We start from the raw sequence: 324502 nt of genomic DNA on the forward strand, positions 1-324502 counted from the left end.
CACTATCTTCCGAAAAAGACCGTTCGACTTGCATGTGTTAAGCATACCGCCAGCGTTCATCCTGAGCCAGGATCAAACTCTCCGTTTTGTTGAGTCTTTAGGCTCTCAAAGATTCTATTCTAGAATCCTCTTTTATTTTTCTTATCTGTCTTGAGTCCCTGACTCAAAACTTCATTTCTTTGACGAGGATTGGTTTGCTTTTGGCTTCCAAACTATTGATTTTTCTCGGTTCGGGTGTCTTGCTTTTGCTTGACACTTTATCTAGATTAACTAACCATCTTTGCTTTGTCAAGGGGTTGATGAAACTTTTTTCTTCCCTTTTTTGTTGACTTACTACCTGGTTGCTTCTAGTTGGTTTTTTCTATGGTTCGGTCGCGTCGTTGCTTTTAACGCTTTTTTAATATAGCAGACCTTTTTTATATCCTTGCGCCATTTTGCCTGCTCTTTTGGCTTGCTTTTAGCGCTAGCGCACTACCTTTTCTAGTACAACGAGGTGTGAACATCCACATTTAAAAGCTTTTTCATTTAATGCTAAAGTTCATCATCCTAGACTTATTGGAGGGAATAAGGATGAGTTTATAAAGTGGTAAGCGACTTGAATAATATATGCACAAACAGGAATATCTTTAAAAACATCAAGCAAACCGTACACAAATCTGATGAATGAAATTGCGATCGCACGCATATTCTGAAAAAACCGAAACTAGTGGTTCATCGCATTAATTTATGATGGTTATATGAGTTCGTAGTTAAAGATTTTAGTCCTAAACTGCGAGAGCACTCTTTGTGCTTACCACAAACCTATCAAAACTTTTGCGACAGACTGCTAGTCATTTTTAGACGATCCTCAAGTCGGATCGTCTTCATAAGGGTTATAGAGAGACACAAGCTCAAGCCATCAAAATCGTTTCTTCCTTTTATTTAAAGGGAGCCAATGCGCTAATTTTGGTCTTTTCGTGTCAATGTCACTAAGATTAAGGCTAATTACCAAGGTTGGGACAGTCTACTACTTCTCTAAAGATACAAGGTTGGGTTCAGAAATATGAAGCCAACCTGGGTAGTTTTGAGAATTATATTCTTAGGCAAATTAGTATTACTTACGAACTTGGGCGCTAAACCCGGCTGCTTTAAACTGCTTTAGCTTTAAAGGGGTGGGTTGATTGGCTGGCACAGAAATTCTTAATTCAAAATTGCTAATGCCTGGTGGGACTTCTGCTATTGAACCTAGACGCGTGCGATTTTGCATTACTGAGTCATTATTAGCATCATAGATGCGTCCAAATATATCTGCATCATAGACTATTTTGTTGGTCGAATTTTCCGCTTTACCAGTGACAAGAAAACAGTTAGCTGCCATCGTAGTGCCACTAGTGACTGCTCCTTTAGCCAGTTCTTTTGGACACTCATTATAAGAAATATCGAATAGTTTAATTTGTGTCAATGCTACAGCAGAGGGGATAAACACCCACGATAATACTCCGAGTACGTAGGACAAGAAAATAACTCTAAGTGCGCGCAACAGCATAAAAGGCACCTTAAATAAATCAAACAATAGGCAACTTAAAACTCAGCTTATACTATTTTGAGTATCTCAATAGGATTTTGAGAACTATTGATAGCCTCTTTATAGATAAATAATTTCACTTATGTTAAAGTTACTTTTATAACTAAAAGTTTAGGGATAAAGACTTATAGTAACCTTAATTTTATATTGCAATCTTTGATATATCTGATTTCCCAGAGATATTGTATAAAGGCTCAATTTTCAGTCTCTACAAATTTTGTAATAATTAGAGAAATAGCCCTTAAATTGCTATTAACTTATGACACCAGATGAGATTGAAGCAGCCTTACAAACAGCGTTTAATCGTTGTGAAACAGCCAGCTGCCCTCTCACTGAGATACAAAAGCAGATATTACTGCAAGTAGTTGGGCAAATTAAGGTCAACTTAAACCCTGGCTCATTTGATAATGTTAATCCTTTAGATGAACTTACCTCAGAAGAGCAACAAGCATTTTTACGTTTTGTCAATGCACAAGAAGAGCAAAATCTCTCCTGGAAAGCCCAGTTACTGAACGATTGGTTACACAACAATGATTCTGGAGAAGTGCAGTTTATCCGTGATCGCTACGGTTTGCAGTGGCTGAATCGGTTAGAAGCACATCATTTTCATAAGTTTTCTTCTCAAGACAAATTGAGGCTAAAGGTAGGCGATCGCATTGAAGTTTGCAATGCACTGTGGGAATGGGTACAAGATGAAGGTCCTTGTCGTCGCGAATGGTTTTCCTGCATAATCATTAAGATTGATGAAGTTAGACATAGTGATTACTCCTCTACTAATTGCATTGTTCGCTTTAATAATGGAGCTGAGTATGAGATTCAAGGTATGTACGAATGGAATCGCTATAATTGGCGATTGATACAGCTGTAGAGGAGAATATACCCATTTGCATTACATATCCACTGGATGCTGTCCATAGTATGGCAGTGCTTCTGACCAATGGGGACGATTTCCTTTGTGCCAATCTAAATATGCTAATTGCAAAATACTAGTCACTGTGGTTGCTAATTCAGATTTTGCTTCAATTAGCTGATAATTGGTATTCCAGCTAGCTAACTTTTCCTGCCAAACTTCTGGTGAAAACACAGTGTCTGGTAATAAGACGTCAAGTCTAGAGGCATCAGGTAACGGTCGATAAATAGCGGCAAAAACTTGACCACGTTGCGCTGGCATTTGCACCGCGATAACATAATCTTCTGCATATTCTGCATTCTGCCATGCTAGTGCTGCCAAGGTGGAGATAGCAAATACAGGAATACCCAATTGTTGCCCCAGTGTTCTGGCAGTAACAACGCCAATACGAGTTCCAGTAAAACCACCAGGCCCTTTAGCTACGCCAATGAATGCTAAATCTGCCCAAATTTGGGGTTTTATAAATTCCGTTAAATATAGATGTAGCTGGTTGGATAACTCACGTTCCAAATTCCAAACACCATAACGCGTATCTCCAGCAAAGTTACTAATCGCCAAACCTAATTCAGGAGTAGTAGTATGGAGCGCTAAACCGTATTTTGTGGAGTCTAAATGTTCTAATTCAGTAGACAAAGCTTATACAAATATTAATCAGGTTGCCATTGCTCATTTTAAATTGGCAATAGGGCTTCAGGCATATAATTTTGAATGGCTGCGCACATACAAAAGTTTATACGACTACCACACTGCTCGACAGTAGTCGCATTAAAATCACTTACCATTACTTCTCAAGTTGGCACTAATTCACCAGGACGCAATTTCGACCATTTACCCATTTCTTTCTTAAAGCTGAGACAACCCACAACATCCCACTCCATTTCAATCACATCGTCTTTGGGACGGATGTTGACATTAATGGATGGTTCATTTGGCTCGAAATCTGGATTTTCAGTCAAATGGGGCTGTTGGTGCTGCGTTTCTACCGCATGGTAGGTGATGCAGCGATCTACATAGTGGCAATTTACACAAACACACATAATAGAACCAACTCCTGAGCCTTTATTGTTAATGTAGCTTAAGCGAAACTGTTATTGATTAGCCCTTGGGTTTATTTTTATTACGATGCATCCTTCAGTTACTTCTACCTTAGCCCCCGAAACTTGGCCCTTTAGCCTAGAATTATTGCCAAAACCTGCTTACATGGTAGGTGGTGCTGTAAGAGATGCTATTCTGAACAGAACTCGTGAATATTTAGATTTAGATTTTGTTTTATCATCTAATGCTGTAGAAGTGGCTCGTCAAATAGCGAGGCATTACAAAGCTGGTTTTGTTTTACTAGATTCAGAAAGACAAATCGCCCGTGTAGTATTTCCTGGTGCAACTGCTGATTTTGCTTTACAGGAAGGAAATTCTTTAGAAGCTGACTTACATAGACGAGACTTTACAGTAAATGCGATCGCCTACAATCCGCACACCCAAGAAATAATTGATCCCTTGAAGGGTTGTGCAGATATAGAAAATCATCTTTTGAGGATGGTGTCACCCGCTAATTTGGAAGATGATCCCCTGCGGCTACTACGGGCATATCGCCAAGCCTCCCAACTTAATTTTAGGATTGAAGAAAGCACTCAAGCAGCAATTCGCGCTTTAACACCATATCTAGTTAAAGTTGCCCCAGAACGAGTACGGGTAGAATTGGGGTATATGCTGGCAAGTTCTTATGGTACTCCTTGGCTAATTGATGCAGGTAAAGATGGTTTACTTGCCCATTTTTTTAAAGACGCCACGCTAGAAAGTTTTCGTCAACTTACAGCAGTTGATAATGCAAGCGATCGCCTCACACAAATTTGGCCACAATTAGGGGAAGAATTGCAAAAATTTGTTCGCGATACCGTTAAAACAACTTGGTTGGGTATTGCCAAGTTAGCTTGTTTAGTTAACCAAAATCCAGAATTAGCAGAAATTGAGTTACAGGAACTTAGTTACAGTCGTGCGGAAATTAAAGCTGTCATTACAGCTTTGAAACTTTTTGTGCAGCTCAATGCATCTTCAATGTCTTTACGAGAACAGTATTTCTTGTTTCAAGAAGCTGGATTTGTATTTCCAACCACAGCAGTTTTAGCAGTAGCACATGGTATTTCTATAGAAGCGGTCGCACCTTTAATTAATCGCTACCTTAATCCTGATGATTTGGTTGCTCATCCTGTACCTTTAGTAAGTGGAAAAGAATTGATGTCAGCATTACAAATTCCGGCTTCACCACTTGTAGGAAAATTGCTAACAGAAATAGCGATCGCACAAATTGAAGGTAAGGTTTCCACAGCAGCAGAGGCAATAGAATTTGCTGCACAGATAGTCAATAGTTAATCTGAAATACAGGTAGAAAAATGGGAAAACTTAACACAGAGGCATAATCTGTTGAGACTTTTCCTGAAATGTTGTACTGTTCCAATCCTAGTTGTTTTAATCCCTTTAATTCTGACAGTCATAAGTTTTGCATTAGCTGTGGAATGCAAACACTCACACCTTTATTCAGAAACCGCTTTCGTGTAATTCGATTTTTGGGTGAGGGTGGATTTAGCAGAACTTATGAAGCTAGGGATACAGATAAAATGGATGAACCTTGCGTGATTAAGTAATTTATGCCGCAAGTTCAGGGAACAGCAGCTGATTTGGAAAAGTCTTGGGGGAAGTAAAAATACAGATTATAAAATTTGGTCTCGTTTTGGAACTCAGGTAGGATGGATGCGTAATAAGATGTTTAACCTAGTTTGGTTCGATGACCTTAATTTCTCTAAAAATGCTCCTATTGGTCATCTTCCATGTATTGATATGATAAAAATTGTTGGCATGAACTGGGCTTGTTTTCTCTTTTCTCGAATTGAGGCTTGTGGATTGTCAACTGTCCCACCCACAAGGGGATGGGGTTTTACGCACGAGTTATAAAATTTGGTATTTGCAAAAGGAATTAACTTATGACTGAAATTGTGTTTTTAGTTGAAGACAAACCAGATGGTGGTTACACTGCTAGGGCATGAGGTGAATCAATTTTTACTCAAGCTGACTATTTAGAAAGCTTACGAGAAATGGTTCGTGATGCGGTTCATTGTCATTTTTCTAATGAACAAATCTATCCCAAAATCATAATCAAAAATAATTAGTTATGAAATGGCGTGTGATTCTTGAAGAAGATCCAGAAACAGGCGAGTGGGCTGTATGGTGTCCAGAATTACCTCCTGGTTGTACTTCAGTGGGAGAAACAGAAGAAGAAGCCTTAGAAAATATTAAAGAAGCTATTCAATTGTACTTACAGCAGGAAGAGATTGAGTTAGCTCCTGGTGCGATTGCACGGGAGATTAACGTTTGATGAGCGAGCGTATTCGTCGGGTGACAGCTAGAGAAGTTGAATCTATCTTTGAGACAATATGGATTTCAACTTATTTCTCAAAAAGGTAGTCACCGTAAATCGAGAAATGAAAATATTGGTTTGCAAGTGATTGTTCCAGAACACAGAGGGCGTACTTTACCTATAGGTACATTACGCAGTATCTTTTAAGGAGCACAAATTCCTGAGTCGGAATGGAGAAGTTGATATAGTTCATTAAAAAGCTGGGCTTTTCACAAGTTATCAAAATGAAGACAAAGATATTATTACCTGGTCTTTAAAACAGATAGTAGACGTAAATTCTGTTTTATGCGATCGCTTTGACAATGGTAACTAAATATACGCTAACCAGATCGGCAATTATGAAGCCTACTGCTTGTTTGAGCAACTCTTATCAGGAGAGAAACTCTAGGTATTTTGAGATAGTTACTCATGCTAGTTTGTCAAACTCAATGTAGAGGTGCTCAAGTCCCCTTAAGAGTATGTTTGGAAAACGTTTATAATCTCCTTGCGCCAGGCGAATGTTCTTGAGGCGTAGCAACAAACGCTCAAAAGCAATCTGCATTTCCTTACGAGCCAACATAGCGCCTAAGCAAAAATGGATGCCATGCCCAAAGGCTAGATGATTACCTGAATTCTGGCGGCACACGTCGAAACGCTCGCCCTCCTCAAATTTTGCCGGATCGCGGTTGGCAGCATCAAAGCGGATCATCACTAACGATCCGGCTGGGAGTTCAACGTCTGCTAGTTTTGTATCTTGCTTGACAACTCGCCACATCCCCGCTGTAGGAGTTTCCATACGCAGAACTTCTTCGACAAAATTCTCAAGCTTGGAAAGATCTGTTTGCACCAAAGCCATTTGCTCAGGATTTTGGGCAAGCAGCAGCATACCACCCGCGATCGCATTCGTGATAGTCTCATTGCCTGCTACCAGTAGTTGCTGAATTATACTGAGCAGTTCGGCGATATCGAGCGATCGCGTCCCTGCCACCTCTGACTTTACTAGGTCGGTAATCAAATCATCCTTGGGTTCTAACCGACGTGACTCAATTACATCGTGGAAATAATGCTGGAAGGCAACGACATCCTTGGCACACTCTATCTCCTGCTCTTTAGAGATCATGCGACCGAGGCGAGCAATGAAAGCATCAGACCATCGCTTGAACTTGGGCAGATCTGCTCGCGGCACACCTAACTGATCGGCAATCACTTTCACGGGTAGGGGTACGGCAAACTCGCTGACGAATTCGCACTTGTTATTATCGATGAAACTATCAATTAGTTCATCAGCGATTTGCTGAATCGAGTTGTGCATTTTGTTGACACGGGAAGGGGTAAATGCCTTATTCACCAATGCTCGGAATCGCTCGTGTTCTGGCGGATCTGCTGTCAGCAGAGTGTTCATCTGGGGCCAGCCTTGGGCATAAATTTGCTGCAATTGTTCATCCTGTTCCTGTTTGCCAGCCAGTAGAGTAGAGAAATTGCTGGAGAACACTGTCGTATCTTTAAGAATTTCGACCACTAAATTATAGCGGGTAACTAGGAAGAGTTTGGCGTTAGTTATGGGACTAGGTAGCTCCATAACTGGTGCTTGCTCTCGCGCCAGCTTGTAAAATTCATAAGGGTACTCAAGGAGTTCGGGGTCAAAAAAGTTGTAGTCTAAAAGCTGTTTCACATCCTTCTCCATAAAAACCCTAAAAACATAATCACTTGACAGTACGATAGTGCAAAAACAACTCACTTCCGACCTGACGAGTCTCAATTAGTTGGAGATGAGGGGCTGTACAGGGAACAAAACCCTCTCCCTCTACTGGAGTCGGCGCACCTTGCCCTCCATAAATGACAGGCCAAATGGTTAACCACCAGTCATCGATTCGCCCTGCTTGTACCAAAGAAGCTGTCAAAGAGCCTCCTCCCAAAGCAACAACCTTGCGGATATCACGTTCTGCCATGATGGTGTAGCCGCGATCCCAGTCTAAGTCTGTATCGCCCAGTTCAATTAAATTAGCCACTTTATGCAGAGCCGTTGTCTGGGAACTGCGCTCCAAACCTGTTCGAGTCGTAAATATCCATCGCTCAACATCCTGCTGGAAAAAAGGCAGAGCCGGAGATAGTTCTAGTGAGCGTGAGACAACACAGGTAATGGGCTGGGGAGGCTGTCCCCGAATTTGACGCGCTACCAACAATTCAGGATTGTTAATTGTAAAGGTTTTTTCCTCTGACCGAATCGTTCCAGCTCCTACTAGGATAAGATCTGCAAGCGAGACTTGATACTCTAGGTGTACTTTATCAGCTTGATCTGAATCACGGGGCGCTCTAGGATCTACAGCACTGATTTTCCCATCCGCTGTCATTGCAAGAACCACAGTTGTTTGAATGGCTGTCATGGTTACTTTCTGACGCTTTAATCGAGTCTCAATTTATTGTATTTACTGCATAATGAACAACTTTCTTTGGAAGTAATATCACTGAAGTAATTAAATACAGCAACCTTTGGTTTGCGATTGCTCCAACTAAAAACCGGGCTTTTTTCAAACCCGGTTTCTATTAGCTTAAATTTTCAACTAAATTTTAGCTGAGAAAATGTAACTGACTTACTACAAAACTAATTGCACGATGCGTCAGGGGAAGACTATCAACTACCATACCCAGACATAACAGCATCATGTAAGAGATTGAATAGAGAAATAATCCTCTAGCTAAATTGCGTTCTTCTGGATTTTGCAACAGTTGCCAAGCTTTGTAAATAAATAATCCCCCCAAATATAGGGCGATCGCTGCATAGACAATTCCAGTTTGGTGCAAGGGATAAACCAGTAGCAGTGTTGCTGCTACGGTTACCAAGGTGTAATACCAAATTTGCTGCACAGTTGCTTGATTGCCCGCTACTACTGGTAGCATAGGTATTCCTACTTTTGCGTAATCGTCCCTAATCATCAATGCTAATGCCCAGAAGTGAGGTGGTGTCCACAAGAACACAATTGCAAATAACAACCATGCTGTCCAGCTTAAAGTACCTGTAACTGCTGCCCAGCCAACTAGTGTTGGTATTGCTCCGGCGGCACCTCCAATCACAATATTTTGGGTACTGTGGCGCTTCAGCAAATGTGTATAAACTAAAACGTAAAAAACAACACCAGACATTGAGAGCAGAGCTGCTAGCAAGTTGGCAAATATAGTAAGTAGGGTAAAGGAGATGACAGCTAGAGCGATCGCAAAAAGGAGAGCATCGCGTGAGAGTATCCTACCTGAAGGGATGGGACGGTGGCGCGTGCGCTCCATCTCATAATCAATATCTCTGTCGTAGATACAGTTAATAACTTGAGCGCTAGCAGCAGCTAGAGTGCCACCAGCTAGAGTTACTAGTAGAAGCATTGGATCTACTTGTCCTTTAGCTGCAATCCACATACTTCCAGCTGTAGTAATCAACAGTAATGGAATAATCCTGGGTTTAGTTAACTGGTAGTAGCTTTGAAGAACTTGCAGAAATGTTTCATGCTGCTTCGAGACATTAGTCTCAATCATTTTGGCAATATTTCCTTTTGTGTTAACAACTTATAGGCTGCTGCTTTGGTTTTGTTAGTTCTTTTGAGTCTCAATCTGAAACTAGACTCACACAATTTAGGGTTTTGCTTCAAGCACAGGTTTAGCGATCGCAGTGGCTGTATCGGTAATCGTGTAAGTGTTGAGTTCCCGATTCATAGCCCAGTCACGCAGCGAGAGAACTGTAAAAACTACTAAAGTACCTAACAAAGCCGCTCCTAAAGCTTGATGGGAGACTGTCAGTGGCTCAACTTGGAGATGTAACCGAAAACTAGCAAATCCGATCAAAATTTGGAGTATCAGCAATCCTCCAGCCATGTTTGCCAGTTTTCGCAAAGCTGGATGTAATGCTGGTGTACGCCAAGCCAGAACGACAACAGCTAATGTTGCTGCTGTTGGCGGGATCAAGCCAAAAATATGGGTGTACATAACATCACAAAGTTGGTAACCCGCAAAGCATTGATGTAATGCCCAGCGAGATCCGACTAAGGCACCGAGTAGACTTTGCACGTATACCAAGAGGGTAGCTGTCAAACCCACCCAAGGTAATTTACCAACAGTTCCAGTACCTTGGTATGGGGTAAGTGCGGTACCGATCACCATTAAAGTCGAAAAAAACAATAATGCCGTTCCCAAGTGAGCAGTGACGATATCAAATCGTAATAGTTGAGTTACTGTAAGTCCGCCCAATATGCCTTGGAAGACAATTAAAAACAGGGCAAATGTGGATGCCCAAGGTAGCCAATGGGGTAAGGAGCGACGGCACAACCAACAAATACCAACAAGTGCGATCGCGCTCACACCAATTAGTGCCGCATCCAATCTATGAAACCACTCCAAGAAAACTTGGAAATTCATTTGTTTGGTTGGCACTAGTTCACCGTAGCACAAAGGCCAGTCTGGGCAAGCCAGTCCTGCATTCATCACGCGGGTGGCACTGCCAATAGCCATTAAAATCAGAGTGGCCACACACATTTTCCATACCAAACGACGAATTCGATCCTTTGGTTTTTGCTGTTCAACTGCCGTTAAATTTTGTTGTTCTAGGACTATCTCGCTCATGAAAGATACCTTTTGCCTACTTTTCGTGAGCTAATAAACTTCAAGGGTAATCAATGTAGATCCTTCTCCACCCTAGCTTATATAAATCTGGACTAGAGATCGGCTCTCATTTATACTTTGAACCACCCTTGCTAGTTTCAGCTTGAAGCTTTGGGGATTTTTTCAATTGTCAGTAATCGATTGCTGCCAAGTCTTCTTGCTTCCGGAGAAAATTCCCTGATTGACATCCATCTTGTGGCATATCCAATCAATACGTTCTCTTGAGGATAGAAACATCAGCTTAAAAATTAATAATGATTTCACCTTCTGCTACTCAATGTCTGGCAGCCTAGACTACCGTAGTAAGTGAGCAGTTCTGTCCAACGTAGTAAAGTCATTAACTCTATCAACCGTGAAAATTCCAAGTTCCATCTGGACATTACTCATTGGCATCCTACTGACACTCGTCAGTCTTTGGTACGGTCAAAATCATGACCTTCTACCAAAAGCAGCCTCTGATGAAGCTTCCTTGGTAGACGGCCTATTCAATACAATGATGACCGTATCTGTAGGTATTTTTCTTGTAGTTGAAGGTGTTTTAATATACACTATAATCAAGTATCGCCGACGTGCAGGTGACGACAAAGATGGTCTGCCAGTTCATGGCAACGTACCACTCGAAATTCTCTGGACGGCGATCCCGGCTATTATTGTTATCGGTATTTCTGTTTACAGCTTCGATGTTTACAATGAAATGGGTGGTTTCAATCCCCATGCTGTCCACGAAGCCCCGATGACACCGCAAGCGATGAAAATGCCAGGGGCGGCAATCGCGGCAACTTTAACTGATACACCAGCGAGTACAAAACCCAACCTCAATCAGGAAAAATCCGATGAGGCAATGCAAGATCCAGCTACAGCAGCAGTCCGCAATGCTGATCAAATTCCTCAAAAACAGAATGCTCCTGGAGTAGGAAGTGTTGCTCCGACAATTGGCCCTACTCCTGACAAAGAAGGCAAACCACCCGCGCTTACAGTTAACGTTACAGGTTTGCAGTACGCCTGGATTTTCACTTATCCAGAAACCAGTGTCACTTCTGGTGAACTGCACGTTCCTGTCGGACGTGAGGTGCAAATTAATATGACAGCTAATGATGTGATTCACGCTTTCTGGGTACCAGAGTTTCGCCTGAAGCAAGATGCGATCCCCGGACGGCAAAGCGAAATTCGCTTCACTCCCAGCAAAGAGGGTACGTATGCGCTCATCTGTGCAGAACTTTGTGGCCCCTACCACGGTGCAATGAGATCGCAAGTTGTTGTGGAAAAGCCAGAAACATTTGCAGCGTGGATGAAAGAGCAGCAAGTTGCAAGCAACGAAACGCTCAATCAAGCAATAGCTGTAAATCCTGCGGAATTATCCCCAGCTGATTTTCTTGCACCCCATACTCACAACATGGGAATTCAGCCAGAAATACTACATCAAATTCACAATTAGTCATTAGTCATTGGTCATTAGTCATTAGGACACGAGACAAATGACAAAGGACAAATGACAAAGGACAAATGACAATAGATTTTATGACACAAGCACAGGTACAAGAAAAAGCCAATATTCCTGCCGAAATTGAGGAACCAGGAATAAGGAAGTGGTGGGAATACTTTACCTTTAACACCGATCATAAAGTTATCGGTATTCAATACCTAGTATCCACGTTCATTTTCTACTGTATTGGTGGCGTGATGGCTGATTTGGTTCGCACAGAACTGCGAACCCCAGAAGTCGATTTTGTTACCCCCGAAGTCTACAACAGCTTATTTACGTTGCACGCCACAATTATGATTTTCTTGTGGATAGTGCCAGCAGGTGCGGGTTTCACTAACTACGTGCTTCCCCTGATGATTGGGGCAAAGGATATGGCGTTCCCTCGCTTGAATGCCTTAGCTTTTTGGATTATTCCCCCAGCAGGTTTAATGTTAATCGCTAGCTTAGTTGTAGGCGATGCACCAGACGCAGGTTGGACTTCTTACCCTCCCCTGAGCTTGGTCACCGGTCAGGTGGGTGAGGGAATTTGGATTATGAGTGTCCTGCTTTTGGGTACATCATCTATTCTGGGGGCAATTAATTTCATCGTCACCCTTCTAAAAATGCGTGCTCCTGGCATAGGGTTCCATCAATTGCCTTTGTTTTGCTGGGCAGCTTTTGCAACCTCAGCGTTGGTTCTTTTATCTACACCTGTACTTGCGGCAGGATTAATCTTGCTTGCCTTTGATTTACTCGCAGGCACAACATTTTTTAATCCCACTGGTGGTGGCGATCCCGTAGTTTACCAGCATATGTTCTGGTTCTATTCCCACCCGGCAGTTTACATCATGATTTTGCCCTTCTTTGGGGTAATTTCTGAGGTGATCCCCGTTCATTCTCGCAAACCAATTTTTGGTTATAAAGCGATCGCCTACTCTTCTTTGGCAATTAGCTTTTTGGGCTTGATTGTCTGGGCGCACCATATGTTCACCAGTGGTATCCCTGGTTGGTTGCGGATGTTCTTTATGATCACCACAATGATCATTGCCGTACCCACGGGGATTAAAATTTTCAGTTGGTTGGGAACTCTCTGGGGTGGCAAACTTCACCTGGAGCGCCCTGCTTTGCTGTTTGCGATCGGCTTTGTCGGCACTTTCGTGATTGGCGGGATCAGTGGTGTGATGCTGGCAGCCGTGCCGTTTGACATCCACGTTCACGACACCTATTTTGTTGTGGCGCATCTGCATTACGTTCTGTTTGGTGGTAGTGTATTGGGCATTTATGCAGCCTTTTACCACTGGTTCCCGAAAATGACAGGGCGAATGCTGAATGAATTTTGGGGACAGGTTCATTTCGCCTTCACCATCATCGGTTTAAATATGACTTTCTTGCCGATGCACAAGCTAGGCATGATGGGTATGAACCGTCGCATCGCCCAGTACGATCCCCAGTTCACATTCCTCAACGAAATCTGCACTTATGGTTCTTATATATTGGCAGTTTCGACATTCCCCTTCATTATTAATGTGATTTGGAGTTGGATGTACGGGCCAAAAGCGGGTAATAATCCCTGGAATGCACTAACTCTGGAGTGGATGACTGCTTCACCGCCAGCGTTTGAAAACTTCGATAAACCACCAGTACTAGCAACAGGCCCTTATGACTACGGCTTAGAAAATGCAAGGGAAGGCGTTCCCCTGTCCGATGCCGAACCAATTTTGTCTGCTGGTACTAACTCCGTCTTACGTGCCAATCCAGACGAACCTTATCCGGCGATCGCTGCTGAAACTGACGAACGTTAGTGAAGGCAGAAGGCAGAAGGGTAAAATTTATCCTTCTTCCGTCACACAGAAAATTCAGATTTCACACCTTTACCTTAGAAGATTCATGCAAAGTCAAACAGTTGACCCAGCAAAAGCAGAACTAAATTACCACCACACAATGGAAGCTGCTCATCACGAGGAGCATCCAGATTTTCGTCTCTTTGGACTAATTATGTTTCTAGTTGCTGAAGGGATGATTTTTATGGGTTTGTTCGGTGCCTATTTGGCTTTCCGTTCTACGTTGCCTGCTTGGCCTCCAGAAGGAACTCCTGAACTAGAATTACTGCTTCCCGGAGTCAATACCATCAATCTGATTGCTAGTAGTTTTGTGATCCACAATGCCGATGCCGCAATCAAAAAGAATAATTTGCGGGGTATGCAAATATGGTTTGGGATCACTGCTGTGATGGGGATCGTTTTCTTGGTGGGCCAGTTGTATGAATACTACCACCTGGAATTCGGTCTGAATACAAACTTGTTTGCCAGTGCATTTTTCGTTTTGACAGGTTTCCACGGACTGCACGTCACTATTGGTGTTTTAGCAATTCTGGCTGTGTTGTGGCGATCGCTTAAACCAGGTCATTACAGTAGCGAAAAGCACTTTGGAATAGAAGCTGCTGAAATTTACTGGCACTTTGTAGACGTGATTTGGATTATCCTCTTCGGATTGTTATATATTCTTTAGAGTATTGTTTATTACTTAATACTCTCATTAAAAAACCCCCATCAGGGGGCTTTTTTATTAACTATTAACTAACTTCTATCTTCTGTACCCACCAGATTGAGATTTTGGGGTTGCAACTGTGAAGAATTTTCTAATTTGGCTACTGGCGAATCTTGGTGTTGAGTAGTCAAATCACGGGGAAGAAGACGTCCTTGTAAACCATAGCTAAGTAAACCCATAGACTCGTAAAACATAAGTACTGCTTTTTTCCTCCTTGGCAAATAATTTGGGAGAGGGCTTGAATGCGGAATAACTTCAAATCCTAAATTACGAAAAGTCAGCACAGAACGTAACATATGTGGAGGATCGGTTACAAGCAAAATCTGCTCTACTCCTCGTGGTTTCAATACGGAAGCGGCGAAAATTGCGTTTTCTTTTGTAGTTCTAGAGCAGTGTTCTTCAGCTAACGCATCATCAGGAACACCCTGTGCTTTTAATTCCTCTACTATTTCTTGCCCATCTCCGGCACCACTGGCAAAAATCAAAGGTGCTCGTTGAGATTTCCAAAGTTCTGCTGCTACTTCTACACGAGAAGGCCGGAATTTAGGTCCACGTCCCAAAATAACAATTGCGTCTGCTTCTGTTGTACCTGGATCTTTAGGAACAAATGCCCACAATCCTTTTTTAATTACTGCTGTTGTGAGCGGGAAAGTAACAATTAAGTAGAGCGCACACAAAAGGATTCCTAACCTAGTAAATAGGCGTCGCCACCGCAACTCTCTCAAAAATGGAATAATCCAAGGTAAGAAGACTAAAGCTACACATACTAAAACAATTAGAGACGGTATCATCAGCCACTGTTGAAGCGTTGACTTTAAAGCCAACCACTGGCTAGCAGGACGCTCGCACAAACTTGGATCAAGCATTTAAGTTTATTTAAGAAAATTGTATTTTTTGTAATATCGAACATACATATTATGGCAGCTTTATCAATTGATTGACTGGGATACTTGATTTAACTGCTATACACTGATTATAAGAATTACTTATGAAGTATATATACCTTTCTTTGTCAACTTCTATTGACTGTTTGTAACAAAAATATTATATTTATTTACATAAGTTAATAATTATCAAAATAAAAAATAAACTAAATATCTTAAGTTCTGATCTGTATCTCCCAAAGTGCTAAACACACTACGTGAACGACATTTGGATTCCTCTAACTCACCTCGGTTTAACAGCCGGGGTTTTTTGTGATCTCAGTAATTTAGTAACCGATGATTAGCTGACTGTTATTTTGCTTTTCAAGATTCACATCTTGTAGTGTCTGCTTGATTGCAACTTTTCTAGAATAGCCACTGTCTAACTTTCTTCAAACTCTTCTTTTTATATTGTGGACAATGTTCTGAAGTTCTACACATTGCCGTGACTAATGCGAATTGAAGAACCTGCTTATACCAATTCCCGAAAAGAATGAAGCAGACGCGTAGGTTGGGGAGCCATTTGTGTGGGCGGGTTTCCCGACTTGAACAAAGTGGCGTTTGTAGCTTGCTTCCCCGTAGGGGTAGGGAGTGAAATCTAACAATTACAAGACTTTAAGGTGTTGGGTTACCCTGCACCGAAGCCGCGCAAAGCGCGTCTACATCGCTCAACCCAACCTACATCCGTATCATAGTTTTGTGAAATGGTATTACTGTTGGCTGAAGCCTTAAGGGCTTCTTGTAGAGTATCTAAAGGGTGCAAGTTTCTAGAGAACAAGTAATATTATGAAAGTTTTCTATTGACATTCACTATTTTTACTTGACCAGTAAGGATATACTTCAAAAATCGTCTAACAAATTTAGTCAAATTGCAATGAAAAAGATTATAAATAAAATCCCTTTGCTTTATTTAATTATTGCTACTTTTTGGTTAAGATTAATTAATATAGGCTACTCAAATTATCAAGGAGATGAAATTAAAGCATTATATAGACCACAAGTTGGTCAAAGTATGCTTGATTTTTTACTAACTCAAAGAAAAGGGCCTATTCAATTTTTAGTTACTTATCTTATGAGTTTTATTAATCCTGATTATGATAATGAATTTTTACTCAGGTTACCTTTTACTGTAGCAAGTATATTCGCAATTTATTTCTTTTATAAATTTGTCCAAATTGAATTTGGGCAAAAAATAGCTCTCTATTCAACTTTATTTATATCTTTAAATGGTCTCTTCGTTGCTTTTGCAAGAATAGTTCAATATCAATCATTTGTAATTTTATTTTCAGTTTTAGCCTTGTACCTTTTCAGTTTATCTACTAAGTATAATGATTGGAAAATTTATGGATTATATTTGGGGATGCTGTTATGGGGATTATCTATTCTTGCCCATTATGATGGCATTTTCATTGCTCCGTTTGTCTTTTACCTAGTTTATAGATGGTACGTTAACAGTAGAAATAATAAACAGACAATTAAGCATTTAATTTATGCTACAACTATTTTCTTAGCATCGTTATCTATATTTTATATTCCCTTCTTTCTTTCAATTTCAGAATCTACAAAAGAATATTGGGCAGAGAGGATAAGCAAACAGTCTGTTAGTTCGACAAAAACGTTCATGACTTATAATCCATTATTCCTGATATATATATATGCTATTTTGGGTTTAATAGGGATCTTCAGAATTAAAGAAAATTTTTCAGTCGTTATATGGTTTTTATTTCCTCTAATATCATTAGAAACTTTGGTTGGTAATCCTGGTACGCATATTTATACATACGTGATACCTTTTTGTATTATCATGGCTTTTGGATTAGAAGAATTTCACTCTTTTCTAAAAAAGCGATTTTTCAATCCGTCAAAATATATTAGTATTTTTATTTTAAGTACAATATATATATCTTCTTTCTTGTTTTCTCATTTATTGTTCATAGAGAATAAACAAGAATATCCATGGGAAAATAAAAACTTTTTATTTCTTAATTTCAAAAAGCAAAGTAGGCAGAGCTTATTTGGTTTCCCTTATTACAGGCATTGGGAAAAGGTAGAGTCGTATCTTGCAAGTACTAAAAGAAATGGATACTTTATTACTAATGAAAAGAAAAGTATTACGAGATATTATATTCCTGGTAACTTCAAAAATTTAGAATTATATCCTTACGATTCCAATTCCACTGGAGAAATATACGTAATATATATCAAAAATCCTCAAAGTGGAAACAAAAAAATTTTAGACAAAGAGCAAAGCTACTGGGAGGAACGATACCAACCAGTAAAAACTTTTTCTAATCATGGCAGAATTGTAACTACGATTTATAGATTTTCAGGTAGTGAATGGGAAAAAGTAACTAAGGGTCAATAGTTAATGGCTAATAGCAAAAAGCCCTGTACCCTAGAAGGGTGAGGCTATACAAACCAAGCCCGCCTGTGCGGGCTGAAAGATTTTAGCCCAGGTGGGCTTTGTCTTTGTAGCGATACCCTTCTAGGGTATTGCGTCAAAATTAGGATGCTCCCAGTCGCACTCTCATAATAGATTGATTGTAAAATCCAATTTTATTGTGATAACGACCACAGATAAACACGGATGCACACGGATGATTTATCTGTGTTTATCTGTGGTCGATTTTTATAATATGATTTTTGCTTGCTATTTTAATTCACATCAGACGTAATTTATAAACAAATAACTACTAAACATCACCTTATCACTTTACTAATAACTGCTCGTCCGAATTCTTTTCCCTGGCTAGGGGAAAACCACCCCACTTCAATTTGGTAGCGTTGCTGTGATGTGGCTGGAGAAATTTTCAGCTTGTGGACATCTCGCAGGATTGTGCCTGGGCTGATTTGTTCTGGAAGTATATATCCATTCAACAAAGGTGCATTAGAAAGTTTAGTCAGGCTATCATTATTCTCGCGCAAACCAATTTTGAGTTGAATATCTGACGGTAGTGGTGCAAGAAATTGCCAATAGAATGTGATAATCAAATCTTCATTTGCAGACAACTTCGTTTGATTTAAGTCATAACCTAGTAGCCGCACTTGCTCACCAAAGGACAAAGACGAAGAAAACTGAATGCGTTTTATATCTTCAGCTAAGGGTAATGAACCAGGATAAACCCAAACATAGTCAACATCATGAAACCGCACACTATATAAAGGTTGCTGCATCGCAAAATAAGCCAGCATTTTTGGTTCTGGGAGTTGGCGCTGCAATTGATTTTTGTAGAATACTACTCGATTAGCCTGAGTCCAAGGCTGAATTCCAAATGGGATACGCTTGTCTATTGGTAAGGTTTGACCGTGAAAATAAGTGGAAAAATATCGACTATACCAACTAGCTACTTTGATTTCTTTTACATTTGGTGATTGGTTCAACCATTGTGCAGCTTTTTCTAAACCTTCCCCTTGACCAATCATAAATATATTTTGGGCTACTTTCACACCACCAAGTAACGGATTGTAATAAGTCAGGTAATGGGGATAGTAGGGTAAAAGAAAGATTAATTGCAACAGCAATAGAACTACTGCTGTTAAAGGGGCGCGATCGCTAGAAAAATTGGGAAGATGTGTAATGCGATCGCCTACCCAATTTTCAACCCAAGCAATTATTTTTAGCCATCCAACAGATGCAAGTAACCCCAGTATAGGCAGGCAAAGATTGATGTAACGGTCGATTTTACTGTCACTTACCGATAGTATCAGCAGCACGCACAGAGAAATCAGAACGAGCGCTGTCAATTCAGGCACTTTTTGTTGCTCTTGTCGTAACTTGGATATGAGCAATACTGCACTTGTTGCTAACAACCCTACTTGCAGCACAGGTGATAGACGATATGCCAGCACGAGCGGATAGAAAAGAATTCCGGGCGAATGGGTAAGTTGCCCCAAGAAAAAAAGAAATCCACGATCAGACTCGTCTAGAATACCCTTGTATATCTGAGTGAAAACATATCCGGGTGAAACCCACATTGCTGGGAAAATGAGGGTAAACACTACTAAAATAGTAGCTCCCCAAAGTGCAAAGCCCTGAAATTGACGCTTCCAGCCCCTTTTGGGAAAACTACTCTGCCAAATTCCTAACTCAATCAACACTATTAATAGAGCAACAGCAGGTAGTAAAAATAATGCAGTAATTTTCGCTGCCGTTGCCAATCCCAGAAACACTCCCGAAACTAATAGAGATTTGCGTTTTCCATCTTTTCGCAAATACGACAGAAACAGTAGTATAGCTAGAACAGCAAAATCAGCTTGTAGGGCATCTGTGGTGATAAAGCGTTGATATGCCAAAAAGAATGGTTCTAATAGCAGCAGGCTAATCGTACATAGAGCTACAGCTTTACCAAATAAACGCTTGCTCAGTACGTATAAATACACCATACAAGCAGAAGTGATTATTGCTTGTACTAGGCGAGGAATTATATACAAAGGAATGGGAAACTCTTGGATATGCAAGCAAGCACCCAAATCTGAAGGCAAATCTACACCTAAAAAGCCTGGGAAAAGCTTGTGCAGCGAACAATTCAACCACATACTGCTGCCACTGAGCCACATATTGGGAACCCCAGGGTGGTGCTTGAGAAAAGTACGTGTTAAATCTCCTTCCAACAAGCGTTTGATAAACTGACTGCCACGATATATCCACAACCCCTCATCCGTATTCAGGGATGCAGTAATTGCCAAGGTACGTAATGCGAATGAGATGAGGAAGATGGCAAGCAATAAAGGGGAACGTTTCATTAGGGCAAAAAAATCGCCTGTAACTCTGGGATAGTTTATCAGACGAGGATATCTAGTTTAAGTTTTTGCTTCAAGTTATACTTTGGTGATTTGCCCGTAGCAGCTCCAAAGCTTGATGCTGATGAAGTTGAGGGAATTAACGATAAAGCAACTCAGAAAATTAGCGATCGCCTGTTATTTGTGCAAGCGTTTAACTGCTGCACAATAAGCCACAACCAAGAGCGATCGCTCTTTGATTACGGTAATAACTACATCACCTAAATAAATATATTGCTTCAGTTTAATATATTCTTAATTTTTGGCTATCTTTTTTCTTGATTTTATCTTTGTATTATTTTAACAATTAACCTTTCTTTACTAAAGAATTATTTACTTTAGAGATAGTTCATAGAGTTCCACTAAATTTTCATTAATTAATTCAGTAGATACTAGTTTTAACAATTCAGTAAAACTTGGGTTATCACCTATTCAAATACAGCATATATTTATCCTAATAGTTTCGGAGTTATAAACTACAAAATTAATTAAAACTAGCACCAAAAGTTTCACTTTAAATAAACCTTGAATTTATGCATCTACTACCCATAGAGTTAAAGTATTTCTGAACCATCAACAGAAATAATATAAAATTTGCGTAAAGCTCTTAGAAAGAGGGACTGCCCTGTATTTAGAAAGAATAGTGATGTTGTTGCCTCAATTGTGAACAAAGAATTAGAAAAACTTTTTGAATAATCTACACCTAAGTCTGAAACAATTCATCGCTCTTTTTCAGGACAATGGTATTAAAGTATGTGTCAAAATTTTTAGTGACATATGTCAACCTGAAAATCAAGAGGGTAGCCAACATGACAAATTTTGAATTGAATAATAGCAACATTTTTCAAGCCGAAGGCATTCATTTAATAATCTGGGCACCAAATCTTATAGTATTGCCTATCCCAGACAATAGCTCCACTTCCAATTTCAACACTTTTGTGGAATTTAATGTCTACCTGATTAACAACACACCAAACTCTTTTCGCCTTAATCCTAATGAAACTTTAATTCCAGAGCTTTTGGGATCAGATAGTCAAGCACTGCAAGGGCAAGTCGTTTCAGATGAACCTGCTCATACAGAGCAAAGGAACATACCTCCCCAATTAGGTTTTAAATTTAAATTGAACCAGTTGCTATCAAAATTAGCTCGTTGGTTTTTTCAAAGAAAGACTAGAGAATTCGACCCTCGTTTGATTGATTCGGGGCAGGTTAGACTTGCTACTGTGACTTTAAGGTTACTCTGGCAAAATAACTTGCTGCAACTTCAAGTTATTAATAGTTCTAGCTCTTTACAAATCTTTTTTAGTCTTCTTGATAAATCCTGGATTTTTAATACTCTCCAAACAGGAGCCTATCAGCTTCGGTTCATATGGGGTATTCCTTTTGGGGATAGTGAATCTGATTCAGACTCAGAAACAACCCAAGGAATAAGTGCAGAACAATTAGCAACTAAAATCCTGAATCTTCGGTTGATTGAACCCGTAGGAGCTAACAAAAGTGCAACAGAAGTGGATGGTATCTGCTTTGAAACCCTGATGCCAGAGCGGCTGTTAACCCTCCCAGAAAAAAAGCGGGGTGTCGAGACTCGCGTGCAGTTAGGGATTTGCATTACTAACAACACGCCCATCCCAGTTCGCCTGAGCTTTTTTGCTACTTTAATTCCCCAACTTGTGGGAGCCAATGGACAACCATGTTTGCGAGGGTATTTTCGGTGTGTCACTAAAAGACCATTAGCATCTGATTTTCCAGTGATTATGTCAGGAGAAAATATGAGCTTATTTCTATACGCTAGTCTTTCTTGGTACAAGCGCGATCAATTTACCCTTACCATTGATGCCGGAGATGGGGGTTATTGGAGTTTTGAAGCTCTTAAAGCGGGTGTCTATCAAATTCAGCTCACATATATCAACAAAGATGCAACTGAAGAAATATATGACCGAGAAAGTATGAATACGAACTTAGTAGAAGATATTTGGATGGGGATAGTGCCTACACCGAAAGTAGAGTTTCGTTTAGTCCAAACTTGAACTGAAACAACATCAAGATTGCTATTTACAGATACAGAAACACAATCTTACAGCAAGTTAATACTTATAAAAGGTACAACCATTTTATCACGCCTAAATTCTATTGTTTTCTTGGCAACAACTCTGCTTATAACGCTACAAAGTCAGTCAAGTTTTGCTGTCACAGTAAATAATCCATCTGGAAGACCTGCAATCAAGATTTACGAAGATCCAATAACGCAAACAGCAGGCTTAGTGTACTTACAAGCATGGCCTTTTTATGATCCTCGGTCTATTTTAGACTTTGGAAAAGTTGTGGAGATAAAACCAGGAGGCACAGATAAATTGTTAAGTCTACTAAGGTATGAATGGCGTGAACCTGAGTGGAATTTTGTACAAGTAGGTGGTTTAGAAGGTAGTTTTGATATTACAGCGTACAATCCCTGCACACCTGTACTTGGGGAATTTTGTGGAGGGCGTCCGGATAGAGCTGGAGGAGTTGGTGCTTATTTCAGGATGAATTACAATCCAGTGGGAGATGACCCAAGAGGAGATAATGTCCACTGGATTCAACGAATTATAAAAAACACAAGGGGATTTGAAATAGACAAAATAGATATTCTTTATAGGTCTGATCCATACTACGATACCGTGGGAAATGCAAGATCAGACTACTTTCAAGATATTCCATACACGGCTCCTCCTCCTAATGCAAAAGCTTATTTCTATGGCGAAGTCTATTTAGTCGAAGAAGTTAAAAATTCTATAACTCAGCACAAGACAGTTAACATTTATGATGGGGTCAGATGGGGTTGGGAATATAAACCGTCTAATACCTTCAAAAAGTTTACAGATATCTTATCTTCTGGTTATGAAAAAGATACATTTCAGCTAAAAGAACTTTCTCCAGGTGCAAAATACTATGCTTACATCAATAACGATATACCTGGTAATCAATGTAATCCGAATACATTACTAGAAAGATATGATGATGAAAATGGAGCTTGGTACTATGACAATGATAATAGTCATTCAGGAGATGGTTTTGCTTCTGCATTAACAGGTATTGTTCCAAATAATGGAACCATAAATTTAAATGTTAGTGCAGCTAATCCTGGTCGTTGTGGAGAGGATAGAGGCAATTATGAACTTAATATCATGGTATTTGATGATGAAGATTTATCATTTTCCGCAGGTGATAGCGGAGGCGGTGGTGTTAGCAGAGAACGACCAGGAGGAACTCAACACAATCCAATCCTCCCCAATGCAAGAGATGGAAACTGGCAAGTATTCCGCAACGTTCCTGGCTGCCGTTGGTACGACCCACACACTACCTATGGTTTTGAATTCCAAGCACTAGATGACACACTATTTACTGAAATTCTTGACTTCCCGATTGGAGACGACAATCGATTTACCGTCTCAGTGGGAGATACTATTCTTGGTGAATTCAGCCCCGGAGAGAGCTTAGACTTTGTTTCCTTATTTGGTCATGGTATTTCCAACTTTAAAATAACTGACATCGATTCATTATTTGGTTCAACATAAGAAACTGCTTTCCCGATTCAACTAGCATTTAATGACCGTATAGGTAGTTTCAAAATGCGTCCAATTTCTAAGGAAAGCTCTCCTCAATCTGTACCTGAATCCTCCTCTGTATTTGGACTCTTGACGCTCGGCGCATGGGGCTTTATAAAAGCGCTGAAAATTAGATCCAACAAACAGCAGTGAATCACCTCTACACTCTCTTGTTTTCCCTCAGCATCATTCTCATCAACCCATTCGGTACAATGCGCGGGGAAATCTGGACTCAGCCAAAAGTATTCGCAATCCTCCTCATCTGTATACTCAACTTCCTTTATCTGTGGGAAGAAAAAGACACCCTCAAAATTCCCCATAGTTGGAAAATCAGCAAACTGCTGTGGGAAATATTTCTGGCAATCGGGTTAATCGCAACTGTTACTAGTCCCTTCCCCTTACGTTCCTTACTCGGTCAAGAGCAGATGGGTGATGGCTTGCTTTACTGGTTACTAATCGCCATCTTCACTCTCAGCAATAGCCTACTACTAAGATTGCATCCAAAACTAGCCCGTTCTCAATTCATTGGTTTAGTGATTGGCGGTGTCATCCTTGCCTTGAGTATCTTTCCTCAAGTTATTAACTGGCGCATCGACTACACTGCCACCAGCGGGCAACTACTACTAGATAATATTCTGGCTAGTACCATTTTCCAAAATCAGCAACCAATCGGCTTGTATTCTCATCGCGGTCATGCTTCATTTGTCCTAGCAGCAGTGGCAGTTATAACGCTTGTTGGTTGGCAATGGCGGTGGATAAGTACTCGTTATGCTGCTATGGCTAGTATGCTGATTATCCCTGCATTGCTGCTGACTCAAACTAGGGCGGGAATACTAGCTTTTGTTGTCGCAGGAGTTTATTGGATTTATCAGTTCCCTCTGGGGAAACAAGCACGCTCCTTTATGCTCTGCACCGTGTTGGTGGCTTTGTTGTTTGTCGGTGCAGTTTCCTTGACTCGCAACATTGAAACACTCAATCGATTCAACTTTGATAGTAATACTAAGATTCTCAAACAACTAACATCAGACAGAGTGTATTTGTGGGAGATATCACAACGCGGTATCAGTAAACGCCCTTTACTCGGTTGGGGTATGAATGGTTTTGGTAGTGCTTATCCCCACGTCAAAAATTCTAAATCGGTTAAATGGGTGAAGATTACTCGCTTAGGCAATTTTACTTTTGACTACCAGGGCTTTGATGGACAGCGTGGCAGGCAAACGCTACCTACGGTGAAAGCACACAATTTGATTTTAGATACAATTTTATCAGTGGGTGTACTAGGATTAGTGTCTTACTTGTCGCTGTTAGGATTGGGTCTGTGGCTGGTTATTAAGTCGCCTTGCCGGGGGATTGAGGCGGTGGTAGTTGCCTACATTGTGTTTACATTTACATGGTTTGAGTGCGCTCAGTATACGCATCTGGCTTGGTGGTCGTTGAGTTTGTTTAGTATATCTGGTGAATGTGAAAATATTAATATTACATCTTAAAAGTGCTGCCATCATTTGCTTACTGTGTTTTTTGCCAGGTTGTTCGCAGTCAAAAGCCTCCTCACAATGGACACCACAAATGGAAGCTGACTTTCAGCAGCGTTCAAAGGATGTAATTGCAAAACTTGCAGGCAGCAAATACGGAACTACTGCTTTTGAGAGTGAAAAGAAATCTTATCCCAAGGCAATGATAAACTTTCTTGCCGGGAATAGAGAAAAGGCTATGTCTTTTCTACAATCTGAAGATGCTGATGCCCAAAATCACGCCCACACTTTGGGAATTGATTTTTACTCTGGTTTCACCCTCAAAGGGCAAGTCCGCAAATATTTCTACTTTGGCAAGTATCTTAACCCGACCTATCGCCAGCGAATGAAAAAGGCGATGCAAATTTGGACAGAAGTAGATCCGCTCACACGCCACTTTCCATATCAACGCCACTTCTGGCAGAAGTCAACTGATAACTGCGATACTTGGGTAGATTGCCGCAACACTGACAACCTAAAAGCAATGCGAGAAGTTGCTGTATATCTGTTTGCCGAAGAAACTGGTAATGAAAAGACACGCAAGATATACAAAGAACGTATCAGCCGCAATGTTCGTACTTTATATCAAATTGGTCAAGGCGAATGGGATTCTGAAAACTACTTGGGACATACCATTACCAGCTATATAAATCTCTACGATTTTGCAAAAGATCTAGAAGTAAAATCACTAGCCCAGTCTGCATTAGATTGGTTTTTCGCTTCTGGCGCACTAAAATATTGGCGTGGTGGATTTGGTGGCCCTTCTAAGCGCGATTATAGTCAGGGTAATTGCACCTGGTGTTCTTTGGCTACCCATTCTCTTGGGTTGTACTTTGGTGATTCACCCCTGGCAGATCCAAAGCCTGAACCAGACGAAGTACACTTAATTACTAGCAGTTATCGTCCGCCAGCAGCAGTTATGGCATTGGCGTGGAAGCAATTTCAAAAGCCAGTAGAACTGTTAAATTCTAAACCAACCTATGAAAACTGGAAACTTGGAGGTAATAACGCACCGCAATTCCATGAAACCCTCTATTTTGGCAACACTTTTCAGCTGGGGACATTAGCTCAAGGTTCCGGTGGTGACTGGAACGGCTTTAAGTTGATGGCATTTAATACTGAGCGCGGTGTTGATTATTTTATTGCCGCAACAGGAACAGATCCTACCAAAATATCTACTTCATCCGTTGGTGGTGACAACGTTGCTCAGTACCGCAATTTAGTCATCTGGCTCAACAACAAGCCACAAGTACCGTTTCAATTCTTCTTACCCAAGTCAGCAAAGCTGGAAACCCACAATGGTGTGACTTTCATTCGGTACGAAAAAACCTGGTTGGCACTGACACCGATTAATTTAAAAGTTGAGGGAATTAACGATAAAGCAACTCACAAAATCAGCGATCGCTATCCCAATGACCAGATTTTAACTGCAACTGGCACTCTTAAGACTATAAGCGGTTTTGCTTTAGAAGTCGGTGAGCAGGAAAGCTACGGTAGTTGGGAGCAATTTAAACTGTCTGTGGTAGAGAAGTCGCGGTTAAATCTGAGCCAAATTAACAGTGGCATAGTTGAGTATCAAGATGTTGCGGGGAACATAAAACTCAAATATCAAGGTTCAGGCTTACCAAAAGTTTGGAGAAACGGACGATATCATGACTGGAAGAATCGCTTTGCCGTTTACCAAAATCGTGACGGGGGTAAAACACCTATTTCTCTGGGATGGAAGGAAGGTAAGCTCTCTGTTGAAGCTGGTGGATACAACTTCCAAACTCAACCCTAACTTTTTCTTTTGGGTACGCTGTTTTTGAAGCGATCGCTCTTTGAGTACGGTAATAAGTAAGTAGACTGCCTAGAAGGAAAGTACTGAAATGAGCAACCTTGAAATTGTAAAGCGTCTTTACACAGCATTTAGCGATCGCGATCAAAACACAATTCTTCAAATATTCGATCCCAATATAGAGTGGATACAAAACGAAGGGTTTCCGGGTGGTGGCAGATATTGCGGAGTAGACGCAATTTTGAATGATGTCTTTGCCAAGTTTCGCTCGGAGTGGGAGACATGGCAAGCGGTGGTGGAAGAATGGTTAGACGCTGGCGACACAATTATCGCTTTAGGCGAATATCGTGGCACTTATAAATCAACAGGCAAATCAACAAAAGCTGCATTTGCTCACGTCTACAGGCTTAAAGATAATCGCATCGTCAAATTTCAGCAATACACGGATACACTGAAAGTCGCTGAAGCAATGCAGTAGTAACACTTCATCAGGAGACAGAATGGGGCGATCGCTTCGAGTTAAGCTATGTTCTCAATGCAATCAACCTGCATTAGTTCTTTATCGCATTAAGCATGAGAAAGACGGAGATTGGGTTTTTGTATGCCCTAAATGTTGGCAGCAAGTCAGCGAAAATAACCCGTTTTATGTTTATGGTGGAACGTGGAAAGCCCAGAAAAAGAGTTAGGTTCAGCATCAATAACCCTAGATGTTGTATATCAAAATCTATATTTCGTCTTCTTCGTCCAAATAAATAATTAACTATTAGTTCATTGTATTAATTATGATGTTCATATAAGTTCGTAATAAGGACTTTAGCCCTAAAATTCAAGAGCGCTAAATCGCTTACTACGAACACTCCAAAACTTATTTGATAGACTACTACTTTACCTTTCATAAATTTCTAACGGCAAAGCATCTGGATCTTGAAAAAAAGTAAATCTCTTGCCAGTAATTTCATCTATTCTAATATCTTCTATTTCAATACCATGAGCTTGTAAATCACATACAGTTTTCTCGATATCATCAACTTCAAATGCCAAATGTCTTAAACCACAAGCTTCGGGCTTACTTACTCTTTGTGGGGGATTAGGAAAAGAAAATAATTCGATTTGGCAATTATCGCCAACTTGTAAATCTAATTTATAAGAATTTCTAGCTGCTCGAAAAGTCTCATTAATAATCGCAAATCCTAAAACTTCTGTATAAAACTTTTTTGATTTTTCGTAATTTGAACAAATAATTGCTACATGATGAATTCCAGTAGTTTTCATTTCTAGATGTTAATGGTTAGTAGTTAGTAGTTAGTAGTTAGTAGTTAGTAGTTGGTTGTTCTCCTCTGCACCCCTGCTCCTGTTGCTTTCTTGTCCCCTTGTCCCCTCTGCCCCTGTGCTCCTGAAGCTCCCCCTCTCAAATGAATGGGCAGGCGATTTGCCCACCCCGGATATTATTCATCCTGTAAAACCGTCTTGGAAACAATTCTGGTTTTTTTGCGATCGCTTTCCGATAATTCTTCTCCAGCTTGTAGGCGAGTGGCAGAAGTTTGCAAAACTGTTGCTGCGCCTACATCCCCCATCTGTAGGGCAGTTTTGGCAGCAGTTTGCAACATTGTTGCTGCTCCAGCGCGATCGCCTTGTTGCAATTTCACCTCTGCTAGTTGGGTTTGCCGATACTTGGCTAATGCCAGAATATGCTGCTGTACTTCTGGATTAGAGTCGCTTTGATAAGTTGAAAGCACATTTACGTTCACCGTTATATTTTCTGACACTAAGCCCGTCTTGTTTTGCGCCGGATCATCGTAACGTACTTGTAAATTGGTAATAGCTTGTTTGCCTGGCGGAAACTGCCCCAAATAAAGATTTAACAAAACAACCCGTTCCGTATCCTTCATCAAATCGCCCAGGCGCACTGCATAACGTCCATCAGCTTCCTCTTGCACTGGTAACTCAATCGTATCTGGAGAAACTTGGGCAATTGGTTTTAGTTCTGCTAACCGCACCTTCGGCATCAAAGAGAAAAGTAAATAAGCATTAGTCAATCCCACTGCTTGCATCCGGTTGAAAAGGCGGCTAAACTCATCTACTGCTTGTTCTGGTTGCTGGATATAAGAAAGTGTACCGCCACCGGCATCAGCTATTTTTTCCAAAATATCTTGGTTCCAATTGTCGCCAAATCCCAAAGTATTTAAAGTTAAACTGTAGCCAGTAGCCAACTGGGCAAATTTCAAACAACGTTTGTTGTCACCGTGTTCATTTTCACCATCAGTTAGTAGAAAAGCTTGGGAAATAGCTTCTTTTTTCCCCTTTGCCAATTCCTCAATACCCAAACGCAACCCTTCATCAATAGCAGTACCACCATCGGCAGCAAGACGATTGATTTGCTGTTTAATGCGCTCTCTATCTTCGATCGCTTGATTAGGTACTAAGACTTTGGCACGATGATCAAAAACTACTATACTCAAGCGATCGCCTGGCTTAAGTCTGTCAACAATGCGATTTGCGGCTTTTTTAACAGTTTCTAGTGGTCGCCCGCTCATAGAACCACTATGATCCAAAATTAGGCATAAATTCAGTGGCACATCACGATCCATTTGTTCTGCGATCGCAGAAACAGAAATTGCCAACTGACGTTGACTGTTCATTTGACTGGCATCCAAATTGCCATCATTTAGTTTAGGCAGCAAACTAACCTTCATAATTTAAGGTTCCGAACCAGGATATACCATATTTATAAATAACTTCAGGATGCAATATCTGCTCTACGGAAAAGCAATAAAGCAAAGATACATTAATAATATTGACAATAATTTAATAACAAGTGTTACTTAGAAGCAGAAAAATCCTGCTTATGAGCGAGAAATCCGCACCTCCAGATGAGCGTGCATCGCGCTAGGATGTATTACAGTTAACGGCTTTAATTCAGGCAACAGTTGCTATGGACATTTCCCCCATCAAGGCTGTGCAAGCCCCTTATTACGGCGATAACTTCTACCGCACGCCACCGCCAGATTTACCTTCTTTATTATTGAAGGAGCGAATTGTCTATCTTGGTATGCCCCTGGTGCCTGCTGTCACGGAACTTATCGTTGCTGAACTGCTGTATTTGCAGTCTGACGATCCAGATAAACCGATTAAAATTTACATCAACTCCACAGGCACCTCCGGTTATAGTGGTGAACCGATTGGCTTTGAGACAGAAGCCTTTGCCATCTATGACACGATCAAATACATCAAGCCTCCTATTCACACCATCTGTATCGGGATGGCAGTAGGTATGGCGGCAATGCTCCTCAGTGCAGGAACAAAGGGATGCCGTGCTAGTTTGCCCAACGCTAGTATTGTTTTGCACCAACCCAAGAGCTATGCTCAAGGTCAAGCAACTGATATTCAAATTCGCGCCAAGGAAGTACTAGCTAACAAAGCAACAATGTTAGACATTCTTTCTCGCAACACCGGGCAGCCCAAAGAAAGAATTGAGAAGGATATGGATCGCCTCTTTTATATGACTCCTAAGCAAGCTGTGGAATATGGCTTGATTGATAGAGTCTTTGAAAAAGAAGAACTCGCTCACCCTCCTGTACCTGCGAGTATTCTTTAAGAGCAGCTATGTTGAGGGCTGAAGGCAGAAGGCTGAAGGCAGAAATATAAAAATTTTATTTCAAGCTTCATCTTTCACACTTCATCTTACCCTGCGGGAAGCCACCCTAACGGGCGTCTACATTCTTCATACTTTACCCACCTCCCAATAATTTATATACGGAGTAGTAAAAATGCCTATAGGCGTTCCTAAAGTTCCCTACCGGATGCCGGGGGAACAATTTACACAATGGATTGATATCTACAATCGTCTTTACCGGGAACGAATTATTTTCTTGGGACGAGACATTGACGATGAAATAGCCAATCAAATTATTGCTGTAATGCTGTATTTGGATTCCGAAGATCCAGGTAAGGATATTTATTTATACATTAATTCCCCTGGTGGGATGGTTACTTCTGGCTTGGCAATTTATGACACCATGCAGCACATCAAATCTGATGTGGTAACAATTTGTGTGGGTTTAGCAGCTTCGATGGGTTCTTTCTTGCTAGCAGCTGGCACTAAAGGTAAACGATTGGCATTGCCTCACTCACGGATTATGATCCACCAGCCTTCTGGAGGTACTCGCGGGCAAGCAACTGATATCGAAATTGAAGCGAGAGAAATTCTGCGGATTCGCCGTCAGCTTAATCAGATTTACGCTAACAATACTGGTCAGTCTTTGGAAAAGATAGAAAAAGACATGGATCGTGACTTTTTTATGTCTGCCCAAGAGGCAAAAGACTACGGCTTGATTGATAGAGTAATTGAAGAACGCCCGTAGTTAGAGACTAGGGACTAGGGGCTAGGGAGTGGGAATGTGGGATAATAACCACTAACTACTGTACGGGAGGCAGCGCGCCCTTGTGGGTTAAGCGCGTCGAGTGCGACTGCCGGGCGGGTTTTAATAACAATCCCTCTAGGATGACAAAATATCTAAATAAACCCGCCCCTACTAATGACGAATGACTAATCACTAATCATTAACCTTTAAACTTGGCAATTTGGTCTTTATTATTGGTACTTAAAGCATTATGCTTTAAGCTAATAGTTCATATTCGTGCTTGTAGTAGCTGAAGATGGATCTTGGAGATTGCTACCGTTTATTGGGTTTAAGATCGGGAGCTTCCTTTGCCGAAATCAAGGCGTCTTATCGCCGACTGGTACAGCAATATCATCCTGATATCAACCCAGATGATAAAAAAGCAAAAGAAAAGTTTATTGCCTTAACTGAGGCATACAAATTGCTGTTGGAAGTTGTACCTCCTATCTCAATACCGCAACCCTCAACTCCATCATCAGGGGCAACTCCTCAGGAAATTACAAAAACTTACTCAGAACAAACTTATCACCAGACGCCACAACCCCAACCAAAACCACAACCGCCACAAGCATCAGAAATAGAACAGCGTTTGAAGTGGAAAACTTATGAGCAGTTGCAGCAGTTTTTGAAAGCAAGGAGGTTTCCGCAGGCGATCGCACTAGCAGAAGCGTTAGCAGAACGGATGCCAGAAGATGCGGAAGTACGTCAGTGGCAAGCAATTGCTTATAAAATCTGGGGAAGGGCGCTGATCGCACAAAAACAGCTACCTAAGGCCAAAATCTATCTGCAAAAAGCTTTAAAAACCGATCCCCACAACAAGGCATTATGGGATGAAATACAGCTTGACTTCCAAAAGTTAGAACAGTTTTTGTGATAACAAAGTTCTTTGCAATACGCTTTACACAAATCCCCAACTTTTTAGTAAAGCGGGGATCTTTACAAATAAATTTTTACGTTTAATTTAGTTATTTTACTTAACATAAACTTTTGTGTAATTTAATTTACGGGTTTGCAGCACGCATTTTATTCTGAACGAGATTTGATTCAGCGAATAGCAATGAGTGACTCCAAATCTTCAGAATTGCCTTTGTGGGTACAAGATAGAGAAATTGTCCTTGCTAACGATGAGGGAGTTGACTGGCGAGAAGGGCAACGTCCAGATTATACTTACACTAATCAATTTCTTCACAAAGAGAGTCAATATCAGCATCCAGAAGGCTCTTTAGAGGCGATCGCTCAAAACTTAGTCCGAACTTTTGAGATGGAAGCGTCTCACAAATCTAATCCTCAACAGTGGCTTTCCATTGTTAGTGATCGGTTTAAAATGAGTAGTAATGGAGGAGCGCAATACACAGCCCAGGAAGTAGCAAAAGAAGGAACTTATAACTTGTTTTTAGGTGAAAGCGAACAGTACAGTTCCAAATCAGAAACTTTTGAATCTTCTTTTGAAATGTTTCACAAAGCCTTTCCCGATGGTTTTTTATGGGAACTAACGGAAGTACTTTCAGGGCCACCAAATGTTACCTTTAAATGGCGGCATTGGGGAACATTTAGCGGTTCTTTTAAAGATTATGCACCCACAGGAGAAACAATAGAAGTAGTAGGCGTAAGTATTGCTCGCGTCACAGAAGATTTGAAAATTGAGTCTTTAGAACATTACTTCGATAACAGCACATTTCTGCAAAAATTAACTGCCGGTGGTTGTCCCTTTCACTCTTAAAATTAGGGCGATCGCTAATTAATATAGACTTGACTTTAAAATCGGCAGGGATAGGTTTATACTCTATTCTTTTTCAGATAGCTACAGACAATAACGTGGTGATTGATGTGTAACAATATTTGGGAGAATTAGTATGACTCTGATATTTCCTTTGCTAAACTTCCCTGCCAATATAAGTTTTATCTAGAAACATCCTACCAAAAACCCGACTTTACGAGAAAGAAAGTGGCAATATCCTGATCCTTGACATCATATTCGCTTCAAAACTTGTCGTTTCGGTTGACAGGGATATGTGCCAGATGCACCCGACGTAGAGAAATTTTAATCATCAGCAAACGGCCAGAATTGATATTACCTTTTTATCATTAATAACAGTACTACTGGAATTATTGTTGTAAATATATTAACTAATAACACTTAGACTGTTACTTATATCATTACCTGATAATCCTTTATAGGGTGACGCTTGCTCTATGAGGGATTAAACTGTGGATAATACTAATTCAGTATTGCTTGGTAATAAGGTTTACATAATCATTTAATTGCATCATTAAACTCCTAAAACCCGATCAATCCCATATAAAAATTCAGTTATGTCAGTTCAACAACGTAGTAGCGGTGAAGGTGCAGATTTAATTATTGGTGTTCAAAGTCATAACAACCGCGACTTGCCGCAAAATACTACTCCTGTGGGTGCTCTTGCCAGAAGTCAAGGAACAATTTCTTCCTTTCTTGCTCCTCTAACTCAGGATACTTTTAAACTAGTTGTTAAAGAAGTAGAACAAAAATTACAGATTGTCAATCAAACCCTGTCAATGTTGGATTCCCATGGGTTTGAAAAAATTCTGCAAGAAATGTTACATTCTATAACTTTAAAAACCGGGGAATTACTGGGAGCAGACCGGACGACTATATTTTTACTAGATGAAGAAAAACAACAACTGTGGTCAATTGTAGCAGAAGCAGAAGGCGATCGCTCTTTAGAAATTCGTGTTCCGGCTAACAAGGGCATTGCTGGTGAAGTAGCGACTGAAAAAAAGGTTATTAATATTCCCTTTGATTTTTACAACGATCCTCGCTCTTTTTTCGCCCAAGCACAAGAGAAAAGAACAGGCTACCGTACCTATACAATGTTGGCTTTACCACTATTGAATGAACGTGGGCAATTAGTGGCAGTAGTGCAATTACTAAATAAATTAAAATCTCATATCAATCCATGTGCGGCTTTATCAGAAAGAATTGAGAGTGGTGGCTTTAACAGTAACGATGAACAGCTTTTTCAGGAATTCGCTCCTTCGATTCGGCTGATTTTAGAGTCATCACGCTCCTTTTACGTTGCTACTCAAAAACAAAGAGCGGCGGCGGCACTGATGAAAGCGGTTAAGTCTTTGAGCCAAAGCAGTCTTGACTTAGAAGATACCCTCAAACGGGTGATGGATGAAGCTAAGGAATTGATGAATGCCGATCGCAGTACTCTCTGGCTGATTGATAGCGATCACCACGAATTATGGACAAAAATTTCCCAAGCCGACGGCTCAACAAAGGAGTTACGTGTTCCAATTGGTAAAGGTTTTGCTGGTATAGTTGCGGCATCTGGGCAGACGTTGAATATCCCCTTTGACTTATACGAGCATCCTGATTCTGATACTGCCAAAAAAATAGACCAGCAGACAAGCTATCGTACTTGTAGTTTACTGTGTATGCCAGTTTTTAATGCCGATCGCGAATTAATTGGTGTGACGCAACTAGTAAATAAAAAGAAGTCTGGTGATTTTCCTTTTTATAATCCCACCGATTGGCCTCAAGCTCCTGAATGCTTCCAAGCTAGTTTTGATCGTAACGATGAAGAGTTTATGGAAGCCTTTAATATTCAAGCAGGAGTGGCATTACAAAATGCTAAATTGTTTGCCACAGTCAAGCAACAAGAGCAAATGCAGCGAGATATTCTCCGCAGTCTTTCCAATGGTGTAATTTCTACTGATAAACTCGGATATATTCTTGCTGCCAATGAAAGTGCCAAACGCTTGTTAGGTTTAGATACACAAAATCGCCTAGAAGGAAAATTAATTACTGAGATTATCCGTATTAAAGAAGGTGACTTTCAAAAGTGGTGTCAGGATGCTTTGAGTGCAGCCGAGTCAAAATACCGCCAGCAGTACTATCCCGATCGCACGCTACTGGCAGGTGGAGATGAGCAGCACAGTGTAAATTTATCGATTAACACAATAGCTGATGCCAGCGATCGCAATCAAATCTGTGGCGCACTCGTAGTTATGGATGACATCAGCGACGAAAAGCGCCTCAAAAGTACGATGTATCGCTACATGACTCAGGAATTAGCAGAAGAATTGCTGAAATTAGATGATGCTAAATTGGGAGGCGATCGCAAAGAAGTTTCAATTTTATTCTCTGATATTCGTGGCTATACAACTTTGACAGAAAACCTAGATGCAGAAGAAGTCGTAAGTATGCTCAACGAGTATTTCGAGTCGATGGTAGAAGCTGTATTCAAATATAAAGGTACTCTCGATAAATACATTGGAGATGCCATCATGGCTGTGTATGGTTCCCCTTTACCTTTACAAGAACACGCTTGGATGGCAGTGCAAACATCTCTAGAGATGCGTCACCGTTTACAAGAATTTAATGCTCGTCGTCATGCAATTAATAAACAGTGTGTCAATATTGGTATTGGGATTAATTCTGATGTAGTCATCAGTGGCAATATTGGCTCTAGCAAACGGATGGAATTTACTGCTATTGGTGATGGAGTTAACCTCAGTTCGCGGTTAGAAAGTGTCAGTAAGCAATACGGTTGTGACATTATTATTAGTGACAAAACATACTATCCTTGCAAAGATTTTATTCACGCTAGAGAACTAGATTATATTCGTGTCAAAGGTAGAAATGAACCAGTAGCTGTATATCAACTCATCGGTTTGCAATCTGACTTTATAAGTAGCGAAAAGTTAAAATTTCTTGAGTACTATCACCAAGGGCGCAGTTACTATCTCAAGCGCCAATTTACCTTTGCGCAAGCCGAGTTTAACAAAGTTTTGGAGATTGACAAAAATGATAAAGCCACACTCATGCATATGCAGCGTTGTCAACACTGGTTGCAAAAACCTCCATCAGATGCAGACTGGGATGATGGTGTATGGACTTATCAAGAAAAATAGATAATGCAGGAGCCGTCAGTTTATTTTGAACGTTAAAGGTAAACCTATGTTGTCTCATCCACCAGAATTTATCTTATTTGTGCAGCATGGGTGGGCAGATGATAATCGAGCAATGACGGATTTGGGGCGGCGTCTCGTCACGGATACAACTCCAGTAATTGCTCCTAACTTGGGGTACATCCAAACCTGGATTAGAATTACTCCTCTCATTAAACTTGTAGAAAAGATTGCCATCGAGCAAATTGCTAAGTATCCGGATGTTCCCATCAGGATCATTGGTCATTCGATGGGTGGTTTAATTTGGTTAGAATTACTGAATCGTCACCCCCAGTGGTGGGCTAAAGTACATTCGCTAGTTATGGTTGCATCTCCGGTTGGCGGAGCAGATTTAGGGCGGATCGTCGATCCCTTGAATCTTGGTATCGGAGTTGCTCGTGATTTAGGAATAAATCGCAAAGCGATCGCCCAAAAAATTGCTGCTGTGATTCCCACATTAGCGATCGCTGGAGATATTGACGATGGCAGTGACGGTACTATTCCAGTAGGATCTACCAAGTTTGCAAATGCGAAGTTTATTTGTTTAGGCGGTTTATCTCATGCTGTCTTACGAAATCATGCACTGGTTGCATCAACAATTCGCGACTTTTGGTTAGACTTTACAATCGGTGAATCAATTATATTTGATGACATTGTGCAACGTTTACACGCAGTGCCAGGAATGACTGATGGGCATTGGCGTGACTTTTATCAAGCTAAGGTGGTGATGAAGCTGAACAATGGTGGTACAATTCGGACTTGGCGAAACCTGATTGGCGTCGATCATGTCTTTGTGGCATCTCCACAAGGAAAATGTTTATATGCTGGCTTTGTGGGTTGGATGCACGCTCAAGATTTACGCCTAGCCTTAGAAGATATTAGGCAGGCATATGGGGTTTCTAGTAACTAAAGTAATTTATGAAACGGTCAAAAAATCAACTATTTGATGAGATTTTAAAAGTGCGATCGCCTCCAAGCTGTAAAGTTCAAAATTTGTGAATATTGCTAGTTGATATAACTGTATTACGAGTTTTTACTGTTATTAACCAATTTTTCTGACAATTGTAATAATCAACTTAGGAAAGCTTTGTTGAGGTGAGGTGATGAAACCTTTTACTTCAGTAGTTCTAGCAACATTTTTAGCTGCGGTTGCAACTTTACCTTTTGAGCAAAGCGCTAAAGCTGATATTATTATTCGTTTTGGTGGTGGCAACCGATACCACAGAGTTTATAGACCCAATTATAAACAACATCGTTACAGAGTCTATTATCCAAGATATTATCGGGTGTATAGCCCAAGACATTACCCAAGATATCGTATTAGGCATCGTTCCAGAAATTATCCAGGTTATCGAGTAAATTACCCAAGCTATTACCGTATTCGGAATTATCAGCGCTCATCATGGTGGTGATTTGTTCTAATTTCTGAAAACTTGCGATCACCCCCAGCATAGCTAACCGAGATCGGGTTCAACGCCCATCGCTCGCAATTGTGCTGCTAACCGTTCTGTAGGAGTCATTATCCAGTTGCCTGCTGCATCATACCAGCGCAACCAAGACATCTCAATATCTTGATATTTTCCCTGCCAAACACCTAATCCTAATTCTAGTTCTGGCATCCAAAAGCGCGGCTCTTGTAGGGCTACCTCTGCATAACGACTGCCATCCAATTTAAACATTCTGAATTGAGAAGCGTAGCGATCAAATACAGCGTAATAGGGTATGCGCAGAATCCGCTCGTATACCTCCCATTTTGTCGGCGGTTGTTCAATATCCCTTAAAGTCTGCCCTAAGTCTTCTTTTTCAGTACCGGGAGAAAGCAACTCAACCACAATGAAAGGATTCACACCCTCTTGCCAGACGACATAACTTAAGCGCAAATCTCGCTGTTCATACAGACGAGGAACTCCCAAAACTGCAAACCAATCTGGGCGCTTGTACCATAGTGTATGGCGCGGATCGTAGTAAAGATTTAAGTCGCTAGCAACCAAAATCTGATCGCTAGGGTAATTGGCAGGGCGAAATGTTTCGTCTAGAAGACTAGGTTGCAACAAATGAAACTGATCGGGCAAACCAGGCTCCTTAGGATCTTCACTAGGAAGATCGTACATCGTGGGGAGTACTTCTTTGGGCGGACGAGGTGGATCGGTTTGATACATGGTGAAGATTAAGCTCTCTGTATAATATTATGAGACTTCTACTTGGCTGCTAGACATCATCGCACCGCATTGATCAGATTTTCCGGCAAAGGTCGATATTCGGCAAACTCCATTGAGAAAGTTGCCATTCCTTGAGAAAGCGATCGCAGTTCTGTGGAATAACCAAACATCTCTGCTAAAGGTACTTCAGCTTGAATCACCACATCATTATTCCTGGTTTGGGAACCTAGCAGCAAAGCACGACGCGATAATAGCTTTCCTTGTATACGTCCTAAAAATTGGCTTGGTGTTTCTACTTCCAACAACATCATCGGTTCTAAAAGTGTTGGTTGGGCTTTGGCAAATGCTTCTTCAAAGCCAAACCTGGCTGCAACTCGAAACGCCAGTTCCGAAGAATCGATGGGATGAAAAGAACCACCTTCAAGAATCACCTTCACTCCAATAATCGGATAACCTTTAAGCCATCCAGTTTTCAATGCATCACGGCAGCCTTGTTCGCAAGCGGGAATAAACTGGTTAGGAATAGCACCCCCAACTACCCGATTTTCAAATATAAACGGTTCTTCACAGGGTTCTATCCTACCGATCACATGAGCGTATTGTCCCGCGCCACCAGTTTGTTTTTTGAAGGTATAGTCGAAAGTTGCAGATCTGGCGATCGTTTCGCGATAGGCAACGGCTGGCGGACTAACATAAACTTCGGCGTGGTATTCTCTTTTCATCCGTTCTAAGTAAATTTCCAGATGCAACTCGCCCATACCTGACATTAGGGTTTTGTGCGACTCTGGATCGGTGCTGATATGCAAAGTCGGATCTTCTCTAACAAAACGATGCAATGCTCTGGAAATACGCTCAATATCTTCTTGGCTTTTTGGGGTAATGGCAATAGTCATTACGGGTTCCGGTACAAATATCCCTTCCAAGGAAAGGTTAGTTCCCACAGAACAAAGGGTATCGCCAGAAGCACAGTCAACTCCAATTAAGCCGACAATCTCCCCAGTCATTGCCGATTCTAATTCTTGACGCTTATCAACTTCAATTCTCACCAGTCGATTCACGCGTACCTGTTTTTTTGTGCGGCTATTGTAAAGGCGATCGCCACTCTTGAGAGTTCCTGAGTAAAGGCGAGTGTAAGTTAACTGCCCAAATTCGCTATCAATTAATTTGAAAGCAAACGCTACCACTGGAGCGCTAGGATCGGGATAAACTTTGACTTGTTGTTGAGTTGAGACATCTGTAGCACTCACAACTTGTCTTTCGATGGGAGAGGGTAAATATAAAGCGATCGCATCCAGTAAATTTTGTACGCCCTTATTTTTAAACGCCGAACCCATCAACACTGGTGTGAACTCTAAGCTCAAAGTTCCTTGGCGAATAGTATCCCAAATCATTTGTTTTGGTACTTCTTCACCTACAAGTAACTTTGTCATCATCTCTTCTGAATGGATAGAGATGCGATCGAGTAGTTTTTCTCGTGCTAGTTGTGCTTGTTTCTGTAAATTTTCTGGAATCGGCTTTTTAACTAGTTTTTCTCCATTTTCTCCGTCAAAGTAGTTGGCAGTCATATCGATTAAATCGATAACTCCCTCAAAGTTATCTTCCGAACCGATGGGATACTCAAGCACTACCGTGTTAAGTAATAACTTTTCTTGAAGAGCTTCGATAACTCGGAAGGGATTAGCACCAATTCGATCGACTTTATTAATAAAAGCAATACGTGGCACGCGATAGCGTTTCATCTGCCGATCCACTGTATAGGTTTGAGACTGAACCCCTGCAACCCCATCTAGTACCATGATTGCCCCATCCAATACCGAGAGCGATCGCTCAACTTCGATCGTAAAGTCTACATGCCCTGGAGTATCAATTAGGTTAATCTGCGTATTGTTCCAAAAACAGGTGGTAGCAGCTGAGGTAATAGTGATACCCTTTTCGCGCTCTAATTCCATATAATCCATCGTGGCACCATCACCATCACCACCCACTTCTTTCATTTTGTGGATTTTACCTGTATAGAACAAAATCCGTTCTGAAAGGGTGGTTTTTCCGGCATCAATATGAGCAGAAATTCCAATATTACGAATGTTGCTGCGGGAAATCATAATACTTGCTCCTATTAATTCAAAGAGCAATCAAAGTTTAAATTCTCAAGGTTGAAACAAAATTTATGTTTCAGTAGCTATGACAATGACTTGTTCTTGTTTTATCAGCATTGTCATCTTGATTGATGCTATTGTTCACTAATTTTAGCTTTATTTTCCAAGCAAGTATAAATTTATCTAAATTATTCGTAATTTAAACGTAAAAATTTTCTCCCTCACTAGAAAACTATGTAACAAACAACACAATATGAGCATAAAAATCTCTTTTCTCTAGTTTCTAGTCCCTATTTTCATGACACTAATAGATTGAGAAAATACTAAAATATGTTACCTTAACTGCAACAAGCAATTTTTACAGGAAAATAGATGTAGAGGGGAATAAAAGCAAAGCAGGAATTTAGCCTCCTGTTCCTCATATCCAAAAACGCCTCAATAGACTCTAAGCGAGTGGTGATTGGAGGTGTAGAGTATGTATGATCTTCCAGTGTCTGATGGTAGTATTTATCTAGTTGTCAAAATCTGCATATTGATTTTGGTAATATGCGTGTGGATGGCACTGAGTGCTGCACCTGTTTACTAAAATTAAATGCACATTAACTGGCATGTGACCAGTCGTTGAGAACCTCATGCTCTTGCTGTTTGGGACGTTGACGCACTGGTCGTAAAGGAGTGCCAATATCCATGTTACGATAAGCTTGTTTCTTCTTGGTGGTTTTGCGTTCTTGTTTATTTAGGTCAATTTGTGTAGCAGTCATTGTACTTACCTCAATTTTAGAATTTAAATAATTTATAGGTACTACGTATAATTACTGTCTGTAAAGACTACGCCGTTATTACCGGGTCTATATTAACTATGGATAGTGAAAATGGCAAGATACCAGAGACTTATTACCGTAGTATTACGCATAAAAGTAGAGATGAACTCGGTAAGCCATCTTAGCCCTTTATTTATTCCATCATGTGAAAAACACTGATTTCCGGATCAACAATGAAAAAATTTTTAATTTGTACGGATTTTTACGTTGTTAATTTCACGTAATGTAGCACAATTTTCACTAGCTTATTTAATGTTTTGTTTATAATTCACGACTCTATCTTGAAAATAGCGTTGGGGGAACAGGTGAAGAGGTATTTCCATGTATCCTGGTGAATGCAATTCACAAAGGCAACTTATCAAACATAATATTTAGTTGTCATAATCTCTTCTAGAAAAATTAGATAAAAGAGCGATCGCATAATCATCTTTGCAGGTGATAGGGAGTGAAGATTGAGCAACTATTTCGGAACTAGCTTGAGTGTGGCAGTAGTCTTTGTTGCAATACTCTTGTTCGCCCACAGCATTGGATGATATTCAATTTTGCTCCAAGGAGCAATCATATCAGTGTAGTGCTTGTGAAAAGCGTGTCCAGACTGCCCAGGAGCGTGAATGGCTAATGAGTTATCCAAATTTGCTATATCAACTATCATCCGCATTGAAGGAATCTCAGTCACCTGAAAAGAAGATTTATTTGCCCTCCATCGGTTAGCATTGACGGTTTCCCCATTGCCCGCAGTGGTAAAAGAACCACGATTAAATAAAGCTTCAATCGGTGCCACCCCAGATTTGCCTAAAGTAGCATTTACAAAAGTAATAGTATGTAGTTTGCCCCAGTTCCAATTTTTAAAGTCTTTGCCTTGAATTTGTTCTAGCTCTGCTACTGCTTCTGTGAAAGCTTGCCGCAGAACATAGTCGCGGTTTTCAGTTGTAGGAGTTTTGCTATTATCCCACCATATACTATTAGGCTGTTTAACTAAATTTTCCACCACAGCATACCAGCGATCGCCTCCATCAGGAAAGTACTTTTGAGGCAGTTGATCATGGAATGTATCGGCTAGCAAATGCTTCCAGAAACTCTCAAATAAAGCCGCAGCCGGTGATGCCATTCCTAACTGCAAATCCCAATCTTGCAACAGTTTTTGAGCTGCTTGCAGTTGGGAAGCATTGAAAGAGAGAGATTGCAGTAGTGGTACTAGCGTCTGAGCATTTAAATTGCGATCATCACCTTGCATCTGCTGTACATCGTTAACAGATAAAGGCTGAGTTTGCTGTTCTATCATCTCCACAATGCGTTTTGCCCGGTAGCCATAAACCCAGTCTTTAGTAATTACGTAGGGATATTCACTCGCTACTGAATTATTGGCGGTAGCAATGTAACCTTGAGACGGATTGAAACTTTGGGGTAAATCCTCAAAATTAACATAACCTTGCCACTCGTATTCATCTGTCCAACCAGGAACTGGATAGCGTCCATCTCCTTTTGCACGTTCAGGGTATTTACCTGGTAACTGGTAGCCAATATTGCCATCTATGTCAGCAAAAACTAGATTTTGAGCAGGAACATCAAAATTGCTAGCAGCAGTGCGGAACTCCTGCCAGTTTTGAGCACTATTGAGTTGGGCAATTGCATAGGCAAGTTTGGATGGTTCTAGAGCTGTCCAGCGCAGAGCAACTGCATAGTTCTGTGGTAAATTAAAGTGCTGAGTTGAATTAAATTGATTCAAATTAGGTGAGACATCCGAAAGAATCGGCCCGTGTCTGGTATAACGAACCGTTTGAACAATCGGCTCGCTACCTGCAACTTGAATTGTTTGTTTCACAAGTTGCATATCTACCCATTTACCATTCACCTCATACTGATTGGGGTTGTTTGGGTTGACTTTTTCGATGTACAAATCCATGACATCAGATTGGACATTCGTGACACCCCAAGCAATGCGATCATTATGACCGATAATTACCCCTAGCATTCCTGCGAAGGAGAAGCCAGTCACGTCATAAGGACACTCTTTACTTTTGGGTGTACAGTGCAAACCAACCTCATACCAAATAGAGGGCATTTGCGCAGCTAGGTGAGGATCGTTTGCCAATATAGGTTTGCCTGTAGCCGTGCGCTTCCCAGATATAACCCAACTATTCGAGCCAATTCCTACTCCTGTTGAGCCGATTAGTTTTTCTAGAGCTAACATTGGTTCGGTAATTGGTTCTACAGCTTTTGCAACAACATCTACAGAATAGTGGCTAGTGGTTTCCAACTGTTGTCTGGCTTGTTTGGGTTCTCTTTCATATTTCAACCTAGGTAAAATAGTCGGCAAACTTTCAGGGTAAGGCGGAAAAAGTTCTTCTAACTGAGCAGAAGTGAGGGTTTTAAGCAAGATAGCGCGTTCTATTTCGCGATCCAAATTTCTACCCAAATCGTAAGCCATTACTTTACCCCAAGTTAGGGAGTATAGCGGTTGCCAAGGTTCCGGTTTATACCCAGGATTGAGAAGCTTGAGGACTGCGTATTCTAAACTTAGGGCGCTGCCTTGACGCTGTTTGATATAGGCATTGACACCATCAGCATAAGCTTGCAGATTCGCTTTCATCTGTGCATCCATTTGCTGTATTTCTTGTTGCACCACCTTTGCCCAACCCATTGTCCGCAGATATCTGTCAGTATCCACTTGGGAAGAACCAAACATTTCTGCCAACCGTCCAGAACCAATGTGTCGCCAAAAGTCCATTTGCCAAAAGCGGTCTTGAGCGTGTATGTAACCCTGTGCTAAGAACAGATCGTGGGAATTAGTAGCAAAAATGTGAGGGATTCCCCATTGATCGCGCCGAACAGTAACCTCTGCTTTAATTCCAGGTAGTTGTATTGTGCCACTTTCTTTCGGAAAAGATTGACGGACAATATAGGTGGCAAATACCACTAGCAAAAGCCACAAAACTAACAGTAAAATCACGATGATTTTTAGTCTCTTAGGCAACCAAATTGTCCAAAAGCTTTTCATGTCAGGCTACTGTGACACAGTTAGTAAAATTACAGTTATTATAAGGCAGAGGGAAGGAGAATCCTCGCGAATGAATTCGGGGGATTTAATAAAGTTGCTATGCGTTTATTTGTCTCCATAAATAAATTTAGGAGGCAACGCGCTGTCTCGCCACCGTAGTGGCTCCCCTACACCCTTACACCCTCTTGCGCATTAATGAATCCCGGTTTGTACACGCCAAAATCCTGCATAGATACCATCAAGCGCTAGTAATTCCTCATGCGTACCTTGCTCAACAATTTGACCATTATCCATCACACATATGCAATGACTGTTGCGAATCGTGGAAAGACGATGAGCGATCGCAATAGTAGTTCTATTCACAGTAATCTTGTCTAAAGAGCGCTGAATCGCTGCTTCTGTCTCGTTATCCACCGCAGATGTCGCCTCGTCTAAAATCAAAATCGGTGGATCTTTGACAACTGCTCTGGCTATAGCAATACGTTGGCGTTGTCCCCCAGATAACTTTTGTCCTCGTTCCCCGACTATTGTTTCATAACCTTGAGGAAGCCGCATAATAAAATCATGGGCTTCAGCTATTTTTGCAGCATTGATAATCGCTTCATCTGTAGCATCAAAAGTACCGTAGGCAATATTTTCTGCTACTGTACCATGAAATAAAAATACATCTTGACTCACTAAACCAATGCTACGACGCAAATTAGATAAATTCAATTTTTGAATATCAATTCCATCAATAGTAATTACACCGTTAGAAGTATCATAAAAACGCAGTAATAATTTAACTAATGTGCTTTTACCCGAACCAGTTGAACCAACAATAGCAATAGTTTTTCCGGCAGGAATATGCAAAGATAAATTCTTAATTATTGTTTCACGATTTTGATAGGCAAAAGTAACATTTTTAAATTCAACTTCACCCCGTACTTTTTCAACAACTAAAGGTATATCTCCTGTCGTAATTTGGATGGGAGTATCTAACAAATCCATAACGCGCTTTGTAGAAGCCATTGCCCGTTGATATCTATCAAAAGTTTCTCCTAAAAATACCAATGGCCACAATAACCTTTGTACTAAAACCAATAAAACACTATAATTACCTATAGATATTCTTCCTGCATATGCTGCCATCCCTCCCAAAAATAATAAAGCCGTGAATCCGACTAAAACTAACATTCTAATTACGGGTATAAATGCAGCAGAAAGTTTAATTGCTTTGGCGTTACTTTTTTTATAAGCCTCACTTTCATTTGCTAATCTTGCACTCTCATAATTTTCAGCAGTATAACTTTTAATTGTACTAATTCCACTGATATTATTTGCTAAACGAGAGTTCAGAAAACTGACTTTTTCTCTGACATCAGCATAACGAGGTTCGAGACGTCTTTGATATACCAGAGAACCCCAGAGAATAAATGGCATTGGCAACATTGCTGCTATGGTGATGCTAGGAGGTAAAATAAAGAGTGCACCACCAATTAAAATTATGAATGAAGTAGTAACTTGAATAATTTCATTTGCTCCTCCATTTAAAAAATCTTCCAGTTGGTTGATATCATCACTCAAAATAGACATCAAGCCACCTGTACTACTGTCTTCAAAATAAGCTGACTCTAAATGTTGTAAATGATTGTAGGCATCTAGGCGTAAATTATGTTGGATATTTTGGGCTAAATTCCGCCAAAGCCTGTCATAGGCATACTGAGAAAGCGATTCAAATATCCAAACAATCACGGTGATTAGTGAAAGTAAAACAAATTGCCATAATACATCTCTAATTCCTAATTTACCTATGAAGGAATTTTGTTGCTGTACTAATATATCTACAGCAACACCGATTAACCAAGGTGGGGCTAAATCTAAGATTGTATTAATAATAGAATAGGTCGAGGCCTGATAAATTTGTGAGCGATAATTTTGTCCGTAGTTAAGTAAACGTTGAAGGGGAGAATGTTTCTTGGTTGTTTGAAGTGGTTTTGATATCATTATAACAACTAAAAATTCAAGACTTATGTTTTATTTAGCTTAAATAGCAGTTAACAAAATACATAAATACTACTATGTTCTTGATATCTAAGTCTATCCAAAAACGGTAAAATTTTATCCCAATTAGGCAATTATTAGTAAATTTGCTGAAATATATACAAAAAAGTGATAAAAAGTTACGAATAAGCATTCCTGATAACTCTTCATGTGGCGAGACTGAATTCTTTATAAGCTATTTCAACAATCTCCCAGTTTACTATTTGAGCTATTGACAAATCCACCAGAAAATGCAAATGCTGGTTTTGTGACTAAATGGTTTGAAGAACTTTTAGGATGAACGCGATCGCAAATATCCAACTTACCCCTAACTGTTCTCGAAGATTTGAGTGTAGCACTGTTAAACTTTACCAGTCTAGCTGATTTGCAATCTTGGTTGGAAGCGCTTAGTAGTTAATCGAACCATCGCAGTCGAGATTTACGAGATGATTGAGCTTAAAAGCAGATGGGCTAGAAGCGCGAAGCAATAATTGAAAGCACTACGAATTTTACGTGCGGATGAAAAGTTAAATCAACTAGAGACGATATTGGCATTTTTTGCCACCTTTGTGTTGGAAAGTTCACTAGTTCAAGAGATTATGAGGTGGGATATGGCTATGTTACACCAATTCTTCAAAGTAGAGCTATAGATAGTATAAAACTTATAGCGAGTTCAAGCAACAAAGATGGCAGGAGTGTACAAACTAGAGATCACCGAAAGTGAAGAGGAACTCAAACACCTGCTCAAACAGCAGAAAACGGCATCTGGCAAAGAACGGGTTCAACTGCTGTATCTGCTCAAAACTGAACAAGCACAAACGGTACAGCAAGCAGCTCAGTTACTCGGTGGGCATCGAGTGACTGTACAAGATTGGTTGCGACGGTACCGCAAAGGAGGGTTGAAGGGGATGTTGGAATTGGTATTACGGCTATGCAAAAATTTGAGAGTATAAAAGAATTAGAATTAGCCGTAACGCACCACCAGATTGCGGTGCGTTACTGACAAGGTTTAAAAAATAGTGATCGCTTACGGCAATGGAGCAACTGTGCAATCAATGCAATCCACAAAATGGATCGCGTTCTGTCTCAACATTATTTGATTGTGCTTGCAAAGAGTCTCGAAAAACACAACCCTCTTGCTTGAGGCATTCAGGATTTAGTGATGTCCAATAAGGCACTTCAAAGGCATGAACTCTTAATAGACCTTGCTCGTTAACAGAGGCATAATATTTGCAGGGATATTCGGTTTTGACTTCTGGTTGTGGTAATTCGCCAATTAATTCCCATTTATTCGATTCTGGATTACGAAATTGGAAGTAAAAACTATGTTTGCCACTGGCAGGAAATGGAGGTAACTCTGCAATTAAACCCATGCTTTGTTGTATGCCACCATCAGAATCGCGAAAAACTTGTAAATCTTTGCTGTAGTCTGTTTCCGCCGCAAATACTACAGTGTGAGCATCTGTTTTAAGAACACTAGCAGATTCAGCAACATTGACTGCAATATCGCATATTACCCTAACATCACTGGAAATCAATGCTGGTACGCCTATAGCTTTAGCTGCATCAAGGTAAGGAATGTTTCTAGAAATGAGGTAATGGGGATTACCCCGACAAAGTAATAAGTCAATATCTAATTTTTGATTAATTTCAAACTGAATTTGAATGGAGTTCTTAAAATCTTCCTCGTTTATGCCTAGCTTTTTCATCAAGGCATCACCATTGTAGCTACCCCAAAGCTGGAGTTTCATATTCTCAAAGTCTTGACGCCTGATATTATTAGTTAATTGCATTCCCAACCAGCGACTACGAAACTTTGCCATCGCATCTCCGGCTTGGAGTTGATATAGTTCTTGCCCGGCATGAAAAATTGGATCGGGGCTACCGCCAATTACTTCCCGTACAAAGGAGCAGGGAAGAAAATAAAATAGGTTTTTGACATCTATATATAATTGGTTGGCTCCTTTGCGAAGCAGTTCTTTTGCTTGTTGGGGAGCGAAACTTAATTGTCGAAGTTTTTCAGCAAAACAAGCTCCTGCTGAAGTTGCTAACTTAGTATATTCGGGTTCAAAGGTAACACGTTCTTCGTTCCAAACAAAATAATCAGACTTGCTAAATACTCGATAAAGTTCACGTTCAACTAATTCTAAATTGCAAGTTTTGCCAGAGAGAATTAACCAATCTACTGTTTCTGATTGGTTTTTTAAGGCATTTTCGATTAATCCTTGGGCAATACCAATGGCTTCACGTACAACGGGTGCTACTGCTTTTTCAAATTGTTCGACTGTGAGTGTGACGCTGAGGCTATCAATTACACTACTGGGCAAGTATATGTCATGTTGTGCTAGGAGTTCTGAAATTTTTTGCCCATCTAGGATAAATACCGATGCATCTGGTGTATTGTGTTTTTGTCCGAGTGTAATTTTGGCAGCTTCAGCATATTCCCACAAACTGTAAAAATTTTGGGCGCGAGAAGGTGCGTTCTTCCAACGAGTGGGCAAAACTTTTTCCGCATCATTTAAAGCTTCTTTGTAAGCTTCCCCTTCGCGGATCTCGTTATCTACGCAGGCTAACAGCGAACCTTTTTGAAATTTACTGTTCTCAAGAAAGCGATCGCTTAATTCTTCTGGCTGTACTTTTAATACATCTTTGGGCAAAATATCTTCAGCAATTGCACTTAACAAACAATCGGCGATCGCTGCCTTCAACAGCAGAAATAACCGCAGCGTAATCAGCTCGCCACCCAATTGCAAATGACCGGAAGAACCCAACAGTTTTGGCGTAAGTTTATAATAGCGTCCGCCATCACCTCTTTCTTCACCAGGCTCGAAGGGATTGATTTCTTCTAAGGCGAGGCGAATCAATGCCAAGTCAGTAGTTCCGCCGCCAATATCTAACACCAAGACATTTTGCCACCATCTGTCTCCATCTTGACGGCAGCGAGTTTTAAAAGACTCAATCCCCAAGTTCAAGTCACCGCCAAATTCTCGCCACAAAAAGAATATTGCTACCGAGACAGCTTCATCGTAAGCCATCTGCACATCTTCAATATCTAATTGTTTTACCAATTGCTCGATTTCTCGACGCACAAATGGTGAAGCTATTGTTGGATAAGTCACAACCGCCCGATAAAATTTACCTTGGGAACATTTGAGCGATCGCTGGCGGTATTCTTCTGTTAAATTCATCAATTGAGCATAAGCTGCTTGCAGGAGCTTATTCACAGGAATATTATCTTCTTTGCCGTTAAGAGTTATTGGGAAAGAACGTTCTTGCCCAAAATAGCGCTTCGGTGAATGCAAGAACCTACCGCCAATTTCTTCCCCTAGCCTAATAGTATCGAGTCGGTGCTGTTTTGCTTGTTCGCCCAAGCTAACTTTAACTTTGGCTGGATCATCTGTTGGTAAAGTTGGTTCGAGACTAATAACTTCTAACTCACTCGGAATTTCACTCAAACGGCGAGTTTTATCCAATTCTACTGGTATCAAACTTTGCCACTCTAAAGCGGGAACGCGAAAAACTTCGTGATAAATTTGGTTTAAGCGCCTGCTAGCGGCACGACGAAACCAAGGCAGACGCTTGCTGAGGGCAATTTCTATCTGCCGAATTGCTTCCAAAAAGTTCTCGCCATGTAAATTACGTAAATTTACAGTATTGTCTTGCAAATTTTTACTAACTTCTGCCAAAAATCTTTGCCACTCTTGCACCCAAGCCTCGCGACTTACGCCAAGCACATCATCTACAGGGCGCTGAGTTATCCATGCCGAGAGGCGATCGCGTAACTTTAATTCTTGTTCGCTGGGCAAACTGTGGGGCGTAACAATCACTTTGGGATCGTAAAGTGTGACAGTAGAGTTAGAAGTACCAAAATCAATAGCAAACCAGCCAGGATAGGTAATTTCTGACTTTTGATTTTCTGGTGCTAATTCCGTTTCTGGTGGTGGTGGAGATGCTGTACTCTTAAGTGGGTTTAAGACTGAATCTGTAAATTCTGTAAAAGTCATTAACGGTTCTTTCAGGGAATAATCTTTAATTGGATAAGTCCAGATATTACATTCCGCGAGAGTACGTTTGCTGCTAGACAAATTTGGTTGATCCATTTCGTCAGAGTCAAAGTACTCCACAGTTACCTGTAAAGTGCAGTTGACACCTGGTGGTAAAGGTTGATTCCAGCGACAATCACTTTGCCGCAATCTTTGGGGTGTAGCAAGTTTTAAGAGTCTATTAGTGCCAAAGTCTACACTTTTATACGCCGCTTGCATCTGTGCTGCTAAGTCTTTTGGCAAACCGCTTACAGAGATATTAATTCGAGAGATATAGGGTAAGTTGAGACTGGGAATTGGTTTGATTTCAATTGCTGGCAGAAGCAATAGCGATGGATCGTTTTGATGAGTACGCAGTTGATAGCGATTAAAAAGTTCAATTTTGACGGGCATTTTAAATTAGCCTCAAATTCTAATTACAGTCCTAAATTTATTTAACAAACCACAAAGTGCACATTAGACGCGGAGCGGCTACTTACCCTACGGGAAGCCGGGCAAAGCCCGTCTACAGAAGCCACTACTCTACCTTGAAGCCGGACTACGTCCGTCTACGTGTCTACCCGTAAGGGTAGGACACGAAGAAGAAATACAAAATAACTGCTTTTCTTAATTATTCTTTGCGTACTTTGTGTTCTTTGTGGTTTATTTTTTTAATTACAAAGACACAAAGATTAAACTTCACCTGGCTCGGAAAGTGTCGCAACTTGAGAAAGCGTCTCCAACCAAGCAGGGGTAGATCCTGAGTTGCGTTCTTCAGCAGCAGCAATATATCGCAGTAAAGGTTCGTGTTTGGATTTCAACAATTCTTGGAGACTGTCTACAATCTCCTTCAATGCTCTCGAAAATGACTGTTTCACCTGTTTCGTTAACTGGCTCACGTATTGAACAAGGTGCAAACCAGCACTGGCTGTAATTTCGTCACGCAATCGCAAAACAGCAATTTGATGATTAAATGGTCTAGGGGGAACTGGAGATTTTTTATCAGGACTCCAATCAAAAATTTGACCGTTTGGATGTCTGTCATCTTTGCGTGCTAGGGGAAATAAGGCATCGGCGTTGATGGAGAGAGTACCGCCAGCTAGCCCACTGTGTTCGATAATCAATTTTTGCCATTTATTCGCTGGCTCAATTGCCCGCAAAAGGTTGCGAAAGAGGCGGAGTTGGTTTTTACCAAAGTTTTCCTGAATATACTGTTCCATCTCTGGTAGTATCATTGCATTGACTTTGTTGCGATCGCTCGCTACTTCTTGTGACAATTTGCTAAACAAATCTGTGACTGCCTCTTTTGTGCGATCGTGGGCAAAAACTTGCATTTCCTGAACAGTTTGCACAAATGCCGGATAAAAATCGTCGCTTTTGGTAGGGATGGAATCTTCTATCTCTTCGTCGTCAAAAAAACTTTCGCTTTTGCTGAGGGCGATCGTGCCATTTTTAGTTCGATCAAACAGCAATGTCCATTCACTCCAATCAAAGAAGATTTTATTAGTGAGTTCGTCTTTAACTACATCACTCACAGCTATACCGTTACGGTTGTGTAAAATGGGCTGTTTTTCTAAATCCGTTTGAAATTGTCTATAGATAGTTACTATATTTTCAATTGCTTCTCTTAAGTTGAGAAAAGCAGGGTTTTCTTGGACAGGAATATATGATGGAATTTCTTCTAAGAGAGTTTTAAGGTGATTCTGTTGTTTGCGTAAAGCTTCAGCAGCCCTTTTGGTATCTTCCACAAGTTGTTTCATGCCATGCTGTGCCACATGATCCCTCAGTAGCGATCGCAATCGGCTCATTCCTCCATCTTCAACATAGTCGCTGAGTTGTTTGTGCAGGGTGCTAGAAGTAGGTAGCATTTTACTTAATTGCTCCCATTTCTCTCGCAGTTCTACTTCCTGAAATTTATTGGGCAGATCCAGTTCGGGTAAAAATTCTGGAGAGGAAACTTGCACTAGTGAAGAGAGTTCGGCAAGTTTAGTTAAACCATAAAGTTGCGATAGCAAAACAATATTTTTTTTCTCTGTGGTTAAGTTACTGGCACTGGCAATGGTAAGTTGAAGGATGCCTAATCGTTCTAAGACTGCTTCTTCTGAAAGTAACGGCTCATCTACAAGTTCATCAATCGCTCGTTCATCACTCAAAGTCAGAGGCAGTTGATTGAAACGCCCTACGCCAACGATTATTCTATCTCTTAAATCTTGTCCTTTATCTCGTTCCAGCATCGTGCGAATTTTGGAAGCGATCGCCCCACCAGGATATCTGCCATTCAACAGCAACAAGATAGTTTGTACATCTGCTAGTTCTCGCAACGATAAAAAAGCATCTCGCACGCCAGAATCCGCAGAACCCAATCCCGGAAAGTCTAAAAGTATAAACTCATTTGTTCCTTGCAACCCAGATAAATCCCAGACTTGCTTTGCTACCTCAACCGTGACATCAATACGCCGAATCAAAGAAAAACTCTTCTGCAAATCTATTGCTGTAGGCTGGGCAAAACTTTCCCAAGGCATGGGAGGAGGCGGTAGTTGTGCAAAGTTGAGTTCCAAAATATTCATGGGTGGTTCAGCTAGTCTCAGCCCTTTTTTGGCTGTAATATGATCTATCTGATAACTCTTACCGCAAATTTCTTTACCGTAGGCGCTATACGTACGCAAAAATCCAACTAGTTCTCGCAGTAATGAGCGTAATTCTAAACTTTGCGTTTGATTCCAGACTTGCTCGCACCATCTCAGGATACCGTTAATATCCACAGCCGTTGTCGGGTGTAAATTTTGCAGGGGCATAATTTCTGTCGAAGGTATATCTGCTGCTTTTGCCCGTACTTCCGCTTCCTTGAGCATAAAACGCAGACACTCTTTCACCCCTTCATGAGATAAATACTCTACTGTAAACTTGCTAATTTGGGTTGTTTGTAAGTTTGGTTGTTGATGCAGGTGAATAGCCGTGACGTTACCTGTAGTTGGTGTTTCGCTCACTGGCAAAGCATCGGCATAGCCAATTAAACTACCAAGTAGCAAAGTTTTGCCACTACTGAATTCTCCCATGATCCCAATTTTCACCGGTGAGGAGGCAAGTTCTACTACTCTTTGAGCAGACTGTTGCAGATAACGGATGTTTTCATTAATACTTGTGGGAATCCAGCTTTCTTGAGGAGGCGGGTTTTGTGATACTAGTTCTAGGCTTTGTAGGATAGATTCCCCATACTCTTGATAGCGACGCAATTGTTCTACTGCTATATCACTTTTCATATTAACTCCTGATTAAAAAATCTCAGATAAATCATTGATTTTCCGCACTTTTAAGTAGAAGGCAGGAGGTGAGCCACTGCGGTGGTGAGCCAGCGCGCCCTTGCGGCTACCCGGAGGGAAGCCGCTAGCTAACGCAACGCCTGACGGCGAACACGTCTAGTGCCGACTTGTAGCGACTGGCGTGAAGTGGCGTAGACGCCGAAGGCGGCTTCAAGGTAGAGTACCCGAAGGGTAAAAAGCTTATCATATCTAGTATCTGGCGATGAGCATTTTACGTTTAATTATGTTCACCTACTTAACATCTAAGAGTAAGCAATAATACTCGTATATTTAGATTTACGGTAGTCGCTACATTCATACTTTATTTTTGACTATTAAAAATTTAAGTTTAACAACTTCTGCAAATTCTCCCTTCTTAAATGTAATAGTAGATATTACTGAGAAAATAAAGCTCAACAGAAAATCTGTAGCCTCAGTTTAGTGCAATTCCAAGTATTTAAGCCAGAACCGTGGTGTTTTTAAATGCAGAGAGCATAGAAGAGTACAACGAAAAGATACGCAGAGTTTTTTTAAAGCTGTACTCAGCCCGTCTGTACGAGCTATCCAACAATAGAATTGCGATCGCCCAAAGTCAAGTAGAGAATTTAGCAATAGTAATAAACTTAACTAGCCTATACAGGCTTGATTTGTATAGCTGCACCCTTCTATGGTGTCGGAATATTGAGCGTATTTTTAGAAGCAATCGAATACACTCATCATTGGTGCGTTGCACTTTGTGATCACGCACCCTACTGACTAAACACAAAAGCTTATACTCTATATCTGCTCCATCTCCGAAATGATTCCTCTAAAATCGAGGCTTGCTCAACTTGTTTTTCTATTCTTAACTCCCACTCTCTTTGCTGACGCTGCAACAATGGCAACTTGACTGTAAATGTTGCTCCTTGCCCAACTCCAAGACTATGTGCTTGGATGGAACCGCCATGTAATTCTGTAAAATAGCGAGCTAGAGCTAATCCTAGCCCCAATCCGCCGAATTCACGATTTGTAGCACTATTTTCTTGTCGAAAGTACTCAAATACATGGGGTAGAAATTTAGGAGCAATGCCTTTGCCTGTATCTTTAACCTGTATTTGCACCATTGCATCTACTGTATTAAATATAACTTCTACTTTGCCTCCACTAGGTGTAAACTTAACTGCGTTGGAGAGTAGATTCCAAAAAACTTGCTGCAAACAACTGATATCTGCTGATACTAAGCCTGTATTCAACTCAAACTGAGTTTTAATGGTAATGTTCTTAGCTTGTGCTGCGACTCGGATGCTTTCTATTGCGGTATTAATTATAGTTACTATATCAACTGGAGCAACTTTTAAAACCATGTTGCCACGTAAGGTGTGGGAGAGATTTAACAAGTCTTCCACGAGTTGTGCTTGTAACAAGGCGTTGCGTTCTATGGTATCTAGAGCACAGGCAGTAGTTTTCTCATCAAACTTACGTGATTTGAGAAGTTGTACCCAACCGATGATTGGGTTTAGGGGTGAGCGCAACTCATGAGAAACAACACTAAGAAATTCTTCTTTAACACGAATTGCGGCTTCGGCTTCGGCACGGATTGTTTGTTCTCGTTTTAGTATTTGCTCACACCTTTGCTGCGTATGCTTGCACTCGCTAATATCCAGAAAAACGCAAATTCCTCCTTTGGATTGACCATTTTGATTGAAAAGAGGTGCTGCATAGCAAAGTAAGGTAATTAATGTCCCATCCTCATGGACTAAATCAAGTTCTACGTCTTTAACTTTCACGCCTTGGGTAACGGCGTATTGTAAAGGCTGTTTGTCAGTTAGTATTTCTTGACTTTGATGATATAGCTTGGATGGAGAAGCTTGTAGACATTGACTTGAGATTTTACAACCATCAGCGTCAAACGGTAATCTAAATAACTTTGCAGCAGTAGAGTTTAAATGAATGTAATGACAATTTGGATCTTCTGTGATCGCGATCCCAACGGGAATAAAATCAAATAATGTTTTTAATTCGTTAACTTGCTGCTCAAGTACTTCTGCTATGTCATTAAAAGCACGAGCAATTAAACCTAATTCGTTGTCTTGATCGGTTAATTCGCTACGGGTACTAAGGTTACCGTTCTTTAGTTGTTGTGTTGAATGTACAAGAGACTTTACTTGTCGCAAAAATAATATATCTCCTCCTACCCAAGCACCAATTAACCCTAAGACAGCAACAACTCCCAGCGCTGTTAGGTTCCATGCTAAATGCCCATTTACTTGAGAATAAACAGCTGCAGGAGGAAAACCGATGCCAACGTAATAATTTGTATTCGACAATACATCATTTACTGCTATTAGTGTGAAGATACGTGGAACACCATCAAGGCTAATTATCTGAGCAGCGCCTTTTTCCTGGGTTTGCACCATCTTGTTGAACGTTTCTTTGGGCAAAGTTTTTCCTACCCATTTTTGAGGTTCTGGATAGCGAACTAATAGCGTACCTTGGCGATCAACTACACTCAGCACCGAATTTTCAGGTAACTGAACTTGCATCGCTAGCTGGTTTAACCAAGCTAAATTCAATGCAGCGATCGCAATAAGTTGAACCTGGCCTGTATGATCGAGGATAGGATAAGCGTAGTTAATAATCCCTTTTTTACTGACTCGATCAATTTGGTAGTCACCGACTGCAAATTTTCGAGTTTTTAAGGCACGTTGAAAACTGCTCTCTTGCGCTAAATTAATTTGTTTGCGAGCAGGTTCAGCACTGCATACAGTCTTTCCATCAGTATTTAATACGCTAAGACTATCGTAGGCAGAATATTGCTTGAGCAAGTTTGCTAGTAGGCGATCGCACTCGGCTGTATTATCCTCGCGCAGTTCAGGAAGTTGGGACAATATGATCAGCAGTTGTTTTGTTCCCTCACTGGCTTGGGTTTGATTGCTAGCTACTAAGTTTACAAGCTGTAGTGCCTGTTTTTGCACCTCTGCTATTGCCGAGCGCCGTTGTTCTAAAGCCGTGTAAACAATCATTCCCAATGCCGGGAATATGGATAAAAAAACCAGTAGAAACAAACGTGCGCGAAGACTAGAGATGAGATTTAACTTGCTAGTCTTTTGCCACTTCAACTTGATTTGTTTGTTTAGCATTCTAGCTTTTTGAGAATACTATTTCTGTATTCGCATCTGCATTCACAGAGTTCCATCCCACAGTAGTACTTGATCAGAACCTAGCGAAATCTACTTTTAGATAGGTTTCTTACAATCAGTGTGTAACTTACGCAACTGGCACACTAGCTATGTAGGTGCAGTAAGGCTAGCAATAGAAGCTTTTTATGGTTCAACTGGATAAAAGCCTACCTATTTGTAGTGATATTACAGTCATCATGCGATCGCATTTCTTCTGCTGCAAGCAGTATTGAAGAAGGCAGAAGTTATTTGGCAGAGGGCAGAAGGAAATTAAAGGGGGCATCTGGGCATCCCGCTTGATACCGCAATTGAGCAACAACTAAGTAATGAGCTAAGGTATGCCTAGAGAAATCCCATCTTTGGATGGTTTTTCTAAATTAGCAAGGTCTTGCAGCAAACTAGTTGCCACTTTTCCCAATTCTCCTTTGCTGCAATCTAGAGCTTCGGCTAGTGCGTCATACCACATACCAGCTTCGGCATACAGGCTAGCTCTTTGCAAGCGATTTTGACTGCGAGCTAGTAGATTTTTCAAATTTGGTGGCATTGCTACAATATCAAGTTCTGCCCTAGCAACTAGATTGTGTGATGGACGGTTGCGATTACACAAGACTTCTACTTGCCATAAATATCTTTGATCGGCAGTTAAACCTGGTAAAGTTTGTGGTAGAGATAACTTCATGATGCCAGGAGAACTCTGCACTTCCAACTTGTAAGCCAAATTGAGCTGGTCATTGTTATCTATTTTATAAAGCGTAAATTCGAGTGGTATTTTTTCTTGACTGGGTAGCAACCAAGCAAAGGTTGGGTGAGATGAAGTAGTCTGCCCAACGTGAGTGACAGGAGCAAGTAGTCTTAAAGACGTAGCTTGGGAAGCCTTGCACCTTCCTCTTGTTCCTGATGAGTCTGTGTATCCACTTGGCGATTTTTGATCACGCGGTGGTTGATAGGCAGCTAACGTCACCTGAGTCAACGAAAGCGTTATTGTCAAAGCACTAACCAATAAAACCCTGGGATTAAAAGATTTGTGCAAGAGCCACTTTCTGCGAATCATCATCTTTCCCTCTGGCATTGCACTAGAAAGTTATCAATAAAAGGTTTATAAATTTACCCTCTTTGATTACTCTAGTCAGATAACAAACCGGTTCTACTACTACAAGCTTGTTGAATCTACTGTTGGATATTCACACTCAAGAATTATTCTTTAAATTGCTTGGTTGTGATTATGATTGACAAGATTCTTGCATATGAGCAGTACATATAGCACTTTGATAGAAGTAACTATAGAGGGTTAAAGAACTATTTACCATATATTGTATTACTAGAAACGTCTCAATACATTTCTGATTTTAGCCTTTTATTTTACAGAAAAATACATTAATTTTTATGGAATTTTGCTATCTAGAATTTGTATCTAATTTTTATTTGCCAGTATAATCACTTTTGCCTTATTGAAGTTTTATGATAAAAATTTTACATATACAGAAATAAGTTTTTGTGAAGTTGCAATTGTGCTTTTCAAATCTCATTCTCTTTAATGTTTAGCAAATAAGGACTAATTTTTTTCACTCCGTAGTCACAACTAAATATCTGAATTCAATTTCACATTCAATCCGCAGTATAAATTTTTAGATTTTTTTTTAGATTTTTGATTGCACTATAATATTTACTTAACTACATTTTGTTAACTTTACCAGTAAATAGAATGCAAAGTTTTTTATAGCCAAAAAATTAATTTAATATTAAATTAATATTAAGTAATTATTAAGTGATACAACTAAATTTTACTAAAAAACTCTCCAAAGGAAGAACTTAGTCACTGGCCAAGATAATTCACACAGAGTTCCTCTAGGAGAAAGGGGCAATCGCGTAAATTTTCCTTTCAATTGTCTAGCCAAATTTCTAAATTGTTGTGTTCCCCGACCTTCTCGATAAGAAACTATTCCTAAGCCATCATCAATAATTTTCAGAGTGTACCAGCCTTCGTTTTTAGTGTAACTAACCTCTAGACGAGTTACACCTATAGCGTGCTTGCCCACATTGCACAAGGCTTCCTCTAAAAACCTACACAGTCCACGCTTTTGTTCGATACTCAAGCAGCGTTCATCTATAGGATCGAATGTTACTATTTTTACTTTCAAACTACTAAAGCATGGAAATTCTCGCTCTAGCGTGTGATTATAAACTTGATAAAGAACTGCATGAATAGGATCTTCCAAACTTATAGATAAACCATTTCCTAAATAAAGACTTCTATCTTGAGATAGAGGTTCTCGTTGTAAAAATTCATATATTCCTCGCAGTTCATAGTTTAATTTTTCCAAATCTTTTTCTAGTGTTATGGGTACTTCATCGCTTGCATCTTTTTCTCGTACACGCTTTAATGCTTTAGCAAGAGTTTGCAAAGGGCCGTTGTGAATAGTTTCAAATGTACGCTCAATTAAGGCTTGACGGGCTTCAATTCTAGAACGTAATGCTTGGTCATATTGATATAAAGCAGTCATTGCAATACCATTCAAACTTAAAACCAGTATTGCTGGTATTAATGGAACCCACCAACCCCAGTAAAAAAGAAGTAAGTAACTAATAATAATTAAACTACTGCCAGCAACACCGACAGCGAAGAGATTTATGTATGGAGACTTGGTAAGTTTGGCTAAAGCAATTCCCAAGGTACCCCAGCCTAATATCCATATATAATCCCAGCAGTCTGACCAAGAATTCAACATTGCTCTAGAATCAAGCACTGCACTGATAATTTGGGAAATAGCATGGGCTTGAACTTCTACTCCAAAAATTCGTCCGCTAGCAGGTTTGGTTGATATAACCGCAGAAGTCGTAATGAAGTCTTTAACACTGGAGGCAGTAATTCCAATAATGACGACGCGATCGCGTATCCACTCCGGTTTAAAGTTCTCCGTTTTAATATCGTTTAAAGATAAAATCCTAAATCGCTGTGCGCCACTACGAAAATTAAGCAACACCTGCACTCCACCGGCATCGGATCTAATATATCCGCCAGAATTTGGAAAAAACCTCGGTAGCTCAGTCTTACCAAACCTCATTGCATCAGGATCGCGAATACCGTTTTCTAAGCTCAAACCTTCATAAGCTAAATAAGCTTTTGCCAAACAAAGAGATAGAGAAAATTTATAACCTTGCGGTGTTGGTGTTGCGAGCAAGCTTCGCCGCAACTTGCCATCAGCATCTGTAATTTGATCAGTAAAACAAACTCGCTCACCAGATAGTGTGGGCGGAGGGGCTATTTGCTCAGGTAATACTTTTTCAATCGCAATCAAATTTGTGATTTGATTAAATGCAGTAACAAGTTCAGTATGCCCAGGTTCTACAGGTAAATCCCTGACAATATCTAAACCAATGACTCTAGGAGACAAAGAATGTAATTTATAAAGTAATGCTGCAATTTCTCGATCTGGTATGGGGTATTTCCTGAGATTACGAATATCTTGTTCGTTAATTCCAACAATTACAATACGTTCATCAATAAGTTCAACAGGACGCAGACGGAGAAAATTATCGAAGGCTAGCCACTCTAAGGATTGCATGGAACCAGTCAAACGGGCAATTATTACCAGACCAATTACTGCCATTCCTGGTAATATACCTACCCGCCAGATAGCGAATTCTTCTTTGACTCTGCTCCACAATCTCTGCATAATTGTTTTCTTTTGTCATCTGTCAAAAGTTAGTTTTTAAATTATTTATCTATCACTAACTACTGTAAGGCGGTGTTAACCGCAATCTGTCTTTAACGACAACATATCTACAATCAACTCGCCCCTACTAAATACTGTACGGGAGGCAGCGCGCCCTTACGGAGCCAGTGCGTTGCCCAAAGAAGCGCTGTGCGGGTTTAGAAGATAAATTGTCTGTTTGAATAGCAAGATAATCAACAAAACCCGCCTCTAGTACGGGCGGGTTTAAAAGATAAATTGTCGATGTCAGTGAAAGATTATAAATAAAATCTGCCCCTACCAATGACTAATCTATTAATCCTTCTTCCCTTGCTCGCATTTCCGTTTGAATTCGCATATTCTTTCCCTCTTCAGGATAAACGTCTAAAGCATCTTGCAATTTGCTCCAGTAATGACGCACCATACGTTCGCCAACACACATCCGCTCGGCAATTGCCTTATCTGTTAATCCTTCCTCAAATGCAAGAGTTAGCACTCTTAGCCATTCCGGTTTCACCTCAAATCCAGAATGAATTCCTTTAATGTCTTTGGTGTGAGTTAATCCCTGTAGCGCCCAATCTACTCTAGTTAACATCTCCTGGCTAGCAAGACTTTTATCTGCAACAGTAAAACCCCCTTTATGAGCATCAATATCGGGTCGAATTCTGACCAATGTTCTGACATGAGCGCTTTGGACTACAATATTGAGGCTAGAATAATGTTGCATTAAAGTTCTCAGTAATTTTACACCTGTCTCCGGTCGTGCCATTTTGCCAGGGCTTTCTGGAAGAGAAAGATCCATAACTACAAGATCTGGTTGTATGCTTGATACTTGAGAGAGCGCTTGTTGAGCAGTTAAAGCTGTGATAAACTCAGCATCTGGATATTTATTTCGCAAAACATCAATAGTTCCACCTACAACTGATTCGTGATCGTCAATGACGAGAATTTTTAGTAAAGCTGTTTTTGATAAAACTTGTCTCATAGTTAATACCCCCCACTATGAGTAAATTATTATGTGTTATGTGTTGTGTTTATTAATTTACACCAATAAAATCACTTATGTTAAAAGTAGTAAATTTAAATTTATATATATATAAAATTAAATAAATGTGATAGTAAACAATCGACAAAGCTAAATTCTTGTCAATTACCAAGAAAATTGGCAATTTAAGCTCAGATTTTTACTTCGACAAACACATTTACCTGATGTTAAAAATTTAAAACTTTCACAAAGATAATCTAACTCTGGCAAGTTTCTATAAAATACAAGAGTAGATACATCAGGATAATTGATTTGTACCGATAAATTTCCTAAATTAGCTTTTTGTTCTAATCTAATATAAATAGAAGTTTGTGTTGAAGCTTCTGAAAGAGTAATTTTTAGTAACTCTTCTAAAGCTCTTAAAATTACTAAACTACGTTCTGTTGGTTCTTGTCGCCAAGCACTGGGTAAATCAATATGAAAATATATATGTGAATAAGATACAAGCCAAGGCTCCAATAGGGATTGAATAGCGAATGGTAGACTGTCTTGAAGGTATACCGGAAATAAGCGATCGCTCAATTGAGCCAATGATTGATGAAAATTATCAATTTTTCTTAAAAATTCTTGAGTTTTGTTTGTCGATAATTCCCTAGACTCTACTGGTAGAAGTTCTAAACTCCGCCGAATTATAAAAGATTCTTGTAATAAATCGTCTCGAATTTTTTCTGCTTCTAGGAAGAGTTTTAGAGATTGCTGACAAGACCACCACTGTATCGCTTGTTGAACCTTATAATAGGATTTAACAAACAAAATCAGTGTAATAATGTAGACTATTAAAATTATAATTTGTATGGTTAGTTGGTTGTTCACAGGCCATTGTATTTTGATTTATTTTCCTACTGTAAGAGGTCAATATTAAGTAGAATATGGCATAAATACGCCAAATAAATCGTTGAAAGCAGACAAGATAATTGCCAGAATAAGATATTTGGATTACAGAAAACTGCATAATCAATAACCAAAGTATTTTATTGCTGAAAAAACAGTGAATACTACAGAAAAGCTGACATTATCAAAGAGAATGTCAGAATTAAGTAGAAGGCAGAAGTTGAAAAGATTGTTCTATCTACTTAAAATTTTTAAAATCAAAGGGATATCTTGACTATAAATCTGTCATTAACCTTGCCTTTCTGAGTATAAATTGCAAAACTGTTTCTTCTTTGGAGATAATATCAGCCGTAGCATTCATGCCAACTTGCAGATTGCAAGTTTTATTATAATCTCCAAAACTTAGTTTTTCAGGTTGAATACTTGCTTCAAAGTAGCTAGCACCACCACTACTAGCTGCTGATGTCATTGTAGCCGTATTTTGAGTACTTGGTGCGATCGCATCTGGTGAGATATTGCTAACACTACCTTTGAGAGTACCGTAATCAGGATAGGGGCAAGCATCGATGCGCAGTTGTACTTTTTGCCCGATTTCGACTTTTTTGATTTCAGATACGGGAACCATTGCTTTAATAACTAAAGGCGCGTAATCAGGTACTATTTCTGCAATTGGTTCTGAGGCACGTACAACTTGCCCGATATTTCGTAGATTGAGCTTGAGGATGACACCATCACTAGTAGCACGAATTACACTAGTTTGCCTGTGAAAAATATTTCTTTGTATTTCTTTTTGATATTGTCTAATTTGATTGCGCATTTCAATTTTTCGCTGAATTAAGGCATTTTTCTCCCTCACAAAAGCAGCAATACTTGATTCACCTTTAGCGTCTTCTTGGGCAATTCTTTCTTTAGCGATCGCGAGAGTTGCTGTACTGGGGTTGAGAGCAGCTCTTGCCGTTTCGACGTTAGCACGAGCAATATCAATAGCCTTTTGTTCAGCTTCAGCTTGTAATTCTGCTTGCCTGACGGCTAATTTTCTCTGTTCATATTCACGCTTGCCAATTGCACCAAGCTGTGCAAGCTCCTGATAGCGATCGCGATCTTGGATGGCAAAATCTAAGTCTGCTCTGGCTTTTTGTAAGCCCGCCTCAGCTTTTTGCAAGTTGGCTTGTGCTACTGCCAAATCGTTTTGAGTTTTTACTTGCTGATCTTGATAATCTCTTTGATTACGTACCAAATCAGCTTCTGCCGAAATAATCGTTCGTTCTGTCAGCTTCCTGTCAGCATTAATCTGATTATCTAGTGCGATGATTTGGGCTTCAATTTGATCTAGTTGTAACTTGCTATCTTGAATACTGCTTTGTAATTGGCTATTTTTAATATCTATTTCCGTGTCATCGAGGCGAGCGATAATATCTCCCTTTTTGACTATCTGGTTTTCTCTAATATAAATTCCTTTAACAGTGCCTTCTCTTTCCGGCTGTACTATGCGAATATCACCAGCCGGACGAACAGTCGCAGGAGTTTTCACTGTCACATTATATTTAATATATGAAGCTAGAGCGATCGCCCCGCAACAATTGATAATAAGAAATAGTCCCGCTAGAGATGTCCAACGACTGACGGGAGGCAGAAATTCGTCAGTGCTAACCGATGGGAGTATCTTTTGATTGTGAGTGAAGAGCATATTACTAATTAGTTGTTAGTTGTTAGTTATCAATTAATGGCTATCATTAGTAGCTAGTTAATAATATTTACTCTTACTATTTACTAACCACTACTTCTTTTAAGGAGTTAAAAAATCTAAATGCTCCCCTGGTAAGGAGCTTAATTCCTCCAAAGAACCTTGAATTTTTAACTTACCCTGCTCTAAAAACACGATCCAATCAGCACGATTAATTACTCTAGGACGATGACTAATCAAAATCGTCGTTTTCCCACGGCGATACTCTATTAATCTATCTAAAACTTGTGCCTCACTCACTGGATCAAGCCCAGCAGTCGATTCATCTAAAATAAGTATTGGTGGATCGTTAACAATAGCTCTTGCTATTGCCAATCGTTGACGTTGTCCGCCAGAAATATTAGCTCCAAACTCCCCTAAAATAGTCTGATATTTGTCAGGCAGCTTACTTATAAATTCATCAGCTTCGGCAATTTGACAAGCTTTGACAATTTCCTCAAATGCAACATGGGGTGTTCCTAAGCGAAAATTCTCAACAATCGAACGACTCCAAAAGTGAGCTTCTTGGGGAACAAGAACTATCTGTTGCCGCAAACAATCAAGAGCAAGGTCATCTAAATTATAAAGTCCAATCCGGATATTACCCGATTGCAGTTGATATAAACCAGCAATCAATTTGGCAAGACTACTTTTACCACAGCCAGATTTACCAATTATGGCGATAACTTTACCACCTGGAATTGTTAATGAAAAGTCTTGAAGTAAGTCCAGTCTACCAGCGTAGTGAAAGTTAACATTAGTACAAATAATGTCTGCATCTCCAGGAATTCTGGCAAACTGTTTTTTACCATCCTGATCATCTTCTGGGGTAGAGTCAATTACTTCTGTTAAACGCTGAACAGCAGTTTTGGCATGAGTATATTCATCAACAAAACTGATGACGCTACTAATCAAAGCCAGAAAATTGGCATTCATCGCATTAAATGCCAACAATTGCCCGATACTTAAATTTTCTTGTGGTTGAATAACCAAATTGCCACCAAACCACAATAAAATTACACCACCAATTGCTGCTACGAATCCTGAGAATGTACCATTGACAATCGCAATTTGCATGGTACTTAAAGTCAGAGAAGCAAGGCGACCAAATCGGCTTTGAAATTCATCCCAAAATTGGGGTGCTGCTGTGGTAGTTTTAAGTGTAATAGCTCCTTTAAATGTTTCGACTAAAACACCTTGAGCTTCCGCTTCTTGGACTAAAAGTTCGCGGGTTTTTACGCGTAAAGTTGGCAAGAATAAAATTGTAGATATAGTCATTGCCAAAGCTATAACTACAGCTACAGCAGTTAGTTTCCAGCTATAAAATAGCATGAAGCCAAAAGAGACTACCGCAATAAAAAATTGACTGGGTAGACCGATAATAACTTGAGAAACTAACTGATTAATTTGATTAATATCTCGCAAGCGGCTAACAATTTCGCCACTGCGCCGGGCTTCATAATAAGAAAGAGGCAACCGCAGTATTTGTCGCCCAAATTCTAACACCAAACCTAATTGTAGACGTTGGGCAAAGTGAGCGATTAAGTTAGACTGTACAAATGAAAGACTTTTAGAAATAAAATGCATTACCACTACAGCAATTGCTACAGTAGTAAGCAACCTTGTATCTCCCCGAACTAATACATCATCAGTGAGAATTTGCAGCAAAAAAGGGGATGCTAAAGACAGTACCCCCAAAAGCAAATTTAATGGTAAAGCTTGCGCTAAAATGCCGCGAAAATTCCAAACTCTTTTAAAGAAACGCCAGAAACCACCGATTTCATCATCTTTTTGCGCAGAAAAACGAATTGGATCTGGCTGCAATAGCAGCATCAACCAATCTGTCCAATTATCTGCTATTTCTTTTTTAGAAAGATAACGAATGCCTACTGCTGGATCGGCAACTATACATTTATTGCCCTTCTTACCATACAAGACAACCCAATGATTACCTTGCCAGTGAATAATTGCTGGTAGAGGTGCTTCTTTAATTCGGTTCAAAATTTCTGGTGAAGTTTTAACTGGGCGGGCATTAAACCCAAGTGTTTCTGCACCCCGCTTCAGCCCTAGTAAAGTCGTTCCAAACTGTCCGGTGCCTACCGCTTCACGAATGTGATTTAAGGTGAAGTTACGCCCGTAATATTTAGCAACGGAAGCAATACAAGCAGCCCCGCAGTCTTCTTCACTATGCTGTTTAACAACTTTATATTTCATTGGTAACCCGCCCAAAAGATTGAAAACCAAAAACCAAAAGAGTTATCAATCTATTTACCTGTTTCTAAAATTTTTGGATGTCTTTTACATGAACATATAAGCAAGCAAGCGGTAAATCAAATTTAATGGGCTTAAACCATATCTACGTACCCTGCTTATAGTCCCTTCTCCCAAAAGAGAATTTAAATCAAATCCAAACGTGACTTGCGAAAGATTATATGCAGCACTTTTCTTGGAAGAAAAGCTAACGGAACCATCAGATAAAGAGCTTTCATCATTGGCAAATGAGTTTATATCTGTTTTTTGAATGAAAAAACTATATCCTCCAGTAGCAATTTCCTGTTCTTGCTCTGATAAATCTGTAAATAAATCAGAGTTTTTGAACTCATTATAGTTAGCCACTCCATCACCTCTTTACTGATTAACCTTCGTGAATTTTTTTGCACATAAGCAGTAAGCTATCAGCCGAAAAGGGTTAGATATTCGATGACTTTGCATGATATCTACGAAATTTACCCTATAATTAGCTGATAGCTAGACTGAATTATACAAAAAAACCATACAAAAAAGAAGCAAAATTAAAGAAGGATTCCAGAATTATACTCAAATAATTTTGATGAATTATACACCAAAATACTCAGTCTATTTATGATGTAATAAAGCTTCATAGTTCTGGAATCTAAATTAGGCAATTAAATAATTTATCAATTTAATTGCCTAATCTAAACTAATTACCTACTTCCAGAGGTTTATCAAGTTACTACTTGATATTTGCGAAGTCACTAGCGTAAGAACTTGTATAGTCACTGACGGTAAAGATAGTATTAGCAGAGTAAGCTCCGCCTGGTCCAGCCGATACTACACCAGTTACTTCCTTAATATCAACATCTTTAAGGAAAGAAGCAAACTTCGAGAAATAGATACCGTCGTAGCCGTAGTAAGATCCTCCAGCAACCATTTGCTGTTGTTCTTCAGTTACGTCAGCAAACAATTCAGTTGCGAAATCTTGGTTAGACATAGTTTTAAACTCCTTCGTTTGTGTAAAGATTGGTGTTGATTGTTTGTTACTTTAGTTGATTACCTTGCGGGCGCTCAACCTCTTTGCTTGTTTACTACGATATACGGTTGCTAATAGGTAAGTCATTTACACTTTGTGTAAACTTAGTTGCCAAATTTAGAACTGCAAATTGTAGGATTATACTAATAACATTTCCGAAAAATACATAGCAGATTATATTAATATCCTTCTTAAGGAAGATTGACTAAAAATAAAAAACTCTAATTAATAAAAATTACAGTAGGATGTGTTACGGCTATACAAGGATGTGAGAGTTAAAAAGAGTATAAACTAGCCGTACGCACCACACAATCTGACGGTGCTTTAAAGCCGCGCGCAACACACCCTACTGGCGGGTATGGCGAGCCGTAAAAAAGAGAATCTACAAACTCAGATCCCCGACTTCTCTAAGAAGTCGGGGATCTTGCAATCAGGCATTTATGTGTTAGAAGGATAAAAAGGGATACACAATCTGATTGAATGGTTCCGGATGATATCTGAAAAATAAAAACAAATGAAGATTAGACATCTTCAGTAATTGGACTTAGAACAAAGTCGAATTTGACAGTATAAAAAAGTTTACTCTGATTACTTACTAATATTTCGTTGGGCGCATAATGTTTTTGCAGCGTAATTATGGTGGAGGGGACTACCGCAAAAACCGTATCCGAAGAAATGTAGGGATCATCATTCAAATATGTCTGCGTAGTCAGCGGATTAAAGCCAGTTGCACTAAGCTTGAAATGGATATGTGCAGGTCTGTGAGTGTGCCGTCCTAACAGCCGTAGTACCTCGCCACATGGCCCGTTCGTAGGGATATCATATCCAATTGGAACTACAGTCTCAAAAGTATAATAACCTTCTGTATTAGTCCTGAAGCGTCCTCGGAAGTTACCTTTTGGTTGATTGGGATCTTGGATATCGTACAAACCTTTTGAATTAGTCTGCCAAACATCAATGAGTACATTGGCAATTGGGATGCCTTTGATATCAAAGACGCCCCCCGACATAAAAAGTATATCGCCATCCTGATCAATTCCCAGGCGATCGCCCATCTGACGCTCTGGTGCATCCGGTACGTACATTGGCCCTTCCAAAGTGCTTTCTGTTACCGTGTCATGGTTCGTGCGGTGCAGCAAATCCACCAATTCCGAAATTCCCAGCAAGTCTGTAAGCATAGCAATCTCTCCATCCGGCATATCACCAGAAGAACGAGCTACACGAGTAAAGAAATCACGCCCCATCTGCAACTCTTGCTCAGTCAGATTCACCTCTTGCACAAAGGTATGCAGATGTGTAACTAGGCTTTTGTAAATTTCGTAGAGTCTTGGATGCGTCTTTGCTCCATCGCCATGATTAATCACTGCCTGAGTGATGTTGTCCAGAGTAATAGTATTCATGACTTAACTCCTGATTGAATGAAAACTTATCTTGAGATAGGCGTAGATTGCCAATGGACAAACTGCCAGCCCTGATTTCGCTTTTCCCAAATATTCACAAAAACATTGTCTATAAACCTGACTTCACCTTTAATGACAACAGTCATCAAGATCCTGCCTGTGACAACAGCAGTATCGCTGTAAGTACGCACCACCAAATTCTCACGCTCAATTTGCTGATACTGAACGCCGCCTGATCGCACAAATGCAATGTAACTGGCTTTACTATCAACGAATCCTGTTGAATGTACGTAGCTCAGATCTTCCGATAGCAGATGTTCCAGCAAAGTGATATCTTTAGCAAGCATTGCCTGGTAGCGTCGTTCCTCCAGTTGCTCGACTTCTTGCACGGGTTGAGCGATCGCCAAAATTTCAGCAGATTTCATGGCTACTCTTCCTGCTTGTGTGCCTAACTTAGCGATGCTGTCAGGAGTGTTGTTCTTCATGGCTGAACTCCTTTGCTAACAAACTTTGTTGAAGAGAGGAGTGTTTTTGTATTTCTTTTTAATCTTCAATTCTCTTCAATTCATATTTTCAGGATAGAACTAGCTGATGATAAATAAAAGCACCAATTATTGTTCAATCAATGGTGCCATTTTGGATTTTGCGTTCTCATGTTAGTGAAAGGAAAAATCAAGCGATCGCTTCTAGGGATGGAAACATTGAGATAAATTCTTTCCCCTTGTTTTCACCATGCTGATATGCTGCACGCAAACCATCTTTAGTCGCGCCAGTAAAGTCTACGCCAAGTCCCTTTAAATCTAGATCTGGTTTGACTAACATGAATTGGTACATCTTTCCAGGAAGTTGGAACCAGAGCAGATTGAAATAAATCTCGATACAAATCACCTGGTTCAGTAGCCACGGCAATGACTTCGCTACATCCTAATTGAGCTAGTTCCACAGCCGGACAAGAACAAGTATAGGAAGCATCAACATATGGCTGTTTGTCTATCCAAGCAGGAATATCCCATGCATGCAACATCCGCGTGGATGCATAAGCAACTTCGTCAAAATTATTTGCAGTGAGTTGTAGAGCGTTTTCAGAGCCAGCACTGTCGAATAAGTGAGTCACAAGATGCTTATCTACCCATGTGCGATCGCCTCGTGCAGAACTAACCAATAATTGACGCCCCAACCGCCTGGCTTTATTTCCTTGTGTTTCTTCAGCACCCTCTGATGTAACAACAGCACTGGTTGCAACAATTAAACGCGGTGTACCAGGCAAAAATAGGTGCGTGCGTAACATAGGAGCATATTCTCTAAGACTTTGGAGAACTGTTTGGCTCATGTTACTAGCTGATTGTTCTGAGAACTTAATTGCTTGATACCAGTACTCAATACCAACCTCACCAAAAGACGACGGGGAAGCCCGTTCCTTTAAGGGGCGCTCAGAACCGTCGTCCGTCGTCTTGGGGCAAGGGGCATTCATGCATTGGCCAATGCCCAATTCCCAATTCCCGATGCCCGCGAAATCCGCCAGACTTCAGTCGGGGGATGAGCTTAAGCGCTTTACCAATAGCTGCACAGGCAGTTAACAAAGTAGAAGATGATGCAGCAGCATAAGCATTAGCACGGATATTGATTGACTCAAAAGCGCTTAAAATACCATGAATAAATACACCTTTAAAACTACCGGATGTACAAGCGATACCAAGTGATTTCATTGCTTATATTCTCCTAGCTCACCGCAAAATCTCAGTTTGACTCCACTCTTTGGTGCGAGAGTAATGCCTCTGCGTTGTGGCTGTTCTGGTCGATGATCAACCAACGCTAGTTGATAGCGTGACACAATAGTTGCCAAGACAAGCTTAATTTCAAACGGAGCCAAAGCATCGCCAATACAGCGACGAACACCACCACCAAATGGCATAAATTCATAGGGAGAAAATTGACGGTTGAGAAAGCGTTCAGGCAAAAACTGCTGATGCTGCGGGTATAAATCCTCACGTTGATGCAAAAGATAAATGCAGCCCATTAGTATTGTCCTAGGTTCTAAAGCATATCCGAGGAGTTCAGTTGGTTCTTGTACCACTCTAGGGAATGTAAGCATTGCTACAGGAGAAATTCGCAAGATTTCATTGCATACAGCAGTCAGATAAGGTAGTTGAACAATGCTCATCGGGCTGGCAGAATCATCCAGGGTATTTATTTCTTGGAGCAGTTTTTCGCGTACTTCTGGTAAACGGTGAATCCAATACAAACCCCAAGCCATTGCCGATGCCGTGGTTTCCTGCCCAGCTAACAGCAATGTCATCATTTCATCGCGCAACTCGCGATCGCTCATCGATTTGCCTTGTTCATCCTGTGCTGACATGAGTAAGGAAAGAATATCGATGCGGTTGGGATCAGCTTTTAACCGACGTTCTGCTATTTCTGCATAGAGTAATTTATCAATTTGCTGCCTGATACGCACAAACTTTCCCCAAGGACTCCAAGCACCTAAATCTTTTTGTAAAAAAGAGAAATAGATGAAAGCAGAAGTAAAGGAAGACTCAAACAGATCTGTAATCAATATCAGCAAGCGCTTGAGTTTTTGGTAACGTTCTCCCTCAGACAAACCAAAAACAGCTTGTAAAATCACTTCCAAAGAAATCTGCTGCATCGTAGTTCTAGCAGAGAAAGACTGATTTTTTGGTAACTGACTAAAGATTTTTTCGACTAGATTACAAATAAGCTTGCCGTAAGCTTTCATGCGATCGCCATGAAAAGGAGGCATCAACAGTTGCCGCCGTCGTTTGTGGCGTTCTCCCTCCAGCATGATCACTGAAAAGTTCCCAACTAATGGTTCCAAGGTTTTATTCGGCTCACCAAGGGCAGCGAACTTCTTTCTGTCGTTGGTTAAAATTTCTTGAAGTGCTTTAGGATGCTGTACAAATACAGCTGTATCTCCAAAACCTACGATTTCAGCCGTGAATAAATCGGGATATTTTTGAGCGGCGCTTTCCATATATCCTACGGGATCGGCAACCCAATGAAGTTTCTGGAGAAAGGAGGGAGTATTGAGAGTATTAGGTAATTGCATATGAAGGCAAGGGAACAGTAAAGAAATACAGCGATTTCAGTCGTGTTGAAAATGGTAAATATTTATGTATATGTATTTAAACAAAACTGTTGGGGCGATCGCTCTTTTCCAAACTCAGGGTTTAGCGACACTTAGGCGCTTAGATTAGGGAAGAAAGGTTTTCATAAATTTTTTGTCTGTGCATCAGCTTATAATGCTATTAGTTTGAATAAAAGTGCCAATTATTGTGCAATTAATGGTGCCATTTTCGTGTTTCGCGCTCTTACCTGGTAATCGGAGAATTTATGGCGAACCAAGTAAAGTCTGGCATCACAAATATACTTGAACTTCAGCCTCAAGACTCTACACCACTATATCGCCAATTGTATGAAAGACTGCGCTTGGCTATCCTGACAGAACAACTGACAGCCGGTGTGCAACTTCCTTCCACACGCTCTTTAGCAAGCGAGTTAGGAGTTTCTCGCAATACAGTTCTGCTTGCCTACGAGCAATTACTGGCTGAAGGTTATGTAGAAGGCAAAGTGGGAAGTGGAACTACGGTAGCTCAAGTTTTGCCCGAAACTTTGCTTTTATGTGCCAATACTAAATCTAAATCTCAATTGAAGCATAACCAATCTCGTCATCAAAGGCTCTCTCAACGGGGTACAGCCTTAGCACAAACTCCTTTAATTCCTAAGCCACTGCAAACTTCAAGAGGAAAGCAACAGCGGATATTTCGAGCGGGAATCTCTGGGATTAATGCTTTTCCCCATGAACTATGGTCGCAGCTAATTGCGCGTCGAGCCAGGAACTCGCTGCAAAACTTGCTTACTGATCGCGATCTTGCAGGATATCTCCCATTGCGCGAGGCAATAGCAGCTCATATTGTTGTAGCACGCGGAGTTCGTTGCACACCCACTCAGATAATCGTAGTTGCAGGATTCCAGGGGGGGATTGACTTGGCAGCACGAGTACTGCTCGATCCAGGTGATGCTGTTTGGATGGAAGATCCTGGCTATTTGGGCGCTCGTGGTGCTCTACTCGGAGCAGGAGCTAATGTCATACCAGTGCCAGTTGATATAGAAGGGCTTGATATCACTGCTGGCATCGCAAAGTATCCACAGGCACGTCTAGTGTACGTGACACCTTCACACCAATTTCCGCTTGGGGTAACTATGAGTCTTGCACGGCGGTTGACACTGCTGGAATGGGCAAATCAAAATGGCGCTTGGGTACTTGAAGATGATTATGATAGTGAGTATCGCTTTGTTGGAAGACCGCTAACTGCATTACAAGGAATTGACAGTAGCAACTGTGTAATTTACTTTGGCACCTTTAGCAAAGTACTTTTTCCCGCTTTGCGATTGGGCTATCTTGTTGTGCCACCTGATTTAGTAGAAGCTTTTATTACCGCCCGCCATTTTATCGGCACTCGCGTACCAATACTTGAGCAGGCTGTACTTGCCGATTTTATGAACGAAGGACACTTTAATCGCCATATCCGCCGGATGCGATCGCTTTATACCCAACGTCGAGCCACTTTGGTTGCAGCATTGGAGCGTGAACTAGATTTAGAAGTTTACGCTCCCGAAACAGGAATGCATCTTGTGCTGTGGCTGCCACCAGGAATGGATGACAAGTTAGCATCACAGCAAGCTGCGGCTGTTGGGATTGACGCCATGCCATTGTCATTGTTTAGTATGACCGAAACAAGGGCTGGGCTTCTACTCGGCTATGCTGCTGTAGACGTTCATGAAATTCACGACGGAGTACACCGATTGGCAACAGCTTTGCGGGCAATTTAAATACTCAGAGTAATTTCGACTTCGCAATATCAATTGGGTGCATAAAGTTGCTTACCAAGATCCGCCCATAGCTGTTTCCATGCCCAATAGGCATCAAAAACCATGCGGGTGTAACCCAACTCCCTACCGTAGGGAAAGCAAATGAGACGATGTTGATCTACCCATGAGCCAAGCGGATTTGGAAGCTTTCCCTGCTCGTACACAGTCACTTGATGCCCATCACGGTAGAGCGCCATAATCCCATGATGCCAGCACCCACAACCGTTACTTTTACTATCCATTCAGCGATCGCACAGCGACATTCTTCAAAATAGTCATAGGGCCATGTTGTTTAAGAAACTGCATTTGTTCTTCGTTTCTCACAAACAAAGTACCAGCAAAACCTAAAGAATTCACAGGTATAGACTCAAAATATTCTTGCGATCGCCGTACAACCAGCATCCATTTTCGTGTCACTAAAAGATTGTAAGCACCAGCTTGTCTATTACCCTCACCTACTTCTAAACCTACTGCCTTAAGCAATGAGTGATAGCACAACAGTGTTTTCTCGGCAGTTGAGAATAAAGACTGTCCTAAACAGGAATCTAAGAAGGCAAAGGCGTGTAAAAAAGGAAGTCCGGGTATAGTTGCAATTGAGTTCTGAAATTGAGCAGATGTGAGTAAAGGTTCAATCGGAATTTGAGGGCCTTTTGGTACAAGTGGCAGTGGTACAATTTGCAAATGTTTATGTCTTTGACTAGCACCAGCCATTTTCCCAGCATTGTAGAACGTCAAACCATCAAACTCTGTCATACACGCCCACATAGCTACAAAATCTTGCAGATTGAGCCAGTTTTCTTGTTCTTCAAAAGCACGGGTAATTAGCAGCAGGTGATAGTCAGCAACATTGTATTTATTCAAAATACATACATGAGTATCAGAAATATCTGCAACAAATAAATCCTCTTCATAGGGAAGAAAAGGATTAAAATCTTTACTGGAGGAGGTGCTTTGCTTTTGTTGTTTCTGCTTGGCTTCATCTTTGCGAACAAGGTTGGACAAAATCCGTACCAAAAAGCACACGCCATCTTGCTCTATAAATTCAGATTCTGTGGGTATGGGAATCAATGCACCACTAGAGAGAGCATATTTTGTTTGCTCTTTAACTTTTGTCCATAAAGTCCCAGGTTTGAGCAATATTTTTCCTTCTACCAGCTTTTCTTTAGACATTGTCAAAATGTTGATAATAAAGTTTTGATAAAGATAACGTAGCTGCTCAGTTTAAATTTACCGCCAAATGGGCTTGATTGAATTACAGCACACAAGCATACGCTACAGGCATTGCCGGAGGCTGATTCCGCACCTGTACAAAATTATTGAGATAGCCTAGTACCATCGCGGGGAAGTCAAAACTCAAAAGTCAAAAAGCTTACGAAATAGGCTTTTCGTCAATTTTTAATGGTTGCTTTATTTCCACCACGTTGTACTAGATTCAGTAATACCGTTGAAGACCTCTATATTATTTGTACAACTTATTTTAATTTATACAAAGTATAGCTACACAAAGAAACTTTCAACTCAACTTAGTGTGTTTAGTTTAATTAGTTATGTAAATAAATATCTACAAATGTATGCCTAATATAAATTAGAATAACTTTTATTTATCGTTATATAAAAGCAAAATTACTGTCCAAACTGCTTGCAGTGTAAACGTCTCTAATTATCGCGCAGTGTTTGATGTAAAGAAAAATATTAATAATAGCTTCCTAAATAATACCAGGGATAAAGTTAGCACCTTTTTTTGCCACGCACATAAATATTAGCATCACAAAAGCCACCTACATCCTAAAGGTGGATTTAGGAAATTTCTTAGGACAGCGTTTTTACCCGATCAACGTATTTTCATTGTCCAGTAAAAATTTCAGGTTCTTTGAAATGCTTTAGTTTTGCTGATCACAAACTCGTGTTAGATAGAGGACGGTAGTTATAACCTGAAGAAGGGTCTTTTTGAATATATTGTTTGATAGTATCAAGGTCAATAAAGCAGTCAGCCACATCAATTAAACTGTCGCTAGTCATTGAGCGCACACTGACAACTTCTACTCTAGCGCCTTGGTAACTAACTGCATTCACAGCATAAGCTAAATCTCCATCTCCGCTAACTAAAACCGCAGTATCGTAGTGGGGAGATAAATTCATCATATCCACAGCAATTTCTACATCTAAATTTGCTTTTTTTGAACCATCTGGAAGTTGGGCTAAATCTTTTGTCACCACACGATAACCATTTCGACGCATCCAGAGAAGAAAACCCTGCTGTTTTTCGTTAGTCCGATCAAATCCTGTATAAAAGAAAGCTCGCAGTAACCTTGCACCCGCAGTTAGACAATAAAGTAGTTTAGCGTAATCAATTTCAATTCCAAGTTGTAATGCTGAGTAAAATAAATTTGAACCATCAATAAAGATAGCAACTCGACCGCGATTTAAGTTATTGAAAATATTGGATTCAACTGAAGAGTCTAGCATCTTTGGCTCTTCAATTTTGATACCAGTATCCATCAGATGCTCTCCCCGCCATTGTGGCCTTTCTTTTAAATACTTATATTGATTTGTGTGTTTGCTAAAAGTAGTAAAATTCATTGATACCTCTGGATTTTAAATTAAGAAAGTCTTTTAGGAGACTAACCAATAAATTATTTGTGCTAGCACCTAACTTTCGTAGAGATGTGATGACAGAACTAGGTAGAACTAAACATGGCCTCTTTTTCACTATTCATTAAGTTATGGTTTGCTCAGGGCTTTTGGAGATTTGACCGTTGGTTTCTGACTTTAGTCTAGAGGTACGCTCAATCCAAAAGCGGCGTGGCAAGCGGGGAGAAACCGAGTAGATTATCAGCATCTACATCTATTTGTATTGTACCTAGCTTGCTAATCATGACTGCATCAGATTATTGGTCTTGCTCAAATTAGAAGTTGGAAAATGATAATCAATAAAAAGAAATTACTATGATTGGTAGTTAAATAAGCAACAACCTTTAAATAATATTCTTTTTACATTAGCTAATTACTGAGATAATCTTACTTTAGGCAATTCTCTATACTGCCTAATTATTAGTACTATACTTTGAATTAAATATTCATGTATTTTATAAAACTCCAGATATAGCAAGGACTTGCACCTGTAAAACCGAATAGAAAGCAATGATTGTGAAAAAGTCATTTAATTTACTAATTATAAATTGATATAAACTCAAGATTATACTGATTTGAATCAATATAATCATACTTCTAAACTTAGTTAATTCCCTAGATTTCTGACTACTATTTGCTACTATATTGTTATTTAATAGTCACTTTAATTTCAGAAAAATACAAATATGTTATAGTAATGATAAGTATTTTGAATTTAAATTACTTTTTTAAAATATAGTTTTTACACCCTAAATTAGTTAAAATTGCAAGCTACCTAGTAATGGTCAAGAGCATTCTAAACTATATGTAGTGCCATGTCCAGTTGATGATAAATTTTCTAAATAACTGGCTAACAGCAGATTCCATTTAAATTTCTTCTGATGTAAGGGTGTAAGAGATAGAAGAAAGTTCTTCGAGAAACTCTCATACTTTTCCCCTTTCACCCTTAAACTTAGCCTTAAAACACAAACTCAGTGCCTATGCTTCAACTAACTGGGATCGATGTACTGCTAGATAAAATAGGTGGGAAGTGGTGGGTGTTGAGAGCATACATTGCTTGCAAACCCAGATTAGCTCGGTTGAGGATATCAGCATCTGTTGGAATTACTGCTCCTCGGCTATCCAAGACAGAGTGATTAAAGTTAAAGCCATTAAGGTTAAAGGCGATCGAGCAAACGCCAAAGGTTGCAAACCAAATACCTATTGTTGGCAAAGCAGCTAGCAGGAAATAGAAAGCACGGTGATTTCGGCTAGCAAAAGAAGGAATTAGGAGACGTCCTAAGTAACCATAGTGTCCTGCCAAGTAGCTGTAAGTAGTTTGTTTTTGCCCAAATTTATACCCGGCGTTTATGGATTCGTTTTCGTCTGTGTTGCGGATGAGTGTTGAGGTAACTAATGAGCCGTGTAAGGCACTTAATAGAGCACCACCAAAGACTCCCGCAACCCCTAGCATATGGAAGGGATGCATAAGGATATTATGATTTGCTTGAACAGCCATCATAAAGTGGAATGTCCCCGTAATACCTAAAGGTAAACCGTCAGAAAAGCTACCTTGACCAATAGGATAAACTAGCAAAACGGCTGTTGCCGCAGCAGCTGGTGCAGAAAAAGCAACAGAAATCCAAGGGCGCACACCAAGGCGATAGCTAAGTTCCCAAAGTCGCCCTAAGTAGCACCAAATACCAATTAAAAAATGCAGCACAATCAACTGATAGGGGCCACCATTATAAAGCCACTCATCAATGGAAGCAGCTTCCCAAATTGGATAAAAGTGTAAACCGATCGCTGCTGAAGTTGGTACAACAGCAGCTGTAATTAAATTGTTGCCGTCAAGTAAAGAACCTTTTATTGGTTCTCTAATACCTTCCATATCTACGCCAGGAGCAGCAATAAAAGCGAGAATGAAACAGATAGTAGCAGCCAATAGAGTAGGAATCATCAGCACACCAAACCAGCCGATATAAATCCGATGATTGGTATTGGTAATCCACGCACAAAATCGATCCCATTGCTTGACAAGCTCAAATTCTTTTCCACGTTGAACAATGGTAGTCATTGTCTATACCTCCTTTGAGAAAAAAATATGTATTATTTTTTGAAGAATGAATGCAAAATGCAAAAAATCTAATTTCTGAAAAAACTGCAAACTCTGTGGCAATAACTCAGCCTTACAGAACTCTCTACTAAGTTGTAATCAAAAGTTAAACCATTCGCCATTTATAAGCAAAAAAGCCCAAATATTACTTTTTTTTTGACTCTATTCTTGATAGAGTTCTTCTATGTTGTTTTACTCTGATTTACAAAAATCAGCATCATTTAGCTTGCTAAACTAAGGTATTAAGAGGATTAAATCTCTCTATAATTACCTGTATAGCAGTTGGCAGATAATTTAAGACATAAATTGATGATAAAAACCTTACGGCAAGAGAGCTTTAATCCTATTATCCCAACCTATTCTCTGCTATACCTTTATTGTAGAAAATGTGTTTTCAATACTTACAAAATAGTCAAATAACTTTGCAATACTTTTGGCTATCTTATTCCACAAAAATAGTGAAGTATTGTTTGATTTTTTTGATTTCAAGAAGGATCCAGAAAGAATATCAATTTTCAGACTTGATTGGGTGATAAAATTAAATAACTGTCTAGCTCGAAGTAAAAGCGCTTAGGCTAGGTAAAATAATTACGAGAAAAACCCATCAGTAAAAGAACTTGCGGGTAGCCTTGTTCATAAATCAGGTTATTTAATTGGGTTCGCAACTGTGGTAGTCTAATTACCTGATTTAAAAATGATGCTGCTAGCCCTATCGCCTGTCCTCGCAGTAATATTCGCTCTAGAGCTTGCCCAGTATTAAGCCAATTGACAGGTAGATCGCTTTTTGTACCTAGTACTGCAACCACAGGTGATTGAGTTATTAATTGACAGCTCGTACTAGGATAAAGCTGTTGTGTGTCTACACTCTGTATTACTAATTCTGCGATCGCTTGACGGGTTGTATTGCTCTTAACAATATATAACCATGTCTTTTGTTGCTCTGCATCTGCTTTCAACCATGAAAGTAGCGATTGAGGAATCTTCCAGTCTTGAAATTCACTACAATTGATGCATCGGTTAAAAATAGCATCAAAAAGCATTTGCTCATCAGCACTTATGAGTATAGGTTCGCCTAGCTTTATATAGGCTAATATATCTGGGTTGATTGAATCGGGAAAAGTTGTAATTTCGCCTTTATAACCAAACTTACGCAAGGCAAGCCGAAGATTAAATAATGCCATCCCACAACTAATCATTAATTCTCGCTCATAAGTATCAGTGGTAGGTAAACCAGGACTTCGATTAGCATAAAGGATTATCGCTTCATTTACGACTTGGAAAAACCAAAGTTGGGTATCGCAATTAGATGGAGCTAAGAGTGTATAATTCAAAAAAAACTTGAGTTTATCAACAGTTGTACCTGTTTTGGGAAATTCAATTTCTTGAATCTTTTGAGCATCCCATATTGCAAACATAGGGATTACCTCTCATCAAACAACTTATACCATTTTGGATTTTGGAAAATGGAATTGGAAATTACCTTCTGTATCTGGGTTGAGTGAATCCATCTGCCCTTAATCATTTTTTAAATTGGTATTATTTGTGAATTGGTAGGGGCGGATTTTATGGATAATCTTTTGCTAAAATCGACAATTTATCTTTTAAACCCGCCCCTACAGTAGTTGTCTATTACTCCCCCTATCCTCTTGTCTCCTCCTCTTTTTGCCCTCTACTGTGGAGCAAGTGGCCCTTGTACTGTTAAAACGGAGCATGGAGCATGATGCAGAACATAATTACTGACACTACCCAGAAAAAACTCAGATAAGCCTCTACGACCTCGACGACCTACTATAATTAAATCAGCTTGCCACTTCCGAGCTAATTCACAAATTACTCTACCTGGTTCACCAAAATTTTGGCTAAATTCAGTTGCTACGCCTTTTGCGATCGCTTGTTCATAAAAGAGTCTTAAAAACTCAATTCCTTCTTTTTTCAGTACCTCCCACTGTCCCATATAATAGTTCATCGCTTCGGCTTGATAAGATGGATAGAGGCTATTTGTTTGGAAAGCAATAGAACTTGGGGAACGCTCATCGAAAGGATCGAGAACGTGCAACAACATTAAATTTCCACCAACTTGTTGTGTTAAAGTTAAAGCTTCATCAAACACATGCTGTCCAATAGCTGAATTGTCTATAGCAACTAAAATTTTGTGAAACATAGTATTTAGTCCTTAGTCATGAGTTAGTAGTTAGTTGCTAATAGCTAATAGCTAATAGTTAATTGTTATTGCCAGTCTTCTATTAGCCATTAACTATTAACTATTAACGATTAACTATCTTGCTCGGTAGTCGCAATTTCTAAGAGAGTCTTCAGCACAGAGTCAGGGTTGAGACTAATAGAGTCGATTCCTTGTGTGACAAGAAATCGAGCGAATTCGGGGTAGTCACTGGGTGCTTGTCCGCAAATACCTATTTTACGGTGGTATTTTTTGGCAGTAGCGATCGCTTGGGTGATAGTTCGCGTTACTGCTTCGTTACGTTCATCAAACAGATGAGCGACTAATCCTGAATCTCGATCTAGTCCTAGTGTTAATTGTGTCAGATCGTTAGATCCGATTGAGAACCCATCAAACACTTCACTAAATTGATCTGCGAGTAGAACGTTGCTGGGTAACTCGCACATGACGTAGACTTGTAAATCATTTTCGCCGCGCACTAAACCATTTTTCGCCATTTCTGCCAAGACGCGCCTACCTTCTTCAGGAGTGCGGCAGAAGGGTACCATTAAAATGACATTGGTTAAGCCCATTTCATTGCGAACTCGTTTCATTGCCTCACATTCGAGAGCAAAGCCCTCGCTGTAACGTGGATCGTAGTAGCGAGAAGCACCGCGCCAACCAATCATTGGGTTTTCTTCTTTGGGTTCAAATTGTTTACCACCCAAAAGATTGGCGTATTCGTTACTCTTAAAGTCACTGAGGCGAACAATCACAGGCTTGGGATAAAACGCGGCGGCAATGATAGCAATACCTTGGGCTAATTTATCTACGAAGAATTCTGCTTTATTTTCGTATTGAGCAGTTAATTCCGCGATTTTGTATTTGGCAAGTTCATCATCTAGGTCATCAAAATGAAGTAGTGCCAGAGGATGCGCCTTAATATGATTGGCAATGATAAATTCCATTCGCGCCAGCCCAACTCCATCATTGGGAATTGCTGCATAGCCGAATGCTTCTTCTGGGTTGCCCACATTCATCATAATTTGAGTACGAGTGCGGGGCAATTGTTCTAGGGGTATTTCTTGCACTTCGTAAGGCAATAAACCTTGGTACACTTTTCCAGTCTCACCTTCTGCACAAGAAATAGTGATTTCTTGCCCTGTCTTAATAGCAGTAGTAGCATTACCACAACCTACAATCGCAGGTATGCCTAATTCTCTAGCAATAATTGCGGCGTGGCAGGTGCGCCCTCCAGAGTTGGTTACAATCGCACTCGCTTTTTTCATGATTGGTTCCCAGTCGGGATCGGTGCGGTTTGTTACTAGCACTTCACCTGCTTGGAACTGATGAATTTGCTGCACATCTGAGATAACTCTAGCTTTACCTTCTCCAATCATCTCTCCTACACTACGTCCAGTCACTATGGGAAATTTTGCTGACGCGGGGACAAGAGGACGCAAAGACGCGGTGACATTTTTACTCTCCGCGTCTCCGTGTCTCTTCATCTCCGTGTCTTCTTCCAAAAGACGATATGTCCGCAAAACATTCTGCACTTTCTGAGACTGCACTGTTTCTGGGCGTGCTTGGACGATAAATAATTCATCAGTGATGCCATCTTTCGCCCATTCGATATCCATTGGCGTATAGACACCACGTACTTGCGAATAGTGTTCTTCTATAATGCAAGCCCATTGTGCTAGTTGTAAAATTTCTTGGTCGTTAAGAGCAAATAGCTCTCTATCACTGGCTGCGACTGGAATATTTTTCGTTAACTTTGAGCCGCCCACATCATAGACCATTTTAATTTCTTTTGTACCTAAGCGCTTGGCTAAAATTGGGCGAAACCCTTGTTTTAATGTAGGTTTGAATACTAAGTATTCATCTGGGTTCACCGCTCCTTGGACGACATTTTCACCCAAGCCGTAAGCGGCGGTAATTAAAGCAGCGTCTTTAAAACCTGACTCGGTGTCGATGGAGAACATGACACCAGAAGCTGCTAAGTCAGAACGTACCATTTTTTGCACACCTACCGAAAGGGCGATGTTGAAGTGATCGAAGCCTTTAATTTGACGGTAAGAAATAGCGCGATCAGTAAAAATGGAAGCAAAGCATTTATGGCAAGCTTCTAGCACAGCTGCCAATCCGTGAACATTAAGATAAGTTTCTTGTTGCCCGGCAAAGCTAGCATCTGGTAAATCTTCGGCGGTAGCGCTAGAACGAACGGCAACATCAGTATCTGCACCATATTGCTGGCAGAGAGCTTGATAAGCTTGGGCGATCGCTTGTTGCAATTCCCCTGGAAACGATGTTTGCAACATTAAATATCGGGCTTGTTTGCCTCGTTGGCGCAGATTATTAACATCTTCTACATCTAAATCTGCAAAAATCTCGCGCAATTTCGCTTCTATCCCTGCCACCTCAATAAAGTAGCGGTAAGCATAAGCAGTTGTAGCAAAGCCATTGGGAACTTTTACTCCTTTAGGCTTCAGTTGCTGAATCATTTCTCCTAAAGAAGCATTCTTTCCTCCGACAAAAGAAATATCTGCAATGCCAACTTCACTTAGAGGTAACACCAGAGCTTTTTGTTTAGCAACTGTGCTAGTGGATTGTTGACTAACTACTGTTTCTGGCATACTTGAGCTTCCTTACATAAAGCTACTTAATTGGGAATTGGAATGAGTGAATTTACTCTGCTCGTCCCACACTTATGTTTATAGGAAGTCAATTTGAGGAAGTTGTGAGGGTAGAGAAAATTAAGGGACAAGGAGACGCAAATACACCGAGAGCACAGGAGTAGGGAGAACAACTATTGACTAATGACTAATGACGACCATTACTAGTTAGCTTGATTTGTACTGACCTACTTAACTTTAAGTTTTTTATCTTGAAGTGATTGCAATAATAATTATGTATATATATTACGCTAATTAGCAATCTCTTAAATTTTACTCACAAGTTCCTCACAATTGGTAATTATTATGAAAGCATAACTGACTAAACATACATTCCTAGTGGAATGATGAATTGACAGTCAACAATTACAATCTTCTTATTTAGGATCAAAATTTTTAGAAAATATTATGAATTACTGTCCTTGCTGTTCTAATCCTCTGTTACTACATATACGTGGTTCTGAAACTTATTGGTTTTGCCGTCATTGTTGGCAAGAAATGCCAGTATTGAGTAGAGAAAACTCCAGTTCTCTACGAGAGATGATGATAGAAAAACTCATGAACAAGCTTCAAAACCAAGCCAAGCATCATGGTACAGTTCCCGTAACTTAATAACTAAAACCAACACGCATATAAATTTTGGCTTACAAAATTTTGCAATGAGATGATGCTAAGTAAGTCAAAGTAAATAACCTAAAAATATAGATCCTCAACTTCTTGGAAGATGCTGTTGGCAAATAGTGGATCTTACCCCTCGTTAACCCATACATATGTTAGTAGAGACACGATAAATCGCGTCTCTACACTAAAGTTTGTTTTTGCTGTATTGCCAATTCTTACGGGAAGCTCCCTTTCCCGCACGTATGCTACGCTTACAGAGCTTTTTTGGCACTTTATCTAGTAAAGACAAATAAACTTAATGATTTTTGATAGAAATTTTGAAGTTGTTGTATTTTACACCAACCTTTGATTGTATTTTGATATTTACCTTCAATCTTCAGACCAGTCTTCACGACCCAGCAAATCAATAATTTTATCCCTAAGTAAAAATTCGTTTTTTTCTAGTTCTAGCTCTACACATACCCAATCACGACCAGGAATATATTTGCAAAGAGCGTATATGGGCTGGTTACGTTGAACAAGTCCCTTTTTAACCAATTGGCGTGCTTCTTCCTTGATAACTTCTATATCGTATTTGACAACAGTATCAAACATAACTCTGTTCCCTCATAACTGGTATAGCAATATAAAATATACTTGGATTCTATTTTCAAGCTATCAAAAAAATGTGAGGAAATTGTGAAGATTCTTAGTAGCAATTTTCACTTCCGCATGAACTCTCATGTAGAATGTATGAAAAGTCACTATATATTTTGCAATTATATTGCGTTAGGCTTTCTTAGCTATTGTGTACACAGACTTGAAAGCATAATAAGACGCAAGTTTACATACGTCATATTGAGCAATCAGTAAAGAAATGAACATTAAATTTTTCTATTTTTACTAAATCAACTGTCAAAAATCAGTTTATTTACACAACAGATTGGTATTCATTTAATTTTTGCTTACAGAGCAAATTCATAGAACATGAAAAAGCGATAATTTAGTTTACTAAAACTCTTGCTAACAAGGCTACTCAGTTTGAGTGTAAGTAGATTTAAAGAGAACTTATATCAATCCAATGTAGGTACAGGCTTCTCTATGGTTCTATTCTAGTGAAGAACGTGTAGTGTTTTTGTGACGATTTGGTCTCAATAAGCTTGATACTACTATATTACTAGCATATCAAACAATTATTAGATAACAACCCTGGCTTTCGATATATATCTCGCCCTAGCTTTTGATAGATGTCCCATAGATACACAAACAGGTATTATATACTTTAGATAATTTCGTCGTAACTAAAAAATTGAGTGTTTGCAGAGCATTCATTGTCTAAATCTATTCAGGTTCCTCTGGATAGATTGTTAAAAGTCGATGGTTAAATTATTGACCTCAAGAGAGTAATAGCCAAAACTCAATCCTAGAGGTCAAGTTTAACAATCATTGGCTTGGTTGTTTCATGTATATTCAAAATATATTAATGAAAGTAATAATTATAATTTATATATTTTAGGTATTTGATTTTAAAATTAAAATTATCCCTGTAGTGAGTAACTTTTTTTCTATGAGAATTGAAATTGAATTCTTAAGATAGATTTACAAAATCCAAATCAAATTGATATCATCTCTAAGCAAAAAAGAATATCTTTTTTGCTTTGGTGAATTGAAAGAAAAGCTTGGTTAAGAAATAAACCTGCTTGTTTAGGAGTGAACGTTCATGCGTAGTTTATTTGGTTTGTCATTGACAAGTACCGCTTTGCTAGCTGTTGGAGTCAGTGCTGCTCCAATAGTGATTTCTGCTCCAAGTTTGGCTCAAGTCCCTACTCAAACTCCAGATCAGGTTCCTACCCAAACTCCGGATCAAGTCCCCGCGCCTGCGGCTGTCAACTTTCCTGATGTGCAAGCAGATTACTGGGCATTGCCATTTATTCAGGGTTTAGCTGCAAGAAATATAATTGCTGGTTTCCCTGATGGTACATTTAGACCGGAACAAGCTGTGACTAGAGCTGAATTTGCAGCCATGATTCAAAGAGCTTTTAGTCAAAGTTTAGTTCGACAGTTACCCCCAGGTGGTTTTAAAGATGTTCCTCCTGGATTTTGGGCTGCCCCTGCAATTCAGGAAGCTTATGAATCTGGGTTTATGGCTGGTTATCCCAACAACTTGTTTCTGCCGAATCAGCAGATTCCTAAAGTTCAAGCGATCGCTGCTATAGCTAACGGGCTGAATTTAACTCCCACTGACTCTGCAGAAAATATTCTTGCTAGCAACTTTACAGATGCAGGACAGATCCCGACCTATGCTATTAACCAAGTAGCAGCCGCAACTCAAGCAAATCTTGTTGTTAATTATCCTGACATCAAAACACTCAGCCCAGACAGAGCTTTAACCCGTGCAGAAGCAGCAGCACATTTGTATCAGGCTTTAGTGAGACTAGGACAAGTACCTGCAATACCTACCAACGTTGCAGCTGCTAACTATATTGTGGGTGGCCCTGGTAGTACTCAACAAGCCACAACTGATATTCTTTCCTTGGCTGAGTCTAGTAACAACTTTACAACTTTGCTTTCTTTAGTGAGGACAGCAGGTTTAGAGGAAGCCCTGAAACAACCAGGCCCCTATACACTCTTTGCTCCAACGGATCAAGCATTTGCAGCCTTACCACCAGAAACTCTGCAAAGATTGCAGCAGCCAGAAAACAAAGAAACGCTGCTGAGGATCCTAAGATATCATGTTGTTCCCAATCAGGTAACTCCCAATGAAATTACCTCTGGTGAACTACAAACCTTGGAGGAAAGAACTGTCAACGTTAAAGTAGATCCTGCTAGCAATCAAGTTGCAGTCAACGATGCAACAGTTCAAGCAAGTGTCCAAGCAAGCAATGGTGTTGTCTACGCAGTTGACAGAGTTTTGGTACCGCCCAATGTTTCCCTAGATCCCGAACAAGAAGTTGAAACCGCTCGTCGTGGCAGAAATTATGTCGCAGTTGGTGGCAACATTGGTTTTGGTGGTAACACAGCTCTTGGTAGTGGTAACTTTGCAGTAACTAGCAAATTCAGTGTATTCAACAACTTTTCTATTCGTCCCGGTGCAATTATTGGTGACGATACTGTCTTTTTAGTTCCTATTACCTACGACTTTGCCTTCCGAGGAGTAGACAATCCTGTTGGTGGAGGAAGTTTTCCTATATCTCCTTACGTGGGCGCAGGTGTGTCAATTGGGACTGGTGATAATAGTGACGTTAGTTTTCTACTCACTGGTGGTTTAGATTATCCTTTGAGTCGTCAATTTACAGTTAACGCTGCTGTAAATGCCGCTTTTGTCGATGGCGCAGATGTAGGACTTTTGTTAGGAATTGGCTACAATTTCTAACCACTATTTTCCCTCAAGCTAAAGCTTGGGGGAGTACATAAGCAAAGTCCGCCTGCGCGGACTATACAAAGCCTGCCAAAAGCAGGCTTTGTTCGTATAGCCTCAGGCTTCAGGCTGAAGGCTTTTGTTATCTACGAGTTGGCAGAAGATTTTTATTAGCTAGATATTCATAGATATCTTTAGGCTTGAGTTTACACAAATCCTTTGCTAAGTCTTGAATTTGCAAATTTTTAGGTAGTAAAGGAGCAACTACCTCCCGCAGAACTCCTAAAATATGTGGTTCTGCTATCAACAGCAATCTCTGGATGGGCTTGCTCTTATTTATATTGATAATTTCATTAGCGATCGCTCCAGCAAAGCGCCGTTCAAATTCATTCAGATGCTCTTGACGCCCATCATCATAAGCATGGGCTTGGCTACCTTGTCCTTGATTACGTCCAGTTTTGACACTTGCCCAAAGTTCCTTACCCTGTAATTCCTTAACTGGATTGAATAAACTTTTATGTTCAACTAAATTGGGGCCAGATTCATATTCCGGTAATTCCGGCTGTTCTAAAGTCAAAAATCTTGCTCTGGTTCCATTAATAACAGCAACCAATACCTGATTCATTTGTTTACCCCCTAATTTCTGGTGGGGAATTAACAGTCAAAGCAATATTCAAGGATGAAAGTTTTTATCTTTGTACTCATCCTATCTTGGGAAAACTACCTCAAGGGAGTCACTAGACTTTTGCTTGAGTTCACACGCTTAACCATATCTTAGTAATAGCAGAAAAACCTGAGAAAGATGTGAGGAAAAGAAGTTCTAGGATTGAAAAATTTATTTTTGATTTAACTAAGAGTTAGTTTTTGACTGACTTGGAGAAAGGTAGATGGCAGTAGGAGGAATCATTACTGCGAAGAGTAAAGCCAATCCCTGATACCCACCTTAAACTACTCTGCGTTGATGAATACACTCTGCATACCAATCAAAACTGGCTTTGGGGATACGGTTTTGTGTGCTGTAGTCTGTGTATATAATTCCGAAGCGTCGGGAGTAGCCCCACGCCCACTCAAAGTTATCCATCAGAGTCCAAAGAAAGTACCCTTTTAAAGAATAGCCTTCACTAATGGCTCGGCTAGCTGACTTTAGATGCTGTCGCAAGTACATAATGCGATCAGTATCAATAACTTCACCTTTTGCATTCACTTCATCTTCTGCTGCACAGCCATTTTCAGTAATAAATACAGGTAAGTTTCTTTGTCCTAAAGTTTCATTGACATGGCGAACACCCCAGTAAATACTCTCAGGTAAGATGTTGAGCCAAGGCATATGCATACGCGGATAGCCTTTGGGCAAATCGAGCAGTTCGTATCCTCTTTCATTCTCAACAGCACGAACATAAGTGCCTGTATAAATATTTAAACCAAGAGCGTCAAGGGGCTGGTGAATGATTTCCAAATCACCAGACTTAATATCAGGAGCATTTTTTCCTAACTCCTCAAGCATGACTGGGCTGTAATCACCTGTAAGAACGGGAAATATAATACCTCCATTTTGAAAACAGGTGTGGAGGGCTTTTTTTGCCGCCGTAATATGGATAACAGACTCGTTAATTGGAACTGTAACGCCGAAGTTATCTACCAAAGCCACGTGACAAGGGGTGGATGAAGCAGCACGGATGGCTTGGCAACCTAAACCATGGGCAAGTAAAGCGTGGTGAGAAGTCTGCCAAACTTCCTTTTGACTATTGACACGTTTACCTGGAGCATGAGGGGGATTGGCTTCTATTCCATACCCCATGTGGGTAAAGCAAGGAATTTCGTTGATTGTCATCCAATGAGTAATGCGATCGCCCAACCGACTAACAATCGCACTCACATAATCAGCAAAATCAAAAGCCATCTGCCGACTTTGCCAGGAGCCATACAAATCTTCCAGAGCTTGAGGGCTATCCCAATGAAACAAGGTAGCGTGGGGTGTAATGCCTGCTTCGAGTAGACAATCTACTAAGCGCTTGTAAAAATCAACACCCTCTTCATTAACCTTACCACGTCCATCAGGAATTATACGAGGCCAGGCAATACTAAAGCGGTAGTTTTTAATACCTAATTTAACCATCAACTGCACATCAGTTTGATAGCGATGGTAATGATCGCAAGCAAACTCACCAGTATCGCCATTTACAACTCTTCCGGGTGTAGCGCTAAAAGTATCCCAAACGCTAGGTTTACGCCCTCCCTCCGCGATCGCTCCTTCAATTTGATAAGAAGCAGTAGCAACGCCCCAGCAAAAATCTTCTGGAAATTGGTTTTGATTCATATTGATTTCCCCTCTCCACGGCTGTGCCTACCCTGTGGGAAAGCCTACCACCGACACGGAGGAAAACTCCGCATGGAGATGCCTCCCCTTTTTGAAAATACCAAAACTCAAGGTCAAGTGGTAGTTAGCGATACATTAGCGTTACATAGATTAAAGCAAAAGACAGGAAAAAATAGATAAATGATGTAAAGATTTTCTCCTTGTCAACGGATATTAAGGGTATTTACAGCCAATTACCCGAAATGATAAACGGCGCCCAATAATAAGGATGGGCATATTTTTTTCCTAAAGCTATTAGATCTTGTTGCGCTTTTTGTAAAGCTTCTGCTTTACTCAATCCAAGATTGTGCCAGTTTTGATAAAAGTTTGTGATCAATGTTACGGTTGCAGCATCGTTTACTGCCCATAAGGAAGCTAAACTGCTTTTTACGCCTGCTAATATTGCTATGCTGGCTAAACCAAGATTAGTACTGTTACCTCCCCTAGCGGTTTCACAAGCGGTGAGTACCAATAAATCTACTGAATTATGGTTGCTCAATGTATTGTGAATCATATTGTATAAGTCAGTAACCGAGAGTTTGTCATTATCACCAGTAACGAGAAAGGTATCTTCAGGAATGAAGCTAAATTCGCCATGAGTCGCAATATGAATAATTGGATAAATACCTTGGCGTATTTCTGCATATAGGCGATCGCGTGTAAAATTCTCATCTAACAACTGCTTGCCATCTGGAATTATATTCAGAACCTGGTTAATTTCTTTTTTGACGTTAATCAAAGCTTGATATTTTTGATTGTCAACGATCGCATCTTTAGTTAAACCTACAGCTAGCACTCGTAATTTTTTAGGCTTGGTGGGAAGTGGAGGTGTCAGACTAATACTAGAGCTAGTTGTGATCGCATACTTTTGAATTAAAAACTGCTTGCCATTATGCAAAGCTCCCATCGGCACACTGTGGAAAAGCCCATCCGGAATAAAAACTAGAGTTTTGATATGCAATGACTCTAAATCTTTTTCAAAAGCACGAATCATCAAGTCATATAACCTTTGTGCTTGACCTCGATTGTAAATTATGTCACTACGTTTCTCTAGCCCAATCCGAAATTTATTGATTTCATCTTTTAGGCTTTGACTATCGAGTTGTATCCATTTAAATTTAATTTCACCGTTAGGCAGATAAACTATAATAGCAGTACGCTCGTCTTGGATTATAGACCAAATTACTGCTGTATTTTTATTAATTTTCAAATCTAATTTTGTTTGCCCAAGTGTTCTGAAAAGAGAATCTTGATTAAAAGATTTTTGCAATTCTCTAATTTTTAAAGCGTCAATAATATTGAGTATAGAGTTAAGATTATATCTAGGATTGTTAATACTACCTATTTGACTTATTTCACTTTCTTCTAAATTTAATCGGAGTGCTATTAACTCACGATAGATTTTTTCTATAGTGTGGTTGTGATTGATGTGCAAATTGGGATGATTAATCGCTATGGGATTGTGGATACTGTTAAAAGTAGCAATAGCTTGCTCGTAAGCGGCAATTGCTTCCACTAGGCGATGTTGTGCTTTTAATATTCTTCCAGCTTGCCATTCCCATAAATATAAACTATCTTGAGCGTTCAATTTTGTATTTGCAGCTTGTTGTGCTTGTCGAGTTATATTTAACGCTTGCTGATAATTCTGGCGACATTCATAAATATGAGCAAGATAACCTAAGGCAAAAGATAAAGCACGCTGATAGTGTGAACTTTGAGAAATTGAGATAGCTTGTGTAAGTAATTCTAGGGCTTGAGGTTCTCCTTGAGATGCTGGACATTCATTCAAAAACGAAGTTTTTTTAAAAGGAAGAAATTGTATAAGATGAGCTAATTCAATTGCAGCATATACTTTCTGACGGGAATTTGGTAAACGCTCTAATAATTGTAAAGCTAGTTTCAATTTAGCAATAGCCAAGTTTGATTTTCTAATCCGAAATGCAGGAGGAATAGAGTTGAGTAGTATATGTATCTCACGGAGTCTATCTTGCTTTTTTCGAGCAAGATTCAAACTATTGTTAAAGTATTCTAATGCTTCTAAATCGTATTCCCAACCTTGTTTAGTGAAAACATCGGCTTCGTCATTATCGCCTGCTTCTAATGCTGAAGAAGCACGATTGTAATTAAGCAAAGCTAGACTAATATAAGTACTTCCTAATTGATTTACAGCAAAATTATAATGAGTTGAATTATCAATAACTTGAGCAATTTTAATACTAGATTTTAGATCAACAATTGCTTGCTTATAATCGCCTTGCAGCCGATAAGCTTCTCCTCGGTTACCTAAAGCCGCCGCTTCTAGAGAATCATCATTGCAAACACGAGCAATCTGCAAAGCACTTTCAGAAAGAATAATCGCCTTCTCTGGTTTTCCTAAACTATTGTATGCTTGAGCTTGTTTAATTAGTATTTGCCCTACATTCAACCAGTGATTGGTTCGACGATAATAAGCGATCGCTTGCTCCCAATTTGTGATCGCAGCTTGAAAATTTCCCCTGTCGTATTGTTGATTACCTTGCTCTAATAATTGACTAGCATCTACAGACACATCAGATAAGTGCGAAGACATACTTTTAAGTGTCAATTGTGCTGTAGCTAGTTCGTATCTTCCCTGCCAATGCGGTAGCGGTAAATTTACCAGACATAGGCTGGATGTAAAAAAGAATAAAAATAATAATTTCAATAAGCGACGGACACTAGATGTCCGATATCTGCCTAGCATAAAAGCTGTTTTGGTAGATTGTTAACAAAGTTGCTTCTTTTAGATACAGAAAGTTAGCTGTATTTTCCGTTAAACCATTTTTTTAATCTAACGTCTCACTTCCGAAGAGATACTGAGAATTTATAAATATTGCGTAAATCAATTATTTGTCATGACAAAACTTTTTCTAGATACTGAAATGTATAATCTTTGTCATTTGAGTTTCTGTACCAGGACAGATACTACACAAAAATATATAAATCAACTTATTGATTCATAAAACTGTAAATATGCTTTTAATATCATCTGTTTTCCAGCAAGCTAAAATTGTGAGGTAAAATCGAAGACTCATATCATTGAGCATTATTTTTAAAGCAGACAGTTACAGTTATGTAAAAAATACACAACCATCTTGATGAAAACCTTTCTTTCCTAGCCCCTATTCCAAGACAGATTTAATGTAGTTTCAAAGACGAAGATATCTAGAAGTATGTTGCCAGTCATCTATTCTGATGAATTTCTGGAACACAAAACTGGATACCTCCATCCAGAAAAGCCAGAGCGTTTGAGTGCTATTACTACCGCCTTAAAAGCAGCAGTGTTTGCTTCTAAAATTGAATGGCGATCGCCCACACCAGTTGACAAGCGTCTATTAATACCTTTGCTTTTGGAGGTACACACCCAAAACTACATTCAAAAAGTTCAGGAAATCGCTTCTAGTGGAGGTGGTTTTTTGGATACAGACACTGCTGTTTCTCCCCGCAGCTATGATGTAGCATTGTTAGCAGTGAGTGCCTGGTTGGATGGAGTGAATATTGTACTAGAAACTGGCAATCCAGCTTTTGTCATGGCCCGTCCACCAGGACATCATGCGGAAAAAGATTATGGCATGGGTTTTTGCTTATTTGCCAATGCGGCGATCGCTGCTTTACATGCCTTAACACAGCCAGGCATTAACCGAGTGGCTATTTTAGATTGGGATGTGCATCATGGTAATGGCACCCAAGCAATTGTGGAAACTAATTCCCAAATAGCTTATTGCTCCATGCATCAGTATCCCTGCTATCCAGGTACTGGCAAAGTTTCAGAAAGAGGTTTTCACAATAACGTCTTGAATTTGCCCATTCCTCCCGGCAGCGATATTGGTATATATCAACCTGTGTTTGAAAAAAAGGTAATACCTTTTTTAGTAGACTTTCAGCCAGATTTGTTGATTGTTAGTGCTGGTTATGATGCCAATGCTGCCGATCCATTAGCAATGATTAATTTGCAACCACAAGATTACGGTTTATTCACCGATTATTGTTTGGGAATTACTCGGAAAATTCTGTTTGGATTAGAAGGTGGCTACGATTTAGCAGCACTTTCGCGATCAGTTGTGGCGACAATCGAACGGTGTTTAGTTTAACCCACAACAACAATAGTCGTAGATATTGTAAAGAAATATTTAGATAGAACCACTCTAACTTTCTCCTCTGACTGAGTTCGCTGGGAGTTTTTGTGTTCAAGTTTTAAATTTCAGTATATTTCTATTAGAAGTGTAATGTTTGTTTCAAAATCCAAACAAAATTAGTACATTATAGTAATTTCGGGAGCAAAATATTTTATCAATCATTTATTTTAATGAATGTCTTATAAACAACTAAGTATGTAAGAGATAAATAGTTATTTTCCCAACGGTTCCCTAAAGAGATTAATTGTTTTCTCGCTAATTTATATAGTTCTAGACAGCTAGCAAAACGAATAGATAAATAACTTGATTGTCAAAATTTCATCATCGTATTTAAGTAGTCATATGTTATCTAAACATACTAAAATTCTCAAATAAATCTAAGTAATTTACAGGATGCTTAATTTTGACTGTAGCTTTAACTTTTATCTATCACTTTACAAAAGATTAGCAATAACTTGTCTAATCTTTCAAAAGAAAAGTCCACGCCTTCTCGCTAAAGACCTAAAGTTTTGTTAAGATGCATATGCTAGTACTTTAAAGAGCGAAAAACAGCTATTAGGGTGTGGAGAGATAAATAGTACCAGCAAAATCGAGTTCAGAAGAGCAAGCTATGACTACCTACATTTTCTTCGACGATGCCCTCCGGATGCTTGTCAATGCCTTTTTAATCTCAGCAGTTATGCTAATTGCAGCTTCCGGTATTGGTTTGGCAGTTATTGAAACAATGGAAAGAACAGGTGTTCGTCAAACCTCTCCCAAGCAGCTCCGTTAACTGCAAACGAAAAAATTAACATATTGTTGGAAATTGTTGGAAACCATTGAGTGCTTCTGTTTGCTAGGCGACAAACCTGGGAACACTAAATACTGAAAGTCTCAAAGCGTTGTATTATTTACCAGAATGTCAGGAAGACATTAGTAGTTTTACCGCTACGGAGACACTATGATCGGAGCAAACTACAATGGATTCACTCGACAAGATGTCTGGCATAAGAAGCTTACTTGAAAACGGACTAAGTCCAGAAGAAGCTTTTACTGCTATTGCCCTGGCTACAATTGCCTCAGATGGTTATCCTTCCCAAGAGGAGGCACGTGCTATCTTATCTGCACTATCTCGGATCAAGCTATTTAGAAGTTATTCTGACGAGATGATGAGCGAGATGCTTGATAAACTCCTCGTGATTTTGAGGCGTGAAGGTATTAATGCTTTGTTCAATACTGCCAAAGAGTCTTTGCCTCATGAATTGCGGGAAGCAGTCTTTGTAATCACTGCTGATTTGGTATTAGCTGATGGAATCGTGACTCAAGAAGAACAGGAATTCTTAAGCGATTTATATCAAGCTCTGGGCATCACTACTGATATTGCCACACAAGTTGTACAAGTAATGTTGATTAAAAATCGGGGATAATCTCTGTTTAACATCCAAAATTTATTGTCAACCAGAGTAGGGTAACTTGGAAATGGCTAAACAGAGGAGGTGAGAGAAAACTTTTTTCTCCTACTCTCCCCGTAATACTATTTCGCTCTCAAATGGCTAAAAATTTGCAAGCTCTTGAATAGAGAGTGAGGTAGGTGATTTTAGCTTTAATTTAAAGAACTGGTATAACTCCCACATCATTAATTTAAAACTACTGATAAGGTTGAAATTTTTTGGCACTGCTTTGAAGATACTTTTGACAATTTGGTTGACATTACCCAATTGGAGAATTACCAGGATTGACAGCATGAATAAATTCACTACCAGATGCTGGAAATCCTCTTTTATAACAGGCTTCTTCTGGTTGCCCCCATCCCATTTGTAAAACGATTTCCAAAAAATGGGATTTTTCAAATGAACATAAACTAGCCCATTCTGTTCTTTTGGCTATTCTATCAACATCAACTTTCATAATCTGTTGATATTGTTTACCATGATTAACACTTAAATATAAGTCCATCTCGACAGTGACTGTATCCCAAAATTCTAAAATAGAATTTTTGGCAGCCTTGAGTATATCCAAATCATCAGATAAAGCAATCAACTGAGAATCTACTTCTGGATAGCGTAAGGTTTTACCTTTGACTGTCACCTCACGCCAGACGATACCAGAAACTTGATATTTCCTTTGATAATCGTGAATAGCGGCTTTAAAATCTTGATAGGCAGTAAATTTTTGTAGCCCATCGGTTCTGATAAATTGGTCAATTACAGGATTGCCAGAGACTTTTATCTCTAACTTCAAGCGATCGCCTTTTAAGCATGCCTGGCGTTCAATTGCCAAAATTTTGATTAGCTCCTCTGTAGTGTAAACCTTTGACATCAGAACACACTCTCTAAGTCATTGGCCATTAGTCATTCATTGCTTGTTGATTGTTAGTCGTTACCCTCCTACCTTGTTTAGATATTCTCCATTACGTTTATTTAAAATTTAGTATCAAATTCAACTAAAAAATAAGGCAGACAAAATGTGCCTGCCCCAAACATTACTGAGTTAGCTCACTATTTAATTCATTAAAGGAACGACGTTTTAATTCTACTGATTCGGTACGAGGTAACAAATCGAACACGTCTCTGAATTTATCGTCTACTTGTTCAAATGGTACTTGCCCCTTTTTATTCAAGACTACCTGTCCTGATTGATTAAACACCACTACTTGGGGAACATTGCCTGAGTAGTAATAACCAGGCTCCGTCGGCTCATAACTTTGTTTGGATATAATTGTATCTACATTAATCGGAATAATCTCAGCTACTCCGCCATAAAAAGCTTGTAGTTTAGAAACTACGATCGCATACTCTTTGCAATCACTGCTGTCATCCACATAAAAAACTAACAGTGCGGGTTTATGCTCTTTGAGTGCGGTTGCCAGTGTCGCTTTCGGGGGAACCAATGAACCATTACCAGCATAAACTACGAAGATATTTCCATCGTATCTGTCATCTTTAATACCAGCGACTGCTGGTGTGGTGCTAAGGATGAACAGGCACGCAAGTAGCAAGCATCCAGAGAAAATGCGTCGCCAGTTAAAAACATTTTTGGGTAAAAATTGCAACTTTATGCCTTTCATCAAAAGGAACCTTTAAAATTTTATTTCTTTGTAAGTTTTTACTGAACTATTTGATGACGTCTGCCATCAATTTTTAAGATAACGCCTCTTAGGGGATTATCTCTCGAAAAGGTAAACAAACTAGGCGAGAATGAAACGGCAGACAGAAGGATAAGGGCAAGGGCATAAGGCAATGGGCATAAAAAATCCAATCCCCAATACTCAGTACCCGCTCCACTGATCCTCTTATGACTGGCTTTTTTACTAAGGATTCGCTAAACTCACAAAATTAAATTGGTAGCTATCATCTGTAAATTAGCAATCACCAAAGCACTAGGGTACTGATGTGGAAAAAAAAATTCAATTGGTAGATAAACTGCGGCTTGGCTTGGCTGTGTCGGTAGCTAAAAGCGTAACTTTGATGGTGCGATCGCTACATTTGGGTGCAGCGTCAGTTTTACCTGGTTCAATCGCGCGTCGCATAGAACCGCGTCTGTTGCAATTATTGAGTCAGCAAGTTAAAAACGGAATCATTCTCGTTGCTGGTACTAATGGTAAAACTACTACATCGCTGTTTTTGCGCGAGATATTGGAACGCCAAGGCTATTGTGTTGCTCACAATGCCACAGGTGCGAATCTAGAAAATGGCTTGATGACAGCGTTAATGGAAAGTAGCAACTTGATAGGAAAGTTGGATGTAGATTACGCCATTTTAGAAGTTGATGAAAATATCTTGCCAAGGGTATTAGCACCAATTCAACCCAAGCTTATTCTCTGTTTAAATTTGTTTCGCGATCAACTAGATAGGTATGGGGAAGTAGACACCATTAGTAAACGTTGGGGACGTGCGATCGCAACTCTACCTCCTGAAACTATCATTGTTGCGAATGCGGACGATCCGACAATTTGCCATCTTGGGCAGCAATTATCCCAGCAGCGAGTTTCTTTCTTTGGTTTAAACGAACCAGAACATTATTTAGAAGCAATTCCCCATGCTGTTGATTCTATCTACTGTCCCCAATGCGGATACGCCTTAAATTACAAAGGTGTTTATTTATCTCATATGGGTGAGTATACCTGTCCTAATTGTGGCTTTACCAGAAGCGAACCAACTCTTGATAGTGGCAGGTGGCCACAAATTCTGATTGGCTTATATAACAAATACAATACTTTAGCAGCTGCTACTGCTGCCATAGAATTGGGAATTAATGAAGCTACTATTCGTGACACTATACCAAACTTTCAACCAGCTTTTGGTCGTGCTGAAGAGTTAAAAATTAACGGTAAGCAGGTACGGATTTTATTATCAAAAAATCCTGTGGGTACGAATGAAACAATTAGAGTAGTTACCCAAAGCAATGATAAAACAACACTCTTAGTCTTGAACGATCGCATTCAAGACGGAGAAGACGTATCTTGGATTTGGGATGTAGATACAGAAAAATTAGTCGAACGGGGAGGAACTTTAGTAGTTAGTGGTGATCGCGTCTACGATATGGCACTACGTCTGCATTACAGCCAAAAGACTGCCGAAAGTAATTTCAATTTGATTGTCGAAGAAGATTTACGCCAAGCTCTAGCGATCGCCTTAGAAAATACACCAAATAATGAAACTTTACATATCTTACCTACCTACACAGCCATGCTAGATGTGCGAGAAGCACTCACAGGTAGAAAAATTCGTTAAATTGTTTTATGGATAGTAGATAGTGGATTGTGGGTAGTGGTAAAGAACAAACTATTGTACGGGCGGGTTTAAAAGATAAATTGTCGGTTATAACCCAAAGTTAATTAATAAAACCCGCCCCTACTACCTACTAACCAATACCTACTAACTACTAACCACTAACCAATTATTATTGCAATTTCACTGCTGCACACTGTAATGGTAAAACCTCTTCTAAAGTTAATTCGTGGTCAGACGTTAGATGGCTGTTACAACAAATTGTACTAAAAAATACTGGTTGACCAACTAATTTAGAAAAATGCTTTTCTAGTAACAATCTTGAGGTAATATCTCCTAGTAAATCAGAAAGGTCTTTTGTCAGTTGATCCCTATCGTCACGGTGAACCATTCTAAATTTAAAGGGTATTTCTCCAACTAATTCCTTAACAGCAGCGTCGAATTTATCTGACTTGTTCTGAACGTATGCCCAGGATACTTCCTCTAAAAATGTCCACGCTTCTGGAAATATCTCTCGAATTTTTTCTAGATGATTCTCACTTTGGTAAACCAATGTCGCTGTTTTACAATCCATGTGAAATCCCCTGGTAGTGAAATCAATCTACTTCTATCTGTAGTTTGTAGATATATAGAAAGAGTTTTAATCATAGTGACATACTTTCTCAAAATCACAAACTATAATATTAGGGTTTCTTTATTTTTGATGAATTTTAACTATGTGTAACTATCAATTACAAAATACAAAGAAATATGATGTAGAACAAGAGTAAATCTGAAAACTATAGTTATAAAAGTTGATAAATAGTGAGGAGTTATGAGTAATCAGCAAATTGAATTAATTATTGGTTGGTTGTATCCAACATTAATGAGTACCTATGGCGATCGCGGCAATGTCATCGTCTTAGAACGCCGTTGTCTATGGCGCGGGTACAATGTTAAGGTGCTGCCTCTAGATCGGAATGCGACAGCAGCTGATATACGTTCGGTAGATTTAATAGTCGGCGGTGGCGCACAAGATCGTCAACAAGAAATCGTCATGCGCGATTTGCAAGGTGAAAAAGCAGAAGCAATGCGGGAGAAAATAGAAAATGGCACTCCCGGCGTGTTTACTTGCGGCTCACCCCAATTACTAGGACATTATTACGAACCAGGCTTTGGACAACGCATTCAAGGCTTGGGAATATTGGATATTGTATCAGTGCATCCAGGAGAAAATGTCCGGCGCTGTATCGGAAATTTGGTAGTGGAAGTGACAGCTTCTCGTTTAGCGCAGGATTTAAAAGAGATGCTAGATGGTGCTACACCTTATCTTATTGGATTTGAAAATCACGGCGGACGTACTAAATTAGGAAAAGTCGAAGCATTAGGACGTGTGGTTTACGGCTTGGGCAACAATGGTGAAGATAGTACAGAAGGAATATTTTATCAGAATGCGATCGCTACCTATTCTCATGGGCCACTGTTGCCAAAAAATCCTTTTGTGGCAGATTGGTTAATTCAAACTGCATTGCGATTAAAGTATCAACAAGCGATCGCACTGTCACCTTTAGATGATACCTTAGCAATGCAAGGACGGGAAGCAATGTTTAAGCGGTTGAAAGTTAGTGTGGCAACACCTGCTGCGGTGAAGCCAGGGATTTAAATCGCTGGCTGATAGCTGAAGTCCGTTTTAACGGACTACAAATCCTATTTTAATTAGTTGTAATGAGAAGAATTACTTCTGGTAAACTGACGGGGCATCATCTTGGTGTTTCACAATTTCTAAAGATGGAATAGCTGTTTGCTGCAAGTGATGTGTTTTTTGATTTTGTACATAAGCGATCGCTTGATCTAGTTGTTTACTTCCCAAAGAAAATACACCATATCCCTCTTGCCATGCAAATTTATGATAATTAGGGAATAAAGTGTGATTTATATAATGGGAGCTACTACCTTTTATATTTTTGACAAAACCAGCAATAGATATACGAGGAGGAATAGAAACTATTAGATGAATATGATCTTCCATGCCACCTATAGCATGAACAATACTACTATTGCTGTCGGCTTTACCGATAATATAATGGTAAAGAGAATCTTCTAATTCAAGTTTTATTAAAGGTAAACGTTCTTTTGTAGCCCAAACTAGATGATAGTATAGTCGCCAAAGTGCCATTAATTTTTGATTTAATGAAGATTGATTTTTGCTTTTTGTGAATATTATCTATCAGGTATTAACAATATCTATTTTCTAGTTAAAATTCTTTCTAAAGGAATAAAACATAAATTGTCAATTATCTTAGCCCATTTTAATGGACTTCAGCTATCAGCCAGGAACTTAAAGTTCCTGGCGTATTGACAATACGATTTAAATTAAATCTTAAATTTTTTCTTTAAAATATTTCTAAGTAAACAGCTTGCTCTCTCTACAAACTCTTCTTCTGTCTCGTTTTCTTTTGGCTCACCTATCTCTTTGCTTAAAGAAGATATACATTCATCACTAGTTACATAATTAGCAACCTCATTACTAAATTTTTCTTCGTTTGCTTGTGTATTATTGAAACCAAAAACTATTCCTGCAATAGGTGCTGTAATAGCTTGTATACCAGCAGCTATGCAAGTTTGTATTGCAGCCGAACTGGTAGAACTGGTAGAATCATATAAATTTTGTGAATCTTTATAAAAGTCCTCAAAAGTGATATTCGTTTTATTAGCATTATAATTAGAATTTTCTGTCATATGTGCCACATTTTTTAACTCATTAAAAGCTAAACTTTTCCATCCCGCCAACGTTGGTAGTACTTACGAAATTCTTCTGCGAATATACTCACGATGAAATCAATAATTTTTTTCTTGACGCTATCAGGAACTTTTTCCCAGAAGCCCAGCAACCAATTAAAAATACTTATTAATAAACTAAACATTATTTACTCTTCAATTAAATTTTATTTGCTTTAAAAAATAACGGGATTACAAATTTATTACACCAACTTATAGATAAGTTAGTATCTCTATTAAAACTAATATAGAGAATCATAATTAAAGCTACTATGGGAAAATTACTGAATATTAAATCAACAATTTAGATGACTCAAGTTACATCTTGCACCTCGCCCCTAAAACGCCTGGAAATAAATTTCCAGGCTTATAGTTCAAGTCAGTTAAAACTGACTGAAAATTTTACCCAGTCTGCTTAAGCAGACTTTAGCTTTTAGCCAAGAAATTTATTTCTTGGCGGGCAAGAACGTAGATGCAAGATTCTCATGGGCGACTGCCCACAATCAGGGCATGAAAATCAACCACCGATAGACACAAATAGACACAGATACATACAGATGGGTTACGGGTGTGCTCCGTTAGCTCCCTTTTAACCCTTTTTCAAGACAGATATGAGCCTCTAACTAGCGGCATTATCGCCACAAGTTATGAATGAAAGAAACACTTCTGTTGTCTTTCCTACCTACGCTCTTGCGCGTAGCGAATAAGCGTAAGTAGCCGCTGTTGCGTTTACTGCTTCCTGACTTGTGTTTTTTAAGATTCAAACTAATTTTGAATGACAGACTTTGATAACAATATTGAACTTCACCACAACATTGCCATCAATACTACTTCTATTGCTAAAACAGAATTGTCCTGACAATGCAAAAATATGCTACTTAAATGGTTTTTGCTACACTGGCGATTTCTATTTTGGTTATTACCATTAAGCGCAATCATAACTACCCTGGGGCTGAATTTTTATGTCAAGACAGTTACTAGTAATCATCGCTATACAAATCCCACAGAAGTTCCAACCCAGCGTGTCGCTATTGTCTTAGGTGCAGGAGTTTACCCAGATGGTACGCCATCACCAATGTTAAGCGATCGCATTACAGCTGCTGTTGAACTTTACAAATTGGGGCGAGTGCAAAAACTGTTGATGACTGGTGACAATAGCAGCGATGACTATGATGAAGTGACGGTGATGCAGCGTTATGCTGTAGAACGAGGTGTACCGATTGAAGATATTACCCTTGATCATGCTGGCTTTAGCACCTACGAAAGTTGTTATCGCGCCAAAGAAATTTTTGGTATTGAACAAGCAGTTTTAGTGACTCAGAAGTTTCATTTACCTCGTGCAGTTTACACTTGCCGTCAGTTGGGTGTAGATGCGATCGCTCTCGGAACACCAGACTGGGAAAGTTACCGTCCTCAAACAATCATGTACTATAATCTGCGTGAGATGATATCTACTCTAAAAGCATTGTGGGAAGTTCACATTACTCGTCCCCTACCAACTTTTCTCGGCCCTTTTGAAGGCATAAAGTAAAATTAAAGATATAATTTTTACCCTTCTAACTTGGAAGAGGGGTGTAGGAGAAAAACTTTTTCATGCTTGGTGATAATTTTTTTTCATAGGTACTGTCTTGTGTTGCAGATAACAATGACAATCAGGCTTATCAATCACTGACTCAACCAAAGCATTCAAGGCTGTAGCTGCTAACAATCCTCCTCCCAAGGTTCCTTCAATTGCGATCCAAGCAACATTTGTTTGCATTAGCTGTCGTTTAGCTGCGGGAGCATGGCTAAAGCCAATGGGCATCCCAATCACTAATGCAGGTTGAATTTGCTGACGGGCGATCGCTTCGCAAATTGCCAGTAAAACCGAAGGTGCATAGCCCACTACCAGCACGCAACCTTTTTCGAGTTGCTGTAATTTTTCTCGCCATTTTTGCTCTTGCCAAAAAGCAAGCTCTGCCTCTTTTGCAGTGGTGATATGTGGATTACCAATCAAAGTTTCGACACGACATCCCAGATGAATTAATCGTGTTTGATCCAAAGCAGCCGCAATTGTGGAAGTGTCTGCAATGACTTGACATCCCGACTTGAAGGCTTCACGGCTGGTAGCGATCGCCTGAGGATGCAACCTCACAAAAGACGCTAAACTAACATCTCCACTAGCCAACACTAGCTTTGCTATTAAGTCTTGTTCAATTGCAGAGCGATCGCCCAGATCTGGTAGTAAATATTGTAGTGATTCATAAAAATCTTCAGGGTGAGCATGAACTTGTGCATCTAAGCCACTCCAGAGTTTTTCTAGTTGCTCTGCTCCTACCTTGGTTTCTACTTCCAGTAACTTAATTTGTGCAAGTACTTCAGCTTGCATGAGTTGGCAATTGCGATCGCGCCCCAGTAAACCCTCTAATGCGGAGGCTGTTTGTCGCAGTTGAGAAATTTGTTGCATAACTGCTCGATATTGCTGTTGTAGAGACTCGATTAATCGCGTCTGTACAGATTCCGGTTCAATAGCAAGAATATGGCGAATATGATTTAGCTGAAAGCCTTGCTGCTTAAGCGCAACAATCCTTTGCAATCGGTTTACATCCTGTAGAGTATAAAGGCGATAGTTACCAGGCGATCGCATAGGTTGAGGTAATAATCCTAATTGATGGTAATGACGTACCATCCGGGGTGTTATTCCACCTCCCACCACCTCGGTAAGTTCTTTGATCGTTAAGCAATTAACTTTCATATTCTTCACGCCACAATATTAATCAATTTTATTATTAACGTCTTATCAACAGAAATTCGTGGATTATTCGTTGAATAAATAAATTGATCTAAATGAGTTACTCAAATGAAACAAAAAATTTTCTTTCTAAAAATAGAAATTTTGCTGTGCGTTTACTACTTCCAGAAAAGTCATTTAAAAAGTTATGATAAAGTTATGAAAAACACCTTGCTATTATGTTGCACTCAAGAAAAATGTTGCTTTTGTATTTGATCAAAAGTCTCAATTGAATATAATCGATTTTACTAAAATCTTCAAATACAGAACGCAAAACAGGTAAATCTTTTGACTCTAGTTACGGATTCGATCCTATGTTCATATGTACTTTACGCATACGAGAACCGCTATAATTAGTTTTGACATCCTGTTGACTCAATTAAAGATTGGTTTTAGAACTGGCAAAGTGGAGTAAGAGCCTTTGCTAGGGCAGTTTGTAGATGCTAATCCTAACAATGTCTAGATTGGAAAGAGGGGTTAAACCAAACACATATAACCAGGTAACATCGTTTAAGCTAAAAAATAACTCTCTGGTTCAAACTTGGAAAAGTTTTCCTGGAAGCTAGAGCAGTTTGTGCGAGGTTATTTTTGAATTAGCCTTAGCTCTACCCCAAGGATTGCAAAGGAAATTTAGTCTGAGTCATAGTATCAAGCACCAATAGCCCACTACAGAGCTAGTCTAACCCTAGTTCTTAGTAGGACTTTCTCCCTGCTGACCATTCAGTTCGTTCAGGAGACAAGTATTATTATGACCTTTTGCTTTGACGTTGATTATCCTAATGCAGAAATAAAAGCTTATCCAACTTTAGATAGGTTACGAATAATGGTTATAGATGATAATGTAGACCATTGTGATGTAACTTCCTGCTGTTTGGAAATATTTGGTTTTGAGGTGGTGACACGCACCTCAGCGCAAGAAGCGCTTGACATAATGGAGGAATTTGAACCGCATCTTCTAATTATCGATATTGCGATGCCTAACATCGATGGCTATGCACTTATTCGCATCATTAGAAGCCTACCTCTACCAATATGTTCAATTCCAGCTATTGCTTTGACAGGATTGAGAAACACAGTTCAAGAACGTGAAAAAGCGATCAGAAGTGGATTTCAAGCATATTTAGTTAAGCCAATACAACCTAAAGATTTAGCAATCGAAGTGCTAAAACTTGTTGGACAACCATTAGTTTTAGCTAGAACTAATTAGATAAATGTAGATATTGGACAAATTTGTAAAGAAACAAACTAGTGTTCTTTAATTATCAAGGGTACCTACGAACAATTGTGAGGAGAACATTTTACTTAAAGGAACCCATTAATAATAATACTGCATTCGATTCCTCTCTTGTATGAACAAGCTGATCTTATGCTTTAAGTGTATGAGAGGACAAGCAGAGAATAAATTGTTAGTTTTCTTCGTGTGAACATATCATTGTATTTTCTAGGATTTCTGTTGCTTTTTGTGCAGAAAGCGGACGGTAGAACAGAAAACCCTGCACATCTTCACAGTTAATAGATTTTAGAAACTCTAATTCTTCCTCCTTCTCAACCCCTTCAGCAGTGAGTCTTAGTCCGAGATTGCGTCCTAATGTGACTATAGCCTTGACAATGTGAGCAACCTTCACATCAGTTGTCAATTCACGGATGAATGATCGATCTATTTTGAGATTGTGCAATGGTAACAACTGCAAGCGTGAAAGAGAAGAATAACCAGTACCAAAATCATCAATGGAAAGATGAACACCCATCTGCTCTAGTTCTTGTAATACTTTTTTAGTAAAGTTTAAGTCTTCAATGGCTACTGTTTCGGTGATTTCTAATTCTAAAAATCGTGGCTCTAGTTTTGTCTGTTCTAGAATCTGGGCTACAGTTTGCACTAGTTTGGGTTCACGAAACTGTTTGAGAGACAAATTCACAGCTACAGTCAAGGGAGGCAATCCTGCATTTTGCCAAGCTTTATTCTGCAAACACGCTGTTCGCAAAACCCATTCTCCAATCGGAACAATCAATCCACTTTCCTCGGCAAGAGGAATGAAAATATTAGGAGCTACCAATCCCATTTCTGGATGCTGCCAGCGTAGTAGCGCTTCCATGCCAGTAATTTTGCCTGTATGAATATTAATTTGGGGTTGGTAATAGACAACAAATTCTTCTCTTTCTAAGGCATAACGCAAGCTTTTCTCTATAGTTAGCACTTCAGGAGTTTTAGTGCTGATCGAAGTGGTGTAAAACTGATAGTTATTTCTTCCCTTATCCTTAGCATGATATAAAGCCATATCTGCATGTTGGATGAGAGTTTCAGCATCGGGGCTATGCTCATTTAATAAAGCAATGCCCAGACTAGCACTGATATAAAGTTCGTGTCCATCAATCTGAAAAGGTTTTTCTAAGGCTTGTAAAATTCTTTTAGCAACTTGGGTTACTTCTTCAAGGCTAGTAACTTGGGGTAGTAAGATAATAAATTCGTCGCCTCCCCAACGAGCAACAGTATCTCCAGCTCTGAGGGAATCATTCAATCTTTGAGCAACACTTTGCAATAATAAATCTCCAAGCGTGTGTCCGAGAGAATCATTAATAGTTTTGAATCGATCTAGATCAAGGAACATCACAGCTAAACTTTCTTTCCTCCTAGCTACATTAGGCAAGGTTTTAGATAGTTGTTCGTTAAATAGCAGGCGATTGGGTAATCCAGTCAGCAGATCGTGAAGAGCTTGGTAGCGAATCATTTCTTCTACCTGTTGCCTTTGTCGAGCGGCGCTAACATTAGCAGCGAGCGTCAACAGAGTTGATTCTTCATGCTTTGACCAAAAACGCTCTTGAGAACAGTCTACCAAGCCCAGAAATCCCCAGAACTTTTCCTCTAACCGCAAAGGCACTAATAGCAGAGATTGAATACCGTCGCGCCCAAGAAGTTTTTGTTCGGCAGCACTTAATTCGCGAGTCAACCCACCAATAGATTCTCCCTTAGAGAAAGCTTCGTACCAATGGCTAAGTCCAGAATTGTTATAAGGTTGATTTTGCCAGTTATGACGGCAAGACTCTGCTGAAAAGCCTATCCATTCATATCGCAAGTTCATTACCATTTCTTGCGTAACTGGGTGAGGTTTGTTCTCAAATAAATAGACACGATCTGCTTGGGCAGCTTCGCCCAGTACTGCCAAAGCTTTTTCAATTGCTATTTCGTAGTTCATTTCCACTAACAAATAATTAGCAGCTTCTGCAACTGCTTGTAGCAAGCGATCGCGTTGACGCAGTTCAGCTTCAGCTTGCTTTTGCTCAGTAATTTCCCGAATGACAAAAGTTCTAATTAAATCGCTTTCAGGAAGATAGTGTACAGATTGTTCAAAAACGGCTTGATCAACTTTTACTTCCCGAATAAAAGAATTCTCTTTTTGGTTTTTAACTGTAGTGACTAGCTCTGCTATAAAAGGATGATACTTTCCAGATTTTTTCAGATCGGGAAATTTAAGAGTCGCGGCTGGATTGAGATAAGTAATCGTTCCTTCTAAATCCATCTCAATGATTGGATTGGGGATAAGTTCAGGAAATGAAGCTAAACGAGCTAAAGCGACTTCACTAGCTCTTTCAAGACTATCATCTTTGACTATTAGCGTCTCAAAAGGATTGATGGAATTGCCTGGTTCTGAAAGTAAGTCAGATAAGTGTTCAACTACATAAGATTCTGAAAATTCCTGTTCTGAGAGATTGGAGATGGCATAGTACCTAGCCTTTACCTGAGTATTGCCAAACTCTATTAAATCCCCATGCTGAAGATCGTGAGAGAAGCATTTCGTACCATTTATAAATAAGCCATTGGTACTCTGCTTACCCTTAAAACTACCATCAACAATCCGAAAAGCATATTGATCTGTTTCTGGAAGAGTTACCCGCAATAAAATCGCGTGTTGTCTTGACACTGATCGCGAACGTAAAACAATTGCGTTCCTAGAGTCACGCCCAAGAGAATATGTAGCCTCTTTCAAAGGGATAGTTCGCTGCCCTTGCAAGTCTTGCACCACCAACAAGTGCCATATTTTTTCCTGTTCATTTTCTGGCATGGCTGTTCTTTACACTCTCATGTCTGTGGGTTTTAGCGTGAAAAATCTTGCTGGGGCTAAGTTGAGGGTTTGAGCCACAATTTCCTGAAAAAACGGCTCAATCGCCTTGCTTACCATTTGTGAAAGGATAGCCTGATCGCTTTCGTAACAATTAATTGTCTGCAAAGAAACATCCCACTGGCAAGCCTGCTGCTCGCCCGATAGTCTCAACCTTTTTCTCAACTCACTAATAAGACTAGGAAACCTTACCCTTTCTGCCACTGTTCTCTACTCTTGTCTGTATTAAAAGCTCACGATATATTCCATTCTCTATTAATAAAAAGAATAAGTTTAAATACCTTCTAGAACACAGGGTATAATTGCGTAATTTTTACAGGAGATTGGAGAATCTAGAAAGGAGGCAGAATAAATAGCAGTAGATGAGAATTGTTTATCTAAAACTTTTAATTTCTGCATCATACTTTTTAAATTTTTAATTGATTAAGTTTATTGAAATATCAATTACTTAATCAATCAAGAAATCAGCAGTCAGAATAACTGTATTCTTAGGACAGAACTTAGTTGTAAAGAAGCATCTAGAATATTCTGGCTATTTGTGAAAAAAGTAATACAAGTAACATTTTGAGTGTAAGGTAATTAATATGGATATAAAGCAGAGTATTAATTAGGGAAGATTAAAGATGCAAAAATATGTATGCAGTGTCTGCGGATATGAATATGATTCAGAAGTCGGCGATCCTGATAGTGGCATAGAACCAGGCACAGCTTTTGAAGAATTACCAGAAGATTGGATATGTCCGGTTTGTGGGGCAGAAAAAAATCAATTTGAACCAGAAGAATAAGTAGAAGGCAGATGGCAGAAGGTAAAATATTGTTTCCATCTTGCTTTCAGTGAAGTTGCCATTTTACATTTAATCATGTCCACTTGGTATTGTGATGACAAGATTCGTTCGACAGGTTTATATTAGGGATTTTTGAACTGTGGAACCACTACGGGTAGTAGTCATAGGTGGTGGTGCAGCTGGTTTTTTTAGCGCGATCGCTGCTGCCAAAAGTAATCCTCGTGCTTGCGTGATTTTACTCGAAGCTAGCAACCAGCCACTGGCGAAAGTACGCGTTTCTGGTGGAGGGCGCTGCAATGTCACTCATGCTTGCTTCGATCCCAAGGTATTAATACAAAATTATCCCAGAGGTGGAAAAGCTTTACTAGGTGCTTTTACGCGTTTCCAACCCCAAGACACAGTCGCATGGTTTGCCAAAGGTGGCGTACAGCTAAAAACTGAGGCTGATGGCAGGATGTTTCCGATTACAGATTCCTCAGAAACAATCGTCAATTGTCTGATGGATGCAGCCAAAGCCGCGAGAGTAGAACTGCGTACAGGCACGGTTGTGGTAGGGGTAAAAAGAAGAGGGGGGGAAATTAGTAACTTACTTACTCCTCCACTCTCTAATTTCGAGGTGATCCTGAAGTCGGGAGAGAAATTGCTATGCGATCGCCTGCTGTTAGCTACGGGCAGCAATCTTTTAGGTTATAAAATAGCCCAGCAACTGGGACACATTATTGAAAAACCCGTTCCCTCTTTATTTACCTTCAACATTCGTGATGAAAAGTTAAGAGAGTTAGCTGGCGTAAGTATTAACTGTGCCAAGTTACGCTTAATAATACCAGAATACTCCCCACTAGAACAAACTGGGCCATTATTAATTACACATTGGGGTTTGAGTGGCCCAGCTGTACTCAAGCTTTCTGCTTGGGGTGCCAGAGCATTGCATTCAAGCAACTATCAAGCCACTTTACTCATTAATTGGCTACCCCAGTTGCAACAAGAGCAAGTACGCCAACAATTATTAGCAGCTAAGAATGATTCGCCCAAGCGCCTGATATTATCCCATCGTGGTGTTGACTTACCCCACCGCCTTTGGCAATACATAATTTCTCGTGTCGGTATTTCTGCTGAAAACCGTTGGGCAGAATTATCTAATAAAAAGTTAAATCAATTAATTCACGAACTCTCTCAAGGACAATATTTAATTAATGGTAAAGGCGTATTCAAAGAAGAATTTGTTACTTGTGGTGGTATAAATCTTAAGCAAGTCAATTTTAAGACTATGGAAAGTAAGTTAGTACCAGGTCTTTATTTTGCCGGAGAAATTTTGGATATAGATGGTATCACTGGCGGCTTTAATTTCCAAAGCGCTTGGACAACTGCTTATTTAGCAGGGTTAGCAATGGTAAATCTAGAAAGTACAAAGCTGCTAACAACTAATAATCAATAGGTAATTTCCTTTTGACTATTCGTCACTGGATATTTTTTAAACATACAACTCCCGGTTTTTTGGAGAAGTTGGGCATATTCTTTTTCCAAAACTTAGAAATACTAAGTTATATGATGTCCGCCAAATCACCCAGAATAAACAGTTTGTAGTAAGGACTTCAGCCCTGGCTTGAGGACTAAATTCCTCGCGACGAGCAAACATTTTTATTCAGTTTGATTCACCAAACATGATATTAGTTTCATCCTGATACATATTTTTTAGTTTTCTTAAACTTGTTATTATTTTTCATTAATAACGATTAAGTTAAGAAAAGTTTTGCACTCAGTTAATAAAATGGTATATTTTCGTGCTGCTTTAGGATTTTTGAAAAGTTAAAATACTAATATTATACCTTGATTATATTCTTTATAGGTAGTTATTTTTGCTCTCGATCAGCATTTATGAAGTCAATTAAAATTCTTATCTTATGGATTGCTGAGAATGATAAATCAACTTATTTCCAAACAATAATAATTATAAAATATTATGAGCAACTATCTAAAATAAAAAATTTCTAATCTAATTTGACTCAAGAAAATTTAAATATCCTCTAATTTTATCTATTAATAAATTGAGTATAAATAGGAGTTTAATTTGAGACTATTATTCATAATATTTGGACTTTTTTTGATTTCTTTTGCAAAAGTGAGTACCTTTACTTGCAGCCGAACAGAACCTAATCAAGGATATTGTAAACTTGTAAAATCTGGTTTTTTGTGGTCTGAAGAAAAAGAAATGCCAGTCAATAAATTGCAAGGAGCTAGATTTCTGACCAAAAAAGATAGCGAATCCCCTAAAGTTGTTATCTACACTAGTAATGGTGAAGTTACATTTTCTTCTTTTGCAAACTATGGTGACGAAGCTGAACAGCGAGAAATAGCATCTCGGATTAGCAGTTTTGTGAAAAACCCTCAACAGTCATATTTGCAAGTAGAGCAGAAAGACAAATGGTGGATTGTAGTTGGATGTGTCAGCCTTGCGGTTGGTTTTTTCCCTTTGCTTAAGACTAAATCTTAATGTGAAAGGTGATCACTTTTATTGCATCTATCATTGTACAGAAACAACAGCACAATCTCAGCCAACACTGGTGGATATGCTGTCTTTATTTTTGAGTTCCAATTCCAGGCTTTAATTGTCTATTCTAGAAATAAGAGCATCTTTAAAAGAGCAAATTTTGATTTTTCTCATCTCACTGGCTGAAGCTGGGCTTTGTGCCTTCACATTTCAGCACTGTCAATACAGTAGATAAAACTATTTATGGCTAAAAAATTACACATTGTTACATTTTTCTCGCTTGCTGGAACATTTAGTTTTAGGAAATAAGAATGCAAACAAATTGGAGAATAGGGTCTTTTTTTGGAATCCCCTTATTTTTAGACCCCTTATGGTTTGTGATTTTAGGGTTGGCAACCCTGAATTTTGCAGTAGCTTATCAGGAATTAGGTACTGTCTTAGCTTGGAGTTCTGGGGTAGTAATGGCTTTATTACTCTTTGCTTCGGTGTTGTTACACGAGTTGGGACACAGCTTGGTAGCGCGATCGCAAGGTATTAAAGTCAACTCCATTACTCTGTTTCTATTTGGTGGTATTGCTGCGATTGAAGAAGAATCCAAAACTCCAGGCAAAGCATTTCAAGTCGCGATCACCGGGCCAGCAGTTAGCATTGTATTATTTTTACTGCTTCGTTTCATAGCTGATGCCTTACCTAATGCCAATCCTCTCCACGTCATGGTTGGAGACTTGGCACGAATTAATTTAGTTTTAGCATTATTCAACCTGATACCTGGTTTGCCCCTAGATGGGGGACAAGTCTTAAAAGCCGCACTTTGGCAAGCTACAGGCGATCGCTTTCAAGCAGTACATTTGGCAGCCAAAGCCGGACAAATTTTGGGTTATTGTGCGATCGCTTTGGGTTTGGCAGTAGACTACTTTACAGGTGAGCTAGTCACTGGTTTGTGGATTGCTTTATTAGGTTGGTTTGGTATCCGCAATGCAACTAGCTATGATCGCGTCACGAAGTTGCAAGAAACCTTGCTCAAGCTCAAGGCTAGTGAGGCTATGACTCGTGACTTTCGCATAGTCGATGCCAACCAGACTTTGCGTACCTTTGCTGATTTGTATTTACTGGAAACCGCCCCAGCCCAAGTTTATTTTGCTGAGTCGGATGGACGTTACCGAGGCATGGTTTCAATTGACGACTTGCGTCTAGTAGAAAGAAGTGAGTGGGAAACTAAGACTGTAGATAGTATTGTGCATCCCCTCCCAGAAATTCCCACAGTTGAGGAATCAACTAATATTGCTGAAGTGATTAATAAGCTAGAAAAAGAAAATTTAACCCGTGTTACTGTGCTTTCGCCTGCGGGTAGTGTTGCGGGTGTAATAGATCGTGGAGACATTGTGCGGGCAGTGGCACAAACATTGGGATTGCGGATGATGGATGCTGATATTAAGCGAATCAAACAAGAAGGAAGTTATCCGCCAGGGTTACAACTACAGGTGATAGCGAAGTCAACTACAAATTAATCAACAACTTGCACCATTCTTAACTAGCACTCTAACCCGCCAAGCCAGCCAAGAAATTTATTTCTTGGCTTATAGCTCGAGTTCACTCAATTGGACTGTGATTGCTAATATAAGTAAAATCTAGCCTTCTTGAGAAACTTGCTATGGAGTTTGAGAATTCATTCTGGACGGTATGTGCTACTGGTGCAAGTTATCAAAGTTTTAAAAGATTGTCAGTAACAGCATCTGTTAAACGCTTCAGTTATAGGACTTACGCTAAATCCCTCTAAAGTCCTCTTGACTTTGTGTCACGGACACTTGCTACAAGTCTCTTAACCCGCAAGAGCGCACTGGCTTCTCTGCGAATTATTATTCCATAACTCGTGGGTAATTCCTGAATTAGTAGATATGCTACTAGATATCTTCGTTTTACAAGATTGTCAGTAACAGCATTTAAACGCTTTAGTACTTTAAGTCAGGAATTTGTAAAATTATTCATTGGAAATATGAGTAAAAATTGCCTCTACAAGATAACTGAGATTATCTTGGATAAAGTAAATAATGTCACTCAGTAACTGGGTTTATATTGCTTACTTTATTCAATCAATTGTAGAGGATACAGAGTATGCCTTTTTGGGATGATGAGATTGAGGATGAGTTGCAAAGAATGAAAGCAGAGCTAAAGCGCTCTGGTAGTGATAATTTTCCTGAGCAGTCTGAGTTGAATTGTGAAGATTTGGAGACAGTTTTAAACAAGCTAAATAATTTGGTAGGAATGCAAAATGTTAAAGACGAGATCAATACTCTCATTAATTTCCTCAAAATCTAAAAGCTTCGTCAAGAAACAGGACTGGTTACTACTTCTTTGACACTTCATTCTGTATTTTGTGGCCCTCCTGGCACTGGGAAAACGACTGTTGCTCGTCTCATGGGAGAGATATATAAACACTTAGGCATACTTTCTAAAGGTCATGTTGTCGAAACTGATAGATCAGGATTAGTTGCGGGTTATGTTGGACAAACTGCGCTTAAAGTAGACGAACTGGTTGAGTCAGCATTAGACGGTGTACTGTTTATTGATGAGGCTTATGCACTCAAGCCAGAAGGATCTAAAAATGATTTCGGACAAGAGGCTATAGACACTCTACTAAAAAGAATGGAAGATTACAGAAACAGACTGGTAGTCATTGTTGCTGGCTATAATGAGGAAATGTCACAATTCATGGATACCAATCCTGGGTTAAAGTCTAGATTTAATAAGTATTTCTATTTTGATGATTATCACCCTCAAGAATTACTAATTATTTTTGAAAAAATTTGTGAACAGGAAAATTTCAAACTTACTGGTAAATCAAAGAAAGTATTAATAAATAAATTAACTAATTTATATAAAAGTAGAGATAAGAATTTTGGTAATGGCAGGCTTGCTAGAAATATATTTGATAAAACAAGGGAAAAGCAGGCAAACAGACTAGCAAAATTTTCAGAAATAAGCAAAGAAATGATGATGAATATAATACCTGATGACATTCCTTAAGCAATAAAAATATCAGGTATGAGTGCTGTCATATTTGAGCTTAGAGAATAAATTCAGCATTAAGCTAATGTCTATATTTTTATTTTTAGGTTAGGAATTATGGCAACTCTAACTGATAAAAGAATGGGCAAGGTTACAACCACAATTACTGTTACTAATCGAATTGACCAAATTCTTGCAGAAAGAGGATTTATTCCTGCTCATCAAGTTCGTTCAATCACTTTAGAAAATGTCCTGGTTGATACTGTTGCTAGTAGACTTTGCTTGCCTGAAAATATCATCATGGATTTAGGTCTAGTTTTTCAAGAACAAGTAGATGTAAAAATTGCTGTTGGAGTGCAAAAAGTTCGTGTATTCAGAGAGATTAGCCTAACTGTTGAAGGTCGAGAAGGAACGTTTAACTGTATTGAGCTATCAGTAGGTTGAGATCCTCTATTAGGATTAATTCCTTTAGAGGATTTAGGTTTAAGCCTGATGTATACAATCAGCGACTGAGGCTTTTACCAATAGAGGGAAAAGATACCTACCTAACTGTTTTGTAAACACGAAAGCAAGCCATTATTCTCTCACTTTCCTTGAAAAGCCGTAAATTGTCCACCCAGCCCTTCCACAATTGTCTTAGTATTTGCAATCAACATTTTGGGATAGGTATCGCCATCTGATCCGGGTTCACCTAAACTATCAGAATAAAGTTCGCGATCGGAAATTTTAACATTTGCTTCTTTTGCAACTGTCTCCAACAATTTAGGATTGACAGTAACTTCAGCAAAAATAGTTGGAACTTGAGAACTTTTAATTGAATCAACTAATTTTCTAACTCGTGCAGCAGTTGGTTTTTCTTCGGTACTTATACCTTGAAGCGCTCCTTCCACTGGAATGTTATAAGCTGTGGTGTAATATCCAAACGCATCATGAGTAGTCACCAATTTTCGAGATGACTGAGGAATGGTGGCAATCTGAGATTTAATCCAACTATGAATTTGGGTTAGTTCTGTACTCAGCTCTTTGGCATTTTTGGCATATAACTCAGTATTGGCAGGTGCTAATTTTGCCAAGTGAGTTTCAACTACTTCTACCATCCGAGCGCCATTTTCAGCGCTTTGCCAAACATGGGGATCGTCCTCTGTTTGCCCATCTTCTTCAAACTTTTGCGGGTTAGGAATAGCTTCTTCTGCAACCGCCACTTTGGGAGCAGGGTTAGATGTTGCCTGAATAAGCTTGATTAATTCTGGCTCAAAGTTATAGCCAGAGTAAAGAATTAGGTTAGCATCTTCTATTGCCTTACGATCTGCTGGAACTGGTTGATAGGTGTGACCGTCTATTCCAGGATTAAGCAAACAACGTAGATCTACCGTATTTGCCGCTATTTGTCTTGTGATGTCACATAGGATTGTGGTAGTAGCGACTACCTTCAAAGGCTTACCATTGGCAGCAGGACTGGCGGTAGAGTTAAGAGAACTAGTTTCATTAGTAGGAGGAGATTGAGCACAGGCACTAAATAAGCCCAAAGTTATAACTAAAGCTATAGTTCTCCAGGTTCGATTAGAACTGATGTACATAATTCTTATCGGCTGCAAATATCATCTTTAAGAATATAATGATTATCGTTCTTATTTAAATATTTCATGTTACAGGTTCAGGAATTAGCTGTCGATTACCGAGGAGTGCGAGGACTAGATCGGGTGAGTTTTCGTGTTGAACCCGGACAGCTAGTCGGTATTATTGGGCCAAATGGTGCGGGTAAAAGCACATTACTCAAAGCAATGCTGGGTTTAATTCCCAGCATCAGTGGAACTGTGCAATATTGCACCTGTCCTTTGCATCGGCAACTCGAAAAAGTAGCCTACGTGCCGCAGCGATCGCTAATCGATTGGGACTTTCCCATCACTGTTTGGAATGTAGTGATGATGGCGCGAACTCGTTCCTTGGGTTGGTTTCGCAGTCCGAACCGTGTCGCCGAAGAAATTGTCAAAGCAGCTCTAGAAAGAGTAGAAATGCTGCACCTGCGTCATCGGCGAATTGGAGAACTATCCGGCGGACAGCAGCAACGAGTATTCTTGGCACGAGCCTTAGCTCAACAAGCAGACTTGTTCTTGTTTGACGAGCCGTTTACAGGTATTGATAAAAAAACCGAGACAATTATTCTAGAAATTTTTACCGAGTTGCGATCGCAAGGCAAGATTCTGTTGGTTAGTACTCACGAATGGGGACAGTCGCTAGCACAGTTAGACCGATTGTTGCTGCTCAATCAACGTGTGATTTGTGATGGTTTGCCACAGCAAGTGATGACAAAAGAGAATTTACAACAAGCTTACGGTACAGCTTTACAAAATCAATTTCAGGATTTAGAAACAACGTTTTTTTGTTAATCTGGGTTCTGCATCTGAGTTCTTTTTATATGCTGGATTTGCTATTACAACCCCTGAGTTACGAGTTTATGCGGAACGCGATCGCGATCGGCATCCTTATTGGTATTCTCTGTCCGGTGGTGGGGAGTTACTTGATAGTCCAGCGCATGGCACTTCTGGGTGATGTGATTGCCCATTGTGTATTACCCGGACTTTCCATATCCTTCTTTTTAGGAATAGATATTTTAATTGGAGCTTTTTGCTCTGGGATTTTGGGTTCGTTCTTAATTGCCTGGATTCGTTCCCAATCTCATATCAAAGCAGACGCTGCTATGGCACTGACTTTTTCGAGCTTTTTTGCATTAGGAGTAACGCTAATTACAGTACTCAGAAATAAGCTCGACCTGGATAGCTTCTTATTCGGAGATATTCTGGGAGTCACGATGAATGACATTTATCGAACGCTGATTATTGCTGCTGTCATTCTATTGGCAGTCAAGCTTTTTTATAAAGAACTGCTATTTTACACATTTGATAAAACTGGTGCTAGAGCGATCGGCTTACCGATTCACAGCATTCATTTTGGCTTTATGGCAGCAGTGACATTAACCATTATTGCTAGTATGCAGGCAGTAGGAGTAATTTTGGTAATTGCACTACTAGTAGGGCCTGCCCTTACATCCTATCTCTTGGTCAAGGAATTACATCACATGATGGGATTGGGAGCAATCATTGGAGTGGTTGCAAGTATCACTGGCATATACATTAGTTACTATCGTAATATTCCATCGGGGCCTGCAATTGTGCTGGTTTCATCCGTACTATTTTTATTAGTGCTGCTTTTTAGTCCCTCTGGTGGCATTTTAACCCGACCTGAATTGGTAAATCATTCAGTTAGGTTATTATCCAAATTCAAACGGGGGAAGTAGAAGATAGAAGGCAGGAGGCAGACGGCAGTAGACACGCAGCGGCTTCCGTAGGTAGGCAGAAGGAAAAATTTTCCCCTACACCCTTTTGCAAGGCAGTCCCTATGAACTTCGTACACCACCAAGTATGAAAGAGGATTCTTTCCCCTACACCCCTAAACCCTTATACCCCTACACCCTTTTGCAAGGCAGGAGGCAGACGGCAGAAGGAAAAATTTTCCCCCACACCCTTTTTCAAGAACGGCGTCCAAATCCTTGACCTCGTGATCCTTTTGACCAAATTAGTAGTTCACCACTCTGCCCGCCAGCAGCTAGTTGATGTCCTTGGGGATGCCACGATAGGCAAGAGAATCCCTCCACGGCACCATTGAGAACTTGGGCAAGTTTTTTAGCACGTTGCCACAGACAAAGCCACCCATCTTCTCCAGCAGAGGCTAGTAAGAGACTGTGAGGTTGAAATTGCAGAGATTGCACAACACTTTCATGTTTTGGCAACACTCGCCCTTCCCATCCAATCAATTCATCCTCATGCTTTTCCCAGACTACAACACCTTCCATACTGGCAGCAGCTAACACAGGAGTGTTGACCTTACTTGGTACTTCTGACCATACCAATTTACGAATTTTTCCAGGAAAGCCACGCATTACCCAAGGTTCTGGATTGTCCCACTCTAGAACGGTGATTGTCCTATCTATATTACCGGAGGCAATATATTTACCATCACCTGACCAGGCGATCGCCACACTTGCGGAACCAATCATAAGTAGATAAGGGTCATCGTTCCAGTCTTGACTATTCCAAATTTTAACTTCTTGGTAGCCTGCCACTGTTAAGCGTTGACCATCAGGGTGCCATGTGATATCTAATACTGAGGAGTTGTCAAAATTGAGGTTTGTGGCAATATCACCAACATCTGCATCCCAGACTTGCACATTACGTCCCAAGCTAAAGGCTAATTGATTTTGAGTGGGACTCCACGCCATGCGGTCAACCCAAGCAGGAGGATTTTTCAAAGTGGTAACTAGTTCGGGCTTTTCCTCAAGTAAATCCCAGACTTTTACCTGCCCATCCTGTCCCCCAAATGCAAGAAATCGCCCATCTTTGGAAAAAGACAGGCAATCAATAGAGAGTCCACAGCTACTTTGTAGGTATGTGAGTTCTTGCGTTTCCACAATTAATAAAGCTACCTCGCCAGCAGCAGAACTAACAGCTAAGGTCGTACCATCAGGCGACCAACTAATTGCTGTCACATAATCTAAGAGCGATCCTTGCCAAAAAATTTGAAAGTCGCCTTGGTTGTTGTTTTTGAGACTAGACACGCCCGACATCCTCTCTGAATTTAGCTTCGTCTAGATTGCGCCCAATAAAGACGAGTTCATTTTTACGGGTATTACTAGGTTATTATCGTTAATGATAACTATTATCAGAGTATGATCATTATTTTTGCAATTGCAGCGATCATTGCTAAAGAAACTCAAGATTCTTTGCATAAACTTAAACAGAGCGATCGCTGTGTTGGATTACCTGCAAATTCAAGCAAATTACACAACAGAGAATATTCCTGCACAATCAGCAATGATCCAAATTGTAGATGTATGGAGTTAGCCTAAGATTTTGTATATTTTTTCTAGATTACTATGTGATTTTGCTTATAAGGCATCATTTTAGCTTGATTTTAACTTTCTTATGACTTGATTTTAGATTTACATTGAGTATAATTTATTATAAAGCTTATTCAGTATAGAGATTGTTCTCAAAACTATGGCAAAGCGATCGCTTAAAGCGTCGGCTGAGGGTATAAGAAAGGCTAAACAAGCTTTTAAGCGTAAAAGACTGACGCAGAAACGTCTGGCTGGAGAAGTAGGTTTAGACACTCGTCAACCAATTTGGAAGTTCTTCACAGGTCAACCCGTTGACCGTCAAGTCTTTCACGAAATTTGTCGAGTTTTAGGAATAAATTCTAAAGAAATAATAGAAAATACTAATAGTGAAAAAGAATCAATATCTATTGAAAATATACTAGAAAATTCTTTAGATATTGATTATTTAGTGCAAAAAGCAAGGTTCGCTCACCAAGAAAAAATTCAAGCTCAGTGTGGCACTTTACATCTTTTAGATATTTCTCGACCTATTGGTCTAGATGACCTTTATGTCGAAGTTAATATTTTTGAGGAAATCACCAATCAAAGATGGTTAGAAATTAATAATTTACAAAGTTTATGCTCAAACAATTTTAACAGTTTTAACTGTGGTCAAAGACATCAACATAGAGTAACTGGTTTAGAGGCAGTTTCAAAATACTCTAAACTTTTGATATTAGGAAAACCGGGTTCTGGAAAAACGACTTTTTTGCAATCCATAGCGCTCCGATGCGCACAGAGACATTTTCAGCACGATTCTCTACCAATTTTTATCAATTTAAAGAACTTTGCCGAAGATAGTAGCAATAGTCATCAAAGTAGTTTATTAGCTTATATAAATCAAGAATTTAGTGATTGTGGAGTTTCTCAAACAGAGATTTCCACAATACTTTCTCATGGGAAAGCGCTAATTTTACTAGATGGTTTAGATGAATTCACACATATAGACAATGATAAAATATTTCGAGAAATTCGGAATTTTATTGAGAAATATTATAAAAACAAAATCATTATAACTTGTCGTTTAGCTGCTTTTCAATATAAATTTAAAGGATTTACCGAAGTTGAAATTGCTGATTTTACCCTTTTACAAATAAGGGCATTTGTGGATAAGTGGTTTGTAACCGTGGCCAAAAATTCTTTGCGTGAGGGAAGAGCTAAAGCCGATAACTTTATACAAAAATTAGAATTACCAGAAAATCGACAAATTCTTGAATTAGCAACTGTACCAGTTTTACTTAATTTAACTTGCTTGGTATTTCAATTTTTAGGAGACTTTCCTACCTTACGTTCAGAACTTTACAAACAAGCATTAGAATTGCTATTAGTACGTTGGGATGAAGCAAGAGGTGTGAAACGAGATGAAGTTTATCGCAATTTGTCTTTATCACACAAAATCAAGCTACTTTGTTATTTAGCATCAACTACTTTTTCTCAGGGAAACTACTTCTTCTCCGAAAATAACATACAACAATTAATAGCTAGTTATCTACGTCATTTTCCCCTTGAACCAATAGATGTAGAAGCTTTACAAATTGATAGTGGTGCTGTTTTGAAAGCTATTGAAGCTCAACATGGACTATTACTAGAACAGGCACGAGGTATTTATTCTTTTTCTCATTTGACTTTTCAAGAGTATTTAACAGCCAGAGAAATTGTTGCCAATGCTAATTCTCAAACACTACTAGAATTTGTGACGCAAATCGGCGATAAACGCTGGCAAGAAGTTTTTTTGCTAACAGCAGGTATGATACAACCAGCTGATGAATTATTACTATTAATGAAGCAACAAATTAATATCCTAGCGAACTCAAATCTAAAATTACACAATTTTTTAATTTGGCTAGAGCACAAATCTTCAACTATTAGTGCATCTTATCACCCTGCCAGTATACGCGCTTTTTACTTTACCCTCAATCTTCCTATTGATCATCCTCTTGCTAATAACCAAACTTTAGCTGTTTTTTTAGATCATCGCTTGACTGGGAAATTAGCTGATGATTTAGCTTTAGACTTAGCTTTAGTTCATGCTCTTGGTGTAAGTCTGAAGATGAGCGATAATATTTTCTGCCAGCGTTTATCTGCGATCAAGCTTGCTGTTGATTTACAGGATTTATTACACGAGTATCCATCTTTAGAGAAATCGCTACAACAGTTGCAAAGCGAACTTCCGTATTCTTATGTAGGTAAAATCGCTCTGAAAGAGTGGTGGCAAGCAAATGGAGAAACATGGACTCTTAAGTTGCAAAATTTAATAGTTAGCGATCGCCAAATTTGTCAGGATTGGCAATTCAACGAAAAGGAGTGGCAATTACTACAGCAGTATTGGGATGCAAATAAGTTACTACTAGATTGTCTAAATCATGCTAGTAATGTCACCAATTCTACAATCCAATTAATAGAGAAAACTTTATTTTTAGTTGAGAGTGTTGTTTTAGCGAGTAGTATAGCAGGTGACAGATGACAGGGTTAAAAGTTTTTGTTGTCTAAGTTTTATCATTGGTTGATGTCCTAACCACTTTGGCTGTTGCCATATCAGCTAAAAATCACTATTGGTAATCAACATTGGCGCTCACCCCTTAAAATTATGATTTTGGTAATTCCTTGCCAAACAAAGTCTGGTACATCAGCTGATAAATACCAGTGTTATCTACGGTGTTTGGTAGTGCTTGTGCATTCAAGCCATGAGTTTTAGCAATAATAGAACCAGTGAAATCACCAAAACCCGCCCAGGCGATCGCAAAGGGAAAGCGCTTTCCTTGTAGATCTGGTGCTGAGATAAAAGGCAGTGTACCCGTGCCATCTTTGCCATCCCAAGGTGCGCCATTCCCTCCTTTCTCAGGCAAAGGCTTATCTAAAGGAAAATCTTTTTCTGTCACTCCCACTACTTCTAATCCACCAGCATCGCTATCTGCTGCCGTTACCAATAGAGTATTGGGATTTTTTTCAATAAATTTTATTGCCACACCTACAGCGTCATCGGCACGTTTGACTGCTTCTATGCAACCAACTGCATTATTAAAATTGCAGAAGTTATCGCTACCTTCTTCTTCCAAAACGATAAAGAAACCATTGGGATTAGATGACACAATCTTGAAAGTGGCTTGTAACATCTCGGCTGCCGTCGGAGCAGTCGGAACGTATAGGGGCAAATTCTGCTTTTTCAACTCTTCTTCTGGTGCATCGTTATAAGTATCGTCAGCAGCAAAAATTCCTAATACTTTTTTAGTATTTCCTGGTAACTTTAATAATTCATCGCGAGTATAAACAACAGTGTAACCCTTCTTCTGAGCCAGTTCTACCAAATTGAGTCCATCTTCTCGCTGAGTTTGTACAGCTGTGGCGTGTCTGCCAGCCGTTCCTTTAGGAAGATACCATACCTCGCCACCTCCCAAGATCACATCTACCCCAGACTCAACAATTTGTTTGGTAATTTCTGCAAATTGACGGCGATTTGAAGTCTTGGCAACAAACGCACCTGCTCCCGGTTCAAGGATAATACCAGAGTTGATGATAGCTGTTCCTTTCTTGGCAGCGACAGCTTCTTCCATAATTGTTTGAGGTTTCCTAGAAGCAGCGATTACAGCTTTACCTTTCTCATCTAAACCATAGGAATCAGCGTTTACTTTTACTCCTGTGGCGTGAGTTACTGCACCCCCGTTAGATGTGGCAGTAAGTTGATTTTTCATGTGTCCCAAATAAACGGCAAGATTAGACATCCGATCCCAATTCAGGCTACCATCCGGCCCAAGGTAAAGCATCCGCGCCGCACCCCAGTGAGATGCGCTTGTACCATCTGGGTGAATAAATATCACATTACCTTGACGAAATTTGGCATTGCCTTGTACTTGGATTTGTGGTGTGCAAGCTAGTAAAGCTGTTAAGGCAAAAATTACTAAAGCGGCGAATTTTTTATTAATCTTCTGTAGCATGGCTGATGATTGTGATGTTGCAAAAATATAACAATAATAGGTACTGGGGATTAGTCATTGGTCATTTGTTAGTGGGTAGAGACGCGATTAATCGCGTCTGTACAATTTTTTATTGCTCTCCTTGTCTCCGTGTCTCCACCTCCCCGCGTCTCCTTGTCCCTAATACATTCACAAAAATTTTCTATGGTTATAGTTAACGAAAGATTAAGAAAAACAACTTGGGCAGGAGCGATCGCTCAACCTGCTGAAGAATTTTCTCTGGCTCCCCTATCAGTTTTATCTGGTAAAATACCCCCAGGTTTACGAGGCACACTTTATCGTAATGGCCCAGCACGGTTAGAGCGGGGCGGTATGCGTGTAGGACACTGGTTTGATGGAGATGGAGCGGTACTAGCCGTGCATTTTACTGATGCAGGAGCAACGGCAGTGTATCGTTACGTACAAACAGCGGAGTATCAAGCAGAAACCAAGGTAGATAAGTTCCTTTATGGCGTTTATGGGATGCATCCACCAGGGGCAATTTGGAAGCGCTGGAACCTGCAAGTAAAAAATGCAGCCAATACATCCGTGTTAGCTTTACCCGATAAACTGTTAGCTTTGTGGGAAGCTAGCGAACCTTCTGCGCTCGATTTGCAAAATCTTGAGACTAGGGGATTGGATGATTTAGGTGGGTTGAATGATAAATTACCCTATTCTGCTCATTACAAACGCGATCCCCATAGTGGTGAAATTTTTAACTTTGGCATCAGCCTTGGCAGTCATGTGCAGTTGAATCTTTATAAGAGCGATCGCACTGGCAAAATCGTCCAAAAATCGGCTTATAAGCTAGATCGATACTCTGTAATCCATGATTTTGTTTTGACTGAACGGCATTTGGTGTTTTTCATGCCACCAATGCGTTTAAAAATGCTGCCAGCTTTACTCGGTTTAATTACCTTTAGTGAGGCTCTAGCTTGGCAGCCTCAGTTAGGTACTCAAATCCTAGTTTTTGATCGCGAAACTCTGTCTTTAGTGAGTCGCGGCGAAACTGAACCTTGGTTCCAGTGGCATTTTGGTAATGGTTGCGTAGATAACGATGGTTTGGTAATGCTGGATTTAGTTCGCTATGCAGACTTTGAGCAAACTAATGAATATCTTCGAGAAGTTGCAACTGGTAAGACTCACACAGTTGCCAAAGGGACATTGTGGCGAGTGCGTCTCAATCCAGAAACTGGCAAAGTAACGGCTATGGAGGAAGTTGTTAACCGCAAGTGTGAGTTTCCAATAGTTCAGCAGTCGCAAGTAGGACAACCTTGGCGTTATACTTATCTATCTGTACTCCGGCAAGATGCGGATATAGCAACAGAATTGTTGGGAGCGATCGCTCGCTACGACTACGAAACCGAAACCCTCACTGAAGCAGACTTGGGTGAAAATCGCTATCCTTCAGAACCAATTTATGCCACAGATGCCGAAAACCCCGAACAAGGTTGGATTTTAACGGTTTTGTATGACGGTAATTCTCATCGCAGTGAAGTTTGGGTTTTTGCTGCGGATAGATTAGACGAAGAACCTGTTTGCAAATTGGAATTACCCAGTGTGATTCCTCATAGTTTTCACGGAACTTGGAAATCTGCTTAGTTGGTTGTTAGCTGGGGCGGGTTAAAATCAAAGACATCCTTTTGAAAACCCGCCCACACATTTGTTTGGGTAGTGTTACGGAAACTGCGTCTATCGTGCAAGCTAAACAGTATTTGTTTATGGTGGTTAAGGCTACTCATAAATTCATCGAGTTTAGGATTGCCATGAATCGGACAGTTCGTTTTACAAGTATTATTCTCATTGCGCTGAGTGGCACTGCTTCAATCCTATTTCAGACAATGCTGTCAGCATTCACTATGCCCACATCCCTCAAGTCTCCGGCTCGCGTAGAGGTTGCTCGGAAAATTGATTGTGGGCGGCATTTTCGAGAGCTAGCGGTTGAAGGTTCGATTATAATCTATGACCAAAACAACGATCGCATTTTTCAACATCATCCACAACGCAACACAACGGCTTTTTTACCTGGATCAACCTTTAAGATTCTGAATTCCCTAATTGCGTTGGAAACGGGAGTTATTTCAGATGAAATCGCAGTTTTAACCTGGGATGGAATTCCAAGAAAGCTTCCTGAATGGAACCGCAACTTGAATATGAGAGAGGCAATCAAGCTTTCTGCCATTTGGTTTTACCAAGTTCTAGCTCGTCGAGTCGGGCATGAGCAAATGCAAAAATGGGTGACTCAAGTAGGATACGGCAACGAAAAAATTGGTAGTAAAGATGATATTGATAAATTTTGGTTAGAGGGAGAACTGAGAATCACACCTCAACAGCAAATTCAGTTTCTCCGTCGTTTTTACAAGAATGACTTACCTTTCTCTAAGCGATCGCTCTCGATTGTCAAAGACATTATGTTGATCGAGCAGACTCCAGATTACACAATCAGGGGCAAGACAGGCTGGGTTGGATTTGCGGACAACGTAACGCCAAAAATTGGATGGTTCGTGGGTTACTTGGAGAAGGGCAAGAATGTTTACTTTTTCGCCACTAACATCGACATTCGTAACAACAAAGATCCATCTGCCCGAATAGAGTTAACACGTCGTTGTTTTAAAGAGCTTGGGGTACTGTAAATAATATATTTTTTGTGTTTTTGTGAAAGGCGGCACAAAAACGTGATGGATATGACATCATTTGAGAGGAATTTTTGGTCTACGAGATCTCCCACTTCTTTACCAGGTTTAACCTAGTAACTAAAATTAATATTCGTGCTGCTGATAAAGGAATTGAACGGCATCTACCACCAAGTACGAAAAATGGCAAAAGGGCTAAACTATTTTAGCTGTGCTCCCCTAACTATAAGCCGCAACCACAGCCATCCTAACCCACTGCCAATAAAATAATAAGGGAAATCTGCCCAAGTGAAGACAGTACCGATTAACATTTTTCCCCACCAAAACGAACGTACCCAATTTAACAATGGTGGATGCCACAATTGCATAAACTCTAACAAGCAACTAATTACCAATACCCATAAAGGGATTTGCCAAACTGAAGAGCGAGTGGGAATAAATAGAAAGGCGAACAAGCACCAAAATATCTGATAAAAAATCCCTCCTACTTCTTGGTTCAACCACCAAGCAGAATAGCGATAGTGACTGTATAAAAGTCCAACAGAGAGAATAATAGCCAAAGAAAGAATGGTTCGCCTGCGAATGTTTGTAAGTAGTGGCATTCTTTAAGGTTTCTTTCCAATCAATTATTTCCCCTCATAAAAGGAGATCCACCGATTTTAAACGCTCACATCACAAGCGTCTACAAAACCAATGCCAAAACCACAAAAAACCATCTAGAGATCATCGTGTTCGGGTAGCAGAACTATATCGCTATAGAGCAGGCTAAATTTCACGCAAAAAGCTCCTTAACCACCTAATCGCCTCACTTGTTGTTTGCTCGTTTGCAATTTGGAGGCATTGCTGCACAATGTCTCTAACGTTAGGAAAATAGCTGCTTTCTGTAATTGCCTAATTTTCAAAGAGCAATCTATAAACTAATAACCGCTTATTCTTTAACAGCCAAACCTCTGGTACTTTATAAGGGAGATAATCATTAATATCGGTATAGCTAGTAACATCTATCTCCATCACTAAATCAGTGGAGGATCGTTGAGCCAGTCGATACGGTTCTTACCTACTACGGATCTCCAATTTTCAATATAAAAGCAAAAGTCAGGCTCAATGCCGCTGACTTCTGGCAAACTCATGGTGATGGGCGTAAATGAGTCGTATCTTTGCTCCAAATCATCTAGCAAAACCTTAGCAATATCTGCCAGCAAGCTCGCATCTCTTCCATGCTCTGGTAGCGGTGCTATTAGCAAAATCTCTCCAGATCGATATTTAATGCGAGGCGAGCAGCGATCGCCAAGTTGCTGACTCAGTACTTGATAGTCTTGCCAAGATCCCAACATCCTTACGACTGTGCCAGGTTGCAACTCGATTCTTTCAGGTGTAATTACAGTATGCATATTTGCCATTTTTTATACTAATACCCCATGCTCCTGAATTATGCCTGGCGATGAAACAAGTTTGATTGGGACTGCCTTCTGACTTGAAAGTCACCTCACCCCCTGCCCCTCTCCTTAGCAAGGAGAGGGGTGTCCGACAGGACGGGGTGAGGTTTTTCATGCCTGGCGATGAAACAAGTTTGATTGGGACTGCCTTATTTTCGGATGAGATATCGAAGATACTTACATCCTCTCTAATACCTGAAGTCCCAACAAAGACAGTCCCAACTTCAAAGTTCTAGCTGTCAAATTACACAATACTAAGCGTGATGTCCGCACAGGCTCCTCAGATTTGAGTACAGGACAATTTTCGTAGAACTTATTGAATTTATCGCTCAATTGGTACAAATACTCGCATAAACGATGAGGCATCAAATCCTGTTCTACATCAGCAATGACTTCATCTAGTTGCAGTAAATGCTTTGCCAAGGTTAATTCTGTATCTTCCCTTAGGAGAATTTTGGCATCTGTTCCCAACTGCTCGTAGTCAATGTTACCTTCACGGCTAATTCCTTGCGTTCTTACGTAAGCATAGAGCATATAGGGTGCGGTGTTGCCTTTTAATGAGAGCATCCTGTCATAACTAAAGACATAATCGCTAGTCCGATTTTGGCTGAGATCCGCATACTTAACCGCATCGATACCAACTACTTGGGCAACATGAGCTTTGAATTCCTCTGTTTCTTGGCGTTCTTCAGCTTCTAATCTAGTTTCCAAGTCTGCACGCGCACGAGCGATCGCTTCATCTAACAAATCCCGCAAGCGTACCGTATCTCCAGAACGTGTTTTAAACTTTTTGCCGTCTTCACCCAGCACCAAACCAAAGGGAACATGGACAAGTTCCACATCATCGCCGATCCAACCAGCCCGGCGTGCTACCTGCAATACACCAGCAAAATGGTTCGCTTGTCCAGCATCTGTAACATAAATTATTCTTTTGGCGTGGTCTTGTTCTATCCGGTAGCGTATCGCTGCCAAGTCTGTTGTAGCGTAGTTATAACCGCCATCAGATTTTTGGACAATCAGGGGTAGCGGTTCACCTTCTTTATTAGTAAACCCTTCCAAGAAAACAACCTTAGCACCTTGGTCTTCTACAAGTAACCCAGCCTTGTCTAAATCTTCTACAACTTGTGGCAGTAAAGGATTGTAGAAAGACTCGCCGCGTTCTACCAAATGAACATCCAGCAGATCGTAAATTACCTGAAATTCTCGCCGCGATTGTTCTACTAGTAATTTCCAAGCGTGGAGCGTGTCTTCTGCACCTGCTTGCAAACGCACCACTTCTTGACGCGCCGTCTCTTGGAAAGCTGCGTCTGCATCAAACCGTACTTTTGCTTGGCGATAAAAAGCTACTAAATCGCCAATATCTAAAGCATTTGCAGTGGTGAGAGCTTCTGGGTAAACTTCCCGTAGATAGGCAATTAACATACCAAACTGCGTACCCCAATCACCAACGTGATTTAGGCGCAGCACATCATGACCTTGAAATTCTAAAATTCGGGCGATACAATCACCAATAATCGTCGAACGCAAATGTCCAACGTGCATTTCTTTGGCAATATTGGGGCTAGAAAAATCTACAATCTCGCGCTTCGGTGTTTTCGCTTTGGCAACTCCCAGTCTGGGATCGGCTTGGATGGCGTTTAATTGTGCTTCCAAGTATTCGGTTTGCAGTTTAAGATTAATAAAGCCGGGGCCAGCAACTTCCGGTGGTTTGCACAGATCGGATATATCTAACTTATCAACGATTTGTTGGGCGATCGCTCGTGGCTGTTGTCCTAAACGTTTAGCTAAACTTAAAGCAACGTTGGCTTGATAATCACCAAATTTAGGATTGCTTGCAGGAACCAATATCGGATCTACACCGACATAGTCAATGCCAAAAGCTGCGACTAAAGCCTGCTGTAATTTATCTTTTAGTTGTTCTTGTGTAGAGTTCATATGTAAATGTTATCTGTTAAAGAGGCAGTATGGCCCCAGTTGGGAGATATTATTAAAGCCTGATTATTCTAACCTTAAAAGATAGTCGTCCAAGCGAGGATTACTAGGCGCATTACCAACCTCTGGCATGAATCTTCGGTTTTAGGATTTAGTGCAGCTTTTAAACGCAGAGGAACGCCAAGTAAGCGCAGAGGAGCGCAGAGTTTTTCTAAAAAACAAATATTTCCTGTAATTAGTTATCATCAACACTCGTGAAAACTCTCTGCGCCTTTGCGTGAGCTTTAATCATAACTGTTTTGCCGGACATGATATAACAGATGCTCTAACCAGTTGTTCAGTGTAGCGACAGACTGCTAACAATAGCATCTACCGATACAGCTAAACCTGGAAACGCTAATGGGTAAATAATCCCGAGTGCTAGTGTAAATTTTGATGCGTACTCTGCTTCTTCGGGATCTCGAAATACAACTAGCTGTCTTTTTTTAAGGTTAGCCACCCAATATTCAGGAATGTTAACTTCAGCGTAGATTTTACTTTTTATTTCTAAATCAATTTCTAAACCAGAATCGGAGTATTCTATGAGCCAAAAAATATTTTCAGGATAAGGGTGATGCTCTAGGTATTCGCGCCCCAACCGTTGCACAATAGCGATATCAGGTTGGGCTTCAGAGTTGTTAGGAAGTGTAATTGGCTTGCTTGCACGAATCATCGCTCGATTGCCTAACAATCTCATTAAATATTCAGTTGCTTCACTACTGAAATAGGCGTGAACTTCTCGTTCCGGCGACATTTCTACAATTTCTCCCTTCAGTAGTTCTACACGCCGATTGTTTAAAATACCAGTCGCAATCATACGGTGATACTCGTCTATTGTCCACTTCACTGGAGTGAGGCTCATAGCGATCGCTTTTTCGATCTTGTTTTTTTCACATCGTATCAGGGGACTGGGGACTGGGGACTAGGGCAATGGGCATGGGGCATAGGGCGGCAATGCCCAATTCCCGATTCGCTATGCCCAAATTAAATACCCAATACCCAATCACCAATCCCCAGAATTCTAAATTACTTTGTCATGGCAATACCAGAAACATTTAATTGAGGAGCTGACAAAAAACCAGATTCAATAAAGTGCTGGAAGTAAGTATTCAGTAGTTTATCATCCACAGGAGGGCAGGTAATATTACTTCCTACTAATCCATTAAATGTGTTGTAGCTCTCAAATTGTAGAGATTTAGATTGGAAGTAAAGTTCAGGAACCGTTTTTTGTTCTGAAACTTTTTCTGATAAGAAACTCAAGAAGGGATACAAAGCATTTTCTGGCATACTTGGAACTAAAAACATGACTTTTGAAACCCAATCTTGAAAGGGAATGTGTTGAATTGAATAGCCAAATTCATGCATCCAGTTAACAAGTTGATTCCACGAGATAGATTGAGGATTAGAGATATGAAATATTCTCTCATTTAAGGTTTTTTGTTTTGATAAATGGACGATCACCTGGCTGATAAAGTCAACAGGGACAATATCCACTGGCATATCCCAATCGGGTGCCAAGCCTAGTTGAATGCAACCTTTAATTAAGCTGCGTAAAAAACCAGGGCGGTTGCAAATGCCAGTTTGACTGTGTCCTTCGATCCAAGTAGGACGATAAATAGCTGTGGGAATTCCTCGCTCATGAGCATGGGTAACTAATTTTTCGGCAACCCATTTGCTTTGTGTGTAACCATAAAGTCCTTGTGGGCGATCGGCGACAGTTTCTGAGATGATTTGTGTGTCGGTATAAGCAGTTGGTGAAAAAACGCCAATAGTAGAAACAAAATGAACTGGTTTTATCTTTGTTTGACTTGCCAATCTCAGAACTTCTTGGGTGCCGAGAACATTTGCATTTTTCAGCGCAGAATATGGATAAAGAAAGTTTACCAATGCACCATTGTGGTAAATAATATCGATTGTTTCTGCCAAAGTTTGAAATTGTTCAGATGATAATCCCAAGAGTGGCAGTGACATATCGCCAATTACGGGAATGATTCTGGAGCTACAATTTTGATGCCAAAGCCAAAGTTTGTAAGATTCCAGTATGTTTTTGATGCGTTGGTTAGCTTCTTGAGCATCAGCAGTTCTAATTAAGCAGTAAACTTTAGCCTGGGTTTGCTCTAGCAGTTCGTGAAGTAAGAAGGCTCCCAAAAAGCCTGTTGCACCAGTTAATAAAATATTAGCTGGTTGAGGGAGTGATGCAACTGAAGCAGCTTGAGAGTGAATAGTTGGATCTAAAATGGCTTCAGCTTGCAGATTGAGAACAGAGTCAATGGTTGATGTTTCATCATTGCCGACTTGTCGATTTTCGATAATTTTCGCTAGTTCTGCAATGTTGGGAGCGATGAAAAATGTTTGCAGAGATAACTCGATCTCAAATGTTTTTTGTACCTGAAAAAGCATCTGAGCCGTCAGCAAAGAATGTCCTCCTAAGTCAAAGAAGTTGTCATGAATTCCAACTTGTTCCAATCCTAAAATTAGAGTTACGATTTCAGCTAATTGTTGTTCAACAGAGTTACGAGGGGCAACAAAATCTTCTTTTAAATTAGCTCTAATTTTGTTTGGCGCAGGTAATGCCCGGCGATCTACTTTGCCATTTGGTGTCAGTGGTAGGGAGTTCATGACGACAAAGGCAGCAGGAATCATGTACTCAGGTAGTTTCTCTGTGAGAAAAGTACGCAGTTGGGGTACAAGATTTCCTAAACTGCCTGCTTGTCTATTTTTAAGAGGATTGTTGGCATAGGCGCTCCAAGGTTTGATGGGAGAGTTTTGTTCAGAAAAGAAATCAATAGTTGTGGAAGCACTAAAATGCCGCTGAAATATTACGTCATAGCAGCCTTGTGCATCTGCACCTGACCAATTAATGTGGATGGTGTAAGGTAAGCAATTACCCAAATTCCACAGTGCTTCAGGATCGATTCCTGGTTGCTGGGTGTTCTTTTGTAATTTTGCCCTTAGTTCACCCACTATGTGAAAATCATTGGAGTTCGCCAGCAATTTAGTTGCTTCAACATCCTGCGTAACTCGTGCATTCCGAATACGGGCTAAACCCAGACACTCTGGCTCTGTGTCTTTTAGAAGTTTGTGAATTGCAGATAATGTCAGATCCGGGTTCCAATCTCGCCACGTCGGCTCTACAGTATGATTCACTTCGATGCCGATATGAAGGATGACATCGTAACGAAAGCGAGTCATTTCATTGTCATAGCTACCACGCTTGAGCTGGATTTGCACATGACTAATCTCGGATAAATGTTGCTTGAGGGCAGTAAAAAAGGCTGGATCGATAACTAGTTCTCCATCCTGATCCATACGCTCTTGGATACGCTGCCGCAATTCCTCTATAGGCAAGGTGTCGGAAGCTTGATATAGCTGCACGGAGGTATGGAAAGCTTCTAGCAACGGTAAGCTGCGTACATCTCCAATGAAGATGTGTCCCCCCGGTTTGACTGACTTGACTGCTTTTTCTAAGACACTCACCAAGTAATCAATACTGGGAAAATATTGAATGACAGAGTTAATAACGATCGCATCAAATTTTTCAGTTTCTAATTCATCAAGTGCGTCTGCGGCTTTGTTGGCAAGCTTTACCTGAGACAAATTTTGCTGCTTTAATTGCTGCTCTATGTAAGCGATCGCTGTTTTTGAGAGATCTATCCCGAAGTAATGGGAGCAATGAGGAGCAATTCTAAACAGCAATAGTCCCATTCCACAACCAATTTCTAACACACGCTGGGGTTGTAAAGACAAAATCCGCTCAACTGTTCGCTCTACCCACTGTTGCATTTGTTGGGCAGCGATCGCTAATCCTGTGTAGCTGCTATTCCAGCTAGTGATATTAAACGTCGGATCGAACTTTGAATTTTGATTTGGGGAAGACTGGCTATAGGATTCATTCCAGATTGTCTGCCACTGTTGTAGTTGTTCAATCTGGGATGTAGTTGAAGAATTCTCTGCTGATTTTTCTGGTTTAGGAACAACATAGGCAACCAAGCGCTCGTCACGGGCAATTACAACTGTTTCCCTGACAGCAGGATGTTGGCTGAGTGCAGTTTCAATGTCTCCTAACTCAATCCGGAAGCCACGAATTTTAACTTGGTGATCGATTCTGCCTAAGTATTCAATGTTACCATCTGGTAGATAACGAGCTAAATCGCCAGTTTTATACAGATAATTTTGTTGCCCATTGTCAAAGGGGTTAGGAATAAATCTTTCTTGATTCAATTCAGGACGGTTAAGATATCCTTGGGCTAAACCTACACCGCCAATATACAATTCACCAGCTACACCAATGGGAACAAGTTGAAAAGAATTATTGTGATTTTTTTCTTGCCTGCCTAAGTAAATTTGCGTATTAGCAATGGGACGGCCAATAGGTATGGAATCATTTCCAGATTCTACTTTGTAAATTGTAGACCAGACGGTCGTTTCTGTCGGCCCGTATACATTCCAGACAGAAGAACATCTTTTGAGGAGTTCGTCTGCAAGTGTTCTCGTCAAAGCTTCGCCGCCACAAAGAATTTTCAGATGTGAGCTACCTTGCCAACCTATTGCTAATAACATTCGCCAAGTCGCTGGAGTGGCTTGCATGAAAGTTGCACGCGATCGCTCAATATATTCAGCTAGTTGTAAGGCATCAGAGGCAACTTCGCGGCTAGCTATGGCAATACGAGCGCCGACAATCAGTGGTAAGTAAAGCTCGATGGCGGCAATATCAAAAGAGATGGTAGTTACAGCCAAGAGGATATCTTGCTCAGTTAGTCCTGGTTCCTCAGCCATGAAAGATAAAATATTGACTAGCGAACAATGCCTGATTTGCACACCTTTGGGCTTACCTGTGGAACCTGATGTGTAGAGTATATAAACTAAGTTTTCAGGTTTTACTCCACTATTGGGATTTTTCTGGCTGTGCTTGGCAATGACATCCCAATCTGAATCTATGCAAACTACTCGTGCATGATGTTTGGGTAGCTTGCTCATCAAACTTTGCTGCGTCAACAGTACTGGTGCTTGAGAATCTTCAAGCATGAATGCTAAACGTTCTTGAGGATAAGCTGGATCTAAGGGTACGTAAGCTGCACCAGCTTTCATAATTCCCAAAAGCCCGATCGCCATTTCGAGCGATCGCTCAATGCAAATACCAACTAAAACACCAGGTTTGACGCCCAGGGTTTGCAAATAATCTGCCAGTTGATTTGCCTGCTGATTCAGTTGTTGGTAAGTCAGGTGCTGCCCTGCAAATTCGATGGCGATCGCATTCGGTGTTCTTGCTACTTGCGCTTCAAACAACTGGTGAAGGCATTCATCAGGAAAATCTGCTTCCTGCTGATTCCATGTATGCAGTTGTTGTTGCTCGGCTTTTGTAAGCAAGCAGTATCTATCGACTTTCTCATCTGGATTGGTAACAATATCCTCTAGGAGCTTTTGGAAATGTTCGGTGATGCGGGCGATTGTACTGGCTGCAAACAAGTCGGTACTATACTCAAAGTAACCTGCCAAACCAGTTGGTGTCTCGGTTAATTCCAAAAACAAATCAAATTTGACGGTTTTGTTATCAAGGGGCAAGTGAGTTAAGGTTAAACCCGGTACTTCCCAAGTTGATGTTGGCGTATTTTGCAAGTTAAATACGACTTGAACTAGTGCGTTTTGGTTCAGAGCGCGATCGGGTTGTAATGCCCGCACCAGTTCCTCAAATGGTAAATCCTGATGGGCATAAGCTCCCAAAGTTACCTCTCGCACTCGCTGCAACAACTGCCGAAAACCAGGGTAATCTGAAAAATCTGTTCGGAGTACGATGGTGTTGGAAAAGAATCCCAGCATTCCTTCTAATTCAGGGTGATGGCGGTTGGCAAGGAGGGAGCCAATCGCGATATCATCTTGTCCGCTGTAATGAAACAATAGTGTTTGGAAGGCAGCCAGCAATGTCATGAATAAAGTCACGCCTTCTTGACGGCTCAATTCCTTCAGTTTTTTAGTTAAGGGTTCGGATAAACTCAGGAAGTGGCGCGCTCCTCGATAGGTTAATATTGGCGGGCGCGGGTAGTCTGCTGGGAATGACAACAGAGGCGAAAGTCCATTTAATTGCTGCTGCCAGTAGGCAAGCTGACTTTCTCTAATCTCACCCTCCAACCACTGCCGATGCCACACGGCAAAATCAGCATACTGAATTTTTAAATCTGGTAGAGGAGAAGTCTGTTCTGATGTAAAAGCTGTGTAAAGTGTTGCCAATTCCTGCAATAGTATACTCATCGACCAACCATCACAGACAATGTGATGTAGGTTGAGAAACAGAATATGTTCCGTTTCACTGAGCTTGAAAAGTACCGCACGTAAGAGTAAATCCTCAGATAAATTGAAGGGGCGTCGCGCCTCGTTGATAATTAATTCCCAGACTTGGCTTGCTTGTGCGGGTAGAGTTGCATCTATTACAGATAGTTTAAAGCTTGGAGATGGATGAATTACCTGAGAAGGTTCTCCATTGACAACTTTAAAGGTAGTACGCAAAGTTTCATGACGGTTGATAATTTCTTGGAAACTCCGCTCTAAAGCTGTGAAGTTAACAAAACCATTTAAGCGAAAGGCTTCTGGAACATTGTAGAAGGGATGATTAGGTACTAACTGATCCAGAAACCACAATGGCTCCTGCATGAATGCCAAGGGTAAGTTAGCGTCTTGCCCGACTGGTTGAATAATAGAAGTATGGGAATCTTGTGGTTTTTGCTGAAGTGTTTCTACGCACTTACTAAGTTCCGATATCGTTGGTGATTCAAACAGACAACGTAAAGGCAACTCAATCTGCATATCATTGCGGATACGAGAAATTACTTGAGTTGCCAGCAGTGAATGCCCTCCTAAATCCAAAAAACGATCGTAAATTCCGACTTGCGATAAGCCAAGAATGTCACTCCAGATATTTGCTAGTGCTATTTCTGTGGGAGTTTGAGGAGCAACCCAATTCTCTTGGTTAGTTCCGTAGCTTGGTACAGGCAGAGCTTTGCGATCGACTTTCCCGCTAGGAGTCAGTGGCAGTTTGTCGAGGATTGCGATCGCACTCGGCATCATATACTCTGGTAGCTGTGTTCGTAAAAATTGCCGCAGTTCAGTTACAGACATTTCTGGCGCAACCGTATCAGCAACTACGTAGGCGACTAAACGCTGTTCGCCCCTGTTATCTTCTCGTGCCATGACTACTGCCTGCCGCACTTGAGAATGTCCCTCAAGAACAGTTTCAATTTCTCCCGGCTCAATCCGATAGCCGCGAATTTTTACTTGTTGATCTATCCTTCCTAAATACTCAATATTGCCATCAGCTAAATATCTTGCCAAGTCACCTGTTTTATACAAGCGATCGCATTTATCAAAAGGACTAACAATAAATCTTTGCGCTGTTAAGTCAGGGCGGTTAAAATATCCTCTTGCCAGACTGACACCACCAATATATAACTCGCCAGCAACGCCAACAGGTACAGGTTGTAATTGTGAATCTAGTAGATATATTTGGGTGTTGGCGATCGCTCGCCCAATTGGTGGTAATGCTGACCAAGATTGGGGTGAACCTGTTAAGGTAAAGGCAGTAACTACATGAGTTTCAGATGGCCCGTAGTGATTGTGTAAACTACAGTTAGGCAACTGAGTAAATAAATGCGCGATCGCTGTTGTGATGCGTAATTGTTCGCCAGCAGTAATTACCTCACGCAAACTTGTCGGGAAAATACCTTCTATTTGCGCTACTTCGGCTAACTGTCGCAGAGCTACAAACGGCAGAAACAGCCGCTCTATTCTGGCTTGATTGAGAAATTGCAGCAAGCTTGTCGGATCGCGGCGCATTTGTTCAGAAATTAAAACCAGCCTGCCACCCGCACTGAGGGTGGCAAAGATTTCCTGGAAGGAGACATCAAAGCTAATCGGAGTATATTGGAGTGTCTTGGCGGCAGAACCTCCAGTTGAATTTTCCAACTGCCAACCAATTAAGTTTACAAGCGGCAGATGAGGCATTGCTACACCTTTGGGTTTGCCAGTCGAGCCAGAGGTATAGATGACGTATGCCAGGTTATCGGCAGTAACTTCGGTTTGGAGATTGGTAGTCGGATTTTGGGCGATCGCTTGCCAATCGCTATCTAAGCAAAAGCGATGTGTTGCGTATAATGGCAAAATCTCGCACAGATGGCTTTGAGTTAATAAGATAGAGGCTTGAGTGTTTTCCAGCATGAAACACAGACGTTCTGCTGGATAGTTTGGATCGAGAGGAAGATAAGCACCACCTGCTTTGAGAACAGCTAGTACAGCAATAATCAGTTCTACAGAGCGCTCTAAACACAAACCAACGACAACATCAGCTTGCACTCCTAATCCTTGCAAATAATAAGCAAGTTGGTTGGCACGTTGATTGAGTTCTTGATAAGAAAGAAACTGACCTTCAAATTCTATGGCAATACTATTAGGAGAACAAAGGACTTGAGCTTCAAATAGCTGATGTATTAGTGCTATCTTACTAACTTGCCAATCATCATTTTCAGCGTAGAGATCTATTTGAGACTCTGTAATATTTATAATTGCCATCTCTACTGTCTCTAAATCACTTAGTATTGCTTGATTCTGCATATTTTGAGAAAAATTTAAGGTGAGAGTAGCGACTCTCATATCAATAGAGTTGTCGCTTAACAAGAATTTCCATCCCAAAATTACTCATGTATAAGTTTTAGGTAAAAAACATTATTAAGCCACAATTCCAATTTTCAATTGAGATACACAGAATATGAGATTACACCAGAAGATTAAACTTAGTTCAAAACCCAAAACGCTCAAAAGATTAGGTGATTTTGACTGTAAATTGTCAATTCTATAGGATAAAAAAACAGTAAATATCCTTATAAAAATGCTAATTTTAATTCAATCTATTCAATCAATATTGATAAAAATAAATTGATATTTTTGCACATTAAAGAGATATTTTTTCAAAAAAACACAGTATAAATCTGAGAAGGCTCTCGATTTTACTCTTTATTTACAAAAAAGTATCTCTCAATTTTAAGATATGCAAAACTATGCCCAAATCAGAAAAACGGTACAGTATACAAAACTTACAGACAAACTACAAGCTGCATTATTATTATGCACTTTCCTTCTAAAAACGCCTGTTTGAGATCAGTATTTAGTTTGCGATTTAAAGCATAACAAAAAAATTAAGAAAATATAAAGAAAATAGTTAAAGTTTTATTTAAATACTTATAAAGTAATACTTAAGTTAGTTTATAGAAATTTAAACAAAATCCGTGTTATTGCTGTTAATATATTGTTAATTGGGATACAGCTAAGTATGTAATTAATTTTACTTTCAAGTAAACAAGTTTACATTCATCCTTAAAAACAATCATCAAATTAGAGGAATATCTTATGCTAGGTTCAGCTTCACCAATTTATGAAGTTGTTAGTGGTCAAATCCTTCTCGGTAAGCGAGAAGAATTTACAGACTTACACCAAAATATACTTCTGCCTATGGTTCATGAAGCAGGAATTGAACCTGTTCTGATGCTAGTAACTGAGGTTGGACAATATGCACACTTTATGAACATCTATCGCTATCCCTCACTGGAAGAATACGGAAAGCGTAGTGATGAATTTATGAAAAATAAGCGAGTTTCAGATTTCTTTACACATATGATTCAATGTGTAGACGGTGCGCTCAAAGTCGAATTAGCTGTAGATTTGCTGCCATTAGCCTATCTTTAATAAAAGATTACTGAGTAAACAGAGAATTTGCCTATCTTACAAAAAATTGCTGTATAAAAAGATATAGTGTTCCCAAATCATAAGGTGAAATATAAGATCCCTGACTTCTGGTAAGAAGTTGGGGATATTTCTTGAGATGAGAATATTCCCACTGATTGAAATGTCATTAGTGAGGGTTGCTAAACGCAAAAGTGCTGCCAGTTCTGGATTTTAGACGATACAAAAATCACAAAAACTATTTTACTTAACTTAATTGTTATTGCAGTCAGAGTTTTGGGAATACTTTAAATGAGAGAGCCATTAATGATTGTAATGACTTTTCTAGAAGGTTTTGCAAACCTAAGTAAATAAACGGACGTTATTAAATGTAACAATCAGAATTTCCGTAATGACCCATTCAATATCGTACAAATTCAAACTTGATTAGAGGATACTGGGATCTATGCCCAAACAAAAACCATGCAAAGCAGAATAACTAAAATTAAATTTCCTTTTTTATCAGATAGAAAGGTTCTACTAGCAACAGTAGTAATACCTGCTATTCACTTCGGTTTAGCTAATGTATCGCGAACACTATCTTTAGAAAATGGAACATCAGTCTTTTGGCCTTCAGCTGGTTTTTATTTGGCTATGGTTCTTGTACTAGGGTATCGCATTTGGCCAGCTATTCTACTAGGCGAATTTATAGTTAATTATTTTTTGTACTATCAAAATATTCTTACTAGCTTTAGTATTTCGGCTATCGATCTCATAGATCCTTTGGTGACAGCCCTGCTCATAAATCAACTGATCAGGCATCGTAATATACTAGAACGTTCTACAGATGTTTTCAAATTTCTAGTGTTATTGACGCCGGCTTCTGTGGTTAGTACCACCCTTGCAACCACTACTTTGTGTCTAAGCAACAATGCATCTTGGGCTGATTACGGGGAAGTTTGGCGAACTTGGTACACAGCAATGATTGCTGGTATGCTGATCGTCACACCTGCATTGCTTTCATTAAGTCTGCAATCTAGACAACAATTAAAACTCTGCTGGCAACAAGTTTTAGAGCTTGCACTATTGCTTTTGCTGTTAATTACCATTAGTCGAATAGCATTTTGGGGAGGGTATCCTGTCGAGTATATGACGATTCCCTTGTTGATTTGGTCAGCATTTCGCTTCAGACAGCAAGAATCAACTCTGCTTGTGATGGTTGTAACAGTAATTGCAGTTTTCGGTACTGCTCGTGGTTTTGGTTCATTTTCTAAAGAGTCTGTTACTCAGTCTTTATTACTACTACAATCTTTTATCTGTGTCGTTGCTGTTACTACCTTTGTTCTATCTGCTGTCATTAACGAAAATAAAAAAGCAGCAGCAAAACTTAGACAAGTAAATGAAGAATTAGAAGAACGAGTTGAAGAACGTACCTGCGAGCTTAAAGAAGCAAAACAAGCAGCTGACAGCGCTAACCAAGCCAAAAGTGAATTCCTGGCAAATATGAGTCATGAGCTGCGTACCCCTCTCAACGGGATTTTGGGTTATGCCCAAATTCTACAACGCTCACAAACACTAGCAGATCATGAACGTAAAGGTATCGACATTATTTATCAGTGTGGTTCTCACCTACTTACTTTAATTAATGACATCCTCGATCTCTCCAAAATCGAAGCTCGGAAAATGGAGCTTTATCCTGAAGATTTTTATTTTGCTAATTTCCTGCAAGATGTAGTGGAAATATGTCAGATTCGAGCAAAGCAAAAGCGAATTGCCTTTACCTATCAACCAAGTCAAGAACTTCCTATTGGCATTCATACCGATGAAAAACGTCTGCGGCAAGTCTTGATTAATCTGTTAGGTAACGCTATCAAGTTTACTGATAAAGGTGGAGTAACTTTTAAAGTTGAGAGAGTAGATTTTCTCGCCGATGCCACAGATGATTTATCTAGTGTTACTTCATCTGTTGTCAAACTATGCTTCCAAATTGAAGATACAGGCGTGGGGATGACTCAAGAACAAATAGAGAAAATCTTCTTACCCTTTGAACAAGTTGGTGATGCTGAAAAGCGAACGGAAGGCACGGGTTTAGGGTTAGCCATTAGCCAAAAGATTATTGCTTTGATGGGCAGCACAATACAAGTGCAAAGTCAGCTAGGGCTAGGCAGCATCTTTTGGTTTGAGGTAGAACTGCCAGTAGCGAGAGAATGGACACAAAATCTAGCTGTATCTCAGCAAAAGCAGATTATTGGCTTTCAAGGTAAAAAACGGAAAATTTTGATAGTTGATGATCGCTGGGAGAATAGATCTTTAGTAGCGAATTTATTAGAGCCTATTGGTTTTGAAGTGATCCAAGCACCTAACGGCAAGGAAGGATTAGATAAAGCTGTTGAATGTCAACCAGACTTGATTATTACTGACTTGGCAATGCCCGTGATCGATGGTTTGGCAATGAGTAAACAGCTACGCAAAATACCTGAGATCCAAAATGTAATTATTATAGTTTCCTCTGCAAGTGTGTTTGACTTTCATCGTCAAGAAGCTATGAATGCTGGTTGTAATGATTTCCTCCCCAAACCAGTACAAGTAGAAGAGTTATTTTTGCAATTACAAAATCACTTGCAATTAACATGGATTTATGAAAATAACGATGGATTAAATACCAAAAATCAAGATATTTCACCTGAAGCAACAGACATAATTCTGCCACCTACATCTGAACTTGTCGCTTTGCATGAAGCTGTTCAACGCTGTGCAGTTGCAGATATTCAAACAGAAGCAAATCGTATTAAGCAATTAAATACAAAGTACACAGCTTTTGCCAATAAAGTATTGATACTGGCTGATGACTTTGAAATTGAAGCAATTGCTTCTTTAATAGAAGCATAGGGTTTGAATTAATTACAATTTTTCTTTAATACAATTTCTTTAACTTATGAATACTGTTCAACAAAACTCAATTTTAATTGTCGATGACACTCCTAATAATATCAGAATTTTGTTTAATATTTTACATGAGGTTGGTTTTCAAGTTTCTGTAGTTAAAAGTGGCGAACTAGCACTAGAAAAGGTGCCATTTATTAAGCCAGATTTAATTTTATTAGATGTGATGATGCCAGGAATTGACGGATTTGAAACTTGTCACCATCTTAAAACCGAAGAAAGCACCAAAGATATTCCCGTCATTTTTATGACTGCTCTTGCTGAAGTAGAAAATAAGGTGAAAGGATTACAATTAGGAGCAGTAGATTATATTACTAAACCTATTCAAGTTGAAGAAGTTCTAGCCCGTGTTAATGTTCATTTGACATTGAGAAATACACAAGTTCAATTAATCAATGAAATCCATGAGCGCCGACAAGCAGAAATAGAACTTCAGCAAACATTGCAAGAATTACAACAAACTCAAACCCAACTTGTACAGAGCGAAAAAATGTCTAGTTTGGGACAATTGGTGGCAGGTGTGGCACACGAAATCAATAACCCAGTCAATTTTATCTACGGTAACCTCACTTATGCTGATCAATATATTCAAGATTTGTTAAAACTTATACAAGTTTATCAAAAATACTACTCCGATCCTGCTGCCGAAGTTCAAAACGTTGTCGCAGCTATTGAGCTGGATTTCCTGACAGCAGACTTGCCAAAACTCATAGACTCAATGAAAGTTGGAGCAGAACGTATTCGAGAGATTGTACTTTCTTTGCGGGTTTTCTCTCGCCTAGATGAAGCCGAAATGAAAGCTGTTGATATCCACGAATGTATTGATAGCACTGTGATGATTTTAGGACATCGGCTTAAGGCTCTATCAAATCGCTTGGCAATTCAAGTTATTAGAGAATATGGCGACTTACCTTTAGTAGAGTGCTACCCTGGGCAGCTCAATCAGGTGTTTATGAATATTATTAGCAATGCTATTGATGCATTGGAATTAATTAAAGACAATACTCACAGTTCTCCCACAATTCACATTCGTACACAAACAGAAGGCGATCGCGTTATCATTTGTATTGCCGACAATGGGCCAGGCATGACAAAAGAAGTTAAACAAAAAATATTTGATCCATTTTTTACGACTAAGCCTGTTGGTATAGGTACTGGCATGGGGCTGGCAATCAGTTATCAAATTGTGACAGAAAAGCATCGCGGTTCATTGCATTGTGTTTCTCAACCAGGGCAAGGAACTGAATTTGCGATCGTGATTCCTGCTAAACAAGGTTAAGCCCTCAGTAACGTGCCATAATTGTGCGGTGCGTTACGCGCTGCTTTAACGCACCCTACAGTTTAAGATTTACTTTATAAATCATCTCTTAGGCAAGCAGAGGAAGCAGAAGGAGTGAATTGTATAAGGATTTTCGTAAAATAGTATGAGGGAAGATATCTCTGTTCATACTTGGGGATGAAATGCTTCCCTAGAAATTAGCTTCTGTGTTCTGAGCTAAACTGCTAAAAACCTTTGAATCACATCTTGGCTAAGTTCGTCGGTTGAGCCAGAGGCAACAATACCACCTTTTTGCATGGCGTAATAATAATTAGCTTGGCGGACAAAATGTAAATGTTGTTCTACTAGTAAAACAGAAATACCTGTCATTTCTACAATATTACGAACAGCAGCTTCAATTTCTAAAATAATTGATGGTTGAATACCTTCAGTTGGTTCATCTAGCACGAGTAATTGCGGATTTCCCATTAAAGCACGAGCGATCGCTAGTTGCTGTTGTTGTCCTCCACTTAAATCCCCTCCCATACGAGCAAGCATTTTTTTCAATACAGGAAATAGAGAAAAAATTTCTTCTGGAATTTCTGATTTTTTAACTTGTTTTTTTCTGGCTTCTAAGCCCAATAACAAATTTTCTTTGACTGTCAAGCGAGGAATGATTTCTCGCCCTTGAGGAACATATCCAATTCCCAGTTTTGCTCTTTGATCTGGCGATTTAGAGTTGATTATTTGTCCCTCAAGGGTAATTGTGCCACTACGAGGTTTAAGTAACCCCATAATTGTTTTTAAAAGGGTAGTTTTGCCTACACCATTACGTCCAATTAAGCATATCATTTGCCCTTTAGGAACGCTTAAATCCACATTCCGAAGAATGTGACTTTCACCATAGTAAACATCAAGGTTAGATATTTGCAGCATTGATTATCAAAAGATATTAAACAGACATGAACAAAATAAACGAATTAATTTGATTTAACTAAACCGCGCCCCTTTTCTATTTTTCGCTGTTTTTCCCAGTACCTAATCCCCAGTCCCCATTCTCCTTCATTCTTTTTGTTGTCCAAGATATACTTCAATAACACGAGGATTGCTTTGAACTTCTTCGATATTGCCTTCACACAAGACAGAACCTTCATGGAGAACTGTGACTTTTCGAGCAATTTGACGTACAAATTCCATGTCATGTTCAATCACTAAAATTGAATGACTTTGAGACAGTGCTAACAACAATTCACCAATATTATAAGTTTCTTCATCTGTTAATCCGGCGACAGGTTCATCAACTAGTAATAAATCAGGAGACTGTGCTAGTAGCATACCAATTTCTAAACGCTGCTTTTCTCCATGGGAAAGAAAGGCCGATTTAACGCGTACTTTTGCAGTTAAACCAATTGTTTCTAACAATCCTTTGATGCTATTTTTTTCAGATGTGCTAGGAGTTTTAAACAAGGTAGAAAAAGAATTTTTCTTGGGGTTGCTAGCAATTTCCAAATTTTCTAAAGGAGTTAGATTTAGGTAAATTCGGGGTGTTTGAAACTTACGACCAATTCCCAAACGCGCTATTTGGTGTTCTTTCAAAGAACGTAAATTTTTACCTTTAAAAATAACTCGTCCTGTTGTAGGTTGTACTTTACCTGTAATGACATCGAGAAATGTTGTTTTACCAGCACCATTAGGGCCAATTACTACTCGTAATTCTCCTGCATCCATGCTAAAGTTTAGCTGTTTTAATGCTGGAAAACCGTCAAAGTTTACAGTTAAATTTTCAGTTTCTAATATTTTGGCGTTCATGTTGCACTTCTGGATCTATTTCTAAGCTCGGATAGGTGACAACTTGATTAGAGTCTTTAAAAAGAGGGATTTTTTGATTACGCAACCATCCCACTAAGCCATCAGGGAGTACTGTCACCACCAATAAAAACAGCGCACCTTGGAAAAATAACCAAATTTCTGCAAATTGTTCGCTGAAAAATGTACGAGCATAATTTACTAGTAAAGTTCCTAAAATTGCTCCTATTAAAGTAGCGCGCCCTCCTACAGCCACCCAAATTACCATTTCAATCGAAAAGGCAATATCCATTGCTCTTGGTGAAACTGAACCACTTTGGAGAGTGTAAAAGGCACCGGAAATTCCTGCGATCGCACCAGAAACCGCAAACACCAAAACTTTAAATTCTGTGGGATTATAGCCTGTAAATCTCACCCGACTTTCATCATCCCGAATAGCAATTAGTAATCTGCCAAATCTTCCACTTGTCAACCAACGGCAAAGGGCATAGGTAGCGATCAAAAATACTACCGTCAGGCAATAAAAGATAAATTGAGTACTGGCATTGCTGACTTTTGCACCAAATAAAGTAGTAAAATCTATCAGCCCATTGGTACCATTAAAAAGTTTTTGCTGCCCATTAAAGAAATTAAAGAATACAATAACTGCCGCTTGAGTCAAAATTGAGAAATAGACGCCCCGGATGCGATTGCGAAACACCAAATATCCCAATAATCCCGCCAGTATTCCTGGAATTAATACGACAGCAACTACTGCAAAGGGAAATGAATAAAAAGGTTGCCAAAACCAAGGCAGTTCATTTACACCATAAAGCTGCATAAAGTCAGGTAACTCACCTGGGGGAACTTGCAGTTTTAGGTACATAGCGATCGCATATCCACCCAAACCAAAAAAAATCCCGTGTCCTAAACTTAATAAACCAGTAAAACCCCAAATTAAATCTATACCTAAAGCTACAATTGCTAGTGACAAAAATCTACCCAGCAAATTGAGCCGAAATTCTGAAAGCACAACTGGCATTACTAAAACGAGAATGAGTGCGATCGCTACTACCACCCCCACCTCAATTAAAAGTAATTTTTTTCCCTTCTTTTTCATCTTGGTGTCCTTGATTGGCGGTTCATTCTAAGCATCAACAGTACGACCTTTTTGCGGGAAAATACCGCCTGGTTTCCACTGTAAAAATGCAATAATCAAAGCAAATACCATTACCTTTGCCATACTTGTGGTGGCAAAGAAATTAAAGAAATCTACCAAAGGTGGAATGGGAGTTAGTAACAAAGCCAGAGTACCAGAACCAATTAAATAGTTCACCGTACCAATTCCCAATGCTGCAACGATAGTACCTAACAAGTTGCCTACACCACCCACAACCACAACCATGAAAGTATCAATAATATAGTTTTGTCCGGTGTTAGGCCCTACAGAACCGAGTAAACTAATTGCACATCCAGCTACACCAGCCAATCCTGAACCCAGTGCAAAAGTAATTGCATCAACTTTTGCAGTTGGGATACCTAAACAAGCGCTCATACTCCGATTTTGTGTAACAGCACGAATTCTTAATCCCCAGTTAGAGCGCTGTAAAAATACATAAATACCTGCCACACAAACAATAGTTAAAGCGATAATAAATAACCGTGCATAAGGTAACTGTAAACCTCCTAAACTTAAACCATCTTGTAACCAAGTTGGAGCAGTAACATCAAGATTTTGAGCACCAAACCAAGGTTGAGTAACCGCAAGCTGAAAAGTTTGACTCAAGAAATTACCTGTTGCTATTGCCACACCAAGCGATAGCACCAAAAGTACTGCGACAATCCAATTTTGAACTCTGTCCATACTGGCACGAGACTTTAAAATCCCTAATCCGCCAAAAAATAACAAACAAAATAGGGCAATTCCAATCACAATTACCCAATTTACACTGCGAACAAATTGCTGCAATATTAAACTCACTCCCCAAGTTGCCAGCAAAGTTTCTAGAGGACGCCCGTAGAGATAGCGAATCACACCTTTTTCTAGAATTAAGCCAGCAATTGCTGTGAGTAAAAAAGCTAGAATCAAAGCTAAAAATATGTAAATCTCAAACCAAAATCCACCCAGTTGTTTGCAGAAATTTTGTACAACAAATGTTGTATAGGCTCCTAACATCATTAACTCGCCGTGAGCCATATTAATGACGCCCATTAGTCCAAATACAATCGCAAGCCCTAAAGCAGCAATTAATAAGACAGCACCAATACTAATGCCATTAAATAAAGCATCTAAAAATCCTGCAAACACTTGTTTATTCCCCCATTTTGCATTTTAAGCTTGAGATTTTAAGTAAAAGGCAGAAGGCAGTAGACACGTAGACGCGGAGCGGCTTCCAAAGGTAGTGGCGTATCCTTTTGTAGGCAGAAGGTAGAAGGTCAAATCCTGTTTCCATATTCTGTCTGGAAACTGGTATCTTACATTTAATTTTGTACACCTAATTAGAATTTGCGAAACTCTCTACTTTGCCAATTGAATTAACATAATGGTAGTTTGCACCCCAGGGGTGTATTAAGGTTGCTTCTGCTTCTACTGCACACAACTAACTTCAAAATCACAAGCTAAAATTGAAATTTATTTCACTATTTAAACTTTGTACTTTTCACCCTTTCTAGGATCTGACCAGTCACAAGCATAACCCTTGGTTGATTTTACAAATTGGTTCCAAGGTACAGGTTCAACTGGTGCAGGAGTTGCATAAACAATATTGAACAAACCATCATCTCTGACTTCACCAATCCGAACAATTTTAGATAGATGATGGTTAGAATTCATTGTCACTTTGCCTTCAGGTGCATCAAAACTTTGACCGTAAGCCGCATTACGCACTTTCGCCAAGTCAGTAGTACCAGCTTTTTCTACTGCTTGCTTCCATAAATAAACTCCTACATATGCAGCTTCCATCGGATCGTTTGTTACTCGATTTCCACCATATTCTTTCTTGAAAGCTTCAACAAACTTCTTATTAGCAGGAGTATCTACAGTCTGGAAGTAATTCCACGCTGCATATTGACCTTTAAGATACTGCACACCAATTGCTTTTACTTCTTCTTCAGCAATACTTACAGACATGGTGGGGTATTTATCTGGAGTCAATCCTGCCCCTTTTAACTGCTTGAAGAAAGCAACGTTGCTATCACCGTTCAAAGTATTGAAAATTACGCCACCATTGGGCAATCTTTGCTTAATTTTGGTGATAATAGGCGTAACTTCTGTATTACCTAGAGGTAGATAATCCTCTCCGACTGTTTTGCCGCCCACCGCTTCCAACTGAGCTTTAATAATTTCGTTGGCAGTTCTTGGAAAAACATAATCAGAACCAATTAAGAAAAATTCTTTGCCTTTATTTTTCAGCAACCAATCTACAGCAGGTTCGATTTGTTGATTGGGGGCAGCACCAGTATAGAAAATATTGTTAGAACACTCTTGACCCTCATACTGTACAGGATACCAGAGCATATGGTCTTTGCTCTCAAACACTGGCTTGACATTCTTGCGACTAGCAGAAGTCCAACAGCCAAATACTACAGCAACTTTATCTTGATCAATTAACTTAGTGGCTTTTTCTCTAAAAGTATCCCAGTTAGAAGCACCATCTTCGACAATCGCTTCAATCTGTTTACCTAATACACCACCACCAGCATTTATTTCTTTTATTGCTAATCTTTCTGCATCGACAACGCTTTTTTCGCTAATTGCCATTGTGCCGCTCAGGGAATGTAGAATCCCCACTTTGATAGTGTTACCACTACCAGTTGCAGCTGCCGGTGTAGCAGCAGGAACTTCTCCAGAGTTTGGAGTTTCTGATGTGGTTGAGGAATTATTAGCACAAGCTTTTAGTAACAAACTAGTACCAAAAGTAGCACCACCGTAGACCAAAAATTTCCGTCTGTTAAATCTTCTTGTCATACAATTGCGTCGCTTCCATGAAGTAATTTTAGCCAGAGTTATTAAGCTTACTTCATTGAGTAAACTTTTACTAAAAATGTTATGTACGTTTGATATTAGTTTGATACTTTTTCAGCATAAAGTAACTAGATATACCGTTTTTTTCAAATTTCTGTAAATTTTTTATTCATAAATATTTGTAAATAAATTGAGATAATGCACATATTTGTGTATGAAAATGTTTGCTGAGATACTATTTTTCATAGTTTAATTTTGTTTAATTTTTTGAAATTAGGGTGATGGCAAAAGTTGTAATTATGAAGTGCAAATAAGCGTATACTTATTACTACCTTTGGTAATAAAACTTCACTTTATACTCGCATTTGTGTTGACAAAATTTCAGCCAGTTACTAACTGCTTTTTAAAAGATAGTAGACACATATCCCCGACTTCTTTTGAGAAATCGGGGATCTAATTTTCTAGGGATGCGCTTTGAGAACAGAAGTGCAGAATTTTGCGGCATGAAAAGTTGGACACTTACGCTCAATCAGCACTTTTTAGAGGAACTACCTCAATGGGCGCTCAAAGCTCCCAAGATTACTTTATCCTAGACACCAAGGACAGAGCCGCACAATTGACTAATAATTTCATCTTCTTGCCCCGATACCCAATTAGCAAAGCGCTGTGCTAAAGGAGGCACAATTACCAGGGGGTTGCTGAATCCAGAAAATATATAAATACTTTGGCATCCAGGAATAGCACCAATGACGGGGAGGTGATTACTACTAAATGCAACTAAGCAATGATGCCAAGTACCTGGTAAATTGGCTAATGCTGGCAAAATTTTCTCAATGCTTTGCCTTAGCCATCTTTCACTTACTCTTGAGTCTACTTTGGCGCTGGGATCTGTAATGATGCGGCTAATTTGTCCCAAGCGCAAGCTCCCATCTAGAAACTGAATTGCACCCGCATCTAAAATCGGCGCTACTGGTTCCTGCTCTTGTTCTTCCCATACTTCATCCATTTTGCTAGATTCAGCTTCTAATTGAAAACGTTGGAGATTAGCTGGCATGACTAGAGTACGCAAATTAATTTCAACAGGTGGTGTTTCAATCATCTCTGCGTGAGTAAAATACAATGGAATTGAAATACCAGATGCTTTGAGTAAATTTCGGCTCAATCCACCAGCGCAGACAACAACGTTAGTACTGTGATAGGTGGTAGTAGTAGTTTGAACACCCGTCAATGCTTTTTGGGTAATAAAATTTTGTACCTGCGTAAATTCCATTTCACCCCCAGCAATGAGAAAAGCTTGAATGTAAAACTGTGCTGTTTTTTGAGGGTTAATATGACCGTGTTTGACTGTTAAAGCGCCACCGATCGCCTCCCTATTCAATAACGGTTCCATCTCAAAGGCTTCGTCAACGCTAAGTAATTTGGGAGGAGTGGCAAAATGAGCGTAAGACGCAGCAGCAGTTTTTGGATCGGTGTCTATGGGAATGGTTAATAATAAATCCAATTCGCGGAACTCGATATTTGCATCTAATTCTTGTGACAGAATACGATAACGTGCTATTCCCTCATCGCACAGTTGGCGAGTCACAGGAGTATTACCAGACCAAAAAGCTAAACCACCATAACTATAACGAGTAGCGTTTTGAAAATGAGCGTCTTGCTCTAACAAAAGTACTGAAAAGCCTTTTTTCACTAGTTCATAGGCAAGAGCAGCACCTGTAAAGCCAGCGCCAACAACGATCCAATCGTAAGTTTTCATTTAGGATTTTACGTATAAACGTCTCAAAATATATTTTCTCTTTGGATGACTTTTCCGAAACTCCAAATCAGCAATTAATTTCGCATTCCTAATATTATTGCTTAGTGTCCAGACTTTTAATTTTGCTACTCATTTTCTACTCAAAACGGTAGCCTTAAAGTGGTAGTTTGTTAGCTCCCACAAAACTTTATGCTGCCTAAACCCAAGAAAAGATGGACACCTGCAAACTGGGCAAGCTGGAAGCCTTTTGGAATAGGGGAACAGTATCCCAATAACTACTGGGAAGTATTTCGCGCTATTTGGCTTTCACGCGATCGCCTACCTTATGCCTGGAATATCCTCAATCAGGGAGTTTGCGACGGTTGTGCTTTAGGTACAACCGGGATGCAAGATTGGACTTTAGATGGAATTCATCTGTGCAATGTTCGGTTGCGGCTGTTGCGGATGAATACGATGCCAGCTTTTAATCCCCAACTGCTAGAAGATATTGGGCAATTACGCAACCAAAAAAGCGCTCAGTTGCGAGAGTTAGGGCGTCTTCCTTACCCAATGATTTGCCGACGAGGAGAAAAAGGTTTTCGGCGAGTAAGTTGGGATGAAGCTTTAAATGTCATAGCCTCGCGTATCCGTGCCACTACACCAAAACGTCTTAGTTTTTACATAACCAGTCGCGGCACTGTCAACGAAACTTACTACGCTACCCAAAAAGCTGTGCGGGCGATGGGTACTAACAATATTGATAATGCCGCCCGTATTTGCCATTCTCCCAGTACAGCTGGACTTAAAGCAGCTCTTGGTGTGGGCGCTACAACCTGTTCTTATCAAGACTGGATCGGCACTGATTTATTAGTCTTCATTGGCTCAAATGTCGCCAACAATCAACCCGTCACTGTCAAATATCTCCACTACGCCAAAAAAGCAGGTACAAAGATTGTAGTTATTAACACTTATCGCGAGCCAGGAATGGAGCGCTATTGGGTGCCTTCAATTCCTGAAAGTGCTTTATTTGGCACCAAGTTTGCCGAAGACTTCTTCCTTGTCAGTATGGGTGGTGACATCGCCTTTTTAAATGGCACAATCAAGCACATGATTGCCAATGGCTGGGTAGACGAATCGTTTATTGCTCGCCACACCACTGGTTTTGCAGAACTAAAAGCCAGGCTAGAAATTCAATCTTGGGAAGAGTTAGAGCAGCTTTCGGGAAGTAAGCGCGAGGAAATGTACGCCTTTGCCAAAATAGTTGGACAAGCTCAAAAAGCCGTGTTTGTCTGGAGTATGGGCATTACTCAACACGAATGTGGTGAAGATAATGTTCGCGCCATTATCAACTTAGCTCTCACCAAAGGTTTTGTCGGGCGAGAAGGATGCGGTTTGATGCCAATTCGCGGACATTCTGGGGTACAGGGTGGCGCGGAGATGGGATGTTACGCAACAGTGCTTCCCGGTGGCAAGCCCATTACCCCGGAAAATGCTGCCCAATTGAGCCAATTGTGGGGATTTGAGGTGCCTGCAAGTAAAGGTTTAATTGCTCCAGAAATGATTGATGCTGCGTACAACAGGCAGTTAGATGTATTGTTTTTAGTCGGGGGCAATTTCTTGGAAGTACTGCCAGAACCAGACTACGTGGAAACAGCCCTTGAGCGCGTACCTTTGCGAGTACATATAGATATTGTCCTTTCCAGCCAAATGTTAGTAGAACCAAGTGATACAGTCGTGCTGTTGCCCGCCACAACTCGCTACGAAATTCCCGGTGGAGTTACAGAGACTAGTACCGAACGCCGAGTAATTTTTAGTCCAGAAATTCCCGGTTCCAGAATTAGTGAGGCACGCCCGGAATGGGAAGTGTTTATGGAAATAGCAAGGCGCGTTGTAGAGACACGGCATGCCGCGTCTCTATATTTTGAGAATACAGCTGCCATCCGTCAAGAAATTGCCCAAATAGTTCCTCAATATGCAGGTATTCAACACTTGCAGTCAGCAGGCGATCAATTTCAGTATGGGGGTTCCCATCTCTGCTTTGGCTGGCAATTCCCCACACCCGATGGAAAAGCACATTTTGCCGTATTGTCTCCACCGCAAATTGAACTACCAGCAGGCTGTTTTTTAGTGGCAACACGTCGGGGTAAGCAGTTTAACAGCATGGTGCAAGAACGCAAGGATGCGATTACCGGAGCCATGCGTGAAGCAGTGTTAATGAATGCTTCTGATGCCGCCAAGCTGGGATTAAAAAATGGGGATGCAGTCATTCTCAAGAATGAGTTGGGAGAGTATCGAGGACAAGTTTACATTGCACCGATCCAGCCTGGTAACTTGCAGATTCACTGGCCTGAAGGTAACGTGTTGCTAGATAAAAGCAAGCGATCGCGTGAAGGTGTGCCAGATTACAATGCGGTGGTGCGATTGGAAAAAGTTTCAGAGGAAATAGACTTGTCCTGAAAATCGAAGAAATAATAGCTTAATCTTCTATGGCTCGCATTAACCTACTGGACACTCGTACAACTAGCTTCGGTGACTTGATCGGTAATGGAAAAATCTATAGGGTACCACCTTTCCAACGTGATTATTCCTGGACGGAAGAGAATTGGGAGGATCTCTGGCAAGATATTTTAATACTGCATAATCACATTAGTGTTAGCCATTATATGGAAGCAATTGTTCTACAAAGCTCCAGCACTACTGATAAAGAGTTTACAATCATTGACGGCCAGCAGCGATTGGCTACTCTCAGCATCATTGCCGTTGCTGTAATTGAAAAAATCCACCAATTCGTAGAGCAAAAGGTTGAACCCGAAGCAAACAAAGAGCGACAAGAAATACTAAAGCGTACTTATTTAGGGGATAGAGATCCACGTTCTCTTCGTTATTCTAGTAAACTTATTCTAAATGAAAATAACAATAATTTTTATCAAAGTAATTTAGTCAATCTTAGAAAACCATTAAACATTCGTTCTCTATCGAAATCAAATCAACTACTTTGGCAAGCTTTTGAATACTTCTCCAGACAATTAGAAGAACTACCTGAAGTTATTCAAGATGGCGAAAAGCTTGCTACATTTCTAATAGATACTGTTGCTCAAAGGTTACTTTTCATCCAAATTACTGTTGAAGACGAACTCAATGCTTATACTGTCTTCGAGACATTAAATGCTAGAGGCTTAGAGCTAACTTCCACCGATCTATTGAAGAATTATCTATTTTCGCTTTTTCAAGGGCCAGACTATTTACAGGAAGCACAACGTCAATGGAGACGCATTATCAATACAGTTCAAATGGAGAAGTTCCCCGAATTTCTTCGCTATTATCTTAACCTCAAGCATCCGAGAGTGCGACGAGAGCGCTTATTTAAAATAGTTCGAGAATCTGTTAAAGATACTATACAAGCTTTTGACTTACTTGACCAACTTGAAAATTTTAGTGGTCTATTTGTAGCGCTTGGTAATCCAAATGATGAATTCTGGCGTGATACCCCACAGAATCAACCATATATTAGAGAGTTAAATCTCTTTCGAGTCAAGCAGGTTTATCCAACTCTATTTGCTGCTTATCAGAAATTTTTTACTGAAGATTTTACTCGCTTGCTCAAACTTTTAGTCACGATTTCTTTCCGCTATATTATTATTAGCAGCTTAAATCCTAATGAACTAGAGTCATTCTACAATGAAGTTGCAACCGATATTGCAAATGAAAACATAACTAATCCAAGACAGGTTTTTAATAAGCTTAGACCAGTCTATGTCAAAGATGAAAAATTTCAACAGGACTTTTCCCTACTCTCAATCGCTACAAAAGGTCAAAAGCGTAAACTGATTAGGTACATCCTTTGTAAATTAGAAGCAGATGCTGGTGGCAAACAAATTGATGAAGATAGTTTCTCCATAGAGCATATCTTGCCTGAAGCACCAACAAATGACTGGCGGCAAATCTTTACTGATGCTCAAATAGAGGAAATGGTTTATCGCCTCGGCAATTTAACACTTCTGGAACCCTCTTTCAATCGGGACATTGGACAAAAGAACTATCAGACTAAAAAAGAAATATATCAGCAGTGTGTTTATACTCTCACAAGAAGAATTACGGCTGAAGAGTGGACGCCGGATGCGATCGCTACACGTCATAGATATCTGGCACAACGTGCCGTTCACATTTGGAAATCAGATTTCCTTTAACCATGAACAAACCTGTAGGCAGTAAAACTCAAACTAAGATTTGGGTATTGGAAAATGGCAAAATGCGATCGCGCCGAGACTATCTCACCACAGAAGAACCGTTAGAAATTCGCCTTGTATCTCCACGTCGTACCTTAGCTGTGACGATGCGAACTCCAGGAGCAGATTTTGAACTTGCTGCTGGTTTCCTCTATACAGAAGGTGTAATTAGCTCTCGGCAAGATATTCAACGTTTGAGCTACTGCGTAGATCCGGAAATAGATGGCGAGCAACTATATAACATTGTCAATGTAGAACTCCAAGCAGATTTAGAACTAGACTTACAGCCTTTGGAACGTCATTTTTACACTACGAGTGCCTGTGGGGTTTGTGGTAAGGCAAGCTTAGAGACTTTGCGTATACGGGGTTGTGCGCTTATTCCCCCAGAACCAAAGGTGACGCCAGAAATTATCTACAGCCTACCCGATAAACTGCGGGCGGCTCAAGGTGTATTTAATGCCACAGGAGGTTTGCACGCTGCGGCTCTGTTTGACTCCCAAGGAGGATTGTTGATGCTGCGGGAGGATGTTGGACGTCATAACGCCCTTGATAAACTAATAGGTACGGCGCTGTTGTCTGAGCAATTACCGTTGAGCGATCGCATTGTCATGGTGAGCGGACGTTCTAGTTTTGAAATTGTCCAAAAGTGTGCGGTTGCTGGAGTGCCAATTGTGTGCGCTGTTTCTGCTCCCAGTAGTTTAGCGGTGTCTGTAGCTGAAGAATTCGGAATTACCTTAATAGGATTTTTGCGGGGAGAAAGATTTAATGTGTACTCTGGATTAGAGAGAATCATTCAACCATAACAAAATTCAGGATACAAATTTTTTCTTAGACAAGTAAATTGAATTAGGTAGACAAAATTAAACATAAAATGCTGATTTCCAAAAACTAGATAGGAGAACTGATATATTGTACCTAACCAATTTCCGCCAGAGAATAAATTATCTGTCTGAGAGCATAAGTCCGTTAAAACGGACTCAAATATTTTTGTAGTCAGATTTATCTGACTTTAGCTATTAGCCAAGAAATTTATTTCTTGGCGCTTCGATCCTGATGGTATTTTGCTAGAGTTTGCAGCAAATTGGCGTGAGTTAGGCGATCCAAAGCGGGATCTACAACACCAACCCATCTCAACAGCCCTTTAGTAGGTAACAGGTTACAGGGAACAGAAGAGACAGGGGAGCAAAGGAGATAGTTCTTCCCCCTGCACCTTGCTTGCCCCTTCCCCTTTGCTTCTTTTCTTTCCCCTATCCCCTATATATGCTTTTCCAATGCACCGACGCAATCGTCACTCTGGCATCGATTAATATTGAAACCTTAGTGGTGTTCTATACAAAATTGCTGGGTTTTGAGCCAGTAACTCTGATTTCCAATGTCTATGCTGAATTTCAACTTCCTGGTTTAAAACTAGGAATTTTTAAACCGAAACAAACCAACTCTTCTGAATTTGAGAACTCAGTTAGAAGTAAGATGAGTTTATGTTTAGAGGTGAGTGACTTGGAAAATGCGATCGCTCACCTAAATTTATTAGGATATCCCCCACCAGGAGAAATTATCGTCGCTTCCCACGGCAAGGAAATTTATGCTTACGATCCCGATGGTAATCGTTTGATTCTACATCAATCTAAGAATTGAAATGGGTATAAATCAAAACTATAAACTAAATCTCATACAGTGGTATCCTGGCCATATTGCTAAAGCTGAAAAGAACCTCAAAGAACAGCTCAAATCAGTAGATGTGGTACTAGAAGTCAGAGATGCCCGCATTCCCCTATCTACACGTCATCCCCAAGTACCTGAGTGGGTGGGGAGTAAAGCACGGGTGTTGGTGTTAAATCGCTTAGATATGGTTTCTGTGCAAGTACGGCAGTTGTGGATTAACTGGTTTAAAAGCCAAGCTGAAGAGCCTTATTTTACTAATGCCCAACAAGGGCAAGGAGTAGCGGCTGTGTCAAAGGCGGCACAAGCTGCCGGAGTGGCGGTTAATCAACGGCGGAAAAGTCGCGGAATGTTACCACGCCCTGTTCGCGCTGTGGTAATTGGTTTTCCCAATGTCGGTAAGTCAGCTTTAATTAACCGTTTGGTAGGGCGACGAGTAGTGGAAAGTGCCGCTCGCCCTGGGGTGACTCGCCAATTGCGTTGGGTGCGCATTTCCCAGGATTTGGAATTGCTTGATGCTCCTGGTGTAATTCCTGCCAAATTAGAAGAGCAAGAAGCAGCATTGAAATTAGCTATATGTGACGATATTGGCGAAGCAGCTTATGACAAACAACTGGTAGCAGCAGCATTTGTAGATATACTGAATCATCTGTATGCTACAGCAGGCAATGTTTTACCAGATTGCCCTTTGCGATCGCGCTACGAACTTGACTCTACATCCTATACAGGTGAGTCATACTTACACGCCCTAGCAGAACTTCGCAACCAAGGTGATGTCGAACGAACTGCAAGCCAACTATTAACAGATTTTCGTAAAGGATTGTTAGGCACAATTCCCTTAGAATTACCACCACAGTGAACCACTAGATTTAGTTAGAGCCTGATTTAATCACGCAATCTCAGGCTACTTTTTTCACTAACACTGCGGCTCTGATTCTCAAAATCAAAACTGTAACTGCCATAAACAATATACCGATTAAGATATTTCTCAAGCTAACGTCCTTGCCGTTATCACTTACTAAACTAGCTTCCAGCATCACAGAGGGTAATAAAATACCAAATACAATCAACCAGCGATGAATAATTTGCCTTTTTTTGACGAAAAGAGTGAGGAGCGTTAAATAAATTCCTAAAGGTATAAAGGTTAGTAAATAAAAAAATAATCGATACTGTATCGGCATCAATTGCAGAAAATTGAGTGAATAAGAATTTTCTAAGTTATCCACATATACTTGGAGATTAGCTTGAGAGTAAGTGATAAGGATGTGATGTGGCTTATTATCTGCAAAAACACCAGGAATATTCATTTGTATATCACTTCCATTGGTTCCACTAGCTGGTGTTCTAACTCTTATATTTAAAGTTGTTCCTTCCTGCCCTAAGGTAAAATTACGATTCACAGGATTGTCAGAAATTGAGACAATGCGAGCAGGCCCAGTTTGATTTAGATTAGAAGTAGCTATAGTAGTACTGATTGTAAATTCAGAAGTTTTAGATATTCTTTTATTCAACTGGTAAACAGGAGTTGCTGTTTTCAACCAATTATTAGAACTTACAAAAACTCCCTTCCCTTCCTGAGCTTCTGAAGGTTGACCACGCCAAACCAACTTAGGCATATTTCCACTTTGGTCTTTATAATTAGAATAATTAGATGTATCATCTAACTTGTAATACGCCAGGAGAGAATCTTTGATATCGTTAAAATAATTTTTATCAGTTAATACCCGACTAACCTCAACTGTATCAATAGCTCGGTCAGCAATAATAACTTCGGATACATAACCTTTCCAAGCTCTATTTTCTGTTAGCTCATTTCCAATTATTAGTGGATAAGTTGGATTCCAATTACTTAAATAAGTTGTACTTTGCCAGAAGGATATAGTAAGGAAAGTTAGTATTATATAGCCAATTAAAAATACTGGTACTTTTTTAAAAGTTTGATGACTTGTACTGTTCTCAATTCGTATTAATCTATATGCAAATCTTCGAGAAATTAACCAATTAAAAAATAGCCAACCAGCAAAACCACCGATAGTATTATGAATAATATCATCAGGAGTAGATGTTCTAAGCGGTAAAAAAGCTTGCAGTACCTCAACAGTCGTTGATAATCCTGTACTCAAAAATATAACTGTTAAAATTTCAACTATTAATTGTATCCTTCTTTTTTGCAATAAACTAGTGCAAAAGAACCCTAAAGGCATAAACAATAAAACATTTTCTACCTTGTCTTTTAAAGGACTGTGGTTATGAAAACTATAAGTTAAATATTTGATAGAAAAATTTTCTGGAAATGTAAAATCAAATGGATACAGCGTAGCTACCAATATTACTAATATACTAAGAGCAAAAAATATAGAATTCCTTTGCAAGAGTGAATTATTATTTATTTGAGAAATCCATTTTCTTGTCATAAGAGCTACTTGCTTTTTACCTTAAAATTTCTATTATTGATGACAACTTAAGTTACGGTATTAAATGTTACTAATGGCTAACTAAGAAAAATACACGCATTTTCTAAGTATTTTTCATTGGGAGATGATTAGGGTATAGAAAATGTAAATAATTCGTAAAGCTCTTGTAAAGAAAGTAAACAAATACTTTGATAACTAAATTGTTTTAGTAGTTTGTAATACATAAGTTTTAATATATTTTCGTATATATACTTATGCTTTTCACGCTGAGTTACTAAATTTTTGCAAGAGAAATCTTTAATTAGCACGACAACAGAACTCTATATCCAAATCCAACCACAGACGGAGCTTTGTGCTCCGGCAATTCTGACAGCACTTAACTTTTACCCAAAAAATATCTGTGTCTAATTTAACTTATACGGAGATTCATTAGGCGATCGCTCTACCCATCTCAAATATGAAATATGAGAGATCCCCTCACTACCATTACTTAGATATTTTTGAAAATTTTTTACTCTGTCAGTTAAGTAAGCTGTTAAAATATGTAGTTACTAGATGGTTAATAGACTGTTAAAAATGTTATCTAACGCTAAAGTTGTTGCAAGTCTGAAATTTACGCTGGTTGTTTGGGGTAAATTGAGCGATCGCTTCAGTAAAATCAAGTCTGATATTTATAACTGAGAGTTGTCGTAATGACTTGCACAGTGCCATAAAGAATAAGGGTCAAATCTTGGCATATCCTTATGTGTCATATATGCTTGCTTCTCCAGCTTCCAGGATGGATCGATCACAACCATGACTGAACTCAAACTGCGTATACAAGAGGGAAAGACAGAAAGAACGGTAACAGTTAACCAAAATGTTTTTACTATAGGTCGGTTGCCAGAATGTGATTTATACTTACCTTTCGGAGGAGTGTCCCGTTGGCATGCTCGTTTGGTAAAAACTGTTGCCGGGGAATGGATGATTGAGGATATGGGCAGTAAAAACGGCACGCAATTAAATGATCGCCTGGTGACTACTCCGCAACAGGTTCGTAACGGAGACATGATTTGGTTGGGAGATGTGAATGTTTTGGTGTTGTTAGGAGAGCCTGCGGCAACGGTGATGCCCAAGCAAGTTGACACAGGAGAACATAGAACTATTCTTCGTAATGTTAAACAATTACAAGAGCAATGGATACAGGCTGACAGCCATAATGGTGATATCAGCAACAAAGACAAAAGTATCGCTCGCCTCAAAGATTTAGTAGATATAGCAAAGAATCTCTGTGCTGCTGCATCCATAGAAGAAATTTTCTCCCAAGTGCAAGAAGTAGTCTTTCGTTACTTAACCAGTATTGATCGCCTAGCATTGTTAATTGATGTCAGTGGTGGCGACAAACTAGAATTGCTCAATTCTGCCACTAGAAATACTACTCAGCATGAATATCTACCGAATGATGGCAGTTGGATTAGTCGTAGTATCTGTCAAAAGGTATTCGAGGAAAAAGTTGCCATTCAAATTGCTGATGCCTTGTATGATGAACGTTTTGCCGGAGAACAAAGTATTTTGGTAAAAGGCATTCGTAGTGCAATGGCAGTGCCTTTGTGGGATGAAAATAAAGTGGTTGGCGTACTCTATGCCGATGCCCATCTTTCTTCTTATCATTGGGCTAAAGAAGGCGAAGAAGAACTCAGCTTTTTCTCAGCTTTGGCAAATATTGTGGCTTCTAGTGTTCAACGTTGGCTCTTGGCAGAAAAACTTAGAAGCGAAGAAGTAATTCGCCATCGATTAGAGCGCTACCACTCTCCAGCAGTCGTACAGCAGCTGATAGCTGTGGGAGCATTACCTGATGGGCGCTTGCCTCCACGCGAAAGTGAAATTAGTATTTTATTTGCCGATATTGTTGGTTTTACTGCTATCTCCGAACGTTTCAGCGCTACTCAAATTGCCGAATTACTAAATAATTTATTTGAGGAGATGCTGCAAGAGGTATTTGCCTACGGTGGCACTCTAGATAAATATATTGGCGATTGCATTATGACATTCTTTGGCGCTCCCGAACCGCAACCGGATCACGCTGATCGCGCTGTTGCCGTCGCTATGCGTATGCTTACTCGTCTTGAATATCTCAATGCCAGCAACTTTTGGCAAGAACCCTTACAGTTGAGAATCGCAATTAATAGCGGCAAGGCTGTTGTTGGAGATGTCGGTTGTTCGCAAAGGGTAGACTATACTGCCTTAGGTGCAACAATTAATCTAGCAGCTCGCATGGAAGCGGTTTGCCCTCCCGGAGAGTGTGTTGTAAGTGAAGCCACCTACAAAATGCTTTCTCAACCTTCATACTTCCAGGAGATGGGAGATTATAGTTTTAAAGGTATAAATAGATTAGTTAAGGTTTATCAGACTAAGTTGCATTCATAGTTAATAGTCATTAGTCCTCTGTCCTTTACTAATGACCAATGACTATTGACAAATGACTAATCAATATATTTACTTACTTATTTGTATCTTTGATTGCATTTATTTTGCGAAAGATTAACAACTGAAAAATAAGCCTGTTCTGAAAGTCTAGAATTGGGTGGTAGCTTACTCCTGGAATGTGTTATCACCATTAAGCTACCGCAAGCTATCTTTATAACGGGAGGATAGGCAATGGGTATCGCCACTACTAATCCCGCTACAGGGGAGTTGCTCAAAACCTTTGAGCCGCACAAAGACCAAGAAATAGCAACTAAACTCGATTTAGCACAACAGGCTTTTGAGCATTACCGCAAAACCAGTTTTCAACAAAAATCGGGCTGGATGCAAAAAGCTGCTGAAATTTTGGAGCAACAAAAGGCAGACTTTGCCAAAATCATGACGCTGGAAATGGGCAAGACTTACAATAGCGCGATCGCTGAAGTCGAAAAGTGTGCCTGGGTTTGTCGTTACTACGCTGAACACGCTGCCCAATTTCTTGCTGATGTCTATGTAGAAACCGATGCTAGTAAAAGCTTTATTAAGTACCAGCCACTAGGTGTGATTCTCGCGATTATGCCTTGGAATTTTCCCTTCTGGCAAGTATTCCGCTTTGTTGCACCCGCATTAATGGCAGGAAATGTTGGTTTGCTCAAACACGCCTCCAATGTGCCGCAGTGTGCCTTGGCAATAGAGGAAATTATCCAAGGTGCTGGTTTTCCCCAAGGCGTATTTCAAACTTTATTAATAGGTGCTGATAAAATTGCTGATTTAATTACTGATGAGCGCATTAAAGCTGCTACTTTAACCGGCAGCGAACTAGCAGGCGCAAGTTTAGCAGCAGCAGCAGGAAAACAAATTAAGAAAACAGTTCTAGAATTGGGAGGCAGCGATCCATTTATCGTGTTAGAAAGTGCTGACTTAGAAGCAGCAGTTGCCACAGCCACTACAGCGCGAATGCTCAATAACGGGCAATCTTGTATTGCAGCGAAACGTTTTATTGTCCAAGAAGCGATCGCAGATAAATTTGAAAAACTACTGCTAGAAAAATACCAAGCGCTGAAAATTGGCGATCCTATGCAACCAGACACCGATATCGGGCCACTGGCAACACCTAGCATTCTCCATGATTTAGACCAACAAGTACAAACCTGTGTCAAATCCGGAGCAAAAATTCTCATCGGTGGAGAAGCTTTAGCAGATCATCCCGGTAACTTCTATCCACCAACAATAGTTACTGAGCTTTCTCCCGACAGCGCGATCGCCCAAGAAGAATTTTTTGGCCCAGTGGCGTTGTTATTCCGTATACCCAACCTTGATGAGGCTATTAAACTAGCAAATGCCACACCCTTTGGCTTAGGTGCAAGCGCTTGGACTACCAACTCCCAAGAACAACAGCGTTTAATAGACGAAATCGAAGCAGGTGCCGTATTTATCAACGGCATGGTTAAATCCGATCCACGCATTTCCTTTGGCGGCATTAAGCGTTCTGGGTATGGCAGGGAATTGGGTATCCACGGTATCCATGAATTCGTCAATATTAAAACGGTGTGGGTTAAGTAATGGGGTATTGGGGACTGGTGATTGGGGATTGGGAAGAAGAAAGACGCGGGGACAAAAAGACACGGGGACGCAAAGAAAGATTTTCTCCTTGCCTTCCCCTTCCCTGCTTACTTCCTAGTCCCTAGTCCCCAGCCCCTAGTCCCTAGTTGTCGCTACTGAGGAATTTATTAAATGAATACAGCAGAATTATTAGTACAATGTTTAGAAAATGAAGGGGTAGAATATGTTTTCGGACTCCCTGGCGAAGAGAACCTGCACGTTTTAGAAGCGCTTAAACACTCTTCGGTTCAATTTATTACCACCCGCCACGAACAAGGTGCGGCATTCATGGCGGATGTCTATGGACGCCTCACCGGGAAAGCAGGAGTTTGTCTTTCAACATTAGGGCCGGGAGCTACAAACTTGATGACAGGGGTAGCGGATGCTAACCTTGATCGTGCGCCATTAGTAGCAATTACTGGGCAAGTCGGAACAGATCGAATGCACATCGAATCCCATCAATATTTAGATTTGGTGGCAATGTTTGCCCCGGTAACAAAATGGAACAAACAAATTGTTAGGCCGAGTATTACACCCGAAGTTGTACGCAAAGCATTTAAGCTGGCACAAAGCGAAAAACCAGGCGCAGTTCACATTGACTTACCAGAAAATATTGCTGCCATGCTTGTAGAAGGCAAACCTTTACACAAGCACAATGTCGAAAAGACTTATGCCTCTTTTGCCAGTATTAGATCGGCTGCTGCAATAATTTCCCAAGCTGTTAACCCAATTATTTTAGTAGGAAATGGTGCGATTCGCGCTCAAGCTAGTGACGCTGTTACCCAATTTGCCACTCAGCTAAATATGCCGGTTGCCAATACTTTCATGGGCAAAGGTGTGATTCCCTATACTCATCCTTTAGCTTTATGGGCGGTAGGATTGCAGCAGCGCGACTTTATTACTTGTGGCTTTGATAATACCGATTTAGTAATTGCTATTGGCTATGATTTGATTGAATTTTCTCCAAAAAGATGGAATCCCGATGGCAAGATTCCGATTGTCCACATTGCTGCTACCCCAGCAGAAATTGATAGTAGTTATATTCCTAATGTAGAAGTAGTAGGAGATATTTCTGATTCTCTCTATGAAATTTTAAAGGTAGCAGATCGCCAAGGAAAATCAAATCCCTATGCCATCAGCCTACGGTCAAATATTCGCGGTGATTACGAACAATATTCAAATGATGGTGATTTTCCCATTAAGCCGCAAAAATTAATTTACGACTTGCGGCAAGTCATGGGCCCGGAAGATATCGTGATTTCTGATGTAGGCGCTCACAAAATGTGGATAGCCCGTCACTATCATTGTTATAGTCCCAATACTTGTATTATTTCTAATGGATTTGCAGCAATGGGTATTGCCATTCCCGGCGCGATCGCAGCCAAATTGGTTTATCCTGATCGCAAAGTTGTAGCTGCAACTGGCGATGGTGGCTTTATGATGAATTGCCAGGAATTAGAAACTGCTTTACGTGTTGGTACTGCCTTTGTCACCTTAATTTTTAATGATGGTGGGTATGGCTTAATCGAGTGGAAACAGGAAAATCAATTTGGTAAAGGTAACTCATCCTTCGTGCATTTTGGCAATCCCGATTTTGTCAAGTTTGCTGAAAGTATGGGTTTAAAGGGTTACCGCGTAGAAGCTGCTACCGATTTAGTTCCCATTCTTAAAGAAGCCCTCGCTCAAGATGTTCCAGCAGTCATCGATTGTCCTGTAGACTATCGAGAAAATATTCGTTTTACACAAAAAGCTGGTGAGTTGAATTGTGCATTGTAGGCAACAAATGATCTAAATTTAAGGGTGTAAGGAATCCACTACATCCATTCTAAAAAGACGGCGAGAAAACCCATTAATTCTACGAATGGGATTAATTCACTCGCCGTCTTATTCATTAGTCAATAGTCATTTACCCTTTGTTGCTAGTGCGTAGCCGCGTTATACCAATTCTCTAAAATTTTACTATACATCAATCTCCGCGTCTGGTTGTCTGGGCATCCCCCTTCGGGTGCTCTACCTTGAAGCCCTTCGGGTTCGTCAGTTCCTTTATGCCGGGAGACCCTTTCACCAGTCACCTGTGGAGGAGGACAGTCCGTTGCCCAGAGAAGCGCCGTGCGGGGGTTCCCCCCAACCCCACTCCGTGGGGGCCCCAAAGCCCCCTGTTGGGGCGACTTCGGAGGGTCTCCCCCGTTGTAGGAACTGTCCGTTGGAAACCCTACCAAGAGCGCTGGCTCACCACCGCAGTGGCTCACCGCGTCATTATCTGTAACCGCCTTTTGGAGAATTAGTATTAGTTAGACATTCGTATCTTGTAATTGATTAACAGAGCCAGAGTACTTAGTTCTCGTTACCATATTGAACTCGGTAACGAGGATTTCGAGGCTTTGCCTCCAGGCTCTTGGTAGAAGTGCAAGATGTAATACCATTTTGGATTTTGGATTGGGAATCGCTTTGGTATGTTTGGGTTGTATCAATGCATCTGTTTAATAATCAGTATTATTTGTTACGCTTTTTATTTTTAAATTAGTAAAACTTATAACATTTATTAGTTTTACAAAACTTAAACATCTTGATTAACTTTTGTAAACTAATGTAAAGTGATACTCACAGGCAAACAAACAAGCGCCTGATTCATAAATCAAAAAATCATCGCACTCATAGAATCATGACAGCAACCCTACAACAGCGCAAAAGCGCCAACATATGGGAGCAGTTCTGTGAATTCATCACCAGCACCGAAAACCGCCTATACATCGGCTGGTTCGGCGTACTGATGATTCCAACCCTCCTCGCAGCAACAACCTGCTTCATCATCGCCTTCATCGCAGCACCACCAGTAGACATCGATGGCATCCGCGAGCCAGTAGCAGGCTCCTTAATGTACGGAAACAACATCATCTCCGGTGCAGTAGTACCTTCCTCCAACGCCATTGGTTTGCACTTCTACCCAATTTGGGAAGCAGCATCCTTAGACGAGTGGTTGTACAATGGTGGTCCTTACCAGTTGGTAATCTTCCACTTCTTGATCGGCGTATTCTGCTACCTCGGTCGTGAGTGGGAACTGAGCTACCGCTTAGGAATGCGTCCTTGGATTGCCGTAGCTTACTCTGCACCAGTCGCAGCAGCAACCGCAGTCTTCTTGATCTACCCCTTAGGACAAGGCTCCTTCTCAGACGGAATGCCTTTGGGTATCTCTGGAACCTTCAACTTCATGTTGGTATTCCAAGCCGAGCACAACATCCTCATGCACCCCTTCCACCAACTAGGTGTAGCAGGTGTATTCGGTGGTAGCTTGTTCAGCGCAATGCACGGAAGTTTGGTAACCTCTTCTCTGGTACGTGAAACCACCGAAACCGAATCTCAAAACTACGGTTACAAGTTCGGTCAGGAAGAAGAAACCTACAACATCGTAGCTGCTCACGGTTACTTCGGTCGCTTGATTTTCCAATACGCTTCTTTCAACAACAGCCGCAGCTTGCACTTCTTCTTGGCAGCTTGGCCTGTAATTGGAATCTGGTTCACCGCTCTGGGCATCAGCACCATGGCATTCAACCTGAATGGTTTCAACTTCAACCAGTCTGTGATTGATTCCCAAGGTCACGTCATCAACACCTGGGCTGACATCATCAACCGCGCTAACTTGGGTATGGAAGTCATGCACGAGCGCAATGCTCACAACTTCCCTCTCGATTTGGCTGCTGCTGAATCTGCCCCTGTTGCTATCAGCGCTCCTGCTATCAACGGTTAATTTTCTCACCCTGTCTAGATAGATAATCGAGCGCCTCTCCATAAGGAGGGGCGCTTTTTAGTTTTAAGAGTACTAGTCTGAAATTATATTTTTTTGTCAAAATCAAACAAAAATTCTCCTCTTTAGTTCAAGATTGAAAAAACAATAGGCTGTGTTCATCCCTGGAGAAAATAGTGATGAGCTTCTTTAACAAGTTAGAAGCGGCGATCGCCCAAAACCAGAGCTTTCTGTTTGTGGGACTTGACCCCAATCCAGAGATGATGCCTAGCCACTATAACAGTCGAGAAGATGACATCATCCAAAGTTTACGTGACTGGCTACAATTTGCGATCGCACAAACAGCTGATCTTGTCTGTGCCTACAAGCCTACTCTTGGGTTTTATGAAGCGCTAGGTGCGCCAGGAATAGAACTTCTGCAACAAACACTCGCAGCAATTCCATCTCATATCCCAGTCATTTTAGATGCCAAACATAGTGACTTAAACACCAGTACTCTCTTTGCTCGAATAGTCTTTGAACAGTGGCAAGTAGATGCTGTTACCCTTAATCCTTACGTTGGACAAGATCACGTAGCCCCATTTTTGGTTTATCCGGGCAAAGCAGTTTTTGTGTTGTGTTGTACGTCTAATCCGGCAGCAGGTAAGTTGCAGAAATATCCGACATCAGATTCTCCGCTCTATTTACAAGTTGTCAAAGAAGCCAGAAATTGGGGTACTCCAGAGCAATTGGGGCTGGAAGTTGGCACAACAGAACCAGAAGTCTTAGCAAAAGTGCGATCGCTCGCTCCCGAACGGCTGATCATGTCTCGAAGCATCTGGCAAGAAAGCACAGACTTGAGTCAAATTTTGAGATCTGGACTAGATGGCAACAGCGAAGGTTTAATTATTCCTATTCCCCAAGATTGGTTAAGCCTTGAAGAACCAGCACAGCTAATTAGATCTCTGCGTGAAAAAGTGAATCAAACCAGAAGCCAAATTACTTTCTCTGGTTCCACCTGTGATTTGTGGCTATCTAATGTTTGTACGTTGAACGGACACCCTCATCTAGACTTGATTTTGCAGCTCTACGACATCGGCTGCATTCTATTTGGTAACTTTGTCCAAGCTTCGGGAGACACATTCCCTTATTACATTGATCTGCGCAAAATTATTTCTAATCCCCAAATCTTTCATAAAATTTTGAATGCTTATGCCGAGATTCTCAAAGAACTTAGCTTTGATCGAATTGCTGGTATTCCTTACGGCTCTTTACCAACTGCCACGGGGCTGGCGCTACATTTAAATTACCCAATGATTTTTCCGCGCAAAGAAGTCAAAGCCCATGGAACACGACGAGTGATTGAGGGAAACTATCAGCCAGGAGAAACAATCGTAGTCGTAGATGATATTCTAATTAGCGGTAAAAGCGCAATGGAAGGGGCAGAAAAAATCAAATCTGTTGGCTTACGCGTACAGGACATTGTGGTGTTTCTGGATCATGAAAAAGGAGTTAAAGACAGATTGCAGGATAATGGCTACCGGGCGCATTCGGTGCTGACAATTTCTGAAATTACAGAAACGCTATACCAAGCAGGGCGCATCAATAAGGAACAATTTCAGATGCTAGCTCAGGTTCATTAAGTATTTGCTATGAACAATTTGAAAAATGATTAAGGGCAGATGGAAATCTGAAACGTTTATTTAATAAGTGTTTCAAAATTCAAAATCGTATTAAACTTAATCTAAAAACGCTAATTATGATGGCAAAACTATAAAGGCTTTTGAGGTAGAGAAGGAGCCTGGATTGTGCAATTTCTTGTATCACACTTTTGCTCATAAAGCTGCTGAATATAATGTTCCTGCCAACTGAGGGGAACTTCTAACAATGATCGCGTCCCGGTAATTCCTTGTCCCATAAAAATTAGTAGGGCAATACAATTTAAAGTGATGTGAATCTTGCGCCAAAAATTGCTTCTATCCTTATATATTTCTGGCAAGATTGCTAGAGAAAAAATCATCAAAAAAGCAGCGGTTAATCCATAGTAATAGTGGGAAATGTACCACTGATCAGTTTTGCGGTAAACACCATCTTGACAACCAAGCAGTACTAAACCCATTCCTGTTAAGGTTGCAAATATAGCACGCCATTTTCGTTCCTTAGCTTTATAAAGTAGAACTATCGAAGCAATAGTAGCTGCAAATAATAGTGCGATAAAGATGACTTGGAATAGTGCTGTCATCCAAAGTTGATGATCTAAAATATGACTGAAAATATCGTTAGCCAAAGCTAATAGAACAATACCTACTACTGCTCCCGTGAGCCAGCGACCTAACTGAACGTGTTCTTGCCCTACAACTGCGGGAATTTTACTCTTACCTGTCATTTTAATCTCCAATCGGCGTTGACGAGTTTGTAAAGCGCGGTTGACAACGACACCGATGAAAGGGAAGACTACAAGCACAGCGATCGCTGGATGCAACAGCAAAATCGCATCTCTAAATTCCATAGTAGACCTCTGTTGTGAAGAGAATATTTTTGACGTGCTACTAAATACTTCAAAAAATAAAAACTGCCGAATTTATACGTAGATTAGTAAGAATAGAACAGGCATCTTACTTTGATTGGGAGATATGCCTGACCTATAAATTTTAAATGCAAGTAATGCAAGTTATATAAGTTTTGCTACCTATAATTACTTAACTTCATTAGGTGCAAACGCAGTAATTTTGCCTTTCTTAAGTGCAACTACCACGTCGTAGGTGACACAGTAGGAAATCGTAACATTGTTGGCTTTGTTGTATAGGTTGACTACCATTCCTGCACCACCGGGTTGTACGGCGATCGGCTCAAGGTCACCAAAAAAGTAACGCCGCATTTGGTCACCACTACCGAACTGTCCCTTACTTTTGATGAGTGTGTCAATTTTTTGTTGAGTAGTCAAACCTGTGACATCTTTCATGTCTTGTTTTATTTCTTGGGCTGATGCTTGCACTAGTGCAGGATTGACAGCTTTAAGCGCGCCATCCCAAATAGTGAATATACTAACTAAGGCAACACTTGTAATTACTGCCGGAATGAGTTTCATTTGTTACTCCTAATCTTTGAGTTATCCACACTGTGCAAAGTATCTCAGTTGATAGTGAGAGCTTATTGAAACTAAGCTATGAGTTTTCTGAAAATATCCTTGGAGTAAATTCAATCCAAATTCAGCATTTTCTCAGAATAGGGAATTATATTAGGTTTGAGACTGTTTTCAGCAATATCTCAGCTTCACCTCACTCTAACTTAATGAGGAAAGCTTAAGATGGTTGGCAGCGCTTTCATGACAGTAGTGTTATTTGTGACCAGACACAAAAGAAGGCATCGTCTAATCCACACAATTCCGGGACAAATTTATCTTTGGCTAGCAATCATGATTTTTGGCGCATCTAATGCAGTTACCCGGAAGCTGACAGAAATTGGTGCTCAAAACTTTATAGGTGGTCGCAATCCAATCTCTCTGTGTAATGTTTTGTTTGTGGGAAACCTGTGCGCCTTAATTGTTTTGCTCCCAATCTACTGGCGACAGTGGAACCTTAAGACTTTGCAGCAACTGTCTTTGCAGGATTGGATTGCTCTTGTGGCAGTAGCGATTTTATCTGGAGCAGTGGCTCCTGGTTTGATTTTCCAAGCATTAGCGTTAACCAAAGTCAACAATGTCGTTCTGGTGGGACGCTTGGAACCACCCCTGACTCTGATTTTATCGGTCTGGTTGTTGAAGGAACGGGTTAATCTTTGGGAAATTTTGGGGGCGATGGTTGCGTTTATCGGGGTTATCCTAACTATTATTCTTCAACCCCAAGGACAAGCGATGATGAATGTGGGTGGTTTAAGTGTGGGTATTGGGGAGATTTTGGCAGTCGCAGGATCTGTGGCTCTGGGAGTTTCCACAATTATTGGCAAAGGACGACTTTCCGAAATTCCTCTGGGAATCTACAGTATCTTTCGTACTGCCTTAGGCACCATAATATTTTTCTTTATTGCTTTAAATTTATATGGCACAGCTCATTTTATGGATGTACTCTCACCTTTTCTATGGCAGTGGATGCTTGTGTATGGGGCAGTAATTGTGGTGGTAGGTCAGTCATTTTGGATCAAGGGTTTGAGAGCATCCACTGTGTCTGTGGCTTCCTTAGTTGGCTCATTTACTCCAATTACGGGAATTCTGGCAGCTTATTTAATTTTAGGCGAAGCCCCAACTCAAGCTCAATATATTGGTGGTTGTCTGATTGTAGTTGGCATCTTCTTGAGCCAAGTTGGCATTCGACGTCAGTATCACAGAGTTCTTTTTTCCAAGGTGACTTCTACTCAAGCAGAACAAGAGGTGGAGACTGGTATGGGATTTAAGGGAATCTGAAAGCGAGTATTAATTCTCAAAATTTGCCCTACTATGGGCGATCGCACTCTGTAATATTGCTATTATTTGATCGACTTTTACATACTCACCTTCTTTGACAAAAATTTATCAACACTATTTTATTAAATATAAAGAATAAAATGGATGAGTTATCTGTATAAATTTACAGATAACTCATCTACTACATTAAAGTGTTACCAAATTTAGTATTGCGGCACTGATGGATCGATTTCTTTACTCCAGGCAAGAATTCCACCCTTGACATTTGTACCGTCAATTCCCGCTTGCTTGAGTATTCCTAAAGCTTTTGCGGAACGCATCCCTGATTTACAATGGACAACCAAACGATGTCCGTTGAGAATTTCCTTGACTTTGGTAACACCTTCACCGTTTTCAATATCCGGTAATGGTACCAAAACTGAACCGGGAATTTTAGCAATTTCATATTCATGGGGATTGCGTACATCCAACAGCACGAAATCATTAGCATTACTTTCCAACAACTGCTTTAATTCGTGTACTGTCATTTCAAGAATTTCCATCTGCTGTTTTTCCTCTTCTGCTTTTGCTTGAGGAATACCGCAAAATTGATCGTAATCTATCAATTTTTCAATCACCGGACGTACCGGATTAGGACGTAACTTCAATTCACGGAACTTCATTTCTAGAGCATTGTAAAGCAACAGGCGTCCGCTTAAAGTTGTACCTTGACCAAGAATAATTTTGACAGTTTCCGTTGCTTGAATAACACCAATGATTCCCGGTAGGATGCCCAAAACACCACCTTCAGCACAGGAGGGAACCATTCCTGGTGGTGGGGGTTCGGGATATAAATCACGATAATTTGGCCCGCCCTCGTAGTTAAATACTGTAGCTTGTCCTTCAAACCTGAAAATAGAACCGTAAACATTGGGTTTGTTTAACAACACGCAAGCATCATTAACTAAATATCGCGTAGGGAAATTATCGGTTCCATCCACGACAATATCATAAGGTCTAATGATATCGAGGGCGTTTTCCGATGAAAGGCGTGTTTCGTATAGGTCAACCTGACAGTAGGGGTTAATCTCCAAAATCCGATTCTTTGCCGATTCGATCTTGGGCTTTCCCACCCAAGAAGTACCGTGAATCACTTGGCGTTGCAGGTTAGAAGTATCGACAACATCGAAATCAACAATGCCGATGCGCCCAATACCTGCTGCTGCCAAATACAAAAGCAATGGAGCACCCAGCCCTCCTGTTCCTATACATAGTACACTGGCGGCTTTTAAGCGCTTTTGCCCTTCCACGCCAACTTCTGGCAAAATTAGGTGGCGGGAGTATCGTTCATAATCATCTTTTGTTAACTGGATTTCGTCCAGATTTGGATTCAGCATAGCAGTTCGATGAGGAAGCGGGGACTTTTTATACTATCGGAAATTGGTAGACAGTGGGAAATCCTAGTAAAAAGTTTGCATTTTTAGCTTTTTATTTTTAATTCTTCTTGTTGGAACTGGTGGTGATCATCCAGATACCAACTGTTCATTTCACTCGCTTTGCCTTTTTGTACAGAAACTATGATGTATGAGTATTCCTGCCAAGCGCACTCTCGGTCAAATTCTGAGGGAATCGCTGGATAGTCGGTATGGGAGTGATAGATACCTATTATATCGAGAGAGTGTTCCCGTGCTTGCTTTTGTGCTTGTAATATAACTTGGGGTGCGATCGCGTACCTGCGCCTCCTCCCATACACTATTTCTTCATCTGGGAAATCTGCCACTGCTTGTGTACCCCAAGCATTTTCTGTGGGCATAATTTCTACTACAGTCTTGCCACAATCATTTCGCTCACCAAATACAATACCGCAGCACTCTTGCGGGTAGGTTTTCTCAGCGTGGCTGCGGATAATTTGCCAGTCTTTTTTTCTAAGTCTAATCATGCTGCTAACAGCTAATGGCTAATAGCTAATAGCTAGTTATACCATTAACAGGTTGCTTTTCATGAGTATCCTTGATAAATGCTTTGACCGCTCTGACAAAGAAATTTATGTGCTATTTGTAACTCGTAAAGTTGATATCTTAATAACCGTACGCTATCAAATTGTAAAAAATTAGCAGTTAATTTTTGGTTGTTAAGAACCAAAAACCAACAACTAATAAATTACAACATTATTCAGCATAAAAATGCAGAAATTATGTACTTATAATTGATACTGCACCGCTATCTAAATCATAAAGAGCACTAACAATTTTGAGTTTGTTTTGGCGAATAAGTTTAGCCAATGTAGTAGAGTTTTCCTGTAGTCTTTGAGCCTGATATTTAATATTGGCTATTACCGCATCAACCTGGAAATTTTCTGTAGTAGATTTTATTTTCTCTACAGCTGGCTTAATGTTCTCAATAATCAAGCCCATTCTGCCAGAAACTGGTTGATCCTCAAGTGCGGTGGCTACTGCACCACATCTTTTATGACCTAAAACTACGATTACCTGAGAACCTAAGACATCTGTAGCGTATTCTAAACTGCCAATAGCTGACTCAGAGGCTATATTTCCAGCTACTCGCACAACAAACAAATCTCCAAGCCCACGATCAAAAACAATTTCGGCGGGAACCCTGGAATCTGCACAACCTAGTATGGCAGCAAAAGGATGTTGAGCTTGGGAAATTAATCGTATCCGTTCTAAAGTTTGATCGGGATATTTACGCTTTTGCTGAACAAATCGCTGATTTCCATCCAATAATAGCTTTAGAGCTTCATCAGGAGTAACTGGTTTAGGTTTGTTTGCTGTGGCATCAGCCAAGGTGGCTTCACGAGCGATCGCGCTTTTGGTGTCTTTTAAGATGCTGCAACCAGCCACACTAGACACAATCCCAATACTTCCTATCCCTGCCAGATTCAAGAAATGACGACGTCCGATAAATCCATTAATTCGACTCATCAATCTCACTTAGTAATTTGAATTTAGCTCTCCAAAGCTTCCATATTGGCCGGAAGATACCAACTTTAGAAAATTACAAGAGTAAGCTTTGAGACGATTTAATAGTTATTTAATTTTTATTCCTTTAGAATGAGGCTGATATGTATTAATCTAAGTAAAATCTACTAAGTAACGCTACCTAAAGAAAATACCGTATATTTTAAACTTCTTGAATATTTCATTTTTTATTTGGAATTACTTTACAGAGAGAGGATTGTAATTAACTGTTATTAACGCCAAAATCGGGATAGAGAAAAACTAGCGAAACTCTTGAATACTGAAAATATACGGGTATATCAAGAAATAAGTATCTAGGTGCGCATCTTCCAGCCCAAATATATTTACGTAATTGTCCATGATTCGACAATCTGCTTTTGGCATAGCTTTAAGTATGCTTGTCCTTGCCAGTGGATTCACAACCACCTATGCACCAGGTCACACTTCTACTAAAAAACGGTTTGCACACCAGGCGTTGTCGCTTTCGTCAAGTCAGTCCACAACAACAGTAACTTTTAATACGGCTGATTTAGAAAAATCAGTATTTGCTCGAATTAATCGATATCGGACTGCCAAGGGTTTGCCAAAGCTAACTCTTAATGCAAACGTCACCAGACAGGCAAGGATTCACAGTTTAAATATGGCCAACGGTAAAGTTCCATTTAGCCATCAGGGATTTGAACGACGAGTCGGTGCTACGCGCATTCGCTACACAAGTGCATCAGAAAATGTCGCTTTCAATCAAGGATATAGCGATCCTGTTGCCGAAGCTATTCATGGCTGGGTTCACAGTCCCGATCACTTAGTCAATATCAAAGGCAATTACAATCTCACTGGGATTGGTGTGGCTGTCAATAGCAAAGGGGAAGTTTATCTAACGCAAATTTTCCTGAGCAATAAATAGTCTCAAGTCAATCAGCAGAAACGAACTGGAGGTTAGTGGTGAGCGAGCGGATGTAGTAACTACCGTACGGGTTTAAAAAATAAATTGTCGATTTTAACCCAAAGATAATTACTCAAACTAGCCCGTACAGTAGAGACGTGAAGAACCAAAGCGTCTGTACATTATGCAGATAGTAGTAAAAACCAACTGCCAAATACTGTATAGGCAAGTTTAAATGTAGTATCTGTAAGGTTAAAATACATAAATTTTATTTAAACCCATCTCCACTAACAAATCACCTTGTTATGTTTATTTGTGTTTGCTGACTTATATAAATACTGATTTTTCTGCACAATAAAGAAGTGTTTTGTGGAAAATTTTCTGCTAAACACTCGATTTATTTTGTTGCAATTCATGGAATTACAAAATTTTCAGGTTTACGATCGCGATCTTAGCGAAGCTACCTTATCCCAGTATTTAGAAGCTAGTGCGATCGCTGTCGATACAGAGACAATGGGACTAATACCGCAGCGCGATCGCTTGTGTTTAGTACAACTGTGTAACTACGAAGGACAAGTAACTGCTATCCGTATTAGTAAAGGACAAAACGAGGCTCCAAATTTAAAAAAACTGTTAGAAGCGGCAAATGTTATAAAAATTTTTCACTTTGCACGTTTCGACCTTGCTGCTTTACGTTATCATCTTGGGATCCAAGTCAATCCCGTATTTTGTAGCAAGATTGCCAGTAAATTAGCACGTACTTACACTCAACGTCACGGTCTTAAAGACGTGGTAATGGAGTTAGAACAAGTAGAATTAGACAAAAGCGCTCAAAGCTCTGACTGGGGAAACGCAGCTAACTTAACCAAAACTCAACTAAGTTATGCTGCTAACGATGTGCGCTACTTACTAAAAGTGCGAGAAAAATTGATAGAAATGCTCAAGCGAGAAGAACGTTGGGAATTAGCTCAAGAATGCTTTCGGTGTTTACCGACTATAGTCTCCCTAGATTTATTACAATTCAAGGATTTGTTTGAACACTGAATAAAAAAGTCAATAGTCCAGAGTAAAAATCTTTTTGACTATTGACTACTGACTAACGACTAAAAATCTACACGTCTTTTTGTTGAGTTTCTACGTGTTCTTTAACTCTAGAGACAACATTATAGTCGCCAGCACCAGGAGGAGTTTGTGATTCGATAATACCTTCAGTCGGGCCACCAATAGCTTTCCATGCTGCTAAACCGCCTCTGAGTTCAGATACGTGTTCAAATCCAGCGCTTCTCAACTGTTGTGCAGCTTGAGCTGTATCTTGCTCATTAGCACCATAAACATAGATGTCACGACTTTTTGCTAAAGATGGTGTCGCCCGCTCTACCAATTGATCTAATGGCATTGGCATTGCGCCCATGATATGGCCTTCATTGTAGGTATTGCGATCGCGCACATCAATAATTGTAAAAGCCGGCTCACCCCACTCTAAGCGAGACTTCAAAACATGGGCATCAGATTGTTGCTCAATAGGTGGTTGTGAAGGAATGATATTTTCTACTAACTTGTTATCTTTGATGTTATCTTTGATGTCATTCATAAATATTCCTCGTTCACTTAATTTACAGCTTGCAAAAGCCTCTGAACTTCAACAAACTAAAAGGCGCTATTTTTCTATCGCGTCTTTACCTCAAATTCGCCAACCACTTTTGCAGAATTATATTGACTGACAAAAATGTACCCAACTCAACTCCTGAAATTTCTCTTTCTTGAGAGTGAAGCTTATTGATTTATATCTAATGGTAGAGTTGCTTAATTAAAAATATATGTATTAAGTTTTGTGTAAAACTTTTACCATCTTGCTAAAGGTTAGTTACTGAGTACTAAGTTAGGAGTGATCTTGCTCTTGCTGAGTTGGAGAGAGCAGAATTTTGGACGGCTGACCGACGCCTTGCTGAAACTGCTAGAAATTTAGGCGCTATTCAGGTAAATTTTATTAACAAATAGTTTTTTTACTTATTCTACGCACCTGTTTGCATTCTTCTTTGTAGCCTTACACTTGCCAACTCTGCTGCTAACTCGATCGCTGCTTTCATACTAGTAGCATCAGCAATTCCCTTACCCGCAATATCAAATGCTGTGCCGTGATCGGGGGAAGTACGAATAAAAGGAAGACCTATAGTAGTATTAACTGCTCGGTCAAACGCCATTAACTTTACCGGAATTAAACCTTGGTCGTGGTAAAGTGCCAGGTAAGCATCGGCAGTAGCTTTGGTTGCATCATCTCCACCATACCAAGCTCTACCTGGTTTAACCCACATTGTATCTGGGGGAATTGGCCCATCTAGCTGCCAATTCGGGCGTTTTTGACGTTCTTGTTCTAACCAAGGTATCAACCATTCTTTTTCTTCTGTTCCCAGTTGTCCCTGTTCGCCGCTATGGGGATTTAAGCCCGCGATCGCTATCTTCCCACTCTCAATGCCAAAATCTTTCTCCAAGCAATCCACCAACAAATCAAGTTTTTGCGCTATTAATTCTGTTGAGAGCACTTGAGGTACTTGACATAAAGAAATATGTGTGGTTGCAAGCAAACACCGCAGCGTCCAGTTAGTGTGGGGCGATCGCGCTGCGAATAACATTCCAAATTTATGTGTACCCGTCTTTTCGGCTAAAAGTTCTGTTTGTCCTGGATAGTCGTAACCTGCCGCTTTCCATGCAGATTTAGCGATCGGAGCAGTGACTATTGCATCAAATTCACCCAAGTTTGTGTGAGCGATCGCCCATTCCATATAAGCAAAACTTGCTGCACCACTAGCTGCATTACCCACCCCCATCACAATTTGACTTTTAAGTTGTTCCTTTAGAGGAACATCAATGATTGACAAACTTTCTGGGTTTGCCAAAGGTACTAAATTTCCATTCACAAGAACCTTTGTATAAATTTCTAATAATAAATCGCGGCTACCTACAACTGTTACATTAAAATTTTTGCTCAATTCCGGGTTAGCCAAGGCTTTCAAAATCACTTCTGGCCCAATTCCGGCTGGATCTCCCATAGTTAGCGCCAGACGAGGGCGATGAATTGATAGCGATATATCGTTCTTTTGATTGAATTGAGACATATAAACAAATTTTTAAATCAGGTCATTTGATTTTAGATTTTGGAGCCACAGCGCCCTTGGAAGTTCCCCGGAGGCGGAGCAACTCCTGCTCCGCTCCGTTGTAGCAAGTAGCGTGATTTTGGATTAGCTCCACAGATAAATTCGGGGGTTTGTACCATTAAAGAAGTATCAGTCAAAAGTTAAAGGTTACATAATACAGGTTATGGGTTACAGTTTTCCTTCCAATTACCTGTTCCCTGTCCCCGATCCCCTGTCCCCGATCCCTATATCTGTCACAATAATTCACAATGGTCTAATCTTACAGCTATTCTAAAAGGCTCTGGTAGACTTAACTTAATTAAACAATTTGCAAAGGAGTATTACAGCAATGGGCGGCGAAATGTTCAATGCAGCTCTATTATCTTTCGGTTTAATCTTTGTAGGCTGGGGCTTAGGTGTATTGTTACTGAAGATTCAAGGCGTAGAAGAGTAATTTTTTCTTATAAGCCCTTTAAGAACGAGAGATACTAAATTAGCTCTCGTTCTTCCTCACATCTAAAATTTAAAGATGTAAAATTTTGTTTGTTCATGCGATTCTGTTAAAATTTGATTCATAAAACTTTAAATTTTGTAACGAACCCTCATGACACTACTAATAGTCGGTGCTACTGGCACCCTGGGAAGACAAGTGGCTCGTCGTGCCATTGATGAGGGGTATAAAGTACGTTGTCTTGTCCGGAGTCCTAAGAAAGCCGCATTTCTCAAGGAATGGGGTGCGGAAGTTGTACCGGGAGATTTGTGCTACCCCCAGACACTACAAGCGGCATTGGAAGGTGTAACCGCAGTCATTGACGCGGCAACATCTCGCCCTACTGATTCACTAAGTATCAAGCAAGTAGACTGGGATGGCAAAGTATCTTTGATCCAAGCATCTTTAGCTGCGGGTGTAGAGCGTTTTATATTCTTTTCTATACTGAATGCCGATAAGTATCCAGAAGTACCGTTGATGGAAATCAAGCGGTGTACTGAAATATTTTTGGCAGAGTCTGGATTGAATTACACCATATTACAATTAGCCGGTTTTATGCAAGGCTTAATTGGTCAATATGGCATTCCAATTTTGGAGGGACAACCTGTTTGGGTAACGGGAGAATCTTCGCCCATTGCCTATATGGACACTCAAGACATTGCTAAATTTGCAGTTCGTACTTTAAAAGTGCCAGAAACAGAAAAACAAACTTTTCCGATAGTTGGTACTCGTGCTTGGAGTGCGGAGGAAATTATTAGCCTGTGCGAGCGCCTATCTGGGAAAGAAGCTAGAGTGACGCGGATGCCCATTAACCTGCTGCGTACTGTACGTCGGATGATGCGATTTTTTCAGTGGGGATGGAATGTAGCAGATAGACTGGCATTTACAGAAGTACTGGCAAGCGGTAAACCTCTAAATGCATCAATGGATGAAGTGTACCAAGTTTTTGGATTAGACCCTAAAGACACTACAACCCTAGAAAGCTACCTGCAAGAGTACTTCAACCGTATTATGAAGAAGCTCAGGGAATTAGACTACGAAAAAAATAAAAAGAAAAAGGAAAAAAGAACTCCGTTTAAAAAAGTCAATAGTCAGTAGTTAATGGCTAATGGTTAATGGTTAATGGAACGCTCACAATGAACAATTAACAATTAACAAAAGACTAATGACTAAATTGTCAAAAATGTGCAACGATTAACATAATAAAGAGCAGCACCGATAATATTGGAAATTTAAGCGTGCCGAAAGTAGGCATTATCTACAACGACGTTAAGCCGATAGCAGGTCGCGTTGCTATCGAATTAAAAGACAAGTTCACCACTGCCGGTTGGGATGTGTGCATCACAACTGGTGTAGGTGGGATTTTGGGGTATTCTACCCCAGAAAGCCCCGTATGCCATACGCCCATTGAAGGCTTAACACCCCCTGGTTTTGATTCCCATACAAAGTTTGCGGTGGTGCTAGGAGGAGATGGCACAGTTTTGGCTGCGGCTCGTCTGGTGGCTCCCTGTGGAATTCCCATACTCACTGTTAATACAGGCCACATGGGGTTTTTGACAGAAACTTACCTCAATCAGCTGCCCCAAGCTGTAGAACAACTACTAGCAGGCAAGTACGAAATTGAAGAGCGGGCAATGCTCGCTGTCAAAGTATTTCGGGGAGATTCCGCACTTTGGGAAGCTCTGTGTCTAAATGAAATGGTATTGCATCGAGAACCATTAACCTCCATGTGCCATTTTGAAATTGCAGTGGGACGTCATGCTCCTGTTGATATTGCAGCAGATGGTGTGATTATTTCCACCCCTACTGGTTCTACTGCTTATTCTTTGAGTGCTGGTGGGCCAGTTGTAACCCCTGGTGTACCCGCATTACAACTAATTCCAATTTGTCCCCATTCTTTAGCTTCCAGAGCTTTAGTTTTCCCCGACACAGAGCCTGTCAATATTTACCCAGTCAATACTCCTCGGTTAGTGATGGTAGTAGATGGCAATGGCGGATGTTATGTTTTGCCAGAGGATCGAGTACGCATAGAGCGATCGCAATACACTACTAAATTCATTCGTTTGCAACCGCCTGAATTTTTCAAGGTTTTACGAGAAAAATTAGGTTGGGGTTTACCGCACATTGCCAAGCCTACGTCGGTAGAATTACCGTGACTCCAAATCAAGGCAGAACAAAGGGGTAATTCCAGATCATGGAAATTGCCCTCTACCCCAAATTACTTTTGCTTCGTTACACTTTTTATAGAAATAAGCTAGACAAAAATATAAGAAATCACATCACAAGGGCGTGAAAATCTTTATCCCTTCTATGCTGTGACTTGAAAGAGGGTGTAGGGGAGCCACTGTAGTGGTGAGCCAGCGCTCTTGCCGGGTTTCCCTCCGCAGGTGATACCAATGCGTGGATTTTGGATTTAAAACATTGATTAATAGGCTAGTCCATAATTTTGAAACAAGGCTTCATACGCCAATTTGGTATGACTGGTGTAGACACGTAGCGGATGAGCGCAAGTAAGGGTTTCCCCTCGTTGTAGCGACTGGCTTGTGCCTTATTTTCAGGTTGATCTAAAATATTAACTAAATATTAAATTTGTTGTAGCTGAAGTTTATCTTACTGACGTTGATAGCTCAACATTGTAAAAAATTTTAGGAAGTCTTAGAAAGCCATATATATTCTTCACGAAGAAACTACAATAGCTCCTCTAATCAATATAAATACTTCTCTACAGAATATTTCTGTACAATTGTCAAAATACTCGGTTGTGGCACAAGCCATCTTGACCAGTATCTTTACATATACAAAAATCTAAATTGCAGCAATGATATGATACTTGCTCATAGCCCTTGTGTTTTAGTAATTGAAGGCGACGAAAACCTGGCAAATCAAATTGCTTTTGATTTGAAAGAAGCTGGTTATGAACCTCTTCTAGCTAATGATGGAATGAGCGGATTGCAACAAGGACGCGATCGCCAACCAGCTTTAGTGGTGATTGACCGGATGCTAACAGGAGAATCAGGGCTTTCATTATGTAAAAATCTGAGAAACGTCGGTATGCGATCACCTGTATTAGTCTTAATGGCACGTGATACAGTAGATGACCGTGTAGCCTGCCTAGAAGCAGGAGCCGATGATTACTTTCTCAAACCCTACCGCTCAGAAAACTTTTTAAACTTAATTCGCCTCTACTTAAAACCCGACATTGACACCACAGAGCAGCTACGATTTGGAGAACTAGTTCTGGATCTAGCAACCCGTCGTGCTATCCATAACGGACGGGCAATTGATTTAACAATGAAAGAATTTGAACTGCTTAAGTATTTAATGGAACATCCCCGTGAAGTCTTAACTCGTGAACAAATCCTAGAAAATGTGTGGGGCTACGACTTTATGGGTGAATCGAATGTAATAGAAGTATACATTCGATATCTCCGCTTAAAAATCGAAGATGACGGTCAAAAACGCCTCATTCAAACAGTTCGGGGCGTGGGTTATGTTTTAAGAGAATCTTAGAATTATGAGGAAGACGCGGCGACGCGGAAGTAGAAGGAGAAATAAGAGTGAACAATTAACCACTAACTCTTGACTAATGACTAATGACTAACTACTAACCAAATCCATGATCCGTTGGCAAAGTTTACTCTCTATATTACTAGGTGTGATTTTAATGGGATGCTCTACTCCTACACCAGCAAAACCTCCTATTAATGCACCTGGTTCTCACAACTCAGCACCATTGAAGTTTGAACCTCTACCACTGTTAACTAAATCAGGTCAACAACTACCTATTTCTGCTCGTGCGACTGTTCCCAACGGTACCATAATTGACTTGGAAGTAGCACAGACACCTGAGCAGCAAGCAATGGGCTTAATGTATCGACCAGCTTTACCTCAAAACCGAGGAATGTTATTTAAGTTTTCTTCACCACAGCCAGTCAGTTTCTGGATGAAAAATGTACCTGTTTCCTTAGATATGGTTTTTCTACGTCAAGGAAAGATCCAAAAAATTATTGCTGCTGTACCTCCTTGTACTGAAGATCCTTGCCCCACTTATGGGCCGAGAACACAAATCGATCAAGTAATTGAATTACGTTCTGGTAGAGCAGCTGAATTGGGATTAAAAGAAGGCGATCGTATAAAAATTAATTTTTTAACTCCCGAAGTTTCACGTAAATAAGAAAAATTTATTTAGTGGAATTATTTAGTATCAATGTTAACTTCAACTGTTCTTAATTTAAAAGTTACTAATTATATTAGTAATAACTCTATGACTGTAGTTTAAATTTAATACAATACCAAGTTAGATAAAGTATTGGCGTTTCTAAAGTTACATAAGTGTTTTAGTATTTGGTAACTAAAATCTATCATTTGGCATACGTGTAAAGATTGGCCGATAAGAGATTATGAAGCAATGGAATCCTTCTCGCTGCAGGTGTATTTAACCAAACAACTGAAGTAAAAAGGAATAATCCAAATTAACCAAATCATCTGCTTGATATTTAAACATAAAAGTATAAAAATAGCGCTAGAATAGGTACTTTCCATACTTATTCTGTAAAAGAATAGTAGTTATATAAACCACGTACTCATGCAGTGACAGATGAAGTACTGGCTACAAGTTACTCACACAAAGCGACTAAAAACATGACAATACACATCCACAGGAGGTGAATTATAAGTGTTACCATCTAACTACTCTCAGCTAATTCGTTTTTTACAAGAGGATTTGGCTATTTCTGCTGCCTCTATAGACGTAGCCCTTCGTCATAGCCAGCAAGATCCTGGCCCTTTGCCAATGATTCTTTGGCAGTATGGTTTAATTACTTTAGAACAATTGGAACAAATATATGATTGGCTAGAGACAGCAGCATAAGTATAAATACCTTTTCAGGAGAAGTGGAATATGTGGAAAATACTCTGTCTTCTACCAAGACTGCTAGAAGGGGATACTAAGTGTTGCAATCTTTACCTCTATTTTGTTAGAAACAAGAAATTCAAAGAAAAGAGTGGGTTGATAAATTAACCCGCTTTTTTCGTTGTGTGAATCGTGCAAACACTCTCTTTGCTAACGCTACACTTGCACTTAGAGTGAAATGAGATGAAGTTAATTACAGTGGGTGAAGTTGCGATCGCTTATTAGAGTCTTGCACTAGTAGCTTGATTAAAAATTCTGTAGGGTGGATATTTTTAAGCTTTTGTTGCTGTTTCTGATTTTGCTGATGGGCAAGAAAGATTGTATAACTACTTCTTCCTTCAGTTTGGCTTGCAATATCTGCGGCAATGATTGGTAAAAATGACAGAAAGACAGCATACTAACTACCTGAAGTACTTTGCTACCAATCTGTAAGTTTTGTTTCGTCATAAGTCCTCACCACCATGTTTGTTTTTGTTGGGCAGAAATGACAACATCTCATGCTGTAAGAGTATCCAATTTGCCCACGAGCTTTTCAGTCGTTTTAAATATGGGTTTAGAGTTTTATCAGGAATTACTCGTAATATGCTTTGTGAGCTTTTTCATCCTGATTCGACTAGACTTAGCTAATAACTTTACATCCAATACTGATGACAAGTATTGTAAACCAATTTTTTACAATGTCAAATTATTTTTTCAGCAACAAGCAATTATTTAAGTAAATAAAATTACATTAGATTTATATATCTCAATCTATAAGTAGAGATAAAAGCTTTTAATAACTACTATTATTGAACTTTTTCAGTCGTTATTGTTGGTTTTAGTAGAAATTGCATCTACTTATTTTATTTATGAATTTATGTATAAATGATTAAGATATGAGTTTTTAATATTACCAAATTTTCTGTAATTTTTTTCTTATCTTTCCTTTATTTACTCTTTTCGATTAAATCCTTCGCAATTAAATAAAAAAAATATCTCTGTAATATAACTGTTTTTTTATTTAATATTAAGTATTTATTTACACCTATAATTTTGAAGATTTATTATTTGGTTTGAATAAAAAGAGAATATTCTATTTATATAACAAGATATTAGATATTTATTCATTTTTATAGTTTTTTTAATCAATAAACTCTTTATTTTGCTTAAATAAAACATTTTATAAGTTTTATCTCATATGCCTTAAATACGTATTTAAAGTAATAATTTAACTAATTCTTATATGAAAAGGTTTGTTTCATATTTTTTACATACAAAAAAATGCTTAAGCTGATATACTCGTTAGAAGCAAATTACGTGACAGTGCGCACGTATACAGGTTTGCATCCGAATCCCTAGATTTCGCAAGTGTCTATTTTTTATGAGATACTTGTTTGTCTTTGCTGAATTGTGCATGAAGCAAAGTAGCAAACCGCTCCTGAAATGTATGGAAATTGAAAATTAGTAAAATTCCCATACCTTTCAACGTTCTACATTCAAAAAAGTTCCCATTCTGCTATTAGGATATGGAATAGCTTGTAGAACGCTTCTGTAAATATGACGGGTCAAGGTTTGATGAGTAATAGTTCTAAAAGTTCAGTTTTTCCCAAGCAAAAGTCTCTAACCAATAACACACCAAAAGGTAGAGACATCGCCGAGGTATCTACATACTTACATCATCTTCCTTTTAAATTACAGGGACTTGATCCAAGTGCCATAGTTAGAGCAAAGTCGGTAGATTCTGAATAAAGCTTATTTCTAATAAGCTCTTACAACCCTCACTCAGCCCTCTTCAAGTTTGCTTCTACTAAAAGTTGCAGCAGAATTTTTATCCCTATTGTTATCTCTGCTGAGTTTATGCGAACCAATCTTTATGAGGACGCATGGATGGCATCAAACAACACAATACTTCAGCAAAAGATTCTTGACTTAACAATCCAGAACCAGCTAAGAATGATTTTCTATCTATGACAGCAAATGCCAATCTGAACTGTGCTGTCAAAATATATGCTGAACAGATTTCAAAAGCGTAGTACTTTGAATCGACAAGCTCAGATGGCTTAAAAATTGCTGGTAATTTTATGACGAACTGTATCTATAGCAGTTCTCATTAACCATGCATTACATTTTGACTCCATCCTGCACGCAGGTATGAAAGCTTTAGTTTAAGTCTTTCATTGGGATGGGGTTGCGGCTGCATTGCAATGAAATGAGAAGCACCATAAGTTCAGAGGTTTATTTTCTGTCTGCAAGTATCTTGAAAGGCTTAATTGACAAACGCTTGCTTTTCTTTTGAAGCGTGTGAGTGAGTCGATCAAAATCTTCCTTTACATACACCAATCCAAAAGGCTGAGGTTCTCCTTCAGCTACCTATGTCAGTCACCAAGGGTATCTGACAACTGACGTTACTCCAAGGGAGAAACTATTGTGATGAATTTAGGCATAAATTCGACAAAGGTAAGCGTTGCTAAAAAATTGAGACAGCCCCTTCCCAAGTTTGCGCTGAAATTTGCATTGAGCTTGACTTTGATACTTTTATTAGGTTTTTTTCAATCCAGTAAGTTATTAGCCGCTTCCGGTTCGAGCGATTTTCGTGTGCGCTCAAGCAGCGAACAGCCTGTGTCAGCAGGTGATGGTGTCGGTGCGTTTCGTACTTTGTGCGATTTTTCTCACATGAATAACGACGATGCGATTGTTTTTCCTGGGCAATCTGGCAAATCACATTCACATACCTATTTTGGAAATACCCAAGCCAATGCCTATTCCACCTATGACAGCTTAAAAAGCAGTGGTAACTCCACATGTCGAGGAGGTTCTGCTAATCGTACTGCCTATTGGGTACCGACATTGTTTAATAAACAAGGTGAAGCAATTAAACCTGTGGAGAGCCACTTCTATTACAAGTCAGGATATTTTGGGATCTCAGCCTCTGAGATTAATGAAATTCCTGATGGACTAAAAATGGTTGTAGGAAATGCTCAAGCAACAAGTTCTCAGAATACTGATGTGATGTATTGGGGATGCTGGAATCGATATGTTGGTAAGTCTGGCTCCATTCAAAAATGTGACGTAGGTGACTTTGTAGTTATGAATATTGATTTTCCACAGTGTTGGGATGGTGCAAATCTTGATTCGTCTGATCATAAGAGTCATGTTGTTTTCCCTGTAAATGGATCTTGTCCATCAACACATTCAGTTGCGATACCCAACATTACGATGAAAGTTCTTTATCCTGTTCCAGGAGATGGCGATGTTTCCGGATGGAGACTTTCTTCTGACTCCTATGGCAGCGATAAGCCGGGTGGCTATTCAATTCACGCAGACTGGTTTGACGGTTGGGATCCGCAAATCAAGGAAGCTTGGACAAATAATTGTGTCAAAAAAGGAATTGATTGTCATTCCAACTTACTCGGAGATGGACGCGAGCTTTACTAGATGAGTCTAGAATGCTTGGTAAATAGTATTTTCAGAATTCAGGTTACCAAGTTTCATATCCCTGCAATCTGCTAAACTCTCTCAAAATTTTTCTTTACCCATACCTTGCATATCTTGCAAATACTGAGTTTCTTCGTTCAGCTATGTAAGTTATCAGGGAAGCTTTTCTATCAGCTGCATTCAGGTTCACGCTTCAATTCAATTACTTATTACAAGATACAAAGTTTGAGTTGAGATAACTTTTCCATAGGGTGTGGCTTTTCTTGAAGTTGGCATAGTTCACATCAAGACTCCTACAAACATTCTGGAGACGTCAGTCTACAAGCCCTCGTTACCAAGGTGAACCTAGCCTAGCTACGAGAACTAGTCTCATGGGTAAAATCTTTGCCTCTGTGAACAGATGCAGGGATGATATCTTCGTAGTGAAAGTGTTGTGGCAAGTTTCAAATCAAAAGGCGATCGCATAGTTATTCATAACTGCTAAGTGCGATCGCCCCATGAGTTAGTATGACGATTTCCATCTTTGGCAAGTTTCTGGTACTTAGTAATAGATCACAGTTGGTTTTTATTTCATCTATAGGACTCATATTTGATTTTTGAAGAAAACGTAGGGTGTGTGATCGCGGAGCGTAACGCACCCTACAAATACTTAATTTTTTCAGTAACCAAACCGGATTCCTATATTATTACCAGGTACCACTTTTGCTGTATTTTCTATTGGGCTGATGAAAATATATTAATCTGGTAAGGCAGCATGACCAGCATTAAGATGATTGAGTGACCAACGATGATCTATAGGTAAAGATGAACCTTGACAAACTTGCTCTAAATGCTTTTGTTGAACAGCAGCTTTCCGGAGGGTGATAATGAGTTGATTAACTTGGTGTCGTAGATCCGGATTTTTACTGACTGCTAACATTGTTTGTCTTTCCAACAGTTGCAGTATGAGTTCATAGTGTATTGGAGAAGGCAGAGGAATTTGCTCCATGAAATTGGTGTGGAATTATATATTTTAGATTTTGAAATCAGGGCTTGTTATTAATAAGTAAATTGTTACATAGACATTCAATAACTAGTTAAAGCCCAGATCTGCTTATTGGTGAAGATTTGACAAAGAGGTTAGCGATCGCTAATTTTGGATCTGGTGATTTTACTAGAGACTCACCGATCAGTACAGCAGATACACCTGCATTTTCTACCACATCTAGGTCATCTGGGGTGTGTATTCCCGATTCACTTACAACTAAAATATTCCGTTCCTGTAATTCTTTACCTCTTGCTGCTAAGAGTTGGCAAGTTGTTTGTAAGTCAACACAGAAAGTTTCGAGGTTACGATTATTAATACCTACTAAAGAGACGCCATCTAAAGCTAATACACGATCAAGTTCTTCAAGGGTATGAACTTCTATCAAAGTTGTCATGTTTAAGGCATTAGCAATTTTGATAAAGTATTGCAAATCTTGATCAGTGAGGATAGCTGCTATTAACAGTACCGCATCTGCACCTTGAACCCGTGCCAAATACATTTGATAAGGATAGATGATAAATTCCTTACACAACAACGGCAAATCTACGGCAGCACGGATATTGGTGAGATGATCAAAACTGCCATTAAAAAACTTTTCATCTGTCAGCACTGAAAGACAACTAGCACCACCTTGTTGGTATTGAAGAGCGATCGCTACTGGATCAAAATCTTGTCGTAAAACGCCTTTGCTGGGTGAGGCTTTTTTAACTTCGGCAATCAATGCTGGTTTTGTGTTTCCTTGTCGTAATGCTGCCAGAAAATCACGGGTTGGGGGTGCGCTGAGGGCTTGTTTTTGCAACTCCTGTAAAGGCTGCTTTTGCCGCATTTGCTCAACTTCTTCTTCTTTGTGCCAAACAATTTTTTCCAAGATATTTCTTGGTTCGGCATCAGGTAAGGCAACTTGATATCTCAAATAAGAAACAGCAACAGATGGATTGGGTGCGTGGCGACGAATTTGCATATTAGAAGAAATTAGGGGTTAGGGATTAGGGGCTAGGGATTAGGGACTAGGGACTAGGGATTAGGGACTAGGGATTAGGGACTAGGGATTGGGAATTAAGAAATCCTAGTACCCAATCACCAATACCCAGTACCCAATACCAAATCACCAATCCCCAATCCCTAACTAGCAACTGCCCGTTTATAGGCTTCATCCAGTACTTCTGAAAGTGTTGGGTGGGCATGAACTAGATGAGCGAGGGTATGAACGGACTGGCGATTAGCGATCGCAGCTGAGGCTTCGTGAATTAAGTCTGAGGCGTGGATGCCAATAATGTGAACTCCCAGCACTTCGCCTGTATCTTTGCGATAAATCACTTTAGCCATGCCATCGGATTCACCTTCTGCCAAAGCTTTGGAATTACCTTTGAAGTAACTTTTTGCTACCCCAACTTCAAATCCTTCAGCAGTTCCTTTTTCCTTTGCTTGTGCTTCTGTGATGCCGACATAACTAATTTCCGGATGAGTAAATGCTGCTGCGGGAATACTGCGATAGTCTACTTCTTTGTACCTGCCACAGATATTTTCCACAGCGACAATTCCTTGGGCTGAGGCAGCGTGCGCTAACATCATCTTGCCAGTAGAATCACCTATTGCCCACAAATGTGGCACTGGTTCGCCCGTACTCAAAACAGCCATAGTATCATTGACTGGAATAAAATTGCGGCGATCAAGTTCTACACCGACAGACTCTAAACCAAGGTTTTGAGTAGCAGGTATGCGTCCTGTGGCTACTAGGCAAGCATCTACTTCCAGTGTGTCCACATATTCTTTGGTTTTGAAGTCGGCTAATTCAATCACCACCGGCGAACCAGGAATCACTTTTTTGGCGTAAATTCCCACATAAGTTTCGATATCGCGGGGGGTAATTAGCACCCGTTCGGCAAGTTTAGCAATATCGCGATCAAATCCCGGCATTAATTGATCTAGGGCTTCTATCATAGTGATTTCACAACCCAAAGCCGAGTAAACATCAGAAAATTCTAAGCCAATATAACCACTACCAATAATTGCTACCCAATCTGGCAACCATTCCAACTTGACGCCTTGATCGCTGGTAAAAACTGTTTTGCCGTCTACTTCAATACCAGGAGGGACAAAAGGAATGGAACCAGGGGCAAGAATAATATCTTTAGCAGTAATAGTTTTCTCGCCGCCGTCGGTTACAACTCCAACCTTTTGGACGCCTGCAATTTTACCCCAACCCCGGATCATATCAACTCCTAAGCGTTTGAGGCTGTTGGTTAAGTCTCCTTGAATTTTGGCGACAAGATTGTTGGCATGCTCGGCGATCGCCTGACGTTCAAACTGTACGCTGCCCAGTTGAATTCCCAGCGCCTTCAGATGGTGAGCATCCTTTAACTCCCGCACACGTCCTGAAGCTGCCAGCAAAGCCTTAGATGGAATGCAGCCTCGGTTAACGCAGGTTCCTCCCATATCTGCTGCTTCAACAATAGCTGTCTTCAAACCGCAGCTAACGGCGTGCAAGGCAGCTCCGTGTCCACCCACTCCAGCGCCGATAATAACTAAATCGTAATCAAATCCTTGACTCACGTTTGTTTCCCCGCGTGCTTTGCCCTATTTATTCTTAAACTGACCAAGCAATCAGTGCAAGTCCCCTTAATTGTAGGGTGTTGCTAAATCAAATTTATTATTTGAGCTACCAGGGACGTGAAATACTACACCCACAAGGGATGTAGATTCCTGCGCTCAATTTGTTACTACAGTTGATACCTTTTGTCACTAGTTCATCAGGTAGAGATTTTACATTTTCCATTGGTACTGATAACTCTTAGCACCCTTAAATTAAAAGGAGTATTGCATTTAATTCTAATACTGACGCTAACTTTCAAACTTCTTTTCCAAGGTTGGCAAAGTTTCTGTAAATATTTCCTGTGCTAATAGATGTTTTTGTGCCAATTCATTTAAATCTCTGATTGAATAAAGATTATTTACACGTGCTACAACTTCCGGTGGAAAATCACGACTAAAATACTTAAGTAGCATAAAATCATATCGATACGGTCTATATAACATTCCTAAAAGCTCTACTAAAGGATTAAGTGTGTAATTGTGGTATCTAGCAACAGCTTCCGCAAAGTGTCCACGAAAAATTTCTTTTTGAACAAATAATTGTCTAAAATTAAAAGTTGTTTTTAAAGAGATAAATCTCTCTTTCATTTTTGCAAAATGCTCTTTTTTATCCAAATGCGTTGGTACAACTAGATTAGCTTTATCAAAGGCAATTACTGGATTACCATGTCGTTCTACATCTAAAAAATCATTGCGACTGCTGCGCTTGATGACAGCAAAGTCTATTGCCAAAAAAGGACTAAATCCAGCTAATTGGTAAAAACATTGTGAGTGACCATGCCATGTAGGTTCAGGTACTCTATACTTTAGACTAATTGCTGAAGTACTCTGCAAAGATGCTTCAACAATTTTGAAGGTTTCTTCAATATAATTGTCTTCAACAATCACCTCGATATCAATATCAGACCACTCATCTGTATATCCATGTGCAGCCGAACCTCCTTGCCAGAAAGCTAGAGCAAAATCTTTTGGCTGTAATGCCTTAATAAGAACTTGTAAAATTTTGTTTCTCATGGCGAAATCTAAAAAAACCTGCAATTATTTTCTGTAATCTATCGCCTGTTCCCAATTCTTCAAACATAAACTAGTGTATTAAACCTCTTGCACTCATTCTAGTTTCAAAAAAATCGACCACAGATGGACACAGATTTTATCGGTGTTTATCGGTGTCTATCTGTGGTTGTAATTAACTTAGATCGTGATTGCTTAAACAAGTGCTGCCTTGCTTACACGTTTCACTAGAGGTGTTGCCACCATCCGCATTCCAGCAGGCGCAGCTAATGTCAAACCACGCCGTACAGGGTGCACGGAGCGTTTGTGAACTAGGGATACTTCAAAGCTAGACAAAATTGTCGCTAATACTAGTTTCATTTCATACATAGCAAATGCCATGCCAATACAGCGACGATTTCCACCACCAAAGGGTAAAAATTCATAAGGGGAAAATTGCCGTTCTAAAAACCGTTCTGGTTTAAATTGCTGCGGTTGTGGGTAGACTTCTTCACGATGGTGAGCTAAGTAAATATTGGGGGCAATTACTGTACCTGGTGGCAGTTTGTAACCCATAATTTCAATGGGGGATTTCACCACCCTAAAGAAGGCACTTATAATAATTGGGTAAATGCGTAGAGTTTCTTGACAAACTGCTGTGAGGTAGGGCAATTTAGCGATCGCATTCGGATCTTGTTTATCATCTACTGTCTCTAGTTCCGTTAGCAATTTTTCCCGTACCTCTGGTAAATAGGCAACCCAGTAAAATGCCCAAGTTAATGCCGAAGCAGTGGTTTCATGTCCTGCTGTGAGCAAAGTCATTAATTCATCGCGTAATTCTTCGTCTGACATTGATTGCCCACTATCATCACGTGCAGACATCATTAAGCTGAGAATATCTTGGCGATTTTGCCCAGATTCTGCTTTACGTTCCCGAATTAAAGCATAAATTAATTCATCAATTTGTTGCCTTAGCTTGAGCATTCGTCCCCACAGGCTCCAAGCACCAAAATCTGTTTGCAGAAAACTGAAAAAGAAGCTAGCGGATATTAAGGGGGAACCAATTAACTCCAGCAAAGAAGTAATTAATTTTCGCAGTTCTTCTAAACGCTGTCCCTCATCTAAGCCAAAAACTACCCTTAAAATCACGCGGAGGGTGATTTCTTGCATTGAAGCACGGATATTGAAGGGTTTGCCAATCTGCCATTCATGACTTACTTGCTGGGCTATTTCACGAATTGTTTCACCATAAGCACGCATCCGCTCGCCATGAAAAGGAGGCGCTAATAATTGGCGTTGGCGCTGGTGACGCTCTCCATCCAGTAAAATCAGAGAATAATCGCCAACTAAAAATCGCAAAATTCGATTTCCTCTACCAACTTCAAAATGGTTGGCATCTGCGGTAAAAATCTGCTCTAATGCTTGAGGATGACTGAAGTAGACAAGAGCATTTTCTTTACGAGGCCCCCAAATAGTGAAAGCATCTCCATAGGCTTTGGCAAAATCTTCGACGTATTGCAACGGCTGCACAAGCAATTTTATCCGCCGCAGAAAAATTGGCATATTAGGGCCATCAGGAAAGCTAGTAATTGCTGTCATAGTCGCTTATATCTTCAGCGCTTCTGAATTATTCTATTGTTACCATTTCCTATATTCTTCGTGTCATACTATTTCACGAAAAGGCTGATATGGATGTACCCCACCGCCTACGGCACCTCCCCTTACTAAGGGGAGGTTGGGAGGGGTTGAAGATGAATCACTCAAAAAGTGAAATGGTATCACATAACGCGGTATATTCGGTGAAGTCAGCATCGGAAGTAATCTGTGCCAAGAATTATCGCTATCCTCAACGGCAAAGGTGGAGTTGGTAAAACAACTACCGCAGTCAATCTGGCTGCTATTTTTGCAGAAGAAAAAAAGGTACTTCTGGTAGATGCAGATGTTCAAGGTTCTGCTAATTGGTGGTTTGGGCGCAATCCAAAAGCAATGGGATTTGACTTATCTCAAATCACAGATCCCAAACTTTTAGCTGATTTGCGTAAGATAGAAGGATACAGTTTAGTGGTGGTCGATACGCCTCCAGCGTTACACTCTCAAGCATTGGCGGCAGTAGTAGCGATCGCAGATTATTTAGTTTTGCCCACACCACCAGCACCAATGGATTTAGCTGTATTAATCGACACTGTAACAGAAGCAGTAACTCCTGCGGGAATTCCCCATCGGGTACTGCTCACTAAAGTAGATACGCGGAGTTTGGGGGAAGCACTAGAAGCACAAAATACGCTTATGCAACTAGGAATTCCTGCTTGTAATGCCTTTATCCGTGCTTACAAAGCTCACGAAAGAGCAGTGCTAGAAGGTGTGGCAATTACTCAATGGCGAGGGAAAAATGCACGGGAGGCACAGTCAGACTATCGCCGCGTGGCTGATGAATTACAACGTGATTGGAGGAAATAGAGATCATGCCCAGGAAACGTCCATCTGTATCCGACGTGCTACAAGAAAAAGCACACAATATTCCTTCACCAGAAGGTGAAACTGTGATTGATGTTACTGCCCAAGAAGTTAAGGAAGAAAGCCCTTCCACAACAGAAGCACCTTCTACCCAACAAGAAGATAAAAAGACATCTACATCTAAGCATTCAAACTCAACTACAGCTGATGTAGAAGCCACTGTCAAACAACTGCAAGCAGATTTAGAAAAAGCACAGGAACAAGCACGCCAAAAAGAAGAAGCACTACAACAGCAAATTAGTGAACTACAATCAGCTTTATCTGAAAAAACAGCTTTAGAAAAAGCACAGAAACAAGCACGCCAGAAAGAAGAAGCATTACAACAAAAAATTAGTGAACTACAATCAGCTTTATCTGAAAAAACAGTATTAACAGAGCGTTTCTCTAAAGAGCTTTACGAAGCCAAACAAGCTGCTGTGCAACTCGCAGAAGCTAATTCTAAACTTACAGAAGAGATTAACACTTTGAAACAAGAAAAAGAAAACCAGAACAATAAGAAAAAGGAAAAAGAAAGCATTGCACCAATTACCTACAGAAAATCCTATCGCCATTTAGAAAAGTTACCGCTAACTCAACCCCAAGAATCTACTGATAATTCTTCCCAAATGTGGCTACTTGATTAATCATGATAATTTTAGATTTTTGATTTAGCTGATCTAAAATCTAAAATTTCTTGATTATCCAGATTCAAATTAAACCATCATTGCCATAGTTAACAAATAATCTGTCAATTTTCTCATGTACAACTTTTTGCCATACGCTTACTTCCAAAACAAATTTGTTCCTTTTGCAGAAGCAACACTTTCCATTGCTACCCATGCTTTGCACTATGGAACTGGTGCTTTTGGTGGATTACGCGGTATTCCCGATCCGCAAAACCCAGCACAAATTTTGTTGTTTAGATTAGATCGTCACTGTCAAAGATTAAGTCAAAGTGCTAAGTTCTTACATTACAACTTACCACCTGAAAAAATTAAAGAAACTATAATTGACTTCGTCAAGAAAAATCAGCCAAATACTTCTTTCTATATTAGACCTTTTATATTTACTTCTGATTTAGGCATTGCCCCCAGACTACATAATATTGAGAAAAGTTTTGCTATTTATGGATTAGAATTAGGCGATTATTTATCTCCAGAAGGAGTCAGTTGTCGTATCAGTTCGTGGTGTAGACAAGAGGATGTCAGTTTTCCACTCCGTGGCAAAATCAGTGGAGCTTATATTACTTCTTCTCTTGCTAAAACAGAAGCTGTTGAATCTGGTTTTGATGAAGCAATTTTAATGAATTCTCAGGGGAAAGTAAGCGAAGCCTCTGGTATGAATATTTTTATTGTCAGGAATGGAAAAATAATTACCCCTGGATTTGAACACGATATTCTCGAAGGAATTACTAGAGATAGTGTTTTAACAATTGCTCAAGACTTGGGTATTCCAATTCAAGAACGAGCTGTAGATAAATCTGAGCTTTTGATTGCAGATGAAGTATTTCTCAGTGGCACAGCAGCTAAAATTGTTCCTGTAAACAGAATTGAAAATTATTACTTACCTGAACATAGACCAATTACTGAAAAACTTAGAGCAAAGCTGACAGCAATTACAGAAAATAGAGAACCTGATTACCGCGATTGGGTATTTCCAATTTCTATATAATTATCTATTAATCTCATCTATGTAATATCTCCGACTTTTCTCAAAAGTTGGGGATATGTATTTTTAATTTATTTATTTCTGATATAAATTAAAATATTAAGTAAAAATTATTGTTTAGAAATCGACCACAGATAAATATAGATGCACACGGATAACTTATCTGTGTCCATCTGTGTTCGATATAACCTAAAAATAGGATTTTGCAACCAATCTATTCTTAAGTGTGACTCAAAGCGAGTTTGGCTAGTTCTGTATTTTTCGTTGATTTATGTTGACTCACTTACTAAATTCTAAAATATGTTGGGCGGTGATTTGTGGTTGTTCTAAATGAGGAACATGGCCGCAATTCTGAATCCAGATAAGTTTGCTATTGGGAATTGCTCTTTTAAACCGCTTGGCATCAACAGTACCCAAAATATTATCGGAATCACCCCACAAAATCAGCGTTGATTGCCGCATTTCTCCTAGCTTCTTAAATCTAAAAGCAGTATAACCACCACTTTTTGTAAATGCAATTACAGCTTGATTCCAGTTAGAGCATTCTAGGTGTAATCCTGCACACAATAGAGCATCTAAAGAAGCAAGACTTTTATTTTTAAATGTAGAGTGAATGATACTTTGGCGTACCTTAGGACTACGTAAAAACTGAGATGCTAAATAATCCAAGGGCGGAAACATCAATCTACTCAACACTGAACCGCTTGCCAACCCCGCGCTATCAATTAACACCAGCTTTTTTACTATTTCTGGATAAGTGAGGGTAAAATCAATTGCTGCTGCTCCCCCCATCGAAGCTCCTACCAAGATCACTGGTTGCTGAATCAGAGTTTTCCAGAAATAATAAAGATGAGTTTTAATATCAGTAGTTCCAAACTTTATACCTGTCGGTCTATCTGTAAATCCAAAACCCAATAAATCTACTGCCCAAGTTTCATTCTGTTCTGCTAAAAGTGGCAAGAGGCGACGGTATTCTAAAACAGAACTGTCAAAGCCGTGAATTAGTAAAAAAGGTGTACTGCCAGTACCTTTATGTACATAAGTAGTGAGTATAGGTTGAGAACTTAAAGGGGTGGTAATAGCTATCTGTTCTACGCTTTGAGCCAGAGCAATAGAGGTAGATTCTGTTAGTTGCTGAACTGCGGTTGGGATAAAACTAGGAAACATAGATTTTAGCAATTTTCGCAGGTGTCTCCCCTTGCACTTTTAAGCAAAACAGGAGATAAAAGCGAGGTCAAATGTTGAATTCTAAATGCTGTTGTCTCTTGAATTACTTTATCACCAAGTCTCGGTGTCGTGCTTGGATGAACAAGTTACAGCACAAGTACCTGGTAAAAGAAAATTTTTCTATGTATCAAAATCGGCTGTGAAGCCGCGTACAATAAATAACACCTCTTCCTGAACTTAGGAGCTAATGCCATGCCATTGGCAGTTGGAGTAATAGAAACTTTAGGTTTTCCCCCTGTACTAGCAGCGGCAGATGCAATGGTAAAATCTGCCGAAGTTACTCTTGTGTATTATGGTTTAGCAGAAAGCGCTCGTTTTCTGGTTGCTGTGCGGGGGCAGGTTGCAGAAGTAAGAAGAGCTGTTGAGGCAGGTATAGAAGCCTGTGAGCAAGCTCAAGGAGAGGGTGGGCAGCTCGTCACTCACTACATTGTTCCTAATCCACCGGAGAATGTAGAAAGTGTTCTACCCATCCATTTCACTAAAAAATCTGAACCGTTCCGCATCTTCTGACACCAGTCTTATTTGCCTTTGTCTTAATTACTTTGTTGAAAAGTAAATGATGATGGACATATATAAAATGTGTAGGAACCTTCGTACAATTAACTTGGTAGCGCCACATACTTTTACTGACATATAGGAGATAACCAATGCCACTACAGGCAGTTGGATCAATTGAAACTAAGGGTTTTCCTGCCGTGTTAGCGGCAGCAGATGCGATGGTGAAAGCCGGTCGAGTCACCCTCGTAGGTTATATAAGAGCTGGTAGTGCTCGTTTTACAGTGAATGTGCGGGGTGATGTTCAAGAGGTAAAAACAGCTGTAGCGGCTGGTATAGAAGCTGTGGAACAGGTTTATGGTGGTGTTCTAGAAACCTGGGTAATTATTCCTCGTCCCCATGAGAATGTTGAAGCTGTTCTGCCTATAGGTTATTCAGAGGAAGTTGAACAGTACAGACAAGCTGTAGAAAATCCTATAATACCTAGATCAAATAGTCGCTGATTTTTTATCTAGTCAATAGTTTCATGGAGAAGTTCGCCAGTTTTAGTGACGGGAGAATCTCGCTTAAATTCTGGTAGTCTCAATAGCTTTGGCGGTTTCCTTTTTGGAACCCGCCTTTAAGGAGAGACGTAAAAGCCCCTTCAGAGAATGTATCAGTTTTTAGATGAGTTTTAAGTGGGTCGGTACAAATAATGTTAAATCTTTGAGGTCGTTAACAGTCAATAGTAAGTGTTTCAGATATTTTACATTCCTTAATTTAGTTGCTTTTATTTTCGCTTCTCTGCTTATAGGTTTTACAAACAAAAACATTGAAACTGCTGTTTTAATAAAATAAAAAATAATTAAATTTTTCTAACCTTTGCATACACAAGCTTGAACAATTTTGTCAATATATAAGCTCCAATCTTTTTGATAACTTTTAAATTTCTGTGTAACCTAATTACAAATTACACAACTTCTGTATTAGTATAGTAAATCCTACTACCAAAATTTACTGATGGAACTCTAAAGGAGCGAACTTTCAACAGGATAATAGCGTCTATATTCTAGAAAACCATGTGCTCTGGCGCAGGCGGAATAAAATGCTGGGTTTTTATAAAATTTGGACAGTTGAAGAGAATTCCTAATATCGCTAGAGAATTGCTATTTCTAAATTAACAACATCAAATCTTAGTTTACAAAAGTTAAAATTCGACTTTGGCAAGGAAAATTGCTCTGAAATTGTAAAAAGCAGGAATTCTGATTTTGAAAGTTTTTATGAAGATGCAAAAATTCCTGCATAAAACTAGCTAGTCAAAACGTAATAAAAGTGGAATCACTAAGATATTCTTGATGGACATCATCAAAATTAAAGGCAACTGCCAGTCAATAAAGATGAGTGGGATGATAATACATGGGGGTTGTGATGCAAACTTTAAAACAGGGTTTCGGGGAGCGCAATCTCACTATGGCTTCAGAAGCAGAAAAACTGGCACGATACTGGCGTCAGCATCTAGCTGCTGAATGTCCAGAGCAATCTGTGACAAACAGGGAAAGTATAATTTACTGGCTTTTAGGAAGTTTCCAAGGGCGATTGGAAGAGTTGAATCCTAAGGAACTGGATATTAGCAAGCAAGCAATGGAATATCGTTGGAGAATTTTACACCAACGCTACTTGGGAAAAGGGCGAGAAGCTGCTTACCGTAATTTAATTACTCGCTTGGGAAGTATAGTCACTTTACGGCACAAGATCCAGACATGGATTGCTCTCAGCCGCGATCGCCAACGGACAGTATTGGATGTGCTGCAAGAAGTCATTCAAGAATTGTTACAAAGCGACAATTATATGCAACAGCAAATGGCTTGTATTTCGGAATTCACAAGCGATCCACGATTGCGAAATGCATTGCTATTTGCCAGTGTGGAAGAGTATTGTTTACGGCCAGTACGCAACCAACCACTCTTAGCTTATCGCTTTGTCAACTACTTGCGTCGAACTCAACGTGGTGGCTTAACCCAAGTACCGGGCAGCGATATGATTCGACTTGTTTCGGAAGAGATCCTCACAGATGACAATGAAAACCGCGTCAACTTGGTAGATGCAAGAGCGATCGCAGAATATCAAGAAGCACAAGATCTAGAAGAGCAACAGACACAGCGACAGACAGTTAAAGAGGAATTTGAAAAATATTTACAAGAAAATCTAGGGCAAGAAGCTGTAGAGTGGTTACGACTTTACCTGCAAGGGCAATCTCAAGATGCGATCGCCAAAAAATTAAATAAGCCAATTAAAGATGTGTATCGGCTGCGTGAAAAAATTAGTTACCACGCTGTACGTGTTTTTGCCCTCAAAGACAAACCAGAACTAGTTGAAACCTGGTTAGGTACTTCTTTAGAAGAGCATAACTTAGGTTTATCAGCCAACCAACTTCAGCAATTGGAGGAAAAATTAACCCCAACTGGGCGGCAAATTTTGCAATTGCGGCGAGCAGGTAACACCATTGAAGAAGTAGCCCAAAAACTAAAACTCAAAACTCATCAAGCTATGGGTGAATGGACTAAAGTCTATTTAGCAGCCCAAGCTTTAAGAACCCAAGAGTAACGTATGGGGAATTGGTAGTTAGTGGTTAGTGGTTAGTGGTTGTTTTTCTCGTCTTTGGTGTTTTCCAATCCTCCCACTCTCCCACTCTCCTATTCTCTCGTGTCCTTGCCCAATCTAAAGTACGAGATTATACGTAGTTTTAAAGTAACTAATTTAAACTTTATTGATATGGTAACAATTAAAGTGGTTAATATATCAATATAAAGATAAAACATAGACAACTAAAGACTTTTAGCCCTGTCACCTGCTTACCATAGCGATCGCTTATTTACTGTCCATAAACTAAAAAGCAGAATAGGATATAGAGATGTATTAAGCAACTTAAGCCTATGTCGTCTTCAGAGGGCAAACAAACAGATACCGAAGAATATCTTCAAACAGAGGTAGTATCGAATACTAATCTTGTAGAAGAACAAGAACTAGAGAATGAGCAAATCTTTCCACTCATTGAAAGTCTTTTATCCTTTGAAGCTTGTCTCTACCACCAAATCTTGCCCCTCAAAATTGAAGACAACTGCCTATGGCTGGGTATGGTAAATCAAGAGGATAGTGCGGCGCTAGATTATGTTCGGCGCATATTGTCTTATATAAATTGCAACCTACTAACTGTGGTGATCAGAGGTGATATTCACCGTAATGTACTCTCAGCTTTCCTCAACCACAAAAATACATTCCACCCAGCACAGCAGCGAGAGTACAAACCTTGGGAGACCATAGCCAAAAATCAGAATACAGCAGAGACTGCCGAGCAAGCCCTTTCATCCACAAATGTTAATTTACAGCCAACCCAGCAACCGACAAAAATTTTAGACGAGGCACTAACTACTCAAAACACTCCCTCTCATGAGGATTCCCTCTTAGATGCCACAGGCGATCGCCTGCTTCAAAATCCTCCTGACAGCAACTGTTTCACCACAGTTTCCAAAAACGAAGCTAAACAGGAAGACTATTCTTTTGAATTAGCAAGCACAGATAATGTACCTGTGTTATCAGCACCAGAACCACAAGAGTTTAGCCCTGTAGAACATTTGCTAAATTTACCACCTAAAAAATTGTTGGAAGAATTACTAGGACGAGTTTTGGCTGGGGGAATTGGTAGGCTTTATCTGGAAAGACTTCCTTATGATGGCAAGATTCTTTGGAGCGAAAATGGTGTCTTGCAGTCTGTGTTAGAAAAAGTGCCATTATCTGTCTTTCAAGGATTAATGAATGAATTAAAGCGGTTTGGCTCTTTACCTGTCACCAAACTAGAGGAACCAAAACAGATAGAGAAAGAATGTTTATATAAACAAGAACGTTTGCTATTGCGCTTGCGAATTATGCTGGGAATGCACGGTGAAGAAGCAACCTTGCAAGTATTACGAGGAGCAGCACTAAAGTTTTACCAACAACAGATGGTAACACGTCTGAGTCGTGATGCCTTGGGTATTTCTCAACAACTTAGCTACAAATTACATGAACTACAAGAAAGGCTTCTTCTCAATCATAATATTAGTTCTAGTCAGTTAGATAATTTTAATGTTCTCAATCAAACATTGTATAATTTAGAACAATATATTAGAAAGCTAGAAGTAGAAACTTTAAAACCCTCGATAGATAGGCAAGAATTACGTTAGTGGTTAGTAGTTAGTTGCTAACGGCTAATAGCTAATTGTTAATTGTTAGTAGTTAGTGATTCTTTTCCTCTTTCCCACTCCACCGCCTGTCCACTATCCTTTCGGTGAAATCGCTGATTTCGATACCGTAGTTTTGTGTTGTAATTAACTCTAGACCTATGAATCTGAACATACTTGGTTAAGTATATGTAAAAGTTTTAATTACAACTCCAGCAATATTACAGTATGCAATACCTGTATCACCCATATCAGTAAATTACTATTTTTACTTCCGAACCATTTTTAACAAATATTTCATGTACACAGAGGTTTTCAGTGAACTCTTCCCTTTGATGAGTACAGCCAATCCACAAACTCTGGAATGGTTGCTGTCTATAGCCGTAGAACACGAATATCCCACTGGAAGAGCCGTTTTGATGGAAGATGCCTGGGGGAATGCAGTTTACTTTGTGGTTTCTGGTTGGGTAAAAGTTCGGCGCACTGTAGGAGAAGGTTCTGTAGCCTTGGCTATTTTAAGTCGAGGCGATTTTTTTGGAGAAATGGCTATTTTGGATGAATCTCCTCGCTCAACAGATGTGATTGCTCTTTCTCCTGTGAAATTATTGAGCGTTGCCAGAGAAAAATTTATTCAAATCTTGTTTAAAGATCCCCAGTTACATCATCGGATGTTGCAGCTAATGGTACGACGACTGCGGCACGCTAACGTTCGCTTGCAAATGCGCTCCAGCCCGCCAGCTGTCAAACTTGCCCATACTCTTGTAAGTTTAGGTGAAAACTACGCTCACCAAACAGCAAAGGGAAAAGAAATTTTTCATATTCCCTTTAAGGATTTAGCAGATGTGACAGAAATCGGAGTTGAAGAAACCACTAAAATCATGGAAAAACTACATGAAAAAGGTTGGATCAAAATTGACACCGTAAATCAAGCAATTTTTCTCGTCAATTTCCGACAATTAATGAATTTGGCTGGTAAAGTTTAATAGTATGGGCTTTCATGCCGTTTGTCCGTACAGGAGTTATGAGTTAGGAGTTATGAGTTAAGTTTATCTTTTAACTCGAAGCTCCCCAATGTTTACTCTGGACTACAGATGAAGGAAACAATAGCACCTTGTACTGATACCCGCCTACAGGAAAAAGTACCGTTAATTCATTATCAGGTGGCAATGTCCCAACCAGAAACTCATCTGTTTGAGGTGACTCTGCGTCTTGGGGGCTACAATGCCTCAACACTCGATTTAAAAATGCCGGTGTGGACTCCTGGCTCCTACTTAGTGCGGGAATATGCCAAGCATCTACAGGATTTTGCTGCTTTTGCCAACAAAAAACCTTTAACTTGGCGAAAAATCAGTAAAAATCATTGGCAGGTAGAGACAGGTGATGTTTCAGAAGTAACTGTCAAATACCGTATTTTTGCGAATGAACTAACCGTGCGGACAAATCATCTAGATGCAACCCACGGCTATTTTAATGGCGCAGCGCTGTTTTTTAGACTACCAGGATTTGATAGACAACCGATTTACGTTACAATTATTCCGCCACATCCAGAATGGCAGGTTACTACAGCCTTACCAGCAGTCCCAGAACAAGCTAATACTTTCTTTGCTTCGGATTTTGACACTCTTGTAGATAGTCCCTTTGAAATTGGCTCTCATCAACTGTATCACTTTGATGTGTTGGGCAAGCCTCATGAATTGGCAATCTGGGGACGTGGAAATTTTCGAGTGCAACAGATAATCGCCGATATCAAAAAAATCGTCGAAGTCGAAGCACGGATGTTTGGCGGTTTGCCTTATGAGAAATACGTGTTTATGTTGCACTTATTTGCCCAAGCTTACGGAGGTTTGGAGCATAAGAACAGTTGCTCTTTGATTTATCAGCGTTTTGGATTTCGCGATCGCGATAAGTATGATCGCTTTATACAGTTGGTAGCGCACGAATTTTTCCACCTGTGGAATGTCAAGCGCATTCGACCTCAAGAACTAGAAGTTTTTGACTACGATCAGGAAAACTATACTTCTTGTCTGTGGTTCTGTGAGGGAACAACAAGTTACTACGACTTGCTAATTCCTTTGCGGGCAGGCATTTATGATGTTAAATCATTCTTAAATAATTGGGGTAAAGAAGTTAGTAGATATTTGACGACACCAGGACGTAAGGTACAAGCTCTTTCTGAGTCAAGTTTTGATGCTTGGATTAAGTTGTACCGTCAGGACGCCAATAGTGGAAATTCTCAAATGTCCTACTATTTAAAAGGGGAAATGGTGTCATTATTGCTGGATTTGCTCATTCGTTCTCGTTATGATAACCAGCGATCACTTGATGATGTCATGCTCAAGATGTGGCAAAAATTTGGCAGAGACGAAATCGGCTATACTCCCCAACAGCTACAGCAGGTAATTGAGTCTGTGGCAGGAATAGATTTATCTGATTTCTTTAAACGCTACATTGATGGTACTGAGGAACTGCCTTTTAATCAGTACTTGGAACCCTTCGGTTTGCAAATAGTAGCAGAAACAGAACAAGAACCTTACCTGGGCATAAGAGTAAGCAGCGAACATGGAAGAGAGGTGATTAAATTTGTTGAGGCGGGTTCACCTGCACAACTAGCTGGAATTGATGCTGGTGATGAATTGTTAGCAATTGATGGTGTGAAGGTGAGTGCAAGTCACTTAAGCGATCGCCTCAAAGACTACCAACCCAATGACACAATTTCGGTTGCGGTTTTCCATCACGAGGAACTCCGTATCTATCCAGTCACCTTGGCTTTCCCCCGCGCCAGCAAATATCAAGTCCAAACTGTAGATAATCCGTCTGATATTCAGATACATAACTTTAGTGGATGGTTGGGTGCATCTTTGATAAGTATGCGATAACAGAATAATACTTATAGGCAATCGGCAAATCGGCACATGGCCGTTCGCTGATTGCAATGACTAGTTCATGACAAAATATATGGTAAGCACCAAGTACCTATTCTAGGAAAAACGACTATTAAGAGTATGTTATTGAAGTAAATAAAAATACACTTAAAATCTCTGGAATCAAGTTCAGATAGATTGAATTGATATACCGGAGTTAATCGGTGTGTTTATATGCGCTTGCCTATTATTGTTAGTGTGGCATTACTCACCTCTGTGAGTTTGAGTACTCCTGTTATGTCTCAACTGCCTGTACAGGTGGTACAATTACCAGCGATCGCTAACTTAAATTTTGACCAATTAATTATCAATCGCCGTTTGTGGAATCAGCAAAATATTTACAGCTATCGCTATACACTTAGTAGGAGTTGTTTTTGTATACCCGAAGCTAGAGGCCCAGTAGTCATTGAAGTACGTAACGGCATAGCGACTTCCATCACTTCTGTAGATACTGGTATGCCAGTTAATCGAGAATATTTTCAAAAATACGATACAATCCCCCAGCTTTTTGTTTTAATCAGAGATGCGATCGCCCGTGGAGCATCAAACCTGAGTGTACAGTACGATCCTATACTCGGTTATCCAACCCAAATTAATATTGATTACGACAGTCAAATAGCCGATGAAGAAGAATATCTCACTATTGAGAGTTTTGAAAAGATAAACTAAATCAAGTCTCTCAAACTTGTTTGGTTAAAAAGACAATTACATAATTTTTTTAGAGCGATCGCATTCTTAATTTTTCAATTTTTCAAATCCCCGACTTCTTTATAGAAGTCGGGAATCTATAGTATCTTATAATTTGCGTCGTGGAATATTAGGATATCTAGAAAAACTAAAAGGCTGTAGGGATAAATATAAAATTCGTGTAGCTGACTATCGAATTGAGATTACAGTTAATAACGAAACACAAACATTAGTTTGCGAAAACATTGCTCATCCAAAGACATTTACAGAATTTTTCCTTGAAGTGCATACTGCAAAGTACAGTTGTAGGCGATCGCACTCTTAATTTTCTTAATCTCTTAGCAAAGCACTAGTTTCCACACTTCGGTGTTTTAGAACTTTAGTTCAGAATAATAATGGACGATCACCTACGTACTCTAAACAAATTTAATGCTTCCTTAAAAGGAAAGATTTGCTATTAATGTCTTCACAGTTTATCTGCACCATACAATTTCTTCCTTGTGCTTTTGCTTGGTATAGCCCGCGATCGGCAGCAGCAATTAAATTTGCGGGAGATGATTGAATATCAGGAGTAATAGTTGCTACACCAAGACTTAAAGTGATAAATTCATCTACTTGAGAATTTGGATGAGGCAATTTTAAGGCACTAACATTGTTCTGAATCTCGTTTGCAACTATCATAGCCCCTTGCGCATCAGTATTCGGTAAAATGACTGCAAACTCTTCTCCTCCGTACCGAGCAACTAAATCAGCCGGGCGTTTAACTGTCTCTATTGCCTTAGCAACATATCTGAGTGCATCATCTCCTGCTAGATGTCCATGGGTATCGTTGTAAAGCTTAAAGCAATCGACATCACACAAAATCAAAGATAACGGGGCTTGCTCGCGTGTCAACCTTTCCCACTCTGCCTTTAGCGTATCATCAAAGCAGCGTCGATTTGCCACTAAAGTCAGACCATCCGAAGAGGCAAGACGCTGTAGTTCCTGGTTTGCTTTTTGTAATTGATGGTAAAGTTCCGATTGGTGAATAGCGATCGCAGCTTGACTTGCTAGCTGGTTAAATAAATTAATCTCCGATTGCTGCCATTTTCTAGAATTATGGCATTGGTGAGCGATCAATAGTCCCCACAAACGCTCTTGCTGCAAGATAGGCACAATTAGATTTGCCCGGATTTGCAGACTCCGCAGTAGATTAAGGTGACACGGTAACAATCCCGCAGTTTCTACGTCTTCAATTGCTCTAGTGTTACCTTGTTGATAGTAAGCTGCGTGGGTAGATTGAAAGCACGTGTCCATCACATGAAATCCCAGAATGGACATACACCCCTCAGCTACAGATTCTACAGCGACTAACCCACTCCAGTCAGGCTCAAACTGATAGATTATTACTCGATCTACCTCGAACAGTTGTCGCACCTCGGCTGCTGTGGTTTGCAAGATCTCGTTTAATTCTAACGAGCATCGAATATGCTGCGTCACGGCGGCAACAACTCGCTCAGACTCGCTTTGATGTTGAATCGGCAGCTCAACCAGTTGACAACATGGTGCTACAGTTAATGTATTAGTCTTAAAGTAAGGGGTTACAGTGACAGGTATTGCACTAGGTTTAGCAATCAAATAGCCTTGAGCGAAATCTGCGCCTCTTGCTTGCAGCCAATTCAGTTCCTCAATGCACTCAATTCCTTCAGCAACAGTCTGAATATTTAAGTTTTGAGCAATCTCAAGAAGCTTCTCGGTAATTGAAGCTTTGTACAAATCTTGATGCACATCTCGAATTAACCCCATGTCCAGCTTAATAAAGTCTGGACGTAACTGATGTAACAAATTTAAACCGGAATAGCCAGAACCAAGATCGTCAAGAGCTACCAAAAAACCAGCATCACGGTAGTATTGCAGTACTGCTTTAAGATGATCTAAATCTTGAGGATTGTCTGACTCTACGACTTCAAAAACAACTTGTTCATGGGAAATACCTGCTCGATCAATTGCCTCTACCGTAGTGCGTAGGCAAGAAACGGGATCATAAAGCGCCGTGGGTGCAAAATTGATAAAGATTTGCCCTCTGACTTGGTGGCGACTAAATTGAGCGATCGCGCTGAGGCGAGCAACTCGATCTAGTTGTGGCAAAAGCCCAGCTTCGCTTGCTAACTCTAGGATAGGCCCAGGCGGCACTAAATTGCCTTGTTCATCAAACCCCCGCAGCAGCGATTCATATCCATAAATTTGAGATGTATCCTTGATGGAAACAATTGGTTGAAAGTGACTAGTAAATCTTTCCCTTGTCAGCATTTCGACTAGCCAATTCGATTGACTGAATTTAATGAAGCGTTGCAATGAAGCGATGTCACTAAAATCCTGAAGTTGAGGTTGGATAGCACCTCGAATAAAAAGAACTTGTGTCTCTCTTAATTCCCTCGGTGTAAGTAGTTGAGCTAAGTCGCGGGCAATTTCTTGAGTTTGTCCTGGTTTACAATCTAAACTCAGACCTGGTCGTTCTAGCATTAGTTCATACTCAAGGGAAAACTGTTCCAAGTAGGAGATGACTTTTTTCAAGGTATGTACAACAGGAAACCAAAGGAAAATTCTGCCTGCTTCCTGAGTGTGGCAGCGTGCAACGTTGCGACAAATACAAGTTTTGGCAATAGGACATATTTGGCTCATAAGTAACTATCTTGCTCAACCCGATTTAATTTAGTATTCCCATCAGTTTCCCTATAAGAAATAAACTGTACTGCAATTACGCATAAAGATTTGATGAGTTGGCAAAGTAAATATTTTCACTGATTGTGTGAGATACTCTTGACTTTTTATAACTAAGGAAAAACTTCCTACATAATTTTTATAATTCTGTAGTTGATGTGATTGTTCAAAATAGTTGGTTATGGGAAAAAATCAATACTCACTTTACCCGATATTCAAAAATAGAGTGGAAATGGTCGCTTAATATTGATATTTCTATGTAATTATCGGGTTATATCCCACCTAAAATTGCAGCATATGCAGAGGCAGTCACAAAACAACTATGAACATAGCCAGCCAGAAAATTTACTCAGGCACGACGCAGATTTTTTTCAAGCTTTGAGCGTTTGTTGTCCAATAGGTATTTTTTCAACTGATAATCAAGGCCGCTGTACTTATATTAATCCAATTGCTCAAATGATATGCGGCTTTGAAGTTGAAGAAATTTTGGGGGAAAGCTGGGTGCAGTTTCTTCACCCTGAGCAACGGGAATCTGTCATGGCTGCGTGGCTGGAGCGGGTGTTTATTGAAGGTGAGTTTTGTGGTGAATGCTGCTTTCAGAATTTAGATGGGGCAATTCGGTGGGTACAAGTGAAATCCTCACAGTTGCGCGATCGCCAAGGAAACCTCATTGGTTCAGTAAACACAGTTGAAGATATGAGTGAGTGTCAAACTGCACTCTCAGAATGTAAGCAAGATCAGGAAAAGCAATTTCAAGAGCAAGCAAATATTCTGGAGGCTATCCTCTCAGCATCAGTAGATCACATCTATATTTTTGATCGCGCTGGTCGTTATCGCTATGTGAGTGCAGGTGGAGCCGCCGTGCTGGGTTTGTCCTCACAAGACTTTGTAGGCAAAATCTGGCAAGAATTAAATTTTCCTGTTGATATTACTGTGACAATGGAGGAGTTAGATACCCATAGACAAACGGTAATTGCAACTGGGCAGCCGCTTCGGAGTGAAACTGCTTATCTTGGAATCGATGGTATGCGTTACTACGAATATATCTTCACTCCATTTCAACCTCCAAATCAAGGTATTGAAGGCGCGATCGCCATTTCTCGCGATATCACAGAGCGCAAACGAACAGAAGCAGCATTGCAACAGAGCGAGCAACGGTTGCGATTAGCACAACAGGCAGCCAATATCGGTACTTGGGAATGGAATTTACAAACAAATCAAGTATCCTGGTCAGAAGGGATTTGGCGTTTATTAGGATTGGAACCCAATTGCGAAGAGCCTGGTTTTAAGGCTTGGCTTGATTTTATCCACCCTGGCGATCGCGAACGGATCATGCAGAATGTAGAAGCAATATTTGCTCAGGGAGAGGACTATTATGATGAGTTTCGCATTATTCAAAAAGATGGCTCGCCTAGCTGGCTGGCTTCTATAGGACAAGTGATTCGCAATGCTCATGGACAGGTTGAGCGGTTTTTAGGCGTAAATATCGACATTAGCGAACGCAAATATGCCGAAGAAGCACTGGAAACAAATTTAGCGCAATTAGAAGCAGTAATTAATAGCATGACCGAAGGATTGGTAATCGCCGATCCGCAAGGCAACGTCCTCATGTTTAATCCAGCCGCATTAACTATGCATGGTTTCCAGTCTGTTGAAGAAGTGCGCCAACCTGTACAATTTTTTGCTAACCTATTCGAGGTACAAGAATTAGATGGTACTCCTGTAGCCTTGGTAGATTGGCCCCTTGCTCGCGCTTTAGCCGGTGAAGTATTTTCTAGACGGCGATTGTGGCTTCATCGCATAGATACAGGCAAGCGCTGGGTAGCTGAGTACGGAGGAACGCCTGTACGTAATAAGGCGGGTGATGTCATCTTGGCGATTGTAACTAGCAGTGATATAACCCTACAATATGAAGCCGAGGAAGCACTACGCTCAAGTGAGGAGCGCTTTCAAGCTTTCATGGCTCATAGTCCTGCCGCCGCCTGGATTACGGATGCAGATGGGCATATTCTTTACCTTAGCCCCACTTATTTCCGAATGTTCCAGTTTTCTGAAAAGGATGCGATCGGGAAAAGTGTTTTTGAGATTTATGATGCTGAATTTGCGCAACAATTTTTTGACAATATCAGGACTGTTGCCAGAACTAATCAAGTTTTAGAGACAATTGAGGCTGCACCTCGCCCGGATGGCACATTAGGAGAATTTCTTGTCTATAAGTTCCCGATCTTGAATTCATCTGGGCAAGCGATGGTGGGAGGAGTTGCCATAGATATCACTGAACAGCAAACTGCACTGCGCGATCGCAACAGGGCGCAACAGGAACGCGAACAACTCCTGATTCGGGAGCAAGCAGCACGAGTGGAAGCGGAAACTGCAACAGAGCAAATCGCCAAAATACTGGAAAGTATCACCGACGGCTTTATCGCCTTTGATCGCGAGTGGCGCTTTACCTACGTAAATCATGAAGGTACTCGAACACTGGGGCGTTCATCGCAACAATTGCTTGGCAAGAATGTCTGGGAAGAATTTCCAGAACTAGCAGAAACCAGTTTTGGTAAGTTGTACAAACGGGCAATTACAGAACAGCTACCCCTAGAACTAGAAGATTATTATCCACCTTTTGATGCTTGGTTTTCCGTGCGTGCTTACCCTTTCCCTGAAGGACTTGCGCTTTATTTCCACAATATTAGCGATCGCAAGCGAGCTGAAGTGGAACGGGAACAACTACTAGAGCGCGAACGAGTGGCTCGCGAAGCTGCTGAATCTGCCAATAGAGTTAAAGATGAATTTTTAGCTGTTCTTTCTCACGAGTTGCGAACTCCACTTAATCCTATTCTCGGTTGGACGAGACTGCTGCGAACTGGAAAAGTAGATCGACAAAAAACAGCGCTGGCTCTAGAAACTATCGAGCGCAATGTTAAACTGCAAACTCAACTGATCGGAGATTTGCTTGATGTCTCCCGAATTTTGCAAGGTAAGATGACCTTGAATGTGTGTCCGGTAGATTTAGCTGTGACGATTGAAGCAGCCAAAGAAACAGTACGTTTGGCAGCAGAGGCAAAGTCTATTCCAATTCAAACACAATTAGAGCCGACAACCAAACAAGTGATGGGCGATCCAAATCGGTTGCAACAAGTCGTGTGGAATCTGCTCATCAATGCAGTGAAATTTACTCCTACTGGTGGACAGGTTCATGTCCAGCTGAAGTATGTTGGTACAGAGGCACAAATTATAGTTAAGGATACAGGCAAGGGAATTAGCCCTGAGTTTCTGCCCTACGTGTTTGATACCTTCCGACAAGCTGATGGTACAGTCACGCGCAAATTTGGTGGCTTAGGATTGGGATTGGCAATTGTCCGCCATATTGTCGAAATGCACGGCGGCTCTGTCTGTGCAGAAAGCCCTGGAGAAGAACATGGAGCAACATTTACAGTCAGGTTACCACTAATAAGTACAACTGTACAGTCAAACCAAAACGATACTGTGTTGGATGATTTACCCAGTTTGAGTGGAGTGCAAATCTTAGTTGTAGACGATGAACTTGATTCGCGCGAGCTAATTAGCTTTATCTTGTCAACTGCTGGCGCACAAGTCACTATAGCCGCATCAGCACAGGAAGCATTGGAGATATTGAAAAAGTCACGATTTGACATTGCCGTCTGTGACATCGCCATGCCCGAAGTAAATGGTTATATGCTGATCCAGCAAGTAAGAACTTGGACTGTTGAACAAGGTGGACAAATTCCGGCAATTGCCCTGACTGCCTATGCAGGCGAACTGAATCGGCAACAAGCGATCGCTGCTGGATTTCAACAGCACATTTCAAAACCCCTCGAACCAGAGGAATTAATCGAGGCGATCGCGCTTTTACTTAATATTGCAGTTAGCTCTAGTTACACTGGAGGCACTCAATAGGCTACAACAGTAAAATTGACTAGAACAATGCTCTATAGTCTGTGGTATTGCTCTATAAGCAAAAAGCGAAGCGGCAATGAACGCGCTTCGCTATTTAAGAACTTTAATTCAGAGCTTCGTCTGATTGAAAATCAAACACAACCATGAAGTTAGCATCAGGCGACAACTGGCGTAGACGTTGCAAATGCCCGTCTGCATCAGAACGACTGCGAAATCTTGCGACAAAAACCCTTTGCGTATCTGAAAGTACGCGCACGATTGTCCAAGCATTCAGACGTTGTTTGTAAGCGATCGCGCTTATTTGTGGTTGGGGATCGTTGTATTGAGTATTTTGTGCCATGATTAAGTTATCCATAAGGTGTTCGATGAAGGGCGTTAGTGAGTCTCTTGGCGGGGATACACTAGCGCTTATTCAAATTAGATTCAATTTTTGCAAGCAAAGTTTGTCAAGTGTCAAAGTTCATTGACAGGTGTGAGTAAACAGTGAGTCAGCATAAATAACCAACAAGGGACAAGAAATCCGCAGAAAACACCCAGGGAAGACAATCAGTGACGTAGCGATTGAATTAGATACGTCCTACCTTTTAAATTTCTCTATTTTGAAAAGAATCAAATATCTCCAAGGCAAGAGATATCGCTAGTACTTAGCCTACTTGATTTGTATAAAAGCACATAATCAAAGTTAGTGCAAGGCAAATTTGCCTTTTTTTCATGGTTTGATGTATTGACTGGTAACTTCCATGCTTGGGCGATCGCTAATTTAAGTTTTTGGTGGCAGCTAACAATAATCACTGTACTATAAAATGTGTATTTTCAAGCTAAATGGGTTACCCTGCACCGAAGCCGCGCAAAGCGCGTCTACGTCCCTCAACCCAACCTACATCAGTATCATATTTTTTGTGAAATGATATTACGGCTTCTTGTAGAGTAGGAGTACGAGCTTCGCATACTCTTACGAGAAGCCGTACCTACAGGAGGTGCGTCTGGCGCGTTTACGTGACGCAAACGGTGGAGCTACTGCTTTGGGGAAGTGCGCCCTTGCAGGTAAAGTTCCTTGTTGCACCTGTTGTCGGGTAGGGGCAAGGCGACTTTCAAAGGTAGCACATAACGCCCAAAATAAGGGCTGTTCTCACCTATTACCTATCACTTATTTTCCTGACCGAATTTGTTGAATTAATTTATAAAAAGGTTGCCAATTATCTTCTTGAGCTATTGGTTCCCAAACTGATTCAATTATCGGTCTTAAGATGACTGTACTGGGATTATAACGAACTAAAGATTGGGATATTTTATCGATTTCATCTGGAGTAAAATTACTTAAAATTCGATGATAAATGCCTGACCAATGCAAGAATAGCTCTGAGTTTCCTAATGATTGGCCAATTTCTGATTTATTCATAATGTAACTTGCATCATCTCGCCATTCGGTGGAAAAACTTTGAGCCATGTCTGCAAAGAAATGGTGATAGCTAACTGGATAATGCTTCAAAAATGCAATTGTTGCCTCTAACAATTCCTCTGCTTCTGCTTCGGGTTTTTGTTCAAAACCTAGTTTCTTTAACATTAAAGAGCGATATTCAGCAAGATAATATCTATTAAAATTTGCTAATCCTGCTTCCATATCAGCGTGAGTAATTACAACTTTTAAGGCTTCTTGAAGTAATTCTAAATTCAACTTACAAATTTCTGGTTGGTTGATGTAACAATAACGTTTATAGTAATCAAAATATGCGGCGGTAAAGAAGGGATCATAATTAGGAATAAAGGCATAGGGGCCATAATCAAAACTTTCCCCTGTGATTGACATATTATCGGTGTTTAGTACTGCATGACAAAAACCAGCCGCCATCCACTGTGCCACTAGTTCTGCTGTGCGTTTGACTAATTCTGCATAGAACAAAGCATATTTCTCTGTTTCACCGACTAAATGTGGATAATATTGCTCAATGACATGATCTAACAACTTAATAGTTAAATCAGCACGACGAAGGTAGTGCAACCGCTCAAAAGTACCAAAACGAATGTGCGATCGGCTCAACCTTACCATTACTGAAGAACGGGTAGGAGAAGGTTCATCACCCCGCCAAAGGGATAAACCTGTTTCAACCATGCTCAGACAGCGTGAAGTTCGTACACCCATTGTATGCAACATTTCTGCTGCCAACACTTCGCGGACACCACCCTTAAGTGTAAGCATACCGTCACCACCGCGAGAGTAGGGCGTTCTGCCAGAACCTTTAGTACCAAAGTCATATAATTCGCCATCACTACCACGTACTTGCCCATACAGAAAACCTCTGCCGTCACCCAACTGAGGATTGTATTCCCCAAATTGATAGCCGTGGTATCGCAGTGCTAATAAGGGTTTCCGTTCCTCAAATTTACCGAAGGCGACAATGAAATCTTCATCTGTGACTGTTTGAGGATCTAGCCCCAATTTGGGTAGGAGTGCGTCATTACGCCAGCGCAGGATATGTAGAGGAAATTCTGCTGCTGCTACTTCATCGTAGTAATCATCGCCCAAAGATTCTAAGGCGGGTTCGTAGTTGAGAATCAAAAAAGGATTTTTAGAATTGGTATTTTTGGAAGTTTCAGCCAGAGTCATTACGAGTACAGCTTAGTTCGTCTTCCCTTAATGGTACCTCTAAGGAGTTGTTCTGCCCGATGAGTTGGTTGTAAGACAGAAGACAGAAGGCAGTAGCCGCTACGCGTCTACTTACCCGACGGGAAGCCGGGCAAAGCCCGTCTACAGAAGTCGCTAGCTAACGCAACGCCTGACGGCGAACGCGCAAGAGCGTAGGTAGGAAAGAGAATTTGACTTGTTTGTTCTACTCTTAGTAGGTAGCGCGCCGCCTATATAACTACTTTTGAGTATCTTACCAATTAGAATTTATCAAACTCGTCAGAATATGATCTTGCCATTGCCCATCAATTAATAAAAAATCTCGTGCATAGCCTTCTACAACAAATCCTAGCCTTTTTAACAACTTACCACTGCGTTGATTATGAGGCATATAATTTGCTGTGATGCGATGCATTTTTAATTCTGTAAAGACATACTTAGTTGCTGCTTGTAAAGCTTCTGTCATATAACCTTTGCCTTGTTCTGCTTCTGCAATGCTATATCCCACATTGCAATATTGTGCTGCACCCCTAACAAAATTTGTAAAATTAATAGTTCCAATAATTCTGTTGTAGTTATTTTTTAAGAAAATAAACAACCTCAAGGAACGGTCGTTGACAAATTCATGTAAATTCACTTCTACTTGAAATTGCCAATACTCTTCAGTGAAAAAATTATCGTCCCAACGAGGATAAAAAGGAGTTAAATAATATTGATTGCTGGTGAAATATTCTATAATTTTTGGTATATCATCTTTTATCGCTATTCGTAATAATAAATGATCGGTTATGAGTATTGGTGGTTCTAAATTCATATTCGGAAGAATGTAATACTATATATATTTATTATTTTAATAATTTTATTAGATTTTATATGGACTCAATGTAATGGGAAAAAGATAAAATCTGACACATCTGATGAAGTGACGGAGGAATATACCCTTCAGTTGCTAATTCAGTAGTAAAAATTATATTCTTCACATCACTTAAATATTGCTTACTTGATTTTTGAGTAAAAATTACAAATGCGATCGCCTACTGTGTCCGGTAAGAGCAGAAAATTTTCCAGATTTTCTGTCTTCGGCTAGCACCATCGCCCGGAATGCAGCGTGTGATGTAGGTTAATAAATCAGGAATTCATAAACAAAGGAAGATGAGCCGTGGGAATACGCTACGATTGGCAGGAAACAGAAATCAGGGCAGTATACTTTACACCATTGCTAGAGCTAATTTATCAAGCTGCTAGCATACATCGCCAATATCACGATCCCAAACAGATCCAAGTTTGTAAGCTTGTCTCTATTAAAACAGGAGGTTGTCCGGAAGATTGTAGCTACTGCGCTCAGTCTTCTCGCTATAAAACAGAAGTTAAACCACAAGCACTTCTAGACAAAGAGACAGTGGTTAACATTGCCCAGCAAGCAAAAAAAAGTGGCATTAGCCGCGTTTGTATGGGTGCTGCTTGGCGAGAAGTGCGAGATAATTCACAATTTGACGAAGTTTTGGACATGGTAAAGGAGGTAACAGCATTAGGCTTAGAAGTATGCTGCACTCTCGGAATGCTGACACCAGCACAGGCAAAGCGTCTTGAAGAGGCGGGGCTGTACGCTTATAACCATAACCTAGATACTTCGCAAGATTACTACAGTACAATTATCACCACTAGAACTTACGGCGATCGCCTCAACACAATTCAAAACGTCCGTCAAACAAATGTCACTGTTTGTTCTGGTGGCATTCTTGGTTTAGGTGAAACAGTTGAAGACAGAATTTCTATGCTGCACACTCTGGCAACTCTACATCCTCATCCAGAGTCTGTACCAATTAACATTCTCTCCCAAGTCCAGGGTACACCCTTAGAAAATCAACCTGACGTGCCGATTTGGGATGTAGTGCGAGCGATCGCCACAGCACGTGTAGTTATGCCAGCTGCGGACATACGCTTAAGTGCAGGCAGAGCCAGACTTTCTCACGTTGAACAAGCTTTATGTTTTTTGGCAGGAGCAAATTCTATTTTTTCTAGTGATGACGGGCATATGTTAACTGTAACTACACCATGTCCAGGTTATAGTGCCGATCAAGAAATGTTAAATTTACTTGGTTTAGAAATGCGTCCGCCATTTGTACGTCAACAGAAAGTGACACAAGAAGTTGTAGTCAGATAGCACAAAATAGGACACAGGGATAAAGAATTGAGGGAGTTGAGGGAGGTGAAGAAGTAATAAGAGTAAATTCTTCCCCATATTCCTTATCTTCCTCATCTGTTCCTCCCCTACTCTCCGCGTCTTCTGCTTTAAATTATCTTGGCGGCACGCAAACCGAACAACAAACCAACGGCGATGCCCAAGAAGATTGCTAAGAAAACAACATAAAATACTACAGCTAACATTTACGTTTCTCCACAATTGTCTACTAAATCTATTGAATCATTAGTTAGGGATAGTTCGTGACAGTTGGGAGTAACTCAGCCTTACTAAATCTTTGTGTTATTGCTTAGTGTAAATTCATTGTGACCTTCAACGCAGAGGGGAGGCAGCGCGCCCTTGGGGGTTTCCTCGTTGTAGCGACTGCCGTCGCGCAAAGGAAAACGCAGAGGAACGCAGAGTTTTTGATAGAGAATTCACTACTACTGCCGAAATTTAGAATTTCTGTGATGTAGACATAATATAAACGTGTTATTACCCTGGCGTAAGCTTCCAATTGCTGCTTAGAAGTTTATGCTTGGTTTGCGATCGCGCTAAATATATTCGTTTAAATACTGAACTAAAGTTATTTATTGCTACCAAAAGAGGTCAGGTTGAGTAAGTTTTCACTCTTTAAATCTTTATTATTATTTGGAGTTTCCTTGTGCCTAGTACTAGTTTGTCAAGTTACATGGGGGCAACCAAGCATACAAACCAATCTATTACAAGCACAAGCTAAGATTGCAGGTACAGATATTAATGGCGTAATAATTCTAACACATATAGGAAATGAGTCAGTACGGATTCGGGGTCAAATTCAAGGCAATCCAGCCAAGCTGACTCCTGGGCCACATGGATTCCACATTCATTCTGTAGGTATGTGCGAACCGGATGCTCAACCTCCTTTTGTTACCAGTGGTGGACATTTTGATCCTGGGCCTTCTGGATCAGAACTTCCTGTAGAGGCAAAACATCCCGATCATGCAGGTGACTTGCCGAATTTGGTAGTAGATGAGCAAGGAAGTGCAATATACGATGTCGTAACCGATAAAGTCACTTTAAGTGAAGGTTTGTTCAGTTTGTTTGATAGCAATGGTAGTGCCTTTATTCTTCACCAATTACCAGATAAACAACAAGCAAACGGCACTGCGGCAGATGCAGGTGGAGGACGGATAGCCTGTGGGGTGATAACTCGTAATATTTGACTGATCGCCAGTTAAACAATGAAGCCAACGCAGCATTGCGGTAAAATAACCGACACGCGCTTGGAAGGGTATTGGCAATGGCTTCTACAATCAAAGTAAATTTACCGCAGCAGTCTTATGATATTGCGATCGCACCAGGTGGTTTAGATCGACTGGGAGAGTATATGTCAGGTTTGAAGCTGGGCAAGAAAGTGTTGCTAGTTTCTAACCCGACTGTTTTTCAACATTACGGACAAAGAGCGATCGCATCTCTACAAACTGCTGATTTTGAAGTTGTAAGCTGCATCCTACCCGATGGCGAAAACTACAAAACTCTGGAGTCTTTACAAAAAATCTATGATGTAGCTTTGGAAAATCGCCTAGAACGCTCCTCAACTATGGTGGCTTTGGGAGGGGGCGTGATTGGTGATATGACTGGTTTTGCTGCGGCGACTTGGTTGCGGGGAATCAACTTTGTGCAAGTACCTACCACTCTTTTAGCAATGGTAGATGCGGCAATAGGTGGCAAAACAGGTGTTAATCATCCCCAAGGCAAGAATTTGATTGGGGCATTTCATCAACCGGGTTTGGTATTAATCGATCCAGAGGTATTACAAACTCTACCTGTACGAGAGTTTCGTGCTGGCATGGCAGAAGTGATCAAATATGGTGTGATTTGGGATGCTCAACTATTTGCAGAATTGGAAGCAAGTCAGCACCTTGATGCAATGGGTGATATGAAGTCGGAATTAATAGACTGCATTTTAGTGCGTTCTTGTCAAGCCAAAGCTGATGTAGTCAGCAAGGATGAAAAAGAAGCCGGACTGCGAGCGATACTCAACTACGGACACACCATTGGGCATGCGGTAGAAAGTTTAACTGGTTATACGCAAGTACTGCATGGTGAAGGAGTGGCAATTGGGATGGTAGCAGCAGGAGAAATTGCTGTACAACTAGGGATGTGGACGCAACAAGAAACGGAACGGCAAAACGCCTTGATTGAAAAAGCAGGTTTGCCAACCAAGTTACCAGTCGGGTTAGATATTGAAGCGACGATTGAGGCGTTACAGATAGACAAGAAAGTGAAGGCAGGGAAAGTCAGATTTGTTTTGCCAACACAAATTGGTGTGGTGAAGGTAACTGACCAAGTACCATCAGATATTATCCGGCAAGTATTGCGGGGTATGTAGTAAAGGGGACTGGTGATTGGGGATTGGGAAGAAGAGGACACGGGGAGGGGGAGAAGGGGGGAGATAAGGGGAAAATCTTTCTCCTGTCCCCTTGTCCTTCCTTCTGCCTTCTGTCTTGCCCTAAGGGCATTGAAAAAATTACTGAGCTTTAACTAAATAAGGTGAGGGAATTGCTTGAGCGCGTCCAGCGTTTACCAGTGCTTGGTAAACAAATGCGGCAACGTCTGCTCTAGTAGCCTGACGGTTAGGATTTAGTTGCTTGACTGTGGGGTAATTGACTACCAACTGTCGTGCAGTTGCAGCAGCGACTGGAGCAGCTGCATACTGGGGAATTTGGGAAGCATCGGCGTACAAGGAAAGCACACTTTGATTGTCAGCCGATAAACCTAAACCGTTTGCTAAAGCAACTAACGCCTGCACTCGTGGAATTTGCTGCTCTGGTTTAAACGTGCGATCAGGATAACCAGCAATAAAACCACCTTGGGAAGCAGTTTGAATGGCGTTGTAAGCCCAGTATTTACTAGCGACATCCCTAAAGTTAATAGCTTCACGTTTGGGTGTTGGAGCAAAGGCTTTAGTGACAATAGCAGCAAATTGAGCACGTGTGACAGGTTCATTGGGTTTAAAGGTGCCATCAGGAAACCCAGCAATAATATTCCGGGATGCTAAAGCTTCGATATGGCTTTTTGCCCAATAACCGACTGGAACATCTTTGAAAGCAACTGCACCGCCTGCTGGTGGCTTAACCTCAGCCGCAACAAACTCGACGGAGCCAGCAATTTTCTTGGCATCAATATCGTTGCCAATAGCAAGAATCTTAATAGTCTTGGTGGCGTTATGCAGATCGTGGCGAGTGTTACTGCGGATCAGATTATCACCTGGACTTTCTGGAGAGCCAAGATCTGGTTCGGCATTGATAGTTGCCACTACACCATCGCGCTTGTTGTTCTGAATCACATTCTTACGCAACATCGGCTTGGCTGACTCTGAGATATAAATACCATCTATGTTTTGTAAAATTTGATTTCCCTCAATCAAAGGTGTGGAAGTACCTCCAATTGCCAAGCCAAAGCCAGTGTCTTGAAACAAGTTATTGCGAATTTCTCCAGAAGCAGATTTAGCTACCGAAACTCCGTTACCTTTGTTTTGGACAAAGACATTATTTTCAATTTTGGGATTCGCTGTACCCGTAACAAAAACACCTTCTCGAACGCTATTGGTGAAGGTACTATTTGCAATTGTAGGATTCGCTGATTCTACCCATATAGCAGTGCCACGACTGTCTGCGTTAGTCACTGTGACTCCAGTAATCACGCTATCTTTGTCAGCCCGAATCGTCACATTTTGACGGGCAAAGGTGGGACTGATATAAGTACCGCTACCTTGAATTAATATTGCTTGACCTTTGGTGGATTCGTCACCCCGGAGTGTTACGCCTGGTTTGATTAGTAGTGGGAAGGTTTCTCCACTTTCTGCGTTGTAGGTACCAGGAGCTAGTTGAATTATTGTACCTGGTTGAGCCTGATTAAGAGCATAAGTAATGGTTTTATAAGGCTGTGCTTGTGAACTACCAGCACCAGCAGTGTCCGATCCTGTTTCTGAATTAACGTAAATTATGCTTCCACTTGCTGGAACTTGTGCCAATAAAGTAGTGTTAATACCTTGATTGTAGGTAGTATCGGCATTTACCTCTGTGGATAGAAGAATTGAGCCGCTAGAAAACAGTAACACTGTGCTTAGTGCCACTGGTAAACGGAGAGTATTTCCGAAGTTTTGTCCACAATTAAGGCGAAAAGTGTTTTTTTGTGGAGTGGGAAAACCCTGATGTTTCATCTTAATTTATGTCTGTGATGTGCTGAATTACCGTTTGTTCAACAAGGTGTCAATTGCAGCCGAGTAGCTGTCAAACCCATGCAAAACTATAGCGGATGACCAGTACCTTAGCAGCTCGGTTCCCTATGTGTAAAACATAAATTTTTTGTTGTGTTTTATTGTGTAATTTTTAGACTTTAATTCATCACAGACATGAACTTACTTGCTACAACACTGAACTTTGACGGCAAGCGTCGCACATTTGATATCACGCAAAAGTACTGCTGTAACTACAGCTATTGTGCGTTGCACACTTAATTCGGTTTTACCGTATATTCGCTGTGAGTAATGTATTTCTTAGTAAAAGCTTATTCTAGAGAAAACTAGTATGAGCAAAGTGGAGTGAGTTAATAAATTATCAAAAACTCAGGTTATTTGTAACTTACACCTTCATAACTCAGCTTTACTCATCAAAACAACGTATAATAATACACTAAATCTTAAATAAACTTAATATTTATATACATTTAGCAATATAGAGAGATAAAAAATAAAAAAAATATTAGGAAATCAAAAAATGCAAAATTTTCTGTAAAACTAATAATTGTTCAAACGGGGTCGGCCAATATAAAGACCCTGAATATAAACTAAAACTTTTAAAAGGAGTCAAAAAATTTAAAGACTCCCAATAATATGTAGCTCACAATGTTCCATGCGCCAAGCTGTATAGTATCAGCCTTGGTGCTTTTAATTTATAAATATTTGTCGCGGCTTGGAGAAACCATGTGCAGTGAGCAAGCAGCGTACACCGTCAGGATTTGAATAACCATTGTATATAGATTCTGATGTTGAGCCTGTATTGTCCTCGGTTATTTGGAAAAAAAACTGGAAGCTCTATGATATTTATGAGCTTCCAGTTGTCGCTTTATCAATTGTTATTGAAAAAGTAGAAGGAATCCTAATCGGGAGAATTAAGATGGGATAATTGAAACAGAAGCAAAGTTACTATCAGTTCCAGTAGTCAAAAGTAGTTTTACCGTTACTTTTTCTTTTTCCGTGAAAGTTTTGCTTTTAAACATTAACTTTTTAGGAACTTAGCAACACCCACCCCGATGTTGAAAGTTTTATTAGCAATGCTTAGACTAATTCAGAAAAATAACCACCAACAGTACGGTCTGACTCTTGGAAACCGGAGTAAAGGAGAATTTTACTTCTTAACAATTTGAGTAATTAAAAAATCAGTTTTATGTATTTTAGAGTTTTCTCCTTACTTATAATTTTTACTTCAAGCAGCTATCTTGTACTTGTTATTTATAATATTCCTAATGTTCATAATTAATTTGCCACTTTGGCAGAATGATTTCAAGGTTAAAAAAACATAGATCCCCGCCTTCTTCAAGAAGTCGGGGATATTTACTTATATAGCGATCGCTAACTTCATCAACAAACTTCAATCATCTGGTGACTCAAAAGATATTTTAGTTAAATGCAGAGAATTTGAATGATGAGTCTTGAGTGTGATCTGAATTAAAATCAGACTTAATTGATTGATGTTCGTTGATTTGAGTAGCTAGCCAGCGATCCGAACTACCACCTCGAATTTCTGTTTTTTTCTTGCCAACTACCTCTAGATAAGCAAGATCTTTGATTTTGCTTAAGCAGCTTTGTGATTTAGAGCTATCAGTCTTTTTCTCAGAGGGTAAAGCGGCTAGTTTAAGATTTTCATTGCGTTGTTGGCTAGCTCTCTTGATTTGTGAGTTTTCTTTAATCAATCGGTTATAGGTGCGGTAAGGAATGTAGTGTAAAGGATTGTAGCCAGCAAACCGCAGCATTAATACACAAGCCCAGGAATACTTGCCTGCAAGAATTGCTTCAACTACTTGATCGAGCTGTTCTGGGTTAATTGACTTGTCGAAATTGTTAGTAATGTTCTGATGCATGGTATTCGTTGCCTTCAATAAAATAAATCAGTTTGTCAGTTATGTGGTGATTTTGGAGCGCAATTGGAATTTATAAATTACTCTCTAGGTTTTTTGTTCCCTAATTGGTTCCAGGAACAGATCACAAATGCGACGCTGGTAAATGATTTGGGCAGTAGCTGATTGTCCTGCTTTTAAATTGATGATTTGATCCGGATCTAGAGCTACTTCAGCCGAATACACCCAACCAAATTTGTGATCAGGTTGGGCATTACCAGAGATTGATACAATTGTGCCTGAGAGAATATTTTGCTCTTGAAATTCAATGGCGTTCTGTTGTCTGGCTTTACCTTGTGCTGATGGCTGTCTGTACTCATCAGCATCTAGTTTGATTTGTACTTTGTCTCCTTTTTTGACAAAGTCTATGTTTTGGTAAGGCAGGCTAATCACCAGAGCAAGGGATGTATCGCTAGAAGTGATTTCACCAATAGATTTTTTGGGTTGAGCTATTGTGTTAGCACTGGGCTTGTTAAAAGGATTTACAACCCTATCTATTGGAATATTGAGAAATCTCGGTTCTGGTTCAGCCTTAACTTTGTTGAGCAAAGTTTTAGTTTCGGTAATTTCGGTTTGTAACTGTGCTAAGGGAATTTGAGGAGAAGCAATTGTCTTGAGAGTAGCTTGTTTAGTAGCAACTGTTTGAGTTTCCTTAACTTGCTGCTTCTTAGTGTCTAAGTTACCAGCCAACTGTTCGGTTTCTAATTTTGTTACCCCTTGACTAGTTTTAACCGCAACCTCAACTGCTTTGTCAAAATCCTGTGGCTGAAATTGATGAAGCTCTCCTAGTGATATAAATTTTCCTCTGACTTGACCGACTTGTTTAATCTTTCCCGTAAAAGCCCAAGCCATTACAGTCGCCAAAAAAGCTAAACTGCATAGCAAAACTATACGAGGAAGAACTGAAGGCGTTTGCTCTAGCATTTTCTGTAAGGATATAGAGCAATTACCCGTACTTGTAGCTGTTGCCTGTAAGGGTGTGGCATTTGTAGGTAGCTTGGGAAACGCTGCTATTGAGGGCAACTTTTGTGATTGCTCCTTAATTATCGAAGCGATACTACCTCCACAGATTAGTGCCATTTCGGGGGCTTGATTAGAACAGGGATGCACATCCTGCATATTAATCGTTAAACTCCCTAATTGGCTTGAGGTTTTGACTGCATTTGACCTGATGATTCTGTCCATGAGCTGACCTAAAATCGGAAACCTGACTGTAGCTTTAGCTTTGATAAGGCAGTGACTGAGGCAAAATTTTACCTTGAATCATGTCCTTTGACTTGTATGAAAAAGTCTCCGTTTGGCTCTTGGTAGATGCAGTTTGTCCTCGGAAATTTGGGCTGACTCTCTTAATTCAATTACTTTCCCTGGTCATGTAGATGTTTTGATGTACACCGATACTTAGGAGTGTGTTAAGTAATAATGTTTGTTCTACAAGATCTATGACAAAATAGTCATCCACACTATGTAAGAACAACATTTGTACTTATACTATTTTTTCCTTTGATTGTCATCTGCGGTGTTGGCATTTCTTGTAAGTTTAATGCACTGAATTTGTTCTTCTATTTAATTAAGTATTATACAATTTCCATTTTGTCCACAAGTGTTAAATACTGTAGGGGTTTCGCCCCTCACCTACTATTTCTTTTTGGCTTTTATTTTTCATACCTTTTTAGGAAGTTTTACTATTAACTATGTAAATAAACAGCCTAAAGTCCTGACTATACATATAGTCATCTAACAATTTTAGCCTTCCATAAATTTTGATAATGTTTTTACAGGTGATGGTGAAGCTTTATCTGTGCTAAACCAGTAAATGGCTTATCTGATAGCACTTTCAAGTTAACATTTGATTGCGAAATTACAGTAAACTTGTTGTTAATTTTGCTTAAAAATTAACTAGTTATTTCCGACAAAAAGTTATCAACAATACAGTCTTTAAGTAGATTTTTTTCTCTACTGACTATATAGGTACAAAAATATAATAAAATCTACTTAAAGCATAATTTACCAAATAAAAAGTAGCTAATTATGCTTTGGTAGAAATAAAATTTTAAGCAATCTCTTGAAAAGAGAGTCGCAGTTTATGCTCGTATTTATATGGAATTATTTTTAGTTTATTGATGTAATATTATGGTCAGTATAAGTGTGATCGCAGATGTGATTGCTGTTGAAATAAGTGGTAATAAAGACTGCGGATTCCCATTAGTTGTTGATGAGTACCTTGTTCAACGAGAATACCTTGGTCTAAAACGAGAATATAGTCGGCATAACTAATAGTAGAAATACGATGAGTAATAATAAATTTGGTAATAGCTTCATCTGTATAAGTATTGTTGAGATGATTAAATCGAACTAGGTTTTTGTAAAATCTTTGTTCTGATTCTGCATCTAAATAAGTGGTAGCTTCATCCAAAATTAAAATGCGTGGCTTCCTCACCAGGGCGCGGGCGATCGCTATTCTTTGTCGCTGCTTACCTGAGAGCATCATGGCTCCTTCTCCCACACGGGTGTTGTAGCCCAAAGGTAAAGCTTGGATAAAACTGTGTGCTTCTGTAAGTTTGGCAGCAGCGATCGCTTGCTCCAGGGAAATCTCTGAGTTGAATAATGTAATATTTTCTAAAATGGTGCCTGTAAACAAAAAAATATCTTGCGGCACCACGCCTAATTGATTTCGCAAAGACTGGGGAGAAACATTGGCAATATCATACCCATCAATCAAAACCCGTCCACTGTGAGGACGATATAAACCTACAAGTAAATTTACTAAAGTACTTTTACCAGAGCCACTAGCACCAACAACAGCAATTGTTTGTCCTGCTTTTACCTGAAAGGAAATATCTTGTAGAGTGTTAGATTCCGCATCGGTATTGTAAAGGAAACTAACATTCTCAAAATGCACATCACCGCGAATCTGGGGTAACTCCAGTGGCAGTTTTTGTAGATTCGCTTCTGGTTGGGTGGCTAAAACATCATTTAGATGCTCAAGAGAAATTGCTACTTCTTGAAAATCATCCCACAACCCCACCAAAGCCAAAACAGGTTTGACTATACCACCAACCATCATACTAAAGGCAACAAACTGACCAACCGACATCTCCTCATTGATCACCAATGTCGCTCCATACCAAAACAATGCCGTAGTACCGAGATGATTGCTCAAACTAGTTGCAAGTTGCAAGTTATTTGCTAACTTTTGAGCGCGAAACCGCGTCTGTACCATACTTGTTAAGCGTTCTTCCCAGCGCCAACGCATTAGATTTTCGGTTGCGGCAGCTTTGACTGTAGCAATACCAGCGACAATTTCTACTAGTGCAGAATTTTGCGCTGCCGATTTGTGCAACAGTTCTCGCGATAAATTTTTGAGGAATGGATTAGCTGCGACAGTCAAAATCGCAATTAACAGAATTAAACCCACTACCATGCAAGTAAGGCGTAAGTTGTAATACACCATTAATCCCAGGTAGGCAACCACCATCAAAGCATCTAGGGTGGTAACTATAGCTTGTTTGGCAAAAAACAGTTGAATTTTGCGATTTTCTTGAATGCGAGTAATAATATCTCCCACCTGGCGCGATGCGAAAAACTGCAATGGCAAGCGCAATATGTGGCTCATAAAACTGCTGAGTTCAGCAAGATCCATATGGTTGGAGAGATAATCGAGTAGGTATTGGCGTACTGCTTGGATGGTAATTCGCCAAAAGCCGAAAAACAGGAAACAAATAGCAAAAACATTCAGAGCAAGCAAACTTTTGTATGGCAATACTCGATCCAGCACAACTTGGCTAATTATGGGAACTGCTAGTGCAAAAACTTGTAGCAGTACTGAAGCCAGAATTATTTGCCCCAGTAGCTGGCGTTGATGCCAAAATGTATACCAAAAGCTACCAAAAGAAGTTTTTTTACTTTGTTTGGCTTCGAGACGTTCAGTAGGAAATAAAAGCAGTGCATATCCTGTCCAATTTGCTTCAAACTCTGCTTTGTGTAGCGATCGCTTACCGATTGCCGGATCGGAAATTAACACGCGATCGCCTTTGACTCGCCAAACAACCACAAAGTGAATTCCTTGCCAGTGAGCAATCCATGGTTTGGCTTGCAACTCTAGCTTGCTCAATGAAGCTCTGACTGGTAATGTATCATATCCCACAACTTCTGCTGCATCTGCTAAAGCAGTTAAAGATGTACCTGTGCGGTTGGTTTGTGCAAAGTTTCGCAGCGTAGTCAAGCTCAAGCGTTTACCCCAATAAAGGCTAATCATTGCCAAACACGCTGCACCGCAATCTGATGAATCTTGCTGCCCAATAAAAGGATAGCGACGCCAAAACCTTTTAGCCAAGCGATGCTGGTTTCTAGTTACACAAAAGTCAATCTCTGTTGATGAGAGTGCTTTTGTATCCTCTAGATTACCCGTGTCCCCTTGTCCCCTTGCCCCCGTGTCCTCTTTTCCCTTGTCCTGTTCTTCCTGTCTGGTGAGAGATATTTCTGGAGCGATCGCAGCTACTGATTCCCAATTTTCTTTAGAAACATGGTATGTTACGAGTTCTGTTCCAGCAGTCCAATTTGGAATTGCGAGATTAGGGTTGTCCCAACTTTCTCCTACCATTGGTGGTTGAGTTTCTGTGGAAGAACTGCTAATCTTTCCATGTACCAACCAAAAGCGTCCCTCTAAAGAAGAAGTTACTTCTACCAAAGATGAGCCAGCACTTATCTTTGTTTTTACTAAGTGAGATACAAGCTTTTGTAAAGTATGACTGGTGTGTGAACGTAATTCAGTAGCAGTTTTGAAGAAAATTAACGCTTGTCGCTCATAAGTAGCTTGTTGTAAATAATCATTCAAATCGGGAAGCTGCTCTAACCACTGTTTGAGACTATCCAAGCAAATATATGCTATGAAACCATCACTAGCTGCAACTGCCCGGTAAGGTAAAGGCTGATAGTAGAATAAATCATCTACTCCAAAGGTTTGCTCTGCCAATAGTAAGTGAGTTGATACTTCTCGCCCAATGCTTGTGTCAAATCCCAAAAGCCGCACTCTACCTTTACAAACCAGGAAAAGAAAATTTCTACTATCTTCTATTTGTTGATCGGGAGTATAACTAGCTAAATCATCACCTAGTTGAAACTCATGCATCACCCAAATTTGACTAAAGTCCGATAGAAGGATTGAATTTCCTGCGACTCTCCTTAAAAACTTTAGGATAGTCATTTGTGGAGTGGGAGAGCGTTGGTTAGTTGTACAAACCTGCTCTCGTTGAACTCCTGACGATGAGTACGAGTTCATTGTTTTGATATCTGTGTAAGCTGATGAATTTAGTTTTTGAAGCGTATATTTGCATTTCAGACAGTTCAAAACTTCTTTGATTGAAGCACTTTGCCTCATAATAATAACTTTTGAAAAGCACATCTTTTTTTATTTTTCATCACTGCTCGCTTCCTTTTGATTTGTGTTATTGCTTTTTCTACTACGAAGGTTTAAAAGTTCCATTGTCCAATGCTTAATACCCAGTTATTTTGAATAGTTTTTCATCAAAATTGCTAAAATTAGCTGTTTTTCATGTGTGTTAGTAAGCATTGCTATTTAAGTAAAAAATATTCTCTTTTAAAGAAAAAAGAGAAATTCATATTTACGCAAAAAAGATGAGAAATAGAGTGTTGATGTCATAACTTGTTAACATTTAAATTTTTTACTGGTAATAATTGCTAATGTCCCTAGAGCTACAAGTAAAATACTGATTCGGAAACAGAAAATTTTGAGATGGAGACTTCAAAACCAAAATTGAACTCGTTGTTTGTATTAGCTCTTCCGGAAAAATCACCAGAATCATTAGTTAACTTTGTTACGTTTATACTGAGGAAAATTTTGCTGTACTACCACTTTTTCAGTAAAATACAACATAATAGTTGTCCGAAAAAGCAGCCAGATAAAAGAGATTAGTTACTATTGTTTGAGAATTCATATTAGTCAATTACAATCAATTGCAATGAAAAACCGGACTTTTATGCCCGGGCGATCAAAAAAATCTTGGGAGTGGGAGACAAGGAGACAAGGGAACAAGGAGAATAACAAACATTTTCCCAATCCTATTCTCTGTTCCCTATTCCCTTTTAATAATGACCAATGACTAATGACTAATGACTAAATAAATTCCCCAAATTGCCATTGCCCGTAGATAAGTACTGGCACGAAAAGTTCCAACCGCAGTAATAGCTTCAGGTGTACGGAATTGTAGCCCATTGTCATAAATTTGTTGGACTACCGCTTTTGTTAGATTCATGGCTTCATCTTTCATTCCCATTTGCACTAAAAATGCTGCCAAACCAAAATTTATCCCTGTCCACACTTCTAAAGGATGGGTAGCTTGAGGATTTTCTGGTGAACCATCACGCTTGAGTCCGTTAGCAGCACCAAACTTGCCATGATTAAACTTGAGAAAGCAAGCATCGTAAATAGTTTTCAAAGCAGACAAAGCGCGATCGCTCCCAACAATATCAGGCAACCCCAACAAACGTGCATAGAATTGTCCGCACAATTGATCTGCCATCACTACATCCGAGCCACTGTCACTGTCGAGTCTGTAATACTGCCCATTCCAAAGTTTCTCTTCATAGATTGGGCGAGATTGTTTTAACCATGCTTCGTAGATAGATTTTTGCTCTAATAGCTTTTGTGTATTTTCTGTACCTTGACCTTTTGTCATCAAAACATCACAAATTGCGATCGCAGCTTCCAAAGCTGCCAACCACAACCCACCGCAATAAGCACTTACTCCCCATAGTCGCCAGTCATCAAAAGTTTGATCGGGCGCACCGGAATTTTCCGGAATTCCATCTCCATCTTTGTCAAAAGTCTTTAGATAGTTGAGGGTTTCCACAATGGCATTCCAGCAGTCTGCCAGAAATTGCACATCATCCGCACCAGTGAGGAGAAAATCGCGGTATACCTGCAAAACAAAGTCACTACCTAAATCTTTCCACAGATTACAATCTTGGTAGCTCGTGTAATTTGTCTTTTCCCAAACGTGTTCATTGGGAGCGCCCAAGTCGTGAGGCGTTGCACCTGCTACCTTGCGAACAGCCATAGGGCTTTCTGCGCCAATGGTGTAATAGTAGCCAATAACGCGGCGGCGATCGTCACTTTTAGGAATCGCCCGTGCAAAAGCACGAATTACAGCTTTCTCCAACTCTGGGAAAAGTATTAACAGTCCAAAAGAACCATATAATCTGACATCAAGACTCTCGTACCAGCGATAGTCCAAGCATTCTAGCACTGCAAATTGACCAATTGGATCACGCTCTGATGCTGCACTCCAAAGAGTACCGCCAGCAGTAAGATCGTAAAGCTCATTAAATAAAGCTATTTTGAACCAGTCTGGTAAGTCTGCACGCTCAAGAATAGGTTGTTGCCAAGCTTGAATCTGCTGTTGCCAGATTTGATATTGTTGTAGCGCAGTAGATGCGATCGCCCAAGCATTCTTGCCGTTATTACCAAAAAAGTCTGTATATCTGCGGTCATATTTAATGCCAGCCGCAAATTCAGTCACAGGAAAATCCCACGTCAGAACAAAAGGAATTTGCAATGTTGCACCTGGCTGCACAGTGAAGCGCACAGCAAGTGCTGCTCCTATCTGCTCATCTTCCTTTGCTGGAGTTTTATTTATATAGTTAGGCAGAGAACCATTTTGTGCAAAGCTTTCCCATACATCTTCACCCGTACCAACTGGATTCCAACGGCTGTGGTGAAAGATTTCCATATTCGGATCTTTGCGTGTGGCAATACACCACTGTCCCTCTCCTTCTTCAACTGCTTCGCCTATACCTAAGCGATCTAAAATACAGCCGATATATTCAGTATCTTCAAAGAACTCGTTAAAATTATCCTTACTTTCATTCAAGCGCGGCTGATATTCGTACACTGGGCTACCATCATCCCGCAACCTTATCTCCGGAGATTTCAAGGCATTAGTAAACCAACCTACCATATTCTGCCAGGTGAGCATAATACTCAAAGTAATAGGTGCATTTGTCGGGTTACGTACAGTCCACAGAAATACCGCCACAGGATAGCTAGTTTCTTGGTAGTTATTCGCCCAAATAGGCGAAAATTGCTCGCAGGTTAACTGGGTATTATATACCCCTTCATAAACAAACCAACTGCGGGGATAAAGAGCATGGTAAGTACCACTTACGCCGTCTTTACTTGTTGAATACCACTGCCATGCTTGCAGGCTGCTATCTTCCGGAGCTTCTGTACACAGAGCATAAGCTTGGGAAGATGTGCCATCTGACTCAAATACACTGAATTGACAGGCGGGAATATTTTTGAAGATATGTTCGCCACCGTCGATATGCCACAGATTAAAATCTCCCCGCGAAGAACGGCCGATACAACCCGCACCAAAACCGCCTAAAGGCATTCCATGCCAAGGCCCATCATCAACATTACTAGCATAGCGGACGGTGTAGGGCTTGTCCCAACCTAAACCAATGGGACGACTCCAAGTACAGGAAGGAATTTGCGGAGAGGATTGATTTGTCATCGCCTCTATTAATAGCGTGCAGTCACGATAATGAAGACTAGCGCGATGTGTAAAATTTCTCAAGTCTACTGTTAGGAAATTTACACTTCACTTCCATATAAGAGTTGTTGTTTTTTTGTGCGATCGCGCTCTCACCATCGCTGTATATTTCTCATATAGCATCTAGAAATTCAATCCGATGCGCCAAAGTCAGCCCAAGGATGAATCCTTTACTAGTTTTAATCACAACTGTGCGAGTGAAGTAGTTCCTTTACCTCTCCAGACGCGAAAACTCCAGGGTATACGCCATTGGTCAACAACCTAAGTATAGGAGCGAGATTTGTTGATAAGGTGAAAAACAAAAGTTACCTACCAAAATCCGGACATCTAGTAGGTAGCCTCAGTCAGTTTTTGGTCTGACTTTAGACCGTTTGTGCTAGTTGATTGTTTAGGGCTTCGAGATCAATTTCGTATCCTTGAAACAGGTCGCTGCAACTAGTCTTGTCTGTTTCAGCCAGACGGAGTAAACCCCACAACAGATGTTCAGTCCCAATAGAGTTCTTACCTTGAAGCCGAACGACTTGCAAGGCAAGCTCTAGAACAAATTTACTCTCTCGGCTAAATCTCGGGTTCTCACAGGATTCAAAAGAATGCTCATTGGTTTCGATGACCAGCGTCATGCCATTTACTCGAAGTAAACGAGCACTTGTTGTGGTTGGATCAGCCAACAAGCCAGCCAGCAGATGTTCTGGCTCGACTTGTGATTTGTGCGAACGTGCTGCCTCATTTCGTGCAAACTTAACTGCGTTGATTGCCTTTTCAGTAAACCTCTCGTAACCAAACTCGAAACCAAAGTAATTTTTGAATCGCTCAACAAGTGTTTGCATAGAATTTTTCACCTCGTAGATGAAAACGTCTTCAAGTGCAACTTTGAACAGACTAGCAATTTTAAAAGCCATATCTAGGCTGGGGTCAAACTTGCCAGATTCAAAACCATTGACCGCCTGACGACTGACTCCTAATTCCCTAGCAAGGTCAGATTGTGACCACTTGTGCAGTTGTCGAAGTTCTTTCAGTCGGTTTTTCATGGCTTTGTCTGTTCTTTGTCAAGTATTACTTTACATAGTTGCCGACATCCTTGTCAAGTTTTACTTGACAAGGAGGATTTGCGGTAACGTTTGGGATAGTAGGAAATTCTGCTCCAGATGCGGCATAACAACACATTTGAAGCGGACTGGCAAAGTTGGTCAATGTTGTGGATTGTGGAAAAGGAAAAAATTATCAGTAGGGACAGCGATTCAGGGTTATCTATCAAGCAATCTCAACTTGGTGCTTACGTAATAGCACGCTTAAAGTGCGATTACCTAGCCAACGGACTTTGCTTGGGTTGGTTAATCTATCCCTACACTCCCTTAGTGGAAATTTACCGTCCAAATCAAGATGTAGAAACCTTTTACTTTTCTGAACAAACTCCACCCACTTTACCAGGAGAATCTGTACTACCTGGATTTATGCTTGACCTAGCTCCTGTTTTCAATCTTTGAATGCAAATAGATTTATTTCAAATCTAGTAATCCTTCTTCCTTCAACTTCGGATTAAATCTAACTTGTGCTTGCAATCCGCGCTCCTCTAAAACTTTTAAAATTTCTGCCTCTACTCGCCGCGCCACATTTTTAATAATTTTAGTTTTTGCCATTTCATCAATAGAATTCTCATAATTTGTATTCTCTTCTGGTGTCATTGAGACTTTGGCATCTATTGGCTGTGTCCATTTTTCTTTCTCATCTTTATTTCCCACAGGCACACTACCATTTTCTTCAATCCATGCCTTCTCAATATTTTCTAATACTGTGCGACTCGGACGTTCAATTGTTTGAATTTTTATCCAATAACACTTTTGTGGTTGACGTACTAAATGCTGCTTAAGACTGAGATAAACATCACGAGAATATCCTACATATTGCAGTATTTTTTTCTGGTCAAAAATCGCATAGACCCCGATTCGACCTTGAAAATTTTCAGGTAATTGACCATAATCATCAATACAAGGAATATATTCTAGACTTGCTAAAGAAAGAATATTTGTTTCAGTTGACATAAATCAAATTAAAAATTTCAAAGTTAGTATTTTTAGCGAGTAAATAATAAATTGCTAATTCTTTTGATCCTCTGCTATTAGCCATTAGCAATTAACTCTTTAGCTTCTGGTTTGAGAGCAAAACTACTATCAAAACTTTCGACAATTTTTAGAGCCATTTTACTTATAGTTATTTATAGGTAATTGTTAACTACTGAGGACTATTGTGTCCATCACTAGAGCACGCTAAAAAATCCACTTTAAATTAGCCTATTGGATTGTGTGACTCCTGTCAGTGGAGAAGGGTGGCTATTTGAGATTAAGAATTGTGAAGCTAAATGTTTTTGGGCTTATATCCGGTTTGAAGGCAGCCGCGATGAAAAAAATCATCACCAAGCATGAAAAAGCTATTTCTCCTATACCCCACCTCTTACATCCTCCTTCAAGTCAAAGGGTATTAAATTAAAAATTGTTGAATAATTAGCCAAATTTGGCTGATTTGATGGAGAATATCCCCTCATAATTTAGTTTATTTGTGTTTCTGAGTAATATGTTGAAACCTCGTAGGAGGTTAGCCTGCGGAGTGATATCTTATCACAGTGTTTTGGCGAGGAAGAAACTATGAGCAAGCTCAAACACGTTTGGATTATGCTGGCGTCTTTAGTACCGTTAACAAATTTGAGCAGCAAGGCTCAGGCACAGTTCGATCCTTTCATCTCCCAACCACAGATGCCACCTCCAATAAATGCACCAGCAATGTCGATAGAGCAGCAAATGCGAGATCGGATACAACACCAAAGAGTAACTCCAGCTCCCAATTCAATCAGCAATCCCAAACTTGCGGCTGCTTATTTAAAAGAGGGTTTTGAACACTATAATCGAAGAGAGTACCAAAAAGCCGTTTCAGCTTATAATCTAGCACTCCATTACAACTCAAGTTATGCGGTTGCTTATCTTGGTCGTGCCATGGCTTTGAGAAAATTAGGAGATAAATACAATGCATTTTTGGATGCTCGAAGAGCGTCTCATTGGTCTCGCCAACAGGGAAACATGAAAGTTCTTAATGCGGCAGAAAGATTTAAGCGTGTGATATATAGGTAATACCGAGTCCCAAGAAAACAGCCGTTAGTTTTAGCTGACGCAAGTGTATAATCACAGTTGACGCAATCTAAGTCATATTCCCAGAACTGGAGCAATTAAAAAGGAATTTGTGAAGTGGAAAATTTGTAAATTGCTGGTTTGGGAAAGAAGAAAAATTTATTGCATCCAGTTCAGGCATCCACATTGTCTTATACCAACCCATTCTCAGATGTGGAGTCACTGCTCACACTTATGGCAGCACTAGCCATAAATTGGGTGGGTTAAAAAACTCAAGCGCAACTTTTTTCTCGGCAATCCTAACATTGGCGTTCTGGATGCTATATTAGTAAATCTAGTAGTGTGTGTACATATATTATAGTCTTTCTGGAATTGACTGTGGCGAATACAAAGTCTGCTCTGAAACGCGCCAAAATCGCAGAACGCAATCGTTTGCGCAACAAATCTTATAAATCAGCGGTAAAGACGCTGATGAAGAAATACCTTTCTGCTGTTGAAACCTATGCAGCCAACCCTACCCCAGAAGCCCAGCAAGAGGCACTGGCTCGAATGTCGGAAGCTTATAGCAAAATCGATAAAGCCGTGAAGCGAGGTGTTCTTCATCCCAATAATGGAGCTAGAAAAAAATCAAGATTAGCTCGTAAATTCAAAGCCAAAACGCAAACAGCAGCAACTGCACAATAGTCAAAATTCAGCAGTCAGCAGTCATTCATGCTCTTGACTTTTGACTAGTGAATAATTATATAGACGCGATTAATCGCGTCTCTACTGTACGGGCGGGTTTAGAAGATAAATTATCAGTTTAAATGGCAAGATTATCAGTAAAACCCGCCCCTACTAAAAAATGACTAATGACTAAAATGCAGCTAATCGACACCCACGTTCACATAAACTTTGACCTTTTCCAGTCAGACTTAGAAACAGTACGATCGCGGTGGCAAGAAGCGGGTGTTGTGCGTTTAGTACATTCCTGTGTTGAGCCAACAGAATTTTCCAGCATTCAGGCTCTAGCTAAACGTTTTCCTGAAATTAGCTTTGCTGTAGGGTTACATCCTTTAGATGCAGATAAGTGGCATCATCAAACCGCAGATGAAATTAGCTCATTAGCTCGTTCCGATTCTAAAGTAGTAGCAATTGGGGAAACAGGACTGGATTTTTACAAAGCTGAGAACTACGAACATCAAATTATGGTGTTTGAGGCGCAGCTTGCGATCGCAACTGAACTAAATTTACCAGTGATTATCCACTGCCGTAACGCAGCAGCAGAGGTAAGGCAAGTGCTGGGAAGATGGAAAAATCTCAAAGGCGAAAGTTTGCGGGGTGTAATGCACTGCTGGGGCGGAACACCAGAGGAGACTCAATGGTTTGTTGACTTAGGCTTTTACATTAGCTTTAGTGGCACTGTTACCTTCAAAAATGCCAAGCCAATCCAAGAATCTGCTGTTGTTGTTAGAAGTGATCGCCTGTTAATCGAAACAGACTGTCCGTTTTTAGCTCCAGTTCCCAAACGAGGCGAACGGCGTAACGAACCTGCCTATGTTCGTTATGTAGCCGAACAAGTAGCCCGTCTGCGAGGAGAAACGACTGATGCGATCGCATCTCTCACTACTAAAAATGCTTGTGAATTATTCGGCTTGGCACTGTAAAAGCGCAGTTATAAATGGGCTTTTGAAGGATGTGAAAAAACATTATTTATTAGGAAGGCAAAAATATGATAAGATTATTGCCTCCAAAATAGGTTTCCTTACGCCATAATGTTTAAGGAGGCAACAGCTAACATAACATCTCTACTTCAGTTGTACCAATTTTGCTTAACTATCCTCCTAAGACTTAAAGGCAATGCTATAAATCTATGACAAGCCTTTTCCATAGTAGGTAGAGAAGATATTTAGTTTTGAGGTAGCAAAAATCTAAATTTAAAGCAATACAAATTTATTTTATAAAAGTATTTTCCTGTGAATACCACCCATCAAAATCAAGCAACACGGACAAACAGCAAGCTTGGCACATTACTCCCTCAGTATTAGAATATCATCGCTCTGGATAGTAAAGACAGGAACTTAATTGAAGGCAACAGCAAAAGAACTGCGTAGCTGAAACAGCGCGGTTTTGGAGGGTGAAGTGATAAAAGCAAAACATATTTTGGCGACGCTAAACCAGCTACTCTTAAAAGTTAAGCAAATCGCAAAATTTTGGCAACTGTTGTCCTTACAGAGGTCAATTGCCCTCTTGCCAAAATTGCTTTTTCCAAGTCTAATTGCTCCGTTTGCCTGCACCTGCACCTAGCAGATGGTGTCAGGAGAAGTTCCCACACACCCACAATTTTAACCAGGTTGACAAAGGTAGAGGCATGACTAACGAAACTATTATGGAACCCGCCTTTTTGTTGCCCGACTTAATTGAGATCCAGCGTTCTAGCTTTCGTTGGTTCTTAGAGGAAGGGCTCATAGAAGAACTTAACTCCTTTAGTCCGATTACTGACTATACTGGCAAACTAGAGCTACACTTTTTAGGTCAGAATTACAAACTCAAGGAGCCAAAGTACAGCGTAGAAGAAGCAAAAAGGCGGGATAGCACTTATGCTGTTCAAATGTATGTACCTACGCGTTTAATTAATAAAGAAACGGGGGAAATTAAAGAGCAAGAAGTATTTATCGGAGATCTGCCTCTGATGACAGAGCGCGGTACGTTTATTATTAACGGTGCCGAACGTGTGATCGTCAACCAGATCGTGCGATCGCCTGGAGTTTATTACAAATCCGAAATTGACAAAAACGGGCGGCGTACTTATTCAGCTAGTTTAATTCCTAACCGGGGAGCATGGCTGAAATTTGAAACAGACCGTAACGACTTGGTGTGGGTTCGCATCGACAAAACCCGCAAACTCTCAGCCCAGGTATTGCTGAAAGCATTGGGCTTGTCAGATAACGAAATCTTTGATGCCCTGCGTCACCCAGAGTATTTCCAAAAAACCATTGAAAAAGAAGGGCAATTCTCCGAAGAAGAAGCTTTGATGGAGTTGTATCGCAAACTACGCCCCGGTGAACCACCTACAGTTTTGGGCGGACAACAGCTTCTTGACTCCCGTTTCTTCGACCCCAAACGCTATGACTTGGGACGTGTAGGAAGATACAAACTCAACAAAAAACTACGCCTGCAAGTCCCAGAGACAGTACGAGTACTTACTCCCCAAGACATCTTGGCTGCGGTAGATTACTTGATTAACTTGGAATACGATATTGGTAGCACTGACGACATTGACCACCTCGGAAATCGTCGGGTGAGAAGCGTTGGTGAACTCCTACAAAACCAGGTACGAGTAGGCTTAAATCGCCTAGAGAGAATTATCCGGGAAAGAATGACCGTATCTGATGCCGAAGCCTTGACACCCGCTTCCTTAGTTAACCCCAAACCTTTAGTAGCGGCAATTAAAGAATTCTTCGGTTCCAGCCAATTGTCCCAGTTCATGGATCAAACCAACCCCCTAGCAGAATTGACCCATAAACGTCGTCTTTCTGCCCTGGGGCCTGGTGGTTTAACTCGCGAACGCGCTGGCTTTGCCGTGCGAGACATTCACCCCTCCCACTACGGACGTATTTGTCCGATTGAAACCCCAGAAGGGCCAAACGCTGGTTTGATCGGTTCTCTGGCAACCCACGCACGGGTAAATCAGTACGGTTTCTTGGAAACGCCCTTCCGTCCTGTAGAAAACGGGCGTGTCAGATTCGACTTGCAACCAGCCTATATGACTGCCGACGAAGAAGACGACTTCCGGGTGGCGGCTGGAGATGCGCCAATTGATGAAAATGGTCACCTGATTGGGCCACAAGTACCTGTACGCTATCGCCAGGATTGGGCAACCACAACACCAGAACAAGTAGACTATATCGCAGTCTCTCCAGTGCAAATAGTGTCGGTGGCTACGAGCATGATTCCCTTTTTGGAACATGATGACGCCAACCGCGCTTTGATGGGATCGAATATGCAACGGCAGGCAGTACCCCTGCTCAAACCAGAGCGTCCATTGGTAGGTACTGGATTAGAAGCACAGGGAGCGCGGGACTCCGGGATGGTGATTATCAGCCGTACCGACGGAGAAGTCACTTACGTAGATGCCACCAAGATTCGCGTGCGCCCCAAACCCAACACTCCCGAACAAGAGTACACACTTTCTAAATACCAGCGTTCCAACCAAGACACCTGCCTCAACCAAAAACCATTGGTACGTATAGGTGAACGGGTTGTTGCCGGTCAAGTGTTGGCAGATGGCTCTTCTACCGAAGGTGGAGAGTTAGCACTAGGTCAAAATATCATCGTCGCCTATATGCCTTGGGAAGGCTACAACTACGAAGACGCAATTTTAATTTCCGAAAGACTGGTACAGGATGATATCTACACTTCAATTCACATTGAAAAATATGAAATTGAAGCCAGACAAACAAAACTCGGCCCAGAAGAAATCACCAGAGAAATTCCCAACGTTGGTGAAGATGCACTGCGAAATTTGGATGAGCAGGGAATTATCCGCATCGGTGCATGGGTAGAAGCTGGAGATATCTTAGTCGGTAAAGTTACCCCCAAAGGTGAATCTGACCAACCGCCAGAAGAAAAACTGCTGCGAGCAATTTTCGGTGAAAAGGCTAGAGATGTACGGGATAACTCCCTGCGCGTACCCAACGGAGAAAAAGGACGCGTAGTTGATGTACGTCTTTTTACCCGCGAGCAAGGCGATGAATTGCCACCGGGAGCCAACATGGTGGTGCGGGTATACGTAGCTCAGAAGCGCAAAATCCAAGTTGGTGACAAAATGGCAGGACGCCACGGAAATAAAGGGATTATTTCCAAGATTTTGCCGATGGAAGATATGCCCTACTTACCCGATGGCTCACCAGTAGATATTGTGCTCAATCCCTTGGGTGTACCCAGCCGGATGAACGTCGGTCAGGTATTTGAGTGTCTATTGGGATGGGCTGGTCAAAACATGGGAGTGCGGTTTAAGATTACGCCTTTTGACGAAATGTACGGCGAAGAAGCATCCCGTTCGATAGTACACGGCAAATTACAAGAAGCCAGAGACGAAACAGGTAGAAACTGGGTATTTAACCCGGACGATCCCGGCAAAATCTTAGTGTATGACGGACGTACTGGCGAACCCTTTGACCGTCCGGTGACTGTGGGTGTGGCTTATATGCTGAAGTTAGTACACCTAGTAGACGACAAGATCCACGCTCGTTCTACAGGCCCTTACTCCTTGGTTACCCAACAGCCTTTGGGTGGAAAAGCACAACAAGGTGGACAGCGATTTGGAGAAATGGAAGTGTGGGCATTGGAAGCCTTTGGTGCAGCTTACACCTTGCAAGAGTTACTCACAGTCAAATCCGACGATATGCAAGGGCGTAACGAAGCATTGAATGCGATTGTTAAAGGTAAAGCAATTCCTCGCCCAGGAACACCAGAGTCCTTCAAAGTGTTGATGCGAGAATTGCAATCTTTAGGGTTGGATATTGCCGTCCATAAAGTGGAGACACAATCAGATGGCAGCACCGTAGATGCGGAAGTCGATTTGATGGCAGATAACAACGCCCGTCGCACACCTCCAAGGCCAACCTATGAATCTTTAAGCCGCGAGTCACTGGAAGAAGAAGAGTAAATAGGGGCTAAGGGCTAAGGGCTAGGGAACAGTTAACAAGAAAGGAAACTGATAACTGATAACTGACACCCAGCCTCTAAACCCTAACCTCTGAAAAACTGAATATTCCTACCAGCACGGTTTGCAATGCCCGTGCAAATTAAGTGAATTTATAACTTAGAACGCAGCACTAAAACAGATGAGACACGCCCAAACTAATCAGTTTGACTACGTAAAAATCGGTTTGGCATCGCCAGAACGTATTCGTCAGTGGGGTGAAAGAACACTGCCTAACGGTCAGCTTGTCGGCGAAGTTACCAAACCCGAAACGATTAACTACCGGACTCTCAAGCCAGAAATGGATGGCTTATTTTGCGAGCGCATTTTTGGCCCGGCTAAAGATTGGGAATGCCACTGTGGCAAGTATAAAAGAGTACGTCACCGTGGCATTGTTTGCGAACGCTGTGGGGTTGAAGTCACAGAATCGCGAGTTCGTCGTCACCGAATGGGCTACATTAAACTTGCTGCACCTGTAGCCCATGTTTGGTATCTCAAAGGGATTCCCAGTTATATTTCTATCCTGCTAGATATGCCTCTGCGGGATGTCGAGCAAATTGTATATTTCAATTCTTATGTTGTACTTAGTCCTGGTAATGCTGAAACCTTAAGCTATAAACAGCTACTTAGTGAAGATCAGTGGCTGGAAATTGAGGATCAAATTTACAGCGAAGATTCCACATTGCAAGGTGTTGAAGTAGGTATTGGTGCGGAGGCACTGTTGCGCCTACTTGCTGACATCAATTTAGAACAAGAAGCTGAAAGCTTGCGCGAGGAAATCACCATCGCTAAAGGTCAAAAACGGGCAAAGCTAATTAAGCGTCTGCGGGTAATAGACAACTTCATTGCTACAGGCTCTAAACCAGAGTGGATGGTGATGACAGTAATTCCTGTTATTCCCCCAGATTTGCGCCCGATGGTGCAGCTTGATGGTGGGCGATTTGCTACTAGTGACTTAAACGATTTATATCGACGGGTAATTAACCGTAATAATCGTCTGGCACGCCTGCAAGAAATTTTGGCTCCAGAAATTATCGTTCGCAACGAAAAGCGGATGCTTCAAGAAGCAGTAGACGCTTTGATTGATAATGGACGTCGCGGACGGACAGTGGTAGGGGCAAATAATCGACCACTGAAATCACTGTCAGACATTATTGAAGGTAAACAAGGGCGTTTCCGGCAAAACTTGTTGGGTAAACGGGTAGACTACTCCGGACGTTCTGTAATTGTGGTGGGGCCAAAACTGAATATCCACCAGTGTGGTTTGCCACGGGAAATGGCAATTGAGCTATTCCAGCCATTTGTCATCCACCGCTTAATTCGCAGTGGCATGGTGAACAATATTAAAGCTGCGAAAAAATTAATTTCTCGTTCTGATCCCAGTGTTTGGGATGTATTGGAAGAAGTAATTGAAGGCCACCCAGTTTTGCTTAACCGTGCTCCCACCTTGCACCGCTTGGGTATTCAAGCTTTTGAACCAATTTTGGTGGAAGGAAGAGCGATCCAATTACACCCACTCGTATGTCCGGCATTTAACGCTGACTTTGATGGTGACCAAATGGCGGTACACGTACCGTTATCTTTGGAAAGTCAGGCGGAAGCACGATTGTTGATGCTGGCTTCTAACAATATTTTGTCACCAGCTACAGGTAGACCAATTATCACGCCTAGCCAAGATATGGTTTTAGGAGCGTATTACTTAACAGCGGAAAATCCCCATGCCACAAAGGGTGCAGGACGCTACTTTGCTTCTTTAGATGATGTAATTATGGCTTACGAGCAAGAGCAAGTCGATCTACATGCCTATGTCTACGTCCGCTATGAAGGCGAGATGGAGGCAGATCAGCCAGACAATGAGCCACAAGAAGTGATCACAAATGGAGATGGTAGCCGGACTTTGTTGTACAAGTATCGTCGAGTTAGAGAAGACGCTCAAGGAGAAGTAATTACTCAGTATATATACACTACACCAGGTCGTGTAATTTACAATAAAGCAATTCAGGAAGCGCTGGCCAGCTAATAGTTAATCGCTAGTAGCTCATAGTACTCAGCAATTAGCAATTAGCAATTAGCAATTAGCAATTAGCAATGGACTAACGACAAATGACTAACGACAAAATGATTTTCCGCAACCGTGTTGTTGACAAAGGGCAACTGCGAAATCTAATTTCTTGGGCATTTACGCATTATGGTACAGCGCGGACGGCGGTGATGGCAGATAAGCTTAAAGATTTAGGCTTCCGCTACGCTACCAAAGCTGGAGTTTCAATCAGCGTCGAAGATTTGATGGTGCCTCCCTCCAAGCGATCGCTGCTCGAAGCCGCGGAAGCAGAAATTCGCGCCACCGAAGAACGCTATCAACGTGGTGAAATTACTGAAGTTGAGCGTTTTCAGAAAGTAATTGATACCTGGAATGGGACTTCAGAAGCCCTTAAAGATGAAGTCGTCAGCCACTTCAAAAAGACAAATCCCCTGAACTCCGTGTACATGATGGCATTTTCTGGAGCTAGGGGTAATATCTCCCAGGTACGACAATTGGTGGGAATGCGTGGACTAATGGCTGATCCGCAAGGGGAAATTATCGACTTGCCGATTAAAACTAACTTCCGCGAAGGACTCACCGTTACCGAATATATTATTTCCTCCTACGGTGCGCGCAAAGGATTAGTAGATACAGCCTTGCGAACAGCAGACTCTGGTTATCTCACCCGTCGTTTGGTAGACGTTTCCCAGGACGTCATTATCCGGGAAATTGACTGTGGCACAACTAGGGGCATTCCCTTACGCGCCATGAAAGAAGGCGGCAAAACCATGATCAATCTTGGTACCCGCCTGATGGGAAGAGTGGTTGGAGAGGATGTAATCCATCCCACAACCAAAGAAGTAATTGCACCACGCAATACACCTATTTCCGACGATCTGGCCAAAGTAATTGAAAAAGCCGGAGTGACTGAAGTCGTTGTGCGATCGCCTCTAACTTGTGAAGCAGCGCGATCGGTTTGCCAACACTGCTACGGCTGGAGTCTAGCCCACGCCAAAATGGTGGATCTTGGTGAAGCAGTGGGTATTATTGCAGCCCAAAGTATCGGTGAACCTGGTACGCAGTTAACAATGCGTACTTTCCACACTGGTGGTGTATTTACTGGTGAAGTCGCAAAACAAGTACGGGCAGAAATGGATGGTACGGTTCGCTTTCCGAAGCGAATGCGAACCAGAGCCTATCGTACCCGTCATGGAGAAGACGCTTTGTATGTGGAAGCCAACGCCACATTAGTTTTGGAATCTCCTAAAGATAGCTCTCAAGCCAATAAAGAAATCCCGGTTACTCAAGGTTCTACATTGTATGTCACCGATGGGCAACAGGTGAAGTTGGGGCAGTTAATCGCAGAAGTAGCGATCGGTGGACGCACAACTCGTGCCAATACAGAAAAAGCTGTTAAAGATGTAGTTTCTGACTTAGCAGGAGAAGTAAAATTTGCCGAACTGGTGGCAGAACAAAAAACTGACCGTCAAGGCAACACCACAACTACTGCTACGCGGGGTGGTTTGATCTGGATTCTCTCAGGAGAAGTTTATAACTTACCACCAGGAGCCGAATTAGTAGTCAAAGAAAACGACACTATAGATAGTAACGGTGTCCTAGCAGAAACTAAGTTAACCACTCAACATGGTGGTGTAGTACGCTTACCGGAAGCATTACCTGGTAAATCTACACGGGAAATTGAAATTATCACTGCTTCTGTTGTTTTAGACCAGGCAACTGTCACCGTCCAAAGCTCTCAAGGTAAGAATAACTACTTGGTAACTACTGGTAATAACCAAGTCTTTAACCTGCGGGCAACTCCAGGAACCAAAGTCCAAAATGGGCAGGTGGTAGCCGAGTTGATTGACGATCGCTATCGCACCACGACTGGAGGTATGCTCAAGTACGCTGGTGTTGATGTCCAGAAAAAAGGTAAAGCCAAGCAAGGTTATGAAGTGGTACAAGGAGGCACACTACTGTGGATTCCTGAAGAAACCCATGAAGTCAACAAAGATATCTCCTTGTTATTGGTAGAGGACGGTCAGTTTCTCGAAGCTGGTACAGAGGTAGTTAAAGACATCTTCTGTCAAAATAGCGGTGTGATTGAGGTTACGCAGAAAAATGACATTTTGCGGGAAGTAGTGATTAAGCCAGGAGAACTGCTGATGGTTGACGATCCAGAAGCAGTGATGAGCAAAGATAATACCTTTGTTCAACCTGGGGAAGAATTTATGGGACAAGTATTCAACGACTTGCGATATATTCAGTACGTGGAAACTCCAGAAGGTCCCGCGCTGCTTTCTCGTCCTGTCGTTGAGTTTCCTGTACCCAATCAACCTGATGTGCCATCAACTACATCTGTTAGCCAACAAACCGGGCGTTCGATTCAGTTACGTGCAGTGCAGCGCTTGCCTTACAAAGATTCTGAGCGTGTCAGATCGGTTGAAGGTGTAGAACTACTGCGAACCCAACTCGTACTGGAAATTGAACAAGAAGGCGAACAAGAACACACCTCTTCTCCTTTGGCGGCAGATATTGAGTTAGTAGCCGATCCCAGTGACTCAGAAATTCAGCGCTTACAGTTGGTGATTCTGGAGTCCTTAACAGTTCGTCGAGATATCGCTGCTGATGCCACTCAAGGTAGTACTCATACCACCCTTGAAGTAGAAGACGGACACACTATTGCCCCAGGCTCTGTTGTCGCGCGTACCCAAATCTTATGTAAAGAAGGCGGGATTGTGCGGGGCGTCAAAAAAGGTACAGAAGCTGTTCGTCGCTGCTTAGTATTGCGTCGTCACACTGATATGGTCACAATTAATTCTACTGTCCAACCGAAGTTGAAGGCGGGTGATTTGGTGGTAGAAGGCGCAGAAATTTCCCCTGGCATCTTTACTGAAGAATCAGGGCAAGTTGTATCAGTTAAAGCAGCAGGAAGTGGAGGAGCGGAGGCTACGGCTAGTTCTTCCTCCCTTGCCCCTGCCAGCTGGGAAATCACCGTCCGTGTTGGTCGTCCTTATCGTGTCAGTGCTGGTGCGGTGTTGCAGGTAGAAGATGGAGATTTGGTACAGCGTGGCGATAACTTGGTGTTGCTGGTATTTGAACGGGCTAAGACTGGAGATATCATCCAAGGTTTGCCCAGGATTGAGGAACTACTCGAAGCTCGGAAGCCAAAAGAGGCTTGCATTTTAGCAAAACGGGCGGGAGAGGTCAAGGTTGTTTATGGCGATGGCGATGAAGCGATCGCTGTAAAAGTGATCGAGCCTAATGGGGTAGTCACCGATTACACTATGGGGCCAGGACAGAACTTAGTAGTTACAGATGGACAAACGGTAAGTGCGGGGCAGACGCTTACAGACGGGCCAGCCAATCCCCACGAAATCTTGGAAGTCTTCTTTAACCTTGGTTCTGAAGATGGAGTTTATGCCTGTGCTAGCCATGCCTTGCAAAAAGTCCAGACTTTCCTGGTAAACGAAGTGCAGTTGGTTTATCAGTCCCAAGGTATTGATATTGCTGACAAACACATTGAAGTTATTGTCCGACAGATGACATCAAAAGTGCGGGTAGATGATGGTGGTGATACTACCATGCTGCCCGGTGAATTAGTAGAATTGCGCCAAATCGAGCAAGTCAATGAAGCAATGGCAATCACCGGTGGTGCGCGAGCACAATACACTCCTGTATTGCTAGGTATTACCAAAGCATCTTTGAACACCGATAGCTTTATTTCTGCCGCATCCTTCCAAGAGACAACACGCGTTTTGACTGAAGCAGCAATAGAAGGAAAATCCGATTGGCTGCGCGGTTTGAAAGAAAACGTAATTATCGGACGATTGATTCCTGCTGGAACAGGCTTCAATGCTTATGAAGAACCTAGTGTAGTCGAAGACTATACTGAGGGACTCAGCAGTGTCTTGGATGAAGTGGAAGATCCATTAGATATGGTGCTGGATGACCGTACAGCCCGCACTTACAATTTAGATACTCCAACTCTTGGCATGGATTCGCCCTTTGGCACCAGACGCACAGAAAAGTCGTCGATCTTGGATGATGACGATGATTTGATTCCCAGTGAAATCAACGACCTCGCAGAAGACGATTTCGAGGACGACGATTTCGAGGACGACGATTTTGAGGACGAGGACGACTAAAAATAAAATGAGTCAATGATCATCTGACGTGGGGAGGCAGTAGATGAGTAAACATTCTTGCTGCTTTCTCACGTCTCATTATTATTTGTATTTTTGCTCTGCTAGGAGCTATAGAGCAGAAATCTTCGATGAGGTCGAGTAGAGAAAATGGAGTACAGGCATTGGTCAAATTTCCACTTTCTCTGCCCAGCCTAAACTTAAACACAAATTACTAATTCGTGACCAGATGCATGAAAGCCCCATACCTATTTTGCTTTCCCCGCAAGAAATACGTTAGAATGAGGTACCTGAGTACTACCTGATAATTCACCATCACAATCACGTGGTAGCAATAGCCTTCAATTTAGTCTGTTCTCTGGGGAACACATCACTAGAGGTGAGAATTTGTGAATGACTAAAGTTAAAGGGTTAAAATGTAGACACCCAACCACTTGGTCTATACTACATCCAAGCTGGTAAAGTAGATAAATAGGCAAATTTTATACTCAAACTTACTTATCTTGACAAAAACGGCTATATCTGATACACGTACATTCCTGCAAACTTTGGGAGATGATAAAATTAAAAAGTGGAAATTAGCACGTCCACTTTCTGTTTATTGCTGGATTGGTCGAAAAGTTAAGTAGCCTGATCGCAATATAATTCCTCTTCCTATATAACCATGTGCTGGAAACCGTGGGAGTATCAAAAAAATCCAGGTTAAGCTAGAGAAGAGAGTTGGTGTTAGCTACCATACCCTTTGGGGTAAGGAGCAAGACTCATTCTCAAGCGGCAATATTCTAACGTTGGCATTGTCCTTACTCCATGCTGCGAATTATTACTCAGCAGGCAGACGTCAGATCGGAACTACAAAGGATCTGCGATCGCACCCATGATGAACAGGTGCTTCACAAAGAAGCAACAGTGAGGGAAGTGTTGCAAGCGGTGAAGCGCCAAGGTGATAGAGCTGTTTTGCATTACACAGTAGAGTTTGATGATCAAATTCTCAAGCCAGAAGAACTGCGTGTTACAGGCTCAGAAATAGATGTAGCCTACCAACAGATATCACAAGAGTTACTGGAAGCAATACGGCTAGCTAGTCGGCAAATTGAAGCTTTTCACCGCCAACGAGTTCCAAAAAGCTGGGTACACTTTGGCGATGATGAAGTGGTATTGGGCAAGCGTTACACCCCTGTAGATCGTGCGGGAATATACGTACCTGGAAGTCGTACTGCTTACCCTAGTACGGTCTTGATGAGTGCAATTCCAGCAAAAGTGGCTGGAGTTAGGCGCTTGATCATGGTCACACCACCAGGAGTTGGAAAAATAATTCATCCAGCAGTCTTGGTGGCTGCCCAAGAAGTTGGAGTGCAGGAAATTTATCGCGTTGGCGGAGCGCAGGCGATCGCTGCTTTAGCCTACGGAACAAAAACGATTCCGAAAGTAGATGTGATCGCAGGACCGGGTAACATTTATGTGACACTAGCCAAAAAACTCGTCTATGGAACAGTTGGGATTGATTCTTTGGCAGGTCCAAGCAGCGAAGTATTAATTATTGCTGACGAGACCGCAAATCCCGTTCATGTCGCAGCCGATATGCTAGCACAAGCCGAACAAGATCCGATGGCGGCAGCAATCTTATTAACTACTGATCCGGCACTAGCGAAGAATGTACAAGTCGCGGTAGAAAGACAGTTGGTGGATCATCCCAGAGTCACTTTAACAGAGAAAGCACTCGCTCATTACGGCTTGATTGTGATTGTAGAGTCCTTAACAGCCGCAGCTGAGTTGTGCAATGAGTTTGCTCCCGAACACCTAGAGTTAGAAGTAGAAGATCCGTGGGCATTATTACCACTTATTCGCCATGCTGGTGCAATTTTTATGGGTTACTCTACACCAGAAGCAGTAGGAGACTATGTTGCTGGTCCTAATAACAGCATACCTACTTCTGGCGCTTCTCGCTATACCTCTGTCTTGGGAGTTGAAACCTTCTTGAAAAACTCAAGTATTATTCAATACACTCCCACAGCTTTGAAAAAAGTGGCAGACGCAATTAATGTACTTGCAGCAGCTGAGGGCTTGCCCTCCCACGCCGATGCAGTCCGGCGTCGAGTTCAAAAAGAAGAAAAAAATGAAGAATAGGCAATTTGAATTTAGCACTTACGCACAAGTCAACGAAGAATAAAAACCCTCTAGGCACGGAGAACACAGAAAAATAAGAGTTAAAGAGGTATTTTGTACAAGTCCTGTAATTTCATCGTAGGAAACAGGCTTAAACTCTGTTAATGGCTTATGCTACCTGGCAACTGCTGTAGGTGATTGTGTTTGACAAGCAACAACTAACTACTAACACTTACTTAATTATTAATTTTTCCCTAGAGTTTAGATAAAAATTAAATGATGGCGTCAAACTTAAAGTGTAAGGCTATACAACTTGAAAAAACCACAAGAATCGCTTTAATGTAAGCAGTTGATTATGACTACTCTTTTGGAGACACGAGTGGTGCTAAAGAATATTTTGGTAGCTCTAGACGCTTCAGAAATTGCCGACCGAGTAATTGAGACTTTACAGGATTTGGTATTGGCAAAGGACAGTAAGGTGATTCTTTGTCATGTTTTTCCTCCTCCAGAGTCTGAAATGGAGCTACCAGCCGATCGCCCTCATCCAGACTCACCAGCGCTTTCTTCTTTACAAGTCGAAAAACAGCTGCAATTCTACCAAACTCAGCTACCTGTTGAAAGTGAAATAGAACTTGTCAGTGGCGATCCAGCAGAAGAAATTATTCGTCTTGCTAATATTTATAAGGCGGACTTGATTGTAATTGGCAGCCGTGGATTAACTGGTGTAAACCGAATTGTTCAGGGTTCTGTGAGCAGCCAAGTGGTAGAAGAAGGGCCGTGTTCTGTGTTAGTAGTCAAGGTGAAATAAAACTTAATACAGTCCAGAAAATTTGGATCTAGATCAACTCTAAATTGCCAACCAATGCTGGCAATGGCTTCATCAAGGTATAATGGCAAATTTTTTGTGAACCAAATAGGTTCACTGATGAATTTTGTGTATTAATGAAAAAATCTGAAATTATATAAATACATCAACATTCGCAATAGTATCTCTTGAGTATCCGTTGCGGCTTGATTTCATTTACTATGTATATTGTTAGACTTAAACACAAATTCCAGTAGAGCTATCACAGAACCATTCTTATAATAAGTTTGCTTTCTGGTATATTTTAGTCCAGTATACGGGCTGCTTTTGCCTATATTTGGAAACCATGCCAAAATCTAAAAAGATTACCAATCAACCAATCAATCTCAGCGATCCGCAATACTATCTCAATCGTGAACTGAGTTGGTTAGAGTTTAATAATAGAGTATTACATGAAGCACTAGACCCGCGTACGCCTCTTTTGGAACGTCTTAAGTTTCTGGCTATTACGAGTTCCAATCTGGATGAATTTTTTATGGTGCGGGTTGCAGCATTAAAACAACAAGTGGAAGCAAAAGTTAGCAAATTAACTTTTGATGGTTTAATACCACAAAAACAATTAGATGAGATTAGTTTTTTTCTACGCCCTTTAGTAGCTCAACAACATCAACATTTTGAGCAAATATTAAAGCCACAGCTAGCAAATCATGGCATCCACATATTAGATTATATAGATTTGACAGAGAAACAAAGAAATTATTTAGACAATTATTTTGAAGAACAGATTTTTCCAGTTATTACTCCCCTTGCTGTCGATCCTAGTCATCCTTTTCCTTACATTTCCAATCTCAGCCTAAATTTGGCAGTTGTAGTCAAAAATCCAGAAACGGAAGAAGAACTTTTTGCCAGAGTTAAAGTACCCAAAGTCTTGCCCAGGTTTTTAGCTTTGCCACCAGAATTAGGAGTTCAGCATCAGGACAAACCATTCGTTTGGACTGGTATACCTTTGGAGCAGGCGATCGCTCACAATCTAGAGTCTCTATTTCCGGGGATGAATATTCAAGAATACCATCTCTTCCGTATTACTCGCGATGCCGATTTGGAATTGGAAGAAGATGAAGCCGACGATTTACTGTTGGCAATTGAGCAAGAACTACGAAAACGACGCGTTGGTGGTACTCCAGTGCGAATGGAAATTCAATCTCAAACTCCACAAGCAATACGCGATCGCTTGGTAGAAGATTTAGAACTTACAGAAAGTGATGTTTACGAAGTAGATGGGCTATTGGGGCTACGAGATTTAATGTATTTTATGTCATTGCCCTTACCAGAACTTAAAGATCCGCCTTGGCAGTCTGTAGTTACTCCCCGCTTGCAAAGAATTCGTGAACCCAACATCGTTGGTTCAGAGGTACGGGAAATAGAAGAAGGAAAAGATTTTTTTGCTGTGATTCGGGAACGAGATTTGCTCGTACACCATCCCTATCAATCCTTCTCGGCATCAGTAGTGCGCTTCATTACCACTGCTGCCCACGATCCAAATGTGCTGGCAATCAAGATGACTCTCTACCGCACCTCTGGAGACTCACCGATAGTAAATGCCTTAATTGCAGCTGCCGAAAATGGCAAGCAGGTATCTGTATTGGTAGAGCTTAAAGCCAGGTTTGATGAAGAGAATAATATTTATTGGGCAAGACGTTTAGAAAGTGTAGGCGTTCACGTTGTTTACGGTCTGGTAGGGCTAAAAACCCACAGTAAAATTGTTATGGTGGTGCGACGCGAACAAGAACGCATCCGCCGTTACGTGCATATCGGTACTGGTAACTACAATCCAAAAACTGCCAGACTCTACACAGACTTGGGATTGTTTAGCTGTCGAGAAGAATTAGGAGCTGATGTCACAGATGTATTTAATTTCTTAACTGGTTATTCCTTGCAAAAATCTTATCGGCAAATTTTGGTTGCGCCCGTGAATATGCGCGATCGCTTTTTGAATCTGATCCATCGAGAAATCGAAAATGCTCAAAAAGGAAATTCTGGGCGAATTGTAGCCAAAATGAATTCTTTGGTCGATCCACAAATAATTGCTACCTTATATGAAGCATCCCGCGCTGGAGTAAAAATTGATTTAATTGTGCGGGGTATTTGCTGTTTGCGTCCTGGACTAAAAGACATCAGCGAAAATATTCACGTTATAAGTATTATTGGTCGATTTTTGGAACACTCCCGTATTTTTTATTTTTATAACAATGGACAGGAAGAAATTTATATCGGCAGTGCAGATTGGATGCCCCGCAATCTTGATCGCCGTGTGGAAGTGGTGACTCCAGTACAAGATCCAGATATCGCAAAAGATTTGCAAGAAATTTTAGGCATAATGCTAGCAGATAATCGCCAAGCCTGGGAATTACAAGCCAATGGCAGCTACATCCAAAGACGCCCTGGCGAAGATTGCCCAGAAACTAGTTCCCAAAAAATTCTGATGTCTATGGCGTTAAACTCAACTGCGATCGCCTCAACTCTAATTAATTCAAAATAAAGTTCTGTATCTCGTGACAGCTAAACCTCAATTTTTGATTTAAATTTTCCACACAGATATTAAATGTTCATAGAGAAAGTAGGTAAATATAATTTATTCAACCATAGGATAGAGTAAAGTTTCATCATTGTTCTCATAAACTATAAAAGTTGTCGTACATCTGTTTCCTTGGATGTTAATGTTGTCTTGTGAGTCTTCTACCTTGCGTGTTTTAGTGGTTGACGATCACGAACTAACTCGTTTAACCCTGCAATTAATCTTGTCTGCTCAAGAAAAGATTCAAGTAGTAGGTTTAGCCTCTAACGGTCAAGAAGCAATAGAAATGGTTCAGCGCTACCAACCAGATGTAATTGTTTTAGATTTACAGATGCCTGTTATGGATGGTTGGAGTGCGTCTAGTCACATTAAGGCAATTGCTCCCAATACCCAGATTATTGCTTACTCTTCTGTGGAGGATTCTAAATTTATCGAAGCTAAAGCAACAGGAAGTTTAGATGCTTTTTGCAAAAAAGATGTGCCGACTGGTGAACTAGTTTCTTTAGTGAGGCAGCTAGGACAACGGGCGGCTAATGACTCAGTAACAGGATGAAATATTATAGTGAACTAAGTCAGGGTGACCCAAGAAATATCTAACTTTGGGGACTTGTAAATTATGAAAGGAGTGTTGCAAAAGGCGTCGGTAGAACCGGAAAACAATGGTTGCTGCCGACGCAAACGCTTATTTTTATGTACTTAATTAAGGCTTAATTGGACTCTGTCTCTGGAAAGGTGCGTCTATATTCATCAATTAACTCATCCATTTCTTCCAATGCTTGATTGACATCTATTCTCAAAGTTCCTAGATTTGGTTGCTCTAGCAAGCCTAGCAAATACTCGCGTTTATTTTGAATTTCGGTGATTCGTTCTTTAATAGTCTGTGGATCCATTGTTTTTTCCGTTTGCAACTTTTCTTATGTTTATTTAAAGTTAACTCAAAACTAGAAAGACTTTTGCCGCTCCTCTTCCCTAATTCTTGTGCGATCGCCGATGATAATAAAACTGAGACGCTAAGAATTAATACCAACTTAAGGTCATGTTACGCCAAATATCTTTGGGAACACTGGGTTTAACAGTCGGCGGGATTCTAACCATCATCGGTATCGTCGCCTACGCAGCTGATAATGCTACTCTCAATCTTGTCGGATTTTTTTACGGGATACCACTGGTGCTGGGAGGACTAGCACTCAAAGCTAACGAACTTAAACCTATTCCCTTCAGCAAACCTACTACACCAGAAGTTTTAGCATTGCAGAAACAGCAAGCTACTCCCACTCAAAATAAAATCCGCAAGGACATTACCCGCTATAGTTACGGGCAAAATACCCACTTTGATCGTACACTCTCTTACTTGGGTTTAAGCCCTTCGGAAGCAGAACAACCAGTGCTAACAGAGTTACGAGAAGAGGAAATTAACGGAGCTTATGCCCTCATTCTAGAGTTTGATTCGCCGCTAATACCAATTGAACTCTGGCAAAAGAAACAAGAGAAAATGACTAATTATTTTGGCCCTGGAGTAGATGTGCAAGTTACGCAAGTAGATTCAGATAAAATTGAACTGACGCTCATTGCTACTGCGAATAAGAGCTAATTGTTAATAGTTAATAGCTAATAGATTTTTGAACAACACGTAGGGTGTGTGAACGCAAAGCGTAACGCACCATTTTCAAGGTTTTGGTGCGTTGACTAAAGTCATAACACAACGACAGTTTTGCGGTCAGAAAATCTACACCGCAAACTGCCTCCCCTACAAATACTTAATTTTTTTCAGAAATCAAACCTGATTCCTATGGTCTTTTAACCATTAGCTATTAGCACTCTTCTATTAACAACAAGTTTATTTCTCTAAGCGGACTGCATACCACTGCAAATATTGCCCAACTCCAATATCAAGTTCACAAGTAGTATTAAGTAAATACTTTGCTTTTTCTTCCGCAGAATCCAGTGAGCGTAGATCTGGAGATAAATCCTGAATATTAATTGTTTGAAGAATTCCCTTTAGTTTTTCTAGTAGCTCTGATGCAGTCAGAAATTGTTCTGGTTGATTTGTTTCTAAAACAACAAAATATTCTTGTTGGTACATTAATGAATCAGGCATAATATACACCTAAGGAAGTAAAAATTAAGATTTGAACTTGAAGTATTTTGTGTTTGTAAATTTTTACTTAGTTTTAGTTTTGTTTATCCTCATAATTTTATTCACCTGATCAAGAATTAATAAACTTCAAGCTCACATACTTCAGTAGTATGGATAGTTTATATATTTATATTATTGTTATTCGTATCATTACTGAATAATACTACTAAAACAAATATTTTTTAAAGCATCTTGAAGTATAACAGCTTGGAACATTAGCTAAAACTAAAAGATTATCTATACATTTTCTGCGCTCTAGCAATTTTCGTTCTTTCTCAATGTGTGTCTCAACGAACTGTATAACTTTAAACTTCAAGTATACATTTGAAGTTTTCAAGAAAATCGCAGTTTATTGTTGGTTGTCCTGTTTGTTGGAGGGAAAGATAAATACTACCATTTATCGAGCTTGCTATTACTCATGAATATAAATTTACCAATTTATCAATTAGGGGAACTGCCTTCTACATGGGCAGGGAAACGCAAAATCAAACATTTGAGAAATCTACAGGTATAAAAGCAAAGATTTCACTGATATATCCCCTGCTTGATTATCAGTTATAAGAACTTTTTTAGGATAAAAACTGTCATATATGCTATATTTAGCTATTTTTGAAGTTTTATCGGCAATTATATAGCTCTAACACTTATTTTCGCTGGAAAGCGCCCATGCCAGGCACAAGCCATTTTTCTTCGATTTCTAGCAAGCCTCCTTTGATTCTGGTGGCTGATGATGATGCGACAATGCGATTACTGTTGCGTGAAGCGATGGAACAAGAAGGCTACCGAGTTGTCGAGGTTAGCAATGGTAAAGAGTGCTTAGATGCTTACACTGTTGTCAAACCGGATCTAATTTTATTAGATGCAGTAATGCCAATCATGGATGGCTTTACTTGTTGTCAGGAACTGCTCCACATTACCAAGAAAAATTTAGCATTAGCACTCGCATCCTTTGATCATGGTTCTTCCTTCAGTAATAGTTTGATTTCTATGCTCTGGGATCGCACTCCAATATTAATGATTACGGGGTTAGACGATACTGATTCAGTAGATCGTGCTTTTGAGGCTGGAGCAAGCGATTTTGTAACTAAACCTATTCATTGGGCAATGTTACGCCGACGAGTCAGGCGGCTACTACAACAAGGGCAAGTATACAAACAGCTAGAAGCAGCGAATCAAGCTTTGCAACAACTTGCAAACGAAGATGGTTTGACTGGCGTGGCTAATCGTCGTCGCTTTGATCAGTATCTCAATTCTCAATGGTTGGAACTAGCACAGCAGCGATCGCCACTATCAATGATTTTATGTGATATTGATTTCTTTAAACTTTACAACGATAAATATGGTCATCCAGCAGGGGATGCTTGTTTGCAAAAGGTAGCTACCGTCTTAAAGGATACAGCCCAGAAAAATCAGGATTTAGTAGCACGTTACGGTGGTGAAGAATTTGCTGTAATCTTGCCTTTTACTCATGCTTCGGGTGCTGTTCATGTGGCGGAAGCAATGCAAGCTGGAGTTAGAGAATTGAAGATTTTTCATTCTCAATCTACAGTCAGTCAGTACGTCACCTTAAGTTTAGGAGTAGCCACAATCATTCCCAGTTTTGATACTTCACCTTCAACTTTAATTGCAGCAGCTGATCAGGCGCTTTACCAAGCAAAAGCAGAGGGGCGCAATCGCATTAATTTTAAGCAGATGCAGCATTGATGAATATAGGTGATAGGGAACAGGGGACAGGGAACAGGTGACATGGGCAAGGGGCATGGGGCATAGGGCATAGGAAAAATACAATTCCCAATCCCCGATACCCAATACCCAATACCCAATCCCTAATCTCTAGTCCCTTTGACGCTGACTTTACGCATCATTTGAGTCAGTTTGTCAACCAATGATACTTCTTGTTTGCTGTCTTGGAGCGTGCGGGCTGTGAGGATAGCTCTTTCGTAAAAATTGCGAGCATTTTGATAGTTGCCTAGCTTTTCATGCAATTGAGCATAGGACTCAAAAGATTTTAATTCTTCCCGCAGATTTCGTAATTCTTGAGCAAGCGCCAATCGCTGTTGTAATAAATCAAAAGCACGTTCGTGACGTCCGACAGCACTATGAGCGGCTACTAAACCATCTATTGCTCGTAGTTCGTTAATGCGATCGCTCTTTGATTTGGCTAGGCGCAGTGCTGCCCCGTAGGTACTAATCGTGCCTTGATAATTATTAGCTGCTAGATAGGCATCGCCTAAATTATTAAAGGTATTAGCTTCACCAATTAGATCGCCAGTTTGACGCCGGAAGGTTAAAGCATTTTCATAAAGTTGAATTGCTTGATTGTAATTTCCCAATCTTGCAGTTGCTAAACCCAAGTTACTGAGAGAAAGTCCTTGCCCTTCAAGGTTTTGAATATGACGAGCAATTTCGAGTGCTTGTGTAAAAGTTTTAGCGGAACTTGCGGGTTCTCCTTGTTGCAGTAGCAATGTACCGATGTTATTGAGAGCAAAAATCTGACTTTGGAAGTCTTTAACATCACGGGCGATCGCTAATCTTCGTCGCATCGCATCTTCTGCCTCTGAATAGCGTCCTAGTTGCAGATAGCCTTCACTCAAAAAATCGTAAATCAAACCTTGCGCTTTTAGCTCGCCAATAGAATGGTAAATTTCCAATGCATTTAACCAAGATTTTACTGCTTGATCGAGACTGCCTGAGATTCGTTGCTGTTTGCCTGTCTGTAGCAAAGTATCTGCTTGATCCCTTAATTCTCGTACCGCCGATTTATTAATTGGACGGTGGAGTTGTTCGGTAATATCTGCTGCGGTTGCAGCTATGGGACTAAGTAAAAAACTAAAAACTAAAAAATAAACAATACTGCTAAAGTTTAAAATTGGATGCCTTAAGATGAGATACCGTTGTTTCATAAAAATTGCCCGTGTAATTGCGGCTTTAATGTAGAAAGATTGGCAAAACTTTATAAATCACTACTTACAAAGTCATAAAAACTAGTGTATTTACGCAGGAGCGGGAGGAAGTAAGTTTTCGCCCAAATATATAGAGCGAATGTCGGTTGGTAATTTTTCTTCTAGCATACGATAACCTTCTTGAAGAAAATTTGCTACTTCGGTAGGTGAAATTGTTTCTCCTTCGGCTTGTAGGTAGGCAGCAATTCTCGTTTCGCTCCAGTGAAACGTCTGAGCCATCAAAACCATCAAACGCAACATTGGTGGTAGTTGCTCCAAAGCTTTTTCGACATAACACCATAACGGCGGAGAAGTCGCTTTCAAAGAATAATGAATGGCTTCTGTTGGAGGAACTTCGATTTCGTTGATACAGTAGGCTGTCTGGTTAATTAACCAATTTTGCAAGGTAAGACTTTCCTTACTAGAAGGATCGCTACTGGTATCAAATCCACCAAGCTCATAGTAAATATGTCGCCAGGTGAGGGCAAATAAGTAATCTGCTTGTACAGGCGATCGAGCCGAATGCCGAATTAAAGTGTAGACAATTGGGCTATAACGACAAAAAATTGCTGCAAAGTATCTTCCCGAATCAGGATGGCACTGAAACAAACTGACAAGCTCAGAGTCAGTGTGATGAAACAGTGATTTAACTAGCGGGTGATTAGTTTCAGAAAAATGAGGAATTTGCACAATCTAAACCAGGCGATGTTGCTAAAATTAATTTGGTAGTGGAAAACTTTAAGTTAGTTATACAGTTGTTGTGTTAGCCTGTTTATGACTAACACTAATAATGTTTGTTAATTGATACACTAGAAACACATAGGCTGTTTAAGTCCTTAATCTAGAAAACATAAGCCATTTCTATCTTCCATATATATAATTCCCAATTTTGTTCATGGTTATAGCAGTTAGTGTGACACCATTCCTGCTCAATCCCTATACTTTAGGTTCTTTTTTGCCTTCCCTACCATTAGATAGCCTGTTCTCCACTCAAGGCATAATGGTAATGCTTTTGGCAGCTTATGCCGGTGCCATGTGGATGTTTCTTACCAGTGCGCCGAAAGTATATACAGTTATGGTGTCTGATTTAGAAGTTGCACGACAGTTGTATGAAGGACTACTAGATTTGCCAGCAGCAGAAGTGCCTTTGCACTACTACTACAACTACGAGCAAACTATAGGTGCGGCAGGAGTAGATCCACTTTATCTAGGAAGTAGTCCATCTTTTTCTAGCAGAATGACAAATGCTAGTGAAGGATTGTGGTATCAACTCAAGAAAAATACCCAGTTGCACGTGATTACCGGAGCTAGTTTGGGTAGCAAAAATCAGCAACGCCATGTTTGTTTTGACCACGACTGCCTAGAATTGATTTTAATGCGTGTGGAAATGCGTGGTTTAAAGTTCAAGATTCGCAGTAAAAAGCCACTCAATTTTTTGGTAAAAGACTACGAAGAGCGCATTATTGAACTGGCTGAGGTAGCGAACTGAGAAAGTTAAAATTTTGACCAGAAGAATGCCTGAAGTAAGGTTATCCTTTTCATCGGGTATTAGTTTATTAATATTAAAATCAGAAAACCATCACAAATTTTGATAGGTGAAAGCCACATAATAGCGAGGAATTCCAAAATAAAATTCCTCGCTATTGTTTTCACTTTAGCAAGCTCAACCGTTACTCTATGTACTTTTTCTGAATGCTCAGTTAGCTTTATAGCTATTATGTTTGCATAAATAAATGGTAAATACTCCTATAGCCTAGTTATATCATGTCCAGTTAATCAAACTGAATAAAAATGTTTGCTCGTAGTCAGGACTTTAGTTTCAAGCCAGAACTGAAGTCCTTACTACAAACTATTTATCATGGGTGATTTAGCGGATGTCATATTATCTACCTATTTACCAAGTGAAACTCTTTAATAGGCGTTGCTATTTTTTTGCGTAATCATAAAACCCTTGCCCAGACTCGATATGTCACGTCTGATTATCCGGATTCATGTTGCAGGTCAGTAATGCCTTTTAATAGCATTTGTTATAGATATTTATATTAGGGTTCTAAGTACCTATGTATAAATATCTAATTATTCTTCAATTCACTGTCCAAGAGTTTCCTTGTCTAATAAGACAATTTATTTTTTAAGACTACTTAAATTCAATATCCGTTAATCGGTTAGTGATTTTCTATCTAAAGGAAGTACTGCTTTCAAAAAGCCTACGTCACAATGACAGTATGGCATAGTCTTCATCTATAAATTTTTATCCAAATTAGTTAAAATCCTACACCTGTAAAAGATGACTAACAATATCAAAGAACAAATTAAAACCGATCTCCAACAGGCAAAAGAAACTGGACAACTAAGAGCAGAGCGAATTCGCGAAATAGTAAAGTCTGCTGTTTCTCAGGTAGTTTCTGAATTTAAAGAAGGTTCCGGTGAACTTCGCTCTATTGTGAAAGATGCTGTCTCTACTGTCATAGAAAATATACAAACAAAGGGTAGTGACTTTAAAGAAGAAGTAACGGCGTCAATTGAAGGAGCATTAGAGGCTGTGAATAGCAAAAGACACGAAAATATCATAAAAACTCAAGCCGAAGTAAAACAGCTAGAAGCTAAGTTGGATGAAGAAGAAAATAAAATTCAGCAAGAAGTAGATGGAATATTAGCAGAAATTCAACAAACAAGTACCCAAGAATCTGCTGATACCAAAACTGCTATTGATTCTGCTATCAATACAATACAAAATAGTGAAGAGGTAAATTTACTAAAAAAACGCTACGCCCAGTTAAGAGCACAACTAGCGATTGTACAAGCCAATTTAGCTGCGCGTTATGGCGGACGTTCTGAAGAAGTGAAAGATTATTTAGATGAGGCTAAAAACTGGTTTAATCAAGCCCGCCCACAAGCAGAAGCAGTAGTTACACAGGTGCAACAAAAGCACTCCCAAGTAGAAGAAAAACTTGGCGAAGCTGGCACTGTACTAGCCAAAAAAGAGCATCAGTTACGACAAGTGTTGAGGGAGTTGTTGCTATCAGCAGCAGACTGGTTAAAGGAAAAAGAACCAGTTGATAAAGTGAATAAATAAAATAAGAGTTAACATTTTCTGATTAATATAGGGTGGTTAATAATCACCCTATATTTTTTTGGTGTTTGAATTGGTGATCAGAAAGCAAGTGAATTCAGTATGCTTTTATATCAGCGATTAGCTTTTTTTACACGCAGATGAACACAGAGGACAACGCAGAGGCGCGCAGAGTATTGATTTTATTAAATTACCCCTTTTCTCTATTTCGGGGAAAGGGGTAATTATAAACTATTTAGGAGTAATTGACTGATAGCTGTTCAGGCTTAATAGATTTGTCCTTCTCGACTCAATCTTTCGTCATATTTAGCGATCGCCCAAACTGCATGAATACTACCAGGCAGCCAACCTAGAAGAGTCAGTAAAACATTAATTACAAAGGTTGTACTAATTCCATAAGTTAAGAAAATGCCAAGTGGGGGTAAGAAGAAACCGAGGACATAACGAAGTAATTTCATGGTATTTCTGTTGCTAGTTGTTTAAATTACTTGAGTTCTTTTTTCTATTTTCGGAAATCAACTGAAGTGCTAACTCCATCTCAAGAATTAGTTCGCTTCTATTTTTTGGCTTAATCTATACAACTTGATTTTTTTCTGTCACAGACGCGGGCGATCGCGTCTATTTTGTTATCAGTTGATAGCTAGCTAGAAGGTAATTCAGCTTTAGGTTTTGTAGCGTCACCGCTCTTTAGAAGATTCTTTTCAGCGAAGTAATTGTTGATAAAAGTACTAGACAAAGATAGAACTACAGGGCCTAATAGAAAGGCTATAAGTCCATGAACGCTAAATCCAGGCACTAAAGCTGCTACAAGCCAAAAGCAAAGGCCATTAACAACAAGTGAGAATGCTCCAAAGGATAAAAAGTTAAGCGGTAAGGATAAGGTAGATAGAACTGGTTTCACAGAACCATTAACTACGCCAATCACTACTGCTGCAATTAAAGCTGCTGGAAAATTAGCAATATTAACACCGGGAACAACTAAATCAACAATCAACAAGCTTAAAGCTGTAATTAAGGCAGCTAACAAGTTTCCTGTCATCGTTCTCACCTAAAAAACAACAAACATAGTTTTTTAAACTTCTTAGAACTATATTCAGCTATCTAATCAGCTTGAACATCATTACCAAGGTAGATTTTGGTTATGCCATTAGGCTAATAGTTTGGTTATAGAAAATTGACAATTAAAAATTTCATCACCAATATCTAGGTTGAAATGTCACTATTGATGCCCCGAATACGTAAGCTAAATAGAAGTAAGAAATTCAACAAAACCTTGTGAACATTGGGTTTTATTCTTACTCAACTTTACCTAGAGCTTTTTTAATTTTTTCTTTAGTATTCGCTATTTATTAATTAAGATTTTTAGAAATCTTTTTCCATATAGACACACGGAATTTGTATACCCGCTCCTAAGGTTAGAAATGTACTTTCAATAACTTGATAACCTAGTGCTTTATAAAAGTTAACAGCATTAGTGGAGGAAACAAGCTGAAGTTTGGTAATTTTTCTGGCTACAGCTTCTTTTTCAACTGCATCTACCAGCAAAGAACCTACTCCCCGACGCGTGTAGTTAGGATGAAGGTAAACTGCACGCACTTCATTTTCTAGTAAAGAAGCAAAACCAAGAATTTCTTCCCCTTTTTCGGCGACAAATAACAACTCGCCCATCTCTTGCATTGCGTAGCGGTAATTTTCCGGGGAGCGATCGCCTATCCAAGCTTCTATTTCTTTAGCCGTATAATCACGAGTACACAGTACCCGTACCGATGTCAGATGAACGTGACAAATAGCTGCTGCATCTTCTAATGTAGCTGGGCGAACTTTTATTTCTTCGAGCAGTTGTTCGCTCATTTTCAGTTGTTAGTGTTGTATTTGTTCCCTTATCCAGAGGCGAAAAACTTTGAGGGTTGCGTTTCTGCCAGCAATTCTACTTTGCTCAAGATATTGGGGAATCACTTTAATTAATGGGAAGTTGGGAAAATTTAGGCTTTCCTGCGACTCTACATAGCGCCCATCTTGCAGTAGATTGATTTGGAGCTTGCCTTTGTCAAACCGCCAAAGCTCTGGAACTTTGAGCGCTTCATAAATATTAGGATGAGTTCGGAAGGTGACATCAACTTCTAGTGCTAAGTCAGGAGGAGGATCTACAGTTAAATCTAGTCGTTTCTTGCCGCGAATCCTCGCTTCGTTTTTTATATAGAAACACTGATCTGGTTCTATACCTTGAACCATTGCTTGATTTTTAAATGTTGTAGAACCAAGGCTGATAAATTCAAGATTTAGCTCTTCCAGTAAAGCCTTGAGTAAGTCACCAATAATTTCTTTATCATATTCATGCTCTGGCAGTGGTGTCATAATCTCTAGTATTCTTCTGTCATAAGCAATTCGTGTTGCACGGTGTTCTCCTAAATCCTCTAGAATAGTTTCAAATTCCTGCCAGTTTACATCTTGTAGCAGTACTCGTTGCCCTGGTGGAACTTGGATACGCTTTAACTCCAACAACATTTCTCCACTCCTAGCAGTGCGAACATAGATTTAGCTTACTTTGGAAAAGTCTGTACAGGCAGAATAATCTGTTTTAATGGTGTTCAGATCCCGGACTTCTTTAAGAAAAGTCGGGGATCTCTCTCATATGGGCGCAGAACATAAAATCAAAGGATAGGTTATTGTTAGTCCCCACTTTCCAGACCAAATTAAGCTAAAATTCAAGCAGTGCAAGCATTTTAGCTTTTTATCTACTCCATGCTTGAAACCCTGCAAACCCAACTTTATCAACTAGAGCAATTCGCCAACTCCCTTGTCTCTAGCCAGCTGACACATCTGAGTTTATTTAGTATTGGCATCATTTTTGTCGCGGGATTGCTTACCAGTCTCACGCCTTGTATGCTTTCCATGCTGCCAATTACTATTGGCTACATTGGTGGTTATGAAGCAAAAAGCCGCTTACAAGCAGCAGCCCAATCAACTTGGTTTGCTTTAGGATTAGCAACTACACTGGCAACTCTGGGAGTTGTAGCAGCTGTAGTCGGAAAAGTGTATGGGCAAATAGGAATTGGTTTGCCGATTATTGTCAGTATATTAGCAATTCTCATGGGGCTAAATCTATTAGAAGCATTGCCTTTGCAGTTGCCCTCTTTTGGAGGTACAGATTGGATTTCTCAAGAATTGCCTCAAGGAGTAAGAGCATATGTAATTGGCTTGAGTTTTGGTTTAGTTGCCTCACCTTGTAGCACACCTGTTTTAGCCAGCTTGTTAGGTTGGGTTGCGAATACACAAGACTTAATTTTGGGTGCTATTCTGCTAATTTCCTATGCAGCAGGTTATGTAGCCCCATTAATTTTGGCAGGTACGTTTACTGCCTCTATTAAAAAGTTACTAGAAATGCGACGTTGGTCTGGTTGGATTAACCCAGTTAGTGGAATACTTTTGGTGGGATTTGGTGTTTTTTCTCTAATTTCACGAATTCCCTTGAGCGGATTTTAAAACTAGTTAAGTAGATAGTGGATAGTAGTTAATAGGTGAATTCAACAAAATATCTCTATCAAAAACTGATACTTAATGTCAAAGATAGCTACTAACTACTAACAATTACTTCTAATAATTAAAATGACTGTAGATAACACAACTTCTGAAAAATCAAATTTGTGGTCAAATATAAATCAATCTTTACGGCAAGACATTTTGCCTGTACTGACAGATTTACGTCTAGCAATAGTCCTACTTTTAGTTATTGCACTTTTTAGTGTGAGCGGTACTACTATTGAGCAAGGTCAATCACTAGCCTTTTACCAAGCCAATTATCCAGAACATCCAGCGCTGTTTGGTTTCCTCTCTTGGAAAGTGATTTTAACTCTAGGCTTAGACCACGTATACCGTACTTGGTGGTTTTTAGCTCTACTCATATTTTTTGGTACTAGCTTAACTGCTTGTACCTTTACACGTCAGTTACCAGCTTTAAAAGCTGCCCGCCGCTGGAAATTTTACGACCAATCCCGGCAATTTACAAAACTCGCATTGAGTGCAGAACTGGAAATAGATACACAAAAAAACTCTCTACAAAATCTCACTCAAATATTACACAATCGGCGCTACAAAGTATTTCAAGAACAAGATAAAAATAATGTTCTGTATGCCCGCAAAGGAATAGTTGGACGCATCGGCCCTATTATCGTGCATATCGGTATTGTGGTAATTCTATTTGGGTCAATTTTGGGAGCTATGACTGGGTTTATGGCCCAAGAAATGATTCCCAGTGGCAATACTTTTCAAGTAAAAAATATTGTTGATGCTGGCCCTTGGGCAGCAACACAAATTACTAAAGATTGGACTTTGCGTGTCAATCGTTTTTGGATTGATTATACATCTACTGGTAATATTGACCAGTTTTATTCAGATTTATCGGTTTTGAATAGTCAAGGAGAGGAAGTAGATCGCAAGACGATTTTTGTCAATCAACCCCTGCGCTATCGTGGTGTAACTTTTTATCAAACAGATTGGGGACTTGCTGCTGTGCGGGTGCGCGTCAATAAAAGTCCTATTTTTCAACTGCCAATGGCGCAATTGAACACCAACGGAAATGGGCGTATTTGGGGAACCTGGATTCCAACCAAACCAGACTTAAGTGAAGGTGTCTCGCTACTGGCAAAGGACTTGCAAGGAATGGTGCTAATTTACGATGCTACTGGCAAGTTGATTGATACTGTACGTAGTGGGATGTCTACTCAAGTGAACGGGGTAAAGTTGACTGTTTTAGATGTAGTTGGCAGCACTGGCTTGCAAATTAAAGCCGATCCGGGAGTACCAATCGTATATGCAGGATTTGCCTTATTAATGCTCGGTGTGGTGATGAGTTACTTCTCTCACTCACAAATTTGGGCTTTGCAAAAAGATGGACGTCTATATGTGGGTGGTAAAACAAATCGCGCTCAGGTGGCATTTGAACAAGAAGTTTTACAGATTTTGGAGCGTCTAAGTTCCGAGCAGCAGATTGAGGAAAAAGCGATCGCTTAATTATGTTCCAACGCAGAGGTAACACAGGATAGGGAATAGGGCAATGGGCATGGGGCATAAAGCATAGGGCAATGCCCAATCACCAGTACCCGATCCCCAATCCCCAATCCCCAATCACCTTTACCCATTCAAGAGGATGCCCGCAAATGCCCACTTTCGTGAAGATTGAGGAAGGCAAAGTTGATAAATCTATTTTTGACCAATACATAGCTGCCCATAAGGCTTACATCAAAGAATTGATAGCCAAAGGACACAAAGCCAAATCTGGTTACTGGTCTGAGTTAGGAGGTGGGATGATGATATTTGAGGCAGCCTCAATGGACGAAGCAAAGGCGATCGTGGCTCGCGATCCACTGGTAAAAAATGATTGCGTCAACTATAAGCTATATGAGTGGAAAATTGTAGTTGAATAACACACTCAAAGTATTTAATGCTATTCTAGTTTTAGACCTGGATCTATGCGACTGTAACGCCCAAACTTTGTCAGGACCGGAAGGTAGCAGCAACACGGGATGCTTACGGTAGGCGTAGTCTCCGGGTCGCCCTATTTTAGGAGCGCAAAAGCTGCAATGCCTGGTTTTGGAGATATTGTTAAAAAAGCTTTTTATCTCGGTGTTGGGTTGGCTTCTTATGCGGGCGAGAAAGCAGGTGGAACATTAACCGAACTGCGATCGCAATTCCAAAAAATGGCAGACGAAATGGTTGCACGGGGCGAAATGACTACAGAGGAAGCCCGCCGCTTCGTTGAAGACATGATGAAGCAAGCTCAACAGCCACCTACATCAGGGACTACGGCTGAAACCACAACTCCCTCTGAACCGCGCCGCATCGAAATTTTAGAGGAAGATGAGCAGCCAACAGCCAAAGCTACCCAGAGCGATGATAATGTAGACCAATTACGCAAACAAGTTTTAGAACTAGAAGACGAGTTAAAACGTCTGCAACACGATAATTAATTAGAAATTTATCAAGGGTTGGTGTTAGCGTAGCAATGCTAATATCAACCTTTTACTTAATGACGTAAAATTTGAGTTGAAACTAAATTCCTCAGGGTGTATTTCGGTGCTTCCAGCCAAGCAGCACTGAACGTCCACAGATATTTGGTTAGGGCAAATTAGTGTCCTATGGTGTAGTGCTTATGCGCCCATCATCGGGAAAATGAAATGCACATTGTTTGGGAAGCTTGAGTCATAATCGGGCAAATACATCGGTGTCCTCTTTTTGGAAATAGCCTGTAAGGACGTTAATTATATGGAAAACTGGCAAAAGGATTTTTGGGAAGTGGTACAAACAGTGGCTGATGAGGTAGAACGTTTCTTCCTGGGGATGAGTGAAATGGTAGACACTGTTTTTGAAATTACAGAAGAAATTACCGAACAATTACAAAATACAATTGCCACTGAACTTGACCAGTATGTACAGGACTTATACTGGGAACTCGAAGATGTGGCAGGAGATGATTTAGATGCAGCTTTCCCTTACCCAGTTGAACCTTCAGCAACACAAAATTCAGCTTGCATTGGTTGTCGTCATTACCACGGTCAAGCTTACGGTGGTAACTTATTAGTATGTGCAATGCATCCCTATGGGTGGGATGATGAGAACTGCCCAGACTGGGAAGCGGAAGATTTTTAAGTCCGTCTCAGGGTTTTTGACTAATGACGAATAACCAATAATTATTGTGAATTTTTTATGAGTAACTCCTCACTTGAAACAGCATCTCAGCCAAACCAAGAAACAAAGTATGGCGAACGCAATATTGCGGAAGGACAATTAATTACCTTTCCCAACCCGCGAGTAGGACGCCGCTATAATATTGACATTACTTTGCCGGAATTTACCTGTAAGTGTCCATTTTCTGGCTATCCTGACTTTGCCACCATTCACATTACCTATATACCCGATGAAAAAGTGGTGGAATTAAAAGCACTCAAACTTTACATTAACAATTACCGCGATCGCTATATCTCCCACGAAGAATCTGCCAACCAAATTTTGGATGACTTTGTCGCCGCTTGCGAACCGCTAGAAGTCACGGTCAAAGCTGATTTTGCACCGCGCGGTAACGTGCATACAGTGATTGAAGTGCAACATCTCAAATCAAAGCCTGATTAAAACCAGTTTGTACGCTGTTGCTACTGAAATATCACCACAGCTAGCTGAGATAAATGATGCGATCGCAGCACTAGTATTGAATATTTGTCAGAACAGAGATAGTAGAAATGACTGATTTTTGGGAAGAATCGCTGACTGAACAGGAGATCTGTTTACTACAGCCTTTTGTGACTAATTTGGATCGATCTGTTTTTGGTTTGCGGAATTTGCCAGAAGTAGTCAAAGGTGCATTATTCTCGCGTTATAGCCGTAGTGATAAAAGTTTACGCCGTATACTTCTAGATGAATTCATCAAAGAAAGCGAAGCCAGTTTTGCTCAGATTGTCGGTGAAGCAGCCAACAATAATGCCGATCAATTAGTAGCAATTCAACAAGCAGAAGCATTTTATGATCGCGTCTTAATTGGATACGGTGATGACTCTGTGGCGGAACTAGGAGGCGCACATATTGCCTGTGAAGGAATTAGTAATATTGCAGCCAAAGCTCTTGAAGACAGTCGTTTAGGAATTTCTCCTTTGGAGAAGTCAACAAGATATGTGCCGTTTAATCGCAAAATCAACGGGCGCTATCGCTACCATCGAGAATCGTCGATTATAGCATCAAGCCACGCATCAGTTTATGAAGCAACATTAGATCGTTTATTTGATACTTACACTGGATTAACTGAGCCTTTGTTAATTTGGGTGCGCTCTTGTACTCCCCAAGATACAACCACCTCTGAACGAGCATACAACAATGCAACCAGAGCTAAAACTTTAGACTTGTTGCGCGGTTTGCTGCCAATGGCAACTCTGACTAATGTTGGATTGTTTGGTAACGGGCGAGCCTTGGAATATTTACTAGTCAAGCTTGCTGCCTCACCTCATGAGGAAGTTCGCACACTTGGGATTTCTATGCAGCAAGAGCTAGATCATCTCATCCCTTCATTTGTCAAACGTGCAAAAACTGAACGGGGGGCTAAGGCTGCGCTCTACTTATCAAAAAATAGTCAACGCACAAAACTGCTGGCAGAAAATCTTCTCAAGACGCGAATAGAGACGCGAGATCTCGCGTCTCTACACAAGGAAATTGAGCCTGCACCAACATCCACTGTTCAATTAGTAGAACACGATCCAGATGCTGAGGTAAAGATTATTGCAGCGATTCTTTATTCTCACACTGATTTGACCTTTGAGCAACTCAAAGAATACGTCGCTAGTTTATCAACTACAGAAAGAGTAGAGATTATTAGTACCTATGTGGGTGAACGGGAGTCACGCTTTCATCGTCCCGGACGTGCTTTTGAAGAAACATACTATACATTTGATATTTTAGCCGATTTGGGTGCTTATCGAGATTTACATCGACATCGCGTACTAACACAAGAACGTCAAAGCTACTCTGTACATCACGGATATATAGTTCCACCAGAAATAGAAGCAGCAAAACTAACCCAACCCTATCGAGACGCTTTAGAGTTTGCAGCCGAAACAACTGAGTTGATTAGCAAAGACTTACCAGACGCTGCACAATATGTTGTACCCTTTGCCTATCGAGTGCGCTGGCGGATGAAGATGAATCTGCGTGAAGCCTATCATTTTGTGGAATTACGAAGTTCACGACAAGGGCATCCTTCCTATCGGGCGATCGCTCAAGAAATATATCGGCAAATTGCTGCTGTTCACCCAGCATTGGTAGCTCATATGCATTTTGTAGACATGAATGATTATGCTTTAGAGCGATTAGCAGCAGAACAGCGAATTGATACAAAATTGCAGCAACGACAGTAGAAAGATTAAACTCTAGCTAAGGTAACCTTTTCTGGCTGATCCTGATATTTGCCTTGTCGGGCTTCGTAGCTGATCGCACAAGGTTCGCCTTCTAAAAATAGTAATTGCACCACACCCTCATTGGCATAGATCCGGCAATCGGCACTAGAAGAATTGGAAAATTCCAAAGTCAAATGACCGCGCCACGCAGCCTCGGCAGGTGTTAAATTTGCAATAATTCCACAACGAGCGTAAGTACTTTTACCAATACAAATCACCGTTATATTATCTGGCACTTCCAACCTTTCTAAAGCAACTCCTAATCCATAAGAGTGGGCTGGTAAGATAAAGTAACTGCCATTAGTATCTGTATGTAGTTGAGTTGGTTCGAGATTTTGAGAATTAAAATTTTTAGGATCGACTACAGTCCCAGGGATATGACGAAAAATGCGAAATTCGTTTGCTGAAAGGCGGATATCGTAGCCATAGGAAGACAAGCCATAGCTAATGACAGGATTAATTCCTAAAGCTGTATTTACTTTCACTTGCCGAACTAAATTTGGCTCAAAAGGCAAAATCATGCCTTTTTCAGCCATTTTGGTAATCCATTTATCGTTCTTAATCACTTGCTTGAAATAGAAATTCGTCCAAACCAAATTATCAGAATACACCGAATGTAGCTGATGTGAAAGCAGTAGGATGCATAAAATAAAAGGGACTAGGGACTGGTGATTAGGTACTGGGTATTGGGAATCGAGGATTATCCTGACAGAGACGCTACGCGTAGACGCGCAAGCGGGGATTGGAGACTGGGTACTGGTGATCGGGTAAGTTTTTCCCCTGCTCCCTGCTCCCTTGCTTTTTCCTAGTCCCTAGTCTCTAGTCCCTAGTCCCTTTTACATCACCTAAGGTTGATGGCTGCGGCGAATCTCCGTAATTTGATCTGCTAAATCCAGAATTGATTTAGGCATTTCTGATCCTGTGAAGATAATATCAACATGAGCAGGACGTTTTGCCAGGAAAGATAAAACTTCTGTTTCGGGAATTAAACCGAAGTTAATCGCCAAGCTTAACTCATCTAATACAACGAGAGAATACTTACCCTCAAAGACAACTTCTTGTGTGTATTGCCACAACTTTTGCAAGGCTTGAGCTTCAGTATCCTCGATATCGGGTGTATCAATGCAACGAGGTAAATCACAGCGAATCCAATCCAAATTTTGCCCCAACCGAATCGGATTTTCCTGCCCTTGACGAATCCCTCCTTTGAGAAATTGTACTACTAGCACTGATGTACCCTGACCGGCAATTCTCAGTGCTTGAGCCATAACACTAGTAAAAAAATTACGATGTATACTCGTAAAAACTTGTACGAGTCCCTCAACTGCATATGGCAAGCCAAAGGTTAAATTTCCACTTGGAGTTTCTAGCTGGGTAACCATAACATAATGTTTAATAATTTACAAAAACCTAAGTACTATGACTGAGGTATTTTTTGACAAACGTGTTTGTATGTATAATCAAGCTGTTTTTAGCAGTGTGTAGTTTATCTTGTAATTGCTTTTCTAGTCAAACACTACCTTTGCACCGAAGTCAAGGGTTATTAAGAGATGCTCGCTCGCGGTATTTATAAAAATGTTAGTAACAAATAACACACATATTCAGAAGTTGAAATTAAAAGAATAAAGCAGGGATGAAGACTATGATATTGTGAATATCTTCGTAATTGTCCGGATTGGAAATTTGCTTTTTGTTTTGCAAAACAGAGTTAGACAGTTGTGAAATGGGCAGTATGAGGAGTTAACTGTTGTGAGATTGGTGATTTTGGGAGGTTCAGGAGCAGGAAAAAGTACTCAAGCACAAAGGCTTTGCAATCACTTTGATCTTCCTCTGATTTCCACTGGTGAAATTTTACGAGAAGCGATCGCTCGCTTGAGCAGTTTGGGTCGAATTGCACGACCATACATAGAAACAGGGGATTTAGTCCCAGACGAAATGATTATTGAATTTATCCGGACTCGGCTAAAGTTTGCAGATGCTCACCATGGTTGGGTGTTAGAAGGTTATCCCCGTACTTCCTTTCAAGCGGAGGAATTAGATTTTTTATTGGACAGCTTGGGACAACAGTTAACTTGGGCAGTTTATTTACAAGTACCACAAGCCGTGATGGTCACTCGTGCCTTAGGGCGCTCCCTTCCAGACGATCAACCCGAAATTGTGCAACGTCGCGTTGAGTTATTCTATGATCGCACAATTCCCGTTTTGGAATATTACGATCGCCGTCGTCGTCTATTGACTATTAACGGTGATCAACCTCCAGAAATAGTGCAGTATAACATTATGAGTTTTCTGTTGTAAGTAGAAGGCAGCTAGGCTGGAGGCAGTGGACAGAAGGAAAAACTTATCTTATCTAGTTTCTGGCGATAAGCATTTTACGTTTAATTATGTCCACTATTTAGAAGCATCCTTTGTGGGTGCTAGAGATGTTCTTATCCCTCTATTTTTGTGGTGATTGTATCCAACACAGGACTGTATATTGTATTAAATTCTATTTAACTTGTATTGCCATTTTGCTCCTCACCTCTAATGAAAGTACAAGTAGATAGAAATTCTTACGTAGTTGTTTAAAAATATCTAAACTGTTAGCTGAAAAGGTAACCTGAAGGCAGTATCACATATCAGAAATTTGAGGCTACCCTAATGGCTTGGCAGCGTCCAGACAGTCGGCAACCCTACGAACTCCGTCCTGTTAGCTTTGAGCAAAATTTCACTCGCTTTGCTCCCGGTTCTGTTTTGACAATCTGCGGCGAGACTAAAGTGCTTTGTACCGTGAGTGTAGCTGAGACAGTTCCTAAGTTTCTTGTTGGTACTGGTAAAGGCTGGCTCACTGCTGAATACCGGATGTTACCAAGTGCAACTGTACAACGGCAAGAACGGGAATTTTTGAAATTATCTGGACGAACTCAAGAAATTCAACGTTTAATTGGACGTAGCTTGCGAGCAGCAGTAGACTTAAATGCACTCGGAGAACGCACGCTAACTGTAGATGCTGATGTTTTGCAAGCAGATGCCGGCACAAGAACAGCAGCGATCACAGGTGGATTTGTGGCGTTGGCAAATGCAATTTCCAAATTGTTGCAGCAGGGAGTGCTAGAGCGATCGCCTTTGACTGGACAGGTAGCAGCTATTTCCGTAGGCTTATTAGAAGGAGAGCCGTTTCTAGACTTGAACTACATCGAAGACGTTGCCGCTAGCGTTGATTTCAATGTTGTCATGAATCAGCATTTGGGAATTATTGAAGTTCAGGGAACAGCAGAAGAAGGTAGCTTTAGCCGTAACCAGTTGGATCAGTTATTAAATTTCGCTGAAAAAGGAATTCAGCAATTGTTAATAGCTCAACAACAAGCGATCGCTGATTGGGAGCAATTGTATCGAGGGTGAAAGGAGGAAGAGGACGCGGGGACACACCAGACACGGGCACAGGGCAAGGGGCATAGGGCATAGAAAAAATCCAATTCCCAATTCCCAATGCCCAATCCCCCATTCTCCTTGTCCTCTTCGCTGAGGTTACTGATGATTTTTATTAAGATTGAGCGATATTGGAGGAATTTGTCGTACTAGGCTTGAAGAAACGAAATAGTGACATTAAAAGTTTCAAAAGCTAAACAGACAGAAAGTTATAAGTTCGATATTGTAATGCTGTAAGTCACCGTGTGATGAGAAAGCGATGAATAAAAAGGTTGAAGTTTTACCGGATCAAGGAGCGCTGGTAGCACGAGCGCTAGAATTAATCCTCTCAAAAATTAACCCTGCTATTGAACAACGGGGAATGTTTACTATTGCCCTAGCTGGTGGCAGCACGCCGAAGCCATTATATGAAGCGATCGCCAAGCTTAATCTTCCTTGGGATCAGATTCATGTGTTTTGGGGAGATGAGCGCTATGTTCCTGTCGAGCATCCCGATAGTAATGAAGGAATGGCACGCCGTGCATGGTTAGATCAGGTAGAAATTCCTGCGGCTAATATTCACTCCATGCCTACTACTGAAAGCGAGCCAGCAATATCTGCGGCGAAACACGAACAACATTTGCAAGAATTTTTTCATTGCTCACCTGGTGAGTTTCCCGCTTTGGATGTGATTTTGCTGGGAATGGGGGATGATGCCCACACTGCATCTTTGTTTCCTCATACAGAAGCACTCAAAGTTAGCGATCGCTTAGTCACTGTCGGGAACAAAGATGGCAATCCTCGTATCACCTTCACCTATCCGTTTATTAACGCAGCCCATTGCGTTATTTTTTTAGTGGCTGGTGCCAACAAAAAACCAGCTCTTGCTCAAGTCTTTGCACCGGAGGCAGATAGCTCAACTTATCCATCTCGCTTAATTCAAAACCAAGGAGAACTTTGGTGGCTTCTAGACGCAGCAGCAGGTAGCGAGCTAAAAAAAGATGAAGGATAAAGCATAAGGTGTAAATTTTTATTTTTTAACCTTCTGCTTACTGCCTACTGCCTAGCTATCTATAAAACAGTAATTGTTAAAATCAAAAGCTAGAGTTGCCGCTCTGCTTGTCGGCATAATATTACGATGACTTAGAACAAAAGGCTTATCACCATGATCGTCTGCCCTAACTGCAATCATCCCAACCCTGATGGCGCTATCCAATGTGAAGCTTGCTATACCCCGTTACCAGCAACTACGAATTGTCCCAGTTGTGGGGCAACCGTACAGGCAGATGCTTCTTTCTGCGGACAATGTGGTTATCATTTACGCGTAGGTACAGCAACAGCAGTAGCAGCAACCGTTGCACCAGACATCCCGGTGGAAGTACAACCCATAATGAACCCCGATCCACTAGTACAGCCGCAACCAATACCAATGAGTGGAACAGCCAGCTATAGTGCTCCTGACTCTTCAGGCTTACCACCAACAGCAGTGGCAGTTCCCCCAGAGGCTCAATCTTTCGCTGCTGAAGAAACAAGTCCATCTCCACCTCCAACAGCAGCACCAGCACCACCACCAGCACCTGAACCTATAGCTGCTGAGGAAGAAAGTCTAGAACCAGCACCACAACCAGAACCATCGTCTCAACCAACCCCAGCACCAGTTGCCAGAACGCAATTGCAGCAGGTAACAGCACGACTAGTTCATGTCCAAACTGACAGGCAAATTGAATTACCACAAAATCTTTCTGTAATTCATATTGGTAAACCTAATGATCGCATACCCCCAGATATAGATGTTTCTGGATTTCCCAACTCAGAAATTGTCTCGCGTATTCATTCCGATATTCGTGTCGAGGGAGATGCTTATTACATCGAAGATGTAGGTAGCTCCAATGGCACTTACATCAATAATTTACCGCTATTACCAGGAAATCGGCATCGTTTAAGACCAGGCGATCGCATCAGTTTGGGTAAGGGAGATATGGTAACATTCCTGTTTCAACTCTTTTAAGTAGCGGTTATATTAGGGAGGATTGATACAAGCCACTCACGTGATTACACTTATCCTCCTACAACCACTGCAATCGATCCCTGCTCAAAATTGGACTTTTGAAGACAACGAACCAGTCATTCGCATCGGGCGATCGGCGGATAACCATGTTGTTTTATACAGTGCTGTGGTTTCCCGCCATCATATTGAATTGCGAAGATTGCCCAATGGTTGGGAAGTTGTAAGTTTGGGTGCGAATGGAACTTATTTGGATGGAGAAGCGATTCGACAAGCGCCGATTACTGATGGAGCAATTCTCCGCCTTGCCCGATCTGGGCCTCAAATTCAAATCCGTATAGGAGTTCCCACAGAGGCGCATCTCCCCGATCCTATGTCGCACAATAGCTCACCTTCTGTGATGAATCAGGAATGGGGAGTAGTAAATGGTGAAAATAATTCCCATCATATCTGGGAAGTTGCTCCCAAGGTCTCTACACAATTGGAATTGCCAGAATAGAGTCACTTACCCCTAGAAGCTTTTAGGAGCAGTTAGGATAAATATTAACTGCAATTCCCGTACAAGGTATTACCTAAGGAACTTGAACCATGAGGGAACCAAGGAAAAATTTTCAACCATTACTTGCCACAGAAGCTCCACCCGAAGTTGAACGCATGGGGCTGACTTGGTTGATGGCAGCCGCGATCGCGACAGTAGTATTATGGCAAGTTCCTGGCGGAGATTATATTTTATACCCATTCACAATACTGGCAACTTGGTTTCACGAAATGGCACATGGCATAATGGCAATGCTTTTAGGAGGTGATTTTCGCCAGTTACTGATTTTTCCTAATGGTTCAGGTGTAGCAATTTATAGTTATAGTGGTGGGTTTTTTCTGGGTTCAATTGGTCGTGCTTTAGTCGCCGCCGCCGGGCCGATGGGGCCGCCAATTGCAGGTGCTATTTTAATATTGGCTTCCCGCAGCTTTAAAACAGCTTCTTGGAGTTTGAAAATTTTGGGGGGTTTTTTGGTGCTGTCAACAGCAATTTGGGTGCGATCGCTATTTGGATTGGTGGCAATACCCCTGTTAGGTTTAATTATTTTAGGTATTGGTTTCAAAGCGCCTCGTTGGGTACAAGGATTTGCAATTCAATTTTTAGGTGTACAAGCTTGTATAAGTACCTATCATCAACTCAACTATTTATTTAGCTACAGTGCTGGTTCCTTGGGGCTATCTGATACAGCACAAATTCAGCAGGAATTATTTTTACCTTACTGGTTTTGGGGAGCATTGATGGCGATCGCATCTGGGTTTTTGCTTGTCCAAAGTTTGCGTATCGCCTATCGTTCAGCGTAACTTTCAAGAAACAAGGCAGATGGCAGAGGGCAGAGAGAAGTTTGTAGGCGCGGAGCGACTTCCCGTAAGGGTGCGGAGGAAACCTCCGATCAAAGCTTCGGAGAGAGCAGGAGGCAGAAGGTTAAGAGTATCAATTAAAACTTTAGTTCTGGGTTGAAAGCCCAAATTAAGTTAATACTTATACTGAGGCTGCTTGCTGCAAGGTATAAAACATCCTTGTTATAATTCCACTCTTTTAAGAGTAGGCTCCCTTCTGCCCTCTACCTCCAGCATAGCTGCCTTCTGAATCTCACCGTACTCGCACCCCCAACTTCTCATCCCAATGTAGTGGCTTTGCAGCTTTTGGTAAAGGAGCCTCTGGAATCTGATTTATCGATACGCCATATTTCCAATTCGGCGGACAAATAGCAATATAGCGGGCGTAGCCTCCAGTACCGCCTTGGAATTTTGGATAGCCTATTGCCAAGAGCGCCCCTACTTCTGGTACTTGATCTAAATTAGCAACGCCTTCTGCTTGAGCATAACCGTTGTGCAGCAGCCAAGCTTCTCCTTCTAGATTGGGTGTAGTATCAGTGTCTAGTGGCTCATGTCCGTGAAATAGAATCTGCCGTTGCAGATGCAAAAACTTGAGAGCCTCAAGCTTGACGCCAGGAAATTGTTTTCTTTTAGCTAGTTCTGGGTTTGGCCATTCCTTAGACCAATCGGAGCGTACAAATACAACTGAGCCACTGGGAATCTTACCATATTTCTTTTCCCACTCTAAGATATCTGCTACGCTCAAGTGATAACCTGGATTTTTATTTACCTTGTCCTGAATTGGAATTACTACTAACGGTCGAATTGTATAGGTAGCAGGTAACTCATCAATTGCTGGATAGTTGGCAGCCCAATGGGCAGGTGGATCTAGCTGAGTTCCTAACTGATCGGTAGATAAATCGTAGTGTGTTGCTTCAAAACCATCTGCTTTATAAGTGTATGGCTTGCCAGTTTTGGGATTAATGCTAGGTGCAAACGTAGACGAGCCAAACCCCACCCAAACAGGAATTTGTGGAGTAATGGTATGGGTTAAGTCAACATACTTAGCTTGCTGAAGCGATCGCTGATAAACTTGCCACAAACCTAAATCATTGCTGGGCTGTTTTGCACCTACTGCTGAGGAAATAAAGACGAGCAGTATTGGTAAACAAATAACAGTCAATAAAATTTTGGTGTTGTGTTGGCTCGCAAATTTCCATAAAAACTGTAGACAATAATTAATAAAACTTAATTTATTGTTCATATTTTTATTAAAAAATATTACATCTAAAATTTTTAATTTGAACCAATCTACTATATATTTGCTGAATTATTCCTGAATGATTTATATCATTAATTGTTTATTACGAACTCATCTATTTTTAATCAAACTATCATTTCTAATTAGGATGCATAACAAATACTTAAGATAGCTAATCAGATTTTTCAGGAAAATATTAATTATGCCCAGCTTAACAGCAGAAGAAAAAAGGTTACAGGAAGCACGCGATCGCCAAGTGCATTGGAAGCGCTGGGGGACATATTTAAGCGACCGCCAGTGGGGTACAGTTAGGGAAGATTACAGTGCCACAGGTTCAGCTTGGGATTATTTTCCGCACGAGCAGGCGCGATCGCGTGCTTATCGCTGGGGTGAGGATGGTATTGCTGGTATTTCCGATGGCAATCAGCAGCTGTGTTTTGCGATCGCGCTTTGGAATGGTGAAGACTCTATTCTCAAAGAACGCTTGTTTGGTTTAACAGGCAATGAAGGCAATCATGGGGAAGACGTTAAAGAGTATTACTTTTATCTAGACAACACCCCTACCCATTCTTATATGAAATGTCTGTATAAATATCCCCACAGAGCATTTCCCTATTCTCAACTAATAGAAGAAAATCGTCGTCGCAGTCGCCGAGAACTAGAATATGAACTGTTAGATACTGGCATTTTTAATGAAGACCGTTACTTTGATATTTTCATTGAATACGCCAAAAATTCAACCGATGATATTCTCATTCAAATTAGTGTTATCAACCGGGGACAAGAAGCAAAAACACTCCATCTTTTACCTACCCTTTGGTTTAGAAATACTTGGACTTGGAATGGGAAACAAGATAAACCATCTCTAAAAGAAGTAAGCTCTGACATATCTACAATAGAAGCTTTTCACTCTAACTTAGGTAAAAGATGGCTATACTGTCAAAAAGCTACGGAAATTTTATTTACAGAAAATGAAACGAATTATGAAAAATTATTTGGTGTTAGCAATACATCTCACTATGTCAAAGATGGAATTAATGATTATATAGTACATGAACAAAAAGCAGCCGTAAATCCAAATCAAATTGGAACGAAAGCGGCTGCACATTATATATTAAATGTTGGTGCGGGGGAAACAAAAATAGTTCAATTACGCCTAACTAATGAACTTTGTTTGACGCCTTTTGGAGATGAATTTAACAATATCTTTGCCACTCGCCAATGCGAAGCCGACGAATTTTATCAGCGCATCACTCCTTTTTCGCTACCAGAAGATATGCGAACAGTGCAGCGACAAGCTTTTGCTGGAATGTTGTGGAGTAAGCAATATTATCAATTTACTATCGACGAATGGATAAATGGCGATCTGGCAGAGCCATTCCCACCAATAGAACGCAAACACGGCAGAAATAACGAATGGATTCACCTCAATAACGAAGATATTCTTTCCATGCCCGACAAGTGGGAGTATCCCTATTACTGCGCCTGGGATTTAGCCTTCCACACCATTCCCTTAGCAATGATCGATCCTGACTTTGCCAAGGAGCAATTAATTTTATTAACACGGGAATGGTATATGCATCCTAACGGACAAATTCCTGCTTATGAATGGGCTTTTAGTGATGTTAACCCACCCGTGCATGCATGGGCTGCATGGCGCGTTTATAAAATCGAGCAAAAAATGTATGGGCGGGCAGATAAACATTTTCTGGAAAGAGTATTTCAGAAGTTATTGCTTAACTTTACTTGGTGGGTAAATCGCAAAGATGTGGAAGGTAAGAACGTCTTTCAAGGAGGTTTTTTAGGTTTAGATAATATTGGAGTTTTTGATCGGAGTAAAGAGCTTCCAACAGGAGGACATATTGACCAATCTGATGGTACAAGTTGGATGGGGATGTACTGTTTAAATATGTTGGCGATCGCTCTAGAGCTTGCTCAATCAAATTCCAATTATGAAGATATTGCCACAAAGTTTTTTGAGCATTTTCTTTATATTGCTGATGCGATGAATCACATTGGTGATGAAGGTACAGAACTATGGGACGAAAAAGATGGTTTTTATTATGATGTTCTACATTTACCTAACAACCATAATTTAACTTTAAAAGTACGTTCACTGGTGGGATTGATTCCACTTTTTGCTGTAGAAACTTTAGAACCAGATACCTTAGCAGCACTTCCTAATTTTAAAACTCGTCTGGAGTGGTTTATTACAAATCGCCCTAAATTGCGTCAAAATGTCGCTTGTATGGAAACGAGGGGTGTAGGTGCCAGAAGATTACTGGCAATAGTCAACCGTGATAAATTGCGGTGTATTCTGCAAAAAATGCTGGATGAAACAGAATTTTTATCAGAGTATGGGATTCGTTCAGTTTCCAAATATCATGCTGATAATCCTTATGTTTTTCATGCTAACAATTCTGAATATCGAGTAGATTACGAACCAGCAGAATCTAATAGCGGTTTATTTGGTGGTAATTCTAATTGGCGTGGCCCAATTTGGTTTCCAGTAAATTATCTGATTATTGAGTCACTGCAAAAATTATATCATTACCTGGGAGATGATTTTAAAGTGGAATGTCCCACTGGTTCAGGTAAATATATAAATCTCTGGGAAGTAGCTTGTGAATTATCACAAAGACTCATCAAAATTTTCATAAATAATGAAGCTGGCAATCGTCCTGTTTTTGGTGGAATGCAAAAATTTCAAGCAGATCCACATTGGCATGATTTAATTCTTTTTAATGAATATTTTCATGGAGATAATGGGGCAGGAATTGGCGCAAGTCATCAAACAGGATGGACTGGTTTAATAGCAAAACTCATCCAACAGGTAGGAGAATATAGCGGAGAAAATCAACCTGGAGAAATGACAAAAAGTCAGGTTAAATCTATTGCTATGTAGAAGGCAGATGGCAGAAGAAACGCCTGGAACTGAAGTTTCCAGGCTTATAGTTCAAGTCAGTTTAAACTGACTGAAAATCTTAACTAGTCTGCTTGAGCAGACTTTAGCTTAAAGCCCTTGAAATTTATTTCTTGGCGGACAAGAGTACAGATGTAAAATATGAGTTAAAAAGTTTTTCCTGTCTGCTCTCTTAAAATTGGCATCTGTCTTGTTACAATCCAAAATCCAAAATCTAAAATCCAAAATGGTATGACTTATGGAAACAGCAGATGCAATTATCATTGGTAGCGGTCAAGGTGGCGTTCCCTTGGCAATAGATTTAGCTAAAGAAGGCAAAAACGTTGTATTATTTGAACGAGGAGCATTGGGTGGGAGTTGTGTTAATTATGGTTGCACTCCTTCCAAAGCTTTTTTAGCAGCAGCACACGCCGTAGGTAGGGCAAGACAAGCAGAAAAATTAGGCATCCATACGCAAATTAAGGTTGATTTTCCTGCTGTGATGGAACGCGTGCGCGGAATTCGCAATAGTTTCAATGGCGGTGTAGGAAGACGTTTAGAAAATGCTGGTGTTAAAGTCATCAAAGCCGAAGCATCTTTCATTGCAGAACGCACTGTCACAGGTGATGGCGTCAGTTTACAAGCACCTTTAGTGGTGATGAATACTGGAACATCTCCCTTCATACCAGATATTCCTGGTTTGGCTGGTACGCCTTATATTACTAACTTAAATTTCTTTGAACTGCGAGAATTACCGCCCCGCACTTTAGTGATGGGCGCAGGTTATATCGGCTTAGAATTGGGGCAGGGATTAGCACGTTTGGGTAGTGAAGTACATTTGATTGTGCGGGGCGATCGCGTTCTAGCTCAAGAAGAAGCGGATGTTAGCGAAGTATTAACTGAAGCATTGAAACAAGATGGTATGAAACTGCATTTTAATGTCAATGTTGTTCAAGTTAATTACACTGATAATATCTTCACTCTTATTCTTAGCAATGGTGAGGAATTACAAGGTGAAGCATTGTTGGTTACTACTGGACGCAAGCCTAATACTAAAGCTCTCAATACTCAAGCAGGTGGAATTGAGTTAGATAAACAAGATTATATCAAAGTTGATAGTAAATTCCAGACAACATCGTCTGGTGTGTATGCGATTGGTGATGTGGCAAAGCAACCTGCATTTACTCACGTTGCTTGGGAAGATTATCGTCGCCTCAAAGGAATTTTCAAAGGTGAAAATCGCTCGCGAGATGATAGAGTTTTGGGTTATGCAATATATACAGAACCGCAAGTTGGGCGTGTGGGTTTAACTTTAGAAGCAGCGAAGAAAAAAGGCTTTAATGCTCGTGCTGTAACTTTGCCAATGTCTCAAATTGCCCGTGCCATTGAGTGGGGACACGACTTGGGATTTTATCGTATGGTTGTAGATGATGATAATAATAAAATTCTTGGTGCAACTTTAGTAGGATATGAAACGGCTGAATTAGTTCACGTGTTTTTATCTTTAATGGAAGTTGGAGCAAATTGGCAATTACTTGAGGAGTCTGTGCATATCCACCCTACTTACGGTGAAGCATTGCCGAGTTTGGCGCGGTTGTTGATTTGAGGAATTTAGCCAGGAACTTATAGTTCCTGGCTAATAATTAAAGTCTATTAAAATAGACTAAAGTCTTTATTTTTTTGTCAAAAATATTATTTTTAACATAAACCTGAATATACCATTTGTGATAGATGTAAGATGAGGAATGCAGGTTTAAGCAAGCTTCATAATTTAAACAGAAATAATACGTTTGGAGAATAATCTGAACCTTACAGACAATTGATTCAGTAGCGTTCAAGAATTACAAATGAGTAATAACAATGATGGTGCTGAAGCAGCAGGATACGCAGCAGCAGGTGCAGTAACAGGTGCAGGAGTTGCAGCAGTAGTAGGAGGCATGGGTTTAGCAGTAGGTGGAACAGCTGTTGCTATTGGTACGGCTTTGGTTGTTGCTGCTGGCGCAGTTGTAGGATTAGCTGCATACGGGCTAAAAAAAGCCTTCGGTAAATAGATACTGCATTAAAATCAACTTTTGCAAGAACGCGAGCTTTTCAACTCGCGTTTTACTTATTTAGGAATTACACAAAAACTCTCTCAAACTCTTATTGCTTTGTGTCCTACCCTTACGGGTAGACACGAAGTGGCTTCTGAAAGTAGCCGCTGCGCGTCTAACGTGTTCTTTGTGGTACCCTCCGGGAAGTCGCTTCGCGTCTACGTTTTTCTTTACTGCTGTGTAAGTCCTATTACTAATCAGTAGAACACCCAAATTATAAGATCCCCGACTTCTTTCGGAAGTCGGAGATCTGTATTTTTAGTTTGTTGTGATTGGTTTTATTTTAAAATCTTGCTAGCAGCTGCTTGACTTTTAATTTGCTCAATGACTGCAAAACGAATATCCCGTTTTTCTGCTATCAATTTAATGCCTGGTTGTTGAAGATTTAAGAGATCTAATCCTTGTTCTTTACCACTGATTAAGAAGTCATTGATAGCAACTTTGTAAGTCTGGTTGGGGTTGAGAGGTTGATTGTTAACTAGCCAGTTGCCTAAACTAGAGTCTTTACGAACTTTTGCTGTTTGCAGATAACCACCAGTGCCTTTATTGGCTTGTCCTTGCTCTAATACTCTTTGCAACAATGCGCCGTTCATCTCCACCGCTACTATTTTGCCCCCAAAAGGCAGTATCCGAATCACATCATACTGGGTAACTGGCCCTGCTGGGATTACATCATCAATCCGAATTGAACCGCTATTGTATACTGCTAAATCTGCGTCTTTTACTTCCTTCAACATCGCCTCAGCAATTAATTCTGTTAAGTTTGTAGATTCATTGCGAACGCTAGATTCTAAACCATCTAAAGCAATTGGCACATTCGCAATTACCTGCTCCGGCTCAAATCCACTGGCGCGAAATGCCTGATAACCCCGTTCCACCCATTGCTTAACTACCTTTGCAATCTTGGAATCTTCGGGAATTTTCTCCGTTATTGGCACCAAACGCGAGTTAATCTGGAGGTTTTTTTTGATAGTGTCGTAGCTTAACTGGTGAACGTAGACAGTACGGGCATTGGCATCGGCTTTAAAAATCGGCGTAAAATCTCGCCCTCGCCACTGTTGGATGTTTTCATGCTCGTGACCGCCGAGTATAATATCTATTTCCGGTATTGTTTCTGCTAATTTACGATCTTGCTCGATTGACAAATGGGTAACAGCAACTAGGATATCAACTTTACCCTTGAGCGATCGCACCTGTTGTTTGGCAGCTTCAATTGGATCGGTGTAACTAACATACTTAGCCTTATTACTATCAACGGTTACACCAATTAACCCTACCCTTACCCAAGTACCGTGATCGCCTTTGACATTAAATACTATTGAGCGGGGAACACCCTTAAAAGGCTGCCCGTTATTGTCTGAGACGTTACCAGAAAACCAGTGAAAGCGAGATTCTTTTAATCGTTGGTAGAATAGGTGTTCGGGCAAATCAAACTCATGATTGCCAAAAGTCGCGTAGTCAAATCCCAAGGCATTCATCACTGCTACTATTTGCTGCCCTGCCAGGGGTATACCATTAATTTTGGCAGTTCCTAAAGCCGAAGGACTCAAGGCGTCTCCAGCTAACAAAGTATAGGTGCGGGGATTTTCCTTGTAAAGTTGTTTGCGTAAGGTGGCAACACGTGCCAAACCGCCGCGAGTTCCTCCCTCCACAGGAGTGATTTCGTAGATGTCATTGAGTTGTAGTAGGTTAATATTTACAATTTCTGCGAGAACTGGAGTAGTAAAAGCTACTGTTGCCAACACCTGTAAAACTATGCTGCACCCCTTCCAAATAACTTTCATATCAAGGCTTAAAGGATTTGTAATCTACGGAAATAATTTTAATGTTTCAGCGTCAGTAGTAGCAATAAGAACTATAAATTTTCCGAATGGGGTGGTGGGAGTGCGATCGCTTTCAAGTAAATTATGCTATGAGGCATTTATCATCTCAGTCAAATCTCATCTTGGCATGGCTTAATAACTCATAAGCTGACTGGCGAGGCATCCTCATGACAACTAATCTACGAATAGGCGAAAAATTCCCTGACTTTACACTGCCAAATCATCGCAACGAACAAACGCAACTATCCCAATTCACAAAACCTGGTTTACTAGATCAACATTTAGGATTCCTCGATGGTTACCCATTGATTTTGGTATTTTATCGAGGCTTTTTTTGCCCGCGCGATCAACAGCAAATGCGAGAGTTTGTCCAATTCCAAGACGAATTGAGGGTGAACTATTGCCAATTAATTTGTGTGAGTGCAGATCCGCCTATTGTTCAAGCCGCTTTTCGCGCTGGCTTGGGAGCACAATGGACTTTTTTATCAGATGAACAACGGGAAATTATTAAACAAATCAACATTCTCGATCAGACGGAAGGTGAGTACGCTTATCGCGCCCAACCTTACACTTTTGTGCTAAGACCTGACTTGTCTATTTACAAAATATATAACGGTTGGTTTTTTGTGGGAAGACCAACAGTTGAAGAACTCAGGCGTGATTTACGCGCCATTATGGAAACTTTGTCGAATTACCGCTACGAAGCGTACAACACTCCAGAGGTAAAACAAATTCGCATTCCCCAGCAAGAATGGGCAAATGGCGTACCACCTTTGGGTGCAAATGGACTACCTGTGGAGCAGGGTGTAGTTCGTGATTTTGATTTACAAACGGGTAATGGTTTCATCACCACAGAAAAGGGTGATGATGTGTTTTTCAACTTTACTGCTATACCTGGTGAAGGATATCGCACGATTAAATCTGGTACAGCTGTGAAATTTGAACTAGTCAAGGGTAAATTTGGTTTGAGTGCGCGTAATATTCAGCTGATGTGGTAACTGATGTGATCGCCCTAATAGATTTCGACAATTCAACGACATCCCAAGCTTTCGCGGGTTGGCACACCTGTAACGGGGTTAACTCCATCAGCGCGATCGCACATCTGTTTTACTTCATAGGGATCGAGCAGGGCATCAGAAAAATCTGCCCCTGTAATTGCAGCATTATAGAAGCGACTGCTGGTGAGCAAGGCATCAGTAAAAATGGCGTTGGTTAAATCGGCTTCATTAAAAATGACGCGATCGGCAAATGCTTCTGAGAGATTCGCACCAGCTAAATCAGCATTGAGAAATGAACCCTTGGTGAGAATTGTGCCGCTCAGATTTGCTCCTTGAAAATTTGCCCCCTGCATTTCTGCACCTGCAAAGGATGTTCCGTGTAAATCTTTATTAGAAAAATCTCGATTTCGTAAGTCCGCGAGTGTGTAATTAACCGTGTTATCTTGTGCAAACACAGGAAGAGTAATCAGATTGAACAACCAACCTAGCAAGCACATGAGAAGAAAAACACTTAAAATTATCCGTTTCATAATCCCTATTTCCGAGCCTTAATTCTGATACTAGCTCTCCCCATCACGCTTAGTGAGCAATTTGTTGAGAACTCAGGCTGGCAAAATCGAATAATTGAGTATCGGCAAGATGAGATACACAAACATTCTGAAGGCTACGAAACAGACTATCAATTCTGCCTGGATTTTCTTTTTCCCAAGCCTGTAGCATTTGTTTGATTTGCGATCGCTGCAAGTTTTCCTGAGAGCCGCAAAGATTACAGGGAATGATGGGAAATTGCCGCATCTGGGCATAACGCTCAATATCGTTTTCTGAGCAATAGGCAAGTGGGCGAATAATTATATTTTGCCCATCATCGCTTTTGAGCTTGGGTGGCATGGCTTTGAGCGTGCCTGTATAAAACATATTCAAAAACAGAGTTTCTACAATATCATCTCGATGATGACCGAGAGCAATTTTAGTCGCACCTTCTTCATTTGCTATACGATAGAGAATGCCCCGGCGCAAGCGCGAACATAGACTGCACATTGTCTTGCCTTCAGGGATAATACTTTTAACAGTGCTATAAGTATCTTCTTCAACGATCCGGTAAGGCACACGCAAAGATGCTAAATATTCTGGCAGTACTTGTTCTGGAAAGCCTGGCTGTTTTTGATCCAAGTTCACAGCAACAAGATCAAATTTTACGGGAGCTTTTCGCTGGAGAGTTAGCAAAAAGTCGAGCATGGTGTAGGAATCTTTACCACCTGAGAGGCAAACCATGATGCGATCGCCATCCTCAATCATTTTGTAATCGTGAATTGCTTTTCCTACCAGTCTACGCAGATGTGCTTCTAATGTTTTAAGAGTTTTTGAGTTAAGCACCTCCGTTGATGACATCGAAGTATCTCCTGATTTTTTGATTATTTTAGTGAATTCTACTCAATCAATTTACACGTTGATTTATCAACCAAAAAGGAGTAATTGCACAATTCGAGTAAAAGATATTTTAAATCGAGAGCGAAAATTTTTTAAGAAATACAAAGGATGGATAATCAACCTTGCTTAGAGCGACTTATATACTGACCATGAATATTAACCAAATAAGGAACTACGTAAGTCAAAGCAGCAGAAATCCAGCGTTCGCGATCCATACGCTCTTTCACAAGTGCTGATCCGTGATTGATTATAAACAGAATAGAACCAACTACTACAGAAACTTTTAGTGCTGTCGGCATCATGTCTTTATCAAAAAGACACAAGCAATATTCCTTAAAAGTTTTCATTTCTCCGAATCAGTCATCCATAACAAGGAACACTATCATACTTTTGTTGACAAATCGAATAATATATCTCATTACCCTGACGTAGCAATTTTTCCTGTTGGTTCAGATGAGCCAAACAAATAACTTGCGTCACCTTTAAGGAATTAGTTGTCGAAAATTATGAGTCAAAATCTTGGTACAGCTAAAATTTCTATTATTATTCCGGCTCTAAATGAAGCGGAAAATATTAAAGCTACCCTAGCCAGCACCCAACCAAGTACAGGTGTGGAAGTGATTCTAGTTGATGGTGGTTCAAAAGATGACACAGTAGAAATTGCCAAGTCTTGGGGTGCGACAGTCATTACATCTAATCTTGGGCGTGCTTGTCAAATGAACACAGGAGCTTCAGTGGCAAGTGGAGAGATTTTGTTATTTCTCCATGCCGATACTCGTTTACCTTCTGATTTTGATGTCATGCTTCGCAAAGCACTAGAAAAACCCGGAGTTGTAGCTGGAGCCTTTGCTTTACGGATTGATGCAGAATTGGCAAGTTTGCGGTTGGTGGAATGGGGCGTGAATGTGCGATCGCGTTTTTGGCAAATGCCCTACGGCGATCAAGCAATTTTTTTAACTAAGGAAATTTTTGACATAATGGATGGTTTTCCTGAATTAGCTATTATGGAAGACTTTGAATTAATGCGACGTTTAAGGAAATTAGGCAAAATCACATTTATTGCAGTGCCAGTTATTACTTCAGCACGTCGTTGGTTACAAAAAGGGGTTTGGCAAACAACTCTGATGAATCAAATAGTGATTATTGCTTATTTTCTCGGAGTTTCTCCTGAGCGAATTCGTCATTGGTATCATCAGGAAAAACTTAAGGAGTTTTAAGCCGCTTTTAATTTAAGCAGAGTAATCTTAAGTTCAGTCATTGGTCATTTGTCATTTGTTAGTAGGGGAGCCAGTGCGCCCTTACGGTTTAGGCGCCTTGTAGCACCTGGCGTGCGGGTTTTATGGATAATCTTGCCGTTCAAACTGATCATTTATCTTCTAAACCCTCCCATACAGTGGTTAGTAGTTAGTGGTTGGTTGTTCTCCTGGTGTTCCCTGCCCCTGGTGCTTTCTTGTCTCCTAGCCCCTAGTCCCTAGTCTCTAGTCCCTAATCCCATGCACCAAAAACATAAACGTCTTCTCACACCCAAGCTTAAACTTGTACTCTTATTCTTTGTGGTTGCCGCCCTGGTGATTTGTGCTAAACAATTTAATCTTCAGGGAATTTTGCAGACATCTATCTTGTGGGTTCAAAGTCTAGATACCTTAGCACCGATCGCCTTTATCGTTATCTATAACCTAGCTACATTACTTTTTATACCTGGCTCCCTACTAACGTTGAAAGGAGGTTGCCTGTTTGGTTTAGTTTGGGGATCTGTATACGTTTTAATTGCTGCAACTTTGGGAGCCACGTTTGCGTTTTTAGTTGGGCGTTATCTATCACGAGATTGGGTGTGCCAACAGCTTGAGAAACATCCGAAATTTAAAGCTATTGATCGGGCGGTTGCTACAGAAGGATTCAAAATTGTACTTTTGACGCGTCTGTCTCCTCTGTTTCCGTTTAACTTGTTAAATTATGCATTCGGAATTACGCAGGTTTCGCTCAAAGACTATATCTTGGGTTCCATTGGCATGGTTCCGGGTACTGTAATGTACGTTTATATTGGTTCTGTTGCTGGTAACTTAGCAATGATTAATACACCTCATCAGCCAACTACACCACAAACTCAAATAGGGCAATGGATAATGCAAGCGATCGGATTAATTGCCACTATTGCCCTAAGTGTATACATAACCAAAATAGCTCAAAAAGCTTTAAAAGAAAGTATGACAGTTGTAGAAGAAACAGACTAGTATCTGTCTGCCTCTCTCTTTTTTATTCTTCTGCGTTCTCTGCGCCTGGTGTGGTTATTTTATATAGTTATCAATTATTAAAAGCAAATTATTAATTAAAATTTTCCATAACTACAAGTCATGAAAAATCAACTCATCAAATATCAATTTCCTTCCCAAGAATTGCCGAATATTTTAAAATTGAGTTTCTTGCCATTACTTGCATTTGCTATTGCTTTGTTGTTGAATACAGATCCTGCTTTAGCACAGCAATCTGCCAATACACAAGGATTTAATCCTCAAGAATGGTTGCGAAACGCCTTAGAATGGATTGAAAGTTTGGGTGCAGTGGGAGCGATCGCTTTCATCGCTCTTTATATCATCGCTACTGTTGCTTTCTTACCAGGCTCAATTCTTACCTTGGGTGCTGGCGTGGTGTTTGGCGTGGTTTGGGGTTCTGTTTATGTTTTCATTGGTGCAACTTTAGGTGCTACCGCCGCTTTTCTTGTCGGGCGCTATTTGGCTAGAGGATGGGTTGCCAAGAAAATCGCAGATAACAAAAAATTTGCCGCTATTGATCGCGCTGTCGGCAGAGAAGGATTCAAAATTGTTCTGTTGACACGACTATCGCCCGTATTTCCTTTCAATTTATTAAACTACGCCTTTGGTATCACAGGTGTTTCGCTTAAAGACTACTTTATTGGTTCTATAGGCATGATACCCGGAACGATCATGTATGTTTATATTGGTTCCCTCGCTGGGAATCTTGCCATGATTGGCACAGAGGCTCAACCAACCAACCCCACCGTTCAATGGGCAATTCGGATTATTGGTTTTATTGCAACAGTTGCCGTAACGATTTATGTTACTCGTGTTGCTCGCAAAGCTTTAGAACAAGAGGTTAATGGTTAATGGAGACTACTAACTAGTGTAGGGGCGGGTTTAGAAGATAAATTGTCAGTAGTAACCGAAAGATTATCTTCTAAACCCGCACGGCAGTCGCACTCGACGCGCTTAACCCGCAAGGGCGCGCTGCCTCCCCTACTAAAATGTACAGACGTAATTTCGCGTCTCTACCTACTAACAACCAGGGAGCTACTAATGTCCAATTCTGAATTTCAGAGAGTGATTGTTCGCCCAGTAGATGAGTATAACCAGAAACTGGTTTCTTACGTACATCCACCAAACTGGGTTAATCCTAAACCTGCTGATTGTTATGACTTAGTGGTAATTGGTGCTGGTACCGCAGGATTAGTAGTGGCGGCAGGTGCTGCGGGTTTGGGTTTGGGTTTGAAAGTAGCACTAATAGAAAAGCACCTCATGGGTGGAGATTGCTTGAATGTTGGTTGTGTGCCATCAAAGTGCGTAATTCGCTCTTCGCGGGTAGTGGGTGAAATTTGGAACGCCAAAAACTTAGGAGTTAATGTTCCCCAATTCGTTGACGTGGATTTTCCTGCTGTGATGGAGCGGATGCGGCGACTTCGATCTGGTATTAGCCATCACGACTCGGCGGAACGTTTTCAAAAGCTGGGTGTAGATGTTTTTTTGGGGAGCGCTAAGTTTGCGGGCAGTAATATTGTAGAAGTTGGCGATAAGACTCTTAGCTTTAAAAAAGCTGTGATTGCTACTGGTGCTAGGGCAGCGCGTCTTTCTATTCCAGGAATTGAAGAAGCTGGTTATCTTACGAATGAAACAGTATTTTCTCTTATCCAACGCCCACAACGTCTTGCAGTGATTGGCGGGGGAGCGATAGGTTGCGAGTTGGCGCAAGCTTTCCGGCGTTTGGGTTGTGAGGTAATACTTTTTCATCGCGGTTCTCATATTCTCAATAAAGAGGATGCTGACGCTGCTGAAATTCTCCAAAATGTCTTTCTCAAAGAAAAAATTCGCTTGGTACTCAATTGTCAAATGCAGCGAGTAGAAAAGACTAGCGATGGCAAGACGCTTTACTTTAGCTGCAATGGCAAAGAAGATTCACTCACAGTAGATGAAATTTTAGCGGGTGCGGGGCGCGTGCCAAATGTAGAAGGTTTGAATTTAGAAGCTGTTGGGGTGGAATATGATCGACGCAAGGGTGTAAAGGTGAATGATTACTTGCAAACCACAAACCCTAAGATTTTTGCTGCTGGCGACATCTGTATGGATTGGAAATTTACCCATGCTGCTGATGCGGCAGCGCGAATTGTCATTAAAAATACACTGTTTTCTCCTTTTGGTTTGGGACGGTATAAACTTAGTACTTTAGTAATGCCTTGGGTAACGTATACCGATCCAGAAATTGCCCATGTAGGGATGTACGAACATCAAGCCCAGCAAAAAGGTATTGAAGTTAATATGATCAAGATTAATTTTAGTGCTGTTGATCGCGCGATCGCTGATGGTGAAGAGGAAGGTTTTGTCAAAATCCTCCATAAAAAAGGATCGGATGAAATTTTGGGTGCGACGATTGTTGCTCGTCATGCGGGTGAGATGATTTCGGAAGTTACCACGGCAATTGTTAACAAGATAGGTTTAAACAAACTTAGCAGTGTTATTCATCCTTATCCTACTCAAGCAGAAGGTATTAAAAAAGCCGCAGATGCTTATCGTCGAACGTTGTTGACACCAAAAACCAAACGCTTTTTAGGACTGCTAACAAAGTTATCTTGAAAATAGGGATTAAAGATTGTTTCTTAAAATTGTAGGGTGCGTTATACGAAGTTAACGCACCGTTTTAATCTGTTTGCTTACTAATATCATTTCACCTTAATTACAAAACAATTAAATTTTGTACCAGACACTTACACCGCAGGCGCAGGGGTTCCCGTCAGGGTAATTTTATGTCTCTACTGTCTGTACTCTGTCCTGACGTAGCAAAGACTTTGGAAGGTGCGTTACGCTTCGCTAACACACCCTACTGGACTAACACGAATAACATGATGCTATAAATTCTTTATGGTGCAAGCAGGATGTTCACACCACAAAATTTATACACTAAATTAGTCTTGCCACGCCACTATACATATTTCAAAAATCAAATATGAGTCATATAAACCTAATGGGGATGATAGCTAATACGACTAATTAGCCAAGCTGAGGATATAATTCCCACAAATTGAGCGACGATTGTATTAATATTTGCCTGCACTACAAACATATCGAGTGGCTCAATCAATTGACTAGCGTTATAAATAGCCATCCCTTGTACTTGAGTCAGTGATTTTGCTACCAGAGTCCCAACAATTACCTCAACACCGAATAAAGTCAATATCATACCAGCAGCATTTAGAGCCAATCCCCGCCAAAGAAGACTAATCACATCTGCTTTTTTGGGGTGTAATGCCGGATTTGGGTTCTGTAAATCTTTGCCAATACGAATGTAGTTCCAATCCCAATAAAGGCTTAATCCAAGTACCAAAAGTCCACCTACTCCACAAAATAAACCCAACCCAGACATGGCATCTTGAGCCTTGAGGTTGAAATTGGGATCGGCGATCGCAAACAGTACAATTAATCCTGAAACTACCAGCAGTCCTAGTTGTACACCAAAGTTAATCCAACCTGCTAGGCGAAAATTCGTGGCGATTTCCTGAACGGTTGGTAAGGAAGAGTGTAAGTCTAACTTGTTTAACATACATTTATCCTCATCCACTATAGATAATTGTCACCATTACAGCCTGTAATATCTTCTGTGTAGGCTATCTTTTTGTAGATGAATTTATACGTAGCGATCGCTGATTTGAAAAAACTTTGTCAAAATCCTCCATAAACAGGGATTAAGAATTACTAAAAAATAAATTACCCAATAAATGTAGAGTGGGTAACCTACCATAATTCGAGGGTTAATCGTGCGTTACGGACTATCGTCACTAATGCACCCTACAAATTGGACATTTTTTTAACTGGAAGTCCTTTAAAGCAAATTCTTGGTGCAACCATTGTAAATTGCAGGATTTGTCTTAGAGTGCTAGGAAAAATTAAATAATCACTAACGAGTGTTTAAGCTTGATGAGAGAGCATCAGAATCTCGTTGACGAGTATTTGAGCTTGATGAGGGAGTATCAGAATCTTGTTGACGAGTATTTGAGCTTGATGAGGGAGTATCAGAATCTCGTTGACGAGTATTTGAGCTTGATGAGAGAGCATCAGAATCTCGTTGACGAGTATTTGAGCTTGATGAGAGAGTATCAGAATCTCGTTGACGAGTATTTGAAACTCGCTCACGAGTATTAGAAGTGCATTAATCAGTATTTTAGCTTGATTGTTGAGTATCAAAGCCTGGTTGACAAGTCAATAGACTTCTTCAATCTGAATATATAACTTAAAGTTTATAGAAATATTTAGGCTGAGATGAGACAGAGGGATTGACGCTTTTTGTTAAACCTGAAAATATTCAAATTGAATCTACTGAATCTGCAAAAGATAAAAATTTGATACTAAATGGTAGTACTAGCCTCAAGAAAAAGAATATGCCTATCCTCTCACAATCCTGCTTTCCTCTAGACTAGGGGCAGTAACCTTATTAAACTTCAATACCTGATCAGCAATAATACAGAATTACTTCTGTTCTATAGTTTTTGAGCAAATTATCAAGTAACTACCATGAACTGCATACACCGGAACATATAAAAAACTTTCTTTTCTTCTGCCTTCTGCCCCTCCGCAGTCGCACTCGACGCGCTTAACCCGACGCCAGGTGACGCCAGTCGCTACAACGCGCTTAACCCGCGCAACGCGCTGGCTCCTTTATGCCGGGGAACCCGTCACCCTCCGGGTACCCAAAGGGAACGCCAAGGGCGTACAGCAGTCCCCCAACCCTTACGGGAAGCCTTACCCTTCGGGAACGTCTTCGACGAACAGGTTCAGGGGTTCGCAATCGTGACGGGAACCGCCAAGACTGCGACCCCCTCACCGCTTTGCGTCTACGCCGGGAACCGCCAAGACGGGGGCTGCTTCACCGCACTGGCTCCGCAAGGGCGCGCTGCTCTCTGCCCTCTGCCTTTCTTCGATCACCCTCGTTAGTCTGTTATGCAAACACCAAACAATACAACCTCTACTCTCCAAGATTTCTCACGCAGGGAATTGCGAGATTTAGTGCGAGCGCAATTGCAAAGTTTACTGGAAGCCGGAGATTTGCGGGGAGCAAAAGCTATTTTGGTGCCTGTACAGCCTGTGGATATTGCCGAAGCGATTGAAGGTTTGCCAGAAGCGATGCACGCGATCGCTTTTCGCTTGCTTTCTAAAGATGAGGCGATCGAGGTTTATGAATATCTTGACTACAGCATTCAAGAACGACTGATTGAAGAACTTAGAAGTCAGGAAGTTCGCGATATTGTCGATCAAATGTCACCGGATGATCGCGCTAGATTATTTGATGAATTACCAGCCAAAGTAGTTAATCGTCTTCTAGAACAACTAAGCCCAGCCGAAAGAACAGCCACAGCTCAACTTTTAGGTTACGAAGCTGGCACAGCCGGCAGAATTATGACGCCGGAGTTAATTTCTTTAAAAGAAAATTTTACAGTAGCTGAAACCCTAGAGCGAATTCGTCGCGTAGCTAATGCCAGTGAAATGATTTACTATCTCTACGCTACAGATGCAGCTAGACGTTTGACTGGTATTGTATCTTTGCGTGAATTGGTAACATCTCAACCGGAACAAACCATTGGCGATATCATGACTCGTGATGTAGTGTTTGTTCACACGGATACAGACCAAGAAACAGTAGCTAGATTAATTCAAAGATACGATTTTCTTGCTGTACCTGTAGTAGACAGAGAACAGCGTTTAGTGGGAATTGTTACCGTTGATGATGTAATTGACATTATTCAAGAGGAAACCACTGAGGATATTTACGCTGTTGGTGGTGGTGTTCAATCTGGTGGTGATAGCTATTTTGAGTCAGATTTGTTTACAGTTGCTCGCAAGCGGGTTGTCTGGTTGCTTGTCTTACTTGTCACCAATACTGTGACGGGAACAATTATTAAGTCACAAGAAGATATTTTAGAAAAAGTGGTAGTGTTGGCAGCTTTTATCCCTTTGCTAGTCGGTACAGGTGGTAATGTAGGCGCTCAATCTTCCACAGTCGTGATTCGTGGTATGAATACTGAAGAAATTCGCGCTCTAGGTGGCCCATTACACGTGATTGGCAGAGAAGCTGTGGCTGGTGCTTTGTTAGGAGTAATGTTAGGCTTAATCGCAACTGTATGGGCTTTCTTTCTACAAAAGAATTTAGAAGTAGCTTTAGCAGTTGGCAGCAGTCTCGTAGCGATTTCTGTGTTAGCTTCTGTTTCTGGTTCTGCTTTACCATTTTTATTCCGCTTACTGCGCTTAGATCCAGCATTAATGTCAGCACCTTTTATTACTACAGCAGTGGATGTTGTCGGTGTTTTAATTTACTTCAATTTAGCGCGAGTAATACTAAGAATATAAGTTCGCAATCATAGAATTTTACTTCGTTATTTTTGTCAAGTCATCTCTAATTTAATTTTCGGCTACAGGTAAAAATCACACTATAAGTTTTAAAATTTGAGTTAAAAAAGAATGTGGTTCAATGTTATTTAAAATTTTAGTAAGCATTGCCATCAAAGTACTATTACCCGCACTATTAATTCTAGTCTTAACTCTAATTAATTTCTCCAGTAGTAACCAAGCTATAGATATCAAAATACCTAAAATTCAGCAAAGTAATCCTATCATTGTTGAAAATATTAAACCTGGCACAACTAATTGGCAGCTAACTAATCCAGCTACCCAAAAAGAAATAGAAGGTTATGCTTCGCTTACAAGTGTTAATCGCGGTGAAAAAATCAAGTTTTTTGTCAACACAAAAGAGCCAAGCTACACTATAGAAATTTTCCGGATGGGATGGTATGGGGGCGCTGGAGGGCGGCAAATGGCACCTGCGATCGCACGCAAAGCAGTCAAGCAACCACCGCCAATCGTAGACAAAGCAACTGGGTTAATTGAATGTGATTGGCTAGATCCATACGTATTAAAAATTTCCTCTTCTCAAAACGATCCCACCATTTGGGCAAGCGGTATTTATTTAGCAAAACTTACTGCCAGTATTAGTGGCAAGCAAAGCTACATTATTTTTGTTGTCCGCGATGACAGTCGTCCTTCTGATATCCTTTTTCAATCGAGCGTTACGACTTATCAGGCATATAACAATTGGGGTGGAATGTCCCTTTATCGCTGGAACAGTCGTGGCAAACAAGCATCTAAAGTTTCTTTCAATCGTCCTTATGCCATCAGCCCGAATCGCGCTGCCGCCTATGGGGTGGGTGCTGGGGAATTTCTTACCAATTTTCAACCAAAACGAAGAACTTCTAGTGCTGGTTGGGAATACAATATGCTGCGATGGCTGGAACGAGAGGGCTACGATGTCACCTACAGCACCGACGTTGATACCCACGAAAATCATCTAGATCCATACACTGGCAAACCCATGCTATTGTTGCACAAAGCATTTCTTTCCGTCGGACATGATGAGTATTGGTCGTGGCAAATGCGGCAAAATGTTGAAGCAGCTAGAGATGCTGGTGTTAGTCTCGGCTTTTTTTCTGCTAATACCTGTTATTGGCAAATTCGCTTTGAACCTAGCCGAATAACTTCAGGCATTAATCACACCATCGTAGCTTACAAAGAAAATGTTGCTTTAGATCCCTATGCTAGAGACACAGATCCAACAAACGATTACTTGATTACAACTCTCTGGCGAAGAAAGCCTGTAAATTTTCCAGAAGATGCTTTGATTGGAGTTATGTATGAGACATTTCAGGTAAATGCTGATATAGTTTTCAAGCAAACAGCACCGGATTGGTTGCTTGCAAATACACAATTAGAACGAAGCGATCATCAGGCATTGTTGCGATTAAATTATCGAGAGTCTCAAAAGGAAATGCGCTTAGTAGGACTTTTGGGCTACGAAGTTGATCGGATGTTTGGTAATGCTCCTGTCAATACAATTCGCGTTGCCCATTCGCCCTATCGTTACGGACGTCGAATTCGATATGCAGATATAACAGCTTACACTACAGACTCCGGTGCGACAGTGTTTGCAACCGGCTCAATGCAGTGGAGTTGGGGACTAGATGATTACAACGTGCCACAGTTACGTCCCTCTGTTTTAAATAATGATGCCCAAGTGATAACGGGCAACGTCTTAGCCAAAATGTTAAGAAAATAATATATTGAGTGCTTTTTAGTCTTTACAATTCTGATGTTGTATCTGGGGCAATGATTTCACCAGTACCCAAATTCAAGATCATATCCTGGTCGGTGATCAGTTCACTGAGTTCCTTTACTTGTAAATTCATTTGTTCACATGCTTTGCGCAGTTCTCGTGCAAAGGTATTCAAATCATCACCATAACCACATTGGTGAGCAGCAGTTTCAATTCCCTGCTTGGCGTTTGCTCTTGCACAGTCTACTAGTTCTCTACCGTGTAATGGTGTTTGAGATGACATATCCGTACTTATAACTCTTAGGTTTCCCTGTTAGAGTAGCAACTATCTCATTTATACTCATCCACCTAATGAAAGGTAAAAAGTCAAAGAAAATCAGGCATAAAGGTAGATTTTTGGGGAATAGGGACAGGGAAGAGGGGGAGTAATAAATAAATAACCACTAACCACTATCCACTAACAAATGACTAATGACCAATCCCCCATCCCTGATAACTTCTTCTAACCGTTAACTACTACACCACCGTTTGGATGTAACACTTGTCCAGACATATAAGAAGCATCATCTGATGCTAAAAATACATAACTTGGTGCAATTTCTTCTGGTTGTCCGGCTCGTTGCATTGGAACTTGTTTGCCGAAATTTGCAACTTTATCTTCTGGAAAAGTAGCAGGTATTAAAGGAGTCCAAATTGGCCCTGGAGCTACCGCATTCACACGAATTCCCTTTTCTACTAAACTCTCTGATAAGGAACGAGTAAAGGCAACGATCGCTCCTTTTGTGGAAGAGTAGTCAAGTAGTTGTGGGCTACCTTTATAAGCTGTGACTGAAGTGGTGTTAATAATGGCGCTACCTTCTTTGAGGTACTTCATCGCTGCTTTTGTTAAGAAAAACATTGAGAAAATATTAGTACGGAAAGTCCGCTCTAATTGCTCTTTACTAATATCTTCGATACTTTCTTGCGGGTGTTGTTCGGCAGCATTATTAACAAGAATATCGAGCTTACCAAACTCATCGACTGTTTGTTGCACCAGTTGCTGACAAAAGGTTTCATCGCCAATATCACCGGCTATGGTTACTGCACGTCGCCCTTGTGCTTCTACTAAATGCTTAGTTTCTTTGGCATCATCATGTTCGTTTAGGTATGCGATCGCTATCTCTGCCCCTTCTTTAGCAAAAGCGATCGCTACAGCACGACCAATACCACTATCTCCACCAGTTATTAATGCTACTTTATTCTTTAATTTGCCACTTCCTTGATACTGTGAATCTTCAGCTTTGGGTTTTGGCGTCATTTCTGATTCAATACCCGGTTGCTGTGCTTGTTGCTGTGGAGGTTGTAGTGTTTGTTCTTCTGGCATATGTTAGTGATTTCCTGAAAATTGACAAAATAGTTATTAGTTAGTGGTTTCGTTGATTATATGAACGGTTAAAACCGACAATTTATCTTCTAAACCCGCCCGTGCAGTAGTTAGTGGGTAGTGATACCATTTCACTTTTTGAGTGATTCATATTCAACCCCTCCCAACCTCCCCTTAGTAAGGGGAGGTGCCGTAGGCGGTGGGGTACATCCATATCAGCCTTTTCGTGAAATAGTATGAGTAGTGGATAGTGAACTACTAACTACTAACCCATCACATTTTCAAAACTAAACCTTGGATCGAAAATTCAATCCAAGGTTTAACTTTTGCTTTCGCACCCGACTGCCGTTTTTGAGTTAGATTTTTAGCCCCAAATGAAGGTTGTGTGTACCAATTGCCATTAAAGCAAAACTACTCCCCAAGAGAAGTGCTCCCCACACCTAAGCACGCTCTTTATATGACAAGGGAACATTACAACACAACTCTACCGCGATGAAGGATTTTTCCTTTTCATCTTTTTATAAAATAACTCCGATTCTGTTGGAGATTATCAGCCTTAAGTTGTAAATAAATACAAGTTATGTCAATCTTAAGAAGTAATTTACTTCATTAAATATCTGTTTTACTCAGTATTATATTGGCAATAAAACTAACTTTATAATTATGAGTATTCTCATGTCTTTGGAACTATAAAAGTAACTTTAAAGACATAAGACTTAGGTATAGACAAATGGCTGATCTCTATAGTGAGGAGTATCAATTAAGAATTTGCAAAATATTAAGTCAAAGAAGTGTTGCATCTCATTAACATCTAATTATTTATTGAGATATATCTGAGATTAATAAAATTTACTTAGAGGGTAAAGCAGGGGTAGTGCTATGCAAATTGTGAACATTTCTGACGGGAAAGAAACTGACCCTTTTCGACTTCTTCAGTCAACGTTGCGCGATCGCTGGCAAAATATTGAAGGTCCTACAAATAGCGACGTTGATATTTTAGTCGTTCCTTCCCTGAGTATCGACCAGCGAGAACTCAAAAAGGTAGAAGGGTACGAACACTATGAAGAACGGCTTTTATTTTCCTTGATTCGGTTGTGGAATCCACGCAACAGGCTGATTTATGTCACTTCTGTACCACTTCATCCCAGCATCATCGATTATTATTTACAACTGTTGCCAGGAATTCCCTTTTCTCATGCTCGCAATCGCTTACTGCTTCTGTCCACTTACGATTCTTCTCTCAAACCCTTGAGTCAGAAAATATTAGAACGCCCCCGCTTACTCAATCGTATTCGTCAAGCCTTAAGATTAGACAAATCATTTATGATATGTTATAATACAACGCCTTTAGAATCAGAATTATCTTTAAAATTAGGCGTCCCCCTATACGCTGCTGACCCAAAATTGCAAATTTGGGGAACCAAAAGTGGCAGTAGAGAAATCTTCGCAGAAAGTGGGGTACCGCATCCAGATGGTAGTCAGAGAGTTTGGAGTGCAGACGATCTAGCACAAGCTGCCGCCGAATTGTGGGAGCGCCAACCAACATTAAAAAGGATGGTGGTAAAGCTCAATGAAGGCATTTCCGGAGAAGGTAACGCGCTTTTAGATTTGAGACCAATCGCTGAACTTGCACCTGATCAAGCTTCTCATGCCCACAGAGTAGCAGCGATTAGCGATTGTTTCCCCAAGCTACGTTTTCAAGCCAAACAAGAAACTTGGGAGAACTTTTCAGAACGAATCACTGAGCTAGGAGCAATTGTCGAAGCATTTGTAGAAGGAGAGATTAAGCGATCGCCCAGCGTGCAAGGACGGATTACACCCTTAGGCGAAGTAGAAATCCTCTCCACCCACGACCAAATTCTCGGAGGGCCAGACGGACAAATTTATCTTGGCTGTCGTTTTCCTGCTGACAAAACCTATCGGATGCAATTACAACAATTAGGATTGAAAGTTGGCAAAAAACTCGCCGAAAAAGGCGCATTAGAAAGATTTGGCGTAGATTTTATCGCCGTTGATCAAGGTAATGGAGAGTGGGATTTTCAAGCAATAGAAATCAATCTGCGTAAAGGCGGCACCACCCATCCCTTTATGACCCTGAAATTATTAACTAACGGGCGCTATGACCTTTCTACTGGCTTATTTTACTCTCAACAAGGACGTCCCAAATATTACATTGCCACCGACAACCTGCACAAAGAGCGCTATCAAGGGCTTCTACCCAACGACTTGATGGACATAATTGCCCAACATAGGCTGCATTTTGACACCGGCACCGAAACAGGAACAATATTCCATTTAATGGGTTGTCTTTCTCAATTTGGCAAGTTGGGATTAACCAGCATCGGTGATTCTCCCCAACAAGCAGAAGAAATTTATAATAAAGTCGTCAAAGTTCTAGATGAAGAAACTGGCGGCAATAATAACAATTTCTCCAGTTTCTCAGAATACTCTTTTCCCCCTACCTGGGATGGATTTAGTTGTTAGGGACTTAATCAGTTAACAGTGAACAGTGAACAGTTATCGGATGTATTGGTGTTAACTGGTAACTGATAACTGGTAACTGACATACCTAATCTCCATTTGTGTACAATCAACTCAGCCTTTGTGTATTAGCGGTTGTGTCTAACAAGAGCGCGGTTCACTGCATAAATCCAAACTGCCTACGTCCTTATCCCCAACCTTGGGGTAACAAATTTTGCAACAGCTGTGGTGCGCCCTTAGAGCTGATAGACCGCTATGTGCCTATGGCGCGTTTAGGATCTGGAGGTTTTGCCCAAATTTATACTGTTTGGGATCAAAAAACACAAACAGAAAAAGTGCTGAAGGTATTGGTAGAAGATTCACCAAAAGCCCTAGAATTATTTGCCCAAGAGGCAGCAGTTTTAAGTTGTCTACGACATCCGGGTGTTCCCAAAATTGATACTGATGGTTATTTTCAACGCTATTGGTCAGATTCTCAAGGACAACTGAATCTGCCTTGTTTGGTAATGGAAAAAATTGACGGGCAGACGCTGGAAAATATTTTACAAAATTACTATCCTCAAGGATGCCCCCAAGAACTAGTGTTTAATTGGTTAACCCAAGCCGCAGACATTCTAGAGCATTTACACCAACGCAATATCATTCATCGTGACATCAAACCTTCTAACTTAATGTTGCGCAATCCTTCACCAATAGCAGGAGAGCAGTTGGTGCTCATCGATTTTGGTGGCGCAAAACAATTTGAAAAGACAAATATTAGTTCAGAATCGCGATCTACAAAATTATTTTCTTCTGGCTACAGTCCACCAGAACAAATAGCCGGTGTAAATATTGGGCCTGCGGCTGATTTTTATGCCCTCGGTCGGACGATGATTGAATTATTGACGGGCAAACATCCAGCAGATTTAGAAGATCCACTCACCGGAGAATTTAGTTGGCGCAGGCAAGCCAATGTTAATCCAGTATTTGCAGACTTGCTTGATGAGATGGTAAGCGAGGATGCGCGATCGCGTCCAGCAAATACAGCTATTCTTCAAAGACGTTTGGCACAAATCTCTGATGCATTTTCCAGCAATGTCGGACAAACTAGCCGCCACATTACTCCTCCTGTACGCACAACTGCACCAGCTCCGATTTCGACATTTTTCTGGGAACTAGAAAAAACTCTTCAACAAGCATTTACTAGTTCTACTAATATTGTCAGAAAAATTATAGTTTTTATATTTCGGGCGATCGTTCAGCTGATTAGAGCCTGCCTAGATACAATTTGGTCAATGTTTTTGACTTGTATCGGTGCTGGGATTGGTACAATTATTGGCTATTTCTTTGCATATCGGACAACCTGGGGAGCAGAAGTTGGTGAAGTTTTATCTGAGCAACTAACTGTATTACTGGCAAATAATCAATCTATACTGGGTTCAGAGATTCTGATATTTGCGGGCGCTGGTTTCGGAACTGCATGGGGATTGACGGTAGCGGGAGGCTACGGTCAAAGACGACGGTTTTTAGTCGCCTCACTGATGGGTATGATTAGCTACAGCTTTGGTTGGTTTATTTTGCAATTATTTACACCCAAAGATAATGGTGAGGGTTTGGTAGGATTGATTTTAGCTGCTGTTTCCCTGTTTATTTTAGGGTTAGGTCTTCGCAGCCATCAAATAGTTCATGCTGTCATTGCCGCTTTTGGCACTGCCATTCCATTTGCACTTTTGATGAGTTTGAAGCTTTCATCAAATTTGTTTGACTTATTTCGCCCCACTAATAATTGGGAAGAGTTGTGGCTGAAAATAGCCTTTTTTGGTCTTATTGGTATTTTTATTAGCTTCTGGCTAGGTGTGAGTTATTACCTAATAGTGCCAGGTTTACGCTTGCTGGGCTGGCGTAAATAAATATCCCCCTCACCACTAATTCTTGGTTTGGGGGATATTATAATTGGTTGTCTATAGAGTTTTCAGTATAATTCGTTCTTGATGAGTCTATTCTAGGAACTACTATTAATTTTGACTAGCTAAAAGACTGGTGTATACCGTACTTTTACAGTTTCTTTATTACGACTTCATACTTAACAATTCCCAATCTAAATAACTCCTAATTCACTTTTGTATTGACTGGTTTTGGCAAACTTTTCCTTGATGCTTATGAACTTTATTTATAAAGTTTTAATATTTTTACCATAAAAGTTTTATGTAATTTTGACTAGTTTTCAAATTATCAAGTTACATTATTTTTACAGTTTCTTCATCACTTATTTATACTGACTAATTTTCTGACGAGTCTTATTCTGCTAGCAGAATACAACTTAGAGATGATTTATCAAGTAAACCTTAAACTGTAGGGGAGCCAGTGCGCCCTTGCGGCAATGCCCTGCTTGTAGACGCCCGGAGGGCGGCTTCCCGTGAGGTAGCACCTGGCCTGGCGTTGCGTTAAAGCACTGCGTTACGGCTAATTCTAATTCTCTCAAACTCTCAAATTCTTGCATAACCGTAACACACCCTACTAACAAGGTAGTCCCGATGAACCAAGTTTCACCAGCAGGCAAAAAACCTTACCCCCTGCCCCTCTCCGAACTCGCACACAAGGAAGTACGATACTACTGTCGTGAATTCTGAGCGAACTATTCCTTAACATTTCTTTATCATTAAAAAAAGTGCGCGATTGAATTGGAAAATGCTTACCCATATTAAAGATTTAGCAAAAACACTCGCTCCCCGCTTAATAGAAATTCGCCGTCACATTCATTCTCACCCAGAACTGAGTGGGCAAGAGTACCAAACAGCTGCCTTTGTTGCTGGTGTTTTATCTTCTAACGGACTTCATGTTAGAGAGGGAGTGGGTAAAACTGGCGTAATCGGAGAATTGCAAGGTACTGGTAAAGACGATCGCATCTTAGCAATTCGTACTGATATGGATGCTTTGCCAATTCAAGAACGCACTGGTTTAGAGTTCGCTTCTCGTGTTCAAGGTTTGATGCACGCTTGTGGTCATGATGTTCATACCACAGTGGGTTTAGGAACGGCAATGGTACTATCTCAAATCGCAGAGGAGTTACCTGGAAAAATACGCTTTTTATTTCAGCCAGCAGAAGAAATTGCTCAAGGTGCCAACTGGATGGTATCAGATGGAGTAATGGAAAAAGTGAGTGGGGTATTGGGTGTTCATGTTTTTCCTTCCATCCCAGCTGGTTCAATTGGTGTACGCTACGGAGCCTTAACAGCAGCAGCAGACGATCTAGAAATTATTATCTTTGGAGAATCGGGACATGGTGCTCGCCCTCATGAGGCGATTGATGCAATTTGGATCGCCGCGCAAGTAGTTACTACGCTGCAACAAGCAATTAGCCGTACGCAAAATCCTTTGCGCCCTGTGGTGTTGAGCATTGGGCAAATTAATGGAGGCAGAGCGCCGAATGTAATTGCTGATCGAGTGCAGTTGTTAGGAACTGTGCGATCACTCCATCCAGAAACTCGTGCTAATTTACCAAACTGGATTGAAAAAATTGTCGCTAGTGTCTGCAATTCCTACGGTGCGAAATACCAAGTGAATTATCGCCAGGGGGTACCTAGTGTTCAAAATGATTATCTTTTAACACAGTTGTTGCAATCAGGAGCAGAAGAAGCTTGGGGAAGCGATCGCGTGCAAGTCTTACCCGAACCTTCTCTTGGTGCTGAAGATTTTTCCGTTTATTTAGAAAAAGCTCCTGGTTCTATGTTTCGTTTAGGTGTAGGTTTCCCAGATAGAGTCATTAACTACCCTTTACATCATCCTCAATTTGAAGTTGATGAATCTGCCATCATTACTGGAGTTGTGACTATGGCATATGCAGCCTATAAATATTGGCTGGTAAATTAAACTTTTTTAAGAAAATTTTTCTTTTTAACCCGTAATGAAGAGGAAAAACTTGTAGTTCTTCTCTTTAATAACGGGTTCTTAACTATGAGTTAAGTTAGGTAAAGTATCATAATATCCACCAATGATTTCTATAACATAGAACATAAAGCTATAAATTTATAACTTCTCTGACTAGAACTGCACTTAAAAAATAATAAAAAATAAAAGGTTTTTCATATCCGATACTGTAAATGATGGAGGATGTGAGCATGAGTGCAACAACCAAATTCAAAGATGTAGTCAAACTTATCCTACCAGAACGCATTGTTTGGCAAATACAAAGTCTTCTACATGAGATAGCAACTCGAAGGTTGCGTGGATTAGATTTTCATTTGAATCACCCAGATCGAGTGATACTTGAGGATAACATCATTCCTTACTTTGTTGCTCGGAGTGAGTTCAATAAAATTCTTTTCGTGGGCTGTGACTGGTTCACTAAACCATACGAAAAATACTTTAAAAATAAAGAGTACTGGACAATAGAAATTGAACCTAGTAAAGCTAAATATGGAGCAAAAAAACATCATATTATAGACGCGCTCCAAAATCTCACCCATCATTTTGAAAATAATTATTTTGATCTAATCTTCTATAATGGGGTCTTTGGATTTGGTATCAATACAAAGGAAGATACAGAAGAATCTTTTTGGCAGTGTTTTCAATGTTTACGTACTAGTGGAGTTTTAGTCTTTGGTTGGAATGATAAGCCTGAATATAAACCTTTTTCTGTGATTGAAGAATGTGAGAATTTAAAAAGATTTCAACCATATATCTTTCCTCCTCTTGCAGCCGCAGAATATGCAGTTGAGGATGATCGCTTTAAATATAGACACAGATTTAACTTCTACATTAAACCTGTGACATCGTAGAAATAAATAATGATTGTACAAAAACTCCCGACACTATGTGTCGGGAGCTATAAAAAACCCAGCAAGTGGCATTCAACACTAAAATCACATTCGGATATTAAAACTCAGTAGGTGAGGAAAAAGGCAAAATATTTTCACCTTTTACCTTTTTTGGCTGCGATTACTTTGCTATTAAAAAACAAAGCTGTATTACTTAGATGCTGCACCCTGTTTACCTAGTTTCTCTTGAATTTTTTGTTTTGCAGCTTTGAATTGGGTAGCCAGTTGTTCGCTTTGCTCACTACTTAAGTTATTACGAATAGCAGCGAACATTGTGCTTTCTTCTTGACGAATATGATCGCCTACAGCATCCATTAGCTGTCTAACTTTATCTTTGAACTGAGATGAAGAAGGATTGATCGCCTTAATTTCATCTAACATCCGCTTCATTTCAGCTTGCTCGTCATACAACTCTTGAGTATCGCCTTCACCATAGAAAGGACGTACTCTTGGGTAGACAACTTCTTCTTCAGCTTCAGCATGAGCGCTTAGATCCTTGTAAATTTGACCGAAGTATTCTTGGATCTTTTGTGCGTCGTTGCTTGCCAACAGTTCGGTGAACAAGGTATTCACCTTATTGTGATCCAGGCGGATAACATCCTGGATATTCATATCACTCTTATCAGATGTTTGGGTAACAGCACTACCGAACACACCGCTCAATGCTGCCATTGCATCTTGCACGCGTCCCCAGATACCTTGATCTGCTTCTTGTCCAGTTAATTCACGGACACCCAAAACCTCTAAAATACCTTTGAGTTGCTCTTGGTGAGCGCGATTTTCAAAGTTTACAGTATTTAAAGGCCCAATAGCCATCATTACATCGGCACCAACTTTTTGAGCTGCCTTATGAATTGTTATGCCAGACATTACTTGTTGGTGCTTGAGCAGCTCATGCTGAAAGACTTTTTCATATGTGTTTAATTCAGAGCCTTGCATTAGCTGCTGCACTTTTTTAACCATTTCAGAAACGGTTTTGTCAGGCTCGGCTTGAATTCCGTACTGCACATTAACAGTTTCCAGAATGCCCATGTTCTTGTTGTCATCATCGAGCATTTTCTGGATGCGATCGCGAATTTCATTATCGGAAACTTCTTTCAAAAATTGTTGCTCATTGGCAATCAACAATTTTTGAATTTCTTTCATATCTGCCAATTTTTTGGCAATAGCAGTACGTTTAGTATCGTCTAAAGTTGTTACCATCTTGAGTTCTCCTCTAACAAACTGAAATTGTTTGTGTTTTAGACAATTTCAGAGTGACATATTGTTTCGGAACGCTCCATCTTTCTTTTGAGCGATAACCCTGAAACTAAGGATATAAAAATCTCAATTTTTAGGATAATTTTTACAAGCGAATCGCATTTATACTTTTAGGTAGAGAACTGCTAAAACGACACTCCATCGCCGGGTAGATAAATTTTTATTTTTGCTTTTCTAGATTGACTTCAGGATATTTAAAGAGAGGAGTTCCTATCGTAATGTCAGAAAATCCTGGACTAGGAGAGCAGGCGCTAAATAAAGCCGCAGAAATAGGGTTATCTAGCCAATTAGATGAAGTAGAAAATTTAGATGTAAATATCAAAGCTGAACCTTTAAATTTAGTTCAGGGACAGATAGAGGCAGTCTCTATTGAGGGTGAAGGTTTAGTAATGCAGCAAGATTTGCGCATGGAAGAACTAGATATGGATATTGATAGTGTTGCTATCAATCCTCTAGGGGCAGCCTTTGGCAAAATTGAACTAACTAAACCTACTCAAGGTAAGGCACGGGTAGTGTTAACCGAAGCAGATATAAACCGTGCTTTCAACTCCGAGTATGTTCATTCACAACTGCAAACTCAGAAAATTCATGTAAATGGCAAATTAACAACATTTGTTCCTCAAAACGTAGAATTTCGCTTACCTGGAGAAGATAAAGTAGCATTGAACGCTACTTTACTTTTACAAGAAAACCAACAAATTGAAAAAGTCGCCTTTTCAGCAGTACCCCGTGTTAATGAGAGCGGACAAACAGTGACTTTAGAAAATGTTGAATATGGTGAAAATCAGGAAACATCGCCAGAACTGACAAAAGCTTTAGTAGATGTAACTAGCGAAATTTTGGATTTGAGAAACTTCGATTTAGAAGGCATGAGTCTACGAGTTAAAAATTTGGAGGTAGAAGTAGGCAAACTCATACTGCAAGCCGAAGCTTATGTTGAGCAAATTCCTTCGGCTTAATTTATACAATCATTAAAATGTGCAAAGCTGCCTACTTTGGTGTAGTCATTTACACCAAATTACGGTGAAACTTTTTAAGTCTGTTATTACTCGGAGTATAAAGAACTTATGGAAACTCAACAAAGAAATACAACCCCTTATCCTAATATTCCTGCTTTTTTAGAAAGTGACGATAGAGAATTTCGTGATACTGGTGTACCTAGTACTGTTGCGATCGCGGGGCATCCTATTCACCCTATTCTCGTTCAATTCCCAATTGCATTTCTTGTTGGAGCGCTCTTAAGTGATGTCGCTTTCTGGCTAACTGATGACACTTTCTGGGCAAGAGCCTCTTACTGGCTCATCCTTGGCGGCTTGGTAGGCGGAATCGCAGCAGCCCTAACTGGTATTCTCGACTTTTTGAGAATAGGGCGAGTTCGCAAACGCACAGCTGGCTGGGCGCACTTAATATTGAATGTAAGTGCTTTGGTACTGACAATAATCAACCTAGTATTGCGCTGGAATAATCCAGTTATGCCCATATTGCCTTGGGGACTTGTACTCTCAGTGATTGTCGCTTCGCTTCTGGGCGTTTCTGGCTGGTATGGTGGCGAATTAGTTTATAGGCATAAAATTTCTGTTATTGGCAATGGTAGCCCAGAAAGTCCTTAGATTGACATATTCTCAAGTAGGAGAATAGGTGACGGGGAACAGGAGAAGAATTTTCTCTTACTCTCCCACTCTCCCCTCTTGTAGTTTAGGTACTTCATATGCCATCTTGTACCTACTACCCAATCCCTTCCGTATGACTTTACGGTGTTAGAGAAAACACAAAACACTTACAGCAGATTTCAACTTCGTGAGGTACAGAAATACCCCTCCCTAACCCTCCCCTTGGCAAGGGGAGGGTTAGGGAGGGGTGTACCTCATGTACTTACAAAACACTTATATTCTCCTCTCCTTGCTCATCGTTGTTGCGATGGGCTTTTTCTTTAAGTGCTACAAATACCCAGCCCATCAGTGGTTTAATGACTACGGGTGCTGTATTTTATGAAATATTTTGGTGTTTATTTGCCTTCTGCTTCTTCCGCAACCCAAAAGGTTTTTTATCATTACCTGCTTACTAAAATTATTGCTGTTGTGGCATCCACCCTTATTGGAGCAGTTTCGCGCTACGTTAATAGGTAAATAATTGCTTGGTGGAATTTCTCGGATTATGTGTTGGGTTGCTTGTTAGGTTGGTTGTGGCTGCGCCGATTACAACGAAAAAATTATGCAAAAAAAGGTCAAAGTTAAGCCAAATTCCAAAATTCAAAAAATAGAGGAAGAAGCGGACGGGAGCTTAACTGTACATTTAAAATCTCCCCCAGTAGATGGTAAGGCTAATCAAGAGTTAATTCAAGTGTTAGCAGAGAAATTTAATGTGCCAAAAAATAGCATTAGAATTAAATCTGGTTTTAATTCCAGGCAAAAGTTAATTGAAATTAATAAATAAAGATATTAATCTTAAAAACACTCATTAACCAAAATATCTGAGGGTTAATAGCTGTTTAATTATTAGTTATTAGCAGTCATCAGCAAATTTTCAAGCACAATCTAGATTAGAGATTAATTAATATCTCCTACTTAAAGAAAAACTCGTCACCTAAATTATACAAGGAAACGAGTTATTGGTTTTTATTTTTGTTAAATACAATACTTAGATTCTTCAGTAATACTAATATATCCCGGCTGTGCTTTCACCCTTTCAATCCAAGCTTGAATGGCAGGGAATTGTGTCAAATCAAACCCACCTTCATCGGCTACATGAGTATATGCAAACAAAGCAATGTCTGCGATCGTATAACGCTCTCCAACAAAAAAATTATGAGTCTGCAAATAACTTTCCATCAAGTTAAGTGCTGCATAACCAGGTTTACTTTTTTGCTCTATAGCTTCTTTATATTTTTCACCTTTGCCTAGTATACTCATCCAAAATCTAGATGTAGCAATAAAAGGTTCATGACTGTTCTGTTCAAAAAATAACCACTGTAGCACTTGCGCTCGTAACAAACGGTCATAAGGTAAAAATTCTGTCCCTTCACTGAGATAAATTAAGATGGCATTTGATTCTGCCAAGTATTTACCTGGTTCAATTTCTAGCAACGGAATTTTCCCAGCTGGATTTTTGCTTAAAAATTCAGGCGTTCTAGACTCTCCTTTCAATATATTGACCTCTACCCTCTCAAATGGCATACCAATTTGCGATAATAAAAGACGTATCTTGTAGCCGTTACCCGAAGGTAAAAAATCGTACAAACGCAGCGTTTCCATGCCTATTAATTTTGAGATTAAGGTTGCAATTAAACATAATGAATTAACATACAATATATTTACAAAAAAACAAATAAAGAGAATAAAAATTTTAGAAATGCTGTTTTTGACTACACTAATAAAATCTCTAAAAAGTAAATTGATGAAAGTATTATTTTTAGCATTGACAAGTTTAATTTTGCAATTGGTAGAGTATCAAAATAATGTGTGGAAGATTTACTTTAAGCGTTATTCCAGAGGTTTTAGCTCAAGCTTTCCATCTTGAACAAGTTCCAGATATAGAGCCGCAATATAACATTGCACCTACGCAAATGGTGGGGACAGTTTTATATAACTCCCAAAACCACAAGCGTGAATTTCAGCAGTTGCGGTGGGGATTAATTCCTTCATGGGCAAAAGACTCAAGTATGGGAGCTAAACTAATTAACGCTAGAGCGGAAACCGTAGCAGAAAAACCTGCTTTTCGCTCTGCTTTCAAGCGCAGACGATGTCTAGTAGTGGCAGATGGTTTTTACGAATGGCAAAAGCAAGATGGCAAAAAACAGCCTTATTATTTTCGCCTTCAGAATGGGCAACCCTTTGGTTTTGCTGGGTTGTGGGAAGAGTGGGAATCTCCCCAAAAGCAACAGATTAAATCCTGTACAATTTTGACAACCCAAGCCAACGATTTACTGCAACCACTCCACGATCGCATGCCAGTCATTCTTACCGAGCAGGATTACCAGATGTGGCTAAATTGCCAAATGCAAGAACCAGAAGTATTACAGCAGCTATTACAGCCCTATAAATCCGAGGAAATGATTGGCTACCCAGTTAGCACCTTGGTTAACAATCCCAAGCACAATAGCTCAGAATGTATCATTGGGCTTAACACGGAGAATGCTCCTGTAAATCAGTTAAATTAGCTATTGAGTCATAAAGCCACAAATCCAACAGCACTTTTAGCCATTAGCTGCACATCTATAGAGAGGCACCTATGCCAAGAACTCAGAAAAACGATAACTTTATCGATAAATCTTTTACCGTCATGGCGGATCTAATCTTGAAGCTCCTGCCAGCGAATCAAAAAGCGAAAGAAGCCTTTGCTTATTACCGAGATGGGATGTCAGCGCAGTCAGAAGGTGAATACGCTGAAGCCCTAGACAATTACAAAGAAGCTTTAAAACTAGAGGAAGATTCTCAAGATCGGAGTTTTATTCTTTACAATATGGGTCTAATTCATGCTAGTAACGGCGAGCATGAACAGGCTTTAGAGCTATATCATCAAGCACTTGAATGTAATCCTCGTTTACCTCAAGCTTTGAACAACATCGCTGTGATCTACCATTACATGGGAGAAAAAGCTAGGGAAGCGGGAGACGAAGACGGAGGCGAAGCTTTGTTTGATAAAGCTGCCGATTATTGGATTAGAGCAATTCGTATGGCTCCCAATAACTACATCGAAGCCCAAAACTGGCTGAAAACTACAGGGCGGATGCAAATAGACGTATTCTTTTAGTCATTAGCAGGGGCGGGTTTATAAAGATAAATTGTCAGTTTCAATCGTTCATATAATCAAAAAAACCCGCCCGTACATTAGTCATTAGTCATTTGCTTCTTTACTAGTGGCTATTAACCATTAGCCATTAGCCATTAACTATTAGCCATTAATAAACCATGATTGACCGTGAACAAGTTCGTAAAGTAGCTCATTTGGCTCGTTTAGAATTGACACCAGAAGAAGAAGAAAAATTCACTACTCAATTGGGAAGTATTCTCGATTACTTCGAGCAGTTGAGCGAACTAGATGTTAGCAATGTGCCACCTACAACACGGGCAATCGATGTCAGTAACGTGACACGCCCTGATAATTTGCAACCTTACCCCGATCGCGAAGCTATTCTCCAAAGTTCACCACAACAAGAAGGCGAATTTTTCAAAGTGCCAAAAATCCTCAACGAGGAATAGTTAGTGGTTAATATTTTTCATTGTCATTAACCATTAGCCATTAACCATTAGCCATTAACCATTATCAAAGGAAGCTCATTATGGGTTTGGGAATTCTCAAGGATGGTAAGTGGATATCCGAACGAGAGCAAGAAGATTCAGAAGGTAAATTTATCCGTCCTTCAACCACTTTCCGTAACAAGATTACAGCCGATGGTTCAAGTGGGTTTAAAGCTGAACCGGGGCGCTATCACTTGTACATTTCTTGGGCTTGCCCTTGGGCGTGTCGTACTGCGATTTTACGTCAGTTAAAAGGACTGCAAGATGCGATCGCTTTATCAGTAGTTGCACCAGAAATTCACGATAATGGTTGGGAATTCTCAGATGAACCAGGAGCCATTCCCGATACAGTAAATGGAGCAAACTATCTCTGGCAAATTTATTTGCAAGCCGATCCGAACTACAGTGGACGAGTTACTGTCCCAGTTTTATGGGATACACAAAAGCATACAATTGTCAATAACGAATCCCGCGAAATTATGCGGATGTTCGATACTGAATTCAATGACATTGCCACCCATGATGTTAATTTTTACCCAGAAAAATTGCAAAAAGTTATTGATGAGACAATAGATGCCATTTATCAACCGATTAATAATGGTGTGTATCGGGCAGGCTTTGCAACTAAGCAATCGGCATATGATCAAGCAGTAACAGAGTTATTTGCTGCTTTGGATGATTGGGAAAAAGTATTGTCAGAGCAACGCTATTTGTGTGGCAATCAAATTACTGAAGCAGATTGGTGTATGTTTACTACTCTATTCCGCTTCGATAGTGTTTATTATGTACACTTCAAATGTAACTTACGCCGTATAGTAGACTACCCCAACTTGTGGAATTATCTCAAAGACTTGTACCAGCAACCAGGAGTCAAGGAAACTTGCAACCTTGACCACATTAAGAGACATTATTACCGTAGCCATCCTAAAGTTAACCCTACTCGCATTGTTCCGAAAGGGCCATTGATTGATTTTGATGCTCCACACAATCGCGATCAAGTTTTTGCACAGTAAATGATACACCTATGATACTTATATAAGTTCGTAGTAGGGACTTTAGTCCTACTCAGAAAATAAGGCAGACGGCAGAAGGAACCCTAATTTTCATGGGTGATGCTGTACTGCAAGTTCATAAGCCACTAAACTCCAACAGAAGAGAACTAAAGCGCTCACTACATACCTTAATGAGTGCGTGATTTAAGAGTGTAGCCCTGCAAGTAAATTTTTAACAATACTTCAGCAGTTATGCCCAGACTATGCCATAATCGCTACATTACTACAACTTGCACTTCACCCCTAAACAGCCTGGACGTTAAGTAGCCTACGGGTAGACACGTAGTGGATAAACGCAAGTAGCCACCCACTCTTCCTTGAAGCCGCTCCGCTTCTAGCGGGCGTCTACCAGGCTTATAGTTCAAGTCAGTTTTAACTGACTGAAAATCTTATCTAGTCTGAATTAATCAGACTTTAGCTTTTAGCCTTTGAAATTTATTTCTTGGCGAGCAAGAGCGTAGATGCAAGATATGAGATAGGTTACATTTTATGGTGTCAGGAATGAAAATATGGCAAAGCCACGACTAGGGGGTAAACTGCTCTCCTTTGCTTTTATAGGTTTTTGTTTTTGTGTAGGCATTGGTATAGGAGTTGTGATTCGCTATGGGCGATCGCAAGCCACAAATACACCAGAGATACCTAACAACACAACACCAGAACCTTACTATTTGCCAGATTCTTACTCACCACCATATATAAAAGAGCCAACTTATCCAGACTCCATCACCATTCAAGCAGTTGGGGATATAATTCCCGGCACAAATTTTCCTGATCGCAGGCTGCCAAGCGATCGCAATCAACTACTTCCAAAACCAGTAAGGGTATACTTGCAAAGAGGTGATATTCTCTTCGGTAACTTTGAAAGTAGCTTAACCAAATATCGATACACAGCTAAAGACACTAGTCGCCGACAAGTTTTTGCCTTTCGCTCTCCACCTGAGTATGCTCAATTGTTTGCCGATGCTGGCTTTGATGTAATGAATATAGCCAACAATCATGCCTTAGACTTCGGTGTGGTAGGGTTTAGAGATACAGTCAAAAATTTTGCTGCCGTTGGCATCCAAACATTAGGGCATAAAAACCAAATTCTTTTGTTAAAAGCAAAGAATATTCCAGTTGCAATGATTGGGTTTGCACCTTATGAATCTTATAATTCAATTCATGATTTAAAAGCCGCCAAAATTCTTGTCGCAGAAGCTAAAGCACGGGCAAATATTGTTATTGTCTCCATGCACGCAGGAGCAGAGGGAACAGGTGCAATGCGAGTTAAAAATAAAACAGAGTTTTTCTATGGAGAAAACCGAGGTAATTCGCTTCAGTTTGCTCGCACAATGATTGATGTAGGAGCAGATTTAGTCCTCGGACATGGATCGCACGTTCCTAGAGCCATAGAAATATATAAAGGAAAACTCATAGCTTATTCTTTAGGAAATTTTCTCGGATACCGAACTTTATCTACAAAAGCTCAGACTGGTTACTCGATGATTTTAGAAGTTAAGCTAAACCCTCAGGGAGATTTAGTAGCAGGTAAAATTATTCCCGTGCATATGGATCGGCAGGGCATTCCCCACATCGATCAGCAATTCCGAACTGTAGGGCTTCTACGTCGTTTAATTAATAATGATTTTCCTAAGAATGCAGTGCAGATTAACAAAAAGGGAGAAATTGCAGTAGCAAATCAGGAAGTATAAGATTATTTAAAAAATTAAGAGTATATCTGATTAACTTAATAATAAATGATATGTCTCATCCTTTAACAAAAATAATATTACACGTATTGCAATACCATAATTTTCGCCAATTCTTGAGTTGCTTTGGATAAATTAGAATGTTATAAAATTCGACCCAAAGTAATGTAGCAATGAATATGATTACAAAACTTGTGAGCCATGTTTTCAAATTCAGTGTTGTCAAAAAAGGTAGATTGAGGAATCTTCCTACAGGATAAACAAGGAATAAAGAAATCACAAGCAGTAGACGCCAACTGATTTTTTTCTTTTGTGGTGGTGCTAGCTTGCAAGCTGAGATAGAGCTACACATACCTTTAGCAAAAAAACGATGAGTACCTTGAAAATATATGTTATGACTTAGCTCATCCCAAACTTTTGCTAAAGGGCAAATTTTTTCAGATAAACAATTTGGACACAAAAGATTTATATCCTCAGCCCTATGTTTTGAAAATAAAGATTCTGAATACTGTAAATACTCCTCGTCTTTAGTTTCCGTTTTCATTTGCTTTCTGAAAACATTAATTTGTGATTGCATTCTCATTTACCAATTTGTAAGCTGTTGTTTTATCTTGTTTTTAAGTTCCTTAACTTGTACTTCTAATTGCGATTTCAATGTTTCACATTTAGGGATGAGTACAGTTATTATTTGGTTATATGAGTTTCTAGCTATCTGTTGAACCTTTATTTCAACTGAAGATATCCAGTTTTGAAGCTGAGAATGTTTAACTGTATGATTGGAACAATTAATAACATTTTCTAATTCTTGTTTTAGTAGCTCAATTTTTTCTTTTTGTTGTTCAAATATTTGTTTAAATTTACCAAGATCAAAGCATAAATTTAGAATTATTTCACTTGGTTTTTGAATATTTAAAGCATAGATTATTTTCTGCTGCTCTTGAAGTTGTTGTTCTAAAAAATATAGTTGCTGTTGGAAAGACTCTACACTAGTATTAGATGGAGACAGAAATTGCTGAGAAACTTCAACTTGATTTAATTCAGATTGGATATTAACTGATATTGAATAAACATTATTTAAGTGCGATTGTCTTTTAGATAAGTCTAACAGATCTGTCAAAACTTCTCTATTTCCTTGATGAGCCACTTTATCACCTTTTAAAACTGAGTGAAGTAATATAGATGGCTCAATAACTACATCAGGTAAAACTAACCCACTTAATCTATTGATAATTTCTTTACCTTCAACTTCAATATAAGCGCACTCACCATCAATCTCAACTGCTATTGATTGAATATTACTATTAACATTACTTATTTTATAATGTTTAAGTTGACCATTCATGATACTTATATCAGAACCATCAGAGTGAATTATGTTCCCATAATATATTTCAATTAATTCTGGCACATAGCTCTCAGAGAAATTAAATTTATCCCTGAAGTTAACAGTATTAAGGATATCAGTTGGGTATTTTTCTGCAAAGGCTGCTATTTCTGCTGGTAGCTTTGCAATCTGCTGTAAATCAAAATTTGAGAACTGATTTTTTTCATCCATTTAAGAAACTCCTAAGAGGATGCTGGATTGTATAACGCACCAAAGTCATCTGAAGGTGCGTTACGGACAGAGTCTGTAACGCACCCTACTTAGATTTTTTCAACAATCAGATCTGATTGCCATATGACAAATTAAGTTTATTAGGTTTAATGATGACAAGATAGTTTCAACTTTTCAGTCGGAAAAGTTCAGAAGTTAAGGTTGGAAAAAGTCGGATAAAATCATTTAATTAACTTCAATATTTTATTACAGCAGATAAAGTTACTGTAAAAACTAATATATTTGTTCGCTTACTAAATCAGCCAGGCGAGCGCTTCATACGCCTTGATGTAATATCTATTTTGAAATCATTTGTAGAAACGAGACATATCGCGATAGAAATAGTGTATTTTCAACTAATTGAAATAATTTTATCTTCATTGCTTCTGAAAATAAGTAAATAAGCCGACATTTACCAACTACAACTCCCGACTTTATCCGACTGACAAGTCAAAGCCATATTGTCATGATTAGAGCAAAGAAAAGTCAACGACTGTATTACTCAAGGCGGTACTTCAGTTCCGTATAGCTAACTATAGCTAGCGAAGCTAAATAGGCTCTTGCACATGACTTTTCTTGATTGCGTCTACTTATTAATGGAGTTCAATTTATGGAATCCAAATTGTTTACAGAACTATGCGATCGCCAACAGGAACTTATCTGTGGTGGTGGACAACTCATAGCTGCTGATGAGTTTGACTACACAGATTTTGAATATCAAAACGTAAATCTTGCCAAGGTTATTGCTTCAGGTATTAATGGCTCCTTCATCACTAAGGAACTGTCAACTAACTTTGTCTACACTAGTGCCTACGAAGATTTGACGCTGGAATTTGAGCCTGCTGCTAATGGCGACAACGGTGATGACAATGGTAATGGTAATGGTGGTTTTCCTACTCTGCCCACTCTTTAGTTTTTAGTCTTTCTGAAGATGCTCTTAGGCAGAGTTGTGAGTTTGATTAACGAATTCAATCAACTGTACAAATTTCTTCTAGATGGATTCCAGAGCATCCTGATCGAGGAGTAAGTCTTTGGAGTTCTTTTAACAATGTTTGCATTTGATATTTATCACCAAGGTTGAGATCATGGAAACTAAACTTTTTATAGATTTATCTGATAATCAACAAGAGCTTATCTGTGGTGGAGGACAACTTGTAGCTCTTGATGAATTTGATTTTACGGATTTTGAATACCAAAACGTGAATCTTTCCAAGACAATTGCTTCAGGTATTAATGGCTCCTTTATCACTAAGGAATTGTCAACTAACTTTGTCTACACCAGTGCTTACGAAGACCTAATGTTGGAATTTGAATAAATTCCGATAATTTGAGGTAGAGTTGTGAGCTTGGTTAACCAACTAAAGCAACAGTACAAATTTCTCATACATTGATTCCGGAGCAACCGAATAAGGAGTCAGTTTCTGGATTCGGTTCTAGTTAGTATTTGCGTTTTATCAACTTTATCAACGAGGTTAAAACAATGGAAACTAAACTTTTTGTAGAGCTATCTGAGCATCATCAAGAACTTATCTGTGGTGGTGGACAACTCTTGGATCTTGATGAGTTTGACTACACAGATTTTGAGTATCAAAACGTAAATCTTTCCAAGACAATTGCTTCAGGTATTAATGGTTCATTCATCACCAAGGAATTGTCAACTAACTTTGTCTTCACTAGTGCCTACGAAGACCTAATGTTGGAATTTGAGCCTACTGCTAATGGCGTCGTTAATGGCAATGGTAATGGTGAGGAATAGATAGTACAAATTTATCCTCAATGGATTCTAGAGCATCCTAATAAATGAGTAAGTCTCTAGAATCCCAATACGGTTTGGTTAAGATTTCCCTGGCCCTTATAAAAGGGGAAAAGAAGGTTATTATCGCTGCTTGAAAGGAAGGTTGGGGGGATCTGAAAAAGATTCAAGCTTTAACCGAACTGTATTGTCTAAAATCCTTCATAGCAATATTTATATTTTGTCAGTTTATCAATGGGATTGAGACTGTAGAAATTGTCGCTTGTTTACAAGTGTAATTAGTTAGTTCTGCAGGAGACAAAAATGAAGTTAAAAGATATTCCTTTGTCATTAGAGGAACTTACAGATGAGACTGCCACTACTATATCGGGCGGAGTTGGGGTATTTGAGGGAGCGATTGTAATTCCTTGGACACCGCCGAATAAAAGTGCAAAGGTTCCATTTAACGTATTCTCAAGCGATTCGAGCAAATCGAACCGATCTGATGAGTCAGAGAGTCCCGAAGAAACTATTCAGCAGGCTAGCGAGGATATAGAGCTTGGTAGAGATTGGGTTAAAACCGTCAAGAATGCATTCTAAAAATAAGATGCAATCTTTGAGTGTATGCAACAAGATAGTTATTTAGGCAACTATTTAAGTGATTCATAACAGCCAAATAATAACAAATTTGAGGTATTAATATGTCTCTTTCAATAATTCCTTTTCCAGAATTATTAATGGAGTTGTCTGAAGAGCAACAGGAAATAATAGCTGGTGGCGAAGTAGTGATCGTCAAGGAATATAATGAAGAACGTACATACGAAGATTCATCACAAGCAGATTCATCTTCATCACCAACAAGTACAGAAGAAGAGGAAGAAGAAAGCTGCTCCTGCTTTCCTTTTAATAATTTTCCCACCTTAACGACACCTTTTAGAGTTAATGGTCGTGTTGCTCCTAGAAGAAGGTCGCTATTTTGATAGTTTGCCTCTTATTTCCCCTGATTAATTTTTTAATTCAATGTTGATGTGAGCAACAAAAGAGAAAAGTAAGGAAGTAAATCTTTAGTCTTCCCAAACATTTTTTAGTTCACAATGACTAACATCTATTATCCAAACCAGCCTTCTGTTCTCAATCCAGATCAACTCCAACTTCCTCCAGTTGAAAAAGATGAGTTTCTTCCCCGGATTGGTTCCTGGGCAATCATTGGGGGACTGTTTTTGGTTGGCACATTTGGAGCAGCTATTTCAATATCGGCCGTTCTTAATTACAATGTAGCCGTTAAAGTTCCGGCAACCATTCGTTTTGCTGGAGAACTGCGTTTAATTCAGTCTGCGATCGCAGGAACCGTTGACAACATAGAAGTTGGAGAAAATCAGATTGTTGAACAAGGGGAAGCCATTGCTCGTCTGAACGACTCCGAGCATCAGATTAAAAAAAGCCAACTGCAAGAGAGCATTCGGCAGATGTGGTTGCAGTTAGGTCGTATAGATGCTCAAATCGGAAGTTTAGATACACAGCTTTTAGCTCAATCCGATTTCTTAAAACGAACCCTCACTTCTGCTCAAGCAGATTTGGCAAATAACCAACGCAACTTTCGAGATTTGCAAGTGACAACAAAAGCCGAACTGGCAGAAGCTGAAGTTGCTCTAAAGGTTGCTAAGGAACAGTGGAGACGATTGCACCAGGAAAACGAATTAGAGGCAACTTTGCATGAAGCCGAGGCTAACTTAAAAATTGCCAAGACTCAGCGAGACCGATTAAAGCAGATATTAGCATCGGGGGCTATTTCTCAAAATCTATTTGAAGAAAAAGAACAGGCTGTGAAGGCAGCAGAGGCGAAACTTTCACAAACTAAAGCATCTGTGAAAAAGCTTTTTGAGGAAAAAGAACAGGCTGTTGAGGTTGCAAAAGCAAGGTTGACAAAGGCAAAAACGGCACTCAACCCCAGCAATGCAATTGTGATTGTGGCGATGGAACGAATTGGTTTGGAGTGGGCTAAAGGTCAAGCAACCTTAGCAGCATTAAATAAAGAGCGAGAGAACCTGATTGAAGGACGCATTGAATTACAAAAGCATTTAGGTCAGATTCAAAAAGAACTAACACAGGTAGAAACTAACTTAGAACAAACAATTATTCGAGCGCCAATAGCTGGCACGCTGCTACAACTAAAGCTTCGCAACCCAGAGCAAGTTGTCCAACCAGGAGAAGCGATCGCCTATATTGCTCCTATCAATACCCCATTACTGATCGAAGCTCAAGTTCCAGCCCAAAATATTGACAACGTAAAACCTGGGCAAAAAGTCAAAATGCAGGTATCCGCTTGTCCTTATACTGACTTTGGTACCCTCCAAGGTACTGTCAAAACGGTTGCTCCCGATGCTCTACCCTCCACTATTACCAAAAATGATGCGCCTGCTACACCCACTGCCTACAAAGTGACTATTCAGCCCCAAACTAACTTTGTTGGAGATGCAAAGCGCCAATGCCAATTGCAAGCAGGTATGGAGGGCAGAGCCGATATTATTTCCCGTCAGGAGACAGTTTTGAAGTTCCTTCTTAGAAAAACTAGATTGATGGTGGATCTGTAACACCTATTCTTAGTTTGTAGTAAGCACGCTTTGTGCTTACTATGAGCAAATAACATTTGTAGCTATTTTTTAGAGAAACGGTATAATACTCCGTCTAATAAAAATTGAACAGCTGGCGCGATTTTCATCACTGATGTCGTGCTATCAGGCTTTTAAGCTCCCGCTTTGTTGAGGTAAGCTTTATGATTCAGTTGCTTAACTCTCGCAACGGTTATAAATGTGTCTTACAGGCTAGTGAGGAAGACTGTGGGGCAGCGTGCGTAGCTTCGATTGCAAAATATTATGGACAAACGATCGCTCTCAACCGCAGTCGGGAAGCTGTTGGTACAGGGCAATTGGGAACTACTCTCCTTGGCTTGAAGCGGGGTATGGAAAGCCTGGGTTTCAATGCTCGCTCTGTCAAAGCTACTCCAGAGTTTGTTGATCACATTCAAGAAGTACCTCTACCAGCGATCGCCCATTGGCGGGGAAATCACTGGGTTGTGCTGTACGGCAAGCGGGGCAAAAAGTACGCGATCGCCGATCCAGCAGTGGGCATCCGCTATCTCAAACGCCAGGATTTTATTGCCGCTTGGAATGGGATTATGCTTCTGGTAGAGCCAGATCCAGAGCGCTTTTTCATTCAACCTCAAGATGAACAAAAAAGTGGTTTTGGCAGATTTCTAAGGCGTGTTTGGCCTTACCGAGGACTGCTAGCAGAGGCATTGCTGATCAATATTGTTTTGGGACTCCTTGCTTTAGGAAACCCAGTCCTGATCCAACTTCTCACTGACGATGTTTTGGTGCGACAAGATACTCAACTACTGACTGTGGTGATAGTAGCTGTTATACTCATGACCTTGTTTAGCAGCACCCTGCGACTGTTGCAAGCTACGATGATTTCTCACTTTGGTCAACGGTTACAACTAGGATTAGTTTTAGAGTTTGGCCGCAAGCTCCTCCAACTGCCCTTGACTTTCTACGAAACTCGTCGCAGTGGTGAGATTACTAGCCGCTTACGGGATATCAATGAAATTAATCAGTTAGTCTCCCAAGTCGTAATCCTGCTACCCAGCCAGTTTTTTGTGGCGGTGGTATCTTTTTGTTTCATGGTGTTTTACAGTTGGAAGCTAACCTTTGCCGTGATGGCGATCGCAGGAGTGATGGCTCTGACAAACCTGCCATTTCTGCCCGTGCTGCGGCAAAAAACCCGTCAACTTTTGGTTTTAGCAGCAGAAAATCAAGGGGTTTTGGTTGAGACTTTTAAAGGCGCTCAGGTTGTCAAAACCACAAATGCCGCTCCCCAGTTTTGGGACGAATTCCAAAGCCGTTTTGGTCGTCTAGCAAATGTTACCTATAGTACCATTCAAATCAGTATTTTTAGTGGAACATTTTCACAATTTGTAGGTGGGATTGGCGGTGTAATTTTACTCGGATTGGGAAGCACGTTAGTCATTTCTAAGGAATTCAGTATTGGTCAATTACTAGCTTTTAATGTTTTGCAGGGTAATGTTTTAGTCTTTTTAGGCACAATATTGGGCTTGACTGATGAGTATTTTCGCGCCCAAACAGCTGTAAATCGACTTGTAGAGGTAATAGATGCTACACCTGAAACTTTAGGGGATACTCAAAAGCCGTTTGCCATTATTCCAGGGGATGCGGACATTTGCTGTAGTAATATTAACTTTCATCATGCAGGTCGAGTCGATCTGCTCAATGATTTTTCCCTCACACTTCCTGGTGGGGAAGCGATCGCCCTGATTGGTAAGTCCGGTTGTGGCAAAAGTACCTTAGCAAAGCTAATTGCCGGTCTTTATCAACCCCAGTCTGGCAATATTCGGATTGGCTTTTACAATATGCAGGATCTTTCTCTGGAATGTCTGCGACAACAAATTGTCTACGTACCCCAAGAACCCCATTTTTGGAGTCGCTCGATTCTAGAGAACTTCCGCTTAGGAAGTCCCTATATTTCCTTTGAAGAGATTGTCAAAGCCTGCCAAATTGCTGATGCTGACAGCTTTATCAGTCAATTGCCCAATAACTATCAAACTGTACTTGGAGAATTTGGAGCGAATCTTTCTGGAGGACAGCGTCAAAGACTAGCGATCGCCAGAGCAATTGTCAGCGATCCGCCCATCCTAATTATGGATGAATCAACGGCGAGTTTAGATCCTGTCAGTGAAGCTCAAATCTTAGAACGGCTTTTAGCCCATCGCCAAGGTAAAACGACGATTTTAATTACACACCGACCTAGAGTCATCAATTACTGTGATTGGGTTGTTCTTCTAGAACAGGGACGATTGAAACTACAAGGGCCGCGGCTGGAATTACAATCTGTTCCAGGTGACCATTTAAAATTCTTAACTCCATAAATGTTGAGAAATTATGTTCAATTCTGCATTGTTCAAGTCCTAAGGTACGATGAAGATATTGCTCTCGTGTAGCAATTGTTTTGCTAGCATCCACTGTCTTTGCGTCGATAAATTTTTGTATACCTAAAATCGCAGCGTTAAGGCGATCGCTGCTGTCTGTGCTGTCTATTTTTTAATTAAGGTAACTACCTTTCCTAAGGGCGGTTATAGCTCAGTTGCTACAGACGCCAGGGAAAGCGTCTGCAAAGCACCAGAGAAAAAAATGATGATGTCAGAGAGCAACTCTTTAATCACTTTTGAACCTACTTCAGATGATAGCTGTAGAGAGGTTTTTTCTCGGTCTCCTATTCTCTCAAGTTCTGAAGTAGGGTGGGACAGCATCGATCTTATTTATCATCTATTACCTGCTGCTCATGAAACTCCTGAATTTTTTAATACTCGGCATATGGTGGTTATTCAAACCCCAGTTTTATCTTTAGTAAAACTAGAACGGAAACTTAACAATCGCTGGAGAAACGAATCTTTTAAGCAAGGCGACTCCATTGTCTACCCTGCCAATATTCCTCGCCTCGAACGTTGGCATCACAAAGCAAGAAAGGAATGGGGTTCGATTAATTTGTGTTTTGAACCCAATCTTGTGGCAACGATTGCTCGTGAAGTTGTCGATCCAGATCGCGTCGAACTGATTTGCCCAGCGCCACAGCCCGATCCCTTGATAGAGCATATTGGCTTAACCCTCAAAACTGAACTGGAATTCGATGCTGCTGGCAGTTATCTTTATGCTGAGTCAGCAGCTACGCTTCTGAGCGTGCATCTGCTCAAAAAGTATTCTACCCTTCAACCCAATTTGCCAGAGTACCAAGATGGATTGCCTCAGCACTATCTCAAGCAAGTCATCGACTACATTCATGCCCACCTTGACGAGAACATCAGGTTGGCTGAACTGGCAAACCTTGCGAACATGAGCCAGTATTACTTTTGTCGCCTGTTCAAGCAGTCGATGGGCATTTCTCCCCACCATTATTTGATTCAACAACGGGTGGAGCGAGCAAAGCAGTTATTGAAATTGCAAGGGTGGACGATAGCTGACATTGCTTTGGAGTGTGGCTTCTACAACCAAACTCACCTAACCAAACATTTCCGACAAATGACTGGAACTACTCCCAAAGCTTATGCGATCGCTTGCCGTTAAAGTGAACAGGGAACAGGGGATAGGGAAACAGGTGACAGGTGACAGGGGATAGGGGAACAGTATAAAGAATGTGTAATTAATTTTGTTGAAGTACTTATTTAGTAGGCATACGGACATCCGGAGGGCTGTAAAACTGATTTAGCAACGGTTTGTAGACTTAGGTTTGCAGACTTAATTTATCAAGAAAGAATTTAGAAGTCAGACGATCATGTAATAAATCACACAACAAGGGCGTGAAAATTTGACTCTTCCTACACTCCTACACCCTTATACACGCCAGATGACACCAGTCGCACTCGACGCGCTTAACCCGACGCCAGGTGACGCCAGGTGCTACCCTGCGGGAAGCCGCCCGGAGGGCGTCTACAACGCGCTTAACCCGACGCCAGGTGCTACAACGCGCTTAACCCGACGCCAGGTGACGCCAGTCGCTACAACGCGCTTAACCCGCGCAACGCGCTGGCTCCTTTATGCCGGGGAACCCGTC

265 protein-coding genes, 1 rRNA gene, 1 other RNA gene and 6 pseudogenes are annotated in these 324502 nt (G+C 40.4%); 151 read left to right on the top strand and 122 right to left on the bottom strand.

Going from position 1 to position 324502, the window contains the following annotated elements; genetic code table 11:
• Together QUB80_RS18470 and QUB80_RS18475 are read right to left on the bottom strand one after the other, a co-directional pair.
• A 16S ribosomal RNA gene (locus QUB80_RS18470) occupies positions 1-88 on the bottom strand; the annotation flags it as partial.
• A gap of 1005 nt (positions 89-1093) precedes the next feature.
• Positions 1094-1525: a hypothetical protein gene (locus QUB80_RS18475; protein WP_289790982.1), complete on the bottom strand. Its 432-nt coding sequence runs from the start codon at positions 1523-1525 to the stop codon at positions 1094-1096.
• A 298-nt stretch (positions 1526-1823) separates the two neighbouring features.
• Between QUB80_RS18475 and QUB80_RS18480 the strand changes: the two genes are divergently transcribed.
• Positions 1824-2432 (top strand): hypothetical protein, encoded by a 609-nt coding sequence (locus QUB80_RS18480; protein WP_289790983.1) that lies wholly within the window; start codon positions 1824-1826, stop codon positions 2430-2432.
• Positions 2433-2453: 21 nt separating this feature from the next.
• On the opposite strand, the gene tsaB is transcribed toward QUB80_RS18480, so the two are convergent.
• Together tsaB and QUB80_RS18490 are read right to left on the bottom strand one after the other, a co-directional pair.
• Positions 2454-3107: a tRNA (adenosine(37)-N6)-threonylcarbamoyltransferase complex dimerization subunit type 1 TsaB gene (gene tsaB, locus QUB80_RS18485; RefSeq protein WP_289790984.1), complete on the bottom strand. Its 654-nt coding sequence runs from the start codon at positions 3105-3107 to the stop codon at positions 2454-2456.
• Between the two features lie 155 nt (positions 3108-3262).
• A complete protein-coding gene (locus QUB80_RS18490) occupies positions 3263-3511 on the bottom strand; it encodes a Ycf34 family protein (RefSeq protein ID WP_289790985.1) in 249 nt (82 codons plus the stop codon).
• Positions 3512-3596: 85 nt separating this feature from the next.
• On the opposite strand from QUB80_RS18490, the gene QUB80_RS18495 reads away from it, so the two are divergent.
• From QUB80_RS18495 to QUB80_RS18515, 6 genes and pseudogenes are all read left to right on the top strand, one after another.
• Positions 3597-4841: a tRNA nucleotidyltransferase/poly(A) polymerase-related protein gene (locus tag QUB80_RS18495; protein WP_289790986.1), complete on the top strand. Its 1245-nt coding sequence runs from the start codon at positions 3597-3599 to the stop codon at positions 4839-4841.
• Between the two features lie 68 nt (positions 4842-4909).
• Complete coding sequence (locus QUB80_RS18500) at positions 4910-5113, top strand: 4-Cys prefix domain-containing protein (protein ID WP_336622328.1); 204 nt, start codon at positions 4910-4912, stop codon at positions 5111-5113.
• Between the two features lie 25 nt (positions 5114-5138).
• Positions 5139-5420 (top strand): annotated as a pseudogene (locus QUB80_RS35060) (GUN4 domain-containing protein); the annotation flags it as partial.
• A 29-nt stretch (positions 5421-5449) separates the two neighbouring features.
• Positions 5450-5635 (top strand): annotated as a pseudogene (locus QUB80_RS18505) (2-oxoisovalerate dehydrogenase E1 subunit beta).
• Positions 5636-5637: 2 nt separating this feature from the next.
• Positions 5638-5841 carry a type II toxin-antitoxin system HicB family antitoxin gene (locus tag QUB80_RS18510; protein WP_289790987.1) on the top strand — a complete coding sequence of 68 codons (204 nt, stop codon included), beginning with the start codon at positions 5638-5640 and terminating at the stop codon, positions 5839-5841.
• Positions 5842-5889: 48 nt separating this feature from the next.
• The gene (locus tag QUB80_RS18515; protein ID WP_289791229.1) at positions 5890-6030 is read left to right on the top strand and encodes a type II toxin-antitoxin system HicA family toxin; all 141 of its coding nucleotides are present in this window, start codon (positions 5890-5892) and stop codon (positions 6028-6030) included.
• 259 nt (positions 6031-6289) lie between these two features.
• Here the strand turns inward: QUB80_RS18515 and QUB80_RS18520 are convergent, their stop codons facing one another.
• The 4 genes from QUB80_RS18520 to QUB80_RS18535 form a co-directional block, all read right to left on the bottom strand.
• The gene (locus QUB80_RS18520) at positions 6290-7534 is read right to left on the bottom strand and encodes a cytochrome P450 (protein WP_289790988.1); all 1245 of its coding nucleotides are present in this window, start codon (positions 7532-7534) and stop codon (positions 6290-6292) included.
• Positions 7535-7565: 31 nt separating this feature from the next.
• Positions 7566-8246, bottom strand: a complete 681-nt coding sequence (locus QUB80_RS18525) for a RibD family protein (protein WP_289790989.1) — start codon at positions 8244-8246, stop codon at positions 7566-7568.
• A gap of 184 nt (positions 8247-8430) precedes the next feature.
• A complete protein-coding gene (locus QUB80_RS18530; protein ID WP_289790990.1) occupies positions 8431-9384 on the bottom strand; it encodes a heme o synthase in 954 nt (317 codons plus the stop codon).
• 96 nt (positions 9385-9480) lie between these two features.
• Positions 9481-10464 carry a COX15/CtaA family protein gene (locus QUB80_RS18535; RefSeq protein ID WP_289790991.1) on the bottom strand — a complete coding sequence of 328 codons (984 nt, stop codon included), beginning with the start codon at positions 10462-10464 and terminating at the stop codon, positions 9481-9483.
• A 391-nt stretch (positions 10465-10855) separates the two neighbouring features.
• Between QUB80_RS18535 and QUB80_RS18540 the strand changes: the two genes are divergently transcribed.
• From QUB80_RS18540 to QUB80_RS18550, 3 genes are all read left to right on the top strand, one after another.
• Positions 10856-11938 (top strand): cytochrome c oxidase subunit II, encoded by a 1083-nt coding sequence (locus QUB80_RS18540; RefSeq protein WP_289790992.1) that lies wholly within the window; start codon positions 10856-10858, stop codon positions 11936-11938.
• Positions 11939-12021: 83 nt separating this feature from the next.
• Positions 12022-13767, top strand: coding sequence for a cytochrome c oxidase subunit I (gene ctaD / locus QUB80_RS18545; RefSeq protein WP_289791230.1), 1746 nt, complete (start codon positions 12022-12024; stop codon positions 13765-13767).
• Positions 13768-13852: 85 nt separating this feature from the next.
• Positions 13853-14473, top strand: a complete 621-nt coding sequence (locus QUB80_RS18550) for a cytochrome c oxidase subunit 3 (RefSeq protein WP_289790993.1) — start codon at positions 13853-13855, stop codon at positions 14471-14473.
• Between the two features lie 68 nt (positions 14474-14541).
• Here QUB80_RS18550 and QUB80_RS18555 read toward each other — a convergent pair whose 3' ends face one another.
• Positions 14542-15378: a YdcF family protein gene (locus QUB80_RS18555; RefSeq protein ID WP_289790994.1), complete on the bottom strand. Its 837-nt coding sequence runs from the start codon at positions 15376-15378 to the stop codon at positions 14542-14544.
• 931 nt (positions 15379-16309) lie between these two features.
• Between QUB80_RS18555 and QUB80_RS18560 the strand changes: the two genes are divergently transcribed.
• Positions 16310-17800, top strand: a complete 1491-nt coding sequence (locus QUB80_RS18560; protein ID WP_289790995.1) for an ArnT family glycosyltransferase — start codon at positions 16310-16312, stop codon at positions 17798-17800.
• A 335-nt stretch (positions 17801-18135) separates the two neighbouring features.
• Here the strand turns inward: QUB80_RS18560 and QUB80_RS18565 are convergent, their stop codons facing one another.
• The gene (locus tag QUB80_RS18565) at positions 18136-20178 is read right to left on the bottom strand and encodes a glycosyltransferase family 39 protein (protein ID WP_289790996.1); all 2043 of its coding nucleotides are present in this window, start codon (positions 20176-20178) and stop codon (positions 18136-18138) included.
• Between the two features lie 90 nt (positions 20179-20268).
• Here QUB80_RS18565 and QUB80_RS18570 point away from each other — a divergent pair, with 90 nt between their 5' ends.
• From QUB80_RS18570 to QUB80_RS18605, 8 genes are all read left to right on the top strand, one after another.
• Positions 20269-20439 (top strand): hypothetical protein, encoded by a 171-nt coding sequence (locus QUB80_RS18570; RefSeq protein WP_289790997.1) that lies wholly within the window; start codon positions 20269-20271, stop codon positions 20437-20439.
• Positions 20440-21023: 584 nt separating this feature from the next.
• Positions 21024-22241, top strand: a complete 1218-nt coding sequence (locus QUB80_RS18575; protein ID WP_289790998.1) for a hypothetical protein — start codon at positions 21024-21026, stop codon at positions 22239-22241.
• An 18-nt stretch (positions 22242-22259) separates the two neighbouring features.
• Entirely contained in the window at positions 22260-23768 is a 1509-nt protein-coding gene (locus tag QUB80_RS18580; RefSeq protein ID WP_289790999.1) for a hypothetical protein, read from the top strand.
• Positions 23769-23822: 54 nt separating this feature from the next.
• Positions 23823-23951, top strand: coding sequence for a PEP-CTERM sorting domain-containing protein (locus tag QUB80_RS18585; RefSeq protein ID WP_289791000.1), 129 nt, complete (start codon positions 23823-23825; stop codon positions 23949-23951).
• A complete protein-coding gene (locus QUB80_RS18590) occupies positions 23948-25285 on the top strand; it encodes an O-antigen ligase family protein (RefSeq protein ID WP_289791001.1) in 1338 nt (445 codons plus the stop codon). Before QUB80_RS18585 ends, QUB80_RS18590 begins: the two co-directional genes overlap by 4 nt.
• A 79-nt stretch (positions 25286-25364) precedes the next feature.
• A complete protein-coding gene (locus tag QUB80_RS18595) occupies positions 25365-27089 on the top strand; it encodes a hypothetical protein (protein WP_289791002.1) in 1725 nt (574 codons plus the stop codon).
• Between the two features lie 88 nt (positions 27090-27177).
• Positions 27178-27564, top strand: coding sequence for a nuclear transport factor 2 family protein (locus tag QUB80_RS18600; RefSeq protein WP_289791003.1), 387 nt, complete (start codon positions 27178-27180; stop codon positions 27562-27564).
• Positions 27565-27586: 22 nt separating this feature from the next.
• On the top strand, positions 27587-27772 hold the full coding sequence (locus tag QUB80_RS18605) for a DUF8622 domain-containing protein (RefSeq protein ID WP_289791004.1): 186 nt from the start codon (positions 27587-27589) through the stop codon (positions 27770-27772).
• A 199-nt stretch (positions 27773-27971) separates the two neighbouring features.
• Here the strand turns inward: QUB80_RS18605 and gloA2 are convergent, their stop codons facing one another.
• Positions 27972-28358, bottom strand: a complete 387-nt coding sequence (gloA2, locus tag QUB80_RS18610) for an SMU1112c/YaeR family gloxylase I-like metalloprotein (protein ID WP_289791005.1) — start codon at positions 28356-28358, stop codon at positions 27972-27974.
• A gap of 173 nt (positions 28359-28531) precedes the next feature.
• Positions 28532-29779, bottom strand: coding sequence for a vWA domain-containing protein (locus tag QUB80_RS18615; RefSeq protein WP_289791006.1), 1248 nt, complete (start codon positions 29777-29779; stop codon positions 28532-28534).
• 239 nt (positions 29780-30018) lie between these two features.
• On the opposite strand from QUB80_RS18615, the gene QUB80_RS18620 reads away from it, so the two are divergent.
• The 7 genes from QUB80_RS18620 (at position 30019) to QUB80_RS18650 (ending at position 37833) form a co-directional block, all read left to right on the top strand.
• Entirely contained in the window at positions 30019-30681 is a 663-nt protein-coding gene (locus tag QUB80_RS18620) for an ATP-dependent Clp protease proteolytic subunit (protein WP_289791007.1), read from the top strand.
• A gap of 172 nt (positions 30682-30853) precedes the next feature.
• Entirely contained in the window at positions 30854-31447 is a 594-nt protein-coding gene (locus tag QUB80_RS18625; RefSeq protein WP_016872889.1) for an ATP-dependent Clp protease proteolytic subunit, read from the top strand.
• A 295-nt stretch (positions 31448-31742) separates the two neighbouring features.
• Positions 31743-32360 carry a J domain-containing protein gene (locus QUB80_RS18630; protein ID WP_289791008.1) on the top strand — a complete coding sequence of 206 codons (618 nt, stop codon included), beginning with the start codon at positions 31743-31745 and terminating at the stop codon, positions 32358-32360.
• Positions 32361-32543: 183 nt separating this feature from the next.
• Positions 32544-33206, top strand: a complete 663-nt coding sequence (locus tag QUB80_RS18635) for an ester cyclase (protein WP_289791009.1) — start codon at positions 32544-32546, stop codon at positions 33204-33206.
• A gap of 593 nt (positions 33207-33799) precedes the next feature.
• Positions 33800-36385 (top strand): GAF domain-containing protein, encoded by a 2586-nt coding sequence (locus QUB80_RS18640; protein ID WP_289791010.1) that lies wholly within the window; start codon positions 33800-33802, stop codon positions 36383-36385.
• Between the two features lie 46 nt (positions 36386-36431).
• On the top strand, positions 36432-37331 hold the full coding sequence (locus QUB80_RS18645) for an alpha/beta fold hydrolase (protein WP_289791011.1): 900 nt from the start codon (positions 36432-36434) through the stop codon (positions 37329-37331).
• A 193-nt stretch (positions 37332-37524) separates the two neighbouring features.
• On the top strand, positions 37525-37833 hold the full coding sequence (locus tag QUB80_RS18650; RefSeq protein ID WP_289791012.1) for a hypothetical protein: 309 nt from the start codon (positions 37525-37527) through the stop codon (positions 37831-37833).
• Positions 37834-37875: 42 nt separating this feature from the next.
• On the opposite strand, the gene QUB80_RS18655 is transcribed toward QUB80_RS18650, so the two are convergent.
• The 5 genes from QUB80_RS18655 to QUB80_RS18675 all read right to left on the bottom strand — a co-directional run bounded on the left by QUB80_RS18655 (position 37876) and on the right by QUB80_RS18675 (position 46481).
• On the bottom strand, positions 37876-38580 hold the full coding sequence (locus QUB80_RS18655; RefSeq protein WP_289791013.1) for a Uma2 family endonuclease: 705 nt from the start codon (positions 38578-38580) through the stop codon (positions 37876-37878).
• Between the two features lie 56 nt (positions 38581-38636).
• Complete coding sequence (gene fusA, locus QUB80_RS18660; RefSeq protein WP_289791014.1) at positions 38637-40682, bottom strand: elongation factor G; 2046 nt, start codon at positions 40680-40682, stop codon at positions 38637-38639.
• A 593-nt stretch (positions 40683-41275) separates the two neighbouring features.
• Positions 41276-41437 (bottom strand): hypothetical protein, encoded by a 162-nt coding sequence (locus tag QUB80_RS18665; protein WP_289791015.1) that lies wholly within the window; start codon positions 41435-41437, stop codon positions 41276-41278.
• Between the two features lie 520 nt (positions 41438-41957).
• Positions 41958-44495 carry a penicillin acylase family protein gene (locus QUB80_RS18670; protein WP_289791016.1) on the bottom strand — a complete coding sequence of 846 codons (2538 nt, stop codon included), beginning with the start codon at positions 44493-44495 and terminating at the stop codon, positions 41958-41960.
• 192 nt (positions 44496-44687) lie between these two features.
• On the bottom strand, positions 44688-46481 hold the full coding sequence (locus QUB80_RS18675) for an ABC transporter ATP-binding protein (RefSeq protein WP_289791017.1): 1794 nt from the start codon (positions 46479-46481) through the stop codon (positions 44688-44690).
• A gap of 220 nt (positions 46482-46701) precedes the next feature.
• On the opposite strand from QUB80_RS18675, the pseudogene QUB80_RS35265 reads away from it, so the two are divergent.
• The 4 genes and pseudogenes from QUB80_RS35265 to QUB80_RS18690 form a co-directional block, all read left to right on the top strand.
• A pseudogene (locus tag QUB80_RS35265) lies at positions 46702-46776 on the top strand (DUF2887 domain-containing protein); the annotation flags it as partial.
• A gap of 54 nt (positions 46777-46830) precedes the next feature.
• Positions 46831-46935 (top strand): DUF4351 domain-containing protein, encoded by a 105-nt coding sequence (locus QUB80_RS18680; RefSeq protein WP_289791231.1) that lies wholly within the window; start codon positions 46831-46833, stop codon positions 46933-46935.
• Positions 46936-47011: 76 nt separating this feature from the next.
• Positions 47012-47146: pseudogene (locus QUB80_RS18685) on the top strand (transposase); the annotation flags it as partial.
• Between the two features lie 66 nt (positions 47147-47212).
• Complete coding sequence (locus QUB80_RS18690; protein WP_289791018.1) at positions 47213-47470, top strand: helix-turn-helix domain-containing protein; 258 nt, start codon at positions 47213-47215, stop codon at positions 47468-47470.
• A 99-nt stretch (positions 47471-47569) separates the two neighbouring features.
• Here the strand turns inward: QUB80_RS18690 and QUB80_RS18695 are convergent, their stop codons facing one another.
• The 17 genes from QUB80_RS18695 to QUB80_RS18775 form a co-directional block, all read right to left on the bottom strand.
• Positions 47570-50953 (bottom strand): Hsp70 family protein, encoded by a 3384-nt coding sequence (locus tag QUB80_RS18695; RefSeq protein ID WP_289791019.1) that lies wholly within the window; start codon positions 50951-50953, stop codon positions 47570-47572.
• 278 nt (positions 50954-51231) lie between these two features.
• Positions 51232-53799: a dynamin family protein gene (locus QUB80_RS18700; RefSeq protein ID WP_289791020.1), complete on the bottom strand. Its 2568-nt coding sequence runs from the start codon at positions 53797-53799 to the stop codon at positions 51232-51234.
• A gap of 809 nt (positions 53800-54608) precedes the next feature.
• Positions 54609-56957, bottom strand: a complete 2349-nt coding sequence (locus tag QUB80_RS18705; RefSeq protein ID WP_289791021.1) for an ATP-binding protein — start codon at positions 56955-56957, stop codon at positions 54609-54611.
• A 370-nt stretch (positions 56958-57327) separates the two neighbouring features.
• Positions 57328-58065 carry a DUF928 domain-containing protein gene (locus tag QUB80_RS18710; RefSeq protein ID WP_289791022.1) on the bottom strand — a complete coding sequence of 246 codons (738 nt, stop codon included), beginning with the start codon at positions 58063-58065 and terminating at the stop codon, positions 57328-57330.
• A gap of 715 nt (positions 58066-58780) precedes the next feature.
• A complete protein-coding gene (locus QUB80_RS18715) occupies positions 58781-60670 on the bottom strand; it encodes a CHASE2 domain-containing protein (RefSeq protein WP_289791023.1) in 1890 nt (629 codons plus the stop codon).
• A 325-nt stretch (positions 60671-60995) separates the two neighbouring features.
• A complete protein-coding gene (locus tag QUB80_RS18720; RefSeq protein WP_289791024.1) occupies positions 60996-61673 on the bottom strand; it encodes a response regulator transcription factor in 678 nt (225 codons plus the stop codon).
• A 165-nt stretch (positions 61674-61838) separates the two neighbouring features.
• Positions 61839-62546 (bottom strand): hypothetical protein, encoded by a 708-nt coding sequence (locus QUB80_RS18725; RefSeq protein ID WP_289791025.1) that lies wholly within the window; start codon positions 62544-62546, stop codon positions 61839-61841.
• A gap of 292 nt (positions 62547-62838) precedes the next feature.
• Positions 62839-64251, bottom strand: coding sequence for an HlyD family secretion protein (locus QUB80_RS18730; protein WP_289791026.1), 1413 nt, complete (start codon positions 64249-64251; stop codon positions 62839-62841).
• Between the two features lie 99 nt (positions 64252-64350).
• Positions 64351-66501: a peptidase domain-containing ABC transporter gene (locus tag QUB80_RS18735; RefSeq protein ID WP_289791027.1), complete on the bottom strand. Its 2151-nt coding sequence runs from the start codon at positions 66499-66501 to the stop codon at positions 64351-64353.
• A gap of 84 nt (positions 66502-66585) precedes the next feature.
• Entirely contained in the window at positions 66586-66903 is a 318-nt protein-coding gene (locus QUB80_RS18740) for a hypothetical protein (RefSeq protein WP_289791028.1), read from the bottom strand.
• 358 nt (positions 66904-67261) lie between these two features.
• Positions 67262-67519, bottom strand: a complete 258-nt coding sequence (locus QUB80_RS18745; protein ID WP_289791029.1) for a CTB family bacteriocin — start codon at positions 67517-67519, stop codon at positions 67262-67264.
• Between the two features lie 560 nt (positions 67520-68079).
• Positions 68080-68958, bottom strand: a complete 879-nt coding sequence (locus tag QUB80_RS18750; protein ID WP_289791030.1) for a dioxygenase family protein — start codon at positions 68956-68958, stop codon at positions 68080-68082.
• Between the two features lie 26 nt (positions 68959-68984).
• Positions 68985-69443 carry a nuclear transport factor 2 family protein gene (locus tag QUB80_RS18755; protein ID WP_289791031.1) on the bottom strand — a complete coding sequence of 153 codons (459 nt, stop codon included), beginning with the start codon at positions 69441-69443 and terminating at the stop codon, positions 68985-68987.
• Between the two features lie 187 nt (positions 69444-69630).
• Positions 69631-69780: a hypothetical protein gene (locus QUB80_RS18760; RefSeq protein ID WP_289791032.1), complete on the bottom strand. Its 150-nt coding sequence runs from the start codon at positions 69778-69780 to the stop codon at positions 69631-69633.
• Complete coding sequence (locus QUB80_RS18765; RefSeq protein ID WP_289791033.1) at positions 69719-70429, bottom strand: hypothetical protein; 711 nt, start codon at positions 70427-70429, stop codon at positions 69719-69721. The genes QUB80_RS18760 and QUB80_RS18765 overlap by 62 nt, the downstream gene beginning before the upstream one ends.
• A complete protein-coding gene (locus QUB80_RS18770; protein ID WP_289791034.1) occupies positions 70389-70664 on the bottom strand; it encodes a hypothetical protein in 276 nt (91 codons plus the stop codon). Before QUB80_RS18770 ends, QUB80_RS18765 begins: the two co-directional genes overlap by 41 nt.
• On the bottom strand, positions 70661-72022 hold the full coding sequence (locus QUB80_RS18775; RefSeq protein ID WP_289791035.1) for a cytochrome P450: 1362 nt from the start codon (positions 72020-72022) through the stop codon (positions 70661-70663). Before QUB80_RS18775 ends, QUB80_RS18770 begins: the two co-directional genes overlap by 4 nt.
• 284 nt (positions 72023-72306) lie before the next feature.
• On the opposite strand from QUB80_RS18775, the gene pdxR reads away from it, so the two are divergent.
• A complete protein-coding gene (pdxR, locus tag QUB80_RS18780) occupies positions 72307-73806 on the top strand; it encodes a MocR-like pyridoxine biosynthesis transcription factor PdxR (protein WP_289791036.1) in 1500 nt (499 codons plus the stop codon).
• 29 nt (positions 73807-73835) lie between these two features.
• Here the strand turns inward: pdxR and QUB80_RS18785 are convergent, their stop codons facing one another.
• The 7 genes from QUB80_RS18785 to ppsA all read right to left on the bottom strand — a co-directional run bounded on the left by QUB80_RS18785 (position 73836) and on the right by ppsA (position 83365).
• Positions 73836-74087 carry a hypothetical protein gene (locus QUB80_RS18785; RefSeq protein ID WP_289791037.1) on the bottom strand — a complete coding sequence of 84 codons (252 nt, stop codon included), beginning with the start codon at positions 74085-74087 and terminating at the stop codon, positions 73836-73838.
• Positions 74080-75000 carry an ATP adenylyltransferase family protein gene (locus tag QUB80_RS18790; protein ID WP_289791232.1) on the bottom strand — a complete coding sequence of 307 codons (921 nt, stop codon included), beginning with the start codon at positions 74998-75000 and terminating at the stop codon, positions 74080-74082. Before QUB80_RS18790 ends, QUB80_RS18785 begins: the two co-directional genes overlap by 8 nt.
• A gap of 738 nt (positions 75001-75738) precedes the next feature.
• Positions 75739-76425, bottom strand: a complete 687-nt coding sequence (locus QUB80_RS18795) for a LabA-like NYN domain-containing protein (RefSeq protein ID WP_289791038.1) — start codon at positions 76423-76425, stop codon at positions 75739-75741.
• A 1036-nt stretch (positions 76426-77461) separates the two neighbouring features.
• Positions 77462-78532 (bottom strand): photosynthetic reaction center family protein, encoded by a 1071-nt coding sequence (locus tag QUB80_RS18800; protein ID WP_289791039.1) that lies wholly within the window; start codon positions 78530-78532, stop codon positions 77462-77464.
• A 614-nt stretch (positions 78533-79146) separates the two neighbouring features.
• Complete coding sequence (locus QUB80_RS18805; protein ID WP_289791040.1) at positions 79147-79986, bottom strand: nitroreductase; 840 nt, start codon at positions 79984-79986, stop codon at positions 79147-79149.
• A gap of 254 nt (positions 79987-80240) precedes the next feature.
• Entirely contained in the window at positions 80241-80732 is a 492-nt protein-coding gene (locus QUB80_RS18810) for a universal stress protein (RefSeq protein WP_289791041.1), read from the bottom strand.
• Positions 80733-80842: 110 nt separating this feature from the next.
• On the bottom strand, positions 80843-83365 hold the full coding sequence (gene ppsA, locus QUB80_RS18815; RefSeq protein ID WP_289791042.1) for a phosphoenolpyruvate synthase: 2523 nt from the start codon (positions 83363-83365) through the stop codon (positions 80843-80845).
• 447 nt (positions 83366-83812) lie between these two features.
• Here ppsA and QUB80_RS18820 point away from each other — a divergent pair, with 447 nt between their 5' ends.
• Positions 83813-84016 carry a hypothetical protein gene (locus tag QUB80_RS18820; protein ID WP_289791043.1) on the top strand — a complete coding sequence of 68 codons (204 nt, stop codon included), beginning with the start codon at positions 83813-83815 and terminating at the stop codon, positions 84014-84016.
• A 378-nt stretch (positions 84017-84394) separates the two neighbouring features.
• Here the strand turns inward: QUB80_RS18820 and QUB80_RS18825 are convergent, their stop codons facing one another.
• On the bottom strand, positions 84395-84619 hold the full coding sequence (locus tag QUB80_RS18825; RefSeq protein ID WP_289791044.1) for a DUF4327 family protein: 225 nt from the start codon (positions 84617-84619) through the stop codon (positions 84395-84397).
• 1105 nt (positions 84620-85724) lie between these two features.
• Here QUB80_RS18825 and QUB80_RS18830 point away from each other — a divergent pair.
• Positions 85725-87377 carry a fasciclin domain-containing protein gene (locus QUB80_RS18830; protein WP_289791045.1) on the top strand — a complete coding sequence of 551 codons (1653 nt, stop codon included), beginning with the start codon at positions 85725-85727 and terminating at the stop codon, positions 87375-87377.
• Positions 87378-87504: 127 nt separating this feature from the next.
• Here QUB80_RS18830 and QUB80_RS18835 read toward each other — a convergent pair whose 3' ends face one another.
• The 3 genes from QUB80_RS18835 to QUB80_RS18845 form a co-directional block, all read right to left on the bottom strand.
• Positions 87505-87987: a host attachment protein gene (locus QUB80_RS18835; RefSeq protein ID WP_289791046.1), complete on the bottom strand. Its 483-nt coding sequence runs from the start codon at positions 87985-87987 to the stop codon at positions 87505-87507.
• Between the two features lie 318 nt (positions 87988-88305).
• A complete protein-coding gene (locus tag QUB80_RS18840; protein ID WP_289791047.1) occupies positions 88306-89679 on the bottom strand; it encodes a GH1 family beta-glucosidase in 1374 nt (457 codons plus the stop codon).
• A gap of 223 nt (positions 89680-89902) precedes the next feature.
• Positions 89903-92440, bottom strand: coding sequence for a CHAT domain-containing protein (locus QUB80_RS18845; protein WP_289791048.1), 2538 nt, complete (start codon positions 92438-92440; stop codon positions 89903-89905).
• Positions 92441-92909: 469 nt separating this feature from the next.
• Here QUB80_RS18845 and QUB80_RS18850 point away from each other — a divergent pair, with 469 nt between their 5' ends.
• From QUB80_RS18850 to QUB80_RS18860, 3 genes are all read left to right on the top strand, one after another.
• Positions 92910-93827 carry a histone deacetylase family protein gene (locus QUB80_RS18850; RefSeq protein WP_289791049.1) on the top strand — a complete coding sequence of 306 codons (918 nt, stop codon included), beginning with the start codon at positions 92910-92912 and terminating at the stop codon, positions 93825-93827.
• Positions 93828-94482: 655 nt separating this feature from the next.
• Positions 94483-94644: a hypothetical protein gene (locus tag QUB80_RS18855; RefSeq protein ID WP_289791050.1), complete on the top strand. Its 162-nt coding sequence runs from the start codon at positions 94483-94485 to the stop codon at positions 94642-94644.
• Positions 94645-94831: 187 nt separating this feature from the next.
• Complete coding sequence (locus QUB80_RS18860; protein WP_289791051.1) at positions 94832-95278, top strand: tellurite resistance TerB family protein; 447 nt, start codon at positions 94832-94834, stop codon at positions 95276-95278.
• A gap of 283 nt (positions 95279-95561) precedes the next feature.
• Here the strand turns inward: QUB80_RS18860 and QUB80_RS18865 are convergent, their stop codons facing one another.
• Together QUB80_RS18865 and QUB80_RS18870 are read right to left on the bottom strand one after the other, a co-directional pair.
• Positions 95562-96170 carry a hypothetical protein gene (locus QUB80_RS18865; RefSeq protein ID WP_289791052.1) on the bottom strand — a complete coding sequence of 203 codons (609 nt, stop codon included), beginning with the start codon at positions 96168-96170 and terminating at the stop codon, positions 95562-95564.
• Positions 96171-96333: 163 nt separating this feature from the next.
• Positions 96334-96918, bottom strand: coding sequence for a thylakoid membrane photosystem I accumulation factor (locus QUB80_RS18870; RefSeq protein WP_289791053.1), 585 nt, complete (start codon positions 96916-96918; stop codon positions 96334-96336).
• A 325-nt stretch (positions 96919-97243) separates the two neighbouring features.
• Between QUB80_RS18870 and QUB80_RS18875 the strand changes: the two genes are divergently transcribed.
• Positions 97244-98584: a Mur ligase family protein gene (locus tag QUB80_RS18875; RefSeq protein WP_289791054.1), complete on the top strand. Its 1341-nt coding sequence runs from the start codon at positions 97244-97246 to the stop codon at positions 98582-98584.
• A gap of 169 nt (positions 98585-98753) precedes the next feature.
• On the opposite strand, the gene QUB80_RS18880 is transcribed toward QUB80_RS18875, so the two are convergent.
• Positions 98754-99155 carry a hypothetical protein gene (locus QUB80_RS18880; protein WP_289791055.1) on the bottom strand — a complete coding sequence of 134 codons (402 nt, stop codon included), beginning with the start codon at positions 99153-99155 and terminating at the stop codon, positions 98754-98756.
• Positions 99156-99395: 240 nt separating this feature from the next.
• Here QUB80_RS18880 and QUB80_RS18885 point away from each other — a divergent pair, with 240 nt between their 5' ends.
• The gene (locus tag QUB80_RS18885) at positions 99396-100223 is read left to right on the top strand and encodes a type 1 glutamine amidotransferase (RefSeq protein ID WP_289791056.1); all 828 of its coding nucleotides are present in this window, start codon (positions 99396-99398) and stop codon (positions 100221-100223) included.
• Between the two features lie 72 nt (positions 100224-100295).
• Here QUB80_RS18885 and tnpA read toward each other — a convergent pair whose 3' ends face one another.
• The 3 genes from tnpA to QUB80_RS18900 form a co-directional block, all read right to left on the bottom strand.
• Positions 100296-100736, bottom strand: coding sequence for an IS200/IS605 family transposase (gene tnpA / locus QUB80_RS18890; protein ID WP_289791057.1), 441 nt, complete (start codon positions 100734-100736; stop codon positions 100296-100298).
• Between the two features lie 197 nt (positions 100737-100933).
• Positions 100934-101299: a hypothetical protein gene (locus QUB80_RS18895; RefSeq protein ID WP_289791058.1), complete on the bottom strand. Its 366-nt coding sequence runs from the start codon at positions 101297-101299 to the stop codon at positions 100934-100936.
• Between the two features lie 29 nt (positions 101300-101328).
• Positions 101329-101484: a hypothetical protein gene (locus QUB80_RS18900; protein WP_289791059.1), complete on the bottom strand. Its 156-nt coding sequence runs from the start codon at positions 101482-101484 to the stop codon at positions 101329-101331.
• Positions 101485-102209: 725 nt separating this feature from the next.
• On the opposite strand from QUB80_RS18900, the gene QUB80_RS18905 reads away from it, so the two are divergent.
• Entirely contained in the window at positions 102210-102869 is a 660-nt protein-coding gene (locus QUB80_RS18905; protein ID WP_289791060.1) for a SanA/YdcF family protein, read from the top strand.
• A 60-nt stretch (positions 102870-102929) separates the two neighbouring features.
• Here QUB80_RS18905 and QUB80_RS18910 read toward each other — a convergent pair whose 3' ends face one another.
• On the bottom strand, positions 102930-104072 hold the full coding sequence (locus QUB80_RS18910; protein ID WP_289791061.1) for a precorrin-8X methylmutase: 1143 nt from the start codon (positions 104070-104072) through the stop codon (positions 102930-102932).
• Positions 104073-104856: 784 nt separating this feature from the next.
• On the opposite strand from QUB80_RS18910, the gene QUB80_RS18915 reads away from it, so the two are divergent.
• On the top strand, positions 104857-105315 hold the full coding sequence (locus tag QUB80_RS18915) for a response regulator (protein WP_289791062.1): 459 nt from the start codon (positions 104857-104859) through the stop codon (positions 105313-105315).
• 199 nt (positions 105316-105514) lie between these two features.
• Here QUB80_RS18915 and QUB80_RS18920 read toward each other — a convergent pair whose 3' ends face one another.
• Together QUB80_RS18920 and QUB80_RS18925 are read right to left on the bottom strand one after the other, a co-directional pair.
• Positions 105515-108166: an EAL domain-containing protein gene (locus QUB80_RS18920; RefSeq protein WP_289791063.1), complete on the bottom strand. Its 2652-nt coding sequence runs from the start codon at positions 108164-108166 to the stop codon at positions 105515-105517.
• 9 nt (positions 108167-108175) lie between these two features.
• The gene (locus QUB80_RS18925; protein WP_289791064.1) at positions 108176-108376 is read right to left on the bottom strand and encodes a hypothetical protein; all 201 of its coding nucleotides are present in this window, start codon (positions 108374-108376) and stop codon (positions 108176-108178) included.
• A 470-nt stretch (positions 108377-108846) separates the two neighbouring features.
• Between QUB80_RS18925 and rd the strand changes: the two genes are divergently transcribed.
• The 7 genes from rd (at position 108847) to QUB80_RS18960 (ending at position 114946) form a co-directional block, all read left to right on the top strand.
• On the top strand, positions 108847-109008 hold the full coding sequence (rd, locus tag QUB80_RS18930; RefSeq protein ID WP_289791065.1) for a rubredoxin: 162 nt from the start codon (positions 108847-108849) through the stop codon (positions 109006-109008).
• Between the two features lie 139 nt (positions 109009-109147).
• Positions 109148-110443, top strand: a complete 1296-nt coding sequence (locus tag QUB80_RS18935; protein ID WP_289791066.1) for a BaiN/RdsA family NAD(P)/FAD-dependent oxidoreductase — start codon at positions 109148-109150, stop codon at positions 110441-110443.
• Between the two features lie 666 nt (positions 110444-111109).
• Positions 111110-111499, top strand: a complete 390-nt coding sequence (locus QUB80_RS18940; RefSeq protein ID WP_289791067.1) for a hypothetical protein — start codon at positions 111110-111112, stop codon at positions 111497-111499.
• A gap of 308 nt (positions 111500-111807) precedes the next feature.
• Entirely contained in the window at positions 111808-113004 is a 1197-nt protein-coding gene (locus QUB80_RS18945; protein WP_289791068.1) for a site-2 protease family protein, read from the top strand.
• 604 nt (positions 113005-113608) lie between these two features.
• Positions 113609-113812 (top strand): hypothetical protein, encoded by a 204-nt coding sequence (locus QUB80_RS18950; RefSeq protein ID WP_289791069.1) that lies wholly within the window; start codon positions 113609-113611, stop codon positions 113810-113812.
• A 36-nt stretch (positions 113813-113848) separates the two neighbouring features.
• Entirely contained in the window at positions 113849-114520 is a 672-nt protein-coding gene (locus QUB80_RS18955) for an AAA family ATPase (RefSeq protein WP_289791070.1), read from the top strand.
• Between the two features lie 99 nt (positions 114521-114619).
• Complete coding sequence (locus tag QUB80_RS18960; protein WP_336622329.1) at positions 114620-114946, top strand: aspartyl protease; 327 nt, start codon at positions 114620-114622, stop codon at positions 114944-114946.
• Positions 114947-115086: 140 nt separating this feature from the next.
• Here the strand turns inward: QUB80_RS18960 and QUB80_RS18965 are convergent, their stop codons facing one another.
• Positions 115087-116079 (bottom strand): metal ABC transporter solute-binding protein, Zn/Mn family, encoded by a 993-nt coding sequence (locus QUB80_RS18965; RefSeq protein ID WP_289791071.1) that lies wholly within the window; start codon positions 116077-116079, stop codon positions 115087-115089.
• A gap of 66 nt (positions 116080-116145) precedes the next feature.
• Between QUB80_RS18965 and QUB80_RS18970 the strand changes: the two genes are divergently transcribed.
• Together QUB80_RS18970 and QUB80_RS18975 are read left to right on the top strand one after the other, a co-directional pair.
• Complete coding sequence (locus QUB80_RS18970) at positions 116146-116889, top strand: metal ABC transporter ATP-binding protein (RefSeq protein ID WP_289791072.1); 744 nt, start codon at positions 116146-116148, stop codon at positions 116887-116889.
• A gap of 29 nt (positions 116890-116918) precedes the next feature.
• Positions 116919-117797, top strand: a complete 879-nt coding sequence (locus QUB80_RS18975; RefSeq protein ID WP_289791073.1) for a metal ABC transporter permease — start codon at positions 116919-116921, stop codon at positions 117795-117797.
• Positions 117798-118028: 231 nt separating this feature from the next.
• Here the strand turns inward: QUB80_RS18975 and QUB80_RS18980 are convergent, their stop codons facing one another.
• Together QUB80_RS18980 and QUB80_RS35065 are read right to left on the bottom strand one after the other, a co-directional pair.
• Positions 118029-119114 carry a WD40 repeat domain-containing protein gene (locus QUB80_RS18980; RefSeq protein ID WP_289791074.1) on the bottom strand — a complete coding sequence of 362 codons (1086 nt, stop codon included), beginning with the start codon at positions 119112-119114 and terminating at the stop codon, positions 118029-118031.
• A complete protein-coding gene (locus QUB80_RS35065; RefSeq protein ID WP_289791233.1) occupies positions 119107-119160 on the bottom strand; it encodes a hypothetical protein in 54 nt (17 codons plus the stop codon). The genes QUB80_RS18980 and QUB80_RS35065 overlap by 8 nt, the downstream gene beginning before the upstream one ends.
• Before the next feature lie 96 nt (positions 119161-119256).
• Here QUB80_RS35065 and QUB80_RS18990 point away from each other — a divergent pair, with 96 nt between their 5' ends.
• On the top strand, positions 119257-119400 hold the full coding sequence (locus QUB80_RS18990) for a hypothetical protein (RefSeq protein WP_289791075.1): 144 nt from the start codon (positions 119257-119259) through the stop codon (positions 119398-119400).
• Between the two features lie 156 nt (positions 119401-119556).
• Positions 119557-121899: an NACHT domain-containing protein gene (locus QUB80_RS18995; protein WP_289791076.1), complete on the top strand. Its 2343-nt coding sequence runs from the start codon at positions 119557-119559 to the stop codon at positions 121897-121899.
• 121 nt (positions 121900-122020) lie between these two features.
• On the opposite strand, the gene QUB80_RS19000 is transcribed toward QUB80_RS18995, so the two are convergent.
• Positions 122021-123367, bottom strand: a complete 1347-nt coding sequence (locus tag QUB80_RS19000; protein WP_289791077.1) for an alkaline phosphatase — start codon at positions 123365-123367, stop codon at positions 122021-122023.
• Positions 123368-123550: 183 nt separating this feature from the next.
• On the opposite strand from QUB80_RS19000, the gene QUB80_RS19005 reads away from it, so the two are divergent.
• The gene (locus QUB80_RS19005; protein ID WP_289791078.1) at positions 123551-124987 is read left to right on the top strand and encodes a carotenoid oxygenase family protein; all 1437 of its coding nucleotides are present in this window, start codon (positions 123551-123553) and stop codon (positions 124985-124987) included.
• A gap of 164 nt (positions 124988-125151) precedes the next feature.
• Entirely contained in the window at positions 125152-126018 is an 867-nt protein-coding gene (gene blaOXA, locus QUB80_RS19010) for a class D beta-lactamase (protein ID WP_289791079.1), read from the top strand.
• 200 nt (positions 126019-126218) lie between these two features.
• Here the strand turns inward: blaOXA and QUB80_RS19015 are convergent, their stop codons facing one another.
• The 5 genes and pseudogenes from QUB80_RS19015 to QUB80_RS19035 form a co-directional block, all read right to left on the bottom strand.
• A complete protein-coding gene (locus QUB80_RS19015; RefSeq protein ID WP_289791080.1) occupies positions 126219-126620 on the bottom strand; it encodes a ribosomal maturation YjgA family protein in 402 nt (133 codons plus the stop codon).
• 163 nt (positions 126621-126783) lie between these two features.
• Positions 126784-127409 (bottom strand): annotated as a pseudogene (locus QUB80_RS19020) (Uma2 family endonuclease).
• A 222-nt stretch (positions 127410-127631) separates the two neighbouring features.
• Positions 127632-129389: an arginine--tRNA ligase gene (gene argS, locus QUB80_RS19025; protein WP_289791081.1), complete on the bottom strand. Its 1758-nt coding sequence runs from the start codon at positions 129387-129389 to the stop codon at positions 127632-127634.
• Positions 129390-129723: 334 nt separating this feature from the next.
• Positions 129724-130287, bottom strand: a complete 564-nt coding sequence (locus tag QUB80_RS19030) for a Uma2 family endonuclease (RefSeq protein ID WP_289791082.1) — start codon at positions 130285-130287, stop codon at positions 129724-129726.
• A 164-nt stretch (positions 130288-130451) separates the two neighbouring features.
• Positions 130452-138062 (bottom strand): non-ribosomal peptide synthetase, encoded by a 7611-nt coding sequence (locus QUB80_RS19035; protein WP_289791083.1) that lies wholly within the window; start codon positions 138060-138062, stop codon positions 130452-130454.
• 753 nt (positions 138063-138815) lie between these two features.
• On the opposite strand from QUB80_RS19035, the gene QUB80_RS19040 reads away from it, so the two are divergent.
• From QUB80_RS19040 to QUB80_RS19050, 3 genes are all read left to right on the top strand, one after another.
• Positions 138816-139151 (top strand): NIPSNAP family protein, encoded by a 336-nt coding sequence (locus tag QUB80_RS19040; RefSeq protein ID WP_289791084.1) that lies wholly within the window; start codon positions 138816-138818, stop codon positions 139149-139151.
• 459 nt (positions 139152-139610) lie between these two features.
• On the top strand, positions 139611-142016 hold the full coding sequence (locus QUB80_RS19045) for an MASE1 domain-containing protein (RefSeq protein WP_289791085.1): 2406 nt from the start codon (positions 139611-139613) through the stop codon (positions 142014-142016).
• Between the two features lie 46 nt (positions 142017-142062).
• Positions 142063-143349, top strand: coding sequence for a hybrid sensor histidine kinase/response regulator (locus tag QUB80_RS19050; RefSeq protein WP_289791086.1), 1287 nt, complete (start codon positions 142063-142065; stop codon positions 143347-143349).
• Between the two features lie 216 nt (positions 143350-143565).
• Here QUB80_RS19050 and urtE read toward each other — a convergent pair whose 3' ends face one another.
• The 6 genes from urtE to QUB80_RS19080 all read right to left on the bottom strand — a co-directional run bounded on the left by urtE (position 143566) and on the right by QUB80_RS19080 (position 150833).
• On the bottom strand, positions 143566-144264 hold the full coding sequence (gene urtE / locus QUB80_RS19055) for an urea ABC transporter ATP-binding subunit UrtE (protein ID WP_289791087.1): 699 nt from the start codon (positions 144262-144264) through the stop codon (positions 143566-143568).
• Positions 144265-144390: 126 nt separating this feature from the next.
• Positions 144391-145137 (bottom strand): urea ABC transporter ATP-binding protein UrtD, encoded by a 747-nt coding sequence (gene urtD / locus QUB80_RS19060; RefSeq protein WP_289791088.1) that lies wholly within the window; start codon positions 145135-145137, stop codon positions 144391-144393.
• Positions 145112-146233: an urea ABC transporter permease subunit UrtC gene (gene urtC, locus QUB80_RS19065; protein WP_289791089.1), complete on the bottom strand. Its 1122-nt coding sequence runs from the start codon at positions 146231-146233 to the stop codon at positions 145112-145114. The genes urtD and urtC overlap by 26 nt, the downstream gene beginning before the upstream one ends.
• Positions 146234-146260: 27 nt before the next feature.
• Positions 146261-147421 carry an urea ABC transporter permease subunit UrtB gene (urtB, locus tag QUB80_RS19070; RefSeq protein WP_289791090.1) on the bottom strand — a complete coding sequence of 387 codons (1161 nt, stop codon included), beginning with the start codon at positions 147419-147421 and terminating at the stop codon, positions 146261-146263.
• 336 nt (positions 147422-147757) lie between these two features.
• Positions 147758-149080 carry an urea ABC transporter substrate-binding protein gene (gene urtA, locus QUB80_RS19075; protein WP_289791091.1) on the bottom strand — a complete coding sequence of 441 codons (1323 nt, stop codon included), beginning with the start codon at positions 149078-149080 and terminating at the stop codon, positions 147758-147760.
• 586 nt (positions 149081-149666) lie between these two features.
• Positions 149667-150833, bottom strand: a complete 1167-nt coding sequence (locus tag QUB80_RS19080; RefSeq protein WP_289791092.1) for an NAD(P)/FAD-dependent oxidoreductase — start codon at positions 150831-150833, stop codon at positions 149667-149669.
• A gap of 189 nt (positions 150834-151022) precedes the next feature.
• Between QUB80_RS19080 and QUB80_RS19085 the strand changes: the two genes are divergently transcribed.
• The 5 genes from QUB80_RS19085 to ylqF all read left to right on the top strand — a co-directional run bounded on the left by QUB80_RS19085 (position 151023) and on the right by ylqF (position 157556).
• The gene (locus tag QUB80_RS19085) at positions 151023-153269 is read left to right on the top strand and encodes an FdhF/YdeP family oxidoreductase (RefSeq protein WP_289791093.1); all 2247 of its coding nucleotides are present in this window, start codon (positions 151023-151025) and stop codon (positions 153267-153269) included.
• Positions 153270-153298: 29 nt separating this feature from the next.
• The gene (locus tag QUB80_RS19090) at positions 153299-154999 is read left to right on the top strand and encodes a DUF262 domain-containing protein (protein ID WP_289791094.1); all 1701 of its coding nucleotides are present in this window, start codon (positions 153299-153301) and stop codon (positions 154997-154999) included.
• 2 nt (positions 155000-155001) lie between these two features.
• On the top strand, positions 155002-155841 hold the full coding sequence (fdhD, locus tag QUB80_RS19095; RefSeq protein ID WP_289791095.1) for a formate dehydrogenase accessory sulfurtransferase FdhD: 840 nt from the start codon (positions 155002-155004) through the stop codon (positions 155839-155841).
• Positions 155842-156298: 457 nt separating this feature from the next.
• Positions 156299-156673 (top strand): VOC family protein, encoded by a 375-nt coding sequence (locus QUB80_RS19100; protein ID WP_289791096.1) that lies wholly within the window; start codon positions 156299-156301, stop codon positions 156671-156673.
• 1 nt (position 156674) lies between these two features.
• Entirely contained in the window at positions 156675-157556 is an 882-nt protein-coding gene (gene ylqF, locus QUB80_RS19105) for a ribosome biogenesis GTPase YlqF (RefSeq protein ID WP_289791097.1), read from the top strand.
• A gap of 40 nt (positions 157557-157596) precedes the next feature.
• On the opposite strand, the gene QUB80_RS19110 is transcribed toward ylqF, so the two are convergent.
• Positions 157597-159111, bottom strand: coding sequence for a VanZ family protein (locus QUB80_RS19110; protein ID WP_289791098.1), 1515 nt, complete (start codon positions 159109-159111; stop codon positions 157597-157599).
• Positions 159112-159906: 795 nt separating this feature from the next.
• Here QUB80_RS19110 and QUB80_RS19115 point away from each other — a divergent pair.
• From QUB80_RS19115 to QUB80_RS19135, 5 genes are all read left to right on the top strand, one after another.
• On the top strand, positions 159907-161517 hold the full coding sequence (locus QUB80_RS19115) for an adenylate/guanylate cyclase domain-containing protein (RefSeq protein ID WP_289791099.1): 1611 nt from the start codon (positions 159907-159909) through the stop codon (positions 161515-161517).
• 231 nt (positions 161518-161748) lie between these two features.
• Positions 161749-163116 carry an NAD-dependent succinate-semialdehyde dehydrogenase gene (locus QUB80_RS19120; RefSeq protein WP_289791100.1) on the top strand — a complete coding sequence of 456 codons (1368 nt, stop codon included), beginning with the start codon at positions 161749-161751 and terminating at the stop codon, positions 163114-163116.
• Positions 163117-163287: 171 nt separating this feature from the next.
• Positions 163288-164931 (top strand): acetolactate synthase large subunit, encoded by a 1644-nt coding sequence (locus QUB80_RS19125; RefSeq protein WP_289791101.1) that lies wholly within the window; start codon positions 163288-163290, stop codon positions 164929-164931.
• Between the two features lie 886 nt (positions 164932-165817).
• Positions 165818-166900 carry a photosystem II q(b) protein gene (psbA, locus tag QUB80_RS19130; protein ID WP_289790652.1) on the top strand — a complete coding sequence of 361 codons (1083 nt, stop codon included), beginning with the start codon at positions 165818-165820 and terminating at the stop codon, positions 166898-166900.
• A gap of 176 nt (positions 166901-167076) precedes the next feature.
• Entirely contained in the window at positions 167077-168519 is a 1443-nt protein-coding gene (locus QUB80_RS19135) for a bifunctional orotidine-5'-phosphate decarboxylase/orotate phosphoribosyltransferase (protein ID WP_289791234.1), read from the top strand.
• 128 nt (positions 168520-168647) lie between these two features.
• Here the strand turns inward: QUB80_RS19135 and QUB80_RS19140 are convergent, their stop codons facing one another.
• On the bottom strand, positions 168648-169385 hold the full coding sequence (locus QUB80_RS19140; protein WP_289791102.1) for a DUF4079 domain-containing protein: 738 nt from the start codon (positions 169383-169385) through the stop codon (positions 168648-168650).
• A gap of 186 nt (positions 169386-169571) precedes the next feature.
• A complete protein-coding gene (locus tag QUB80_RS19145) occupies positions 169572-169964 on the bottom strand; it encodes a hypothetical protein (protein ID WP_289791103.1) in 393 nt (130 codons plus the stop codon).
• Between the two features lie 255 nt (positions 169965-170219).
• Here QUB80_RS19145 and QUB80_RS19150 point away from each other — a divergent pair, with 255 nt between their 5' ends.
• Entirely contained in the window at positions 170220-171275 is a 1056-nt protein-coding gene (locus tag QUB80_RS19150; RefSeq protein ID WP_289791104.1) for a DMT family transporter, read from the top strand.
• A 203-nt stretch (positions 171276-171478) separates the two neighbouring features.
• Here QUB80_RS19150 and moeB read toward each other — a convergent pair whose 3' ends face one another.
• The 3 genes from moeB to QUB80_RS19165 form a co-directional block, all read right to left on the bottom strand.
• Entirely contained in the window at positions 171479-172651 is a 1173-nt protein-coding gene (gene moeB / locus QUB80_RS19155; RefSeq protein WP_289791105.1) for a molybdopterin-synthase adenylyltransferase MoeB, read from the bottom strand.
• Positions 172652-172734: 83 nt separating this feature from the next.
• Positions 172735-173193 carry a M67 family metallopeptidase gene (locus tag QUB80_RS19160; RefSeq protein WP_289791106.1) on the bottom strand — a complete coding sequence of 153 codons (459 nt, stop codon included), beginning with the start codon at positions 173191-173193 and terminating at the stop codon, positions 172735-172737.
• Between the two features lie 253 nt (positions 173194-173446).
• Complete coding sequence (locus tag QUB80_RS19165; protein ID WP_289791107.1) at positions 173447-174196, bottom strand: carbonic anhydrase; 750 nt, start codon at positions 174194-174196, stop codon at positions 173447-173449.
• Positions 174197-174590: 394 nt separating this feature from the next.
• On the opposite strand from QUB80_RS19165, the gene QUB80_RS19170 reads away from it, so the two are divergent.
• Both QUB80_RS19170 and QUB80_RS19175 read left to right on the top strand, forming a co-directional pair.
• Positions 174591-175136 (top strand): CAP domain-containing protein, encoded by a 546-nt coding sequence (locus tag QUB80_RS19170; protein WP_289791108.1) that lies wholly within the window; start codon positions 174591-174593, stop codon positions 175134-175136.
• Positions 175137-175529: 393 nt separating this feature from the next.
• Complete coding sequence (locus tag QUB80_RS19175) at positions 175530-176159, top strand: ribonuclease H-like domain-containing protein (RefSeq protein ID WP_289791235.1); 630 nt, start codon at positions 175530-175532, stop codon at positions 176157-176159.
• 67 nt (positions 176160-176226) lie between these two features.
• Here QUB80_RS19175 and QUB80_RS19180 read toward each other — a convergent pair whose 3' ends face one another.
• The 3 genes from QUB80_RS19180 to QUB80_RS19190 form a co-directional block, all read right to left on the bottom strand.
• Positions 176227-176706, bottom strand: coding sequence for a rhodanese-like domain-containing protein (locus QUB80_RS19180; RefSeq protein WP_289791109.1), 480 nt, complete (start codon positions 176704-176706; stop codon positions 176227-176229).
• Between the two features lie 421 nt (positions 176707-177127).
• Entirely contained in the window at positions 177128-178228 is a 1101-nt protein-coding gene (gene pdxA / locus QUB80_RS19185) for a 4-hydroxythreonine-4-phosphate dehydrogenase PdxA (protein ID WP_289791110.1), read from the bottom strand.
• A gap of 32 nt (positions 178229-178260) precedes the next feature.
• The gene (locus QUB80_RS19190) at positions 178261-178404 is read right to left on the bottom strand and encodes a hypothetical protein (protein ID WP_289791111.1); all 144 of its coding nucleotides are present in this window, start codon (positions 178402-178404) and stop codon (positions 178261-178263) included.
• Positions 178405-178595: 191 nt separating this feature from the next.
• On the opposite strand from QUB80_RS19190, the gene petM reads away from it, so the two are divergent.
• The 6 genes from petM (at position 178596) to QUB80_RS19220 (ending at position 183606) form a co-directional block, all read left to right on the top strand.
• Positions 178596-178700, top strand: coding sequence for a cytochrome b6-f complex subunit PetM (gene petM / locus QUB80_RS19195; RefSeq protein WP_289791236.1), 105 nt, complete (start codon positions 178596-178598; stop codon positions 178698-178700).
• A gap of 150 nt (positions 178701-178850) precedes the next feature.
• On the top strand, positions 178851-179834 hold the full coding sequence (locus tag QUB80_RS19200) for an SDR family oxidoreductase (protein WP_289791112.1): 984 nt from the start codon (positions 178851-178853) through the stop codon (positions 179832-179834).
• Between the two features lie 140 nt (positions 179835-179974).
• Complete coding sequence (locus tag QUB80_RS19205) at positions 179975-180892, top strand: NAD(+) kinase (RefSeq protein ID WP_289791113.1); 918 nt, start codon at positions 179975-179977, stop codon at positions 180890-180892.
• 667 nt (positions 180893-181559) lie between these two features.
• Positions 181560-182246 (top strand): response regulator transcription factor NblR, encoded by a 687-nt coding sequence (gene nblR, locus QUB80_RS19210; RefSeq protein WP_289791114.1) that lies wholly within the window; start codon positions 181560-181562, stop codon positions 182244-182246.
• A gap of 106 nt (positions 182247-182352) precedes the next feature.
• Positions 182353-182910, top strand: coding sequence for a DUF192 domain-containing protein (locus tag QUB80_RS19215; protein ID WP_289791115.1), 558 nt, complete (start codon positions 182353-182355; stop codon positions 182908-182910).
• A gap of 501 nt (positions 182911-183411) precedes the next feature.
• Positions 183412-183606 (top strand): DUF2949 domain-containing protein, encoded by a 195-nt coding sequence (locus QUB80_RS19220; RefSeq protein ID WP_026087619.1) that lies wholly within the window; start codon positions 183412-183414, stop codon positions 183604-183606.
• A gap of 288 nt (positions 183607-183894) precedes the next feature.
• Here QUB80_RS19220 and QUB80_RS19225 read toward each other — a convergent pair whose 3' ends face one another.
• Together QUB80_RS19225 and QUB80_RS19230 are read right to left on the bottom strand one after the other, a co-directional pair.
• Positions 183895-184095, bottom strand: a complete 201-nt coding sequence (locus QUB80_RS19225) for a hypothetical protein (RefSeq protein WP_289791116.1) — start codon at positions 184093-184095, stop codon at positions 183895-183897.
• Positions 184096-185482: 1387 nt separating this feature from the next.
• On the bottom strand, positions 185483-185629 hold the full coding sequence (locus tag QUB80_RS19230; RefSeq protein WP_289791117.1) for a hypothetical protein: 147 nt from the start codon (positions 185627-185629) through the stop codon (positions 185483-185485).
• 428 nt (positions 185630-186057) lie between these two features.
• Here QUB80_RS19230 and QUB80_RS19235 point away from each other — a divergent pair, with 428 nt between their 5' ends.
• Entirely contained in the window at positions 186058-187062 is a 1005-nt protein-coding gene (locus QUB80_RS19235; protein ID WP_289791237.1) for a DUF1996 domain-containing protein, read from the top strand.
• Between the two features lie 736 nt (positions 187063-187798).
• Here the strand turns inward: QUB80_RS19235 and QUB80_RS19240 are convergent.
• The 5 genes from QUB80_RS19240 to QUB80_RS19260 form a co-directional block, all read right to left on the bottom strand.
• A complete protein-coding gene (locus QUB80_RS19240) occupies positions 187799-188050 on the bottom strand; it encodes a DUF5340 domain-containing protein (protein WP_289791118.1) in 252 nt (83 codons plus the stop codon).
• 88 nt (positions 188051-188138) lie between these two features.
• The gene (trpC, locus tag QUB80_RS19245; protein WP_289791119.1) at positions 188139-189050 is read right to left on the bottom strand and encodes an indole-3-glycerol phosphate synthase TrpC; all 912 of its coding nucleotides are present in this window, start codon (positions 189048-189050) and stop codon (positions 188139-188141) included.
• A 161-nt stretch (positions 189051-189211) separates the two neighbouring features.
• A complete protein-coding gene (gene lpdA, locus QUB80_RS19250; protein WP_289791120.1) occupies positions 189212-190642 on the bottom strand; it encodes a dihydrolipoyl dehydrogenase in 1431 nt (476 codons plus the stop codon).
• 288 nt (positions 190643-190930) lie between these two features.
• Entirely contained in the window at positions 190931-191695 is a 765-nt protein-coding gene (locus tag QUB80_RS19255) for an aminoglycoside 6-adenylyltransferase (RefSeq protein WP_289791121.1), read from the bottom strand.
• 192 nt (positions 191696-191887) lie between these two features.
• The gene (locus QUB80_RS19260) at positions 191888-193270 is read right to left on the bottom strand and encodes a cytochrome P450 (protein WP_289791122.1); all 1383 of its coding nucleotides are present in this window, start codon (positions 193268-193270) and stop codon (positions 191888-191890) included.
• A 225-nt stretch (positions 193271-193495) separates the two neighbouring features.
• Between QUB80_RS19260 and QUB80_RS19265 the strand changes: the two genes are divergently transcribed.
• From QUB80_RS19265 to QUB80_RS19275, 3 genes are all read left to right on the top strand, one after another.
• Entirely contained in the window at positions 193496-194128 is a 633-nt protein-coding gene (locus QUB80_RS19265; RefSeq protein ID WP_289791123.1) for a ParA family protein, read from the top strand.
• A gap of 5 nt (positions 194129-194133) precedes the next feature.
• Positions 194134-194808, top strand: a complete 675-nt coding sequence (locus QUB80_RS19270; RefSeq protein WP_289791124.1) for a hypothetical protein — start codon at positions 194134-194136, stop codon at positions 194806-194808.
• Between the two features lie 115 nt (positions 194809-194923).
• On the top strand, positions 194924-195835 hold the full coding sequence (locus tag QUB80_RS19275) for a branched-chain amino acid transaminase (RefSeq protein WP_289791125.1): 912 nt from the start codon (positions 194924-194926) through the stop codon (positions 195833-195835).
• A gap of 276 nt (positions 195836-196111) precedes the next feature.
• Here the strand turns inward: QUB80_RS19275 and QUB80_RS19280 are convergent, their stop codons facing one another.
• Positions 196112-196999 (bottom strand): alpha/beta fold hydrolase, encoded by an 888-nt coding sequence (locus QUB80_RS19280; protein ID WP_289791126.1) that lies wholly within the window; start codon positions 196997-196999, stop codon positions 196112-196114.
• A gap of 252 nt (positions 197000-197251) precedes the next feature.
• Between QUB80_RS19280 and QUB80_RS19285 the strand changes: the two genes are divergently transcribed.
• The 8 genes from QUB80_RS19285 to QUB80_RS19320 all read left to right on the top strand — a co-directional run bounded on the left by QUB80_RS19285 (position 197252) and on the right by QUB80_RS19320 (position 205683).
• Complete coding sequence (locus QUB80_RS19285; RefSeq protein ID WP_289791127.1) at positions 197252-197569, top strand: carbon dioxide-concentrating mechanism protein CcmK; 318 nt, start codon at positions 197252-197254, stop codon at positions 197567-197569.
• A 137-nt stretch (positions 197570-197706) separates the two neighbouring features.
• The gene (locus QUB80_RS19290) at positions 197707-198057 is read left to right on the top strand and encodes a carbon dioxide-concentrating mechanism protein CcmK (protein ID WP_289791128.1); all 351 of its coding nucleotides are present in this window, start codon (positions 197707-197709) and stop codon (positions 198055-198057) included.
• Positions 198058-198949: 892 nt separating this feature from the next.
• Complete coding sequence (locus QUB80_RS19295) at positions 198950-200137, top strand: HetZ-related protein 2 (protein ID WP_289791129.1); 1188 nt, start codon at positions 198950-198952, stop codon at positions 200135-200137.
• A 329-nt stretch (positions 200138-200466) separates the two neighbouring features.
• Positions 200467-201753 (top strand): GspE/PulE/PilB domain-containing protein, encoded by a 1287-nt coding sequence (locus tag QUB80_RS19300; protein ID WP_289791130.1) that lies wholly within the window; start codon positions 200467-200469, stop codon positions 201751-201753.
• Positions 201754-202049: 296 nt separating this feature from the next.
• On the top strand, positions 202050-202733 hold the full coding sequence (locus tag QUB80_RS19305; RefSeq protein ID WP_289791131.1) for a Crp/Fnr family transcriptional regulator: 684 nt from the start codon (positions 202050-202052) through the stop codon (positions 202731-202733).
• A gap of 108 nt (positions 202734-202841) precedes the next feature.
• Positions 202842-204626, top strand: a complete 1785-nt coding sequence (locus QUB80_RS19310; protein ID WP_289791132.1) for a M61 family metallopeptidase — start codon at positions 202842-202844, stop codon at positions 204624-204626.
• 219 nt (positions 204627-204845) lie between these two features.
• The gene (locus QUB80_RS19315; protein WP_289791133.1) at positions 204846-205340 is read left to right on the top strand and encodes a DUF6174 domain-containing protein; all 495 of its coding nucleotides are present in this window, start codon (positions 204846-204848) and stop codon (positions 205338-205340) included.
• Positions 205341-205473: 133 nt separating this feature from the next.
• On the top strand, positions 205474-205683 hold the full coding sequence (locus QUB80_RS19320; RefSeq protein WP_289791134.1) for a type II toxin-antitoxin system RelE family toxin: 210 nt from the start codon (positions 205474-205476) through the stop codon (positions 205681-205683).
• A gap of 101 nt (positions 205684-205784) precedes the next feature.
• Here the strand turns inward: QUB80_RS19320 and QUB80_RS19325 are convergent, their stop codons facing one another.
• The gene (locus tag QUB80_RS19325) at positions 205785-208019 is read right to left on the bottom strand and encodes a bifunctional diguanylate cyclase/phosphodiesterase (RefSeq protein WP_289791135.1); all 2235 of its coding nucleotides are present in this window, start codon (positions 208017-208019) and stop codon (positions 205785-205787) included.
• Between the two features lie 336 nt (positions 208020-208355).
• Between QUB80_RS19325 and QUB80_RS19330 the strand changes: the two genes are divergently transcribed.
• On the top strand, positions 208356-211973 hold the full coding sequence (locus QUB80_RS19330; protein WP_289791136.1) for a PAS domain S-box protein: 3618 nt from the start codon (positions 208356-208358) through the stop codon (positions 211971-211973).
• Between the two features lie 103 nt (positions 211974-212076).
• Here QUB80_RS19330 and QUB80_RS19335 read toward each other — a convergent pair whose 3' ends face one another.
• From QUB80_RS19335 to QUB80_RS19345, 3 genes are all read right to left on the bottom strand, one after another.
• The gene (locus QUB80_RS19335; RefSeq protein WP_289791238.1) at positions 212077-212313 is read right to left on the bottom strand and encodes a hypothetical protein; all 237 of its coding nucleotides are present in this window, start codon (positions 212311-212313) and stop codon (positions 212077-212079) included.
• An 807-nt stretch (positions 212314-213120) separates the two neighbouring features.
• Positions 213121-214578, bottom strand: a complete 1458-nt coding sequence (locus QUB80_RS19340) for a protein adenylyltransferase SelO (RefSeq protein ID WP_289791137.1) — start codon at positions 214576-214578, stop codon at positions 213121-213123.
• A gap of 271 nt (positions 214579-214849) precedes the next feature.
• Complete coding sequence (locus QUB80_RS19345) at positions 214850-215410, bottom strand: GNAT family N-acetyltransferase (RefSeq protein WP_289791138.1); 561 nt, start codon at positions 215408-215410, stop codon at positions 214850-214852.
• A 345-nt stretch (positions 215411-215755) separates the two neighbouring features.
• Between QUB80_RS19345 and bioB the strand changes: the two genes are divergently transcribed.
• Positions 215756-216760 carry a biotin synthase BioB gene (gene bioB / locus QUB80_RS19350; protein ID WP_289791139.1) on the top strand — a complete coding sequence of 335 codons (1005 nt, stop codon included), beginning with the start codon at positions 215756-215758 and terminating at the stop codon, positions 216758-216760.
• A 128-nt stretch (positions 216761-216888) separates the two neighbouring features.
• Here bioB and petL read toward each other — a convergent pair whose 3' ends face one another.
• Positions 216889-216984 (bottom strand): cytochrome b6-f complex subunit PetL, encoded by a 96-nt coding sequence (gene petL / locus QUB80_RS19355; protein WP_289791140.1) that lies wholly within the window; start codon positions 216982-216984, stop codon positions 216889-216891.
• A 456-nt stretch (positions 216985-217440) separates the two neighbouring features.
• Between petL and QUB80_RS19360 the strand changes: the two genes are divergently transcribed.
• Both QUB80_RS19360 and aroB read left to right on the top strand, forming a co-directional pair.
• Positions 217441-217983 (top strand): superoxide dismutase family protein, encoded by a 543-nt coding sequence (locus tag QUB80_RS19360; protein ID WP_289791141.1) that lies wholly within the window; start codon positions 217441-217443, stop codon positions 217981-217983.
• 77 nt (positions 217984-218060) lie between these two features.
• Complete coding sequence (gene aroB / locus QUB80_RS19365; protein WP_289791142.1) at positions 218061-219152, top strand: 3-dehydroquinate synthase; 1092 nt, start codon at positions 218061-218063, stop codon at positions 219150-219152.
• A gap of 138 nt (positions 219153-219290) precedes the next feature.
• Here the strand turns inward: aroB and QUB80_RS19370 are convergent, their stop codons facing one another.
• From QUB80_RS19370 to QUB80_RS19395, 6 genes are all read right to left on the bottom strand, one after another.
• Complete coding sequence (locus tag QUB80_RS19370) at positions 219291-220985, bottom strand: DUF1565 domain-containing protein (protein WP_289791143.1); 1695 nt, start codon at positions 220983-220985, stop codon at positions 219291-219293.
• Positions 220986-222442: 1457 nt separating this feature from the next.
• Positions 222443-222904 (bottom strand): HetP family heterocyst commitment protein, encoded by a 462-nt coding sequence (locus QUB80_RS19375; protein ID WP_289791144.1) that lies wholly within the window; start codon positions 222902-222904, stop codon positions 222443-222445.
• Positions 222905-222988: 84 nt separating this feature from the next.
• Positions 222989-224125, bottom strand: coding sequence for an HlyD family secretion protein (locus QUB80_RS19380; RefSeq protein ID WP_289791145.1), 1137 nt, complete (start codon positions 224123-224125; stop codon positions 222989-222991).
• Positions 224126-225074: 949 nt separating this feature from the next.
• On the bottom strand, positions 225075-228218 hold the full coding sequence (locus tag QUB80_RS19385) for an ABC transporter transmembrane domain-containing protein (RefSeq protein WP_289791146.1): 3144 nt from the start codon (positions 228216-228218) through the stop codon (positions 225075-225077).
• Positions 228219-229059: 841 nt separating this feature from the next.
• Positions 229060-231474, bottom strand: a complete 2415-nt coding sequence (locus QUB80_RS19390) for a GH116 family glycosyl hydrolase (RefSeq protein ID WP_289791147.1) — start codon at positions 231472-231474, stop codon at positions 229060-229062.
• A gap of 401 nt (positions 231475-231875) precedes the next feature.
• On the bottom strand, positions 231876-232541 hold the full coding sequence (locus QUB80_RS19395; RefSeq protein WP_289791148.1) for a helix-turn-helix transcriptional regulator: 666 nt from the start codon (positions 232539-232541) through the stop codon (positions 231876-231878).
• A gap of 117 nt (positions 232542-232658) precedes the next feature.
• On the opposite strand from QUB80_RS19395, the gene QUB80_RS19400 reads away from it, so the two are divergent.
• Positions 232659-232997: a PDDEXK family nuclease gene (locus tag QUB80_RS19400; RefSeq protein WP_289791149.1), complete on the top strand. Its 339-nt coding sequence runs from the start codon at positions 232659-232661 to the stop codon at positions 232995-232997.
• Between the two features lie 12 nt (positions 232998-233009).
• Here the strand turns inward: QUB80_RS19400 and QUB80_RS19405 are convergent, their stop codons facing one another.
• Positions 233010-233552 (bottom strand): GIY-YIG nuclease family protein, encoded by a 543-nt coding sequence (locus QUB80_RS19405; protein ID WP_289791150.1) that lies wholly within the window; start codon positions 233550-233552, stop codon positions 233010-233012.
• Positions 233553-234152: 600 nt separating this feature from the next.
• Between QUB80_RS19405 and QUB80_RS19410 the strand changes: the two genes are divergently transcribed.
• The 10 genes from QUB80_RS19410 to QUB80_RS19455 all read left to right on the top strand — a co-directional run bounded on the left by QUB80_RS19410 (position 234153) and on the right by QUB80_RS19455 (position 252519).
• Complete coding sequence (locus QUB80_RS19410) at positions 234153-234632, top strand: tetratricopeptide repeat protein (RefSeq protein WP_289791151.1); 480 nt, start codon at positions 234153-234155, stop codon at positions 234630-234632.
• 375 nt (positions 234633-235007) lie between these two features.
• Positions 235008-235313: a 30S ribosomal protein S20 gene (rpsT, locus tag QUB80_RS19415; protein WP_289791152.1), complete on the top strand. Its 306-nt coding sequence runs from the start codon at positions 235008-235010 to the stop codon at positions 235311-235313.
• 176 nt (positions 235314-235489) lie between these two features.
• Positions 235490-236275, top strand: coding sequence for a TatD family hydrolase (locus QUB80_RS19420; RefSeq protein WP_289791239.1), 786 nt, complete (start codon positions 235490-235492; stop codon positions 236273-236275).
• A 704-nt stretch (positions 236276-236979) separates the two neighbouring features.
• Positions 236980-240279: a DNA-directed RNA polymerase subunit beta gene (gene rpoB, locus QUB80_RS19425; protein ID WP_289791153.1), complete on the top strand. Its 3300-nt coding sequence runs from the start codon at positions 236980-236982 to the stop codon at positions 240277-240279.
• Between the two features lie 178 nt (positions 240280-240457).
• On the top strand, positions 240458-242335 hold the full coding sequence (locus QUB80_RS19430; protein WP_289791154.1) for a DNA-directed RNA polymerase subunit gamma: 1878 nt from the start codon (positions 240458-240460) through the stop codon (positions 242333-242335).
• An 83-nt stretch (positions 242336-242418) separates the two neighbouring features.
• On the top strand, positions 242419-246486 hold the full coding sequence (locus QUB80_RS19435; protein ID WP_289791155.1) for a DNA-directed RNA polymerase subunit beta'': 4068 nt from the start codon (positions 242419-242421) through the stop codon (positions 246484-246486).
• A gap of 804 nt (positions 246487-247290) precedes the next feature.
• Complete coding sequence (gene hisD / locus QUB80_RS19440) at positions 247291-248607, top strand: histidinol dehydrogenase (RefSeq protein ID WP_289791156.1); 1317 nt, start codon at positions 247291-247293, stop codon at positions 248605-248607.
• Positions 248608-248968: 361 nt separating this feature from the next.
• Complete coding sequence (locus QUB80_RS19445; RefSeq protein ID WP_289791240.1) at positions 248969-249394, top strand: universal stress protein; 426 nt, start codon at positions 248969-248971, stop codon at positions 249392-249394.
• Positions 249395-249737: 343 nt separating this feature from the next.
• Positions 249738-251930: a polyphosphate kinase 1 gene (gene ppk1 / locus QUB80_RS19450; protein WP_289791157.1), complete on the top strand. Its 2193-nt coding sequence runs from the start codon at positions 249738-249740 to the stop codon at positions 251928-251930.
• Between the two features lie 172 nt (positions 251931-252102).
• Positions 252103-252519 carry a response regulator gene (locus tag QUB80_RS19455; RefSeq protein WP_289791158.1) on the top strand — a complete coding sequence of 139 codons (417 nt, stop codon included), beginning with the start codon at positions 252103-252105 and terminating at the stop codon, positions 252517-252519.
• A gap of 154 nt (positions 252520-252673) precedes the next feature.
• Here QUB80_RS19455 and QUB80_RS19460 read toward each other — a convergent pair whose 3' ends face one another.
• A complete protein-coding gene (locus tag QUB80_RS19460) occupies positions 252674-252856 on the bottom strand; it encodes a hypothetical protein (RefSeq protein ID WP_289791159.1) in 183 nt (60 codons plus the stop codon).
• Positions 252857-253002: 146 nt separating this feature from the next.
• On the opposite strand from QUB80_RS19460, the gene QUB80_RS19465 reads away from it, so the two are divergent.
• Positions 253003-253557 (top strand): DUF2854 domain-containing protein, encoded by a 555-nt coding sequence (locus QUB80_RS19465; RefSeq protein WP_289791160.1) that lies wholly within the window; start codon positions 253003-253005, stop codon positions 253555-253557.
• Between the two features lie 246 nt (positions 253558-253803).
• Here QUB80_RS19465 and QUB80_RS19470 read toward each other — a convergent pair whose 3' ends face one another.
• A complete protein-coding gene (locus QUB80_RS19470; protein WP_289791161.1) occupies positions 253804-254064 on the bottom strand; it encodes a CRR7 family NDH-1 assembly protein in 261 nt (86 codons plus the stop codon).
• A gap of 705 nt (positions 254065-254769) precedes the next feature.
• Between QUB80_RS19470 and QUB80_RS19475 the strand changes: the two genes are divergently transcribed.
• Positions 254770-255807: a response regulator gene (locus QUB80_RS19475; RefSeq protein ID WP_289791163.1), complete on the top strand. Its 1038-nt coding sequence runs from the start codon at positions 254770-254772 to the stop codon at positions 255805-255807.
• Between the two features lie 122 nt (positions 255808-255929).
• Here QUB80_RS19475 and QUB80_RS19480 read toward each other — a convergent pair whose 3' ends face one another.
• Positions 255930-257006, bottom strand: a complete 1077-nt coding sequence (locus QUB80_RS19480; RefSeq protein ID WP_289791164.1) for a tetratricopeptide repeat protein — start codon at positions 257004-257006, stop codon at positions 255930-255932.
• Positions 257007-257096: 90 nt separating this feature from the next.
• On the bottom strand, positions 257097-257735 hold the full coding sequence (locus QUB80_RS19485; protein ID WP_289791165.1) for an RNA polymerase sigma factor: 639 nt from the start codon (positions 257733-257735) through the stop codon (positions 257097-257099).
• A gap of 205 nt (positions 257736-257940) precedes the next feature.
• Between QUB80_RS19485 and QUB80_RS19490 the strand changes: the two genes are divergently transcribed.
• Entirely contained in the window at positions 257941-258534 is a 594-nt protein-coding gene (locus QUB80_RS19490) for a glyoxalase-like domain protein (RefSeq protein WP_289791166.1), read from the top strand.
• Positions 258535-259332: 798 nt separating this feature from the next.
• Entirely contained in the window at positions 259333-260121 is a 789-nt protein-coding gene (locus tag QUB80_RS19495; protein WP_289791167.1) for a histidine kinase, read from the top strand.
• Positions 260122-260384: 263 nt separating this feature from the next.
• On the opposite strand, the gene QUB80_RS19500 is transcribed toward QUB80_RS19495, so the two are convergent.
• The 4 genes from QUB80_RS19500 to QUB80_RS19515 all read right to left on the bottom strand — a co-directional run bounded on the left by QUB80_RS19500 (position 260385) and on the right by QUB80_RS19515 (position 262623).
• Entirely contained in the window at positions 260385-260576 is a 192-nt protein-coding gene (locus tag QUB80_RS19500; RefSeq protein WP_289791168.1) for a YqaE/Pmp3 family membrane protein, read from the bottom strand.
• 182 nt (positions 260577-260758) lie between these two features.
• Complete coding sequence (locus QUB80_RS19505) at positions 260759-261157, bottom strand: phage holin family protein (RefSeq protein ID WP_289791169.1); 399 nt, start codon at positions 261155-261157, stop codon at positions 260759-260761.
• Positions 261158-261480: 323 nt separating this feature from the next.
• A complete protein-coding gene (locus tag QUB80_RS19510) occupies positions 261481-261969 on the bottom strand; it encodes a GNAT family N-acetyltransferase (protein WP_289791170.1) in 489 nt (162 codons plus the stop codon).
• A gap of 9 nt (positions 261970-261978) precedes the next feature.
• Positions 261979-262623 (bottom strand): Uma2 family endonuclease, encoded by a 645-nt coding sequence (locus QUB80_RS19515; protein ID WP_289791171.1) that lies wholly within the window; start codon positions 262621-262623, stop codon positions 261979-261981.
• A 237-nt stretch (positions 262624-262860) separates the two neighbouring features.
• On the opposite strand from QUB80_RS19515, the gene QUB80_RS19520 reads away from it, so the two are divergent.
• The 8 genes from QUB80_RS19520 (at position 262861) to QUB80_RS19555 (ending at position 269012) form a co-directional block, all read left to right on the top strand.
• Positions 262861-263601: a cytochrome c biogenesis protein CcdA gene (locus QUB80_RS19520; protein ID WP_289791172.1), complete on the top strand. Its 741-nt coding sequence runs from the start codon at positions 262861-262863 to the stop codon at positions 263599-263601.
• Between the two features lie 123 nt (positions 263602-263724).
• Positions 263725-265128 carry a cytochrome c biogenesis protein gene (locus tag QUB80_RS19525; protein ID WP_289791173.1) on the top strand — a complete coding sequence of 468 codons (1404 nt, stop codon included), beginning with the start codon at positions 263725-263727 and terminating at the stop codon, positions 265126-265128.
• Between the two features lie 146 nt (positions 265129-265274).
• On the top strand, positions 265275-265541 hold the full coding sequence (locus QUB80_RS19530; protein WP_289791174.1) for a YciI family protein: 267 nt from the start codon (positions 265275-265277) through the stop codon (positions 265539-265541).
• A 34-nt stretch (positions 265542-265575) separates the two neighbouring features.
• An RNA gene (ffs, locus tag QUB80_RS19535) (signal recognition particle sRNA small type) lies at positions 265576-265672 on the top strand.
• Between the two features lie 25 nt (positions 265673-265697).
• On the top strand, positions 265698-266084 hold the full coding sequence (locus QUB80_RS19540; protein WP_289791175.1) for a phasin family protein: 387 nt from the start codon (positions 265698-265700) through the stop codon (positions 266082-266084).
• Between the two features lie 295 nt (positions 266085-266379).
• Positions 266380-266763 carry a hypothetical protein gene (locus QUB80_RS19545; protein WP_289791176.1) on the top strand — a complete coding sequence of 128 codons (384 nt, stop codon included), beginning with the start codon at positions 266380-266382 and terminating at the stop codon, positions 266761-266763.
• A gap of 57 nt (positions 266764-266820) precedes the next feature.
• Complete coding sequence (gene queF / locus QUB80_RS19550) at positions 266821-267243, top strand: preQ(1) synthase (protein WP_289791177.1); 423 nt, start codon at positions 266821-266823, stop codon at positions 267241-267243.
• A 107-nt stretch (positions 267244-267350) separates the two neighbouring features.
• Positions 267351-269012 (top strand): FAD-dependent thymidylate synthase, encoded by a 1662-nt coding sequence (locus QUB80_RS19555; RefSeq protein ID WP_289791178.1) that lies wholly within the window; start codon positions 267351-267353, stop codon positions 269010-269012.
• A gap of 5 nt (positions 269013-269017) precedes the next feature.
• Here QUB80_RS19555 and dcd read toward each other — a convergent pair whose 3' ends face one another.
• Complete coding sequence (gene dcd, locus QUB80_RS19560) at positions 269018-269587, bottom strand: dCTP deaminase (protein WP_289791241.1); 570 nt, start codon at positions 269585-269587, stop codon at positions 269018-269020.
• Between the two features lie 309 nt (positions 269588-269896).
• Positions 269897-270433: a P-loop NTPase family protein gene (locus QUB80_RS19565; protein WP_289791179.1), complete on the bottom strand. Its 537-nt coding sequence runs from the start codon at positions 270431-270433 to the stop codon at positions 269897-269899.
• Positions 270434-270800: 367 nt separating this feature from the next.
• Here QUB80_RS19565 and QUB80_RS19570 point away from each other — a divergent pair, with 367 nt between their 5' ends.
• The 6 genes from QUB80_RS19570 to QUB80_RS19595 all read left to right on the top strand — a co-directional run bounded on the left by QUB80_RS19570 (position 270801) and on the right by QUB80_RS19595 (position 275781).
• The gene (locus tag QUB80_RS19570) at positions 270801-271349 is read left to right on the top strand and encodes an adenylate kinase family protein (protein WP_289791180.1); all 549 of its coding nucleotides are present in this window, start codon (positions 270801-270803) and stop codon (positions 271347-271349) included.
• Positions 271350-271691: 342 nt separating this feature from the next.
• A complete protein-coding gene (gene rph / locus QUB80_RS19575; RefSeq protein WP_289791181.1) occupies positions 271692-272432 on the top strand; it encodes a ribonuclease PH in 741 nt (246 codons plus the stop codon).
• A 286-nt stretch (positions 272433-272718) separates the two neighbouring features.
• Entirely contained in the window at positions 272719-273450 is a 732-nt protein-coding gene (gene pgl, locus QUB80_RS19580; RefSeq protein WP_289791182.1) for a 6-phosphogluconolactonase, read from the top strand.
• A gap of 153 nt (positions 273451-273603) precedes the next feature.
• A complete protein-coding gene (locus tag QUB80_RS19585) occupies positions 273604-274446 on the top strand; it encodes a double zinc ribbon and FHA domain-containing protein (RefSeq protein WP_289791183.1) in 843 nt (280 codons plus the stop codon).
• A gap of 22 nt (positions 274447-274468) precedes the next feature.
• The gene (locus QUB80_RS19590; protein ID WP_289791184.1) at positions 274469-274942 is read left to right on the top strand and encodes an FHA domain-containing protein; all 474 of its coding nucleotides are present in this window, start codon (positions 274469-274471) and stop codon (positions 274940-274942) included.
• Positions 274943-275031: 89 nt separating this feature from the next.
• On the top strand, positions 275032-275781 hold the full coding sequence (locus tag QUB80_RS19595; RefSeq protein WP_289791185.1) for a M50 family metallopeptidase: 750 nt from the start codon (positions 275032-275034) through the stop codon (positions 275779-275781).
• 289 nt (positions 275782-276070) lie between these two features.
• Here the strand turns inward: QUB80_RS19595 and QUB80_RS19600 are convergent, their stop codons facing one another.
• Positions 276071-276979, bottom strand: coding sequence for a cyclase family protein (locus QUB80_RS19600; RefSeq protein ID WP_289791186.1), 909 nt, complete (start codon positions 276977-276979; stop codon positions 276071-276073).
• Between the two features lie 280 nt (positions 276980-277259).
• Here QUB80_RS19600 and QUB80_RS19605 point away from each other — a divergent pair, with 280 nt between their 5' ends.
• The 3 genes from QUB80_RS19605 (at position 277260) to QUB80_RS19615 (ending at position 282010) form a co-directional block, all read left to right on the top strand.
• Complete coding sequence (locus QUB80_RS19605; protein WP_289791187.1) at positions 277260-279962, top strand: MGH1-like glycoside hydrolase domain-containing protein; 2703 nt, start codon at positions 277260-277262, stop codon at positions 279960-279962.
• 256 nt (positions 279963-280218) lie between these two features.
• Positions 280219-281565 carry a dihydrolipoyl dehydrogenase family protein gene (locus tag QUB80_RS19610; RefSeq protein WP_289791188.1) on the top strand — a complete coding sequence of 449 codons (1347 nt, stop codon included), beginning with the start codon at positions 280219-280221 and terminating at the stop codon, positions 281563-281565.
• Between the two features lie 241 nt (positions 281566-281806).
• Positions 281807-282010 (top strand): hypothetical protein, encoded by a 204-nt coding sequence (locus tag QUB80_RS19615; protein ID WP_289791189.1) that lies wholly within the window; start codon positions 281807-281809, stop codon positions 282008-282010.
• 320 nt (positions 282011-282330) lie between these two features.
• On the opposite strand, the gene QUB80_RS19620 is transcribed toward QUB80_RS19615, so the two are convergent.
• Entirely contained in the window at positions 282331-283836 is a 1506-nt protein-coding gene (locus QUB80_RS19620) for a bifunctional metallophosphatase/5'-nucleotidase (protein ID WP_289791190.1), read from the bottom strand.
• 206 nt (positions 283837-284042) lie between these two features.
• Between QUB80_RS19620 and QUB80_RS35270 the strand changes: the two genes are divergently transcribed.
• Positions 284043-284873, top strand: coding sequence for a redoxin domain-containing protein (locus QUB80_RS35270; RefSeq protein ID WP_289791191.1), 831 nt, complete (start codon positions 284043-284045; stop codon positions 284871-284873).
• A gap of 32 nt (positions 284874-284905) precedes the next feature.
• Here QUB80_RS35270 and QUB80_RS19630 read toward each other — a convergent pair whose 3' ends face one another.
• The 3 genes from QUB80_RS19630 to nrtS all read right to left on the bottom strand — a co-directional run bounded on the left by QUB80_RS19630 (position 284906) and on the right by nrtS (position 286648).
• Positions 284906-285403 (bottom strand): pentapeptide repeat-containing protein, encoded by a 498-nt coding sequence (locus QUB80_RS19630; protein WP_289791192.1) that lies wholly within the window; start codon positions 285401-285403, stop codon positions 284906-284908.
• A gap of 49 nt (positions 285404-285452) precedes the next feature.
• On the bottom strand, positions 285453-286262 hold the full coding sequence (gene ttcA, locus QUB80_RS19635) for a tRNA 2-thiocytidine(32) synthetase TtcA (protein WP_289791193.1): 810 nt from the start codon (positions 286260-286262) through the stop codon (positions 285453-285455).
• A 155-nt stretch (positions 286263-286417) separates the two neighbouring features.
• Complete coding sequence (nrtS, locus tag QUB80_RS19640) at positions 286418-286648, bottom strand: nitrate/nitrite transporter NrtS (RefSeq protein ID WP_289791194.1); 231 nt, start codon at positions 286646-286648, stop codon at positions 286418-286420.
• A 159-nt stretch (positions 286649-286807) separates the two neighbouring features.
• On the opposite strand from nrtS, the gene QUB80_RS19645 reads away from it, so the two are divergent.
• From QUB80_RS19645 to QUB80_RS19660, 4 genes are all read left to right on the top strand, one after another.
• Positions 286808-287518 (top strand): TIGR04283 family arsenosugar biosynthesis glycosyltransferase, encoded by a 711-nt coding sequence (locus QUB80_RS19645; protein WP_289791195.1) that lies wholly within the window; start codon positions 286808-286810, stop codon positions 287516-287518.
• Between the two features lie 276 nt (positions 287519-287794).
• Positions 287795-288532 carry a TVP38/TMEM64 family protein gene (locus QUB80_RS19650; protein WP_289791196.1) on the top strand — a complete coding sequence of 246 codons (738 nt, stop codon included), beginning with the start codon at positions 287795-287797 and terminating at the stop codon, positions 288530-288532.
• 120 nt (positions 288533-288652) lie between these two features.
• Positions 288653-289423 carry a TVP38/TMEM64 family protein gene (locus QUB80_RS19655; protein WP_289791197.1) on the top strand — a complete coding sequence of 257 codons (771 nt, stop codon included), beginning with the start codon at positions 288653-288655 and terminating at the stop codon, positions 289421-289423.
• 189 nt (positions 289424-289612) lie between these two features.
• The gene (locus QUB80_RS19660) at positions 289613-291160 is read left to right on the top strand and encodes a mercuric reductase (protein WP_289791198.1); all 1548 of its coding nucleotides are present in this window, start codon (positions 289613-289615) and stop codon (positions 291158-291160) included.
• 385 nt (positions 291161-291545) lie between these two features.
• Here the strand turns inward: QUB80_RS19660 and QUB80_RS19665 are convergent, their stop codons facing one another.
• Entirely contained in the window at positions 291546-292124 is a 579-nt protein-coding gene (locus tag QUB80_RS19665) for a DUF3611 family protein (protein ID WP_289791199.1), read from the bottom strand.
• Between the two features lie 365 nt (positions 292125-292489).
• Positions 292490-292714, bottom strand: a complete 225-nt coding sequence (locus tag QUB80_RS19670) for a hypothetical protein (protein ID WP_289791200.1) — start codon at positions 292712-292714, stop codon at positions 292490-292492.
• An 804-nt stretch (positions 292715-293518) separates the two neighbouring features.
• Here QUB80_RS19670 and mgtE point away from each other — a divergent pair.
• Both mgtE and QUB80_RS19680 read left to right on the top strand, forming a co-directional pair.
• A complete protein-coding gene (mgtE, locus tag QUB80_RS19675) occupies positions 293519-294922 on the top strand; it encodes a magnesium transporter (protein ID WP_289791201.1) in 1404 nt (467 codons plus the stop codon).
• Between the two features lie 121 nt (positions 294923-295043).
• Positions 295044-296681 (top strand): N,N-dimethylformamidase beta subunit family domain-containing protein, encoded by a 1638-nt coding sequence (locus QUB80_RS19680; RefSeq protein ID WP_289791202.1) that lies wholly within the window; start codon positions 295044-295046, stop codon positions 296679-296681.
• A 22-nt stretch (positions 296682-296703) separates the two neighbouring features.
• Here QUB80_RS19680 and QUB80_RS19685 read toward each other — a convergent pair whose 3' ends face one another.
• Both QUB80_RS19685 and QUB80_RS19690 read right to left on the bottom strand, forming a co-directional pair.
• Positions 296704-296961 (bottom strand): hypothetical protein, encoded by a 258-nt coding sequence (locus QUB80_RS19685; RefSeq protein WP_289791203.1) that lies wholly within the window; start codon positions 296959-296961, stop codon positions 296704-296706.
• 219 nt (positions 296962-297180) lie between these two features.
• Positions 297181-298041 (bottom strand): SDR family oxidoreductase, encoded by an 861-nt coding sequence (locus tag QUB80_RS19690; RefSeq protein ID WP_289791204.1) that lies wholly within the window; start codon positions 298039-298041, stop codon positions 297181-297183.
• Positions 298042-298920: 879 nt separating this feature from the next.
• On the opposite strand from QUB80_RS19690, the gene QUB80_RS19695 reads away from it, so the two are divergent.
• Entirely contained in the window at positions 298921-300525 is a 1605-nt protein-coding gene (locus QUB80_RS19695) for a peptide ligase PGM1-related protein (protein ID WP_289791205.1), read from the top strand.
• A gap of 134 nt (positions 300526-300659) precedes the next feature.
• A complete protein-coding gene (locus QUB80_RS19700; RefSeq protein ID WP_289791206.1) occupies positions 300660-302411 on the top strand; it encodes a protein kinase domain-containing protein in 1752 nt (583 codons plus the stop codon).
• Positions 302412-302821: 410 nt separating this feature from the next.
• Here the strand turns inward: QUB80_RS19700 and QUB80_RS19705 are convergent, their stop codons facing one another.
• The gene (locus QUB80_RS19705) at positions 302822-303061 is read right to left on the bottom strand and encodes a hypothetical protein (protein WP_289791207.1); all 240 of its coding nucleotides are present in this window, start codon (positions 303059-303061) and stop codon (positions 302822-302824) included.
• Between the two features lie 128 nt (positions 303062-303189).
• On the opposite strand from QUB80_RS19705, the gene QUB80_RS19710 reads away from it, so the two are divergent.
• Together QUB80_RS19710 and QUB80_RS19715 are read left to right on the top strand one after the other, a co-directional pair.
• Entirely contained in the window at positions 303190-304371 is a 1182-nt protein-coding gene (locus tag QUB80_RS19710) for a M20 family metallopeptidase (protein WP_289791208.1), read from the top strand.
• Positions 304372-304619: 248 nt separating this feature from the next.
• Positions 304620-305279 (top strand): hypothetical protein, encoded by a 660-nt coding sequence (locus QUB80_RS19715; protein ID WP_289791209.1) that lies wholly within the window; start codon positions 304620-304622, stop codon positions 305277-305279.
• A 189-nt stretch (positions 305280-305468) separates the two neighbouring features.
• Here the strand turns inward: QUB80_RS19715 and QUB80_RS19720 are convergent, their stop codons facing one another.
• Complete coding sequence (locus QUB80_RS19720) at positions 305469-306521, bottom strand: hemerythrin domain-containing protein (protein WP_289791210.1); 1053 nt, start codon at positions 306519-306521, stop codon at positions 305469-305471.
• 275 nt (positions 306522-306796) lie between these two features.
• On the opposite strand from QUB80_RS19720, the gene QUB80_RS19725 reads away from it, so the two are divergent.
• The 4 genes and pseudogenes from QUB80_RS19725 to QUB80_RS19740 all read left to right on the top strand — a co-directional run bounded on the left by QUB80_RS19725 (position 306797) and on the right by QUB80_RS19740 (position 309011).
• Positions 306797-307537 (top strand): LmeA family phospholipid-binding protein, encoded by a 741-nt coding sequence (locus tag QUB80_RS19725; RefSeq protein WP_289791211.1) that lies wholly within the window; start codon positions 306797-306799, stop codon positions 307535-307537.
• A 108-nt stretch (positions 307538-307645) separates the two neighbouring features.
• The gene (locus tag QUB80_RS19730) at positions 307646-308188 is read left to right on the top strand and encodes a DUF2231 domain-containing protein (RefSeq protein WP_289791212.1); all 543 of its coding nucleotides are present in this window, start codon (positions 307646-307648) and stop codon (positions 308186-308188) included.
• 256 nt (positions 308189-308444) lie between these two features.
• Positions 308445-308812 (top strand): annotated as a pseudogene (locus QUB80_RS19735) (DUF2809 domain-containing protein).
• Positions 308790-309011 (top strand): DUF167 domain-containing protein, encoded by a 222-nt coding sequence (locus tag QUB80_RS19740; RefSeq protein ID WP_289791213.1) that lies wholly within the window; start codon positions 308790-308792, stop codon positions 309009-309011. Before QUB80_RS19735 ends, QUB80_RS19740 begins: the two are co-directional and overlap by 23 nt.
• A gap of 191 nt (positions 309012-309202) precedes the next feature.
• Here QUB80_RS19740 and QUB80_RS19745 read toward each other — a convergent pair whose 3' ends face one another.
• Positions 309203-309829 carry a glutathione S-transferase family protein gene (locus tag QUB80_RS19745; protein ID WP_289791214.1) on the bottom strand — a complete coding sequence of 209 codons (627 nt, stop codon included), beginning with the start codon at positions 309827-309829 and terminating at the stop codon, positions 309203-309205.
• A gap of 203 nt (positions 309830-310032) precedes the next feature.
• On the opposite strand from QUB80_RS19745, the gene QUB80_RS19750 reads away from it, so the two are divergent.
• The 5 genes from QUB80_RS19750 (at position 310033) to QUB80_RS19770 (ending at position 314558) form a co-directional block, all read left to right on the top strand.
• Complete coding sequence (locus tag QUB80_RS19750) at positions 310033-310734, top strand: SOS response-associated peptidase (RefSeq protein ID WP_289791215.1); 702 nt, start codon at positions 310033-310035, stop codon at positions 310732-310734.
• A 71-nt stretch (positions 310735-310805) separates the two neighbouring features.
• Positions 310806-311327 (top strand): photosystem I assembly protein Ycf3, encoded by a 522-nt coding sequence (locus QUB80_RS19755; RefSeq protein WP_289791216.1) that lies wholly within the window; start codon positions 310806-310808, stop codon positions 311325-311327.
• A 158-nt stretch (positions 311328-311485) separates the two neighbouring features.
• On the top strand, positions 311486-311776 hold the full coding sequence (gene gatC, locus QUB80_RS19760) for an Asp-tRNA(Asn)/Glu-tRNA(Gln) amidotransferase subunit GatC (RefSeq protein WP_016877026.1): 291 nt from the start codon (positions 311486-311488) through the stop codon (positions 311774-311776).
• Positions 311777-311856: 80 nt separating this feature from the next.
• Positions 311857-312828 (top strand): glutathione S-transferase family protein, encoded by a 972-nt coding sequence (locus QUB80_RS19765; RefSeq protein ID WP_289791217.1) that lies wholly within the window; start codon positions 311857-311859, stop codon positions 312826-312828.
• A gap of 548 nt (positions 312829-313376) precedes the next feature.
• Positions 313377-314558, top strand: a complete 1182-nt coding sequence (locus QUB80_RS19770; protein ID WP_289791218.1) for a CapA family protein — start codon at positions 313377-313379, stop codon at positions 314556-314558.
• 55 nt (positions 314559-314613) lie between these two features.
• On the opposite strand, the gene QUB80_RS19775 is transcribed toward QUB80_RS19770, so the two are convergent.
• Positions 314614-315132 carry a hypothetical protein gene (locus QUB80_RS19775; RefSeq protein ID WP_289791219.1) on the bottom strand — a complete coding sequence of 173 codons (519 nt, stop codon included), beginning with the start codon at positions 315130-315132 and terminating at the stop codon, positions 314614-314616.
• 6 nt (positions 315133-315138) lie between these two features.
• Positions 315139-316110 carry a hypothetical protein gene (locus tag QUB80_RS19780; protein WP_289791220.1) on the bottom strand — a complete coding sequence of 324 codons (972 nt, stop codon included), beginning with the start codon at positions 316108-316110 and terminating at the stop codon, positions 315139-315141.
• Between the two features lie 649 nt (positions 316111-316759).
• Here QUB80_RS19780 and QUB80_RS19785 point away from each other — a divergent pair.
• From QUB80_RS19785 to QUB80_RS19820, 8 genes are all read left to right on the top strand, one after another.
• Positions 316760-317062 carry a CTB family bacteriocin gene (locus QUB80_RS19785; RefSeq protein WP_289791221.1) on the top strand — a complete coding sequence of 101 codons (303 nt, stop codon included), beginning with the start codon at positions 316760-316762 and terminating at the stop codon, positions 317060-317062.
• Between the two features lie 172 nt (positions 317063-317234).
• A complete protein-coding gene (locus QUB80_RS19790) occupies positions 317235-317465 on the top strand; it encodes a CTB family bacteriocin (protein WP_289791222.1) in 231 nt (76 codons plus the stop codon).
• A 164-nt stretch (positions 317466-317629) separates the two neighbouring features.
• Positions 317630-317905, top strand: coding sequence for a CTB family bacteriocin (locus tag QUB80_RS19795; protein WP_289791223.1), 276 nt, complete (start codon positions 317630-317632; stop codon positions 317903-317905).
• A gap of 300 nt (positions 317906-318205) precedes the next feature.
• Positions 318206-318481 carry a hypothetical protein gene (locus QUB80_RS19800; protein WP_289791224.1) on the top strand — a complete coding sequence of 92 codons (276 nt, stop codon included), beginning with the start codon at positions 318206-318208 and terminating at the stop codon, positions 318479-318481.
• A gap of 101 nt (positions 318482-318582) precedes the next feature.
• Positions 318583-318861, top strand: a complete 279-nt coding sequence (locus QUB80_RS19805; RefSeq protein WP_289791225.1) for a bacteriocin — start codon at positions 318583-318585, stop codon at positions 318859-318861.
• 114 nt (positions 318862-318975) lie between these two features.
• Complete coding sequence (locus tag QUB80_RS19810; RefSeq protein WP_289791226.1) at positions 318976-320472, top strand: beta-barrel domain-containing protein; 1497 nt, start codon at positions 318976-318978, stop codon at positions 320470-320472.
• A 182-nt stretch (positions 320473-320654) separates the two neighbouring features.
• A complete protein-coding gene (locus QUB80_RS19815) occupies positions 320655-322823 on the top strand; it encodes a peptidase domain-containing ABC transporter (protein ID WP_289791227.1) in 2169 nt (722 codons plus the stop codon).
• Positions 322824-323085: 262 nt separating this feature from the next.
• A complete protein-coding gene (locus QUB80_RS19820) occupies positions 323086-324015 on the top strand; it encodes an AraC family transcriptional regulator (protein WP_289791228.1) in 930 nt (309 codons plus the stop codon).
• Positions 324016-324502 lie beyond the last annotated feature (487 nt).

The organism is Chlorogloeopsis sp. ULAP01 (assembly GCF_030381805.1).
Taxonomy (GTDB): domain Bacteria; phylum Cyanobacteriota; class Cyanobacteriia; order Cyanobacteriales; family Nostocaceae; genus Chlorogloeopsis.

Bases quoted from the DNA above. Each gene is read 5' to 3' on its own strand.
- QUB80_RS19820 (WP_289791228.1), top strand. From the start codon at position 323,086: ATGATGATGTCAGAGAGCAACTCTTTAATCACTTTTGAACCTACTTCA.
- urtD (WP_289791088.1), bottom strand. From the start codon at position 145,137: ATGAACGCCAAAATATTAGAAACTGAAAATTTAACTGTAAACTTTGAC.
- QUB80_RS19620 (WP_289791190.1), bottom strand. From the start codon at position 283,836: ATGAAAGTTATTTGGAAGGGGTGCAGCATAGTTTTACAGGTGTTGGCA.
- QUB80_RS19465 (WP_289791160.1), top strand. From the start codon at position 253,003: ATGTTACGCCAAATATCTTTGGGAACACTGGGTTTAACAGTCGGCGGG.
- QUB80_RS18605 (WP_289791004.1), top strand. From the start codon at position 27,587: ATGGGGCGATCGCTTCGAGTTAAGCTATGTTCTCAATGCAATCAACCT.
- QUB80_RS18835 (WP_289791046.1), bottom strand. From the start codon at position 87,987: ATGAATCAGGTATTGGTTGCTGTTATTAATGGAACCAGAGCAAGATTT.
- rpoB (WP_289791153.1), top strand. From the start codon at position 236,980: ATGACTAACGAAACTATTATGGAACCCGCCTTTTTGTTGCCCGACTTA.
- QUB80_RS35270 (WP_289791191.1), top strand. From the start codon at position 284,043: ATGACAACTAATCTACGAATAGGCGAAAAATTCCCTGACTTTACACTG.
- QUB80_RS19505 (WP_289791169.1), bottom strand. From the start codon at position 261,157: ATGACAGGAAACTTGTTAGCTGCCTTAATTACAGCTTTAAGCTTGTTG.
- QUB80_RS19380 (WP_289791145.1), bottom strand. From the start codon at position 224,125: ATGGACAGAATCATCAGGTCAAATGCAGTCAAAACCTCAAGCCAATTA.
- QUB80_RS19555 (WP_289791178.1), top strand. From the start codon at position 267,351: ATGACTGATTTTTGGGAAGAATCGCTGACTGAACAGGAGATCTGTTTA.
- QUB80_RS19540 (WP_289791175.1), top strand. From the start codon at position 265,698: ATGCCTGGTTTTGGAGATATTGTTAAAAAAGCTTTTTATCTCGGTGTT.
- QUB80_RS18945 (WP_289791068.1), top strand. From the start codon at position 111,808: ATGCAAACAAATTGGAGAATAGGGTCTTTTTTTGGAATCCCCTTATTT.
- QUB80_RS19235 (WP_289791237.1), top strand. From the start codon at position 186,058: ATGAATTTAGGCATAAATTCGACAAAGGTAAGCGTTGCTAAAAAATTG.
- QUB80_RS19410 (WP_289791151.1), top strand. From the start codon at position 234,153: ATGAGCAAGCTCAAACACGTTTGGATTATGCTGGCGTCTTTAGTACCG.
- QUB80_RS18820 (WP_289791043.1), top strand. From the start codon at position 83,813: ATGAATTACTGTCCTTGCTGTTCTAATCCTCTGTTACTACATATACGT.
- QUB80_RS18770 (WP_289791034.1), bottom strand. From the start codon at position 70,664: ATGAAATCACTTGGTATCGCTTGTACATCCGGTAGTTTTAAAGGTGTA.
- QUB80_RS19470 (WP_289791161.1), bottom strand. From the start codon at position 254,064: ATGCCTGATTCATTAATGTACCAACAAGAATATTTTGTTGTTTTAGAA.
- QUB80_RS19315 (WP_289791133.1), top strand. From the start codon at position 204,846: ATGCGCTTGCCTATTATTGTTAGTGTGGCATTACTCACCTCTGTGAGT.
- QUB80_RS19040 (WP_289791084.1), top strand. From the start codon at position 138,816: ATGCTAGGTTCAGCTTCACCAATTTATGAAGTTGTTAGTGGTCAAATC.
- QUB80_RS19005 (WP_289791078.1), top strand. From the start codon at position 123,551: ATGGTTATAGTTAACGAAAGATTAAGAAAAACAACTTGGGCAGGAGCG.
- QUB80_RS19295 (WP_289791129.1), top strand. From the start codon at position 198,950: ATGGGGGTTGTGATGCAAACTTTAAAACAGGGTTTCGGGGAGCGCAAT.
- QUB80_RS18900 (WP_289791059.1), bottom strand. From the start codon at position 101,484: ATGTTTAGTTTATTAATAAGTATTTTTAATTGGTTGCTGGGCTTCTGG.
- QUB80_RS19015 (WP_289791080.1), bottom strand. From the start codon at position 126,620: ATGCCACTACTTACAAACATTCGCAGGCGAACCATTCTTTCTTTGGCT.
- QUB80_RS19200 (WP_289791112.1), top strand. From the start codon at position 178,851: ATGACACTACTAATAGTCGGTGCTACTGGCACCCTGGGAAGACAAGTG.
- QUB80_RS19730 (WP_289791212.1), top strand. From the start codon at position 307,646: ATGGAAACTCAACAAAGAAATACAACCCCTTATCCTAATATTCCTGCT.
- QUB80_RS19810 (WP_289791226.1), top strand. From the start codon at position 318,976: ATGACTAACATCTATTATCCAAACCAGCCTTCTGTTCTCAATCCAGAT.
- QUB80_RS19815 (WP_289791227.1), top strand. From the start codon at position 320,655: ATGATTCAGTTGCTTAACTCTCGCAACGGTTATAAATGTGTCTTACAG.
- QUB80_RS18880 (WP_289791055.1), bottom strand. From the start codon at position 99,155: ATGGATTGTAAAACAGCGACATTGGTTTACCAAAGTGAGAATCATCTA.
- QUB80_RS18535 (WP_289790991.1), bottom strand. From the start codon at position 10,464: ATGAGCGAGATAGTCCTAGAACAACAAAATTTAACGGCAGTTGAACAG.
- QUB80_RS18720 (WP_289791024.1), bottom strand. From the start codon at position 61,673: ATGAGACAAGTTTTATCAAAAACAGCTTTACTAAAAATTCTCGTCATT.
- QUB80_RS19530 (WP_289791174.1), top strand. From the start codon at position 265,275: ATGCCCACTTTCGTGAAGATTGAGGAAGGCAAAGTTGATAAATCTATT.
- QUB80_RS18995 (WP_289791076.1), top strand. From the start codon at position 119,557: ATGGCAAAGCGATCGCTTAAAGCGTCGGCTGAGGGTATAAGAAAGGCT.
- QUB80_RS18855 (WP_289791050.1), top strand. From the start codon at position 94,483: ATGACTACCTACATTTTCTTCGACGATGCCCTCCGGATGCTTGTCAAT.
- QUB80_RS19270 (WP_289791124.1), top strand. From the start codon at position 194,134: ATGCCCAGGAAACGTCCATCTGTATCCGACGTGCTACAAGAAAAAGCA.
- dcd (WP_289791241.1), bottom strand. From the start codon at position 269,587: ATGGCTGAAAAAGGCATGATTTTGCCTTTTGAGCCAAATTTAGTTCGG.
- QUB80_RS19140 (WP_289791102.1), bottom strand. From the start codon at position 169,385: ATGGAATTTAGAGATGCGATTTTGCTGTTGCATCCAGCGATCGCTGTG.
- QUB80_RS18960 (WP_336622329.1), top strand. From the start codon at position 114,620: ATGGCAACTCTAACTGATAAAAGAATGGGCAAGGTTACAACCACAATT.
- QUB80_RS18765 (WP_289791033.1), bottom strand. From the start codon at position 70,429: ATGAATGCCCCTTGCCCCAAGACGACGGACGACGGTTCTGAGCGCCCC.
- QUB80_RS19165 (WP_289791107.1), bottom strand. From the start codon at position 174,196: ATGAGTCGAATTAATGGATTTATCGGACGTCGTCATTTCTTGAATCTG.
- moeB (WP_289791105.1), bottom strand. From the start codon at position 172,651: ATGCTGAATCCAAATCTGGACGAAATCCAGTTAACAAAAGATGATTAT.
- QUB80_RS19645 (WP_289791195.1), top strand. From the start codon at position 286,808: ATGAGTCAAAATCTTGGTACAGCTAAAATTTCTATTATTATTCCGGCT.
- QUB80_RS19180 (WP_289791109.1), bottom strand. From the start codon at position 176,706: ATGAATGACATCAAAGATAACATCAAAGATAACAAGTTAGTAGAAAAT.
- QUB80_RS18730 (WP_289791026.1), bottom strand. From the start codon at position 64,251: ATGCTCTTCACTCACAATCAAAAGATACTCCCATCGGTTAGCACTGAC.
- QUB80_RS19420 (WP_289791239.1), top strand. From the start codon at position 235,490: ATGCAGCTAATCGACACCCACGTTCACATAAACTTTGACCTTTTCCAG.
- QUB80_RS19255 (WP_289791121.1), bottom strand. From the start codon at position 191,695: ATGAGAAACAAAATTTTACAAGTTCTTATTAAGGCATTACAGCCAAAA.
- QUB80_RS19680 (WP_289791202.1), top strand. From the start codon at position 295,044: ATGTTATTTAAAATTTTAGTAAGCATTGCCATCAAAGTACTATTACCC.
- QUB80_RS19335 (WP_289791238.1), bottom strand. From the start codon at position 212,313: ATGGCACAAAATACTCAATACAACGATCCCCAACCACAAATAAGCGCG.
- mgtE (WP_289791201.1), top strand. From the start codon at position 293,519: ATGCAAACACCAAACAATACAACCTCTACTCTCCAAGATTTCTCACGC.
- QUB80_RS19385 (WP_289791146.1), bottom strand. From the start codon at position 228,218: ATGAACTCGTACTCATCGTCAGGAGTTCAACGAGAGCAGGTTTGTACA.
- QUB80_RS19495 (WP_289791167.1), top strand. From the start codon at position 259,333: ATGACTAACAATATCAAAGAACAAATTAAAACCGATCTCCAACAGGCA.
- QUB80_RS19765 (WP_289791217.1), top strand. From the start codon at position 311,857: ATGGGTTTGGGAATTCTCAAGGATGGTAAGTGGATATCCGAACGAGAG.
- QUB80_RS18500 (WP_336622328.1), top strand. From the start codon at position 4,910: ATGTTGTACTGTTCCAATCCTAGTTGTTTTAATCCCTTTAATTCTGAC.
- QUB80_RS19310 (WP_289791132.1), top strand. From the start codon at position 202,842: ATGAAGGAAACAATAGCACCTTGTACTGATACCCGCCTACAGGAAAAA.
- QUB80_RS18795 (WP_289791038.1), bottom strand. From the start codon at position 76,425: ATGAATTTTACTACTTTTAGCAAACACACAAATCAATATAAGTATTTA.
- QUB80_RS19430 (WP_289791154.1), top strand. From the start codon at position 240,458: ATGAGACACGCCCAAACTAATCAGTTTGACTACGTAAAAATCGGTTTG.
- QUB80_RS18695 (WP_289791019.1), bottom strand. From the start codon at position 50,953: ATGCCCGTCAAAATTGAACTTTTTAATCGCTATCAACTGCGTACTCAT.
- QUB80_RS19650 (WP_289791196.1), top strand. From the start codon at position 287,795: ATGCACCAAAAACATAAACGTCTTCTCACACCCAAGCTTAAACTTGTA.
- QUB80_RS19475 (WP_289791163.1), top strand. From the start codon at position 254,770: ATGCCAGGCACAAGCCATTTTTCTTCGATTTCTAGCAAGCCTCCTTTG.
- QUB80_RS18975 (WP_289791073.1), top strand. From the start codon at position 116,919: ATGCTGGATTTGCTATTACAACCCCTGAGTTACGAGTTTATGCGGAAC.
- hisD (WP_289791156.1), top strand. From the start codon at position 247,291: ATGCTGCGAATTATTACTCAGCAGGCAGACGTCAGATCGGAACTACAA.
- QUB80_RS18830 (WP_289791045.1), top strand. From the start codon at position 85,725: ATGCGTAGTTTATTTGGTTTGTCATTGACAAGTACCGCTTTGCTAGCT.
- QUB80_RS18860 (WP_289791051.1), top strand. From the start codon at position 94,832: ATGGATTCACTCGACAAGATGTCTGGCATAAGAAGCTTACTTGAAAAC.
- blaOXA (WP_289791079.1), top strand. From the start codon at position 125,152: ATGAATCGGACAGTTCGTTTTACAAGTATTATTCTCATTGCGCTGAGT.
- QUB80_RS18530 (WP_289790990.1), bottom strand. From the start codon at position 9,384: ATGATTGAGACTAATGTCTCGAAGCAGCATGAAACATTTCTGCAAGTT.
- QUB80_RS19750 (WP_289791215.1), top strand. From the start codon at position 310,033: ATGTGTGGAAGATTTACTTTAAGCGTTATTCCAGAGGTTTTAGCTCAA.
- QUB80_RS19435 (WP_289791155.1), top strand. From the start codon at position 242,419: ATGACTAACGACAAAATGATTTTCCGCAACCGTGTTGTTGACAAAGGG.
- QUB80_RS19375 (WP_289791144.1), bottom strand. From the start codon at position 222,904: ATGCATCAGAACATTACTAACAATTTCGACAAGTCAATTAACCCAGAA.
- QUB80_RS18895 (WP_289791058.1), bottom strand. From the start codon at position 101,299: ATGACAGAAAATTCTAATTATAATGCTAATAAAACGAATATCACTTTT.
- QUB80_RS19480 (WP_289791164.1), bottom strand. From the start codon at position 257,006: ATGAAACAACGGTATCTCATCTTAAGGCATCCAATTTTAAACTTTAGC.
- QUB80_RS18950 (WP_289791069.1), top strand. From the start codon at position 113,609: ATGCCTTTTTGGGATGATGAGATTGAGGATGAGTTGCAAAGAATGAAA.
- QUB80_RS18525 (WP_289790989.1), bottom strand. From the start codon at position 8,246: ATGACAGCCATTCAAACAACTGTGGTTCTTGCAATGACAGCGGATGGG.
- QUB80_RS19720 (WP_289791210.1), bottom strand. From the start codon at position 306,521: ATGGTAACAACTTTAGACGATACTAAACGTACTGCTATTGCCAAAAAA.
- QUB80_RS18495 (WP_289790986.1), top strand. From the start codon at position 3,597: ATGCATCCTTCAGTTACTTCTACCTTAGCCCCCGAAACTTGGCCCTTT.
- QUB80_RS18865 (WP_289791052.1), bottom strand. From the start codon at position 96,170: ATGTCAAAGGTTTACACTACAGAGGAGCTAATCAAAATTTTGGCAATT.
- QUB80_RS19500 (WP_289791168.1), bottom strand. From the start codon at position 260,576: ATGAAATTACTTCGTTATGTCCTCGGTTTCTTCTTACCCCCACTTGGC.
- nblR (WP_289791114.1), top strand. From the start codon at position 181,560: ATGATACTTGCTCATAGCCCTTGTGTTTTAGTAATTGAAGGCGACGAA.
- aroB (WP_289791142.1), top strand. From the start codon at position 218,061: ATGGCTTCTACAATCAAAGTAAATTTACCGCAGCAGTCTTATGATATT.
- QUB80_RS19100 (WP_289791096.1), top strand. From the start codon at position 156,299: ATGCTTTTCCAATGCACCGACGCAATCGTCACTCTGGCATCGATTAAT.
- QUB80_RS19585 (WP_289791183.1), top strand. From the start codon at position 273,604: ATGATCGTCTGCCCTAACTGCAATCATCCCAACCCTGATGGCGCTATC.
- QUB80_RS18715 (WP_289791023.1), bottom strand. From the start codon at position 60,670: ATGCAGAGATTGTGGAGCAGAGTCAAAGAAGAATTCGCTATCTGGCGG.
- psbA (WP_289790652.1), top strand. From the start codon at position 165,818: ATGACAGCAACCCTACAACAGCGCAAAAGCGCCAACATATGGGAGCAG.
- QUB80_RS19715 (WP_289791209.1), top strand. From the start codon at position 304,620: ATGAGTGCAACAACCAAATTCAAAGATGTAGTCAAACTTATCCTACCA.
- QUB80_RS18585 (WP_289791000.1), top strand. From the start codon at position 23,823: ATGCGTCCAATTTCTAAGGAAAGCTCTCCTCAATCTGTACCTGAATCC.
- QUB80_RS18750 (WP_289791030.1), bottom strand. From the start codon at position 68,958: ATGAATACTATTACTCTGGACAACATCACTCAGGCAGTGATTAATCAT.
- QUB80_RS18555 (WP_289790994.1), bottom strand. From the start codon at position 15,378: ATGCTTGATCCAAGTTTGTGCGAGCGTCCTGCTAGCCAGTGGTTGGCT.
- QUB80_RS19710 (WP_289791208.1), top strand. From the start codon at position 303,190: ATGCTTACCCATATTAAAGATTTAGCAAAAACACTCGCTCCCCGCTTA.
- QUB80_RS18665 (WP_289791015.1), bottom strand. From the start codon at position 41,437: ATGACTGCTACACAAATTGACCTAAATAAACAAGAACGCAAAACCACC.
- pgl (WP_289791182.1), top strand. From the start codon at position 272,719: ATGAATAAAAAGGTTGAAGTTTTACCGGATCAAGGAGCGCTGGTAGCA.
- QUB80_RS19665 (WP_289791199.1), bottom strand. From the start codon at position 292,124: ATGTTAAACAAGTTAGACTTACACTCTTCCTTACCAACCGTTCAGGAA.
- QUB80_RS19110 (WP_289791098.1), bottom strand. From the start codon at position 159,111: ATGACAAGAAAATGGATTTCTCAAATAAATAATAATTCACTCTTGCAA.
- QUB80_RS18755 (WP_289791031.1), bottom strand. From the start codon at position 69,443: ATGAAGAACAACACTCCTGACAGCATCGCTAAGTTAGGCACACAAGCA.
- queF (WP_289791177.1), top strand. From the start codon at position 266,821: ATGAGTAACTCCTCACTTGAAACAGCATCTCAGCCAAACCAAGAAACA.
- QUB80_RS19690 (WP_289791204.1), bottom strand. From the start codon at position 298,041: ATGCCAGAAGAACAAACACTACAACCTCCACAGCAACAAGCACAGCAA.
- QUB80_RS18810 (WP_289791041.1), bottom strand. From the start codon at position 80,732: ATGTTTCACAAAATTTTAGTTGCTATAGACAATTCAGCTATTGGACAG.
- QUB80_RS19695 (WP_289791205.1), top strand. From the start codon at position 298,921: ATGCAAATTGTGAACATTTCTGACGGGAAAGAAACTGACCCTTTTCGA.
- QUB80_RS18645 (WP_289791011.1), top strand. From the start codon at position 36,432: ATGTTGTCTCATCCACCAGAATTTATCTTATTTGTGCAGCATGGGTGG.
- fdhD (WP_289791095.1), top strand. From the start codon at position 155,002: ATGAACAAACCTGTAGGCAGTAAAACTCAAACTAAGATTTGGGTATTG.
- QUB80_RS19545 (WP_289791176.1), top strand. From the start codon at position 266,380: ATGGAAAACTGGCAAAAGGATTTTTGGGAAGTGGTACAAACAGTGGCT.
- QUB80_RS18670 (WP_289791016.1), bottom strand. From the start codon at position 44,495: ATGAAAAGCTTTTGGACAATTTGGTTGCCTAAGAGACTAAAAATCATC.
- nrtS (WP_289791194.1), bottom strand. From the start codon at position 286,648: ATGAAAACTTTTAAGGAATATTGCTTGTGTCTTTTTGATAAAGACATG.
- QUB80_RS19405 (WP_289791150.1), bottom strand. From the start codon at position 233,552: ATGTCAACTGAAACAAATATTCTTTCTTTAGCAAGTCTAGAATATATT.
- ttcA (WP_289791193.1), bottom strand. From the start codon at position 286,262: ATGTCATCAACGGAGGTGCTTAACTCAAAAACTCTTAAAACATTAGAA.
- QUB80_RS19125 (WP_289791101.1), top strand. From the start codon at position 163,288: ATGAATACAGCAGAATTATTAGTACAATGTTTAGAAAATGAAGGGGTA.
- urtC (WP_289791089.1), bottom strand. From the start codon at position 146,233: ATGAAAAAGAAGGGAAAAAAATTACTTTTAATTGAGGTGGGGGTGGTA.
- QUB80_RS19615 (WP_289791189.1), top strand. From the start codon at position 281,807: ATGAGTAATAACAATGATGGTGCTGAAGCAGCAGGATACGCAGCAGCA.
- QUB80_RS18760 (WP_289791032.1), bottom strand. From the start codon at position 69,780: ATGTTAGTCAAACCAGATCTAGATTTAAAGGGACTTGGCGTAGACTTT.
- QUB80_RS19090 (WP_289791094.1), top strand. From the start codon at position 153,299: ATGGCTCGCATTAACCTACTGGACACTCGTACAACTAGCTTCGGTGAC.
- QUB80_RS18915 (WP_289791062.1), top strand. From the start codon at position 104,857: ATGACCTTTTGCTTTGACGTTGATTATCCTAATGCAGAAATAAAAGCT.
- QUB80_RS19000 (WP_289791077.1), bottom strand. From the start codon at position 123,367: ATGCTACAGAAGATTAATAAAAAATTCGCCGCTTTAGTAATTTTTGCC.
- QUB80_RS19275 (WP_289791125.1), top strand. From the start codon at position 194,924: ATGTACAACTTTTTGCCATACGCTTACTTCCAAAACAAATTTGTTCCT.
- QUB80_RS18825 (WP_289791044.1), bottom strand. From the start codon at position 84,619: ATGTTTGATACTGTTGTCAAATACGATATAGAAGTTATCAAGGAAGAA.
- QUB80_RS19325 (WP_289791135.1), bottom strand. From the start codon at position 208,019: ATGAGCCAAATATGTCCTATTGCCAAAACTTGTATTTGTCGCAACGTT.
- QUB80_RS18700 (WP_289791020.1), bottom strand. From the start codon at position 53,799: ATGAAAAGTGATATAGCAGTAGAACAATTGCGTCGCTATCAAGAGTAT.
- QUB80_RS18640 (WP_289791010.1), top strand. From the start codon at position 33,800: ATGTCAGTTCAACAACGTAGTAGCGGTGAAGGTGCAGATTTAATTATT.
- QUB80_RS19175 (WP_289791235.1), top strand. From the start codon at position 175,530: ATGGAATTACAAAATTTTCAGGTTTACGATCGCGATCTTAGCGAAGCT.
- QUB80_RS18675 (WP_289791017.1), bottom strand. From the start codon at position 46,481: ATGATATCAAAACCACTTCAAACAACCAAGAAACATTCTCCCCTTCAA.
- QUB80_RS19305 (WP_289791131.1), top strand. From the start codon at position 202,050: ATGTACACAGAGGTTTTCAGTGAACTCTTCCCTTTGATGAGTACAGCC.
- QUB80_RS18565 (WP_289790996.1), bottom strand. From the start codon at position 20,178: ATGAAACGTTCCCCTTTATTGCTTGCCATCTTCCTCATCTCATTCGCA.
- QUB80_RS18785 (WP_289791037.1), bottom strand. From the start codon at position 74,087: ATGGATAGTAAAAGTAACGGTTGTGGGTGCTGGCATCATGGGATTATG.
- QUB80_RS19785 (WP_289791221.1), top strand. From the start codon at position 316,760: ATGGAATCCAAATTGTTTACAGAACTATGCGATCGCCAACAGGAACTT.
- QUB80_RS19080 (WP_289791092.1), bottom strand. From the start codon at position 150,833: ATGAAAACTTACGATTGGATCGTTGTTGGCGCTGGCTTTACAGGTGCT.
- QUB80_RS18655 (WP_289791013.1), bottom strand. From the start codon at position 38,580: ATGTATCAAACCGATCCACCTCGTCCGCCCAAAGAAGTACTCCCCACG.
- QUB80_RS18905 (WP_289791060.1), top strand. From the start codon at position 102,210: ATGCTACTTAAATGGTTTTTGCTACACTGGCGATTTCTATTTTGGTTA.
- QUB80_RS19770 (WP_289791218.1), top strand. From the start codon at position 313,377: ATGGCAAAGCCACGACTAGGGGGTAAACTGCTCTCCTTTGCTTTTATA.
- pdxA (WP_289791110.1), bottom strand. From the start codon at position 178,228: ATGTCTCAATTCAATCAAAAGAACGATATATCGCTATCAATTCATCGC.
- QUB80_RS18870 (WP_289791053.1), bottom strand. From the start codon at position 96,918: ATGAAAGGCATAAAGTTGCAATTTTTACCCAAAAATGTTTTTAACTGG.
- QUB80_RS19330 (WP_289791136.1), top strand. From the start codon at position 208,356: ATGCAGAGGCAGTCACAAAACAACTATGAACATAGCCAGCCAGAAAAT.
- QUB80_RS18630 (WP_289791008.1), top strand. From the start codon at position 31,743: ATGGATCTTGGAGATTGCTACCGTTTATTGGGTTTAAGATCGGGAGCT.
- QUB80_RS19455 (WP_289791158.1), top strand. From the start codon at position 252,103: ATGTTAATGTTGTCTTGTGAGTCTTCTACCTTGCGTGTTTTAGTGGTT.
- QUB80_RS19225 (WP_289791116.1), bottom strand. From the start codon at position 184,095: ATGACGAAACAAAACTTACAGATTGGTAGCAAAGTACTTCAGGTAGTT.
- QUB80_RS18885 (WP_289791056.1), top strand. From the start codon at position 99,396: ATGAGTAATCAGCAAATTGAATTAATTATTGGTTGGTTGTATCCAACA.
- trpC (WP_289791119.1), bottom strand. From the start codon at position 189,050: ATGCAAATTCGTCGCCACGCACCCAATCCATCTGTTGCTGTTTCTTAT.
- QUB80_RS19740 (WP_289791213.1), top strand. From the start codon at position 308,790: ATGCAAAAAAAGGTCAAAGTTAAGCCAAATTCCAAAATTCAAAAAATA.
- QUB80_RS18745 (WP_289791029.1), bottom strand. From the start codon at position 67,519: ATGTCTAACCAAGATTTCGCAACTGAATTGTTTGCTGACGTAACTGAA.
- QUB80_RS19685 (WP_289791203.1), bottom strand. From the start codon at position 296,961: ATGTCATCTCAAACACCATTACACGGTAGAGAACTAGTAGACTGTGCA.
- QUB80_RS19285 (WP_289791127.1), top strand. From the start codon at position 197,252: ATGCCATTGGCAGTTGGAGTAATAGAAACTTTAGGTTTTCCCCCTGTA.
- QUB80_RS19655 (WP_289791197.1), top strand. From the start codon at position 288,653: ATGAAAAATCAACTCATCAAATATCAATTTCCTTCCCAAGAATTGCCG.
- pdxR (WP_289791036.1), top strand. From the start codon at position 72,307: ATGGCGAACCAAGTAAAGTCTGGCATCACAAATATACTTGAACTTCAG.
- QUB80_RS19515 (WP_289791171.1), bottom strand. From the start codon at position 262,623: ATGTTGTTGGAGTTAAAGCGTATCCAAGTTCCACCAGGGCAACGAGTA.
- QUB80_RS18800 (WP_289791039.1), bottom strand. From the start codon at position 78,532: ATGACTACCATTGTTCAACGTGGAAAAGAATTTGAGCTTGTCAAGCAA.
- QUB80_RS19790 (WP_289791222.1), top strand. From the start codon at position 317,235: ATGGAAACTAAACTTTTTATAGATTTATCTGATAATCAACAAGAGCTT.
- QUB80_RS18910 (WP_289791061.1), bottom strand. From the start codon at position 104,072: ATGAAAGTTAATTGCTTAACGATCAAAGAACTTACCGAGGTGGTGGGA.
- gatC (WP_016877026.1), top strand. From the start codon at position 311,486: ATGATTGACCGTGAACAAGTTCGTAAAGTAGCTCATTTGGCTCGTTTA.
- QUB80_RS19520 (WP_289791172.1), top strand. From the start codon at position 262,861: ATGCTTGAAACCCTGCAAACCCAACTTTATCAACTAGAGCAATTCGCC.
- QUB80_RS19340 (WP_289791137.1), bottom strand. From the start codon at position 214,578: ATGACTCTGGCTGAAACTTCCAAAAATACCAATTCTAAAAATCCTTTT.
- QUB80_RS18735 (WP_289791027.1), bottom strand. From the start codon at position 66,501: ATGAAATATAAAGTTGTTAAACAGCATAGTGAAGAAGACTGCGGGGCT.
- QUB80_RS19260 (WP_289791122.1), bottom strand. From the start codon at position 193,270: ATGACAGCAATTACTAGCTTTCCTGATGGCCCTAATATGCCAATTTTT.
- QUB80_RS18920 (WP_289791063.1), bottom strand. From the start codon at position 108,166: ATGCCAGAAAATGAACAGGAAAAAATATGGCACTTGTTGGTGGTGCAA.
- QUB80_RS19170 (WP_289791108.1), top strand. From the start codon at position 174,591: ATGATTCGACAATCTGCTTTTGGCATAGCTTTAAGTATGCTTGTCCTT.
- QUB80_RS18620 (WP_289791007.1), top strand. From the start codon at position 30,019: ATGGACATTTCCCCCATCAAGGCTGTGCAAGCCCCTTATTACGGCGAT.
- QUB80_RS19160 (WP_289791106.1), bottom strand. From the start codon at position 173,193: ATGATTAGACTTAGAAAAAAAGACTGGCAAATTATCCGCAGCCACGCT.
- QUB80_RS19745 (WP_289791214.1), bottom strand. From the start codon at position 309,829: ATGGAAACGCTGCGTTTGTACGATTTTTTACCTTCGGGTAACGGCTAC.
- QUB80_RS19630 (WP_289791192.1), bottom strand. From the start codon at position 285,403: ATGAAACGGATAATTTTAAGTGTTTTTCTTCTCATGTGCTTGCTAGGT.
- gloA2 (WP_289791005.1), bottom strand. From the start codon at position 28,358: ATGAAAACTACTGGAATTCATCATGTAGCAATTATTTGTTCAAATTAC.
- QUB80_RS19370 (WP_289791143.1), bottom strand. From the start codon at position 220,985: ATGAAACATCAGGGTTTTCCCACTCCACAAAAAAACACTTTTCGCCTT.
- QUB80_RS19525 (WP_289791173.1), top strand. From the start codon at position 263,725: ATGACTGTAGATAACACAACTTCTGAAAAATCAAATTTGTGGTCAAAT.
- QUB80_RS19510 (WP_289791170.1), bottom strand. From the start codon at position 261,969: ATGAGCGAACAACTGCTCGAAGAAATAAAAGTTCGCCCAGCTACATTA.
- QUB80_RS19660 (WP_289791198.1), top strand. From the start codon at position 289,613: ATGTCCAATTCTGAATTTCAGAGAGTGATTGTTCGCCCAGTAGATGAG.
- QUB80_RS19775 (WP_289791219.1), bottom strand. From the start codon at position 315,132: ATGCAATCACAAATTAATGTTTTCAGAAAGCAAATGAAAACGGAAACT.
- QUB80_RS19345 (WP_289791138.1), bottom strand. From the start codon at position 215,410: ATGAATTTAGAACCACCAATACTCATAACCGATCATTTATTATTACGA.
- QUB80_RS19135 (WP_289791234.1), top strand. From the start codon at position 167,077: ATGAGCTTCTTTAACAAGTTAGAAGCGGCGATCGCCCAAAACCAGAGC.
- QUB80_RS18970 (WP_289791072.1), top strand. From the start codon at position 116,146: ATGTTACAGGTTCAGGAATTAGCTGTCGATTACCGAGGAGTGCGAGGA.
- QUB80_RS18805 (WP_289791040.1), bottom strand. From the start codon at position 79,986: ATGTTTGCAATATGGGATGCTCAAAAGATTCAAGAAATTGAATTTCCC.
- QUB80_RS19045 (WP_289791085.1), top strand. From the start codon at position 139,611: ATGCAAAGCAGAATAACTAAAATTAAATTTCCTTTTTTATCAGATAGA.
- petL (WP_289791140.1), bottom strand. From the start codon at position 216,984: ATGTTAGCTGTAGTATTTTATGTTGTTTTCTTAGCAATCTTCTTGGGC.
- QUB80_RS18550 (WP_289790993.1), top strand. From the start codon at position 13,853: ATGCAAAGTCAAACAGTTGACCCAGCAAAAGCAGAACTAAATTACCAC.
- QUB80_RS19755 (WP_289791216.1), top strand. From the start codon at position 310,806: ATGCCAAGAACTCAGAAAAACGATAACTTTATCGATAAATCTTTTACC.
- QUB80_RS18615 (WP_289791006.1), bottom strand. From the start codon at position 29,779: ATGAAGGTTAGTTTGCTGCCTAAACTAAATGATGGCAATTTGGATGCC.
- QUB80_RS19215 (WP_289791115.1), top strand. From the start codon at position 182,353: ATGATCCGTTGGCAAAGTTTACTCTCTATATTACTAGGTGTGATTTTA.
- QUB80_RS19115 (WP_289791099.1), top strand. From the start codon at position 159,907: ATGACTGAACTCAAACTGCGTATACAAGAGGGAAAGACAGAAAGAACG.
- QUB80_RS19805 (WP_289791225.1), top strand. From the start codon at position 318,583: ATGTCTCTTTCAATAATTCCTTTTCCAGAATTATTAATGGAGTTGTCT.
- QUB80_RS19460 (WP_289791159.1), bottom strand. From the start codon at position 252,856: ATGGATCCACAGACTATTAAAGAACGAATCACCGAAATTCAAAATAAA.
- QUB80_RS18475 (WP_289790982.1), bottom strand. From the start codon at position 1,525: ATGCTGTTGCGCGCACTTAGAGTTATTTTCTTGTCCTACGTACTCGGA.
- QUB80_RS18600 (WP_289791003.1), top strand. From the start codon at position 27,178: ATGAGCAACCTTGAAATTGTAAAGCGTCTTTACACAGCATTTAGCGAT.
- QUB80_RS19490 (WP_289791166.1), top strand. From the start codon at position 257,941: ATGGTTATAGCAGTTAGTGTGACACCATTCCTGCTCAATCCCTATACT.
- QUB80_RS19050 (WP_289791086.1), top strand. From the start codon at position 142,063: ATGAATACTGTTCAACAAAACTCAATTTTAATTGTCGATGACACTCCT.
- QUB80_RS19795 (WP_289791223.1), top strand. From the start codon at position 317,630: ATGGAAACTAAACTTTTTGTAGAGCTATCTGAGCATCATCAAGAACTT.
- QUB80_RS18635 (WP_289791009.1), top strand. From the start codon at position 32,544: ATGAGTGACTCCAAATCTTCAGAATTGCCTTTGTGGGTACAAGATAGA.
- QUB80_RS18710 (WP_289791022.1), bottom strand. From the start codon at position 58,065: ATGCCAGAGGGAAAGATGATGATTCGCAGAAAGTGGCTCTTGCACAAA.
- QUB80_RS18845 (WP_289791048.1), bottom strand. From the start codon at position 92,440: ATGCTAGGCAGATATCGGACATCTAGTGTCCGTCGCTTATTGAAATTA.
- QUB80_RS19300 (WP_289791130.1), top strand. From the start codon at position 200,467: ATGTCGTCTTCAGAGGGCAAACAAACAGATACCGAAGAATATCTTCAA.
- QUB80_RS18575 (WP_289790998.1), top strand. From the start codon at position 21,024: ATGACAAATTTTGAATTGAATAATAGCAACATTTTTCAAGCCGAAGGC.
- tnpA (WP_289791057.1), bottom strand. From the start codon at position 100,736: ATGGCACTTTGGCGACTATACTATCATCTAGTTTGGGCTACAAAAGAA.
- urtE (WP_289791087.1), bottom strand. From the start codon at position 144,264: ATGCTGCAAATATCTAACCTTGATGTTTACTATGGTGAAAGTCACATT.
- QUB80_RS18965 (WP_289791071.1), bottom strand. From the start codon at position 116,079: ATGTACATCAGTTCTAATCGAACCTGGAGAACTATAGCTTTAGTTATA.
- QUB80_RS18850 (WP_289791049.1), top strand. From the start codon at position 92,910: ATGTTGCCAGTCATCTATTCTGATGAATTTCTGGAACACAAAACTGGA.
- QUB80_RS19120 (WP_289791100.1), top strand. From the start codon at position 161,749: ATGGGTATCGCCACTACTAATCCCGCTACAGGGGAGTTGCTCAAAACC.
- QUB80_RS19035 (WP_289791083.1), bottom strand. From the start codon at position 138,062: ATGAGAGTCGCTACTCTCACCTTAAATTTTTCTCAAAATATGCAGAAT.
- QUB80_RS18510 (WP_289790987.1), top strand. From the start codon at position 5,638: ATGAAATGGCGTGTGATTCTTGAAGAAGATCCAGAAACAGGCGAGTGG.
- QUB80_RS18560 (WP_289790995.1), top strand. From the start codon at position 16,310: ATGAAAAAGATTATAAATAAAATCCCTTTGCTTTATTTAATTATTGCT.
- QUB80_RS19565 (WP_289791179.1), bottom strand. From the start codon at position 270,433: ATGGTTACCCAGCTAGAAACTCCAAGTGGAAATTTAACCTTTGGCTTG.
- QUB80_RS19605 (WP_289791187.1), top strand. From the start codon at position 277,260: ATGCCCAGCTTAACAGCAGAAGAAAAAAGGTTACAGGAAGCACGCGAT.
- QUB80_RS19800 (WP_289791224.1), top strand. From the start codon at position 318,206: ATGAAGTTAAAAGATATTCCTTTGTCATTAGAGGAACTTACAGATGAG.
- petM (WP_289791236.1), top strand. From the start codon at position 178,596: ATGGGCGGCGAAATGTTCAATGCAGCTCTATTATCTTTCGGTTTAATC.
- QUB80_RS19400 (WP_289791149.1), top strand. From the start codon at position 232,659: ATGCGGCATAACAACACATTTGAAGCGGACTGGCAAAGTTGGTCAATG.
- QUB80_RS19395 (WP_289791148.1), bottom strand. From the start codon at position 232,541: ATGAAAAACCGACTGAAAGAACTTCGACAACTGCACAAGTGGTCACAA.
- QUB80_RS19725 (WP_289791211.1), top strand. From the start codon at position 306,797: ATGTCAGAAAATCCTGGACTAGGAGAGCAGGCGCTAAATAAAGCCGCA.
- QUB80_RS19145 (WP_289791103.1), bottom strand. From the start codon at position 169,964: ATGAAACTCATTCCGGCAGTAATTACAAGTGTTGCCTTAGTTAGTATA.
- ppsA (WP_289791042.1), bottom strand. From the start codon at position 83,365: ATGCCAGAAACAGTAGTTAGTCAACAATCCACTAGCACAGTTGCTAAA.
- QUB80_RS19290 (WP_289791128.1), top strand. From the start codon at position 197,707: ATGCCACTACAGGCAGTTGGATCAATTGAAACTAAGGGTTTTCCTGCC.
- rd (WP_289791065.1), top strand. From the start codon at position 108,847: ATGCAAAAATATGTATGCAGTGTCTGCGGATATGAATATGATTCAGAA.
- urtA (WP_289791091.1), bottom strand. From the start codon at position 149,080: ATGACAAGAAGATTTAACAGACGGAAATTTTTGGTCTACGGTGGTGCT.
- QUB80_RS18480 (WP_289790983.1), top strand. From the start codon at position 1,824: ATGACACCAGATGAGATTGAAGCAGCCTTACAAACAGCGTTTAATCGT.
- argS (WP_289791081.1), bottom strand. From the start codon at position 129,389: ATGAACTCTACACAAGAACAACTAAAAGATAAATTACAGCAGGCTTTA.
- ylqF (WP_289791097.1), top strand. From the start codon at position 156,675: ATGGGTATAAATCAAAACTATAAACTAAATCTCATACAGTGGTATCCT.
- QUB80_RS19030 (WP_289791082.1), bottom strand. From the start codon at position 130,287: ATGAGCCTCACTCCAGTGAAGTGGACAATAGACGAGTATCACCGTATG.
- QUB80_RS19240 (WP_289791118.1), bottom strand. From the start codon at position 188,050: ATGGAGCAAATTCCTCTGCCTTCTCCAATACACTATGAACTCATACTG.
- ctaD (WP_289791230.1), top strand. From the start codon at position 12,022: ATGACACAAGCACAGGTACAAGAAAAAGCCAATATTCCTGCCGAAATT.
- QUB80_RS19085 (WP_289791093.1), top strand. From the start codon at position 151,023: ATGCTGCCTAAACCCAAGAAAAGATGGACACCTGCAAACTGGGCAAGC.
- QUB80_RS18490 (WP_289790985.1), bottom strand. From the start codon at position 3,511: ATGTGTGTTTGTGTAAATTGCCACTATGTAGATCGCTGCATCACCTAC.
- QUB80_RS19390 (WP_289791147.1), bottom strand. From the start codon at position 231,474: ATGACAAATCAATCCTCTCCGCAAATTCCTTCCTGTACTTGGAGTCGT.
- QUB80_RS19280 (WP_289791126.1), bottom strand. From the start codon at position 196,999: ATGTTTCCTAGTTTTATCCCAACCGCAGTTCAGCAACTAACAGAATCT.
- QUB80_RS18595 (WP_289791002.1), top strand. From the start codon at position 25,365: ATGGAAGCTGACTTTCAGCAGCGTTCAAAGGATGTAATTGCAAAACTT.
- QUB80_RS19780 (WP_289791220.1), bottom strand. From the start codon at position 316,110: ATGGATGAAAAAAATCAGTTCTCAAATTTTGATTTACAGCAGATTGCA.
- QUB80_RS19595 (WP_289791185.1), top strand. From the start codon at position 275,032: ATGAGGGAACCAAGGAAAAATTTTCAACCATTACTTGCCACAGAAGCT.
- ppk1 (WP_289791157.1), top strand. From the start codon at position 249,738: ATGCCAAAATCTAAAAAGATTACCAATCAACCAATCAATCTCAGCGAT.
- QUB80_RS18840 (WP_289791047.1), bottom strand. From the start codon at position 89,679: ATGAATCAAAACCAATTTCCAGAAGATTTTTGCTGGGGCGTTGCTACT.
- fusA (WP_289791014.1), bottom strand. From the start codon at position 40,682: ATGATTTCCCGCAGCAACATTCGTAATATTGGAATTTCTGCTCATATT.
- QUB80_RS18625 (WP_016872889.1), top strand. From the start codon at position 30,854: ATGCCTATAGGCGTTCCTAAAGTTCCCTACCGGATGCCGGGGGAACAA.
- QUB80_RS18650 (WP_289791012.1), top strand. From the start codon at position 37,525: ATGAAACCTTTTACTTCAGTAGTTCTAGCAACATTTTTAGCTGCGGTT.
- QUB80_RS18705 (WP_289791021.1), bottom strand. From the start codon at position 56,957: ATGCTAAACAAACAAATCAAGTTGAAGTGGCAAAAGACTAGCAAGTTA.
- QUB80_RS18775 (WP_289791035.1), bottom strand. From the start codon at position 72,022: ATGCAATTACCTAATACTCTCAATACTCCCTCCTTTCTCCAGAAACTT.
- rph (WP_289791181.1), top strand. From the start codon at position 271,692: ATGGCTTGGCAGCGTCCAGACAGTCGGCAACCCTACGAACTCCGTCCT.
- QUB80_RS19610 (WP_289791188.1), top strand. From the start codon at position 280,219: ATGGAAACAGCAGATGCAATTATCATTGGTAGCGGTCAAGGTGGCGTT.